This is a genomic window from Rhodococcus sp. 06-418-5, assembly GCF_002258285.1.
GTDB lineage: Bacteria > Actinomycetota > Actinomycetes > Mycobacteriales > Mycobacteriaceae > Rhodococcoides.
Map to the genome: position 1 here is coordinate 230686 of NZ_NOYE01000012.1, position 461373 is coordinate 692058.

431 protein-coding genes and 5 tRNA genes (2 of these 436 cut by a window edge) are annotated in these 461373 nt (G+C 65.7%); 281 read left to right on the plus strand and 155 right to left on the minus strand.

Annotated elements, in window-relative coordinates; translation table 11 throughout:
- Positions 1-3067: the 3' portion of a chromosome segregation protein SMC gene (gene smc, locus CH274_RS06750; protein WP_256993491.1), read on the plus strand. It extends 710 nt beyond the left edge of the window; 3067 of the gene's 3777 nt are visible here — the last part of the coding sequence; its start codon lies beyond the left edge, outside the window; its stop codon occupies positions 3065-3067.
- Positions 3068-3083: 16 nt separating this feature from the next.
- On the opposite strand, the gene CH274_RS06755 is transcribed toward smc, so the two are convergent.
- On the minus strand, positions 3084-3716 hold the full coding sequence (locus CH274_RS06755) for an MSMEG_1061 family FMN-dependent PPOX-type flavoprotein (protein WP_094657006.1): 633 nt from the start codon (positions 3714-3716) through the stop codon (positions 3084-3086).
- A 104-nt stretch (positions 3717-3820) separates the two neighbouring features.
- On the opposite strand from CH274_RS06755, the gene ftsY reads away from it, so the two are divergent.
- The 12 genes from ftsY to trmD all read left to right on the plus strand — a co-directional run bounded on the left by ftsY (position 3821) and on the right by trmD (position 16586).
- Positions 3821-5173, plus strand: a complete 1353-nt coding sequence (gene ftsY, locus CH274_RS06760) for a signal recognition particle-docking protein FtsY (protein ID WP_094657245.1) — start codon at positions 3821-3823, stop codon at positions 5171-5173.
- A gap of 202 nt (positions 5174-5375) precedes the next feature.
- Complete coding sequence (locus tag CH274_RS06765) at positions 5376-6665, plus strand: ammonium transporter (protein WP_176459326.1); 1290 nt, start codon at positions 5376-5378, stop codon at positions 6663-6665.
- Positions 6666-6737: 72 nt separating this feature from the next.
- A complete protein-coding gene (locus CH274_RS06770) occupies positions 6738-7076 on the plus strand; it encodes a P-II family nitrogen regulator (protein WP_019664269.1) in 339 nt (112 codons plus the stop codon).
- Positions 7066-9597, plus strand: a complete 2532-nt coding sequence (locus CH274_RS06775) for a [protein-PII] uridylyltransferase (protein WP_032398350.1) — start codon at positions 7066-7068, stop codon at positions 9595-9597. The genes CH274_RS06770 and CH274_RS06775 overlap by 11 nt, the downstream gene beginning before the upstream one ends.
- Positions 9598-9854: 257 nt before the next feature.
- Positions 9855-10799, plus strand: coding sequence for a M23 family metallopeptidase (locus tag CH274_RS06780; protein WP_094657007.1), 945 nt, complete (start codon positions 9855-9857; stop codon positions 10797-10799).
- Between the two features lie 130 nt (positions 10800-10929).
- Positions 10930-12489, plus strand: a complete 1560-nt coding sequence (ffh, locus tag CH274_RS06785) for a signal recognition particle protein (RefSeq protein WP_032398352.1) — start codon at positions 10930-10932, stop codon at positions 12487-12489.
- A 19-nt stretch (positions 12490-12508) separates the two neighbouring features.
- Positions 12509-13615 carry an amidohydrolase family protein gene (locus CH274_RS06790; RefSeq protein ID WP_179275682.1) on the plus strand — a complete coding sequence of 369 codons (1107 nt, stop codon included), beginning with the start codon at positions 12509-12511 and terminating at the stop codon, positions 13613-13615.
- Between the two features lie 65 nt (positions 13616-13680).
- A complete protein-coding gene (locus CH274_RS06795; protein ID WP_256993492.1) occupies positions 13681-14442 on the plus strand; it encodes a CPBP family intramembrane glutamic endopeptidase in 762 nt (253 codons plus the stop codon).
- A 187-nt stretch (positions 14443-14629) separates the two neighbouring features.
- A complete protein-coding gene (gene rpsP, locus CH274_RS06800; protein ID WP_032397793.1) occupies positions 14630-15106 on the plus strand; it encodes a 30S ribosomal protein S16 in 477 nt (158 codons plus the stop codon).
- A complete protein-coding gene (locus CH274_RS06805) occupies positions 15103-15345 on the plus strand; it encodes an RNA-binding protein (RefSeq protein ID WP_027496687.1) in 243 nt (80 codons plus the stop codon). The genes rpsP and CH274_RS06805 overlap by 4 nt, the downstream gene beginning before the upstream one ends.
- A 14-nt stretch (positions 15346-15359) precedes the next feature.
- The gene (gene rimM / locus CH274_RS06810) at positions 15360-15902 is read left to right on the plus strand and encodes a ribosome maturation factor RimM (RefSeq protein ID WP_045195597.1); all 543 of its coding nucleotides are present in this window, start codon (positions 15360-15362) and stop codon (positions 15900-15902) included.
- A 3-nt stretch (positions 15903-15905) separates the two neighbouring features.
- The gene (gene trmD, locus CH274_RS06815; RefSeq protein ID WP_032397795.1) at positions 15906-16586 is read left to right on the plus strand and encodes a tRNA (guanosine(37)-N1)-methyltransferase TrmD; all 681 of its coding nucleotides are present in this window, start codon (positions 15906-15908) and stop codon (positions 16584-16586) included.
- Positions 16587-16591: 5 nt separating this feature from the next.
- On the opposite strand, the gene CH274_RS06820 is transcribed toward trmD, so the two are convergent.
- Positions 16592-17545 carry a serine hydrolase gene (locus tag CH274_RS06820; RefSeq protein ID WP_094657009.1) on the minus strand — a complete coding sequence of 318 codons (954 nt, stop codon included), beginning with the start codon at positions 17543-17545 and terminating at the stop codon, positions 16592-16594.
- 68 nt (positions 17546-17613) lie between these two features.
- On the opposite strand from CH274_RS06820, the gene CH274_RS06825 reads away from it, so the two are divergent.
- From CH274_RS06825 to CH274_RS06885, 13 genes are all read left to right on the plus strand, one after another.
- Positions 17614-19968, plus strand: a complete 2355-nt coding sequence (locus CH274_RS06825; protein WP_179275654.1) for a Tex family protein — start codon at positions 17614-17616, stop codon at positions 19966-19968.
- A gap of 107 nt (positions 19969-20075) precedes the next feature.
- Positions 20076-20930, plus strand: coding sequence for a hypothetical protein (locus CH274_RS06830; protein WP_094657248.1), 855 nt, complete (start codon positions 20076-20078; stop codon positions 20928-20930).
- A gap of 132 nt (positions 20931-21062) precedes the next feature.
- On the plus strand, positions 21063-21404 hold the full coding sequence (rplS, locus tag CH274_RS06835) for a 50S ribosomal protein L19 (RefSeq protein ID WP_027496692.1): 342 nt from the start codon (positions 21063-21065) through the stop codon (positions 21402-21404).
- A 184-nt stretch (positions 21405-21588) separates the two neighbouring features.
- Complete coding sequence (gene lepB / locus CH274_RS06840) at positions 21589-22365, plus strand: signal peptidase I (protein WP_094657010.1); 777 nt, start codon at positions 21589-21591, stop codon at positions 22363-22365.
- Positions 22362-23123 (plus strand): ribonuclease HII, encoded by a 762-nt coding sequence (locus CH274_RS06845; RefSeq protein ID WP_218829198.1) that lies wholly within the window; start codon positions 22362-22364, stop codon positions 23121-23123. Before lepB ends, CH274_RS06845 begins: the two co-directional genes overlap by 4 nt.
- 37 nt (positions 23124-23160) lie before the next feature.
- Positions 23161-23466, plus strand: coding sequence for a DUF2469 domain-containing protein (locus CH274_RS06850; protein WP_008717288.1), 306 nt, complete (start codon positions 23161-23163; stop codon positions 23464-23466).
- Positions 23467-23893: 427 nt separating this feature from the next.
- Positions 23894-24235, plus strand: coding sequence for a histone-like nucleoid-structuring protein Lsr2 (locus CH274_RS06855; RefSeq protein ID WP_094657011.1), 342 nt, complete (start codon positions 23894-23896; stop codon positions 24233-24235).
- A 334-nt stretch (positions 24236-24569) separates the two neighbouring features.
- Positions 24570-24926: a YraN family protein gene (locus CH274_RS06860; protein ID WP_094657250.1), complete on the plus strand. Its 357-nt coding sequence runs from the start codon at positions 24570-24572 to the stop codon at positions 24924-24926.
- A complete protein-coding gene (locus tag CH274_RS06865; protein WP_094657012.1) occupies positions 24926-26431 on the plus strand; it encodes a YifB family Mg chelatase-like AAA ATPase in 1506 nt (501 codons plus the stop codon). Before CH274_RS06860 ends, CH274_RS06865 begins: the two co-directional genes overlap by 1 nt.
- Complete coding sequence (dprA, locus tag CH274_RS06870) at positions 26428-27549, plus strand: DNA-processing protein DprA (protein WP_094657013.1); 1122 nt, start codon at positions 26428-26430, stop codon at positions 27547-27549. Before CH274_RS06865 ends, dprA begins: the two co-directional genes overlap by 4 nt.
- A 95-nt stretch (positions 27550-27644) precedes the next feature.
- Positions 27645-28427, plus strand: coding sequence for a siderophore-interacting protein (locus CH274_RS06875; RefSeq protein ID WP_094657014.1), 783 nt, complete (start codon positions 27645-27647; stop codon positions 28425-28427).
- Positions 28428-28496: 69 nt separating this feature from the next.
- On the plus strand, positions 28497-29423 hold the full coding sequence (locus CH274_RS06880; RefSeq protein WP_032397804.1) for a tyrosine recombinase XerC: 927 nt from the start codon (positions 28497-28499) through the stop codon (positions 29421-29423).
- A 208-nt stretch (positions 29424-29631) separates the two neighbouring features.
- A complete protein-coding gene (locus CH274_RS06885) occupies positions 29632-30810 on the plus strand; it encodes a MinD/ParA family ATP-binding protein (RefSeq protein WP_306436634.1) in 1179 nt (392 codons plus the stop codon).
- A gap of 3 nt (positions 30811-30813) precedes the next feature.
- Here CH274_RS06885 and CH274_RS06890 read toward each other — a convergent pair whose 3' ends face one another.
- Positions 30814-31320: a M23 family metallopeptidase gene (locus CH274_RS06890; RefSeq protein ID WP_094631784.1), complete on the minus strand. Its 507-nt coding sequence runs from the start codon at positions 31318-31320 to the stop codon at positions 30814-30816.
- Between the two features lie 345 nt (positions 31321-31665).
- Between CH274_RS06890 and rpsB the strand changes: the two genes are divergently transcribed.
- From rpsB to CH274_RS06920, 6 genes are all read left to right on the plus strand, one after another.
- Positions 31666-32556 (plus strand): 30S ribosomal protein S2, encoded by an 891-nt coding sequence (rpsB, locus tag CH274_RS06895; protein ID WP_032397806.1) that lies wholly within the window; start codon positions 31666-31668, stop codon positions 32554-32556.
- Between the two features lie 160 nt (positions 32557-32716).
- The gene (gene tsf, locus CH274_RS06900) at positions 32717-33541 is read left to right on the plus strand and encodes a translation elongation factor Ts (protein ID WP_032397807.1); all 825 of its coding nucleotides are present in this window, start codon (positions 32717-32719) and stop codon (positions 33539-33541) included.
- A gap of 178 nt (positions 33542-33719) precedes the next feature.
- Entirely contained in the window at positions 33720-34448 is a 729-nt protein-coding gene (gene pyrH, locus CH274_RS06905) for a UMP kinase (RefSeq protein ID WP_032397808.1), read from the plus strand.
- Positions 34449-34503: 55 nt separating this feature from the next.
- A complete protein-coding gene (gene frr / locus CH274_RS06910; protein ID WP_032397809.1) occupies positions 34504-35061 on the plus strand; it encodes a ribosome recycling factor in 558 nt (185 codons plus the stop codon).
- Positions 35062-35098: 37 nt separating this feature from the next.
- Positions 35099-36013, plus strand: coding sequence for a phosphatidate cytidylyltransferase (locus tag CH274_RS06915; protein ID WP_032397810.1), 915 nt, complete (start codon positions 35099-35101; stop codon positions 36011-36013).
- 38 nt (positions 36014-36051) lie between these two features.
- On the plus strand, positions 36052-36750 hold the full coding sequence (locus CH274_RS06920; RefSeq protein WP_256993514.1) for a class I SAM-dependent methyltransferase: 699 nt from the start codon (positions 36052-36054) through the stop codon (positions 36748-36750).
- A gap of 43 nt (positions 36751-36793) precedes the next feature.
- Here the strand turns inward: CH274_RS06920 and CH274_RS06925 are convergent, their stop codons facing one another.
- Together CH274_RS06925 and CH274_RS06930 are read right to left on the minus strand one after the other, a co-directional pair.
- Entirely contained in the window at positions 36794-37636 is an 843-nt protein-coding gene (locus CH274_RS06925) for an HpcH/HpaI aldolase/citrate lyase family protein (RefSeq protein WP_094631780.1), read from the minus strand.
- 106 nt (positions 37637-37742) lie between these two features.
- Complete coding sequence (locus CH274_RS06930; protein WP_032398357.1) at positions 37743-38162, minus strand: LapA family protein; 420 nt, start codon at positions 38160-38162, stop codon at positions 37743-37745.
- 127 nt (positions 38163-38289) lie between these two features.
- Here CH274_RS06930 and rlmN point away from each other — a divergent pair, with 127 nt between their 5' ends.
- A complete protein-coding gene (rlmN, locus tag CH274_RS06935; protein WP_094657016.1) occupies positions 38290-39441 on the plus strand; it encodes a 23S rRNA (adenine(2503)-C(2))-methyltransferase RlmN in 1152 nt (383 codons plus the stop codon).
- 8 nt (positions 39442-39449) lie between these two features.
- Here the strand turns inward: rlmN and CH274_RS06940 are convergent, their stop codons facing one another.
- On the minus strand, positions 39450-39719 hold the full coding sequence (locus CH274_RS06940; RefSeq protein WP_094657017.1) for a DUF2631 domain-containing protein: 270 nt from the start codon (positions 39717-39719) through the stop codon (positions 39450-39452).
- Positions 39720-39936: 217 nt separating this feature from the next.
- Here CH274_RS06940 and puuE point away from each other — a divergent pair, with 217 nt between their 5' ends.
- The gene (puuE, locus tag CH274_RS06945) at positions 39937-40836 is read left to right on the plus strand and encodes an allantoinase PuuE (RefSeq protein ID WP_176459324.1); all 900 of its coding nucleotides are present in this window, start codon (positions 39937-39939) and stop codon (positions 40834-40836) included.
- Between the two features lie 13 nt (positions 40837-40849).
- On the opposite strand, the gene CH274_RS06950 is transcribed toward puuE, so the two are convergent.
- Positions 40850-41371: a DUF1990 family protein gene (locus CH274_RS06950; RefSeq protein WP_094631779.1), complete on the minus strand. Its 522-nt coding sequence runs from the start codon at positions 41369-41371 to the stop codon at positions 40850-40852.
- Here CH274_RS06950 and dxr point away from each other — a divergent pair.
- The 5 genes from dxr to CH274_RS06975 all read left to right on the plus strand — a co-directional run bounded on the left by dxr (position 41370) and on the right by CH274_RS06975 (position 47914).
- Positions 41370-42632, plus strand: a complete 1263-nt coding sequence (gene dxr / locus CH274_RS06955; protein WP_441344287.1) for a 1-deoxy-D-xylulose-5-phosphate reductoisomerase — start codon at positions 41370-41372, stop codon at positions 42630-42632. The genes CH274_RS06950 and dxr overlap by 2 nt on opposite strands.
- Positions 42633-42638: 6 nt before the next feature.
- Positions 42639-43859, plus strand: a complete 1221-nt coding sequence (locus CH274_RS06960; protein WP_094657018.1) for a M50 family metallopeptidase — start codon at positions 42639-42641, stop codon at positions 43857-43859.
- Between the two features lie 37 nt (positions 43860-43896).
- Entirely contained in the window at positions 43897-45060 is a 1164-nt protein-coding gene (gene ispG, locus CH274_RS06965; protein ID WP_176459303.1) for a flavodoxin-dependent (E)-4-hydroxy-3-methylbut-2-enyl-diphosphate synthase, read from the plus strand.
- A gap of 120 nt (positions 45061-45180) precedes the next feature.
- The gene (locus CH274_RS06970) at positions 45181-46017 is read left to right on the plus strand and encodes a GNAT family N-acetyltransferase (RefSeq protein ID WP_094631777.1); all 837 of its coding nucleotides are present in this window, start codon (positions 45181-45183) and stop codon (positions 46015-46017) included.
- Positions 46018-46150: 133 nt separating this feature from the next.
- A complete protein-coding gene (locus CH274_RS06975) occupies positions 46151-47914 on the plus strand; it encodes a penicillin-binding transpeptidase domain-containing protein (protein WP_094657252.1) in 1764 nt (587 codons plus the stop codon).
- Positions 47915-47933: 19 nt separating this feature from the next.
- Here the strand turns inward: CH274_RS06975 and CH274_RS06980 are convergent, their stop codons facing one another.
- On the minus strand, positions 47934-48806 hold the full coding sequence (locus CH274_RS06980; protein WP_094648090.1) for a helix-turn-helix transcriptional regulator: 873 nt from the start codon (positions 48804-48806) through the stop codon (positions 47934-47936).
- Between the two features lie 138 nt (positions 48807-48944).
- Between CH274_RS06980 and map the strand changes: the two genes are divergently transcribed.
- Together map and CH274_RS06990 are read left to right on the plus strand one after the other, a co-directional pair.
- Complete coding sequence (gene map, locus CH274_RS06985; RefSeq protein WP_094657019.1) at positions 48945-49820, plus strand: type I methionyl aminopeptidase; 876 nt, start codon at positions 48945-48947, stop codon at positions 49818-49820.
- 37 nt (positions 49821-49857) lie between these two features.
- The gene (locus CH274_RS06990) at positions 49858-51387 is read left to right on the plus strand and encodes a cobyric acid synthase (RefSeq protein WP_094657020.1); all 1530 of its coding nucleotides are present in this window, start codon (positions 49858-49860) and stop codon (positions 51385-51387) included.
- Here CH274_RS06990 and CH274_RS06995 read toward each other — a convergent pair.
- From CH274_RS06995 to CH274_RS07005, 3 genes are read right to left on the minus strand one after another with little or no spacing between them, the layout of a single operon-like run.
- Positions 51371-52066 carry an ABC transporter permease gene (locus tag CH274_RS06995; protein ID WP_094631774.1) on the minus strand — a complete coding sequence of 232 codons (696 nt, stop codon included), beginning with the start codon at positions 52064-52066 and terminating at the stop codon, positions 51371-51373. The two genes, CH274_RS06990 and CH274_RS06995, sit on opposite strands and share 17 nt — an antisense overlap.
- On the minus strand, positions 52063-52986 hold the full coding sequence (locus tag CH274_RS07000) for an ABC transporter ATP-binding protein (protein ID WP_094657021.1): 924 nt from the start codon (positions 52984-52986) through the stop codon (positions 52063-52065). The genes CH274_RS06995 and CH274_RS07000 overlap by 4 nt, the downstream gene beginning before the upstream one ends.
- Entirely contained in the window at positions 52983-53345 is a 363-nt protein-coding gene (locus tag CH274_RS07005) for a GntR family transcriptional regulator (RefSeq protein ID WP_045199880.1), read from the minus strand. Before CH274_RS07005 ends, CH274_RS07000 begins: the two co-directional genes overlap by 4 nt.
- Positions 53346-53451: 106 nt before the next feature.
- Here CH274_RS07005 and CH274_RS07010 point away from each other — a divergent pair, with 106 nt between their 5' ends.
- Entirely contained in the window at positions 53452-54018 is a 567-nt protein-coding gene (locus CH274_RS07010) for an alpha/beta fold hydrolase (protein ID WP_094631834.1), read from the plus strand.
- A gap of 6 nt (positions 54019-54024) precedes the next feature.
- Here CH274_RS07010 and mtr read toward each other — a convergent pair whose 3' ends face one another.
- Both mtr and CH274_RS07020 read right to left on the minus strand, forming a co-directional pair.
- A complete protein-coding gene (gene mtr / locus CH274_RS07015; RefSeq protein WP_094631772.1) occupies positions 54025-55410 on the minus strand; it encodes a mycothione reductase in 1386 nt (461 codons plus the stop codon).
- Positions 55407-56447 (minus strand): alpha/beta hydrolase, encoded by a 1041-nt coding sequence (locus CH274_RS07020; RefSeq protein ID WP_032397821.1) that lies wholly within the window; start codon positions 56445-56447, stop codon positions 55407-55409. Before CH274_RS07020 ends, mtr begins: the two co-directional genes overlap by 4 nt.
- Before the next feature lie 144 nt (positions 56448-56591).
- On the opposite strand from CH274_RS07020, the gene mqo reads away from it, so the two are divergent.
- From mqo to CH274_RS07075, 11 genes are all read left to right on the plus strand, one after another.
- Positions 56592-58160: a malate dehydrogenase (quinone) gene (gene mqo / locus CH274_RS07025; protein ID WP_256993493.1), complete on the plus strand. Its 1569-nt coding sequence runs from the start codon at positions 56592-56594 to the stop codon at positions 58158-58160.
- A gap of 11 nt (positions 58161-58171) precedes the next feature.
- The gene (locus tag CH274_RS07030) at positions 58172-58648 is read left to right on the plus strand and encodes a GNAT family N-acetyltransferase (RefSeq protein WP_027496727.1); all 477 of its coding nucleotides are present in this window, start codon (positions 58172-58174) and stop codon (positions 58646-58648) included.
- A gap of 241 nt (positions 58649-58889) precedes the next feature.
- Positions 58890-60857: a magnesium chelatase subunit D family protein gene (locus CH274_RS07035; protein WP_094657254.1), complete on the plus strand. Its 1968-nt coding sequence runs from the start codon at positions 58890-58892 to the stop codon at positions 60855-60857.
- A 9-nt stretch (positions 60858-60866) separates the two neighbouring features.
- Entirely contained in the window at positions 60867-61487 is a 621-nt protein-coding gene (gene cobO, locus CH274_RS07040; protein WP_032397822.1) for a cob(I)yrinic acid a,c-diamide adenosyltransferase, read from the plus strand.
- Positions 61481-62911 carry a cobyrinate a,c-diamide synthase gene (locus CH274_RS07045; protein WP_179275655.1) on the plus strand — a complete coding sequence of 477 codons (1431 nt, stop codon included), beginning with the start codon at positions 61481-61483 and terminating at the stop codon, positions 62909-62911. Before cobO ends, CH274_RS07045 begins: the two co-directional genes overlap by 7 nt.
- A 13-nt stretch (positions 62912-62924) precedes the next feature.
- Positions 62925-63311 carry a cobalamin biosynthesis protein gene (locus tag CH274_RS07050; RefSeq protein WP_045195548.1) on the plus strand — a complete coding sequence of 129 codons (387 nt, stop codon included), beginning with the start codon at positions 62925-62927 and terminating at the stop codon, positions 63309-63311.
- Positions 63312-63313: 2 nt separating this feature from the next.
- Complete coding sequence (locus CH274_RS07055) at positions 63314-64330, plus strand: zinc-binding alcohol dehydrogenase family protein (RefSeq protein ID WP_094657023.1); 1017 nt, start codon at positions 63314-63316, stop codon at positions 64328-64330.
- A 57-nt stretch (positions 64331-64387) separates the two neighbouring features.
- Entirely contained in the window at positions 64388-66055 is a 1668-nt protein-coding gene (locus CH274_RS07060) for a DUF7800 domain-containing protein (RefSeq protein WP_032397825.1), read from the plus strand.
- Positions 66056-66108: 53 nt separating this feature from the next.
- Positions 66109-67791, plus strand: coding sequence for an ATP-binding cassette domain-containing protein (locus CH274_RS07065; RefSeq protein ID WP_045195543.1), 1683 nt, complete (start codon positions 66109-66111; stop codon positions 67789-67791).
- Positions 67758-69038 carry a uroporphyrinogen-III C-methyltransferase gene (gene cobA / locus CH274_RS07070; protein WP_094657024.1) on the plus strand — a complete coding sequence of 427 codons (1281 nt, stop codon included), beginning with the start codon at positions 67758-67760 and terminating at the stop codon, positions 69036-69038. Before CH274_RS07065 ends, cobA begins: the two co-directional genes overlap by 34 nt.
- 7 nt (positions 69039-69045) lie before the next feature.
- A complete protein-coding gene (locus tag CH274_RS07075) occupies positions 69046-70533 on the plus strand; it encodes an MFS transporter (RefSeq protein ID WP_179275683.1) in 1488 nt (495 codons plus the stop codon).
- A gap of 13 nt (positions 70534-70546) precedes the next feature.
- Here CH274_RS07075 and mgtE read toward each other — a convergent pair whose 3' ends face one another.
- The 3 genes from mgtE to yaaA are packed head-to-tail and all read right to left on the minus strand — an operon-like array spanning position 70547 to position 73887.
- The gene (mgtE, locus tag CH274_RS07080) at positions 70547-71893 is read right to left on the minus strand and encodes a magnesium transporter (RefSeq protein ID WP_094638050.1); all 1347 of its coding nucleotides are present in this window, start codon (positions 71891-71893) and stop codon (positions 70547-70549) included.
- Between the two features lie 42 nt (positions 71894-71935).
- Positions 71936-73147: a DUF2786 domain-containing protein gene (locus CH274_RS07085; protein WP_094657026.1), complete on the minus strand. Its 1212-nt coding sequence runs from the start codon at positions 73145-73147 to the stop codon at positions 71936-71938.
- A complete protein-coding gene (yaaA, locus tag CH274_RS07090) occupies positions 73144-73887 on the minus strand; it encodes a peroxide stress protein YaaA (RefSeq protein WP_094657027.1) in 744 nt (247 codons plus the stop codon). The genes CH274_RS07085 and yaaA overlap by 4 nt, the downstream gene beginning before the upstream one ends.
- A gap of 69 nt (positions 73888-73956) precedes the next feature.
- On the opposite strand from yaaA, the gene CH274_RS07095 reads away from it, so the two are divergent.
- On the plus strand, positions 73957-75708 hold the full coding sequence (locus CH274_RS07095) for a proline--tRNA ligase (RefSeq protein WP_032397830.1): 1752 nt from the start codon (positions 73957-73959) through the stop codon (positions 75706-75708).
- Positions 75709-75783: 75 nt separating this feature from the next.
- Positions 75784-77508: an acyl-CoA dehydrogenase family protein gene (locus tag CH274_RS07100; RefSeq protein WP_032397831.1), complete on the plus strand. Its 1725-nt coding sequence runs from the start codon at positions 75784-75786 to the stop codon at positions 77506-77508.
- A 3-nt stretch (positions 77509-77511) separates the two neighbouring features.
- Here CH274_RS07100 and CH274_RS07105 read toward each other — a convergent pair whose 3' ends face one another.
- On the minus strand, positions 77512-78126 hold the full coding sequence (locus CH274_RS07105; RefSeq protein WP_373453910.1) for a TetR/AcrR family transcriptional regulator: 615 nt from the start codon (positions 78124-78126) through the stop codon (positions 77512-77514).
- Between the two features lie 83 nt (positions 78127-78209).
- On the opposite strand from CH274_RS07105, the gene CH274_RS07110 reads away from it, so the two are divergent.
- Complete coding sequence (locus CH274_RS07110; protein ID WP_094657028.1) at positions 78210-79664, plus strand: MFS transporter; 1455 nt, start codon at positions 78210-78212, stop codon at positions 79662-79664.
- Here CH274_RS07110 and CH274_RS07115 read toward each other — a convergent pair.
- Positions 79627-80067 (minus strand): ferritin-like domain-containing protein, encoded by a 441-nt coding sequence (locus tag CH274_RS07115; protein ID WP_094657029.1) that lies wholly within the window; start codon positions 80065-80067, stop codon positions 79627-79629. The two genes, CH274_RS07110 and CH274_RS07115, sit on opposite strands and share 38 nt — an antisense overlap.
- The gene (locus CH274_RS07120) at positions 80064-80567 is read right to left on the minus strand and encodes a hypothetical protein (RefSeq protein WP_094657030.1); all 504 of its coding nucleotides are present in this window, start codon (positions 80565-80567) and stop codon (positions 80064-80066) included. Before CH274_RS07120 ends, CH274_RS07115 begins: the two co-directional genes overlap by 4 nt.
- Positions 80568-80735: 168 nt before the next feature.
- Between CH274_RS07120 and rimP the strand changes: the two genes are divergently transcribed.
- The 8 genes from rimP to CH274_RS07160 all read left to right on the plus strand — a co-directional run bounded on the left by rimP (position 80736) and on the right by CH274_RS07160 (position 89090).
- Positions 80736-81311 carry a ribosome maturation factor RimP gene (gene rimP / locus CH274_RS07125; protein WP_094657256.1) on the plus strand — a complete coding sequence of 192 codons (576 nt, stop codon included), beginning with the start codon at positions 80736-80738 and terminating at the stop codon, positions 81309-81311.
- Entirely contained in the window at positions 81308-82315 is a 1008-nt protein-coding gene (nusA, locus tag CH274_RS07130; RefSeq protein WP_032397835.1) for a transcription termination factor NusA, read from the plus strand. Before rimP ends, nusA begins: the two co-directional genes overlap by 4 nt.
- Before the next feature lie 96 nt (positions 82316-82411).
- Positions 82412-82744 carry a YlxR family protein gene (locus tag CH274_RS07135; RefSeq protein ID WP_052050467.1) on the plus strand — a complete coding sequence of 111 codons (333 nt, stop codon included), beginning with the start codon at positions 82412-82414 and terminating at the stop codon, positions 82742-82744.
- Between the two features lie 97 nt (positions 82745-82841).
- A complete protein-coding gene (infB, locus tag CH274_RS07140) occupies positions 82842-85754 on the plus strand; it encodes a translation initiation factor IF-2 (protein WP_094648080.1) in 2913 nt (970 codons plus the stop codon).
- A 154-nt stretch (positions 85755-85908) separates the two neighbouring features.
- Complete coding sequence (locus CH274_RS07145; RefSeq protein ID WP_032397837.1) at positions 85909-86199, plus strand: DUF503 domain-containing protein; 291 nt, start codon at positions 85909-85911, stop codon at positions 86197-86199.
- 101 nt (positions 86200-86300) lie between these two features.
- The gene (gene rbfA, locus CH274_RS07150) at positions 86301-86765 is read left to right on the plus strand and encodes a 30S ribosome-binding factor RbfA (RefSeq protein WP_032398371.1); all 465 of its coding nucleotides are present in this window, start codon (positions 86301-86303) and stop codon (positions 86763-86765) included.
- Between the two features lies 1 nt (position 86766).
- Positions 86767-87765, plus strand: a complete 999-nt coding sequence (locus tag CH274_RS07155) for a DHH family phosphoesterase (protein WP_094648078.1) — start codon at positions 86767-86769, stop codon at positions 87763-87765.
- Positions 87762-89090: an MATE family efflux transporter gene (locus tag CH274_RS07160; RefSeq protein ID WP_094657031.1), complete on the plus strand. Its 1329-nt coding sequence runs from the start codon at positions 87762-87764 to the stop codon at positions 89088-89090. Before CH274_RS07155 ends, CH274_RS07160 begins: the two co-directional genes overlap by 4 nt.
- Before the next feature lie 7 nt (positions 89091-89097).
- Here CH274_RS07160 and CH274_RS07165 read toward each other — a convergent pair whose 3' ends face one another.
- The 4 genes from CH274_RS07165 to CH274_RS07180 are packed head-to-tail and all read right to left on the minus strand — an operon-like array spanning position 89098 to position 92222.
- A complete protein-coding gene (locus tag CH274_RS07165; protein WP_094657032.1) occupies positions 89098-90192 on the minus strand; it encodes a sulfate/molybdate ABC transporter ATP-binding protein in 1095 nt (364 codons plus the stop codon).
- Positions 90189-91019: an ABC transporter permease gene (locus CH274_RS07170; protein WP_094657033.1), complete on the minus strand. Its 831-nt coding sequence runs from the start codon at positions 91017-91019 to the stop codon at positions 90189-90191. The genes CH274_RS07165 and CH274_RS07170 overlap by 4 nt, the downstream gene beginning before the upstream one ends.
- A complete protein-coding gene (gene modA, locus CH274_RS07175) occupies positions 91016-91798 on the minus strand; it encodes a molybdate ABC transporter substrate-binding protein (protein WP_094657257.1) in 783 nt (260 codons plus the stop codon). The genes CH274_RS07170 and modA overlap by 4 nt, the downstream gene beginning before the upstream one ends.
- A 25-nt stretch (positions 91799-91823) precedes the next feature.
- A complete protein-coding gene (locus CH274_RS07180) occupies positions 91824-92222 on the minus strand; it encodes a TOBE domain-containing protein (RefSeq protein ID WP_032398374.1) in 399 nt (132 codons plus the stop codon).
- Between the two features lie 242 nt (positions 92223-92464).
- Between CH274_RS07180 and CH274_RS07185 the strand changes: the two genes are divergently transcribed.
- From CH274_RS07185 to truB, 3 genes are read left to right on the plus strand one after another with little or no spacing between them, the layout of a single operon-like run.
- Positions 92465-93388, plus strand: a complete 924-nt coding sequence (locus CH274_RS07185; protein WP_032397841.1) for a metallophosphoesterase family protein — start codon at positions 92465-92467, stop codon at positions 93386-93388.
- Positions 93385-94050, plus strand: a complete 666-nt coding sequence (gene npt / locus CH274_RS07190; RefSeq protein WP_094657034.1) for a 4'-phosphopantetheinyl transferase Npt — start codon at positions 93385-93387, stop codon at positions 94048-94050. Before CH274_RS07185 ends, npt begins: the two co-directional genes overlap by 4 nt.
- A gap of 35 nt (positions 94051-94085) precedes the next feature.
- Complete coding sequence (gene truB / locus CH274_RS07195; protein ID WP_094657258.1) at positions 94086-95018, plus strand: tRNA pseudouridine(55) synthase TruB; 933 nt, start codon at positions 94086-94088, stop codon at positions 95016-95018.
- A 12-nt stretch (positions 95019-95030) separates the two neighbouring features.
- Here the strand turns inward: truB and CH274_RS07200 are convergent, their stop codons facing one another.
- The 4 genes from CH274_RS07200 to CH274_RS07215 are packed head-to-tail and all read right to left on the minus strand — an operon-like array spanning position 95031 to position 98447.
- Positions 95031-95783, minus strand: coding sequence for a metal-dependent transcriptional regulator (locus CH274_RS07200; protein ID WP_371828393.1), 753 nt, complete (start codon positions 95781-95783; stop codon positions 95031-95033).
- Between the two features lies 1 nt (position 95784).
- On the minus strand, positions 95785-96657 hold the full coding sequence (locus CH274_RS07205; protein ID WP_094657035.1) for a metal ABC transporter permease: 873 nt from the start codon (positions 96655-96657) through the stop codon (positions 95785-95787).
- Between the two features lie 3 nt (positions 96658-96660).
- On the minus strand, positions 96661-97488 hold the full coding sequence (locus CH274_RS07210) for a metal ABC transporter ATP-binding protein (protein ID WP_094657036.1): 828 nt from the start codon (positions 97486-97488) through the stop codon (positions 96661-96663).
- On the minus strand, positions 97485-98447 hold the full coding sequence (locus CH274_RS07215) for a metal ABC transporter substrate-binding protein (RefSeq protein ID WP_032397845.1): 963 nt from the start codon (positions 98445-98447) through the stop codon (positions 97485-97487). The genes CH274_RS07210 and CH274_RS07215 overlap by 4 nt, the downstream gene beginning before the upstream one ends.
- Positions 98448-98550: 103 nt before the next feature.
- On the opposite strand from CH274_RS07215, the gene CH274_RS07220 reads away from it, so the two are divergent.
- The 4 genes from CH274_RS07220 to CH274_RS07235 all read left to right on the plus strand — a co-directional run bounded on the left by CH274_RS07220 (position 98551) and on the right by CH274_RS07235 (position 103932).
- Positions 98551-99519: a bifunctional riboflavin kinase/FAD synthetase gene (locus tag CH274_RS07220; RefSeq protein ID WP_179275656.1), complete on the plus strand. Its 969-nt coding sequence runs from the start codon at positions 98551-98553 to the stop codon at positions 99517-99519.
- Positions 99520-99653: 134 nt separating this feature from the next.
- Entirely contained in the window at positions 99654-99923 is a 270-nt protein-coding gene (gene rpsO / locus CH274_RS07225) for a 30S ribosomal protein S15 (protein ID WP_032397847.1), read from the plus strand.
- A 393-nt stretch (positions 99924-100316) separates the two neighbouring features.
- Positions 100317-102578, plus strand: coding sequence for a polyribonucleotide nucleotidyltransferase (locus CH274_RS07230; protein ID WP_045195505.1), 2262 nt, complete (start codon positions 100317-100319; stop codon positions 102576-102578).
- Positions 102541-103932: a M16 family metallopeptidase gene (locus CH274_RS07235; protein ID WP_179272755.1), complete on the plus strand. Its 1392-nt coding sequence runs from the start codon at positions 102541-102543 to the stop codon at positions 103930-103932. Before CH274_RS07230 ends, CH274_RS07235 begins: the two co-directional genes overlap by 38 nt.
- Here the strand turns inward: CH274_RS07235 and CH274_RS07240 are convergent.
- Entirely contained in the window at positions 103913-104485 is a 573-nt protein-coding gene (locus CH274_RS07240) for a TetR/AcrR family transcriptional regulator (RefSeq protein WP_256993495.1), read from the minus strand. The genes CH274_RS07235 and CH274_RS07240 overlap by 20 nt on opposite strands.
- A 52-nt stretch (positions 104486-104537) precedes the next feature.
- Here CH274_RS07240 and CH274_RS07245 point away from each other — a divergent pair, with 52 nt between their 5' ends.
- Both CH274_RS07245 and CH274_RS07250 read left to right on the plus strand, forming a co-directional pair.
- On the plus strand, positions 104538-105212 hold the full coding sequence (locus tag CH274_RS07245) for a lysophospholipid acyltransferase family protein (protein ID WP_094657039.1): 675 nt from the start codon (positions 104538-104540) through the stop codon (positions 105210-105212).
- Complete coding sequence (locus tag CH274_RS07250) at positions 105209-106009, plus strand: SDR family oxidoreductase (RefSeq protein WP_094657040.1); 801 nt, start codon at positions 105209-105211, stop codon at positions 106007-106009. Before CH274_RS07245 ends, CH274_RS07250 begins: the two co-directional genes overlap by 4 nt.
- Before the next feature lie 9 nt (positions 106010-106018).
- On the opposite strand, the gene CH274_RS07255 is transcribed toward CH274_RS07250, so the two are convergent.
- Both CH274_RS07255 and CH274_RS07260 read right to left on the minus strand, forming a co-directional pair.
- A complete protein-coding gene (locus tag CH274_RS07255; RefSeq protein ID WP_032398379.1) occupies positions 106019-106762 on the minus strand; it encodes a polyprenol monophosphomannose synthase in 744 nt (247 codons plus the stop codon).
- A 96-nt stretch (positions 106763-106858) separates the two neighbouring features.
- Complete coding sequence (locus CH274_RS07260; protein WP_094657041.1) at positions 106859-107623, minus strand: 2-phosphosulfolactate phosphatase; 765 nt, start codon at positions 107621-107623, stop codon at positions 106859-106861.
- A gap of 58 nt (positions 107624-107681) precedes the next feature.
- Here CH274_RS07260 and CH274_RS07265 point away from each other — a divergent pair, with 58 nt between their 5' ends.
- The gene (locus CH274_RS07265; RefSeq protein WP_094657042.1) at positions 107682-108113 is read left to right on the plus strand and encodes a hypothetical protein; all 432 of its coding nucleotides are present in this window, start codon (positions 107682-107684) and stop codon (positions 108111-108113) included.
- A 12-nt stretch (positions 108114-108125) separates the two neighbouring features.
- Here the strand turns inward: CH274_RS07265 and CH274_RS07270 are convergent, their stop codons facing one another.
- The gene (locus CH274_RS07270) at positions 108126-108422 is read right to left on the minus strand and encodes a hypothetical protein (protein WP_256993496.1); all 297 of its coding nucleotides are present in this window, start codon (positions 108420-108422) and stop codon (positions 108126-108128) included.
- A gap of 79 nt (positions 108423-108501) precedes the next feature.
- Here CH274_RS07270 and CH274_RS07275 point away from each other — a divergent pair, with 79 nt between their 5' ends.
- Both CH274_RS07275 and CH274_RS07280 read left to right on the plus strand, forming a co-directional pair.
- Positions 108502-109146: an AMIN-like domain-containing (lipo)protein gene (locus CH274_RS07275; protein ID WP_143546534.1), complete on the plus strand. Its 645-nt coding sequence runs from the start codon at positions 108502-108504 to the stop codon at positions 109144-109146.
- A 79-nt stretch (positions 109147-109225) separates the two neighbouring features.
- Positions 109226-109675, plus strand: a complete 450-nt coding sequence (locus CH274_RS07280; RefSeq protein ID WP_052050304.1) for a hypothetical protein — start codon at positions 109226-109228, stop codon at positions 109673-109675.
- 1 nt (position 109676) lies between these two features.
- Here the strand turns inward: CH274_RS07280 and CH274_RS07285 are convergent, their stop codons facing one another.
- Complete coding sequence (locus CH274_RS07285) at positions 109677-110390, minus strand: aquaporin (RefSeq protein WP_094657260.1); 714 nt, start codon at positions 110388-110390, stop codon at positions 109677-109679.
- Between the two features lie 274 nt (positions 110391-110664).
- Here CH274_RS07285 and CH274_RS07290 point away from each other — a divergent pair, with 274 nt between their 5' ends.
- The 14 genes from CH274_RS07290 to nuoN all read left to right on the plus strand — a co-directional run bounded on the left by CH274_RS07290 (position 110665) and on the right by nuoN (position 126170).
- Positions 110665-111024, plus strand: a complete 360-nt coding sequence (locus CH274_RS07290; protein ID WP_032397854.1) for an NADH-quinone oxidoreductase subunit A — start codon at positions 110665-110667, stop codon at positions 111022-111024.
- Between the two features lie 71 nt (positions 111025-111095).
- Positions 111096-111650: a NuoB/complex I 20 kDa subunit family protein gene (locus CH274_RS07295; RefSeq protein ID WP_032397855.1), complete on the plus strand. Its 555-nt coding sequence runs from the start codon at positions 111096-111098 to the stop codon at positions 111648-111650.
- Entirely contained in the window at positions 111647-112309 is a 663-nt protein-coding gene (locus CH274_RS07300; protein WP_045195490.1) for an NADH-quinone oxidoreductase subunit C, read from the plus strand. Before CH274_RS07295 ends, CH274_RS07300 begins: the two co-directional genes overlap by 4 nt.
- A complete protein-coding gene (nuoD, locus tag CH274_RS07305) occupies positions 112309-113607 on the plus strand; it encodes an NADH dehydrogenase (quinone) subunit D (RefSeq protein WP_032397857.1) in 1299 nt (432 codons plus the stop codon). Before CH274_RS07300 ends, nuoD begins: the two co-directional genes overlap by 1 nt.
- Positions 113604-114497, plus strand: coding sequence for an NADH-quinone oxidoreductase subunit NuoE (nuoE, locus tag CH274_RS07310; protein WP_094657044.1), 894 nt, complete (start codon positions 113604-113606; stop codon positions 114495-114497). The genes nuoD and nuoE overlap by 4 nt, the downstream gene beginning before the upstream one ends.
- Before the next feature lies 1 nt (position 114498).
- Entirely contained in the window at positions 114499-115800 is a 1302-nt protein-coding gene (gene nuoF / locus CH274_RS07315) for an NADH-quinone oxidoreductase subunit NuoF (protein ID WP_094657045.1), read from the plus strand.
- The gene (locus tag CH274_RS07320; protein WP_094657046.1) at positions 115797-118271 is read left to right on the plus strand and encodes an NADH-quinone oxidoreductase subunit G; all 2475 of its coding nucleotides are present in this window, start codon (positions 115797-115799) and stop codon (positions 118269-118271) included. The genes nuoF and CH274_RS07320 overlap by 4 nt, the downstream gene beginning before the upstream one ends.
- Before the next feature lie 26 nt (positions 118272-118297).
- Complete coding sequence (nuoH, locus tag CH274_RS07325) at positions 118298-119578, plus strand: NADH-quinone oxidoreductase subunit NuoH (RefSeq protein ID WP_094657261.1); 1281 nt, start codon at positions 118298-118300, stop codon at positions 119576-119578.
- Positions 119571-120140: an NADH-quinone oxidoreductase subunit NuoI gene (nuoI, locus tag CH274_RS07330; protein ID WP_094657047.1), complete on the plus strand. Its 570-nt coding sequence runs from the start codon at positions 119571-119573 to the stop codon at positions 120138-120140. The genes nuoH and nuoI overlap by 8 nt, the downstream gene beginning before the upstream one ends.
- Positions 120137-120898, plus strand: a complete 762-nt coding sequence (locus tag CH274_RS07335; RefSeq protein ID WP_094657048.1) for an NADH-quinone oxidoreductase subunit J — start codon at positions 120137-120139, stop codon at positions 120896-120898. The genes nuoI and CH274_RS07335 overlap by 4 nt, the downstream gene beginning before the upstream one ends.
- Positions 120895-121194 (plus strand): NADH-quinone oxidoreductase subunit NuoK, encoded by a 300-nt coding sequence (gene nuoK, locus CH274_RS07340; protein WP_032397862.1) that lies wholly within the window; start codon positions 120895-120897, stop codon positions 121192-121194. The genes CH274_RS07335 and nuoK overlap by 4 nt, the downstream gene beginning before the upstream one ends.
- Before the next feature lie 13 nt (positions 121195-121207).
- Positions 121208-123079 carry an NADH-quinone oxidoreductase subunit L gene (nuoL, locus tag CH274_RS07345; protein WP_179275657.1) on the plus strand — a complete coding sequence of 624 codons (1872 nt, stop codon included), beginning with the start codon at positions 121208-121210 and terminating at the stop codon, positions 123077-123079.
- 32 nt (positions 123080-123111) lie between these two features.
- On the plus strand, positions 123112-124611 hold the full coding sequence (locus CH274_RS07350) for an NADH-quinone oxidoreductase subunit M (protein ID WP_373453917.1): 1500 nt from the start codon (positions 123112-123114) through the stop codon (positions 124609-124611).
- The gene (gene nuoN, locus CH274_RS07355; protein WP_094657050.1) at positions 124608-126170 is read left to right on the plus strand and encodes an NADH-quinone oxidoreductase subunit NuoN; all 1563 of its coding nucleotides are present in this window, start codon (positions 124608-124610) and stop codon (positions 126168-126170) included. Before CH274_RS07350 ends, nuoN begins: the two co-directional genes overlap by 4 nt.
- Positions 126171-126173: 3 nt before the next feature.
- On the opposite strand, the gene CH274_RS07360 is transcribed toward nuoN, so the two are convergent.
- Positions 126174-126653: a DUF4188 domain-containing protein gene (locus tag CH274_RS07360; RefSeq protein WP_094631742.1), complete on the minus strand. Its 480-nt coding sequence runs from the start codon at positions 126651-126653 to the stop codon at positions 126174-126176.
- A gap of 76 nt (positions 126654-126729) precedes the next feature.
- Between CH274_RS07360 and CH274_RS07365 the strand changes: the two genes are divergently transcribed.
- On the plus strand, positions 126730-127323 hold the full coding sequence (locus tag CH274_RS07365) for a TetR/AcrR family transcriptional regulator (RefSeq protein WP_094631741.1): 594 nt from the start codon (positions 126730-126732) through the stop codon (positions 127321-127323).
- Here the strand turns inward: CH274_RS07365 and CH274_RS07370 are convergent.
- Positions 127317-128237: a YdcF family protein gene (locus CH274_RS07370; RefSeq protein ID WP_094657051.1), complete on the minus strand. Its 921-nt coding sequence runs from the start codon at positions 128235-128237 to the stop codon at positions 127317-127319. The genes CH274_RS07365 and CH274_RS07370 overlap by 7 nt on opposite strands.
- Positions 128238-128362: 125 nt before the next feature.
- A complete protein-coding gene (locus tag CH274_RS07375; RefSeq protein WP_032398387.1) occupies positions 128363-128617 on the minus strand; it encodes a hypothetical protein in 255 nt (84 codons plus the stop codon).
- A 58-nt stretch (positions 128618-128675) separates the two neighbouring features.
- On the opposite strand from CH274_RS07375, the gene CH274_RS07380 reads away from it, so the two are divergent.
- The 7 genes from CH274_RS07380 to CH274_RS07410 all read left to right on the plus strand — a co-directional run bounded on the left by CH274_RS07380 (position 128676) and on the right by CH274_RS07410 (position 139684).
- The gene (locus CH274_RS07380; protein ID WP_045199857.1) at positions 128676-129206 is read left to right on the plus strand and encodes a DinB family protein; all 531 of its coding nucleotides are present in this window, start codon (positions 128676-128678) and stop codon (positions 129204-129206) included.
- 50 nt (positions 129207-129256) lie between these two features.
- Positions 129257-130783: an aldehyde dehydrogenase family protein gene (locus CH274_RS07385; protein WP_094657052.1), complete on the plus strand. Its 1527-nt coding sequence runs from the start codon at positions 129257-129259 to the stop codon at positions 130781-130783.
- A gap of 24 nt (positions 130784-130807) precedes the next feature.
- Positions 130808-132319: an APC family permease gene (locus CH274_RS07390; protein ID WP_032397867.1), complete on the plus strand. Its 1512-nt coding sequence runs from the start codon at positions 130808-130810 to the stop codon at positions 132317-132319.
- 12 nt (positions 132320-132331) lie between these two features.
- A complete protein-coding gene (locus CH274_RS07395; RefSeq protein ID WP_032397868.1) occupies positions 132332-133879 on the plus strand; it encodes a GMC family oxidoreductase in 1548 nt (515 codons plus the stop codon).
- Positions 133869-135791, plus strand: a complete 1923-nt coding sequence (locus CH274_RS07400) for a putative nucleotidyltransferase substrate binding domain-containing protein (RefSeq protein ID WP_094631738.1) — start codon at positions 133869-133871, stop codon at positions 135789-135791. The genes CH274_RS07395 and CH274_RS07400 overlap by 11 nt, the downstream gene beginning before the upstream one ends.
- Positions 135792-135815: 24 nt before the next feature.
- Positions 135816-138494, plus strand: coding sequence for an MGH1-like glycoside hydrolase domain-containing protein (locus CH274_RS07405; protein WP_256981245.1), 2679 nt, complete (start codon positions 135816-135818; stop codon positions 138492-138494).
- A gap of 83 nt (positions 138495-138577) precedes the next feature.
- Entirely contained in the window at positions 138578-139684 is a 1107-nt protein-coding gene (locus CH274_RS07410; protein WP_094657053.1) for an alcohol dehydrogenase catalytic domain-containing protein, read from the plus strand.
- Positions 139685-139687: 3 nt separating this feature from the next.
- Here CH274_RS07410 and CH274_RS07415 read toward each other — a convergent pair whose 3' ends face one another.
- Entirely contained in the window at positions 139688-140476 is a 789-nt protein-coding gene (locus CH274_RS07415) for an ABC transporter ATP-binding protein (protein WP_094657054.1), read from the minus strand.
- Between the two features lie 91 nt (positions 140477-140567).
- Between CH274_RS07415 and dapB the strand changes: the two genes are divergently transcribed.
- Genes dapB through CH274_RS07430 form a run of 3 tightly spaced genes read left to right on the plus strand, consistent with a single transcriptional unit; the run spans position 140568 to position 142255 of the window.
- Positions 140568-141326: a 4-hydroxy-tetrahydrodipicolinate reductase gene (gene dapB / locus CH274_RS07420; RefSeq protein WP_094657055.1), complete on the plus strand. Its 759-nt coding sequence runs from the start codon at positions 140568-140570 to the stop codon at positions 141324-141326.
- Positions 141327-141376: 50 nt separating this feature from the next.
- Positions 141377-141796, plus strand: a complete 420-nt coding sequence (locus tag CH274_RS07425) for a hypothetical protein (RefSeq protein ID WP_179272773.1) — start codon at positions 141377-141379, stop codon at positions 141794-141796.
- 6 nt (positions 141797-141802) lie between these two features.
- A complete protein-coding gene (locus CH274_RS07430) occupies positions 141803-142255 on the plus strand; it encodes a flavodoxin family protein (protein ID WP_032397874.1) in 453 nt (150 codons plus the stop codon).
- A 117-nt stretch (positions 142256-142372) separates the two neighbouring features.
- Here CH274_RS07430 and CH274_RS07435 read toward each other — a convergent pair whose 3' ends face one another.
- A complete protein-coding gene (locus CH274_RS07435; protein ID WP_235387128.1) occupies positions 142373-142855 on the minus strand; it encodes a hypothetical protein in 483 nt (160 codons plus the stop codon).
- A 97-nt stretch (positions 142856-142952) separates the two neighbouring features.
- Here CH274_RS07435 and CH274_RS07440 point away from each other — a divergent pair, with 97 nt between their 5' ends.
- The 4 genes from CH274_RS07440 to zwf (CH274_RS07450) all read left to right on the plus strand — a co-directional run bounded on the left by CH274_RS07440 (position 142953) and on the right by zwf (CH274_RS07450) (position 147192).
- Positions 142953-144314 carry an OFA family MFS transporter gene (locus CH274_RS07440; protein WP_032397875.1) on the plus strand — a complete coding sequence of 454 codons (1362 nt, stop codon included), beginning with the start codon at positions 142953-142955 and terminating at the stop codon, positions 144312-144314.
- Entirely contained in the window at positions 144311-144427 is a 117-nt protein-coding gene (locus CH274_RS30060) for an MFS transporter small subunit (RefSeq protein WP_441344239.1), read from the plus strand. Before CH274_RS07440 ends, CH274_RS30060 begins: the two co-directional genes overlap by 4 nt.
- 35 nt (positions 144428-144462) lie before the next feature.
- Positions 144463-145671, plus strand: coding sequence for a winged helix-turn-helix domain-containing protein (locus CH274_RS07445; protein WP_094657056.1), 1209 nt, complete (start codon positions 144463-144465; stop codon positions 145669-145671).
- A gap of 66 nt (positions 145672-145737) precedes the next feature.
- On the plus strand, positions 145738-147192 hold the full coding sequence (gene zwf / locus CH274_RS07450) for a glucose-6-phosphate dehydrogenase (RefSeq protein ID WP_032398392.1): 1455 nt from the start codon (positions 145738-145740) through the stop codon (positions 147190-147192).
- 27 nt (positions 147193-147219) lie between these two features.
- Here the strand turns inward: zwf (CH274_RS07450) and CH274_RS07455 are convergent, their stop codons facing one another.
- A complete protein-coding gene (locus CH274_RS07455; RefSeq protein WP_032397877.1) occupies positions 147220-147699 on the minus strand; it encodes a hypothetical protein in 480 nt (159 codons plus the stop codon).
- Positions 147700-147839: 140 nt separating this feature from the next.
- Between CH274_RS07455 and thyX the strand changes: the two genes are divergently transcribed.
- From thyX to CH274_RS07470, 3 genes are all read left to right on the plus strand, one after another.
- Positions 147840-148592, plus strand: coding sequence for an FAD-dependent thymidylate synthase (gene thyX / locus CH274_RS07460; protein ID WP_032397878.1), 753 nt, complete (start codon positions 147840-147842; stop codon positions 148590-148592).
- 101 nt (positions 148593-148693) lie between these two features.
- Complete coding sequence (gene dapA, locus CH274_RS07465) at positions 148694-149602, plus strand: 4-hydroxy-tetrahydrodipicolinate synthase (protein ID WP_027496818.1); 909 nt, start codon at positions 148694-148696, stop codon at positions 149600-149602.
- 107 nt (positions 149603-149709) lie between these two features.
- Positions 149710-151464, plus strand: coding sequence for a ribonuclease J (locus CH274_RS07470; RefSeq protein WP_032397879.1), 1755 nt, complete (start codon positions 149710-149712; stop codon positions 151462-151464).
- A 31-nt stretch (positions 151465-151495) separates the two neighbouring features.
- Here CH274_RS07470 and CH274_RS07475 read toward each other — a convergent pair whose 3' ends face one another.
- Positions 151496-152275 carry a sulfite exporter TauE/SafE family protein gene (locus CH274_RS07475; RefSeq protein ID WP_032397880.1) on the minus strand — a complete coding sequence of 260 codons (780 nt, stop codon included), beginning with the start codon at positions 152273-152275 and terminating at the stop codon, positions 151496-151498.
- Between the two features lie 79 nt (positions 152276-152354).
- On the opposite strand from CH274_RS07475, the gene CH274_RS07480 reads away from it, so the two are divergent.
- Both CH274_RS07480 and CH274_RS07485 read left to right on the plus strand, forming a co-directional pair.
- Positions 152355-152978 (plus strand): TIGR03085 family metal-binding protein, encoded by a 624-nt coding sequence (locus tag CH274_RS07480; protein ID WP_032397881.1) that lies wholly within the window; start codon positions 152355-152357, stop codon positions 152976-152978.
- 69 nt (positions 152979-153047) lie between these two features.
- Positions 153048-155735: a DNA translocase FtsK gene (locus tag CH274_RS07485; RefSeq protein WP_179275658.1), complete on the plus strand. Its 2688-nt coding sequence runs from the start codon at positions 153048-153050 to the stop codon at positions 155733-155735.
- A gap of 86 nt (positions 155736-155821) precedes the next feature.
- Here CH274_RS07485 and CH274_RS07490 read toward each other — a convergent pair whose 3' ends face one another.
- Together CH274_RS07490 and CH274_RS07495 are read right to left on the minus strand one after the other, a co-directional pair.
- The gene (locus CH274_RS07490; RefSeq protein WP_032397882.1) at positions 155822-156106 is read right to left on the minus strand and encodes a YciI family protein; all 285 of its coding nucleotides are present in this window, start codon (positions 156104-156106) and stop codon (positions 155822-155824) included.
- 41 nt (positions 156107-156147) lie between these two features.
- A complete protein-coding gene (locus CH274_RS07495) occupies positions 156148-156735 on the minus strand; it encodes an amino-acid N-acetyltransferase (RefSeq protein WP_230597007.1) in 588 nt (195 codons plus the stop codon).
- 140 nt (positions 156736-156875) lie between these two features.
- Here CH274_RS07495 and pgsA (CH274_RS07500) point away from each other — a divergent pair, with 140 nt between their 5' ends.
- The 5 genes from pgsA (CH274_RS07500) (at position 156876) to CH274_RS29110 (ending at position 160301) form a co-directional block, all read left to right on the plus strand.
- Complete coding sequence (gene pgsA / locus CH274_RS07500; RefSeq protein WP_373453911.1) at positions 156876-157568, plus strand: CDP-diacylglycerol--glycerol-3-phosphate 3-phosphatidyltransferase; 693 nt, start codon at positions 156876-156878, stop codon at positions 157566-157568.
- A gap of 252 nt (positions 157569-157820) precedes the next feature.
- Positions 157821-158162 carry a helix-turn-helix domain-containing protein gene (locus CH274_RS07505; protein ID WP_032397883.1) on the plus strand — a complete coding sequence of 114 codons (342 nt, stop codon included), beginning with the start codon at positions 157821-157823 and terminating at the stop codon, positions 158160-158162.
- Positions 158163-158306: 144 nt separating this feature from the next.
- Positions 158307-159116 carry a PspA/IM30 family protein gene (locus CH274_RS07510; protein WP_037189526.1) on the plus strand — a complete coding sequence of 270 codons (810 nt, stop codon included), beginning with the start codon at positions 158307-158309 and terminating at the stop codon, positions 159114-159116.
- Between the two features lie 112 nt (positions 159117-159228).
- Complete coding sequence (gene pspM / locus CH274_RS07515; RefSeq protein WP_179272752.1) at positions 159229-160029, plus strand: phage shock envelope stress response protein PspM; 801 nt, start codon at positions 159229-159231, stop codon at positions 160027-160029.
- A 98-nt stretch (positions 160030-160127) separates the two neighbouring features.
- Entirely contained in the window at positions 160128-160301 is a 174-nt protein-coding gene (locus tag CH274_RS29110; protein WP_032398397.1) for a hypothetical protein, read from the plus strand.
- An 18-nt stretch (positions 160302-160319) separates the two neighbouring features.
- On the opposite strand, the gene CH274_RS07525 is transcribed toward CH274_RS29110, so the two are convergent.
- Entirely contained in the window at positions 160320-161216 is an 897-nt protein-coding gene (locus CH274_RS07525; RefSeq protein ID WP_094631730.1) for a diacylglycerol kinase, read from the minus strand.
- 265 nt (positions 161217-161481) lie between these two features.
- On the opposite strand from CH274_RS07525, the gene CH274_RS07530 reads away from it, so the two are divergent.
- The 5 genes from CH274_RS07530 to CH274_RS07550 all read left to right on the plus strand — a co-directional run bounded on the left by CH274_RS07530 (position 161482) and on the right by CH274_RS07550 (position 165374).
- Positions 161482-162078: a TetR/AcrR family transcriptional regulator gene (locus tag CH274_RS07530; RefSeq protein WP_052050488.1), complete on the plus strand. Its 597-nt coding sequence runs from the start codon at positions 161482-161484 to the stop codon at positions 162076-162078.
- A 125-nt stretch (positions 162079-162203) separates the two neighbouring features.
- Positions 162204-163376, plus strand: a complete 1173-nt coding sequence (locus CH274_RS07535; protein ID WP_179275659.1) for a glycosyltransferase — start codon at positions 162204-162206, stop codon at positions 163374-163376.
- A 10-nt stretch (positions 163377-163386) separates the two neighbouring features.
- The gene (locus CH274_RS07540; RefSeq protein WP_032397886.1) at positions 163387-163578 is read left to right on the plus strand and encodes a DUF3046 domain-containing protein; all 192 of its coding nucleotides are present in this window, start codon (positions 163387-163389) and stop codon (positions 163576-163578) included.
- Between the two features lie 194 nt (positions 163579-163772).
- Positions 163773-164810: a recombinase RecA gene (gene recA, locus CH274_RS07545; RefSeq protein WP_008716921.1), complete on the plus strand. Its 1038-nt coding sequence runs from the start codon at positions 163773-163775 to the stop codon at positions 164808-164810.
- Between the two features lie 12 nt (positions 164811-164822).
- Entirely contained in the window at positions 164823-165374 is a 552-nt protein-coding gene (locus CH274_RS07550; protein ID WP_094657057.1) for a regulatory protein RecX, read from the plus strand.
- 89 nt (positions 165375-165463) lie between these two features.
- Here the strand turns inward: CH274_RS07550 and CH274_RS07555 are convergent, their stop codons facing one another.
- The 4 genes from CH274_RS07555 to CH274_RS07570 all read right to left on the minus strand — a co-directional run bounded on the left by CH274_RS07555 (position 165464) and on the right by CH274_RS07570 (position 168714).
- Positions 165464-166336, minus strand: coding sequence for an amino acid ABC transporter permease (locus CH274_RS07555; RefSeq protein WP_032397888.1), 873 nt, complete (start codon positions 166334-166336; stop codon positions 165464-165466).
- Positions 166336-167013: an amino acid ABC transporter permease gene (locus CH274_RS07560; RefSeq protein WP_032377154.1), complete on the minus strand. Its 678-nt coding sequence runs from the start codon at positions 167011-167013 to the stop codon at positions 166336-166338. Before CH274_RS07560 ends, CH274_RS07555 begins: the two co-directional genes overlap by 1 nt.
- Positions 167014-167098: 85 nt before the next feature.
- The gene (locus CH274_RS07565) at positions 167099-167932 is read right to left on the minus strand and encodes a glutamate ABC transporter substrate-binding protein (protein ID WP_045195442.1); all 834 of its coding nucleotides are present in this window, start codon (positions 167930-167932) and stop codon (positions 167099-167101) included.
- 53 nt (positions 167933-167985) lie between these two features.
- Positions 167986-168714, minus strand: coding sequence for an amino acid ABC transporter ATP-binding protein (locus CH274_RS07570; protein ID WP_170944851.1), 729 nt, complete (start codon positions 168712-168714; stop codon positions 167986-167988).
- Between the two features lie 282 nt (positions 168715-168996).
- Here CH274_RS07570 and miaB point away from each other — a divergent pair, with 282 nt between their 5' ends.
- Positions 168997-170514: a tRNA (N6-isopentenyl adenosine(37)-C2)-methylthiotransferase MiaB gene (gene miaB / locus CH274_RS07575; RefSeq protein ID WP_094657265.1), complete on the plus strand. Its 1518-nt coding sequence runs from the start codon at positions 168997-168999 to the stop codon at positions 170512-170514.
- The gene (locus CH274_RS07580; RefSeq protein WP_032398401.1) at positions 170511-171098 is read left to right on the plus strand and encodes an Rv2732c family membrane protein; all 588 of its coding nucleotides are present in this window, start codon (positions 170511-170513) and stop codon (positions 171096-171098) included. The genes miaB and CH274_RS07580 overlap by 4 nt, the downstream gene beginning before the upstream one ends.
- Positions 171099-171135: 37 nt before the next feature.
- Here CH274_RS07580 and CH274_RS07585 read toward each other — a convergent pair whose 3' ends face one another.
- Complete coding sequence (locus CH274_RS07585; protein WP_094657058.1) at positions 171136-172623, minus strand: DUF349 domain-containing protein; 1488 nt, start codon at positions 172621-172623, stop codon at positions 171136-171138.
- A gap of 152 nt (positions 172624-172775) precedes the next feature.
- On the opposite strand from CH274_RS07585, the gene CH274_RS07590 reads away from it, so the two are divergent.
- The 5 genes from CH274_RS07590 (at position 172776) to CH274_RS07610 (ending at position 178040) form a co-directional block, all read left to right on the plus strand.
- Entirely contained in the window at positions 172776-173498 is a 723-nt protein-coding gene (locus CH274_RS07590) for a class III extradiol dioxygenase subunit B-like domain-containing protein (protein ID WP_179275660.1), read from the plus strand.
- Positions 173491-174420 carry a tRNA (adenosine(37)-N6)-dimethylallyltransferase MiaA gene (gene miaA / locus CH274_RS07595; RefSeq protein WP_094657059.1) on the plus strand — a complete coding sequence of 310 codons (930 nt, stop codon included), beginning with the start codon at positions 173491-173493 and terminating at the stop codon, positions 174418-174420. The genes CH274_RS07590 and miaA overlap by 8 nt, the downstream gene beginning before the upstream one ends.
- Before the next feature lie 24 nt (positions 174421-174444).
- Positions 174445-175314 carry a diaminopimelate epimerase gene (gene dapF / locus CH274_RS07600; protein ID WP_094657060.1) on the plus strand — a complete coding sequence of 290 codons (870 nt, stop codon included), beginning with the start codon at positions 174445-174447 and terminating at the stop codon, positions 175312-175314.
- A gap of 78 nt (positions 175315-175392) precedes the next feature.
- A complete protein-coding gene (gene hflX / locus CH274_RS07605; RefSeq protein ID WP_200893173.1) occupies positions 175393-176943 on the plus strand; it encodes a GTPase HflX in 1551 nt (516 codons plus the stop codon).
- A 41-nt stretch (positions 176944-176984) separates the two neighbouring features.
- Complete coding sequence (locus CH274_RS07610; protein WP_256993497.1) at positions 176985-178040, plus strand: hypothetical protein; 1056 nt, start codon at positions 176985-176987, stop codon at positions 178038-178040.
- Between the two features lie 21 nt (positions 178041-178061).
- Here the strand turns inward: CH274_RS07610 and CH274_RS07615 are convergent, their stop codons facing one another.
- The 4 genes from CH274_RS07615 to CH274_RS07630 are packed head-to-tail and all read right to left on the minus strand — an operon-like array spanning position 178062 to position 182192.
- The gene (locus CH274_RS07615) at positions 178062-178319 is read right to left on the minus strand and encodes an HPr family phosphocarrier protein (protein WP_032397893.1); all 258 of its coding nucleotides are present in this window, start codon (positions 178317-178319) and stop codon (positions 178062-178064) included.
- 43 nt (positions 178320-178362) lie between these two features.
- Positions 178363-180408 carry a PTS fructose transporter subunit IIABC gene (locus CH274_RS07620; protein ID WP_032397894.1) on the minus strand — a complete coding sequence of 682 codons (2046 nt, stop codon included), beginning with the start codon at positions 180406-180408 and terminating at the stop codon, positions 178363-178365.
- 9 nt (positions 180409-180417) lie between these two features.
- A complete protein-coding gene (locus CH274_RS07625; RefSeq protein ID WP_032397895.1) occupies positions 180418-181428 on the minus strand; it encodes a 1-phosphofructokinase family hexose kinase in 1011 nt (336 codons plus the stop codon).
- A complete protein-coding gene (locus CH274_RS07630; RefSeq protein ID WP_032397896.1) occupies positions 181425-182192 on the minus strand; it encodes a DeoR/GlpR family DNA-binding transcription regulator in 768 nt (255 codons plus the stop codon). Before CH274_RS07630 ends, CH274_RS07625 begins: the two co-directional genes overlap by 4 nt.
- 170 nt (positions 182193-182362) lie before the next feature.
- Between CH274_RS07630 and ptsP the strand changes: the two genes are divergently transcribed.
- The 3 genes from ptsP to CH274_RS07645 all read left to right on the plus strand — a co-directional run bounded on the left by ptsP (position 182363) and on the right by CH274_RS07645 (position 186682).
- Positions 182363-184093, plus strand: a complete 1731-nt coding sequence (gene ptsP, locus CH274_RS07635; protein ID WP_256993498.1) for a phosphoenolpyruvate--protein phosphotransferase — start codon at positions 182363-182365, stop codon at positions 184091-184093.
- 22 nt (positions 184094-184115) lie between these two features.
- On the plus strand, positions 184116-185387 hold the full coding sequence (locus CH274_RS07640; protein ID WP_179273206.1) for a uracil-xanthine permease family protein: 1272 nt from the start codon (positions 184116-184118) through the stop codon (positions 185385-185387).
- Positions 185388-185539: 152 nt separating this feature from the next.
- A complete protein-coding gene (locus CH274_RS07645) occupies positions 185540-186682 on the plus strand; it encodes an acyl-CoA dehydrogenase family protein (RefSeq protein ID WP_094657061.1) in 1143 nt (380 codons plus the stop codon).
- Positions 186683-186759: 77 nt separating this feature from the next.
- On the opposite strand, the gene lexA is transcribed toward CH274_RS07645, so the two are convergent.
- The gene (gene lexA, locus CH274_RS07650; RefSeq protein WP_094657269.1) at positions 186760-187443 is read right to left on the minus strand and encodes a transcriptional repressor LexA; all 684 of its coding nucleotides are present in this window, start codon (positions 187441-187443) and stop codon (positions 186760-186762) included.
- A gap of 384 nt (positions 187444-187827) precedes the next feature.
- On the opposite strand from lexA, the gene CH274_RS07655 reads away from it, so the two are divergent.
- A complete protein-coding gene (locus CH274_RS07655) occupies positions 187828-188238 on the plus strand; it encodes a hypothetical protein (protein ID WP_032397899.1) in 411 nt (136 codons plus the stop codon).
- A 100-nt stretch (positions 188239-188338) separates the two neighbouring features.
- Positions 188339-188803, plus strand: coding sequence for a transcriptional regulator NrdR (gene nrdR, locus CH274_RS07660; RefSeq protein WP_008716872.1), 465 nt, complete (start codon positions 188339-188341; stop codon positions 188801-188803).
- A 12-nt stretch (positions 188804-188815) separates the two neighbouring features.
- On the opposite strand, the gene hrpA is transcribed toward nrdR, so the two are convergent.
- Positions 188816-192712 carry an ATP-dependent RNA helicase HrpA gene (gene hrpA, locus CH274_RS07665; RefSeq protein WP_094657062.1) on the minus strand — a complete coding sequence of 1299 codons (3897 nt, stop codon included), beginning with the start codon at positions 192710-192712 and terminating at the stop codon, positions 188816-188818.
- 68 nt (positions 192713-192780) lie between these two features.
- Here hrpA and CH274_RS07670 point away from each other — a divergent pair, with 68 nt between their 5' ends.
- Together CH274_RS07670 and CH274_RS07675 are read left to right on the plus strand one after the other, a co-directional pair.
- Entirely contained in the window at positions 192781-193443 is a 663-nt protein-coding gene (locus CH274_RS07670) for a Pr6Pr family membrane protein (RefSeq protein ID WP_256993499.1), read from the plus strand.
- A gap of 14 nt (positions 193444-193457) precedes the next feature.
- The gene (locus CH274_RS07675) at positions 193458-194708 is read left to right on the plus strand and encodes an aminotransferase family protein (protein WP_032397901.1); all 1251 of its coding nucleotides are present in this window, start codon (positions 193458-193460) and stop codon (positions 194706-194708) included.
- Here CH274_RS07675 and CH274_RS07680 read toward each other — a convergent pair.
- Positions 194692-194922, minus strand: coding sequence for a hypothetical protein (locus CH274_RS07680; RefSeq protein WP_094657063.1), 231 nt, complete (start codon positions 194920-194922; stop codon positions 194692-194694). The genes CH274_RS07675 and CH274_RS07680 overlap by 17 nt on opposite strands.
- A 38-nt stretch (positions 194923-194960) precedes the next feature.
- Here CH274_RS07680 and CH274_RS07685 point away from each other — a divergent pair, with 38 nt between their 5' ends.
- Entirely contained in the window at positions 194961-195605 is a 645-nt protein-coding gene (locus tag CH274_RS07685) for a hypothetical protein (RefSeq protein ID WP_032397903.1), read from the plus strand.
- Here CH274_RS07685 and CH274_RS07690 read toward each other — a convergent pair.
- The 3 genes from CH274_RS07690 to CH274_RS07700 all read right to left on the minus strand — a co-directional run bounded on the left by CH274_RS07690 (position 195595) and on the right by CH274_RS07700 (position 197472).
- Positions 195595-196266, minus strand: coding sequence for a PhzF family phenazine biosynthesis protein (locus tag CH274_RS07690; RefSeq protein ID WP_094657064.1), 672 nt, complete (start codon positions 196264-196266; stop codon positions 195595-195597). The two genes, CH274_RS07685 and CH274_RS07690, sit on opposite strands and share 11 nt — an antisense overlap.
- Positions 196267-196343: 77 nt before the next feature.
- Positions 196344-196883, minus strand: a complete 540-nt coding sequence (locus CH274_RS07695; protein ID WP_032397905.1) for a carboxymuconolactone decarboxylase family protein — start codon at positions 196881-196883, stop codon at positions 196344-196346.
- Position 196884: 1 nt separating this feature from the next.
- On the minus strand, positions 196885-197472 hold the full coding sequence (locus CH274_RS07700; RefSeq protein WP_032397906.1) for a peroxiredoxin: 588 nt from the start codon (positions 197470-197472) through the stop codon (positions 196885-196887).
- Between the two features lie 155 nt (positions 197473-197627).
- Between CH274_RS07700 and CH274_RS07705 the strand changes: the two genes are divergently transcribed.
- Positions 197628-198566, plus strand: coding sequence for a hydrogen peroxide-inducible genes activator (locus tag CH274_RS07705; protein WP_094657065.1), 939 nt, complete (start codon positions 197628-197630; stop codon positions 198564-198566).
- Here the strand turns inward: CH274_RS07705 and CH274_RS07710 are convergent.
- The 4 genes from CH274_RS07710 to sthA all read right to left on the minus strand — a co-directional run bounded on the left by CH274_RS07710 (position 198553) and on the right by sthA (position 204952).
- Positions 198553-201069, minus strand: a complete 2517-nt coding sequence (locus CH274_RS07710; protein ID WP_094657066.1) for a DEAD/DEAH box helicase — start codon at positions 201067-201069, stop codon at positions 198553-198555. The two genes, CH274_RS07705 and CH274_RS07710, sit on opposite strands and share 14 nt — an antisense overlap.
- Before the next feature lie 70 nt (positions 201070-201139).
- A complete protein-coding gene (locus CH274_RS07715; protein WP_032398408.1) occupies positions 201140-202180 on the minus strand; it encodes an alpha/beta fold hydrolase in 1041 nt (346 codons plus the stop codon).
- Between the two features lie 228 nt (positions 202181-202408).
- On the minus strand, positions 202409-203353 hold the full coding sequence (locus CH274_RS07720; RefSeq protein WP_032397909.1) for a proteasome assembly chaperone family protein: 945 nt from the start codon (positions 203351-203353) through the stop codon (positions 202409-202411).
- Between the two features lie 183 nt (positions 203354-203536).
- Positions 203537-204952 carry a Si-specific NAD(P)(+) transhydrogenase gene (sthA, locus tag CH274_RS07725; protein ID WP_094648034.1) on the minus strand — a complete coding sequence of 472 codons (1416 nt, stop codon included), beginning with the start codon at positions 204950-204952 and terminating at the stop codon, positions 203537-203539.
- 163 nt (positions 204953-205115) lie between these two features.
- Between sthA and CH274_RS07730 the strand changes: the two genes are divergently transcribed.
- The 4 genes from CH274_RS07730 (at position 205116) to CH274_RS07745 (ending at position 208920) form a co-directional block, all read left to right on the plus strand.
- On the plus strand, positions 205116-206201 hold the full coding sequence (locus CH274_RS07730; RefSeq protein WP_032397911.1) for an S-(hydroxymethyl)mycothiol dehydrogenase: 1086 nt from the start codon (positions 205116-205118) through the stop codon (positions 206199-206201).
- A complete protein-coding gene (locus CH274_RS07735; RefSeq protein ID WP_045195419.1) occupies positions 206198-206830 on the plus strand; it encodes an MBL fold metallo-hydrolase in 633 nt (210 codons plus the stop codon). The genes CH274_RS07730 and CH274_RS07735 overlap by 4 nt, the downstream gene beginning before the upstream one ends.
- A gap of 112 nt (positions 206831-206942) precedes the next feature.
- Positions 206943-207653 (plus strand): DUF5642 family protein, encoded by a 711-nt coding sequence (locus CH274_RS07740; RefSeq protein ID WP_094657067.1) that lies wholly within the window; start codon positions 206943-206945, stop codon positions 207651-207653.
- A 214-nt stretch (positions 207654-207867) separates the two neighbouring features.
- Positions 207868-208920 carry a DUF4192 domain-containing protein gene (locus tag CH274_RS07745; protein WP_179275661.1) on the plus strand — a complete coding sequence of 351 codons (1053 nt, stop codon included), beginning with the start codon at positions 207868-207870 and terminating at the stop codon, positions 208918-208920.
- Between the two features lie 40 nt (positions 208921-208960).
- Here the strand turns inward: CH274_RS07745 and galE are convergent, their stop codons facing one another.
- Both galE and CH274_RS07755 read right to left on the minus strand, forming a co-directional pair.
- Positions 208961-209941 (minus strand): UDP-glucose 4-epimerase GalE, encoded by a 981-nt coding sequence (gene galE, locus CH274_RS07750; protein WP_094657069.1) that lies wholly within the window; start codon positions 209939-209941, stop codon positions 208961-208963.
- A gap of 46 nt (positions 209942-209987) precedes the next feature.
- The gene (locus CH274_RS07755; RefSeq protein ID WP_032397915.1) at positions 209988-210674 is read right to left on the minus strand and encodes a metal-dependent transcriptional regulator; all 687 of its coding nucleotides are present in this window, start codon (positions 210672-210674) and stop codon (positions 209988-209990) included.
- Between the two features lie 185 nt (positions 210675-210859).
- Between CH274_RS07755 and CH274_RS07760 the strand changes: the two genes are divergently transcribed.
- On the plus strand, positions 210860-212128 hold the full coding sequence (locus CH274_RS07760; protein ID WP_094648031.1) for an acetoin utilization protein AcuC: 1269 nt from the start codon (positions 210860-210862) through the stop codon (positions 212126-212128).
- A 64-nt stretch (positions 212129-212192) separates the two neighbouring features.
- Entirely contained in the window at positions 212193-214850 is a 2658-nt protein-coding gene (locus CH274_RS07765) for a bifunctional acetate--CoA ligase family protein/GNAT family N-acetyltransferase (protein ID WP_032398411.1), read from the plus strand.
- Between the two features lie 127 nt (positions 214851-214977).
- Here the strand turns inward: CH274_RS07765 and CH274_RS07770 are convergent, their stop codons facing one another.
- From CH274_RS07770 to CH274_RS07780, 3 genes are all read right to left on the minus strand, one after another.
- On the minus strand, positions 214978-215949 hold the full coding sequence (locus tag CH274_RS07770; protein WP_032377730.1) for a sigma-70 family RNA polymerase sigma factor: 972 nt from the start codon (positions 215947-215949) through the stop codon (positions 214978-214980).
- 178 nt (positions 215950-216127) lie between these two features.
- Positions 216128-217621 (minus strand): N5-glutamine methyltransferase family protein, encoded by a 1494-nt coding sequence (locus tag CH274_RS07775; RefSeq protein ID WP_094657070.1) that lies wholly within the window; start codon positions 217619-217621, stop codon positions 216128-216130.
- A gap of 33 nt (positions 217622-217654) precedes the next feature.
- Positions 217655-218023, minus strand: coding sequence for a DUF3099 domain-containing protein (locus CH274_RS07780; RefSeq protein ID WP_032397916.1), 369 nt, complete (start codon positions 218021-218023; stop codon positions 217655-217657).
- 93 nt (positions 218024-218116) lie between these two features.
- On the opposite strand from CH274_RS07780, the gene CH274_RS07785 reads away from it, so the two are divergent.
- Entirely contained in the window at positions 218117-218353 is a 237-nt protein-coding gene (locus tag CH274_RS07785; RefSeq protein ID WP_032398413.1) for a DUF3039 domain-containing protein, read from the plus strand.
- On the opposite strand, the gene CH274_RS07790 is transcribed toward CH274_RS07785, so the two are convergent.
- Entirely contained in the window at positions 218326-219438 is a 1113-nt protein-coding gene (locus tag CH274_RS07790) for a YihY/virulence factor BrkB family protein (protein WP_256980552.1), read from the minus strand. The genes CH274_RS07785 and CH274_RS07790 overlap by 28 nt on opposite strands.
- Positions 219439-219628: 190 nt before the next feature.
- On the opposite strand from CH274_RS07790, the gene CH274_RS07795 reads away from it, so the two are divergent.
- Complete coding sequence (locus CH274_RS07795) at positions 219629-221368, plus strand: DEAD/DEAH box helicase (protein ID WP_094657071.1); 1740 nt, start codon at positions 219629-219631, stop codon at positions 221366-221368.
- 112 nt (positions 221369-221480) lie between these two features.
- On the opposite strand, the gene CH274_RS07800 is transcribed toward CH274_RS07795, so the two are convergent.
- A complete protein-coding gene (locus CH274_RS07800; protein ID WP_027496884.1) occupies positions 221481-221675 on the minus strand; it encodes a DUF7455 domain-containing protein in 195 nt (64 codons plus the stop codon).
- A gap of 233 nt (positions 221676-221908) precedes the next feature.
- Between CH274_RS07800 and CH274_RS07805 the strand changes: the two genes are divergently transcribed.
- Both CH274_RS07805 and CH274_RS07810 read left to right on the plus strand, forming a co-directional pair.
- On the plus strand, positions 221909-222835 hold the full coding sequence (locus CH274_RS07805) for an EamA family transporter (protein ID WP_094630072.1): 927 nt from the start codon (positions 221909-221911) through the stop codon (positions 222833-222835).
- 28 nt (positions 222836-222863) lie between these two features.
- On the plus strand, positions 222864-223223 hold the full coding sequence (locus tag CH274_RS07810) for a DUF952 domain-containing protein (protein ID WP_094657072.1): 360 nt from the start codon (positions 222864-222866) through the stop codon (positions 223221-223223).
- Positions 223224-223294: 71 nt separating this feature from the next.
- On the opposite strand, the gene CH274_RS07815 is transcribed toward CH274_RS07810, so the two are convergent.
- Together CH274_RS07815 and ppgK are read right to left on the minus strand one after the other, a co-directional pair.
- Entirely contained in the window at positions 223295-224626 is a 1332-nt protein-coding gene (locus tag CH274_RS07815; protein WP_032397920.1) for an RNA polymerase sigma factor, read from the minus strand.
- A gap of 159 nt (positions 224627-224785) precedes the next feature.
- A complete protein-coding gene (ppgK, locus tag CH274_RS07820; protein ID WP_052050332.1) occupies positions 224786-225607 on the minus strand; it encodes a polyphosphate--glucose phosphotransferase in 822 nt (273 codons plus the stop codon).
- Positions 225608-225794: 187 nt separating this feature from the next.
- Here ppgK and CH274_RS07825 point away from each other — a divergent pair, with 187 nt between their 5' ends.
- On the plus strand, positions 225795-226682 hold the full coding sequence (locus CH274_RS07825; protein WP_373453534.1) for an inositol monophosphatase family protein: 888 nt from the start codon (positions 225795-225797) through the stop codon (positions 226680-226682).
- 15 nt (positions 226683-226697) lie between these two features.
- On the opposite strand, the gene cei is transcribed toward CH274_RS07825, so the two are convergent.
- A complete protein-coding gene (cei, locus tag CH274_RS07830) occupies positions 226698-227378 on the minus strand; it encodes an envelope integrity protein Cei (RefSeq protein ID WP_032398417.1) in 681 nt (226 codons plus the stop codon).
- A 544-nt stretch (positions 227379-227922) separates the two neighbouring features.
- Here cei and CH274_RS07835 point away from each other — a divergent pair.
- Complete coding sequence (locus CH274_RS07835; protein WP_027496891.1) at positions 227923-228225, plus strand: DUF4193 domain-containing protein; 303 nt, start codon at positions 227923-227925, stop codon at positions 228223-228225.
- Between the two features lie 72 nt (positions 228226-228297).
- Here CH274_RS07835 and CH274_RS07840 read toward each other — a convergent pair whose 3' ends face one another.
- Positions 228298-228762 (minus strand): DUF3093 domain-containing protein, encoded by a 465-nt coding sequence (locus CH274_RS07840; RefSeq protein WP_045199816.1) that lies wholly within the window; start codon positions 228760-228762, stop codon positions 228298-228300.
- A gap of 220 nt (positions 228763-228982) precedes the next feature.
- Between CH274_RS07840 and dut the strand changes: the two genes are divergently transcribed.
- Both dut and CH274_RS07850 read left to right on the plus strand, forming a co-directional pair.
- The gene (gene dut / locus CH274_RS07845; protein WP_032398419.1) at positions 228983-229435 is read left to right on the plus strand and encodes a dUTP diphosphatase; all 453 of its coding nucleotides are present in this window, start codon (positions 228983-228985) and stop codon (positions 229433-229435) included.
- Positions 229436-229499: 64 nt separating this feature from the next.
- Positions 229500-230342 carry a DUF3710 domain-containing protein gene (locus CH274_RS07850; RefSeq protein WP_094657073.1) on the plus strand — a complete coding sequence of 281 codons (843 nt, stop codon included), beginning with the start codon at positions 229500-229502 and terminating at the stop codon, positions 230340-230342.
- On the opposite strand, the gene CH274_RS07855 is transcribed toward CH274_RS07850, so the two are convergent.
- Positions 230324-231046 (minus strand): alpha/beta fold hydrolase, encoded by a 723-nt coding sequence (locus CH274_RS07855; RefSeq protein ID WP_256993500.1) that lies wholly within the window; start codon positions 231044-231046, stop codon positions 230324-230326. The two genes, CH274_RS07850 and CH274_RS07855, sit on opposite strands and share 19 nt — an antisense overlap.
- A gap of 121 nt (positions 231047-231167) precedes the next feature.
- Here CH274_RS07855 and CH274_RS07860 point away from each other — a divergent pair, with 121 nt between their 5' ends.
- The gene (locus CH274_RS07860; RefSeq protein ID WP_032397922.1) at positions 231168-231545 is read left to right on the plus strand and encodes an OB-fold nucleic acid binding domain-containing protein; all 378 of its coding nucleotides are present in this window, start codon (positions 231168-231170) and stop codon (positions 231543-231545) included.
- 109 nt (positions 231546-231654) lie between these two features.
- Positions 231655-232305: a DUF3159 domain-containing protein gene (locus CH274_RS07865; RefSeq protein WP_256993515.1), complete on the plus strand. Its 651-nt coding sequence runs from the start codon at positions 231655-231657 to the stop codon at positions 232303-232305.
- Here the strand turns inward: CH274_RS07865 and CH274_RS07870 are convergent.
- Positions 232279-232938, minus strand: coding sequence for a potassium channel family protein (locus CH274_RS07870; protein WP_094657074.1), 660 nt, complete (start codon positions 232936-232938; stop codon positions 232279-232281). The genes CH274_RS07865 and CH274_RS07870 overlap by 27 nt on opposite strands.
- A 49-nt stretch (positions 232939-232987) precedes the next feature.
- The gene (locus CH274_RS07875) at positions 232988-233653 is read right to left on the minus strand and encodes a potassium channel family protein (protein WP_045199811.1); all 666 of its coding nucleotides are present in this window, start codon (positions 233651-233653) and stop codon (positions 232988-232990) included.
- 176 nt (positions 233654-233829) lie between these two features.
- Between CH274_RS07875 and CH274_RS07880 the strand changes: the two genes are divergently transcribed.
- A complete protein-coding gene (locus tag CH274_RS07880) occupies positions 233830-235827 on the plus strand; it encodes an APC family permease (protein ID WP_094657273.1) in 1998 nt (665 codons plus the stop codon).
- Positions 235824-237095 carry a class I SAM-dependent RNA methyltransferase gene (locus tag CH274_RS07885; protein WP_094657075.1) on the plus strand — a complete coding sequence of 424 codons (1272 nt, stop codon included), beginning with the start codon at positions 235824-235826 and terminating at the stop codon, positions 237093-237095. The genes CH274_RS07880 and CH274_RS07885 overlap by 4 nt, the downstream gene beginning before the upstream one ends.
- A 16-nt stretch (positions 237096-237111) precedes the next feature.
- Here the strand turns inward: CH274_RS07885 and CH274_RS29115 are convergent, their stop codons facing one another.
- Positions 237112-237273: a hypothetical protein gene (locus CH274_RS29115; protein ID WP_176459288.1), complete on the minus strand. Its 162-nt coding sequence runs from the start codon at positions 237271-237273 to the stop codon at positions 237112-237114.
- A gap of 25 nt (positions 237274-237298) precedes the next feature.
- On the opposite strand from CH274_RS29115, the gene CH274_RS07890 reads away from it, so the two are divergent.
- A complete protein-coding gene (locus CH274_RS07890; RefSeq protein WP_032397925.1) occupies positions 237299-237820 on the plus strand; it encodes a CGNR zinc finger domain-containing protein in 522 nt (173 codons plus the stop codon).
- A gap of 24 nt (positions 237821-237844) precedes the next feature.
- On the opposite strand, the gene CH274_RS07895 is transcribed toward CH274_RS07890, so the two are convergent.
- Positions 237845-238684, minus strand: coding sequence for an ABC transporter permease (locus tag CH274_RS07895; protein WP_032397926.1), 840 nt, complete (start codon positions 238682-238684; stop codon positions 237845-237847).
- Entirely contained in the window at positions 238681-239649 is a 969-nt protein-coding gene (locus CH274_RS07900) for an ATP-binding cassette domain-containing protein (RefSeq protein ID WP_094647986.1), read from the minus strand. Before CH274_RS07900 ends, CH274_RS07895 begins: the two co-directional genes overlap by 4 nt.
- Positions 239650-239829: 180 nt before the next feature.
- Here CH274_RS07900 and CH274_RS07905 point away from each other — a divergent pair, with 180 nt between their 5' ends.
- Positions 239830-240585: a sigma-70 family RNA polymerase sigma factor gene (locus CH274_RS07905; protein ID WP_032397928.1), complete on the plus strand. Its 756-nt coding sequence runs from the start codon at positions 239830-239832 to the stop codon at positions 240583-240585.
- The gene (locus CH274_RS07910; RefSeq protein WP_094657076.1) at positions 240582-241340 is read left to right on the plus strand and encodes an anti-sigma factor; all 759 of its coding nucleotides are present in this window, start codon (positions 240582-240584) and stop codon (positions 241338-241340) included. The genes CH274_RS07905 and CH274_RS07910 overlap by 4 nt, the downstream gene beginning before the upstream one ends.
- Before the next feature lie 42 nt (positions 241341-241382).
- Here CH274_RS07910 and glsA read toward each other — a convergent pair whose 3' ends face one another.
- The gene (gene glsA / locus CH274_RS07915; protein WP_094657077.1) at positions 241383-243209 is read right to left on the minus strand and encodes a glutaminase A; all 1827 of its coding nucleotides are present in this window, start codon (positions 243207-243209) and stop codon (positions 241383-241385) included.
- A gap of 179 nt (positions 243210-243388) precedes the next feature.
- On the opposite strand from glsA, the gene dxs reads away from it, so the two are divergent.
- Both dxs and CH274_RS07925 read left to right on the plus strand, forming a co-directional pair.
- The gene (gene dxs / locus CH274_RS07920; RefSeq protein ID WP_032397931.1) at positions 243389-245269 is read left to right on the plus strand and encodes a 1-deoxy-D-xylulose-5-phosphate synthase; all 1881 of its coding nucleotides are present in this window, start codon (positions 243389-243391) and stop codon (positions 245267-245269) included.
- A gap of 340 nt (positions 245270-245609) precedes the next feature.
- Positions 245610-246983, plus strand: a complete 1374-nt coding sequence (locus CH274_RS07925) for a glycosyltransferase 87 family protein (RefSeq protein WP_094657078.1) — start codon at positions 245610-245612, stop codon at positions 246981-246983.
- Here the strand turns inward: CH274_RS07925 and CH274_RS07930 are convergent.
- From CH274_RS07930 to CH274_RS07965, 8 genes are all read right to left on the minus strand, one after another.
- The gene (locus CH274_RS07930) at positions 246953-247222 is read right to left on the minus strand and encodes a YciI family protein (protein ID WP_032397932.1); all 270 of its coding nucleotides are present in this window, start codon (positions 247220-247222) and stop codon (positions 246953-246955) included. The genes CH274_RS07925 and CH274_RS07930 overlap by 31 nt on opposite strands.
- 1 nt (position 247223) lies before the next feature.
- Complete coding sequence (locus CH274_RS07935) at positions 247224-248621, minus strand: sugar porter family MFS transporter (protein WP_094647983.1); 1398 nt, start codon at positions 248619-248621, stop codon at positions 247224-247226.
- 223 nt (positions 248622-248844) lie between these two features.
- Positions 248845-249591: an SDR family oxidoreductase gene (locus tag CH274_RS07940; RefSeq protein WP_094657079.1), complete on the minus strand. Its 747-nt coding sequence runs from the start codon at positions 249589-249591 to the stop codon at positions 248845-248847.
- Positions 249588-250562, minus strand: coding sequence for an RNA polymerase sigma factor SigJ (gene sigJ / locus CH274_RS07945; protein ID WP_094657080.1), 975 nt, complete (start codon positions 250560-250562; stop codon positions 249588-249590). Before sigJ ends, CH274_RS07940 begins: the two co-directional genes overlap by 4 nt.
- A 97-nt stretch (positions 250563-250659) precedes the next feature.
- Positions 250660-252765 (minus strand): 3-hydroxyacyl-CoA dehydrogenase NAD-binding domain-containing protein, encoded by a 2106-nt coding sequence (locus CH274_RS07950; RefSeq protein WP_094657081.1) that lies wholly within the window; start codon positions 252763-252765, stop codon positions 250660-250662.
- On the minus strand, positions 252762-253988 hold the full coding sequence (locus CH274_RS07955; protein WP_094657082.1) for a thiolase family protein: 1227 nt from the start codon (positions 253986-253988) through the stop codon (positions 252762-252764). The genes CH274_RS07950 and CH274_RS07955 overlap by 4 nt, the downstream gene beginning before the upstream one ends.
- A gap of 72 nt (positions 253989-254060) precedes the next feature.
- Positions 254061-255341, minus strand: coding sequence for an HRDC domain-containing protein (locus CH274_RS07960; RefSeq protein ID WP_094630061.1), 1281 nt, complete (start codon positions 255339-255341; stop codon positions 254061-254063).
- Positions 255342-255381: 40 nt separating this feature from the next.
- Positions 255382-255981, minus strand: a complete 600-nt coding sequence (locus CH274_RS07965) for a DUF3000 domain-containing protein (RefSeq protein WP_094615239.1) — start codon at positions 255979-255981, stop codon at positions 255382-255384.
- A gap of 125 nt (positions 255982-256106) precedes the next feature.
- On the opposite strand from CH274_RS07965, the gene hemE reads away from it, so the two are divergent.
- Genes hemE through CH274_RS07990 form a run of 5 tightly spaced genes read left to right on the plus strand, consistent with a single transcriptional unit; the run spans position 256107 to position 262268 of the window.
- Complete coding sequence (hemE, locus tag CH274_RS07970; RefSeq protein ID WP_045195375.1) at positions 256107-257180, plus strand: uroporphyrinogen decarboxylase; 1074 nt, start codon at positions 256107-256109, stop codon at positions 257178-257180.
- Positions 257177-258532 carry a protoporphyrinogen oxidase gene (locus CH274_RS07975; protein ID WP_094647980.1) on the plus strand — a complete coding sequence of 452 codons (1356 nt, stop codon included), beginning with the start codon at positions 257177-257179 and terminating at the stop codon, positions 258530-258532. Before hemE ends, CH274_RS07975 begins: the two co-directional genes overlap by 4 nt.
- 4 nt (positions 258533-258536) lie before the next feature.
- The gene (hemQ, locus tag CH274_RS07980; protein WP_032397941.1) at positions 258537-259232 is read left to right on the plus strand and encodes a hydrogen peroxide-dependent heme synthase; all 696 of its coding nucleotides are present in this window, start codon (positions 258537-258539) and stop codon (positions 259230-259232) included.
- Positions 259229-259933, plus strand: a complete 705-nt coding sequence (locus CH274_RS07985; RefSeq protein ID WP_032397942.1) for an HAD family hydrolase — start codon at positions 259229-259231, stop codon at positions 259931-259933. Before hemQ ends, CH274_RS07985 begins: the two co-directional genes overlap by 4 nt.
- A 13-nt stretch (positions 259934-259946) precedes the next feature.
- Positions 259947-262268: a molybdopterin-dependent oxidoreductase gene (locus CH274_RS07990; RefSeq protein WP_179275662.1), complete on the plus strand. Its 2322-nt coding sequence runs from the start codon at positions 259947-259949 to the stop codon at positions 262266-262268.
- Here the strand turns inward: CH274_RS07990 and CH274_RS07995 are convergent.
- From CH274_RS07995 to CH274_RS08015, 5 genes are all read right to left on the minus strand, one after another.
- Positions 262246-262704 (minus strand): MaoC family dehydratase, encoded by a 459-nt coding sequence (locus CH274_RS07995; RefSeq protein WP_045195371.1) that lies wholly within the window; start codon positions 262702-262704, stop codon positions 262246-262248. The genes CH274_RS07990 and CH274_RS07995 overlap by 23 nt on opposite strands.
- A gap of 28 nt (positions 262705-262732) precedes the next feature.
- Positions 262733-263161, minus strand: coding sequence for a peptide-methionine (R)-S-oxide reductase MsrB (msrB, locus tag CH274_RS08000; protein ID WP_032397944.1), 429 nt, complete (start codon positions 263159-263161; stop codon positions 262733-262735).
- Positions 263162-263188: 27 nt separating this feature from the next.
- Complete coding sequence (locus tag CH274_RS08005) at positions 263189-264427, minus strand: glycosyltransferase family 87 protein (RefSeq protein WP_032397945.1); 1239 nt, start codon at positions 264425-264427, stop codon at positions 263189-263191.
- 62 nt (positions 264428-264489) lie between these two features.
- The gene (locus tag CH274_RS08010) at positions 264490-266052 is read right to left on the minus strand and encodes an alpha/beta fold hydrolase (RefSeq protein WP_094630057.1); all 1563 of its coding nucleotides are present in this window, start codon (positions 266050-266052) and stop codon (positions 264490-264492) included.
- A 46-nt stretch (positions 266053-266098) separates the two neighbouring features.
- Positions 266099-266887 carry a pyrimidine reductase family protein gene (locus CH274_RS08015; RefSeq protein ID WP_094657083.1) on the minus strand — a complete coding sequence of 263 codons (789 nt, stop codon included), beginning with the start codon at positions 266885-266887 and terminating at the stop codon, positions 266099-266101.
- Positions 266888-266921: 34 nt separating this feature from the next.
- On the opposite strand from CH274_RS08015, the gene zapE reads away from it, so the two are divergent.
- The gene (zapE, locus tag CH274_RS08020) at positions 266922-267935 is read left to right on the plus strand and encodes a cell division protein ZapE (protein ID WP_094657084.1); all 1014 of its coding nucleotides are present in this window, start codon (positions 266922-266924) and stop codon (positions 267933-267935) included.
- Between the two features lie 7 nt (positions 267936-267942).
- Here zapE and CH274_RS08025 read toward each other — a convergent pair whose 3' ends face one another.
- Genes CH274_RS08025 through CH274_RS08040 form a run of 4 tightly spaced genes read right to left on the minus strand, consistent with a single transcriptional unit; the run spans position 267943 to position 269911 of the window.
- Positions 267943-268470: a GNAT family N-acetyltransferase gene (locus CH274_RS08025; RefSeq protein WP_094657085.1), complete on the minus strand. Its 528-nt coding sequence runs from the start codon at positions 268468-268470 to the stop codon at positions 267943-267945.
- Entirely contained in the window at positions 268467-268919 is a 453-nt protein-coding gene (locus CH274_RS28865; protein ID WP_032397950.1) for a hypothetical protein, read from the minus strand. The genes CH274_RS08025 and CH274_RS28865 overlap by 4 nt, the downstream gene beginning before the upstream one ends.
- A 16-nt stretch (positions 268920-268935) precedes the next feature.
- Positions 268936-269643: an alpha/beta hydrolase family protein gene (locus CH274_RS08035; RefSeq protein ID WP_094657086.1), complete on the minus strand. Its 708-nt coding sequence runs from the start codon at positions 269641-269643 to the stop codon at positions 268936-268938.
- Entirely contained in the window at positions 269636-269911 is a 276-nt protein-coding gene (locus tag CH274_RS08040; RefSeq protein WP_256993501.1) for a hypothetical protein, read from the minus strand. The genes CH274_RS08035 and CH274_RS08040 overlap by 8 nt, the downstream gene beginning before the upstream one ends.
- 374 nt (positions 269912-270285) lie before the next feature.
- On the opposite strand from CH274_RS08040, the gene CH274_RS08045 reads away from it, so the two are divergent.
- The 3 genes from CH274_RS08045 (at position 270286) to CH274_RS08055 (ending at position 272846) form a co-directional block, all read left to right on the plus strand.
- Positions 270286-270537, plus strand: coding sequence for a hypothetical protein (locus tag CH274_RS08045; RefSeq protein WP_094657087.1), 252 nt, complete (start codon positions 270286-270288; stop codon positions 270535-270537).
- A 195-nt stretch (positions 270538-270732) separates the two neighbouring features.
- Entirely contained in the window at positions 270733-271338 is a 606-nt protein-coding gene (locus CH274_RS08050; RefSeq protein ID WP_094657088.1) for a hypothetical protein, read from the plus strand.
- Between the two features lie 11 nt (positions 271339-271349).
- Positions 271350-272846 (plus strand): hypothetical protein, encoded by a 1497-nt coding sequence (locus tag CH274_RS08055; protein ID WP_143546536.1) that lies wholly within the window; start codon positions 271350-271352, stop codon positions 272844-272846.
- A gap of 1020 nt (positions 272847-273866) precedes the next feature.
- On the opposite strand, the gene CH274_RS08060 is transcribed toward CH274_RS08055, so the two are convergent.
- Both CH274_RS08060 and CH274_RS08065 read right to left on the minus strand, forming a co-directional pair.
- Positions 273867-274169, minus strand: a complete 303-nt coding sequence (locus CH274_RS08060; protein WP_094657090.1) for a hypothetical protein — start codon at positions 274167-274169, stop codon at positions 273867-273869.
- Between the two features lie 261 nt (positions 274170-274430).
- Positions 274431-274604, minus strand: a complete 174-nt coding sequence (locus CH274_RS08065; RefSeq protein ID WP_143546537.1) for a helix-turn-helix domain-containing protein — start codon at positions 274602-274604, stop codon at positions 274431-274433.
- A gap of 502 nt (positions 274605-275106) precedes the next feature.
- Between CH274_RS08065 and CH274_RS08070 the strand changes: the two genes are divergently transcribed.
- A complete protein-coding gene (locus CH274_RS08070) occupies positions 275107-275685 on the plus strand; it encodes an HK97 family phage prohead protease (protein WP_179275663.1) in 579 nt (192 codons plus the stop codon).
- 251 nt (positions 275686-275936) lie between these two features.
- Positions 275937-277184 carry a phage major capsid protein gene (locus CH274_RS08075; RefSeq protein WP_094657093.1) on the plus strand — a complete coding sequence of 416 codons (1248 nt, stop codon included), beginning with the start codon at positions 275937-275939 and terminating at the stop codon, positions 277182-277184.
- Positions 277185-277271: 87 nt separating this feature from the next.
- Here CH274_RS08075 and CH274_RS08080 read toward each other — a convergent pair whose 3' ends face one another.
- The 6 genes from CH274_RS08080 to CH274_RS08105 all read right to left on the minus strand — a co-directional run bounded on the left by CH274_RS08080 (position 277272) and on the right by CH274_RS08105 (position 278720).
- Positions 277272-277679, minus strand: a complete 408-nt coding sequence (locus tag CH274_RS08080; RefSeq protein ID WP_143546538.1) for a hypothetical protein — start codon at positions 277677-277679, stop codon at positions 277272-277274.
- Between the two features lie 112 nt (positions 277680-277791).
- Entirely contained in the window at positions 277792-277941 is a 150-nt protein-coding gene (locus CH274_RS29120; RefSeq protein ID WP_179275664.1) for a hypothetical protein, read from the minus strand.
- 124 nt (positions 277942-278065) lie between these two features.
- A complete protein-coding gene (locus CH274_RS08090; RefSeq protein WP_094657096.1) occupies positions 278066-278266 on the minus strand; it encodes a hypothetical protein in 201 nt (66 codons plus the stop codon).
- A gap of 182 nt (positions 278267-278448) precedes the next feature.
- Positions 278449-278523, minus strand: a tRNA-Val gene (locus CH274_RS08095).
- Between the two features lie 37 nt (positions 278524-278560).
- Positions 278561-278631, minus strand: a tRNA-Cys gene (locus CH274_RS08100).
- 17 nt (positions 278632-278648) lie between these two features.
- Positions 278649-278720: transfer RNA gene (locus CH274_RS08105), tRNA-Gly, on the minus strand.
- Between the two features lie 242 nt (positions 278721-278962).
- Here CH274_RS08105 and CH274_RS08110 point away from each other — a divergent pair.
- From CH274_RS08110 to pdxS, 9 genes are all read left to right on the plus strand, one after another.
- Positions 278963-279034, plus strand: a tRNA-Val gene (locus CH274_RS08110).
- A gap of 116 nt (positions 279035-279150) precedes the next feature.
- A complete protein-coding gene (locus CH274_RS08115; RefSeq protein WP_094657275.1) occupies positions 279151-279552 on the plus strand; it encodes a TIGR02611 family protein in 402 nt (133 codons plus the stop codon).
- A 102-nt stretch (positions 279553-279654) separates the two neighbouring features.
- Positions 279655-281715 (plus strand): threonine--tRNA ligase, encoded by a 2061-nt coding sequence (thrS, locus tag CH274_RS08120; protein ID WP_094657097.1) that lies wholly within the window; start codon positions 279655-279657, stop codon positions 281713-281715.
- Between the two features lie 2 nt (positions 281716-281717).
- Complete coding sequence (locus CH274_RS08125; protein ID WP_032397953.1) at positions 281718-282260, plus strand: HIT family protein; 543 nt, start codon at positions 281718-281720, stop codon at positions 282258-282260.
- 25 nt (positions 282261-282285) lie between these two features.
- Positions 282286-282969: a phosphatidylinositol phosphate synthase gene (pgsA, locus tag CH274_RS08130; RefSeq protein ID WP_032397954.1), complete on the plus strand. Its 684-nt coding sequence runs from the start codon at positions 282286-282288 to the stop codon at positions 282967-282969.
- Positions 282966-283871 carry a phosphatidylinositol mannoside acyltransferase gene (locus CH274_RS08135; RefSeq protein ID WP_094657098.1) on the plus strand — a complete coding sequence of 302 codons (906 nt, stop codon included), beginning with the start codon at positions 282966-282968 and terminating at the stop codon, positions 283869-283871. The genes pgsA (CH274_RS08130) and CH274_RS08135 overlap by 4 nt, the downstream gene beginning before the upstream one ends.
- A complete protein-coding gene (locus tag CH274_RS08140; RefSeq protein ID WP_094657099.1) occupies positions 283868-284992 on the plus strand; it encodes a glycosyltransferase family 4 protein in 1125 nt (374 codons plus the stop codon). The genes CH274_RS08135 and CH274_RS08140 overlap by 4 nt, the downstream gene beginning before the upstream one ends.
- Positions 284992-286017, plus strand: coding sequence for an NUDIX hydrolase (locus CH274_RS08145; RefSeq protein ID WP_094657100.1), 1026 nt, complete (start codon positions 284992-284994; stop codon positions 286015-286017). Before CH274_RS08140 ends, CH274_RS08145 begins: the two co-directional genes overlap by 1 nt.
- Positions 286018-286200: 183 nt before the next feature.
- A complete protein-coding gene (gene pdxS, locus CH274_RS08150) occupies positions 286201-287142 on the plus strand; it encodes a pyridoxal 5'-phosphate synthase lyase subunit PdxS (RefSeq protein ID WP_082073976.1) in 942 nt (313 codons plus the stop codon).
- A gap of 10 nt (positions 287143-287152) precedes the next feature.
- Here the strand turns inward: pdxS and CH274_RS08155 are convergent, their stop codons facing one another.
- Positions 287153-287764 (minus strand): hypothetical protein, encoded by a 612-nt coding sequence (locus tag CH274_RS08155; RefSeq protein ID WP_052050498.1) that lies wholly within the window; start codon positions 287762-287764, stop codon positions 287153-287155.
- An 80-nt stretch (positions 287765-287844) separates the two neighbouring features.
- Here CH274_RS08155 and CH274_RS08160 point away from each other — a divergent pair, with 80 nt between their 5' ends.
- The 12 genes from CH274_RS08160 to CH274_RS08215 all read left to right on the plus strand — a co-directional run bounded on the left by CH274_RS08160 (position 287845) and on the right by CH274_RS08215 (position 301052).
- On the plus strand, positions 287845-288696 hold the full coding sequence (locus CH274_RS08160) for an acyl-CoA thioesterase (protein WP_045195353.1): 852 nt from the start codon (positions 287845-287847) through the stop codon (positions 288694-288696).
- Positions 288693-289295, plus strand: coding sequence for a pyridoxal 5'-phosphate synthase glutaminase subunit PdxT (gene pdxT / locus CH274_RS08165; protein WP_094630048.1), 603 nt, complete (start codon positions 288693-288695; stop codon positions 289293-289295). Before CH274_RS08160 ends, pdxT begins: the two co-directional genes overlap by 4 nt.
- An 88-nt stretch (positions 289296-289383) precedes the next feature.
- Positions 289384-290142 (plus strand): YebC/PmpR family DNA-binding transcriptional regulator, encoded by a 759-nt coding sequence (locus CH274_RS08170; RefSeq protein ID WP_032397960.1) that lies wholly within the window; start codon positions 289384-289386, stop codon positions 290140-290142.
- Positions 290143-290249: 107 nt separating this feature from the next.
- Positions 290250-290867: a crossover junction endodeoxyribonuclease RuvC gene (gene ruvC, locus CH274_RS08175; protein WP_032397961.1), complete on the plus strand. Its 618-nt coding sequence runs from the start codon at positions 290250-290252 to the stop codon at positions 290865-290867.
- Positions 290864-291469, plus strand: a complete 606-nt coding sequence (ruvA, locus tag CH274_RS08180) for a Holliday junction branch migration protein RuvA (RefSeq protein WP_045195348.1) — start codon at positions 290864-290866, stop codon at positions 291467-291469. Before ruvC ends, ruvA begins: the two co-directional genes overlap by 4 nt.
- A gap of 54 nt (positions 291470-291523) precedes the next feature.
- Entirely contained in the window at positions 291524-292552 is a 1029-nt protein-coding gene (ruvB, locus tag CH274_RS08185) for a Holliday junction branch migration DNA helicase RuvB (protein ID WP_045199784.1), read from the plus strand.
- Between the two features lie 138 nt (positions 292553-292690).
- Positions 292691-293101, plus strand: coding sequence for a preprotein translocase subunit YajC (gene yajC / locus CH274_RS08190; protein ID WP_032397964.1), 411 nt, complete (start codon positions 292691-292693; stop codon positions 293099-293101).
- A gap of 161 nt (positions 293102-293262) precedes the next feature.
- A complete protein-coding gene (gene secD, locus CH274_RS08195) occupies positions 293263-295038 on the plus strand; it encodes a protein translocase subunit SecD (RefSeq protein ID WP_179275665.1) in 1776 nt (591 codons plus the stop codon).
- Position 295039: 1 nt separating this feature from the next.
- Positions 295040-296221, plus strand: a complete 1182-nt coding sequence (gene secF / locus CH274_RS08200) for a protein translocase subunit SecF (protein WP_045195344.1) — start codon at positions 295040-295042, stop codon at positions 296219-296221.
- A gap of 26 nt (positions 296222-296247) precedes the next feature.
- A complete protein-coding gene (locus CH274_RS08205) occupies positions 296248-297951 on the plus strand; it encodes an ABC transporter substrate-binding protein (RefSeq protein ID WP_094657101.1) in 1704 nt (567 codons plus the stop codon).
- Between the two features lie 5 nt (positions 297952-297956).
- The gene (locus CH274_RS08210; protein ID WP_373453533.1) at positions 297957-298487 is read left to right on the plus strand and encodes an adenine phosphoribosyltransferase; all 531 of its coding nucleotides are present in this window, start codon (positions 297957-297959) and stop codon (positions 298485-298487) included.
- A gap of 72 nt (positions 298488-298559) precedes the next feature.
- Entirely contained in the window at positions 298560-301052 is a 2493-nt protein-coding gene (locus CH274_RS08215; RefSeq protein WP_179275666.1) for a RelA/SpoT family protein, read from the plus strand.
- A gap of 67 nt (positions 301053-301119) precedes the next feature.
- On the opposite strand, the gene CH274_RS08220 is transcribed toward CH274_RS08215, so the two are convergent.
- Both CH274_RS08220 and CH274_RS08225 read right to left on the minus strand, forming a co-directional pair.
- Positions 301120-301917 carry a peptidylprolyl isomerase gene (locus tag CH274_RS08220; RefSeq protein WP_094657102.1) on the minus strand — a complete coding sequence of 266 codons (798 nt, stop codon included), beginning with the start codon at positions 301915-301917 and terminating at the stop codon, positions 301120-301122.
- Positions 301914-302777: a peptidylprolyl isomerase gene (locus CH274_RS08225; protein ID WP_094630044.1), complete on the minus strand. Its 864-nt coding sequence runs from the start codon at positions 302775-302777 to the stop codon at positions 301914-301916. Before CH274_RS08225 ends, CH274_RS08220 begins: the two co-directional genes overlap by 4 nt.
- A gap of 192 nt (positions 302778-302969) precedes the next feature.
- Between CH274_RS08225 and CH274_RS08230 the strand changes: the two genes are divergently transcribed.
- Genes CH274_RS08230 through CH274_RS08240 form a run of 3 tightly spaced genes read left to right on the plus strand, consistent with a single transcriptional unit; the run spans position 302970 to position 305579 of the window.
- The gene (locus tag CH274_RS08230; RefSeq protein ID WP_094630043.1) at positions 302970-303662 is read left to right on the plus strand and encodes an MBL fold metallo-hydrolase; all 693 of its coding nucleotides are present in this window, start codon (positions 302970-302972) and stop codon (positions 303660-303662) included.
- Between the two features lie 2 nt (positions 303663-303664).
- Entirely contained in the window at positions 303665-304936 is a 1272-nt protein-coding gene (hisS, locus tag CH274_RS08235) for a histidine--tRNA ligase (RefSeq protein WP_094657103.1), read from the plus strand.
- Entirely contained in the window at positions 304926-305579 is a 654-nt protein-coding gene (locus CH274_RS08240; RefSeq protein ID WP_094657104.1) for a hypothetical protein, read from the plus strand. Before hisS ends, CH274_RS08240 begins: the two co-directional genes overlap by 11 nt.
- Before the next feature lie 7 nt (positions 305580-305586).
- Here the strand turns inward: CH274_RS08240 and CH274_RS08245 are convergent, their stop codons facing one another.
- A complete protein-coding gene (locus CH274_RS08245; RefSeq protein WP_094657105.1) occupies positions 305587-306057 on the minus strand; it encodes a DUF3237 domain-containing protein in 471 nt (156 codons plus the stop codon).
- 125 nt (positions 306058-306182) lie between these two features.
- On the opposite strand from CH274_RS08245, the gene CH274_RS08250 reads away from it, so the two are divergent.
- Complete coding sequence (locus CH274_RS08250) at positions 306183-307211, plus strand: Rv2578c family radical SAM protein (RefSeq protein ID WP_094657106.1); 1029 nt, start codon at positions 306183-306185, stop codon at positions 307209-307211.
- Between the two features lie 9 nt (positions 307212-307220).
- Here CH274_RS08250 and ypfJ read toward each other — a convergent pair whose 3' ends face one another.
- Positions 307221-308138, minus strand: coding sequence for a KPN_02809 family neutral zinc metallopeptidase (ypfJ, locus tag CH274_RS08255; RefSeq protein ID WP_094630111.1), 918 nt, complete (start codon positions 308136-308138; stop codon positions 307221-307223).
- 169 nt (positions 308139-308307) lie between these two features.
- Here ypfJ and aspS point away from each other — a divergent pair, with 169 nt between their 5' ends.
- On the plus strand, positions 308308-310092 hold the full coding sequence (aspS, locus tag CH274_RS08260; protein ID WP_094657107.1) for an aspartate--tRNA ligase: 1785 nt from the start codon (positions 308308-308310) through the stop codon (positions 310090-310092).
- Positions 310093-310160: 68 nt separating this feature from the next.
- Here aspS and CH274_RS08265 read toward each other — a convergent pair whose 3' ends face one another.
- Together CH274_RS08265 and CH274_RS08270 are read right to left on the minus strand one after the other, a co-directional pair.
- Positions 310161-311228 (minus strand): hypothetical protein, encoded by a 1068-nt coding sequence (locus CH274_RS08265; RefSeq protein ID WP_094657108.1) that lies wholly within the window; start codon positions 311226-311228, stop codon positions 310161-310163.
- A gap of 127 nt (positions 311229-311355) precedes the next feature.
- A complete protein-coding gene (locus CH274_RS08270) occupies positions 311356-311958 on the minus strand; it encodes an RDD family protein (RefSeq protein WP_256993502.1) in 603 nt (200 codons plus the stop codon).
- 206 nt (positions 311959-312164) lie between these two features.
- Between CH274_RS08270 and CH274_RS08275 the strand changes: the two genes are divergently transcribed.
- The 13 genes from CH274_RS08275 (at position 312165) to aroB (ending at position 331102) form a co-directional block, all read left to right on the plus strand.
- Positions 312165-315554: a transglutaminase family protein gene (locus CH274_RS08275; protein ID WP_094657277.1), complete on the plus strand. Its 3390-nt coding sequence runs from the start codon at positions 312165-312167 to the stop codon at positions 315552-315554.
- Between the two features lie 128 nt (positions 315555-315682).
- On the plus strand, positions 315683-318379 hold the full coding sequence (locus tag CH274_RS08280; protein WP_094657109.1) for a circularly permuted type 2 ATP-grasp protein: 2697 nt from the start codon (positions 315683-315685) through the stop codon (positions 318377-318379).
- Entirely contained in the window at positions 318379-319278 is a 900-nt protein-coding gene (locus CH274_RS08285; RefSeq protein WP_045199773.1) for a transglutaminase family protein, read from the plus strand. Before CH274_RS08280 ends, CH274_RS08285 begins: the two co-directional genes overlap by 1 nt.
- 155 nt (positions 319279-319433) lie before the next feature.
- Complete coding sequence (locus CH274_RS08290) at positions 319434-320603, plus strand: kinase (RefSeq protein WP_094657110.1); 1170 nt, start codon at positions 319434-319436, stop codon at positions 320601-320603.
- 49 nt (positions 320604-320652) lie between these two features.
- Complete coding sequence (locus tag CH274_RS08295) at positions 320653-322062, plus strand: replication-associated recombination protein A (RefSeq protein WP_254924105.1); 1410 nt, start codon at positions 320653-320655, stop codon at positions 322060-322062.
- Between the two features lie 42 nt (positions 322063-322104).
- The gene (alaS, locus tag CH274_RS08300) at positions 322105-324774 is read left to right on the plus strand and encodes an alanine--tRNA ligase (RefSeq protein ID WP_032397977.1); all 2670 of its coding nucleotides are present in this window, start codon (positions 322105-322107) and stop codon (positions 324772-324774) included.
- Positions 324775-324779: 5 nt separating this feature from the next.
- On the plus strand, positions 324780-325310 hold the full coding sequence (gene ruvX, locus CH274_RS08305) for a Holliday junction resolvase RuvX (RefSeq protein ID WP_373453912.1): 531 nt from the start codon (positions 324780-324782) through the stop codon (positions 325308-325310).
- Positions 325307-326719, plus strand: a complete 1413-nt coding sequence (locus CH274_RS08310; RefSeq protein ID WP_094657111.1) for an endolytic transglycosylase MltG — start codon at positions 325307-325309, stop codon at positions 326717-326719. Before ruvX ends, CH274_RS08310 begins: the two co-directional genes overlap by 4 nt.
- Entirely contained in the window at positions 326694-327533 is an 840-nt protein-coding gene (locus CH274_RS08315) for a shikimate dehydrogenase (RefSeq protein ID WP_373453913.1), read from the plus strand. Before CH274_RS08310 ends, CH274_RS08315 begins: the two co-directional genes overlap by 26 nt.
- A 121-nt stretch (positions 327534-327654) precedes the next feature.
- Complete coding sequence (locus CH274_RS08320) at positions 327655-328227, plus strand: prepilin peptidase (protein ID WP_045195316.1); 573 nt, start codon at positions 327655-327657, stop codon at positions 328225-328227.
- A 12-nt stretch (positions 328228-328239) separates the two neighbouring features.
- Positions 328240-329427 (plus strand): chorismate synthase, encoded by a 1188-nt coding sequence (aroC, locus tag CH274_RS08325; RefSeq protein WP_032397981.1) that lies wholly within the window; start codon positions 328240-328242, stop codon positions 329425-329427.
- On the plus strand, positions 329424-329975 hold the full coding sequence (locus CH274_RS08330) for a shikimate kinase (RefSeq protein ID WP_032397982.1): 552 nt from the start codon (positions 329424-329426) through the stop codon (positions 329973-329975). Before aroC ends, CH274_RS08330 begins: the two co-directional genes overlap by 4 nt.
- Positions 329976-329989: 14 nt before the next feature.
- Positions 329990-331102, plus strand: coding sequence for a 3-dehydroquinate synthase (aroB, locus tag CH274_RS08335; RefSeq protein ID WP_094657113.1), 1113 nt, complete (start codon positions 329990-329992; stop codon positions 331100-331102).
- Positions 331103-331192: 90 nt separating this feature from the next.
- Here the strand turns inward: aroB and CH274_RS08340 are convergent, their stop codons facing one another.
- Positions 331193-331867, minus strand: coding sequence for a B-4DMT family transporter (locus CH274_RS08340; protein ID WP_094657278.1), 675 nt, complete (start codon positions 331865-331867; stop codon positions 331193-331195).
- A gap of 106 nt (positions 331868-331973) precedes the next feature.
- Between CH274_RS08340 and CH274_RS08345 the strand changes: the two genes are divergently transcribed.
- From CH274_RS08345 to CH274_RS08425, 17 genes are all read left to right on the plus strand, one after another.
- The gene (locus CH274_RS08345) at positions 331974-333077 is read left to right on the plus strand and encodes a M24 family metallopeptidase (protein ID WP_094657279.1); all 1104 of its coding nucleotides are present in this window, start codon (positions 331974-331976) and stop codon (positions 333075-333077) included.
- Positions 333078-333154: 77 nt separating this feature from the next.
- Entirely contained in the window at positions 333155-333718 is a 564-nt protein-coding gene (gene efp / locus CH274_RS08350) for an elongation factor P (RefSeq protein WP_027496978.1), read from the plus strand.
- 1 nt (position 333719) lies between these two features.
- A complete protein-coding gene (gene nusB / locus CH274_RS08355) occupies positions 333720-334274 on the plus strand; it encodes a transcription antitermination factor NusB (protein ID WP_094657114.1) in 555 nt (184 codons plus the stop codon).
- Between the two features lie 139 nt (positions 334275-334413).
- Positions 334414-335001: a bifunctional pyr operon transcriptional regulator/uracil phosphoribosyltransferase PyrR gene (gene pyrR / locus CH274_RS08360; RefSeq protein ID WP_094657115.1), complete on the plus strand. Its 588-nt coding sequence runs from the start codon at positions 334414-334416 to the stop codon at positions 334999-335001.
- Positions 334998-335984, plus strand: coding sequence for an aspartate carbamoyltransferase catalytic subunit (locus CH274_RS08365; protein ID WP_094657116.1), 987 nt, complete (start codon positions 334998-335000; stop codon positions 335982-335984). The genes pyrR and CH274_RS08365 overlap by 4 nt, the downstream gene beginning before the upstream one ends.
- Complete coding sequence (locus tag CH274_RS08370; RefSeq protein ID WP_094657117.1) at positions 335981-337297, plus strand: dihydroorotase; 1317 nt, start codon at positions 335981-335983, stop codon at positions 337295-337297. The genes CH274_RS08365 and CH274_RS08370 overlap by 4 nt, the downstream gene beginning before the upstream one ends.
- A 3-nt stretch (positions 337298-337300) precedes the next feature.
- On the plus strand, positions 337301-337807 hold the full coding sequence (locus tag CH274_RS08375) for a PH-like domain-containing protein (RefSeq protein ID WP_094657118.1): 507 nt from the start codon (positions 337301-337303) through the stop codon (positions 337805-337807).
- Positions 337804-338934 carry a glutamine-hydrolyzing carbamoyl-phosphate synthase small subunit gene (gene carA / locus CH274_RS08380; RefSeq protein ID WP_094657119.1) on the plus strand — a complete coding sequence of 377 codons (1131 nt, stop codon included), beginning with the start codon at positions 337804-337806 and terminating at the stop codon, positions 338932-338934. The genes CH274_RS08375 and carA overlap by 4 nt, the downstream gene beginning before the upstream one ends.
- Positions 338934-342275: a carbamoyl-phosphate synthase large subunit gene (carB, locus tag CH274_RS08385; protein ID WP_094657120.1), complete on the plus strand. Its 3342-nt coding sequence runs from the start codon at positions 338934-338936 to the stop codon at positions 342273-342275. Before carA ends, carB begins: the two co-directional genes overlap by 1 nt.
- On the plus strand, positions 342272-343102 hold the full coding sequence (pyrF, locus tag CH274_RS08390; RefSeq protein ID WP_179275667.1) for an orotidine-5'-phosphate decarboxylase: 831 nt from the start codon (positions 342272-342274) through the stop codon (positions 343100-343102). Before carB ends, pyrF begins: the two co-directional genes overlap by 4 nt.
- A 210-nt stretch (positions 343103-343312) precedes the next feature.
- Entirely contained in the window at positions 343313-343633 is a 321-nt protein-coding gene (gene mihF / locus CH274_RS08395; RefSeq protein WP_045199768.1) for an integration host factor, actinobacterial type, read from the plus strand.
- A 5-nt stretch (positions 343634-343638) separates the two neighbouring features.
- Positions 343639-344250: a guanylate kinase gene (gene gmk, locus CH274_RS08400; RefSeq protein WP_094657121.1), complete on the plus strand. Its 612-nt coding sequence runs from the start codon at positions 343639-343641 to the stop codon at positions 344248-344250.
- A gap of 72 nt (positions 344251-344322) precedes the next feature.
- Entirely contained in the window at positions 344323-344628 is a 306-nt protein-coding gene (rpoZ, locus tag CH274_RS08405; protein ID WP_032377808.1) for a DNA-directed RNA polymerase subunit omega, read from the plus strand.
- Between the two features lie 23 nt (positions 344629-344651).
- Positions 344652-345902, plus strand: a complete 1251-nt coding sequence (coaBC, locus tag CH274_RS08410; RefSeq protein WP_094638045.1) for a bifunctional phosphopantothenoylcysteine decarboxylase/phosphopantothenate--cysteine ligase CoaBC — start codon at positions 344652-344654, stop codon at positions 345900-345902.
- Between the two features lie 182 nt (positions 345903-346084).
- The gene (metK, locus tag CH274_RS08415; protein WP_032397994.1) at positions 346085-347299 is read left to right on the plus strand and encodes a methionine adenosyltransferase; all 1215 of its coding nucleotides are present in this window, start codon (positions 346085-346087) and stop codon (positions 347297-347299) included.
- Positions 347300-347446: 147 nt separating this feature from the next.
- Positions 347447-349414, plus strand: a complete 1968-nt coding sequence (locus CH274_RS08420) for a primosomal protein N' (protein ID WP_179275532.1) — start codon at positions 347447-347449, stop codon at positions 349412-349414.
- Between the two features lie 79 nt (positions 349415-349493).
- Positions 349494-350345, plus strand: a complete 852-nt coding sequence (locus tag CH274_RS08425; protein ID WP_094657122.1) for a cyclase family protein — start codon at positions 349494-349496, stop codon at positions 350343-350345.
- On the opposite strand, the gene CH274_RS29910 is transcribed toward CH274_RS08425, so the two are convergent.
- On the minus strand, positions 350261-351970 hold the full coding sequence (locus CH274_RS29910) for a GGDEF domain-containing protein (RefSeq protein ID WP_306436597.1): 1710 nt from the start codon (positions 351968-351970) through the stop codon (positions 350261-350263). The two genes, CH274_RS08425 and CH274_RS29910, sit on opposite strands and share 85 nt — an antisense overlap.
- 319 nt (positions 351971-352289) lie before the next feature.
- Between CH274_RS29910 and CH274_RS08435 the strand changes: the two genes are divergently transcribed.
- The 3 genes from CH274_RS08435 (at position 352290) to CH274_RS08445 (ending at position 355467) form a co-directional block, all read left to right on the plus strand.
- Positions 352290-352991: a PadR family transcriptional regulator gene (locus tag CH274_RS08435; RefSeq protein WP_094657281.1), complete on the plus strand. Its 702-nt coding sequence runs from the start codon at positions 352290-352292 to the stop codon at positions 352989-352991.
- Positions 352992-353077: 86 nt separating this feature from the next.
- Complete coding sequence (gene fmt / locus CH274_RS08440) at positions 353078-354001, plus strand: methionyl-tRNA formyltransferase (RefSeq protein WP_094657124.1); 924 nt, start codon at positions 353078-353080, stop codon at positions 353999-354001.
- The gene (locus CH274_RS08445) at positions 353998-355467 is read left to right on the plus strand and encodes an RsmB/NOP family class I SAM-dependent RNA methyltransferase (RefSeq protein WP_179275668.1); all 1470 of its coding nucleotides are present in this window, start codon (positions 353998-354000) and stop codon (positions 355465-355467) included. The genes fmt and CH274_RS08445 overlap by 4 nt, the downstream gene beginning before the upstream one ends.
- Positions 355468-355500: 33 nt before the next feature.
- On the opposite strand, the gene CH274_RS08450 is transcribed toward CH274_RS08445, so the two are convergent.
- A complete protein-coding gene (locus CH274_RS08450; protein WP_094657126.1) occupies positions 355501-355890 on the minus strand; it encodes an MmcQ/YjbR family DNA-binding protein in 390 nt (129 codons plus the stop codon).
- A 36-nt stretch (positions 355891-355926) separates the two neighbouring features.
- Between CH274_RS08450 and rpe the strand changes: the two genes are divergently transcribed.
- From rpe to ppc, 15 genes are all read left to right on the plus strand, one after another.
- On the plus strand, positions 355927-356601 hold the full coding sequence (rpe, locus tag CH274_RS08455; protein WP_032398000.1) for a ribulose-phosphate 3-epimerase: 675 nt from the start codon (positions 355927-355929) through the stop codon (positions 356599-356601).
- Positions 356601-357632 carry a bifunctional diaminohydroxyphosphoribosylaminopyrimidine deaminase/5-amino-6-(5-phosphoribosylamino)uracil reductase RibD gene (gene ribD, locus CH274_RS08460; RefSeq protein WP_094657127.1) on the plus strand — a complete coding sequence of 344 codons (1032 nt, stop codon included), beginning with the start codon at positions 356601-356603 and terminating at the stop codon, positions 357630-357632. The genes rpe and ribD overlap by 1 nt, the downstream gene beginning before the upstream one ends.
- Positions 357633-358244: a riboflavin synthase gene (locus CH274_RS08465; protein ID WP_032398002.1), complete on the plus strand. Its 612-nt coding sequence runs from the start codon at positions 357633-357635 to the stop codon at positions 358242-358244.
- A gap of 86 nt (positions 358245-358330) precedes the next feature.
- Positions 358331-359620 (plus strand): bifunctional 3,4-dihydroxy-2-butanone-4-phosphate synthase/GTP cyclohydrolase II, encoded by a 1290-nt coding sequence (locus CH274_RS08470; protein WP_052050500.1) that lies wholly within the window; start codon positions 358331-358333, stop codon positions 359618-359620.
- Complete coding sequence (gene ribH / locus CH274_RS08475) at positions 359617-360114, plus strand: 6,7-dimethyl-8-ribityllumazine synthase (protein ID WP_032398003.1); 498 nt, start codon at positions 359617-359619, stop codon at positions 360112-360114. Before CH274_RS08470 ends, ribH begins: the two co-directional genes overlap by 4 nt.
- Positions 360115-360143: 29 nt before the next feature.
- Positions 360144-360602: a PH domain-containing protein gene (locus CH274_RS08480; RefSeq protein WP_094657282.1), complete on the plus strand. Its 459-nt coding sequence runs from the start codon at positions 360144-360146 to the stop codon at positions 360600-360602.
- Between the two features lie 71 nt (positions 360603-360673).
- Positions 360674-362764: an excinuclease ABC subunit UvrC gene (uvrC, locus tag CH274_RS08485; protein WP_094657283.1), complete on the plus strand. Its 2091-nt coding sequence runs from the start codon at positions 360674-360676 to the stop codon at positions 362762-362764.
- Positions 362764-363714, plus strand: a complete 951-nt coding sequence (rapZ, locus tag CH274_RS08490) for an RNase adapter RapZ (RefSeq protein ID WP_371828397.1) — start codon at positions 362764-362766, stop codon at positions 363712-363714. The genes uvrC and rapZ overlap by 1 nt, the downstream gene beginning before the upstream one ends.
- A complete protein-coding gene (locus tag CH274_RS08495) occupies positions 363711-364736 on the plus strand; it encodes a gluconeogenesis factor YvcK family protein (RefSeq protein WP_032398004.1) in 1026 nt (341 codons plus the stop codon). The genes rapZ and CH274_RS08495 overlap by 4 nt, the downstream gene beginning before the upstream one ends.
- Complete coding sequence (gene whiA / locus CH274_RS08500; protein WP_032398005.1) at positions 364727-365710, plus strand: DNA-binding protein WhiA; 984 nt, start codon at positions 364727-364729, stop codon at positions 365708-365710. Before CH274_RS08495 ends, whiA begins: the two co-directional genes overlap by 10 nt.
- Positions 365711-365830: 120 nt before the next feature.
- The gene (gap, locus tag CH274_RS08505) at positions 365831-366850 is read left to right on the plus strand and encodes a type I glyceraldehyde-3-phosphate dehydrogenase (protein WP_032398006.1); all 1020 of its coding nucleotides are present in this window, start codon (positions 365831-365833) and stop codon (positions 366848-366850) included.
- Positions 366851-366855: 5 nt separating this feature from the next.
- A complete protein-coding gene (locus CH274_RS08510) occupies positions 366856-368067 on the plus strand; it encodes a phosphoglycerate kinase (RefSeq protein WP_094657128.1) in 1212 nt (403 codons plus the stop codon).
- Between the two features lie 3 nt (positions 368068-368070).
- Positions 368071-368856, plus strand: coding sequence for a triose-phosphate isomerase (gene tpiA, locus CH274_RS08515; RefSeq protein ID WP_094657129.1), 786 nt, complete (start codon positions 368071-368073; stop codon positions 368854-368856).
- A gap of 112 nt (positions 368857-368968) precedes the next feature.
- A complete protein-coding gene (secG, locus tag CH274_RS08520; RefSeq protein WP_032398009.1) occupies positions 368969-369202 on the plus strand; it encodes a preprotein translocase subunit SecG in 234 nt (77 codons plus the stop codon).
- A gap of 51 nt (positions 369203-369253) precedes the next feature.
- Positions 369254-372085 carry a phosphoenolpyruvate carboxylase gene (gene ppc / locus CH274_RS08525; RefSeq protein ID WP_094657130.1) on the plus strand — a complete coding sequence of 944 codons (2832 nt, stop codon included), beginning with the start codon at positions 369254-369256 and terminating at the stop codon, positions 372083-372085.
- 223 nt (positions 372086-372308) lie between these two features.
- Here ppc and pgl read toward each other — a convergent pair whose 3' ends face one another.
- The 5 genes from pgl to tkt are packed head-to-tail and all read right to left on the minus strand — an operon-like array spanning position 372309 to position 378743.
- The gene (pgl, locus tag CH274_RS08530) at positions 372309-373055 is read right to left on the minus strand and encodes a 6-phosphogluconolactonase (protein WP_094657131.1); all 747 of its coding nucleotides are present in this window, start codon (positions 373053-373055) and stop codon (positions 372309-372311) included.
- Complete coding sequence (gene opcA, locus CH274_RS08535; RefSeq protein ID WP_179275669.1) at positions 373048-373956, minus strand: glucose-6-phosphate dehydrogenase assembly protein OpcA; 909 nt, start codon at positions 373954-373956, stop codon at positions 373048-373050. Before opcA ends, pgl begins: the two co-directional genes overlap by 8 nt.
- Entirely contained in the window at positions 373953-375509 is a 1557-nt protein-coding gene (gene zwf, locus CH274_RS08540) for a glucose-6-phosphate dehydrogenase (RefSeq protein ID WP_094657133.1), read from the minus strand. Before zwf (CH274_RS08540) ends, opcA begins: the two co-directional genes overlap by 4 nt.
- 6 nt (positions 375510-375515) lie before the next feature.
- Positions 375516-376640 (minus strand): transaldolase, encoded by a 1125-nt coding sequence (gene tal / locus CH274_RS08545; RefSeq protein WP_094630016.1) that lies wholly within the window; start codon positions 376638-376640, stop codon positions 375516-375518.
- 3 nt (positions 376641-376643) lie between these two features.
- Complete coding sequence (tkt, locus tag CH274_RS08550) at positions 376644-378743, minus strand: transketolase (RefSeq protein ID WP_094657134.1); 2100 nt, start codon at positions 378741-378743, stop codon at positions 376644-376646.
- Between the two features lie 409 nt (positions 378744-379152).
- Here tkt and CH274_RS08555 point away from each other — a divergent pair, with 409 nt between their 5' ends.
- Entirely contained in the window at positions 379153-380160 is a 1008-nt protein-coding gene (locus CH274_RS08555; RefSeq protein ID WP_045199760.1) for a heme o synthase, read from the plus strand.
- Between the two features lie 23 nt (positions 380161-380183).
- Here the strand turns inward: CH274_RS08555 and CH274_RS08560 are convergent, their stop codons facing one another.
- Positions 380184-381149 carry a quinone oxidoreductase family protein gene (locus CH274_RS08560; protein ID WP_094657135.1) on the minus strand — a complete coding sequence of 322 codons (966 nt, stop codon included), beginning with the start codon at positions 381147-381149 and terminating at the stop codon, positions 380184-380186.
- Positions 381150-381284: 135 nt separating this feature from the next.
- On the opposite strand from CH274_RS08560, the gene CH274_RS08565 reads away from it, so the two are divergent.
- Entirely contained in the window at positions 381285-381656 is a 372-nt protein-coding gene (locus tag CH274_RS08565; RefSeq protein WP_045195275.1) for a hypothetical protein, read from the plus strand.
- A 139-nt stretch (positions 381657-381795) separates the two neighbouring features.
- Here the strand turns inward: CH274_RS08565 and CH274_RS08570 are convergent, their stop codons facing one another.
- The 4 genes from CH274_RS08570 to mptB all read right to left on the minus strand — a co-directional run bounded on the left by CH274_RS08570 (position 381796) and on the right by mptB (position 386245).
- Positions 381796-382782, minus strand: coding sequence for a COX15/CtaA family protein (locus CH274_RS08570; RefSeq protein ID WP_094657136.1), 987 nt, complete (start codon positions 382780-382782; stop codon positions 381796-381798).
- 72 nt (positions 382783-382854) lie between these two features.
- Positions 382855-383649, minus strand: a complete 795-nt coding sequence (locus CH274_RS08575) for an ABC transporter permease (protein WP_371828407.1) — start codon at positions 383647-383649, stop codon at positions 382855-382857.
- 2 nt (positions 383650-383651) lie between these two features.
- Positions 383652-384596, minus strand: coding sequence for an ABC transporter ATP-binding protein (locus CH274_RS08580; protein WP_032398020.1), 945 nt, complete (start codon positions 384594-384596; stop codon positions 383652-383654).
- Positions 384593-386245 (minus strand): polyprenol phosphomannose-dependent alpha 1,6 mannosyltransferase MptB, encoded by a 1653-nt coding sequence (mptB, locus tag CH274_RS08585; RefSeq protein WP_094630014.1) that lies wholly within the window; start codon positions 386243-386245, stop codon positions 384593-384595. The genes CH274_RS08580 and mptB overlap by 4 nt, the downstream gene beginning before the upstream one ends.
- Before the next feature lie 323 nt (positions 386246-386568).
- Here mptB and CH274_RS08590 point away from each other — a divergent pair, with 323 nt between their 5' ends.
- The 7 genes from CH274_RS08590 to CH274_RS08620 are packed head-to-tail and all read left to right on the plus strand — an operon-like array spanning position 386569 to position 392973.
- A complete protein-coding gene (locus CH274_RS08590; protein ID WP_317810418.1) occupies positions 386569-387315 on the plus strand; it encodes a helix-turn-helix transcriptional regulator in 747 nt (248 codons plus the stop codon).
- Positions 387312-388757, plus strand: a complete 1446-nt coding sequence (gene sufB, locus CH274_RS08595) for a Fe-S cluster assembly protein SufB (protein WP_032398021.1) — start codon at positions 387312-387314, stop codon at positions 388755-388757. The genes CH274_RS08590 and sufB overlap by 4 nt, the downstream gene beginning before the upstream one ends.
- Positions 388758-388781: 24 nt before the next feature.
- The gene (sufD, locus tag CH274_RS08600; protein WP_094657284.1) at positions 388782-389972 is read left to right on the plus strand and encodes a Fe-S cluster assembly protein SufD; all 1191 of its coding nucleotides are present in this window, start codon (positions 388782-388784) and stop codon (positions 389970-389972) included.
- 42 nt (positions 389973-390014) lie between these two features.
- Entirely contained in the window at positions 390015-390791 is a 777-nt protein-coding gene (sufC, locus tag CH274_RS08605; RefSeq protein ID WP_032398023.1) for a Fe-S cluster assembly ATPase SufC, read from the plus strand.
- A 2-nt stretch (positions 390792-390793) separates the two neighbouring features.
- Positions 390794-392086, plus strand: coding sequence for a cysteine desulfurase (locus tag CH274_RS08610; protein ID WP_094657137.1), 1293 nt, complete (start codon positions 390794-390796; stop codon positions 392084-392086).
- A complete protein-coding gene (sufU, locus tag CH274_RS08615) occupies positions 392087-392584 on the plus strand; it encodes a Fe-S cluster assembly sulfur transfer protein SufU (protein WP_032398025.1) in 498 nt (165 codons plus the stop codon).
- Entirely contained in the window at positions 392581-392973 is a 393-nt protein-coding gene (locus tag CH274_RS08620) for a metal-sulfur cluster assembly factor (RefSeq protein ID WP_032398026.1), read from the plus strand. The genes sufU and CH274_RS08620 overlap by 4 nt, the downstream gene beginning before the upstream one ends.
- A gap of 21 nt (positions 392974-392994) precedes the next feature.
- Here CH274_RS08620 and ku read toward each other — a convergent pair whose 3' ends face one another.
- From ku to CH274_RS08635, 3 genes are read right to left on the minus strand one after another with little or no spacing between them, the layout of a single operon-like run.
- Complete coding sequence (gene ku / locus CH274_RS08625) at positions 392995-393936, minus strand: non-homologous end joining protein Ku (RefSeq protein WP_094657138.1); 942 nt, start codon at positions 393934-393936, stop codon at positions 392995-392997.
- 51 nt (positions 393937-393987) lie between these two features.
- Positions 393988-395133, minus strand: a complete 1146-nt coding sequence (locus CH274_RS08630; RefSeq protein WP_094657139.1) for a lycopene cyclase family protein — start codon at positions 395131-395133, stop codon at positions 393988-393990.
- The gene (locus CH274_RS08635) at positions 395130-395918 is read right to left on the minus strand and encodes an SDR family oxidoreductase (protein WP_094657140.1); all 789 of its coding nucleotides are present in this window, start codon (positions 395916-395918) and stop codon (positions 395130-395132) included. The genes CH274_RS08630 and CH274_RS08635 overlap by 4 nt, the downstream gene beginning before the upstream one ends.
- Before the next feature lie 150 nt (positions 395919-396068).
- Here CH274_RS08635 and CH274_RS08640 point away from each other — a divergent pair, with 150 nt between their 5' ends.
- Entirely contained in the window at positions 396069-397700 is a 1632-nt protein-coding gene (locus CH274_RS08640; protein ID WP_032398030.1) for an ABC-F family ATP-binding cassette domain-containing protein, read from the plus strand.
- 6 nt (positions 397701-397706) lie between these two features.
- Here the strand turns inward: CH274_RS08640 and CH274_RS08645 are convergent, their stop codons facing one another.
- Both CH274_RS08645 and CH274_RS08650 read right to left on the minus strand, forming a co-directional pair.
- The gene (locus CH274_RS08645; RefSeq protein WP_032398031.1) at positions 397707-398273 is read right to left on the minus strand and encodes a TetR/AcrR family transcriptional regulator; all 567 of its coding nucleotides are present in this window, start codon (positions 398271-398273) and stop codon (positions 397707-397709) included.
- 113 nt (positions 398274-398386) lie between these two features.
- Positions 398387-401197, minus strand: a complete 2811-nt coding sequence (locus CH274_RS08650) for an aconitate hydratase (RefSeq protein WP_032398032.1) — start codon at positions 401195-401197, stop codon at positions 398387-398389.
- A 348-nt stretch (positions 401198-401545) separates the two neighbouring features.
- Here CH274_RS08650 and CH274_RS08655 point away from each other — a divergent pair, with 348 nt between their 5' ends.
- The 8 genes from CH274_RS08655 (at position 401546) to CH274_RS08690 (ending at position 410425) form a co-directional block, all read left to right on the plus strand.
- Positions 401546-402088 carry an Rv1476 family membrane protein gene (locus tag CH274_RS08655; RefSeq protein ID WP_032398033.1) on the plus strand — a complete coding sequence of 181 codons (543 nt, stop codon included), beginning with the start codon at positions 401546-401548 and terminating at the stop codon, positions 402086-402088.
- A 415-nt stretch (positions 402089-402503) separates the two neighbouring features.
- Positions 402504-404048, plus strand: coding sequence for an NlpC/P60 family protein (locus CH274_RS08660; protein WP_373453914.1), 1545 nt, complete (start codon positions 402504-402506; stop codon positions 404046-404048).
- A gap of 290 nt (positions 404049-404338) precedes the next feature.
- Positions 404339-405586: an AAA family ATPase gene (locus CH274_RS08665; RefSeq protein WP_094657285.1), complete on the plus strand. Its 1248-nt coding sequence runs from the start codon at positions 404339-404341 to the stop codon at positions 405584-405586.
- Positions 405583-406572, plus strand: a complete 990-nt coding sequence (locus CH274_RS08670; RefSeq protein WP_032398034.1) for a DUF58 domain-containing protein — start codon at positions 405583-405585, stop codon at positions 406570-406572. Before CH274_RS08665 ends, CH274_RS08670 begins: the two co-directional genes overlap by 4 nt.
- Positions 406569-407561, plus strand: a complete 993-nt coding sequence (locus CH274_RS08675; protein WP_032398035.1) for a VWA domain-containing protein — start codon at positions 406569-406571, stop codon at positions 407559-407561. The genes CH274_RS08670 and CH274_RS08675 overlap by 4 nt, the downstream gene beginning before the upstream one ends.
- Positions 407562-407627: 66 nt before the next feature.
- Positions 407628-408350, plus strand: a complete 723-nt coding sequence (gene fabG1, locus CH274_RS08680) for a 3-oxoacyl-ACP reductase FabG1 (protein ID WP_032398036.1) — start codon at positions 407628-407630, stop codon at positions 408348-408350.
- Positions 408351-408423: 73 nt separating this feature from the next.
- The gene (gene inhA / locus CH274_RS08685; RefSeq protein WP_032398037.1) at positions 408424-409248 is read left to right on the plus strand and encodes an NADH-dependent enoyl-ACP reductase InhA; all 825 of its coding nucleotides are present in this window, start codon (positions 408424-408426) and stop codon (positions 409246-409248) included.
- A gap of 100 nt (positions 409249-409348) precedes the next feature.
- Complete coding sequence (locus CH274_RS08690; protein ID WP_094648011.1) at positions 409349-410425, plus strand: ferrochelatase; 1077 nt, start codon at positions 409349-409351, stop codon at positions 410423-410425.
- A 34-nt stretch (positions 410426-410459) separates the two neighbouring features.
- On the opposite strand, the gene CH274_RS08695 is transcribed toward CH274_RS08690, so the two are convergent.
- Positions 410460-411287, minus strand: coding sequence for a hypothetical protein (locus tag CH274_RS08695; RefSeq protein WP_179275670.1), 828 nt, complete (start codon positions 411285-411287; stop codon positions 410460-410462).
- Between the two features lie 76 nt (positions 411288-411363).
- Here CH274_RS08695 and CH274_RS08700 point away from each other — a divergent pair, with 76 nt between their 5' ends.
- Genes CH274_RS08700 through CH274_RS08710 form a run of 3 tightly spaced genes read left to right on the plus strand, consistent with a single transcriptional unit; the run spans position 411364 to position 413848 of the window.
- The gene (locus CH274_RS08700; protein ID WP_094657286.1) at positions 411364-412173 is read left to right on the plus strand and encodes a DUF3097 domain-containing protein; all 810 of its coding nucleotides are present in this window, start codon (positions 411364-411366) and stop codon (positions 412171-412173) included.
- A gap of 54 nt (positions 412174-412227) precedes the next feature.
- Entirely contained in the window at positions 412228-412659 is a 432-nt protein-coding gene (locus tag CH274_RS08705) for an NfeD family protein (RefSeq protein WP_032398457.1), read from the plus strand.
- 4 nt (positions 412660-412663) lie between these two features.
- Positions 412664-413848, plus strand: coding sequence for an SPFH domain-containing protein (locus CH274_RS08710; RefSeq protein ID WP_032398040.1), 1185 nt, complete (start codon positions 412664-412666; stop codon positions 413846-413848).
- A 13-nt stretch (positions 413849-413861) separates the two neighbouring features.
- Here CH274_RS08710 and CH274_RS08715 read toward each other — a convergent pair whose 3' ends face one another.
- From CH274_RS08715 to CH274_RS08725, 3 genes are read right to left on the minus strand one after another with little or no spacing between them, the layout of a single operon-like run.
- On the minus strand, positions 413862-414371 hold the full coding sequence (locus CH274_RS08715; RefSeq protein ID WP_032398041.1) for a hypothetical protein: 510 nt from the start codon (positions 414369-414371) through the stop codon (positions 413862-413864).
- Entirely contained in the window at positions 414368-414967 is a 600-nt protein-coding gene (locus CH274_RS08720; RefSeq protein WP_032398042.1) for a hypothetical protein, read from the minus strand. The genes CH274_RS08715 and CH274_RS08720 overlap by 4 nt, the downstream gene beginning before the upstream one ends.
- A 31-nt stretch (positions 414968-414998) precedes the next feature.
- Complete coding sequence (locus CH274_RS08725) at positions 414999-415715, minus strand: TVP38/TMEM64 family protein (RefSeq protein ID WP_094657142.1); 717 nt, start codon at positions 415713-415715, stop codon at positions 414999-415001.
- Between the two features lie 170 nt (positions 415716-415885).
- Between CH274_RS08725 and mutA the strand changes: the two genes are divergently transcribed.
- Genes mutA through meaB form a run of 3 tightly spaced genes read left to right on the plus strand, consistent with a single transcriptional unit; the run spans position 415886 to position 421079 of the window.
- Positions 415886-417775, plus strand: coding sequence for a methylmalonyl-CoA mutase small subunit (gene mutA, locus CH274_RS08730; protein ID WP_094657143.1), 1890 nt, complete (start codon positions 415886-415888; stop codon positions 417773-417775).
- Complete coding sequence (gene scpA / locus CH274_RS08735; protein WP_094657144.1) at positions 417772-420042, plus strand: methylmalonyl-CoA mutase; 2271 nt, start codon at positions 417772-417774, stop codon at positions 420040-420042. Before mutA ends, scpA begins: the two co-directional genes overlap by 4 nt.
- Before the next feature lie 2 nt (positions 420043-420044).
- Positions 420045-421079, plus strand: coding sequence for a methylmalonyl Co-A mutase-associated GTPase MeaB (gene meaB, locus CH274_RS08740; protein ID WP_094630001.1), 1035 nt, complete (start codon positions 420045-420047; stop codon positions 421077-421079).
- Here meaB and CH274_RS08745 read toward each other — a convergent pair.
- Together CH274_RS08745 and CH274_RS08750 are read right to left on the minus strand one after the other, a co-directional pair.
- Positions 421056-422120 carry a nucleoside hydrolase gene (locus tag CH274_RS08745; protein WP_256980571.1) on the minus strand — a complete coding sequence of 355 codons (1065 nt, stop codon included), beginning with the start codon at positions 422118-422120 and terminating at the stop codon, positions 421056-421058. The two genes, meaB and CH274_RS08745, sit on opposite strands and share 24 nt — an antisense overlap.
- A gap of 8 nt (positions 422121-422128) precedes the next feature.
- On the minus strand, positions 422129-422599 hold the full coding sequence (locus CH274_RS08750) for an OsmC family protein (protein WP_256980545.1): 471 nt from the start codon (positions 422597-422599) through the stop codon (positions 422129-422131).
- 300 nt (positions 422600-422899) lie between these two features.
- Here CH274_RS08750 and proP point away from each other — a divergent pair, with 300 nt between their 5' ends.
- Entirely contained in the window at positions 422900-424309 is a 1410-nt protein-coding gene (gene proP, locus CH274_RS08755; RefSeq protein ID WP_373453918.1) for a glycine betaine/L-proline transporter ProP, read from the plus strand.
- Between the two features lie 18 nt (positions 424310-424327).
- Here the strand turns inward: proP and CH274_RS08760 are convergent, their stop codons facing one another.
- The 5 genes from CH274_RS08760 to CH274_RS08780 all read right to left on the minus strand — a co-directional run bounded on the left by CH274_RS08760 (position 424328) and on the right by CH274_RS08780 (position 430237).
- Positions 424328-425593 (minus strand): CoA transferase, encoded by a 1266-nt coding sequence (locus tag CH274_RS08760; RefSeq protein WP_256993503.1) that lies wholly within the window; start codon positions 425591-425593, stop codon positions 424328-424330.
- 40 nt (positions 425594-425633) lie between these two features.
- Complete coding sequence (locus CH274_RS08765) at positions 425634-426899, minus strand: saccharopine dehydrogenase family protein (protein WP_094657147.1); 1266 nt, start codon at positions 426897-426899, stop codon at positions 425634-425636.
- Positions 426900-426943: 44 nt separating this feature from the next.
- Positions 426944-428440: a glutamate-cysteine ligase family protein gene (locus CH274_RS08770; RefSeq protein ID WP_045195231.1), complete on the minus strand. Its 1497-nt coding sequence runs from the start codon at positions 428438-428440 to the stop codon at positions 426944-426946.
- Between the two features lie 105 nt (positions 428441-428545).
- Positions 428546-430006, minus strand: a complete 1461-nt coding sequence (locus CH274_RS08775) for an SDR family NAD(P)-dependent oxidoreductase (RefSeq protein WP_032398049.1) — start codon at positions 430004-430006, stop codon at positions 428546-428548.
- A gap of 145 nt (positions 430007-430151) precedes the next feature.
- Positions 430152-430237: transfer RNA gene (locus CH274_RS08780), tRNA-Leu, on the minus strand.
- Positions 430238-430441: 204 nt separating this feature from the next.
- On the opposite strand from CH274_RS08780, the gene CH274_RS08785 reads away from it, so the two are divergent.
- Together CH274_RS08785 and CH274_RS08790 are read left to right on the plus strand one after the other, a co-directional pair.
- Positions 430442-431773, plus strand: coding sequence for a M20/M25/M40 family metallo-hydrolase (locus CH274_RS08785; RefSeq protein WP_094630096.1), 1332 nt, complete (start codon positions 430442-430444; stop codon positions 431771-431773).
- 16 nt (positions 431774-431789) lie between these two features.
- Positions 431790-432317 (plus strand): YbhB/YbcL family Raf kinase inhibitor-like protein, encoded by a 528-nt coding sequence (locus CH274_RS08790; protein ID WP_032398050.1) that lies wholly within the window; start codon positions 431790-431792, stop codon positions 432315-432317.
- 44 nt (positions 432318-432361) lie between these two features.
- Here CH274_RS08790 and CH274_RS08795 read toward each other — a convergent pair whose 3' ends face one another.
- The 3 genes from CH274_RS08795 to CH274_RS08805 form a co-directional block, all read right to left on the minus strand.
- Positions 432362-433432, minus strand: a complete 1071-nt coding sequence (locus tag CH274_RS08795) for a quinone-dependent dihydroorotate dehydrogenase (protein WP_094648009.1) — start codon at positions 433430-433432, stop codon at positions 432362-432364.
- Between the two features lie 94 nt (positions 433433-433526).
- Positions 433527-433748 carry a DUF5703 family protein gene (locus CH274_RS08800; protein ID WP_032377864.1) on the minus strand — a complete coding sequence of 74 codons (222 nt, stop codon included), beginning with the start codon at positions 433746-433748 and terminating at the stop codon, positions 433527-433529.
- 126 nt (positions 433749-433874) lie between these two features.
- On the minus strand, positions 433875-434900 hold the full coding sequence (locus tag CH274_RS08805) for a YncE family protein (protein ID WP_094657148.1): 1026 nt from the start codon (positions 434898-434900) through the stop codon (positions 433875-433877).
- A 161-nt stretch (positions 434901-435061) separates the two neighbouring features.
- Between CH274_RS08805 and CH274_RS08810 the strand changes: the two genes are divergently transcribed.
- A complete protein-coding gene (locus tag CH274_RS08810; protein WP_052050357.1) occupies positions 435062-435427 on the plus strand; it encodes a hypothetical protein in 366 nt (121 codons plus the stop codon).
- On the opposite strand, the gene CH274_RS08815 is transcribed toward CH274_RS08810, so the two are convergent.
- Genes CH274_RS08815 through CH274_RS08830 form a run of 4 tightly spaced genes read right to left on the minus strand, consistent with a single transcriptional unit; the run spans position 435402 to position 439280 of the window.
- Positions 435402-436244, minus strand: a complete 843-nt coding sequence (locus CH274_RS08815; protein WP_094657149.1) for a heme ABC transporter ATP-binding protein — start codon at positions 436242-436244, stop codon at positions 435402-435404. The genes CH274_RS08810 and CH274_RS08815 overlap by 26 nt on opposite strands.
- Positions 436241-437308 carry a FecCD family ABC transporter permease gene (locus CH274_RS08820; RefSeq protein ID WP_094657150.1) on the minus strand — a complete coding sequence of 356 codons (1068 nt, stop codon included), beginning with the start codon at positions 437306-437308 and terminating at the stop codon, positions 436241-436243. Before CH274_RS08820 ends, CH274_RS08815 begins: the two co-directional genes overlap by 4 nt.
- The gene (locus CH274_RS08825) at positions 437305-438312 is read right to left on the minus strand and encodes a heme/hemin ABC transporter substrate-binding protein (RefSeq protein WP_094657287.1); all 1008 of its coding nucleotides are present in this window, start codon (positions 438310-438312) and stop codon (positions 437305-437307) included. Before CH274_RS08825 ends, CH274_RS08820 begins: the two co-directional genes overlap by 4 nt.
- A 35-nt stretch (positions 438313-438347) precedes the next feature.
- Positions 438348-439280, minus strand: coding sequence for an aldo/keto reductase (locus CH274_RS08830; RefSeq protein ID WP_032398054.1), 933 nt, complete (start codon positions 439278-439280; stop codon positions 438348-438350).
- A gap of 211 nt (positions 439281-439491) precedes the next feature.
- Here CH274_RS08830 and CH274_RS08840 point away from each other — a divergent pair, with 211 nt between their 5' ends.
- From CH274_RS08840 to mshC, 5 genes are all read left to right on the plus strand, one after another.
- The gene (locus tag CH274_RS08840; protein WP_371828408.1) at positions 439492-440322 is read left to right on the plus strand and encodes an undecaprenyl-diphosphate phosphatase; all 831 of its coding nucleotides are present in this window, start codon (positions 439492-439494) and stop codon (positions 440320-440322) included.
- A 61-nt stretch (positions 440323-440383) separates the two neighbouring features.
- Complete coding sequence (locus CH274_RS08845; protein ID WP_032398056.1) at positions 440384-441091, plus strand: histidine phosphatase family protein; 708 nt, start codon at positions 440384-440386, stop codon at positions 441089-441091.
- A gap of 135 nt (positions 441092-441226) precedes the next feature.
- A complete protein-coding gene (locus CH274_RS08850; protein WP_032398057.1) occupies positions 441227-441817 on the plus strand; it encodes a DUF3090 domain-containing protein in 591 nt (196 codons plus the stop codon).
- A gap of 35 nt (positions 441818-441852) precedes the next feature.
- Positions 441853-442626, plus strand: a complete 774-nt coding sequence (locus tag CH274_RS08855) for an SCO1664 family protein (RefSeq protein WP_179272770.1) — start codon at positions 441853-441855, stop codon at positions 442624-442626.
- 24 nt (positions 442627-442650) lie between these two features.
- Positions 442651-443892 (plus strand): cysteine--1-D-myo-inosityl 2-amino-2-deoxy-alpha-D-glucopyranoside ligase, encoded by a 1242-nt coding sequence (gene mshC, locus CH274_RS08860; protein WP_094657151.1) that lies wholly within the window; start codon positions 442651-442653, stop codon positions 443890-443892.
- Between the two features lie 12 nt (positions 443893-443904).
- Here the strand turns inward: mshC and CH274_RS08865 are convergent, their stop codons facing one another.
- The 8 genes from CH274_RS08865 to CH274_RS08900 all read right to left on the minus strand — a co-directional run bounded on the left by CH274_RS08865 (position 443905) and on the right by CH274_RS08900 (position 456539).
- A complete protein-coding gene (locus CH274_RS08865; RefSeq protein WP_256993504.1) occupies positions 443905-445143 on the minus strand; it encodes a DUF2399 domain-containing protein in 1239 nt (412 codons plus the stop codon).
- Complete coding sequence (locus CH274_RS08870; protein ID WP_094657153.1) at positions 445133-449317, minus strand: TIGR02680 family protein; 4185 nt, start codon at positions 449315-449317, stop codon at positions 445133-445135. The genes CH274_RS08865 and CH274_RS08870 overlap by 11 nt, the downstream gene beginning before the upstream one ends.
- 4 nt (positions 449318-449321) lie before the next feature.
- Positions 449322-450773, minus strand: a complete 1452-nt coding sequence (locus CH274_RS08875) for a TIGR02678 family protein (RefSeq protein WP_094657154.1) — start codon at positions 450771-450773, stop codon at positions 449322-449324.
- Positions 450770-452245, minus strand: coding sequence for a TIGR02677 family protein (locus CH274_RS08880; RefSeq protein WP_306436600.1), 1476 nt, complete (start codon positions 452243-452245; stop codon positions 450770-450772). Before CH274_RS08880 ends, CH274_RS08875 begins: the two co-directional genes overlap by 4 nt.
- Positions 452246-452403: 158 nt before the next feature.
- A complete protein-coding gene (locus CH274_RS08885; protein ID WP_032398064.1) occupies positions 452404-452703 on the minus strand; it encodes a Rieske (2Fe-2S) protein in 300 nt (99 codons plus the stop codon).
- Positions 452700-455189 (minus strand): nitrite reductase large subunit NirB, encoded by a 2490-nt coding sequence (gene nirB, locus CH274_RS08890; protein ID WP_094657156.1) that lies wholly within the window; start codon positions 455187-455189, stop codon positions 452700-452702. Before nirB ends, CH274_RS08885 begins: the two co-directional genes overlap by 4 nt.
- On the minus strand, positions 455189-455536 hold the full coding sequence (locus tag CH274_RS08895) for a hypothetical protein (protein WP_032398066.1): 348 nt from the start codon (positions 455534-455536) through the stop codon (positions 455189-455191). The genes nirB and CH274_RS08895 overlap by 1 nt, the downstream gene beginning before the upstream one ends.
- A 100-nt stretch (positions 455537-455636) precedes the next feature.
- A complete protein-coding gene (locus CH274_RS08900) occupies positions 455637-456539 on the minus strand; it encodes a PAC2 family protein (protein ID WP_032398465.1) in 903 nt (300 codons plus the stop codon).
- 173 nt (positions 456540-456712) lie between these two features.
- On the opposite strand from CH274_RS08900, the gene metH reads away from it, so the two are divergent.
- The 4 genes in view from metH to hisG are tightly spaced (at most 50 nt apart) and all read left to right on the plus strand, a layout consistent with a single transcriptional unit that may run on beyond the window.
- The gene (metH, locus tag CH274_RS08905) at positions 456713-460282 is read left to right on the plus strand and encodes a methionine synthase (protein WP_032398067.1); all 3570 of its coding nucleotides are present in this window, start codon (positions 456713-456715) and stop codon (positions 460280-460282) included.
- On the plus strand, positions 460275-460955 hold the full coding sequence (locus CH274_RS08910) for an HAD family hydrolase (protein WP_094657157.1): 681 nt from the start codon (positions 460275-460277) through the stop codon (positions 460953-460955). Before metH ends, CH274_RS08910 begins: the two co-directional genes overlap by 8 nt.
- A 50-nt stretch (positions 460956-461005) precedes the next feature.
- A complete protein-coding gene (locus CH274_RS08915; protein WP_032398466.1) occupies positions 461006-461269 on the plus strand; it encodes a phosphoribosyl-ATP diphosphatase in 264 nt (87 codons plus the stop codon).
- A gap of 46 nt (positions 461270-461315) precedes the next feature.
- On the plus strand, positions 461316-461373 hold the beginning of the coding sequence (gene hisG, locus CH274_RS08920; RefSeq protein ID WP_032398069.1) for an ATP phosphoribosyltransferase. Its footprint extends 794 nt past the window's final position; only the first 58 of its 852 coding nucleotides appear in the window; its start codon is at positions 461316-461318; its stop codon lies off the right edge, out of view.

Below are 461373 nucleotides of genomic sequence, written 5' to 3' on the forward strand. Positions count from 1 at the left end.
GCGCGAGGAATTCGCGAACCAGACCCAGGACGAGGAAGCGGCGCGTGAGCAGTACGCGATGGTGCAGGACGCCCTCGAAGCCGGCTCGGTGGCACTCGGCGAACACGAACAGGCCGTCGCCCGGCTGACCCCCAGCGCCGAGGCCGCCGGGCAGACGTGGTTCCGTCTGTCGGCCCTCGCCGAACGCGTTAACGCGACGGTTCGAATCGCCCACGAACGTGCTCGGCATCTCGACGCCGTGCAATCCACCGGTCGGGGCCAGGACCCGGACGAGCTCGAAGCGCAGGCCGATCGAGTCGCCGAAGAAGAGATGGAACTCGTCGAGGCCGTCGAGATGGCACGCGAAACCCTCGAGGCGGCACGTGAGCAGCTGGCCGAGCGTGAAGCCGCCGCTGCGGCCGCCGAGCGTGCCCACCTCGCTGCCGTGCGCGCGGTGGCCGACCGCCGCGAGGGATTCGCGCGTCTGTCCGGCCGAGTCGATACCTTCCGAACCAAGGTCGAGTCGATCGACGCGGAGGTGGCGCGTTTGTCGGTGGCCATCGACGAGGCCCGCGAGCGCGGCGAATCGGCTCAGCGCGAATTCGAGAGTGTGCAGGATCAGATCGGCACCCTCGACGCGAGCGAACTGAGCCTCGACACGCACTACGAGCGAGCCGTCGCTGCGCTGCGACATGCCGACGCCCGAGTGACGGAGCTGCAGGCAGAAGAACGCATCGCGGGCAAGAAGGTGGCGTCGTTCGAGGCCAGGATCGAGGCGCTCACGATGGGCCTCGAACGCAAGGACGGTGCCGGGTGGCTGGTGGAGAATCAGCAGGACGGTCTGTCTGGTCTGCTCGCGGGCCATCTCACGGTCGAGCCGGGATACGAGATCGCGGTGGCAGTGGCCATGGGTCCGGCCGCCGATGCCGCACACGCCGAATCGTTCGATGCCGCGCGTGATGCCGTGCTGGCGCTGCGTGCGGCCGACGGTGGTCGCGCGTCCATCGTGCACGGCAATGTCGTTGCAGCGCAATCGGTTCCACGTCCGGACCTCCCGAACGGCGCTCGATGGGTGCTGGACCTGATCGAGTATCCGGACCGGCTGGCCGGGGCCATGGCGGCCCTGCTCGACGGTGTGGTCGCCGTCGACTCGCTCGACGCGGCCCACCGTCTGGTCTCCGATTCCGGTGAGCTGCGTGCGGTCACCAAGGACGGCGACGTCGTCGAAGCCGGTTGGGTCACCGGTGGCTCGGACCGTCGTCCGAGCACCCTCGAGGTTCAGTCGGCCATCGACACGTCGACGGTGGAGTTGGCCGCGGCGGTCCGCCGCGCGGAGGAGCTCGACGCGGCGTTGGCAGGCGCGTTGGAAGAACAACGGGATCGGCGCGAATCGGCCGAGCAAGCGCTCGCAGCACTCAACGAATCCGACGCCGCGATGGCCGCGGTATACGAACAGTTGGGCCGATTGGGTCAACTGGCGCGTTCGGCTCACGCGGAGTCGGCGCGATTGACGACGCAGCGTAGCTCTGCCGAGGCCAGTCGAGAAGAAGCGATCGCGCGGCTGGCCGAGCTTGAAGAGAACCTGCGGACGGCAGAAGACGAGCAATCCGGTTTCGCGGGAGACGGCGAGAGCGGTGACGCTGCGACAACCATGGAACGGGAGATGGCGGCAGCGGCATTGACCGAAGTGCGTGCGGTAGAGGTCGAAGCTCGGTTGAACGTGCGGACCGCCGAAGAGCGCGCACAGTCCGTACGAGGCCGGGCGGATTCGCTTCGACGGGCGGCGCGAGCCGAGCGTGAGGCCAGGGCGCGAGCCGAGCGCGAGAGCGCAGCGCGTCGGCATGCGGCCGCAGTGGCGGCGGCGGTCGGGGAAGCGGGCGAAGAAGTCGCCGCGCGGTTGGCCACGGTCGTTGCGGCCGCTGCCCGGAGACGCGACGAGCTGTCCGCCGAACGTGCAACGCGCACAATCGAGCTCGACAAGGTCAAAGAGCAGGTCCGAGCCCTGCAGGGTCAGCTGGCGTCGATCACCGACGCCGTGCACCGGGACGAGGTCGCCCGTGCGCAGGCAGCGCTGCGGATCGAACAACTCGAGACGACGATTCTCGAGCAGCATGGCATCGGCCTCGACGATCTGGTGGCCGAGTACGGGCCCGATGTGGCCCTGCCTCCCACCGAACTGGAGATGGCCGAGTACGAGGCGGCCAAGGAGCGGGGTGAGCAGGTGGTGGCACCTGCCCCGATGCCGTTCGACCGAGCCACCCAGGAGCAGCGCGCCAAACGCGCCGAGCGCGACCTCGCCACACTCGGCAAGGTGAACCCGCTCGCCCTCGAGGAGTTCGCGGCCCTCGAGGAGCGCTACAACTTCCTGTCCACCCAGCTCGAGGACGTCAAGTCCGCCCGCAAGGACCTTCTCGGCGTCGTCGCCGACGTCGACGAACGGATCCTGCAGGTCTTCACCGAGGCCTGGCTCGACGTCGAACGAGAATTCACCGGGGTGTTCGCCAAGCTCTTCCCCGGCGGTGAAGGACGACTGATCCTGACCGACCCGTCGGACATGCTCACCACCGGCATCGAGGTCGAGGCCCGCCCGCCCGGCAAGAAGGTCAAGCGACTCTCGTTGCTCTCCGGTGGCGAGAAATCGCTGACCGCGGTGGCCATGCTGGTGGCCATCTTCCGCGCCCGACCGTCACCGTTCTACGTCATGGACGAGGTCGAGGCCGCACTGGACGACACCAACCTGCGTCGTCTGATCGGACTGTTCGAGCAGCTTCGCGAGAAGTCGCAGCTGATCGTGATCACGCACCAGAAACCGACGATGGAGGTGGCCGACGCGCTGTACGGCGTCAGCATGCGCGGCGACGGCATCACCACGGTCATCTCGCAGCGGTTGAACCGAGAACGCGTCGCGGTGCCCGCGGCCGAGTCGGACGCAGTGGAGCCGGACGCAGTGGAGCCCGACGCCCACGAGCCGGACGCCCACGAGCCGGACGCGGTGGAGCCCGACGCCCACGAGTCGGACGCGGTGGGACCGGACGCCCACGAGCCGGAGGCGGCATCCGTCGTCGCCGAACCCGACACCGTCTCCTGAGGTTCGTCCGCCGCAGCTACTGCTTCGGATACAGCTGCTCGGCGTAGGACGGTCCGTAGTACTCGCGTAGTTCCTCCACCGTCTCGGGAGCCTGCGGAATCAACGCCTTCGTCAGAGTGGCGACATCGGGGATGGCGTCGGCGTCCCACGTCTCGGGCTGCCACAACTTGGACCGCATGAACGCCTTCGCACAGTGGTGGAACACTTCCTCGATGTCGACGACCAGGCACAAGATCGGGCGATGACCCTCGACCCGAAGCTCGTCGAAGAACGGCGCGTCGGTGACCAGGGACGCGCGACCGTTGATGCGAAGGGTGTCGCCGCGGCCGGGGACGAAGAAGTTCAGGCCGACGAACGGGTTCTCGAGAATGTTGCGATAGCCGTCCATCCGGCGGTTGCCCGGCCGCTCGGCGAGGGCGATCGTGGCGTCGTCGAGGACGTGCACCAGACTGCCGGCCGGATCGCCCTTGGGTGAGACGTCGCATCTCCCGCTCGCGTCGGAGGTTCCGAGGAGGCAGAACGGTGAGGCAGCGAGCCACTGCACGTCGAGGGGGTGCAGCGTGCGTCGGTCCTTGTTCGCGGCTCGGAAGCTCGGCTCTCCGAACATCTCGGTCAGCTCGGCGGCGTCACGCACCGTGGTCCACTCCATGACCGTGAATGCTATCGACTCGAACTCCCGGGCGGGAAGCGCTTTTTCGCGGTCGGTGCACCACCGGTGACGAGCGGCCACGATCGCCTGAGAGGATGTTCCACGTGAGTAACCAAGCGTGGATCATCGTCGCGGCGATCGCTGCCGTCCTGCTCGTCGTCCTCGTCGTCGGGCTGGCGCTCTCCCGTCGTCGGAGAGTGTCCCTCAAGTCGGACGAGGCGGCGCGAATCGAGGACGCGGCCACCAAGGACAGATCCGGTGGCTACACCGCGGGCAGCGGTTTCTCGTTCAGTCAGGGAACGGCGACAGCCGAGCCCGTGATCCCGAAGGCCCCCAAGCCGGCCGAGCCGAAGCCGGTGGAGCCGCCGCCGGTGGTTCCCACGGCCGAACCGGTCGAATCGGAGACCGTCTGGATCGAGCCGGAAGTGCTCGAACCGGAGGCCCCGGCGACCGATGTCACCGTCGCCGAGCCCGTTGCGCCCGAGCCTCCGGTGGAAGACCCCGTTGCTCCTGCGCCTCGCCGGTTGGACACCATCGACCCGACCGAGGGCCGGCTCGATCGTCTCCGTGGGCGGCTCGCACGATCTCAGTCCGCGGTGGGCAAGAGCCTGCTGGGACTGCTCGGCGGCGGCGACCTGGACGAGGATTCGTGGGAAGAGGTCGAGGACACCCTGCTGATCGCCGATATCGGTTCGGCGACCACCGCGGAGATCATGCGGACGCTGCGTGAGCAGATGGCGGCCCGCAGTATTCGCACCGAAGCCGATGCCAGGGCCCTGCTGCGCGAAATTCTCGTGGCGCAGTTGCACCCCGAGTTCGACCGGTCCATTCGTGCTCTGCCACACGACGGTGCCCCCGCGGTGTTGCTGGTGGTCGGAGTCAACGGCACCGGCAAGACCACCACCACGGGCAAACTGGCTCGGGTGCTGGTCGCGGACGGGCGGCGGGTGCTGCTCGGTGCCGCCGACACGTTCCGCGCTGCTGCGGCCGATCAGCTGCAGACCTGGGCCGAGCGAGTGGGTGCCGAGGTGGTTCGCGGCAAGGAGGCAGCGGATCCGGCTGCGGTCGCCTTCGACGCGGTGAGCAAAGGGATCGAGAACGGCGTCGATGTGGTTCTCATCGACACCGCGGGACGGTTGCACACCAAATCGGGTCTGATGGACGAACTGAGCAAGGTCAAGCGTGTCATCGAGAAGAGGGCCCACGTCGACGACGTTCTGCTCGTTCTCGACGCAACCGTGGGCCAGAACGGACTGACGCAGGCCCGTGTCTTCGCCGAGATCGTGAACATCACAGGTGTCGTGCTGACCAAGCTCGACGGAACCGCGAAGGGTGGCATCGTTTTTCAGGTGCAGCGTGAGCTCGGAGTGCCCGTCAAGCTCGTCGGTCTCGGGGAAGGTGCCGACGATCTGGCACCGTTCGAGCCCGGTGCGTTCGTGGACGCGCTGCTCGGCTGATCGACCCCGCAGGGTGGCCTGCGAAACGGGGAAAAAGCACAAACGCCAGCACGAAACCTTTTTGCAACAGAATCCGGTCATGCGTTCACATGTCCGAAACACCCGAGTGTCACGGATGAAACCTCGTGAAACCACTCTTCTTGCTTAACGGCGCGCCAACCGGTGTGCAGGAGAATGGAGGGTGTACGTGAGTCCCGAGGATATGTTGGCCAACTCCGGCAACGCCGCGTGGATGCTGATGGCAGCATCGCTGGTACTGCTGATGACGCCGGGCTTGGCGTTCTTCTACGGCGGTATGTCGCAGCAGAAGTCCGTGTTGAACATGATGATGATGTCGTTCGGAGCAATGGCCGTCGTCTCGATCATCTACTTCCTGTGGGGCTGGTCGATGTCCTACGGCACCCAGGACATCGGCGGAGTCTTCGCCAACCCGTTCGAGTTCTTCGGACTCAAGGATTCGATCACCGACGCGGACGGCAACTACATCGTCGGAGCATGGGGCTACGCCAACGTCATCGACGTGGCATTCCAGGTCACCTTCGCCATCATCACGGTCGCACTGATCAGCGGCTCGATCGCAGGCCGCGTCAAGTACGGCACCTGGCTCGCCTTCGCCGGTATCTGGGTCACCCTCGCGTACTTCCCGCTCGCGCACATGGTCTGGGGCGGCGGACTGCTCTCCGGATCCGAGAACGGTCTTGCGGCAATGATCTTCGGCACCACCGACGACGGTGAAGGCGGACTCGTCGCCAACGTCGCTCCGATCGACTTCGCCGGTGGCACCGTCGTGCACATCAACGCCGGTATCGCCGGTCTGATTCTGGCGATCATCATCGGCAAGCGCGCCGGCTTCGGCAAGGTCGCCTACCGCCCGCACAACCTTCCGTTCGTGATGCTCGGCGCAGCTCTGCTGTGGTTCGGCTGGTTCGGATTCAACGCCGGTTCCGCCTTCGCGGCCGACGGAATCGCCGGTGTGGCCTGGGTCAACACCACCGCAGCCACGGCAGCCGCCATCGTGGGCTGGCTCATCACCGAGCGCATCCGCGACGGACACGCCACCAGCCTCGGCGCCGCCTCGGGCATCGTTGCAGGTCTGGTCGCGATCACCCCGGCCGCAGGCGCACTCACGCCGGTCGGAGCCATGATCCTCGGTGTCATCGCCGGTGTGCTCTCCGCACTGGCCGTCGGCCTGAAGTTCAAGTTCGGTTACGACGACTCGCTCGACGTCGTGGGCGTTCACCTCGTCGCAGGCCTGTGGGGAACCATCGGAATCGGCTTCCTCGGATCCGAGACCGGCCTGTTCTACGGCGGCGACTACAAGCAGCTCGTCGTGCAGATCGTCATCGCACTGTTCGCGCTGATCTTCACCGCCATCGTCACCGCGGTCATCGCGTTCGCGCTCAAGCCTCTCGGCTGGCGTGTGACGGACGAGGAGGAGGCGAACGGCATCGACGAGGCCGAGCACGCCGAGACTGCATATGATTTCGCCTGACAAGGTAGAGATAGACGTGAACGCTGCACCGTACGACAACGGGCACTCGAGGTCTTGTGAAGGGAAGCAAAAATGAAGCTGATCACGGCAATCGTCAAACCGTTCACCCTGGAGGACGTCAAGACGGGGCTGGAGCAGGCCGGCGTACTCGGAATGACAGTCAGTGAAGTTCAGGGTTACGGCCGCCAGAAGGGCCACACCGAGGTGTACCGAGGTGCCGAGTACTCGGTGGACTTCGTCCCGAAGGTCCGCGTCGAGGTAGTCGTCGACGACGCCGCTGTGGAAAAGGTCGTCGAGGTCATCGTCGAGGCTGCACGCACCGGCAAGATCGGTGACGGCAAGGTCTGGGTTTCCCCGGTCGACTCGGTCATCCGAGTCCGCACCGGAGAACGTGGCGCAGATGCACTCTGACCCCAAAGGGTCTCGGGCCGTGGGCCCCGGTTCTGGCGCGAAAGCGTCAGGATCGGGGCCTTCGGTCTCCACGGGCTCCGCATCGAAGGGCACGAGCGATGCTGCAGCAGATCTCGCTCGGGCCAGAAAACAACTACTCGACGGCGGAACACGCAATCGTCGACTCGATGCACCCTCGCTCCGGCAGGCTCTGGTCGATCTCCACGAGTTCTGGCTGACCACCAAAGGTGCCGAGCTCGGGATCAAACCGGACTCCGGCTTCGCGATCGTCGCTGTCGGCGGTCTTGCTCGTCGTGAACTGCTGCCCTATTCGGATCTGGACCTGATCCTGCTGCACGACGACCTCGAACCACGCATCGTCTCCGATGTCGCCGACAAGCTGTGGTATCCACTGTGGGACGCGCACATCAAGCTCGATCACAGTGTGCGCACGGTGCCGCAGGCTCTGCAGGTCGCTGCAGCCGACATGACGGCATCCCTCGGAATGCTCGAGGCGCGTCACATCGCCGGCGACGTCGAATTGAGCAATCTTCTCATCGGCGGCGTACGTCGCCAGTGGCGCAACGGTATTCGAGGGCGTTTCGACGAGCTGATCGAGCAGACCCGCGGACGGTGGTCGCGCAGCGGTGAGATCGCACACCGCGCCGAACCCGATCTCAAGAGCGGCCGCGGGGGACTGCGTGACGTCCAGTTGCTCGACGCCCTCTCCATCGCACAGTTGACCGACGGCATGCCCGGGCTCGGACCCGAATCACCGGGTGGCGGTTTGGCGTTCGCGCACGGACGCCTCTTGGACGTGCGCACCGAACTGCACCGCGTCGCCGGTCGAGCACGGGATCAACTGCGCGCGCAGGACGCCGACGAGATAGGTGCCGCGCTGCGCATCGGGGATCGCTTCGATCTCGCACGCGTGCTGAGCGATTCGGCTCGGACCATCAGCTATTCGGTGGACGTCGGGTTGCGAACCGCAGGCAATTCGTTACCGCGACGGGGTCTTTCGAGACTGCGTCGAGTCCCGGTCAGACGCCCGCTGGACGAGGGAGTCGTCGAACACGGCGGCGAGGTCGTTCTCGCCCGCGACGCTCGACCGAACAAGGATCCCGGCCTGATCATGCGAGTCGCAGCGGCGTCGGCCCAGACCGGAATGCCGATGTCCGCCTCGACCCTGAACCGGCTGTCCGACAGCGCCCCCGAACTTCGGGAACCCTGGCCCAAGGAAGCACTCAACGATCTGCTCGTGTTGCTCGGATCGGGTCGCAAGGCGATCGCGGCGATCGAGGCGTTGGATCGAACCGGACTGTGGGGCAGGCTCATTCCGGAGTGGGGCGCGGTACGCGACCTACCCCCGCGAGATGCGGTGCACACGTGGACGGTCGATCGACATCTGGTCGAAACCGCAGCCTACGCAAGCGCATTGACCACCCGCGTTGCGCGTCCTGATCTGTTGGTGCTCGGCGCACTGATCCACGACATCGGCAAGGGACGCGGCGGCGATCACAGTGTCGTCGGCGCAGATCTGGCCATCCAGATCGGCAACAGGCTCGGCCTGTGGCCTTCCGACGTGGCACTGCTGACGGCGATGGTGCGATACCACCTACTGCTGCCGGAGACCGCCACCAGACGCGACCTCGACGACCCCGCAACCGTGCAAACCGTCGTCGACGCGCTCGGTGCCGACACGATTCTGCTCGAGCTGCTTCACGCACTGGCAGAAGCGGATTCGCTCGCCACCGGCCCCGGGGTGTGGGGTGACTGGAAGGCCTCGCTCATCCGTGAGCTCGTGCGTCGGTGCAGATTGGTAATGGCGGGGGAGAGTCTGCCCTCACCGGATCCACTCGACCCGGCGCACATCGAACTCGCCGCGCGGGGAGGCGTCCACGTCGACATCGCGCCGACCGACGGGCTGCACACCTTCGTCGTCACCGTCATCGCCCCCGACACGCCCGGGCTGCTGTCCGATGCCGCGGGAGTCCTCGCACTGCACTCGCTGCGCGTGCTCTCGGCCTCTCTCGGAAGTCACGAGGGATCGGCGATCAACTCGTTCGACGTCGCGCCGCTCTTCGGATCCCCGCCGCAGGCCGGTCTGCTGCGGCAGGAGATCATCCGCGCTCAGGCCGGCGAACTCGACCTCGTCGCCGTGCTCGACGCCAAGGAACGCGACGCAAGAGCCGACACCGTCGAGGACGACGCAGAGGATTCGGCCGTCCCGGTTCTCTACGCTCAAGCTCCGCCTCGGGTGCTCTGGTTCGACGACAACGAACCAGGTCAGGTGGTACTCGAGCTACGAGCTGAGGACCGGCTCGGTCTGCTCTGCCGGTTGGCCAGCGCGATCGAACAGCAGGGATCCGACATCCGGTGGGCACGCGTGTCGACCCTGGGCAGCTCGGTGGTCGACTCGTTCTGCATCGACCTGGCGGGAGCAGACAGCAGGGCGGTGCGCGAGGACCTCGAGCGAGCGATCCTCGCGGTCGTACCCGCCCCCGAACCGCCCAAGCCTCCGGAAAAGCCGGAAGGCACCTGACCGCGGGTCGGAATGCGACAGCAGACCGGCTCGCGCTGGTGACTTCTCACGAACTTCCGGCCGACGGGACTGCCGCCGATGCCGATTTGTTACATTCGTCCCCACGCAGAAACGACACTCTCAGCCGTTCCTGCACACTCCACACTGCTCGAACCACATCGTTCCTGCTGGAACCATGTGGTTCCTGCAGGCTCCGCACTGCTGGAACCACGTCGTTCCTGCAGGCTCCACTCCTGGTCATTCGAGAGGCACGAACTGTGGGATCCCACCGACGGTCGACCGTCCACACACCGACCGACTTCGCAGCGCGTCCCACGGGCGGCAGGCACCGCGCCGTACCGGACAGCCCCGTCGTCGGTCGACGGGCGGCCACCATCGTCGTCGCGACCGGCGCGATCGTCGTCGGCGCGACGTCGATGGGTGCAGGCACCGCCGCGGCCGCGCCGCTTCCGGAGCCACCCGCAGCCGGACTCCCGTTCGCCGTACCGGAGGGACTACTGCCCGCTGGATTCGAGCTACCCCAGTTCGAGCTACCCCAACTCGAGATCCCGCAGTTCGTACCCCCACAGCTCGCGCCCCCGCTTCCGCCGTCGCAGCCCGCACCGCCCGAGGCCGCGCCTGCCGAAACCGCGCCCGCTGCGGAACCAGCACCCGCACCGACCTCCGACCCACTGGCCGCATTCGGAGCCGATCCCGGCGCTGCCGCCCAGCAATGGCTCGACGATGTCGGCCTTGGGCAGCTGGGAGCCGGTGTTCAGTCACCCCTCGAGAGCCTGCGCTCGCTGAAGAAGGGCACAGTGCAGCCCGTGGCAGGGGTGTTGACCTCCAACTTCGGCTCGCGATGGGGCACCCAGCACAGTGGCCTCGACATCGCGGCACCCATCGGAACGCCCATCTACGCCGCCGCCGACGGCACCGTGTCCGACGCAGGACCGGCATCCGGCTTCGGTCTCTGGGTCAAGGTGCGGCACGACGACGGCACCGAGACGGTCTACGGACACGTCAACGACTTCTCCGTTCATCCCGGCCAGCGTGTGTCGGCCGGTGAGCAGATCGCCACCGTCGGCAACCGTGGCCAGTCGACAGGCCCACACCTGCACTTCGAGGTGCACGATCCCTCCGGCGTCAAGGTCGACCCCGCGCAGTGGCTCGCCACCCGGGGTGTGGCAGTGACGTGGAACGATTCCGCGCGCAACGCCTGACCGGTCGGCATCGACACGTTCGACACGACAGTCGAACGCCCCAGCGACGACGAGGCGTGCTGCCGCTAGTCTGGTGACCGTGCCGGATTCGGCTCGTTTTCGGTGATCGGCTAGCTCAGGAGTGCAATCGGTGTTCGAATCCCTTTCCGACAGGTTGACCGGGACTCTCAAGGACCTGCGTGGCAAAGGTCGACTGTCCGGCGCGGATATCGACGCCACGGCCCGTGAGATCCGTCTGGCCCTGCTCGAAGCGGACGTGGCACTGCCCGTCGTACGTGAATTCATCAACCGCATCAAGGTCCGGGCCAAGGGTGCCGAGGTCTCGGGCGCGCTCAACCCGGCCCAGCAGGTCGTCAAGATCGTCAACGAGGAACTGGTCGGCATCCTCGGCGGCGAGACTCGCAGGCTCGTCTTCGCCAAGAACCCGCCCACGGTGATCATGCTCGCCGGTCTGCAGGGTTCGGGCAAGACGACGCTGGCGGGCAAGCTCGCGAAATGGCTCAAGGGCCAGGGCCACACCCCACTGCTCGTCGCGTGCGACCTTCAGCGTCCCGGTGCCGTGAGCCAGCTGCAGATCGTGGGCGAGCGCGCCGGTGCCGCCGTCTTCGCGCCGCACCCCGGCACGTCCATCGGCGGCGGCGACAATGCACTCGGAGTCTCGGCAGCGGATCCCGTCGAGGTTGCCAGGGCCGGCATCGCCGAGGCTCGCAGCAAGCAGTACGACGTGGTCATCGTCGACACCGCGGGTCGCCTCGGCATCGACAGCGAGCTGATGAATCAGGCCGCGGGAATTCGCGACGCGGTCGAGCCGGACGAGACGCTGTTCGTTCTCGATGCGATGGTCGGTCAGGACGCCGTCAGCACCGCCGAGGCGTTCCGTGACGGCGTCGGCTTCACCGGTGTCGTACTCACCAAGCTCGACGGCGATGCCCGCGGCGGTGCTGCGCTGAGCGTCCGTGAGGTCACAGGCCAGCCGATCATGTTCGCGTCGACCGGTGAGAAGCTCGAGGATTTCGACGTCTTCCACCCCGATCGCATGGCGAGCCGCATCCTCGGCATGGGCGACGTGCTGAGCCTCATCGAGCAGGCCGAGCAGCACTTCGATGCCGAGCAGGCCGAGGCGACGGCCAACAAGATCGGCTCGGGGCAACTCACGCTCGACGACTTCCTCGAGCAGATGATGGCCGTCCGCAAGATGGGGCCGATCGGAAACCTGCTGGGCATGCTGCCCGGTGCCGGCCAGATGAAAGAACTCGCCAACGTCGACGAGAAGCAACTCGACCGGGTTCAGGCCATCATCCGCGGCATGACGCCGCAGGAACGTACCGACCCGAAGATCATCAACGCGTCACGACGGTTGCGTATCGCGAACGGTTCGGGCGTCAAGGTCTCCGACGTCAACCAGCTGGTCGACCGGTTCTTCGAGGCTCGCAAGATGATGTCGGCCATGGCCGGTCGGATGGGCATGCCGGGCGCGCGCAAGCAGGTACGGAACAACAAGAAGGGCAAGAAAGGCAAGAAGGGCGCTCGCGGTCCGACGCAGCCGAAGATCCGCGGTGGATTCCCTGGCATGCCGGGCGGAATGCCGGCGGGAATGCCCGACCTGTCGTCCATGCCCAAGGGCCTCGACCAGTTGCCGCCAGGGCTGGAAGGCATCGACCTCTCGCAACTGAAACTGCCCAAGAAGTAAGCGCGCGCACGTGTCGGCCATGCGGGTGCGGGGCCGCGGACTGCCGGACGGGACGGAGATCGACCTCTGGATCGAGGGCGGTGTTCTGTCCACCGAGCCCATTGCGGATGCGGATTTCGTCCACGACGGCGGGTGGGTCCTGCCCGGCCTGGTCGACGCCCACTGCCATGTCGGGATCGAATACGGCGGGGGACACACCGACCTGATCGGGTCGATCCGACAGGCCGAGACCGAGCGAGGCGTCGGCGCGCTGCTGCTGCGCGACGCCGGGTCCCCGGTCGACACACGCGCCCTGGACGAGTACGAGGACCTACCTCGCATCATCCGAGCGGGCCGCCACATCGCATCACCCAGGCGATACATCCCGGGTCTGGCGATCGACATCGAGGACGAATCGCAACTGCCGGAGGCGGTGGCTCAGCAGGCCCGGTTCGGCGACGGCTGGGTCAAGCTCGTCGGCGACTGGATCGACCGCTCGGTGGGAGATCTCCGGCCACTGTGGAACGACTCGATCCTCGTCGACGCCATCGCTGCCGCCCACGCCGAGGGAGCGCGGGTGACAGCCCACGTGTTCGGCGAGGATGCTCTGCCCGGTCTGATTGCGGCGGGAATCGACTGCATCGAGCACGGCACCGGTCTGACCGACGAGACCGTCGAGATGATGGTCGATCACGGCACCGCTCTGGTACCGACGCTGATCAACATCGAGACGTTCCCCGGCATCGCCGATTCCGCCACCCGGTATCCGGTCTACGCCCGGCACATGCGGGCGCTCCACCAACGCGTCGCCGCCACCGTCGGACGAGCCCATGACGCAGGCATTCCCATCTACGCAGGTACCGATGCCGGTGGATCGATCGCGCACGGACGCATCGCCGACGAGGTAGCCGCGCTGGCCGCCGTGGGTCTCTCTGCGACCGACGCGCTCGGTGCTGCCTGCTGGGACGCCCGGTCGTGGCTGGGTCGGCAGGGACTCGAGCACGGCGCGCCCGCGGATCTGGTCGTCTACTCCGACGATCCGCGAGGGGGACCGGACGTGCTGGCCGATCCGGAGCTGGTGATCCTGCGCGGACGCGTGACCGATCGGCGCGGCCGCACGACGAACGGGCCGGTGGGCCGAGGGTGACCGATCCGAGAAGCGATGCAGGACAGCCCGATCCGAACCGACCCAGCTGGGCCGCAATGGCACCGATGAATCGAATTGAGCAGCAGGGTTCGGGGTTGTCCGAAACCTACTGGCGAGCCGAGCAGGCTGCGCTCGAACGCAGAAGCGGTCAACTGTGGGGACTGCCGGCCGCGGCGCTCGTGCTGGGGCTCAACCTGGCGGGATTTCTGATACTCGGGCTCGTCGTGACGTCGGACGCCTCGGCCGTCTTCGTGGTGGGCATCATGATTCCGAGCCTTCTCGCTGCGGGCGTGGCGGTGGCCGTCTCGACGACCCGAGGAAACGGACCTGTCGTCGACTTCGGCCTCCCCAGGTCGACCCCCGAATTCCTCGGTCACCTCCGATTCGGGTTGGCGTGGGGTGGCGTCGCGGTGGTCGGTGGTCTCCTGCTGGCGCTGATTCTGTTGTCCGGTATCGAGTTGGACGATCCGATGCCGCTCGGCGACGTCACCGACACGACCGTCGGCTGGAAAATCGCTCTGGCCGTGTGGATCTGGCTCGGTGCACCGATCTGCGAGGAAACGATGTTCCGCGGCATGCTGTGGGGAGCACTCGAGAAACGCACCCGCCCGATGCCCATGGCCTGGTTGGGCAATCGATGGGTCGTCCTGGCGATCACCGCGGTGGTGTTCGCGATCTGGCACCGCGAGTGGTGGCGCTTCGTGGTGCTGCTGTGGGGTGGATTCGCGATCGGCATCGCACGGATGCGTTCCGGTTCGATCGTCGCGTCGACCACGGCGCACTCGGTGAACAACACCCTCCCCGCCCTGGTGGTCCTGTTCGCGTGAGGTGAGGGGTCCACAGGCCCGATTCACCGATCGAGCCGCCCGTCTGGCACAATGAACAGCTGTTCGCCCGTCTTCCGGTTACGTACCGCGCGGCGGTCACAACAACCCTCAACGCAAAACCGGGCTCGCATGCCGTGCGAACCGCTGAATTGCGCCGTGACCAACTTTCGAAAGGCTCCACCAGAACATGGCTGTCAAGATCAAGCTCATGCGTATCGGCAAGATCCGCACCCCGCACTACCGCGTCGTCATCTCCGATGCTCGCACCCGTCGTAACGGCCGTGCGATCGAGACCATCGGCACGTACGAGCCCAAGCAGGACCCCAGCGTCATCGAGATCGACTCCGAGCGGGCTCAGTACTGGCTGGGCGTCGGCGCACAGCCGACCGAGCCTGTCGAGGCACTGCTCAAGATCACCGGTGACTGGCAGAAGTTCAAGGGCCTCCCCGGTGCCGAGGGAACCCTCCGCGTCGCCGAGCCCAAGCCCTCCAAGCTCGACCTGTTCAACGCAGCGCTGGCGCAGGCCGACTCCGAGCCGCAGGGCGAGGCCACCACCGCCAAGAAGAAGAAGGCTCCGAAGGCCGACGACGCCGCCGCGGAGACCACCGACGCTGCAGCAACCGAGACGGCAGACGCGCCGGCCGCCGAGGCTGCTGAGAAGTGAGTGCCGTTGTCGCCGATGCCGTCGAACATCTCGTTCGCGGCATCGTCGCCAATCCCGATGACGTTCGCGTCGAGATGATCACCGGCCGTCGTGGCCGCACCGTGGAAGTCCACGTGCACCCCGACGATCTGGGCAAGGTCATCGGCCGTGGCGGTCGTACCGCTACGGCGCTGCGCACGCTCGTCTCGGGAATCGGTGGTCGCGGCATCCGTGTCGACGTGGTCGACACGGACCAGTAGGTCACGTACCCATCATGGAGCTGGTCATCGGCCGTGTCGCGAAGTCGCACGGCATCAAAGGCGAAGTCGTCGTCGAGGTTCGCACCGACAACCCCGACGACCGCTTCGCCGAAGGAACCGTTCTCTCGGGCCGCAGGCCCCGATCGAACGCGGAACCGGCCTCGTACACAGTGGAAGCCGTCCGGGAACACTCCGGACGGCTTCTGCTGCGTCTGAACGGTATCGACGACAAGACTGCCGCTGACCAACTGCGCGGCATATTGTTCGTAGTCGAATCCACCGACCTTCCGCCGTCCGACGATCCGGACGAGTACTACGACCACGAACTCGAAGGCCTCACAGTGATCCTGACCGACGGCACCGTCGTCGGAACGGTCCGCGAGGTCCTCCACTCCGCAGCGGGGGAGCTGCTCTCCATCACGCCGAGTCCGGGCTTCGGCGAAGCCACCCGCGCCGAAATTCTCGTGCCGTTCGTAGCGGCCATCGTGACGACGGTGTCGTTGGCCGACAAGACGATCGAGATCGATCCGCCCGAGGGTCTGCTGGATCCGGAGTAGATCGTGCGCCTCGACGTCGTCACCATCTTTCCCGAATACCTCACGCCGCTCCGAACTGCGTTGCTGGGCAAAGCAATCGACCGCGGCCTCGTCTCGGTCGAGGTTCACGATCTGCGGTCGTGGACTCACGATGTGCACAAGGCCGTCGACGATTCGCCCTACGGCGGCGGGCCCGGAATGGTCATGAAGCCGACGGTGTGGGGCGACGCACTCGACGACGTGCTCACAGACGATGCTCTCCTCGTCGTCCCGACCCCGGCCGGTGTGCCGTTCACCCAGCGGACAGCCGAGCGATGGTCCTCCGAGCAACATCTCGTATTCGCCTGCGGCCGATACGAAGGCATCGACCAACGCGTGTTCGACGACGCCGCGCGTCGCGTGCGTGTCGAGGAAGTCAGCATCGGCGATTACGTGCTCATCGGCGGCGAGGCGGCCGTCCTCGTCATGGCCGAGGCCGTGGTGCGACTGATGCCGGGGGTTCTGGGCAATCAACAGTCGCATCAGCAGGATTCGTTCTCCGACGGTCTGCTCGAAGGGCCGAGCTACACGCGTCCCGCTCGGTGGCGCGATCTCGACGTTCCGTCGGTGCTGCTCTCGGGTGATCACGCGAAGATCGCAGCGTGGCGTCGAGAGCAATCATTGGACAGGACCGCCGAGCGTCGTCCGGACCTGCTGCAGGACTGACGAATTCAGCTGACGGTGCCGTCGGGAAAGAGCATCGAGACGAATCCGGTGAGAGTTTCCCTTGCGTGCAGTGCGCTTGCGTCGTCGCTGACGTCGACGACGGCGGTGTCCGGATAGCTTTCCATGTCGTCCGCGTAGAAGATGTCCTCGCGTGAGGACAGAGCCAGAACGTAGCGGTTGTCGACACCGATCGTGCCTGTCGACAGGTGGACCCACCGATCGGACACGCAGCACATCCAACCCTGTTTCACAGCGTGCACGCTCTCTCCGGGAAGACCGTCGACGATCCCGAAATGCTGTTTGTAGCCGTCCGCGGCAATCGGTGCCGAACGCCGCAGCATTCCGATCACCACGTCCGTCGATGCAGTCGTCAAACCGCCGCTGCCGCCCAGCAACCCCGCGTAGTAACCGACCAGGTCACTGGGCGTGGTCTCGGTGTTGTACCACTGGTCGTCGCCGGGAGCTGTGGTGCTCGTCAGGCCGTAGCGAGCTGCGACCGTGCGCACGATGTCGGACGAGCCGTAGCGGTACCAGAGCGTGTACGCGGCGTTGTCGTCGGACAGCTCGAGCATGCTGGTCATGGTGGCCAGATCGTCGGCGGAGACCGGGCGGTTCTCCGACTGCGCTCGGAACAACACCTCGTCGGCGATGAAGAGCTTGGACACCGACGCGGTTTCGACCTGAACATCGGCATTGCTGCTGTAGTAGGAGCCCGTCTGACGATCCAACAGTGCGAAATCCACATCGGCACCACGGGCCTGGGCCGACGCGATCGCCATCGGGATACGAGCTTCGAGGGCGACGCCGTCGACCTTGTCCATATCGGGAAAGGGCGATGCCGACGTCTCGGCGGTCTCCTTCGACGCGGAGTCACCGACCTGATCGTCGGGAGGAACCGAACAGCCGACCAGCAGCAGGGAGGCGCAGGCTGCAGCCAGGAATCGAGACAACCTGACCATCCGCGAAACTCTCCCACACGTTGAACCGCCGACCGACTCGTCCCACAGTAGCGGTAGGGTCCATCGCCGTGACCACTGCTCTGAAATCTGTGAACAAGCGCATAGCCGAAGAACTCGACGTTCGTGAAGAACAGGTTCGTGCCGCCGTGGAATTGCTCGACGGCGGGTCGACGGTCCCGTTCATCGCGCGCTACCGCAAGGAAGTCACCGGCACCCTCGACGACACGCAGCTGCGTCAGCTCGACGAGCGGCTGCGGTACCTGCGCGAGCTCGACGAGCGCAGAGACGCCGTCATCGAGTCCATCCGCTCGCAGGGCAAGCTCGACGAAGCGCTCGAGCAGTCGTTGATGCTGGCCGACACCAAGGCTCGCGTCGAGGACATCTATCTGCCGTTCAAGCCCAAGCGCCGCACCAAGGCTCAGATCGCACGGGAGGCCGGGCACGAGCCCGTCGCCGACGCCCTGTTCTCCGACCCCACCACCGACCCGGCCCAGTTCGATCAGGAGCAACTCGACGGCGCGCGGGCGATTCTCGTCGAGCGTTTCGCCGAGGACGCGGATCTGGTGGGTGAACTGCGCGAACTGATGTGGACGTCCGGCAAGCTCGTCGCGTCCGTTCGCAAGGGCAAAGAAGAAGAGGGTGCCAAGTTCTCCGATTACTTCGAGTTCTCGGAACCGTTCACCAGCCTGCCCTCGCACCGCATCCTCGCCACGCTCAGAGGCGAGAAGGAAGAAGTACTCTCGCTCGGCTTCGAGCCCGAGCGTGACGAACCGACCCCCGGCGTCCCGAGCGTCTACGAGGGTCGGATCGCTACCAAGTTCGGGATCGCGAATCGAGGACGGCCCGCCGACAAGTGGCTGCTCGACACCGTCCGATGGGCGTGGCGTACCAAGATGCTGGTGACCGTCTCCCTCGATACCCGCATGCGACTGCGCCAATCGGCCGAGAAGGACGCCGTCGACGTGTTCGCGAGCAACCTCAAGGACCTGCTGCTCGCCGCGCCCGCGGGCAACCGCACCACGATGGGCCTGGACCCGGGCTTCCGTACCGGCACCAAGGTCGCGATCGTCGACGCCACCGGAAAGGTCGTCGACCACGACACCATCTACCCGCACAAACCGCAGGGCAAGTGGGATCAGGCGGTGGCCACCCTCGCTGGACTCGCCGCCAAGCACAAGGTCGAACTGATCGCCATCGGCAATGGCACCGCATCGCGTGAAACCGACTCGCTGGCAGCAGAATTGATCGCCAAGTTCCCTGCCGCCAACCTGACCAAGGTGGTGGTGTCCGAGGCCGGAGCGTCGGTGTACTCCGCCTCCGCGTACGCCTCGAGCGAGCTGCCCGAACTGGACGTGTCGATCCGCGGTGCCGTCTCGATCGCCCGCAGGTTGCAGGATCCGCTGGCCGAGCTGGTCAAGATCGATCCGAAGTCCATCGGCGTCGGGCAGTACCAGCACGACATCTCCGAAACTCTGCTGGCCCGATCTCTCGGCGCCGTCGTCGAGGACGCGGTGAACGCCGTCGGCGTCGACGTCAACACCGCGTCGGTACCGTTGCTCTCGCGGGTCTCCGGTATCGCCGGCTCTCTTGCCGAGAGCATCGTGGCACACCGTGACCAGAACGGTCCGTTCTCCAGCCGCAGCACACTCAAAGACGTTCCGCGGTTGGGGCCCAAAGCTTTCGAGCAGTGCGCCGGATTCCTCCGCATCTCAGGGGGAGAGGATCCACTGGACCGGTCGAGTGTTCACCCGGAGGCATATCCCGTCGTGCGGCGCATCGTCGGCAAGGCCGGCGTCGGGGTGCGCGAGGTCATCGGCAACACAGCACTGCTGCGCGGGCTCGACCCCGCCGAATTCGCCGACGACCGATTCGGTCTGCCCACCGTCACCGACATCATCTCCGAACTCGAGAAGCCGGGCCGCGATCCACGTCCGGAGTTCAAGACCGCGACCTTCGCCGCCGGTATCGAGAAGGTCGCCGACCTGGTGCCCGGCATGACGCTCGAGGGAGTCGTGACCAACGTGGCGGCGTTCGGGGCGTTCGTCGACGTCGGTGTGCATCAGGACGGGCTCGTGCACGTCTCGGCGATGTCGCACAACTTCGTCAAGGATCCGCGTGAGGTCGTCAAGTCCGGTGACGTCGTTCGCGTCAAGGTGATGGAGGTCGACATCCCCCGTCAGCGCATCGGTCTGAGTCTGCGGCTGGACGACGAACCCGGCGCGTCCGGCGGCAAGGACGCCAACCGCGGACAGCAGGGTGACCGTCCGCGAGGCCAGGGGCGGGGCGCGGGCGCACATCAGGCCGGCCGCGGACGAGACGCACGCCCGCAACGGGATCGTCGTACGGCCGGGGGCGCCGGTGCGGCGACACCGGCTGCCGGTTCCATGGCCGACGCGTTGCGGAAGGCGGGATTCGGAAAATAGCGAACGGTTCCTCGGTCGATGCTGCCCTGGGTGGTCCCGGACGCGAATAGGGTGAAACGCGATCACCGGTCGTTCGGCAGGAAGGACGTGAGGCACACGTGAGGTGGTTGCAACACGGGGTCATCGATCACGGCCGCCTGCCGCTGCTGTGTTTCCTGCTGGGGCTGTTGGCGGGGTTCCTCCTGATCCGCCTCAGCGTCAGGATGATTCGCGCAGACGTGAAATGGTGGCCGGGAAACATTACGCCCGGGGGTCAGCACATCCACCACGTCGTGTTCGGAATCGTGCTGATGCTGCTGGCGGGGATCGGCTTGATCGCGGTGTACGTCGACGGTTCCGAGCCGGTCGGCGCGGCGTTGGCGGCGATCTTCGGCATCGGCGCCGCTCTCGTCCTCGACGAGTTCGCGTTGATCTTCTATCTCCGTGATGTCTACTGGTCCGAACAGGGCCGCACGTCGGTGGACGCCGTGTTCGCGGCAGTGGCGTTCACCGGCCTGCTGCTGCTCGGCTACCACCCCCTGGAGTTGCTCAGCCCGGCCGACTTCCGGGCCGATCCCGACCCGTGGGTGCGCGGCACCCTGGCGGTGTTGGCCCTGGCCAATCTCGCGCTCGGTGTCATCGTTCTGCTCAAGGGCAAGATCTGGACCGGACTGCTCGGGCTGTTCCTCCTGCCGATCCTCGTTCTGGCCGCAGTGCGGTTGAGCAGGCCGAGCGCACCGTGGGCGAGGTGGCGCTACACCACCAGGCCGAAGAAGATGGAACGCGCTCTGCGCCGAGAGAAGCGGTGGCGACGGCCGATCATCCGGGCCAAGATCTATCTCCAGGACGCGATCGCCGGGAAGCCGAGCATCGTGCATGCACGTGAGGCCACCGAGGACGAATTGGCGCGGACGGTTCTACCTGCGCCGATGGCGAGCGAGACGGCGTCGAGCCGAGAAGCGCCGATTTCGTCGAACGCCTGATGGTCTGGCACAATGGTCGGGTTGCCTCTAGCAGGCACGGACCTCACTCGGAGTACGAACCAGTCGAGCCGTTGCATCAGCGAGCCGCTCGGTTCCTCTACTCATGCGCAGAACGCAAGGATGGCACAACCGATGAACACTCTGGACTTTCTCGACAATCAGTCGCTGCGTAGCGACATCCCCGATTTCCGCCCCGGCGACACGCTGAACGTGCACGTCAAGGTCATCGAAGGCTCGAAGGAGCGCATTCAGATCTTCAAGGGCGTCGTCATCCGACGTCAGGGCGGTGGCGTTCGCGAAACGTTCACGGTCCGCAAGGTCTCGTTCGGCGTCGGCGTCGAGCGCACCTTCCCGGTGCACAGCCCCAACATCGCGCAGTTCGAGGTCCTCACCCGTGGTGACGTCCGTCGCGCCAAGCTCTACTACCTCCGCGATCTGCGTGGCAAGGCCGCCAAGATCAAGGAAAAGCGCTGACCGGTTCCGCCCGGACACATCAGTTCACACCATGCCGCGTTGCCCGTCAGGGCGACGCGGCATGGTGCTTTCCACCCGCTGCCGTCCCACGTTTCTCCCGGCCGGCGAGCGGATCGACAGCCGCGAACCGCCCATGCGCACACCGTCCGGCCGTGCGGGCGACGGTTCCGGCTAACCTGATCACGTGACGCAGTCCCCACAGGATCCAACCGACGAGCCCGACGACGAGTCTTCACGGAAGAAGCGTCGGGAACGCAAGCCCCGATCGTTCTGGCGTGAGCTTCCCATTCTCATTCTGGTAGCGCTGGTACTGAGTTTCCTGCTCCAGACATTCGTTGCCCGGGTCTATCTGATCCCGTCCGAATCGATGGAGCCGACCCTGCACGGCTGCACCGGCTGCACCGGTGACCGCATCGTGGTGGAGAAGATCGGATACCGGTTCGGCGACCCGAAGCCCGGCGACATCGTCGTCTTCCGCGGCCCGGATTCGTGGAACGACGAATTCGTGTCACAACGGTCCGACAACGCGGTGATTCGGGGAGCACAGGAAGTCGGCTCGCTGATCGGCGTAGTCGCTCCCGACGAGAACGATCTGGTCAAGCGCGTCATCGCCACCGGCGGTCAGACCGTCGAATGCTGCGACGACCAGGGCCGAGTCCTCGTCGACGGACAGCCGTTGGACGAGCCGTACATCCAGATGGATTTCCCGTTCACCCCGGGGACGATGACGTGCGACACCGAGTTGAAGTCCGGACGGTGCTTCGACCCCGTCACCGTGCCGGAGGGCAACATCTGGGTCATGGGTGACAACCGGAGCAACTCGCGGGACTCCCGGTATCACGTCACCGACGAGTTCACCGGCACCGTTCCCCTTGACAACGTGATCGGTAAGGCCGTGTTCATCGCGCTGCCACCGTCACGAACAGGGATCCTGGATTCTCCCGACATCCAAGGTCGATGACTTCGACCCCCAGGCGTGCGCCGCGTGCGCGCGCAACCCTGACTCGGTCGTCGTGGCCGCCGCGTCCGGTCATCCGACGAGCGGCAGGCCTACGGACGATGGAATCGGCGCTCGAGCGCAACGGTCTCGGACCGGTCGCTGGAGTGGACGAAGCGGGACGAGGAGCATGCGCCGGTCCACTGACCGTTGCGGCGTGTGTTCTCGGTGCGCGGGCTCATGCCGCTCTCGCGGACCTGGACGACTCGAAGAAGCTGACCGAGCGACGACGCGAGGAACTCTTTCCCAAGATCCAGAGGCTGGCACTGGCATGGAGCGTGGTGTCGATCGATGCGGCCGAGATCGACCGCATCGGAGTCCACGTGGCGAACATCGAGGGAATGCGACGCGCGGTTGCCGGGCTCGGCATGACCCCGGGCTACGTACTCACCGACGGCTTTCGAGTACCCGGCCTTCCGGTTCCGTCGTTACCGGTGATCGGCGGCGACGCCACCGCGGCGTGCATCGCCGCGGCGAGCGTGCTGGCGAAAGTCACCCGGGATCGATCGATGGTGAAGATGGACGAGTCGATCCCCGGCTACGGATTCGCCGTGCACAAGGGGTACAGCACGCGCGCACATTCCGCCGCGATGACCGCGCTCGGCCCGAGCTGCGAACATCGAATGTCCTACGCGAATGTCGCAGCGGCGGCCGCAGGGCTCTCTCGTGACGCCGTCGACGCCCTGGGGCGAATGGACTGCGGCGACGCCGGTACGCGATGATTGCAGTTCACGCCCGACTGGAGGATGAAAGAAACCGATGAGTGCCGAAGATCTCGAAAAGTACGAAACCGAGATGGAGCTCTCGCTGTATCGCGAGTACCGGGACATCGTGGGTCAGTTCAACTACGTCGTCGAAACCGAGCGTCGGTTCTATCTGGCGAACTCCGTCGAACTCATTCCGCACAACGCCGACGGTGAAATCTACTTCGAATTGCGAATGTCCGACTCGTGGGTGTGGGACATGTATCGCCCCGCCCGATTCGTCAAGCATGTCCGGGTGATCACCTTCAAGGACGTCAACATCGAAGAGTTGGACAAACCAGATCTTCGCCTGCCGGAATAGCTCTCCTCGTCCGACGGTGCGGCGTGGCCGAGCGGCCCGAACATCGGGCTCGAGTGAACGTGTCGCACATCCGGCTCGGAGGGACCGGCTGCGAACCGCCTGATTCGAATCGATCGTCGAAGTTCCGATCGTATTGCCGGACGAAAAGCTGGACACCCGGCCAAATCGGTCCGCATGTTCTGTTTCTGTGTTCGATGTCCCGAAGATTTGTTCTGCGTCGAACGGTGCAGGTGGGTAGTGCAGGTGAAAACGATTGCGCAACAGGGTTGTTCGATATCAGCGATTACTCACTCGAAAAACCGTCGAATTTCTGCACCGATATTCGTCGATTCGACACGTCGCGAAACGCTTGCAGTTCTTTGCGTGAAAACGAGAATGGGTGGTAGAACTTGAATATCACATCCCCCAGACGTGTAAGAGGTACGAGATGGCACGCAAGACACTTGTGCAGATGATCGACGATGTAGACGGTTCGGTCATCAAAGAAGGCCAAGGTGAATCCATCGAATTCGGCATCGGTGGAAACCAGTACCGCATCGATTTGAATCTCAAGCATGCGAACGAATTGCACGAACAGTTGGCATTCTGGATCGAGCATGCCGAGAAGATTTCCGGCCGCCGCACCCGTAAGGGCGGCGCTGCAGCACCGGTTCGCGGCAAGGTCGATCTGCAGGACATTCGAGCGTGGGCACGCGAGAACGGCCACGAGGTCAGTGCCCGTGGGCGCATCAGCCAGGATGTGCAGGCGGCCTACGAGGCTGCTCACTGACCGTTCTTCTCGAACCGAGTCGCGAGGTCTCGGCACCGTTTTCGTATCGGTACTTTCGCCGTCGTACCGATACACCGCATCAGCTCCGTCCGAATCCGGACGGAGCTTTTTGCTTGTCGGGTCTGTTCTCGGCCGTGCTCGAGTCCTAGCACGGCCGTCCGACACAGTGGGCGAATCGCCGCTGATGATCGGACCGTTGTTCCCCAGCCGAACAGTTGTCCACAGGGCAATCGTCCACCTGCGCTTTCTTCGCTATCGCTCTTCCGGGTCGTGCCACCGTCGAGACGACCGAATCGACCGCATTGCGCGGTCGGAGAGTGGAGGAATGGCGGACATGGCAACCAACCAGGAACTCGGTGCGCGCGGTGAGGAACTCGCGGTGCGCTATCTCGAGGACATCGGCCTGGATGTGGTCGAGCGGAACTGGCGGCATCGAACCGGTGAACTCGACATCATTGCGCGCGAGGGCGAGACAGTGGTGTTCGTCGAAGTGAAGACCCGATCGGGAATCGGATACGGAACGCCCGCCGAAGCGGTGACGTACGCGAAACGGACGCGGATCAGAGGGCTCGCGCTGCGGTGGCTCTCTCTGCAGCAGGGACCGTGGGTGCAGATCCGCTTCGACGTGATCGCGATAGTGGTCGGTCCGCACGACGAACCGGTCATCACGCACGTTCGGTCGGCATTCTGATGCCGCTCGGGAGAGCGCATTCGGTGGCGGTCAACGGGGTCGACGGTGTGCTGGTGGAAATCGAAGCCGATATCGGGCAGGGCCTGCCCGGTACGCATCTGGTCGGGTTGCCCGACACTGCTCTCAACGAATCGCGTGATCGCGTGAAAGCCGCCGTGAAGAATTCGGGTGGCACCTGGCCGGACAGTCGGGTGATTCTCGCGCTGTCACCCGCGACGTTGCCCAAGGGCGGATCGGTGTACGACCTTGCGCTCGCGTTGTCGGTTCTCGATGCCGCGAAGGCGATTCCGCGCGGATGCCTGTCCGACACCGTATTTCTGGGTGAGTTGGCACTCGATGGCAGGCTGCGCGCAGTTCGTGGGGTCCTGCCCGGGGTGCTCGCGGTCAAGAGTGCGGGGTGGCAGAGGGTGGTCGTTCCGCTGCAGTGCCTACCCGAGGCGGGTCTGGTGGACGGAATCGAGGTGCTGGGTGCGGGTTCGCTCGGGGACGTGGTGGCGTGGCTTCGTGGTGAGCAGGCCCTCGAGTCGCCCGTCCCGACCGAATGGCACGAGCAGGCCTACCCGGATCTCAGTGATGTCGCCGGACAGGCCGATGCGCGATGGGCCCTGGAAGTCGCCGCTGCGGGCGCGCATCACATCATGCTGACCGGGCCGCCGGGAATAGGAAAAACGATGCTCGCGCAACGGCTTCCGGGAATTCTCCCGCCGCTGACCGAATCGGAAGCGCTCGAAGTGACCGCCATTCACTCGGTGGCGGGTCTGTTGACCACGGCGCGGCCTCTGATCACGTCGCCGCCGTTCATCGCGCCACATCATTCGACCTCGGTCAGTGCCTTGGTCGGGGGCGGAACCGGAATGGCCAAACCGGGAGCGGTCAGCCGAGCACATCGGGGAGTCCTGTTCCTGGACGAGTGCGCCGAGATGAGCGTTCGAGTACTAGAGGCATTGCGTACTCCGTTGGAGGACGGTGAGATTCGCATTGCTCGCCGTGACGGTGTTGCCAGGTACCCGGCCAGATTTCAGTTGGTTCTCGCAGCCAATCCGTGCCCGTGTGCGCCGGCGCGACAAGTGGACTGTGTCTGCCCGCCAATAGCGCGGCGCAAGTATCTCGGCAAGCTGTCCGGGCCGTTGCTCGACCGTGTCGATCTGCGCATTCAGATGATGGGTGTGGCGACGGGCGCACTGGTCGACGACGTGGGGGAGGGTACGAGCGAGATACGCGCACGCGTGACCGGGGCCAGGGACGCCGCTGCGGAGCGGTGGCGGGAGTTCGGGTGGAGGACCAATGCAGAGGTGCCGGGACCCGCTCTGCGCCAACGATTTCGATTGGCGCGCTCGACGCTCGCTCCGGTCGAGCGGGCGTTGCGCAACGGATCGCTCACCGCGCGCGGCGCAGACCGAGCCATTCGGGTGGCGTGGACGCTGAACGATCTCGCCGGCGGCGCGGTCCCCGGTGCCGACGAGGTAGGAGCCGCGTTGGACTTCAGGGAGCGGGGAGTGGCATGACACACGACTCGCGACGACTGGCCTGGGCGTATCTCTCCCGCGTGGCGCAGGGCCCGCATCGACCGGTGGTCGATCATGCTGCAGCTCACGGTCCCGAATCGACGGCAGCAGCGGTCCGGGCCGGTGGGCTGGGGGAGCGGCTCGCGGTTCGCGCCCACCTCGACGCTGCGGCAGCAGACCTCGATCACATCGCTGCGCTCGGAGGCCGATTGATCACCCCGGACGACGACGAGTGGCCGGCGTGGCGCTTCCTCGGATTCGACGGACCGGGTATGACCGCAGGGGTGGACACCTGTCCACCGATTGCATTGTGGGCGCTGGGAACTCGTCCGGTCGCGACGATCACAGAGCGATCGGTGTCCATCGTGGGGACACGCGCATCGAGTCCCTACGGTGATCACGTGACGGCGGAGATATCGTCCGATCTGGCGCTCGACGGCTGGACCGTCATCTCGGGAGCGGCCTTCGGTATCGACGCCGCGGCACATCGAGCGGCCCTCGGAGTCGAGGGGACGACGATGGCGGTACTCGCCTGTGGTGTCGATCGTGCGTATCCAGCGGGCCATTCGCGGCTGTTGCGGCAGATCGCTGCTCACGGACTGGTTCTCAGCGAATATGCGCCGGGCACGACCCCGGCGAAGCATCGCTTCCTCGCTCGCAACAGGCTCGTCGCGGCACTCGGATCGGCTGTGGTGGTCGTCGAGGCCGGGTGGCGCAGCGGTGCACGCAACACGGCGGCGTGGGCGGCCAAACTGGGCCGTCCGGTGCTCGCGGTACCCGGTCCGGTCACCTCACCCACCTCGACGGGTTGTCATCGCATGATCCGAGAGGGCGAGGCCGTGCTCGTGTCGAGCTCTCACGACGTGGTCGCCGAGGCGGGCGTACTCGGGTCGCCCGAGGAGTCTCGGCCCGAGCTCTTTCGCGAGACCGATGCGCTCTCGGACACCGCCCTGTTGATCTACGACGCGTTGCCGGCGACCGGATCATTGTCGAGTCGAGAGTTGTCCGAGCACTCCGGTGTGCCGCTGAGCAAGGTGCGTGCATCCCTGCCGGTACTGGAGATGGACGGATTCGTGGCCAGCGACGAGACCGGATGGTTCCGCGTGGTGCGTGGATGAGCGCACCACGACCTCGAGCCCGAACGGTAGGGTGTTAGGTAATGCTTAGTCGATGCATCGGGTATCGGCGTCGTTCGCTCGAAGAGGGGTCCGAAGTGCCACGCAAGAAAACCACCCTGTCCGTCCTGCGCACCGAAGCGCTCACCCCGCACATGCACCGGGTCTACCTGGGTGGGGCCAACTTCGACGATTTCGATGCAATCGACGAGACCGACGCCTACGTCAAGTTGTTCTTCGGGACCGACGACGAACCGATCATGCGCACGTACACCGTTCGGTCGGTCGACACCGGCGCGCGGGAAATCGCCATCGATTTCGTGGTGCACGGCGACGAAGGAGTCGCCGGGCCGTGGGCCACTCGGGCTGAGCCGGGAGACGAGATGTCGTTCTACGGCCCGTCCGGTGGGTACGCCCCGCGCCCCGACGCGGACTGGCATCTGTTCGCCGGCGACGAATCGGCGATTCCGGCGATCTCGGCTGCCGTCGAGGCGCTTCCGGAAGACGCCGTCGCCAAGGTTTTCATCGAAGTTGCCGACCGGCACGACGAGATCTACATGGAGACGCTCGCCGTCGTGGATGTGACCTGGGTCCACCGAGGTGCGTCCTCGAACGAGGTCGGAGACGACCGGGCCGGAGACAATGCGCCGTTGATCGCAGCGGTGAAGGAAACGGAATGGCTGCCCGGGCAGGCGCAGGTCTTCGTGCACGGAGAAGCGCAGGCCGTCATGCACAACATCCGGCCCTACATCCGCAAGGAGCGGGGGGTCGGTGCCGAATGGGCCTCGATCTCGGGTTACTGGCGTCGCGGCCGAACCGAGGAGACGTTCCGAGTGTGGAAGCGCGAACTCGCACAGGCCGAATCCGCAGTCGACGCCTGATCCCACGACGAACCACCTCCGACGGCGTGTCCGGTTGTCGCCCGGCCTGCGGGCGCTCAAGCTGAGTCGATGACCGATTCGCTGCCGCCGCACCTCGAGATTCACGTCGAGGAATTCGCCGAGCACCTGCGACTCGGTCGAGAGCGATCGGAGCACACCATCCGGGCATACGTCTCCGATGCGCGTTCCTTGCTCGCGCACTTCGCGGAGTCCTCTCCGGATGCGAGCATCGCCGACCTCGACCTCCGCGCGGTGCGTTCGTGGTTGGCCACGCACTCTGCAGCCGGCTCGGCCAGAACGTCGATGGCGAGGCGAACCTCGTCGGCGAGGACCTTCGGGAAGTGGCTCGAGCGGGTGGGAGCGGTGACAGCAGCACCGGCGGAACGCCTGGCCGGCCCAGCCGGTCATCGCACATTGCCCGGTGTTCTTCGCCACAGCCAGGCGGCGCAGGCCTTGGCCGCTGCCGAATCGGGTGCCGCGGAGCTCGATCCCATCGCGCTGCGGGACAGGGCCATCGTGGAACTGCTGTACGCGACCGGAGTGCGGGTGGGGGAGCTGTGCGGCCTCGACGTCGACGACGTGGACACCGATCGCCGCCTGATCCGCGTCATCGGCAAGGGCAACAAGGAACGCTCGGCTCCGTACGGTGCGCCGGCGGCACATGCAATCGAGAACTGGCTGGTCAGCGGCAGACCCGAACTGGTCTGTGATCGATCCGGTGCGGCCCTGCTGCTGGGACGTCGAGGTGGACGGCTCGATCAACGGCAGGCCAGAACGGCGGTGCACGCGGTACTCGAGACCGTCCCCGGTGGTCCCAGCCTCGGTCCGCACGGCCTACGTCACACCGCGGCAACTCACCTCCTCGAGGGAGGAGCCGATCTGAGAGTGGTGCAGGAGCTGCTCGGTCACGCGTCGTTGGCGACCACCCAGATCTACACTCACGTGTCGGTCGAACGGTTGCGGGCCGTGCACGATCAGGCGCATCCCCGAGCCTGAGCCGAGCGTCGGCGGCACAACGTTTGGTAGCGTCGTGTCCGACTGACGACACCGAATACGGGGGACCGTGGACCGCGACCGACCGCAAGGTACTTCGGAGACGTGGTCCATGCATGTCCGTAACGGCTCTTCCGCCGACCGACGGAGTCCCGACGGTCGGTCGGACGACGCACGCGACACCGGCGACAGGCCCGTATCGTCGGATTCGATGTCCGCACCTCGCTCGACTCCTCGGCAGCCACCACCGTGGCAGACACCCGACTCCGGCGACCGGCAGCCCCTGCCGCCGCGGTACAACCCTCCCGTGCCGCTCGAACCCGGGCCACCTCCGGTGCAGCCGGACCGGTATCTGCCGGCACCGCCGTACACCGAGGATGCGCGAACGCAGCCCGATCGATGGTCGCCGCAACCGTGGTCGGGAGCGCCCAACGCCTACCGCCCCAACAGTCAGGAGCTGGGCGCGGATTCGTTGCTCAAGCGCCCCAAGCGAGCGTCGAGCTCGGGCTGGCGGCGCGGGGTGCACCGGCTCACCGGCGGGGTCATCAGCCCCGGAGAATCGACGGCCGAAGAGCGGTACCGAAACCAGGTCGAACGCATTCGGCAGCCGGTGCTCGGCGACTACCGGATCGCGTTCCTCTCGCTCAAGGGTGGTGTCGGCAAGACGACGACCACGCTGGGCCTCGGCTCGACTTTCGCGTCCCTGCGCGGAGATTGCGTCATCGCTGTCGACGCAAATCCCGACTTCGGCACTCTGGGGGAGCGAGTTCCGCGTCAGACGTCGTCGACCGTGCGAGATCTGCTGGCCGCGGCACCGCACATTCGTCGCTACTCCGACATCCGCGAGCACACCTCGCAGGCACCGAGTCGACTCGAGGTGTTGGCCGGCGAACGTGACCCCGCCGCGTCGGAGATGTTCGGCGAGCAGGACTACCGCGCCGTCATCGACATGCTGCAGGTGTACTACAACCTGATCCTGACCGATTGCGGTACCGGGATCATGCACTCGGCGATGAACGGGGTGCTGCAACTGGCGAACGCGCTGGTTCTGGTCAGCTCGCCTGCGGTCGACGGTGCTCGCAGTGCTGCCGCGACGCTGGACTGGCTGGAGCTGCACGGCTACGGCCATCTGGTCGAGCGCACCGTGGTGGTGATCAGCTCGGTTCGCCCGGGTTCGTCGGCGGTGGACATGAACTTGTTGCAGCAGCACTTCCTCGAGCGCTGTCGCGCCGTGCTGGTGGTTCCGTTCGACGAACACCTCGCAGAGGGAGCCGTGGTCGATCTGGACCAGTTGCGTCCCCAGACTCGAAGCGCGTTCGTCGAACTCGCTGCCATGGTGGCCGACGACTTTCCCGCGGCGTCCGGCAGACACTCCGGCCCACAGCGCTGACGATCATCTGCCGTCCTCGTCGAGCGGTTTCAACCTGATCGGACTCACGCGCACCAACGCCGTGGGATCGAGATACTCGCGGCCACGTCTGACGCCCCAGTGCAGACACGTCGACGGACAGCTCTCGTGCCCCGACGCCAACGAACCCAGCACGGTCCCTCGCCGAACACGCGCGCCGGCGGCAACCGAGGCCACCACCGGTTCGTACGTCGATCTCAGTCCGCCCGGATGATCCACCGATACGACGGGCTTTCCCGCGACCGACCCGGCGAACACCACGGTGCCGTCGGCGACGGCCAGTACCGATCGGCCTTCCGGTGCGGCGAGGTCGACACCGCGATGGCCGGGCAGCCAATTCTGTTCCGGGCGGTCGAAGGGGGTGACGACCTGCGGCCTCGGCTGCAGCGGCCAGGCGAATGCGCCCTGCTGTGCCGATGCGACCGGCGTCGAGAGTGCAACCGCGGTCGCGAGGCACACCGCGAAAGTGCGGCGCGGGAGGCAGACGTTCACCCGTCGACCATCTCCTGGATCGGGCCGACCGAACGACCGCGGAGGAGATTTGTGGACAAGGGATTTCTTTGTCCACAGGTCTCGGAAACTCTTGACAGACGGGCCTGGTTATGACGGGGGCGATGGCAGGTCTACACTCGTACTGCGGCCTGTGCGTGCACGGGTCGACTTCGCGCGTCCGCTTCCATCGCATCGTCTGCCTTGCGCAGAATCGACGATACGAGAACCGGTTGTCGGCGGTCCCGAGATCTTCGTGATGTCGGGTCCGGCAACTTCAGCGGCCGCCAGGGCAGAGGTCACCGACACTCTGCGTCAACCGCACCATCGAAAGAGAGTTCTTCAGCCATGGCTGTAGTAACAATGAAGCAGCTGCTCGACAGCGGCACACACTTCGGACACCAGACCCGTCGCTGGAACCCGAAGATGAAGCGATTCATCTTCACCGACCGCAACGGCATCTACATCATCGACTTGCAGCAGACTCTGACCTTCATCGACAAGGCCTACGAGTTCGTCAAGGAGACCGTCGCCCACGGTGGCACGGTTCTGTTCGTCGGTACCAAGAAGCAGGCGCAGGAGTCCATCGCCGCTGAAGCAACTCGCGTGGGTATGCCCTACGTGAACCAGCGCTGGCTCGGTGGCATGCTCACCAACTTCCAGACGGTCCACAAGCGTCTGCTCCGCCTCAAGGAGCTCGAGGCCATGGAGCAGACCGGTGGCTTCGAGGGTCGCACCAAGAAGGAAATCCTCATGCTCACGCGTGAGATGACCAAGCTGGACCGCACCCTCGGTGGTATCCGGGACATGGCCAAGGTTCCCTCGGCCATCTGGATCGTCGACACCAACAAGGAGCACATCGCCGTCGGCGAGGCGCGCAAGCTGAAGATCCCGGTCATCGCGATCCTCGACACCAACTGCGATCCCGACGTGGTCGACTACCCGATCCCGGGCAACGACGACGCCATTCGTTCCGCAGCGCTGCTGACCAAGGTCGTTGCATCCGCAGTGGCCGAGGGTGTGCAGGCCCGCGCGGGTCAGAACACCGCGTCCGACGCCAAGCCCGAGGTCGGCGCAGGCGAGCCCCTCGCCGAGTGGGAGCTCGAGCAGCTCGCACAGGCTTCACCGGCAGCCGACGCTCCCGCAGCGGACGCCCCGGCAGCAGAGGCTCCGGCCGCCGACGCACCGGCAGCAGAAGAAGCACCGGCTGCAGAAGAAGCACCGGCCGCTCAGGCTTGATCGAATTCGGTCCCGGTTCACCCTCAGGGGTGGGCCGGGGCCGCTTCGGTATGTCAGGGTTGTGATCGGTCCGGCTCAGTTGCGAGCTCGTCGATCACGCCCTGAGAACAGCATTTTTCGTCAACGCCCGTACCCAGACTTTTGAGGAGGCTCGCCCACGATGGCGAACTACACTGCCGCCGACGTCAAGCGGCTCCGTGAGCTCACCGGCTCCGGAATGATGGACTGCAAGAACGCGCTCGCCGAGAACGACGGCGACTACGACAAGGCCGTCGAGTACCTGCGTATCAAGGGTGCCAAGGACGTCGGCAAGCGCGCCGAGCGCAACACCGCCGAAGGCCTCGTCGTCGCCGAGGGTGGAGTGCTCGTGGAGATCAACTCCGAAACCGACTTCGTGGCCAAGAACGACGAGTTCCAGACGTTCGCCGCGTCCGTCGCGTCGACGGCTGCAGCAGGCAAGCCTGCCGACGTCGACGCCCTCAAGGCGCTCGACCTGAACGGCAAGACCGTCGAGACGGCTCTGAACGAGCTGTCGGCCAAGATCGGCGAGAAGCTCGAACTGCGCCGCGTCGTGTCCTACGACGGCAACACCGCGACGTACCTGCACAAGCGCAGCGCGGACCTGCCGCCTGCCGTCGGCGTGCTGGTCGAGTACACCGGTGACGGCGATGCCGCGGGCGATGCTGCGCGTGCTGCCGCGATGCAGATCGCGGCCCTCAAGGCCAAGTACGTCACGCGCGACGAGGTCCCCGAGGATCTCGTTGCCGCCGAGCGTCGCATCGCCGAGGAGACCGCTCGCGAAGAAGGCAAGCCGGAGCAGGCGCTGCCGAAGATCGTCGAAGGTCGCGTCAACGGATTCTTCAAGGACGTCGTTCTCACCGAGCAGAAGTCGGTGCAGGACGGCAACAAGACCGTCAAGGCCATTCTCGACGAGGCCGGCGTGACCATCACGCGCTTCTCACGGTTCGAGGTCGGTGCCAGCTAGTCTGCGTACCGGTTCGGTCGAGGCGATGCCGTTCATTCGATTCCATCGAGTGGGCGGCATCGCTCGTGCGCGGGGCAGGTGGGTGTGCATGCAGGAGCCCTGTCCATCGCCCGGGCCTCGATAGGGCAGGATGATCCAAGAGGAAACCCGTAGTGTTCGACGAGTACCGAGGAGAGCTATGACCGATCCGGCCCCTGACCGTCCCGGGTTCCGCCGCGTGATGCTCAAACTGGGTGGGGAGATGTTCGGAGGCGGCCAGGTCGGTCTCGATCCGGATGTCGTGAACAACGTTGCCGAACAGATCGCCGAGGTGGTGGCCACCGGGGTTCAGGTCGCCGTGGTGATCGGTGGTGGCAATTTCTTCCGTGGTGCGGAACTGCAGCAGCGCGGCATGGACCGGTCTCGCTCGGACTACATGGGCATGCTCGGTACCGTCATGAATTGTCTTGCGCTGCAAGACTTTCTGGAGAAGCAGGGCGTCGCCACCAGGGTACAGACGGCGATCACGATGGGTCAGGTCGCCGAGCCGTACCTTCCGCTTCGCGCGCGACGACACCTGGAGAAGGGGCGCGTGGTGATCTTCGGAGCCGGCATGGGCATGCCGTACTTCTCCACCGACACCACCGCTGCGCAGCGCGCCCTGGAAATCGGTGCCGAGGTGTTGTTGATGGCCAAGGCAGTCGACGGCGTGTACTCGGCCGATCCGCGCCTCGATCCCGATGCGACGATGTTCGACACCATCACGCATCGCGAGGCCATCGAACAGGGACTCAAGGTTGCCGACGCGACGGCCTTCAGTCTGTGCATGGACAATCAGATGCCGATGCTGGTGTTCAATTTGCTGATTCAGGGAAATATTGCTCGCGCTGTGTCCGGTGAGAAGATCGGCACGCTGGTCACGTCGTGATCGTTGCCGACGGTGACGCGAGCGAATCGAAGACGAAGACGATGGAGGACAGATCGTGATTGACGAAGCTCTCTTCGATGCCGAAGAGAAGATGGAAAAGGCCGTATCGGTTGCGCGTGACGATCTGTCCTCGATTCGCACCGGACGTGCCAACCCCGGAATGTTCTCTCGCATCGTCATCGAGTACTACGGTGCTCCGACGCCGATCACTCAGCTGGCCAGTATCAGCGTCCCCGAAGCGCGCCTGGTGGTCATCAAGCCGTACGAGTCCAGTCAGCTCGGACCCATCGAGACCGCTATTCGCAACTCCGACCTCGGCGTCAATCCCACCAACGACGGCAACCTCATTCGGATCGGAGTTCCGCAGCTCACCGAAGAACGTCGCCGCGAATTCGTCAAGCAGGCCAAGGGCAAGGGCGAGGACGCAAAGGTGTCGATTCGCAACGTCCGCCGAAAGACGATGGAAGAGCTCAAGCGGATCCAGAAGGACGGCGAGGCAGGCGAGGACGAGGTCGTCCGCGCCGAGAACGATCTGGACAAGACCACTGCGAAGTACACCGCCTCCGTGGACGAACTCGTCAAGCGCAAAGAGGGCGAGCTGATGGAGGTCTGACTCGACCTCGACAGCTGCTTTTTCGAGACGGACGACGATGAATTTCGAGGAGATGACGACAGTGGTGGGACCGGATCGGCAGGAGGGCAGCGGTACGCCCGCTGCCTCGTCCGGTGTCGCCGCAGCGAAGTCCGCCGGGAAAGCCGGCCGTAATCTGCCTGCCGCGATCGGCGTCGGCGGCAGTTTGGGTATCGGGTTGATTCTCGTGCTCGTGTTCGTCCCGCTGGTGTGGATCGGGGTCGTTGCGGTTGCGTTGGCCGTCGCGACGTACGAGGTGTCCAAGCGCCTGCGTGAGGGCGGTGTGCTGGTTCCGCGCATCCCACTGATTCTCGGCGGGCAGGCCATGATCTGGCTGGGCTGGCCGTTCGGGGCGGTCGGCGTACTCAGTGCCGCGGTCGGAACCGTCGTGGTCTGCATGGTGTGGCTGCTGCTGCGCCAAGGATTCGGCACAGCACCGAAGAACTACCTCGAAGAACTCTCCGTGACCGTCCTGGTGGCCTGTTGGCTGCCACTCCTGGCCTCGTTCGCCGTTCTGATGGTGCTGCAGGACAACGGGGCAGGACGCATCCTGGTGTTCGTGATCGGAGTCGTCTGTTCGGATGTCGGCGGTTACATCGCCGGTGTGTTGTTCGGCAAGCACCCGATGGCACCGGCCATCAGCCCGAAGAAGTCCTGGGAAGGGCTCGTCGGGTCTCTCATCTTCTGCATCATCGGGTGTCTGCTGACCGTCACGCTCATTCTCGAGGCCAACTCGCTGATCGGCATCCTTCTCGGTGTGGTGCTCGTGGTGACCGGCACGTTGGGCGATCTGATCGAGTCGCAGGTCAAGCGTGATCTTCGCATCAAGGACATGGGCACGCTGCTGCCCGGCCACGGCGGCATCATGGACAGGCTCGATTCGCTGCTGCCCTCGGCGTTCGTGGCATGGCTCGTGTTCACCGTGCTCCTCTGAGCGGACTGCTGTCCGGCGTGCGCAGTGATGTCACCGGGGTGATTCCCAGCCCGAACATCTGGAATTGGCCGCACCTGTACGAGGCGGAGAATCGCGCTCAGGACGTCGACGGTGCTGTGTTCGATGCGATCAAGTCGGTAGCGGACTGGACAGCGAGGACGGTCGTCGACGTCGGTTGCGGAAGCGGCTTTCATCTTCCGGTGTTCGCGGCCGACGCCGAGCGGGTGCTGGGCATCGAGCCGCACGAACCACTTGCCGACGCGGCGAGAAGGCGAGTCGCGGGCCTGCAGAACGTCGAGGTGAAGACCGCGCGGGCGGATTCCCTCCCGATCGGCGACGGCACCGTGGACGTCGTCCATGCGCGCACCGCGTACTTCTTCGGACCGGGCTGTGGGCCGGGAATCGTCGACGCCATGCGAGTACTCCGGCCGGGCGGAGCGTTGGTCGTGGTGGATCTGGACGCGACCGCTTCGCCGTACGGGGACTGGATGCGGGCGGATCTACCGCACTACGACCCGTCGACGGTCGAGGCGTTCTTCGAGGCACAGGGTTTTGCGCTCACCCGCGTCGACACGAGGTGGACGTTTCCGAATCGACGCATGCTGCGCGACGTGCTGGGAATCGAGTTCGGGCCACGCGTTGCGCGCGATGCGGTGAAGTCGGTGGACGGTGTCTCGTTCAACGTGCGGTATCGAGTGCACGTCCGATACAAGCCGACCGGAATCGAGGTGCGGTAGCGAGCCGTCGGATTCGGCCGAAGCACCTCGACCGCGGGCGTTGTCAGGAGGTGGCGGAGATCCCGAAGATCTCGGCCAACTCGTTGATCTTGAGTGCTTTCGCCAGACGCGGAAGGTCGCTTCCGTCCTTGACGTGCGCTCCGTCGGCACCGAGGGCATCGATGACGTCGCGGGCCCACGACACATCCGTCGGTGACGGGGCGAGCTCGCGGTTGACGATGGCAGCCTGCTCCGAATGCATGCACAACTTGCCCGTCATGCCCATGGACAGGGTCAGTGCGGCATCGCGTCCGAGGATGCTGTCGTTGGCCGTCAGCGTCGGTCCGTCGATCGGTCCCGGAATGCGCGCTGCGCGTGAGGAGACGACCAGGCGCGAACGCGGGTACGCCATCGCCAGGGGGTCGTCGCTCATGCCGGTGTCGCGGCGGAAGTCCCCGCTACCGAATGCGAGTCGGAACGTCGAATCCGCGCGGGCGATCTCCGTGGCGGCTTCGAGGCCCATCGCCGACTCCACCAGTGCCAGGATCGGGGTGCCGGGTGCCAGGCGAGCAGCTGTGGCCTCGACCTGGCCACCACTCTCGGTCTTCGCGAGCATGACTCCGACCAGTCCGGGCAGGCCGGACAACGCGGCGAGATCGTCGGCCCAGTACGAGGTCGTGGCGTCGTTGATGCGGACCCACGCCGAGTTACCTTCACCGAGCCATCGAACGACGGCCTCGCGCGCGGCCGGCTTCTTGGCCGGAGCGACTGCGTCTTCGATGTCGAGGATGACTGCGTCGACTCCCGACGCGACGGCGTCGCCGAAGGTTTCGGGCTTGGTGGCCGGTACGAGCAGCCAGGACCGTGCGCGGTCGGGGGCAACGCCGGATGCCACGGGTGTCTCCATGAAAGTTGTCACGTCATGCTCCTCGAGTGAAGTGGGGCACCCGAAATCCTGATCGATTCAGTCGATCAGCGCCACCTTCTGTGCATAGTGTTCACGGTCCGTGCAGCTACTTCTTCTTCGCTGCGCGTCTGACCTGAAGGATTCGCGCTCCGCCGACCATCGCCATCACCAGTGCGCCTGCGATCGCTGCCAGCAGCATGCTGATGCCCAGTGGCAGATCGAGCTGCCAGGCGAAGATCTGGACGGTGACGGAGTCGAGATTCTGCACGATGAAGACGAGCAGAACGACCAGGACAACGGCTCCGACCACCAGGCCGGTCCACAGCGCAGCGGTGCGGGTGTGAGCGACGTCGGTCGAAGTGCTTGCCTGGGGCTCCGGGGCGAACTCCGGATCCGGTGCCGAACGACCGTCCGAATCCGGCGTCGTGATGGGCGCGAGGTCACCCGAGGCGCTGTGGTCGCCGGGATGAACCGCGCCTGATTTGTCCAGCGATGTCTCGTGACTGTCGTCAGCTCTGGTGGCCATGTCGATGATCCTTCCGCACGTGAAGGCCGAATGCACGCGCATCCGGCCACGACCTCGATACCCATCGGGTAACGGACGGAAACCGGCGCGAATAGGACTGCGAGGCAAACGGGTGGACAATGGAGGTATGAGTGAGGCCGCCGACGCAACGAACACATCGACCGAGCAGAAGAGGCCGAATCTCCCCTTGGTCTTCACCGCCCCACGTCGCGGTATGCCGTCGCGCCACCTCGCCGATCTGGACGGAGAGGGATTGCGCGAGGCCGTGAAGGCACTCGGCCTGCCTGCGTTCCGTGCCGATCAATTGGCTCGGCACTACTACGGCCGGCTCGAAGCCGACACGACGAAGATGACGGATCTTCCCGCCGAGGCGCGAGAGAAGGTCGGAGCCGACCTCTTTCCGACCTTGCTCACGGCGATCAAACATCTGGCGTGTGACGACGGTGACACCCGCAAGACCCTGTGGAAAGCCAACGACGGCACTCTGCTCGAGAGCGTCCTCATGCGTTACCCGGACCGCGCGACGCTGTGCATCTCGAGCCAGGCCGGTTGCGGAATGGCCTGCCCGTTCTGTGCCACCGGTCAGGCCGGTCTGACCCGGAACCTGTCGACGGCCGAGATCGTGGACCAGGTGCGGTCGGCGGCCGCGGACATGCGCGACGGTGTTGTCCCCGGTGGGGAGGGTCGACTGTCGAACGTGGTCTTCATGGGGATGGGCGAGCCCCTGGCCAACTACAAACGCGTCGTCGCCGCAGTGCGCAAGATCGTCTCGCCTGCACCCGACGGGCTCGGCCTCTCGCAGCGCTCGGTGACGGTGTCGACGGTCGGCCTGGCACCGGCGATTCGGAAGCTGGCCGACGAAGGACTGTCGGTGACCTTGGCGGTATCGCTGCACACACCCGACGACGAACTCCGCGACACGTTGGTTCCCGTCAACAACCGTTGGTCGGTTGCCGAGGTGCTGTCCGCAGCGCGGTATTACGCCGACCAGACGGGACGACGGGTGTCCATCGAATACGCGATGATCCGAGACGTCAACGATCAGCCGTGGCGGGCCGACATGCTGGGAAAGAAGCTGCACAAGGCACTCGGATCCCGGGTCCACGTGAACCTGATCCCACTGAATCCGACTCCGGGCAGCGAGTGGGACGCTAGCCCGAAGCCGGTGGAGCGAGAATTCGTTCGACGGGTGATTGCCCAGGGTGTTTCGTGCACCGTCCGCGACACCCGCGGTCAGGAGATCGCCGCGGCGTGCGGTCAGCTGGCGGCCGAGAACTGAATCGGTTGCTAGCGGGGCTTGCGGCGGACGATCACGTCTCGCACGACGAGCCCGACCAGCGTGGCAGCGAATCCGATCAACCACAGATCCTCGACCTTGCCGGTGTGGTTGCCGATCATCATGAACAGCAGGAACGCGGCGACGACGAGGGCGGCCACGCGCATCGCGCGGTTCGATTCACCACTCCAACCCCACTCGGCGGACGGCACGTCCGGCACCTCGCTGCGGGTATCGACGACCGGGTCGTACGAAGCGGATTCCAGTTCGGTATTTGCCACCGGTCGGTCCTCTCGGGTGATGAATTCTCGAAGTCGTCCTTCACGAGGCGTCGAGCCTGCCGCGTTCGGACAATATTGGCATACGACCGTCCGTCGTAGCCATCAGGGTTGTGCGCTCACTCGGCGAGACTGCCGAGTTCGGTGAGAGACTGCGGCGGTGACGTCCGAGCGCCTTCCGCATCCGTTGACCCAGTTTCCGCTGAGCTACCCACGAGACATGGTGGGGTACGGCCGCACGCCGCCGCATGCGCAGTGGCCGGGTCAGGCCAACATCGCCGTCCAGTTCGTCCTCAACTACGAGGAAGGTGCGGAGAACAACGTCCTCGACGGTGACACCAAGTCCGAGACGTTCCTGTCGGAAATGATCGGGGCACAAGCCTTTCCGAATCGCCACATGAGCATGGAATCGCTGTACGAGTACGGCTCGAGGGCAGGCGTGTGGCGAGTGCTGCGGGCGTTCGAGAAAAGAGACCTACCCCTGACGGTCTTCGCCGTTGCGAAGGCCATGGAACGAAACCCGGAAGTGGTTGCCGCCCTGGCCGAACTGGGCCACGAGATCGCCTGTCACGGACTGCGGTGGCTGTCTTACCAGCAGATCGACGCGAACGTCGAGCGCGAGCACATGGCCGAGGCCGTGGCCATCCTCCGGGGCCTCACCGGATCGGCCCCGCTCGGGTGGTACACCGGTCGTGACTCTCCGAACACCCGGTCGCTCGTGGTCGAGCACGGCGGATTCGTGTACGACTCGGATTCCTACGCCGACGATCTTCCGTACTGGGAGAAGGTGACTCGCGGCTCGGACGTGGTCGATCATCTGGTGGTGCCGTACACCCTCGACACCAACGACATGAGGTTCGCCTCGCCGGGCGGCTTCTCGACCGGGGACGAGTTCTACGCGCATCTGCGGGACGCGTTCGACGTGCTCTACGCCGAGGGGGAGAACGGCAGTCCCAAGATGCTCTCGGTCGGACTGCACTGCAGGCTGGTCGGCAGGCCGGCGCGCATCGCCGCCCTCGAACGTTTCCTCGACCACGTTCAGTCCCACGAGAAAGTATGGGTCGCAAAACGAATAGACATCGCCGAGCACTGGCGCGCGGTGCACCCACCCGTGTCCTGATGGAGGCCTCGGGTCAGTGCGGCGACCGACACTGCGTTTCCAACGCACTCAGGTAACGATCGGTGAATAGGGCCTGCACCCGCCTGCCCACCGGTCCGCCGAGCCTGGTGTACCAGCGGCCCGGGTTCGAGAACGCGGTGATGTGCGCGGAGACCGTCCCGTCCTCGGGGGAGTAGTCGACGTGGAACAGCTCCTCACCGGATTCGGGATGGCCGTCGAGTGTGCCGTACGCGAAACCCTGACGGTTGGCTTCGTCGATGACGTAGACGACCCGGCACGGGATGCGGACGGGTCCGAGCGCGAGGACGACCACCGCGTCCGGGACGGCGTGGTCGACGCTGGAGTGAACCTTCAATCCGGTGCCGCGATGCATGTCCCAGCGCATCAGCGCGTCGGCCGCGGCCACGAAGTCCTCGACTCCGGATCCGATGACCCGTGACGTCTCGACGTGGTGGTAGCCGGCCGGGAGCCTGCCGCTCGTCGCCCCCACATCGGCGTAGTTGAACGGTGCCGCGCGATACTTCGAGACGTCCATGCCCTCCAGCGTGCCAGCTACGGCGACGCATAGGGGTTTCTCAGCCTCGGTAGGCAACAATGGACCGGTGCCAGACCATCGTGAGCGAACGACCTCCTCGGATCGTGCCGAGCCGATTCGTGTGTTGCTGTTGGGGAGCACCGGCTCGATCGGAACCCAAGCGCTCGACGTCATCGCCGCCGACCCCGACCGTTTCGTCGTCGTCGGTCTTGCGGCGGGCGGCGGAAACATCGCCCTCCTTCGCCGTCAGATCGCCGAGACCGGTGTTCGACGTGTCGCTGTGGCCGACCCCGCCGCTGCCGCCGAGCTCGACTTCCCCGGGGTTCTGAGTGGGCCCGGTGCGGTGACCGAGCTCGTCGAGTCGACGCAGGCCGATGTGGTGCTCAACGCGTTGGTGGGCTCGCTCGGTCTCGAACCGACGTTGGCGGCGCTGAAGACCGGCGCTCGGCTGGCGTTGGCCAACAAGGAATCGTTGGTGGCAGGCGGCGAACTCGTACTCGCTGCCGCCGCGCCGGGTCAGATCGTTCCGGTGGACTCGGAGCATTCGGCGCTGGCGCAGTGCCTGCGCAGTGGCCACCGGAGCGAAGTGGATCGCCTGATCCTCACCGCATCGGGTGGACCGTTCCGGGGCTGGAGCGAAGCGGAACTGAAGTCGGTGACCCCTGCTCAGGCCGCAGCTCATCCCACCTGGTCGATGGGCCCGATGAACACGTTGAACTCGGCAACTCTCGTCAACAAGGGCCTCGAGCTGATCGAGGCGCATCTGCTGTTCGGGGTGCCCTACGAGAAGATCGACGTCACGGTGCATCGGCAATCCATCGTCCATTCGATGGTCACGTTCGTGGACGGATCCACCATCGCGCAGGCCAGCCCGCCGGACATGAAGCTGCCGATCGGGTTGGCGCTCGGATGGCCGGATCGAGTGCCCGACGTCGCGCGCGCACTCGATTTCACTGCAGCGTTCTCCTGGGACTTCGAGCCACTCGACGATCGAGTCTTCCCCGCCGTACAGCTGGCCCGCGAGGCCGGAATCATGGGCGGGTGCATGACTGCGGTGTACAACGCGTCCAACGAGATCGCCGCCGACGCATTCCTGTCCGGTCGCATCGAATTCCCCGAGATCGTGCACACGGTGCGGTCGGTTCTGAGCGACGGCGGCGGGGACTGGTCGGCGGTGCCGACTACCGTGGACGACGTCCTCGCAGCGGATTCCTGGGCTCGCGCACACGCGCGTGAGCTTCTGAAACAGAAGGGCCTCTAGACTCACATGCTGTTCGCTCTGGGTGTGGTGCTGTTTGCCGTCGGCATCGGTGTGTCGATCGCGCTGCACGAGGCGGGACACATGTGGACCGCGAAAGCGCTCGGCATGAAGGTCCGCCGCTACTACATCGGCTTCGGCCCCAAGATCTTCTCCTTCCGACGCGGCGAGACCGAGTACGGGCTCAAGGCGATCCCCGCCGGCGGATTCTGTGACATCGCCGGAATGACGGCGATCGACGAGCTCGCACCGGACGAGGTAGAGCGGGCGATGTACCGCCAGAAGACGTGGAAGCGCATCGTCGTGATGGTCGGCGGTATCGCGATGAACTTCGTGCTCGGCATCGTGCTGGTGTACGCCCTGGTACTCGGATGGGGTACGCCGGATCGGGTGACGCCGCCGACCGTTCAGGTCAGTGACGTCGTGTGTATCGCGCCGACACAGTCCGAGGACGGGGAACTTGCGCCGTGCTCGGGAGCCAGCCCGGCTCAGCAAGCGGGGCTCCGCACGGGCGATGTGGTCACCGCGGTGAACGGTGTACCGGCGCAGTACTGGTCCGAGGTCGTCGAGGCCGTGCAGGCGTCGTCGGGATCGGTCGATCTGACGGTCGAGCGGAACGGAGCGTCGATCGACCTGACGATTCCCGTGACCGAGGTGCAGCGTTACGTCACCGACCCGGATACCGGAGCCAAGGAGTCGACGACGGTCGGCGCGGTCGGGGTCAGTGGCTCCACGATCGCCCCTCCACCAATTCGATACAACCCGATCGAGGCAGTCCCCGAGACGTTCGCCTTCACCGGAGAGATCTTCGTCCAGACCGGTAAGGCTCTCGTGCAGCTGCCGACGAAGGTGGAGGCCCTGTGGGAGTCGATCTTCGGCGGCGAGCGTGGACTGGACACTCCGATGAGCGTCGTCGGTGCCAGCGTCATCGGCGGTCAGGCTGCCGAGACGAACAACTGGGCGACGTTCGTCGGACTGCTCGCGTCGTTGAACTTCTTCCTCGGAGCGTTCAACATCGTGCCGTTGCTTCCGCTCGACGGTGGCCATATCGCGGTGACCGTCTACGAGCGGATCCGCAACATCTTCCGCAACCGTCGCGGCCTGCCCGACGGTGCGCCGGTGGACTACATGAAGCTCATGCCGGTCACCTACGTGGTGATCGTCGTTTTCATCGGGTTCTCCTTGTTGACACTCACGGCGGACATCGTCAACCCGATTCAATTGTTCTAAGTAGACTCGACAGTCGTAGCTAGGAAAGAAGGCCACTGTGTCCGTGTCAGTCGGATTGGGAATGCCGGCACCGCCGGTTCCAGTACTCGCGCCGCGTCGAAAGACCAGGCAGCTCCAGGTCGGGTCGGTGGGAGTGGGAAGCGACAGCCCCATCTCGGTGCAGTCGATGTGCACCACCAAGACCCACGACATCAACGCCACGCTGCAGCAGATCGCAGAGCTGACGGCGTCCGGCTGCGACATCGTCCGTGTGGCATGCCCCACACAGGAGGACGCGGACGCGCTGTCGATCATCGCCCGGAAGAGTCAGATCCCGGTGATCGCCGACATCCACTTCCAGCCCAAGTACATCTTCGCGGCGATCGACGCCGGTTGCGCCGCGGTGCGCGTCAACCCGGGAAACATCAAGGAATTCGACGGCCGCGTCAAGGAGGTCGCGAAGGCGGCCGGTGACGCGAACATTCCGATCCGTATCGGCGTCAACGCCGGATCGCTGGACCCTCGGCTGATGAAGAAGTACGGCAAGGCGACGCCGGAGGCGCTCGTGGAGTCCGCGCTGTGGGAGGCGGGCCTGTTCGAGGAACACGGATTCGGGGACATCAAGATCTCCGTCAAACACAACGACCCTGTCGTCATGGTCGCTGCCTACGAGCAGCTCGCTGCACAGTGTGACTACCCGCTGCATCTCGGCGTGACCGAAGCCGGGCCGGCGTTCCAGGGCACCATCAAATCCTCGGTGGCGTTCGGTGCCCTGCTGTCCAGGGGAATCGGCGACACCATTCGCGTCTCCCTGTCGGCACCGCCCGCCGAGGAGATCAAGGTGGGCAACCAGATTCTGCAGTCGCTCAACCTGCGTCCCCGCAAGCTCGAAATCGTCTCCTGCCCGTCGTGTGGGCGGGCACAGGTGGACGTGTACACCCTTGCAGACGAGGTCACCGCAGGCCTGGAGGGCATGGAGATTCCGCTGCGCGTCGCCGTCATGGGCTGCGTCGTCAACGGTCCGGGAGAGGCGCGCGATGCCGACCTCGGCGTGGCGTCGGGCAACGGCAAGGGCCAGATCTTCGTCAAGGGCAAGGTCATCAAGACCGTGCCCGAGGCGCAGATCGTCGAGACCTTGATCGAGGAAGCAATGCGCATCGCCGAGGAATTCGACAAGGATGAGACCGCAGACGGTGGCGCACCGGTCGTGACCGTCAGCTGAGCGGGTTCGACCGGTTCGGTGTCCGGTTTGCCGCTCTGCCACCGGCGGAACGGGTTCTCTGGAATGATTCGGTACACGCTCGGTCGGTGTGTATGCGGTAGGTGGTCAGGAGGTCGGTAGGTGCTCAAGCTCCTCGGTGCGAAGCCTCTCGGTAATCGGGATGTTGCGCACGTCCTGCGGGTGCTCGACGCCGACCCGGTCGCCACCTGCATGGTTGCCGCTCGGGTGCAGGAATCCGGGCTGGATCCGAGGTCGTTCCACGGTGAGATGTGGAGCCGAGGTGGACCGGACGAGTCGTTGTGTTTCTACGGTGCCAACCTGGTTCCTCTGCTCGGATCCGGCGACGATCTGCGCTCGTTCGCCGATCGCGCGTGCCGCGGCCCGCGGCTGTGTTCGTCACTGGTCGGTCGAGCCGAACTGACATTGCCGTTGTGGGAGATGCTCGAGACCGACTGGGGCCCGGCCCGTGAGGTTCGCGGTGAGCAGCCGTTGCTGGCCACGTCGGTTCGATCGTCCATCACGCCCGATCCGCACGTACGCCTCGTTCGTCCCGAGGAACTGGACGTGTATCTGAGTGCGGCAGTGGCGATGTTCATCGAGGAAGTGGGCGTCGACCCGAGACAGAATGACGGCGGCCGTGGATACCGGCGACGGATCTCGAGTCTCATTGCCGCGCAGCGTGCGTGGGCTCGATTCGAGGACGGTCGGGTGGTGTTCAAGGCCGAGATCGGATCGCAGTCGGCGACGGTGGGTCAGATCCAGGGGGTGTGGGTTCATCCCGATCGGCGCGGGCACGGCCTCGGCGCGTCCGGTACCGCAGCGGTGGTGAACTCGGTGGTCCGCCAGGGCCGCACCGCGAGCCTGTACGTCAACAGTTTCAACTACGTCGCCCGGCGCGCATACGCGAAGATCGGCCTGACCCAGGTGGCGACCTTCACGACGGTCCTCCTCGACTGACTCCGACGTCGCTCGATCGGGTCGTGGCGAACCGCGATTCGTTGCCGCGGCCGAAGGCAGCGCCCTATTACGATGGGGCGCAATGAGATCACGTGGTGCAACCGAAGTGCGGTATCGAGTCGGAGCGGTGTCGATGGTTGCAGCCGTCGTTGCCGCCGCCCTCACCGGATGTACCCCCAAGCCCGACGGCCCGGAGCCGGCCGCCCAGGCATTTCTCGCCGCGTTCGAGGCCAACGACATCGCCGCCGCGGCTGCCGATACCGACAAGCCCGACGCAGCGGCGACGGCACTGACCGAGGCGTGGACCAACCTCCAGGCCGAGGCGCTCGACGCCGAGACGACGTCGGTACAGGTCGACGGCGACACGGCCACGGTCGGCTACACCTACACGTGGCAGCTGCCGAGGGATCGCGTGTGGACGTACGACGGTCAGCTGAACATGGGCCGCAGCGAAGGTGAGTGGGTGGTGCGCTGGACGGCGTCGGACATCCATCCCAAGCTCGGCGACACTCAGACGATGTCCTTGCGGTCCACGGCGGCTCCGCGGGCTCGGGTCAACGAACGCTCCGGGACCGACGTGCTGGTGCCGGGGGTGGTGCACCGAATCAAATTCGATGCAGCGGATGCGAACAACGTGGTCGCCTCGGCAACGGCGCTGTCGACGCTGCTGACGCCTTTCGATGCGTCCATCACTGCGCAGTCGATCGTCGAATCCGCCACCTCGGTCGACGGCGACTACCCGGTGGTTTTGCTTCGAGACAGTGACTACCAGCCGATGTCGGCCGCACTGACCGAGATCCCCGGAGTCACCGCGTCCGACGAATCGGATCTGGTGTCCACCGACCCCACGTTCGCGCCGGACCTGGTGGGCCAGGTCAAGAAGGCCGTCATCGACGAGGTCGACGGCAAGGCGGGGTGGAGCGTGGTGACCACGAACCGCAACGGCGTCGACATCGATGTCCTCACCGACACCCCGCCGGAGCCCTCGCCGTCGTTCTCGATCAGTCTCGATCGCAACATTCAGGTCGCGGCACAGCGAGCGGTGAATGCGCGCACCGAGCAGGCGATGACGGTGGTCATCCAGCCGTCCACCGGTGCCATCCTGGCGGTGGCACAGAACCCGGCTGCCGATCGGGACGGGCCGGTGGCGTCGGCCGGCCTGTACCCACCCGGATCGACGTTCAAGATCATCACCGCCGGTGCCGCCATCGCGAGCGGACTCGCGACTCCGGGCAGCACCGTCCCGTGTCCGGGGCGCATCGTGATCGGTGAGCGCAGTGTGCCCAACTACAACGAGTTCTCACTGGGTGACGTGACGATGAGTACCGCCTTCACTCGATCGTGCAACACCTCGTTCGCCAAGCTGGCCAGCGAGATGACACCCGATGCGCTGACCGTCGCGGCCTCTCAATTCGGCGTCGGCCCGGATTACGACGTCGTCGGATTGCCGACCGACTCCGGTTCGGTGCCACCGGCCGAAGAACTGGTTCAGCGCACCGAGGACGGCTTCGGTCAGGGCAGGGTGGTCGTGTCGACGTTCGGTATGGCCCTGGCCGCCGCGACGGTGGCTCACGGTTCGACGCCGGTGCCGAACCTCCTGGTCGGACGCGACACCGTGATCACCGGAGACCATCCGCCGATCGAACCGGCGATGGTCGACGGATTGCGCGGGATGATGCGGTCGGTGGTCACCAGCGGTACGGCCGAACGCATCGCAGACCAGGGCGAGGTCTACGGAAAGACCGGCGAAGCAGAGGTCGACGGCGGTTCGCACTCGTGGTTCGTCGGTTACCGCGGCGACATCGCCTTCGCCACCCTCGTGGTGCGCGGCGGCAGCTCGGACAACGCGGTCGCGGTGACCCGAGAGATGTTCGAGCAACTTCCACCCGGGTACTGACGACGCTGCGGCGTTCGGATCAGGACGGCAGAACGCCGAGTCGACGGCACGCCACCACGGCTTCGTATCGGGTGTGCGAATCGGTTTTGCGCATCACACTGCGCAGGTACGACTTGACCGTCTCGGCACCGATCGACAGGCGCGCAGCGACCTCGACGTTGGTGCAGCCCAGGGCAACCTGCGAGATGACGTCGATCTCGCGTGGCGTCAACGACTGCGACACCTCCTGCGCTCGTGGGTCGTCGGGCGTGTTCTGTCCGAACGACGCGGCCACGCGAGCTGCCACTGCGTCGAGTCTGCGCCGGATCGCTGCGTCACCGACCGACCGGGCGAGATCGGACAGTTCCTCGTGGACACTGCGCAGCTCGGCGGTCCGCGAGACATCCGAGTCGAGCGGCGAGCGGATGGTCGCCAGCAGTCGGATCCTGCGGTCGACCTCGTCCCGCACGGAGATCTCCTGGCCGAGACGCCTGGCGGCGGTGGTCATGATGTCGCCGACACGATCTCCGAGGGGGCCGCGTTCGCGCAGCGCCGCGTACATCACTATTCGCGCGACTCCGGCCACGACCACCGGTACCGCCAGTATCGATTTGAGGCCCTCGCCGAGCACGGGTCGATCGAAGTGGTGGGTGATCGACATCGATGCGCCGTAATCGCTGACGGCCGCGGGCCTGCGCTGTTCCATGACTCGACCGCCGAGGCCGGATCTGGGTGGGATGGCGAGTCCGTCCAGGCCTCGGGTTCTGGTTCCGTGGAATTCACTCAGGTACAGGGTCTCCGAGGAGACCTCGCCGCCGAACACGACGGGTACCTCGGACGTCGCTGCCACCTGGCGTAGCTCCGCGCGCAGGGCATCACCGTCGCGGGGCCGCAACAGATTCGAATGGACCACGGGGCTTCCTTTCTCGTGTCGACTGCACGAGCGACGAACGTGATCCAGATCATATCTGCACCGGCATGTGCTGTTTCGACTGGTACGGGCACTGCGCTGCGGTCCGCGGCCGAGTGCGAGCCGACTACTCTTGGGTCCATGTCTGTGACCGCCGAGAGCAAGCCCCGTCAGCCACTCGTACCAGGCGTCGTCTCGCCCGTCCTCGCGGTGCCCAAGTCGATCGAGCGCCCCGAATACGCGTGGAAGTCGACCGTGGCCGAGGGCGGCGAGCCCTGGGTTCAGACCCCCGAGGTCATCGAGAAGATGCGGGTGGCGTCGAAGATCGCGGCCAGGGCGCTGCAGGAAGCGGGCCGGGCAGTGGCACCGGGCGTCACCACCGACGAGCTGGACCGCATTGCCCACCAGTACATGATCGATCACGGCGCATACCCGTCCACGTTGGGCTACAAGGGTTTTCCGAAGTCCTGCTGCACCTCCCTCAACGAGGTCATCTGCCACGGCATCCCGGATTCGACGGTGATCCAGGACGGCGACATCGTCAACATCGACGTCACCGCCTACATCGACGGCGTCCACGGCGACACCAACGCAACCTTCCTGGCGGGCAACGTCTCCGAGGAGGCCCGACTGCTGGTCGAACGCACCCACGAGGCCACCATGCGGGCCATCAAGGCCGTCAAGCCCGGTCGCGCGCTGAACGTGATCGGCCGCGTCATCGAGTCGTATGCGCACCGGTTCGGCTACGGCGTGGTGGAGGACTTCACCGGCCACGGCATCGGTACCACCTTCCACAACGGTCTGGTCGTGCTGCACTACGACCAGCCGTCGGTGGACACCGTCATCGAACCGGGAATGACGTTCACGATCGAACCGATGATCAACCTGGGCACGATCAACGCCGAGATGTGGGACGACGGCTGGACGGTGGTCACGCACGACAAGAAGTGGACCGCGCAGTTCGAGCACACGCTCGTGGTGACCGAGACGGGTAGCGAGATCCTGACACTGCCGTGAGCGGAGCCTGCGTAGCGAATCGAGATCTGGTAGCGCCGTGAAAGGCGCTCTGTTGGTCACCGGGACGACGTCCGACGCGGGCAAGAGTGTGCTGGTCGCCGGGCTCTGCCGAATGTTGGCGCGTCGGGGTGTGCGGGTGGCTCCGTTCAAGGCGCAGAACATGTCCAACAATTCGGTGGTCACGCTCGACGGCGGCGAGATCGGTCGAGCCCAGGCGATGCAGGCGGCGGCCTGTGGCCTGGAGCCGAGTGTGCGTTTCAATCCGGTGTTGCTGAAACCGGGGAGTGACCGGACATCGCAGTTGGTGGTGCGGGGGCGGGCCGTGGCGCAGGTGAGTGCAAGCAACTACATCGAGCATCGGCAGTCTTTGCGCGCGGTGGTGGCGGACGAATTGGCTTCTCTGCGTTCGGACTTCGATGTGGTGATCTGCGAGGGCGCTGGCTCGCCCGCCGAGATCAATCTGCGCGCCACGGATTTGGCCAACATGGGGTTGGCGACGGCTGCGTCCCTCCCGGTGATCGTGGTGGGGGATATCGATCGTGGGGGAGTGCTGGCCCATCTGTTCGGCACCGTGGCCGTGCTGTCTCCGCAGGATCAGGCGCTCGTCGCCGGGTTCGTGATCAACAAGTTCCGGGGCGATCCAGCTCTGCTGGCACCCGGTCTCGACCAGTTGCGCGCGTTGACGGGTCGGCCGACGTACGGTGTCGTCCCGTTCGCCGACGGCTTGTGGATGGACGCCGAGGATTCGCTCGGAACCGTCCCCGATGCTCCGGTGGGGCGGCCGCGTCCACCGCACGGCTCGCAGTGGTTGCGCGTTGCGGCGGTGCGTCTGCCGAGAATCTCCAACACCACCGATGTCGAGGCGTTGGCCTGCGAGCCCGGGGTGTCCGTGCACTGGGTCACCGAGCCGTCCCGGCTCGAGGATGTCGATCTGGTGGTCGTCCCGGGCAGCAAGTCCACCGTGTCGGATCTCGAGTGGCTGCGGCGCAGCGGTCTTGCCGATGCGATCGCGGCACGCGGGGCCGCGGGACTACCGGTTCTGGGGATCTGCGGTGGGTATCAGATGCTGGGTCGGACGATCGACGACACCGTCGAATCCGGAGCCGGTTCTGTCCAGGGGCTCGGTCTGCTCGATCTCTCGGTCGAGTTCGCGAGCGACAAAGTGCTCGCGCAGGTGACGGGGCGATCGAAACAGTACGGCTCGAATTGCGCGTCGGGCTACGAAATTCACCACGGTCGGGTTGTGCGGAACGGCGACGATGCGCTTCTTGCTACTGCGTCGGGCACCCCGGAGGGCAGTGTGCGCGGGACTGTCGTGGGAACCCACTGGCACGGCCTGCTCGAGTCCGACGACTTCCGGCGTTCGTTCCTCACCTGGGTGGCAGGGAAATCGGGCCGTTCCGGCTTCGTGGTGGCGCCCGCTACATCGGTCGCTGCGTTGCGTGAGCAGCAGTTGGACCTGCTGGCGGATCTGGTGGAAGACAACCTCGACGTCGATGCCGTGCTCGACCTCATCGAGCACGGCGTCGATCCTGCGACGAAAAAGATTGTCACGCAGTTGCTTTGAGAAGACCGAACCAGCTGGCCACCGACAGCACTGCGGTGATGATCAAGGGGATCACGACCAGAAGAAGAATACGTGGGGTGTCGGTGAAGAAGGTGCCGATGTTCGGCCACCACCGTTGCCAGGTCACGAGTACAGATCCGCCGCCGAAGACTACGAGCGCTCCGAGTCCGAGGGTGAACAACCCGTTCGTGCGGAACCGTCGATACACGACGCCGATGAATGCACCGATGCCGCCGAGGAGCAGCATGACGGTAACGAGTGCGGCCCACTGCACCAACGGATTGTCGGTCGCGTACCGAGCGATGCCGAACATTCGCAGTTTCAGGCCGAATCCATCCGTGGCTGCTTCGATCAAGGACAGCACGTAGATGATCGTGCCGAATGCAATCGACTGGCACACACCTACCAACGCTGTGGCGGTGAGGAATTCGCGGCGGGTGACGCTCAGACCCAGGGCATAGGGAAAGCACTGAGTGATCGCGGTGATGTAGAACGCCATGGCGAATCCATAGATCGAGAAGACGCTACCGGTGAAGTTGTATTCGGAGTCTGTGGTCGGGATGACCAGAAATATGCCGAAGGTGATCACGAAGGCGATCGCGAGAACCGCCATCGGCCACACGAATGTCGTTGCCCAGGACGTGTTGTGGATTCGAGCGACGTTCAGTATTCGTTTCATGACACTGCCTCCTCGGGTTCGGCGGTGGTGCGTTCGATGATCAACTGCTGCAACGGGACCGGTTCGATGGTGAGCCCTACTGCAGCACCGTCCGATTTCTGCCGGTCGGTCAGTCGGCCGTCGATCGTGGCCCGAGCGCTGGCGCCGAGTGCCGTGCGACGCAGAGTGCGATGGCCCGAGGCGAAGGAGTCGACGGCGCGCGTCGGTCCGGTGATCTCGAAGGCGCTCTCGCGTAGATCGTCCGAGTCCGCGTCGAGCAGGACCTTGCCCTTGTCGATGAGAATCACGTGTTCGATCAGATCGCTGACCTCGTCGATGAGGTGGGTGGACAGAACGACGGTCCTGGGGCGTTCGGCGTAATCGGCAAGCAGTCTGTCGTAGAACAGGTGTCGCGATACCGCGTCCAGTCCCAAGTAGGGCTCGTCGAAGAAGGTAAGTGGTGCCCGTGACGCGAGTCCGATGACGATGCCGAGCGCCGAGGTCATTCCGCGGGAGAGCTTCTTGATCTTGCGGCCGAGGGGCAGGTCGAAATCGCGCAGCAAGTCGGCGGCGAAGTCATTGTCCCAGTAGGGAAGAATCTGCGAGGCATGCGCAACGGCGTGCTTGACCTTCAGATCGTCGGGGTACTTCTGGCTCTCCTTGACGAAGCACACGTGACCCAGTGCAATCGGGTTCTCCCACGGATGTTGCCCGAATATCGAGACCTCGCCCGCGCTCTGGCGCATCTGCGCGGTCATCATCTGCATGACGGTGGTCTTGCCTGCGCCGTTGCGGCCGAGAAAGCCGTAGATCTTGTTCTGTTCGATCTCGAAGCTCACGTCGTCGACAGCGGTGAACGATCCGAACTTCTTCGTGAGGTGGGTGGCCTTCGCGATCACGCGGCCATCGTCGCCGATCGAATCGAATTCATGGATGCTCATCGCGCTGCCTCCCAGTTGTCGAGCATTGTCTTGAGTTCGTCGACGGTCATGCCGAGCTTGCGCGCCTCGGTGACGAGCGGGTCGATGTACTGGCGAGCGAAGAGGTCGCGGCGACGGAATCGAAGAGCGTCGCGAGCCCCGGTGGTGACGAACATTCCGATTCCTCGTTTCTTGTAGACGACGCCGTCGGCGACGAGCTTGGCAAGTCCCTTACCTGCGGTGGCCGGGTTGATTCGATGGAATGCGGCCAGTTCGTTGGTCGAGGGAACCTGCTCTTCCTCTGCCAGTGAGCCGTCGATGATGGAGTTCTCTACGATCTCGGCGATCTGCAGAAAGATGGGCCTGCCCTCGTCCATCAGAACCACCGCCGATGCGTCGAGGTTGGTCGCCTCGCTGGTTCATTACTCATGTAACTAACCATAGAACCGATGTGTGGTCGGCGCAAGAGGCAGTACCGTCGTCTCCATGGAGTTCACGCATGTGAGTGCTGCGGGTGGGCAATGTTCGGTTCGGGTCGCAGGCCCGGACAGCAGGCACGCCGTTCTCTTGCTTCCCGATGCAGGCGATCCAGTGGATGTGTACGACGCCGTCAGTGAACGGCTGCACAATTCGGATCTGAAAACCGTTGCGCTGGAAAGCATCGACGGCATCAGCGACGATGCGATCCTGACTGTTCTCGACGAGCTGAAGCTGTCGTGGGTGCATCTCGTCGGCAGCGGCGCGGGTGCGGAGTCGGCTTGGACGTTGGCTGCCAAGACTTTCGGGCGCTTCGCCAGTCTGATCGCGGTGAACCGTTGCCACCCCGCGATCGCCGACGAGCAGGGCACCGTGCGCGCCGCGGACTGCCCCCCGGTCGAGTTGCCGACGACACTGGTCGTCGGGTCCTCACTGGGCCGCGCATCCGCCGACGCGAGCGGCCGGTTCGTCTACTCGGACTTCCGCGTGGTTCAACTCGACGGTGCCGCGAATGTCGTCGCCGACGAGCCGGCCGCGCTGGCAACGGAAATCGTGCTGCGTACCAGCCCGTGGTGACCGGAACTACAGGTCGAGTCCCAGCAGAGCGTTCTCGACCACCTCGGGCAGGCCGGGGTGAATCCAGTACTGACCGCGCGCCATGTCCTGGGCGGACAGGCCGAAGCTCATCGCCTGAATGATGGGCTGAATCAGGGTCGGGGCCTGAGCGCCGATGATGTGCGCGCCGAGGATCTTCCCGGTGCCCTTCTCGGCGATGATCTTGCACAGACCTTCGCTGTCTTCCATCGCCCAGCCGTAGGCGACGTCGCCGTAGTTCTGGACCTTGACCGTGATGTCCAGGCCGGCGTCACGGGCTTGTTCCTCGGTCATGCCCACCTCGGCGATCTGCGGATCGGTGAACACCGCCGCGGGAACGAAACGGTGGTCGTTGGTGCGCAGCGCGGCGGTGTCACCGTTCCATGCGTCGTGCAGCAGGTTGTGCTGGACCACTCGTGCTTCCTGGTTGGCCACATGCTTGAGCTGGTAGGGCGAGGAGACGTCGCCGAGCGCGAACACGCCCTCGGCGGTGGTGCGGCCGAACTCGTCCACCACGATGCGGCCCTCGTCGTCCATGTCGATGCCCGCCGTGTCCAGATCCAGCCGATCGCCGTTCGGCTCGCGGCCCACGGCCACCAGGAACGCGTCCCCGAGAACCTTGGTGCCGTCGGCCAATTCGACGCCGTGCAGGGCGCCCTCGGTGACGGCACGGGTCTCACCGGAGTCGAGATGGACGTCCCATTTGGCGCGGGCCAATTCGGTGAACCGCTTGGAGATGTCGGCGTCCAGTGCGCGTAACAAGGTGTCCTTGCGGGCGACGATCGACACCTTCGAGCCGAGCGCGGAGAACACGTGCGCGAATTCCGCTGCGATGTAACCGGATCCGAGAATCACCAGATGCTCGGGAAGCTCCGGCAGCCGCATCACATCGCTGTTGGTGTGATAGCTGACACCCGAATCGGCGATGGACTGCGGCACCACCGGCCGGGATCCGGCCGCGATGACGACCTGGTCTGCCGTGATGACGGTGCCGGTGCCGGTGTCGATCGTGCGGGGGCCCACGAACCTCGCGTGGCCCTCGAACAATGTGACGTTGGGGCTGCCTTCGGCGCGGTAGCGCTTGCCGCCCTCCGAGATGGGGTCGATGCGGCCGAAGACGCGGTCGACGATGTCCGGCCAGCGCACCGCGTCGACACGCGCGTCGACACCGTATTTGGACGAATCACGCACCGTACGGGCGACTTCGGCGGCGTAGACGAACATCTTCGTCGGGATGCAGCCGACGTTGAGGCAGGTGCCGCCGAATGTCGAGTTCTCTTCCAGAAGTGCGATCTTCTTGTCCTCGAAGCGCGAATCGGCGATGGAGTTGCCCGATCCGGAGCCGATGATCGCGACGTCGAAATGCTCGGTCATGAGATGTGCCCGCTCTCGGTGTGGTCCTTGCCCGACGCGTGGTCGGTGCCCTCGCTTCGATGCAACCACTCGATCCACTCGTCCATTTCCTCGAAGGCCCGCGCGCGCGGCTCCTCGGTGGACAGGAACACGTCGTGGCGGGCTCCCTCGATGGGGACGATGGTGGTGCGGTCGCCCAGGCAGCCGGCCCAGCGGGCGATCTGGCGGACGTCGAGGACGGCGTCTGCGGCGTCGACCGCGGAGCTGTACCGGCGTGAGAAGTGCGTCACCTTCGAGCGCAGGATGAGCGACGGAATGCCGATATCGAGGCCGCGATGCAGTTCGGCGTGACCGTGGCGGACAGCGCGGATCCAGCCGAAGGTGATGGGGAAGCCCGCGAGCGGTTTCCAGTCGAGGTCGTAGTCCCATTCGCCGTTCTCGGAGGCGGCGAGCGAGAGTCCGTAGGTGTCCAGGCCGCTGCCCGGCACCTGCGCCTTGGCTCGGAACCGTCCGATCACGTCGATCGCTGCGGTGCCGACGCTGCGTATCGCCGGTGGACCCTGCAGATCGAACCAGGGGCTGTTGAGCACGACGCCCGACAGGCCGAGGCCGGCCGACCCGCCTTCTCGGCGGTTGAGGCGGTTGAGCCAGAGCGGCAGTACGAGTCCGCCCGTCGAGTGCGCCATGAGCAGCACCGGGGCATCGGCGCGTTCGGCGCGGACCAGGGCGAGAGCCTCGTCGAGCTCGGCGTCGTACATCGCCAGATCGGTCACGAAGTGCGCGGTCTGACCCTCACGGCGCGACCGTCCGCACTTGCGTAGGTCCAGCGCGTAGAAGGCGTAGCCCATCGCGGCGAAGTGTTCGGCGATGTGTCGCTGGAAGAAGTAGTCGGTGAATCCGTGGACGTAGATCACCGCGCGCTCGACGTTCGCGGCACCCGACGGTTGATACCGCACGAGAGTGGCCTCGACCTGCCCCTCGCCGTCCGGATCGTCACCGAGTGGAATGGTCGTCTGTTCGTAGCCGTCGCCGAGGACATCGGGCACCCAGGTAGTCACAGATCACAACTGTAGTGGGCGCCGCGAGCGGCGTCCGAGGAGCACAATCGAGACCGGGTTGACGTGGTGTCCGATGGGGTAGGCCCAGCTAGTAACCTGACCGCACCGGGTGAGTAGCCCCTCTACAACAGAGTTCTTCGGTCGATGCCGCCACCGGCCGAGATCTCGACAGACAAGGAAGTCGATTCTCCAGTGTCCAAAGATGAGCAGGGTAAGCGGATCAAGACCGACGTCGTTCTGGTCGGTGCCGGAATCATGAGCGCCACCCTCGGTGCGCTGCTCCGTCAGCTCGAGCCGAACTGGTCGATCGACGTCTACGAGCGGCTCGACGCGGCCGCAGCCGAGAGCAGCGATGCGTGGAACAACGCGGGCACCGGCCACTCGGCCCTGTGCGAGCTGAACTACACGCCGCAGAACAAGGACGGCAGCGTCGATATCGCCAAGGCGCTCAACGTCAACGAGCAGTTCCAGGTGTCGCGTCAGTTCTGGGCACACGGTATCGAAACCGGTGTTCTCTCCGACGCCAAGAACTTCATCAACCCCATTCCGCACGTGAGCTTCGTGCACGGGGAAGAGAACGTGAAGTACCTCCGAGCGCGGTACGAGGCGCTCGTGGGCAACCCACTGTTCGCAGGCATGGAGTACATCGACTCCAAGGACGAGTTCTCCGCGCGACTGCCGTTGATGGCCAAGGGCCGTGACTTCTCCGACCCGGTGGCGCTGAACTGGGGCCAGGAAGGCACCGACGTCGACTTCGGTGCGCTCACCAAGCAGCTGCTCAACTACCTGTCGTCCGCGGGCGGCACCGTGCACTTCGGGCACGATGTGCGCAACATCACCAAGCAGTCCGACGGCACCTGGGACGTCAAGGTCGCCAACCAGCGCACCGGGGCGAAGAAGACCGTCAACGCCAAGTTCGTGTTCGTCGGCGCAGGCGGCGGCGCACTGCACCTGCTGCAGAAGTCCGGGATCGCGGAGATCAAGGGATTCGGCGGCTTCCCGGTCAGCGGCGAGTGGTTGCGATGCACCGATCCGGCACTGATCGAGCAGCACTCGGCCAAGGTGTACGGCAAGGCGTCGGTCGGCGCTCCGCCGATGTCGGTGCCGCACCTCGACACCCGTGTGATCAACGGCCAGCAGGGTCTGCTGTTCGGCCCGTACGCCGGTTGGTCGCCCAAATTCCTCAAGCAGGGCAAGATCACCGACCTGCCCGGCTCGGTCAAGCCCGGCAACCTGATGTCGATGCTCGGAGTCGGCGTGACCGAACTCGGACTCGTCAAGTACCTGGTCAGTGAGCTGGCTCAGTCGCAGGCGGATCGTGTCGAGACGCTGCGCGAGTTCGCACCCTCGGTACTCGGCGAGAACTGGGAGCTCGTCACCGCGGGTCAGCGCGTGCAGGTGATCCGCAAGAAGGGCCGCGGCGGCGTACTCGAGTTCGGCACGGCCGTGGTCAACGCTGCGGACGGCACGATCGCGGGACTGCTCGGTGCATCGCCCGGCGCATCCACCGCCGTTCCGGCCATGCTGGACGTGCTGCAGCGGTGCTTCGGCGACAAGTACGACGCGTGGCAGCCCAAGCTCAAGGAGATGGTTCCCTCGCTCGGGGTCAAGCTGGCGCAGAACAGCTCTCTGTTCGACGAGGTCTGGGCCTGGACGTCGAAGACGCTGGAACTGGAAAATGCTCGTGAGCTCGCACAGCCCTCGGGTGTGTGATAGCAAAAGGTATGAATACGCAAGCAGCAGCTCTCAAACGATCATGGGCACTAGACCTGTCCAACAGCACGTTGTACGACCTGTTGAAGCTGCGTGTCGAGGTGTTCGTGGTCGAGCAGGCATGCGCTTACCCGGAGTTGGACGGGCGTGACCTGCTGACCGAGACACGACACTTCTGGCTCGAACGGGACGGCGAAGTGGTGTGCACCCTTCGCCTGCTCGAGGAGCACGACGACGGCGAGAAGGCGTTCCGTATCGGCCGGCTCTGCACGCAACGCTCCGCCAGGGGACAGGGCCACACCACGCGAATTCTGCGCGCGGCGCTTGCCGAGGTCGGCTCTGCGCCGTGCCGGATCAACGCGCAGAGCTACCTCGTCGACATGTACGCCAAGCACGGGTTCCTGCCCGACGGCGAGGAAGTTCTCGAGGACGGCATCCCGCACACCCCGATGCGCCGGGGCGGCGGCACCGCCTGGAGCGAGGCCTGACCTCCTGTAGTACTCGACGAATGAATGCCACACCCGGTCCCACCGTGTGTGGCATTCGTTCGTTCGGCGGTAGTGTTCCGTTCGAAGTCGGTCGCGGAGAAGTCCTGTGTCAATCAGGCGCGGTCCCGCCACTGTGTTCAGGAGACTCTTCGATCGGAAGATTCCCCTGTCAGCCAGATCGCCGCCCGGCTTCGTGTATCTCGACCGAACGTCCGGCGCGGAACTCCGGGCACGAAGGGAATTGGCTGTGCAGCGAAATGGGAGTGTTCCCGAACCGGGATATCCGTTCAGTGCGATCGTCGGTCAGGATCAGCTGAGGTTGTCGCTGATTCTGTGCGCCGTACACCCAGGTATCGGCGGCGTACTGGTTCGAGGAGAAAAGGGCACCGCGAAATCGACGGTGGTGCGCGCGCTCGCGACCCTACTGCCCGCCGTGGACGACGAGGACGGGTCGCGCCCGGCGAAACTCGTCGAACTTCCGGTGGGGGCAACCGAGGACCGAGTGGTGGGGTCCATCGACCTCGAGAAGGTTCTGCGCGACGGCGAACGTGCGTTTCAACCCGGTCTCCTCGCGGCCGCGCACCGTGGTGTGCTCTACGTCGACGAAGTGAACCTGCTGCACGATCATCTGGTCGACGTGCTGCTGGACGCGGCCGCGATGGGCCGGGTACACGTCGAGCGTGACGGTGTATCTCATTCTCATCCTGCACAATTCGTGCTCGTCGGCACGATGAATCCCGAGGAGGGCGAGCTACGTCCGCAGCTGCTCGACCGGTTCGGTCTGGCAGTGGAGGTGACGGCATCACGGGACGTGGACGTCCGCATGAACGTCGTCCGCCGGCGGATGAACTACGAGCGTGATCCGCACGCGTTCGCCGCAGAATTCCGCAACGACGACATCGCCGTGGCCGAGCAGATTCTGGCCGCCCGGAAGATTCTCGACGATGTGGTGTTGAGCGACAAGGAACTTCGTCGTATCGCCGCGCTGTGTGCCTCCTTCGACGTCGACGGTATGCGCGCCGATCTGGTGCTGGCGCGTACCGCGTCCGCGCACGCCGCCTGGCGAGGAGCGAGCGAGGTGGCCGAGGAGGACGTGCGAATCGCCGCCGAACTGGCTCTGCCGCACCGGCGTCGGCGCGACCCCTTCGACGAGCCGGGAATCGACGACAAGCAGTTGGACGACGCCATGCGCGACGCTGCGGAACAGGCCGAGCAACAACCCGACCCGGAACCCGATCCCGACGGCGGGGGAGCGCCCGAGCCCGAGGCCCCCGACGATGGGTCCCAGTCCCAGTCCCAGTCCCAGTCCCAGTCCCAGTCCCAGTCCTCCGACTCCGAGTCCTCCGATTCACGCGACGAGTCGAAGCAACCACCGCCGTCCTCGGGTGCCGGCAGCGAGAAGCAGGCGGGCACGCCGGGAGCACAGTTCAGAGCGCGGTTGCTCGAGGTTCCAGGAGTGGGCGAGGGCGCGCCCGGCCGACGGTCGCGGTCGCGGTCCTCGCACGGACGGTCGGTACGGCCCACTGTCGAGCCAGGCAGAGGTCTGCACCTGGTGGGCACCCTCTTCGCCGCGGCCGAGCAGCAGGTCGTACGCGGCCGCACCGCCGGCCGGTTGAAGCTAGAGCCCGCGGACCTGCGGGGCGCGATCAAGGAGGGGCGTGAAGGCAACCTGATCGTCTTCGTCGTCGACGCCTCGGGATCGATGGCTGCGCGAGATCGGCTCTCCGCGGTGACCGGTGCGGTGCTGTCGCTGCTGCGCGATGCGTATCAGCGCCGCGACAAGGTTGCCGTGATCACCGTGCGCGGCACGCAAGCCGAGACCGTACTGCCACCGACGTCGTCGGTGGACGTGGCCGTCACTCGATTGCGGAAGATGAAGACCGGCGGTAGGTCGCCACTGGCGCAGGGATTTCTGCAAGCGCGTGAACTCGTTCTGCGAGAGCGTGTTCGAGATCCGCTGCGCCGCGCTCTGCTGGTCGCGCTCACCGACGGACGGGCCACCGGCGGTACCGATCCGGTCGGCCGGGCCCGCATTGCCGCCCGGCGCATCGCGTCGGACAAGATCGCCTCCGTCGTGGTGGACTGTGAATCGGGAATGGTCCGCCTCGGACTCGCTGCCGATTTCGCGGCGTGCCTCGGCGGTGGCTACGTGGCCCTCGCGGACCTGTCGGCCGAGCAGGTCGCCGCTGTCGTTCGCGCAGCGGCGTAGGAGTACGCGATGCCTCAGGGCGTACCGGCTCCCGGAACCGTTCCGCAGGACGGCCTCACGACGCGTCAGCGCCGCAATCTGCCCGTGCTCGCGGTGCACACCGGACCGGGCAAGGGCAAATCGACGGCCGCATTCGGGATGGCGTTGCGGGCCTGGAATCAAGGATTCGACGTCGGAGTGTTCCAGTTCGTCAAGAGCGCCAAGTGGAAGGTCGGGGAGGAAGCGGCGTTTCGCACACTCGGCGACCTGCACGAGAGCACCGGGGTCGGCGGAGCCGTCGAATGGCACAAGATGGGCGAGGGGTGGTCGTGGACCCGCAAGAAGGGCAGCGACGTCGACCACGCCGAGGCCGCGGCCGAGGGCTGGCGGGAGATCGCCCGGCGGATCGAGCAGGAGTCACACCGCTTCTACGTGTTGGACGAGTTCACCTACCCGCTCAAGTGGGGTTGGGTCGACGTCGCGGAGGTGGTCGAGGTTCTGACCCATCGACCGGGCAACCAACACGTCGTCATCACTGGACGGGATGCGCCCCATGAGCTGATCGAGGCCGCGGATCTCGTGACCGAGATGGCAAAGGTCAAGCACCCGATGGATGCCGGCCGCAAAGGACAGCGAGGCATCGAATGGTGACTCCGTCGTGCCCCGCCGTGGTCATTGCGGCCCCCGCGTCGGGCAGCGGAAAGACGACGGTGGCAACCGGGCTGATGGGTGCGCTGCGCAGCGCCGGCCGCACCGTCGCCCCGTTCAAGGTGGGGCCGGACTACATCGACCCCGGTTATCACTCGCTCGCCGCCGGGCTCCCCGGCCGCAACCTCGACGCCGTGATGGTCGGTGCCGACCGCATCGGCCCCTTGTTCCGACACGGCAGTCGAGGCTGCGACATCGCGGTCGTCGAGGGCGTCATGGGACTGTTCGACGGCAAGATCGACATGACCGGCCCGGGGGAGGCGTCTGCCGAGGGATCGACCGCACGGGTGGCCGCGATGCTCGGTGCGCCGGTGATCCTGGTGGTCGACGCCCGCGGGCACAGTCAGTCGCTCGCCGCTGTGCTGCACGGGTTCTCGACGTTCGATGCCAGCGTCCGCATCGGGGGTGTGATTCTCAATCGCGTCGGCAGTCAGCGGCACGAGGACGTGTTAGGTCAAGCGTGCGAACGGGTGGGTGTTCCGGTACTCGGCGCGCTGCCGCGCATGAGCGAACTGGTCGTCCCGTCACGGCACCTGGGGCTGATCACCGCGGTCGAACACGGTGGTGCCGCAACCGATGCCGTGGACGCGATGAGCGCCCTGGTCTCCCGATTCGTCGACATCGAGGCAGTGAGCGCACTGGCTCGATCGTCGGTGACCGCGCCGCAGTGGTCCCCGGAGGACGAGGTACGCACCTGCGAGGGATCGCCCGTGATAGCGGTGGCGGGTGGACCGGCATTCACCTTCGGCTACACCGAACACGTCGAACTGCTCCGCGCGGCCGGGGCCGATGTGGCCGTGTTCGACCCGTTGCGTGACGGATTGCCCACCGGCACAGCAGGAGTCGTACTTCCCGGCGGATTCCCGGAGGAACACGCAGCCGCACTGTCGGCGAACGAGGTGTTGCTCGCCGACATTCGAGCCGCGGCGGCCCAGGGATTACCGATCCACGCGGAATGCGCCGGATTGCTGTATCTGGCAAGGCGATTGGACGGTCATGACATGGCCGGGGTCGTCGATGTGGACGCGGAATTCGGGAACACCCTCACTCTGGGATACCGCGACGCGGTTGCCCTCGAATCGTCGACACTGTTCGACGCGGGTACCCGCGTCACCGGCCACGAGTTCCATCGCACGAAGCTCGTCGTGGGAGTGGAGCCTGCCGGGACGAACCGATCCAGGGACGTGCGCGAGGCGGTGCCGGCCGCCTGGGGCTGGCACAGGCAGAACCCCGACGGCAGAACTGCAGTGCGCGAGGGCTTCGTTCAGGGCGGCGTCCACGCGTCGTATCTGCACACCCACGCCGCAGGCAATCCCGAGTCGATCACCCGATTCGTCTCGGCCGCCGTCGATTACGCGCGCGTGTAAGAGAGGTCGCGAGATGCGGGTGGTCGTCGGAATCGGTGCCCGAGCCGGCGTCGGCTCCGCCGCCGTCGTGGCCGCGATCGCCACGGTGCTGCAACCGGACTGGCGTGTCGAGGCCATCGCCTCGATCGACCGGAAAGCAGAACTGGTGGCGGCGGTGGCGTCGAGCATGGGGGTTCGGGGAGTGACCTACTCGGCGAGGGAACTGTCGACCGTCGTCACGCCGACGACATCGGTTCGGGTGCTCCGCGCCGTCGGAAGTGCCAGCGTCGCCGAGGCGGCGGCATTGCTGGCCGGCGGATCGACGCAGTTGACGGTGCCCAGGTTCGGTTCGGCCGGTGTCACCGTTGCCGTGGTCGAGCTCTGCCTTGACGGTGGACCGGGGGTTCGGGCCATCCTGTAGGTATGACCGAGACGATGACAGCCGTTGCCTACACCCGCTCGCTTCCGATCGACGACCCCGCCAGCCTCACCGATGTGGTCGTCGACGTGCCCGCCGTGCGGCCGCGAGACCTGCTGGTCGAGGTGCGAGCCGTGTCGGTGAACCCGGTCGATGTCAAGGTCCGTGCCGGCAACGATCCGCAGGGCGAGCCGAAGGTGCTCGGGTTCGACGCCGCTGGTGTGGTGCGCGCTGTCGGCGCCGACGTCACCATGTTCGCGCCGGGGGACGAGGTCTACTACGCGGGAGACATCGGCCGACCCGGGACCGACTCGCAGTTCCATGCGGTGGACGAACGCATCGTGGCGAAGAAGCCGACGACCCTCGATTTCGCACAGGCCGCGGCGTTACCGCTGACCGTGATCACCGCATGGGAAGGACTGTTCGACAAGCTCCGCATCACTGCCGAGACCACCGGAACCTTGCTGATGGTCGGTGCCACCGGAGGTGTGGGATCTGTTGTGCTGCAACTACTTCGGACCCTGGTTCCTGGTGTGCGCGCGATCGCGACGGCAGCGGGTGAGGACGCGGTGGAGTGGGTTCGTTCTCTCGGAGCAGCCGAGGTGGTCGATCACCACCGCGATCTTCGCGACGAAGTACGCCGAGTGGCACCGGACGGCATCGACTACGTGTTCACTGCCCATTCCGCCGGCCAGGTCGAGATCTATGCAGACCTGTTGACGCCGTTCGGACAGATAGTGGCGATCGACGATCCCGAGACACTCGACGTTCTCCCGCTGAAGACGAAGGCGATCTCCTGGCACTGGGAATTCATGTTCGCTCGCCCGATGCACGAGACTACGGATCTGATTCGTCAGCACGAGCTACTGACCAGGGTGGCCGAACTCGTCGATGCGGGTTCGGTGCGGACGACCGCGACGACGCTCCTCTCTCCGATCGACGCCGAGCAGCTACGCGAAGCACACCGGTTGCTCGAGACCGGACACGTACGGGGAAAGGTCGTGGTCGCGGCCCGTTCCTGAGGACCGATCCGCGCCACCGACTGGCGAAAGCGGGCCGACGCAGGCAATGTGGATCCAATGACTTCCGACAGCATCGTCCTGCTCGGCCCGATCGTCCGGTACGTCGGCACCGAGACGGCGACCCTGTGGTTCGAGATGGCCGAATCGTCGACGGTTTCCGTGGTCACCGACGCCGGCGTCCGGGGTTCCGAACGTACGTGGGGAGTGCACGGCCACCATTACGCGCTGGTACCGCTCGAAGGACTGCCGGCCAACGCAACGGTGAACTACGAGGTGTTCGTCGACGAGCGTCGCGTGTGGCCCCCGGAAGGTCGGACGGCGGCCATCCACACCGTCGACGCCGAGGGACCCGTCACGTTGGCCTTCGGGTCGTGTCGGCGCGGTGACAACTACAGCGACGAATCCTTGAAGCAGATCGGGGCCGACGCCTTGGCCGGGCTGGGCAACGCGCTGATCGAGCAGGATCCGAGTCGATGGCCGCAGGCGCTGCTGCTCCTCGGTGACCAGGTCTACGCCGACGACCCGTCCCCGGAGATCGTCGAACGACTCCAGGCGCGCCGAAGCTCGGGCGAGGGACCGCAGAGCGCCATCGGTACCGACGCGGAGAACGAGATCTGCGATTTCGAGGAGTACTCCTGGCTGTACCGGGAATCGTGGGGACTCGAGCCGGTACGGACTCTGATGGCGAGCATCCCGTCGTGCATGATCCTCGACGACCACGATCTGCGCGACGACTGGAACTCGTCGGCCTCCTGGCGTCGGGACATCGTGACACGGCCGTGGTGGAACGATCGCGTGGTCGGCGCGTACTCGTCCTACTGGGTGTACCAGCACCTGGGCAACCTCTCGCCCAAGGAGCTGGCGCAGGACGAGATGTACGCCGCAGTTCGGTCTGCCGACACCGATGCCGAGCGGGAGAAGCTGTTGGCCGACTTCGCGTTACGTGTCGACCGCAGGCCCGAGACCGGACGATGGAGCTTCTACCGAGATTTCGGCGACACGCGGTTGATCATGATCGACTCGCGGTGCTCACGGAATCTGGATCCGAACAACAGAGAGATGGTCGACGAGAAGGAGTGGGCGTGGGTACGCGAGCGCGCACTCGAGAAGACCCCGCGACATCTGCTGTTCGGGTCGTCGTTGCCCTACCTCATGCTGCCCGCCCTGCACTACCTCGAACAGTGGAACGAGGCCGTGGCACAGGGCAGTTGGGGGTCGATGTCGGCCAAGGTGGCCGAGAAGATGCGGATCGGCCTCGACCTCGAACACTGGGCGGCCTTCACCAACTCCTTCAACGACATGGCGGCGTTGACGCGTGAGCTCTCTCGCGGCGAGAACACACCCGCCTCGATCATGTGGCTCTCGGGCGACGTGCACTGCTCGTACGTGGCGAACGCGGACTTCGGGGTCGGCGGGCGCGAGGTACCGGCCACGTATCAGCTGACCATGTCGCCGTTCCGCAATCCGCTCGATCTGCCGATTCGCGCCGTCAACAAGCTGGCCATCAAACGTCCCGCTGCCCGCATTCTGTCGAAGCTGGCGCGGGCGGCACACGTGGGCCCGTCCGGTGTCGAGTGGGAGGCCGAGGCGGGCCCCTGGTTCGACAACGGTGTCATGTTGCTGACCCTGCACGGCGACTCGGCTCGGTTGCGGGTGCACCACGCGCACGTCGACGATGCGGGCAAACAGGTGCTCACCGAGACGTCGGTCCTGGCCCTCGCCTAGCGGACGAGTAAACGATTGGCCATCGCCGGGCCGATGAGGTTGGCTGGTTCGTTGTGGCCCACCTCGAACTGAACGACATCGTCTACTTCCTGCCCGACGGACGGCAGCTGCTCAACGGTGTCGGGTTTCGCGTCGGCGACGGTGCCAAGACGGCGTTGATCGGTCCCAACGGAACCGGCAAGACGACACTGACGCGGATCATCGCGGGGGACGAGACCCCCGACGAAGGATCGGTGTCGAGCTCGGGCTCGCTCGGGGTGATGCGGCAATTCGTCGGTCAGCTGCGAGACGACTCGACCGTTCGTGATCTGCTGCTGTCGGTTGCGTCGCCGGCCGTGCAGACGGCCGCTGCGGCCCTCGACGCCGCCGAGAACACGATGATCGAGGTCGACGACGAGAAGACCCAGATGAAATACGCGCAGGCCCTCTCGGATTGGGGTGACGTCGGCGGTTACGACCTCGAACCGTTCTGGGACAAGGTCACCACTGCTGCACTCGGAATGCCGTTCGACCGCGCGAAGTGGCGCGCTGCGTCGACCCTCAGTGGCGGCGAGCAGAAGCGTCTCGTGCTCGAGGCTCTGTTCGCCGGCTCGGACAATCTGCTCCTTCTCGACGAGCCGGACAACTACCTCGATGTGCCGGGCAAGCGCTGGCTCGAAGCGACCATTCGCGACTCCGACAAGTCCGTCCTGTTCATCAGCCACGACCGGGAACTCATCGCCAACGCCGCGAACCGGATCGTGACGCTGGAACCGGGCGTCAGCGGTGCCACCTCGTGGGTGCACGGCGGCGGGTTCGCGACCTACCACGCCGCGCGTGAGGACCGGAATGCTCGGCTCGACGAACTGCGACGGCGGTGGGACGAGGAACTGGTCAAACTTCGGGCGCTGGTGCTGCGTCTGCGAGAGAAGGCCAAGTTCAACGACGGTGTCGCTGCTCGGTACCACGCGTCGCAGACTCGGTTGGCCAAGTTCGAGGAGGCCGGGCCGCCCGAGGCGGTGCCGCTGAAGCAGCACGTCACCGTTCGGCTGCGTGGCGGCCGAACAGCCAAGCGCGCGTTGGTGTGTACGGCGCTGGAACTGACCGGACTGATGAAGCCCTTCGACACCGAGATCTGGTACGGCGACCGCGTTGCGGTGTTGGGCTCCAACGGTTCCGGTAAATCGCATTTCCTCAGGTTGCTGGCCAACGGTGGCACCGATCCCGAGAAGGAGCACGAGCCGGTTCAGGAACTGGCACTCGATCCGGTTCCGCACACCGGCACCGCGGTGCTCGGCGCTCGCGTCCGGCCCGGTCTGTTCGCGCAGACCCACACTCGTCCGGATCTCGCGGGCAACACGCTGCTCGACATCTTGCACATGGGCAACGAACATCGTGACGGTATGGGCCGCGAGGCCGCAGGACGGGCATTGGACCGCTACGGTCTGGCCCGAGCCGCCGAGCAGTCCTACGACAACCTCTCCGGCGGCCAACAGGCGCGCGTGCAGATTCTGCTGCTCGAACTGTCCGGTGCCACCCTGTTGCTGCTGGACGAGCCGACCGACAACCTCGACCTCATGTCCGCCGATGCACTCGAAGACGCGATCGCCGCGTTCGACGGCACCGTCATCGCCGTGACGCACGACCGGTGGTTCGCCCGCAGCTTCGACCGTTTCCTCGTGTTCGGCAGCACCGGTCAGGCCTACGAATCCGACGAGCCCGTATGGGACGAAAAGCGGGTGCAGCGCGCGCGGTAGCGTTTCCTCTCGTGAACGCGACTGACTCTCCCTATCTGGTCGGCCTCAATCTGGAAGGTCGACGCGTCGTCGTGGTCGGTGGCGGCACCGTCGCGCAGCGTCGATTGCCACTGCTCATCTCCTGCGGCGCTGCGGTGCACGTCATCACGCGCGAGGCCACACCGGCAGTCGAGGCGATGGCGACCTTCGGACAGGTGACGATGGAGTTGCGTGACTATCGAGAGGGCGACCTCGCCGACGCCTGGTACGCCGTCGCCTGCACCGACGAGGCCGAGACCAACATCGCGATCGTCGCCGAGGCCACCGCGTCCAGGATCTTCTGCGTGAGAGCCGATATCGCCAAGGACGGCACCGCCGTCACCCCGGCGTCGGCCGAATGGGACGGGCTGACCCTCGGTGTCCTCGCCGGCGGTGAGCACCGTCGATCGGCCGCGGTGCGCAATGCCGTGATCGACGCTCTGCAGTCCGGTGTGGTCGCCGATTCGGCGCATGCGCCGTTGACCGGCGTGGCACTGGTGGGTGGGGGACCGGGCGATCCGGACCTCATCACCGTCCGCGGCCGCAGGTTGCTCGCCTACGCCGACGTCGTGGTGGCCGATCGGCTCGCACCGCCCGAGCTGCTCGCCGAATTGGGTCCCCACGTGGAGGTCATCGACGCCTCGAAGATTCCGTACGGCCGCGCGATGGCGCAGGAGGCCATCAACCAGGCGCTGATCGACGGCGCGAAGGCAGGCAAGTTCGTCGTCCGGCTCAAGGGCGGCGACCCCTACGTGTTCGGTCGGGGATACGAAGAACTCGAAGCGCTCGCCGCCGAGGGAATCCCGGTCACGGTGGTGCCCGGAATCACCAGCGCCATCTCGGTGCCCTCGTCCGCCGGGATTCCGGTGACGCACCGCGCCGTCACCCACGAGTTCGTCGTCGTCAGCGGACACGTGGCACCCGACCATCCCGATTCGCTCGTCGACTGGAATGCGCTGGCCAAGCTCAAGGGCACCATCGTGCTGCTGATGGCCGTCGAACGCATCGGTCTGTTCGCCGACGTTCTCATCGCCGGTGGTCGGCCGTCCGACACCCCGGTGATCGTCGTTCAGGAAGGCACCATGCGCACCCAGCGCGAAGTGCGCGCCACTCTGAGCACCGTCGCCGATGCTGTTCGCGACGCGGAGATCAGGCCTCCGGCCATCGTGGTCATCGGAACCGTTGCCGGTTTCTCTGTACACGCCGGTAACGTGAACGCCCGTGCCTGAATCATCGATGCCCGATACCTCCAGCACCGAGGTCAAGTACCCGGTGACGACCCGCGCGTTCGGGTTGGCGATCATCGTCCTGAGCGGCCTGCAGTTGATGGTGGTGCTCGACGGCACCGTCGCCAATCTCGCTCTGGCACCGTTGCAGGCCGATCTGGGTCTCTCCGATGCCGGACGCAACTGGGTGCTCACCTCGTACGCCCTCGCCTTCGGCGGGCTGATGCTCCTGGGCGGCAGACTCGGCGACGCCTTCGGCCGCAAGAAGATGTTCCTGGCCGGTGTCGTACTGTTCACCGTCGCCTCCCTGCTGTGCGGGCTCGCGGTCAACGAGGCGACGCTGGTAGCGGCTCGTGCGCTCCAAGGCATCGGAGCCGCGGTGGCGTCGCCCACGGCGTTCGCGTTGGTGGCGACCACGTTCGCGCCGGGCCCGGTTCGAAATCAGGCCATCGCGATCTACGCGGCCATGACCGGTGTCGGCTCCATCGCCGGGCTGATCATCGGCGGTGCGTTGACCGAGGTGTCGTGGCGGTGGATCTTCCTGATCAACGTCCCCATCGGTGTCGTCATCGTGGTGCTCGCAGTCGTGTCGCTCCAGGAGACGGTGGGGGCGAGGCTACCGCTCGACGTGCCGGGAGCGATTCTGGCGACGCTCGGCTGCACCGGCGTCGTGTTGGCTCTGAGCGAGGGCACCGAACTGGGCTGGACCAACCCGATCGTCATCGTCTCGCTGCTCGCCGGCCTGCTGTTCCTCGGGTTGTTCCTGATGGTCGAGCGACGCGCCGACAACCCACTGCTTCCGTTTTCGCTGTTCGGCAGCCGAGACCGCGTGGCGACGTTCGTGGCCATCTTCTTCGCCGGTGGGGTGATGTTCTGCCTCGCCGCGTACGTGGCACTGTTCGTTCAGGACATCCTGGGATACAGCCCGTTGCACGCGGGCCTGGCGTTCGTGCCGTTCGCCTTCGGGCTCGGTGCCGCCGCATTCCTGGCCTCGCAGCTGGTGACGCGCATCGCCCCACGGTGGCTGATTCTGAGCGGTGCCGTCATCATGGTCGGTTGGCTGATGGTGTCGGTTGCGACCATGAACGCGGACTCGTCGTACTTCCCCGGACTGTTCTTCCCCGTCATCGGCATCGGATTCGGCGTCGGCCTGACGGTCGTGCCGCTCCCGCTGTGCGCCATCGCCGGAGTGAGCCCCACCGAGATCGGCCCCTTGACCGCCATCGCCCTGGTTGCTCAGACCCTCGGCGGGCCCTTGGCGCTGGCCGTGATCGGCGCGCTGGTGACCTCCCGCACCCTGTCGTTGGGCGGCATTTCCGGACCGGCGACGCTGATGAACGACACCCAGCTCGATGCGTTGAGCTCGGGCTACATGTTCGCGCTGTTCTGCTGCGCCGTCTGCGCCGTGGTCGCGGGAATCGCTGCGGTGTTCATTCGTTTCACCCCGCAGCAGGTCGCACAGGCCCAGGCCGCTCAGGAAAACGCCCAGAAGGGGTGACCAGCAGCGCCGATCACACGCCGAGGACGGCCTTGGCGATGAGGAAGTAGACGATCAATCCCGTCGCGTCGCAGAAGGTGGAGATGAAGGGCGTCGAGAAGACCGCCGGGTCGACACCGATCTTCCTGGCGATCAGCGGCATCGCTCCGCCGACAGTGGCTGCGAGTGTGCAGATCGACAACAGCGTCGTACCGATGACGAGCCCGAGGTGCCAGTCGTAGACGAGTCCTGCGATCACGAATCCGAGGGTGCCGAGCATCGCACCCATCGTCGCTCCGACCCGAATCTCGCGAAACAGCACCGCGGCTATGTCTCGCGGTCGCACGTCACCGAGCGCGAGTGCCCGCGTGACGGTGGTCGCGGCCTGCGAGCCGGTGTTGCCTCCGGTTCCGGTCAGCAGCGGAATGAACAGCGCGAGAGTGACGACGGCGGCGAGCGCGTGCTCGAAGATCTCGAGCACCTGCACCGTGAGGATCGCCGACAGGGCCAGCACCAGCAACCACACCACGCGGGAGCGAACGATGGACAGCACAGGCGTCGACAGATAGGGCCTGCGCAGCGGCTCCGAGCCGCCGGCGCGGGCAGCGTCCTCGTCCTCGGCTTCTTCCAGGATTCGTGACGACTGCTCGAGAGTGAGAATGCCGATCAGCCGTTGCTCGGAATCGACCACGACCACTGCAGGACTGCGGTGCTCGAAGCACAGTCGGGCGGCTTCCTCCGCCGACGAATCGGCCTTGACCACCGGATGATCCGAGTACAGCTTGCCGACGGGAGTGGTCGGTGCCGCAGTCGCCAGATCGGCGAGGGTCACCACCCCCAGCAGAGTTCGGTGATCGTCGGTGATCGGTAACAGGTACACCGACTCGGCGTCCGAGCCGGTGCGTCGCACGGCATCGAGTGCGTCGGCAGTGGTCGCGGCACTGCGCAGCCGAACGAACTCCGGGCTCATGCGGCGACCGACCGACCCGCGCTCGTACCCCAGCATGGGGGCGGTGAGCGCGCGCTCGTCGGGGGACAGGCCAACCAACAGTCGATGTGCCACGTTGGAGGGGAGTTCGTCGAGCAGTTCGACACGGTCGTCGGGGTCGAGATCCTCGAACAGAGCGATCACATCGTCACTGCGAAGACTCTCGAACAACTCGCCGCGAACGGTGGCGTCGAACCGCTCGAAGACCGTGACCGCTTCGTCCTTCGGCAGCAGACGAAACAACACCGCTCGTCGAGACGAGTCGACCCGCTCGAGCATGCGCACCGCATCGGTGGTCGACAGCTCGGCCATCAGAGTGGACAGGGCGGCCATGTCGCGGTCGGTCAGCAGATCGGACGTACGGGTCATGATGTCGTCGAGAGTTTCGGGCACGGAACCATTTTGCCTTGCGTACGAGCGGTGGACTCGAACACCTCAGCGCGAGAGGTCCGCTCGATCCGCCGCAGCCTGCCCCGAATCCCAGCCCTCGGCGTCCAGGCGGGGGCCGCGCATCGGCTTCGCCGTCGGGAACAGTCGATCGAACTCGGCTTCGACGGCGACGGTCTGCGCGGCGAGAATCGGTAGCAGATCACCTGATTCGTGACTGGCCTCTTCGAGTGCGAGAGCGTCGGCATCGGTGAGGCGGTCTCCGATGCGGACGGCATAGGCGTACAGAAACGCCTTGCCGAACGCCGCCGATCCGGCTTTCTTGCGCTTCTTCGCCTGCGGTGAATGCCCGAGGGCGCGCGTTGCCTGAACCAGCAGCGAGGTGAACAGCAACTCGGTCTGTTCCACGTCCACCGGAGCCCCGACCAGGGTTGCGACGGCGAACTCCGGATCCCAGATCGCCTTGACGCGGTTGGCGGTTGCGACGACGTGCAGCAGTTGCGCCTTGGCGGGCGCATGGGGGCCGTCGACATGTACCCGTCGGCCGTGAATGTCGATGTGGCCCTGAGAGAGCAGCATGGTGTCGATGGAGTAGCGCGTCATCAACTCCTGTGCCTTGGCCGTCAGTGTCTCGGCCTCCTCCTCGAAATCCGTGGCGTCGGCCTTGGCCAGCAGTCCGCGAATCTTGCTCAGCATCTTGGTGTTCGGTGAGTCGGTACCGGCGACACCGGTCACCGTGGGACGAGTGCGCGGCCACTGGGACGGCTTGGGGCCGAGTTGAGGCCACCGGGGCAGCGTCTGCCATCGGCCGAGCAGGGTGAGCACGTCGAGCCACTGATCACTGGCTGCGATGTAATCGGACTTACCCGAGGAGGCCAGGTACGCGGTCAGGAAATCGGGCGTGGCCTCCACCCGCGCCGCAACCTTGGGGAACTGCTCACAGATCGTGGACATCTGATCCACCCAGTCCTGCGGGGCCCGTGCATCGGCGTCGGTGAGGTCGGCCTGATGCAGCAGCACCGCGGCAGCGAGATCGGCCACGGCCACCGTGTGCTGACGCCGCACGACATGCACCAGATCCATGGGCTGCCAGCCGTTTTCGTACATCGCCTCGATCATGTTCGTCAGCGCCCGAGAGCCGAGTTCGGTCGCGTCCATCGACACCAGCCGATCCGCGACGTCGTCGGCGACGCGCTGGCTCCTGGTCTTGCCGACCGATGCGTCGGCACCGAGGCGGAGCAGTCCCGGAATGTCGTTCATTCGGTGAGCACGATCAATTCGGTGCTCGACGCCACTTCGACCCGAAGGCCGGCCTTGGACGCAACGCGCGCAACAGCTTTCACGTCCTTCGGCTCGGCGGTGGTCAGGGTCAATGCGCGTGCCAGCAGACCCTTGTGATGCTTGTTGAAGTGGCTCACCACCGATAGGCTGCCGTCGGGCTTCTCGGTGAGCACCGTTGCGGTGATCGCGCCCGGGACGGGACCGAGTTGCTGATAGGTGCCCGATCGCAGGTCGACGACGATCCCCTCGTCCTCGGCGTCGATGGCATCGGAGAGTTCGGGCTTCCAATGTGATCGCAGCGTCCCGAAATTCGGAACGGTCGAGCCACCGGAGAGACGGTAGGACGGAATCGGATCGGAGGCACGGACGGCCCCGAACAGTGCCGAGCCGATCCACAGCCTCGCGTTCGCTCTGGCCCGACCGGCACGGGTGAACGACGCCGCGTCGAGGGCGTCGTAGAGCACGCCGGTGTACCGCTGCAGCGCAGGTGTGGTGGGTGAGGTCCACAACCGGGCGTTGCGTTCGATCTCGTCGACCTGAGTGGGGCCGAGGCCGAGCGCCGTGATCGATGCGTCGACGTCGCTGGACAGTTCCACCAGCGCGTCGGCGAGCTTTCGACGAAGCGGCGTCAGCGAGGGCAACGACAGTCGGTCCAGATCCAGGGGTGCTCCGGAACCGCCGTCGGACTTCGTCTCGGAGGGAGGCAGCAGAATCAGCACGGGCTCGAGGCTACTCACTGCACGGCCGCCTGCTCACAGGCACTGCGTGAGCGACTAGTCTGACAACCTGTGATCACCCGTCTTTCGCAGTTGTTCCTTCGTACCCTTCGCGACGACCCGGCCGACGCCGAGGTCGACAGTCACAAGTTGTTGGTCCGCGCCGGTTACGTCCGCCGTATCGCGCCGGGCGTCTACTCCTGGTTGCCGCTGGGTCTGCGGGTGCTTCGGCAGGTCGAGCGTGTCGTGCGCGAGGAGATGAACGCCATCGGTGCGCAGGAGATATCCCTGCCCGCACTGCTGCCGCGCGAGCCGTACGAGACCACCAATCGGTGGACCGAATACGGCGACGCCCTGTTCCGGTTGCAGGATCGCAAGGGCAACGACATGCTGCTCGGTCCCACGCACGAGGAACTGTTCGCGCTGACGGTCAAGGCCGAGTACAACTCGTACAAGGACCTGCCGGTCACGCTCTACCAGATTCAGACCAAGTACCGCGACGAAGAGCGTCCCCGCGCCGGCATTCTGCGTGGCCGCGAGTTCGTGATGAAGGACTCGTACTCCTTCGACATGGACGAGGACGGACTGAAGAAGTCCTACGCCGCCCACCGTGAGGCGTACCAGCGCATCTTCGCCCGCCTCGGGGTCAGCTACGTCATCGTCGCCGCGACGTCCGGTGCCATGGGAGGCAGCGCCTCCGAGGAATTCCTGGCCGAGAGCGACATCGGTGAGGACACCTACGTGCGCTGCATCGAGTCGGGATACGCGGCCAATGTCGAGGCCGTCACCACGCCGGCACCTGCGCCGCTGCCGATCGAAGGGCAGCCCGCTGCCGTCGATCACGAGACCGGTGACACCCCCACCATCGCGACCCTGGTGGAGTGGGCCAACTCCGCAGATCTCGGACGCACCGTCACCGGCGCGGACACACTCAAGAACATCCTGCTCAAGGTGCGGGGTGCCGAAGGGGAGTGGGAACTGCTCGCCATCGGCCTGCCCGGTGACCGCGAGGTGGACGAGAAGCGCCTCGAAGCGTCACTCGAGCCTGCCGAATTCGCTCTGCTCACCGACGCGGACTTCGCGGCCAATCCGTTCCTCGTCAAGGGGTACATCGGGCCTCGTGCCTTGCAGGCCAACGGAGTTCGGTACCTCGTCGATCCCCGGGTGGTCGACGGCACGTCGTGGATCACCGGCGCGGACGTCAAGGGCAAGCACGTGGTGAACCTTGTCGCCGGTCGCGATTTCGTTCCCGACGGCACCATCGAAGCAGCCGAGGTGCGTGACGGCGACATGTCTCCCGACGGTCGTGGACCGCTCGTCAGTGCTCGCGGAATCGAGATCGGACACATCTTCCAGCTCGGCTACAAGTACACCGATGCGTTCTCTGTCGACGTCCTCGGTGAGACCGGCAAGCCGGTTCGCCTGACTCAGGGTTCCTACGGCGTCGGCGTCTCGCGTCTGGTCGCCGTGATCGCCGAGCAGATGCACGACGACAAGGGTCTGCGGTGGCCGTCGGAGGTTGCACCTGCCGATGTCCACCTGGTGATCGCGAACAAGGACGACGCTGCGCGAGCGGGTGCGGAATCCATTGCGACACAACTCGATTCCCAGGGCATCGAGGTGCTGTTCGACGATCGCAAGGCCTCGCCCGGAGTGAAGTTCAAGGACTCGGAACTGATCGGTGTTCCGCTGGTGGTCGTTCTCGGCCGCGGTTGGGCCGACGGCAAGGTCGAGATCCGTGATCGCTTCACCGGTGAGAGTCGCGAACTCGACATCGACTCGGCGGTCGAGGGGATCGTCGAGGCCGTGCGGCGCACGCCGTAGGACAGTCTCGCGATCTTTCTGCGCGGTCGGTTACCCGCTGGTAGCTTCGGGTCACCGACTAGGAGAGGTCACACCGTGGCTCAGTATGCGCTGTTCGATCCGACAACGTTCGATCCGGCCGAACTGGACGAGGAATCTCGCCGACAACTGCGCGCACTGATCGAGTGGTTCGAAAGTCGCGGCAAGGGCAGACTCCTGGCCGACGATCTGGACAGCGTCTGGCCGGCCGACTTTCTCGAATTCGTCGCCGAGAAGAAGCTGTTCGCGACCTTCTCCACGCCCGCCGCGTACGCGGAGGGATCGCCGAACACGCGGTGGGACGCTGCACGCAACGCTGCCCTGAGCGAGGTTCTCGGGTTCTACGGACTGGCCTACTGGTACACCTGGCAGGTCACCGTGCTGGGTCTGGGCCCCATCTGGATGAGTGCCAACGACGACGCCAAACGCCGCGCCGCACGCGAGCTGGACCGCGGCGGTGTGATGGCGTTCGGACTCTCCGAGCGCGCACACGGAGCCGATGTCTACTCCACGGACATGCTGTTGACGCCCGCGTCCGAGGATTCCGAGCTCGAGTTCACCGCGTCGGGGGAGAAGTACTACATCGGAAACGGCAACGTTGCGGGCATGGTCTCGGTGTTCGGCCGACGCACCGACGTGGACGGACCCGATTCGTACGTGTTCTTCGTGGCCGACAGCTCGCATCCGGCCTACCGGCTTCGCGAGAGCGTCGTCCACGGGCAGATGTACGTCAGCACGTTCGCGCTCGAGAACTACCCCGTCCGGCAGCAGGACATCCTGCACACCGGTTCCGATGCGTTCTCGGCCGCGCTGAACACGGTCAACGTCGGCAAATTCAACCTCTGCACCGGCTCCATCGGCATCTGCGAGCACGCGTTCTACGAGGCGATCACGCACGCGAACAACCGAATTCTGTACGGCAATCGCGTCACCGACTTCCCGCACGTGCGCAGCGCATTCGTCGACGGCTACTCGCGTCTGATCGCCATGAAGCTGTTCAGTGCTCGGGCGCTGGACTACTTCCGCGGCGCGGGAGCCGAGGATCGGCGCTACCTCCTGTTCAATCCGATGACCAAGGCCAAGGTCACCTCGGAGGGCGAAACGGTCGTCCGTCTGTTGCACGACGTCATCGCGGCCAAGGGGTACGAGAAGAACACCTACTTCCGTGAGGCAGCCCAGTTGATCGGAACACTTCCCAAACTCGAGGGCACCGTGCACGTCAACGTCGCCCTGATGCTCAAGTTCATGCCTGCCTACATGTTCTCGCCCACCGACTACCCCGATGTCGGCACTCGGACCGAGCCGGTGGACGACAGCTTCTTCTTCGCTCAGGGCCCGGCAAGGGGTGCGAGTTCGGTGCGGTTCCACGACTGGAATCCGGTGTACCGGAAGCACTCCGGTATCCCCAATGTCGGACGGTTCTACGAGCAGGCGCAGGCGTTCAGGGCGTTTCTCGCCGAGTGCGCGCCCGACGAAGCGCAGCAGAAGGACCTCGACTTCCTGCTCGTGGTCGGCCACCTGTTCTCGCTCGTCGTCTACGGTCACCTTCTGCTCGAGCAGGCCGACGAGATCTCGACCGAGATGATGGACCAGATCTTCGATTTCCAGATCAGGGACTTCTCCGGTTACGCCGTCGCGCTGTACGGGAAGCCGTCGTCGACTGCTGCACAACAACAGTGGGCTCTGGATGCGATTCGCAAGCCGGTGGTCGACGAAGGCCGTTTCGAGACGGTCTGGAACGAGGTCGTCTCGTACGACGGTCGGTACGAGATGCGTCCCTGATCGTCACAGCGCTCCGGGATCGGTCGGAACGAGCTTCGTCCCGAACGCGCACATCGTCATCTCGTGCAGTCCGGCGCTGTCCTCGGGATGCTCCGGTGCCTGCATCGACATCAGGACGTTGAGCAGCATTCCGTGCGCGATGAACGCGCGTGCCTGATCTTCCGAACAGCCCGTTCCGTTGCGGATCTGGCTGTAGATCGCGCCCATTCCTTCTCGGGCCTGCCGGCCGATCTCGGGTACCGCCCCTGCGCCGAACCCGTGCATCATGACCATCAACAGGTCACGATCGGCCACCAGGTCGGCGTAGGCACCCCCGAGGTCGGCCCAGGTCCGGTCGTCGGTCGGGTCGAGGGGGCCCGAAGCCAGAACTCGGTCGAACGCCGTCATGATGCCGTCGATGGAGCGTTGGAACACGAGCCGGAACAATTCGACCTTGGTTCCGAACATACGGACCACGTACGGCTGCGATACGCCGGCCAGTTTCGCCACTGCGTCGGTACTCGTTCCGGCGTAACCCCCGCGTGCGAACGCCTGTGTCGCGGCGTCGAGGACGAGTTCGCGGCGGTCGGCCACGTCCATCCGGGTGGCTCTGGGCTTGGCGATCGAGGCGTCGGACATGTTGACAGGTTATCAGTCGATAACTTACGGTCTGGATTAAGTAATCATTCGATGCTTACAAGCTCCGAGACGGGACGTCCACCATGACCGCCACAACCTCTCCGCCTGCAGTGCAACCGGCCACTCGGAACGTTCCGGTGTGGCTCGGCATCGTCGCAGCATCCCTGCCGATGTTCATGGCAACGCTCGACAATCTCGTGATGACCAGTGCACTCCCGGTCATCCAGCAGGACCTGAACGCCTCTGTCGGACAACTGCAGTGGTTCCTCAACGCGTACACCCTCAGCTTCGCGACGTTCATGCTCACAGCGGCGACGCTCGGTGACCGATGGGGCAGACGGGCGGTGTTCCTCGGCGGAATCGCCGTCTTCACCGCCGCCTCCGTTGCCAGCGCGCTCGCCACGACTCCAGCGATGCTCATCGCGGCACGCGCAGTACAAGGAATCGGTGCTGCCGCGATCATGCCCTTGTCCCTGGCCCTGCTCGCCGCGGTCGTGCCGGTGGGCAAGCGTGCGATGGCAATCGGTATCTGGGGAGGAGTCTCCGGCCTCGGTGTCGCACTGGGGCCGGTGGTCGGCGGAGCCGTCGTCGACGGGATCTCATGGCAGGCGATCTTCTGGATCAACGTACCGGTGGCACTCGTCGCACTACCGCTGGCGTACATCGCGCTGAAGGAAACCGCAGGGCGTAGCCAACCGCTGGATCTGCTCGGCGTGCTCCTCTCGGGCGGCGGAGTCTTCCTCCTGATCTGGGCGGTGGTGCACGGCAACGACGACGGGTGGGCGTCGGCGACGGTGCTCGCCGGCTTCATCGGCTCGGCGGTACTGCTCGTGGCCTTCGTCCTGCGTGCCTCGCGCACCCGATACTCGGTGCTGCCCCTTGCCCTGTTCCGTTCGCGCAGCTTCACCATCGCCAACATCATCGGAATCATGTTCTCGCTCGGCATGTTCGGCGCGGTGTTCCTCCTCGCGCAGTACCTGCAGATCGTCATGAACTACACGCCGTTCCAGGCCGGACTACGCACCCTGCCGTGGACTGCCGCACCGATGGTGGTCGCACCGATCGCCGGTCTGCTCGCCGGGCGCGTCGGCCTGCGCGGACTACTGGTCGGCGGCCTGGCGCTGCAGTCGGTCTCGCTCGTGTGGATGGCGCTGATTCTGGGACCCGATACCGAGTACCCGGCGATGGTCCCGGCGTTGCTGATGGCCGGAGTGGGCATGGGACTGACGTTCGCTCCGTCCGCCACGGCGGTGCTGCGCGATATGAAGGATGACGATCACGCCACCGCGAGCAGCGCGAACTCCACCGTGCGGGAGGTGGGTATCGCGCTCGGCATCGCGGTGCTGACTGCGGTGTTCATCGGAGCGGGTGGATCACTGACGCCCACCGGTTACACCGACGCCCTGGCACCGGCACTGCTGGTCGGTGCAGGGGCAGTGGCGATCGGACTCGTGGCGGCGCTGTTCATGCCGGGACGTTCCGCCGGACCGGCAGGCGCGATCACGGTTGGCCGGGAAATGCCGTCGACGACGGACTGACGCCCAGAATCTGCTGCCACGTCGCGAGGCGAACCGCGGCGTCGGTCAGTGCCTGCACTGCCATGTCGCGGGTCGCTCCCGACTGGCTGCGTTCGATGGACGAACGCCACGCGATGCTCGTATCGATCTCCGCCTGCGCGGCCAACTGCGCAGCCGAGATCGCGTCGGTCACCGGGAACGGGGACGCGTACGCCGGATCGGGCAGTGGCACAGTGACGCTCGCCGCCTGGAGCGCATCGATGGTCGCGTCTCGGCGCGCGCGGTGAGCGGCAGTGTTCGACGCCACCAGCTCGGCGCGCGTCGGGTTGGAGAACGCCGCGACGACGCCGTAGGCGAACACCGCCGCGTACTCCGCGTGCAGGGCATCGACCAGGCCTTGCTGTTCCGGACCGAGATCGCTCATGCCAGAACCACCAGGGCCGAGACGGTGCACGAGGCGCTGATCGATCCGAGAAGCCCTGCCCGGTAACCACTTTCGTTGCGAGCCGCATCCGCTGCGCTGCGAGCGGACGCAGTCAACATCTCCCGTACGGCGGCCAGGTCGGGCGGCGGCGTCGTGGGAGCCGGTGTGGTGGGAGCCGTGACCGACGACGTGTCGGTCGAGGTGCCGGTGGCGCGGGCGATCTCGGTGTCGAGCGCATCGGCGTGTTCGGTCCGCTGCGCCGCAACGATTCCGAGTGCGGCCGCGTAGTCGGCGATCACGGCCGCGGCCGCGGCCGCATCGGCGGCATCGGCTCGGGCTGCGCGCAACTGCGCGGTCAGGGTATCGAGGGCAGGGCCGGAGATCTCTTCTCTGCCGCAGGCCGCCATCGTGGAAACGGTGGTCGCCGACAGTACGGCGGCACCGGCGAGTCGGAACAACCCGCGGCGACTGAGCGCGAAGGGGACGGTCGGCGTTGGCACTCCGATATCGTGCCAGACCGCCGCGCCGGCACGCGCCGTGCCCGTGTGTCGCGTCGACCGATCGTGGTCACGAGCAGTGCCTGCGGGGCGGTAGGCTGTTGGTTCACCAAACGCAGTCCGGCTGCCGCACGCCGGATCGCCCACAACTACACACGAGGAGTTCGCGACATGCCTGTTCCGTCCAAGGAAAGGGTTGTCGAACTGCTCGCCGACCTCGTTCGGGAACGGGGTTACGACCTCGAAGACGTGAACGTCGTCGCCGCAGGAAAACACAGTGCAGTGCGGATCATGGTCGATCGCGAAGAGGGAATCGACCTCGACGCGCTCCCGGAACTGAGCCGCGAGATCTCGGACGCCTTCGATGTCGTGACCGATTTCGGGGAAGCCCCGTACACGCTGGAAGTCACCACCCCCGGAATCGACCGCCCGCTGACCGAGGCTCGGCATTGGCGTCGGGCCCGCGGACGCAAGGTGCGTATCGAGCTCGGCGACGGCAAGTTCGACGGTCGCGTCGGCGTGCTCGACGGTGATTCGGTCACCGTGGTGACCAAGGAGAAGGGTGTGCTGGCGACTCGCTCCGTTGCACTGTCCGATGTAGTGAAAGCTGTTGTACAGGTGGAGTTCTCGCGGCCGAGTGCCGAAGAGATGGACCTGGCGGGTGGTGTGGTCGGAGGTCGGCCGTCACCCGCGAACACCGATGAGATCGTGGACGTGGAAGCACCGGAAGAAGGGTCGGACAAGTGAATATCGACATTGCCGCATTGCGTGCCATCGAGGCGGACAAGGGAATTCCGATCGAGATGGTGATCTCGACGATTCAGACCGCGTTGCTGACGGCCTACCGGCACACCGAGGGGCACCAGTCCAACGCGTGGATCGACGTCGATCGCAAGACCGGTTCCGTTCGAGTGATGGCCAAGGAAATCGACGCCGACGGCAATGTGATCTCCGAGTGGGACGACACCCCGGAAGGCTTCGGACGCATCGCGGCGACCACGGCGCGTCAGGTCATCCTGCAGCGCCTGCGCGACGCCGAGCACGAGCGGTCGTTCGGTGAGTACGCCACACACGAGGGCGAGATCGTCAACGGCGTCATCCAGCGCGACACGCGCGCCAACGCCAAGGGCACCGTCATCGTCCGCATCGGCAGTGACGCCAACGGAGCCGACGGCCTCCTGCCGCCCGCCGAGCAGGTGCCGGGTGAAAGCTACGAGCACGGCGAACGCATCAAGTGCTACGTCGTCGGGGTCGCCCGAGGTAATCGGGGTCCGCAGATCACGTTGTCGCGCACCCATCCGAATCTGGTGCGCAAGCTGTTCGCCCTCGAGGTGCCCGAGATCGCCGACGGTTCGGTCGACATCGTCGCAGTGGCCCGCGAGTCGGGGCACCGCTCGAAGATCGCCGTTGCCTCCACCGTGTCCGGTCTCAACGCCAAAGGCGCGTGCATCGGGCCGATGGGGCAGCGCGTGCGCAACGTGATGAGCGAACTTGCCGGCGAGAAGATCGACATCATCGATTTCGACGAGGATCCGGCCACGTTCGTCGGGAATGCACTGTCCCCGTCGAAGGTTGTCTCTGTGACGGTCGTCGACGCGGTTGCTCGCGCGGCCCGGGTCGTGGTTCCCGAGTACCAGCTTTCTCTGGCCATCGGCAAAGAAGGGCAGAACGCTCGACTGGCCGCTCGATTGACCGGCTGGCGCATCGACATCCGCAGCGATGCGGCGGCACCCGAGACGACCAGCGCATAGGGCCGGAATGCGGAGTTCGGGGCAATACAGCGGTAGAGTGGTCGATGGTTCGGTAACGACCTCTCGGCCCAGAGGCATGAACGCGAGAATCCGGTGGTGACAAGCCGGCCGATTCGTACATGCATCGGGTGCAGGGAGCGACTGCCGGCCGCCGATCTGTTGAGGATCGTGGTTCGAGAAGCTGGTTCGCACGAATTCGCTCTCGTCCCCGACGTCCGGCATTCGATGTCCGGCCGTGGTGCGTGGTTGCACTACAGCCGAGAATGCCTGCACAATGCGGAACGACGCCGAGTCTTCGGTCGTGCGTTTCGGATATCGGGAAATGTGGACTCGTCCGCAGTGACAGTCGTGCTCGACGAGTACGAGCAGCTGCAGGCCGAGAACACGACAAGAGCAACACCCGTCGACAAGAACAGGCAACAGCACTGATGAGCACACCGTGAAGCACCAACGATGAACGTCCATCGGAGATAACCCGAGGTCGTGCGGGCACCAAGCCTCGCTCGGCCTCTCAGTGAGGAGAGCAGTGGCAGGCAAGGCCCGCGTGCACGAGTTGGCAAAAGAACTCGGTGTCACCAGCAAGGAACTACTCGCACGGCTCAAAGAGCAAGGCGAGTTCGTCAAGTCCGCATCATCCACAGTCGAAGCCCCAGTGGCACGTCGACTTCGTGAATCCTTCCCGTCCGACGGTGCGGACGCGTCCGCACCCGCCGCAGCTGCACCGAACGGTCGCGCAGCGGCCGATCGCGCTGCAGGCAGCACCGCGAAGCCGGGCGCAGCGAAACCGGGCGGACCCCGTCCCGGCCCCAAGCCGGCACCCCGTCCGGCAGAGCCGGAAGCACCCGCAGCGCAAGCTCCGGCGGAGGCAGCTCCCGCTGCGCCCGCAACTCCGGCAGCCGCACCGGCTCCGGCCCCGGCAGCACCGACCCCTTCGCCCGCAGCGCCCGCCGCTCCGGTCGAGCAGGCTCCGGCCGCGTCGGCTGCGACCAGCGACGCTGCACCGGCCCCGGCCCCGGCAGCTCCCAAGCCAGCAGGTCCCGGCCCCAAGCCCGGCCCCAAGGCTCCGCGTGTCGGTAACAACCCGTACTCCTCGGCTCCCGTGGAGCGACCGGCTCCCCGTCCCGCACCCGGTGCTCCGCGCCCCGGTGGCGGACGGCCGGCTCCCGGACAGGGTGGACCCCGTCCCGCAACACCGTCCGGTGGCACTCGTCCGGCTCCCGGCCAGGGTGGGCCCCGTCCCGCACCGGGCCAGGCCGGACCTCGTCCGAGCCCGGGCTCGATGCCTCCTCGCCCCAACCCCGGTGCCATGCCGACCCGTTCGGCACGTCCCGGTCCCGCAGCAGGTCGTCCCGGTCGTCCCGGTGGCGCTCCGGGCGGACGTCCCGGCGGCGGCGGTGGTGGCGGTGGTTACCGCGGCGGCGGCGCTCCCGGTGCTCCCGGTGGTGCCCCCGCAGGCGGAGCTCCCGCAGGTGGTTTCCGCGGCCGTCCCGGCGGCGGTGGACGCCCCGGTCAGCGCGGCGCAGCAGCAGGTGCATTCGGTCGTCCCGGCGGAGCAGTTCGTCGTGGCCGCAAGTCGAAGCGGGCGAAACGCGCCGAGTACGAGAGCATGCAGGCTCCCGCAGTCGGCGGCGTCAGGCTGCCCCGCGGCAACGGTGAGACCATCCGTCTCGCCCGCGGCGCATCGCTGTCGGACTTCGCGGACAAGATCGACGCGAACCCAGCCGCACTCGTGCAGGCCCTGTTCAACCTCGGCGAGATGGTCACCGCGACGCAGTCCGTCAACGACGAGACGCTGGAGCTTCTCGGCGGCGAGATGAACTACGTCGTTCAGGTCGTCAGCCCCGAGGACGAGGATCGTGAGCTGCTCGACTCGTTCGACCTCACCTACGGCGAGGATGCCGGCGGCGAGGAAGACCTGGAACAGCGTCCCCCGGTCGTCACCGTCATGGGCCACGTCGATCACGGTAAGACGCGACTGCTCGACTCGATTCGTAACACCACGGTGCGCGAAGGCGAGGCAGGCGGAATCACGCAGCACATCGGTGCGTACCAGGTGCTGACCGAGCTCGAGGGCAACGAGCGTCTCGTGACGTTCATCGACACCCCCGGTCACGAGGCCTTCACGGCCATGCGTGCCCGTGGTGCCAAGGCCACGGACCTCGCGATCCTCGTGGTCGCAGCCGACGACGGCGTCATGCCGCAGACGGTGGAGGCCATCAACCACGCCCAGGCGGCCGACGTGCCGATCGTGGTCGCGGTGAACAAGATCGACAAGGAAGGCGCGAACCCGGACAAGATCCGGCAGCAGCTCACCGAATACGGTCTGGTCGCCGAGGAATACGGCGGCGAGACGATGTTCGTCGACATCTCCGCCAAGCAGGGCACCAACATCGATGCCCTCCTCGAAGCGGTGCTGCTGACGGCCGACGCGTCGCTCGATCTGCGCGCCAACCCGGACATGGACGCGCAGGGTGTCGCCATCGAGGCGCACCTCGACCGTGGTCGTGGCCCGGTCGCGACCGTGCTCATCGCTCGCGGAACGCTCCGTGTCGGTGACTCGATCGTCGCAGGCGACGCGTACGGACGCGTTCGTCGAATGGTCGACGAGCACGGCGAGGACGTCACCGAAGCGATGCCGTCCCGTCCGGTGCAGGTCATCGGCTTCACGTCGGTGCCCGGTGCAGGCGACAACCTGTTGGTCGTCGACGAGGATCGGATCGCCCGTCAGATCGCCGACCGTCGAAATGCGCGCAAGCGCAATGCGTTGGCAGCCAAGAGCCGCAAGCGCATCAGCCTCGACGATCTCGATGCAGCTCTGAAGGAGACCTCGCAGCTGAACTTGATCCTCAAGGGCGACAACTCGGGAACCGTGGAAGCACTCGAAGAGGCGCTGCTCGGTATCGAGATCGACGACGAGGTGGAGCTGCGCGTCATCGACCGCGGTGTCGGTGGCGTCACGGAGACCAACGTCAACCTGGCGTCGGCATCCAACGCGATCATCATCGGCTTCAACGTTCGAGCGGAGGGCAAGGCCACCGAGCTGGCCAACCGCGAAGGCGTCGACATCCGGTACTACTCGGTGATCTACCAGGCCATCGACGAGATCGAGAAGGCCCTCAAGGGCATGCTCAAGCCGGTGTACGAGGAGGTCGCCCTCGGGCAGGCCGAGATCCGCGCGCTGTTCCGTTCCTCCAAGGTCGGAAACATCGCCGGTTGCCTCGTCACCTCCGGTACGATCCGTCGCAACGCAAAGGCGCGGCTCATCCGAGACAGTGCAGTTGTCGCGGAAACCGTCACGATCTCCTCGCTCCGCCGCGAGAAGGACGACGCGACGGAGGTTCGTGAGGGATACGAGTGTGGTTTGACGGTGACGTACTCCGACATCAAGGTGGGCGATGTCATCGAGGCGTACGAACTCCGTGAAAAGCCGCGCGACTAGAACCGATGCGGAGCCGTTCGGCTCCGCATCCGGTCGCGTCGGCTCGGTGGTGAAGCCAGGGGAGTGACACTGCGCTCCGACTTTCGAGCCGGTGGTGGTACGACAGCTGTACCACCACCGGCTTTGTCGTCGAAGCTGATCGAAGGACGTCAGCGTGTATCTGGGTGCTTTGGAGTTGGACGTGTTGTTGGGGGACGTGCGTTCGCTCGCCGAGAAAAGGTCGATGGTCGAACCGGTCCTCGGTGATCTGCAACGGCTGGGAGTGTCGGCGGCCGAAACCGGTGAGCGAGAACGTATTCGGCGGTCCCTGCTGGGGGTCGCTGCAGCCGGTACCGATGTAGATCTACTGCACGACAAACTGGACGAGTGCGAACGGCATGTCGCCGAACGCAACGATCTGGAACTGTTGGCGGTACGCCGGAGAATCTTCGGACCCGAGGATTGATCCGGTGCCTGTGCCGAGCACTGTTCGGCAGAGGTGAAGTGCACAACCGTCGGTACGTCGCGAGAATCGGCGTCCGGCCATGAAAGAGGAGTGTGATTGTCGTGGTGGATCAGGCCAGGGCTCGTAAGTTGTCCAAGCGAATCGCCGCCATCGTTGCAACGGCGATCGATCACGAGATCAAGGATCCCCGGCTGGCGTTCGTGACCATCACCGATACCAAGGTGACCGCCGACCTGCACGACGCAACGGTGTACTACACCGTCATGGGTGAAGACCTCGATACTCCGCCCGACCTGCAGGCTGCCGCAGCAGGACTCGAGAAGGCCAAGGGCGTCCTGCGCTCGAAGGTCGGGGCAGGAACGGGTGTGCGGTACACGCCGACGTTGACGTTCGTGACCGACACGGTGCCCGACACCGCACGCCACATGGAAGACCTTCTCGAACGCGCCCGAGTGGCCGACGAGGAACTGGCCCGCGCCCGTGCGAACGCCAAGCCCGCAGGCGACCCCGACCCATACAAAGCCCCGCGCGAGCCTGCAGACGTCGAGCCCGCCGAAGCCGACTGACATGGCCGATGGTTCGGGGTCGGTGTCGGAGACCGACGAGGATCTGACCCGGGCGATCGAGATGCTCGAACGTGCATCCTCGGTGACCGTGCTGTGTCACGTTCAGCCCGATGCCGACACGATCGGCAGTGGGCTCGCGCTCGGTTCGGTACTCGAACGTCGCGGTGCGAGGGTCCAGGTGGCGTTCGCAGCTCCGTCGTCTCTGCCCGAGTCGATGGACGAGCTGCCGGGAAGGCACCTTCTCGTCGACGCCGACAAGGTCACGGACACCGTCGACCTGGTGGTCACCGTCGACGCCGGAAGTCGGGGCCGGCTGGGTTCGCTGGGCGCTCGGCTCGATTCCGCGTCGGCGAGCCTCGTGATCGATCATCACCGCAGCAACACCCGATTCGGCACGGTCAACGTGGTGGATGCCTCCGCGGAGTCGACCACCGCTGTGATCGCGCGGATGTTGGACCAGTGGGGTGTGGAGATCGACGCGGATCTGGCGCACCTGCTGTTCGCGGGCCTGGTCACCGACACCGGTTCGTTCCGGTGGGTTCGTCCCGGGTCGCACCTGCTGGCCGAACGACTGCTGGCGACGGGCATCGACGGCGCCCACATCGCCCGCAAACTGCTCGACACCCATCCGTTCGAGTGGCTCCCGATGCTCGGTTCGGTCCTGGGTTCGGCCTCGCTGATTCCCGATGCCGTCGACGGACGCGGGCTGGTGTACGCCGTGATTCGCAGCGAGGATTCGGCCGGGTTGCGCTCCGAGGAGATCGAGAGCGTGATCGACATCGTGCGCACCACCTCCGAAGCCGAGGTGGCCGCCGTGCTCAAGCAACAGGACTTCGGCTCGATCTGGGTGGTTTCCCTGCGCTCGAAGACCGAGGTCGACGTCTCGGCAGTGGCGTGCGAACTCGGCGGCGGCGGGCACCGCAATGCAGCCGGCTACACCGCGACCGGCGAATTGTCCGACGTGATCGAAGCACTGCGCGGAGCCTTGTCCACGTCGTGAGCTCCACTCCGGTCACCGCTCGAAAGATTCTCGGCCTGTCGCTGCCCTCCCTCGGCGTCCTCGCCGCCGAACCTCTCTACCTGTTGTTCGACGCCGCCGTGATCGGCAGGCTGGGTGCCTTGGCCCTCGCGGGCCTGGCGATCGGCGGGCTCGTGCTGGCCCAGGTCAGCACCCAGCTGACCTTTCTGTCCTACGGCACGACCGCGCGAGCGGCTCGTATGCACGGTGCCGGTCGCGAACGTGATGCTGTCGGCGAGGGTGTGCAGGCAACCTGGTTGGCCTTCGCGATCGGTATCGCCATCGTCGCGGTGATGCAACTCGCGGCAGAGCCCGTGGTGTCGGTACTCACCGGAGGCGGCGACATCGCCGCCGAGGCTCTCGCGTGGCTACGGGTTGCTCTGCTGGGTGTGCCGTTCATCCTGGTGTCTCTGGCCGGAAACGGATGGATGCGCGGAGTCCAGAACACGGTGACCCCACTGCGTTTCGTCGTGTTCGGCTTCGGTGTGTCGGCAGTTCTGTGCCCACTGCTGGTTCACGGGCTGCTCGGATTCCCGCGTCTGGAGCTGGTGGGATCGGCCGTGGCCAACGTGATCGGGCAGGGCCTCGCCGGTGCGCTGTTCGTGTTCGCAGTCGTGCGAGCGAGCACCGAGTTGCGCCCGCGCTGGTCGGTGATGCGCGCGCAGCTGGTGTTGGGACGCGACCTGATCGTGCGCAGCCTGGCGTTCCAGGCATGCTTCCTGTCTGCCGCCGCGGTCGCGTCGCGCTTCGGTGCGGCGTCGGTCGCCGCCAATCAGGTGGTCCTGCACATGTGGAACCTGGTGTCCCTGATGCTCGATTCCTTGGCGATCGCCGCTCAGACCCTGGTGGGTGCCGCCCTCGGCGCGAGCAGGACCGACGACGCGCGCGCACTCGCGTGGCGGCTGACCGCATGGTCGACGGTCTTCGCGGTCGTCCTCGCAGGCGTGTTCGCGGTCGGACGCTCGTTCGTCCCGGAGTTGTTCACCTCCGACGCATCGGTCATCGACGAGATGCATGCGATCTGGTGGATCTTCGTGGCGATCATTCCGGTTGCGGGCGTGGTGTTCGCGCTGGACGGAGTGCTGCTCGGCAGTGGCGATGCTGCGTTTCTGCGGAACGCGACCATGGCGTGCGCCGTCGTGGGCTTTCTACCGTTCATCTGGTCGGCTCTGGTGTTCGACTGGGGGTTGGTCGGGATCTGGACCGGGCTCGGCGTCTTCGTCGGGCTACGCATGCTCGCCGTCGCGGGACGGGTGCTGTCCGGTAAGTGGTTGGTCGTCGGCAGCGACCGCCAACTACGGCACTGACCGTCGGTCAGGGCTGCGACGGCAAGGCGGTGTGTAACGCCACCTCGTGGCTCTTGACGACGAAGAACACGCTGCGGCCGGGCTCGAGCCCGAGATCCGATACCGCAGCCGGGGTGATGTCGGCGGCCATGCCGGGGGAACCGTCGGGTTGCGGACGTGACCGAACACGAATGCCGGAGCCCTGCACCTCCATCTCCTCGATCAGCACCTCGAACACGTTGCGGGGGCTTGCATGCGGTGGTGTCGGGTGTACCGACACAGCGGCGGGGGAGAACACCGCTACCAGTGGAGTGTCGGTGGCGTGCCGTCCGGAGCCGTGCACCGTCACTCCCCAGGCGGTGGTCAGGGACGTCGAGTCGTCGGCGTCGACGGCTCGTCCCGAGATCAGGTTCACCCCGGCGATGCGGGCACCGAATTCGCTGCGAGGGGCAGTGAGGACCTCGGTGACCGAGCCTCTCTCGACGACGCGCCCGCCGTCGACGACTGCGACGGAATCTGCGAGTGCAACGACGTCGAGCAGGTCGTGGGTCACGATCAAGGCCGTGCGACCGCTCTCGCGCAACACCGTGCGCAGCACGCGCCGAATGCCCGGTGCCGTGTCGACATCCAGTGCCGCCAGGGGTTCGTCGAGCAGCAGCAGGTGTGGATCGGCCGCGAGAGCGCGCGCGATGGCGATACGTTGGGCCTGGCCGCCGGACAACTGCGCAGGGCGGCGATCGGCCAGGTGGGAGGCTCCGACCGCGTCGAGCCAGGTATCGGCGACGGTCCGGGCGGTGGCGCGGTCCGCGCCGGCGCTGCGTGGTGCGAAGGCCACGTTCGTGCGAGCGTCCATGTGAGGAAACAGCAGAGCTTCCTGAGCGAGGGTCGCAACGCCTCGCGCATGAATCGGCACGGCGGTGTTCGAGGCGGTGTCGGTCAACACGTCCTCGCCCAGTCGGACGATTCCGTGGTCGGGTGCCACCACGCCCGAGACGAGTTGCAGCAGTGTCGATTTGCCCGCCCCGTTCGGCCCCAGAACAGCCACCGTCTCGCCCTCGCGGGCATCGAGTTCGAGATCGATGCCGCGGATACCGAGGGTGGCCCTCAGGTGTAGTGAACTCACAGCGTTCCCGACGATCGGGTGCCGCGTGCGGTGACGACAACGAGTGCCGCGACCAGAATCAGCACCAGCGACAGCGCCACCGCGGCATCGGGGTCGCTCTCGCGCTGCAGGTAGATTTCCAGCGGTAGCGTCCTGGTCACACCTTCGAGAGAACCGGCGAAGGTCAACGTCGCGCCGAATTCTCCGAGTGCGCGGGCGAAGGCGAGGACTGTTCCGGACATCAGTCCGGGAAGAATCAGTGGAACGGTGACCCGCCGTAGGACGGTCGTGGGGGTGGCACCGAGGGTGGCAGCCACCACGTCGTATCGGTCGCCGGCCGTACGGAGGGCTCCCTCGACGCCGACGACGAGGAAGGGGAGCGACACGAACACCTGCGCCAACACGACGGCCGAGGTGGTGAACGCTATTCGAATACCGAAGGCTTCGAGGTGCTCGCCCAACAGGCCTTGGCGTCCGAAGGTGTAGAGCAGCGCGATGCCGCCGACCACCGGGGGAAGAACCAAGGGCAGTACGACGAGAGAGCGAAGGATCGACAGCCCTCGAATCGAGCTGCGCGAGAGCACGATTGCCATCGGAACGCCCAGAAGCACGCACACTGCGGTGCTGGCCGTCGCTGTCTTCAGGCTCAGAACCAGTGCTGCGACGGCGGATTCGGAGGTGACGAGACCGAGAAAATTCGACCAGTCGATTCGGGTGAACATCGCGGCCAACGGCAACACGACGAGCAGGGCGCCCACGGCGGCCGGTGCGAATATCCACGGCGGTACCCCGACGGTCGGACGGCGTCCTGCCGATGGTCGGCCGCCGTCGACGGCTCCGGCGGTCACGGCGCCGCGAAACCGGCTCGACCGAGCACGTCTCGGCCGACGGGTCCGGTGACGAACTCGGTGAATGCGCGCGCTGTGTCGGGGTTGCCGGAACCCCGCAGTGTCGCGATCGGGTAGGTGTTGACGGCCTCGCTCGACTCCTCGAAGGGCACCGTGGTCACGGCTGCGCCTGCTCCGGCGGCGTCGGTGACGTAGACCAGTCCGGCATCGGCCTGCCCCGAGGTGACCTTGCCCAGTACGTCGGTGACCGAGGATTCCTCGCTCACGGCCGGGACGAGCGTGCCGGTTGCGGTCTCGACCGCGGCCGTCGCCGCACCGCAGGGCACCTGGGGCGCGCAGATCACGGTCAGAACATCGGGGTTCGCCAGATCGGCGAACGAGGCTATGCGGTCCGGGTTTCCGGGGGCGGTCACGATGGTCAGAGTGTTGGACGCGAAGTCGACGGGACTGCCGGCCACCAGATTCTCGTCGACCGTCGCGGTCATGTTCTTCGTATCCGCGGAGGCGAAGACGTCGGCGGGCGCGCCGGAGATCAGCTGTGCGGCCAGATCGGACGAACCCGCGAAACTGAACTCCACCGAGGTTCCGGGGTGTTCGGCCTCGAAGCGAGTACCGAGATCGGTGAACGTCGCGCGAAGCGATGCTGCGGCGAAGACCGTGATCTCGCCTCCGACTGCGTGGGCGTCCGAGGCCACATCGGGCGTTGTCGAATCGGACTGCGCGCTGCATCCGACGAGCATCAGGGTGGCTGCAACCACGAGGGCGGATACCTGGCGCATTGTCTTCACGAACATCTCCTGCGTTCTACGGTGTCTCGACGATGACGGTGGTCGCCTTGACGACAGCGACGGTGACCTTGCCGGGCTCGAGCCCCAGTTCGCGAACCGATCGGGTGCTCATCAGCGACACGATCGTGAACGGCCCGCACTGCATGCTCACCTCGCTCATCACCGCGTCCGAGACGACCTCGGTGACCAAACCCACGAGCCGGTTGCGGGCCGAGCTGCCACCCGACGAGATCTCGGGCGGAGGAACGGCATGTTCGCGTGCGTAGTCCGCGAGGTCGCGACCGGCGATGACCTTGCGTCCGGTCTCGTCCTCGAGTGCGGGCAGCGCTCCGCTGTCGATCCATCTGCGCACGGTGTCGTCACTGACACCGAGGAGGGCTGCGGCGTCACGAACGCGGACCGGGGGCACTGTCATCGGGGCGCAATCCCAGAAAACTTCCGCAAACAAGTCATGAGAGGCACAATATACCCGAATCTGCGGGTCTTTCGACTCGATCTCGGTGTCGGTGAGCAACACCGTTCGGTCGTCGACCGAATCGCCGCGTCACCCCGCCCGGACACTGCGCGGAATCTGCATGGAGTATTGGACGTTGGTACGTTCTCGGACGGTTCTGGCGATTCGACGCCGGCGGCCGAGCGCATCGGAAGGAATTTTCAGTGGCAGCGAAGCTGTGGGCAGTGAGCGACATTCACGTCGGACATCGGGGTAACCGACCCGTGACCGAGGACATCTTTCCCGAATCTCCCGACGACTGGCTGATCGTTGCCGGCGACGTGTCGGAGAAGACCGACGACATCAAGTGGGCGCTCGAGCTGCTCCGTAGCCGTTTCGCGAAGGTCATCTGGGTTCCCGGAAATCACGAGCTGTGGACGACGGTGAAAGATCCTGTCCAGATCCACGGTGCCGCCCGCTACGAGTACCTGGTCAACCTGTGCCGCGAGATCGACGTCGTCACCCCGGAGGATCCGTACCTGCGTTGGGAGGGTGAAGGCGGCCCGGCGACGATCGTGCCGATGTTCCTGCTCTACGACTACACGTTCTTGCCCCAGGGAGCGCGCGACAAGGAGCACGGCCTGGCGATCGCGCGAGAGAAGAACGTGGTCGCCACCGACGAATTCCTGCTGTCCTCGCAGCCGTACGCGACGCGAGATGCCTGGTGCCACGCGCGGATCGACGCCACCCGGGAGCGTCTCGATGCGTTGGACACCTCCGTTCCGACCGTGTTGATCAACCACTTCCCGATGGTCCGGCAGCCAACCGAGGTGCTGTTCTACCCGGAGTTCGCGCTGTGGTGCGGGTCCACTCTGACGGCGGATTGGCACACGCGGTACAACGCGATCTGCTCGGTGTACGGACACCTGCACATCCCGCGGACGACCTACTACGACGGCGTTCGCTTCGAGGAGGTGTCGGTGGGTTACCCGCGCGAATGGCAGCGCCGCGGCCTGCCGAAGAACGTTCTGCGCCAGATTCTTCCGGTCCCCGAATATCCGCCGGGTGCGTTGAACAAGTGGGGCGGACACTTCACGGTTACGCCCGAGATGGAGGCAGAGGTAGAGAAGATGAGGGCAGGCAAGTGATCGAATCGATACTTCCCAACGGCGTCGTCTCGGCCGAATTGTTCGCGGACCCACCGGGTTTGACGCCGCATCCGCTCGAAGCTCCGCTGGTGGCCAAGGCGGTGGACAAGCGCAAGCGTGAGTTCACCTCGGCTCGACACTGTGCGCGGGTGGCGATGGAGAAGTTGGGTGTGGAGCCCGCGCCGATCATGCGCGGCAAGTCCGGTGCACCGCAGTGGCCGAAGGGTGTGGTCGGATCCTTGACCCACTGCGACGGCTATCGCGGCGCGGTCCTGGCCTATTCGATGCAGGTGCGGTCGGTGGGGATCGACGCCGAGCCGCACGGCCCCTTGCCCGATGGCGTGCTCGAGGCGGTGAGCCTGCCGGCCGAGCGGGAGTGGCTGGAGACGGCCGGTCGTGAGGACATCCACTGGGACCGAGTGTTGTTCTGTGCCAAGGAAGCGACCTACAAGGCCTGGGAGCCGTTGACCGGACGGTGGCTCGGTTTCGAGGACGCGCATATCACCTTCGAGCGAACCGGCTCCGGCGACGACCTCTCGGGAACGTTCCATTCCGAGTTGTTGGTGCCGGGCGACACCGTCACCGGCCCGCCTCTGTCGGCGTTCGACGGTCGCTGGATGGTGGCCGGCGGTCTGGTGATGACGGCGATCTCGGTGATGTGACGGCCGGATTCGCGGGCCTGGCACAATGCTCTCTCGTGAGTGCCCGTGAAAAGATTTCGTCCGGTCTCGTCGGTGCCGGCCTCTTGGTGGTCGACAAGGGGCCGGGTGTGACGAGCCACGACGTGGTGGCGTCGTGTCGAAAACTGTTGCGCACCAGGAAGGTCGGCCACGCGGGGACTCTGGACCCCATGGCGACGGGCGTGCTGGTGCTCGGCGTGGAGCGTGCGACCAAGATGCTGGGATTGCTCTCGCTGACCACCAAGTCCTACACCGCGACCATCCGGCTCGGCCGGAGCACGACGACCGACGACGCCGAGGGCGACGTGCTGGCCGATGTCTCGGCCGTGCACGTCTCCGACTCCGAGATCCAGGCCGCGATCGCTGTCCTGACCGGCGACATCGAGCAGGTGCCTGCGAGCGTCAGCGCCATCAAGGTCGACGGGCAACGCGCCCACAAACTGTCCCGCGCAGGTGAGGAGTTCACCCTCGCCGCCCGCAAGGTCAGCGTCACCCGATTCGACGTGACGGCCAGGCGCGATGTCGTGGACAACGAATCGGCATTCGTCGACCTCGTCGTCGAGGTGGACTGCACGTCCGGGACCTATGTGCGTGCCCTGGCGCGCGATCTCGGCGCTGCACTCGGCGTCGGCGGCCACCTGACCGTGCTGCGTCGCACTCGCGTCGGACCCTTCACCCTCGACCATGCGCGGACGCTCGAAGAGCTGGCCGAGAACCCGGCCGTGAGCCTGGACATCGACCAGGCGGCGCGAACGGCCTTTCCGCACCGGCAGATCGACGCGGGTGAGGCGGAGTCGTTGAGCCAGGGAAGGTGGCTGGATCCGGTCGGAATCGACGGGGTGTACGCAGCGGTCGATCCCACGGGTCACACCATCGCTCTACTTCAGGAGAAGGGTAAGCGCGCCAGTTCGGTCATGGTGGTGCGGCCCGCGACCTTGCGCGGACACTGAAGCGAAACGACGTCAGTTCGCCGGAACCATCCAGATCGCTTCGGCGGCGCGGTGGCCGAGGTCGATCGAATCGGTGGCGTCGGTGCGGGCGAGCTCGATGGCGACGGTGCCGGCGTAGTCACGTCGTTCGACCACCGTGATCGGCAGGTCCAGCGTGATGCCGACGGAATCGAAGTAGCGGAGCATGGCCGGGTCGGAGTCGGAAATTCTGGCGACTCGGCCGGATTGTCCGTCGAGGTACTCGCTCAGGCGAGTCGCGGACGGAGTCTCGATCGCACCGTCCACCGACGGAATCGGGTCACCGTGCGGGTCCCGTTCGGGGTGACCCAGTTTGGCGTCGATTCGATCCATCATCAGATCCGAGACTGCATGTTCGAGAATCTCCGCCTCGTCGTGCACTTCGTCCCAGCCGTACCCCAGTTCCCGGACCAGATAGGTCTCGATCAGACGGTGCCGACGCACCATGCCGATGGCAGCCAGGCGGCCCTTCTCGGTCAACGAGATGGCTCCGTAGCGGGCGTGGTCGACCATGCCCTGGTCGGCGAGCTTGCGAATCGCCTCGGACACCGTCGATGCGGAAACGCCGATGCGCTCGGAGAGCATCTTGGTGCTGACGGAGTCCTCGCTCCACTCACTGGCCGTCCAGATGACCTTGAGGTAATCCTGCGCAACCGCGGACAGCTGGACGCCCTCGTCGGCCGGTGCGGGATCGTCTTTTCGTTGCGCCACGTCGCCGAGCTTAGGCAATCCAATGGAAAAAGACATCTCACCCGGCCGGAGCCACCGGTACCTGTCCGCGTCGGCGCACGGCGCGGACGACGATGCCCTGCGAGGGGCTGAAGAGGTAGGCAAGGACGAAGACCAACCCCTGAGTGAGCACGACGCTGCCACCGGAGGACACGTCGAGATAGAAGCTGGCGTAGATCCCCACCAGCGCGCAACCCACCGAAACAAGCGGTGCCAGTACCAGCATGCGGCCGAAGCTGTGCGTGAGCAGATATGCCGACGCACCTGGGGTGATGAGCATCGCCACCACGAGAATCACGCCGACGGCCTGAAGTGCCACCACCGTCGTCAATGCCAGCAGGGTCAGCATCACAGCCGAGATCACCGTCGGATTGATGCCGACGGCGCGGGCCTGGGTGCGGTCGAAGGCGAAGAGAGTGAAGTCCCGACGCTTGACGATCATGACGGCCAACGCGATGCCGCCGAGTACGAACACCTGGATCATGTCCGCCTGCGAGACGCCGAGCAGATTGCCGAACAGGATGTGGTTGAGGTCGATCTGGCTCGGAAACTTGGAGATCAGGACGACACCGAGCGCGAACAAGGTGGTGAAGACGACGCCGATGGCGGCGTCCTCCTTGACGATGGTGGTGTTGCGCACGACCCCTATGGCACCGACCGCGATGAGGGCGAACAGAAGAGCGCCGATCGCGAACGGTGCACCGAGCAGATACGACAATGCGACGCCGGGCAGCACGGCGTGCGAGACGGCGTCGCCCATCAGCGACCACCCGATGAGAACGAGCCAGCAGCTCAGCACCGCGCACACGATCGAGGCGGTCACGGTCACCAGGAGGGCCCGCTGCATGAAGGTGTATCCGAGTGGTTCGACGAGAAAATCGACGAGATACACGGTTCAGCTCGCTTCCGTGGTCGGGGTGGCCTGGGTTCGATTGCCTGCACCGAGTTGGTCGACCTTCGACGGGTCGATGCCGAAGGCCAGCGCCAGGTTCTCCGGACGCAGTACCTCGGCGGGACTGCCGTGCATCAGCACCCGTTGCTGCAGCAGAATCGCCTCGTCGCACAGATCCGGCAGAGCATGGAGATCGTGCGTCGACACGAGAACCGAGGCGCCGTGTGCGGCGAGTTCGCGGAGCAGCCGGGTGATGGTGGCTTCGGTCTTCTTGTCCACGCCGGCGAAGGGCTCGTCGAGCAACAGCAGCGACGCCTCCTGGGCGATGGCACGGGCGACGAACGCACGCTTGCGTTGACCGCCGGAGAGCTGACCGATCTGTCGGCTCGCGACTTCGGCCAGGTCGACGCGCTCGAGAGCCTCGTCGACGGCCCGTCGATCGGCTGCTCGGGGAGTGCGAAGAAAATTCTGCTTCCCGTATCGGCCCATCATCACCACGTCGCGCACGCTGATCGGGAACGTCCAGTCGACGGATTCGGCCTGGGGTACGTAGCTCACCGTTCCTGCCTTGCGCGCCCGAGCCGGGTCGCCGCCGAACACGGTGATCGATCCGGAGTTCGGCTTGACCACTCCCATGACGGCCTTGAACAGCGTCGACTTGCCCGATCCGTTCATGCCGACCAACCCGCACACCCGGCCCGGTGCGAGCGTCAGACTGGCATCGGTGAGCGCCACGACGTCGCGGTATCGGACATTGACGGTGTCCACCGCCAGCGCTGCCTCGTTCTCGTGCGGGGCCCTGAGATTCGGGGCCCCAGTGTGCTCGCTCATCGTTCTCCCACCAGTGCGTCGGCGATCAACCGTGCGTCGTAGCGCAGTAGGTCCAGGTACGTGGGGACGGGGCCGGCCGCATCGCTCAGTGAATCGACGTAGAGCTGTCCGCCGAACCGGGCGCCGGTGTCCTCGGCGACCTGCAGCTGCGCCTTGTCCGAGACGGTCGACTCGCAGAACACGGCGGGTACGTCGTTGTCGCGAACGAAATCGATGGTGCGGACCACCTGTTTCGGTGTGCCTTCCTGCTCGGCGTTGACCGGCCACAGGTACGCCTCCTGCAGATCGAAGTCACGAGCCAGATACCCGAATGCGCCCTCACAGGTGACCAGCGCACGTTGACGAGCGGGCAGTCCGGAGAGATCGGCGTCCAGCTCGGCACCGACCCGGCGGAGTTGCTCGACGTACGCAGCTGCGTTCGCGCGGTAGTCGTCGGTGTTGGCGGGGTCGAGCGCAACGAACGCGTCGGCGATGTTCTCGACGTACGTCTCGGCCACGACGGGGGACATCCACGCGTGGGGGTTCGCTTTGCCCGCGTACGCGTCGTCGCGGATGTAGATCGGATCCACGTTCGCACTCACCACGGCATGCGGTGCGGGGATGCGCTCGACGAATTTCTCGAACCAGGCCTCCAGCCCGAGCCCGTTGTCCAGGATCAACTCGGCCTGCTCCGCGGTGCGTAGGTCTCCCGGTGTCGGCTCGTAGCCGTGGATCTCGGCACCGGCTTTTGTGATCGATTCCACTCGAAGGTGGTCGCCGGCGACATTGGCGGCCATGTCGGCGAGGACGGTGAAGGTCGTCAGAACCAAGGGTCTGTCGTCGTCGAGCACAGTCGGATCGTCCTCTCCGACGGCGCGGGCGCAGCCCGTTGACGCTGCTACCAGTAGTCCAACCACGGCCCAGCTCGCGAGAATCCGTCCAGCGTGAAATCCACGCTGGCGAAGAAATAAGTTAGGCACCCCGAAATATTTACCGTGGGGATACCTTTTTGTCCATAGCTACCGCACGCGACACGCCTGTCCGAGAGTGACCGAGTGGCCGTCGGGCCGTAGGCTTCGCGGTGTGCAGAGATGGCGAGGTCTCGACGATGTACCTGCCGACTGGGGCAGATGCGTGCTCACGATCGGCGTCTTCGACGGCGTTCACCGCGGACACGCACAGCTGATCGAGCGAGCGGTGGGCGCTGCGAAGAAGCGCGGCGTTCCCAGCGTGCTCATGACATTCGATCCGCACCCGATGGAGGTCGTGCGGCCGGGAAGTCATCCCGCGCAGTTGACCACCCTGACGAGACGAGCCGAACTCGCCGAGGAACTGGGAATCGACGTGTTCTGTGTGATGCCGTTCACGCCCGAGTTGATGAAACTCACCCCCGAGCGGTACGTGCACGAGATTCTGATCGAACGGCTCCACGTTGCCGAGGTCGTCGTCGGTGAGAACTTCACCTACGGCAAGAAGGCGCTCGGCACGGTGCCGATGCTCCGGAAGATCGGCGAACGATCGGGATTCGCGGTGGACGGAGTCAACCTACTCGCCGAGCATGCCGTGACGTTCTCATCCACGTACATCAGATCGTGCGTGGATGCCGGAGACGTCGCCGCAGCCGCCGCCGCGCTCGGACGGCCGCATCGCGTGGAGGGTGTCGTGGTGCACGGCGACGGCCGGGGTCGTCAGATGGGTTATCCCACAGCCAATGTCGCGCCGCCCATGTACTCGGCCATCCCCGCGGACGGCGTCTACGCGGCGTGGTTCACCGTGCTCGGGCCCGGCCCGATCATGGGGACGGTCACTCCGGGGGAGCGGCACCCTGCGGCGGTGTCCGTGGGCACCAATCCCACGTTCTCGGGTCGCACCAGAACCGTCGAGGCATTCGTGCTCGACGGCGAGGCCGACCTGTACGGGCAACATGTGGCAGTCGACTTCGTCGACCGACTGCGGGGCATGGAGAAGTTCGACTCGATGGAAGTTCTCGTGGAGGAAATGGGCCGCGACGCCGAGCGTGCCCGCTCGATCCTGGCGGCGAGCACGGCCTGATAGGCTGTCCCCTCGGTGCACGCTGCGGTCCGTGGCGGCTGTACCGGCTTCGATCCCGTCGTGTCGACCTCGGTCGTTCGATCGGGGCGCGTTGCTTCCTTTCACGCGGACGTCATTGATCAGGAGTAGTACCAGTGGCATTGACCACCGAACAGAAGAAGGCCGTTCTCGGCGAGTACGGCTTGCACCCCACCGACACGGGCTCGCCCGAGGCGCAGGTTGCAATGCTCACCAAGCGCATCGTCGACTTGACCGAGCACCTCAAGACGCACAAGCACGACCACCACTCCCGCCGCGGCCTGCTGCTGCTGGTCGGACGTCGTCGTCGTCTGCTCAAGTACATCGCGAAGGTCGACGTCACCCGCTACCGTTCGCTCATCGAGCGTCTGGGTCTGCGTCGATAGTCTTCGGAGACGCGAGGATGTCACCGATGCACCGTTCGACGCGCCGGTGCGCACCCGACTCGCAGCAATAGTGCAGTAGCCAACGAGGCAGTGCTTAGACTGTTCCTCGTTGGCTATCTGTGTTTGTACCGCAAGAAACAGTTCGACCAGCACGAGAAAGCGGATGCACGGCATCCGCACACCGCCGTGTATGCCTGTCACGCCGTGGTGACGGTCTTCGGTAGTGGCCTTTCGGATACGAGATCCGGTGGGCTTCGATCGATGGCCGCCTCCGCGTAGCCGCGTCCCGAGAGAAGCTCGGAGATGGACGGCACAGGTATGCCGCCGCAGCCAGGAGGGCTCGTGGTGTGTCCACGCGGGCACGGCAAAGACGAGAGGACGAGAACAGAACACATGTCGGAAACCACAACATTGGACGTCGAAGAAGGCGTCTACGAAGCAACTGCGATCATCGACAACGGCACGTTCGGCAAGCGGACCATCCGCTTCGAGACCGGCCGCCTCGCACAGCAGGCCGCAGGCGCAGTCGCCGCGTACCTCGACGAGGACACCATGCTGCTGTCGGCAACGACTGCAGGTAAGCACCCCCGTGAGGGTTTCGATTTCTTCCCGCTGACGGTCGACGTCGAAGAGCGCATGTACGCCGCGGGCCGCATCCCCGGATCGTTCTTCCGCCGCGAGGGACGCCCGTCCACCGATGCCATCCTCACCTGCCGCCTGATCGACCGGCCGCTGCGTCCGACGTTCGTCGACGGACTGCGCAACGAGATCCAGGTCGTCATCACGGTCATGAGCCTCAACCCGGCCGATCTGTACGACGTCGTCGCGATCAACGCGGCATCGGCCTCGACGCAGATCGCCGGACTGCCGTTCTCCGGCCCGATCGGCGGCGTTCGCGTCGCACTGATCGACAAGCAGTGGGTTGCGTTCCCCACCAACGAGCAGCTCGAGAAGGCCGTGTTCAACATGGTCGTCGCCGGCCGCATCGTCTCCGGCTCCGGTGCCGATGCAGACGTCGCGATCATGATGGTCGAAGCCGAGGCCACCGAGAACGTCATCGAGCTCATCGAGGGTGGTGCCACCGCCCCCAACGAGACCGTCGTCGCCGAGGGCCTCGAGGCATCGAAGCCCTTCATCGCCGCACTGTGCACCGCGCAGCAGGAGCTCGCCGCCAAGGCAGCCAAGCCCACCGGCGACTACCCGGTCTTCCCGGCGTACCAGTCCGACGTCTTCGAGGCCGTGGAGAACGCCGCCAAGATCCCGCTGAACGAGGCGCTGACCATTGCCGGCAAGGCCGAGCGTGAGAACAAGCTCGACGAGGTCAAGGCTCAGGTCCTGACGTCGGTCGGAGACAGCTTCGCCGGTCGCGAGAAGGAAATCGGTGCGGCGTTCCGCGCACTGACCAAGAAGTCGGTTCGCCAGCGCATCCTCACCGATCACTTCCGCATCGACGGTCGCGGCATCACCGACATCCGCTCGCTCTCCGCCGAGGTCGCGATCATCCCGCGTACCCACGGATCGGCCCTGTTCGAGCGCGGGGAGACCCAGATCCTGGGCGTCACCACCCTCGACATGGTCAAGATGGCGCAGCAGGTCGACTCGCTCGGGCCCGAGACGTCCAAGCGCTACATGCACCATTACAACTTCCCGCCGTACTCCACCGGTGAGACCGGCCGCGTCGGTTCGCCGAAGCGTCGCGAGATCGGGCACGGCGCACTCGCCGAGCGCGCTCTGCTGCCGGTGCTGCCCAGCCAGGCGGAGTTCCCGTACGCCATCCGTCAGGTCTCCGAGGCGCTGAGCTCCAACGGCTCGACCTCGATGGGCTCGGTCTGCGCATCGACTCTGTCGCTGCTCAATGCCGGTGTGCCGCTGCGTGCCCCGGTCGCCGGTATCGCGATGGGCCTCGTGTCCGACGAGGTCGACGGCGAGACTCGCTACGTCGCACTCACCGACATTCTCGGTGCCGAGGACGCGTTCGGTGACATGGACTTCAAGGTCGCCGGAACAAAGGACTTCGTCACGGCTCTGCAGCTCGACACCAAGCTCGACGGCATCCCCTCCAAGGTGCTCGCCGGCGCGCTGTCGCAGGCCAAGGATGCTCGCACGACGATCCTCGAGGTCATGGCAGAGGCCATCGACACCCCGGACGAGATGAGCCCGTACGCACCTCGCGTCACCGCGATCAAGGTGCCCGTCGACAAGATCGGTGAGGTCATCGGGCCCAAGGGCAAGATGATCAACTCCATCACCGAGCAGACCGGTGCCAACATCTCCATCGAAGATGACGGCACTGTCTACGTCGGTGCAGCGGACGGCCCGTCCGCACAGGCCGCGATCGACATGATCAACGCCATCGCCAACCCGCAGCTGCCGAAGGTCGGCGAGCGATTCCTCGGAACCGTTGTCAAGACAACGGCTTTCGGCGCATTCGTCTCGCTGCTCCCGGGCCGCGACGGACTGGTGCACATCTCCAAGCTCGGCAACGGCAAGCGCATCAACAAGGTCGAGGACGTCGTCAGCGTCGGATCCAAGTTGCGCGTCGAGATCGCCGACATCGACAACCGCGGCAAGATCAGCCTCGTTCCCGTCGAGGACGACAACGCGGCTGCTCCCGCCGATGCTTCCGAGGCACCCGCCGAGGTCAGCGCTGAGTAAGAAGCAATCGAGTCGAACGGTACGTCCCCTCGGGACGTACCGTTCGGCCGTTCCAGAGAGCATCACCATCGATACGGGTGTGCAACGGACGACTCTGCCCGGTGGTCTTCGGGTCGTCACCGAGTTCGTGCCCGGCGTTCGCTCGGCTTCGGTCGGTGTGTGGGTCGGGGTCGGCTCACGAGACGAACAGCCCAGTGTTGCCGGTGCGGCACATTTCCTCGAACACTTGCTGTTCAAGTCGACTCCTACGCGTAGTGCGCTCGAAATCGCCCAGGTGATGGACGGCGTCGGGGGCGAGCTGAACGCGTTCACCTCGAAGGAGAGCACTTGCTTCTATGCGCACGTGCTCGACGAGGACGTGGCGCTCGCCATCGATCTCGTCAGCGATGTGGTGCTGCGTGGTCGGTGCCGATCGGCCGATGTGGACGTCGAGCGTCAGGTGGTCCTCGAAGAGATCTCCATGCGCGACGACGATCCGGAGGATCTGCTGGGAGATGCCTTCCTGGAAGCCATGTTCGGCGATCATCCGATCGGACGCCCGATCATCGGCTCCGTCGAATCCATCGAGTCGATGACGCGTGCGCAACTGCACTCGTTCCACGTTCGTCGATACACCCCGCAGCGCATGGTCGTTGCGGTTGCGGGCAACGTCGATCACAAGCAGATCGTCTCGCTCGTGCGCCGAGCGTTCTCCGGTCATCTGGACAAGGGCCTGAGGCCGGCCGAAAGACGTTCCGGTACAGCGCGATTGCGTAGCGCACCCACGTTGAGCCTGACCACTCGTGACAGTGAACAGGCCCACCTGTGCCTGGGTGTACGGGCGTTCGGTCGACACGAGGGGCACCGCTGGGCGTTGTCCGTGCTGAACTCGGCCGTGGGCGGCGGGCTCAGTTCTCGTCTCTTTCAGGAGATCAGAGAAGAGCGCGGTCTGGCGTATTCGGTGTACTCGTCGGTGGACACGTTCGCCGACAGTGGCGCCTTCTCCGTCTATGCGGGTTGCCAGCCGGAGAACTTGGGCGAAGTGACGACGGTGATCAGGGAAGTGCTGGCCAAGGTCGCCTCCGAGGGCATCACCGACGCGGAGTGCGCGCGGGCCAAGGGTTCGTTGCGAGGCGGATTGGTTCTGGGACTCGAAGATTCGGGCTCTCGGATGAACCGGATCGGTCGTAGTGAACTGAACTACGGTAATCACCGCGACATCACCGACACGTTGGCGCGGATCGACAGCGTCGGCAACGACGAGGTGCGCGAGGTTGCAGCCGTGTTGCTCGAGCGTCCTTTCGGTGCCGCGGTGGTCGGCCCCTACAAGAACGTTCGCCAGCTGCCTGCGTCGGTCAGGTCCCTCGTTCGGTAGCGTCGGCGATCACGTCGCGCACGGCGCGGCGGGTCAACTCCGTCACCGCCGAAATGTCGGTGATCGGCTCCAGCGCACGGGTGGAGTGGAGCGCCGCTATTCCGTGCACGGAGGTCCACAGTCGCAGGGCTGTGAACTGTGGATTCTCCGGCGCAACGGCTTCGACCGCGTCGATCAACGCGTCGAACACCGGCCGCGACGCCAGCCGCAGGTTCTCGCCCGAGCCCTCGAGCAGGTCGTGCCTGAAGATGAGTGCGAACATCGCCGGGCGCTGCGCAGCGAACTGCACGTAGGTATGTGCCATCGCATCCAGTGACTCGCGGGGTGAAACGGCTTGTTGGGCCGCCGAGTTCAGCGCCAGCCCCAGGTCGACCAGACCGACTCGAGCCACCGCCGCGGCAAGTGCGCTCAACGTCGGAAAGTACCGTCTCGGTGCGCCGTGCGATACGCCCGCTTCGCGGGTGACCGCTCTGATGGTCAGCGCGCCCTGTCCCTCGCTTTCGAGCAGGCGAACACCCGCGTTCACCAGTCGAGTCCTGAGGTTGTCCGGCACGTAGACATTGTCTACTCTCGGTGTCGACGTTGTCCAGCCGAGAGGATCCGACGTGTGGTACCTGCTGTTCGAATATGTGTTGATCGGCCCGATTCTGCGCATTCTCGGTCGACCGAGAGTGTCCGGGACGCAGAATCTACCGACCTCGGGTCCGGTGATCATCGCGGGCAACCACCTCACGGTCGTCGACTCCTTCTTCCTCGTCCTCCTGATGCGTCGCCGCGTCACCTTCATCGCCAAGAGCGAGTACTTCACGGGCCGGGGAATCAAGGGGGCGGCGCTTCGGTGGTTCTACAGCGCGACGGGTCAGGTTCCGGTCGATCGACGCGGTGCCGACGCGTCGGCACCGGCGCTCGCGGCGGCGAAAAGTATTCTGCGACAAGGGAAGGTATGGGCGGTGTACCCGGAGGGAACTCGATCGCCCGACGGACGGCTGTACAAGGGCAAGACCGGCCTGGCGCGCGTCGCGATCGAAACAGGTGCCCCCGTCGTACCGTTGGTGATGTACGGAACGCTCGCCGTCAATCCGGTCGGCTCGAGAATGTGGCGTCCGGGAAAGGTGCGCATGGTCGTCGGCGAACCATTGGATTTCACGAGATATGCAGGGGGAGAGAACAGCAAGGTCATTCTGCGGGCGGTCACCGATGAGGTGATGGCGGCGCTGGCGACCCTGTCGGGGCAGGAATACGTCGATGTGTACGCCGCGTCGGTCAAGGAAGCGGCATGAGAAACTCGGACGTGCCGGCACGGGGCAGAACAGTCCTCGTCACCGGCGTAGGTCGGCGGCAGGGAATCGGCTTCGCTGTCACCCGCCGTCTGCTGCAGGACGAGACCACCCGCGTCTTCGCGCACTCGTGCGACGGCTACGACGTCACCGAGCCGTGGGGAGCAGGCACACCGGGAGCGAGGAAGGTGTTGGCCGAGTTGTCGATCGCCGACGACAGGCTCGGCCACCTCGACATCGATTTCGTCGATCCCGCGGCACCGGCAGCCCTGTTCGACGCGGCCGAATTCAGGCTCGGTGCGATCGATTCTCTGGTGGTCAACCATGCGCGGTCGCAGGTGGGTGATCTGGATTCGATGACGGCGGAGTCGCTCGACCTGACCTGGGCGGTGAACGTGCGAGCGTCTCTGCTCCTGGTTCAGGAATTCGTGCGGCGCTACGTGGCGCATCCCGACGGTGGTCGCGTCGTACTGTTCACCTCCGGGCAGGACGAAGGGCCCATGCCGACCGAAATTCCCTACGCAGTGAGCAAGGGTGCCATTGCGTCGATCACCTCTACGCTGGCCGATTCGGTGATCGAGCGAGGCATCACCGTCAACACGATCAATCCGGGTCCGACCGATACCGGCTGGGCCAGTGCGGATCTGGACGAGTTCGTTTCACGCCACATGCCGCGCGGTCGGTGGAACTCACCCGAGGAGGCCGCGGCCGTCGTGGCGATGCTGCTCTCGCCCGATTCGGGCTCGATCACCGGTCAGGTGATCGGGGCCGAGGGCGGATTCCGACGCTTCACGCCTTGACGTGTGGGGTCAGAGTTTCTTCTTGCCCAGCAACAACTTCCAGGGCACCAATGCCGACTCGAGCTGCACCGACAGGCTCATCTTGGATTCGCCCTCGCTGCGCTCCTCGAACGTGATCGGCACTTCGGCGAGAGTGAGGCCGTGTTTGACGGTTCGGTAGTTCATCTCCACCTGGAACGCGTACCCGTTGCTCTCGACCGAGGCGACATCGATGGTGCGCAGGGTGCGCGCATGCCACGCCTTGAATCCCGCGGTCGCATCCTTGACTCCGAGGCGCAGGATCGTGTTCACGTAGAAATTCGCCCATGCGGACAGGGCCTTGCGATGCCAGGGCCAATCGGCAGCGACCGCTCCGCCCGGTACGTATCGCGATCCGAGCACCACGGCCGCGTCGCTGGTGTTGAGTTTGTCGATCATCGCCGGAATCACCTCGGTGGGGTGCGAGAGATCGGCGTCCATCTGAATGACGATGTCCGCACCTTCGTCGAGCGCTCTCGTCATGCCTGCGACGTATGCGCGGCCGAGCCCGTTCTTCTCGGTGCGGTGCAGAACGCTGACGTCGATGGGTCCGTCGATGGCCAATTTGTCGGCGACCTCGCCGGTGCCGTCCGGCGAATTGTCGTCGACCACCAACACACCGAGCCCTTCCACCTGTAACCCGGCCAGCAGCTCGACGAGCTTGGGGAGGTTCTCACGTTCGTTGTACGTCGGTACAACGACGGTGGTCTTGGGGGCGACTCGTTCCGTACTCACCACCGTATGATCCGTGATTCGGGTGTCCGATCCAAATATCGGACACGATCGGCCGTGTCGGGTCGGCATCGTGGGTCGTGTCGATCGCCCGTCGACTCACGACCGAGCCGCGTCGACGAATACTCCGTCGCGCAGAATCGGAACGCAGGAACTCGAATCGACCTCGGCTGCGATGTCGACGTCTTCCGGGTGTCTCATCCCGGCCAATTCGCGACCCGAGGCGCATTGCCGCAGCTCGGAGCCTACGTCGTGCATGACGGCTCGCCACGCGGCAGCGGCTGTTCTCGCCTCGGGGGAGGCATCGGGTGCTCCGGCGTCGAGCAGGGCGGCGATGACTGCACCGGCCCCCCACAGGTCCTCGACGGCGGGGCGGAGCGATCCGTCCGGCCATCGTTCTCCGGCCGCTATGACCGCTGTCACCGCACTGCTGTTTCCGGCCCGTATCCACTGCCCCACTGCGGACGCGTTTCTCAGCGACGCTCCCACACACAGCGGGGCCGTGCTCGCGAGATCGTGGGCAATGGTGGACCCGTTCGGTGACGGCAACACCAGCCGAGCCGGTGCCGGCGCGGCCCGTACGGTGGCCGGGCACAAGCTGATCCGGCCCGGTGAGGCGGCCGACCGCCCCACGGCCAGGACCGCGTCGAACTGCTCGGCCAACTCGGTGGCCCGGTCGTCGCGCCACCGACTGGGGATGACGTCGATACCCGCGTCCACAGCGACCGTAAGAGTGGTCGTGAACGACAGGACATCCACGACGACGGCGATGTCGGCGCCGTCGACACAGGCATCGGCACCGCGCAGACCCCAGTCGAAGCGGAGTCCGTACGCGTTCTGGGACAGTTCGGGGTCGGCCGGCATTGCCGAAAGGTAGCAAGTCCGGTGATACCTTCGGCGCGGGATCTAGTGGGGGAGAAACATGCAGTTGGAACTGGACACCAAGGTGATCGTCCTCGTGGCCGGTCTGCTGCTGCTGTGGGCACTGGGGTTGGGTGTCGTCAAGTACCACCAGATGTCGACGTCTCCGGACGGCACTGCCCACCGGTACGTCGACATCGCCCATCGGGCAGCGTTGATGTACTCGTTCGCCGCTCTGGTACTCGCTGTGCTGGCGCAGTTCAGCGCGTGGTCGGTGCCGGTGGATCTGATCGCCGCATCGGTGGTGCTGTTGTTCTTCGTCGCTGCCGTCGTGAGCTACACCGTGCACGGGTTTCGTCGGGACACCGAGAACCAGTTCGTCGATCCCGTCCCGGGGACGCATCTGTTCATGGTGTCGTTGATCGTCGGCGAAATCGGAGGAACAGCGGTGCTCGTGGCCGGCTTCGCAGCCGAGCAGTTCGGTGCGCGCTGAGAGACTCGGAAACTACCGAGGGTCCAGGTACAACTCGGCGGTCTCGGTCGCGACGGCGGACACCGCAGTTGCGAGACCGGGCTCGAGGTTCAGTGCAGCTGCCAGCGGTTCTCCGCGCAGGCCCTGCGTTCGGAGTAGCTCCCAGGCCCGTTCCACCAGGCGTACCGAGGTGGGATGGTCCAACTCGGGGCGGTTCGAGCGCAGTGCGGTGGCAGCCCAGTCCGCGTCGAAAGTCCCGTTGGGCGGACCGAACACACGCTCACCGGACGAATAGCTCTTGGGCTCCATACCCTCCGACGCTAGCAGCATCGCAGGACGGTGCAATCGTGACCGATGTGCGTCGGGACAGCACTACTGAACCGATCGGTTTCTTCAGTACGGTATGGCGATGTACGACGGCCACCGCAGGTCTCCACTCGCGCTCTGGGTCGTCGGATCGCTGGCGCTCGGTCTTCTCGCGGGTTGTGCCGGCGAGGACGGCAGCGGCCCGGTCGACGAGGTCTCGGCCGGCACGAACTACATGACGGTCACGGGATCGTTGGTGGTCGGTGATCCCGTGTCCGATCCCGGGCCGACGGTCGAAGCGCCGCCGCCCGCGGTGACAGAGCTACCCCCGAGCCTCGATGGCGCGCGGTTCCCGGGAGCGTCGCCGGTCGGTGTCACCGACGTGGTGTTCGAGGGGTCGTCGACTGTCGAATTCCGGTTGGCGGGCAACGGCCCTGTCTCCTACACGGTGCGGTATGTCGACGAAGCCGTCCGCTACGCCACGAGTGAACCGCTGGCAGTGCCGGGAAGATCGGTGTTGCAGGTGGATCTGTCCGGTACATCGACGGACTCCGACGGCACGTTCTCTCCGTATACCGGGCCCGAACGTGTCCGAGGACGTGAGGGTTCCGCTGTTGTCTCGGTCGATTTTCTGGCCGATCCCGGTGGAATCTCGCAGGCCTTCGTCGGTGTTGCGGCCGATCGACCCGAGTTCACGGTGACGACCACCGAAGAACCTGCCGGGGTGATCGTCACCGTCGAGTCCTGACCGGACTCGCAGCGTCGAATGCATGTCGGCCGTAGCTGTTTCGGGCTGATTCGCGGGGACAGCGCGGTAGCATCGCGGTGTGTCCGACGCCACAGTGGGAGAGAGTTCATCCGGTCGTCTGCGCGTGCTCGTGTACAGCAGCAATGCCGCTACCCGTGCCCAGGTGCGGTCTGCGGTGGGAACTCGACCGGATCCCGCACTCGGTGACATCGAGTACGTCGACATCGCCACGGCTGCCGTAGTCATCGAGCACATGGATGCAGGCGGTGTCGCGTTGGCGATTCTCGACGGCGAGTCCTCACCCGTCGGAGGTCTGGGTCTGGCGAAGCAGCTGAAGGACGAGATCGTCGATTGCCCACCGGTGTTGGTGCTCATCGGACGTCCGGACGACGCGTGGTTGGCCGAATGGTCGCGCGCCGAGGCTGCAGTACCGCACCCGTTGGATCCGATTCGGCTCGGGCGTGCGGTGGTCGATCTGCTGGGGCAGCACTCGGCACGTGTCGGTGCCCGGGTCTCTCGACCGCGGTAGATCAGACCGTCTTCTCCGATGCGGGGACCGTCAGCACGAACCGGTGGATCGAACCGGCGATGACTGCTCCGAGCAGCGGGAACACCACGAACACCCACAGCTGTGACAGGGCCGGTCCGCCGTAGACGAGGGCCGGGCCGAGGGACCGAGCAGGGTTGACCGAGGTCGAGTCGATGCCGATGCCCAGCAGGTGAACCACGGTCAGGGTGAGGCCGATCGGGATGCCGGCCGCCACGACGGGGTGAACGGTGGGGGCGGTCGTGGCCAGTACGACCAGGACGAGCAGGCCGGTCGCGATCGTCTCGAACACCGCCACCGACGCCAGCCCGTATCCTCCGGGTGACGAGCTGCCGAATCCGTTGGTGCCCAGACCGTCCGACGACATGTCGTATCCGGGGCGGCCGGACGCCACGAACAGTACGATCAGCGCGCCGATCACTGCACCGACGGCCTGCGCAGCGATGTAGAACGCAGCTTTGACCGGGGTGATGGCGCGAGCTATCAGGGCTCCGATCGTCACGGCCGGGTTGATGTGGCATCCCGAGACAGGCCCGATCGCGTAGACGAGGGCGAGCAGTGTGAGTCCGAACGCCAGGGCGATGCCCGGGGTGCCGACAGTGTCGCCCGCGATGACGGCGGTGCCGACTCCGAAGATCACGAGCAGGGCAGTTCCCAGTCCCTCGGCGGCGAGTGCCGAGACGGAAATCGATTTCATCATTCCTCCTGTTTCATGCCGCGGCCTCGTTCGGCCGGGATCGTCGGGAGGTTTGTCGTTGACGTCCGACCGGATCGCATGGGCCCGGGTAGTGATCTGAGTCACACTGTCGAGATCGGGTGCCCCATGCGTGTCAACGGATTACGAAACTGGAGTCCTCGAAATCCCGCGAGATCGACACCGAACCCATATCGTGTGTTTCAGGTCACATTGGTACGGCCGTCGCATTTACTCCGCGCCGGCGCGGTAGTCGATCGAGGGAGCAGATGCCGGGATGAACGCCTACGTTCCGATCCTCGTTCTCGGTGCCATTGCGGTCGTGTTCGCGGTGTTCTCGGTGATGGTCGGAACCATGGTGGGTCCGGCGCGGTACAACCGAGCGAAGTTCGACGCGTACGAGTGCGGCATCGAGCCCACGATGCATGCGCCTACGGGCCAACGATTTCCGGTGAAGTTCTACCTGACCGCCATGCTGTTCATCATTTTCGACATCGAGATCGTCTTCCTCTATCCGTGGGCCGTGCACCTCGACGTCCTGGGTGCTTTCGGACTGGTTGCCATGGCACTGTTCGTCGTCAACGTGTCGGTGGCCTACGTCTACGAGTGGCGGCGAGGCGGACTCGGATGGGACTGACGCCCGAACGCTGATCGGCGGCGGCACGATGCACTGTTCTCACCTCAAGCGGATGCGAAAGAGCGTGATCGATGGGACTCGAAGAGAAGCTACCCAGCGGATTTCTGCTGACCACCGTCGAGGGGTTGGCGGGCTACGCCCGTAAGGGTTCGTTGTGGCCCGCGACCTTCGGTCTCGCGTGCTGTGCGATCGAGATGATGGCCACCACCTCCGGTCGGTTCGATCTCGCGCGATTCGGCATGGAAGCGTTCCGTGCGTCTCCGCGTCAAGCGGACCTGATGATCGTGGCGGGGCGTGTCAGCCAGAAGATGGGGCCCGTACTGCGGCAGGTGTACGACCAGATGGCGGAGCCGAAATGGGTCCTCGCCATGGGTGTCTGCGCGTCCTCGGGCGGAATGTTCAACAACTACGCGGTGGTTCAGGGTGTCGATCACATCGTCCCCGTCGACATCTACCTGCCCGGTTGCCCACCCCGACCCGAGATGCTGCTCAACGCAATCCTGGAGCTGCACAAGAAGATTCAGGAAATGCCGCTCGGTGTCAATCGCGAGCAGGTGCGCGCGGCCGCCGAGGCTGCAGCGCTGGCGTCCACCCCGACCATCGACTTGAAGGGGCTGCTGCGATGACGACGCACGGAGCCCGCGGGATGTTCGGTGTCCGGGGGAGCGGCGACACGTCCGGTTACGGCCGATTGCAGCCGCCGGTGGCGTCGGTCGATACCGCGCTCCGACCCTACGGCAGCTACTTCGACGCCCTGGTCGATCGCTTGGCGGCTGTTCTCGACGCCGGGGACGCAGCCGTACCGTTCGAGGACGCCGTCGAACGTGTGGTGATCTTCCGCGACGAACTGACGCTGCATCTCTCGCGGGAGCACGTGCCCGCTGTCGCCCGTGCTCTCCGTGACGACGGGGAACTGAGATTCGAATTGTGCACGGGGGCATCGGGCGTGCACTACCCGGATCATGTCGGCCGGGAATTGCGCGTGGTCTACCATCTGGTCTCCATCACCCACGGACGCCGTGTGCGACTCGAAGTGGCTGTGCCCGATGCAGATCCGCACACGCCCTCGCTCTGCGCGGTGTATCCGACCAACGATTGGCACGAACGCGAGGTCTACGACTTCTTCGGCATCGTCTTCGACGGTCATCCCGCCCTGACGCGGATCGAGATGCCCGACGATTGGGTCGGCCACCCCCAACGCAAGGACTATCCCCTGGGCGGAATTCCCATCGAGTACAAGGGCGCTCGGGTTGCGCCTCCCAACGAGCGCAGGTCGTACAACTGATGAGCGCAACGGACGAAACCATCTATGCGGTGTCGGGTCAGGACTGGGACGACGTGGTCGAGCTGGCCCGCGGGTCGACCACGGAACGCATCGTGGTCAACATGGGTCCGCAACACCCGTCCACCCATGGTGTGCTGCGGTTGATACTCGAGATCGAAGGCGAGACCGTCACCGAGGCCCGGTGCGGAATCGGCTACCTGCACACCGGTATCGAGAAGAACCTCGAGTATCGTAACTGGACCCAGGGCGTCACGTTCGTCACTCGGATGGACTATCTCTCGCCCTTCTTCAACGAGACCGCGTACTGCCTCGGGGTGGAGAAGCTACTCGACATCACCGACGACATTCCCGAGCGCGCGACGGTGGTCCGGGTGATGCTGATGGAGCTCAATCGGATTTCCTCGCACCTCGTGGCGTTGGCCACGGGCGGAATGGAATTGGGTGCCGTGACGGCGATGCTGTTCGGCTTCCGGGAACGCGAACTGATACTCGACGTCTTCGAGGCCATCACCGGACTTCGGATGAACCACGCCTACATCCGTCCCGGGGGCTTGTCTCAGGATCTGCCCGCCGATGCGATCGCCAAGGTCCGCGAGCTACTGCGGGTTCTTCCCGGCCGTCTACGCGACCTCGAACTCATGCTCAACGACAACCCGATCTGGAAGGCCAGAACCGAGAACGTCGGCTACCTGGACCTGACGGGGTGCATGGCCCTCGGCGTCACCGGTCCGGTGCTTCGCTCGACCGGGCTTCCCTACGATCTGCGCCGGTCCGATCCCTACTGCGGGTACGAGAACTACGAGTTCGATGTCGTCACCGACACCGGATGCGACTGCTACGGGCGCTATCTGATTCGCGTGGAAGAGATGAAGGAATCGCTCAAGATCGTCGAGCAGACTCTCGATCGGCTGCGACCCGGACCGGTGGTCATCGACGACAAGAAGATCGCCTGGCCGGCAGAACTGGTCTCCGGACCCGACGGTCTCGGCAATTCTCAGGACCACGTGCGCACCATCATGGACACCTCGATGGAGTCGTTGATCCACCACTTCAAACTGGTGACCGAGGGAATGCGAGTGCCGGCGGGCCAAGTGCTGTCCACCGTGGAATCGCCGCGAGGCGAACTGGGCGTGCACATCGTCAGCGACGGCGGCACTCGGCCGTACCGAGTGCATTTCAGAGACCCCTCGTTCACCAACCTGCAGGCGGTTGCCGCGATGTGCGAGGGCGGCATGATCTCCGACGTCATCGCTGCCGTGGCCAGTATCGACCCGGTGATGGGCGGGGTGGACCGATGACCACGCCACGCTCGGAGCCGGTACTCGTCCAACTCGGAGCCCGCCCCGAGGAAGCCGTACAACTGGTCGGCCCCGACGCACGCGAATCCTATCCCGACGACGTCCTGGCCCGCCTGCGCGCCGACGCCGACATCGTCCTCGCCCGCTATCCTCAGACCCGATCCGCGTTGCTGCCGTTGCTGCACCTGGTGCAATCCGAGGACGGATACCTCACGCCGGCCGGAATCGAATTCTGCTCGGACGTACTCGATCTCACCGGAGCAGAGGTGACCGCGGTCGCGACGTTCTACTCGATGTATCGCCGCGAGCCCACCGGCAACTATCGCGTCGGAGTGTGCACCAACACCCTGTGTGCCGTCATGGGCGGCGACGCCATCATGGACGCCCTGCGGGACCACCTCGACATCGATCACGGCGGGACCACGGCCGACGGTGCCATCACCCTCGAGCACATCGAGTGCAATGCCGCGTGCGACTTCGCGCCGGTGATGATGGTCAACTGGGAATTCTTCGACAACAGAACTCCGGCGTCGGCGCGGGAACTGGTCGACGCGCTTCGCTCCGGTGAGCAGGTGACCCCGACTCGCGGCGCGCCGCTGTGCACGTTCCGCGAGACCGAGCGAATTCTCGCCGGGTTCGCCGACGACCGGCCCGGGGCACTCGAATCCTCCGGCAGCGCAGGCGAAGCCACCCTCGCCGGCCTCCGGTACGCCCGAGAGCACTCGATGTCGGCTCCCCGGGCGGCCGCCGGCTCGCCGGACGATCATCCCGATCTCGGTGCCGAAGCCGTGGCGGAGACGGTGCGCGAGAAACCCGCTCCGGCTCCGTCGGCGACCGTTCCACCGCAGCCGAACACCACCGAAACCGATCCGTCGACGAAGGGGAAGTGACATGGCCCTGACGCCGGTGCTGAGCGAATTCTGGGACGAGAAGAACTCGTGGACCCTCGACACCTACCGCAGTCACGACGGATATCGAGGGCTGGAGAAAGCCCTGTCCATGGACCCCGACGATCTCATCGCCTTGGTCAAGGATTCCGGTCTGCGCGGCCGTGGCGGTGCGGGATTCCCGACCGGAACGAAGTGGAGCTTCATTCCACAGGGTGACGGGAAAGTTCACTACCTCGTGGTCAACGCCGACGAATCGGAGCCGGGCACCTGCAAGGACATGCCGCTGCTGATGGCGAGCCCGCACACGCTGATCGAAGGAATCATCATCGCGGCGTACGCCATTCGGGCATCGCATGCATTCGTGTACGTCCGCGGCGAAGTGGTACCGGTGTTGCGCAGACTGCATGCCGCGGTCGCCGAGGCATCCGCGGCCGGCTACCTGGGCAAGGACGTTCTCGGAACGGGATTCGAGCTCGAGCTGGTGATCCATGCCGGTGCAGGCGCGTACATCTGCGGCGAGGAGACGGCTCTGCTCGACTCGTTGGAGGGTCGGCGCGGACAACCCCGGCTGCGTCCACCGTTCCCCGCGGTCGCAGGCCTGTACGCACGCCCGACAGTGGTCAACAATGTCGAATCGATAGCCAGCGTTCCGGTGATCCTGCGCAACGGAATCGAATGGTTCCGGTCGATGGGCAGCGAGAAGTCACCCGGATTCACCCTCTACTCGATCTCCGGTCACGTGTGTCGTCCCGGCCAGTACGAGGCTCCGCTGGGTATCACCCTGCGGGAACTGCTGGACTACGCGGGCGGCATCCGGCCCGGTCACGAGTTGAAATTCTGGACACCGGGAGGTTCGTCGACACCGATGTTCACCGGCGACCACCTCGACGTGCCACTCGACTACGAAGGCGTCGGCGCCGCCGGATCGATGTTGGGTACCAAGGCATTGCAGATCTTCGACGACACGACGTGCGTGGTGCGAGCGGTACTGCGCTGGACGGAGTTCTACGCACACGAATCCTGCGGCAAATGCACGCCGTGCAGAGAAGGAACCTATTGGCTGGTGCAGATACTGCGCCGCCTCGACAGTGGAACCGGCACCGAAGCGGACCTGACGACACTGCTCGACATCGCTGACGGCATCGCCGGAAAGTCGTTCTGCGCGTTGGGAGACGGAGCTGCGAGCCCCATCGTGTCCTCGCTGAAGTACTTCCGCGAGGAATACATCCGACATGTCACCGAACAGGGATGTCCCTTCGATCCACACCGATCGACTCTGATGGCAGAGGAGCTGACGTCATGACCGCAGCTGCACATGGTCGTTCCGCGGTGACCCACGTGGAGATGGTGACACTGACCATCGACGACCACGAGATCAGCGTTCCCAAGGGCACGTTGGTGATTCGCGCCGCCGAGCTGATGGGTGTGCAGATCCCGCGCTTCTGCGATCACCCGCTGCTCGATCCGGTGGGGGCGTGCCGTCAATGTCTGGTCGACGTCGAGGGGCAGCGCAAGCCGTTGGCGTCCTGCACGACCGCGGTGGCCGAGGGCATGGTCGTGCGCACTCAGGTGACATCGGAGTCGGCGGAGAAGGCGCAGCGAGGCGTCATGGAACTGCTGCTGATCAATCATCCGCTGGACTGCCCGGTGTGCGACAAGGGCGGCGAGTGCCCGCTGCAGAACCAGGCGATGGCGGCGGGTCGAGCAGAGTCCAGATTCGTCGAGACCAAACGCACGTACCCCAAACCGATTCCGCTGTCGGCGGAGGTCCTGCTGGACCGGGAACGGTGCGTCCTGTGCGCGCGCTGCACTCGGTTCGCGGCACAAGTGGCCGGCGACCCGTCCATCGACCTGCTCGAGCGCGGTGCGATTCAACAGGTCGGGATCTTCGGTAACGAGCCGTTCGACTCCTACTTCTCGGGCAACACCGTCCAGATCTGTCCGGTGGGTGCGCTGACCAACACCGAATATCGGTTCCGGGCGCGCCCCTACGATCTCACCTCGTCACCGAGCGTGTGCGAGCACTGCGCAGGAGGCTGTGCTCAACGAACCGACCATCGACGCGGCAAGGTCCTTCGCCGGCTGGCAGGTGACGACCCGCAGGTCAACGAGGAATGGAACTGCGACAAGGGACGGTGGGCGTTCAAGTACGCCACCGAACCCGATCGCATCACCGCGCCGATGATCCGGGACGGATCAGGGGAGTTGATCGAGACGTCGTGGTCGGCTGCGCTGGCCGCCGCGGCGTCGGGGCTGGCCGCATCGGTCGGCCGGGCGGCGGTACTGATCGGCGGAAGGTCGACCCTCGAAGACGCCTACGCCTACGCCAAGTTTGCTCGAACAGTGCTGCACACCAACGACGTCGACTTCCGCAATCGCAGCCACAGCACCGAAGAAGCCGACTTCCTGGCCGGCCGGATCGCAGCGACCGGGTTGGGGGTCACCTACACCGACCTCGAGCAGGCCCCGGTGGTGTTGCTGGTCGGCTTCGAGCCCGAGGAAGAATCGCCGCTGGTGTTCCTGAGGCTTCGCAAGGCGCACCGCACGAGCGCAGTGGTGGTGGCGTCGATCGCGCCGTTCTCCACCCGAGGCCTGCGAAAGCTCGACGGCGTTCTGCTGCAGTCGATTCCCGGTGACGAGCCGGCGTGGCTCGATGCGTTGCACATCGGCGATCGTGGGACCGAATCCATTGCTCACCTCCTTCGCGAGCCCGGTGCGATCGTGCTCGTCGGCGAGCGGCTCGGCTCCGTGCCCGGCGGTCTGGCGGCGGCTTCGAAACTGGCGGACGACACCGGGGCGCGCCTGGCCTGGATTCCGCGACGTGCTGGAGAACGCGGTGCCCTCGACGCCGGGGCGCTGCCGAACGTCCTGCCCGGCGGTCGTCCTGTGGACGATGCGGCTGCGCGCGCCGAGGTTGCCGCAGTGTGGGGTGTGTCCGAGTTGCCGGCGGAGGTGGGCCGCGACACCGCCGCGATCCTGGCCGACGCCGGACCGAGTCGTGTCCTGGTCACTGCCGGAATCGATCTCGACGATCTACCGGACCCTGCGGGTGCACTCGATGCACTGGACCGATCGGCGTTCGTGGTGAGCCTGGAGCTACGCCGCAGTGCGGTCACCGAGCGGGCCGACGTGGTGTTCCCGGTGGCGCCGGTGGTCGACAAGCCGGGAACCTTCGTCGACTGGGAAGGACGACCGCGCGCGTTCGACACTGCGCTCGGTGCCGGTGCACTGATGCCGGACCAACGCGTCCTCGATGCGATCGCCGCACAGATGGGCGTCGAACTGGCCGTACCCGACGCGGCGGCGGCACGCGCTCAGTTGACTCGCCTCGGTGTGTGGAACGGCCCGCGCATCCCGGTGGCCCGGATCGCGTCCCGCGCGCACGTTCCGACCCTCGGGCCCGGCGAGGCGATTCTGGCCACGTGGCGGATGCTCCTCGATGCGGGACGGATGCAGGACGGTGAGGACAATCTCGCCGCGACCGGTCGCCCGCCCACTGTTCGGTTGTCGGCGGCGACGGCGTCGGCCATCGGAGCGGAGACCGGTGACCCGGTGAGCGTCGCGACGGACCGGGGCTCGATCACGTTGCCGCTGACGATCACCGACCTGCCCGACACCGTGGTCTGGCTGCCGCTGAACTCGTCCGGTTCGGCGGTGCACCGGTCGCTCGGCGCGCAGTCGGGCGCGGTGGTTCGCATCGGTCGCGGCTCTGTGGAACGAGCAGAGGGCGCAGGAGTGGAGCCTGCGGAACGACCGGAGGGTGAGCAGTCGTGATCGTGGCCGCGCCGACCGATCTGTCGATGTTCGGCAACGACCCGTGGTGGTTGGTTGTCGGGAAGGCCTTGGCGGTCTTCGTGTTCCTGGTGCTCACGCCGCTGGTGGCGATCTACGCCGAACGCAAGATCATGGCGTGGATGCAGATGCGGGTCGGTCCCAACCGGGTGGGGCCGTGGGGCCTGTTGCAGTCGTTGATGGACGGGATCAAGCTGGCGCTGAAGGAGGGGATCACTCCGACCGGCGTCGACAAACCGATTTACGTTCTGGCTCCGATCATTTCGGTGGTGCCCGCGTTCATGGCCTTCGCGGTGATTCCGTTCGGGCCCGAGGTGTCGGTGTTCGGTACCACGACGCCACTGCAGATGACCGACCTGCCGGTCGGGGTTCTGTACATCCTCGCGGTCACGTCGGTGGGTGTGTACGGGATCGTGTTGGCAGGGTGGGCGTCGGGCTCGACGTACCCGCTGCTCGGTGCGCTCCGTTCGACTGCGCAGGTGATTTCCTACGAGGTCGCGATGGGCCTGTCGTTCGCGGCGGTCTTCCTGTACGCGGGCACCATGTCGACGTCCGGAATCGTTGCTGCGCAACAGAACACCTGGTACGTGTTTCTGCTGCTGCCGTCGTTCCTGGTGTACGTGACGGCGATGGTCGGCGAAACCAACCGCGCTCCGTTCGATCTGCCCGAGGCCGAGGGTGAGTTGGTGGGCGGGTTTCACACCGAGTACTCGTCTCTTCGTTTCGCCATGTTCATGCTCGCCGAGTACATCAACATGGTCACCGTGTCGGCACTGGCGACCACGCTGTTCCTCGGCGGCTGGCGGGCTCCGATTCCGCTGAGTCTGTGGAGCGGTGCCAACTCGGGGTGGTGGCCCGTGCTGTGGTTCACCCTCAAGGTCTGGGTGTTCCTGTTCGTGTTCATCTGGCTGCGTTCGACGCTGCCGAGGCTGCGCTACGACCAGTTCATGAACTTCGGCTGGAAGATCCTCATTCCGGTTGCCCTCGTCTGGGTGATGGTGATCGCGACGGTTCGGGTCCTCGGTGCCGAGCGTTACGACGTACCACTGGTCACGTTCGGAGTGTCGATGATCTTCGCGGTGGCCGTGCTGGGTGCGCTGCTGCTGATGGTGCGCAGGCATGCACGGGAACGGAACGTGCCGCCTCCTGCATCTGTCGTCGAGTTCGATGCGTTGGCAGGCGGATTCCCGATACCTCCCATTCCCGAGCAGGGCTCGAATGTCCCGAGCCGGCACGCCGGTGTGTGCTCATCCGCCGCCAGGTCACCGAAGGAGAACGCCGATGCCTGAATTTCTCGGTCCCATAGCAGGTTTCGGGGTCACCTTCGCCACGATGTTCAAGAAGCCCGAGACGGAGCTGTATCCGGAGGAGAAGAAGCCCACCGAGATTCGCTACCACGGGCGGCATCAGCTCAATCGGTACGCCGACGGTCTCGAGAAGTGCATCGGCTGCGAGCTCTGCGCGTGGGCCTGCCCGGCCGACGCCATCTACGTCGAAGGAGCCGACAACACCGAGACCGAAAGGTACTCTCCGGGCGAGCGCTACGGCGGGGTCTATCAGATCAACTACCTGCGGTGCATCGGGTGCGGACTGTGTGTCGAGGCATGTCCCACACGGGCTCTGACGATGACCAACGAGTACGAACTCGCCGGTGACAACAGAGCCGATCTGATCTATGAGAAGGACGCGCTGCTGGCCCCGCTGCAACCGCAGATGACCGCACCGCCGCACGCGATGGCGCCGGGTCTTACGTCCGAGGACTACTACCGGGGAGCCGTCACCGGCCACGAGTCAGGAGCCGAGTCCGCAGCCGAACCCGCAGCCGAACCCGATGGTGGTTCGGTGCGATGAGTGCACCGGAAGCTGCGGTGCAGCTCGCCCTCGATGCCACGTCCACCGGTGAGGCCGTGCAGTTCTGGACCCTCGGTGTCGTCGCCGTCATCGGCGCACTCGGGGTGGTGATGAGCACCAAGGCCGTCTACTCTGCGTTGTTCCTCGCTGCCACGATGGTGGTACTGGCGACCTTCTACATGGCGCAGGGAGCGCTGTTCCTCGGTGTCGTGCAGATCGTCGTCTACACCGGCGCGGTCATGATGCTGTTCCTGTTCGTTCTGATGCTCGTCGGGGTCGACACCTCGGAGTCGCTGACCGAAACTCTGCGTGGCCACCGCATCGCTGCCGTCGTCATCGGAATCGGCTTCGGACTGTTGATCATCGGGGTACTGCTGCGCGACGCGGCCCGTGCCGGTCGGCTCGACTTCGCCGGTCTCGACGCCGCCAACTCGACCGGAAACGTCGAGGGCCTGGCAGAGCTGATCTTCGTCGAATACGTGTGGGCGTTCGAGTTGACCGGAGCACTGCTGATCACTGCCACGATCGGAGCGATGATTCTGGCGCACCGAGAGGTTCTGGGGCCGGTCAAGGGTCAGCGAGAGATGGCGCAGGATCGCTTCCGCGACGGCTCGAGGGTGACACCGCTGCCGAGCCCGGGAGTGTATGCCAGGCACAACGGGGTCGATCGCCGCGCCTTGTTGCCCGACGGAACCGAATCCGAGTCCTCCGTCAACGCCATGTTCGCCGATCCTCGGGTCGAGAGTGACGAACGATGAATCCGGAGAACTATCTCTACCTGTCCGTTCTGTTGTTCGCGATAGGCGCGGCGGGCGTCATCGTCAGGCGCAACGCGATCATCGTGTTCATGTGCATCGAATTGATGCTCAACGCAGTCAATCTCGCGTTCGTCACCTTCTCCCGCATGCACGGCAACCTCGACGGCCAGTTGTTCGCGTTCTTCACCATGGTGGTCGCCGCCGCCGAGGTGGTGGTGGGCCTGGCCATCATCATGGCCATCTTCCGATCCCGTCGGTCGATTTCGATGGACGAGAACTCCCTGATGAAGAATTGACGGGGGCGCAGAAATGATGTCGATGCTGTGGCTTCTTCCGGCTCTGCCTGCGTTCGGTGCAGCGTTCCTGCTGCTCGGTGGCAGGCGCACCGACCGCTGGGGGCACCTCGTCGCGACGGCGGCGGCAGCGTCCTCGTTCGTCGTGGCCGCGGTGGTGTTCGGCTCGATGCTCGGTCGCGCCGAGTCGGGCCGCGCCCTCACTCAGACCTTGTTCCGGTGGGTTCCGGTGGACGAATTACAGGTCGAGTTCGGCTTGCGCGCAGATCAATTGTCGATCTGCTTCGTCCTGCTGATCACCGGGGTCGGTTCGCTCATTCACGTGTACTCCATCGGCTACATGAGTCACGACGCCGAGCGGCGTCGCTTCTTCGCGTACCTCAACCTGTTTCTGGCAGCCATGCTGCTGCTGGTTCTGGCCGACAACTTCCTCGGCCTGTATCTGGGGTGGGAGGGTGTCGGTCTGGCGTCGTATCTGCTCATCGGCTTCTGGCAGCACAAGCCGTCGGCCGCGTCGGCTGCCCGAAAAGCGTTCGTGGTCAACCGAGTCGGCGACATCGGCCTGGCGGTTGCGCTGATGATCATGTTCGTCAACTTCGGCTCCGTGCAGTACGACGACGTGTTCGCCGGAATCGGCGAGGCGGGCGAATCCGTGGCCACCGCCATGGCGCTGATGCTGCTGTTGGCGGCATGTGGAAAGTCGGCGCAGGTGCCGTTGCAGTCCTGGCTCGGTGATGCCATGGAGGGTCCGACACCGGTGTCGGCACTGATTCACGCGGCCACGATGGTCACGGCCGGGGTGTATCTCATCGTGCGCTCGGGACCGGTGTTCGAGGCATCTCCTGCCGCCCGCGCGGCCACCGTCACCGTCGGGGCGGTTACCTTGCTGTTCGGTGCCGTCATCGGATGTGCGAAGGACGACATCAAGAAAGCGCTCGCGGCGTCGACGATGAGTCAGATCGGGTACATGGTGCTCGCGGCCGGGCTCGGCCCCTCCGGGTACACCTACGCCATCGTGCTGTTGATCTCGCACGGCTTCTTCAAAGCGGGCTTGTTCCTGGGCGCGGGATCGGTGATGCATGCGATGAACGACGAGACCGACATGCGACGGTTCGGCGGACTCCGCGTCGCGATGCCGATCACGTTCGTCACGTTCGGCCTGGGGTATCTCGCCATCATCGGACTGCCGCCGTTCTCCGGCTTCTTCGCCAAGGATCCGATCATCGAGGTTGCATTCGCCGCCGGGGGAGTGGCAGGCCCGATTCTCGGCTGCGTGACGTTGCTCGGTGCAGGCCTGACGGCCTTCTACATGACTCGGGTGATGCTGTTGACGTTCTTCGGTCCGAAACGTTGGTCCGAGCAGGCACAACCGCACGAGGCGTCGGCGACGATGACCGCTCCGATGATCGTGTTGGCCGTCGGCTCGGTGGCGTCGGGTGCCTTTCTCGCGGTGGGCGGTCGCCTCGAGACATGGCTCGAGCCCGTGGTGGGATCGGCTCACGAGGAGCACGCGATCCCGGCTTGGGTCGTCACCGTCGCCGTCCTGGTGGTCGTTGTGGTCGGCGCGACCGTCGCCTACCGCAAGTACATCGTCGGTGAGGTTCCGTCGACGCCACCCGAGGACGTGTCGGCCGTGACCCGAGCCGCACGTGCCGATCTCTACGGAGACGCCTTCAACGAGGCGGCATTCATGCGTCCGGGACAGACCCTCACGCGCGCACTGGTGCACGCCGACAACGGTATCGACGCCGTCGTGGACGGGGTGGGTAGCTCGATCGGTGGTGCATCGACGCGGTCCCGGCGGCTGCAGACGGGATACGTGCGGTCGTATGCGTTGGCGATGTTCGCGGGAGCCGTTCTCGTGGTACTGATGGTGGTGGCTCTGTGACTCCCTGGTTGACCGTTCTCTGGGTGCTCCCGATGCTCGGCGCGGTCGTCGTCGCCCTGGTGCCCGCCGCTCGTCCGACCGTCGCGCGCAGTGTCGCAGTGGGTTTCGCTGCCGTGACCTTGGCCGTGTCGGTCGCCTTGGCAGTGTCGTTCGACTCCGGTGGCGATCGGTACCAGTTCGTCGAGGACCATTCGTGGATAGCGGCTTTCGGTGCGCGGTACACCCTCGGCCTCGACGGCATCGGCCTCGTGCTGGTGTTGCTCACCACCGTTCTCACGCCGTTGCTGCTCGTCGCAGGCTGGTACGACGGCAGTCGCGTCGCGCACTACGGCTCCCGTCGGGTGTCGCACACGTACATGGCGTTGATCCTGGTGGTCGAGTCGATGGTCGTCGTCTCGTTCCTTGCCTTGGACGTGTTGCTGTTCTACATCTTCTTCGAAGCGATGTTGATTCCGATGTACTTCCTCATCGGCGGCTTCGGGGGCAAGCATCGTACGCGCGCCGCGGTGAAGTTCTTGTTGTACAACCTCTTCGGCGGTCTGGTCATGCTGGCGGCCGTCATCGGCCTCTACGTGGTGACCGCGAGACCCGACGGGCCGTTCGACGGCGGGACATTCGATCTGCGCGTGATCGCCGACGCGGCGTCATCGGGCGGACTCGGAGTGGACCCGATGGTCCTGAACGCGCTGTTCCTCGGCTTCATGTTCGCTTTCGCGATCAAGGCACCGTTGTGGCCGTTCCATTCGTGGCTGCCCGACGCCGCCGTGCAGTCCACGCCCGCGACTGCGGTTTTGATGATGTCGGTGGTGGACAAGGTCGGCACGTTCGCGATGCTGCGGTTCTGTCTCGAACTCTTTCCTGGCTCGTCGCAGACGTTCGCGCCGTGGATCATCGCTCTTGCGGTCATCGGCATCGTCTACGGCGCGATACTGGCGATCGGTCAGACCGACATGATGAGACTGATTGCGTACACGTCTATTTCGCATTTCGGGTTCATCATCCTCGGCATCTTCGCCATGACCGGTCAGAGTCAGGCTGGTGCCACGCTGTACATGGTCAACCACGGAATTTCCACGGCCGCACTGTTCTTGATCGCGGGCTTCCTCGTCTCGCGTCGAGGGTCACGAGCGATAGCCGACTACGGCGGTGTGCAGAAGGTGGCACCGGTGCTCGCCGGCACGTTCTTGATCTCGGGACTTGCCACGCTCTCTCTACCCGGCCTCGCCCCCTTCGTGAGCGAATTCCTGGTGCTGATCGGCACGTTCGGTCGATACGGAGTCGCTGCGATCGTGGCCGCCGGAGCCCTCGTGCTGTCGGCGATCTACATACTGTGGCTCTACCAGCGCGTCATGACCGGGCCGGTCCGTGAAGACAACCGGACGGTGCCCGATCTCGTCCGACGCGAGCTGGCCGTGGTGGTGCCGTTGATCGCGTTGCTGATCGTGCTCGGTGTCTACCCGAAACCGGCGCTCGATGTCATCACTCCGGCAGTGCAATCCACGATCGTCGACGGTTCAGGAGGTCAGCGATGACCACACCCGAGGTGCAGTACGGTCTGCTGGCACCGATGCTGATCGTGTTCTCGGTCGCAGTTCTCGGCGTTCTCGTCGAAGCGTTCGTGCCGCTGCGGGCCCGTCGGCTCACACATCTGGGTCTTGCTCTCGCAGGACTGGTGGTAGCGCTGGCGGCGATCCTCGGTCTGGCCGGAACCGAGGCGTCGGCGATGAACGGGGCGGTCGCGATCGACGGCCCTACCCTTTTCCTGCAGGGAACCATTGTGCTGGTGTCGATTCCGGCAGTCGCACTGCTGGCGGAGCGCACCGTTGCAGTCACCGGGGCCGGTGCCGAGCGCCGGATCGATTCGTTCACTCCACAGGCATCGACCACTCCGGGCAGCGTGGCGGAGAAGGAGGCCATCGATGCAGGCGTCGCCCAGACGGAGGTATTTCCTCTGGCGATGTTCGCGATCGGCGGGATGCTGCTGTTCCCGGCGTCCACGGATCTGCTGACGATGTTCGTGGCGCTGGAAGTGCTGTCGCTGCCGCTGTATCTGCTCTGCGGACTCGCCCGACGGCGGCGGCTGCTCTCACAGGAAGCGGCTCTGAAATACTTTCTGCTGGGCGCGTTCTCGTCCGCGTTCTTCCTGTTCGGAGTCGCGTTCCTGTACGGATACGCCGGAACCGTTCGGTTGGACGGCATCGCCGACGCCATCGCGGTGGACGGCCCGGGCAGATCGCTCGCGCTGATCGGAACCGCCTTGCTCGCAGTGGGTCTGCTGTTCAAGGTCGGCGCGGTGCCATTTCATTCCTGGATTCCCGACGTCTACCAGGGTGCACCGACGCCGGTGACGGCGCTGATGGCCACGGTGACCAAGGTCGCGGCGTTCGGTGCGATTCTTCGCATCTTCGGAATGGCTCTGCCCGGTCTCGACTCGAGTTGGCGACCGATGCTGTGGGTGGTCGCCATCGCGACGATGGTGCTGGGTTCCGTTGTCGCGGTGACGCAGACGGATGTCAAACGGATGCTGGCGTACTCGTCCGTTGCACACACCGGATTCATCCTCACGGGAGTGACGGCACTGGGTGATTCCGGTGATGGGGGTGACGCCGGTGTGTCGGCCACGATGTTCTACTTGGTGGCGTACGCCTTCAGCACTCTCGGAGGGTTCGCGATCATCGGGTTGGCGCGCGACGAACGCGGTGAGGTGAGCGACCTCGATCGGTGGGCGGGAATCGGCCGTCGGTCACCGCTGGTGGCGGCGGTGTTCGGGTTGTTTCTGCTCTCGTTCGCCGGGATTCCGCTCACCAGTGGGTTCATCGGCAAGTTCGCGGTGTTCAGTGCTGCCTCCGGTGCAGGCGGAGCGGCGCTGGTCGTGGTCGGTGTGGTGTGCAGCGCGATTGCGGCGTTCTTCTACGTGCGGGTGATCGTGCTGATGTTCTTCACCGATCCGGGAGAGACGACTGCCACGATCGTGCGCCCGACTGCCTCGGTGTCGTGCTCGATAGGGGCCTCGGTGGTGCTCACCGTCGCTCTCGGAGTCTTTCCGCAGCCCGTTCTCGACCTCGCTGCGCGTGCCGCGAACTTCCTGTAGCTCTTACTTCGCGGACTTCATTCGCTGCTTCCACGTGTGCGAGCCGGTACCCACCGGTAGTCCGCCGATGGCTCCCGCAAGGCCGAACGCAGGCATGTTGACGTAGATCGCCTCGCTGTTCTGTGCTGTGGCGGTATAGGTTTCGTGCCACACGCCGACGTGGCGGGTTGCGGCCACCGATCGATTGAAGGCACGCCAGGCGGGTGCATGTGGTGCGTCGGGATCGGAGGCGAATCGCGTCAGATCCTCGGCAGTGCGCCAATAGCTGACCAGCATGGTGGTGCGCCCCAGCCACGAGTGGTAACCGAGCAGCCCGGAAGCGGGATCCTGCTCGAGATGGCCGAGCATCCGCGGCATCGCGCGCACCGCGGGTAACCAGGAGCGAACGGCCACCGGATTGTTGATCCGCATTCCGATGAGGAAGACCGTGACGGTGTCTCGTTCGAATTCGACCGTCCGTCGGCCGTCGATGATGGGTGGCATGACGTGTTCCCGTCTGTTCGGTGGGTGAAGCATTATGTGACACCGTTATAAAACACCGTTGTGATAGGTTCCGCAAGTGGCGAGACCCAGAATTCACGACGAGCAGTTGCGGACCCGGCTACTGGAGGCCGCGGCGGAAACCGTTGCGCACCACGGCGTCGACTCGTTGTCGCTGCGTAAACTGGCCGCTGCACAGGGCACATCCACAACGGCGATCTATTCGCTGTTCGGCGGACGTACCGAGTTGCTCGTGGCACTGTTCGCCACCTCGTTCGCGAGTTTCGGTGACTCCCAGCGCCGGGTTCCGGTCACCGGCGATCCAGAAGTGGACCTACGCGAGCTCGCCGTCGCCTACCGCACCTGGGCACTGGCCAATCCGCATCTGTACGCGGTGATGTTCGGGGGAGTGCTCGGTTCGATCGATGTTGCAGACGAGGCGCATCGCGCGGACGCGGCCATGGATCCGCTCCGCGCTGCCGTGTCGAGCGCCGTCGCGGCGGGAACCATGGCCGGGGCGTCGGTCGAGTTGATCAGCCACTCGTTCTGGGCGATCGTGCACGGATTGGTGTCGCTCGAATTGGCAATGCCCTCGACCGCCGACGACGAGACTCGTCGGGCGATGTTCGACGCGGGAGCGGAGTGCGTGCTGCGCGGGTGGACGCGTCAGTAGGTGCGCGGTATTCCTAGAATCTTGGTCGCATCCACGGTCATACCCAACCGCGCCGTCGGAGCGAGTGTGGGCAGGTCCGGGACATCGTCGACATCGACGGTCGCAGCGCCCATCACGTCGGATCCGGCGATCTCGAAGTCCGACATCGCGCGCCGCAGGTGGCTCGGTGTCGTTGCCAGCACCAGATTCTCGACGCCGATCTCGGCTGCCAGTGCGGTGGTGCGCTGTGCGTTCTGCACCGTCGAATTCGCGGTCGATTCGGTGTGAATGCGATCGGCCGCGATGCCTTCGTCCACGAGCCATCGGTGCATGGCCTCGGCTTCGGTGATACCGCTCTGCGGATTCCCGCCGGTGACGACGATGGGGGACTCGGGGGAGCGCTCCGCCGCGGCGACGGCCGAGCGTAGACGTGCCACCAACTCGCCTGTCATGCTGCCGTCACCCTCCAGCCCCAGCCCGAGCACCACGATCGCGGTACGCGGTCCGTCGGTGGTCGGGGCGAAATCGATTGTCTGCGTGGCGGCTTCGTCGATGATGGCGATGGCGCGATCGACTGCATCGGCGAGGGTTGGAGACAGGCCGCGCAGGCGGGTCCTGTGCGCCGTCAGAGCAGCGGTATCGGCGGTCGCGTTGGCATAGAACGTCTGCAGAGCTGCCACGTTGGCGTCGTCCGGGGCAGCGGTTGCGAGCGCATCGAGTGCCGCGAAACCGGCGTCGTAGCGCCCCTTCACCAATGCATTCTGCGCGTCGTTGTAGCGCTCCGCGTCGGCCGAACGGACCGTTTCGGCGACGGTTGCCGGGGCCGAGGCCTCGGGCGAGGCAACCGCCGAGATCGAGCCGAACCCGACAGCGAGCGCGGCGGCGCAGGACACCACGGCAACGCGAACGGTCGGTCGTACTCGGCCCTGTCGCACTACTGACGTCCTTTTCGAGCGGTGACGGGTTTCCGCCACCCTAGCTCAATTCGGTGCCGGTGTGACTGGTGTGAGCAGAGTTGTTCGAGTTACATGAATGTACTTCTGAGCAGGGACTTCTTCCGTCACAAAGTGACCGGGGCGCGTCCGCGATCGGCGGGTTCGATGGTCACCTCGGCATCGGGAAGAAAAACGCGCTCGGTCGTCGTGGTGCCGTCGACGCCGTCGGTCACGGTCACCGCCACGTTCTCGGCGACCTGGCCTGCGCTTTCGATGAACCCGGTCGCGACACCCTCTTCTATGAGCAGGTGATCACCCACCAGGAGAAGAAGCTCGTCCGCCGTCACCGTTCGTCTGCCGCCCACATCTTCGATAGTCATGAATCCCACCGTAATGCGCGGCGCTGCACAGCGCCGTCGCATGTTCGACAATCTCTGCATGACCGAACGGCGGAAGACATGGACAGCGCCCACACCGGAACAGGTCACGGGTCCGCTCGTCGGCGACGAGCGGCCGATTCTCGAAGGAATGCTGCAGTGGCATCGAGCGACGCTGCTCAACATCTGCGCCGGTGCCGACGCCGAACAGTTGGCGCGGCGACCGTTTCCGCACTCGACGCTCTCCCTGCTCGGACTCGTGCGTCATCTGGCGAAGGTCGAACGCATCTGGTTCCGAGAGCGACTGGAGTCGATGTCGTTCGCTCCGATGTACGACGCGGCGTTCGGTAAGGACTCCGACTTTCTGGGAGCGACCGAGTCCGGGGCCGAATCCGACTTCGCGCGATTCTCCGCCGAGTGCGGTGCCTCGGACGAGATCGCGGCCCGGCACTCGTTGGACGATCTGGTCGACTCGCGCGGTGGGCCGATGTCGCTGCGGATGGTCTACGTGCACATGATCGGTGAATATGCCCGGCACAACGGACACGCGGACATCATCCGCGAACAGATCGATGGAGTCATCGGCCGTTGAGGGCATAGCGTAGACACACCACCCGACCCCCTACGAAAGAAGGTGTTTCGGTGACCGATTCCGATGCAGCACTCGATCCGATCTCGCTGCGCCCGTCGTTGTACATCGACGGACAGTGGCAGGGGGCCGGTGACGGCGGTACCCGAGACATCGTGAACCCAGCGGACGGCAGCACGGTCGCCGTGGTGGACGAGGCCACGCCGGACGACGCTCTGCGGGCGGTGGCAGCCGCGCGAGCGGCGTTCGACGACGGACCGTGGCGCTCGGTTACGGTGGCCGAGCGCCGCGATCTGCTGAACCGCATTGCCGATCTGCTCCAACGCGACAAAGCGACGTTGGCGCGCATCGAGACCCTCGACACCGGAAAGACATACGGCGAGAGCGAGATCGACATCGACGACGTGACGTCGGTCTTTCGCTTCTACGCCGATCTCGCTGTGGTGCAGGCCGATCGTCTGATCGACGTCGACCGACCCGAAATCCTGAGCCGTGTGGTGCACGAGCCCATCGGTGTCTGCGTCATGATCGCACCGTGGAACTACCCACTGCTGCAGATCTCGTGGAAGATCGCCCCCGCGTTGGCAGCCGGCTGCACCATGGTGCTCAAGCCGAGTGAGGTGACTCCGCTGTCCACCATCGCGTTCACCAAGCTGGTGGAAGAAGCCGGAGTACCGGCCGGTGTGGTCAACCTGCTGCAGGGCAGCGGCGCGGTTCTCGGGGACGCGCTCACCAGGAACCGCGACGTCGACTTCGTCTCGTTCACCGGCGGACTGGCGACGGGCAGACACATACTGGCCGCGGCGGCCGAGAACGTCACCAAGGTGGCCGTCGAACTCGGCGGCAAGAATCCACACATCGTATTCGCCGATGCGGTGGCCGACGAACAGGCGTTCGCCGACTCGGTAGACAACGTCCTGACCGGAGTTTTTCTGCACTCGGGTCAGGTGTGTTCGGCCGGCACTCGACTCATCATCGAGGAATCGGTCGCCGACCGCTTCGTCGCTGCGGTGGCCGAACGGGCGAAAACCATCGTCATCGGGCCGGGCATGGACCCGGCGAGCGAGACCGGGCCACTGGTGTCGCAGGCACAGCGAGAGAAGATCGAAGCCTTCGTGGCGACCGGCGTCGAGGAGGGCGCGACGCTGGTCATCGGCGGAACGAAGCCGGACGATCCGGCCCTGGACAAGGGTAGCTATTTTCTGCCGACGATCTTCGACCACTGCAATCGGTCCATGAATATCGTGCAGGAGGAGACATTCGGGCCCATACTCACTGTGGAGCGCTTCGGCACCGAGGCCGAAGCGCTCCTGTTGGGTAACGATACGAATTACGGTCTCGCCGCGGGAGTTCGGACATCGGACGCCGCGCGAGGCGAACGAATGGTCCGTGGGCTTCGCCATGGCACGGTGTGGCTCAACGACTTCGGTGTCTACACCGCTGCCGCGGAATGGGGCGGCTTCAAACAGTCCGGCAACGGACGCGAGCTCGGACCGTCCGGAATGTCCGAATACCAAGAGGCAAAGCATATTTGGCACAACACCTCACCCACCGCGGCGGGGTGGTTCGGTACCCGATAGCGAAAGATCGGAAAGGCCAGGCGCATGGCACTACTGAACGACAATTCGAGCGGAATGGACGACTTCGGTTACAAGGAGTCACTCGATCGAAGTCTCGGGAAATTCGCCAGCTTCGCCGCGGGAGTCAGTTACATCTCCATTCTCACCGGCACGTTCCAGCTCTTCTACTTCGGTTTCGGCACCGCCGGGCCGGCGTATCTGTGGTCGTGGCCTGCAGTGTTCGTCGGCCAACTCTGCGTGGCCTTGTGCTTCATGGAGTTGGCCGCGAAGTATCCGGTGGCGGGATCGGTGTACAACTGGGCGAAGCTGTTGGGCCGCAGGATCGTCGGCTGGTCGGCGGGCTGGTTGATGCTCACGGCATCGATCGTGACACTGTCTGCCGTCGCTCTGGCTCTGCAGTTGAACCTGCCACGTATCTGGAGTGGGTTCCAGATCATCGGTGACGGCTCGGGTGCCACCGACTTCGCGGCCAACGCAGTGCTGCTCGGTGCGATTCTGATCGCGATCACCACCACGATCAATGCGCTCGGAGTCCGGCTGATGGCCATGATCAACAGTGCGGGCGTGTTCATCGAACTCATCGCTGCCGTTCTCATCGCGATCCTGCTCGCGGCCAACATCACTCGCGGGCCGGAGGTGTTCTTCTCGACCAACGGCTACGGAGCCGGCGAGAGCGGCGGCTACCTCGGTGCCTTCCTGGTCGCGTCGCTGGCGTCGGGTTACGTGATGTACGGATTCGACACCGCGAGCTCGCTCGGCGAGGAGACGGTCGAACCTCGGCGCACGGCCCCCAAGGCGATCTTTCGCGCCATCCTCGCCTCGTTCGTCATCGGCGGAGCCATCCTGGTGTTCGCCGTCATGGCCGCACCGGACCTGAACGATCCTTCCCTCGGCAGTCCCGACGGCAGCCTGCAGTCCATCGTCGAATCGGTGATGTGGGGCCCGCTGGGCACCGTCTTCCTCATCTGCATCGTCATCGCGGTCTTCGTTTGCTCACTGGCAGTGCACACCGCGGCGATCCGGCTCACGTTCGCCATGGCCCGAGACAACGCGTTGCCCTTCGGCGAGAGTCTGGCCAAGGTGAATCCGAAGACCCAGACCCCGGTGGTGCCCGCGGTGACCATCGGCGTGCTGGCCATCGTCATTCTCGTCGTCAACATCGGTCAGCCGCAGATCTTCACGGTCCTCACCTCGATCGCGATCATCATGATCTACCTCGCGTATCTGATGGTCACCGGTCCACTGTTGGTCAAACGAGTCAAGGGTGAGTGGCCGCCGGCAGATCTGAAGCCCGGCGGATACTTCACGATGGGCAGGTGGGGCCTGCCGGTCAACATCGCGGCAGTGGTGTGGGGCGCTGGAATGGCGATCAACCTCGCGTGGCCGCGCGAGGCCGTGTACGGAACCCCCTGGTACAACACGTTCGGAGCATTCGTCTACATCGGCGGCATCCTCGGCGTTGGCCTGCTGTGGTACGCAGTCAAGGGACGCAAGCACATCGGCACTCTGAAATCACATGCCTCCACGGGCAACTAGAAGGAGCGTGCAGTGACAGACACCCAGTTCGATTACGTCGTTGCAGGTGGCGGGACGGCGGGGTGCGTCCTCGCGGCACGTCTGAGCGAGGACCCCTCCGTCAGTGTCTGCCTCGTCGAAGCAGGGCCGACCGACGTCGGCGACAAGGCGATTCTCGAACTGGTGGAGTGGATGCACCTGCTCGACTCCGGCTACGACTGGGACTATCCCGTCGAGCCGCAGGAGCGCGGCAACAGCTTCATGCGGCACGCGCGCGCGAAAGTGCTCGGTGGCTGCTCCTCGCACAACTCCTGCATCGCGTTTCACCCACCTGCGGAAACCCTCGACGATTGGGCGGCGGCCGGTGCGACGGGGTGGGGCGCGTCGGACATCCTGCCGTACGTCGCGCGCGTGGAGAACAACGACACCGGCCGCGGACACGACGGCCCCGTGCGAATCCGCGACGTGCCGCCGAACGATCCGTGCGGTGCCGCAGTACTCGAATCGGCCGCCGGGATAGGTCTTCCCACGGTCGCATTCAACCGCGGAACGCCTGTACTCAACGGTGCCGGTTGGTTTCAGATCAATGCGGGAGAAGACGGCTCACGCATGTCGACCTCGCATGCGTACCTGCACCCGATCATCGGCTCACGGCCGAACCTCGAGGTGCGCACCGACTGCTGGATCAGCGAGATTCTGATCGACGAATCGCTGACCGCGACGGGTGTGCGATACCAGCGCCCCGACCTGACGGGCTACGACACCGTCTCCGCACGGCGCGAGGTCATCGTGACCGCCGGGGCCATCGACACGCCGAAGTTGTTGATGCTCTCGGGAATCGGACCGGCAGCCCAACTGCGCGAGATGGGAATCACGGTGCGAGTCGATTCTCCCGGTGTGGGTGAGAACCTCGACGACCACGTCGAAGGTCTGGTGTTCTGGGAAGCGAGCAAGCCGATGGTCACCACGTCCTCGCAGTGGTGGGAGATCGGGGTGTTCGCGCAGACCGACGACTCGCTGAACTACCCGGACGTGATGATGCATTACGGCAGTGTGCCGTTCGACATGAACACCCTCCGCTGGGGCTACCCGACCACCGACAACGGATTCTGCCTGACTCCGAACGTGACGCAGGGGCGCTCGCGCGGCACTGTTCGTCTGCGCAGCAGAGATTTTCGTGACCGTGCCAAAGTGGACCCGCGCTACTTCACCGATGCCGACGGCCACGACGACGCGGTGATGCTGGCCGGACTGAAGCTGGCGCGCGACATCGCCGCGCACGGTCCACTATCGGAATGGATCGAGCGCGAACTCGCCCCAGGGCCCGAGGCCGTCACCGACGACGACCTGCTCGACTACGTGCACAAGACCCACAACACGGTCTATCACCCGGCGGGCACGGCGCGGATGGGCTCGGTGGACGACGCCATGGCCGTGCTGGATCCGGAATTACGAGTCAAGGGAGTCTCGCACCTGCGCGTGGTCGACGCGTCGGCGATGCCGAAGCTGCCGTACGTCAATCCCAACATCACGGTGATGACCATGGCGGAGAGATGCGCCGACCTGATCCGTGGCGGATAGATCGGAGCTGGCCGATTTCCTCGGCGCGCATCCACCGTTTCAGGGCGCGCCACCGGCTGTGCTGGCCGAGGTGGCCGCGGCGGCCGTCGAACGCGAGTACGGCAGTGGCGCATGGGTTGTGGACCCTAGCCGGATGGACGTCTCGACCGATACCGACACCGTATGGGTGGTGCATACCGGGCGCGTGGTGATCATGCACCCCGACGCGACCTCTCCCACCGAGGTGCCGATCGACACCATCGGTGAAGGTGGAGTCTTCGGATTCTCGGCTCTGCTGTCCGGTGGAACTGTCGAATTCCGAGCGCGGGCACTCGAACCGAGTGTCGTCCTGCAGTTGCCCGGTGCACTGGTTCGGCCGTTGTTCGCAACGCCCACCGGTCTGGCGTTCCTGGCCGATGCCGTCAATTCGTCGTCTGCATACCGTGGGGGACCGGTCGAGGGTAGCGCCGGCCGCACCGTCGGTGAATTGCTTTCCGCCCCAGCGGTGTTCGTACCCGTCGGCACCACCGTTCGAGACGCCGTCCGGCACATGACCGATCAGGGCAGCTCGTACGTTCTGGTTCCGCTGCGTGGCTCGCGCCATGGCATATTCACCGACCGAGACCTCCGAATTCGTGTGGTGGCCGCCGGGATCGGAGTCGATACTCCGATAGAGCAGGTGATGACGGCACCCGCCGAGACCGTCACGGCGGACCGGCTGGCCGGCACCGTGCTGATGGACATGCTCGAACTGGGGCTGCGGCACATGCCCGTGGTGTCCGATCGGGGCGAGGTTCTCGGTGTCGTCGAGGATTCCGATCTGCACGCTGCCTCGACTCGACGCAGTTTCGTGGTGCGCCGAGCGGTGGCGTCGGCGTCGACCTCCGCCGAACTCGCCGACGCAGGCAGGCTCGTGCCCCGACTGGTGGTGGATCTGTTCCAGGGCGGAACCGATGCGATGGCGGTCAGCGCGATCCTCTCCGTCGTGGTGGACAGCATCGTCCGCCGTGCTGTCGAGATCGAATGGACTGCACGTCCGGACGTGCCGCGTGACCGATTCGCCTGGATCACTCTCGGCAGCGTGGCGCGTCGAGAAGCCATGCCCTCCTCGGACGTCGACAGTGCGCTGAGCTGGGCGGACACCACCGCCGACCCCGAGGTCCGAGGGAAAGCGAACGCGGTGCAGAGAACCCGCGACGAGGCGTTGATGGACTTGGCCGCCCGTGTGCACGAGAGCCTCGACGGTGCCGGGCTACCGTCGGACACCAACGGCGCGGTCGCGAGCTCACCTCGATTCGCACGCTCGGCCGGTCAGTGGGAACGCGCCGCGGCGCACTGGCTCAGCAACCCCTTCGGCCAACGTGGCAATCCGGCAGAGGACTCCGGCCTGATCATGTCCTCGCTGATGATCGACGGCAGAGTGGTGTGGGGCCCGAGAGAACTGCACACCGTGCCCGAGGCCTACCGCCGACTGCTGGTCGATCACCCCGACGCACTGCGGTTGCAGCTGCGTGATGCGCTCGCCGGCCGCGCCCGGCTGCGATCGCTACGCGACGTCCTGGCTCGGCGCGGCGGGACGTTCGATCTCAAGGCCCACGCGCTGACGCCCATCGTCAACCTCGCTCGCTGGGGTGGGCTGTCGGTCGGCATGGCCTCGGCCTCAACGCCGGCGCGACTCGCGGCGGCGTCGGGTAACGGCATGCTCTCCGAACGTGATGTCACTGCGCTGTCCGAGGTGTTCGCGCTGCTGCAACGGCTCCGACTGTCGCATCAGATCGACCAGATCACAGCGGGCCACCGCCCCGGCGACGTGCTGATCATGGCCGATCTGTCGCCGCTCGAACGAAGCCTGCTGACCGACGGCATCCGCGAGATCGCCGCGGTACAACGCCGCGTCGGCTACCTCGCGGCCAACGTCGGCGTGCATCGATGACCGCCAACGACCAGACTGTGTGCCGTGACCACCAATCCCGTGAGCGTTCCCACCCCGTCCACCGTCGAACACAATCGGTTGGCCGAATCGCCCGGAGTCAGCGGACCGTGGCGCCAGTGGGGTCCGTATCTGGCGGGACGACAGTGGGGCACAGTGCGCGAGGACTACTCCGAAGACGGGAACGCCTGGGCGTCGTTCCCGTTCGACCAGGCACACAAGCGGGCCTACCGCTGGGGCGAGGACGGGATCGGCGGAATCTGCGACCGCTTCGGATTCCTCAACTTCTCGTTCGCTCTGTGGAACCGCAAGGACCCGATCCTGAAGGAACGTCTGTTCGGCCTGGCCAACGAAGAAGGAAATCACGGCGAAGACGTCAAGGAGTACTTCTGGGCCGTCGACGGAACACCGACGCACAGTTGGATGCAGTGGCTCTATCGCTACCCGCACGCGGAGTACCCCTACGCCCACCTGCGAGAAGAGAACGCTCGACGCGGACGTGACGACCGCGAATACGAGCTGGCCGACACCGGCATCCTCGACGAGAACAGATTCTTCGACGTCCAGGTCACGTACGCCAAGGCCTCGCCCGACGACATCTGCATCACCATCTCGATCACCAACCACGGCCCCGAGGCGGCATCGGTCGACCTGTTGCCGCACCTGTGGTTGCGCAACACCTGGTCCTGGGGACGCGACGAGCGGGGCGGAACACTGGCGCAGCTGAGCCCGCCGGACCTGATGGCAGGTGGACTCGAAGCGATCGCCGTCGATCACGGATTTCTCGGTCGGTACTACCTCAGTGCCGAAGGCACGCCGGCAGTTCTGTTCTGCGACAACGAAACCAATGCCGAAGCCCTGTGGGGGCAGGAGAACATCTCGTCCTACCCCAAGGACGGCATCGGCCGCCGAGTCGTCGACGGGGAACTCGATGCGGTCAACCCCGAGCAGACGGGAACGAAGGCTGCGTTCTGGTATCGCTTCGACGACATCGCCCCGGGTGCAACGGAATCGGTCAGGCTGCGGCTCTCGCCCAACCGCCCGGACGAGCAGACGTTCGGGGCCGGATTCGATGCCGTCAACGTCGATCGCCAGGTCGAGGCGGACGAGTTCTACGGTGCCGTGATCGGTGCCGATCTCACCGATGTAGACCGGCACGTGGCACGGCGCGCGTACGCCGGCCTGTTGTGGACCAAGCAGCTGTATCGATACGACGTCGAGGAGTGGATCGAGGGCGACAAGGTCGGAGCTCCGGCACCGGACTCGCGGCAGGACCCGGGTGGGCGCAACGCGCACTGGCGTCACCTGGCATTGGCCGATGTGATCTCGATGCCCGACGAGTGGGAGTATCCGTGGTTCGCGGCCTGGGACCTGGCCTTCCACGCGATTCCGTTGGCGCACGTGGACGCCGATTTCGCCAAGGAACAGTTGGTGCTCATGTGCCGGGAATGGGCCATGCACCCCAACGGTCAACTGCCTGCGTACGAATGGGAGTTCGGTGATGTCAACCCACCCGTGCACGCGTGGGCGGCGTGGCACGTCTATCGCATCGACGGCTACCGGGATCGCGAATTCCTGGTGCGGGTGTTCACCAAGCTGCTGCTCAACTTCGCGTGGTGGGTCAACCGCAAGGACTCCGAGGGCTCGAACATCTTCGAGGGCGGATTCCTCGGCATGGACAACATCGGACTGTTCAACCGATCTGCACCACTGCCTCCCGGCTTCCGACTCGAGCAGTCCGACGCGACCAGTTGGATGGCGTTCTACTGCCAGCAGATGTTCAAGATCGCACTCGAGCTCGCGCGGCACGACAGCGCCTGGGACGACGTCGCGACCAAGTTCTTCTCGCACTTCCTCTCGATCGCGAAAGCCGTCAATTCGTTCGGTTCGCAGCATATTTCGCTCTGGCACGAGGAAGACGGCTTCTTCTACGACGTTCTCGTCCAACCTCAGGGCGATGCGGTTCCGATGCGGGTGCGATCGATGGTCGGCCTGCTGCCCATCCTCGGGGCCACCGAGATCCCGCCGTGGGTCGAGGAGGAATGCCCCGACCTCACTGCCCGTCTGCGTTGGGTTCAGCGTCGACGGCCGGAGATGGTCAGCCCACTGCTGGCTCGGCGCGAGGGCGGCGAGGTGCGGATGCTGCTCACGCTCGTCCAGCCCGAGCGTCTCAAGCGCATCCTCTCGCGGATGTTCGATTCCGAGGAATTCCTGTCGCAGTTCGGAATTCGATCGCTGTCGGCCTCGTATCGCGAGCCGGTGACCTTCGACGTCGACGGACGAAGCCTGTCCATCGAATACGAGCCGGGGGAGTCGCGTACCGGAATGTTCGGTGGTAACTCGAATTGGCGTGGACCGGTGTGGTTCCCGGTGAACGTACTGCTCGCCGACAAGCTGCGCGCGTACGGCCGGTACTACGGCGACTCGTTCACCATCGAGATCCCCACCGGCTCGGGCAACCACCGCACCCTCACCGACGCCGCCGATCTGATCGACAACGGTCTCGCCGGACTGTTCCGGCCGGTGGACGGCAAGCGGCCGGCGGACGGCGATCGCATCGAGTCCAGTGCCGACCCGTTGTGGTCCGAGCATCCCAGTTTCAACGAGTACTTCGACGGAGACACCGGCGAGGGACTCGGGGCAACCCACCAAACCGGGTGGACAGCGCTGGTGGCGCACCTGCTCAGGCCGCGTCTGCCGCTCTGAGGGCCTGCGGCCCATGTGAGTGGAACTTCGTAGTGGGCTACGAAGTTCCACGCACATGCGGCGGAGCCGCATAGTCTGGCGGGATGAAGATTCGCGGCGCAGTACTCGAAGAAATCGGCCGATCTCGTCCCTTCGCGGACTCGCATCCCATCACCGTCTCGGACCTCGAGCTCGGTTCGCCGGGCGACGGCGAACTGCTGATCAGAATCGAAGCCGCAGGGCTGTGCCACTCGGACCTGTCGGTGGTCGACGGCAATCGGGTTCGTCCGGTCCCGATGCTGCTCGGCCACGAGGCCGCAGGCCGAGTCGAGGAAGTCGGACCGGGCGTCGACGACATCGCGATCGGTACCCGCGTCGTCATGACGTTCCTGCCGCGCTGCGGCGAGTGTGCCGGGTGCGCCACCGACGGTCAGATGCCGTGCATCACCGGTAGCGCGTCGAACAATGCCGGGACCCTGCTCGGCGGCGGCATCAAGTTGCACCGTGACGGGGAAGAGGTCAAACACCACCTCGGAGTCTCCGGATTCGCCACCCATGCGGTGGTGAGCCGAAAGTCCGTGGTGCCGGTCGAGGACGACATCCCGGCCGATATCGCCGCAGTTCTCGGTTGTGCGGTACTGACCGGCGGTGGCGCGGTGCTCAACGCCGGAACTCCGAAGCCCGGTCAATCGGTGATGGTGGTGGGTCTCGGCGGAGTCGGCATGGCCGCCGTTCTGACAGCCGTGTCGGTGGGTGCAGGCGAGGTGATCGGAGTCGACGGAGTCCCGGACAAGCTCTCCACCGCAACCGATCTGGGCGCAACGCAGGTCTATTCACCGGCCGAGCTCGCCGAGAAGGGAATCAAGGCCGATATCGTGATCGAGGCGGCAGGCAACGCCCGAGCCTTCGAAACTGCCGTCGCTGCAACGGCTCCCGGCGGCAAAACCATCACCGTCGGTCTCCCGTCGCCCGACGCCCGCTCGTCCATCTCGCCGCTGGGCCTGGTGGCCGAGGCGCGCACGATCGTCGGCAGCTACCTGGGGTCCGCCGTGCCGGCGCGCGATATCCCGACCTATGCCCAGATGTGGCGTGAGGGACGGCTTCCCGTCGAGAAGCTGATCTCCTCGAGAATCACGTTGGACGAGATCAACCGCGGGATGGACGAATTGGCCGACGGCAACGCGATCCGTCAGGTCATCGTCTTCGACTGAGCATCAGCTGTTGGCGGCGGTCGCGACCCACCGGCCGCGCTGCGTCGAGATCTCGATGGGATGGTCGAAACACTCACTGATGTTTGCGGTGGTCAGCACCGCGTCGACGGCTCCCTGCGCCAACACCTTTCCGTTGCGGATGAGCAGGGCGTGGGTGGTCGAGACGGGGATCTCTTCGAGGTGGTGCGTCACCAGAATGCTCGCCAGGCTCGGGTGCTCGGCCCGCAACGAGTCGAGCGCACCGAGGAGTTGTTCGCGGGCAGCGAGATCGAGTCCGGTGGCGGGCTCGTCGAGCAACAGCACTGCGGGGTCGGGGAGCAGGGCGCGCGCGATGAGCGCTCGGCCACGTTCTCCCTGGGAGAGCGTGTGCCACGATGCCTCGGTGCGATGGGCGACGCCGAGGGAACCGATCAACCGATGGGCACGGGCGATCTGGTCCTCGGTGGCCGACCATCTCGGGATCAGGTCGGGAGTGTTGGTCAGGCCGGTCAGCACCACCTGGAACAGAGTCAGCGGAGCCTCGACCGTCAGACGGGGATCGACGTGGCCGATGCGCGTCCGCAATTCGCGCATGTCCACCCGGCCGAGGCGATGACCGAGAACGTGCACGGAACCGTGCGTGGGATGCACCACGGCACCGAGCAAGCTGAGCAGAGTGCTCTTACCTGCGCCGTTCGCACCGAGCAACACCCAGTGCTCGCCCTCCTCGACCCGTATCGTGGCGTCGCTGAGCAGGTATCGGCCGCCGCGCACGACATCGACTCGGTCGGCGAACAGGACGCTGGATGGCACCGGACGACCGTAGCTGCCGGTGCGGATCGCGGAGAAGTAGGCTCTGAGGTCGGTAGAACCGACAAGACGACGAAACGAGTGTGGGTACGACGTGAGTGCAACGGCACCTGTTCGAGTAGGGGTACTGGGGTCACGCGGCAAGGTCGGTCAGGCAATCTGTGCCGCCGTCGAGGCGGCCGACGATCTCGAGCTCGTGGCGACCGTCGACCAGGGTGATCCGCTGGCGAATTTCGTCGACGCGAATGCCCAGGTGGTCGTCGATTTCACCCATCCCGACGTGGTGATGGACAACCTGCAGTTCCTGATCGAGCAGGGCATCCATGCTGTGGTCGGTACCACCGGTTTCGACGACCGGCGGCTCGAGCAGGTTCGCGAATGGCTGGCGGGATCGCCGCAGACGGGTGTGCTGATCGCGCCCAACTTCGCCATCGGTGCGGTGCTGTCGATGCGATTCGCGCAGCAGGCAGCGCGGTTCTTCGACTCCGTCGAGGTGATCGAACTGCACCACCCCAACAAGGCCGATGCGCCGTCGGGCACGGCGTATCGCACCGCCGCGCTGATCGCCGAGGCACGCGCCGCCGCAGGAACTGCGACGAGCCCCGATGCGACGACCACCGAACTCGACGGCGCACGTGGTGCCGACGTGGACGGCGTGCGGGTGCACTCGATCCGGCTCGCGGGACTCGTTGCGCACCAAGAGGTTCTGCTCGGCACGCAGGGGGAGACGCTGAGCATCAGGCACGATTCGCTCGACCGAACGTCCTTCGCGCCCGGAGTCCTTCTGGGAGTCCGCGAGATCGCCGGACGACCGGGGTTGACCGTCGGGCTCGATCCGCTGCTGGATCTGTGAGCTGATCGACGGTGAACAAGACGACGAAGGTGCTCGCCATCATCACGGTGATGGTGCTGATCCTCGGCTTCTACTTCTTCCTGCTCGGTCAGCGCGGTGTGACGCTGATCCAGAACGGTGGTGTGGCGAGCATCTCCCTGGGGATCGGGGTCCTGCTGCTGCCGATACTCGGGTTGTGGATCGTGTGGGCCACGTTGAAAGCCGGTTTCGACCATCAGAGGCTGGCATCGCGCATTCACGAGGAAGGCCTCGAACTCGACGTCTCGGACCTTCCGCGCAGACCGTCGGGACGCATCGAACGTGATGCCGCAGACGAGTTGTTCCAACAGATCAAGACCGAGTGGGAGAAGGATCCGGACAACTGGCGCAACTCGTACCGGTTGGCTCGTGCCTACGATTACGCCGGTGACCGCGGACGGGCCCGCGAGACGATGAAGCGCGCCGTGGCACTCGAACGGAACGAGAACTGACCGTCGATGCCGCGCACCCTGCTGGTCGTTCATCACACCCCGAGCCCGCTCACACGTGAGCTGCTCGAGGCAGTGCTCGACGGCACACACGACCCCGAGATCACCGGCGTTGACGTTCGCAGTGTGCCTGCTCTCGGTGCGACCGTTCCGGATGTCCTCGGTGCCGACGGATTTCTCTTCGGAACGCCGGCGAACTTCGGGTACATGAGTGGGGCGCTGAAACACTTCTTCGACACCGTGTACTACCCGTGCCTCGGTGCCGTTGCCGGAAAGCCCTACGCCGCTTGGGTTCACGGCAACGACGACACCGTGGGTGCCGGACGGGCCATCGAGAAGATCGCGTCGGGTTGGGGCCTCGAGAAGGTCTTCGGGACCGTACACATCGCCGAGAGCGGCAAGCCCGCACGTGAACGCTGCTACGAATTGGGCGGAACCGTCGCGGCGGGGCTGTCCGACTGACGGTGACGGTTTCCCGACGGGCTTCCACGATGACTCGCGCGCCCCGAGAACTACGACGGTCCGTCCGACACCCGCGACGGCCGACGCCATCAGGTCCGTCCCGGGTCGCCACCGAATTCAGTCGGAATCGTCGGGGGAGTCGGCACGCAGAATCTCGTCGGCAGGAATCTGCAGCGGAATCTCGAGCAGCCGCTCCGGCCAGCTCGGATACGCGGGCCTGATCCACACCCGGTTGTCGTCGAGTTGTGTCATCAGCACCCGCCGCCAGGGCCAATCGTCATGCGGTGCGGACAGGTCCGTCTCCGGCTCGAGTGGTAGCGGCGCCTTCGTCCAGTGCGGCGCCGACAGCGATGCCAGACCCCGATCCTCCAGGTGCTCGATTGCGCGCTCGATCGGAACGCCCCGAGCCACGGTGACCCCGACAGGATTGACGGCATCGACGAGATAGCCCTCGTCGTACTCGTCGCGCGTAGTCGATTCGTGCGCGACGGTCCATCCGATCACTTCGCCGTCGGAGGCCCGTTTGACGGGCAGGCGACTGCGCCACCGTTCGATATCCACTTTCTCGAAGATACCCGGAGCCGATAGTGACTTCGGCACAGAAACTATTCCTGATTGTGAGCAGCCGGGGCGGTGCCCGTGTTTGACTGCTAGGGCTCGTACAAGTTTGTACCACTTTCTATTCCAAGGGATTTCGATGACCCTCCCCATTCTCGACCGGTCCAGAATCGTCGCCACACCCGAGTGGAGTCGCTGGTTGATACCCCCGGCGGCCTTGTCGATCCACCTCGCGATCGGGTCCGCCTACGCCTGGAGCGTGTTCAAGAACGCCATCTCGCAGCCCGACGCGCTCGGACTCAGCGGAACCGTCACCGCCATTCCGTTCCAGCTCGCCATCGTCATGCTCGGCCTGTCCGCGGCGATCTTCGGAACCCGCGTCGAGAAGAACGGTCCACGGTGGGCCATGGCCGTCTCCCTGGTCTTCTTCGTCTCCGGACTGTTGCTGTCCGCGCTGGGCATGGCCCTCGGACAGTTCTGGCTGGTGATCTTCGGCTACGGATTCGTCGGCGGCATCGGCCTCGGAATCGGCTACATCTCACCTGTCTCGACGCTGATGAAATGGTTCCCCGACCGGCCGGGTATGGCCACGGGAATCGCGATCATGGGCTTCGGCGGCGGCGCACTCATCGCGTCTCCGCTCACCAGTCAGCTGATGGTCAACTTCGGCGGCTTCACCGACGGTTCCATCGCCAAGACATTCCTCACGCTGGGCGTCGGATACGCGGTGTTCATGGCCCTCGGTGTCGTGCTCATCAGAGTGCCGGCCGAGGGATGGAAGCCGGCAGGCTGGACCCCGCCCGCGTCGTCGTCGATGATCTCGACGCACAACGTCTCGGCCGCGAACGCAGTGAAGACTCCGCAGTTCTGGCTGCTGTGGGTCGTGTTGTGCTTCAACGTCACTGCCGGAATCGGCATTCTCGAACGCGGATCGGGCATCTATCAGGACTTCTTTCCCGACGCGACCTCGCCCGAATCCCTTGCTGCCGCAGCCGCCGGTTTCGTCGCGTTCCTTTCCCTGACCAACATGATCGGGCGGTTCGTCTGGTCCTCGGTCTCCGATGTGGTCGGTCGCAAGAACATCTACCGGATGTATCTCGGTGTAGGAGCGTTGCTGTACCTGTACATCGCACTGTTCACCAACACCAACAAGATCCTGTTCATGGTCTCGGCTCTGTTGATTCTCTCGTTCTACGGTGCGGGTTTCGCGACGGTTCCGGCCTATCTCAAGGACCTCTTCGGTACGTACCAGGTCGGCGCGATCCACGGACGACTGCTCACCGCATGGTCGGTGGCCGGTGTGTTGGGGCCACTGATCGTCAATGCCATCGCCGACGCGGGTGAGCCGGGGACCACCGGCCGATACCTGCCGGCGTTCTACGTGATGATCGGCCTGCTGGTGGTCGGCTTCCTGGCCAACGAGGCGATCAAACCGGTCGCCTCCAAGTACCACGAATCCGATCACGCGGGTTCTGCAGCCACTACGGGAGTGAAAGCATGAGCGGCGTACAGAGGCAGGTCACGATGGCGGTCGCATGGGCGTGGGTCGGCGTGCCGTTCGCCTACGGACTGTACGAATTGATCCTCAAGGCGGCGAATCTGTTCAGTACCTGAGTCGACGTGTCGGTGGGCCGTGACAGGCTGGCCCGATGCAGGAGATGAGTGCCGCCGCCGCCCGCCGCACGGCCCTGGCCGCCCAGGGGCTGGCGTCGAGGCGGTCGCGTACTCGGCCGGCGAGCAGGGCCGCGGTGCACGCAGCGATCGACACCACCGGGTTGCTGCAGATCGACTCGGTGTCGGTGGTGGTTCGTGCGCACTATGCACCGGTGTTCAGCCGCGTCGGCGTGTACGACCGCTCGATCGTCGACGACGCCGCATGGACCGACACCGCTCGTCGGCCCCGTCGATTGGTGGAGTACTGGGCACACGAGGCCGCGCTGCTACCCGTCGAGGACTGGGCGCTGATGCGGTGGCGAATGGAGCTGTATCGACACGGGCGGTGGGGCGGAGCTGCCCACATTCTCGACCGTGAACCGACTCTCGTCGACGACGTCCTCGCGGTGATCGGCGACAACGGTGCTGCCAGCGCAGGTGAGATCGAGAAGCACCTCGAGGTGGACACACCCGGTCGCAAGGGGCCGTGGTGGGATCGCAGTGACGTCAAGGTCGTCTGCGAACAGCTGTTCGCGGCGGGCGTGGTGACCGTGCCGGCCCGGACGGGTTTCGTGCGCCGGTACGAGCTCAGCGAGCGGGTGATCCCGGACGACGTTCTGCGCAGGCGCGTCGACGAACCGGTCGCGGTACGTGCACTGATCGAGAAGTCCTCGCGGGCACTGGGAGTCGCCACCGAGCCGGATCTGAGGGATTACTACCGACTCTCGCAGAAGCAGGCCAAGGCGGCGATCGCCGAACTCGTCGAGGACGGTGTGCTCGAACAGGTGACCGTCCGAGGCTGGAACGCACCGGCATTCCTGCACCGCGAGGCCAGGACACCGCGAACGGCCACCGCTTCCGCTCTGCTGTGCCCGTTCGATCCGATGATCTTCTACCGGCCGCGGGTCCAGCGAATCTTCGACTTCCACTATCGAATCGAGATATACACCCCACAGCACAAGCGAGTTCACGGCTACTACGTGTTTCCCTTTCTGCTGGACGGGCATCTGGTGGCTCGACTCGATCTCAAGGCAGTGCGAGCGCGGTCCGAGCTGCACGTGGTCGCGGCCTTCGTCGAAGGCGACCGCAACGCGGGCGACATCGCGCCTCGACTGCGAGAGGTGCTGCGGGAGATGGCGGATTGGCTCGAACTCGAACGCGTGGTGGTGGGTGACCGGGGAGACCTCGTCGCCGCATTGCGTTGACCTTCGTCGGCTGGGTCGGGTCCCGCCGAAGTGCACTCGGGCAGAATCGGTGCCACTATTCGAACTGTGACTTCACGCCGGTCGGACACCGCCACGGAACTCCCACCCCAGGTCGTCGTCCTGTTCGGGGCGACAGGAGACCTGGCCAAGCGAAAACTGCTGTCCGGGATGATGCATCTGGCGCTGTCCGATCTCGCGCCGAACATCCGGGTCGTCGGAACCTCGCTCGAAGAGATGTCGACCGACGAATTCCGCGCTCTCGCTCGCGAATCGATCAACACCTACTCGAGCCGCAAAGTCGGCGACGAGCAGTGGAGTCGTTTCGCCTCGCGATTGACCTACGTGTCGCAGAAGGCAGGACCGGCGGCGCTGGGGGAGGCCGTGGCCGAGGCCGAGATCGAACTCGGAGGAAGCGCCAAACGGCTCCACTACCTGTCCGTTCCGCCGAGAGCTGCTCTGGCAGTGGTGGATACGCTCGCGTCGGCAGATCTGGTCAAGCGCTCCCGAATCATCATGGAGAAGCCGTTCGGCACAGACCTCGAGAGCGCGATCGCCCTGAACGCTCGGGTTCACGAGACGTTCGACGAGGATCAGATCTTCCGGATCGATCACTTTCTCGGCAAGGAACCCGCGCAGAACATCCTGGCCTTCCGCTTCGCCAACGGGTTGTTCGAGCCGATCTGGAATCGCAACTTCATCGATCACGTCCAGATCGACATCCCGGAGAAGCTCGCCCTCGACGGACGAGCCGGGTTCTACGAATCCACCGGCGCGTACAAGGACATGGTGGTCACCCACCTGTTCCAGGTGCTGGCATTCATGGCGATGGAACCGCCGACGGCGCTCGAACCCCGCGCCATCAGCGAGGAGAAGAACAAGGTCTTCCGGTCCATGATGCCGCTCGACCCGAAAAACGTTGTCCGAGGCCAGTACACGGGCTATCGCTCGGAGGAGGGTGTGGCCGCCGACTCCGACACCGACACCTTCGTGGCCCTCAAATGCGAGATCGACAACTGGCGCTGGGCCGGAGTGCCCTTCTACCTGCGCAGCGGCAAACGCCTCGCCGAGGGGCAGCGCATCATCTCGATCGCGTTCAGGGAACCACCGAAGAGCATGTTCCCGGCCGGCTCGGGCGTGGGTGCGCAAGGTCCCGACCACCTGACCTTCGACCTCGCGGACGCCTCGAAGGTGTCACTGTCGTTCTACGGCAAGCGTCCAGGACCCGGTATGCGTCTGGACAAACTCAGCATGCAGTTCGCCATCCAGGAAACCGAGCGGGTCGGCGACGTCCTCGAGGCGTACGAACGGCTCATTCTCGACGCCATGTACGGCGACCACACGCTGTTCACCACAGCCGAGGGTATCGAGCGGCTGTGGCAGGTGTCCGAGCCGCTGCTCGCCGATCCGCCCCCCGTTCGCCTGTACGCACCGGGGTCGTGGGGACCCAACGCGATCCACCAACTCATCGCCCCACACGCGTGGCGGTTGCCGTTCGAGCGGGAGTGGCGCGAGAAGAAGTAGGGCCAGCGCTCGCTCGAACTCCTGGGCTCAGTTGTTCCAGCCGCGTTCCTTGCGCATCTGATCGCGCAGTGCGCCCTGAACTGCTTGCGACAACCACGAATTGAGCGACACTCCGCTGTTGTTCGCGGCGTCCTCGGCACGTTCCTTGATCTGCTCGACCAGTCGCAGCGTCACCCGTCGCACCTCACCGGACACATCGTCCATGGTGGGGTAGTCCTCGGTGACGGGCTCCGCCGGATCGCCGTCGTGCAGACCGGGCACCGGGCTGTCGCGTCGAACATCGGCGTGCGCCTGCGTGCCGTCGAGACGAACGGTGACCGTATGTCCGTCCAGATCGTTCGAGACCTCGGCCGCGAAGTCGGACAGTGCGGTGAGCAGCATCAATCTGGCCGACGCTTCGGCCGTCTTTCCGAGAGCCTCCGCTGTCTGTCGGGTGTGCTCGTCTCCCAGGGCGGCCGCCGCGAGTAGATCCGTGCGCAGTGACGCGGTGTACTTGTCCAGTTCCATGATGCCAGTGTGACGCCATGAATGACGTCGGTCAAGGAGTGCTGGTGGCGTCACGTGTCCGCGCAGTGACGCCATCGCTCGCCGGGCATCGGTGCCGCGTTTAGGGTTGTGCGGTGTCAGCAGAAAACGAAGGTAGAGCTGTGCCGCGGACGGTTGCGTTGAGAGTGCAACTGGTCGCCCGAACCGAGTTCGTTCCGCCCGTCGACATCCCCTGGGAAACCGACGCGGACGGCGGACAGGCGTTGGTCGAGTTCGCCGGACGGGCCTGCTATCAGAGCTGGTCCAAGCCCAATCCCCGGACCGCGACCAACGCGTCGTACTTGCGGCATCTGCTCGACGTCGGACACCTCTCGGTTCTCGAACACGCGAGCGTGAGCTTCTACATCACCGGAATCTCACGCTCGTGCACACACGAGCTGATTCGGCACCGGCACTTCTCCTACTCGCAGCTCTCGCAGCGATTCGTTCCCGAGCACGACGCCAACGTGGTTCTTCCGCCCGCAGTCGAAGGCGATCCCGAACTCGAGGCGCTGTTCGCCGCGGCCACCGAGGCCAGCCGGGCGGCCTACACCGAACTGCTCGGTGCACTCGAAGGAAAGCTGGAATCGGTCACCAACGCCGCGCTGCGAGGTAAGCAGGCGCGTCAGGCGGCCCGGTCGGTGTTGCCGAATGCGACCGAGACGAGGGTGGTGGTGAGCGGAAACTACCGCGCGTGGCGACATTTCGTGTCGATGCGAGCCTCCGAACATGCGGACGTGGAAATTCGACGTGTTGCCGTGGAATGTCTGCGTAAGCTCGTGGACGTGGCTCCGGACGTGTTCGGTGACTTCGAGATCTCGACGCTGCCGGACGGCACGGAAGTCGCCCGCAGCCCGTTCGTGACCGAGGTCTGACGACGAGGTTCGGTTGCCTCGAAGACCGGGTATGCACCGGCGGTGTCGGCGGGGAAGTCCCGCTGCGCGAGAGTGGGCAAAGCACCGGGTAATCTGCTGCCATGACCTACGGTGACGCCGCTCCTTCCGTTGCGCCTGTGTTCGGTACGGTGCTCACCGCCATGGTGACCCCGTTCACAGCGGACGGTAAGTTGGACATCGATGCAGGCGTTCGGCTGGCGCACCACCTCGTCGAGCAAGGTAACGACGGATTGGTTCTGGCCGGCACGACGGGCGAGTCGCCCACCACCACCGAGAACGAGAAGCTCGAACTGCTCCGTGCGGTGATAGCCGCGGTCGGCCATCGGGCTCGCATCATCGCCGGGGCAGGCAGCAACGACACCGCGCACAGCGTCGAACTCGCTCGTGATGCCGCTCGCGCAGGCGCGCACGGTCTTCTGGTCGTCACCCCGTACTACTCGCGGCCACCGCAGGCCGGTCTCTACGCGCACTTCACCGCGGTCGCGAACGCCACCGACCTGCCCGTGATGCTCTACGACATTCCGCCGCGATCGGTCGTTCCCATCGAGACCGAGACACTGCGTCGGCTGGCCGAGCATCCCCGGATCCTCGCGGTCAAGGACGCCAAGGGCGATCTGAACGCCGGTGCCGAACTGATCGCGTCGACCGGATTGCAGTTCTACTCCGGCGACGACCCGCTCAACCTGCCCTGGCTCTCGGTGGGTGCCACCGGCTTCGTCAGCGTCATCGGCCACCTCGTTCCGGCGCGTCTGCGTGAGCTGCACACCGCTTTCATGATGGGCGACATCGCACGCGCACAGGCGATCAACGTCAGCCTCATCCCGGTCATCCGTTCGGTCGCGCGCCTCGGCGGCGTCAGCGCATCGAAGGCCGGCCTTCGCCTCATCGGACTCGATGTCGGCGAACCACGACTTCCCCAGGTGCCACCGAGCATCGACCACATCGAATTGCTCGCAGCAGAGCTGCGGGCGGCAGGAGTTCTTGTATGACACGACCGAACCGATCGCGCGGACGCGCAACCCGAAACGCCGGACCTCCCTCCGAGCGTCCGGCCCCGAAGCAGGGCCAACCGGCAGGATCCCGCCAGGGCAAGCCGATGGTGCAGAACTCTGCGCGCACTCAGCGTCCCGACAAGCGTCGTGAATTCGATCCGACGGAGCGCCTCGGCACACCGCCGAAGGCCCCGTTCAAGGGCCTTCGGGTGGTCGCACTCGGCGGCATCGGAGAAATCGGTCGCAACATGACGGTGTTCGAGCATCAGGGAAAGATGCTGATCATCGACTGCGGCGTGCTCTTTCCCGAGGACCAGCAGCCCGGCGTCGACCTGATCCTGCCCGACTTCCGCCACATCGAGAATCGCATGGCCGACGTCGAGGCAGTGGTCCTGACGCACGGTCACGAGGACCACATCGGAGCAGTGCCGTTCCTGCTGCGTCTGCGTCCCGACCTGCCCGTCGTCGGATCCAAGTTCACCCTCGCACTCGTCGCGGCCAAGTGCCGTGAGCATCGCTTGCGTCCCAACCTCGTCGAGGTCATCGAGGGCCAGCACACCCAGCACGGTCCGTTCGACTGCGAGTACTTCGCGGTGAACCACTCGATTCCCGATGCGCTTGCCATCGCCATCAGGACCGACGCCGGTCTGGTGCTGCACACCGGTGACATCAAGCTCGATCAGCTGCCGCTCGACGGTCGCCTGACCGACCTGGCCGGCTTCTCACGGCTCGGCGACGAGGGCGTCGACCTGTTTCTGGTCGACTCCACCAATGCCGAGGTGCCCGGATTCGTCACGCCGGAACGTGAGATCGGCGGAGTGCTCGACACCGTCATCGGCAAGGCGAAGCAGCGCGTCATCGTCGCGTCGTTCGCCAGTCACGTGCACCGCATCCAGCAGGTCATCGACGTCGCCGAGCGGTACAACCGCCGAGTGGCATTCGTCGGGCGGTCGATGGTCCGCAACATGCAGATCGCTCAGGACCTCGGTTACCTGCGTGTGCCCGACGGCCTCGAGGTCAATGTCGACACGGCCGCAACACTTCCCGACGACCGGTTGGTGCTCATCTCCACCGGCTCGCAGGGCGAGCCGTTGTCGGCGCTGTCCCGGATGGCTCGCGGCGAGCACCGCCAGATCAACGTCAAGGCGAACGACCTCGTGGTGCTGGCGTCCTCGCTGATTCCGGGTAACGAGAACTCGGTGTTCGCAGTGGTCAACGGCCTCGCCAAGCGGGGTGCGACCGTCGTGACGCAGCAGAATGCGAAGGTTCACGTCTCGGGCCATGCCTCGGCGGGCGAGCTGCTGTACCTCTACAACGCGGTGCGGCCCACCAATGCCATGCCGGTACACGGCGAGTGGCGTCACCTGCGCGCCAACGCGGCGCTGGCCAAGGCGACGGGTGTCCCCGAGGACCGCGTGGTGCTGGCCGAGGACGGCGTGGTGGTCGACATGGTCGACGGTCTCGCCGAGATCGTCGGACAGGTGCCCGTGGGGCATGTGTACGTCGACGGCCTCTCGGTCGGTGACGTCGGCGATTCGACGCTCTCCGATCGATTGGTACTGGGCGAGGGCGGATTCATCGCGATCAGCGTTGCCGTCGACTCGGCCACCGGACGTGCGGTGACCGCACCCGAGGTGTCCGGTCGCGGATTCTCCGACGATCCGGCCGCACTCAAGGAGGCCGGTCAACTCGTCGAGTCGGAGTTGCAGCGGTTGGCCTCCGACAACGTGTCCGATACGCATCGCATCGCGCAGGCCGTGCGCCGCGTGGTCGGTCGGTGGGTGGCGGACAAGTATCGCCGCAAGCCGATGATCGTTCCGACGATCATCGCGGTCAAGCCGCAGCCGCAGTCGAACTAGGCACGCCCGCAGCCGAACTGGACGCGATCGGCTAGACGAGCAGTCGCCAGAGTCCGATCAGACCGAGAACGACGATGGCACCACGCAGGGCCGCCGGCGAGAGCCGGCGGCCGTAGCGTGCTCCGACGGCTCCACCGATCAGAGAGCCGACCGCGATCAGTCCGGCTGCCTGCCAACTGATGTCGTCGAATCGAAAGATCGTGTACGTCACCGCCGCAACGACATTGACGACCAGTGACAGCAGATTCTTGGCGGCGTTCATCCGCTGCATGGTTTCGGGGAGCAGTGCCCCCATCACTCCGATGAGCAGAATTCCCTGTGCGGCAGTGAAATAGCCGCCGTAGATGCCGACCAGCAGAGTGCCTCCGGTGACCAACGCCATCCTGGTGCGACCGATGTGGTTCGCGGCCTTGCCCGCGGCCTCCGATCGACGCTTCGCCCAGGCCTGGATTCTCGGTTGTGCGACAACGAGGATCAGCGCGCCGATGAGCAACACCGGAACCACCGCGGCGAACACCGTTTCGGGCAGATGCAGCAGCAGCCAGGCCCCGCCGAGTGCTCCGAAGAACGAGGCAGGCAACTGCCATCGCAGTCGATGCCACTGTCCGCGCAGCTCGCGGCGATATCCCCACGTACCCGAGACACTTCCCGCGACCAGTCCCACCGCATTGGACATGGTGGCAACCACCGGGGGATAGCCGAATGCGACCAACGTCGGAAACGTGATCAACGTCCCGGAGCCGACGACGGCGTTGATGGCTCCGGCTCCGAACCCGGCGAGCAGGATGACGAGAATTTCCGATACCGGCACTGTTGGGAGGTTACCCAGGCGAAGGGTGGTACCCCGCGGCAGGATGCCGCTGGTTCCGTCTGGCCGTAGCCTGGAGCACGTGAGCCTTGCCCAGGATGAACGTTCCCAACTGGTCCAGACCCTTCTCGACGTGGGTCCCGATGCGCCGACGCTGTGCGGTGAGTGGACAGCGGCCGATCTGGCGGCGCATCTCGTCGTTCGGGAGCGACGCCTGGACGCCTCGCCGGGCATATTTCTGTCTCCGCTCGCGGGGTACACGGCGCGGGTTCAGCGATCCGTGGCTAACAAGCCGTTCGCCGCCGTGGTGGAGGACGTTCGGACCGGGCCGCCCATGTGGTCACCGTTCGCACTGCTGGACCCGTTGATCAACCTCGGTGAGATGTTCGTTCATCACGAGGATCTGCGCCGAGCAGGCGAGAATTGGACTCGGCGAGTGTTGCCCACCGCCGTGGAGACCCGACTGTGGACGCAGGTCCGTTTGGTGGGTCGGGGCGGTCATCGCTCGTCACCCGTACCGGTTCACGTACGCACACCCGACGGGCGACGGGCGACGTTCAAAGGCGGGTCCGGCCCCGGCGTCACCGTGGTGGGGGAGCCGTCGGAACTGTTGCTCTACGCATTCGGACGCGACCGGATCGAGGTTCTGTACGAGGGTTCGGCCGACGATGTCGCTGTCGTGAAGGCACTCGATCTGAGCTTCTGACACATTCGGCTCCGCTGTTACTGGTGTTGCGGATGGTTTCGACGGGGCTGTTGCGACTAGCCTGGGGGCATGGCAGGAAAGACCAGCACCTCCACCGCCAGGGCCGGGTCCAGTGGATCCGGCTCCTCGCGCGCGTCCGGCACCGCCCGTAAATCCGGTGGCGGCCGCACCGCGCGCACCGTCACCACGCCCAAGAAGCCCACCGCGCCGCGCAACCCGGCGACCTCCCGTGCGAACGCATCCTCGCGCGGCAAGGGACCCGCCAGGGGTGCGTCGACGGCTCGGCGGCCTGCGGCGAAGAAGAAGTCACGCGGTGCTCTCGATGCGATCGGGCGGGGCATTGCGTCCACCTGGTCGATGGCCGCACGCGGAGTCGGTGCCACGACTCGGACGGTGAGCAAGGCCGCCGACATCGAGCACGGCCACCGCCGGGACGGCATCGCTCTCGGACTGATCGCCGTCAGCGTGGTCGTCGCCGCGAGTGTCTGGTTGAGCGCCGGGGGACCGGTCGGTGAATGGATAGAGGTGGGCATCCGCGCCGTCATCGGCGAAGCCGGCTACGTCGCGCCCGTGCTCGGTGTCGCGATCGCCGTTGTTCTGATGCGGTCCGAACCGCATCCCGAGGTACGACCGCGACTGGTCCTGGGCTCGATCCTGCTCGGTCTGCCGATCCTCGGACTGTGGCACATGGCCGCCGGTTCACCGACCGATGCCGCCGGCCGATCCGAGGGCGCAGGCTTCGTCGGCTACGTAGCGGGCGGACCCATCGCCGACGGCCTCACCGTGTGGCTGGCTGTGCCGCTGCTGCTGCTCGCCGGTCTGTTCGGAGTACTCCTGCTCACCGGCACCACCGTGCGCGACGTGCCGGATCGGATGCGAGCACTGTTCGGCACCGACAGTCGCGGAGACGAATACGACGAGTACGACCCGGCCGACTTCGGCTCCGAGTTCGGAGACGAGGGCTACGGCGACTACGACAGCAACTTCGACGCCGACGGCTACCCGGTCCACGGCAGCGCGGACCCGTACGACAACTACCCGACCGAGGAGTACATCCCGGTCACCAAGCCGCCCCGCGCGCGCAAGACCCCGCCACCCGAGGCGGCCACCGAGGTCATCGTGCCCGACGCGGCTGTCCCCGCACCTGCCCCCGAGCCGGTCGCGCCCCCACGGCCCAAGCCCAAGCCGATCGTCAAAGCGGCCGAACCGAAGCAGGCAGCCGAGGACGACAAGATCGTCGTCGATCGCGTCGTCGACGGCGATTACACGCTTCCGTCGCTGTCGCTGCTGATCGACGGTGATCCGCCCAAGACCCGCAGCCAGGCCAACGACGCCATGATCGAGGCGATCTCCGAGGTACTCGAACAGTTCAAGATCGATGCCGCGGTCACCGGTTTCACCCGTGGGCCCACGGTCACTCGCTACGAGGTGGAGCTCGGACCCGGCGTCAAGGTCGAGAAGATCACCGCGCTCGCACGCAACATCGCCTATGCCGTCGCCACCGACAACGTTCGCCTGCTCGCGCCGATCCCCGGGAAGTCCGCGGTCGGTATCGAGGTACCCAACTCGGACCGGGAGATGGTCCGCCTGGCGGACGTGCTGACCGCGCCGTCGACCCGCAAGGATCACCATCCGTTGGTGATAGGCCTCGGCAAGGACATCGAGGGCGATTTCGTCAGTGCCAACCTCGCGAAGATGCCGCACTTGCTGGTAGCCGGATCCACCGGTTCCGGTAAGTCGAGCTTCGTGAACTCGATGCTCGTTTCGCTACTCGCACGGGCGACGCCGGACGAGGTTCGGATGATCCTGATCGACCCGAAGATGGTGGAGCTGACGCCGTACGAGGGCATTCCACACCTCATCACCCCGATCATCACGCAGCCAAAGAAAGCTGCCGCGGCGTTGGCCTGGCTCGTCGAGGAGATGGAGCAGCGCTACCAGGACATGCAGATCAACAAGGTCCGCCACATCGACGACTTCAACAAGAAGGTGCGTTCCGGCGAGATCACCGCACCCCTCGGCAGCGAGCGCGTCTATCGGCCCTACCCCTACATCCTCGCGATCGTCGACGAGTTGGCCGACCTGATGATGACCGCTCCCCGCGACGTCGAGGAAGCGATCGTGCGGATCACACAGAAGGCACGTGCGGCCGGCATTCACCTGGTGCTCGCCACTCAGCGTCCGTCGGTCGACGTCGTCACCGGTCTGATCAAGACGAACGTGCCGTCGCGTCTGGCCTTCGCGACCTCGTCCCTGACCGACTCTCGCGTCATCCTGGATCAGCCGGGTGCGGAGAAGCTGATCGGTATGGGTGACGCTTTGTTCCTGCCGATGGGCGCGGGCAAGCCGACGCGTATGCAGGGCGCGTTCATCACCGACGAGGAGATCTCTGCGGTCGTCGACTTCGCCAAGAATCAGGCGGAGCCGGAGTACAACGACACCGTCACCGCAGCGAAGGTCTCGGACAAGAAGGATGTCGACCCCGACATCGGCGACGACCTCGACGTGCTGTTGCAGGCGGTCGAGTTGGTCGTGACGAGTCAGTTCGGTTCGACGTCGATGTTGCAGCGGAAATTGAGAGTCGGATTCGCCAAGGCCGGGCGATTGATGGATCTGATGGAGAACCGCGGGGTGGTCGGCCCGAGCGAGGGATCGAAGGCCCGCGAGGTGCTCGTCAAGCCGGACGAGCTCGACGGTCTGCTGTGGTCGATCAAGGGCGGCGACCCGGACGAGCAGCCCGTGTCGGACGAGTTCTGAGCGCTCCCCGGTCCCGGGTGAATGGACCACTGCAGCCGTCTGGGCGGTGCAAGGGTCCATTCACCCGAACCGGGTGAGCGGGCCGATCAGGACGTGAAGGTCCCCATGACGGGCGTCCACTCGTGGAACGTCGCCGTCTCGATGAGGTTCTCCACCGCGAACGGGTCCTGGGCGAACAGTGTTTCGACGGTGGCGGCATCCGGTCCCTCGACCAGCAGCAGCGCTCCGCTGCCGTCGGCGTACGGTCCGCTCGACACCAGCGTCTTCCGGTCGAGCAGATCGGCCAGCCAGGCGCGATGTGCCGCGCGATGGGTGTCGCGTCCCTCCGTGGTGGCGGGGGAGTAGGTGTAAGTGACGGCGATCAGGGGCATGGAGCTCTCTTCCGGATTCGAGGATTGATACCGGAATTCTGTCAGAGCGAGAGCAGCATCCGCGTGTTGCCCAGAGTGTTCGGTTTGACGTAGCTCAGGTCCAGGAATTCGGCCACGCCGGTGTCGTACGACCGGCACATCTCCGCGTAGACCTCCGCCGTGACCGGGGTTCCGTCGATCTCGGCGAACCCGTGTCGGGAGAAGAAATCCACCTCGAAGGTCAGCACGAACACCTTCTGCAGTGCCAGCTCACGAGCGACCTCGATCAGTTTTGCGACGATCAGGTGGCCTGCGCCGTGCCCCTTCGCCGCAGGATCGACGGCCACCGTGCGAACTTCGCCCAGATCGGCCCACAGCACGTGCAACGCACCGCAGCCGATGATCTCACCGTCACGTTCGGCGATCCAGAACTCCTGCACCGCCTCGTAGAGGGTGACGAGGTTCTTCTCGAGCAGGATGCGTCCTGCGTAGATGTCGATCAAACGTTTGATCTCGGGGATGTCGGAGGTCCTGGCTCGACGCACGACGAGGGTGCCGTCGTTCACGGAGCCACGGTCCGCGAGGTCGGAATGCACGTCGGATTCGGGGTCTGCGATGTCGCGACTCGCCCGATTCGGCCCAGAAGTCATGGGGTGAACAGTAGTCAGTCCCTCAACCGATAAACTTTCCGTGTGTCGCTTCTGCAGCTGTGTCCCCGTCTCGGCGGATCGGTGCTGCGCAACAGCGGACATACGAGCCGGTACGTCGTCGACGGCTCGCGGGTGTGCCGATGACCGGGCCGGTTGCGCCCGATCACGGCGTTCCGTCCAGCGGTGAGATTTCCGGCAACCGCGCCTCCGGACCGGATGATGCTCCGCGCACGACGGGGCTGCCCCACAGCAACGCTGTCGCCGGCGGCCCGGACGAGGTGCCGTTGCTCAACATCGCGAACGTGCTCACGGTGCTCCGGATCGCACTGGTTCCGGTCTTTCTCGCAGCGCTGTTCGTCGGCGACGGCCACGACACGTCCTGGCGGCTGACCGCGACCGCGATCTTCGCCGCCGCTGCCATCACCGACCGGATCGACGGCCAGCTGGCCCGCAAGTACGGTCTCGTCACCGACTTCGGGAAGATGGCCGACCCCATCGCCGACAAGGCGTTGATCGGCGCCGCGCTCGTTGGGCTGTCGATGTTGGGCGACCTGTCGTGGTGGGTGACGGTGATCATCGGAGTGCGAGAAATCGGCATCACCGCAGTGCGGTTCGCCGTCATCCGCCACGGCGTCATACCCGCAGGCCGCGGCGGGAAGGTCAAGACACTGGTGCAGACGTTCGCGATTGGGGTGTACCTGTGCCCGCTGCCGAGTGTCGTCGACCCGTTCGCCGTTGCCTTGATGGCGCTGGCGGTACTGCTCACCGTGTACACCGGCCTGGACTACGTGGTGCAGGCCGTTCGCCTGCGCCGAGGCGTGTCCTCGACATGAATCGCTCCGACGTGCCCTCCGCGGCGGCCGTGTCGCGCGCGGGCGAGCAGGATGAGGATTCGGCGGGATACAGTCTTGGAAGCCGTGTCGGAGCAGCTTCGGCACGTGTTGGAGTGAACGGGCATATAGGGTCGGGAACCAATCGGACCGGCTGGGACGTTGAACATCGTGACGGCTCCGGACGAACGAGATATGAACGTTGTCGTCCCGACGGCACAGTCGTCGGCACGAACACCAACGAGGAGGAGCGAGATGGCGCTGCTATTGCGTGAAGCACTCGGCGACAGTTTGCGGCGTACTCGCGTCGCACAGAGCCGAACCCTGCGTGAAGTCTCGAACACCGCACGCGTGAGCCTCGGATACCTTTCCGAGGTGGAACGCGGTCGCAAGGAGGCATCGAGCGAACTCCTCGCCGCGATCTGCGACGCACTCGCCGTCCCGCTCTCGGACGTCATGAGCGATGTCAGTGTGACGCTGTCCGACGCCTCCACCGCCGCAGCGCGGCTCGACGAGGCAGCGGTCGCCACCCGTATCGACGGCGATACTCGCGTCGTGATTCCGGCACCTGCTGCCAGAGCTCTCGCCGCCGCCTAAGATCGGAAAAGCAATCAGTTTCCACTCCTGACCCAGATCACGCACCCGACTTTCACAGCACGGACAGGTTCATTTCGGTCACTGCGAGAGCAGCCGACCCGTACGCGGCCACCGCGGCGCAACAGATGGAGGCAGGACCACCCCATGGCTAATCCTTTCGTCAAAGCCTGGAAGTACATGATGGCGCTCTTCAATTCCAAGATCGACGAGAAGGCCGACCCCAAAGTTCAGATTCAGCAGGCGATCGAGGACGCGCAGCGCCAGCATCAGGCTCTGTCCCAGCAGGCCGCGTCCGTCATCGGTAATCAGCGCCAGCTCGAGATGAAGCTCAGCCGGCAGCTGGACGAGGTCGAGAAGCTCAATGCGAACGCTCGGCAAGCGGTGACGCTGGCCGATCAGGCCGCCACTGCGGGCGACATCGAGAAGGCCACGCAGTACACGAACGCCGCCGAGGCCTTCGCCGCGCAGCTGGTGACCGCCGAGCAGAGCGTCGAGGATCTCAAGGTCCTGCACGATCAGTCGCTGCAGGCGGCCACTCAGGCCAAGAAGGCCGTCGAGCAGAACGCCATGGCCCTGCAGTCGAAGGTCGCAGAACGCACCAAGCTGCTCAGCCAGCTCGAGCAGGCGAAGATGCAGGAAAAGGTCAGCGAATCCCTTCGGTCGATGGACAGCACCCTGTCCGCGCCCGGCAACACCCCGAGCCTCGACGCCGTCCGGGACAAGATCGAACGTCGCTACGCAGACGCCCTGGGATCGGCGGAGCTGGCTCAGAACTCGGTCTCCGGTCGCATGATGGAGGTCCAGCAGGCATCCGTGCAGATGGCGGGCCACAGCCGCCTCGAGCAGATCCGCGCTTCGATGGCAGGCGACTCGCTGCCGTCGGGAAATGCCGCGGCGAAGCCGTCGATTGCCAAGTCCCCGGACGCGACGCCCGAGCCCCCGGCTCAGGCGTAGATCGACCTGACGAACAACTCGGTCGTCCGACAGTAGCGCCGAGATGGGTAGAAGAGATCACGAATCCGGCCGGTCGCGTAAGCGGCCGGCCGTTTCGCTCGATCGAGAATCCGTGACCACCGCCGTCTCCGAGTCCGGTGCAGTGGTCAGATCTCTGGCGGAGTCCGCTCGAAGTGTCGGTACCTCGATCCTCGACGCCGCCGGACGTCGGAAAGACCCCCGTGTCAAGCATCTGAAGAAGATTCGCCGTGCCAGACGACGCGGAATCAGGTTCGGTGCTGCGTCCACGACGACAGCGGTGGGAACCGCGGGGATGGCCGTGCTGTCGGCTCCGGAGTGGACTCTGTTCGTGGGCGGCGGTAGTGCTGCCCTCATGGCGGTACCGGCGGCATTCGCGGTGACGCGGTTGCGGCGTCTTCGCGCCCAACCGGTCCCCGTCGGCCTGCCCACCAAGCGCGTGTCGCCGCAGCGCGGATCCGCCGCGTACGAGTCGATGGCCCGACTGGCCGGTGCCGAGCAGAGTCTGTTCGAGCTGCTGGGGATCCTCGCGAGGTCCGAGACGATCGGTACCGACGACGTCGAGGAGATGATCGGGGTTACTTCCGATGCGGCCCGCGGTCTCGAAGGAGTTGCTGTCGACATCGCCGCTCTGGAACGTGCGGGGGCGGCGAGCGCTGTGACCCGCGAGCACCTCCGCGGCGCAATAGCCTCGGCGGCAGCCGAACTCGCGACCGGGGTCGATCAGTACGAGCAGCTCGTCGCCGCGGCCGCGCGGATGACCGGACCGGCCGGACCGGCGTCGACGACGGTCGTGGAATCGCACCGACGTGAGCTGTTGTCGGCGACGGATCGCCTGCAGGGATGGGCCGAGGCACTCACCGAAATCGATCAGATCCGGTCGCGGCACCGCTGAGACAATTCAGGGTTCACCCCGATGTGTTCGTCGCGGCCGGATGCCAGGATCGACGTACGCGATACGACACGGTGCGCGGCGACACGGTAGGAGCACTCATGTTCTGGAAGATTCTGGGATTCATCGTTCTGATCTGGATTGCGCTCGCGCTTCTGGGCAGCATCATCAAGGGTCTGTTCTGGCTGGTGGTGGCAGGCGCGATCGTGATGGGACTGGTGTGGCTGTACAAGGCGATCGCCTCCGACAACGATCGCTCGTCGCTGAAGTTCTGACGCCGATGCGCCGTTCCGTCACCCGAGAGCAGCAGAGCCCTGCTCGACGAACACCCGAAGGGCCCGCGGTACGCAGCGTGCCGTGACGGGTAGTTCCGCGACACGTTCCCCGTCGGCGTAGGCGACGATTCCGTCGCACCGCAACGTGACCTGCGTCGAGGTGTACGTGTCGACCTCCGGTAAGTCGATGTGTGTTCCCCGATAGAGAGTCGGTGACAGTCCGAGCAGGCGCGTCCGACTCGCCCCGCGAACGACTGTGACATCGAGCAGACCGTCGTCCACTCGCGCGGCAGGGCACACGGCCATGCCGCCTCCGTAACTCCTGCCGTTTCCGACCGCGACCAGGGTGGCATCGAGTCGAAGTTCAGCATCGTCGAGTTCTATGACGTACGGGAGCTTCGTGAGTGACGCCAGCTGTAGCACCATGGCCGCGTTGTACCGGAGAGGTCCGCGCGGCCAGCGCAGTCGCTTGGCCCTCTCGGTGACCAGCGAGTCGAAACCACTGGACAGGACGGTGGTGAACCACCGTTCGCCGATCCGTCCGAGATCGATTGCGCGCGTGACGTTGTCGGCGACGATGTCGGCTGCGTGGGCAGCGTCGTCGCGAGGTAGGCCCAGAGTTCGGGCCAGGTCGTTGCCGGTGCCTGCCGGGATCAGGCCCATCGGAACGTCGGTGCCGGCGAGTACTTGAACGACGAGATTGACGAGCCCGTCGCCGCCGACGGCGACCACGGCGTCCGTACCGCTGCCGACGGCCTTCTCGAGCAATGACAATGCATCCCCGGGCGTGCGGCCTTCGATGGTCGTGACGTGAAGTTCTCGCTCCCGCAAGCGCGCCACGGCGCAGCGCCCGGCGTGGCCCGCGCGACCACCGCCGGCCATCGGATTGGTCAACACCGTCACCGATCGGGTCATGGTCGCAACGATTCGTCGATCACATCGATCAGCTTGCCAGGGTCGACGGTTCCCGTGGTGGTGACCGAGGCGATTCGCAGCGGTATGCCTCCGGCGTACGTTGTTCGGGCGTGTGGCCGGTGATTTCGGGGCCGAAGGTGCGTGTAACCGTGAGGTACTGTAACGAAAGAGACTGTTATTGCTGGAAATACAGTCCTTTTGTCCGAACTACGAAGGGTGGCACGTGATCGAGCAGCCGGTGTCGAGTCCTGCCTCGTCCGAGCCCCTGCAGTCGCCGTCCCGAACAGAAGCTCCCGAGAAGTCGGTCGAAGACGCCGTTCTCGACGCGGCCCGGTCCTGCATCCTCGAACACGGCGTCAAGCGCACCACCTTGGCCGAAATTGCGCGCCGCGCCAAGGTCAGCAGGCCCACCGTGTACCGGAGATGGGCCGACACGCGAGCTGTGGTGTCGAGCCTGCTCACTCGTGAGATCGGTGCCCTGATTCCGAGTTTCGACGCCACCGCGTCGGCTCGCGATCAGATCGTCACTGCCGTGGGTGAAGTGGCCGACCGCATTCGACTCCATCCGTTGTTCGTGAAGATTCTGCGTTCCGATTCCGACGTGCTGGCCACGTACATTCTTCATCGACTCGGAACCAGTCAGTCGTTGATCATCGACGCGTTGTCTTCTCTGGTCGTTGCCGGACAACGTGATTGCTCGATTCGCGCAGGGGATCCCACGACGCTGGCCACGCTGGTGCTACTGATGGTGCAGTCAGCGGTGCAGTCAGCGGAGATGGTGTCCGAGCGCGTCTCGGGGACCGAGGTGACGCGTCAGATGGCGTACGCAGTGGACAGTTACCTGCGGCCCGAGAGTGCGTGAACGAGTCTGCGTGGACCGCGATGCGGGACCGAGTGCACATTTCGCCGCTCGGGTTCGGGCCGGCTCTGTCGACCTGATCCCGGCACCCGTCGAGCGGTACGGCTCGAGTGTGGCACGCTGGGTTCGTGCGAGTAGCAGTGGTGGCCGGGCCCGATCCGGGGCATGCCTTTCCGGCGATCGCGCTGTCCCTGCTCTTCCGCGCGGCAGGCGACGAACCGATCCTCTTCACCGGTAGCCGCTGGGTGCCCGATGCGCACGCAGCGGGGCTGCGGGCGTTTCCGCTGGGTGGTCTTGCGCCGCGGCCGGAGGACGACGATCTCGACGCCGGACAACGTATCCATTCACGGGCGGCGTTCGTCTCGACCGAGTTGCTGCCCGACCTCGCGCGGGAGAACGTCGATCTCGTCGTGTCCGACATCCTGACCGCAGGGGGCGGCATGGCCGCGGAGCGGCTCGGGATCACCTGGGTGGAGCTCTCGCCCCATCCACTGTATTCGCCCTCGAAAGGGTTGCCTCCCATCGGAAGTGGCCTGGCTCCGGGTACCGGGGTTCGCGGCAGGTTGCGCGATACCGTGATGCGCGCGTTGACGGCACGCTCGATCGCTCAGGGACGAGCTCAGCGGTCCAGCGCACGGACGAGCATCGGGCTGCCTGCCGAGGATCCGGGCCCGGCTGCTCGGCTCGTCGCCACCATTCCTGCGCTCGAGGTGCGCCGTCCCGACTGGCCGGAGGACGCACACGTGGTCGGTCCGCTGCTGTGGGAACCGACGGACGACCTGCTCGACACTCCGGACGGCACGTCACCGCTGGTGATGGTCGCGCCGTCGACAGCCTTCACCGGGGCGGAGGGAATGCTCGAGATGGCGCTGAAAGGGTTGGACGGCAGGGGAGTTCGGGTGGTGGCGTCCGTTCTCGACGGAGTTCCCGCCGTACTCCCGAACTGGGCGAACGCCGGTTTGGGCCGCCAGGACCAACTGCTGCGTCATGCCGATGTGGTGGTGTGCGGTGGTGGGCACGGAATGCTGGCCAAGGCGCTCATGCACGGCGTTCCGGTGGTGACCGTCCCGGGCGGTGGCGATCAGTGGGAGCTGGCCAATCGCGCCGCACGGCAGGGGAGCGCCGTCATCGTACGACCCCCGACGCCGACCTCGATCGCCGACGCGGTGGCCACCGTACTGTCCGATCCGCGCTTCGCCCGGGCGGCGGCGACGGCGGCGGACGGGGCGCAGTCCGTCGAGGATCCCGTGTCCGTCTGTCATCGGGTGCTCGACCGCAGCACTCCACGGCGCGGACGTTAGGGTTGTCGTTGTGCGTCTGACCGAATTTCGTGAACTGCTCACCGAGGAGTTCGGCTCCGTTCGTGGCGATTCGCTGCTGACCGATCACGTGCTGTCCGGTATCGGCCGAACCGGAGCGCAGGCCATCGAGGACGGCGTCGATCCACGGGAAGTGTGGCGGTCGATCTGCTACGAGTTCGATGTACCGAGAGAACGCTGGTAGTTCCCCGGGTCCTGTCGATCCTCTCGGCGTGTCGATTGCTGCGGTAGTTGACTCGAACACGTGTTCCCCTATGCTTGGGTCAACGGTTGCCGGTCGGTGTCGAGAAACTTCTTGTCGGTACCCCGATCTAGCGTTACCGACGACAAAGCTGATCGACACGACACAGCTGAACGACACGACACAGGGAGCTCACGATGGCTGCATACGATCGCGACAAAGCGCTCGATCTCGCACTCGCGCAGATCGACAAGAACTTCGGCAAGGGTTCGGTGATGCGCCTCGGTGACGAGGTCCGCCAGCCCATTGCCGTCATCCCCACGGGATCGATCGCGCTCGATGTGGCACTCGGCATCGGAGGGTTGCCGCGTGGACGTGTCATCGAGGTCTACGGTCCGGAATCCTCGGGTAAGACCACCGTCGCCCTGCATGCGGTGGCCAGTGCTCAGCGAGCAGGCGGCATCGCGGCCTTCATCGACGCCGAGCACGCTCTGGATCCGGACTACGCCAAGAAGCTCGGTGTCGACACCGATGCATTGCTGGTGTCGCAGCCCGATACCGGTGAACAGGCTCTCGAGATCGCCGACATGCTGATCCGTTCGGGTGCACTCGACATCCTCGTGATCGACTCCGTGGCGGCACTGGTACCGCGCGCCGAGATCGAGGGCGAGATGGGCGACAGTCACGTCGGTCTGCAGGCCCGCCTGATGAGCCAGGCGTTGCGCAAGATCACCGGCGCGATGAGCAACTCCGGTACCACCGTGATCTTCATCAACCAGCTGCGCGAGAAGATCGGCGTCATGTTCGGCTCTCCCGAAACCACCACCGGTGGTAAGGCATTGAAGTTCTATGCCTCGGTTCGCCTCGACATCCGCCGCATCGAGACCCTGAAGGACGGAACCGACGCCATCGGTAACCGCACCCGGGTCAAGGTGGTCAAGAACAAGGTTGCGCCGCCGTTCAAGCAGGCCGAGTTCGACATCATCTACGGCAAGGGCATCAGCCGCGAGGGCTCGTTGATCGACATGGGGGTCGAGCACGGCTTCATCCGCAAGTCGGGTTCGTGGTTCACCTACGAGGGTGACCAGCTCGGTCAGGGCAAGGAGAACGCCCGCAAGTTCATGCTCGAGAACCCCGACGTGCGGGACGAGATCGAGAAGAAGATCATGGAGAAGCTGCAGATCGGCGCGGACGTCACCGCGGAGGAGCCTGCAGCCGCTCCGGTGGACTTCTAACCTGTTGTCGCTGTGCAGCAGCGAGACGAGGGTGGCGGCACCGAGGCGCAGGCGAAAGATGTCTGCCTTCGGTTGCTGACCGACCGAGCGCGTAGCAGGCACGAACTCGAAGCAAATCTTGCGAAGAAGGGCTTCACTGCCGAGATCGCGAACGCCGTTCTCGACCGGCTCGAAAAGGCAAAGCTTGTCGATGACGAGTCCTTCGCGCAGCAATGGGTTCAATCCCGGCACGAGTACTCGGGCAAGGGTAAACGCGCACTGAGTATGGAGCTCCGCAACAAGGGAGTCAGTAACGAACTCGCCCTGCACGCACTGGATACGATCGATGCCGACGACGAACGTCAGCGCGCAGCCGAGCTGGTACGCAAGCGATTTCGCACACTGCAGTTGCCGGACTCGAGTGGGCCGGATGCCCGCGCCGAGCGTGACAAGGTTGTCCGAAAATTGGTCGGTATGCTCGCGCGCCGTGGCTACTCGCAGGGCATGGCGTTCGCGGTGGTCAAGGAGCAACTCGACCGCGCAGGTGCCGACACCGAAGGCTTCGACGGCCCAGACTCGATGTGATCGTCCACCTCGAGTAGTAGCCGTCGAGAAAGAGTAAGGCCCGCAACACCATCGGTGTTGCGGGCCTTACTCGTTGCCGGCGATGGTGATCAGGCTGCCTGACCACCGTCGAGAGCGGGAACCACGTCGGTCGCGCCGGCTTTGCGCTTACGCGAACGCAAACGACGTTCGACCACGGTGGCCAGCTTCGTCAACGCGGAGTTGATGATGATCATGATGACGGCGACGATGATCAGCGAGGGGAGGTAGTTGCTGTAGAACGCGCCTACCTGCTGACCGGAACGGACCACTTCGACGTACCCGATGACGTAACCGAGCGCCGAGTCCTTCAACGCCACAACCATCTGCGAAATGATCGCCGGAAGCATGGCGGTGACGGCCTGGGGGAGCAGAACCAGAAGCATGACCTGGCTCTTGCGCATTCCCAGCGCGGATGCAGCTTCCCGCTGACCCTTGGGCAGTGAATTGACTCCCGCGCGAACGATTTCGGCGATGACCGATCCGTTGTACAGCGTCAGGCCGGTGACCACGGCCGCCAACGCCAGGTACTTGACCTTGAAGACCTCGTAATCGGCGTAGACCGCGTACAGGAAGATCATCAGAATCAGTACGGGTACTGCGCGGAACACCTCGACGATCGCGCCGCTGACGATCCGTACCGCGCGATGATCCGAGAGGCGGCCGATACCGAGGACGGCACCGAGGATCAGTGCGAACACGATCGAGAGCGCCGCTGCAACCAGCGTGCCCTGGATTCCGGGGATCAGATACGTGGTCCACGTGGTCGATTCGAGGAACGGATCCCACTTCTCGGCGGTCAACTGACCTTTGGAGTCGAGTGCTCGGTAGATGAGGAACGCGACGCCCAGCGAGACGACGGCAACGACCCCGGTCAGAATCCGGTAGCGCAGCACCGCTTTCGGGCCCGGAACGTCGTAGAGAACTGCTACTGCATCACTCATCATGACACCGCCAATCGCTTGCTGATGTAGCCGAACAGCAACCCGGTCGGGAGCGTCAGGATCATGAAACCGAGCGCGAAGATGCCGCCGACCACGAAGATCGCGGCCTCGTTCTCGATCATGTTCTTCATCAGGAACGACGCCTCGGCGACGCCGATGACCGATGCGATCGTCGTGTTCTTCGTCAGTGCGATCACGACACTGCCGAGCGGTCCGACCACGGCGCGGAACGCCTGTGGCAGAACGACGATGGAGATGTTCTGGGTGAACGTCATACCCAGTGAGCGGCCGGCCTCGGCCTGACCGACGGGGACCGTGTTGATTCCCGATCGCAGAGATTCTGCGACGAACGACGCGGTGTAGACACTCAGACCGAGGATTGCCAGGCGGAAGTTGTTGTCGTCGAGGAAGGTCGAGGACGATTCCGACGCGAGCGAGACACCCATGGTCTGGTACAGGCCGAACGAGGTGAACAGGATGATCAGGGTCAACGGGGTGTTACGAAAGATGGTGACGTACGTCGCAGCGATGCCACGCGCGATCGGGATGGGTGACACCCGCATCGCGGCAATGATCGTTCCGATGACCAGCGCGCCGACGAGGGATGCCAACGTCAGGTAGATGGTCGAGAGAAACGCGTCGATCAATTGATCGCCGTACTTGCTCAATAGGTTCACGGTGCTTGTTGATCCTCACGGCTCGGCGAGATCCAACCGTCGTGTTCCGCGCGCACGCGCTCGCGGAACACGACGAGAGGGTCGATCAGTAGCGGTCGACGGTGGGCGGGGTCGGCAGCGGGTAGCCCGATGCGCCCACGGTGTCGTTGAAGGCCTGCTCCCATGCACCGCTCGACACCATCTCCTCGATGGCGTCGTTGATCTGGTTACGTCCTTCGGTGTCGTCCTTGTTCAGGCCGATGCCGTAGTTCTCCGTGGTGAACGGCTCACCGACCACCTTGAACTGTCCGGGGGACTGAGCGGCGTAGCCGGCGAGGATGATGTCGTCGGTGGTCACCGCATCGACGGTGCCGTTGCGCAGCGCCTCGACGCATGCGGAGTACGTGTCGAACGGCTGCAGCTGCACGCCGGGGTACTCGTCGGCGATGTTCTGGGCCGGGGTGGAACCGGTGACCGAGCAGAGTCGCTTGCCGTCGTTGAGCGAATCGGCACCGGTGATGTCGGTGTTGTCCTCACGAACGAGCAACGACTGTCCCGCCACGAAGTACGGGCCGGCGAAACCGACCTTTTCCTTGCGGGTGTCGGTGATGGAGTAGGTGGCGACGATGTAGTCGACCTCGCCGTTCTCGATCAGAGTCTCGCGCTGCGCCGAGGGGGACTCCTTGAACTCGATGTTGGCCTCGTCGACACCGAGCTTGCCGGCGACGTACTTGGCCACCTCGACGTCGAAGCCGCTGAACGTGCCGTCGGGATTGCGCAGACCGAGACCGGGCTGGTCGAACTTGATGCCGACGATGAGGTTGCCGGACTCGGCGCTGCTCGAGATGGTGCGAGCTTCCTCTCCGCCGCCGCAGGCGGTGGCGACGATGGACAGAGCGGCGATGGCGACACCGAAGCGAAGCGGTCGGGTGATTCTCACAGTGAATGTCCTTAGGGATCGGTTCGGGTATTCGGGGTGAACGGTGAAGCGGGTCAGTGACCGAGGATCTTGCCGAGGAAGTCCTTGGCACGCTCGGACTTGGGCGACTTGAAGAAGGTCTCGGGATCGGTGTCCTCGACGACGGCCCCGTCGGCCATGAAGATGACGCGGTCGCCGGCCTTGCGGGCGAAGCCCATCTCGTGGGTGACGACGAGCATCGTCATGCCCTCCTTGGCGAGCGAGGTCATGACGTCGAGTACCTCGTTGACCATCTCGGGGTCGAGGGCCGAGGTCGGCTCGTCGAACAACATCACCTTGGGGTTCATGGCGAGAGATCGCGCGATGGCGACACGCTGCTGCTGACCACCGGAGAGCTGAGCGGGGTACTTGTCGGCCTGGTTGGCGATTCCCACGCGTTCGAGCAGAGCCAAGGCGCTCTTCTCGGCCTCGTCCTTCTTCTGCTTGCGTACCTTCATGGGCGCGAGCATGACGTTCTGCAGGATCGTCTTGTGCGCGAACAGGTTGAACGACTGGAACACCATGCCCACGTCGGCGCGCAGGGCCGCAAGGGCCTTGCCTTCCGCGGGAAGTAGATCTCCGTCGACCTCGATGGCACCGGAATCGATCGGCTCCAAGCGGTTGATCGTCCGGCACAGAGTCGACTTGCCCGAGCCGGAGGGGCCGACGACGATGACGACCTGACCGGCCGGCACTTCCAGGTTGATGTCCTTGAGGACGTGCAGATCACCGAAATGTTTGTCGACGGATTTGAGCGAGATCATCGAGGGCGCGCCCGGCGGGGGTGTCGATGCCGGCGCGTCGGTGGCGTGCGTCATAAGTCGAAACCCTATGCGTAGTTTCCTCGCCGACCGGTGTTTTCGCCCGTCATCTTCGATTATGTAATGGAAACTTTACTGTTGCCCCGCATCGGCCCTGCACAGTCTGTGGTGGAGCCCGCGACCCCGGCGGGCCGGTCGGTGCGATGGACGTACCCTGGAGGGGTGCAAACGAGTGTTTTTCCGACCGTGGACGTGGCCGATCACGGGAGTACCGATCCCGTCCCGGTGACGGACCCGTCGGCGTCCGTTCCCCGCAGCTACGAAGTGCGTACGCACGGATGCCAGATGAACGTCCACGATTCCGAGCGGTTGTCCGGGCTGCTCGAGGAAGCGGGCTACGTTCCGGCCGACGCAGGCACCGACGCAGATCTCGTCGTCTTCAACACCTGCGCGGTGCGCGAGAACGCCGACAACAAGCTGTACGGCAACCTCGGCATGTTGCGGCCCGCGAAGACGCGAAACCCCAACATGCAGATCGCGGTCGGTGGTTGCCTGGCGCAGAAGGATCGCAGCACCGTCGTCGAGAAGGCTCCGTGGGTCGACGTCGTCTTCGGAACCCACAACATCGGGTCGTTGCCGGTGTTGCTCGAGCGCGCCCGGCACAACGAACGGGCACAGGTCGAGATTCTCGAATCCCTCGAGGCCTTCCCGTCGACCCTGCCGGCGAAACGCGAATCGACATACGCGGGCTGGGTCTCGATCTCGGTGGGCTGCAACAACACCTGCACGTTCTGCATCGTCCCGGCCCTGCGCGGCAAGGAGATCGACCGCAGGCCGGGCGACATCCTCGCCGAGGTACAGGCTTTGGTGGATCAGGGTGTACTCGAGGTGACGCTGCTCGGCCAGAACGTCAATGCGTACGGTGCCTCGTTCGCCGATCCGGACATGCCTCGCGACCGCGGCGCGTTCGCGTCGCTGCTGACCGCATGCGGCTCGATCGAGGGTCTCGAGCGAGTGCGGTTCACCTCTCCGCACCCGGCCGAGTTCACCGACGACGTCATCGAGGCGATGGCGTCCACCCCGAACATCTGTCCCACCCTGCACATGCCGCTGCAATCCGGATCGGATCGTATCCTCAAGGCGATGCGCAGGTCCTACCGGCAGAGCAAGTTCCTGGGCATCATCGACAAGGTGCGCGCGGTCATGCCACACGCGGCCATCACCACCGACATCATCGTCGGCTTCCCCGGTGAGACCGATGAGGACTTCGAGCAGACGCTCGACGTGGTTCGGCGGGCGAAGTTCGCCAATGCCTACACCTTCCAGTACTCGAAGCGGCCGGGAACGCCGGCCGCCGATATGCCCGATCAGATCCCCAAAGAGGTTGTGCAAGAACGGTATCTGCGATTGATCGCTCTGCAGGAAGAGATCGTTCTCGCTGCCAACCGAGAGTTGATCGGTACCGAGGTCGAACTACTCGTCGCCACCGGTGAAGGTCGCAAGAACGCCGCGACGCATCGGATGAGCGGGCGAGCCAGGGACGGCCGACTCGTGCATTTCGCAGTCGACGCCGATCGCGTGAGCGAGATCCGCCCGGGCGACGTCGTCACCACCACGCTGACGGCCGCTGCGCCGTACCACCTCATCGCCGACGCCGGCGTGCTCACGCATCGCCGTACGGCAGCAGGAGACGCCCACGAACGCGGTGTGATGCCGAAGACGGCACCGATCGGCGTCGGCCTCGGACTTCCCTCGATCGGCGCACCGGCGCCGCTACCGGTAGAGACAGGATGCACCGCATGACAGACACAGACGGACCCGATCGCGTCGTACCCTCTCGATCCGCCGAGGAACTCGGGCGAACGGAGAGGGCGGTGATGACGGAACTGGACCCGGGAGCGCGGGCCATGGTCGTGGCCGGGCTGGTGCTGGTCCTGTTGGTCACGTTCGCGTTGCCGCACACCGGATCGGCCAGCGGATTCGACGTGCTCACGGGTGGAGAAGCCGCAGTTGCCGAGTCCATCGCGCTGCCGTCACGCGTCTTCGTCGTGCTGGTGCTGACGTTCGGCGTGGTGATGTCGGTGCTCGCGCTCGTCACCCGTATCTGGGCGTTGGCGTGGGCCGCCCTCGCGGGATGTGCGGTGTCGTCGGTGTACGGGATGCTCTCGATCTGGACGCGGCAGACCGTGCCGGACAACCTGCAGGGTGCCGGACCGGGAATCGGACTGATCATCGCGTGGATCGCCGTCATCGCGTTGACGTTCCATTGGCTCAAGGCCGTGTGGAACAAGACGAACGCCCAGCTCGCGGCTCAGGAGCAGCGACGCATCGCCGCCGCGTCGGGCGAACAGAAGCTGCGCCTGTGGGACGGCCACTCGGCCCCGTAGGTCCGATCGGCCGCCCCCGGTCAGGAGTGCCGGTCGATCACAACTCGTCGACGGCGCTCTCTGCTGCGTCGGCCCACTCGCGCCACTGCTGCGCCTGTGCGAGCGCACGCTCGGCATCCTTGGTCTTGCCTGCTGCGGTCGCCTTGGCGGCCTGATCCTCGAACTGAGCCACCCGCTCGCGGAACTGGGCGGCGCGGGCGACGGCCTCGGGATCCGAACGACGCCACTGGGCCTCCACCGCGTCGTGGACGGACTTCTCGATCGCCCTCAGCTTGCCCTCGAGTTCCTGCATCTTCTCGCGCGGAACCTTGCCGATGGCATCCCACTTGTCCTGCAGGTCGCGCAGTGCCGAACGGGCGGCATCGAGGTCCTTGCTCGGATCGATGTGTGTCTTGGCCAGCAGGGCTTCCTTGGCCTCGGCGTTGGCCTCGAACTCGGCGTCCCGCTCGGAGGCCGCGGCGTTGCGGGCAGCGAAGAACACGTCCTGTGCGGCCTTGAAGTTCTTCCACAGCGCGTCGTCGGCATCGCGTGGGGCACGGCCGGATGCCTTCCACTCCACCAGCAGATCGCGGAACGCTGCTGCGGTCGGTCCCCAGTCCGTGGACGACGACAAGGCTCTGGCCCGCTCGACCAGTTCTTCCTTCCGAGTCTTGGCCGCACCGCGCTCACGATCGAGATCGGCGAAATGGGCACCGCGGCGACGGTTGAAGTTCTCCCGTGCCTTGGAGTACCGCTTCCACAGGGCATCGTCGATCTTGCGGTCGACCCCGCGAATCGTCTTCCACTCGTCGAGGATCTCTCGTAGCCGATCGCCCGCATGCTTCCACTGGGTCGATTCGCTACCGATCTGCTCGGCTTCGATGGCGAGGGCTTCCTTGCGCGCGGTGTGCTCGGCGCGTTCGAGCTCCCTTTCGTGTTTGGCCACCGCTGCTGCGGCGTCCGAATGCTCGACGACCGCGTCGAGTCGCCTGGCGAGCAGATCGAGGTCGCCGATCACAGCAGCGGTCGGCAGGCTCTCCAACAACGCGGACGCCGCGGCCTTGGTCTTCTTGGCATCGCCGGTACCGGAGGTCAATCGAGCTTCGAGCAGAGCGACCTCGGTGGCCAGATCGTCGTAGCGCCGACCGAAATGGGCGAGTCCTTCCGCCGCGTCTCCTGCCTGCCAGGACCCGATCTGCCGCTCACCGTCGGCGGTGGTCACCCATGCGGTGCCGTCGTCGTCGACTCTGCCGAACTTGCTGGGGTCGCTCGCAGGCGCGACCGTCGGGATCGCGGTCGGGACGTGGGAGGGGGTCGGGTGGGGCTTGGCACCGGCCGAACCGCCGGGACGAGGAGAGCCGGGACCCGGGCCGCCGGGCCTGGGTCCTCCACCGGGCTTCGGTCCACCGCCGGGCTTGGGTCCACCGCCGGGCTTGGGTCCGCCCTGGTTCGCTGCACCGGGTGCGGTCGCACCGGGGGTCTGGGCGGGTGCATCCGAGGATGCAGCCTCGGGGGTGGTGGGAGTGCCGGCGTTCGGGTCGGTCATTGTTCCTCATCTCTGCCGCGCGTCACGGCTGCCTTCAATCGCGATCTGGACACCATTGAACTAGGTGACGACCGATCGGACCATTGAAACAGCTCAGACGACTCGAGGTGGACTCGTCGGGGCAAGTCGCGCCACCGACTAGCGTGGTACTCGTGTTTCGTGCCGCGGCCCTGGTGCCCTCTCCACCGTTGCTGGTCCCCGAACTGATGGGCGCGGGGGCGGCCCGGACAGGCGATCTGCGGACCGCCGCCGTTGACGCGACCACCCATCTGGCGTCGACGGTCGACCGCTGGATCGCCGTCGGCGTCGACCGCGTGTCGTCCACCTACGGCACGGCCACCGTCGGCACGTTCCGGGGCTTCGGAGTCGACGTGGTGGTGAGCCTGTCCGGCGGCGCAGCGCACTCTGCGGCAGATCCGGACCTGCCGCTGGCGGTTCTGATCGCCGGATGGCTGCGCGGGGTGGCAGCGCCCGACGCTGCGGTCGAGGTCCGCACGATCGCGGCCGATGCGAGCCCCGGGTCGTGCGCCGAGTTCGGCGAGCAGCTGCGCCGAGAGTTCGACGCCTCGGCGGAGACCTGGGGCGTTCTGCTGCTGGCAGACGGGGCGAACACACTGACTCCGAAGGCACCCGGATCGTTCGACGACCGCGCGGAGGGGGTCCAGCGCAGTATCGACGATGCCCTCGCGAGCGCCGACGTCGATGCATTGGCGCATCTGGATCCGGACCTGTGCGCTTCGCTCGGTGTCGGCGGCAGAGCGGCGTGGCAGGTGCTGGCGGCACTCGCTGGAGCCGATGCGACAACGACGGCCGAGCTCTACCGAGGTGCGCCCTTCGGGGTCGGATACTTCGTGGGGACCTGGGCTCGTGGTTGACGGGGCGAGCGATTCGGCCACGACACCGGTCGCGGTCATCGGGCCGACTGCCACAGGAAAGTCCGATCTGGCTCTCGATCTGGCCGAGGAACTCGGCGGCGAAATCGTCAACATCGACGCAATGCAGCAGTACCAGGGGATGGACATCGGGACCGCGAAAGTGCCCGTCGCGCAGCGGCGCGGGATTGCGCACCACCAACTCGATGTGCTCGAGGTCACCGACATCGCTACCGTCGCCCGCTACCAGGAGGCTGCGGTCGCCGACGTCGAGGACATTCGATCGCGGGGTTCGCGGCCGATCATCGTCGGCGGATCGATGATGTACGTGCAGTCGTTGCTCGACGAGTGGGCGTTTCCGGCCACCGACCCCGTCGTTCGAGCGAAATGGGAAGCCGTCCTCGAGCGCGACGGCGTCGAGGAGATCCATCGCGTGTTGACGGCCGCCGATCCCGAGGCTGCCGCGTCGATCCTGCCCACCGACGGCAGGCGCATGGTCCGAGCGCTCGAGGTGGTGGAGCTGACCGGGCAGCCGTTCGCGGCATCGGCCCCGAAGATCGGTGCACCTCGCTGGGGCACGGTGGTGTTGGGAGTCGACCGCGACACGGCCGAACTGGACAAGCGGATCGCTGAGCGCACTCGGCTGATGTTCGAGACGGGGTTGCTCGACGAAGTGGAAGGGCTGCTCGCCCTGGGACTGCGTGAGGGCGTCACCGCGTCGCGGGCCATCGGGTACGCGCAGGCTCTCGACGTGCTGGCGGGGGACTACGACGTCGAGCACGCACGCGAACGGACGTTCATCGGAACCCGACGCTACGTACGACGCCAGCGATCCTGGTTTCGTCGCGACGAACGCGTCCGGTGGCTCGACGGCACCTCGCCGACGCTGACCTCGGACGCGCTGTCCGCGATCGACCCCTCCTAGCCGTACGCCCGTAGACTCGCGACCATGGAATTCGCCAAAGGCCACGGAACTCAGAACGACTTCGTCGTGCTGCCGGATCCGGCAGCCGAGCTCGAACTCACCAGGTCGGCGGTGTCGGTGTTGTGCGATCGACGCCAGGGCCTCGGTGCCGACGGGATTCTGCGCGTCGCCCGGGCCGGTGTGCTCCGAGATGCAGGCGTACTCGACCGAATGCCGCCGGGTGTCGAGCCCGAGGACTGGTTCATGGACTACCGCAACGGTGACGGCACCATCGCCGAGATGTGCGGCAACGGTGTGCGGGTGTTCGCGCACTTCCTGCGGGTGCACGACCTCGAACAACGTGACCAGTTCGTGGTGGGTTCGCGGGCAGGCGCACGCGCTGTGACCGTTCACTCGTTCGACGACACCGACGCCGATGTCACCGTGGCCATGGGGGACGTCACGCTGATGGGCTCGAGCTCGGCGACCCTCGCGGGCGGGACGTACGAGGGCATCGGAATCGACGTCGGCAATCCTCACCTGGCCTGTGTCGACGGTGCGTTGACACGCGCATCTCTCGGCGCGCTCGACTTGTCCCAACCGCCGACACTGGATTCCGAGTTCTTTCCCCACGGTGCGAACGTCGAGATCCTGACCAGGCTCGACGACGGTGCCGTCCAGATGCGTGTGTTCGAGCGTGGTGTCGGGGAGACGCGATCCTGTGGCACCGGAACCGTGGCAGCGGCCGCAGCGGCGCTGTCCTACGAGGGCCTCGAGACCGGGGAGGTGAGCGTCGGTGTGCTCGGCGGTCGGGTGCGTGTGAACATCGATCACGTCGGTGCCACTCTGCGCGGACCGTCGGTGTTGCTGGCCCGGGGCGAGATCGACGACCGGTGGCTGAAGGCCCAGTCCTGACGATCGCGCAGGCCTCGGCACCCACGTGACCGAAACCCGCGTGCATACGCTGGGCTTTTCGTGGATCATGGAGCTCGTATGACGAACTCACATGAAACATCCCCTGCAGGCGAGCCGGTCGACGACGGTCGCGACGACATCGACGGCGCTCCCGAAACCGAATCCGCCTGGACCCGCGAAGAGTCCGACGCGTGGTCGAGACGACTGGCTCGGTCTCCGCTCGGCGACGAGAATTCCCCGTCCTCCGGCGACATGCAGCTCGAAGACCGCACCGCGCTGCGTCGAGTGGCCGGCCTGTCCACCGAGCTCACCGACGTCACCGAGGTCGAGTACCGGCAGCTGCGGCTCGAACGCGTCGTGCTGGTCGGAGTCTGGACCACCGGCACGGCCGCGCAGGCCGAGTCCAGCATGACCGAACTGGCTGCATTGGCCGAGACCGCCGGCTCGGAGGTGCTCGAAGCGCTGATGCAGCGACGTGACAAGCCCGATGCCGCGACGTACATCGGTTCCGGTAAGGCCAAGGAGGTGCGCGACATCGTCCTCGCGACCGGCGCCGACACGGTCATCTGCGACGGTGAACTGACCCCTGCTCAGCTCAATGCGCTGGAGAAGGTCGTCAAGGTCAAGGTCATCGACCGCACCGCGCTGATCCTCGACATCTTCGCCCAGCACGCGACCTCACGAGAAGGCAAGGCGCAGGTCGCGTTCGCGCAGATGGAATACATGTTGCCCAGGCTTCGCGGCTGGGGCGAATCCATGTCGCGGCAGGCCGGTGGACGGGCAGGCAGCAACGGTGGTGTGGGTCTGCGCGGACCGGGTGAGACGAAGATCGAGACCGACCGTCGACGCATCCGTGAGCGCATGGCCAAGCTGCGCCGTGAGATCAAGGGCATGAAGCAGGCCCGCGACACCAAACGCGAACAGCGCCTGAGCGGTACGGTGCCGTCGATCGCTATCGTGGGCTACACCAACGCAGGCAAGTCGAGTCTGCTCAATGCGCTGACCGGATCCGGTGTGTTGGTTCAGAACGCTCTGTTCGCCACCCTCGATCCCACCACGCGCAAGTCGACGCTCGAGGACGGTCGCGAGATCGTGCTGACCGATACGGTCGGCTTCGTCCGGCATCTTCCGACTCAGTTGGTCGAGGCGTTCCGCTCGACGCTCGAGGAGGTTACCGATGCAGATCTGCTGCTGCACGTGGTCGACGGTTCGGATCCTCTTCCGATCGATCAGATCAAGGCCGTGCGTGAGGTGATCACCGAGGTGGTTCGCGAGCAGGACGCGAAGATGCCGCCGGAGTTGTTGGTGGTCAACAAGATCGACGCTGCCGATCCGGTTCAACTGACTCAGCTGCGCGGGCTGCTCGACGGCGCTCGATTCGTCTCGGCCAAGACCGGCGAGGGAATCGACGCTCTGCGAGATCATCTGGCCGAGATCCTGTCCGAGCCGGACGTGTTGGTCGATGTTCTCGTGCCCTACACCCGTGGTGATCTGGTGGCGCGAATCCACACCGACGGCCGGATCGTGAAGACGGCCCACGAGGAAGAGGGCACGCGTGTGGAAGCTCGTGTGCCGCAATCGCTTGCGGCGGCGCTCGTCGAATTCACGGCGATCGTGCCCAGCGTCTGACCTCGGTGGTGGGACCACGGCTGGTGGCCCGCGGTGCTGTCGTGGCTGTCGTGGCCTCGGCCGCCGCATTCGGGGGAGTCGCCTCGGGTGCACCGATCGAGACCGAAACCTATTGTGGTCCAACCGATCCTGGACTCGCGGAGTTGTCGGGGCTGACCTCGATCGACGGCGTCCTCTACGCGATCGGAGACAGCGGAGCCGACGATCGGGTCGCGGTGCTCGGTGCCGATTGCGCGGTCACGCGATGGATCGACGTGCCCGTCGACCCGTACGACGTCGAGGACCTGGCGTCGTACGACGGCTCGCTGTGGTTGGCGGACATCGGCGACAATCGGATGCGCCGCGAGACAGCGGCATTGACGCGAATGGACCCGGCCTCGGGCGCGGGAGAACTGTACCGACTGACCTACCCCGACGGCGCGCACGACGCCGAGACGATACTGATCGAGCCCGGTGGTAGGCCGGTGATCGTGACCAAGGCTCTCTCGGGCGTGAGCGGGGTGTACGTACCTGCCGGCGACGAATCCGTCGCCGATCTGACCAGCCCTGGCCCGACGCCGATGCGCAAGGTCGGAGAACTGGCGTTCACGGCAACCGACACGGTCGGTGGGCCGCCGTTCGTGGTCGGATCGATACTGGCGACCGGGGGAGCGGTGAGCGCCGACGGTGCCGTGGCCGCAGTGCGCACCTACACCGACGCCTACCTGTTCCGCGTGCCGGACGGGGACATCGCGTCGGCGTTGGTCGATCCGACAGCGCCTCGCGCCGTGGTGGCCTTGCCCGACCAGCCGCAGGGCGAGGCATCGGTCTTCACCGACGACGGTTCCTTGCTCATCGCATCCGAGGCCGGATTCGGATCCGCGGAGGCCACGCTTCCGCCGATCCTGCGGGTCTCCGACGCGGTCGATCTCGAGATGTCTGCCCCCGAACCTGTTGCTGCGGAGCCGGTATCGCCGACCGTCGTTCCCGAGCAGTCGGCACAGACGCCGACAGCGACGGACTCGGAATGGACATTCCGAGCGGCCGTCGCTGCCGGTGTGGTGCTGATCGCCGGAGCGGTGGGATTCACCGTCCGGCGATCGATGCGTGCTCGCTAGGCGCTTGGCCAAACAGCCTGGTCAGGCATCCAAGTCCGCTTCGACGAGGGCGACCACCTTGTCGTGTGCTGCCTGGTCGTCGCTGCTGACGGTGACCTCGGTGCCCTTGGTGGCACCGAGCGTCATGATCATCAGGGCCGAACCTGCGTCCACGGGCTCGGAGTCGGCCACTGCGAGGGTGACGTCCACGCCGGCTTCGGCGACGGCGTCGGCGATCAGTGCTGCGGGTCGAGCGTGCAGACCGATCGAGGATCCGACGGCGACTGTGGTGCTGGGCATGTGGTGCTCCTTCGTAGTGGGGTTGTTGCGATCGTAGCGAGTGTCAGACGGTGGCGAGTGCCGGATCGAGCTCGGCCTCGGTCGGGGCGTTCTTGCCCTTGACGAACTGCTTGGCCGAGACGACCAGGAACGCCGAGACGATGGTGCCAACGGCCAGAGACACGATGAACCACAGGATGTTTCCGATGGCGAAGAACACGAAGATTCCGCCGTGGGGAGCGCTGAGGGTGACGTCGAAGGCCATGATCATGGCACCGGTGACTGCGCCGCCGGCCATCATCGAAGGGATGACGCGGAACGGGTCGGCCGCGGCGAACGGAATGGCACCCTCGGAGATGAATGCTGCTCCGAGGAACCAGGCAGCCTTGCCGTTCTCACGCTCGGCTTCGGTGAACAGACGCGAGCGAACGGTCGAGGCCAGTGCCATGGCCAGCGGCGGCACCATACCTGCGGCCATGACTGCTGCCATGATGCGCAGTGATGCGGTGTCGGTGACCGACAGGCCTGCGGTTGCGAATGCGTAGGCAGCCTTGTTGACCGGTCCGCCGAGGTCGAAGCACATCATCAGGCCGAGAATGATGCCGAGGATGATGACCGAGGAGCCGCTGAGACCGTTGAGCCAGTCGGTCAGTCCGCTGGTGATCGCGGCGAGCGGCTTGCCGAGCAGCAGGAACATGATCGCGCCGACGATGAGGGTGGCGAACAGCGGGATGATGACGACGGGCATCAGGCCACGCAGTACCGCGGGGATCTTCCATTTGCTGATCCACAGTGCGACGAAGCCGGCGATGAGACCACCGACGAGGCCGCCGATGAAGCCTGCGCCGACGAGAACGGCCACGGCACCGGCAGTGAAGCCTGGCGCGAGTCCCGGCCTGTCGGCGATGGCGTAGGAGATGTAGCCGGCCAGTGCGGGCACCAGGAAGCTGAAGGACAGTGCGCCGATCTGGAAGAGCACGGCACCGAGGTAGGCGGCGATTCCGCCTTCGGGGAGGGAGGTGATGGAGTTGTTGACGACGATGTCCTCGGCAACTCCGGAGATCTCGTATCCGCCGAGCAGGAAGCCGAGGGCGATCAGCAGACCGCCGGCGGCGACGAACGGAATCATGTAGCTGACGCCGGTCAAGAGAATCTGGCGGATGCGGGTGCCCCAGCCGAGTTCGCCTGCGGATTCGGTGGAGCCTGCGGCCACTGCGGTACCGCCGACGCGGGCTGCGTCCGGGTTCAGTGCAGCGCGAAGGGCTTCGGTGAGCATGACGTCGGGCTCGTTGATGGCGCGCTTGACGCCCGAGGAGATGACGGGCTTACCGGCGAACCTCTCCCTACCCTTGACGCCCACATCGGTGGCGAAGATGACTGCTTCGGCTCCGGCGATGATCGAGGGGTCCAGCGGCGTGCTGCCGCTCGAGCCCTGGGTCTCGACGTGAACGGTGACTCCGGCACGCTCGCCCGCTGCGACGAGTGAATCGGCAGCCATGTAGGTGTGCGCAATTCCGGTGGGGCAGGCGGTGACTGCGACGATGTGCTTCGGGGCAGTGGTCTCGGCCGGGGTGGCGGCCGCGCTGTGCTTGGCAGTCGACACTGGAGCTGCGGCCGGGGCCGTCACGGCCGGCTTGGCGGCGGGGTTGATGACCCCGTCGACGAGGGTGACGATCTCGGCGGCCGAGGACGCGTTGCGCAGGGAGGTGACGAATTCCGGCTTCACCAGTGCGCGCGCCAGGCTCGAGAGCAGCTTCATGTGGGCCGAACCGGCACCGGCAGGAGCGGCGATGAGGAACACCAGGTCCGCGGGGCCGTCGGGGGCACCGAAGTCGACCTTCGGGTTCAGACGGGCGAATCCGAGAGAGGCCGAGGTGACCGCTTCGGAGCGGCAGTGCGGGATGGCGATGCCGCCGGGCAGGCCGGTTGCCGACTGCGCCTCGCGGGCCAGAGCGGCGTCGCGCAGGGCATCGGTTTCGGTTGCGCGACCCGCGGAAGCCAGAACGCCTGCGAGGCGTTCGATGACGGCTTCCTTGGACTCGCCGAGATCGGCGTCGAGGAGGATCAGATCCTCGGCGATGATCTGCTGATCTTCGGTGGGGGTGGACATTGCAGGCTCCTAGAGACGGTTCGAAGAAGGGGAGAGCGTGGACGGAGTGACGGAGGTGGGGATGTCGAGCGCACGGACCGTCACCGAATTCGGGTGGGTCTGCTCGGGCAGGGGAAGCGTGGTGCCTGGAAGCGCGGTCGCTGCCGTTCCGTAGGCGACGGCGCGGCGGAGTTTGTCTGCGTCGGAACAGTTCTCGGCGTCGGCGAGGATGTAGCCGGCGAGCGAGGAATCGCCTGCGCCGACCGTGCTGACCGCGGTGATCGGGGGCGGGCTGGCGTACCAGGAACCGTCCTCGGTGACCAGTACGGCTCCGGCACTGCCGAGAGTGGCAAGTACCGCGCCGACGCCTCGGCCGAGAAGGATCGTGCTGGCTGCGATGGCAGCCGTCGGATCACCCTGCGCCGCTGCGCTTTCCAGCTCTTCGGAATCGTACCCGGTGAGTTGGGCGAGTTCCTCGGAATTGGGTTTGATCAGATCGGGTGCCGACTCCGGGAAGGCAGCGGCGAGAGCGAGCAGCGGCTCGTCGGAGGTGTCCACCGCTACCTTCGCCGACGTGGCACGCAGGGCAGTGACGAGCTCGGCATACCAGTCGACGGGGAGGCCCGGCGGGAGCGAACCGGAGAGAACCACCCATTCGGCATCGACTGCGAGAGCCAGGATCCGCTCCCGCAGCTCCGCACGGGTCCGCTCCGACACCGTGGCACCGGGCTCGTTGATCTTGGTGGTGGTGCCACCGACTTCGCTCACCGTGATGTTGGTCCGCGCCGGACCCGACGTCGGAACCGCGGAATACCGCACTCCCTTCGCGGCCATCGCGTCGAGCAGGGGGTCTCCGACGTTGGCCGGGAGAACTGCCAACGCCCCGACTCCCGATCCGCCGAGAACGCGAGCGACGTTGACGCCCTTGCCTCCTGGGTCGATGGCCGACGTCGATGCCCGGTGGACGCCGCCACGGACGAGCGGCGTGTCGAGTGTGACCGTCCGGTCCATGCTCGGGTTGGCCGTGAGTGTGACCATCATGCGATCACCACCTCGATTCCTTTGTCGCTGAGATTCTTTCGGTCATTTATCGAGATGTCGCTATCGGTGACGATGACATCGATGGAGCCCACTCGGGCGAAGCTGACCAGATGCTCGCGGCCGATCTTCGACGAATCCGCCAGCACCACGACATGATTGGCTGCCTCGACCATGGCACGCTTGACGGCTGCCTCGTCACTGTCGGGAGTGGACAGTCCGTGCCCGACGCTGATGGCATTGGTGCCGATGAACGCGACGTCCACCCGGAGCCATTCGAGGGCGCTCAGCGCTTCGTCGCCGACTGCCGCTTGGGTGGTCCCGCGTACCCGCCCGCCGAGTAGTCGAAGGTTGACATTCGACATCGTCGCGGCGCGCGCGGCGATCGGGACCGAGTTGGTCACCAACGTCAGTTCGCGATCGTGAGGAAGCAAGCCGGCGAGTCGACCGGTTGTGGTGCCGGCATCGAACACGGCGCTGCCTCCGACGGGAGGGAGGAAGGACAGGGCGGCGGCCGCGATCGCGTCCTTCTGATCGGCCCGGGTGAACTCTCGTTCCGAGACGCCCGGTTCGAGTGTGGTCAGGGCCGATGCGGGCACTGCGCCACCGTGGACGCGGCGCACGACACCCATTCGATCGAGGGTGGCGAGGTCGCGGCGCACGGTTTCCGTTGTGACGCCGTAGGTGGCGGAGAGATCGTTGACGGAGACGCGGCCCTGGGTGCTGATGAGTTCGGCTATCGAGTGCTGTCGTTCTTCTGCGTACACCTGCGTCTCCTTCCTCGTTGATGTTGCTTTATGTTGTTTTACGCCCGTGTGTGTTGACATGTCAAGGGTTTGGAGTAATCTCGGTCACAACACAAGCGACTGATGGCCCCCACCACAGCTCGCCGGACAGTACGAAGACCTTTGTTCACGCAGGATCCGAGGAGGACCACATGACGGGATCGGTTAGCACCGCGTCGACCGGACACAGCGACACGACAGTCGATGCAGCCGGAACCGGAGCAGCGCAGACCACGCTGCACGGCACGCCTGTCGTGCCCGGCGTGGGATACGGCCGCGTGATCCGCCCCGGTGCCCGTCCCGCCATCCCTGCCGATACCGGCGAGGTGGCCGAGGCGGATCGAGATGCCGAGAAGGACGTCTTCGACGCCGCAGCGAACGCCGTCGCCGCTCGACTGCGCGGTCGCGCGGAGCTGGCGACCGGAGCTGCCTCGGAAGTCCTGTCGGCCAACGCCGCGATGGCAACGGACCGCGGCTGGCTGGGAGCCGCGCGCTCCTCGATCGCCAAGGGCAGTTCGGCCGTAACCGCGACAGCGGCGGCGACGGACAAGTTTGCCGCGATGTTCACCCAGCTCGGCGGCTTGATGGCAGAGCGCGTGACCGACCTGCGCGACATCCGTGATCGCGTCATCGCCGAGATCCTCGGCGTTCCGGAGCCCGGTGTTCCGGTGCCGGACGAACCGTCCGTGCTGTTCGCCGACGACCTGGCACCCGCCGACACCGCCGGCCTCGACCCCGCGCTGATCGTGGGTCTGGCCACCTCGCTGGGCGGTCCGACCAGCCACACCGCGATCATCGCGCGTCAGTTGGGCATTCCGTGCATCGTCGCCGTGGCAGGCCTCGACGACATCGCCGCGGGTACGAACGCATCGGTGGACGGCACCAGCGGCCGGATCGAACTCGAGCCCGATGCCGAGTCGGCCCGCGCCGCCGTCGTCTCCGCCCGCGACGAGCTCGACCGAGTGTCCCAGTGGGTCGGTCCCGGTACCACCGCCGACGGCCACGCGGTCGACATTCTCGCCAACGTCCAGGACGGTGCCGGTGCTCGCGCGGCGCGATCCAGTGCAGCGGACGGCGTCGGACTGTTCCGTACCGAACTGTGCTTCCTCGACCGCGACTCCGAACCCACCGTCGACGAGCAGGCCGAGATCTACGCCCAGGTACTCGACGCGTTCGCGGGCAAGAAGGTCGTCGTGCGGACTCTCGACGCAGGCTCGGACAAGCCGCTTCGGTTCGCCACGCATCCCGACGAGGCAAACCCGGCCCTCGGCATTCGCGGAATCCGCATCGCCGAGGCCGACCGCGGGATTCTGTACCGCCAGCTCGACGGCATCGCGGCAGCCGCGAAGGCGACCGACTCCTCCCCGTGGGTGATGGCTCCGATGATCGCAACCGCGTTGGAGGCGAAGGATTTCGCCGCCGACGTCCGTGAACGAGGACTCACCCCCGGCGTCATGATCGAGGTACCCGCAGCCGCGCTGCTCGCCGAGCACATCCTCGAGCACGTCGATTTCCTGTCCATCGGCACCAACGACCTGGCGCAGTACACGATGGCCGCCGACCGCATGTCCGCTCAGCTCGCCGGCCTGACCGATCCGTGGCAGCCGGCGGTACTGGCACTGGTCGCCCACACCGCTGCCGCGGGAGCCAAGGCAGGCAAGCCGGTCGGTGTCTGCGGCGAGGCCGCTGCCGATCCGCTCCTGGCCTGTGTGTTGGTCGGCCTCGGCATCACCTCTCTGTCCGCTGCATCGGCTGCCGTCGCGCACGTGGGTTCGAAGTTGGCGACGGTCACGCTCGATCAGTGCAAGGAAGCGGCCGCCGCAGCCCTGAAAACGGACAGCACCGCCGCCGCCCGCGAGGCAGTGAGCGCGATCCTCGGCTGATCCAATAGTGTTGCCTTCCATCATGAGAACTCTGGGTTGGACGCTGCACGGAAACGGAAAGACCGTCGAGGCCGGGGCGGTGGTCTCACCCGACGAACGATTGACGTGGCCACGCACCATCGGTATCGGAATGCAGCACGTCGTCGCGATGTTCGGTGCGACACTGCTGGTTCCGACGATCACCGGATTTCCGGTATCGACGACGCTGCTGTTCTCGGGCATAGGAACGGCACTGTTCCTCGTCATCACTCGAGGGCGCGTTCCCAGCTACCTGGGTTCGTCCTTCGCTTTCCTGGCCCCGCTCGGTGCCACCCAAGCGAACGGACCCGCCGCCCAACTCGGAGCGGTCCTGTGTGTCGGCCTCGTACTGGCCGCCGTCGGCTTCGTAGTGAAGTTCGCGGGCCAACGGGTACTCGACGCGGCCATGCCGCCCGTCGTGACCGGTGCCGTCGTCGTGCTCATCGGGCTGAACCTGGCACCGGCCGCCACCACGTCGTTCGAGGCACAGCCGCTGATCGCAGCCGTCACCCTGATCGCGATTCTGCTGGCGACGGCGCTCGGACCCGGCTTGATCGGACGACTCGGAATTCTGCTCGGTGTCGTCGTGGGTTGGGTGTTCGCCGCCGTCACCGGGGGCATCGCGCAACCGCGTCTCGACGCACTGAGCGCGGCGAGCTGGATCGGTCTGCCCGAGTTTCGCGGTCCGTCCTTCGAGCTGTCGGTGATCCTCGTGGCGCTGCCGGTGGTGATCGTCCTCGTCGCCGAGAACGTGGGACACGTCAAAGCCGTCGCCGCGATGACCGGCAAGAACCTCGACGACGTGGCCGGTGACGCATTGATCGCCGACGGGCTGGCGACCACACTCGCCGGAGCCGGCGGCGGTTCGGGAACCACCACCTACGCGGAGAACATCGGTGTCATGGCCGCCACCCGCGTGTACTCGACCGCGGCGTACTGGGTCGCATCGATCACGGCGATGGTGCTCGCGTTCTCGCCCAAGTTCGGTGCGCTGATCTTCACCGTCCCCGACGGAGTCATCGGCGGCGCAACTCTGGTGCTGTACGGCCTGATCGGGCTTCTCGGCGTACGCATCTGGACCGACGCGAAGGTCGACTTCACCGACCCGGTCAATCTCATCGTCGTTGCTGCGGCGCTGGTCGCCGGAATCGGTGACCTGACACTGTCCGTCGGATCGGTCGAACTCGGCGGTATCGCCTGGGGTTCGGTGGGCATCCTGCTGGGGTACCCGATCGTCTCGGCGCTCGCCAGAGGTGCAGGCACCCGAGGTCGTTAGCGGGGTCGGTCACGGATCGCGCGCGTTTTGGTCATCGACCGCCCCGACGCCGCGGACGTAGTGTTTCCCTGTGACGTCAGTCGTACCGGCGATCGAGATTCGTAGAGATTTCGCGTGGTCGCTGCCGGTATGCACCGAACAAGGAGACATTCGTGGAACGCACACTTTTCGAGCCCGAGCACGAGCTGTTCCGGGAGTCGTACCGGAAATTTCTCGATCAGCACGTAGCGCCGAACCACGCGAAGTGGGAAGAGCAGAACATCGTCGATCGCGACGTCTGGGTCGAGGCCGGTAAGCAGGGCTTCCTCGGAACGGCAGCGCCCGAGGAATTCGGCGGCGGCGGAGTCAAGGACTTCCGCTACAACGCCATCGTCACCGAGGAAACGACCCGCGGCGGATACAGCGGTATCGGTTTCACCCTGCACAACGACGTCGTCGCGCCGTACCTGATCGATCTTGCGAACGACGAGCAGAAGGCGCGCTGGCTTCCCGGATTCTGCTCCGGCGAACTGATCACCGCGATCGCGATGACCGAGCCGGGAACCGGAAGCGACCTGCAGGGAATCAAGACCAAGGCCGTACGTGACGGTGACGACTGGGTGCTCAACGGCTCGAAGACGTTCATCACCAACGGAATCAACGCCGACCTGATCATCGTCGTGGCCTGCACCGACCCCGAGAAGGGCGCGCAGGGCTTCAGCCTGCTGGTCGTCGAACGCGACATGCCCGGATTCGAGCGAGGCCGCAACCTCGACAAGATCGGCATGAAGGCCCAGGACACCGCCGAACTCAGCTTCACCGACGTTCGCGTGCCCGCCGCCAACCTGCTGGGCGAGGAAGGCATGGGCTTCATCTACCTCATGCAGAATCTGCCGCAGGAGCGACTCTCGATCGCTGTCGTCGCCGCCGCGGCAATGGAATCGGCACTGGACATGACGATCCAGTACTGCCGCGACCGCAAGGCCTTCGGAAAGTCGATCGGCAAGTTCCAGAACACGCGCTTCGTGTTGGCGGAACTGGCCACCGAAACCACCGCCACCCGCATCATGGTGGACAAGTTCATCGAACTGCTCAACGCAGACAAGTTGACTGTGCAAGAAGCCGCCATGGCGAAGTGGTGGACCACCGAGAATCAGGTCAAACTGATCGACCGGTGCCTGCAGCTGCACGGCGGCTACGGCTACATGAAGGAATACCCGATCGCCAAGGCGTACATGGATTCCCGTGTACAGACCATCTACGGCGGCACCACCGAGATCATGAAGGAGATCATCGGCCGCGGATTGAATCTGTGATCCGCTGATCCGAGACACGCGAAGGGCCGCAGCACTCCTGTGCTGCGGCCCTTCGCGTGTCACCTCGGTGACGATCCCTACAGCTTGCGCATCACGGTGACGACCTTGCCGAGGATCGCGGCGTTGTTGCCCGGGATCGGCTCGAACAGCGGGTTGTGCGGCAGCAGCCACACCTCGCCCTTGGACCGCTTGAACGTCTTGACGGTGGCCTCGCCGTCGATCATCGCAGCGACGATGTCGCCGTTGTCGGCCACGGACTGCTGACGAACCACCACCCAGTCACCGTCGCAGATGGCCGCATCGATCATCGATTCACCGACCACCTTGAGCAGGAACAGCGAACCCTGACCCACCAGCTCGCGGGGGAGCGGGAAGACGTCCTCGACGGCTTCCTCGGCCAGAATCGGACCGCCTGCAGCGATCCGGCCCAGTACCGGCACGAACGTCGGGGTAGGCAACCGATCCTGCTCCTCGGACGCCTGCGATCCGTCGACCGCGGCGGCTGCCTGATCGGCCTGCACCTCGTCGAGACCGCGGACGTCGACCGCGCGGGGCCGGTTGGCGTCGCGCCGGAGGAAACCCTTGCGTTCGAGCGTACGGAGCTGGTGAGCGACGGAGGAGGTCGATGTCAGGCCGACCGCGTCACCGATCTCTCGAATGCTCGGTGGGTAACCGCGCTCGGTCAACGAAGCTCGAATGACCTCGAGTACCTTCCGTTGCCGCTCGGTCAGACCCGCGCTGATGTCGGTGCCGACTTCCATGGCCTTGGATGTCGGTTCCGCGGCAGGCTTACCCGCTGCGGCCTTCGGTGCGGTGGCCCTGGCTCCGGTCGCCTTGGAACCGGTGGTCGTGGAAAGCGTGGTCGACCTCGTCGAGGTCTCGTCCTTCATGCTGTCGGCCTCCTGCTGGTGTCCTGGATCCGGTCTGCGTGGTAGGTCTGCGCGGACTGGAGTTGATGGTGTCGACTCGTGTGGCGTGTGGTTTCTGACACGAATCTAGCGTGTATCAGCTGTTGAATCAAACATCTGTTCGACTCGTGTCGCGTTTTCTGCAGACTTTGTCGGAGGCTCGTGATAGAACTTCGAACAAGCGTCCATCGAACGCCTGATCGAACAATCGATCCAACGAGCGAAGTCGAGGTTCCGATGACCATCATCACCGATCGCCCCACCGCCGCCGGTGTCCGCGCCCGATCCACTGCCGTCGAGCGCCGCCGCCGGGCGCGTCCCGTTCTGCAGAGTCCCATCGGAACGCACGGTGTCACGGGACCCCGCACACAGAGTTCACCGTGCCTCCCGGTCCTCGATCCGTCGTGGACCGATGTCACCGATCGCGAGCAGGCCGATCGCGAGTTCGACGCGACCTCGGCGCACTTCGCCGGCCAGCCGGTTCGGATGCGGTCGATCGTGCTGACGGTGTTGGCGGTCCTGGTGGTGGCGGGCGGGCTGATCGGCATTGCGAACCTGCGGGCCGTCGCCCCCGATGCCGGCGCGCAACCGGCGGGTGTGGTCGAGGTGCACGACGGAGCTGTCGTCGAGTACACGCCCGGCAGATGACCACCGGCACCGTCGGGTTCGAGGAGACTGAGTATCCTCGACAGACTGCCCCGATGTGCGTGCTCGTCGTCGGAGCATCGGCTACGACGGAGGATCCCTCATGCATTGCCCGTTCTGCAGGCATCCCGACTCACGCGTGGTCGACTCGCGTGAGATGGACGAGGGGCAAGCAATCCGGCGTCGTCGCTCCTGCCCGGAGTGCGGTCGCCGATTCACGACGGTCGAGGCCGCAGTGCTGGCCGTCGTGAAACGCAGTGGTGTCACCGAGCCGTTCAGCCGAGAGAAGGTCGTCAAGGGAGTCCGTCGCGCCTGCCAGGGCAGAGATGTCGACAACGACGCGCTGAACCTACTGGCACAACAGGTCGAGGACGCCATCCGTGCAGCGGGATCCGCGGAGATCCCCAGCAACGAAGTGGGCTTGGCTATTCTCGGTCCACTCCGTGACCTGGACGAAGTGGCCTACCTTCGCTTCGCTTCCGTCTACCGCTCGTTCAGCTCGGCAGAAGACTTCGAGAAGGAAATCCACGAACTGCGCAAGCACCGCGAGTCCGCAGACATCGACTGACAGGCCCGGCCATCAGCGACGCTGGTCCGAGATCGCCTTCTCGATGCGCTTCTCCGACACCGGGTACGCCGTGCGAATGCCCTGCGCGAACAGTCCGACGCGCAACTCCTCGATCATCCAGAACAGTTCCTGTACCCCGGAGCTGTTCTTTCTGCTCTCCGGCAGCGAATCCAACAGTCGCCCGTACGAGGCGTACACCCGATCGAGCACGTCCATCGCAGCCGCGTCCCGGCCTGCACTGCTCGGCAGCGTCGCCAACCGCTTGGTCGCCGCGGCGAGGTAGCGCGGCAGGTCTGCGAGTCTGCGAGAGCCGAATTCGGTGACGAACCCTCGAAAGATCAAGCCGTCGAACTGTTCCCGAACATCGTCCGCCGGCTCGCCCGAGGAGGACTGAAGTTGCGCGGACAGCGCCAGGGCGGCGGTCAACACCGGGCGAACCAACGCCAGGACCGCAGCGGTGCGCTGCGGAACCTCGGCGTTGACGAGTGCCCTCAGTTTCTCGAAGGCATCCGGATCCCGGACCGGTCCTCCGTGCGCATCCATGGCCTCTTCGACCGCAAGTACTCGGCACTCCTCGAGGAGTGCGTCGACTCCACCGTACGGATTCTGGCCCAGTGCAAGACGTTCCGCGGTCGGTAGGCCGGCCAGCAATGCCTTGGTGCCCTTCGGAGCCGTCGACAGAAGCAGAGTTCTGGTTCCCGAGCGCATTGCCGCCCGCGCCTCGGCGGGGGTGCTGAGGACCCGCACCGCAACGCCGGGTCCTTCCGGAACCAGCGCCGGATAGCCGGTGACCTTCTGTCCACCGACCTGCCGAGTCACCGTCGGCTCCAACCGACCCAGCGTGCCGGAGGTCCAGGCTAGAGAGGGTGCGCGCTCCGCGTCGCCGACCGCGCTCGCCACCTGACGGCCGACCTCACCCGACAGGCTCGTTCGAAGAGCAGTCAGATCCTTGTTGCTGCCCAGCACCTTTCCGGACGGGTCGACGGCCGCGAACGTCATCTTCAGATGCTCGGGCAGCGCGGCGGGGTCGAAGTCCTTCGCCGTGATGTCGCACCGGGCAGCCCGGGACAACTCACGGGCCAGCGCCGTCACCAGAGTTTCCGCGCGCGGCTTCATGGCCGCCAACGCCGCGGCCGCGAAGTCGGGAGCCGGAACCACGTTGCGCCGCAGTGCCTTCGGCAGCGTCTTGATCAATGCGGTGACCAGCTCGCCGCGCATTCCCGGGACCAGCCAGTCGAAGCCCACCGGTTGTACCTGAGCGAGCAGCGCGATCGGAATGCGCGCGGTGACTCCGTCGGCCGCGGTGCCCGGCTCGAACTGATACGTCAGTGGGAACTGGATCTCGCCCTGTCGCCATGCGTCGGGATACGCGCCGGTCAGAACCGAGGCCGCGTCGGAGTTGACGACGGTGTCGGTGGTGAAGTCGAGTAGGTGCGGGTCCTGTCTGCGTGCCTTCTTCCACCAGGTGTCGAAGTGTCGCGCCGACACCGCCTCCGGGGCGATACGTGCGTCGTAGAAGTCGAAGAGAGCGTCGTCGTCGACCACGATGTCTCGTCGCCGAGCGCGATGTTCGAGTTCACCCACGTCGTCGAGCAGCGCCCGGTTCTTGTGGAAGAACGCGTGCTGGGTCTTCCATTCACCCTCCACCAGCGCATGTCTGATGAACAGCTCTCGAGACGCCTCGGCGTCGATGCGGTGATAGTTCACCGGACGTTGCGTCACCAACGGAATGCCGTAGAGCGTCACCCGTTCGTAGGCCATCGCCGATTCCCGTTTGATGGACCAGTGCGGCTCCGAGTACGTCCGCTTGACCAGGTGCGGCGCCAACCGCTCGGCCCACTCGGGCTCGATGCGCGCAGCCATCCGGCCCCACAGGCGTCCGGTCTCGACCAATTCGGCGGCCATGACCCAGCGCGGGGGTTTCTTGAACAGACCCGACCCGGGGAAGATCGCGAAGTGAGCCCCACGCGCGCCGAGGAACTCACGCTTGTCACCCTCCCGGAGCCCGATGTGCGAGAGCAGTCCGGACAGCAGCGACTGATGCAGCGCGGTCTCGGTGGAGTCGGCGTCGGGAACCGTCCACCCGAGTCCACGGGTGATCTGACGTAGCTGACCGTGCAGATCCTGCCACTCGCGAATACGTAGGTAGTGCAGGAACTCGGTGCGGCACATACGGCGGAACTGGTTGGAGGACAACTCGTTCCGCTGTTCGCGCAAATAGGTCCACAGCTTCACGTACGCGAGGAAGTCGGAGTTCTCCACCGCGAAACGCGCATGCTTCTCGTCCGCCGCCTGCTGATGCTCTGCCGGCCGCTCCCGAACGTCCTGGATCGACAGCGCGGCAACGACCACCAACGCATCGCGGAGAGACCCGTTGCCGTTGGCCTCGACCAGCATTCGCGCCATCCGTGGATCGACCGGAAGCGCCGAGAGTTCCCGGCCGATGGGGGTGAGCTCCGCGGTGCCGTCCTTGGTGGCAGGCTTCAGTGCCCCGAGCTCTTCGAGCAGTCCGATTCCGTCTCGGATGCTCCGCGGATCGGGTGGTTCGACGAACGGAAACGCGTCGATCTTGCCCAGCCCGAGTGCGGTCATCTGAAGGATCACCGACGCCAGGTTGGTACGCAGAATCTCCGGCTCGGTGAACTGCGGACGTGACTCGAAATCTTCTTCCGAGTACAGCCGGATGCAGATACCGTCGGCGACGCGGCCGCAGCGGCCGGCCCGCTGCCGAGCCGATGCCTGGGAGATCGGCTCGATGGGAAGGCGTTGAACCTTGGTACGCAACGAGTATCGCGAGATGCGGGCGGTACCCGGGTCGACCACGTAGCGGATTCCGGGGACCGTCAGCGATGTTTCCGCAACGTTCGTCGAGAGCACCACGCGCCTGCCCGAGTGCGGGGAGAACACTCGATGTTGTTCGGCCGCAGAGAGTCTCGCATAGAGTGGAACGATCTCGGTGTTGCGCAGATTTCGGTCGTTCAAGGCGTCGGCGGTGTCGCGAATCTCGCGCTCACCGGACAGGAACACCAGAATGTCACCGTCGCCCTCGGCCATCAACTCGTCGACGGCCTGGCACGTCGCGTCGACGGGGTCGAGATCGATCGTGGTGTCCCCGGCGTCGACGGTCAGTGGCCGGTAGCGCATCTCGACCGGGAACGTGCGGCCGGAGACCTCGATGATCGGCGCGGGCACGCCGTCGCGCGCGAAGTGCCGAGCGAAACGCTCGGGATCGATCGTCGCCGAGGTGATGACGATCTTCAGGTCGGGTCGGCGGGGGAGGAGCTGCGCGAGGTAGCCCAGGATGAAATCGATGTTGAGGCTGCGCTCGTGGGCCTCGTCGATGATCAGGGTGTCGTACTGGCGGAGCAGCCGGTCTCGCTGGATCTCCGCCAGCAGGATGCCGTCGGTCATCAGCTTGACGAGGGTCGCATCCGAGGACTGATCGGTGAATCTCACCTTGTAGCCGATGGATTCACCCAGTGGTTCACCCACCTCCTCGGCGATACGTTCGGCGACGGTGCGAGCGGCGAGTCGACGGGGCTGTGTGTGACCGATCGAGCCCCGGATCCCGCGCCCCAGTTCGAGGCAGATCTTGGGGATCTGAGTGGTCTTGCCGGAGCCGGTCTCGCCGGCGACGATCACCACCTGGTGCTCGGCGATGGCCGCGGCGATGTCGTCCTTGCGAAGACTGACCGGAAGTGACTCGGGAAATTCGAGCTTGGGCACCGCAGCCCGGCGGTTGGCGACCACGGTCTCGGCGCGGGTGATGTCGCGGTCGAGTGCGGCGAACGCGTCGTCGGTACGCGCCTTGTCCAATCGCCGCCGCAGCCCGTTCTCGTCGCGGATGGTGACCTGGGCCAGACGTGTGGCGAGAGCGCGACGCTGAACGGACGGGTTCGAGGTAGACATACTTCACCCAGGATATCGGTTTCGGCAGTGCCACCGAATGCAGGTCGTGACTGTGCCAGGATCGCCACATGAGCATCTCGCAGGATGTGATGGTTCAGCCGCGCACTCCCGTACCGATCAGGACGTTGCGCGTACTGTTCGCGGCGCTCACCGCCTCGGCACTGATCTCGATTGTCCTGGACGGTCTCGCCTCCACGACGTTCTCGCTGGCCAACTACTTCAGCTACTTCACCGTCATGAGCAACGTGTTGACGGTGCTGGTGCTGCTGGTCGGCGGCGTCGTCGATCCACGCGCAGCGCACTGGCAGCTCGTTCGGGGTGCCGTCACCCTCTACATGGTCATCACCGGGATCATCTACGCCGTACTGCTCGCCGACATCGATGTGGGCGTGGCGGATCCGTGGACGAACAACGTGGTGCATCGCATCATGCCCGTCGTCCTGCTGATCGACTGGATCCTCATGCCACCGCGACGGCAGATCTCGGAATCGCGCAGCCTGACATGGCTGCTGTTTCCGCTTCTCTACGGGATCTACACCCTCGTCCGTGGGCCCGTTGTCGACTGGTACCCCTATCCGTTCCTCGACCCACGCGTCCAGGGCTACCTCGCGCTCGCCATCGGCCTGCTCGTTCTCACCGTCGCTTTCGCGTTGATGGCTCTCGCGGTCGGTGCACTCGGGCGGATCGCCGGACGGTGGAGGTACGGATCGGGCTCGGCCGGAACCACGTGACTACTGTGTACCGCATGTCTTCTGCCACCGGAACCACACACTCTTCCGCGCTCTGGCACGGTTTCGCCGACATGGGAGCCGTCACGACCAGCGGCCCGTTCGTCGTCTCCCGCGGTGAAGGTGCCTACATCTACGACCACGCGGGTACCGAATACCTCGACGCCACCGCCGGCCTGTGGTTCACCAACGTCGGCCACGGCCGTCGGGAGATCGCCGACGCCGTTGCGACGCAGTTGAGCTCGATCGCCCACTACTCGAACTTCGGTGACTTCGTACCCGAGACCACACTGGCACTCGCCGATCGTCTCGCGGCGATCGCCCCGGTACCGGGCAGCAAGATCTTCTTCACCTCGGGTGGCTCGGACTCCATCGACACCGCCGCGAAACTCGCCCGGCGCTACTGGGTCGAAATGGGTCGACCGAGCAAGACACTGATCGTCGGCCGGCAGAAGGCCTACCACGGGATGCACGTCGCGGGAACAGCGCTGGCCGGCATTCCGGTGAACAAGGAGCACTACGGCGAGCTCATGTCCGACGCCCGAACGGTGGCGTGGGACGACGCGAAGTCGCTGCTGGCACTGATCGAGGAGGTCGGTGCCGAGAACGTGGCCGCATTCTTCTGCGAGCCCGTGATCGGTGCCGGCGGCATCTACCTCCCACCGGAGGGCTACCTGCGCGAGGTGCGGCAGATCTGCCGCGACAACGACGTCCTGTTCGTCGCGGACGAGGTCGTCACCGGATTCGGCCGTATCGGTGGCAGTTGGTTCGCCTCCACTCGATTCGAGCTCGAACCGGATCTGATGACCACCGCCAAGGGGCTCACGTCCGGATACGTACCGATGGGTGCGGTGTTCATCGCCCCGACGATCGCCGAGCCGTTCTTCGCGGGCGGCGTGTGGTGGCGGCACGGGTACACCTACGGTGGCCATGCCGGAGCGGCCGCGGCCGCGATGGCCAACCTCGACATCATCGAGCGCGAGGAACTGCTGTCACACTCGAAGCGCATCGAGGCGGCATTGCACACCCACCTCGCGCCGTTGGCCGCACACGAGCGGGTCTCGGAGATCCGGAGCGGAATCGGTGCGGTTGCCGCCGTGCAGCTCGCCGACCCGGCCGAGGCATTGCCCTTCGTCAAGACGCTTCGAGCGCACGGTGTGTCCAGTCGCGCGGCCGGTCAGGGGGCGATGCAGATCTCGCCGGCATTCGTCATGACGAATGCCGAGATCGAAGAGCTGGCCGCGCGTATCCTCAGCGCGCTCGGCTGAACCGGAGCCTGCTGCGCAGCTGCTGTCCGCGTGAGCGCGGGGCAGTAGCTGCGGGCTGCGGCTCGTCGGGGACGGCGGCGAAGCGCCGGTGCAGCCGATCTCGTACTTCCTCGGGCGCGTATGCGCGACGCTTGCGTTCGGATCGGACCACCAACGCCCCGGTGGCCGCGACACCGACCATCCCGGCGAGACCGAGGGCCTTCCACACGTTCATCCGGCCACCGTACCGTCACGAGATCTAGGGTGTGGACCATGAATCCGTCGCGAATCAGCCTCGATACTGCAGTCGAGGCCACCAGAACGGGCGACATCTGGATCTTCCGCGGACAGTCGAATGCCGATCGCGCTATCCAGGCACTGACCAACAGTCCCGTCAACCACGTCGGAATGGCCGTCGTGATCGACGACCTGCCTCCGCTGATGTGGCACGCCGAGCTGGGAAAGTCGTTGCAGGACATGTGGAGCGGAAATTTCCAACGCGGGGTTCAGCTGCACGATCTGCGTGCGGCCGTCACACAGTGGGCCACGAAGTACGAACAGCGTTGTTGGCTGCGGCAATTGGACGAGTCCGTGACGACTGCGCAGGAGGACGCCCTGCTGCGCACGATCGCCCGCATGGACGGAACCGCGTTCCCGACCACTGCGGCGCTCGCCGGTCGGTGGTTCCGGGGCCGAGTCCCCGCACTGCGTCGCAACCGACGCGAGGGGGCGGCACTCGAAACCGCCTACTGCGCCGAGGTGGTCGCCATGACCTACGACGCGATGGGTCTGCTCACGGGCAACAAGAAAGCCAACTGGTTCGACCCGGGAAAGTTCTGGAGCGGCGACCGACTGCCACTGGCCGACGGAGTTCGTCTCGGCGAGGAAATCGAAGTGGACGTACCCGTCACACGCTGATCGACGCGTCCGCCGCGGTGCGTCCGCCCAGTTCCACCCAGCCGTCGCCGATGGTGGTGCGCAACCGAGATCCGGCTCCCTGCACGATGTTCAGGCTCCGGCCGAGTTCACCGGTCAGCCGGACGGCGGCAGCACCGGTCGCCTCGTCCTCGGCGATACCCATCATCGGTGCGAACATGCGCGATCGCAGCGTGCCGTGTTCCTCGTCGGTCCAGGCCCAGACGTAGTGGTGCCCACTGTCGTAGGCACTCGGATCGGCTGCCGCCACCTCGGCCGCATCGTGAACCCGATGGAAGATGAACTGCGGAGTCCAGTCGGCGCGAGCGCGAACCCAGGTGTGCTCGCCGTCGTAGCGGATGCTCAACGGTCCGGCAGGGACGGTGAGCACGTCGACGGGATGTCCCTGCTCGCGGAGCCACCACGAGAGTCCGACCGTGGGATGTCCGGCGAAGGGCAGCTCCACGGCGGGGGTGTGAATGGTCGCCGAGGCCGTACCGGACTCGGTGCGATCGACGAACACCGTCTCGCTGAAGCCGAGCTCGGCGGCGAACTGCTGCCTGTCGGCCTCGTCCACGTCGCCCGCGGCCACGATGCCGAGGGGGTTGCCGAACCTGCCGTCGGCATCGGTGAACACTCGGACGACGGAGACGTCGGTAGCCATGCCCGGATGGTACCGAACGCAGAACGAGGGACCCGCGGCCGCGGATCCCTCGTTCGGTGAACAGTGCGAGACGACGCTCAGACGGCGGCACCGTCGAGGATTCGCCCTGTTTCGATCGCCTGCGCGACACCTGCGACGATCGACGCGGCACGGATGGCCTCGAAGATCTTCTCGCGGTCGACGCCCTCGGCGCGCAGGGTCTTCTCGTGTGCCTCCAGGCAGTGGTTGCACCCGTTGACGGCCGACACCGCGAGCGACCACAGCTCGAAGTCGGCCTTGTCCACGCCAGGGTTGCCGATGATGTTCATGCGCAGGCCGGCGCGCAGATCGTCGTACTTGCCGCCGAGGTATCCCTTGGTTCGGTAGAAGACGTTGTTCATGCCCATGATCGACGCCGCACCGAGTGCCGCGTTGTACGCCTCGGCCGACAGTGAATCGGCAGCGTCCTCGGCGATCTCCTTCAACGTCGTCGCGGACTTCGACGCTGCCGCCACCGACAGCAGCGTGCCCCACAGCTGCTGCTCGCTGAGCACCGTGGAACGGGCGATCGAACCGAGATTGAGCTTGAGGTCCTTGGCGTACTCGGGGACGGCGTTCTTGAGGTTGTCGATCGTCATGTCAGACGCTCGCCGTCAGCAGTTCGCCTGCGTCGATGGTGGGATCACCCTTCTTCCAGTTGCAGGCGCAGAGCTCGTCGGACTGCAGGGCATCGAGAACTCGAAGGACCTCGTCGACGTTGCGGCCCACCGAGCCTGCCGTGACCGACACGAACTGGATCTCGTTGTTGGGGTCGACGATGAACGTGGCGCGGTCGGCGACACCATCGGCGTTGAGAACACCCGTGGCAGCAGCCAATTCACGCTTGAGATCCGACAGCATCGGGAACGGGAGGGTCTTGAGCTCGTCGTGCTGTGCCCGCCACTGGAAGTGGACGAACTCGTTGTCCACCGACGCACCGAGGACCTGTGCGTCACGGTCCTCGAACTCCTCGTTCAGCTTGCCGAACGCGGCGATCTCGGTGGGGCACACGAACGTGAAGTCCTTGGGCCAGAAGAAGACGATGCGCCACTTGCCTGCATGATCGTCACTGGTGACGGTGGTGAAGTAATCGTCGGGCTGCTGAGCGTTCACCTTGGACAGGTCTCCGCCGATGACGGCGGTCAGGTTGTATGAAGGGAACTGGTCGCCAATTGTCAACAGTGCCATGTGGTCTCCTCGTGTCGAATGATCGCGTCGGTTCCGTATGTGAGCGGTTCGGGATCGGTGGCGTGACTGCAGCCATACGAGCCCGGCCGACCGGTACGAGTGTGCCAAAAGTGTGGTCAAAGGTAAACGTGATGAGTGGCACTACACTGATAGGCGTGACCGATCGAAGCTATCAGCCGACCCTGTCGCATCTGCGGGCGTTCGCGGCGATCGCACGTCATCGCCACTTCGGTTCTGCCGCAGCGCAACTGAGTATCACCCAGCCCTCGCTGTCGCAGGCTCTTGCTGCGCTCGAGCAGGGGCTGGGAGTGCAGCTGATCGAGCGCAGCACTCGCCGGGTGTTGTTGACGCCTGCCGGCGGTCAGTTGCTCGCTCGGGCCACCGCGGCACTGGACGCGGTGGACGGATTCGTCGCTACCGCAGCAGGATTGGGTGGCCACCTGACCGGTGGTATCAGGCTCGGAATCATTCCGACCGTGGCACCGTACGTGCTGCCGGCAGTACTCCCGGCCGTACGCGCCGAGTACCCCGACCTCGTGCCGAGGATAGTGGAGGATCACACCGCCCGACTGCTCGACGCACTCCGCTCCGGTGACCTCGACGTCGCCGTTCTCGCGCTGCCCCTCGCCGACCCGGGATTGATCGAAATATCCATGTACACCGAGGATTTCGTGCTCGCGTTACCTGCCGAGCACCCACTGGCGGGGCGGCGGGATCTGGACGTCGCCGACCTCCGAGGCCTGCCTCTGCTCCTGCTCGACGAGGGGCACTGCCTGCGCGAGCAGACCCTCGACCTGTGCCGCTCGGTCGACATCGAGCCCGACGCGAGCGCTACCCGGGCGGCGTCGTTGACCACGGTGGTGCAGTGCGTTGCAGGCGGGCTGGGTCTGACGCTGCTGCCGCACAGCGCCGTCGAGGTCGAGGTCGCTCGTGCGGGCCTGTCCACCGCGGAATTCGCACGCCCGGCTCCCGGCCGCACGATCGGTCTCGTGCACCGATCCACGAGTGCGCGCTCGGCCGAATACCGGGCGCTGGCAAGTCTTCTCGCCACCGAGGTTCGTGCCGGCCACGCAGATGGCCTCAGCCGGGCGTGATCACGATCTCGTCGAACACGATCTCGCCTGCCGCATCGGACTCGGGCACATCGACGACGGCGTCGAGCAACCAGCCGTGGTCCCCGTCGGGGTCCTCCAACACCTGACGCACCGTCGTGGACTCCGCACCGACGTTCAGGGTGAACAACGCGGGGCCACGGGCCGACGGGCCGGTTCCGATCGAGCCGTACTCGGCGAAGAACGGCTCGAGTTCGGCCTCCCAGTCCGGGCCGTCGTCGAGGTCGTCGAGCGTGTTCCACTGTCGGCGCGCCGCCAGGTCCACGCGGCGGAAGATCGCGTTGCGCGCGAGGATTCGGAAGGCTCGCGGGTTGGCCGAGATCGGACGCGGCACGTCGGATCCGTACGCCTCCACGAGCGCTTCCGGCTCGGCACCGGGATCGGTGAGGTTCTCCCACTCGTCGAGCAGGCTCGAATCCACCTGCCGAACGAGCTCACCCAGCCACTCGGTGATGTCCTGTACCTCTTCGGTTCGAGACTCCGGCGGAACCGTCTGGCGCAGTGTGCGATAAGCGTCGGCGAGATACCGCAGGACGAGTCCCTCGGACCGCATCAGACCGTAGTGGCTGATCAATTCTGCGAACGTCATCGCGCGCTCGACCATGTCGCGGACCACGGACTTGGGCGACAGGCCGACCTCGGAGAGCCACGGATGGGTGCCGCGGTAGATCTCGAATGCCGGAACGAGCAGCTCTGCAAGAGGTTTCGGCCACGTGACCTCCTCGAGCAGCTCCATTCTCTCGTCGTACTCGATGCCGTCGGCCTTCATCTGCGACACCGCTTCGCCGCGCGCGGCGTGCTGCTGTGCCATGAGGATCTGACGCGGATCGTCGAGGGTCGATTCGATGATCGACACCACATCGAGGGCATGGGTCGGTGATTCGGCGTCCAGCAGGTCGAAGGACGCGACCGCGAACGTCGACAGCGGCTGATTGAGCGCGAAGTCCGGTTGCAGGTCCACCGTCAGTCGAGCATGTCGACCGTCGGCGTCCGGCTCGTCGAGTTGCTCGACGATGCCCGCATCGACCAGACCACGGTAGAGCGAGAGCGCCCGTAAGATGTGCTTGCGCTGAGCGGGCCGGGTCTCGTGATTGTCCTCGAGCAGGTGTCGCATGGCATGAAAGCAATTGCCCGGCCGGGCAATGACATTGAGCAACATCGCGTTGCTCACCGAGAACCGGGACGTGAGCGGCTCCGGGCTGGCGGCGATGATCCGCTCGAATGTCGGCTCACCCCACGAGACGAAACCGTCGGGTGCCTTCTTGCGCTGCACACGCTTGAGCTTCTTCGGATCGTCGCCGGCCTTGGCCACCAGACGCGCGTTCTCGATGTCGTGTTCGGGGGCCTCCACCACGACGGTGCCGAGGGTGTCGTAGCCGGCTCGGCCCGCGCGTCCCGCGATCTGATGGAACTCGCGGGCCCGAAGCTTGCGGGTGCGGATGCCGTCGTACTTGGTCAGTCCGGTGAACAACACCGTGCGAATGGGAACGTTGATGCCCACCCCCAACGTGTCCGTTCCACAGATCACCTTGAGCAGACCGTCCTGCGCCAGCTTCTCGACCAACCGTCGATACTTGGGAAGCATGCCGGCGTGGTGCACCCCGATGCCGTGCCGAACCAGTCTCGACAGGGTCTTCCCGAAACCTGTGGTGAAGCGAAAGGCGCCGATGGCCTCGGCGATCTCGGCCTTCTCCTGCTTGGACGCGACATTGACGCTCGTCAGCGCCTGGGCTCGTTCGAGTGCCGCGGCCTGCGTGAAATGTACGACGTACACCGGCGCGAGATGCGTTTCCACCAGTTCTTCGATGGTCTCGCTGATCGGAGTGGTGACGTACGAGAACATCAGTGGAACCGGACGTTCGGAGCCCGAGACGACGGTGGTCGTGCGTCCGGTGCGCCGGGTCAGATCGTCCCGGAAGAACGAGACATCGCCCAGGGTCGCGGACATCAACAGGAACTGGGCGTGCGGCAGTTCGATCAACGGCACCTGCCAGGCCCACCCTCGATCGGGCTCGGAGTAGTAGTGGAACTCGTCCATGATCACCTGGCCGATGTCGGAGCCGCGGCCCTGACGCAGGGCGAGGTTCGCGACGATCTCGGCGGTGGCGCAGATGATCGGGGCTCCGGAGTTGACCGACGCGTCGCCCGTCATCATGCCGACGTTCTGAGCACCGAAGATCTCGCACAGAGCGAAGAACTTCTCGCTGACCAGTGCCTTGATCGGCGCGGTGTAGAAGCTGCGTATGCCCGCGGCCATCGCGGCGTAGTGGGCTCCGATGGCCACCATCGACTTACCCGATCCGGTCGGCGTCGCGAGGATGACGTTGGAGCCGGAGACCAGCTCGATGAGAGCTTCCTCCTGCGCGGGATACAGGGTCAGACCGCGATCGGCAGTCCAGGTGGTGAACGTGTCGAACAGGACGTCCGGGTCGACGCCGTCGGACCGAGCGGCGGCGGTATCGGGAATCAGTTCGGTGAGAAGCACCTCTACAGGCTATGTGGGATCGACGGCCGGACCCGCATCGACACCGCGCCGGGCGGGGTCCGGCGATGCGTCAGGTGGCGCTGCGTTCGTCCGAGCCCATGGCTCCGAGCACTGCCAGTCTCGTACTCGCGCTGCCGGTGATCATGTCCTCGCCGACACCGGTGATGAGCAGGTTGCGCCACCGCACTTCGTCGAACGTCAACGACGGGGTGGAATCGATGAAGTCCTCGACGACCTGCAGGAAGCGCATCGGGTCGTCTCGGAACGGAAAATGTCCGGAATTCTCGAACACCTCCAATGTGGAACCGGGCATGGCCGAATGAGCGAGGTGCGCATGACTGACCGGAATCACCGAGTCCTGATCACCCCAGACGAGCAGCACCGGCAGATTCTCGGTCAGGTAACACCGGTCCAGCATCGTGACCACCTGGCCGCGCCAGTCCACGACGGCGCGCAGGGTCCGCAGATACGCCTCGTACGTCGTCGGGGCCGGAAGCTCGCTCAGCACTCGGATCAGATCCGGAGTGTCGTGCAGGAGCGACCCGGGACGCAGGGGAGAGCTGTGCAGTGTGCTCAGGAGGCTGCCCGCCAACTTCACCGCGGGGATGGCACCGGGCAGGCGGAGCAGTTTGACCGCCTCGCTGAGAAACGGCATGGATGCCAGTCGAAGAAGGGGATGAACGTCCTTGGTGACGCCACCGGAGGACACCAGAGCCAACCTGTCGACCATGCCCGGGAACTGGTAGGCGAACTGCATGGCGACCCCGCCGCCCAGTGAGTGTCCGACGACGGTCACGTGTTCGATGCCCAGCACCGAGAGCAGGTCCCGCATGCCGTTGGCGTACGCGGCGACGGAGTAGTCGGCACGGGGCTTGTCCGAGCGACCGTGCCCGAGCAGATCCGGAGCGATGACGGTGTAGTTCTTCGCGAGGTGCGGGATCACCTCGTTCCACGTCTCGGAGTTGTCGCCGATCCCGTGGATCAACAACAGGACCGGTCCTTCACCGGCCATGCGGAACGCCCGCCGGTATCCGTGAATGGTCCGGAAGATCAGCCGTGGCTCTTCGTCGGGAACCGGGCGGAGCTTGCGACTGCGCGGATTGGTGCTCATCTGCGCCTCCTGAAATTCCCTGGTGCACCGCGCGACGCGGCACACGACGGCGACGCCGTGCACGAGTGTGTGGACGTACGTACCCGAGTACGTGTTGGTACGACTCTTGCACGAGATGACGCTCGGGGCAGAACATCGGGCGTATTTGCGGTTACAGGTATGTTTCGATCCGCCCGAACCGTCCGATGTGCGCGCCCGAGCGATCATCTTCTGTGACCGCTCACACTGCTACTGCTCGGTGGTGTCTTCTCCCTCGTCGAGACCGGCCTGCTCGGCGAGGAAGCGCTCGAACTCGGCCCCGAGCTCGTCGCCGCTCGGCAGTGGCTCGTCGCTGGCCAGCAGAGTCGACTGCTGTTCCTGCGCGGCCACGTAGGTGTCGTATTGACGCTCGAGTGCCTGCACCACCGACTGGACTTCTTCGTTTCCGGTGATGTGCTCGTTCACCTGCTCCCGAACCCGTGCGGCAGCTTCACCCAGCGCGGCCAGCGGCAGGTCCAACTCGGCGGCTTCGCTGACGTTCTCGAGCAGCGTTTCGGCTGCACCGGGGTAGTCCGTCTGGGCGAGGTAGTGCGGTACGTGCACCGAAAAGCCCATCGACTCGTGACCGTGCTGCGCCATCCTGAGCTCGAGCAGGGACGACGCGCTGCCGGGCACCTGCAGGTCACCTGCCCAGCTGTTGCCTTCCTTGACCAGCTCCTTGTCGCTGGCGTGGGCCGTCACACCGAGCGGCCGAGTGTGCGGAATGGCCATCGGGATCGAGCCGAGACCGATGGTCCGACGGACTCCGAGCTGTTCGGCGAGCAAGCGAACGGCAGTGGTGAACTTCTCCCACCGCAGATCCGGTTCCATACCGGCCAGCAGCAGGAACGGGGTGCCGGTGCGGTCCTTGACGGCATAGAGATTCAGTTCGGGAGCGTCGTAGTCCGAGAAATGATCGGACTTGAACGTCATCGTCGGACGACGGGACCGGTAGTCGATCAACTCGTCGACGTCGAACGACGCGACGAGTTCCGACTCCAGGCTCTCGCGCAGATGAGTCGTCGCCAACTTCACTGCGTGACCCGCGTCGGAGAAGCCCTCCAGACCGTGCACGAGGACGGGTCCGACTCCGTCGTTGGAGAAGATTTGCGGTGCCGGAAACTCCAGCTCGTACATCTTCGACTGTTCGGTCATGGCCGGGCCCCTTTCGGATCGACTCGTAGGTACCTCGAAGCGAGCATCGGGTAAGAATACGCCGATCCTGGGCGCGAGCCCCGTACCCGCCGACGTCGATCGTGGCGATTCACTATCCGAAAGAACAACCGGTGGACCGCTGTTCATTCCCCGTCCCGGGTTGCCCTCGTGCCGAGGACGACATCAGCGGTCGAAGTTGGCCAGCGCACGGATCTTGTTCGTGACATCGAGGGCGGCAACCTTGTACGCCTCCGACAGTGTGGGGTAGTTGAACACCGCATCGACGAGGTAGTCGACGGTGCCGCCGCACCCCATCACGGCCTGCCCGATGTGCACCAGATCCGTCGCACCCGACCCGAAGATGTGTACGCCGAGAATCGACCGGTCCTCGGTGGAGACGAGCAGCTTGAGCATGCCGTACGAGTCGCCGGCGATCTGACCCCGAGCGAGTTCGCGGTACCTCGACACCCCCACCTCGTACGGAATCGATCCCTTCGTCAGGTCGACCTCGGTGGCTCCGACGTACGAGACCTCGGGAATCGAGTAGATGCCGATGGGCTGCACATCGGTCAGTTTCGCGCTGGACTCGCCGAACGCGTGGTACGCCGCCAGCCTGCCCTGATCCATCGACGTCGCGGCCAACGCCGGAAATCCGATGACATCACCGACCGCGTAGATGTGATCGACCTTGGTCTGGAAATGTTCGTCGACGAAGATGCGACCGCGCGCGTCGGCCTCCAGACCGGCGTTCTCGAGTTCGAGTGCCGTCGTCAGACCCTGGCGGCCTGCCGAGTACATCACCGTCTCCGCCGGGATCCGCTTGCCGCTGGCAAGGGTGGTCACCGTTCCGTTCGGGCCGACGTCGACCGCGGTCACCGCCTCCCCGAAGCGGAACGTCACCGCGAGATCGCGGAGGTGGAACTGCAACGACTCGATGATCTCGCGATCGCAGAAGTCGAGCATCGAATCGCGCTTCTCGACAACGGTGACCTTCGTTCCCAGGGCAGCGAACATCGATGCGTACTCGATTCCGATGACCCCGGCCCCGACCACGACCATGGACGCCGGAATGAATTCGAGATTGAGAATCCCGTCGGAGTCGAGGACGCGGTAATCGTCGAACGCGATGTCGGCGGGACGCGCGGGAGCCGTGCCGGTGGCGATCACCACATTGGCTGCCTTGACCGTGATGCGTTCACCTCGCGACTCGTCCTCGATCACGATGGTGTGCGCGTCGAGGAACTTTCCGACGCCGGTGATGAGTTCGATCCGGTTGCGCAGCAGTTGCGAGCGCACCACCTCGATCTCCTTACCGATCACGTGCTGGGTTCGCGCCAACAGATCGGCCGGAGTGATGTCGGCCTTCACCCGATAGCTCGCTCCGTACAGCTCACGTTGATTCATGCCCGTGAGGTACAGAACGGCCTCGCGCAGCGTCTTGGACGGAATGGTGCCGGTGTTGACGCAGACCCCGCCGAGCATGTGGCCCTTCTCCACGATCGCCACCCGCTTGCCGAGCTTCGCAGCCGCAATGGCCGCCTTCTGGCCACCTGGGCCGGAGCCGATGACCACCAGGTCGTACTCCATGGGTTCAGACATTCGTCATAGGTACCGCTCGCACGCAAAGACTGCGTGCCCACCCGGTCACAACCTTGTGAACTCCGAGATTCGGAGGCCGAACCCATGCAGATGTCGCCACGTACTGATGCGTTGTGCGAGGCTGAGCCCAGCACGAAACACCCGATTCACAGTGGAGGAACACATGCCGCAGCAGGTCCGCGCTGTCGTTGCCAAGAGCAAGGGCGAGCCCGTCTCCATCGAGACGATCACCATCCCCGATCCCGGGCCGAACGAGGTCGTGGTCAAGATCGCGGCCTGCGGGGTGTGTCACACCGACCTGCACTACCGCGAAGGCGGCATCAACGACGAGTTCCCGTTCCTGCTCGGACACGAGGCAGCCGGAATCGTCGAGACCATCGGTGACCGCGTCGAGCACGTCGAGGTCGGAGACTTCGTCGTGCTGAACTGGCGTGCCGTGTGCGGCGAATGTCGAGCCTGCAAGCGCGGCACCCCGTGGTACTGCTTCGACACCCACAACGCAGCACAGAAGATGACCCTCGAGGACGGCACCGAGCTGACCCCTGCGCTGGGCATCGGCGCATTCGCCGAGAAGACCCTGGTGCACGAGGGCCAGTGCACCAAGGTCGCCGCAGACGCCGATCCCGCCGTCGTCGGACTGCTCGGCTGCGGAGTGATGGCCGGGCTCGGGGCAGCGATGAACACCGGCAACGTCTCGCGCGGAGACTCGGTGGCCGTGATCGGCTGCGGCGGCGTCGGCGATGCCGCGATCGCCGGAGCCCGACTGGCGGGCGCATCGACGATCATCGCGGTCGATCGCGACCCGGGCAAGCTCGAATGGGCCCTCGAACTCGGAGCCACCCACACCGTCGATTCCTCCGTGGTCGACGCCGTCGAGGCCGTGCAGGAGCTGACCGGAGGCTTCGGTGCCGATGTGGTGATCGACGCCGTCGGCCGTCCGGAGACCTGGAAGCAAGCGTTCTACGCACGCGACCTCGCCGGAACCGTGGTGCTCGTCGGCGTTCCGACTCCCGAGATGACTCTCGAGATGCCGCTCATCGACTTCTTCTCCCGCGGCGGTTCGCTGAAGTCGTCCTGGTACGGCGACTGCCTGCCCGAGCGCGACTTCCCGCAGTTGGTGGATCTGTACCAGCAGGGCCGTCTGCCGCTCGAGAAGTTCGTCACCGAACGCATCACCATCGAGGACGTCGAAGCCGCGTTCGACAAGATGCACAAGGGCACCGTGCTGCGGTCGGTGGTGATCCTGTGAGTGGTCGATTCCGTGTCCAGAACGTGGTGACCTCGGGCACGTTCAGTCTCGACGGTGGCACCTGGGACGTCGACAACAACATCTGGCTCATCGGCGACGACGACGAGGTCGTGATCGTCGACGCAGCCCACACCGCGGCCCCGATCGTCGACGCGGTAGCCGGTCGCACGGTCAAGGCCGTCGTCTGCACACACGGTCACAACGATCACGTGACCGTGGCACCCGAGCTCTCGGACACCCTCGACGCGCCGATTCTGCTGCACCCGGCCGACGAGATGCTGTGGGAGCAGACGCACCCGGGCGTCGGGCACTCGACCCTCGAGGACGGCCAGCGCATCACCGTTGCCGGAACCGACATCCTGGCGTTGCACACACCCGGGCACTCACCGGGATCGACGTGCCTGTACCTGCCGGAGGCGGGGGAGTTGTTCAGCGGCGACACCCTCTTCTCCGGCGGTCCGGGTGCCACCGGCCGGTCGTACTCGGATTTCCCGACCATCATCGGGTCCATCCGTGATCGACTCTTCGCGCTTCCCGTCGAGACTCGCGTCAACACCGGGCACGGCGACGGCACGCGCATCGGCGACGAGGCTCCGCACCTCGAGGAGTGGATCGCCCGCGGAAGCTGACATCGCGACACTGCGGTAGGTCGCCTGCCGCGTTCGAGGTGGTCGGAATGAGACAGTGGTGGGACGCCGGAGCGAGTGCTGCGGCGTCCCACCTACTCGAAGAGGACGTCTTGTGAGCCCCGCCGCACGGAGAACCCGCCTGACCAGCGCTGCCACGTCGGCGGCGATCGGAGCGCTCGTACTGGTGGGGTGCAGCTCGACCGTCACGGGCACCGCTGAACCCAGCACAGGCAGTGCCACCTCGTCGGCGCGGTCCGGTGTGGATCTCAGCACGCTGCTGATCGACCCGTCCAGCTTCCCGGCACCGTACGACGCCCTGGTTCTGCCCCAGCAGGCGATCTCGCAAGCCGCACCCGATCTCAGCGGAATACCGGCCGGTGCCGAGGTCAGCCCGGCGGGATGCAAGCCTGCCGACCAGGACTTCGGCCCGACGGGAACGGCCATGATCGTCGGAACCGACAACGACAGTCGATCGACCATCTCGATCGAGTTGACCGCAGTGGACGAACCGCTCTCGGCGCGCAAGGAGCAGCTCGAACAGTGCGGGGAGGTGACGGCTACCAAGTCCGGCGCGACCTCGACGGTGACCTCGACTCTGACGCCGGCACCGCCCATCGACGCGGACGACACCTTGGCCGTCCGGCAGACCGTTGCATCGGGTGCAGGCGGCGACGCCGTCACGCAGTCGATGCTGACGTTGATGGCCCAGATCGACGGGGTGCGAGTGTCGGCCACGTTCATGTCGTTCGGCTCGGGCACGCCCGACGCGACGACCCTCGACGAGCTGTTCACCGCGGCCGTCCAGAAGGTCGGCCAGAGCTGACGGAGCGATAGCAGATCGCACCGACACGAATCGGTCGTCCACAGCTCCGGCGACACGATCGGTCCACAACACACCGGTTCTCCACAGGGCAGTTCGAAAGCCCAGGTCGGGACTTCGTCGGTCGTCAGGACCCCGGCCAGGATTCTCCGGTATGCACACACCGACGAATTCACACGACAACTTCGACTCCCGCCATCGCGTTCGACTCGGTCACGTGAGCGACCTGATGGCAGCCGTGCCGGCCATGCTCGGATTCCACCCGCATCGATCGATGGTGCTCATCGCGGTCCAGGACGGCGGTGCCGGCGTCGGACCCACGATGCGTCACGACCTCGTCCTGGCAGGCGAACACGCCGATCGGCGCGCAGGCGGTCGTACCCGCGCGACCGAGGAGATGCTCGACGCCATCGGCCACCTTGCCGGCTACTGCGCGAGGGAGAACATCCCCGCGGTCATGGCGGTGTTCGTCGACGACAGGCTCGACCGAGCCGTCAGAACAGCTCATCTGCTCGACGTCGAAGCGCTGGTGACCGAACTCGACGCTGCACTCGCATCGTTCGGAGTGCAGCTCGGCGAGGCCCTCGCGGCGTCGGAGATCGCCGATTCCGCCGAGTGGTGGACCTTGCGCGGACCGCAGCGGCACGGCCTGGTATCCGATCCTTCGGCGTCTCCGATGACCGTGGCACGCGTGCTCGACGGCTACTCCGTCCGAAAGTCCAGGTGCGAGCTCGCCGAGACCATCGCACCGGGCCCCGACGCGACGGTGCGGGCCGTGGCGGCCGAGATGTCGCGACAACGACGCGAGGGCACCCGGTCTCGTACCGACGACTTGACCTCGGTGCTGTCGTACATCGCACGCGGACCGTACGACACCGAATTGGATCCGACCGACATCGCTCGCATCGCACTCGCGATCGGCCACGTCCAGGTGCGTGACGCAGTGCTGGCGTTGACGCTTGGCGACGACGCCGGATTCGTCGAAGAGTTCTGGGCAAGAATGTCCCGCGTCCTGCCGAAGGGCGCACGCGCCGTCGCCGCAACACTTCTGGCCTTCAGCGCGTACGTGCGGGGAGACGGGCCGATGGCCCGCGTCGCGATCGACGCTGCACTGGAAGCCGACGAGACCTACTCACTGGCGCGACTGCTGGACCGATCGCTCAGCGCTGGCGCAGGTCCCGAACTCGTTCGCGAAGTGGCCGAGAGCGGCTTCGCGTGCGCGCGCGCCTGCGGAGTTCGGTTGCCCGGCGACCCGTTCGGTCGACGGTGACGGCCGATGGGGCACATCGATGATCGGCCGGCAACGCGGGTCAGCGCGCTGCGTGCGACCGATCGCCGAGCTGCTGCAGGAAGGTCCACGCATCGGCCACGATCCGATCGAGATCGGTCAGCTCCGGCGTCCATTTCAGCTCCTCGACCGCACGTGCACTCGAGGCGATCAGGACCGCAGGATCACCGGCACGACGGGGAGCATGTTCGACGGCGATGGGCAGACCGGTGACGCGCTCGCAGGACGAGATGACCTCGTGCACGGAGAATCCGGTGCCGCTGCCGAGGTTGTAGATGGTGTGCTCACCCGGTTGTGCGGCATCGACGGCGAGAATGTGTGCCTCGGCCAGGTCTGCGACGTGGATGTAGTCGCGAACAGCCGTACCGTCCGGAGTGGGCCAGTCGGTGCCGAACACCGAGATCTTCTCGCGCTGCCCCAGAGCGACCTGAAGCACGAGCGGAATCAGGTGGGTCTCGACGACGCGATTCTCGCCGAAATCGTTGTAGGCACCGGCGACGTTGAAGTACCGGAGGCTGGTGGCGGCGAGGCCGTAGGCCGCGGCGTACGAGGTGATCGCGTGATCGATCGCGAGTTTGGTGGCACCGTAGGGATTGGTGGGGCGGGTGGGTGCGTCCTCGGTGATGGGAGTCTTCTCGGGCTCGCCGTACGTGGCGGCGGTCGAGGAGAACACCAGCTTCGCGGTGCCGGATGCTCGGATGGCATCGAGCAACGCCAGCGAGGTGACGACGTTCCCGCTCCAGTACTTGTCGGGCGAGACCACCGACTCGCCCACCAGTGATTGCGCGGCGAAGTGCAGGACGGCGTCGAAGCCGCCGCCGATCAACACGTCCGCGGCGACGTCCTTGACGTCACCTTCGACGAACGTGGCACCACCGGGCACGGCGTCCCGGTTACCGGTGGACAGGTTGTCCACGACCACGACCTCGTGTCCGCGCTCGACGAGCACGGCCGCGCAGACGCTGCCGACGTAGCCCGCACCACCGGTGACCAGAAGCTTCACTGTTCGTTCTCCCTCACACGCGTCGAACGCCGTCGTCGGTGGGAGGTCAGACCTTCTTCACCTGGACGGCGTGCGCCATCTCCTCGGATATGTCGACACCGCTGTGTCCTGGCACCGTGATCGTGATCGATCCGGGCTTGGCCTCGACTGTAACGCGAGCATCGGGGACCACGCCTGCTTCGCGGAGCTGAGCGATCACCTCGGGGTCGGACTGGACGTGCTCGGCGAGACGACGCACCACGACGGCAGTCGGTTGGCCGACCGGAACGTCGGTGAGGCGGATGAGAGCCTCCGGTGCCAGAGTCGACTGGCCGAGACCGAGTTCGGCCAACCCCGGGATCGGGTTGCCGTACGGCGAGGTCGTCGGGTTGTTCAGTACGGTCACCAAACGACGCTCGACCTCCTCGCTCATCACGTGCTCCCAGCGGCACGCCTCGGCGTGAACGTCTTCCCAGCGCAGACCGATGATGTCCACGAGCAGGCGCTCTGCCAAACGGTGCTTGCGCATGACCGCAACCGCCAGACTTCGGCCCTTCTCGGTCAGCTCCAGGTGCCGATCGCCCGCGACGGACAACAGCCCGTCGCGCTCCATCCGAGCAACGGTCTGGCTGACGGTGGGACCACTTTGTTCGAGCCGCTCGGCGATTCGCGCGCGGAGCGGAATCACGCCCTCTTCTTCCAAATCGTAGATCGTCCGGAGGTACATCTCCGTGGTGTCGACCAGATCCTTCACACTCAACCCCTTCGTCGGGCTCGATCCTACCGTCAGCGTCCCGAAATAGGCGCTGCACCCAGTCGCAGCGGGCGCGGCGCACCACAACGGAGGACGTCTTTTCCCGTGGCTTCTCACAGGGGGACTCCGGGGACAACAACGGAACCCGGCAACACCATCCCGCCCGACAACGTAGTTTTGTCCCTATGTCTGATCAGGCGACACGCGCCGCCGCGTCCATCCCGAACCGCCCCGAGGACATCGTCGTGTGGAGCGCGGACTACCTCGGCTACCGGTGGAGCGACGACCACCCGATGAACCCGACTCGACTCGATCTCACGATGGCGCTCGCCACCGACATCGGCCTGCTCGAGGGTGTCGAATTGGTCGAGCCCGCCGCAGCACCGGATTCGGAGTTGCTCCGGTTTCACACCAGCGCGTACATCGAGGCCGTCAAACAGGCACCGTCGCAGGGCCCGGCCCTGCGCGATCCCGACGACGTCGTCCACGGACTCGGTTCCGACGACAATCCGGTGTTTCCGCAGATGCACGAGGCGAGCGCCATGCTCGCCGGCGGCTCGCTGGCCGCCGCCCGCGAGATCGCGTCGGGTCGCGCTCGACGCGCGGTGAGCATCGGTGGCGGTATGCACCACGCGATGGCCGACTGGGCATCGGGCTTCTGCGTCTACAACGACGCCGCCATCGCCATCTCGTGGTTGCTGGACAACGGGTTCGACCGAATCGCCTACATCGACGTCGACGCTCACCATGGGGACGGCGTTCAAGCGGCTTTCCTCGGTGACCCGAGAGTGCTCACGGTCTCGTTGCATCAACATCCGGCGACGCTGTGGCCGAACACCGGATGGTCCACCGAGGTGGGAACCGAACGCGGTGAGGGAAGCTCGATCAATGTCCCGTTGCTGCCCGGAACCGCGGACAGGTTGTGGTTGCGCGCGTTCCACGCGATCGTGCCGGGCGCGATCGCGGCGTTCCGGCCCCAGATCATCGTCAGCCAATGCGGTGTGGACAGCCACCGCGAGGATCCCCTCGCGGACCTCGCCCTGACCGTCGACGGCCAGAACGCTGCGTTCCTGGCCATGCGCGATCTGGCGGACAAGCATTCCGAAGGTCGGTGGTTGGCCGTCGGCGGTGGTGGGTACGGCTTGGTGCGCGTCGTTCCACGGTCCTGGACGCACCTCATCGCTGCCGCGCTCGGCCGCGACATCGACCCGATGTCTCCGCTGCCGGACACGTGGCGCGAGCGGGTGCGGACCATGGCACCGAGCGTCGACCTACCGCAGACCATGGGTGACGGGGGAGACGTCGACTATCCCGCCTGGGACGGACCCGGTGGGTCTCTCGCAGGCGCGGACGGCACCGACAGGGCGCTCGAACGCGTCGATTCGGCGATCATCGCCACCCGTCGAGCAGTGTTTCCACTGCTCGGACTCGATCCGGAGGACCCGCGTGACTGATCCGACCGACAGCCCCTCGGCCGAGGAGCCTGCCGTTGCGGCGTCGGAGCCGAGCGAGAAGGACCTGGCACGGGAGCGAGCGGAGACGTCGTTTCCGCGGCACTGGGTTGCCGACGTCCTGACCTCCGACGGCGGTGTGGTGCACCTGCGTCCCATCGTCCCGTCGGACTCCGAGCGCATCGTCGCGTTCCACGGCCGGCTGTCCGAGCGGACGAGGTACCTGCGGTATTTCGGTCCTTACCCCACGATGCCCCAGCGTGACGTGCTCAACTTCACCACCGTCGACCACCACGACAGAGTCGCGTTCGTCGCGGTGCTCGGTGACGACATCATCGCGGTCGGCCGGTACGAACGACTTCCCGAGGGAGACGGCAATTCCGCCGAGGTGGCCTTCGTCGTCGCCGACGCGCATCAGGGCCGCGGGCTGGGGCCGATCCTGCTCGAACACCTTGCGGGGGCGGCCGCCGAGAACGGGGTGAACATGTTCGTCGCCGAGGTGCTCGCCGAGAACCGGAACATGGTCACCGTCTTCCGCGAAGCGGGTTATCAGGTCAGCAGGTCCTTCGAGGGGGGAGTGTTGCGACTCGAGTTCGCGATCGACCCGAGCGAAGCGCTGCTCTCGGTGCGCAATTCGCGTGAACGTGCCGCCGAGGCCCGCAGTGTCCGCAACGTGCTCAGCCCTCGATCGGTCGCCGTGATCGGAGCGTCGACGGACAGCTCCAAGGTGGGCAACGCCGTTCTCGCGAATCTGCTGGCGGGCAACTTCACCGGCCCGGTGTATCCCGTCAACGCCGACCACCGTTCGGTCCGCGGAGTCCGCGCCTACGCCACGGTGCACGACATCCCGGATCCGGTCGATCTGGCGATCGCTGCGGTACCCGCCGATGCGATCGACGCGGTACTCGACGACTGCCTCGACAAGGGCGTCAAAGCGTTGCTGGTGGTCTCGGGCGGATTCGGCGAGACCGGACCCGCGGGACAGGAGAGCGAACGCAGGCTGGTGCTCGCCGCGAGGGCGCACGGAATGCGCTTGATCGGGCCCAACGCGCTCGGTGTGGCGAACACCGATCCCGAGTTCGGCCTGAACGCCACCCTGGCTCCGCATCTGCCCACGCCGGGCAACGTCGGATTCTTCTGTCAGTCCGGAGCCCTCGGAATCGCGATTCTGGACGAGGCCGCCAACCGCAGGCTGGGACTGTCGACGTTCGTCTCGGCCGGAAACCGCGCCGATGTGTCCGGAAACGACCTACTGCAGTACTGGGACTCGGATCCGGCCACCGAGGTGATCCTGCTGTACCTCGAGAGCTTCGGTAATCCCAGGAAGTTCACCAGGATCGCGCGACGGGTCGCACGCACCAAGCCGATCATCGCGGTCAAGAGCGGACGCGGTGCCGTGCCGCCCGCCCACGCGATCGGTGCCGACATCGACGACTCGATCGTGCGCGCACTGTTCGCGCAGGCCGGCGTCATCCAGGTCGACACCATCTCCGAACTGTTCGACTGCGCCGTCCTGTTCGGAAATCAGCCTCTTCCTGTCGGCCCGCGGGTTGCCGTGGTGGGAAATTCGACGGCTCTGGGTGTGCTGGCCGTCGACGCTGCGCGTGCCAAGGGCCTGCATGCGAGCAATCCGACCGACGTAGGTCCGCAGGCGGGTCCCGAAGAGTTCGCTGCGGCGGTGTCCTCGGCCTTGGCCGCGTCGGACATCGATGCCGTCATCGTCGTGTTCGTGCCTCCGGTCGCCGTCGAGGTCGAACCGTTCGCGGCCGCGCTCGGCAATGCCGTTCGTGGATCCGACAAGCCCGTGCTCTCGACCTTCCTGGCCACCGAAGGAATCCCCGACGTCCTGGCGGTACGCGGACCGGGTGGTCATCCCGTTCGCGGTTCGGTGCCGTCGTATTCGAGTCCGGAGCGGGCGGTTGCGGCCCTGGCTGCCGCGTGGCGCTACTCGTCGTGGCGTTCGCGACCGGTGTCGAACCTCGTCCGTCCCAAGAGCATCGACTCCGATCGCGCGAAGCGACTGGTGGAAGGGTGGCGGTCGTCGGGCAGTCACGGACGGTGGCTCTCGGACTTCGAGACCGCAGAACTGTTGTCCTGCTACGGACTCGACGTCGTGGCCTTCAGAATCGTGACCGACGAGGACGAGGCGGTCGCCGCGGCGGACGAACTGGGTTACCCGGTGGCGGTGAAGGCGACCGGGGAGCGGTGGCGACACCGGCCCGATCTCGGGGGAGTGCGCTTGGACATGGCCGACGCCTCGGCAGTGCGCGTGGCGTACCGGAACCTCGCTGCGGACTCCGGCGAGCCGTTGCTGCACGTTCAGCGTATGGCGGTCAAGGGCATCGGATGCGTCGTACGCGTGCAGGACGACCCGTCGTTCGGATCACTCATCTCGTTCGGGCTGGCCGGGGTCATCTCGGACTTGTTGGGTGACCGCGCGTACCGGGTGCTGCCGCTGACCGAAGACGAGGCCGCGCAGCTCATCGACGCGCCCAAAGCGGCTCCGCTGCTGTCCGGATACCGAAATGCGGTGCCCGTCAACAAGAATGCCCTGATCGACCTCGTTCAGCGTATTTCTGCTCTGGCAGAGGACATCGCCGACATTCGCGAAATCTCCTGCGAGCCGGTGTTGGCCTCCGCCGACGGCGCGCAGATCACCGACGCCCGGGTGCGCATCGGGCCCGAGCCCACCAAGGCCGATCTGGGTCCGCGTCGCCTGCGCTGAGCGGACGGGCCACGACAAAGCGGCAGCCGAGTCGACGTTCCGAGGGGGAGAGAACGTCGGCCCGGCTACCGCGTGAGGTGGAGCGAACGGGGACGGTCACCGCTGCTCCACCGGTCGGTGGCTGTGCTCAGCTGGCGTAGGACCGCAGCTTCTCGGCGCGGTCGCCCTGCCGAAGCTTGACCATCACCTCGCGCTCGATCTGGCGGACACGCTCGCGGGAGAGCCCGAAGAGCTTGCCGATCTGATCGAGGGTGCGGGGCTGTCCGTCGTCCAGGCCGTAGCGCAGACGGATGACCTGCTGCTCTCGCTCGTCGAGAGTTCCGAGGACCACACGGACGTCGCTGTGCAACAGGCCGGCGATGACGGCGTTCTCGGCGGACGTCGCCTCGGAATCCTCGATGAAGTCGCCGAGAGGCGCTTCCTCGTCGCTGCCGACCGGCATGTCCAGGCTGACCGGGTCACGGCTGTGGTCGAGCAGGTCCGCGATCTTCTCCACCGCGATGCCCGATTCGCTCGACAGTTCCTCGTCCGTTGCCTCGCGGCCGAGTTGCTGATGCAGCTCACGCTTGATCCTGGCCAACTTGTTGACCTGTTCGACCAGGTGGACTGGCAGCCGGATCGTACGGCTCTGATCTGCCATGCCGCGGGTGATGGCCTGACGAATCCACCACGTCGCGTAGGTCGAGAACTTGAAGCCCTTGGCGTAGTCGAACTTCTCCATCGCGCGGATGAGTCCGAGGTTGCCCTCCTGGATCAGGTCGAGCAGGGGCATACCGCGACCGGTGTACCGCTTGGCGAGAGACACGACCAGGCGAAGGTTCGCTTCGAGCAGGTGGCTACGCGCAGCACTTCCGTCGCGAACGATGATGGCGAGGTTGCGCTTCTTGACCGCGCTCAGTCGCTTCGTGTTCTCGAGAACCTGCTTCGCGTAGAGACCGGCCTCGATCCTCTTGGCCAGATCGACCTCTTCGGCAGCCGTCAGCAATGCGGTGCGGCCGATGCCGTTGAGATACACGCGAACGAGATCGGCTGCTGGGCTCTGAGCGTCCAGATCGGCATCGGTTGGCCGCGGACGAATCGTGGTGCTGGGGCTGGTCATGACTTGCCTCCTGGTCGGTGGTGTCTCACAAGGCTCAACGCTTGGGAGACTCCGATAAGTTCCCACGCCGATCCCGTGGATACCCGCGTGACCAGGGATTACGTCATGTTCGTCCTGAGAAGTTGCTGAGAAGTGAAGCCGCCGGGAACGCTCGCTCTCCCGGGTCGATGTCGGCGACTCATCGAGCCGGCACAACCAACCCGTGCCGGACGAGACCCTGCATCATCGTCACCGCATGCACTGCCAGTTCCTCGGCGTCCTCGCCGTGCGCAGCAGCGAGCAATTCCACCAGTTCACCGACCGGTAGACCGTCGGGTCGCAGCCCGGCGAGCAGAGCCGCACCGAGTTCGTCGATGTCGTGTTGCCACTGCGGGCCGTTCCCGCGATGGACCCGCACCGCCACTTCGGCCCAGCCCTCCTCGCCGGGAAGGTAGACGCGTTCGAGCGCGGTGTTCGGGTCGACGGTGAGCACCGAGTCGAGAATGTCGTGCTCCCGCAGCCAGTCCAGCCGCGCGAAGTACTCGATCGATTCGTTGCCGAGCGGGTCGGAGAAGCCATGGGTGAGTTCCTCCGCGAGAAGATCGGTCGGCTCGTCCGTCCTGCGGAGATACACGAACCCGAAACCGATTCCTTCCACGTCGGCGGCGACGAAGTGATCGAGCCAGGACTGTGCCACCGCGGCTGCGTCGGGATCGCGTGGATCGAGTCCGCCGTCGCGCATCCACGTGCCCACGTAGAGCGCGGGATCGGCGACGTCACGCTCGACGACCCAGGCGTCGATGCCGTGCGCAGGCAGCCACGACGCCACCCGCGCACGCCAGTCCTCGCCGCGGACGTGCACCCAGGACGCCAGGATCGCCGCAGTACCGCCGAGCGTCAGGTGGTCCGGGGCTCGGCCGATCATCAGAGCGCTCGCTCCGTCGAGGTCGAGGCCGGAATCGCGGTACGAGTGCTGCACTTCGGCGCGGCCGACGACGAAGGGCGGGTTGGCGACGATGCGATCGAACCGACGCCCGGCGACGGGCTCGAACCAGGAACCGTGCAGCAACTCGACGTCGAGGTTGTTGAGCGCCATCGTCGCCGCAGCCAGGTCCATCGATCGCGGACTGATGTCGGTCGCGGTCACCTGCTCTGCGTAGCCGCAGGCGTGTACGGCCTGGACGCCGCAGCCGGTACCGACGTCGAGAACACTGGTCGCCGGGGACGTGGGCGTTCCGCGCAACAGAGACAGGGAAGCCTGTCCGACGCCGAGCACGTGATCGGGAGCGGTCTCGGCGGCGCGCATGCTGCCGTCGGGATCCGAGACGATCCACCGAGTCCCGTGGCCGGCGTCGAGAGGCCGAATGTCGAGCAGCGTCCGCACCGTCGATCCCGATCGGGAGAGAATTCCGGCTGCGACGGCGTCGGCGACCGTCAGTGGCGCGATGGCGTCGGCGACGTCGGACTCGGGGCAGTCGTCGACGAGAAGGAACAGGCGTACCAGAACACCCAGCGCACCCCCGTCCCGACTGGCGTTGCGTACCGGCACCGGTTCGCTGCGACCGAGGGCAGCGTGGGCGTCTTCGCCGAGCAGTGTCAGTACGCCGTCGGCGTCGTATCCCGCCCGCTCGAAGGCCTCACGAAGACCGGAGCAGGCGACGGTGAGCGGGGACGTGGGATTCGGTGCAGTCACGACGCAAGTGTCGCACCGGCGACGGCCGGGGCGTCAGTCGTCGCCCGGTTCGATCACGCGGTGGTTGCTCGATTCCAGTTGCGGCCTGTCCACGGTCCTGTAGTCGTATCGGCTCATCTCGTCCTTGGTGCGGGGCGGCCGATCGTTGGCGATCAGCACCGCCATCCACGGCAGTGGGATGGACGCTCCGACTATCGCCATGGAGATCCACGGATTCATCCACATCCCGTACGCGATGGCAGCCAACACCAGCGCCGGGATGCGGAACGACATGATGAACATGTATTTGCGGACGCGAGCTTTGTGCTGCTCCTCGACCGATTGCTGCGCCTCGGTGATCAGGACGGGCCCATCCGGCGAGTCGCTGTACGCGCTTCCGTCGAACCCTGGGGTTCTCGTCATACCTCCACTGTGGCACTACTGCTCACAGAATGCATACGACGAGCTGTGGAACCGGTTACCCCGTGCTGTGGATGCACGGATTAATCTGTGTTCATGAGCACTCAGACGAAGGACCGTCCCGATATCGCACCGGACGAAACCACCGATGACGACCGGCCGAAGTTCTTCCACTACGTGAAGAAGAACAAGATCGCCGAGAGCGCGGTGATGGGTACACACGTCGTCGCGCTGTGCGGTGAGGTGTTTCCCGTCACCAAGTCCGCGAAGCCCGGATCACCGGTGTGCCCGGACTGCAAGAAGGTCTACGAGGGTCTCAAGAAAGGCGACTGAGCACCGTCGCCCGGGTGCCGGTCCTGGGTCGGTTCCGGTCGATCCGAACGGGCTCGGTCGCCGGTCAGTTTGATCGGCCCCGTGGCCAGCCGTCGGGCGACGGCGGTCACCGGTCCCGACGGTTTGTCGTCGGTGGCGGCCTGCGCCGCGATCCACTCCCGCATCTGGTCCATTCGTGTCGCCCGGGCGGGCCAGAACTCCTGGATCGTTGCGTTGAACTCGGCACCGAGAACGACGGCGAAGCCGAGGAAGAACGTGAACAGCAGGAATGCGATGGGCGTCGCCAGCGCGCCGTAGGTGTATCCGGTGCTGGTCACCCAGCCGAGGTACCGGCGCAGTACCGCGCTCGCGATCATGAAGAACACCCCGGCCAGCAGAGCTCCGCCGAGGAGGCGATGCCAGGGCAGCGAGGTGTGCAGGGCCACCTTGTACAGCGTGGTCAAACCGATGATCAGCAGGAGCCCGACGGCCGGATAGTAGAAGAAGTCGATGACCTCGCTGCCCACGGTGATCCACGAGTCGGGCAGGATCTGCTGCACGTACACCGGTCCGAGTGCGACGAGCGGAAGCACGAAGACCGCGATCACCAGGAAACCCACGTAGAGAAGCAGCGCGAAGAACCTCTGCCAGACGGGATGTCGTGCGTCGGCCTGACCGTGCGCTTCGACGATGGAGTCGACGAACGTCGAGATCGCAGAGGACCCGGCCCACAACGAGAGCAGGAAGCCGACGGACACGATCTCCCCGCTGCCCTGGGCGAGAACGTCCTTGACCGTCGGAGCGATGATCTGGTCCACGACGCTACCGCTGAAGAGGGTGTTGCTGAACGTGATGATCTTGGACTCGATGATCTCGACGGTGTTGGGTCCGAACCATCCGCCGACGAGTCCCAGGCTGCCCAGCACACCGAGCAACAGCGGTGGCAGCGACAACGTCTGCCAGAACGCGGCCGTTGCGGCCTTGCTGAAGATCGAGTCGTCCCATGCCTTGCTCAGAGTGCGCAGAGTCACTTTCCACGCGGCGTGTATCGGCCTTTTCGCCGACAACCGTTCCGGTGGTGGAGTTCCGCCTGCAGACTCGCTCATGGTTCCTCCAGCATTCCTGACGACAGGCGACTTCGCCTAACAGCCGACTCGCCGTGTCGCATCCGACTCACCCCAGCGATGTGGGATCGGTCGGTGCGGAGAGATAGGCTCCTCCGCGGACACTGCAGGGCTACCGAGAGCGCGAGGAATTTACATCGATGCCAGGAACCGGCGGCCAGTGAGCGCTGACATGTTCGATCCCACACCACCGTCCACCGAGCAGACTGCCGCTCCCGTGATCGGGGGCGCACCGCTGCGTGCGTGGCAGCGACGGGCGTTGACGAAGTATCTCGTCGCCTCGCCCAAGGATTTCCTCGCGGTCGCGACGCCCGGCGCAGGCAAGACGACCTTCGCCCTCCGGGTGGCCGCGGAGCTGCTCGCGCATCGCACCGTCGACCAGGTGACGGTCGTTGCGCCCACCGAACACCTCAAGCACCAGTGGGCGGAGTCGGCCGCCAGGGTCGGAATCGCCTTGGACTCGCGCTTCTCGAACTCGACCGGTCAGACGTCGAGCGACTATCACGGCGTGGTCGTGACGTATGCGCAGATCGCCTCGCACCCGTTCAAGCATCGAGTGCGCACCGAATCACGCAAGACCCTCGTGATTCTCGACGAGATCCACCACGGCGGCGACGCGAAGAGCTGGGGTGAGGGAATTCGCGAAGCGTTCGGAGACGCCACCCGACGTCTCGCACTGACCGGTACGCCGTTCCGTAGCGACGACAGTCCCATCCCGTTCGTCAACTACGAACCCGATCAGGACGGGTTGATGCGGTCCAAGGCCGATCACGCGTACGGCTACTCCGATGCTCTCGCGGACGGCGTCGTCCGTCCGGTCGTGTTCCTCGCGTACTCCGGTGAGGCGCGCTGGCGGGACAGCGCAGGCGAGGAATACACCGCTCGGCTGGGGGAGCCGCTCAATGCCGAACAGACCGCGCGGGCATGGCGCACCGCTCTGGATCCGCAGGGCGACTGGATGCCTGCGGTGCTGTTGGCGGCCAACACCCGGCTCGCGCAACTGCGCGCAGGCGGCATGCCCGATGCCGGCGGTCTGGTCATCGCGACCGATCAGACGGTGGCGCGGGCCTACGCGAAACTGATCGAGGTGATCACGGGGGAGACGCCTGCGATCGTGCTCTCGGACGACCCCACGTCCTCTGCTCGCATCGCCGAGTTCGGCAAGAGCGACCAGCGGTGGATGGTTGCCGTCCGCATGGTGTCCGAGGGCGTCGACGTTCCGCGTCTGGCCGTCGGTGTCTACGCGACGAGTGCGTCGACCCCGCTGTACTTCGCGCAGGCCATCGGCCGATTCGTGCGGTCTCGGCGCAAGGGTGAGACGGCGAGCGTCTTCCTGCCGTCGGTACCGGTGCTACTGGATCTCGCGTCGCAGCTCGAGGCGCAACGCGATCACATCCTCGGCAAGCCGCATCGGGAGAAGGACGGCTTCGACGACGAGTTGCTGGCCGACGCCAACAAGCAGAAGGACGAGCTGGGCGAGGAGGAGAAGGCGTACACCTCGCTGGGCGCGGATGCGGAACTGGACCAGGTGATCTACGACGGTTCGTCGTTCGGTACCGCGACGTTCTCGGGCAGCGACGAGGAAGCCGATTATCTCGGTCTGCCCGGTTTGCTCGACGCGACGCAGATGCGCGACCTGCTGCGCCAGCGCCAACAGGAACAGATCGACAAGCCGGCCGCCGGACCGGCGGTTCCGGCACCTGCCGTCGTCAACGACAGGGCCACCAGTGCGGGCCAGTTGGCCGGTCTGCGGCGTGAACTGAACAGTTTGGTTGCGGTGTACCACCACCGCACGGGGAAGCCGCACGGGGTGATTCACGGCGATCTGCGACGAATCTGTGGTGGCCCGCCGACGGCGATGGCGTCGGCGGATCAGTTGGGTGAGCGAATCGCGCAGTTGCGGAAGATGTAGAGATCCCCGGCGGGTCCGGGCACGAAAAGACGGACGGTCTGGTGACCGTCCGTCTTCGTCGTTGTGTTCGTCGATCGTGGCGAACCTGTTTTCCCCCGACACAAAAGGTGGGTTACACCGTGGAGTCCGATTCGGTCATCACCGTTGCGTTCACTTCACGCAAACGGGCTTCGTGCTCGGTGGCGTGGTGACCGCAGAAGAGAAGTTCTCCACCGGTCGAGAGCACGACACGCGCGCGTGCCCCTGCACCGCACCGGTCGCACCGGTCCGCTGCTGTCAATTGTGGGCTGGTCAATGTTCCGGGCATGACTCCTCCGTACTGGCTTGCGGGTTGTCCCGTTCGCCTGGGGCCGGTCCGCCGCGTCGGTATGGCGCGGTCCGTTCACTCTGTCAGACGTATGGCGGTCATGCGTTGTTCCCGAGCGCGTTTCTTTGTGTTGTCACTAACACGAAACATCGTTCACGAGCAGGAACGCCGTCGACGGTGTTCGCTGACAGCTGATCGGAGTTCGCCCGAGCCGCGGCAGTAGGGTCGCCGGTGTGGCTTCGACTTCTACTTCGCTCTCCGGCGCATCGAAGCTGGGTATCCCCTCGCTGTTCGTGATCGGTGCGCTGTGCATGTACGTCGGTGCGGCGATCGGTGTGTTCCTGTTCGACACCGTCGATCCGGCCGCGGTGGCGTGGCTGCGCGGGTTCGGTGCGGCGCTGGTGTTGGTGCTCTGGCGGCGGCCGTGGCGGCGTCGGGCCGGTGCCGGCGCATGGACCGTGCGTCGGGCGATCACGGCCGCCGCGTTCGGCGGCGCGACGATCGGCATGAACGCGATGTTCTACGAGGCGATCGCCAGGCTGCCGCTCGGCGCGGCCGTGGCCATCGAGTTTCTCGGACCGATCGCGGTCGCCGCTGCCGGGTCCAGAAGGCCTGCCGACGTGTGCGCGCTGCTGCTGGTGGTGGCCGGCGTCGGAGCCATCGCCTCTGCGCAGTTCGAGGGCGGCGAAGTGGGGTTGGTCGGGATCGCGTTCGCGCTGGGCTCGGCGGCGCTGTGGGCTGCCTACATCGTGCTGGGCAAGTCGGTTGCCGACGCCGGCCAGGGACTTGACGACATGGCTGCCGGTTTCGCAATCGCGTCCGTGCTCCTGGCCGTTCCCTTGTTCGGGCCGTTCGCGGTCGCGCACCCGAATGCGTTGGGAGACTGGCGGATCTGGGTTCTCGGTTTGGGCGTCGGGCTGTTGTCGAGTGTGGTTCCCTACGTTCTCGATCAGTACGTGCTGGTGCGAGTGGGCCGGGCCCGCTTCGCGTTGTTGCTGGCTCTGCTTCCGGCAACGGCGACGGTGGTCGGTGCCGTGGTGCTGACTCAGATTCCGACGACGTACGAGGCTCTTGGAATCCTGGCCGTCATCGTGGCAGTCGTGGTCGGTGGGCTGCCGACCCGAAGAGATCGGGGCGTTGCCGACATTCCGCCGCCCTGACCCGCGCACGACACGGCAGAATGGACATGTGACCAGCAAGCAGGACGACCTCGTTCACATCTGTACGGCAGGGGAGTGGCTCGCGATGCGTGGTCGGGCCGACTACACCCCGGACTCGTACGAATCCGTGGGCTTCGTGCATCTGTCCACACCCGAGCAAGTGCACTTGCCCGCGAACCGGCTCTTCCCGGGCCGCACGGATCTGGTTCTGCTGCGGGTGGATCCGACTCGTCTGACTGCACCCGTTCGGTGGGAACCGGGGGTACCGTCCGATCCGGAGTCCATGCGCTTTCCGCACCTGTACGGACCGCTTCCGATCGCGGCCGTCACGGCAGTGCTCGACTATCGGCCGGGGCCGGACGGAACGTTCGGGGCGCCGCAGGTGTGACGCCCGCGCACAGAGAACAACGACCGCCGATCACGTGATCGGCGGTCGTTGTTGGAGGTGGAGCGAACGAATCAGTCCAGGTAGTCGCGCAGTACCTGAGAACGCGACGGGTGCCGCAGCTTGGACATCGTCTTGGACTCGATCTGACGGATCCGCTCGCGCGTGACACCGTAGACCTGACCGATCTCGTCGAGGGTGCGGGGCTGACCGTCGGTGAGGCCGAATCGCAGTCGAACCACGCCCGCCTCGCGCTCGGACAGCGTCTCGAGAACCGACTGCAGCTGATCCTGGAGCAGCGTGAACGACACGGCGTCCACGGCGACGACCGCCTCGGAATCCTCGATGAAGTCGCCGAGCTGACTGTCGCCCTCGTCACCGATGGTCTGGTCGAGCGAGATCGGCTCACGCGCGTACTGCTGGATCTCCAGCACCTTCTCCGGCGTGATGTCCATTTCCTTCGCCAGCTCTTCAGGGGTGGGTTCGCGGCCCAGATCCTGGAGCAGCTCGCGCTGGATACGGCCGAGCTTGTTGATGACCTCGACCATGTGCACCGGAATACGGATGGTGCGGGCCTGGTCGGCCATGGCCCGGGTGATCGCCTGTCGGATCCACCACGTGGCGTACGTCGAGAACTTGTAGCCCTTCGTGTAGTCGAACTTCTCGACCGCGCGGATCAGACCGAGGTTGCCTTCCTGAATGAGGTCCAGGAAAGCCATGCCACGACCGGTGTAGCGCTTGGCGAGGGAGACGACGAGACGAAGGTTTGCCTCGAGGAGGTGATTCTTGGCGCGATTACCGTCACGGCAGATCCACGTCATGTCGCGGCGCTGCGCAACGGGGAGCTTCTCGCCCTTCTCCGCGGACTCGCGCATCTTCTCGACCGCGAACAGGCCGGCCTCGATGCGCTTGGCCAGTTCGACTTCCTCCTCTGCGTTGAGGAGCGCGACCTTGCCGATCTGCTTGAGGTAGGCGCGGACGGAGTCGGCGGACGCGGTGAGCTCGGCGTCCTTACGGGCCTGGCGCAGTGCCTCGGACTCTTCTTCGTCCCAGACGAAATCACCGGATGCCTTGTCCTCGGCGGTCGGCTCGGCGGTGACGTCCTCCTCGGTGTCGTCACCTGCAGCGACCACCTCGACGACATCGTTGGCGGCGGCGGCGAGGTCGCCCTCGGAGATGTCGATGTCCTCGATGCCGGGAGTGCTCTCGTCGGCGTCGTCCCCGGATGCCGGTGCGGCTGCTGTCTTCTTTGCTGCGGCCTTCTTCGCCGGTGCCTTCTTGGCTGCGGCGCGCTTGGCGGGAGCCTTCTTTGCCGGTGCCTTCGCAGCGGGTGCCTTGACAGCAGGTGCAGGTGTCGCAGACTCGGTTTCGGAATCTACGGTCTGACGGATATCGGTGGCTGCCACGTACGCCCTTTCGTGACGAAGTCGTGCGGCGTCACGCCAGAGTTGTTTCCGGCGGAGAGGTCTTCGGATTCGGCCGGCTGCGTACCGGCACACACCATTGTAACGACCTCTCAGGAGTTTGTTACCGACCCTTGCCCTATGCAGGTGGCAACCCGCGTGTCAGTGTGCCGATCCCGCGGACGTACCGGTCTCGGCGGACGGTACGGCGGAGTCCGCTGCGAGAGCGGCACCGACGATCCCGGCAGTGTTCAGCAGGGTTGCCGGAACCACGGGCGTGCGATTGGTCAGGTGCGGAATCCACTTCTCGCTCTTGCGGCTGATGCCGCCGCCTGCGATGAACAGATCCGGCCACAACAGCGCCTCGAACGTCTCGAGAACCTTCGAGACCTCCTTGGCCCACTCCTTGTAGGACAGTCCCTGGTTCTCCTTCACCGACGACGCCGCACGATGCTCGGCTTCCTTGCCGTCGATTTCCATGTGGCCGAATTCGGTGTTGGGAAGCAGAACCCCGTTGTGCAGGACGGCCGAACCGATCCCCGTTCCGAACGTCAACAGCACGACGACTCCGTCCTTGCCCTTGCCGCCGCCGTACTTGTCCTCGGCCACTCCGGCCGCATCCGCATCGTTGAGCACGGTGACGTTGTCGGTGCCGATGGCCTTCGCGAACAACGCGCGGGCGTCGGTGTCGATCCAGGACTTGTCGATGTTGGCGGCCGAGCGAGCGACACCGCCGGTCACCACGGCGGGCAACGTCACGCCCACCGGGCCGGTCCATTCGAAGTGCGCGACGATCTCGGCGACGGTGCGCGCGACGGCATCGGGGGTCGACGGTTGCGGCGTCTCGATCTTGTGGCGGTCGCCGACGAGCTCGCCGGTGCTCAGGTCCACGATTCCGCCCTTGATGCCGCTGCCGCCCACGTCCACGCCGAATCCGTGGCGCGCTGCCGCAGCGGTGGTGTTGTCCGAACCTGCCTGTGTCATGAGGATGCCGCTCCTGGCGTGATCGAATCCGTGTGATGCCGTCGCCTCCGAACAATAGTGCGTTTCGGCGCTCGCGGGACGCTGACGTCATCGGCGGTCGCTGCGGTGGTGCTCGGAGGTCGGTGTGTGTTGCGATGTACGCGTGCCGACACCAGACCGATCGCAGACCGACACCGCCAGTACACGATTGCCGGAAGAGCAGGTGGCAGCCGAGGGATCGAACACGCGCGAGGTCGATGCGCTGCGCGAGGTCGCCGTACGGGTCGCGACGCGAGCCGCCGAGCATGTCGGACGGCGCCGCCCGGAGGTCTTCGGCGGCGATTCGAGCGAGGGTGACGGCGCGGTGCACTCCAAGAGCACGCCGACCGATCCGGTGACCGTCGTGGACACCGAGACCGAGCGCGTCCTGCGCGAGATGCTGGCGCGGCTGCGGCCGGAGGATGCGATTCTCGGAGAGGAGGAAGGCAGCGACGACGACTCGCTCGACGGTGTGCGCTGGGTGCTGGACCCGATCGACGGAACCGTCAACTTCATGTACGGAATTCCGGCGTACGCGGTCTCGGTCGCGGTCCAGATCGACGGTGTCAGTGTTGCCGGGGCCGTGATCGATGTTGCCCGCGGCCTCGTCTACTCGGCCGCTCTCGGGCGTGGGGCGACGGTGGAGAGGGCCGACGGTACGCAGGAGCAGCTGCGCTGTTCCGGTGTGACCGACGTGTCGATGACGTTGTTGGCCACCGGATTCGGCTACGGATCAGGGCGTCGAGCGGTGCAGGGCGCGATCATCGCCGAACTGCTGCCTCAGGTGCGAGACATACGCCGGATCGGATCGGCTGCGCTCGATCTCTGCATGGTCGCGTCCGGAGTGGTGGACGCTCACTTCGAACACGGACTCAGTCCGTGGGATTGGGCGGCGGGTGCGCTGATCGCCGCCGAGGCAGGCGCGATCGTCAGGGTGCCCGCCGCCAACAGCAGCAGTGCGCAGGGTGCGGTGACGGTGGCAACGGCCCCGGGGATCGCGGACGCCTTCGTGGCCGTCCTGCGCAGCGCGGGCGCCCTCGATCCGATTCCCGGCTGACACGCCGTCGGTGCGTCAGCAGCGGGATTCGCGTGCTGCCGAGAGCAGATCGGCATCGAGTGGGGCAGGCGGAGTACCGGGTGCGGCCCCGGCCAGAGTGCGCAGCACTTCCTCGGCGTCGTCGTTGGGCTGGATCTCGCTGAAGTAGGTACCGAGTGCCAGATCGACCGAGTCGTCGGTGCGGGCATCTTCGATGAGTTCGGCGCATGGGGCTACCAGCGACACCGCGCTCGCTGCCGCCAGGCCGGCCGGGCCGAACCGAATCTGGCCCTGGCACTGCATGTTCTGGTCGACGTAGACCGGATCGTTGCCGACCTGGACGTCCGGTGCGCTGGCGAACCCGTAATCGCTGAGCTGGGCGGCCACGTGAGCGGCCTGTCCGCGCTCACCGTTCGCGTTGAAGACACGGACCTTCGATGCGGACAGGGCGGCGGGCTCGACGTCGAGCAGGGTCGCCGGGTCCACTTCCTCACCGAGCGGTACCGGCTGGGTACCGTCCGTCGCGGCGGCTGTGGTCGGGGCATTGCACTCGGCGGTCGCCGAGGTGGCCTCGGCGGTGGTGAACACCTTGACCCACACCAGCACTCCGAGGAGAGCGAGCACCGTGAAGACCGCGATGATCGGAAACGCACGGCGTCGACGGAACGGACGACCTTTGCCGTCGACCGAATGGCCTTCGGTGATCAGAGAAACCACAGTGATCTTCGCCTTTCCGTCGGCAGTCGCCGAGACCGGTTCGCAGAGTCGGTTCACACCGACGCGGTGCCTACTGTAGATGGCCGGGGTGCGCGAGGGCGGCACACTCGGCCGTACCCTCCTTCGATCCAGTGCGCGATGGCCGATTCGGAGGCCGAAACCGGCACCGAGAAGTGTTCTGTGAAGGGTGGAATGAAGCTGCCCATCCCGGTGTTGTGCGGCGTGCACCCAGGTGATGGACTCGTCGGCGGTTCGGTTTCTGCTTTGCCACCGGCTTCGGCTATTGTCTGGCGGCCGCGGTGCTTCAAGAATCGGACGCCGGTGCACCAATCGATCAGGTGAGCGAGGTCTCGATCGGGTTTCAACCGGCGAGTTCTGGGAACTACCCGGTGTAGTTTCGGGCACCGCGCGACGACGAACGATTCGAACAGATACGAACATCGGTGGGAGCGAGCAAGCGCCCTCTTCACAGCCGACGGCCACAAGCCGACCACATCGGCAGCTTTCACCACACACACGCACGAAGATGAGGGGTACGAGGACAATGGCAACCGACTACGACGCACCGAGAAGAACAGAATCCGACGATGTGTCGGAGGACTCGCTCGAAGAATTGAAGGCCCGACGCAACGAGGCCCAGTCCGCCGTGGTGGACGTGGACGAATCCGACACCGCGGAGTCCTTCGAGCTCCCGGGTGCAGATCTGTCCGGTGAGGAGCTCTCGGTCCGGGTGGTTCCCAAGCAGGCCGACGAGTTCACCTGCTCGAGCTGCTTCCTGGTCCATCACCGCAGCCGTCTGGCCAGTGACGCCAACGGTGTTCTGATGTGCCGCGACTGCGCGGCGTGACCTTCTCCGCACAGACCTGATCGGTTCGGTCAGGTCTGTGTCGACGGCTCCGACCGTCGAGCGACCGGTAGGTCAGCGCGCCTCGACACCGTGCGCGGTCAGGACGGCCAACAGCTCCTCGGGGCGTTTGGTGCTGATCAGCCAGTAGGGCGTCGGATCGTCGGGGTCGTCGAGGACCACGATCACCATCTGTTTCACCCAGGTGCGGTGCTGCACGAAGGCCAGCGGATCGAGCTGCCTTCCCAGCGCCGCACTTTTTGCTGTCCCGGGAACGACGGCGGCCTTGGACGCCACATCGAGGGGCAGATGAGCGGACCCGACGCGTAACTCGGCACCGGTCGCACCGGCGACCACCTCGACGCGCAGCCTGCTGAAAGCGAACAACGCCCACGCGATGAGCGGGAGCAACACGACGTAGGGCAGCCAGGCACGGATGCCGGGCGCACCCATGTGGATCTCCGCAGCCAGCAACACAGCGACGGCCGCACCCGCTCCCCACCACCAGATCGGTACCCACAGTCGCTCGGAGTACAGCACCGAGTTCTCGGGTGCGGTGGAGCCCGTGTCGGGGGTGGAGTCGCCGGACTCCGACGCGTGTTCGGCCTGTCGATCTGCAGTCACGAGTCCCAGGGTAGTCGCCACGCCGAGACCGAAGCCGGCCAGCGTAGTCTCGTTCGACGTGAGCGACGAAGTCACCGAGACCGGCACCGAACCGTCCGTCGACCGACCCCGCACCCCGCGCCGGCCCTCCGATCCGTTGTCCGAGGTCCGGGTGCGCCGACTCGATCCGGAGCTTCCGGTGCCGACACGGGCGCACGAGGGTGATGCGGGAGTCGATCTGCGAACGACGGCCGCAGTGACCATCGCTCCGGGCGAACGCGTCCTGGTGGGGACCGGAATCGCGATCGCTCTCCCGGTCGGAACCGTCGGACTGGTGCATCCGCGATCGGGGTTGGCGGCGAAATCGGGTCTGTCGGTGGTCAACACCCCGGGCACCATCGATGCCGGGTATCGCGGCGAGATCAAGGTCTGTCTGATCAATCACGACCTGCACACTCCGATCGAGCTCGAGCGAGGCGACCGTATTGCTCAACTGCTCGTGCAGCGAGTCGAGCTGGTGACTTTCGTCGAGGTCGACGAGTTGGACGACACCGTTCGAGGGGCCGGTGGTCACGGTTCGACCGGTGGCCATGCGAGTCTGGAGCAGTGAGTTCCGCCACGACGTTCGCCGCGGGCAGGCACAGTGGAAGCAACCGAGAAGAAGAGAGTTGAACATGTTCGGACGGCGTAAGAAGAACGACGCCGGCAGTGCCTCCGCGCCCGGTGCGGAGCCATTCGTCGACAGCGTCGAGGACGAGGACGACGATATCGAGGCCGCGAACACGGCCGCCGACGGTCCCCACGACCTCGGGGACCTCGACGACGATCGCGAGACGGTCGCGGCGACGCGTCTCGACCTCGGCTCGGTGCTGATTCCGTTGCCGGAGGGCGGGCAACTCCAGGTCGAGATGTCGCAGGCAGGCAGCCCGCAGGCAGTGCACATCGTCACGCAGTTCGGGCGCATCACCATCGCGGCCTACGCGGCACCGAAATCGCCCGGTCAGTGGCGTGAGGTGGCAGCGGATCTGGCGACGTCTCTGCGCAACGACAAGGCCGAGACGACGGTCGAGACGGGTCCGTGGGGACGCGAACTGCTCGGTGTCACGGCCAACGCAGACCTGCGCTTCATCGGAGTCGACGGATATCGCTGGATGGTTCGCTGCGTGCTGGCGGGTCCCTCGGGCGCGGTGGCCGAGGGCCAACCGCTCGTCCGGCTGGCACACACGATCCTGCGGCAGACCGTGGTGGATCGGGGTACCGAACCGCACCCCGTTCGGACACCGCTACCGGTGGTGTTGCCGCAGGTGTTGGCCGAGCAGCTCGCGGCAGCCGCACAGCAGCAGGCGGCAGCTCAGCAGAGCGCGGCGCAACCGGCCGCGGAGCCTCGGGCTGCGGTACCGACGTCGGAATCTGCAGCGCCGCAACAGGAAACGGCTCCGCAGCTGACCGCTGCCGAGCGTGACCGAGCGCCGCGTCGGGGAGCGTCGGGATCGGCAATTCAGCAGCTGGGCAGCTGACCCGACCGCTCGCCGAGACCGTCGACGGCCGCTCGGCCGAGGCATCCCGGGTCGCTTCCAATGCCGTCCAGGGTCACCGTGCGCAGTTCGCAGTTCGGAAGTGCCCGAGCCCACTGTCGAGCGACCTCGATCGGATGGACTGCATCGTCCACCGCACCCACGACGACAGCGGGTACCTCTACCCGAGCGAGCTCGTCGAGTTCGAGGCTGCGGTGGCGAGCCGCCTCGTCCAGCGCGCCGGGAAGGGCGGGCCACTGGGCAGCCCAGGACCGGCGCAGAGTGCGCGCGAGCCACGGCGGGCTCGACGCTGCCATCGCCGCGGTGACGGCGTCGAGTCCCTGCTCGCGCAGGGATCGCGCGGTGAACTCCGCACTCAGGGCGGCGGGGGAGCCGGCAGGGTCTCCGGTCCACGCCGGCAGCGCGAGTGCGAGAGCCGCGGTGTTCGATGCGTTGTCGGCAGCCCAGCGAACCGCGACGGCCGCCCCGAGGGATATCCCTGCGACCACGACGGGTCCGAGGCGATGTGCTGCGTCGTCGAGGGCGGACAGGTAGCTTTCCACCACCGCGGTCGGGTCGGGTTCGACGGCCACGGTGGTCAATCCCACACTGTCGAATGCCGCCGAGAACGCGTCGGCGGCGAACCGCGCATCGGACCCCGTCCCCGGTAGAACGATCGCGGTGCTGGTGTGGAATCGGCTGTGCACGACACGATTGTGCACGCCTGCCGACACCGCTGTGACGACGGTTGGTCAGCGTGACACTTCGGGTCTACAGTGGCGAAGTACCACCCCGACGAGGGGACGACCCACACCGCTGGAGCACAGAATGGCACCCGCTGCCGCAGGATACTTCCGCCGTCTGACGCGGAAGTTGACAGAGGACATCGATCAACTCGATGCCGAGGAGATGGCCGAAACCTCCGAAGCCTCCGGGGCTCGGCGGGCGTGCGATTGCTCGCGAGGTGAAGAAGTCACGATGCTGGGTCGATTGCGCAGCGTCGAAGCCTGCTCGAAGGCGGCCAACGCCAACATCGAGGCCGAGTTCTTCGACGGCACCGACACGGTGACGCTGCTGTGGATCGGACGACGCAAGATCGCTGGAATCGAGCCCGGCAAGACTCTGCTCGTTCGCGGACGCGTCGGCGAGCGCGACGGACGCAAGATCGTCTACAACCCCTATTACGAACTGCGCGACGACAGCTGATCGTCGCCGGTATGGCACTCTCGTTGTCGTGACCAACAGCGACGATTTCGTGCCGCCCCCGTCGACGACGCCGGAACCTGCGCCCGACGCGTCGACGACCGCCGAGAAGGTGGCTCCCACCGTCCTCGAGCAGCTCGGCGGGTTGAGCGGGCTCGTCTACTCGACCTTGCCCGTCGTCGTCTTCGTTCCGGTGAACAGCTATGCCGGTCTCGCCGCTGCTCTGTGGTCCGCTCTGGGAGTCGCCGCTGCGGTGTTGGTGTGGCGGCTGGTTCGTCGTAGCCCGATTCAGCCCGCCATTTCGGGATTCTTCGGGGTCGGAATCTGCGCATTCATCGCATACCGGACGGGAGATGCCAAGGGCTACTTCCTGTTCGGCATCTACACCTCGCTCGCCTACGGCGCGGCGTTCGTGCTGTCGGTGCTCGCGCGCTGGCCGTTGGTCGGCATCATCTGGGGATACCTCAACGGCAACGGAAGGTCGTGGCGTGGCAACCGGTCGGCCGTGCGGTACTACGACGTGGCCACGATCGCCTGGGCGTCGGTGTTCGGTGCCCGATACATCGTTCAGTCCCAGCTCTACGACTCCGACCAGACGGGTTGGCTCGCCGTTGCCCGCATCGGCATGGGCTGGCCGCTCACGGGAGTGGCGCTGTTGGTCACTCTCTGGGCCGTGCGTGCGGCCGATCGTGCGCTCGACGCAGCGTCGAGCGAAGTCCGCAAGCAGGACCGGCCGTCAGATCAGGCCGACAGCGGCGCGTAGTTCGTTCTCGACCTCTTTGGCCGCGACGAACAGCAGTTCGTCGCCGCCCTCCAGCGGATCGTCGTGCTGGGGAACGATCACCCGACCGCCGCGCAGAATCGTCACCAACGCTGCGTCCCTGGGCAATTGGAGCTTGCGGACCGGCTTGCCCGCCAGGTGAGTGTTCTCCGGCAGCGTGATCTCGACGAGGTTGGCCTGACCCTTACGGAACGTCATCAGGTGAACGAGGTCGCCCACCGATACGGCCTCCTCGACCAGGGACGCGAGCATGCGCGGGGTGGACACGGCGACATCGACACCCCAGGCAGCGTCGAACAGCCATTCGTTGCGCGGATCGTTGACCCGGGCCACCACGCGGTTGACGCCGAACTCGGTCTTGGCCAGCAGGCTGAGCACCAGGTTGGCTTTGTCGTCTCCGGTGGCAGCGATCACCACGTCGTAATTCTCGAGGTGCGCGGCTTCGAGCAGACTCAACTCGCACGCGTCGGCCAACACCCATTCCGCTTCCGGGATGGCGGCCTGATCGACGTGGTCGAGTTTGCGTTCGAGGAGCATCACATCGTGTTCGCTGCGGATCAGCTCGCGTGCGATGGATCTGCCGACTGCGCCGGCTCCGGCGATAGCGACTTTCATGGCTTCCCGTTCGGGTCGATGGGGGAGGTGGGGAACGTGCGCTCGTGCATCAGTCGTCCGGGGGCGGCGGGTTGCCTGCCAGCGCAATGGCTTCGGCGACGGTTCCCGAGACCGCGGCGACGTACACCTCGTCGCCGGCCTGGATGACGGTTCGCTTGTCCGGTAGCAGTCCGCTGCCGAACCGGATGACGAACGCGGCCCGCGAGTTGGTGGCGTCCTCGAGTACCGAGAGCTTCTTGCCGATCCAGGCGTCGTGGAAGTCGAGCAGGACGACGGCGACGCTGCCCGAGGGATCGCGCCATTTGGTGGTGGGGTCGTCGCGCAACAGGTTGTGCAGAAAACGATCGGTGGCCCAGGGGACGGTGGCGACCGTCGGGATGCCGAGGCGTTCGTAGACGGCCGCGCGCTTGGCGTCGTAGATCCTTGCGACCACTTTGTCGACGCCGAACGTCTCTCGAGCGACACGGGCGGAGATGATGTTGGAGTTGTCGCCGGACGACACGGCCGCGAAGGCCTCGGCCTTCTCGATTCCCGCGCTCACCAACACATCTCGGTCGAAACCCATGCCGACGACGCGATGCCCGGCGAAGTCGGGGTCCAGGCGCAGAAAGGCTGTTTCGTCGCGGTCGATGATCGCGACCTCGTGTCCGATGCGTTCGAGCGCCCCGGCCAGCGATGCGCCGACGCGGCCACATCCCATCACAACTACGTACAACGCCCAGCTCCGTCCCGATCTCGATGGTCGACCACTGCCGACCGACACTGCCACGACCGGCAGGCGTGCACCAACGTATCGGGGGATCGGTCACCGTACCGACCGAGGGTGCGCTCCGACGCAGTTTCGGGCGCGTGGTTGAGACGTCCGCAGGAGGACGGCCTACGCTTCTGTGCGTGTCCAAGGTCTCGACTGCCGCCAAGCGGCTAGTGCTCGGTAAGCCGTTCCGCAGTGACAAGCTCGGTCATACGTTGCTTCCCAAGCGGATCGCGTTGCCGGTGTTCGCCTCGGACGCCATGTCGTCGGTTGCCTATGCACCGGAAGAGATCTTCCTGGTGCTGTCGGTGGCGGGCATCTCGGCAGTCGCCTTCACCCCGTGGATCGGTCTCGCCGTCTGCGTGGTGATGGCCGTCGTCGTGGCCAGCTATCGACAGAACGTGCATGCTTATCCGTCCGGCGGCGGCGACTACGAGGTCGCGACCACAAACCTGGGCCCCGCGGCCGGATTGACGGTCGGCAGCGCACTGTTGGTCGACTACGTGTTGACCGTGGCGGTGTCGATCTCGGCGGCGGCGTCGAACATCGGATCAGCGGTTCCGTTCGTGGCCCAGCACAAGGTGCTGTTCGCCGTGGTGGCCATCGTCCTGGTCACCTCCGTCAATCTTCGGGGCATCCGCGAGTCCGGGGCTGCGTTCGCGATCCCGACGTATGCCTTCATGGGTGGCATGTTCCTGATGTTGGCGTACGGCCTGTTCCGGGTCTACGTTCTCGGCGACGACTTTCATGCAGAATCGGCAACCTTCGATCTGAAGGCCGAGGATTCGCACCTGTACGGCATCGCATTCGCGTTCCTCATCGCGCGCGCCTTCTCTTCCGGTTGCGCGGCGCTGACCGGGGTGGAGGCCATCAGCAACGGGGTACCCGCATTCGAGAAGCCGAAGTCGCGTAACGCCGCGACCACCTTGTTGCTGCTCGGAGCCATCGGCATCACATTGCTGATGGGCATCATCGTGCTCGCACAGAAGATCGGCATCAAGTACGCCCTGGATCCCGATATTCAGCTGGTCGGCGCGCCGGAGGGGTACCAGCAGAAGACGTTGATCGCGCAGCTCGCGGAGGCGGTGTTCAGCGGATTCCCCGCTGGATTCTTCTTCATCACGACCGTCACGGCCCTCATCCTGGTACTTGCGGCCAACACCGCGTTCAACGGCTTCCCCGTTCTCGGTTCGGTTCTGGCCCAGGACCGGTACCTGCCGAGGCAGCTGCACACTCGTGGCGACCGTCTTGCCTTCAGCAACGGCATCCTTTTTCTGTCCGGAGCTGCGATCGTCTTCGTCGTCGCGTTCGGTGCCGAGGTAACCAAGCTCATTCAGCTCTACATCGTCGGGGTGTTCGTCTCGTTCACCCTCAGTCAGACCGGGATGGTTCGGCACTGGACGCGGCTGTTGGCCACCGAGACCGATCCCGAGCAACGGCGGCGCATGCACCGCTCACGGGTGGTCAACGGAGTCGGTCTCGGCATGACCGGAACGGTGCTGGTCATCGTGTTGATCACCAAGTTCGCCGCCGGCGCGTGGATCGCGATCGTGGCGATGGTGGCGATCTTCGTCCTGATGCGCATGATCAGAAAGCACTACGACACCGTGGCGCGGGAGCTCGAGAACGAGGAATGGGACGGAGTTCTGCCCAGCCGCACACACTCGATCGTGTTGGTCTCGAAGCTGCACATGCCGACCCTGCGCGCGTTGGCGTACGCCCGAGCAACCAGGCCCGACACCCTCGAGGCCGTGACCGTGAACGTCGACGAAGCCGATACTCGCGCACTGGTTCGGGAGTGGGAAGCCAGTGACGTCTCGGTGCCGCTCAAGGTCGTCGAGTCGCCCTACCGAGAAGTCACCAAACCGGTCCTGGACTACGTCAAGCGGGTTCGTCGCGACTCGCCTCGGGACGTCGTCACGGTCTTCATTCCCGAGTATGTGGTCGGTCACTGGTGGGAGCAGGTTCTGCACAATCAGAGTGCGTTGCGACTGAAGTCTCGCCTGCTGTTCCAGCCGGGCGTGATGGTCACCAGCGTGCCGTGGCAGCTGCGGTCGTCCGAGAAGGCCAAGCGTGAGGTGCTCGGCAATGCGCCCGGTGCGTCGCGTCGCGGCTACGAGCCTCCGGCGGGCAAGTGAGCGAGAGCTGGTTCGGGCTGCTGCTGGAGGTCGAACTGGGCGCGCCGGGGCACGGAGGATTCTGCGTGGCCCGCCACGACGGCCGAGTGATGTTCGTACGGCACGGACTGCCGGGTGAACGGGTCCTGGCCAAGGTGACCGAAGATCGAGGCGGGTCGTTCTGTCGTGCCGATGCCGTCGAGATTCTGTCGGCCTCGCCGGACCGAGTGGACGCGCGCTGTCCCATTGCCGGACCGGGCGGCTCGGGCTGCTGCGACTACTCCCACGCCACTGCCGATGCCGGGCGGCGACTGAAGTCGTTCGTCGTCGCCGAACAACTTCGCCGCGTCGCCGGAATCGAGCGTGAGGTGCAGGTGGAGGAACTACCGGGGTCCGGCGACGGAACCGGGTGGCGAACCCGAGTGCGACTCGCCGTCGATGCCGGCGGTAGGCCCGGCTATCACCGCTATCGCAGTAGCTCGATCGTCACCGAACTCACCTGTCCCCAAATGGATTCTGCCGCGTTCGTGGGACTGTCGGATCAGCAGTGGCGGCCGGGTGCCGAGCTGCAGGTGGTGCTCGACGGGGACGGCGAGCGGCATGTGGTGGAGATCGCGCCGGCGCAACTCTCGCCCACCGGACGCCGATCGCCGGGTCGTCGTGGAGCGTCGGCGCGTCGGGCAGCGTCGTCTCGCTCCCGGCCCGAGAAGGCCGTGATCGGATCGGGTCGGGTGACCGAATACGTCTCGAGCAGGGCATGGACCCTCGACGCCACCGGGTTCTGGCAGGCTCACCGCGGCGCGCCGCAGGTGTACACCGATGTGGTGCGGGAATGGGCGGACGCCACGTCGGGTGACGGTGCGTGGGATCTGTACGGAGGCGTCGGGGTGTTCGCCGCCGCCCTGGCCGATCGGGTGGGTCCGAGCGGCCGGGTCACCAGTGTCGAGTTCTCTCGTCGGGCAGCCGAGGACGGCCGTTCGGCGCTGCGGGATCTGCCGCAGGTCACGTTCGTGCCGGGTCGGGTCGAGCGCTCGATCGATGCGTTGACCGATCCGGTGTCCGTAGCGGTGCTCGATCCACCTCGCGCGGGAGCAGGACGGGACGTCGTCGATGCCGTCGCCGTCCGGTCTCCGCGTTCGGTGGTGCACATCGGATGCGATCCGGCCTCGTTCGCACGGGATGTGAGCTTGTATCGGGCTGCTGGATACGAGCTCGACGACATGCGCGCTTTCGACGCCTTTCCGTCGACCAGCCACGTCGAGTGCATCGGTCGTTTCGTTCGTCGGTGAGGGCTGCGGCAACCGATCAGATCCGGTGTGCAACTTCGGCGACCGGGGCGAAGGTGTGCATGGGAACGGACACGATGCGCTGAGCGCCGCACCGGCAGCCCTGGTAGCCGACGAGCCCCTCGCTCGTGTCGTGGGTGGAGTGGGTGGTCCAGGTGTGTGTGGTGTGTTCGGTGTGCATGCGTCCATCGTGATGTAATGGTCTTGTGCACATCAACCCTTACGGCGAGTATGCCGTGAAACTCGGTATCGACCTGCTCAATTCGCCGCCCACGTCGGCGACCGAGCTGGGCGAACGCTGCGTGGACGCCGGCCTCGTACCGGACTGGATCGCCACGGATGCCGATCTGGTCGACACCCTCCAGTTCCTGCGTGACTGGGCGCGGGTGGTGGACGCGAGCACCGAAACCGATCGGGCCGACGAGCTCAATGCTCTACTGGCACAGGCGTCGGCCTACCCACGGTTGACCAACCATGCCGACGACGGCTGGCACATGCACTATCGCGACCCCAACATCGAACTCGGCGGGGTCATCAGGGCCCTGGTGAGCGTCGGCACCGCGTTGCATCTGACCGGACGCGGGATGTCTCGCCTCGCTCGCTGCGCCGCCGCAGACTGCACACTCGCCTTCGCCGACACCTCGAGAACGGGCAGGCAGCGGTACTGCGGAACGGTGTGCTCCAATCGCGACGCGGTACGCAGGCATCGAGCACGCGCGGCCTCGTGATCGAGGCGCAGCGCAGCGCGTTCGTCAGGACTTTCGGTTGTACAGGCGCATCGTGATCGGCCCGAACACCGCCAGCATCGCCGCGCACAGCATCAGCGTCACTCCAAGCCCGCCCGTGTCGACATCGCCCTGCATCAGTCCACGCAGCGACGTGACCAGAAAGCTGACCGGGTTGACGTCGACGAACGCGCGCAGCCAACCGGGCATCGTGCTGGGGTCGACGAAGATGTTGCTCGCGAACGTGAGCGGAAACAGGATGAACATCGACACCCCCATCACCGCAGCCTCGGTACGGACGATCATCGCGATCATGGTCCAGATCCAGGAGAGGCAGAACGAGAACAGCAGCAGCAGAGCGATCGACGCCACCACACCGACAAGACCACCCTGCGGCCGGAAACCGAGGATCAATCCGAGGATCAGCACGATCACCGAAGCCAGCGTGTAGCGCACGACGTCGCCGAGCAGGGCACCGACCAACGGCGACGGCCGCCAGATGGGCAGCGAACGGAATCGATCGAAGACGCCCTTCTCGATGTCCTTGTTCATCGTCACGCCGGTGTACATCGTGATCATCACCACGGTCTGCACGAGAATGCCGGGGAGCAGGAACTGGATGTACGCCTCGGTCGACCCGGCCAGTGCGCCGCCGAACAGGTACGTGAAGAGCAACGTGAACATGATGGGAAAGGCCGTCACGTCGAACAACTGCTCGGGAACGTGCTTGATCTTGAGCAGCGCTCGCCATCCGAAGCTCAACGACGTCGACAACGACGACGGACGAGGCGGGCGAGGCCCGGCGGCACCGAGTACATCGATGATCGTCGACGCCTGTGGCGCCGTCTGCTGGGCTTCGGTGGTCATGATGCAACCTCCCGGTCGGATTCGACTGTGGCACCGGCGTCGTGCCCGGTGAGAGCGAGAAACACCTCGTCCAAGCTCGGCTGTCCCAGCGTGAACGACGCGATCGAGATGCCTGCGGTCTCGAGTGCAGGCAGTACCGGCGCGGCCTGCGCCGGGTTGCTCAACCGTGCGGTGACGGTGGACGGATCCGGGTCCTCGGTGACGTTGCTGCCGAGTAGATCTCGCAGGATCCCTGCGGCGGCCGACCGCTGGGACGCCTCGAGAACTCGCAGGTGCAGTGAATTCGATCCCACCGACGCCTTCAGCTCGCCCGTCGTTCCCTCGGCGATGACCTTGCCGCGATCGATGACTGCGACACGCCCGGCCAATTGATCGGCCTCGTCCAGATACTGTGTGGTCAGCAACACAGTCGTCCCGCCTGCGACCAAGGCGCGGACGATCTCCCACACGTGGTTTCGGCTGCGAGGGTCGAGTCCGGTGGTGGGCTCGTCGAGGAAGATCAGTTCGGGAGTGACGATGATGCTGGCGGCGATGTCGATGCGACGGCGCATGCCGCCGGAGTACGTCTTGACCTGTCGCGGTCCGGCATCGGCGATGTCGAATGCCGTCAGCAGCTGCTCGGCTCGTGATCGGGCGGCGGGACGGGAGTAGCCGAGCAACCGGGCGAGCAGCACCAGGTTCTCCGTACCGGTGAGATCCTCGTCCAGAGACGCGAATTGCCCTGTCAGAGCGACCTTCTGCCGTACGGCCTCCGGTTCGCTCGCGACGTCGTGACCGAGCACCCGGGCGCTGCCTCCGTCGATCGGAAGCAGCGTGGCCAGCATCCGGATGGTCGTCGTCTTCCCAGCCCCGTTCGGCCCGAGCACGCCGTAGACACCACCGGAGGGGATGGAAAGGTCGACTCCGTCGACCGCGGTGTTCGTTCCGAAACGTTTGACCAGACCGTGTGTCTCGATCGCCGCCATGTCTCTCGATTCCTCCGATGGGCCGCCGCCCGATTCCCCGCGATTGTCCGATTCTCCACCAAGGATGAAATGCGGTCCACATCTGCGCAAACGAATTTTCGTCCCGAACCATCCTCCGGTCGGTTTGTTCCGAATATGTACTGCGGCGGGAAAACGCGGAGGTTTCGATATGAGAGCGATATGACCACTAGTGTCGTGATCGATGAACTCGATCATGAACCCGTCTGTTGGGACGACCTTCCGATGAGCGCGCCGATGTCGGATGCGTCGGGAACGTCGAATGCCGGCCGTGACCGGACGACGCCCGATGCCTCGGAGAGCTACGCGGCACAGGACGCGGTGTGCGCTGTTCCCAGTCCACAGCTCAAGAACCTGCGTGCCGACGAGACCGATCGTCTGCGACGGTTGATGGCGTCGGTTGCCCAAGGCGACCGGGCGGCGTTCGCCGAGCTGTACGACGCGACGTCGTCGCGGGTCTACGGAATGGTGCTGCGGGTGCTTCGAGACCCGGGGTACAGCGAGGAGACAGCGCAGGAGGTGTTCCTCCAGATCTGGCGCGCGGCACCCAATTACGACCCGAACCAGGGCAGTCCACTGGCGTGGATCATGACTCTGGCGCACCGTCGCGCGGTCGATCGTGTCCGGAGCGAGCAATCGGGTACCGATCGTGAGGCCGCGTACGGCGCAGTCAGCCACACACCGGAGCACGACGAGGTACTCGAGACGGTGACGCAGCGGCTCGAGTCCGAGGCCGTCGTGGCCTGTCTCGAAACTCTGACCGATACGCAGAGCGAGTCGGTACGAATGGCTTACTACAGCGGTTACACCTATCGCGAAGTTGCGGAGCGGCTCGGGGTCGCGGTTCCCACCATCAAATCGCGCATACGAGATGGATTGATCAAGTTGAAAACATGTCTGGGGGTGATCCCGCAATGAGCGACTCGTCACGGCAGCGACTACTCGACGACGCGGAGGTCTACGCCCTCCACGCGACCACCGACGCCGAGCGACGCGACATCGAGGCCGAGCGCCTACGCGTCGACGACACCGCGCGAGCCCAGTTCGACATTCTCGTGAGCGAGATCCACGAGACGCTGGCCCTGGCGGCCGCGGCGAATGCGACACCCGCACCCGACCGACTGCGTCGTTCGGTGCTCGATCGGGTCGCCGTCAGCGACCAAGAGCCCACGGTCCACCAGTTACCACCGAACGTCACACCACTGCACCGGCATCGGCGGGAGCGCTCGAAGGCCTGGCGGTACTCGATGGTCTCGGCTGCGGCCGCGGTGGTCGTCGCCGTCGGCGGAGTGGTGGTCGTCAGCCAGACGATGGGCAACGATGCGCAGCCGTCTCAGGCGGAGCAGATCGTGGCCGCGCCCGACTCACGTCAGGTGTCGGCGGAGTTCCCCGGTGGCGGCTCGGCCACCGTGTCGTACTCGCTTTCCCAGAACGCGGTCGTCGTCGATCTCGACGGAGTCCCGCAGCCGCCGCCCGGTCGCGTCTACCAGATGTGGTTCGTGGACGGCTCACCTCGCTCGGCCGGCGTCGTGACCGAGGATCAGCTGACCTCGGAGTCCGGAACGGTGGTCGACGGTCTCGGTTCCTCGACCAACTTCGCGTTCTCGCTGGAACCCGCAGGCGGGTCGGCCCAGCCCACCGAGGTGCTCACGATGCTCACGTTGGGTGCCTGAGCACAGCACGAGAACCGTCGCCTCGGGCGGTTCGACATTCGGTCAGATACCGATGTCGAACCGCCCGAGCGTTCTGATCACCGCTGCCATCTGGCCGTAGGCTCCGGTGGCGAGATTCTCCAGCAGCGCCAGCTTGACCTCCGGTGCGTCGCGTGTGAGTGCCTGGAAGTGCTCCACCGACACCACCACGAGGTCGACCGATGTCTCGGCGACCATGTCGAGCAAGAAGGGCACCGACATCAGCAACGGCATCTCGCCGAAGCTCATGCCGGGGGAGAGAGTCGTGATGCGGTGCTTGCCACCGTCGGCGGCGACGGCCGTCGAGGTCACCTCGCCGCGCAGCATCAGGAACAGGCCTGCCGCTGGGGCACCGTGACGAACGATCACGTCGCCACGCGCGTAGTGCCGCTTCTCCAGGTAGGGCGTCACCGCCTCGAACTGTTCGGCCGAGAGCCCGGCAAGCAGCGGGTGCTCTGCGATCGCGACGACGGCCGGCTGTCGCGCGCCTGCGCAGTGACGATCCAGCAGCAGGTTCTCTGCCCATTGAACGGCCGATCCGAGGCTCGAGTACACCCGACCGGCCGGATCGGACGGGTCGAGGCTCGAGGTGGTGTGCCCCATGATCGCTCTCGGGTCGACCAGAGCGACCACGCAGCCGTGTTCGGCGAGATCCCCACGAAGGTCCTCGAACATGGTGCGGGCGATCGCACTGACCTCGTCGACGCCGCGCACGTCGATGACGAGCGCATCGAGTTCTCGGTCCAGGTCGCCGATCTCACGAACGGCGGTCTCGGCACCGGAGAACAACAGATCGCCGTGCAGTTCGTACACGCGGGCGCGTTCGCCCACGGCGGCCAGAGTGGCCTGTTCGGTGTCGGAACGCCGCTTGCGCGACGGAGCCTCGGTCACCACGTAGCGTCGCCGGATCGAGGATTTCGCCGCACGAGTGACGTGCAGAAAGTGCAGTTCGAGGCGTGTCGAGAGTTCGCGGCAGGCGGCGACTCCGCGCACGCTGTTGCCGTGCGAGTCGAGCCGCGGGGAGTAGACGGCGATGCCCATCTGTCCCGGAAGAACCGCGAGGATCCCGCCCCCGACTCCGCTCTTGGCCGGCAGGCCGACCCTCGCGACCCAGTCGCCTGCGCCGTCGTACATCCCACATGTCGTCATGACCGACAGCACTCGTTCGACGAGGGCCGGTGCGAGCGCACGCTCCCGCGTCCGGGGATTGACGCCGTTGTTGGCCATGGTGGCCGCCATCATGGCGAGGTCGGCGGCGGTGACATCGATCGAGCACTGGCGGAAGTACAGATCGACGGCAGCATCGGGATCGTGGTCGATGATGTCGAACGAACGGAGCATGTACCCGATGGCGCGGTTGCGATTGCCGGTGCGCGCCTCCGACCGATAGACGGCGTCGTTGAACGTCAGAGACCTCCCCGCATACCGCGAGTACGAGGCGCGAATGCGCTCGAATCGATCCTCGGCACTGCGACCGGTGATGAGCGACGCCGACGTGATGGCACCGGCGTTGATCATCGGGTTGCGTGGTCGCTCGGTGACGGGATCGAGGCTGATCTCGTTGAAGGGTTCCCCGGACGGTTCGATGTCGATCTTGCTCGCCACGACGTCCAGGCCCCGGTCGGCCAGTGCCAATGCGTACGTGAACGGCTTGGAGATCGATTGGATCGTGAAGGGGAGTCCGGTGTCGCCGACTTCGTAGACGTAACCGTCCGTGGTCGTCAGCGCGATACCGAATCCGTCCGGCGTGACGGCAGCGAGTTCGGGGATGTAGTCCGCCACCTGCCCGGACGTGTCGTCACGGCACAGTTCGTGAACTCGGCGCAGGATGGCATCGACCACGTTGCTCATGGGCCACACTGTATGTGTGATGTCCGATTCGGCAGCGTCGAGGTTAGGGGCGGCTGACCCAGGGCACCTCGACGTTCGACGGTACTGTCGGCGTCACGACGCTGGGCGGAGCAGCAGGGCACGGTCACTCCGTAGACTGAAATTTCCATTGTGTTTTCCGGCCGAAGGGAGCGATCTCGTTGGGTGTCCTAGCTCGAATTCAGACGCCCGAGGACTTGCGCGACCTCGGCAGTGCGGAGCTGGCCGAACTGGCTCGCGAGATCCGCGCGTTTCTCGTCGAGAAGGTGTCCGCTACCGGCGGCCACCTCGGTCCCAATCTCGGTGTCGTGGAACTGACGTTGGCGATTCATCGCATCTTCGACTCCCCGAACGATCCGGTCATCTTCGACACCGGTCATCAGGCGTACGTGCACAAGATGCTGACCGGACGCACGGGTCTGTTCGACACGCTCCGTAAGCAGGGCGGCCTGTCCGGCTACCCGTCACGGGTCGAGAGCGAGCACGACTGGGTGGAGTCCTCGCACGCGTCGGCCTCGCTCTCCTATGCCGACGGCCTGGCCAAAGCCTTCGCGCTCAAGGGCGAAACCGACCGGCACGTCGTCGCTGTCGTCGGTGACGGTGCGCTCACCGGCGGCATGTGTTGGGAGGCGCTCAACAACATCGCCGCAGGCCGCGATCGATCCCTGGTGATCGTCGTCAACGACAACGGTCGCTCGTACGCCCCGACCATCGGGGGATTGGCCGATCATCTGGCGGCCCTTCGCCTTCAGCCCGGGTACGAGAAGGTGCTGGACAACGGTCGCCGCATCGTTCGTCGCATTCCGATCGTCGGTCCCACTGCCTACGCCATGTTGCACGGTATGAAGGCCGGGGTGAAGGACGCCATCAGCCCGCAGGTCATGTTCACCGATCTCGGCATCAAGTACCTGGGTCCGGTCGACGGTCACGACCAGCACGCGATGGAATCCGCGCTGCGCCGAGCCAAGGCATACGGCGGTCCGGTCATCGTCCACGCGGTGACACGCAAAGGTATGGGCTACGTTCACGCCGAGAACGACGTCGCAGATCAGATGCACGCCACCGGGATCATCGATCCGTTGACGGGGCTGGCGCGGTCCAAGTCGGCTCCGGACTGGACCTCGGTGTTCTCTGCGGCACTGATCGAGCAGGGCGAGCAGAACGAGGACGTCGTAGCGATCACCGCAGCGATGGCCGCGCCCACCGGTCTCGCCGCGTTCGGGGTTCGCTTCCCCGATCGGTTGTTCGACGTCGGGATCGCCGAGCAGCATGCGATGACGTCGGCGGCCGGGCTCGCGCTGGGCGGAATGCATCCCGTGGTCGCCATCTACTCCACCTTCCTCAATCGCGCGTTCGATCAGTTGCTGATGGACGTGGCGTTGCTCGGACTGCCGGTCACGGTGGTGCTGGACCGTGCCGGTGTCACGGGGGCCGACGGTGCCAGCCACAACGGCATGTGGGACATGTCTCTGCTCGGCATCGTCCCCGGTATGAAGGTGGCGGCACCGCGAGATGCCGAGACCCTGCGAGAAGAACTGGCAGAGGCCATCGCAACGTCCGACGGACCCACTGCCCTGCGCTTCCCGAAGGGCGCAGTGACCGAAACCGTGCCCGCGACGCGCAGACTGGACGGAATCGTCGACGTGCTGACCGAGCCGTCCGGTGCCACGGGCGATGTGCTGATCGTGGCCGTCGGAGTGTTCGGGCAGATGGCCATGGATGCAGCCGAGAAGCTGCAGCACGACGGCATCTCCGCTGCCGTGGTCGACCCAAGGTGGGTGCTGCCGATCCCGCAGTCGCTGTTGAAGCTGGCCGAGGATTACCGGCTCGTGGTCACCCTCGAGGACAGTGGCCTGCACGGTGGCATCGGTTCGACACTGTCTGCGGCTCTGCGTGGCGCAGGCGTCGATACCCCGTGCCGCGATCTCGGTGTGCCACAACGATTCCTGGACCACGCATCGCGCGATCAGCTGCACCACGAACTCGGCCTCACCTGCGAGGACGTAGTGCAGCGCGTGTCGCACTGGGTCAAGAGCCTCTGACGACGGTCTCTCGCCGGACGTCGACGCAGTAGAACGCGCGGCGTCCGGCCACCGCGCCCGCGACTGCTCTCGGAGCCGTCATCACGAGAAGGAACAGAACCGACGGTTCCCACCGTTGCGTCGCCCAGTGCACGACGCAGCACACCGAAGGCCCGCGGGATGCCGGCACCGTAGCCGACAGTCCGAGCAATCGAACTCGGCAATGCACCGTCGCGTGCCGTTGCGGCCCGCAGGTTCGTCGGCGTCGTCGCCGGGCGTCGATGTTTTCTTTGCGAATATGTGACCTGTGTGACTGGTGTGTCGTAGTTGCCGAAACCGGGACGACTGGCATGTTTCGCTCATGACCCTCGTCTTCGACGGTAGAACCGGCGTCTCGGACAGCGAAATCGATCCGATTCCACGCAACGGTGACCCCGACTGGGCGGCCATGGAATCCGTGGATGGAACACCGGCACCGGATTCCCGGAACGACGGGACCGGGCGACGGCATTCGCGATGGTTCGTGACGATGACGGCGGTCATCGGTGTGGTGGCGTTCGCCGCACACGATCGTCTGCTGTCGTTCGACTCCTTGTACGGATTGTTCGGCAACGGTGTCGACGCGCTCGTCTACCGACACGGCGGCGCAACCGTGCTCAGTAGCGAAGAGCTGTATTCGTTCTCGCTGTTCGGCACACTGCCGTTCACGTATCCGCCGTTCGCTGCTGTGCTGTTCGCTCCGCTGGGGTTGCTGTCCGACACCGCGGCCGGATTGCTGGTGAACATATCCAATGTCGTATTGCTCTACGTCGTCGTCCATCTGAGTTGGCGACGACTCGGATACGAGAACTGCACACGGACCAGAGTGGTGAGTGCTGCTCTGGCACTGGGCTGCTCGTGGCTCGAGCCGGTGCGCATGTCGCTGTGGTTGGGTCAGATCAACCTGTTGTTGCTCGTGTTGGTGCTGTGGGATCTCGGCCGGCCCGAGGGCAGTCGGCTTCGGGGGGTCGGCGTCGGAATCGCGGCCGGTCTGAAGCTGACGCCCGGCCTGTTCATCGTCATGTCGATCGTGCAGCGGCAGTGGCCAGCGGCATGGACGGCGGCCGGCACCGGTCTGGTCACGGTGGTGATCGGGTTCGTGGTCGTGTCCTCCGACGCGTGGCGCTATTGGACCTCGGCGATCCTCGCCTCGGACCGAGTGGGGTCGACCACGTCTCCCGCGAATCAGTCGGTTCGGGGAATGGTGGCGCGGGCGTGGGGAACCGAGCACCCGCCGGTGATCGTGTGGTTGCCGGCCGCGGTGGTCGTCCTCGCTGCGGGGATGTGGGTGTCGTACCGAGCTCACCGTGCGGGTAGAACACTGCTGGCCATGACGGTGTGTGGTCTCACGGCCCCGATGGTCTCGCCGTTCTCCTGGGGCCACCATTGGGTGTGGTGTGTTCCGCTGCTGGTGATCGGACTCGACGCGTGTACGAGTTCGCGAACGAGCGGCCGCGGCCGCACGCTGCGTGTCCTCGGAGTGCTCGCCGCCACTGCACCTTTCGTGGCCTGGTATCGCACACAGGCCGATGTTGTGGTGATCGGCACGTTCATGCAGTCCGTATCGCCGATCGTCGACGCCGGACTACGGAACGCGTATTGCGTTGTCTACGTGATCGTTCTGGCGGTGGCGGCCGTAGGACTGCGCAAGGACTCGACGGCCTGCTACGTCCCGGCCACACGTTCTTCGATCTGAACGCGATCGATCAGATGGGCCAGGGCGAAGGGATCGTGTGCGAACATTCGCTCCACACTTGCCTTGTCGGTGCCTTCGACGATCATCGTGGCACCACTGTGATCGGCGAGTGGGCTCGACGATCGGAGGATCTTGCGGCGCTCGAGTTCGCGCAGCCACGCGCGGTGATCGGTTCGGTGATCGTCACGCCCGGAGGACGTTTCGGGGGTGTAGGTGTATTGGACGACGAACATCGGCATGTCAGATCTCCATGTCCTCGAGCTCCATTCCCTTGGTCTCCTTGATCTTGTACTTGACGAAGAAGAAAGACAGGATCGCGAAGAACGCGAAGAACGAGTAGATGAATCCGAGTCCGATGGTGTCGGACAACGGCGGAAATGCCAGTGTGATGGCGAAGTTGGCGATCCAGTTCGCGGCGGTACTGATACCGAGGGCGACGGCGCGCATTCGGTTGGGGAACATCTCGCCGAGCATCACCCACATGATCGGACCCCAGGTCGCGGCGAAGAAGACCACGAACAGGTTGGCTCCGACGAGAGCAACCGGGCCCCACGGCGACGGCAATTCGAGTTGGTCGCCGCTGCCCACGGCCTGAGTGAACGAGATGGCCGCCAGTACGAGACCGACGAACATCCCGATCGAGCCGATCATGAGCAGATTTCGTCGGCCGAATCGGTCGACGAACAAGATGGCGACGAATGTCATCGAGACATTGATGACCGAGGTGATCACCGAGGTGACGAACGACTGATTCTCGCTGAAACCGACGGACTTCCACAACGTCGTCGAGTAATAGAAGATCGCGTTGATTCCCACGAACTGCTGCAGAATTGCCATGGTGATGCCGACCCAGACGATCGGTTGCAGACCGAACTTCGGTCCACGGATATCGGCGAACGAGGACTTGGATTCCCGGCGCAGGGTCAACCGGATTTCCTTGACCCTCTCGTTCGGGTCCACTTCCCCGGTGATGTCTCCCAGAATGCGGGCCGCTTCTTCGTCGAGGTGCTTTCCGACGAGATATCTGGGCGACTCCGGAATCAGAGTGGCGAGAAAGCCGTAGACGAGGGCCGGTGCGACGCCGACCAAGAACATCCACCGCCAGGCTTCGAGTCCGAACCACAGGTCGTTCGACGGTCCGCCCGCGGCGTTCTGCAGCACCGCGTCCGACAGCAGCGCGGCGAAGATTCCGACGGTGATCGCCAGCTGTTGCAGCGAGGCCAAACCACCCCGATAGCGGGCCGGGGCAATCTCCGAGATGTACGCGGGCGCGATCACCGAGGCGATGCCGATACCAAGGCCGCCGAGTACACGCCAGAGCATGAGATCCGGGACGCTGAACGCGAACCCGGACCCCAGCGACGAAATGGTGAACAGCGCGGAACCGAGCAGCATCACCTTTTTCCGGCCCCAGGTGTCGGCGAGACGGCCGGCGAACCAGGCACCGACCGCACAACCGAGAAGTGCGATGGCGACGGCGAAGCCGGTGACGAACGACGACAGGGCGAAGTTCTCCTGAATGGAGTCCACTGCGCCGTTGACAACGGAGGAATCGAACCCGAACAAGAAGCCGCCGACAGCGGCGGCAACGGTGACTCCGATGACTTTGGCAGTGTGCCGATCGGTGGATTGCGTCATCACGTGACCCAGCTTTCGAGGTGAACCAGCGTCCTTGGTGGTCGATCGCCATCATCGTCCTCGCACCGACGCAATGGGAGCGAAATCGACACGACATTCGCGGCGGGTGGACAACGGCTCGCCGAAAACGGCGAATTGTCCGATATTCCACCGGTCGAGCTCGAAGTTGTGGACGAAAAAGGCCGGAATATCGTCCACAACTTCGAGTTCGGCGAGATGCGACTCAACGCGCCTGGGCGTCCGACCACTGATCGAAGGTCTGTAGACCGTGATCCGAATCCTGTGCGGTGACCAGCGTTCCGTCTCGCATCGCGCGGCCGTACGCGCCGGGAAGCGGCACCTCGAGCACCGGGCCGCGCGCACCGATTGCTCGTGCGTAGCGCCGCACCATCTTCGCCATGCGCTCTTCCCGTGGTCCACCGAGATCGGCGACTCGGCCTGCCGGTGGCCGCTCCGCCAGGTCGATCAGTCGCTCGGCGACCTCGCGGGCTGCGATCGGTTGCGAGACCATCCTCGGGACGACCGTCAGTGGACCGAACGAGGTCTGCGACCGGATCTGCGCGGCGAACTCGTGGAACTGAGTAGCTCGCAGGATCGTCCACGGTACGGCTCCAGCGCGAACGAGGCGCTCCTGCTCCACCTTTCCGGCGTAGTACGCGTACGGGGCCTTGTCTATCCCCACGATCGACAACGCCACGTGGTGCCGGACTCCGGCCGCGCCTTCCGCCGTCAGCAGATTACGGGTGACGGCAGCGAAGAACGCCGTCGATTCCTTCGCCGAGATCGTCTGCGTCGAGGCGACGTCGATCACCGCGTCGACGCCGGACAGGGCGTCGGGCAGTCCCGATCCGGAGACGAGATCCACACCGGCAGACCGCGACAGGACTACCACCTCGTGTCCGCGTTCCCGCGCAACCTCGACGACGTGCACTCCCACGGTTCCGGTTCCACCGGCTACGGCTAGCTTCATCGCGTTTCCACCTGATTCTCGAGTGATGATGCGGACCGCACTGCGCGGCCCTCCACTCTCTGACGACGCAGCCGAGGCGAATGTCTGTCGTGTGTGGCGACCCAGTGCCGGAGTTTGTCCGGATTGAGCACGATCCAGACGCTCGCGACCATGCAGTCGGCGGTGTCGAACCCGATGACGTCGAACCCGATGACGCCGAACACCGCGCCGTCGCGCCGCATCACGATGCCCGACAGGCCGTTGACGGGTTCTATCGACCAGTCGAGATCGATCGACTTGGCAGTGATGCCGCGAACGAAGCGAGCGACTCGATCGGATCCGAGGATGGCATTGCGGGCCGCGGATACATGGCCGCCGCCGTCGCTGACCAATGTCACGTCGGGTGCGAGCACCGAGATCAGGGATGCGATGTCCCCGCTTGCGGAGGCCGACGCGAAAGCCCGCACCACACGGTCGTGCTCGATGGGGTCGGCAACGGAGCGGCGCCGGGAATGGACGTGAGTTCGTGCAGCAGAGGCGAGTTGACGGCAGGCAGCCGGGGATCGATCGAGAACGGTCGCGATCTCGTCGAACGGAACGGCGAACGCGTCGTGCAGTACGAATGCGACTCGTTGCGCCGGACCGAGCGATTCGAGTACCACGAGAAGTGCCAGCGTCACCGATTCCTGCTGCGCAACTCGGTCGGCGGGGTCCGCGGCGGCAGGAGTCTCGGAGTCGAGGCCGCAGACGGGTTCCGGCAGCCACTGCCCGATGTAGTTTTCGCGGCGAGCGCGAGCAGAGCCGAGAACGTCGAGGCAGATGCGGCTGACCACTCTGGTGGACCAGGCCGCAGGAACGTCGATGGCGTCGCGTTCGGCGTCGGTGAGCCGGAACCAGCGGACGACGGTCTCGGACGCGGCATCCTCGGCGTCGCTGTAGGAGCCCAGCATCCGGTAGGCGATGCCGATCAGTCGACCGCGTTCGTTGTTCATCGGATCGCACCATAGCGCGAGCGGACGATACCGAGTTCGAGGTTACGGACGAAAAAACGCGGAAATCCGTCCGTAACCTCGAACTCGGCGGGCCGTACTAGACGCTGGCGACACCCGGCGCGAGGAAGCGCCGACCGGTCGCTGCCTCGGAGGCACCGCTGCGGTCCAGGTACGGGGTGATGCCGCCGTTCCAGAAGCCGAAGCCGCCGCCGAGCAGCAGGCAGAGATCGATGTCCTCGGCTGCTGCTACGACTCCCTCGTCGAGCATGATGCGGATTTCGTCGGCGAATGCCCGACGGGTCCGGTCGAGAACCTGCTCGGCAGTCGAGGGCGAATCGCCCTGCGGCCACAGCGCGGCGACCTCGGGATCGACGACCTGGCCCTCGGGTCCGTAGGTCCACACACCAGGCTTCTTCGCCTCGACGAGCGCGCGGAATCCCGGCGAGTCCTTGAACCTCTCCGGGTATGCCTCGGCGAGGGTCTCCGCGGTGTGCAGTGCCACGGCCGGGCCGACGAGAGCCAGCAGGGTCAGCGGACTCATCGGCATGCCGAGTTCGCCCACTGCGCCGTCGGCGACATCGAACGGGGTGCCCTCGTCGATGGCGCTGATGATCTCGTTGGACGCACGTGTGACGAGACGATTGAAGACGAATCCGGGGAGATCCGCAGACAACACGGCCGACTTCTTGAGGGTCTTGGCCGTCGCGAATGCCGTTGCCAGGGTGGCGTCGTCGGTCTTCTCACCCTTGACGACCTCGAGCAGTGGCAGGACCGCAACGGGGTTGAAGAAGTGGAAGCCCACGACGCGCTCGGGGTGCTTCAGGTCTGCAGCCATCTTGGTGATCGACAGTGAGGACGTGTTGGTAGCAAGGATCGTGTCGGCAGAGACGAACTCCTCGACCTCGGCGAACACCTTCTTCTTCACGTCGAGGTTCTCGAACACGGCCTCGATGACGAAATCGGTGTTCGCGAACGCCGACTTGTCGATGGAGCCGGACACCAACGCCTTCAACCGATTCGCGGCATCGGGGGACAGACGCTTCTTGCCGAGCAGCTTGTCGATCTCCCCGTGGACGTACCCGACACCCTTGTCGATGCGCTCCTGATCGATGTCGGTGAGGATCACCGGCACCTTCAGCTGGCGCACGAACAGCAGGGCGAGCTGGCTGGCCATCAGGCCGGCGCCGACGATGCCGACGCCGGAGATCTTGCGCGCCAACGACTTGTCGGGTGCACCGGCCGGACGCTTCGCGCGCTTCTGCACCAGATCGAAGGCGTACAGCCCGGCGCGGAGCTCGTCCTTGACCAGCAACGTCGACAGCGCCTCGTCCTCGGCCGCGAAGGCCTTGTCGAGCGAGGCCGAGTCGGTGATGTCGGTGCTCTTGGCGAGCTCGAGCAGATCGACTGCGGCGACGGGGCCCGGTGCGAAATTACCGGTCTTACCGGCCACGATGCCCCTGGCACGGGCGATGGCGTCGTCCCAGGCCTGTCCGCGGTCGATCTCGGGACGGTCGGGAACGATCTCGCCCTTGACGACCTGAGCAGCCCACGCGAGGGACTGTTCGAGGAAGTCGGCTCCGCCGAAGAGGGCGTCGGCGATGCCGAGATCGAGTGCCTGCTGCGGCTTGAGGACGCGGTTCTGGTTGAGAGCGTTCTCGATGACGACGGTGACGGCGTTCGAGGCTCCGATGATGTTGGGCAACAACTGGGTTCCGCCCCATCCCGGGACCAGGCCGAGGAAGGCCTCGGGCAGGCCGAGGGCAGCGGCGTTCTCTGCGACGGTGCGGTAGTGCGAGTGCAGTCCCACTTCGAGGCCGCCGCCGAGTGCAGCACCGTTGATGAAGGCGAACGTCGGAATCGTCGACTCGCGCAGGCGACGGAACACCTTGTGCCCGAGCTGCCCGATCTGCAGCGCCTCGTCCTTGGTCTCGATGTTCGGCACACCGTTGAGGTCGGCACCGACGGCGAAGATGAACGGCTTGCCGGTGACGGCGATGGCCACCGGGTTCGCTGCGAATGCCTCGTCGAGTGCGGCGTCGAACTTGGCCAGACCGCCGGGACCGAAGGTCGACGGCTTGGTGTGATCGAAGCCGTTGTCGAGCGTGACGAGGGCGATGGAGCCCTCGAGCCCCGGTACGGAGACGATCTTGGTGAATGCGTTCGTGACTACCTCGTCGGTGAACGCTGTGGTGATATCACTCATTTGGCTGCTCCCGAGTAGTCAGCGTGGTTGGGGTTCTCCCAGATGACGGTGCCGCCCATGCCGAGACCGATGCACATGGTCGTCAGGCCGTAGCGCACGTCGGGCTGCTGAGCGAACTGGCGGCTCAGCTGCGTCATCAGGCGGACGCCCGAGGAGGCGAGGGGGTGGCCGCACGCGATGGCACCGCCCCACTGGTTGACGCGGGGGTCGTCGTCGGCGATTCCGTAGTGCTCGAGGAAGGCGAGAACCTGGATGGCGAAGGCCTCGTTGATCTCGAACAGGCCGATGTCGTCGATGCTCAATCCGGTTCGGCCGAGCAGCTTTTCGGTCGCGGGGACCGGTCCGATGCCCATGACGGCCGGGTCGACGCCGGCGAAGCTGAAGCCGACCATCCGCATTCCGATGTTCAGGCCGAGCTCGTGCGCGGTGTCCTCACCGGCCAGAATCGCGGCGGTTGCGCCATCGTTGAGTCCAGCGGCGTTGCCTGCGGTGACGCGGCCTGCGGGCCGGAACGGCGTCTTGAGCTTGGCGAGGTCTTCGACGGTGGTGCCGGGGCGAGGCGGCTCGTCCTCGGTGGCCAGGCCCCAGCCTGCGGCCGACTTGGTGGCGACGGGCACGAGGGTGTCGGCGATGTAGCCGGCCTTCTTGGCGGCGTCGTACTTGTTCTGGCTGGCGACGGCGTACGCGTCGGTGCGGTCCTTGGTGATGCTCGGGAACCGGTCGTGCAGGTTCTCGGCGGTGTTGCCCATGACCAGCGCGCTGGGATCGACGAGCTTGTCGGCGAGGAAGCGCGGGTTGGGGTCGACGCCTTCACCCATCGGGTGGCGGCCCATGTGCTCGACGCCACCGGCGATGACGACGTCGTACTGGCCGAAGCCGATGCCCGATCCGGTGGTGGTCACCGAGGTCATCGCGCCTGCGCACATGCGGTCGATGGCGAAGCCGGGGACGCTGCGGGGGAGTCCGGCGAGCAGTGCGGACGTACGTCCGATGGTCAGGCCCTGGTCACCGGTCTGCGTGGTCGCGGCGATCGCGACCTCGTCGATCCGTTCGGGAGGGAGGTTGGGGTTCTTGCGAAGAAGTTCGCGGATTGCCTTGACGACGAGGTCGTCTGCGCGAGTGTCGGCGTACATGCCCTTGGGGCCTGCCTTGCCGAACGGGGTACGGATGCCGTCGACGAAGACGACATTCCTCTGTGAGCTGGTGGACGCGGGTACAGACACGCTTTTCGATCCTCCCGACAGATGCGGACGACTCGCCCGGGTGCCCGGACGCGTCCACTACTGTAGCCGGTATTACCCGTCGGTAACTTGGGAAGGGTCCAGTGCCTTCGCCAGTACCGGCACCACCAGCGTCCGCTGCCAGGGTCGGGCCCCGCCGTCGGCCAGTCGGGCCTCGATCAGCTCGGCAGGGTCCACGTCGGAATCGACCGGATTCTGCCAATCCCACACCAGGCGGCGCAGCAGATCCGGCATCAACAAATTCTCGACCGGCACCGCAACCGATTCGCTGAGCTCGGTCATCGCGGCTCGTACGTCGGCGAGTCGCGCCGCTGCGTCGGGATCGCGGCGAGCCCACCGATTGACCGGAGGCGGGCCGTCGAACGAGGCTGCCATCGAGGGCAATTCGGACGTCGGAAGCGCCCGCGCACGGGTCAGAGCCGAGGCCCACAATCGGGACGATCTGCGCTGACGGGGACCGCCGAAGACCGGCAGTTGCTCGAGCTCCCGCGAGGATTTCGGGTCCGCTGTTGCCGCCGCCACGATCGCCGAGTCGGGCAGTACCCGGCTCGGTGCCACATCACGCTTGGCTGCCAGTTCGTCTCGCGTGGTCCACAATTCGCGAACGGCAGCGAGGGTGCGGGGAGATTTGATCGCATGGATCCCCGATGTCCGACGCCATCTGTCGGTCTTGGGTTTGGGTGGCCCGAGCGTGAGGATGTGGGCGAATTCCTGCGCTGCCCAGTCCGTCTTGCCCTGCTGTTCGAGCTCCTCGGCCATCGCGTCGCGCAGTTCGAGAAGAACCTCGACGTCGAGCGCGGCATAGTTCAGCCAGGTGTCGGGCAGCGGCCGGGTGGACCAGTCGGCTGCCCCGTGGCCTTTCTGCAGGGCCAGTCCGAGGGTGCGTTCGACGATGGCACCGAGCCCCACGCGATCGAATCCGGCGAGGCGTCCTGCCAGTTCGGTGTCGTACAGCGTGGCAGGCACCAGGCCGAGTTCGCCGAGCCCGGGTAGGTCCTGATCGGCGGAGTGCAGTACCCATTCGAGCGGGTTGATCACCTCGGCGAGCGGGGCGAGATCGCCGGTGACCGGGATCGGATCGAGCAGGACCGTGCCAGCGCCGCGGCGACGGAACTGCAGCAGGTAGGCGCGCTGGGAGTAGCGGAAGCCGGAGGCGCGTTCGGCGTCGACGGCGAGTGGGCCGTGACCTGCTGCGAGCAGAGCGGCAGCGGCGCGCACGGCGTCCGGCGTGTCGACCACGTCGGGTACGCCGTCAGCCGGGGCCAGTAGCGGAACGGCGACAGGCGCGTTCGCCTCGTCGTCCGGCGTGGTCTCGGGAGAACTCTCGGCTGACATGAGATGTGACTCTAGGCCCTGCGGTTACGAGAACCGCCCACTATGTCCGGCTGGAACTGCGCTGGCCGAGGGTGGTGATGCCCGCAGGCGGCAAACCGGCCGCGTAGGCGAGCACCTCGCAGAACGCCTCGACGTGCGTCGAGAGGTCCTCGGACGTGGCCGTCCACGAGGCGCGCAGTTCGAGCTGGTGGGCCTTGGGTGGCCCGGCGATGTCGCCGTAGCGCACCGAGCTGGTCGAAGTGACCGTGCCGCCGAGTGCGTTGAGCGGCTCCGACCGTGACTCCAGCGCGTCGACCAGCCAACTCCACCCGACCTCGGGGAGCAGGGGATCGTCGGCGAGGGACTCGTCGACGTCCGCCTGGATGTATGCGACCAGTCGAAGGGTGCCGTTCCATGCCTCGGCACCGTCGGGGTCGTACAGCAGAATGAGGCGGCCGAAGGCGTCGCCGTCGCTCTGTTCGTCGACCTGGTCGGAATCGGGATGCTTGACCTCGGCACCGATCGCGTAGCTGTAGGGGGCGAGACGCTGCGGCGGCCGGATCGGACCGATTTCGATCGCCGGGTGTACCTGAGCCCGATGCATCGCGTCGATGGCGGCGCGGAACGGCGCAGGTTCGGCGGTGGAATGGGGTTCGGTCACGTCACCGGACGTTAGACGCGTCACGTTGCCCCGAGGCGGAGGCGCGCCGAGCCGTGATGCAACCGAAGTGGGTGTGTCGCCCTTGGTGGCGGGAGCTTTCCCGACGCGTGGCAGCATGGAACCCGATGAACGCCGAACCGCACGCCACAGCCCCAGCCCGCCGGGAACTCCCGGACGCACCGTTCCTGGCCGCGATCGCGGGTCGAACTCCCTCGCGTCGGCCGGTGTGGTTCATGCGCCAGGCCGGTAGGTCGCTGCCCGAGTACCGCAAGATTCGTGCAGGCATCGGCATGTTGGATTCGTGCTTCCGGCCCGATCTCGTGGCCGAGATCACTCTTCAACCCGTTCGTCGCCACGACGTGGACGCGGCAATCCTGTTCTCGGACATCGTCGTTCCGCTCAAGGCCGCCGGTATCGATCTCGACATCGTCGCAGGCACCGGACCGGTCGTGGCGCAGCCGGTGCGGTCGGCTGCCGACGTCGCGGCTCTGCCGGTCCTGACCGTCGATCAGGTGGAGCCGGTGGCCGACGCGGTGCGGATCCTCACCCGCGAGCTTGCCGGTACGCCGCTCATCGGTTTCGCGGGTGCACCGTTCACCCTCGCGTCGTATCTGGTCGAAGGCGGCCCGAGTCGTAACCACGAGAAGACCAAAGCGCTCATGCGGTCCGATCCGGCGACCTGGCACGCTCTGCTCGACGCATTGGCCACCACGACGATCACCTTCCTGCAGGCTCAGTTGGCCGCAGGCGTCGACGCCGTGCAGGTGTTCGACTCCTGGGCGGGTGCGCTGTCCCTCGCCGACTACCGCGAGTACGTCCTGCCGCACTCGCAGCGAGTGTTCGAGGCCGTGTCCTCGGCCGGTGTGCCGAAGATCCACTTCGGCGTCGGAACCGGAGAGTTGCTCGGGGCGATGGGTGAGGCAGGCGCCGATGTGGTCGGCGTCGACTGGCGGATCCCACTCGACGACGCCGTGCATCGTGTCGGCAACGGCAAAGCCCTGCAGGGCAATCTCGATCCAGCGGTGCTGTTCGCCGGTTGGGACGCCGTCGAGACCGAAGTTCGACGCATCGCCGCCGAGGGAGACCGCGCTGTCGCGGCCGGTGCGCGCGGACATGTGTTCAACCTCGGACACGGAGTGCTTCCCGATACCGATCCCGACATTCTGACGCGCGTGGTGTCGCTGGTGCATTCGTTGTGACGGTGCGGCGATATGCCGTCGTCGGCGGCGGAATCTCCGGCCTCGTCGCGGCGTATCGCCTTCGGCAGTCCTGCGGGCCGGATGCCGAGATCACTCTCGTCGAGTCCTCGTCTCGCATCGGCGGCACGCTGCGCACCACCGCGGTCGGCACGGACTCCCTCGACGTCGGTGCGGAGGCCTTCATCGGTCGACGTCCCGAGGTGCCGGCACTGCTCGCCGAGCTCGGTCTGTCGGATCAGCTGGTGTACCCGGCACCGGTGCGACCGCTCGTCTTCTCCGGCGGTCGAACACACCCGCTTCCGCCCGGCACCCTGATGGGCATCCCGTCGTCCGCCGATTCCGTTCGGGATCTGGTGGACCCCGAAGACCTGCACGTCATCGAGACCGAAACCGCCCGGCCCTTCGCCTGGACCGCGGGATCGGACGTCAGCGTGGCCGAACTCGTGGGCACCAGATTCGGCTCCCAGGTGGTCAGCCGTTCGGTTGATCCGCTGCTCGGCGGCGTGTACTCCGGTTCGTCGAGCTCCATCGGCGTCCGCGCGGCACTGCCGACGTTGGCTGCGGCATTGGACGGCGGAGCGGCGAACCTCACCGAGGCAGTGCAGGCAGCACTGCCCACCCCGTCGCCGGGGCCGGTGTTCGGCGGACTGCGCGACGGCTATGCGGTGTTGCTCGATGCCCTCGTCGCTGCGACCGATGCCAGGACGGTCTTCGGAGCAGGCGTCGGCGAGATCCGCCGCGAGTCCGACGGATGGTTCGTCGACGGAGTCGGATCCGTCGACGGAGTGGTGCTCGCGGTCCCTGCCCCAGTTCTCGGTCGGCTCATCGCCGAGGTGGCACCCGCGGCGTCGCAGGCCGCGCGGGAGATCGAACTCGCATCCTCGGTCGTCGTCGCGCTCGCGTTCCCCAAGACCACGGAGCTACCCCAGAATTCGGGAATCCTGGTGGCCACGGACGCGGGCCTGGACGTCAAGGCATTCACCCTGTCGAGCCGCAAGTGGCCACACCTCGGTGAGCGTGACGCGGTACTGCTGCGGGCCTCGCTCGGCCGATTCGGTGACACCACGGCGTCGGACCGATCCGATGCGGAGTCGATAGAGACAGCCTCGAACGATCTGCGGACGGTAGCCGGAATCGATGTGAGGCCGCTCGCCGCGACCGTGCAGCGCTGGCCGGGGGGCCTGCCGCAGTACGCGCCGGGTCACCTCGATCGCGTCGCCGCCATCGAGGCCGGGGTCGCCGACCTACCCGGCCTCGAGGTCACCGGGGCCTGGCAGCGCGGCGTCGGGGTGCCGGCGTGTATTGCGTCCGCCACCACCGCTGCCGCTCGTCTGATCGAAGTGGCACGATAGGGCCATGGCACGCCTCGATTACTCAGCGCTCAACTCGACACTTCGCTACTTGATGTTCTCGGTCTACAAGGTCACGCCCGGCGTTCTGGGCGAGGATCGGGCCGCGGCCGCGAAGGAAGCGAAGGTGTTCTTCGAAGGTCGTGAGGACAAGGGTGTCGCGGTGCGCGGGGTCTACGACATCGCCGGCATGCGCGCCGACGCCGATTTCATGGTGTGGACCCACGCCGAGCGCATCGAGGACCTGCAGGCGACGTATTCCGATTTCCGTCGCACCACCGCGCTGGGCAAGGCGAGCACACCGGTGTGGAGCAACACCGCGCTGCACCGTCCGGCCGAATTCAACAAGAGCCACGTCCCAGCCTTCATCGCCGGTGAGGATCCGGGCGCGTACATCTGCGTCTACCCGTTCGTCCGCTCGATCGACTGGTACCTGCTGCCCGACGACGAGCGTCGCACGATGCTGGCCGACCACGGCAAGGCAGCACGCGACTACAAGGACGTTCGGGCGAACACCGTGCCGTCGTTCGCGCTCGGCGACTACGAGTGGATTCTGGCCTTCGAGGCTCCCGAGCTCGACCGCATCGTCGACCTGATGCGTGACCTGCGGGCCACCGAGGCCAGGCGTCACGTGCGCGAGGAGACTCCGTTCTTCACCGGCCCTCGGGTCGAGGTGGACGCGCTCGTCGAATCTCTGCCGTGACGACCACGGGCACACCCGCGATCGAAGCCGTCCTGTTCGACTTCTCGGGCACGCTGTTCAGGCTCGAGGAGGAGCCCTCGTGGTTCGACGGCGTCCACGACGCCGACGGCACTCCGGTCGACGGAGCGGGAGCTGCAGAGCTGATGCGGCGCATGACTGCTCCGGTCGGGGAGACGGTGGAGTTCGACGACGCCACCAGACACGCCTGGCGAAACCGAGATCTCGACCCGGCGCTGCACCGACAGGCGTACCTGCACGTACTCGCACAGTCGGGGGTCAGCGACCCGCAGCAGGCCGAGTCGGTGTACGGACGCGTGATCGACGCAGATTCCTGGACGCCGTATCCGGACACCGAGGCGGTGCTGAAAAGGCTTGCGCACGAGTCGGTTCGGGTCGGAGTGTTGAGCAACATCGCCTTCGACATCCGTCCTGCGTTCGTCGATCGCGGTCTCGATCGGTACGTCGACGAATTCGTGCTCTCGTTCGAGGTGGGTCACGTCAAACCGCAGCCCGAGATCTTTCGGCACGCCGTCGCCGCTCTGGGCGTCGATCCGTCGCGGACGCTGATGGTCGGCGACAGCGACGAAGCCGACGGTGCCGCGCGGGAGATCGGATGCAACTTCGCGCTCGTGGATCCGGTGCCGACGGCGCAGCGGCCGGATGCACTGCTGGCAGCGTTGAGCGCGTTCGGAATTCGATGACCAGGGTGGTTCGATGACCGGAGCGGCCGGCGCCCAGCACATGGGCCATTGGGGCATGTTTCGGGCCGAGTCGGACGGACGCGATGTCACCGCTGTTCATCCCGAGATCTCGGACAGCAATCCTTCCCCGGTGTTGGGAAACCTCGTCGGGTCGGTGACCCATCGATCGCGCGTTACCTCACCCGCGGTACGCAGAGGCTGGCTCGAGCGCGGCCCGGGTCCGACCGACAAGCGTGGCAGCGATGAGTTCGTCGACGTCTCGTGGGACGAGTTGACCGACCTGCTGTCCAACGAATTGCGCAGAGTTGTCGGCACATACGGCAACAGCGCCATCTACGGCGGCTCGTACGGGTGGGCGAGTGCCGGACGCTTCCATCACGCGCAGAGCCAGGTGCATCGCTTCCTGAACTGCATCGGCGGTTACACGCGATCGGTGCACAGCTACTCACTCGGTGCGACCGGTGTCATCATGCCGCACGTTCTCGGCGCGCACTGGAAGATGTTCTCGCGCTCCACATCCTGGAACGTGATAGCCGAGCACACCGAATTGTTGGTGGCGTTCGGTGGAGTTCCGGTGAAGAACACCGGCATCAATCACGGCGGTACGTCCGATCATCCGACGGTCGACTCACTCGACGCGATGCGGGCTCGCGGTGGGCAGATCGTCACCGTGAGTCCGCTACGCAACGACATGAGCGGCGACGCTCGATGGATTGCGCCGCGACCCGGTACCGACGTGGCGATGATGCTGGCACTCGCGTACGTGCTGGCCGACGAGAAGCTGCACGACACAGCGTTTCTGGAGAAGTACTGCGAGGGATACCCCGAGTTCGAGCGCTACCTGCTCGGCAGCACGGACGGCACACCCAAGACCCCGCGGTGGGCGTCGACGATCTGCGGCATCGAGGCCGCGGTGATCGCGGATCTGGCCCGTGAGATGGCGTCGAAACGCACGATGGTGACGGTCACCTGGTCGCTGCAGCGGACGCGGCACGGCGAGCAGGCCCCGTGGATGGGCGTCACCTTGGCGTCGATGCTCGGTGGGATAGGCGTTCCGGGAGCAGGATTCGGGCACGGGTACGGGTCGATGAACGAGCCCGGTCTGGCCCCGGTGCCGTATCCGTTGCCGACTCTGCCGCAGGGGATCAATCCCGTTCCCGACCTCGTTCCGGTCGCCGCCGTCTCGGACATGCTGCTGAACCCGGGCTCCCAATTCGATTACGACGGTAAGCGATTGACCTATCCCGACATCAAGATCGTCTACTGGGCCGGCGGCAATCCGTTCCACCACCACCAAGACCTCGGGCGGCTGCGTCGCGCGCTCGGCAGAACCGACACGGTCGTCGTACACGATCCGTACTGGACACCGATGGCCAAGCACGCCGACATCGTCGTCCCGTCGACCACGTCGTTGGAGCGATCGGACCTGAGCTGCACGCGCAACGATCCCTTGCTCGTCGCCATGTCACCCGCCGCCGAGCGCTTCGCCGAATCCCGCGACGATTACGACACGTTCGCCGAGCTGGCGACGAAACTCGGTGTGGGCGAGCAGTTCACCGAGGGGCGAAGCTCGCAGCAGTGGCTCGAGCACATGTACGAGCAGTGGCGCGGATATCTACGCGCCGACGGCGTCGACACTCCGGAATACGAAAACTTCCGGCGTGAAGGTTCGTTTCGGATGAAGACCGAGGACGATCTGACGTTCTTCGAGGATTTCCGACGCGATCCGGTGGGCAACGCGTTGCGCACCCCGAGCGGGAAAATCGAGATCTTCTCGGCGACGGTGGACGGCTTCGGCTACGACGACTGCCAGGGTCATCCGATGTGGTTCGAGCCGACCGAGTGGCTCGGCGGGCCGCGGGCCGAGCAGTTTCCGTTGCACCTGATCGCGAATCAGCCGCGCACCAGGCTGCACAGTCAGCTCGATCACGGTGCGGTGAGCCGGAACTCGAAAATTCGGGGCCGCGAGCCGATACGCATGCACTCGTCGGCGGCCGGGGCCAGGGGAGTGTCGGACGGCGACGTGGTGCGGGTGTTCAACGACCGCGGTTCGTGCCTGGCCGGTGTGGTCGTCGACGACGCGCTGCTCGAGTCTGTCGTCCAGTTGTCCACCGGGGCCTGGTACGACCCCGAAGATCCGGCCGATCCCGCTTCGATGTGCGTTCACGGGAGCGTGAACGTGCTCACCGCAGACGAGGGATCGTCGGCGCTCGCACGCGGCTGCACCGGCCAACACGTGTTGGTGGAGATCGAACGCTACGACGAGCCGTTGCCGCCGATCACAGCGTTCGATCCACCGGTTCGGTCCAGGGTCAGAACACGACCCGAGAGATGATCTCGGCGACGAGTGCAGGCTTGTCCTCGCCCTCGATCTGCAACGTTCCCGCCGTCACCATCTGCAGTGCTCCGCCGGATACCTCTTCGACCGAGACGAGGGTGGTCTGCAGACGCACGTGGGCTCCGACCTTCACCGGGTTGATGAAGCGAACCTTGTTGGAGCCGTAGTTGATTCCGAGCTTGGTGTTCTCGATGGTGTAGATCTGCCAGTTGAGCATCGACACCAGGGACAGGCTCAGAAATCCGTGGGCGATAGGTGCGCCGAAGGGGCTTTCCTTCTTCGCCCGCTCGACGTCGACGTGGATCCACTGATGATCGCCGGTGGCGTCGGCGAAGGTGTTCACCCGTTCCTGGGTGATCTGCAACCAATCGCTGGTGCCCAGGTCTTCGCCGACGGCCGCTTTGATCTGCTCTGGTGACGTGAAAGTGCGCATGCTCACAGTATGGACGAAGCAGCGCCGATCAGGATGCAGGCTTGAGTGTCAACGAAATCGAGTTGATGCAGTACCGCTGGTCGGTCGGCGTGGGGTAGCCCTCCCCTTCGAAGACGTGGCCGAGGTGGCTGTGGCAGGTGCGGCAGATGACCTCGACGCGGCGCATTCCGAGCGAGGTGTCCTCCTTGAGGATGACGGCGTCGCTGTCGGCCGGATCGAAGAACGACGGCCAGCCGCAGTGCGACTCGAATTTCTCGGTGCTGCGGAACAGTTCGGCACCGCAGGCGCGGCATTCGTAGATGCCCTCGGTGGTGGTGTCGGTGTATTCGCCGACTCCTGGGCGCTCGGTGCCTGCCTGCCGCAGCACCGCGTACTCCTCGGGGGTCAGCTTCTCGCGCCACTGTGCATCGGTGAGCTGGACGGCCGGGGCGGAATTGTTGTCGGTAGCTGAACTCATGCTCACACGCTAATACGTTTTGTCGGGCTATGCCGTTTTCGCTGGTGGCGCGCTCGGCAGTAGGTAGCTGGGTTCTATTCCGTCCTCCAACCGCCCTTCGCTGCGTGCGGCGAACCAGCGGGCGACGAGGACCCCGAAGATGACGACGATCAGCAGTGCCCAGCCGAAGGTGGTGCGCAGGTAGTCCAAGGCCCGGCCGGTTTCGATCCAGCGCCCCGAGAGCCATCGGTCGTAGTTCATGAACCCGTAGATCGCGAGCCAGGCGGGCCAGTTGCGCAGCACCGAATTCTTCAGCACGACGGTCATCAGCAGCGGGAACAGCATCATCGAGTAGTACATCTGGCCGAGCGAGCCCAGCAGCCAGTGCGCGGTGAGGATCAACCCCGATGTGGTGGCGAAGAAGAACAGACGGTCCTCGCGGCAGTATCGGTAGAGCAGCCACAGCGAGATCAGAACCATGATTCCCAGTACCGCTCGTATTCCGAGGGTGAGGAGTTCGGGGACACCGTAGTAGCGGCCGTTGCCGACGACTGCGCTGTTGAAGTAGTCGCGAGTCTGCAGCAGGTACGGCAGCGTGCGATCGATGAAATTCATCGGATCCACCGACAACGGCCAGGCGATGGCCATCATCACGACCGGAATGGCGATCGAGGTGATGAAGACCTTCCATTGACGCGTCATCAGCGGGAGCAGGAGGAGCGGCGCGAGCATCGGCTTGATCGCCAGAGTCAAACCCATGGCGACGCCTGCCGACAGGTCCTTGCGCTGAAGGAGGAACCCGAGGAAGGCCACCTCGCCGAGCAGAACGAAGCCGTTGAAGTTGGTGAACACCAACGTGTTGGTGACGGTTTCGCTGACGAAGGCAGCGAGCAGGAGAGCGGGGGCCGCGACCGAATCGAGCCGGAACCCGAAGATGCGCAACAGGATGTACAACGCCAGGAGAATGGCGATCGTGCTGGCGAGGATGAACAGCCAACGAGACCGCTCGGGGTCGATGACGGCGATGGGGGACAGCAGCATCGTCGCGCTCGGTTGGTACAGGTAGTGCGGATCGACGGAGTCGAAGTTCGCGGTGTACACCGGCTGACGGTTGAGAAATGCCAGGGCAGCGCTGTACACCGGGTTGAAGTCGTTGGTGATGTCACCGTTGACCGCCTTGATCACCACGCGCTGGATGACGGTCATGATGGCGATCGGCCACAGGGCGTACTTGATTACCTCGGCGGTCGTCCGCCCCGAACGCGGCTCCAGAAAGCTAAGTGACACCCGGGAACGGTACCCGAGGCGGTGACCGTCCCGGCGAAGGACACCCCGCGACGGGTACCGACTCAGGCGGGGCAGACCGTGCCGTCGGTCGGAAGCGCGGTGTCGCGTGCGTAGTTCACCGCTGCGCTCTGCAGACACTGCGATCCGCCCAGGCTCGGATGCCCGCTGCCCTGCCATGCAGCCGAGGCGACGCCTGCACCGGTCGCACCGACCAACCCGGTGACCGAGGACAGTCCGCCGTTGCCGACGATCGGGTCGCCTGCGTTGGACAGGACCAATACCGGAACGTCCAGAGAGGTGGGCAGGGGAGTGGACGGAGCCGTCGGCCAGGACGAGCACAGCAACGCCGTCAGTGCAGCATCGGTGCCGTAGATCGGATAGCGGTCGGTCCACTGCGAAGTCAGGTCGCGAACGCCCTGCGGTGATGGCCACTGCTGCCCGTCCGTGCACCGAGACACGAATTGCCCGTCGGTGCCGTAGGCGTTGCGACCTCGCTCGGCGAGGGCGGACAACGCGGTGGTGTCGGACCCGGCAGCCGAGGACAGGGCGGCGGCGAGCCCGGTGGCCCGAGACGACGCGTCGCCTGCTGTCGAGGCGAGGGCGAAGGTGATGCCGTCGAGAATCTCGTGGGTGGACAGCGGCGAGAATTCGCCACCGGCGGCGCGACGGAGCAGCTGCCCGACGGCGGCCGTCGGGTCGGGGCCGAGGGAGCAGTTCAGCGCGACGCATCGCTGCGCGAACGCACCGAACGCTGCTTCCTTGCCCTGTGTCCGCTGCTCTGCCAACGTGATCTGGTCGGCACCCACTCCGGCCGGTGAGTCGAGGATCAGGCGCGAGATGTTGGCCGGAAACTTCGCTGCGTAGGCCAACGCGGTGAGCGCGCCGTTGCCCGAGCCGATCAGGCCGATCTGTTCCACGCCCCAGAGTTGACGCAGACGGTCGAGATCGTCGGCGGCGTAAGTGGTTCCGAAGGCGAGCTCCTGCGGCTGCAACGTGTCGGTGCACTCGATCGTGGCGTCACGACCGGCGTCGACAGCGCGGTCGACGCTGTCGGCATCGGATCTGGTGAACTGCCCCAGCGCGTCGACGTCCGTTTTGGTCGTCGGGTCGATGCAGTCGACGGCGGTGGATCGGCCGATGCCGCGTCGATCCACCGCGACGATCGGATGGGCCTCGAGCAGCGTCGCGAGCGGGCCGGCGGCCATCGTGGCCAACGTGGCAATCGAGGACCGATCCGAACCGGACGTGAACACCAGCGGTCCCGCATCGGTTGGTGTTCGGTCGAGCCGAGCTCGCAGCGCGCCGACGGCGAAGGTGCCGAACATCTGCCCGCTGGCATCGACGTCGGCTTCGTACTCTGCGCATTCGAGTGTCAGCCCGGGGGTGGTGGAGGTGAGCCCGAAGGTGCCGAGTGTGGCTGTGGTGCAGTCGGTCCAGGCGAGATCGGTAGCGGGAACGGCAAGCGCGACCGGTTCCGGTGGCGCGTCCGCCGAGGTTTCTGCCGGTTGACCGGGGGATCGTTGTTCCACCGCGACGTCGGGTCGGAGCGACGGGCCGGCGCCGCAGGCCGCGCACATCGTGGCGAGGACGAGGACCGCGGCGAGCAACGTTCGTTTCTGCGTCACCGTGCGAGGCTATCGACTTTTCGATCGTTGCCGGGCGGCGCGCAGCTCATGGGCGACGAACCCAGCGCGTGAGCAGCGTTCCGTCCGCATCGCCCAGAACGTGTGCCCGGTGCATGGGCGTGTCGGACGCGACGCCTGCGTGGGCGATACGGCCCGCCTCTCCTGCGACCAACATCGGCGAGGTCGTCAGACACAATTCGTCCGCCGCCCCGTCGGAGACGAGTTGCCCGAACAGTCCCGGTCCGCCCTCGCACAGGATGCGGCGGAATCGGAGGTCGCTCAGCGTCGCAACGATGTCGCCGGTCGACACCGATTCGCCGGACACCCCGATCACCGTCGCACCCGCCGAACGAAGCGCGGCCACCGTCGAGCTGTCCGCCGCCGCGGAGGTCAGCACCACCGGCTGCACGTCGGCGTCGGTGACCAATCGAGAATCCGCATCGATGGAACCGGAGGCGGTCACCACCACGATCGTCGGAACCGGTTCGAGTCCACCGGCCACCCGCCGTGCCTTCGCTTCGGCGGACAGCGAAACGCCGCCGTAGTTCTCGGCGCGAGCGGTTCCGGCACCGACCAGTACGGCGTCGCAGAGTTCACGCAGAATGCCGAACAGTCGGGCGTCCGCGGGGGTTCCCAGGCCCGCCGACTTACCTTCAGCGGTGACCGATCCGTCGATGCTGGCGACGAAGTTCGTGCGGATCCACGGTCGGTCCAGTTGTGTGGGGTAGGAGTACAGGGCCCGGATGGCATCGTCGTCGAGGATCGAGCCGACGGCGGGCGCGGAGTCGGCTGCCTGCTCCGATGTGAAGTAGGTCCCATTATCGAGAAGCTGCATGAGAGAGATCAGACCACGTCGTTACGCTCGACAAATGCCCGCACGCCTTGTCGACCGAAATCCCGTGGTCCCCTCCGATCAGTTGATCGCGCAGATGGTCCCGCCGGCGATGTTCGACGACGTCAGTTTCTCCTCGTACATTCCCGACCCCAAGGAGCCGACGCAGGCTGCTGCGGTCGCGAAGGCCGAGGAGTTCGCGAACAAGGTGCAGAAGATCCGCGGCAAGGGCAAACGAGGTCTGTTCGGCAAGAAGACCCCGGCCATCGGTGCAGGCCTGTACCTCGATGGCGGCTTCGGTGTCGGCAAGACTCACTTGCTCGCCTCGATCTATCACAGCGTTCCCGAGCCCAAGGCGTTCGGCACGTTCGTCGAGCTGACGCACGTGGTCGGCGCTCTGGGCTTCAACAAGGCCCTCGAAGAACTCTCCAACCACAGCGTGCTGTGTATCGACGAGTTCGAGCTCGACGATCCCGGCGACACGATGTTGGTCTCTCGGTTGCTCTCCGAGCTCTCGCAGCGCGGAGTGTCCATCGTCGCGACCTCGAACACCTTGCCCGGGCAGCTCGGTGAGGGTCGCTTCGCCGCCGAGGACTTCATGCGAGAGATCAAGAAACTCGGCTCGATCTTCGAGTCCATCCGGGTCGACGGACCCGACTACCGCCATCGCGATCTTCCCCCGGCTCCCGAGCCCACGTCCGAGGCCGAGCTGATGGACCGCGCCGATACCGTCGAGGGCGCAACCCTGGACGATTTCGACGAGCTGCTGGCGCATCTGAGCACGCTGCACCCCTCGCGCTACGGCAAGTTGCTCGACGGCATTCCTGCGGTGTTCCTGAAGAACGTGCACCCGGCATCGGATCAGGCCATCGCCCTGCGCCTGGTGGTCCTCGCCGATCGCCTGTACGACGCGGGTATCCCGGTGACGGCGTCGGGCGGCAAGCTCGACGAGATCTTCACCGAGGAGATGTTGGCCGGCGGCTACCGCAAGAAGTATCTGCGCGCCACGTCGCGGCTGCTCGCGTTGTCCCGGTTCGCCGCAGTCGGCTGAGCGGTCGTCACAGCCTCACCTCCATGACGTAGTCGTCGTGTGTCTGGACGCCGACGACGAATTTCTTGGTGCCCACGATCTGGAAGCCGTGTTTGGTGTAGAACTTCTGCGCCCGTACGTTCTGTTGATTGACACCCAACCATGCTGCCGCACAACCGGATTCGCGTGCCTGGCTCAGCGACGACGACATCAGTCGGCCCGCGGCTCCGCTGCCGTGCTGGGTCGGTTCCACGTAGAGTTTGCTGATCTCGATGGTCGGCTCGTGCGACAGGGTGGCACGAATATCCGGGTCGGTGGGCGTCCCCGACACGAGCATCGCGTAGCCCACCACGTGAGCGTCCACAGTTTCGTCGATCAGGACGGCTCTGTTCGGGTCGGCGATGTAGTTCTCGAAGTGCTCGGCCGACAGCACGTTCGAGATGAATTGCTCGATGTCGTCGGGCCGGGTTCCCGGCGGGCAGGCGAGCGGAAAGGTCGACGCGGCCACCTCGGCGACGCGATGTGCATCGCCGAGTGTTGCTACCCGCACGGTCACAGCAGATCCACTGCGTTCTTGGCATCGCGCAACGACATACCGGTCCGGTCGCGCAGCAGTTTGATGGCCGAGATCGTCTTGCCCTCCGATTTGAGGGACTGCAGTCGCGGGATCAGATCGTTCCAGGGTGTCGGACCGGATTGCGCGGCGTCGACGATGGTGGCCGAGGACGGAAGGGGCTCGCCGCGCTGGACGCTTTCGATCGCGATCTTCGCGTCGTGGAGGCCGGCACCTGTTCGTTCGCGAAAGACCTTGATCGCCTGGAGCTTCTTGTTGGCGGCCAGTAGCTGATGAATGTCTGCGCGGGCGCTCTCGTCGAGACCGACGAACATGATGTGGCGTGAGGTGTCCGAGGACGAGCCGGGCTTCTTGCGGGCCAGCAGCCACGCCGCGAGCACCGCCGCGTCGACGAGGACCAACGCCACGATGAACCATCCCCAGGTCGGCATGCCTTAGTAGACCACTTCAGCGTGACGGGTCGAAGAGCGGGACGTCAACGGACGAATCGGACGTCGGGGCAGCGAACAACGAGGTGGCACCGGCAAGGGTTTTCGTCGCCGCGTCGTACCTGACCGGAGCGAGGTCGTGGCCTGCGCCCTCGATGTCGACGAGCAGTGTGGGTGCCGGGACGAGCGCGAGCGCAGCGCTCAGCTCGGCAGTGGTGCCGAACGGGTCCTTCGTGCCGTGCACCACCACAGCCGGTGTTCGCAGTTCCGGAAGGTGCTGGGTACGAACCTTTTCCGGCTTGCCCGGCGGGTGAAGGGGGTAGGACGTCAGCACGAGCCCGTCGACGAGGCCCGGTCGTTCGGCCGCGATCATCGACCCTTGCCTGCCACCGTAGGAATGCCCACCGAATGCGATGAATCCGCCGGTCTCGGCGCGAAGGCGGTCGACGGCAGCGGCGATGCCCAGCCGGTCCTCGGCCGACCGGGACGGGTGCGGCGGTCCTTTGGGTTTGCGTACTCGGAAAGGAAGGTCGAAACGCAGCACCGTGAACCCGGATGCCGTCCATACTGCGGCGATGCGCTGCAACAGCGGCGACTCGCAGTTGCCGCCCGCACCGTGGGTGAGAGCCAGGCCGCCCCGTGACGGGATCGCGGGCGTGTGCAGAAAGGCGACACCCCCGCCGAGATCGATGTCGGCGGGGGCGTCGGGACCTTCGAGTTCAGGCATCGTTCGAGGACGTTACCTTTTCCTCGGTGTCGGCGTGATCGGTGTCCGTGCTGTCGGATGCATCCTGATCGTCGGCGTCGACGAGCTCACCGTTGTCGTCGACCATGTCGGCGAATGCGGTCCCGGCGACGGTGCCGTTCGTTCCCGGAAGCGCCACGGTGGGCCGGGCACCGGGTCGATAGCGATCGTCGAGCCCTTCGACGGATTTCTTCGCCTCCTCCATGGTGGCGTCGTCGACTGTGGGTTCGCTCTGAGCATCGTCCGACACGTGAGTGTCCTTCCATCGAAGTGTGTGCGTCATCTCCACTGTGCACTTCTATGGCGTGAATCACCACAATTGATTCGTGAAGCACAAAAAAGACCCCTCGAAAGGACCGTCACACGCGACGTGCAACCGCGCAGCAGCAGGACGCGCAAGCCACCTATACCGCTAACCAGCCCACACCGCAGGTCAGAAGGACACACAAGTCCGCTGACCTGCGGCAAGGCGGTTTACCCGCCCTGAGACTGATCCCCACGCCCCAACGCCTACGGCAGCCCTGACCGAGTCGTTAGCTTCCGTCAGCTTGATGCTGCAACGCCGGTGAAGATTGATTCACCGGGACGACCTTCTGTGTCGGTGCGATCCAGTAGCGTCCAAGCATGGCAATCAACGAGAACACCGCCCTCGAAGCAATCCTGGCTGCATCTATTCAGGATGCGGGCATTTACTTCAATGATTGGGACCGTGCAGAAGCGGCGAGTGACGAGTTCGGCAAGACAAAGGCTCACGGCCAGATCGATGCCACCCTCCGCATCGTGCGCCGTATCGACGCTGAGTCGTTCGACATGTTGAGGGCTGACCGTCTGGCCCGCCTAGGCAACGACAACTGGACTGACGATCTCGATAAGTAGCAAGGCATCCGTGGCGGTATCACCTTTGAGGAGTGTGCCCGGCGCGCCCTGACCGAGGGCCGTCTTTAGTGCGACGGGTTCAAAACTTCCGTATCTGTGGTGGCCGTGGTCTTTGAGGCCTTCCACCGGCACTTGGGCTGACTGTATGTAGGCTTCATCGCTAACGAGGGCGAGGCAAGGGAGTTCACAAGCACCATGGTGGGAGAAGCGACGCAGGAGAAGGGTCGCGAAGGTGCGCGCCTGGCCCGAGTCTGGTTGGAGCGGACGACGCGAGTCAAGGTCCCCTGGATGAACCCAGACGAGGCGGCAGTTTCGAAACTGACGCTCAAAAAAGCGCAGCCGGTCGGAACAAGCAAGACATTCTCTTTCGATCTCGGTGGCTATTTTCGAGGCGAATCGATCGACAATCAAACTTTTCTCGCCGAGTGTAAGAATTACGATACTGCCCAAGATCAAGGCACTCATTACGTCAAGTTTCTCTGTGCGTGTTACCGGGCTGTAAGCCTGGGGCATACTCTTGCTGACAACTTTCTGTGGATTGCATTCGCCCCGTTCAATGTCACCATATGGGACCAGCAGACTAAACCGGAAAAGATAAAAGAGGCGGTGCTTAAGCATCCGACCTATAATTTCAAGGAAAGTGAAAACCCTGCCGCGGAGATTGACGACGAGATTGTTGCAGAGGTTTCGAAGAGGCTCTGGATATTGATCCTATCCGAAAAGCAGATAGAAAATCTCGTTTTGACTAGTGAGCATCACGGAGTCATCGAGCAGTACATCACGCAGAGCGAGGTATCCTGATGTCGAGTCCAATGGAACAGATCTCAGCCGCTTCTAGGATCGAAGACCCGAATGAATCAATTCGGGAGCTAAAAAGAATTGCAGCCGATACGCTCTCGACCGCAGACGGTAGGGCGCGCATTGTAATGACATCAAATTTCAACCACACGTATTTACCTGATTTCGTGGTTGAGTGGCCCGAGCGGAGCGCCAACAAAAACCGACCAGTTTTTCTGCGGGCAAGTGCGTTAGCCAGTGAGTTGGAAGACGATGTAAATGCACTCAAAGACCGCGAACCAATCTTTTTGCACCTCAGCTCACTCCTTGCCGACTACAGCGCGCAGGATGTCGCGGTTGCCGAAGATCCGGTCCAGAATGACTCTGGCGCAATCGATGTCGACTCAAGTTCTTTAGACTCTGCGGCCTTCAGTAGTCACGCCTTGGTGACTAGCTTGCAGGCAATATCAAACTTCTCCACAGTCGACGCGACGGCTACGGGTCGCCTGTTCTCGTCCTATGTAATTCGCGGCGGTCAAGGCCTCCTGGAGGCGGATGAGGCGGCGAATGCCGCTGTACTGGTCAACGATGGTTTTAGCGGTGCGCTTGACGCGGACGCCAGTAGGACGGCGGCAGCGCTCGAAACCGTGCAAGATATCCTCAATGCGCCGACTGCCTCGCAGTTTACGCATCTTCTTGAGGCGGCGTGGGTGAGTAGCGGAGCATCCGCACTGGAATTTCCAGGTGGCGTTTCCTCTCTCGGAGACAAAATCACATCAGAACTTATGCGGGAGCTCATGGATATAGTTCCGGTGGATGTTTCCGACTTCTGGAAGCGGCTCGGAAATGCCGTTGACCTGGGGACCTTCTCAGGACTTAATCTAGTAGGTGACCAGCCCAAGCTGCAGCTACTTGTGCCAGCGGCTCTACCCAAGCTTGCAGCGCGGGCATGTGCAATTAGGGTAACGCATAGAATAGATCAGAAAATTGATCCCTTCCTATGGCAAGTTGAGGACGGACTTCTTTCGCTGCGAGGTGCTGGACATCAAGCATGGCTAATGGATAAAGCGTCAACGTCCCCGGCTGGAGAAGGGTTGTCAGTTACGCCCCCTCCTACTATTTCGCGATTGAGCAATCGCTCGGTCAATGCTGATATCCAATTAGTCCAAGTGGATGCTGCAGACTCGAACAACACCGTGAGTGTGGCGTCGAACGACAGTCGTAGCATCGCGAGCAGCAAGGCCCTGTCTCGTATCGAATCATCGCTGGAAAAGTCAGCGGTCGTGAGCAGGGCTGTCGCGTTGGTAGGCGGTACTAAGCCGCTCAAGTTGTCGTTCGAGACGGGAAGTGCAGCAGGTAACACCAACACGCGGTTCGATGCTGCGGGCCTTGTCTGGAATGCTTGGTCACTATTGGCCGACAGCGACGAGGATACTCAGGCGAGTCTTCGCAAGAATCTATTTCCGAGCGAAACTGAGGCGATTGGACCAGACCAGAGCAAGCCTAAACCGGAGCCCAAGCCCGGCGTTTGACCGCGCTCTCGTAGCCACTGCAACGAGACAGAAACTGACCGTTAACGAAGGGTAGGCAACTCGTGGGCTGGGGCGGCAGTCGTTCTCGGTGGGCTTCCTTCGACCTTGATCGAGGCGGAAAATGGTCTGTACGTATCCCCAGGCATACGGCTGGCCGGCTGCTACTCCGAAAGCCCAGACCCGTACAGAACAAAATCCGCCTCATCCAAGGTCGAGGTGAGCAGTGAAGGCTGAGGCAAGCCCCTGGTCAAGGATCGGGCATTCAGAAACCAAATGATCCGGTAGGTAGACATACCGAACCTGTGCACGTCTCATCAGGCGTGGAGCCGACTGCAATGGTCGTCGCGGAGTCAGTGGGTTGGAAGTTTCCCGGGGGAACTTTATCTACTATCGGTGAACCCCAAACCTCTGTAAAGGGGCCACCACCTGGTCCATCACCACATGACCACTCGACGAACACCTCTTCGCCGACAGGTAGCTCAGTTGAGTTCTGGGATTCAGACTGCCCTACGGGAACAGCGGGAAGTGAGCCACCGGACAGTATGTCCTCTAGCGCAACGGGCGCGCCGGGAACGTAGGGATCGGCGAGAACAAGCCACTCGCAAACGATGGGCTGATCTGAACCGTTTGCGAAGGTAGCTGTGATGATGTTGGTGGGAGAAGTGAATTCTGCAGTTACATCTCCGGGCGCTGCTGAAGCCGGCGCTGCGGCGAAAAAGGCGAGGGATGCCGCAAAGGCTGCGGCGAGGACTGCCCGGGTCGCTGTTCTGTTCATGGTGCTGCTCCAAGGTGTCGGTCCCGACCTACAGGTGCGATGCTTCCACGACCTGGACATTCGGGGGCATGAAACGAAAAGTCGATCACAGATGTATGGAATCTGCGTCTTACTTTGTCCACCTCACCAGGGGTGGTGTCGCACGGGGTGATCATGCGGGGCAACCTGACCGTGTGAGCGGGGAGGGTGCACACGGTCAGGGTGGAGAGTATCCGTTACGCGAGGTCGGTGCGTCACGACCGATTTCAACTGTATGCGTTGGCGATGTTCCATGATGCTGCACCGATGCCAGCGCCAGGCAAGCCGCCGATGATCGCACCGGGAACTGCGCCGATCACGAAGAAGGGTTGACCGGCCAAACCGCCGAGGATGACGCCCGCGGCTGCGCCGATGCCACTTCGTACTTCGATGGTGTCACCTGGTGGGAGGGCGACTGGGGTGGTTTGGATTTGGCTTGATCCGGGTGTGTTGACGGGTGTGGCGGAGGCTGCGACTGCTCCGAAGAGTGCGGTGAGTGTTGCGGCGATGATGGCTGCAATGGTTCTCAAGGGGAGTCCTTTACTGTTTGGGGTGCAAGGCATAACCGTCATTCGGGTTCGACCCGGGTTTTGTCAGTCATTTGAATGATTCAGCTTGAGCCGTCGCCTACAAGCCATCGTGTGACTTCGGGGCGTTCGATGATCCAACGGCTTTGTGCATGCGGCGGTAGCCGATCAGGTCGCGCGACCAGGGGGCTTTGTAGACGTATTCGAGGTCGCAGCCGGCCAGGGCGACAACCTCGTTGGGGGGTCACGTACTGGTTGGAGGTGTCAATTTCCAAGGCGTATCCACTTGTCCAGTTCGGCGGGGTCGATGAGCCAGCGCCCTTTCGGCTTCTTGCGTTGGAACCCTTTGAGTTCGCCGGTGAGTAATGCGTCGTAGATGAACATTCTTGAGCAGCGAGCTTTCACGGCCGCTTCGCTGGGGGTCAGATATTCGGTCACTCATTAGTCCGTTCAACGTCCGGCCCAATATGGGCTTAACGTGGATTTCCCTATCGCGTGCCCGACTATACATGTTGCAGAGCAACAGATTTCGGTGTTGCGTATTTCAACAAAGTGTTGCAATTTGCCCCAGAATTGATGACGTTTTGACGCACCCAGGACACGTATGAAATCGGCCTTGCGGACTGTTATTGAACCGAACGGAGCTTCGCCCTGTGTCATTGATGCTCCCAGTGACCGCTCCCAGTTCTCCCGCTGACCCGATGCAACCCACGCCATCTAGCCGCTCACACTTGAGGGTGTGGGCGGCTGTCAGGTGACCTCCCTGCGGATGATCAGCCAGCAGGGAGGCTCCCGCGTCTCGGTACGCAGGATTGTCGGCACAAGCAACGAGAGGCTGCTGTTTTGCGTCGGGCTGGCCCAGAGAACGACGTGGAGCGTCTAGGGGTTCAGCGGGCGTTACGGCATTAGCGGCAGCACACTGGAACGAGGCGATATGGCGATGAGTCACAAGGGAATCGACGTAGGCAAGGTCAAGGCGGGGCCAGCGGACAATCTGGCCCAGGATGAGTTCATCGCCTACGCCTCGGTGTTCGGCAACGTCGACAGTTACGGCGACGTCGTGCAACGCGGGGCGTTCACCAAGTCGATTGCGAAATGGTCGGCCTCGGGCAACACGGTGCCGATCCTGTACGGCCACGACTCGAAGAACCCGCACATGAACGTCGGCGGCGTGGTGTCGATGGTCGAGGACGAACGGGGCCTCAAGGTGCATGGCCGCCTCGACCTCGATACCGAGACCGGTGAGCAGGTGTACCGCCTCGTCAAGGGGCGGCGGCTATCGCAACTCTCGTTTGCCTACGACGAGGTGCGCACCCGACCGGTCAAGGGTGACCCCCGCCTCGGTTCGTACAAGTCCCTCGACGAGTTGCACGTGCACGAGGTGTCCCTCGTACCCGTCGGGGCCAACCGTGAGACCTCGGTGGTGGCCGTCAAGGCACCGGCCACGGGGCCGTCGGTCAAGGCGTGGGATGACTATTTCACCGCCGCCAAGTTCGCCCCGGTACCCGTTCCCTTGTAGGGGAACGTTACCCCTAGGGACACGAGAGCCGTTGCACTGCAACGGCTCTCGTTGTGTATCGTCGACCTCGTGACGCCGACCAGGCCAACCAACCGCCCTCGGGTCACCCTCGCCAACGTCGTGATCGTCGGCACGGGCCAGCGGACAACCGCCCGCCCGCCGAGAACACCCCGTCGTGAGGCTCACAAGTCCGTTTGTGCACCAACGTGTTTCGCTGGCGCAGTGAGTCCCACGAAAGGGGGCCGATCCGCATGAAAATCAAGAAACTACTCGACCTCTCGGCCAAGGCCGAGGCAGGCACGCAGGGCAACGTCGACGAGGCCAAGGCCCGCCTGTTGACCCTCGGCGGTGACCTTGTGACCGTTGCCAAGTCCGAGGAACGCGAACTCGACGACGACGAACAGGCCGCCCTCAAGGCCGCCGCCGGGGCAATCGACAAGCTCGACGCCACCGCCGCCAAGGTCAAGGAATCGGCGGCGGTCATGGCCAAGTTCGGCGGCATGATCCGCACCCCCGGCACCGGCGTACCCGCCGACGGCGACGATTTCCACGGCAACCGAGGCGGGGGCGGTGCGGCCACCGACGCCGACGCACGCCTCAATTTCCGCGCCAAGGCCGCCACGATCAACATTGCCTCGAAAATGGCCGACCTGAGCGGGGCCAAGGCCCTGGCGTCGAGCGGTGACGTCATCACCGGCACACCCCTCGACACCACAATTTACGAACAGGGCCGCATCGCCAACTCGGCGTTGGCCATTCTCCCGTTCAAGCAACGCCCCGTGCAGTACCAATATCTGCGCCAGACGGTGCGCGACAACAAGGCCGCCCCGGTGGCCGTGGGCCAGCTCAAGCCCGAGTCGAAGTACGGCCTGACGAGCATCGACGGCAAGCTAACCGTCATTGCCCATGTGTCCGAACCGACCCCCGAGTATTGGTTGCTCGACAATCAGAGCTTGCAGGGGTTCGTACAGACCGAAATGCAGTACGGCCTCGAAAGGGCCGTCGAGGGCCAGGTGATCGGCGGCGACGGCACCGGTGAGAACCTGACCGGCATCCTCGAAACCTCGGGCGTGCTCACGCAGGCGTTCACCGACGATGCCACCACCACCGTGCGTAAGGGCATCACGGCGTTGGAATTGCTCGGGTACAAGGGCGGCGGCATCATCCTGCACCCGCTGGCATGGGAGGCGTTGGAACTCTCGCGCCGTGCCGACGGCACACCCGACCTCGGTAGCGGTATCCCGGTCGATCGGGCCGCACAACGCCTGTGGGGCCTGCGTATCGCGGTGAGCAACGTGGCACCCGTCGGCACCGGCATCCTGTTCGACCTCGGCGCATTGGCGGTCACCGGTGACGGCAACACCCGCACACAGTGGTCGAGCGGCGTTGGCGACGATTTCTCACGCAACCAGGTGCGCGCACGTACCGAGGGCCGGTTCGGCCTCGACGTCTACAAGCCCAACGGCATCGTCAAGCTCGACCTCGACGCCGCCGCATAGGCCCCGCGTAGCGGTGTCACACTCGTGTCACCGCACTGTCACACAACACCGCCCCGGCCTCGTATGAGACCGGGGCGGTGTCGTGCTTTACACCTTGGTAACGGAAGTTGGGTAGGTGCGGAGCAATTCCCGCCGTTTGGTCCCGACGATGTTCATAGCCCGCATGAGAACGTTCTCGTCCTTGTTGAGTGCGGTACTCCATGGGTCTGTGCCGTCGGTTGACTGCACCACGGTTGCCATTAGAACGTCGTGTGCTGCCTTGTGGGCCTCGACAACGTCCGTCCACGGCAGTGCGAGAGCTAGATACTCGGCTCGCTGAATCGCTACGAGTGGCGGCTCTACTTGGGGTAGAACGACTTGCCAGTCACGCGTGGTCAAAGTGGTTCGCAACCGCTCGTCCTCGGGCACGGACAGCACGTAGGACTGCACCGTCGTAAACGCTGCCAGCATGGCGTCACCGAACTCGTTCAGTGTCGTCAACTCGGCATCACGCACCCGTTGCTCGGCCTGTAGGTTCGCCGAATACCTTGTGGCGTTTCGTGTTAGGCACGCCGCAGTGATTACTGCGATGAGTGCGATACCCGACGCTATTAGCGTGAACACGGCGTCAGAAGCCAATCATGGCCGCCGATGCACTGTTATCGTCGCGGTCGCGCTTATCGAGGCGACGCTCGCAATCCTCGACGCGACTCGTTAGCAGTCGAATGGTCTCGTGGAGTTGCTCGATCTCGGCGTTGTTGCTCGAAGGCTCTGTCATGTGGGAACTCCTGCCCCTAGCGTGAACCGACCGATTGGTCGCATGCAGAATCATACGGCGCTTTCTGTCGAACATAAAGGCGAAAGACCTAAACTGCCACCCGCGTGCGTTCGCTCTGTCACAACTAGTCGGACGTCGTGAACTCGTAATGCCAGGAGAGCATCCCCGGTCGGCCATCGACGGGGGTTGCGTTGCGTCGTCGTAATGCGGACCCGCCCGTCATGCCGAGGTCGGTGAGCATTGCGCAATGAATGGCGTTGGCGCGCTCGGTGAGGTTGCCGGGTAGCCGCTCGGACGCCTCGACGTCGAAGTGGTGCAGTGCCATGAGTGTTCCAATCTGCCGTGCAGCGGCTACTCAATTGTTTCGTGTTCGGCGCGGCGGTGCACGAATCGACACGCCGGTAACGTTCGCTCACCGTTGAATACGAGGATGCAGCGGGGGAGTTCACGACCAGTTCACGACGCAAGAAAGGCCCCCTCGAAAGGGGGCCTGACTTGGTATTTCTGTGGTGCGCGATACTGGGATTGAACCAGTGACCTCTTCCGTGTCAGGGAAGCGCTCTCCCGCTGAGCTAATCGCGCATGTCCTCGCATCGATCTCGCAATCGATGCACTAGCGAGGTGGAGACGGGAATCGAACCCGTGTGCACGGCTTTGCAGGCCGTTGCCTCACCACTCGGCCACTCCACCATGGGTCGAGACCCTCGAGCGGATGACGGGATTCGAACCCGCGACCCTCACCTTGGCAAGGTGATGCGCTACCACTGCGCCACATCCGCATACCCCGGAGGCGCTCACTGCTGGGCAGTTGTTGTCTCCGTGGTGCGGGGAAAACATTAACCCAACGGGAGTGAAACTCACAAATCTCGTGGTCAGCTGCAGAATTCGCACGTTCAGCGCCTGTGAACGATGTGAAAGCAGTGGCGTGACGGCATTGCCCGGGCGCTGTGGCCGTGGGTTCGGTGCTCGGGCAGGCGATTCGGTTCGCCGCGGCACCTCGTGTTAATGTTTTGCCTCGTTCGGTCCCGTGGCTCAGTGGGAGAGCGTCCGCTTCACACGCGGAAGGTCGCTGGTTCGATCCCAGCCGGGACCACAGAAAAGAAGGCCCGCACCGCTCGTCGGTGTGGGCCTTCTTGCGCTCGAGGCCGGTAACCTGGGTCGGTGAGCACCGAAGAGACGAAGCCGCAGGCCGTCGACGACCAGGGTCCGATGGACACAGCCAAGGTGAAGCATCGGCGCTTCCGGGCGCGCATCGCCGAGAACAAGTCGCTCGATCTCGCGTACCGGATAACGATCGGTGTCGTCGGAACAGTCGTGCTGGTGCTGGGTGTACTCGCCATTCCGTACCCGGGGCCCGGGTGGCTGATCGTGTTCGCGGGTCTGGGCATCCTGGCCTCGGAATTCGCGTGGGCCAAGAGTGCGCTGCGGTTCGTCCGCAAGAGATACGACGCATTCATGGCGTGGTTCTCCAGGCAATCGATGTTCGTCAAGGGCCTCGGCGTTCTGTTCACCACCGTGGTCGTGCTGGCCACGCTGTGGCTGCTGGGAACGTTCGCGTTGGTCGGAGGCTGGATCGGGCTCGACTGGACGTGGCTCGAAAGCCCGATCTGACGTCACGCGTCGCGCTGAGGCCAATCGAGTGGACCGATGCCGATAGGCTGTCGGAGGCCTTCCTGGCCAGAAGAACCGATCGAGGAGTACATCGCTGTGAGCATGCCCGTTGTCGCCGCTGTTTCGCCCGCCCGCATCATGGTGCCGGCCGGAACCACGGCAGGTACGGCGCTCCGCGACACCGGCCTGCCCAACAAGGGACCCGACGCGATCGTCGTCGTGCGCGATCCCGACGGCAAGCTCCGTGACCTGTCATGGGCACCGCAGGGCGACACCGAGGTCGAGCCCGTTCCGGCGAACACCGAGGACGGACGAAGCGTCATCAGGCACTCGGCTGCGCACGTGCTGGCGCAGGCCGTTCAGGATCTCTTTCCCGACGCCAAGCTGGGCATCGGACCGTTCATCAAGGATGGCTTCTACTACGACTTCGACGTCCAGCAGCCGTTCACTCCCGAGGATCTGACAGCCCTCGAGAAGAAGATGAAGCAGATCGTCAAGGCCGGACAACGTTTCTCGCGTCGGGTGTACGAGTCGGTGGAGCAGGCCCGTGAGGAGTTGGCGAACGAGCCGTACAAGCTCGAGCTGATCGACGACAAATCCGGCATCGATGATCCCGAGGTCATGGAGGTCGGCGGGGGAGAGCTGACCGCCTACGACAATCTCAATCCCCGGACCGGCGAGCGCATCTGGGGCGATCTGTGCCGCGGACCGCACATCCCCACCACCAAGTACGTGCCCGCGTTCAAGCTCACCCGCAGTTCGGCCGCCTACTGGCGCGGCAATCAGGACAATGCAGGCCTGCAGCGCATCTACGGAACGGCATGGGAGTCCGCCGAAGCGCTCGATGCGCATCTCGAACTGCTGGCCGAGGCGGAGCGTCGCGATCACCGCAAGCTCGGATCCGAGCTGGACCTGTTCAGCTTTCCCGACGAACTGGGCTCCGGTCTTCCGGTGTTCCATCCGAAGGGTGGTGTGATCCGCAACGAGCTGGAGAACTACTCCCGCCAGCGGCACATCGAAGAGGGCTACGAGTTCGTCAACACCCCGCACATCACCAAGGGCCATCTCTACGAGGTCTCGGGTCACCTCGACTGGTACCGGGACGGCATGTTCCCGGCGATGCACCTGGACGCCGAACTCGACGAGAACGGCGACGTGCGCAAGCCCGGCCAGGACTACTACCTCAAGCCGATGAACTGCCCGATGCACAACCTGATCTTCCGCTCCCGCGGCCGTTCGTACCGTGAACTGCCGTTGCGCCTGTTCGAGTTCGGCTCGGTCTACCGCTACGAGAAGTCCGGCGTCATCCACGGTCTGACCCGGGTGCGCGGGATGACCCAGGACGACGCGCACATCTTCTGCACCCGCGAGCAGATGCGCGGCGAGCTCACCAGCACCCTCGAGTTCGTTCTCGGGCTGCTCAAGGACTACGGCCTCGACGATTTCTACCTCGAACTCTCCACTCGCAACCCGGAGAAGTCGGTCGGCAGCGACGAGGTCTGGGAAGAAGCGACCAACACCCTCGCCGAGGTGGCGGCTGCGTCGGGCCTGAACCTGGTGCCCGATCCGGGTGGTGCGGCGTTCTACGGACCGAAGATCTCGGTACAGGCCAAGGATGCGCTGGGGCGTACATGGCAGATGTCGACCATTCAGCTCGACTTCAACCTGCCCGAACGCTTCGAACTCGAATACACCGGCTCGGGCGGAACCAAGGAACGCCCGGTGATGATTCACCGCGCGCTGTTCGGATCCATCGAGCGCTTCTTCGGAGTGCTCACCGAGCATTACGCGGGCGCGTTCCCGGCCTGGCTCGCACCGGTCCAGGTCGTGGGCATCCCGGTTGCCGAGGTCTACCAGGACCACCTGTTCGCGGTGGTGAACGAGCTGAAGAAGCGTGGCGTACGCGCCGAGGTCGACGCCAGTGACGACCGGATGCAGAAGAAGATCTTCAACCAGACGGCGCAGAAGGTTCCCTTCATGCTCCTCGCCGGCGAACGCGACGTCGAGGCCGGTGCCGTGAGCTTCCGATTCCGGGACGGCACTCAGGTCAACGGCGTCCCGGTGGAGCAGGCCGTCACCGTCGTTACCGACTGGATCTCCCAGCGCAACAACGCATCACCGACCGCCGAGCTCGTGCAGACCGAACCCGCAGGAGTGAGCTGATCATGTCGGAACAGGACGAGTCGATCGTCGTCACCGGGGCCGGTGAGCCCGATCGGCTGCAGCGACTGTGGACGCCGCATCGGATGTCCTACATCGCCGAGGCTCCTCAGGGCTCGGCGAAGTCGAACGAGCCGTTCTCCGACATCCCCAAGATGAGCGACGAGGACGGTCTCGTCGTCGCACGAGGCGAATCGGTGTATGCGGTCCTCAACCTGTATCCGTACAACCCGGGCCACGCGATGATCGTGCCGTACCGTCGCGTCGCGGCACTGGAAGACCTCACGCCCGCGGAGAGCGCGGAACTGATGGCCTTCACGCAGCAGATGATTCGCGTCATCAAGCGAGTGTCACGTCCGCACGGGTTCAACGTCGGGCTCAACCTCGGGGCTGCCGCGGGCGGGTCCTTGGCCGAGCATCTGCATCAGCACATCGTGCCCCGGTGGGGCGGCGACGCGAACTTCATCACCGTGATCAGCGGCGCAAAAGTCATGCCGCAGCTGCTCCGCGACACTCGGGCCCTGCTGGCGTCGGCCTGGAACGAATGAACCACAGGCGAGAGGAGCACGCGCCGTGCTGAGCATTTTCGGCCGTGCGCCGGTCTCGAAGGTGACCGCCCCGCTCGGGCGCGCCCTCAACAGCACCGGACTGACCCCCAACTCGGTGACGATCATCGGCACCGTCGTCACCGTGACCGCGGCGGTCACGATGTACCCCGCCGGCTACCTGTGGTGGGGCTCGATCGTCATCACCCTGTTCGTCCTGTTCGACATGCTCGACGGTGCCATGGCGCGGGCTCGGGGTGGTGGTACCAAGTACGGTGCCGTCCTCGATGCGACGTGCGATCGAGTGGCCGACGGTGCAATCTTCGGCGGATTGGCCTGGTGGGCCGTCTATTCCGAGCAGGACAAGCTGCTGCTGGTGGCCACCCTGATCTGCCTGGTCACCTCGCAGGTCATCTCGTACGCCAAAGCCCGCGCCGAGGCCAGCGGCCTGTCCGCGGACGGTGGTTGGATCGAACGACCGGACCGCCTCGTCATCGTTCTGGTCGGAGCTGGGCTCACCGGTGTCGGAAGACATTTCGACATTCCGTGGCTGGACAGCCTGATCTACCCGGCCATGTGGATTCTCGCCGCCCTGAGCATCGTCACCGTGTTCCAGCGCGTTCTCGCAGTTCGTGGATCCGAAGGTGCCCGTGACATCATCGTGCCTCCGGTGGCACCGGCACCCGACGACGGCGACGTGGCCGCGTCGTGAATCTCTCCGACAGAGCGAGCGACGCCGGCTACGCGGCCGGTTGGCGCCTGGTCCGGTCTCTGCCCGAGCCGGTGGCACGACGCCTGTTCGATCGCGGCGCAGACCTCGCGTCGACGCGCAACGGCGGCCCGGATCAGTTGCGTCGCAATCTCGCTCGCGTCCTGGGAACCACTCCCGCCGAGGTACCCGACGAGCTGATTCGCGACAGCCTGCGCTCCTACGCTCGATACTGGCGCGAGGCGTTTCGGTTGCCGTCGATGGATCTGGCCGCGCAGGCCGCCGTCATCGATCGGTGCGTGAACGGCAAGGAACATCTCGAGGGTGCGCTCGCGGCCGGTAAGGGAGTGGTCCTGGCTCTGCCACACAGTGGCAATTGGGACATGGCCGGAATGTGGCTGGTGCGCACGCACGGAGGCCTCTCCACCGTTGCCGAACGGCTGAAGCCCGAATCCCTGTACCAGCGATTCGTCGCCTATCGAGAGAGCCTCGGCTTCGAGATATTCCCGCTCAGCGGCGGCGAGCAACCGCCTCTGCTCGCACTATCCGAGAGACTGCGCCAGAACAAGGTCGTCTGCCTGCTCGGCGAGCGGGACCTCGCCAAGCACGGGGTGCCGGTCACCTTCTTCGGTGAACCGACCCGGATGCCTGCAGGCGCCGCGAAACTCGCGATCGACACCGGAGCGACGCTGCTCCCGGTGCACGGTTACTTCGACGGCGACGGCTGGGGATTCGACATCTCGCCCGCAGTGGATGTCTCGGCCGGAGTCGGGCCTGCCACCCAGACGTTGGCCGATCATTTCGCAGCCGGAATCCGAGCCCATCCGGCGGACTGGCACATGCTGCAGCCGTTGTGGATGAGCGACTGGTCGGCCGATCGACGCGCCCGAATCGAGGGCGCGTGAAGATCGGCATGGTGTGCCCGTACTCGTTCGACGTTCCCGGTGGAGTGCAAGCACACGTTCAGCAGTTGGCCGAGGTGTTCATCGAACGCGGGCATCGCGTCAGTGTCCTGGCTCCGGCGTCCGACGACGTCGAGCTACCGGACTTCGTGGTGTCGGCGGGCGAGGCTCTCGCCATTCCGTACAACGGATCCGTCGCACGGCTGCGATTCGGGCCGATCACGTATTCTCGAATCCGGAAGTGGATCTCCGACAACGACTTCGACGTGCTGCACATCCACGAACCGAACGCGCCGAGCCTGTCGATGCTGGCGCTCAAGGCCGCGGACGGCCCGATCGTGGCGACCTTCCACACCTCGACGACGAAGTCCCTGGTGCTCAGCACCTTTCAAGGAGTGCTGCGTCCGTACCACGAGAAGATCAGCGGCCGTATCGCCGTGTCGGAACTCGCCCGGCGCTGGCAGGTCGAGGCCCTCGGCTCCGACGCCGTCGAGATCCCCAACGGAGTCGACGTGCCCGCATTCGCCGATGCCCCTGTGCTGGAAGGCTATCCACGCGCCGGTCGCACGGTGCTCTTCCTCGGCCGTTTCGACGAACCGCGCAAAGGAATGGCAGTCCTGCTCGGCGCTCTGCCCACACTCGTCGAATCCCACCCCGACATCGAGATCCTGATCGTCGGCCGTGGCGACGAGGACAAGCTACGCAAGGACGCGGGCGCACTCGCGTCGCACCTGACGTTTCTGGGGCAGGTCGACGATGCGACCAAGGCATCCGCGATGCGCAGCGCCGACGTCTACTGCGCACCGAACCTCGGCGGTGAGAGCTTCGGCATCGTCCTGGTCGAGGCCATGGCCGCCGGAACACCGGTGGTGGCAAGCGAACTCGACGCCTTCCGACGGGTCCTGCGGGACGGCACGTGCGGACTCCTCGTTCCGATCGACGACTCCGCTGCCCTCGCCGTCGCCGTCTGCTCGATCCTCGGCGACGATGCCGTCCGTGCACGTCTGGTCGACGCCGCCTCCGTGGCTGTCACCAACTACGACTGGCCCGTCGTCGCCGAGCAGATCCTGCGTGTCTACGAAACCGTCACCCTCGGGGGCCAGAAGGTGCGGGCAGCGAACTGATGACCTTTTCAGCGCTCACGATTCTGGTACTCGGGCTGATCGCCGTACTGATCCTCGTCGTCGGCCTGTGGGCCTACGGAACGGCGAACCGACTCGACCGCCTGCACGTGCGCACCGATCTCGCCTGGCAGGCGCTCGATGCAGCACTCGCCCGCCGTGCCGTCGTCGCGCGCGCGGTGTCCGCGGCGACCCGGGACTCGGCCCCGTCGAGCAGAGAACTCGCTGCGTTGGCCGATCGGGCCGAACGCGTCGACCGATCACAGCGGGAAGAGGCCGAGAACGCGGTGTCCATGGCTCTGGCCGTCGTCGAACCGAACGACTTGCCCCCGCAACTGGTCGCCGAACTGGCCGACGCCGAGGCCCGCGTGTTGATCGCACGACGGTTTCACAACGACGCAGTTCGCGACACCCTTGCCCTGCGCGTCAGACGTCCCGTCCGTTGGTTGCACCTCGGCGGAACCGCGGCACTGCCGTCGTACTTCGAGATCGCCGAGCGGTCTGCTGCCGCGACGTTCGGCAGCGAGAACCGTGCCACCCCGAGAACGTCCGCGCGGGTGGTGCTGCTCGACGAGCGCGGTCGCGTACTGCTGCTGCGCGGACACGATCCGACGGTTCCCGACACATTCTTCTGGTTCACCATCGGTGGGGCAGTGGAGAAGGGCGAATCGCTCCGCGAGGCAGCGGTGCGGGAGGTACACGAGGAGACCGGCCTGACCATTGCTCCAGCCGACCTGCGCGGTCCGCTGTGGCGTCGGGTTGCGACGTTCCCGTTCAACGGAACTCTGATCCGCTCGGAAGAATTGTTCTTCGCGATCCGGACGCAGGAGTTCGAACCGCACAGTGCTGGTTTCACCGATTTCGAACGCCGCACCGTGATCGGCCATCAGTGGTGCACCGAGGCCGACATCCGTGCGCTGAGCGCGGTCGGCGAGAACGTCTATCCCCAGGACCTGGCGGAACTGCTCGACGAGGTCAACGTGGCTCTCGCTCGACGCGGTGATCCGGACGTGCGCGCTATCCGCTAGCGATCTGGACCCTTTTCGAGCAGTCCAGCAATCGTCAAGTGGTTATGGGAAAGAGTCGCGTCGAGGCCTACAGTTCTGGGCGCGACTTCGCGCCGCGTGCGATCGTCTCGATTACCGCGGCTGAGCGTGGTCGCGTGTATCAGTCCGGAGCACCGGTTCGGTGCCCAGAACACAGGAGTCGGCTTGAGTACCCCACACGCATCCACTACACCCGCTGGATCCGCCGAAGGCGGGGCGGCCGAGAACGGAATCGGCACCGCACGCGTCAAGCGAGGAATGGCCGAGATGCTCAAGGGCGGCGTCATCATGGACGTGGTCACCGCCGATCAGGCCAAGATCGCCGAGGACGCAGGAGCCGTGGCCGTCATGGCACTCGAGCGCGTCCCCGCCGACATTCGCGCGCAGGGCGGGGTGTCGCGAATGAGCGATCCCGACATGATCGACAGCATCATCTCCTCGGTCAGCATCCCGGTGATGGCGAAGGCCCGCATCGGCCACTTCGTCGAAGCGCAGATCCTGCAGAGCCTCGGTGTCGACTACATCGACGAGTCCGAGGTGCTCACCCCGGCCGACTACGCGAACCACATCGACAAGTGGAACTTCACCGTTCCCTTCGTCTGTGGTGCCACCAACCTGGGTGAGGCAATGCGCCGAATCACCGAGGGTGCGGCCATGATTCGCTCCAAGGGCGAGGCCGGAACCGGCGACGTCTCGAACGCGACGACGCACATGCGCAAGATCCGTGACGAGATCCGTCGCCTCACCTCGCTTCCCGAGGACGAGCTGTACGTGGCGGCGAAAGAACTGCAGGCCCCGTACGACCTCGTCGTCGAGGTCGCCCGGGCCGGCAAGCTGCCCGTCACCCTGTTCACCGCGGGCGGCATCGCCACTCCCGCAGACGCGGCGATGATGATGCAGCTCGGTGCCGAGGGCGTGTTCGTCGGATCGGGAATCTTCAAGTCCGGCAACCCCAAGGAACGCGCCGAGGCGATCGTCAAGGCCACCACGTTCTTCGACGACCCCGATGTGCTCGCCAAGGTCTCGCGCGGTCTCGGCGAGGCGATGGTCGGAATCAATGTCGACGACCTCCCCGTCGGACACCGTCTCGCCGAGCGCGGTTGGTGACGGTTTTCGATCAGTTGCGTTCGAGGGCCGGGCGGTCGGGATGGTCCCAGCGGACCAGGAAGTCCGGCCGCCCGGCCGCGTGGTCGAGGCCGTCGTAGTACTCGAGCAGCGGGGCGCAGGTCCACTGATCGTCGGCGCTCGTTCTGCGGCGTAATGCGCTGCCGGACAGGCGTAGATGCACCGACAGATCGACGTCCAATCCGCGGCCGAGCAGCATCGGTCCCGCGATCAGGACTATCTGATTCGTTGCTGCCGAGGCGCTGCGGGCTCGCGCCGAACGATCGGTGGCCTCATCCCACAGTCGCGGCAGGAAGTGACCTCCGCCACCGGGGCGTAGTGGGGCGATGACCTCTCTGACGAGGGCGTCGTAGTCGAACCACAGTGTGCGATAGCTCAATTCGTCGGTGCGCGAGTACTCGAATCGAATGGACGCAGGTCGGACGTAGTCGTGCAGGTCGACGACGGCAGCCGGACGGCCCCGAGAGCGGGCGTGTTCGGCTGTGCGCGTTGCGAACTCGACCGGCCGCGCGGCATCCGCGCCGTCGATCACGACGATCGATCGGGCACCGTCCCGGCACGAATCGACGATCGACTCGACGAGAAGATCGGGAAATATCGGCATCGGTTGACCCACGCCGACCATCTTGCCTGGTCCGATCATTGTTAGCCTGAGCCGTTGTCACAGAAAGGTGGACACCAGCCATGGCCAGCATCGAGGACATTCTCGAATTGGAACGGATCGAGAACGACATCTATCGGGGACGGACCTTTCCTTCTCGGCTGCCCCGTACGTTCGGCGGTCAGGTTGCGGGCCAGGCGCTCGTTGCGGCGGTGCGCACGGTGGCCCCCGAGTTTCGTGTGCACTCGCTGCACGGCTACTTCCTGCGTCCGGGCAATCCGAACGAGCCGGCGGTGTTCATGGTGGACCGGATTCGCGACGGACGGTCGTTCTGCACCCGCCGCGTCACCGGCATTCAGCACGGCAAGGCGATCTTCACGATGTCCGCCTCGTTCCACGGCGACGACGACGGCATTTCGCACCAGGACGTCATGCCCGAGGTCGTCGGGCCGGACACCCTGCCCGATCCCACCACCCTCGCCGAGTACGACCACTCCTACTACAAGGAGTGGTCCGAGTGGGACATCCGTCTCATTCCCGAGGACCAGACCGTCAAGCATCCCAGTTTCGCTGCGCAACAACGTGTCTGGTTCCGCTACCGCGACACCTTGCCCGACGACCAGGTCTTCCATGTGTGTGCGCTGGCCTACATGAGCGACATGACGCTGCTGGGATCGGCCAAGGTTCCGCACCCGGACGCCGTCACTCAGACGGCCTCGCTCGATCATGCGCTGTGGTTCCTGCGGCCCTTCCGGGCCGACGAATGGTTGCTCTACGACCAGACGTCTCCGTCGGCAGATTTCGGGCGGGCGCTGACGCAGGGACGAATCTTCGATACGTCCGGCCGGTTGGTCGCCGCGGTGGTGCAAGAGGGGTTGATGCGTTACGAGCGGGACCCCGACGCGCCCCATGTCGATCCGTTCGGGCGCAAGTGAGCGCTCCGACCATCGGTGTTCTCGCCCTGCAGGGCGACGTTCGCGAACACCTGGCTGCGCTCGAATCGAGCGGTGCGCGCGGTGTCACGGTGCGTCGGCCCGCCGAGCTCGCGCAGATCGACGGACTGATCGTCCCCGGCGGGGAATCGACGACCATGAGCAACCTGCTCGGCGTGTTCGACCTTCTCGATCCACTGCGTGCTCGGTTGGCCGAGGGACTGCCCGCCTACGGTTCGTGCGCGGGCATGATTCTGCTGGCCTCCGAGATCCTCGACACCAGGCCCGACGCCCGGCATCTCGATGCGCTCGACATCACCGTCCGGCGAAACGCCTTCGGGCGTCAGGTCGATTCCTTCGAGACCGATCTCGATGTCACCGGCGTCGACGGCGGACCGGTGCGGGCGGTGTTCATTCGCGCGCCCTGGGTCGAGCGGGTGGGCGAGGATGTCGAGGTGCTCGCCACCGTGCCGCACGGCCCGGCTGCCGGACGCGTGGTGGCCGTTCGCCAGAACTCCGTCATGGCGACGAGCTTCCATCCCGAGGTCACCGGGGACGATCGCGTACACGCACTCTTCGTCGACATGGTGCGACGCCGCTAGAATCCCTCGGCGGTCGGTCGGTGCCGAGAGCGGTACCGGGCGAGTAAAGTCGACAACACTGATTTCGAGCAGGAAGGGGCCCTATCGCATGAGCGGCCACTCAAAATGGGCCACCACCAAGCACAAGAAGGCGGTGATCGACGCCCGACGCGGCAAGTCTTTCGCCAAGCTCATCAAGAATATCGAGGTGGCGGCCCGCACGGGTGGTGGTGACCCGACGGGCAATCCGACCTTGTACGACGCCATCCAGAAGGCGAAGAAGACGTCGGTCCCCAACGACAACATCGAGCGCGCGCGCAAGCGCGGAGCGGGCGAGGAAGCCGGCGGTGCCGACTGGCAGACCATCATGTACGAGGGCTACGGTCCCAACGGTGTCGCTATTCTGATCGAGTGCCTCACCGACAACCGCAACCGCGCCGCGGGCGAGGTACGCGTGGCGATGACCCGCAACGGTGGGAACATGGCCGATCCGGGATCGGTGTCCTACCTGTTCTCCCGTAAGGGCGTCGTCACCCTGGAGAAGAACGGGCAGAGCGAGGACGACGTGCTCATGGCCGTCCTCGAAGCCGGTGCCGAGGAAGTCAACGACAACGGCGATACGTTCGAGGTCGTCAGCGAGCCGACCGACCTGGTCGCGGTGCGCACCGCGTTGCAGGAGGCCGGAATCGACTACGACTCGGCCGAGGCGAGCTTCCAGGCATCGGTCAACGTCCCGGTCGATGCGGACGGTGCACGCAAGGTGTTCAAGCTCATCGATGCCCTCGAGGACAGCGACGACGTCCAGAACGTGTGGTCCAACGTCGACCTCTCCGACGAGGTCATGGCCGAGCTCGACGACGAGGACTGACGCCCCTCGCATCCGACGACGTGTTCGACCGGGTGTCGTATCCCTGATCCAGCGGTGGGCTCCGCTACGCTATCGAACAACAGTTCGTAAGCGGAAGGTGTGGTGGCGTGCGGGTGATGGGTGTCGACCCCGGTCTCACCAGGTGTGGGCTCAGTCTGATCGAGGGTGGTGTGGGCCGAACGGTGGTCGCCCTCGATGTCGATGTGGTGCGAACGCCTGCGGACATGGATCTGGCGCAGCGGTTGCTGGCGATTTCCGAGGCCGCGGAGTACTGGCTCGACACCCACAAGCCCTCGGTGGTGGCCATCGAGCGAGTCTTCGCTCAGCACAACGTGCGTACGGCCATGGGTACGGCCCAGGCCGGTGGCGTCATCGCCCTCGCGGCGGCCAGACGCGGCATCGACGTCTGCTTTCACACTCCCAGTGAGGTCAAGGCCGCCGTCACGGGCAACGGCTCGGCCGACAAGGCTCAGGTGACCGCGATGGTCATGCGCATTCTCGGTTTGCAGACGGCACCGACTCCCGCCGACGCCGCCGACGCGCTGGCCCTCGGCATCTGTCATTGCTGGCGAGCGCCCATGATCGCCCGCATGGCCAAGGCCGAGGCCATGGCCGCCGAACAGAAACGCAAGTACGACGCTCGTCTGGCCGAGGAGCGCAAAGCTCGCGCCGTCGTGGCACGCAGGATCGAGAAAATGGCCAAGAAGGAGGCGGGCGCCCGATGATCGCGTCGATCAGGGGCTCGGTGTTCGACATCGCGCTCGATCACGCCGTGCTCGAGGCTGCGGGCGTCGGGTACCGCGTCAACGCCACGCCGGCCACGTTGGCCACTTTGCACCGGGGGAGCGAAGCGACCCTCCTGACGACCATGATCGTGCGCGAGGATTCGCAGACGCTGTACGGATTCCCCGACAAGGAGTCGCGGGAGCTGTTCGAGTTGCTCCTCACCGTGACCGGCGTCGGCCCGCGGATCGCCATGGCAACTCTTGCCGTACACGAGCCCGACGCACTGCGAACTGCGTTGGCCGACAGTGATATCGGAGCACTGACCAGGGTTCCCGGTATCGGTAAGCGCGGCGCGGAGAGAATGGTCGTCGAGCTGCGCGACAAGGTCGACGCAGTGGTCGGACGCGCAGGAAGCGCGGCCGTGCCGGGATCCGGAGTCGGCAACTCGATGCGAGACCAGATCGTCGAGGCGCTGATCGGTCTCGGATTCCCCGTGAAACAAGCCGAGGAAGCGACCGACGCGGTGCTCGCTCAGCAGCCCGAGGCCACGACGTCGACCGCGCTGAGGTCGGCGCTGGCATACCTCGGAAAGTCCAGGTAGGCCCGGGTGACCGAGGAAGATCGGTTCGCAGAATCCCAGGTCGGTGCGGACCCGATGTCCGACGACCTGGATGTCGAGACGAGTCTGCGTCCGAAGAACCTCACCGATTTCATCGGTCAACCTCGGGTGCGGGAGCAGCTGCAGCTCGTGTTGTCGGGTGCCAAGATGCGCGGCGGAACCCCCGATCACATCCTCATGTCCGGGCCGCCGGGCCTCGGCAAGACCAGTATGGCGATGATCATCGCCGCCGAGTTGGGAACCTCGCTGCGGCTCACGTCGGGTCCGGCGCTCGAGCGGGCAGGCGATCTCGCAGCGATGCTCAGCAACCTGGTCGAAGGCGACGTGCTGTTCATCGACGAGATCCATCGCATCGCTCGCCCGGCCGAGGAGATGCTGTATCTGGCGATGGAGGATTTCCGAGTCGACGTCATCGTCGGCAAGGGGCCGGGAGCGACGTCGATTCCACTCGAGGTCGCACCGTTCACCCTCGTCGGTGCCACCACCAGGTCGGGTGCGCTCACCGGACCGCTGCGCGACCGGTTCGGATTCGTGGCGCACATGGATTTCTACGAGCCGAACGAACTCGAGCGCATCCTCATGCGGTCCGCGGGAATCCTGGGTGTGCCGATCGATCGGGACGGATGCGCGGAGATCGCCGGGCGCTCGCGAGGCACTCCCCGAATCGCGAATCGATTGCTGCGCCGAGTCCGCGACTACGCGGACGTGCGCGGCGACGGCACCGTCACTCAGGACACCGCGAAGGCCGCCCTGGTGGTGTACGACGTCGACAAACTCGGGCTCGATCGACTCGACCGCGCAGTACTGAGCGCGCTCATCCGGAGCTTCGGCGGAGGGCCGGTGGGTGTGTCCACGCTGGCCGTCGCCGTCGGCGAGGAACCGTCGACGGTCGAGGAAGTGTGCGAGCCGTTCCTGGTACGTGCCGGAATGATCGCCCGTACCCCCCGCGGGCGCGTCGCGACCGCTGCTGCATGGCAACACCTCGGTCTGACGCCGCCACCGGATCTCGCGGTGGGTGGAATTTCGGTCCGATCCTCGGAGGTCCAGCAGGGATTATTCGAATGAATCGGGCACAACAGGACACGAACGGACCGGACCGGTTCCAGGTAATGGCACACTGGGTAGCTGCGAGGCCCGCACCGGCGACGCTCTCGCACGAGACAATGACGTATTTCGAACCCGACTTCGAGGACTGACCTTCCGATGGATTTGCTGTTCCCGCTGCTGATCGTGGCACTTCTGGTACCGCTGTTTCTCAATGCGCGTCGACAGAAGAAGGTGTTGGCCAAGACAACGGAAATGCAGGACTCGCTGAAGATCGGTGACGAGGTGGTCACCACCGCAGGCCTGTACGCCCGAGTGGTCCTGGTCGAGGACGACACCATCGATCTGGAGATCGCCGACGGCGTTATCACCACCTGGTCGCGTGCAGTGGTACGTGAGGTTCTGCCCGACGACTCCGAGTTCGACGACACCGACCTCGACACCACCACCGAGTCGGACATCACGGCCCTCGGCTCGAACGACACCGCTGGACCGTCGCTGAGCAAGACGGACGTGAGTCGGCCGGACGAGACCATCGAGCAGACGTCGAAGAGGCTGGAAAAAGAGTGAGCAGGATGTGATCGAAACCGCTGTCGGAGACAGTATCCGGCAGCGGTTTTCTCTGCGGTGACCGATGTGGTGCACAATCGCACCGCTCATCGCCGACACATCGGGCCGCCAGGCCCTGCAGGAACCGACACTTTTCATCGCCCAGAGGAGAAACACACACCGTGGCACCTTCCAGCGGACCGGTGCAACCCGCCCGCTATCTCGCCGTTTTCGCGGTGCTGATGGCAGCGGTGTACGCCATGGTCTTCTTCACCGGAGACAAAGACCCCTCGCCGAAGTTGGGAATCGACCTGCAGGGCGGCACGCGCGTGACACTCACCGCGCGGACACCCGACGGCAACGCGCCGACGCAGGACAGCCTGAAGCAGGCGCAGCAGATCATCGAGACTCGTGTCAACGGTCTCGGTGTCTCGGGCTCCGAGGTGGTCATCGACGGCGACAATCTCGTCATCACGGTGCCCGGCGACGACAGCTCCCAGGCGCGGACTCTCGGGCAGACCGCGCGACTGTTCATTCGACCGGTTCTGAGCTCGGTAGCTCCATCGGCAGGCGAGGGAGCAGGTTCGCAGCAGGCCCCGGTCGACCCGGCCGCGCCGGTCGATCCTGCTGCACCGGCAGACCCTGCTGCTTCGGCCGATCCGGCTGCGCCCGCAGACCCGGCCACTCCGCAGAACCGGGTGTTCCCGGCGCAGGATCCGACCACGGTCGATCCGGCTCCCGCCCCCACCACCGATGCGCCCGCCACCGACGCACCGGCGGCAGACGATCCCGCCACCGACGCGACCCTGTCCGACGCCGAGCGCGCAGCGCAGGAGATCGCCGACGCCAAGACGCTCCGACAGAGCGAGGATCCGCAGATCCAGCAGCTGGCCATGCAGTCCCTCGATTGCAACGCCGCCGACCCGCTCGCAGGCAACGACGATCCGGCGCTTCCCCTGGTGGCGTGCTCGACCGACGGAACAGCGGTCTACCTGCTGGGTCCGACGATCATCGACGGCCAGCAGATAGCCGACGCGACCTCCGGCTTCGACAGTCAGCAGGCCCAGTTCCAGGTCAGCCTGACGTTCGACACGGACGGCTCGAACACGTGGGCTCAGTTCACCGCGGCCAATCTCCAGAAACAGGCCGCGTTCGTACTGGACTCGAAGGTGATCAGTGCGCCGGTCATTCAGGGGGCCACCCCAGCAGGCAGCGCCACCTCGATCACCGGCAACTTCAACAACCAGACCGCGTCCGAGCTCGCCAACACCCTCAAGTACGGCTCTCTGCCGCTGTCCTTCGTGTCCTCCGAGGCCGAGACGGTGTCGGCAACGCTGGGCTTGGCCTCTCTGGAAGCCGGACTGCTGGCCGGTGCCATCGGACTGGCGCTGGTGTTGGTCTACTGCCTGCTCTACTACCGTGCCCTCGGGCTGCTCACTGCGCTGTCGTTGGCGCTGGCCGGTCTCGTCGTCTACGGAATCATCGTTCTGCTGGGTCGATGGATCAGCTTCACGCTCGACCTCGCCGGCATCGCCGGCCTGATCATCGGTATCGGCATGACCGCTGACTCGTTCGTCGTGTTCTTCGAGCGCATCAAGGACGAGATCCGGGAGGGCCGCAGCTTCCGATCGGCGGTTCCCCGCGGTTGGGCACGCGCACGCAAGACGATCCTGTCGGGCAATGCGGTCAGCTTCATCGCCGCCGCAGTGCTCTACGTGTTGGCCGTCGGTCAGGTCCGCGGCTTCGCGTTCACCCTCGGGCTCACGACGATCCTGGACATCATCGTCGTGGTGCTGGTGACGTGGCCGCTGGTGTACCTGGCGTCGAAATCCACGTTCTGGTCCAAGCCGTCCGTCAACGGTCTCGGTGCCGTCCAGCAGATCGCGCTCGAACGCAAGCGCGCAGCCAACAAGGCACTCGCCGTCAAGACCGGCGCTGCGCCGTCGAAGGAGGCATGACATGTCGGACACGACCACGTCGACCCCATCGCCCCTCGACGACTCGGGTGTCGATCAATCCGCCCAGCCCAAGCACAGCTGGTTGTCCAGGCTGTACACCGGTACCGGTGCTTTCGACATCGTCGGTCGTCGCCGGTTCTACTACATCCTCACCGGCGTCATCGTGCTGGTGTGCCTGCTGAGCTTCGTCGTCCGCGGCTTCACCCTCGGTATCGATTTCGAGGGCGGAACGCGGATCGCGCTGCCCGCGGCCGACAACATCACCACCGAGCAGGTCGAAACCGTGTACGACGACTCGCTCGGCATGCCGCCGGTGTCGGTGCAGACCGTCGGTTCGGGTGCCGCAGCAACGGTGCAGATTCGCTCCGAAGCACTCGACCCCGCCGAAGTGGACACCCTTCGCCAGGCGTTGTTCGAGGCATTCCAGCCGCAGGACAACTCCGGTACCGCGACCCCCAACGCCATCAGTGTGTCCGACGTCAGTGAGACGTGGGGTAGCCAGATCACCCAGAAAGCCCTGATCGCTCTCGTGGTCTTCCTGGTGATCGTCAGCATCTACATCGGTGTCCGATACGAGCGAGACATGGCGTTGGCGGCGCTGGCCGCCCTGGCATTCGACCTCCTGGTGACCGCAGGCGTGTACTCGCTCGTCGGGTTCGAGGTGACGCCTGCAACCGTGATCGGCCTGTTGACGATCCTCGGTTTCTCTCTGTACGACTCGGTGGTGGTGTTCGACAAGGTCGAGGAGAACACTCGCGGCATCCTCAACCTGCATCGCAAGACGTACGCCGAACAGGCCAACCTGGCCGTCAACCAGACCCTGATGCGCTCGATCAACACCACCGTTATCGGTGTCCTCCCGGTGATCGCACTGATGATCATCGCGGTGTGGCTGCTCGGAGTGGGCACGCTGAAGGACCTGGCTCTGGTACAGCTGGTCGGCATGATCGTCGGTGCCTACTCGTCGATCTTCTTCGCCACTCCGTTGCTGGTGACGCTCAAGGAGAAGTGGGGTCCCGTCGCAGTTCACACGCGCAAGGTCCACTCCAAGCGTGCCGAAGCGGCAGCTCGTGCAGCAGGCCACGCTCCGGAACCGGTGGCCGTCGGTGTGGCCGCCCCGAAGGCGTCGGCTCCGCAGCCGGGCAACCGGCCCACCGGAAAGCGAAGCAAGAAGCGACGGTAGATGTCCATCCTCGACAGGGACGGAGAGTGCACGTGAAACGACGGTGGAGCGCGGCACTGGTGGCAGCGAGTGTCGGTGCGGTGTCCATCACTGCGTGCTCGTCGCCCGAAGACAAGGTGCCCTCGATCGGCTATTCGTTCGACAACGTGGTCGACACCTACAACGCGAGAACCGTCGACGGCGCGGCGTCGGGAGCCCGGCAGGCGTTCACTCGGGTGCAGGTGGGCTTCAGCTATCTCGGGCCCGAGGGAGACGCGTTGTCGGACAACGACATCGGAACCGTGTCCGTGGTTCCCGGCGACACCCTGACCGTGCAGTACTCCATCGCCCCCGCGGCGACGTACTCGGACGGTGCGCCGATGGCCTGTGACGATCTGGTGTTGGCGTGGGCGGCGAACAGTGGAAAGTTCGCCACCGACCGCCCCCTGTTCGACGCGGCGTCGACGGCCGGGTACTCCGACATCGAGCGCATCGATTGCGTCCCGGGGGCCAAGGAAGCGACGGTCGTCTTCGCGTCCGGCCGCAGCTACCAGAACTGGCGTGCCCTGTTCGGAGCCACCGACCTGCTACCGGCACATGTCGCGGCTCGAGCAGCGGGCGTGCCGAACGTCGTCGATCCCATCCTGGCCGAGGACGACGACGTGGTGACCCGTATCGCCGACTTCTGGAACACCGGCTGGACCCTGACACCGGGCTCGATCGACCTCGCGCTACTGCCCTCGGCCGGCCCCTACCGCATCGAGTCCTACACCGCCGAGGACGGTCTCGTGCTCGTGGCGAACGACGCCTGGTGGGGAAACCCACCCCAGACCCAGCAGGTGGTCCTCTGGCCCAAGGGCACCGACCTGGCCGCAAAGTTCGCGGACGGATCGTTGGACGTGATCGACCACGGTGCCGGTGCCGTCGACCTCGGGACCACCGAGGGATTCACGACGACCGAGGAACCGTCGCGGGGCGTCGAGCAGTTGACGTTCGCCACCCAGGGGGTCCTGGCCGATGCGAGTGCTCGTCGAGCAGTGGCCGCGTGCATCCCGCGGTCGGACCTGTTCGACACTCTGGGTCACCCCGGTTTCGAGGCGGAGGCGGCGGGTCTGGGTTCGGGCGTCGTCGACTCTCGTCTCGTCCAGCCCGACACGCTCGAGTATCCGTCGGTCGCAACGGTGGTGGGCGATCGGTACCAGCGCTCGGACCTGGACCAGGCGAGCCGAGAACTCGAGGCTGCGGGCGAGAATGCTCTGACCGTTCGTGTCGGCTACCGAGGACCGGACGCGCGCCGCGCCCAGGTGGTGAGTCGCATGGCTGCCGATTGCGCGGCTGCGGGCATCACCGTCGAGGACGCGAGCTCACCGGACTTCACACCGTCCGCACTGCGCGCCGGGGCCGTCGACGCCGTGCTCGGTAGCAGCGGATCCCTTCCCGGACCGTCGGGTTCTGCCGCCGCGGTGACCGCACGGTATTCGTTGCGGACGGGAATCGGCCTGAACGTCGGCGGATACAGCAACGGCAGGATCGATTCCATCGTCGATCAGTTGGCGGTGACCGACGATCCCGAGCGAGTGCTGGCTCTGGCCACCGAGGGTGAGAACATCCTGTGGAACGACATGCCGTCGCTTCCCCTGTACAACGAACCACGGACCACCGTCGTCAGCGACGGCATGCAGGACGTGGTGCCCAACCCGACGGCCGCAGGTGCCGGTTGGAACATGGATCGGTGGGTGCTTCTTCGATGAACGACGTGGACGAGCGAGCGGGTGCTGCCGCCGCGGTGACCAGGCTGACGCGGTGGGTCGACGACTTCCCCGTCGCGGGCGTTCGCTTCGGCGATCTGACGCCGGTGTTCGCGGACGGACCGGCGTTACGCAGTGTCGTGTCGGAGCTGGCGCAGGGTTTCGAGGACGTCGACCTGGTGGCGGGTATCGATGCGCGGGGGTTCCTGCTCGGTGCCGGAGTTGCCCTCGAACTCGGGTGCGGTGTGCTGGCGGTGCGCAAGGCGGGCAAGCTGCCGCCTCCGGTGCATTCACGGTCGTACGAACTCGAGTACGGAACCGCCGCACTGCAGATCCCGACTGCGATCGACGTGGCCGGAAAACGAGTGCTCGTGGTCGACGACGTGCTGGCGACCGGCGGTACCGTCGATGCAACGGCTCGGTTGTTGACCGAGCAGGGAGCGGTGATCGTCGGTGCCGCTGTCGTTCTCGAGATCGCCGTTCTGGGCGGGCGCGACAAGTGCAGTGGCTACCCGCTCGGCTGCCTGGTTCGAGTATGAGGACTAAAGTCTCTGTCACAATGCGTTGACGTTTCGACGACAGCGCGGAATGTGTGGCAGGAGGTGATGAGAGTGACCCGATACATCGATCAACCCTTGCCCGACGGGCCTGCCGTCCCCGAGCGGCCCGTAGTTGCCGATCGGACCGGAGTTACCGATCGGACCGGAGTCGACGTCGTCACGACCGACGAGTCCGCGTCCGATGGTGTCCGCCCGGCCGTCGACGCTCCGGTTCCCCACGGCCCGGTTCCCCACGACCCGGCGGCGACCGATTCGCAGGCTCCGTCCGGAACCCGTAATTCGGCACCCGTTCCCACCTCCGCGTCGAGGCGGGTCCGCGCACGCCTGGCGCGCCGCATCACCGCTGGGCGCAGCGCGGCGGTCAAACCGGTGCTCGAGCCACTCGTCAGCCTGCACCGTGAGCTCTATCCCAAGGCAGACCTGACGCTGCTGCAGCGGGCCTACGACGTTGCCGACGAGCTGCACGCCTCGCAGATGCGCAAGTCCGGCGATCCCTACATCACGCATCCGCTCGCCGTGGCCAACATTCTGGCCGAGCTGGGGATGGACACGACAACGCTGGTTGCAGCTCTGCTGCACGACACGGTCGAGGACACCGGATACTCGCTCGCCAAGCTGACCGAGGAGTTCGGCGACGAGGTGTCCCATCTCGTGGACGGGGTGACCAAACTCGACAAGGTCGTGCTCGGAACCGCAGCCGAGGGCGAAACGATCCGCAAGATGATCATCGCGATGGCGCGAGATCCGCGGGTGTTGGTCATCAAGGTCGCCGACCGGTTGCACAACATGCGCACCATGCGGTTCCTTCCCCCGGAGAAGCAGGCGCGCAAGGCCAAGGAGACGTTGGAAGTCATTGCGCCGCTTGCCCATCGGCTCGGAATGGCCACGGTCAAGTGGGAGCTCGAAGACCTGGCGTTCGCGATTCTTCATCCCAAGAAGTACGACGAGATCGTGCGGCTCGTCGCCGATCGGGCACCGTCCCGCGACACCTACCTCGAGAAGGTTCGGGCCGAGATCAACGCGACGCTCGCCGCGTCGAGAATCAGCGCGGTCGTCGAGGGTCGCCCGAAGCACTACTGGTCGATCTACCAGAAGATGATCGTCAAGGGTCGCGACTTCGACGACATCCACGACCTCGTGGGCGTCCGAATTCTGTGCGACGAGATCCGTGACTGTTACGCCGCTGTCGGCGTGGTGCATTCGCTGTGGCAGCCGATGGCGGGCCGTTTCAAGGACTACATCGCGCAGCCGCGTTACGGCGTCTACCAGTCGCTGCACACCACGGTGATCGGACCGGAGGGCAAGCCCCTCGAGGTGCAGATTCGGACGCGCGACATGCACCGCACGGCCGAGTTCGGCATCGCGGCACACTGGCGGTACAAGGAGACCAAGGGCAAGCACTCGCAGGACAACGCCGAGGTCGACGACATGGCGTGGATGCGCCAGTTGCTCGACTGGCAGCGAGAAGCCGCCGATCCGGGGGAGTTCCTCGAGTCGCTGCGCTACGACCTCGCGGTCAAGGAGATCTTCGTCTTCACCCCCAAGGGCGACGTCGTCACCCTGCCTGCCGGATCGTGCCCGGTCGACTTCGCGTACGCCGTGCACACCGAAGTGGGACATCGCTGCATCGGCGCGCGGGTCAACGGTCGACTCGTCGCCCTGGAACGAACACTCGACAACGGTGAAGTGGTCGAGGTGTTCACCTCGAAAGCCGCCACCGCAGGCCCGAGTCGGGACTGGCAGGGATTCGTCGCGTCACCGCGAGCCAAGACCAAGATTCGCCAGTGGTTCGCCAAGGAGCGTCGCGAGGAAGCCCTGGAGGCAGGCAAGGACGGCATCGCCAAGGAGGTCCGTCGAGGCGGACTTCCCCTGCAGCGCTTGATGAATGCCGAGTCCATGTCGGCGATCGCGCACGAGCTACGGTACGTCGACGTCTCCGCTCTCTACACCGCGGTCGGCGAGAATCACGTATCCGCTCGCCACGTGGTGCAGCGGTTGGTCGCCCATCTCGGTGGAGTCGGCGACGTCGAGGAAGAGCTCGCCGAGCGGTCGACACCGTCGACCATTCCCACTCGACCCCGTCAGGTCGGCGACGCGGGCGTGCTGGTCACCGGTGCCGAGGGCGTCGTCGCGAAACTTGCGAAGTGCTGTACGCCGGTGCCGGGAGACGAGATCCTCGGATTCGTCACCCGTGGTGGATCGGTGAGTGTCCACCGCACCGACTGCACCAATGCACGATCGCTGGAAGAGCAGTCCGAGCGGTTCATCGAGGTTCAGTGGGCACCGTCGGCGTCCTCGGTGTTCCTGGTCGCCATCCAGATCGAGGCACTGGACCGTCACCGACTGCTCTCCGACGTCACCAAGGCGCTTGCCGATGAGCGAGTCAACATTCTCTCGGCATCGGTTGCCACGTCCGGGGACCGGGTGGCGATCAGCAAGTTCACGTTCGAGATGGGTGACCCGAAGCACCTCGGGCACGTGCTGAACGTCGTGCGCAACGTCGAGGGCGTGTACGACGTGTACCGGCTGACGTCGGCCGCCTGAGCGGTCCGGAGAACGACGAGAGGGTGAGCAGAGAATCTCTGCTCACCCTCTCGTCGTTCGATCGGAGCTACACCGTCGCCGATTCAACGATCACCGGAGTCGCCGGTGCGCCGTCTTCCGAGCCACCGGTCACCCCGCCCGCTGCGATGGCGTCCAGGGTTTGCAGACCGGCGTCCGAGATGGTGCCGAACACCGTGTATTGCGGCGGCAGCACCGAATCGGCGTACACCAGGAAGAACTGGCTCCCGTTGGTGTCGGGGCCGGCATTGGCCATCGCCAGCGTTCCGCGGGGGTAGACCACCGGGTTCTCGGCCTGCGCCGGATCGTCCGTGTACGCGGTGGTGGGGTACTCGCTGGCGAAGGTGTATCCCGGTCCGCCTCGACCGGAACCGGACGGGTCACCGCACTGCAGTACCTCGAGGCCTGGTGACGTCGTCAGTCGGTGACAGGGTGAGCCGTCGAAGTACCCCTGCTCGACGAGGCTCACGACACTGTTGACCGTGCACGGTGCTGGTGTCCGGTCCAGTGTGATGCCGATCGGACCTGCAGTGGTGGACAACGTCACATCGACGGTTCCGTACACGTCGACGTTGTCGGTAGCCGGAGCGGTGACCTGCTTGACGGCCGGAGACTGCTCCGGATACGAGCAGGAGACCGTGTCGGTCGTCGGCTGCGGCACGGGCGGCAGAGCCCCGAAACGGGACAGATCGAGTGCAGGCCGCGGCGCGGGTGCCTCGGTTGTCGTGGTGGTCGTCGACGACGGCGTGGTGGCCGGCGCTGCTGCCGGTTCGGCCGAACCGGAACACCCTGCGAGAACCAGCGCGGTGGCCGAGATCGCGATCGTCAGAGCCGAGGTGCGGTTCACAGGTCGCTCAACATGGACGTGATGTCGACCGGTTCGGCGGGGGCTCCGTCGGACGCGCCGCCTTCGACTCCCTTGGCCGCGATGGCGTCGAGGGTGGCGAGTCCGGTCTCGTCGATGGTGCCGAACGCGGTGTAGGCGGGCGGCAGTTCGGAATCGCCGTAGACGAGGAAGAACTGGCTGCCGTTGGTTCCCGGGCCCGCATTGGCCATGGCCAACGTTCCCCGTGGGTAGGAGATCGGGGTCTGCGCGGCAGGGTCGCCTTCGGCGAACGTATCGGTGGGGAATTCGTCGGCGAACTGGTAGCCCGGCCCGCCGGAGCCGGTGCCGGTGGGATCGCCGCACTGGAGAACCTGCAGACCCGCGCCCGTGGTGAGTCGATGGCAGGTGGTGCCGTCGAAGTAACCCTGATTGGCGAGCGAGACGAAACTGTTGACCGTGCAGGGAGACTCGGGGTTGTTCAGCGTCAGACCGATGTTTCCCGCAGTCGTGGTCATGCTGTAGCTCAGCGGCTCGTCGCTGGTCGGCACGTTGTCGGTGCGCGGGGGAGTGTTCGGCTTGGCCGCAGGCCCCGCCGCGGCGGGGTAGGAGCAGTTCACCGTCTCGGGCAACGGCTCGGTGCGTCCGGCTGCGATGATCGAATCGGCGGGTGCCGACGTCGAGGATTCCTGGGCGGTACTGGCATCGTCGTCACCGCGGGTCACCACGAACACGACCGAGACGACGGCCACCACCGCAACGACGCCGAGAATGGAACCGGCGATCGTCAATTGCTTACGACGCCGGGCTCGTTCGGCACGGCGTACGAGTTGGCGTTCGAGCTTTCGTTTGGCAGCCTCGCGCCGTTGCTCGTTGCTGGGCAATTCGTGTTCCTCCCGCTTGTCGAAAAACGACCTCGCCCGCTCGCTGCACGGACCGATCGTGTGGTAACCGGCCGAGAATCGGCCAACGCGAGTTTGCCATCACTGCCTGAGAGCATGCTGGGGGGACCCGACGGGATCGGCCCCACTAAGCTTGTTCGGTACTTCGGCCTCAGCCATTTAGGAGCGTTTGTCTTGCTCGTCACCGGATTCCCCGCAGGCATGTTTCAGACGAACTGTTACATCCTGGCCCAGGACGACGCGTCCGAGTGCGTCGTCGTCGATCCCGGTCAGGACGCCGCGGATCCGCTGATCGACTTCCTGACGCAGTCCTCGCTCACCCCCACCGCGGTACTGCTCACGCACGGTCATCTGGACCACACGTGGTCGGTGGAGCCGATCTGCGCAAAGTACGGCATCCCGGCGTACATCGCACCCGAGGACCGCTACATGCTGGCCGATCCGATCAAGGGAACCGGCCCGACGTTGGCGGCGGTACTGGGCGACCTCGAGTTCCACGAACCGGCCGAGGTGATCGAGCTCACGGACGGTCGACGGCTCGAACTCGCCGGAATCGAATTCACGGTGGTACACACCCCCGGGCACACTCAGGGATCGGTGGTGTTCCTCGCTCACGCCGACGGGCCCGACGGCTCGGTTCCGTTGGCTCTGACCGGGGACACCCTCTTCGCGGGGTCGATCGGGCGCACCGATCTGCCCGGCGGCGATCACGATCAACTGCTGCGCTCCATCGCGACTCGGCTGCTCCCTCTGAGCGACGACACGGTGGTGCTCCCGGGGCACGGCGGACAGAGCTCGATCGGCCAGGAGCGCGCATCCAACCCGTTCCTCGTTGGACTCACCGACCCCGGGCAGGGAAAGCTGTGAGCGTGAGCAAGCCGACCGCCTTTTCCGCGCCCAAGGGCATTCCCGATTACTTCCCGCCCAACTCGGCCAAGTTCGTCGCCGTACGCGAAGGGTTGCTCGACGCAGCCCGCACCGCCGGCTACGGCCACATCGAACTGCCGATCTTCGAGGACACCGGCCTGTTCGCCCGTGGGGTCGGGGAGTCGACCGATGTGGTGAGCAAGGAGATGTACACCTTCTCCGATCGCGGAGACCGATCGGTGACGCTGCGCCCCGAGGGCACCGCCGGAGTCATGCGCGCGGTGATCGAGCACGGACTGGATCGGGGAGCGCTACCGGTCAAGTTGGCCTACGCCGGGCCGTTCTTCCGCTACGAACGCCCGCAGGCCGGCCGCTACCGGCAGCTGCAGCAGGTGGGGGTCGAGGCGATCGGCGTCGACGACCCTGCACTGGATGCCGAGGTCATCGCCGTGGCCGACGCCGGTTTCCGGGCCCTGGGTCTGACCGGCTTCCGGCTCGAGATCACCTCGCTCGGCGACGACACCTGTCGACCGCAGTACCGAGAGCTGTTGCAGCAGTTCCTGTTCGCCCTTCCGCTCGACCAGGACACTCGCCGACGTGCCGAGATCAACCCGCTTCGTGTGCTCGACGACAAGCGGCCCGAGGTGCGCGCGATGACCGCGGACGCACCGCTGATGCTCGATCACCTCTCGGATTCGGCGAAGGAACACTTCGACGAAGTGCTGGCCTACCTGGACGTGATGAACGTCCCGTACCTGGTGAACCCGCGAATGGTGCGTGGCCTCGACTACTACACCAAGACGACGTTCGAATTCGTGCACGACGGACTCGGCGCACAATCGGGCATCGGCGGCGGCGGCCGCTACGACGGTTTGATGGAACAGCTCGGCGGGCAGGCGCTCTCCGGAATCGGGTTCGGCCTCGGGGTCGACCGCACGGTGCTGGCCCTGGCCGCCGAGGGCAAGACTGCGGGCGCGACGGCACGATGCCAGGTCTTCGGTGTTCCGATGGGTGCCGGTGCGAAGCTGGCGATCGTCGACATCGCGGCTCAGCTACGCGAACGAGGAATAGCGGTGGACATGGCTTACGGGAATCGCGGAATCAAGGGTGCCATGAAGGCCGCCGACCGATCCGGAGCACGTTTCGCGTTGGTGCTCGGGGATCAGGAACTGGCTGCCGAAGCGGTTCTGGTGAAGGACCTTTCGAACGGTGAGCAGGACACCGTTCCGATGGCCGACGTGGTCGACGCCCTCGGAGCGCGTCTTGCCCGGTGAGTCCCCGCCCGGTGACTCCCGGTCCAACGCGGGGCCGGTAGCACTGGACCTGGTCTCGGTGGAGTTGCTGAAACCGCGCCTGCGCAAGATCATGGTCGGGTCGGCGGCGATCGGGATCGTTGTCGCCGTCGTGCTGGCGCTGTTCGCGCCGGTGTGGGTCGCAGTTCTCGTCGGAGTGATCGTCGGCGGTCCCGCGGTACTGTCCGGCTGGCTCGGTCTGCGCCGCCGGATATGGCTCGACGGTCCGCAACTGTGTGCACGAGGGTTGCGCACTCGCCGACTGAAGATGCCGGAGGTGGTGACCGCCGAACTGACCATTCGGACGGCCGGCATCGATCAGATCTCGCTACGGCTCTACGACGGGCGTACACACGTCGTGGTTCCGCTTGCGCTCTACACCAGGGACGGGGGCCGGGAACTGCCGATTCTGTCGTTGCGCACCCTCGCCGACTCGCTGTGGACCACCGAGTTGGTGCCGGCTGCGGCGATCGCATCGGTGCTGGTCGATCAGCTGCGCGCCGAGGCACGCGACGCCGGGCTCGACCAACGGCCGCTCTACCGCGCCGTCGAACTCGTCCGTAGCAAGGGACGAACTCCGCAGGCGACTCTGACCGACCGGGAGGTCGCCCATCTGCTCGACTGAGCCGGGATCAGGTGACCAGGAATGCGTCGAGCACGACGGCTTCGGCCGAGCGAGATCCGGACGTGACGACGAGCGCACGGTTGAGATAGGTGAACTTCGGGACCGCGGTCGACACGCGCAGGGTGCCGCGGAAGTAGTACGTGGCGGGGTCCACCTCACGCTCGGGATCGTTCAGAGCGTCGATGACCTCGACCGGCCCGAACTGAACTCCGCGGTAGTCGAGCGAGAGATAACCGCCGGTTGCCAACTCCAGGACGAGGTCGGTGCTGAACTCGGTGCATCCGTCGGGCCGCGTCACGCTGACGACGGTCGACCCGGCGGCGAGGGTGCCCTCGATGTCGGGGCCGGGAGCTGCGCCGCCGAGCACGGTGGTGACCACCCGCTCACCGGCCGGCACCGAGCCGATGTCGATTCCCGGTCCGAGGGTGAGGCCGAGACGCAGAATCGGCTCGAGGGTCGGTGTGTTCGGGGCGGTCACTTGTGGTGCACTCCTAGGATCGGCGGGGGGCCTACGCTATCGCCTTCCGGTGACCACGCCCGAGCGGGGATCCGCGGGGGAGAGCCGCCCTTGACACGACATAGAACAAATGTTCGACTGTGTGCATGCGATGGGCCGGCCAGACTCTCGATGCCGCGGACGACGGGGCACTACCGGGGCTCGAGCGATCGGGACTGGTCCGCAGCGTCCAGACGCCCGAGTTCGAGGGCATCACCTTCCACGAAGTGTTGTGCAAGAGCGCTCTGAACGAAGTGCCGAGCGAATCTCAGGTGCCCTTCTCGTGGACCGTCAATCCGATGCGCGGGTGCTCGCACGCATGTCGATACTGCTTCGCCCGCCCGACGCACGAATATCTGGATCTGAACTCCGGCAACGACTTCGACTCGCAGATCGTCGTGAAGACGAACGTTGCTGCGGTACTGCGCAAGGAACTCGCGCGCCGGTCGTGGAAACGGGAGCCGGTGGCGCTCGGTACCAACACCGACCCCTATCAGCGCGCGGAAGGGCGATATCGGTTGATGCCGGGGATCATTCGAGCATTGGCCGAATCCGGGACGCCGTTCTCCATTCTCACCAAGGGCACACTGCTGCGGCGTGATCTGCCCCTGTTGACGCTGGCTGCGCAGCAGGTGGAGGTGCAGGTGAGCATCAGCCTGGCCATTCACGATGCCGACCTGCAGAAGCAGCTCGAGCCCGGAACCCCCAGTCCGCGAGCGCGATTGGATCTCGTTCGTGCGGTCCGCGATGCGGGCCTGGACTGCGGCGTTCTGGTGGCACCGGTGATTCCCTTTCTCACCGACGGGGCCAAGCAGTTGGACGGCCTCATCGGTGCCCTGGCAGAGGCAGGTGCGACAACCGTGACGGCGCTGCCGATGCATCTGCGTTCGAGCACCAAGGACTGGTACATGAGCTGGCTGGTGAAGGAACACCCCGCGTTGGTGCGTCGGTACCGTCAGCTCTACGGACACGGGGCCTATGTGACTCCTGAGTACAAGCAGTGGCTCAAAGCGAGAATCGATCCGCTGCTCGACACCTACGGGTTCGCCGCCGAGCAGACCCGCTCGCTGCCCGCCAACGAGCCTGCCGAACCCCCAGCACTGGTGACCTCGGGGCCGGCTCTCACCCTGTTCTGAGCTGGATGATCAGGGGTTGTTCAGGTCGCGTGCCGAGAACGTGTCGCAGGCCGCCACCTGTCCGGTTTCGTAGCCCGCGGTGAACCATGCCTGACGCTGCGCAGAAGAACCGTGCGTCCAACCCTCGGGGTTGACGCGGCCGGTGGATGCCTGCTGGATGCGGTCGTCGCCCACCGACGACGCCGCCGAGAGTGCGTCGTCGATGTCTGTAGCGGTCAGCGGCTCGAGGAAGGGGACTCCAGTTTTCGGGTCGACCGTCTCGGCTGCGTAGTGCGCCCAGATTCCCGCGTAGCAGTCGGCCTGCAACTCCACCTTGACGCCACCGGACTCGGGTCCTTGGGGATCGGCCTGCGCGCGTCCGATATCGCCCAGCTGATTCTGGATGTGGTGGCCGATCTCGTGCGCCACCACGTATTCCTGTGCGAGTGGTCCGCCGCTGGAGCCGAACTGGTCGACGAGTACCTGGAAGAAGCTCGTGTCGAAGTAGGCGGTGGAATCGGCCGGGCAGTAGAACGGCCCGACGGCGCTGGTGGCGTTGCCGCAGCCGGTGCCGGTCGAACCGGAGAACAATCTCACGGCCGGCTGGACGTAGGCGACGCCGGTCTGCGATTGCAGCTGCGATTCCCACACGGTATCGAGGCTCGCCACCGTGAAATCCACCCGGCAGTCGACGTTGCTGTTCGCCTCTGTGACGTCACAGTCGAGCGTTCCGGACGACCCGGAGTCGTTCTGGCCGGCGGAACTGTCGCCGCCGCTGATCTGGTTCAGGATCGCGCCGGGATCGCCGCCGAACAGCAGGGCAAGGACGATGACGACCAGTCCACCCGCGCCGCCTCCGATCGCCAACTTGCCGCGTCCGCCACCCCCTCCGCTGCCACCGACGGAGACTCGGCCTGGTGTCGATTGCGAGCCTTCTCTGAACGTCATGCTGGAGTTCCCCTCCGCCGAGCGCGCATCTGTGATGCGAACCGATACCGCCACTGTCGGCCCTAGCTTCGCATGCCGCGTTGCGATCTCGTTTCCTTCTACGGCGATGTGCTCCGTAGGATCGAGGATCGAACAACACGATCAGCGGATTTTTCTCGAAAGGACACCCGTGCTGCGCACCCACCTCGCCGGCTCATTACGCCCCGAGCACGTCGACCGAACCGTGACGCTGACGGGATGGGTGGCCCGCCGACGCGATCACGGCGGCGTCATCTTCATCGATCTGCGCGACGCGTCCGGTGTGTCCCAGGTCGTCTTCCGTGAGGGCGCAGCACTCGAGCAGGCCCATCGCCTGCGCGCCGAATACGTGGTGAAGGTGACCGGCAAGGTCGAGGGTCGTCCGGAGGGCAACGCGAACTACGAGATCCCCACCGGTGCGATCGAGGTCGAGGCCTCCGAGATCGAGGTCCTGTCCGAGGCCGCGCCGCTGCCGTTCCAGCTCGACGACCAGCCCGGCGAGGAAGCGCGGCTCAAGTACCGCTACCTCGACCTGCGTCGCGAGGGACCGGGCCACGCCATTCGCCTGCGCTCGCACGTCAACGCAGCAGCCCGCTCGGTACTCGCGCACCACGAGTTCGTCGAGGTCGAGACTCCGACGCTCACGCGATCCACTCCCGAGGGTGCCCGCGACTTCCTGGTGCCGGCGAGGTTGCAGCCGGGCAGCTTCTACGCTCTGCCGCAGAGCCCGCAGCTGTTCAAGCAGTTGCTCATGGTCGGCGGTATCGAGCGCTACTACCAGATCGCCAGGTGCTACCGAGACGAGGATTTTCGCGCCGACCGTCAACCGGAGTTCACTCAGCTCGACGTCGAGATGAGCTTCGTCACCCAGGACGACGTCATCCTCCTGGCCGAAGAGATCCTGGCGTCGCTGTGGAAGCTCGTCGGCCACCACTTCACGGCTCCGATTCCACGGATCACCTACGCCGAGGCGATGCGTCGCTACGGTTCGGACAAGCCCGATCTCCGCTTCGAAATCGAACTGGTCGAATGCACGGACTTCTTCTCCGACACCACGTTCCGAGTGTTCCAGGCCCCGTACGTCGGTGCCGTCGTCATGCCCGGTGGTGCATCGCAGCCCCGCAAGCAGTTGGACCGGTGGCAGGAATTCGCCAAGCAGCGTGGCCACAAAGGCCTCGCCTACGTGCTCGTCGGCGAGGACGGCACCTTGGGTGGCCCGGTTGCCAAGAATCTCACCGACGCCGAGCGTGACGGCCTCGCCGCGCACGTCGGCGCGAACAACGGCGATGCGATCTTCTTCTCCGCGGGCCCGATCAAGGCATCGCGTGGATTGCTCGGTGCCGTGCGCGGCGAGATCGCTCGCAAGCTCGACCTGATCGACCCGAAGGCATGGGCATTCGTGTGGGTCGTCGACGCTCCGCTGTTCGAGCCCACGTCCGACGCCACCGCCAGTGGTGACGTGGCCGTCGGATCCGGTGCGTGGACTGCCGTGCACCACGCCTTCACGTCGCCGAAGCCGGAGTCGATGGATACGTTCGACACCGATCCCGGATCCGCCCTGGCCTACGCCTACGACATCGTCTGCAACGGCAACGAGATCGGCGGCGGCAGTATTCGTATCCATCGCAAGGACATTCAGGAACGGGTGTTCGCGATCATGGGTATCGGCAAGGAAGAAGCCCAGGAGAAGTTCGGCTTTCTCCTCGACGCCTTCTCCTACGGCGCACCGCCGCACGGCGGCATCGCGTTCGGCTGGGACCGCATCACTGCGCTGCTCGCCGGCGTCGACTCCATCCGCGAGGTCATCGCGTTCCCCAAGTCCGGTGGCGGCATCGACCCGTTGACCGACGCGCCCGCCCCGATCACCCCGCAGCAGCGTAAGGAATCGGGCGTCGACTTCAAGCCGGAGAAGAAGGAAGAACCGGCCGAGGCCTGAGAAGTTTCGAAAACGACTGTCCCCGTAGCGCTGTGCGCTACGGGGACAGTCGTCTGTTGTCGAGCAGGTCAGCGTGCGGAGGACAGCGGCCCACCGGTCAGTACGCGGTAGGCGTAGTTGGTTGCGATCACCGAGATCGGGATGGTGAACAGCAGACCGAGACCGCACAGCAGCGCACCGACGATGTTGATCGCGGCCAGCAGCAGCAGGAGCAACACCACGGGACCGAAGTTCTTCACGGTCAGGTCGACACTCGATCTGATGGATTCGATCGCCGTCTGGTTGCGATCGATCAGGAACGTCAGTGCGAAATTGGCGAGGAAGCCGATCACGATCAGAACGACCGTTCCGAGGAACGGGATGAAACTGACCACCACACTCACGATCGTCCAGATCAGTGCGAGAACGGCGATCTGGCCGACGTTGGTGAGCTGGAAAAATCTACCGAACGACGGCTTCTGCGGGGCACCGGTCTCGTCCAGCGCACCTCGAACGTACGCGGCGTTGACGAAATACGACACGAACGTGAGGATCGCCGTCAGGACGACGGCCACCCCGGATGTCGTGGCCGTGAATGTCGTGTCGCCGCTGTCGGCTGCCACCATTGCCGCGGTGAACGTCGAGGCGAAGACCACGGCGAGACCGATAGCCGTCACGGCCCACACGATGGCGGTGATTCCGAGCCATGGGCCGACGTTGGCCTTGAATTTGTCGAACCCGTAACTCAGCGCTGCCCCGACGTCGAGCCGTCCGGGATTCGGACCCAGTGGCGTCTGCCCGTAGCCCTGGTTTCCGTAGGTGCCGGGCGGCGGCGGGTACGCACCGGGGGGCGGTGGATAGCCGCCGGGTGCACCACCCTGCGGTGGGTAGTTGCCGGGAGGCGCGTAGCCGCCCTGCGGTGGATAGTTCCCCTGAGGTGGATAGTTGCCGGGAGGCGGGTAGCCACCCTGCGGTGGGTAGTTCCCCTGCGGCGGGTAGCCACCCTGCGGCGGGTAGCTTTCGGCCGGGGGTGGGTACTGACCGCCGGGAGTCGGCGGGGTGTTTCCCGTGCTCGGCGGGGGAGTGTTGGGCGTGTCGGTGCGGTCGGGATCGAATCCCTCGCCGGGCCGGGGTTCGCCGGTCGGGTTGTCGCTCAACGTCGTTCTCCTGGTCTGTGGTCGGGAGGAATGGGGTGATTCGGGGCGTCGAGGCCCTTGAACATCCGGACGCAGACGAGCGGGCCTCCGCCGTGTGTCGGAGGTCCGCTCGTGCGTGGATGGGGTTTTACGAGATGGCGACGACCTGGGTTCCGCCGGCGAACTCGTCGTGCTTGCCCTGCTTGGTCGGGCTCGAGTTGATGGTCACCGCAATGACGATGTACGCCACGATCACCAGGAAGGTGCCGAGCAGCGGTACCACGTTCAGCAGCAGGAAGGCGTTGCGCTTGGCCGCTTCGGCCTGGGTGGGCAGTCCGCCCGATGCGCCGAGGGTTCGCAGACCGAGGAGCTGCTTGCCCAGGGTCCGGCCGCGCGAGGACTCGAGCAGCGTGAAGTACGCGAAGCCGAGGAGTGCGGACGCGAGGCTCAGCAGCACGGTTCCGAAGAACCCGCTCGGGAGAATCACGTACAGGATGAACTGGACGACCGCGAGAACGAGCCCGTCAAGGAAGCGGGCGGCGAATCGTGAGCCGAGGCTGCCGGGCTGCGCGCCGCCGGGCAGCGGGGAACCCGTGCCGAATGCCGCGTTGCCGCCGACCGGCGGCGGTGGATAGTTGCCCGGGGGTGGATAGTTGCCCGGGGGCGGGTAGCCGGACGCTGGATTCGTGGGGTACTGGGGTCGGTTCGGATCGGAGCCGTAGTGCGGTCCGTCGGATGGATTGTCGCTCACGAGATTCCCTTTGATTGCAAAGTGTGACGTGCGTCGAACGAATACTCGATTCTCGCTGAGCGAACCGCACCACGATGGGGGTGTCAAGGACTACGCGCCTGCCCGGTCGGCACATTTCGGACACGATTTCTCGCCGAGCGCACCGGGCCCGGTCCTACTAGGGTTGGGTGTTCTACCCATACCGGGACTATCACGAGGGGCTCGCCGTGGGCATCAAGGTTGCACTCGAACACCGCACCAGCTACAAATTCGACCGCACCGTCAAGATCTTTCCGCACGAGATTCGGCTGCGACCGGCACCGCATTCGCGTACTCCCATCGAGGCGTACTCGCTGAAGATCGAACCGGCGGAGCATTTCGTCAACTGGCAGCAGGACGTGTTCGGAAACTTCCTCGCTCGGGTGGTCTTCCCCGAGCGAACCGACCACCTGTCGATCACCGTCGGACTCGTCGCGGACATGGCGTCGATCAACCCCCTCGACTTCTTCGTCGAGGAATGGGCCGAGCACTTCGGGTTCGCGTACGAGGAGCACGACCTTCCCGACCTCGAGCCGTACCTGCGCCCGGTGGACGAGGGCAAGGCGGGATCAGGACCTGGCCCGGTGGTCTCGGCCTGGGTGGAGAAGCTACAGGCAGCCGTCGTCGAACGCGGAGAGTCGTTGCGCACCATCGATTTTCTCGTGATGGCAAACCAAGCCGTGATGGGGGACGTCGGGTACTCGGTGCGGATGGAACCGGGAGTGCAGACCCCGGATCTGACCCTGACGTCCGCCGTCGGGTCGTGCCGCGATTCGGCGTGGTTGCTGGTGTCGGTACTGCGTCAGATGGGTCTGGCCGCGCGCTTCGTCTCGGGTTACCTGGTTCAGTTGTCCTCCGACGTCAAGTCTTTGGACGGCCCGTCCGGGCCGGTGGAGGACTTCACCGATCTGCACGCGTGGACCGAGGTCTATCTCCCCGGTGCGGGCTGGGTCGGGATGGATCCGACCTCCGGCCTGTTCGCCGGCGAAGGTCACATTCCACTGTCAGCAACGCCACACCCGTCGACTGCCGCCGCGATCTCCGGTGCCACGAGCAAGTGCAAGGCCGAACTCGACTTCTCCAACACCGTCGTACGCGTCCACGAGGATCCGCGAACGACGTTGCCCTACACTGCCGAACAGTGGGAGTCGATCAAGGCGACAGCCGAGAAGATCGACAAGCGGATGCTCGATCAGGACATTCGATTGACCGTCGGCGGCGAGCCCACATTCGTCGCGATCGAGAATCAGGAAGCGCCCGAGTGGAACACCACGGCCGATGGCCCACACAAGCGCAAGCTGGCAAGTGTGCTCGCCGAACGGCTTCGCACCATCTATGCACCGGACGGCCTGGTGCAACGCAGTCAGGGCAAGTGGTACCCGGGTGAGCCGCTGCCACGGTGGCAAGTGGGATTGTTCTGGCGCACCGACGGTCAAGCCCTGTGGCACGACTCCGACCTGATCGCCGATCCCTGGTTGGCAGAGGATCTGCGCCCGGAACCGGTGGACAACTCGGCGACGCAGGAATTGATCGACGAGTTGGTCAAGGCTCTCGGACTGCCTGCCTCACAAGCGCGTCCCGCCTACGAGGACCCGTTGGTGAAACTGTTGGACCTGGTTCGTCAGCCCTACGGTGACCCGCCCGCCGACGACGACGACCTCGAACCGGGAGCCGATTCCGCGGACGCCAGGAAGCGACTGCTCGAACGGCTCGATGCCAGCACCGACGAGCCGGCGGCATTCGTGCTGCCCATCTCGCGCACCGAGGACGGGTCCGGCTGGGAGAGCTCGGACTGGAAGTTGCGCCGTGGCCGAATCGTGTTGTTGGAAGGCGATTCTCCCGCGGGCTTGCGGCTGCCCCTGCGAGCGATCTCCTGGGACGGGGGACCGGTCGAGAACCCGGCCGACCCCACCGCCCCCAAGCCGGATCTGCCGACACCGCAGCTCACGCAGCAGCCGCCGCGCGCGGTGAACCCGGCCGAGTCGCGGTACGCGCAGTTGGTCGACGAGACGTCCAGGGTCGGCGGCACCGCCGTCACCGCTCTGGTCGCCGAGGTCCGTGACGGCATCCTGCACGTGTTCATGCCGCCGATGGATCGGTTGGACGATTTCGTCGACCTCGTCTCACGCGTCGAGCAGGCGGCGTCGACCATCGACACCCCCGTCGTGATCGAGGGCTACGGCCCGCCGTCGGATCCGCGTATCCAAACCCTCACTGTCACACCGGATCCCGGTGTGATCGAGGTCAACGTGCAACCGACCTCCTCGTGGGCCGAACAGAACGAACTGATGGAGCGTCTCTACCTCGAGGCTCGCCAGTCCCGGTTGAGCACCGAAGGATTCGACAACGACGGCACCACCCGCGGAACCGGCGGCGGCAACCACATCACTCTCGGCGGCGTGACGCCGGTCGATTCACCCGTTCTGCGTCGACCGGATCTGTTGGTGTCGCTGCTCACTCACTGGCAGCGGCACCCGTCGCTGTCGTACCTGTTCTCGGGCCGCTTCATCGGCACCACCTCGCAGGCACCTCGCGCCGACGAGGGTCGGGAGGAATCGCTCTACGAGCTCGAGGTCGCATTCAGCGAGATCAAGCGACTGACCGGGGCCGATCGATCGGCCTCGCCCTGGGTGGTCGACCGAGCACTGCGGCACCTGCTCACCGACATCACCGGCAACACGCACCGCGCCGAGTTCTGCATCGACAAGCTCTACAGCCCCGACTCCACCCGCGGCCGACTCGGATTGCTCGAACTGCGCGGGTTCGAGATGCCGCCGCACCATCAGATGGCGATGGTGCAGTCACTGCTCGTGCGATCGATGGTCTCGCGATTCTGGGACACCCCGCTCGAGGCTCCGCTGATCCGGCACGGTGCCAATCTGCACGGCCGATACATGCTTCCGCACTTCGTGATCAGCGACATCGGCCGCGTGGCCGAGGACCTCCGTGAGCACGGTATCGACTTCGACACCAGCTGGCTCGATCCGTTCACCGAATTCCGATTCCCGCGGATCGGCACCACCGTGGTCGGCGATGCCGAGATCGAACTACGTGGCGCGATCGAGCCCTGGAACACCCTCGGCGAGGAGTCGACGTCCTCCGGCACCGCGCGGTACGTGGACTCCTCGGTGGAGCGGATCCAGGTTCGGGTCGCCGGAGCCGACGCGGGCCGATACATGGTGACGTGCAACGGGGTGCCGGTACCGATGGTGCGCACCGAGCGTCAGGACGTTCAGGTCGCCGGTGTGCGCTACCGCGCCTGGCAGCCGCCGAGCGCTCTGCACCCGACGATCGAGGTGCAGAGTCCACTGCGTTTCGACCTGGTGGAAATGCAGACCGGACGCGCAGTCGGTGGATGCTCGTACCACGTCGTGCATCCGGGCGGGCGCTCGTACGAGGGGCCTCCCGTCAACTCGGTCGAAGCCGAGGCTCGCCGCAACGGCCGCTTCGAGGAGGGCGGGTTCACCTCGGGGAAGGTGGACGTAGCAAGATTGCTCGAGATGCACGCTCGCCAAGCGATCGATGTGTCCGCGCCCGGCATGCTCGACCTGCGCCGGACCGGAGTCATCACGTCCTGAGACGCGACTGCACAGGAGAACGAGTCGACCGGTAGCGATCTCGGTCCGACGCGTATCGGGTGGGTCCGCAGCAAGCGGAGCCGCCCGGCGGCGGAGTGTGATCGACCGACGGAAGGAACAACGGCTCGATGGTGCCCGTGGATACCACCCTGAGTGGAGCCGGCAGGAACGACGATGTCTCGAGTGGAGCCGGCAGGAACGACGGTGTTTCGAGTGGTGCCGGGTCGCCGTGGCTCGCGTACCGCGGTCGGCGCGAGGCCGTGAGCGGTCGCGTCGATCGGTTCGACGAGTTGCTCGACGCCGACGACGCCGTTCGTCCGCATTGGGCGGAGTTGGTCGACGGTATGCGTGAGGCCGGCTCCGGTGCCATGCAGACGTTGCAGTCGCGGGTGAGCCGTCTGGTCGACGACCACGGCATCACGTACAACCCCATTCCGCCGTCGGGTGGCAGCGAGGCATTGCCCAGTGCTGTTCGGTGGGGGTTGGACAGTGTTCCGTTGGTGGTCGCGGCCGATGAGTGGGATCGTCTGGAAGCCGGTTTGGTTCAGCGGTCGATGCTGCTCGACGCGGTGCTCACCGATATCTACGGGGCCCAGGAAACCGTTCGTCGGGGGTTGATTCCGCCGGAGTTGGTCTTCGGTAATCCGGGTTATCTGCGCACTGCGCACGCGATCACCATTCCGGGGCCGCATCAGCTGTTCATGCATGCCGCCGATATCGCCCGAGGTTCGGACGGTGAGTTCCGAGTCGTCGCCGACCGCACGCAGGCACCGTCGGGAGTGGGGTACGCGCTCGCCGATCGACGGGTGATGTCGCGCGCGATGCCCGAGTTGTTCCAGGCGAGTAACCCGAGGCCGCTCTCGACGTTCGCGCGCGCGGTGCGCCTGGCGCTTCGCGATGCTGCGCCCGCGTCGGCCGAGAATCCGGTCGTGGTGGTGCTCAGTCCTGGTTCGCACTCCGAGACGGCATTCGATCAGGCTTATCTCGCAACGGTTCTCGGTTTTCCGCTGGTGGAGAATGCGGATCTCGTGGTCCGTGACGGTTGTCTGTGGATGCGGTCGCTCGGCAAGTTGCGCCGGGTGGATGTGGTGCTGCGCCGAGTCGACGCCGAGTTCGCGGACCCACTCGATCTACGTCCGGATTCGCACCTGGGTGTCGTCGGTCTGGTCGAGGTGTTACGCCGCGGGGCCGTGAGCGTGGTGAACACCCTCGGTAGCGGTGTGCTCGAGAACCCGGCTCTGCTTCCGCTGCTTCCGGCGTTGAGCCGTGCGCTGCTGGACGAGGATCTGATTCTCGGTTCGGTACGGACCTACTGGGGCGGTGACCCGAATCAGCTCTCGCACATCGGCAGCCGGCTGCGTTCGCTGGTACTGCGGTCGACCACCTCGCGTCGCACGGTGGTTGGGCACGATCTCACCGACGTCGCAGCCAGGGAGCTGTGGGATCGAATCGTGGCCGAGCCGTGGAAGTGGACCGGGCAGGAAGTCCCCGAGTTCTCGCTGGCTCCGGTCGGTTCGTCGATCGACGGCGAGTCGGGGTCGCAGTTGGCGGTAGCCCCTGCGCAGGTGGGGATGCGGCTGTTCACGGTTGCGCAACGGGGTGGGTACACACCGATGCGCGGCGGCCTGGGGCAGGTGGTGCTCACCGCACCGGTCACCGATCCGCTCATCACGGTGGCGTCGAAGGACGTGTGGGTCAAGTCGGTGGAACGGGTCACCCCGGCGGACTCCGCTCCGCACACCCCTCCCGCCACGGTGGAGGAGTTGCCGCAGTACGCCGCGTCCAACGTCGATGTCGTCAGCTCTCCGCGTGTGCTCGGTGACCTGTTCTGGTTCGGGCGCTACAGCGAACGTGCCGAGGACATGACTCGCTTGCTGATCGCTGCGCGCGAACGCAATCAGGACTATCGCTCGATGCCGTGGCTCGAGGGCAGCGACAGTCTGCCGATCCTGCTCGAAGCGGTCACGAAGGTCTCGCGTACCTGGCCGGGGTTCCTCGACGAGAAGAACCACGGCGACGCGACCGTGGAAATGCGTTCGCTGATGCTGTCGACGGGCCGTATGGGTTCGCTGGCGCAATCGGTGGACCGGATGCAGCAAGCGGCGCGCGCGGTACGCGACCAGCTCTCGAACGACACCTGGGCGGTTCTGAACCGCATCGACACCGCGCTGGAGGAGCTGGCCGAGTCACCAGTTCACAACGGCGCGCAACTGGCGTCGTCGCAGTCGAGTGTGCTGCGTGGTCTGCTCGCACTGTCCGGCCTGGCGTCGGAATCGATGGTGCGAGACGCGGGCTGGTACCTGATGGACGCCGGTAAGCGGATCGAGCGTGGTCTGCAGCTGACTGCGCTGCTCTCGGCCACCCTGAGTCACGCTCTCACCCCGTCCACGGAACAGGCGGTCATCGATTCGGTGTTGTCCGCCGCCGAGTCCTCGGTGATCTACCGCAGACGCAACAGTGGGCGCGCGCGTCCGGCGGCCGTCGCGCAGCTGTTGCTGTTCGACGAAGGCAACCCGCGAGCGCTGGTCTACCAGCTCGACCGGCTTCGGGACGATCTGGGTTCGTTGCCCGATGCCTCGGGCACGTCACGGCCCGAGCAGCTCGTCGAGCAGATGCGGGTGCGATTGCGACGGGTCGACCCGGGCGATCTGGAGTCGGTCGACGCGAACGGTCGCCGGGTGGAGTTGCTCGAACTGGTGGAGGGGATCCACGACTCACTCGAGGAGTTGTCTCGCGTCGTCCTCGCCACGCACATGTCGTTGCCCGGCGGCACGCAGCCGCTGTGGGGCAGCTCGAACATCCGATCTGCGAACGGGGTGCGGTGATGAGTCGGCGGTATCGAATCAAGCACATCACCACCTACACGTACTCCGACCGCGTGACCTCGTCCTACGGCCGTGGATTCCTGGCTCCGCGCGACATGGACGGGCAGCACTGCGTGGAGAAGTCCGTCACGGTGGAGCCGGCACCGACCGATCAATCCTTCGGTGTCGACGTCTACGGCAACGAGGATGTGTACTTCCACGTCACCCAGGACCACGAGAAACTGGTGGTGACGGCGGATTCTCTCGTGGAGGTGTATCCGCGCCCGGCGGACGAAACCACGTCGTGGCCGGCGACGGCGTCGTGGGAGTCCGCTCGGATGGCGCTGTTCGGTGCGAACGTGCCTGCCGATCCGGCTCGCGCGTCGGCTGTGGAGTTCGCTCTGGATCTGCCGACCCCGGAGATCACCGACGAGGTACGCGCTTACGCCGCACCCAGCTTCTGGCCGGGTCGTCCTCTGGCGGACGTCGTGGTCGATCTGACGCATCGGATCTTCACCGATTTTCGCTATCTCTCGGGCTCGACGACGGTCTCGACCACCGTGGTCGACGTGCTCGCCGCGCGATCGGGAGTGTGTCAGGACTTCGCTCGTCTCGCGATCGCGTGCTTGCGGTCCCAGGGTCTCGCGGCGAGGTATGTGTCGGGTTATCTCGCCACCGAACCTCCGCCCGGCAAGGAGCGGATGATCGGTGTCGACGCGACCCATGCGTGGGCTGCGGTGTGGATGCCGAACGATCGTTGGCTGGCCTTCGATCCCACCAACGATCAATTGGTGGACGAGCGGTACGCGACCGTGGCGTGGGGACGCGACTACGCCGATGTACCTCCACTGCGCGGGGTGATCTACACCGAAGCGGAGGAGAGCACCATCGCCGTGTCGGTGGACGTTGCACCGCTGTAGCGAACCCGGCATAATCTGATGGCTCGGGGGTAACCGACCACCTGGTCGAATCTGGGGATGCAGAACGAAAAATGCCGCAAAACGGACAATCGTGTCTCATTCGTAGTCGTCGACACAGCACAGCAGAACGCACCGAACGGGTAGCTTGGACATCGATGACCGCAACACTGGCAGACCCTGTATCAGAGGTAGTAGCAGCAGCTCAGCGACTCCTCACCAAACGCACCGGAGCTCCGGTGACGTTGATCGACCCGGTGAACCTGGGGGGTAGCGGCCAAGCGATCGTGTTGCGAGTCCGAGTCTCCGAGAACCCGTTTCAACTTCCCCGCACCCTGGTGATCAAGCAGGTCCGCGACCTGCCCGCCGAATCCGGACAGCCCGCCGAGCTCGCCGACATCTCCAGCTCGAGTGCGTTCCTGCGCGAGGCGGCCTCGTACCAGTTCGCCAACGCCCTGGCCACGGACAGCAGGCCAGGACCCGAGCTGCACGCCTACGATCTCGATGCGCGGCTGCTGGTGCTCAGCGATCTCGGCGACGCCAGTCCCATCACCACTCTGCTGCGCAATTCCGACGAAGCCGCGGTGACCAATTCTCTGATGGCCATGGCCCAGGCACTCGGCCGCATGCATGCCGCCACCGTCGGCCGCGAGGACGACTTCGCCGCTCTGTTGCGTCGGGTGGGGCAACCGGACTCGACCGACGGTATCTCCGCCCAGATACCGGGCGCGCTCGCCGAGGTTCCAGGGATGCTGACCGATCTCCTGGGCGTCGGAGCCACCCCCGATGCGATTCTCGATCGCGTCTCTCGCAGCGGACGGCTGTTCGCGCACGGAGCCTTCCGTGCCTTCAGCCCGTCCGACCTGTGCCCCGACAACATCATCGTCAACGACGAAGGCGTGCGATTCCTCGATTACGAGTGGGGCGGATTCCGTGACGCCACCCTCGACATCACCTACGCGTTGGCGTCGTTCCCCGGTTGCCTGTGCAGCTTCGAGCTCTCGCACGATCGCGAGCAGGCGATGATCGACGCCTGGCGCGCGGAAGTGGTGGGCATCTGGCCGGCATTGGCCGACGACACCGCCCTGGCGAGCAAGATCCTCGACGCGCGTCTGATCTGGGTGTGGCTGAGCACCTACTGGTTCCTGCCCGACGACCACACTCGCATCGCAGCCGCGCGGGCGCACCATCTGTCGGTTCCGCGGTCGCAGGCACTGATCTCGCGGTGGACGGTGCTGGCGGACAGTGCGGCGCGCGTCGGCGAAACAGGCATCGCGGAGTACGCGACGTCGGTCGGAACCGCTCTGCGGACGAAGTGGGAGCGCTGAGAAAGACGTCGTTCGCGCTCGCGGCGGTCGGATCGGTAGCGTTCGACCGGTGAGCAGCGGTTTCGGAAGTGACATCTCGGGCGGGGACATCTCGGGGAGCGACGAGTTCGGCGAGGACGGACTCTTCGACAGTCCTGCGGCACCGGAGGCGACGATCGCCGAATCCCGTCCGACGTCCGCCTATGTCAGGCCCGACGCCCCGCTGGCGGTGCGAATGCGGCCGACGACCCTCGACGAGGTGGTGGGGCAGTCTCATCTGTTGGCTCCCGGCGCACCGCTGCGGCGGCTCGTCGAGGGCTCCGGTGCGTCCTCGGTGATGCTCTACGGTCCACCGGGAACCGGCAAGACGACGCTGGCGTCGCTGATCTCGGGGGCGACCGGACGCAAGTTCGAGGCCCTGTCGGCCCTGTCGGCCGGAGTCAAGGAAGTGCGCAACGTCATCGAACTGGCGCGACGCCGACTCCTCTCGGGTGAGCAGACCGTGCTGTTCATCGACGAGGTGCACCGGTTCTCCAAGACGCAGCAGGATGCACTGCTCGCCGCCGTCGAGAATCGGATCGTGCTGTTGGTGGCTGCGACCACCGAGAACCCGTCGTTCTCGGTGGTGTCTCCGCTGCTGTCCCGGTCGTTGGTGCTGCAGCTGCAACCGCTGGGATCCGAGGACATCGAGTTGTTGCTCACTCGTGCCGCCAACGATCCGCGCGGATTGGACGGTGCGGTGACCATCGCCGAGGACGCCATGGATCACCTGGTGCGTCTCGCGGCCGGCGACGCCCGCCGAGCGCTGACGGCTCTCGAGGCGGCAGCGGGTGCCGCGACCGACGGAACGCTGGACCTCGCGACGGTCGAAGCCAGTGTCGACAAGGCCGCCGTGCGATACGACCGCGACGGGGACCAGCATTACGACGTCATCAGTGCGTTCATCAAGTCGATCAGAGGGTCCGACGTCGACGCCGCCCTGCACTATCTGGCTCGGATGATCACGGCAGGCGAGGACGCGCGGTTCATCGCGCGGCGTCTGGTGGTGCACGCCAGCGAGGACATCGGGATGGCCGATCCCACCGCCTTGCAGACCGCGACGGCCGCTGCCAGCGCGGTGCAGATGATCGGGATGCCCGAAGCGCGGTTGGCTCTGGCGCAGGCCACGATCCACCTGGCGACCGCCCCCAAGTCCGGGGCGGTGATCGGCGCACTCGGTGCGGCGATGGCCGACGTGGCGGCGGGCAAGTCGGGATCGGTGCCGCCGCATCTACGCGACGGCCACTACAAGGGAGCGCAAGGATTGGGAAACGCCGTCGGGTACCGGTACCCGCACAGCAGTCCCGGCGGCGTGCTGGGGCAGCAGTACCCACCGGACGAGCTGGTGGGCGTGAACTACTACGAGCCCACCGAACACGGCGCCGAGCGAGAAATCGCGACCAGAGTGGGGAAACTGCGACGCATCATCCGAGGCCGATAGGCCCTCGAGTCGGTACACGGCCTCGGACGCTACCCTGTATCAGTGCAGACCCATGAGATCCGCAGGCGTTTCCTCGACCATTTCGTGAAGGCGGGACACACCGAAGTACCCAGTGCGTCGTTGATCCTCGACGACCCGAATCTGCTGTTCGTCAATGCGGGCATGGTCCCCTTCGTCCCCTTCTTCCTCGGTCAGCAGACACCGCCGTACAAGACGGCGACGAGCGTCCAGAAGTGCGTGCGCACCCTCGACATCGAGAACGTCGGTATCACCACCCGCCACAACACGTTCTTCCAGATGGCAGGCAACTTCTCGTTCGGCGACTACTTCAAGCGCGACGCCATTCGGCATGCCTGGTCGCTGTTGACCGACAGTGTCGAGGACGGCGGGTACGGGTTCGACCCCGAGCGGATCTGGGCCACTGCGTATCTCGACGACGACGAGGCCATCGAGCTCTGGAAGGAGATCGCAGGCCTGCCCGACGAACGAATTCAACGTCGCGGAATGGCCGACAACTACTGGTCCATGGGCATTCCCGGGCCCTGTGGCCCGTGCTCGGAGATCTACTACGACCGCGGACCCGAGTTCGGTGCCGAGGGTGGTCCCGAGGCCGATGAGGACCGGTACATCGAGATCTGGAACCTCGTGTTCATGCAGAACGAACGCGGCAAGGGGATCAGCAAGGACGATTTCGAGATTCTCGGTCCGCTGCCGAAGCAGAACATCGACACCGGCATGGGCGTCGAGCGCGTCGCATTCCTACTGCAGGGCGTGGACAACGTCTACGAGACCGACCTCGTCCGACCGGTCATCGCCAAGGCCGAGGAGCTCTCGGGACGCGCCTACGGTGCGAATCACGAGGACGACGTCCGCTTCCGGGTCATCGCCGATCACGCCCGCACCGCCGCGCTGCTCATCTCCGACGGCGTCAACCCCGGCAACGACGGCCGCGGCTACGTGCTGCGCCGGCTGCTGCGCCGCATCGTGCGATCGGCACGGCTGCTCGGAGCACCCGACGAGACGATGGCGCAGTTCATCACCGTCGTGCGCGACACGATGGCCGAGTCCTACCCGAACCTCGTCACCGACTTCGATCGAATTCTCACCGTCGCTGTGGGGGAGGAGACCGCGTTTCTCAAGACCCTCACCTCGGGTTCACGGCTGTTCGAGGGTGCCGCCGAGGCAGTCAAGGCGTCGGGTGCGAAGAAGATCGGCGGCGCAGAAGCGTTCGCACTGCACGACACCTACGGGTTCCCGATCGATCTGACGCTCGAAATGGCCGCCGAGGCGGGGTTGTCGGTCGACGAGGACGGATTCCGGTCGCTGATGGCCGAGCAGCGCAACCGGGCCAAGGACGACGCCCGCGCCCGTAAGCACGCACACGCCGACCTGACGGTCTACAAGGACTTCGTCGACGGTTCGCCGACCGAGTTCACCGGATTCGACGAACTCGGTTCCGACGCAACGGTGTTGGCGTTGATCTCCAACGGCGTCCGGGTTCCGACCGCGGTTGCGGGAGAGCGGATCGAGATCATTCTCGACCGCAGCCCTCTCTACGCCGAGTCCGGTGGCCAGATCGCCGACATCGGCACCATCACCGCGCCTGGGCTCTCGGTCAAGGTCGACGACGTGCAGAAGATCGCCAAGAAGCTCTGGACTCACAAGTCCGTGGTCGAGTCGGGGCAGATCACCGAGGGCGACACCGTCCACGTCGACGTCGATCACGCCTGGCGCAAGGGTGCGACGCAGGGCCACTCCGGTACCCACATGGTGCACGCGGCCCTGCGACAGGTCCTCGGTCCGAACGCGACGCAGGCGGGTTCGTTGAACAAGCCCGGCTACCTCCGATTCGATTTCTCGTGGCAGGGCGCGCTCTCGGAGGCGCAGCGCGACGACATCGAGAACGTCGCCAACGACGCGGTCGGCTCGGACTTCGCGGTCAACACCCTCGTCACCGACCTCGACAGCGCCAAGAAGATGGGCGCGATGGCCCTGTTCGGCGAGAACTACGGCGACGAGGTGCGGGTGGTCGAGATCGGCGGACCGTTCTCGATGGAACTGTGCGGTGGTACGCACGTGCAGCACTCGTCGCAGATCGGACCGGTCACCATTCTCGGTGAATCGTCCGTCGGCTCCGGAGTGCGCCGCGTCGAAGCATTCGTCGGCCTCGACTCCTACCGCTACCTCGCCAAGGAACGCGCGCTGCTGGCCGGCATCGCGTCCTCGCTGAAGGTTCCGTCCGAGGAGGTCCCGGCGCGCATCGAGACCTTGGTCGAGCGCTTGCGGGTCGCGGAGAAGGAACTCGACGCCGTCAAGGCCGCCGCTGTGCTGGCCTCGGCAGGTGAGTTCGTCGGCAAGGCCGAGCGATTCGGTGACGTGCGAGCGGTGGTTGCCCGAGCACCGGAGGGTGTCGGCGGTAACGATCTGCGCACCCTGGTGACCGACATTCGAGGACGACTGGGCACCGATCCGGCCGTGGTGGTGCTGTTCGGCACCGTGAGCGGCAAGGTCCCGTTCGTGGTCTCGGCCAACAAGGCAGCTCAGGATGCAGGCGTCGCGGCAGGCGATCTGGTGGCGGCCTTCGGTCCGAGCATCGGTGGCCGAGGCGGCGGCAAGCCCGAGTTGGCCCAGGGATCGGGATCGGACGTCGCCGGAATCGACGCCGGTATCGACGCCGCGCGGGCTCGACTGACCGAACTCACGACCCACTGACGATCGTGGTGACTCAGGGGCGTGGCCCCGATCGGCCCGGTGCCGACGATCCCGGACGTGGCCGTCGTATCGGCATCGACGTCGGCAGCGTCCGCATCGGCATCGCCGCGAGCGATCCGGACGGTGTGCTGGCCACGCCGGTCGAGACCGTGCCACGCTCGAAGATCAAGGGTCCCGACGCGCCGGATGTGGTGCGAGTGGCGGAGATCGTCGCCGAGTACGAGGCAGTCGAGATCGTGATCGGGCTTCCGCGGACGCTGCGCGGAGAACGCGGCAGCGCCGTCGAGGCAGCCGAGAGATTCGGCCGTTCCCTGTACCGGCGGTTGGGTGATGTTCCGATTCGGATGGCCGACGAGCGACTGACTACCGTGAGCGCATCGCGTGCGTTACGGGACAGTGGAGTGCGAGCCAAGAACCAACGATCGGTGATCGATCAGGCTGCGGCGGTGGCGATACTGCAGGGGTGGCTCGACGAGCGCCGCGCCGTATCGGATCGTGCAGCGACGAATTCAGGATCGACGGAGGTCGACGAGTGAACTACCAAGGGCCCGATCGGGACCGCCGAGACCCGCGCGCGGACGAGGCGCACACCGACCCGATCGGCTATTCGGTGGACGAGGGCAGCGAGTTCCACCGCAGCCTGCACGGCCATCCGCAGCGGCAGGAGCCGCACCCACGGGCCTCTCGTCACGGCGATCGCGAGCCCGATCGCGAGGCCGAGCGCCCAGCGGTGCCCCAGGAGGTCGGACGCAGCCGTGCTGCGAGCCGCAAGGACCGAGCCGCGTCCAGCCGCAAGCGTCGCGGCCGCTTGGTGGCTGCGGTGCTCGGGCTCGTGTTGATCGTGGCAGTGGCAGGCGGAGGATATTTCGCGGTGAACAAGTTCGGCAATCGCACGACACCGAACGCGGACTTCGCCGCAGGCTCACCGGGGGACGGCGTGGTGATTCAGGTTCATCCGAACGACACCGCGCAACAGATCGGTACCCAGGCAGCGGACAAAGGTGTCGTGGCCAGCTCGGGGGCGTTCCTCGAAGCAGCGCTGTCGAACAACGCCATCACCTCGGTTCAACCCGGCTTCTATCTGCTCGCCAGCAACGTGCCTGCCTCGCAGGCCGTCTCCGAACTGGTCGACCCCGCGTCCCGAGTGGGCAACATGGTGATCTCCGAGGGCCGCCAGTTGCACGACGCCCGCGACGTGAACACCGGTGCGGTCAAGAAGGGCATCTACACCCTGATCTCCGAGGCCAGCTGCGTGGACCGAACCGGCAGTGGAACCCCGACCTGCGTGAGCTACGACGACCTCAACGCAGCCGGAGCTGTGGACGACCCGGCTGCCCTGGGCGTGCCCGACTGGGCCACCGATCGCGTCGAAGGAGTCCCGGACCGCGATCGGCAGCTCGAGGGCCTGATCGCCGCGGGAACCTGGGACTTCGATCCCAGCGCGGCTCCGACCGACATCCTCGAGCAGTTGGTGTCCGAGAGTGCCACCCGCTACGAGGACACCGGAATTCTCACCGCGGGCGCCAACTCCGGGCTGACTCCGTACGACACCCTCGTCGCCGCGTCGCTCGTCGAACGTGAGTCCCTGCCCCAGGACTTCAGCAAAGTGGCCCGGGTGATTCTCAATCGCCTCGCCGTACCGCAGAAGCTCGAGTTCGACTCGACGGTCAACTACTCGCTCGACACGACCGAGGTGGCCACCACCGACGCCGACCGTGCCCGAGTCACCCCGTGGAACACCTATGCCAGCGAAGGGCTACCGGCAACCCCGATCTCCTCGCCGAGTATCGGTGCGGTGCAGGCGGTCGAGATGCCCGCCGACGGTGACTGGTTGTACTTCGTGACCATCAACCAGGCGGGCGAAACCCTGTTCACCCGCAGCTACGAGGAACACCTGGCCAACATCACCAAGGTCGAGGGTGGATTCCTCGACAGCGGCCGCTGACGTGCGCGCCGCGGTGCTGGGAAGCCCCGTCGAACACTCGAAGTCGCCCGTGCTGCACTGCGCTGCGTACCGCGCGCTCGGCCTCACCGACTGGACCTACGAGCGCATCGACTGCACCGGTGAGCAGTTGCCCGGCCTGCTCGACGGTTTCGGCCCCGAATGGGTCGGCGTGTCGGTCACCATGCCGGGCAAGGTTGCCGCTCTGGAGTACGCGACCGAACGCACCGCGCGGGCAGTTCTGGCCGGCTCGGCGAACACCCTGGTGCGGACCGCGTCGGGCTGGCGCGCCGACTGCACGGACGTCGACGGAATCGTGGGTGCACTGCGCGACGCCGGAGTCGAGGACCTGTCCGGTAGCACCGTGACGGTGGTCGGTGCCGGGGGAACGTCGAGGCCGGCGATCGTGGCGCTGGCCGGGCTCGGAGCGGCTGCGGTCACCGTGGTCGCTCGGTCGGCCGAGCGCGCCCGGGACACACTGGACTGCGCCGTCGCCGCGGGAATGCGCGCGGAGTTCGTGAACATGACAGACCCTCGTCTCGCCACTGTCGCAGCGGCCTCGGCGGTATTGGTGAGCACCGTTCCGGCGGCCGGAGCGGCCGACATCGCGTCGGATCTCGCCCATGCGCCGCTGGTACTCGACGCTATCTACGATCCGTGGCCGACGCCCCTGGCAGCTGCCGTGGAGGCGGCCGGTGGAACCGTCATCAGCGGATTGTCGATGCTGCTCAATCAGGCCTACGGGCAGGTGGAGCAATTCACCGGCAAGCCGGCACCACGAGCGATCATGCGGGACGCGCTGGCCACCGTGCGGTGAGCTTCGTCCGCCGATAGTCCACGGGCCGCGAGTTGTCCACAGGCCGTGAGTTGTACACAGGGCAATCTGCCACTTGGGCTTTCGTCACAGCCGGCCGCCACCGCGATGCAACCCTTCGATCATGACGGGTCTGTGTGTCGCGGTCGTGGTCGGCGCCGCCGCGGGGATGACGATGCGCCGCTGCCTGGTCCGATGGAATCCTCGGCTCCTGCCGCTGCTGTCTGCGATCGGGACCGGATGGGTCTGGTGGCGGTTCGGCGGCTCCGAGTACGCGTTCTCGTTGTGCATAACGATGTGGTGGTTCGCCGCCCTCAGCGCCGTCGACCTGCAGCAGCGCCGGTTGCCGAACATCCTGACCGTCCCCGGAGCGATCGTGGTGACGATCGCGCTCGTCGTCACCGGCTCGGCGAGCGCAGTGCTCGGCGGCGCTCTGCTGTTCGCGATCTATCTGGTCGTTCACCTTCTCGCGCCCGCCGCGTTCGGCGCGGGGGACGTCAAACTCGCCTGGTCGGTCGGCTCGATCGCAGGCGTGGGCGGCGGAGAAGGATGGGCGATCGCCGCAGTGGCGGCACCGGTGGTAACTGCCGTGGTGGGGTCGGTCGTCGCGGCGTTCGGGCACGGGCGCGCGCGCATCGCGCACGGCCCGTCCATGTGCGCGGCCACCCTGCTGGCATCCGCGGCGTCCCTGGCGTGAAAAGATGTTCGAGTGCTGCGCTGGATAACTGCCGGAGAATCCCACGGACCCGCTCTCGTCGCCATCCTCGAAGGAATGGTCGCGGGAGTAGAGGTGACCTCGGACGACATTGCCTCTCAACTCGCGCGCCGTCGCCTCGGCTACGGCCGCGGTGCCCGCATGAAGTTCGAGGCCGACAAAGTGACCCTCACCGGCGGTGTTCGACACGGACGCACCATGGGCGGGCCGGTTGCGATCGAGGTCGGCAACACCGAGTGGCCCAAATGGGAGCAGGTGATGTCGGCCGACCCCGTCGACGACGCAGTGCTCGCGGATCTTGCGCGCAACTCTCCGTTGACCCGGCCGCGGCCCGGTCATGCCGACTTCTCCGGAATGCTCAAGTACGGATTCGACGACGCTCGTCCGGTGCTCGAACGCGCCAGTGCTCGTGAGACCGCCGCCCGGGTCGCCATCGGCACTGTCGCCCGTCTGTTCCTGAAGCAGGCGTTCGGCGTCGACGTCGTGTCCCATGTGATCTCCATCGGTGCGTCCGACCCCTACGTTGGACCGCCGCCCGCAGGTGCCGACCTCGACGCGATCGACGCCTCCCCGGTTCGCGCCTTCGACAAGGCCGCCGAGGAGTCGATGATCGCCGAGATCGAAGCCGCGAAGAAGGACGGCGACACCCTCGGCGGCGTCGTCGAGGTCGTCGTGCACGGCCTACCCGTCGGCCTCGGATCGTTCGTCTCCGGAGAACGCAAACTCGACGCCCGACTGGCCGCAGCACTGATGGGCATCCAGGCCATCAAGGGGGTCGAGATCGGGGACGGCTTCGAGACCGCGCGCCGACGCGGAAGCGTCGCCCACGACGAGATCAAGCCGGGCCCGGACGGTGTGTTGCGCTCGACCAACCGCGCAGGCGGCATCGAGGGCGGTATGACCAACGGTGAGGCACTACGAGTGCGGGCGGCGATGAAGCCCATCTCGACGGTTCCGCGTGCGCTGGCAACGGTCGACATGACGACCGGTGACGAGGCAGTGGCCATTCATCAGCGCTCGGATGTCTGCGCTGTTCCGGCTGCAGGCGTCGTCGCGGAGACCATGGTCGCCCTGGTGGTCGCGCAGGCAGCGTTGGAGAAGTTCGGTGGGGACTCGCTGGCGGAGACGACGAGCAACGTCGACCACTACGTGAAGGGCACCGCCGCCCGACCTCCACGATGACCCCGTACGCGGTCCTCGTCGGACCGCCGGGAGCAGGGAAGTCGACGATCGGTCGACGGCTGGCACAGGCGCTGGACCTGGACCTGTTCGACACCGACGTGGCCATCGAGCGAGACACCGGTCGCACGATCGCCGACATCTTCTCGCACGACGGCGAACCGGCGTTTCGGCAGATCGAGGAGCGGATAGTCGCCGGTGCTCTGGCCTCGCACGACGGAATCGTCTCCCTCGGCGGTGGTGCCGTGCTCTCGCCCGCGACCCGCGCCCTACTGTCCGGGCACACCGTGGTGTACCTGGAGATCAGTGTGGCGGAGGGGCTTCGGCGAACCGGTGCGAACACGGTTCGGCCGCTGCTCGCCGGCCCCGACCCGCGTGCGAAGTACCAGCAACTGATGCGTCATCGGCGACCTCTCTATCGTTCGGTGGCCACGGTGCGAGTGCGCACCGACAGTCGCAGCCCCGCTCGGGTCGTGGGTCAGTTGGTGGCGAAGCTGACGGCGATCGCCCCTGTTCCCGGGCGCGATGCGAACGAGAGAAACCCCCAGTAGATGAAGGTGATTCGATGACAGAGCCCGTGCGCGTCCAGGTCGAGACAGCCAACCCGTACCCGGTGATCATCGGCCGAGGTCTGTTGACGGACCTCGTCGACGAGCTCGCCGGAACGGCCACCGTGGCGATCTTCCACCAACCTCCGCTGGCCGAGACCGCGGAGGCTGTGCGAGCTGCGTTGGCGCACAAGGGAATCGACGCTCACCGCATCGAGATCCCGGATGCCGAGGACGGCAAGGATCTGGCAGTGGCGGGGTTCTGCTGGGAGGTTCTCGGTCGAATCGGTCTCACCCGCAGCGACGCCATCGTGAGTCTGGGCGGCGGCGCGGCAACGGACCTGGCCGGCTTCGTTGCAGCGACCTGGATGCGCGGAGTCCGTATCGTCCACGTCCCGACGACGCTGCTGGCCATGGTCGACGCGGCCGTGGGCGGCAAGACCGGCATCAACACCGATGCGGGCAAGAACCTCGTCGGCTCGTTCCACGAACCGGCCGCCGTGTTGATCGATCTGGCGACGCTCGAGACCGTCCCCAAGAACGAGATCGTCTCCGGCCTGGCCGAGGTGATCAAGACCGGGTTCATCGCCGATCCGAAGATCCTGGACATCATCGAGGCGGATCCTGCCGCAGCGCTGGATCCGACCGGCGACGTGCTGCCGGAGCTGATCAGGCGCTCCGTCGAGGTCAAAGCGAAGGTCGTGGCGGCGGATCTGCGCGAGTCGAACCTGCGCGAGATTCTTAACTACGGGCACACGCTCGCGCACGCGATCGAGCGGCGGGAGCAGTACCGCTGGCGTCACGGTGCCGCCGTGTCGGTCGGTCTGGTGTTCGCGGCCGAGCTCGGACGCCTGGCCGGACGCCTGGACGACGCGACCGCCGACCGCCACCGTTCGATTCTCGAATCGGTCGGCTTGCCGGTCACCTACGACGAGCACGCGTTCTCGGATCTGCTCAAGGGCATGCAGACGGACAAGAAGAACCGGGCCGGGCTGTTGCGGTTCGTGGTTCTGGACGGTCTCGCCAAGCCCGGACGGCTCGAGGGGCCGGACCCGGCACTGCTCGTCGCCGCATTCTCCGCGGTTGGTCGTGAGGCCCCGGCCGCAGGGGGGTCGGCCATTCTGTTGTGACCTCGTGAGAGGCGACTCGGGTACGGACGAAGAACGGGCGGTGATCGACGCGAAAGCGTCGATCACCGCCCGTCGGTCGATGTGGGGGAGTCAGGAACCGTCGGCGCTGCCGTGACGTCCACGCTTGTCCAGACGCGGCTTGCCGTCTGCGTCCACCGCCGAGAACACCTCGGTGTCGGCTTCGCCGTGCTCGGAGGCCCACTGAGTTTCGGACCGCTGAGTTTCGGACCGCGCGGGTTCGGACTGCGTTGCCTCGCCCTGTCTCGACCGATTCTCCTGACCGGCGTTGACCAGCTGGCGGTCGTGCGCGCGTTCGGCGTCCGACGTGGCCAGTTTCTTCTTGGCCTCGCGGTTGACGATCTGCCTTCCCGCGAACACCGCGATGCTCGCGGCGATGAAGATGGTGAGAATGGTGAACGCGGCTCCGGACGTCAACTCGAAGACCAGACCGTTCTGCCCCAGGCTGAAGTCGACGAAGAAGTCGACTATCCAGCTCAGGAGACCTCCGAGGAGCCCGCCGACCACTGCGGCTTTGATCCAGACCATGGTCAGGTCCTCGCCGTCGTCGGGGTCGGGGTGCCTGCGTCGGTCGCGGATTCCGTCGATGCCGGCCCACACGATGATGACGAGCAGCACGAGGGCGTAGGCCACCCAGCGCAGTGCCGATCCGCTCAGCGGCCACATCGACACTGCTGCCCCCAGCAGCAGTCGAACGACGACGTTGACCAATCCCATACTTATGCCACGCACTGCCCACCCAGTCATGCGGCACAGCATATCCGCACGTCGAACTTTGTGTGTCGGGGCCCACAAGTTCGATGACCCGGTGGAGTCGAACGGAGCGTGTGCCACGCCCGGTAATGTCGAAACCATGCCTGCCGACTTCGGTGCCCGTCGTGGTGCCCTACGAGAACTGTTGGCCGCCGACGGACTCGATTCGATGTTGATCACCGATCTTCTCAACGTCCGATACCTGACCGGATTCACCGGCTCGAATGCCGCGTTGCTGGTCTCGGCGGCCGATTCGGCCGGCGACGAGGATCGGACGGTGATCTGCACCGACGGTCGGTACGTCACTCAGGCGGCCGAACAGGTCCCGGATCTGCGCGCCGAGATCGACCGGGCGTCGGCGGTGCATCTGCTTCGATCGTCGGTCGCGGGCAACACCGGTCGCGTGGGCTTCGAGAGCCACGTGGTGACAGTGGATGCACACCGAGCGTGGTCGGAGCTCGACGGTGCCGTGGAGTTGGTGCGCGCACCGGGTGTCGTGGAGTCGTTGCGCATGGTCAAGGACGAGTTCGAGGTGGGATTGCTCAGGGACGCCTGCCGCGCCGCCGACGACGCGCTGGCCGACCTGATCGGTGGGGGCGGGATCCGTGCAGGCCGGACCGAGCGTGAGGTCGCCCGCGAGCTGGAGTCGTCGATGCTCGATCACGGTGCCGATGCTGTGTCGTTCGAGACCATCGTCGCTGCCGGAGCCAATTCGGCGGTCCCGCATCACCGGCCGACCGATGCGGTGCTGGCCGACGGAGACTTCGTCAAGCTCGACTTCGGTGCACTCGTCGGCGGCTACCACTCGGACATGACTCGCACCTTCGTCATCGGGACTCCCGCGCAGTGGCAGCGCGATCTGTACGAGCTGGTGCAGCGGTCGCAGACAGCCGGTCGAGACGCTCTGGCTCCAGGGGTGACCACCGCATCGGTCGACGCCGCGTCGCGCTCGGTGATCGAGGATGCGGGGTACGGGGAGTACTTCCTGCACGGGCTCGGCCACGGCGTCGGTCTGGAAATCCACGAAGCGCCGGGAATCGCGAAGACGAGCACCGGTACACTGCTGAGCGGTGCAGCGGTCACCGTCGAGCCGGGTGTCTACTTCTCCGGTCGCGGCGGCGTTCGGATCGAGGACACACTCGTCGTTCGCGACGGGGGTCCGGAACTGCTCACCCTGACAAGCAAGGAACTCACGTCCGTCTAGCGCGCGGGCTGGAGCGAATCCAAGCACGTGACCGACGGCGCGTCACGCGCACAAACGATTGAGGAGACGCGAAGCAAGTGGCTTCCACCAGCGATTTCAAGAACGGACTGGTTCTCAACTTGGAGAACCAGCTGTGGTCGATCATCGAATTCCAGCACGTCAAGCCGGGTAAGGGGCCCGCATTCGTGCGGACCAAGCTCAAGAACGTGCTCTCGGGCAAGGTCGTCGACAAGACGTTCAACGCCGGTGTGAAGGTCGAGACCGCGACGGTCGACCGTCGCGACATGACGTACCTCTACCACGACGGTAGCGACTACGTGTTCATGGACGCCGACACGTACGACCAGCTCTCGATCGGTGAGGCAACCGTCGGTGACGGCGCACGCTTCCTGCTCGAGAACCTGCGCGTGCAGGTCGCCATGCACGAGGGCGTTCCGCTGTACGTCGAGCTTCCCGTCACCGTCGAGCTAGAGGTCAAGCACACCGACCCCGGCCTGCAGGGTGATCGCTCCACCGGTGGCACCAAGCCGGCAACCCTCGAGACCGGAGCCGAGATCTCGGTGCCGCTGTTCATCAACACCGGCGACAAGCTCAAGGTCGACTCGCGTGACGGAAACTACCTCGGGCGTGTGAACTCCTAACGTGTCATCGAAGAAGTCGACCTCCTCCGCCTCGCAGAACGGTGCCCCCGGTGCGAAGAAGCTGGGTGCGCGCCACAAGGCCCGCAAGCGCGCGGTGGACTTTCTGTTCGAGGCGGAGGCGCGCAACGTCGATCCGGTGAACCTCACCACCGAGCGAATCGAACTCGCACGCGGCGACGACACCATCGCTCCCGTCAGCGACTACACCTCGACCCTGGTCGAGGGCGTCGCGGAGAATCTCGATCGCCTCGACGGCGTGATCGCCGATCACCTCAAGGACTGGACGCTCACCCGTCTGCCCGCAGTGGACAGGGCCATCCTGCGCGTCGCGGTGTGGGAGTTGTTCCACGCCACCGATGTTCCACCGGTCGTGGCCGTCGACGAAGCCGTCGAGCTGGCCAAGCAGTTGTCCACCGACGATTCGCCCGGCTTCGTCAACGGCGTACTGGGTCAGATCGTCCTCGTCGCGCCGCAGGTACGCGCCGCAGCCGCGGCGGTCTCGAGCCGTACGCAGACCGACGCGTCCGGTGACGCATCGGTCGACGCCGAGCAGTGATCGAACGGTCGACGCCCGTGTGACCGAACGCTCTGCGAGCCTGCTGGTCGTGGTTCGCAGAGCGTTGCTAGGCTCTACGCAGTTGTTGTCAGACATCCTTTAACGATCCGTCCAGAGAGGCGGAGAAGGAGGTCGTAGTTTGCCTGCGCCCGAAAGCTCGTCCGCGAACCCCGCCGTTCGCGAATTGCTGTCCTCGGCCGATGTGGGGCGCACCATCTCCCGCATGGCCCACCAGATCATCGAGAAGACGGCCCTCGACGCCGCCGACTCGCCGCGCGTGGTGCTCCTCGGCATTCCCACCCGCGGGACCACGTTGGCGGAACGTCTCGCCGAACGTATCGAGGCATTCTCCGGAGTCAGCCCCCCGCTGGGTTCTCTCGACATCACCCTCTACCGCGACGATCTGCGAAACAAGCCGCACCGTCCGCTCGAACGTACGTCGGTGCCCGCAGGCGGTGTCGACGACGCACTGGTGGTGCTTGTCGACGACGTGCTGTTCTCCGGCCGAACCGTGCGATCTGCGCTCGACGCCCTCCGTGACCTCGGCCGCCCTCGCGCCGTGCAGCTCGCAGTCCTGATCGACCGCGGCCACCGCGAGCTTCCGCTTCGGGCGGACTACGTCGGCAAGAACGTCCCCACAGCGCGCACCGAGGACGTGTCGGTGTTGCTCTCCGAACACGACGGCCGCGACGGGGTCAGCCTGTCCGAGGGAGGATCCGCTCGATGAAGCATCTGCTCTCGGTCGCCGACCTGACGGCCGAATCGGCCACCGAACTCCTCGACGAAGCCGAACGATTCGAGCAGGCGCTCCTCGGCCGCGAAGTCAAGAAACTCCCGACATTGCGCGGACGCACCATCATGACGGTGTTCTTCGAGAACTCGACACGTACCCGCGTCTCGTTCGAGGTCGCAGGCAAGTGGATGAGCGCCGACGTCATCAACGTCAGCGCCAGCAGCTCGTCGGTGTCGAAGGGAGAGTCGCTCCGCGACACCGCGATGACGCTGCGCGCCGCCGGAGCCGATGCACTGATCGTCAGGCACCCGGCATCCGGTGCCGCACATCAGATCGCCCAATGGACCGCCGATCAGGGCACCGGCAGCACCACCGACGGTCGTTCCGCAGGCTCCACTCCTGGAGGTGGCCCCGCGGTGATCAATGCAGGCGACGGCACGCACGAACACCCCACCCAGGCTCTGCTCGACGCCTTGACGGTGCGCCAACGACTCGGCGACATCGCCGGCCGTCGGATCGCGATCGTCGGCGACATCCTGCACAGCCGGGTGGCGCGCTCGAATGCGATCCTGCTGGCCACGCTCGGTGCCGAGGTGGTGCTGATCGCACCACCGACCCTGCTGCCCGTCGGAGTGACCGGCTGGCCGGTGCGGGTCTCGCACGACATCGACGCCGAACTGCCCGGACTGGATGCGGTGCTGATGCTCAGAGTGCAGGCCGAGCGAATGAACGGCGGATTCTTCCCCTCCGCTCGTGAGTACTCGATCACGTACGGGCTCTCGCAGCGCAGGCTCGACCTGCTGCCCGAGCATGCCGTCGTACTGCACCCCGGTCCGATGCTGCGCGGTATGGAGATCGCGTCCTCGGTGGCCGACTCTCCGAAAACTGCAGTCCTGCAACAGGTTACGAATGGAGTTCACGTGCGGATGGCGGTGCTGTTCCGATTGCTGGTCGGTTCGGACGGGGGTGCGTCGTGACCGCACCTGCGACCTCCGTTCTGCTCCGCGGCGTGCTGCTGTACGGCGAGGACCCCGAGACCGACGTCCTGATCGCCGGTGAGGAGATCGCGGGGATCGGCTCGGACCTCGACGCCGACGGAGCCGAGGTCGTCGACGCCCGCGGCCAGATACTGCTGCCGGGATTCGTCGACATGCACACGCACCTGCGCGAGCCCGGCCGCGAGGACACCGAAACGATCGAATCCGGCTCGGCCGCAGCAGCTCTGGGCGGCTACACCGCGGTGTTCGCGATGGCGAACACCGACCCGGTCGCCGACTCGGTGGTGGTGACCGACCACGTATGGCGTCGGGGACAGGAAGTCGGTCTCGTCGACGTCCACCCCGTCGGAGCGATCACCGTCGGATTGAAGGGCAAGCAGCTCGCCGAGATGGCCACGATGGCCGCGGGAATCGGCCGGGTGAAGATGTTCTCCGACGACGGCCACTGCGTCGACGATCCACTGATCATGCGTCGGGCGCTGGAGTACTCGAGTTCCCTCGGTGTGCTCATCGCTCAGCACGCCGAGGAACCCCGGCTCACCGTCGGTGCCGTCGCACACGAGGGCCCGACGGCGGCGCGCCTCGGACTGGCCGGTTGGCCGCGTGCGGCCGAGGAATCGATCGTCGCTCGCGACGCCCTGCTGGCTCGTGACGCAGGTGCGCGGGTGCACATCTGTCACGCATCCACTGCAGGCACCGTCGAGTTGATGAAATGGGCACGCGGACAGGGCATTTCGATCACCGCCGAGGTAACCCCGCATCACCTGCTGCTCGACGATTCGCGGCTCGAGACGTACGACGCGATCAACAAGGTGAACCCACCACTGCGCGAGAAGTCCGACGTCGACGCCCTGCGCAAGGGCTTGGCCGACGGCGTGATCGATTGTGTGGCAACCGATCACGCTCCGCATGCCGAGCAGGACAAGTGCTGTGAGTTCTCGATCGCCCGTCCCGGAATGCTCGGGCTCGAAACCGCACTGTCCATCGTCGTCGACACGATGGTGACCCCGGGACTGCTCGATTGGCGCGGCGTGGCGCGGGTGATGAGCGAGCGTCCCGCCCAGATCGTCGGATTGGCCGATCAGGGACGGCCCATCGAGGTCGGCGAGATCGCCAACCTCACGCTGGTCGACCCGAAAGCGAGCTGGACGGTCTCCGGCAAGAAGCTGGCCAGCGTCGCACACAACACGCCGTTCGAGGACATGAGCTTCTCCTCGAAGGTGACCACGACGGTGCTGCGCGGGCGAATCACCGTCCGCGACGGAGCCGTGGCGAACAGAGCGGGAGAGTAGACCGTGGACAGAGTTCTCATCGTCATCGGATTCATCCTGTTCTGGGCACTGATGATCGCGCTGATCTTCTGGGGTTGGCGAGGACGGCAGAAGCGCCAGGAAGAGCGAATCGGTGACTTTCCGGCCGTGCCGGACGATCTGGGAGCAACCCTCGTCGAGCCGAGCACCGGCCTGTACGTCGGCAGCACCATCGCTCCGAGCTGGCAGGACCGCATCGCCGTCGGCGACATCGGCCACCGCGCCACCGGAGAACTGTCCCGACACGAGAAGGGCATCCTGCTCGACCGAGACGGTGAATCTCCCATCTGGATCCCGGTGGAATCGATCCGTGCGATCCGCACCGAACGCGGGTTGGCAGGCAAGGTCATGACCAAGGACGGACTCCTGGTCATTCGCTGGGAGCTGCCCACGGGGACCGAGATAGACACCGGCTTCCGGGCCGACGACAAGCAGATCTACCCGGTGTGGACAGCGAGTTCCACCGGAGAAACCAAGGAGGAAACCGCGTGAGCAGCGCAGTTCTTGTTCTGGAGGACGGCCGGACATTCCGCGGCACCACATTCGGCGCACAGGGGCGCACCCTCGGCGAGGCCGTGTTCTGCACCGGAATGACCGGGTACCAGGAGACTCTCACCGACCCGAGCTATCACCGACAGATCGTCGTCGCGACCGCGCCGCAGATCGGTAACACCGGCTGGAACCAGGAAGACGGTGAAGCCGCAAGCGCGCAGGATCCCAACAAGATCTGGGTCGCCGGCTACGTCGTCCGAGATCCGGCACGCCGCACCTCGAGTTGGCGCTCCACCGGAACGCTGCAGGACCAGCTCGAGGCGCAGAACGTCGTCGGCATCGCCGGAATCGACACGCGCGCCCTGGTCCGGCACCTGCGCACCCGCGGGTCCATGCGTGCGGGAGTGTTCTCGGGCGACGCCCTCGGCACCTCCGACGAGATGCTCGCGCAGGTGGTCGGTCAGCCGTCGATGCTCGGTGCCGACCTCGCCGGTGAAGTGACCACCGGAGCCGGCTACACCATCGAGCCGACCGGGGATGCTCGATTCACCGTCGTCGCAGTCGATCTCGGTATCAAGACCAACACCCCGCGGATGTTCGCCGAGCGCGGTATCCGCGTGCACGTGATGCCGTCGAACACCACCATCGAGCAGGTTCTGGAACTGAACCCCGACGGTGTCTTCCTGTCGAACGGACCAGGCGACCCGGCCACGGCCGACACCAGCGTTGCACTGACCAGGCAAGTGCTCGAGCGTGAGCTGCCGCTGTTCGGTATCTGCTTCGGAAACCAGATCTTCGGGCGCGCACTCGGCCGTGGCACCTACAAGATGAAGTTCGGCCACCGCGGGATGAACATCCCGGTCATCGAGCACACCACCGGCCGCATCGCGATCACCGCGCAGAACCACGGATTCGCACTCGAAGGCGAAGCGGGCGAGGAGTTCGACACCGACTTCGGCCGAGCCCGGATCAGTCACACCTGCGCCAACGACGGCACCGTCGAGGGCGTCGAGCTGATCGGCGGTAGCGCCTTCTCGGTGCAGTACCACCCCGAGGCCGCGGCCGGTCCACACGACGCCGCCTACCTCTTCGACCGTTTCACCACCGTCCTTCAGGAGAAGAAGTAATGCCACGCCGCACAGACCTGAACCACGTCCTGGTCATCGGATCCGGCCCGATCGTCATCGGTCAGGCCTGCGAGTTCGACTACTCCGGCACCCAGGCCTGCCGAGTGCTGCGCGAGGAAGGACTGCGGGTCAGCCTCGTCAACTCCAACCCCGCGACGATCATGACCGACCCCGAGTTCGCCGACGCCACCTACGTCGAGCCGATCACGGCGGAGTTCATCGAGAAGATCTTCGCCCGCGAAGCCGAGCAGGGTCACCCCATTCAGGCAGTGCTCGCCACTCTGGGTGGACAGACGGCGCTCAATGCCGCTGTTGCGCTGCACGATCAGGGCATTCTCACCAAGTACGGCGTCGAGCTGATCGGTGCCGACTTCGACGCCATCCAGCGCGGCGAGGATCGGCAGAAGTTCAAGGACATCGTGGCCAAGGTCGGTGGCGAGTCCGCCAAGTCGGCCGTCTGCTACACGATGGACGAGGTCCGCGAGACCGTCGCCGAGCTCGGCTTCCCGGTGGTCGTACGTCCGTCGTTCACGATGGGCGGTCTCGGTTCGGGGTTGGCGTACAACGACGAGGACCTGACCCGGATCGCCGGCGGCGGACTTGCGGCCTCGCCCACGGCGAACGTCCTCATCGAGGAGTCCATCCTCGGCTGGAAGGAATACGAGCTCGAGCTGATGCGCGACGGCCGCGACAACGTGGTCATCGTGTGTTCCATCGAGAACGTGGACCCCGTCGGCGTGCACACCGGCGACTCGGTGACCGTCGCCCCGGCCATGACGCTGACCGACCGCGAATACCAGAAGATGCGCGACCTCTCCATCGACATCCTGCGTGAGGTGGGCGTCGACACCGGCGGCTGCAACATCCAGTTCGCGATGGACCCGGCGGACGGTCGCCTCGTCGTCATCGAGATGAACCCGCGTGTGTCACGCTCGTCGGCGCTGGCGTCCAAGGCAACCGGTTACCCGATCGCGAAGATGGCGGCCAAGCTGGCCATCGGCTACACCCTCGACGAGATCGTCAACGACATCACCCGCGAGACCCCGGCGTGCTTCGAGCCGACCCTGGACTACGTGGTCGTCAAGGCTCCGCGGTTCGCGTTCGAGAAGTTTCCCGGTGCCGACGGCACGCTGACCACGACGATGAAGTCCGTCGGCGAGGCGATGTCGATCGGCCGCAACTTCACCGAGGCCTTCGGCAAGGTGATGCGCTCGCTCGAAACCAAGCGCGCGGGCTACTGGACCGGCCCCGAGGTCGAGGCAGAGAGCCTGGAGGCGTTGCTCGAGGATCTGTCCGTTCCTCAGGACGGTCGGATGTACGGGATCGAGAAGGCCTTCGCGATGGGTGCCACCCTCGAGCAGCTGTTCGAGGCGACCAAGATCGACCCGTGGTTCCTCGACCAGTTCCAGCAGATCCACGAACTCGGCGTTCAGGTTCGCGAGGCGGCCGAATTCGACGAGGCGCTGCTGCGCCAGGCGAAGTATCACGGTCTCTCCGACCGCCAGATCGCGGCTCTGCGCCCCGAACTCGACGGTGAGGACGGTGTGCGGGCGCTCCGTACCGAGCTCGGTGTGCATCCGGTCTACAAGACGGTCGACACCTGCGCCGCCGAGTTCGAGGCAAAGACGCCGTACCACTACGGCACCTACGAGCTCGACCCCGAAGCCGAATCCGAGGTCGCCCCGCAGCCGGACCGCCCCAAGGTGCTCATCCTCGGCTCGGGTCCCAACCGCATCGGCCAGGGCATCGAATTCGACTACAGCTGTGTGCACGCGGCGCAGACCCTGTCCGAGGCCGGTTACGAGACGGTGATGGTCAACTGCAACCCCGAAACCGTCTCCACCGACTACGACACCGCGGACCGCCTGTACTTCGAGCCACTGACCTTCGAGGACGTCCTCGAGGTGTACCGGGCCGAGGCGGCGTCGGGCACGGTGCGGGGCGTCATCGTCCAGCTCGGGGGGCAGACCCCGCTCGGACTCGCCAAGCGACTGAAGGCCGCAGGCGTCCCGATCGTCGGCACGTCGCCCGAGGCCATCGACCTCGCCGAGGATCGTGGCGAATTCGGCAAGGTGCTCGACGCAGCCGGACTGCCGGCAGCGAAGTACGGCACCGCGACGACGTTCGACGGAGCCCGTGAGATCGCCGCGGGGATCGGCTACCCGGTACTGGTGCGTCCGTCCTACGTTCTCGGCGGACGCGGCATGGAGATCGTGTACGACGAGGCCTCGCTCGCGACGTACATCTCCAACGCGACGGAGATCTCGGACGACCGGCCGGTGCTGGTCGACCGGTTCCTCGAAGACGCGGTCGAAATCGACGTCGACGCACTGTGCGACGGCACCGAGGTCTACATCGGCGGCATCATGGAGCACATCGAGGAGGCCGGTATCCACTCCGGCGACTCGGCGTGCGCGTTGCCGCCGATCACACTCGGCAAGACCGACATCGAGAACGTCCGGCGGTCCACCGAGGCTCTCGCGAAGGGCATCGGCGTGCGCGGCCTGCTCAACGTGCAGTACGCACTCAAGGACGACATCCTTTACGTTCTCGAGGCCAACCCGCGTGCGAGCCGCACGGTTCCGTTCGTCTCCAAGGCGACGGCGGTTCAGCTCGCGAAGGCCTGCGCCCGAGTGATGCTGGGGGAGACCATCGCCGAGCTGCGGAACGCAGGCATCCTGCCCGAGACCGGAGACGGTGGCACCGTCCCGGCCGGTGCCCCGATCGCGGTGAAGGAAGCGGTGTTGCCGTTCAACCGGTTCCGTCGTGCGGACGGAACCGGAGTGGACACTCTGCTCAGCCCGGAGATGAAGTCCACCGGTGAGGTGATGGGAATCGACTTCGATTTCGGTACCGCGTTCGCCAAGAGTCAGACCGCCGCCTACGGCTCGCTGCCTGCGGGCGGCGCGGTGTTCGTGTCGGTGGCCAACAAGGACAAGCGATCACTGATCTTCCCGGTGAAGCGACTCGCGGATCTGGGCTTCACGATTCTGGCGACCGAAGGCACTGCAGATGTGTTGCGGCGCAACGGAATCAAATGCGAGCAGGTGTACAAGCAGTCCGGCGAGGACGTGCCGGAGGGGGAGCGGACCATCGTCGACCGCATACTCGCCGGTGACATCGCCATGGTGATCAACACCCCGTACGGCAACTCCGGCCCCCGCGTCGACGGGTACGAGATCCGTAGCGCCGCCGTGGCGCAGAACATTCCGTGCATCACCACGGTGCAGGGCGCGTCGGCAGCGGTGCAGGGCATCGAAGCCGGGATCGCCGGCGGAATCGGTGTTCGCTCGCTGCAGGATCTGCATGCGGGCCTGAAGCAGGGGCTGGGAGTGGAGTGAGCCATCATCGCAGTTGGTCGGATCGGTTGCGCGCCGCGGTCGCGGCGCGTGGTCGACTGTGTGTCGGTATCGATCCGCATCCGGCTCTGCTCGAGGCATGGGACCTGCCACGCTCGGCGGACGGTCTCGAGGTGTTCGCCGAGCTGTGTGTCGAAGCGTTCGTCGGTGAGGTGGCGATCGTCAAGCCTCAGGTGGCGTTCTTCGAGGCCTACGGATCGGCCGGGTACGCGGTGCTCGAACGCACTGTCAGTGTGCTCAGGGACGCGGGCACCCTGGTGATCGCCGATGCGAAGCGCGGCGACATCGGCACCACGATGGATGCGTACGCGCAGGCCTGGCTCGAACCCGATTCGCCGTTGTCCTCCGATGCCGTCACGGTCTCGCCGTACCTGGGCTTCGATTCGCTGGGGGAGACCGTCGATCGAGCGGTGCGACACCGGCGCGGGCTGTTCGTGCTGGCCCGCACCTCGAATGCGGAGGGCTCGGCCCTGCAGCAGGCCGCGACGTCGAACGGTGGGTCGGTGGCTCAGTCGATCGTCGACGCCGCAGCCGCGCGCAATCGCGTCGATGCCGACACGGTGGGGATAGTCGTCGGTGCCACTCGTGATCACGGTCTCGACCTGTCGAACTACACCGGTCCGATTCTCGCGCCTGGTCTGGGAGCGCAGGGAGCAACCGTTGCCGATCTCGCGGAGATCTTTCGCGATTCGCGTGAGCTGTTGCTGCCCAACTCCTCTCGCGGTGTCCTGGCCGCTGGCCCGTCGGTGACGGCCTTGCGCGACGCGGCGACACGATTGCGCGACGAGATCGAAGCCGGTCTCACATAGTCGATGCTGCGGCGCCTCGGCGCTCGGGGGCGAGTTAGCGGTTCACGCGGGTCGTCGGTACGGTCGCTAACGCTGCCGACGAACAGTGCGGATCGCCAGTGCGCAGCGCTGATGACCGCGATCGGTGGCAGTGGAAGACCGATGGTCGACGTGCCGACAGCGATCGTGTGCGTCGTATCGCCCAGAAACGAGAAGACGGAGGAACCGACAGTGGCCCTTCCCCAGTTGACCCCCGAGCAGCGCGCCGCTGCCCTCGAGAAGGCTGCGATCGCCAGGAAAGCGCGCGCCGAACTCAAGGAGCGCCTCAAGCGCGGCGGCACCGACCTCAAGCAGGTGCTCGAAGACGCCGAGACGGACGAGATCCTCGGGAAGATGAAGGTCTCCGCGCTGCTCGAGGCCCTGCCGAAGGTGGGCAAGGTCAAGGCTGCGGAGTTGATGACGGAATTGGAGATCGCGCCAACCCGTCGACTGCGCGGTCTCGGTGATCGGCAGCGCAAGGCGCTGTTGACGAAGTTCGATTTCGAGGCCTGACGACGGTGAGTGACACTGCGGCGACATCGGTCCCGGAGAACCAGCGCGGCCGGTTGGTGGTGCTGTCCGGCCCCTCCGGCGTCGGCAAGTCCAGTGTCGTTCGGCTCGTGCGTGCGGCGCTGCCCGAGCTGGTCTTCAGCGTGTCGGTTACGACGCGATCGCCGCGGCCGGGCGAGGTGGACGGGCAGGATTACCACTTCGTCTCCGCCGGCGAGTTCGATCGAATGATCGCCGACGACGAGCTGCTCGAGTGGGCGAGCATTCACGGTGGTCTGCAGCGGTCGGGAACTCCGGCCGCACCCGTCGAGGCCGCGCTGGAGGCGGGCAGCCCGGTGCTGCTCGAGCTCGATCTGGCCGGTGCCCGTGCCGTGCGGGTGTCCAAGCCGGAGGCCTTGTTGGTGTTCATGGCGCCACCGACATGGGACGACCTGGTCTCCCGTCTGGTCGGGCGCGCGACCGAGGAGAGCGCGGCCACCGAGCGGAGGTTGGAGACCGCACGGGTGGAATTGGCCGCACAGGACGAGTTCGACACCGTGGTCGTCAATACCGATGTCGACCATTCGTGCGAACAGTTGGTATCCTTGTTGGTCGGTAGGTCGTCGGTCGGCAACAGCTGACCAGTTTCACGGCGCACGAGGCCCCGACCAGCTAGTTCGTAGCACCAACGATGCAATTTCAGGAGATCATCAGTGAGCAGCATTTCAGCGGCCGTTTCCGACTTCGACGGACGCAGCGCTCTGCCGGCCTACGACACGCCGCTCGGCATCACCAATCCACCCATCGACGAGCTGCTCGCCCGCACCTCGTCCAAGTACGCCCTCGTGATCTACGCAGCGAAGCGTGCACGTCAGATCAACGACTACTACAACCAGCTCGGTGACGGCATCCTCGAGTACGTCGGACCTCTCGTCGAGCCGGGTCTGCAGGAGAAGCCGCTGTCGATCGCTCTCCGCGAGATCCACGCGGATCTGCTCGAGCACACCGAAGGCGAATAAGAACCTCACAGAGGACATCTGACTTGCGCGTTGTCGTCGGAGTCGGCGGAGGTATCGCCGCCTACAAGAGTTGTTCGCTCATTCGCAGCTTCACCGAGAGCGGGCACGAGGTACGGGTGATCCCGACCGCGTCCGCTCTGGAGTTCGTCGGGCGTGCGACGTTCGAGGCGCTGTCCGGCCAACCGGTGCACACCGGAGTCTTCGCGGACGTGCCGGAGGTCCCGCACGTGCGCCTGGGTCAGGAGGCGGACCTCGTCGTCGTGGCCCCCGCCACCGCAGATCTGATGGCGCGCATCGCCGGGGGACGCGCCGACGATCTTCTGACGGCCACCCTGCTCACCGCGCGGTGCCCGGTGGTCCTGGCTCCCGCGATGCACACGGAGATGTGGGAGCACCCGGCCACGGTCGCCAACGTCGCGACGCTTCGTTCGCGCGGTACACACGTGATCGAACCTGCGTCTGGTCGTCTGACCGGACGTGACACCGGGTCGGGTCGGCTGCCGGAGCCGGACGAGATCTTCGCACTGTCGATGCTCGTGACCGAGCGAGCGGATGCGCTTCCTCGTGACCTCGAAGGACGGCATGTTCTGGTGTCTGCCGGCGGCACTCGTGAGCCTCTCGATCCGGTCCGTTTTCTGGGCAATCGAAGCTCGGGCAAGCAGGGATATGCACTGGCCCGCGTGGCAGCGCAACGCGGAGCCCAGGTGACGTTGGTCGCCGGGTACACCAGCGACCTCGACGATCCGGCCGCGGTCGACGTGGTGCACGTCAAGACGGCGTCGGACATGCAGGATGCGGTTCGTAAACTCGCCGTCGGTGTCGATGCAGTGGTGATGGCGGCCGCGGTCGCCGACTTCCGCCCGGAGTCCATCGCGGGCAGCAAGATCAAGAAGGGGGCGAACGAGCCGTCGTCGATCCCGTTGGTCCGCAACGACGACATACTCGCAGGCCTCGTCTCGGCTCGCCGCGACGGTGAGCTCGAATCGTCCACTGTCATCGTCGGATTCGCGGCGGAGACCGGTGACGCGGACGGAGACGTACTGACGTACGCGCGGGCCAAGCTCGAACGCAAGGGCTGCGACCTGCTCGTGGTCAACGCTGTCGGTGACGGTAAGGCCTTCGAGGTCGACCACAACGACGGATGGTTGCTCGGTTCCGACGGTTCCGAGGATGCGCTCGGCGAGGGCTCCAAAGCGCTTCTCGCGAGCCGCGTACTGGATTCTGTGGCGCAGATGCTCGACGCACGTAGTCCCCGAACGAGGTCGACACAGTGACGACGGTGAGGGTGCACGAGCGATGTCGCACCGGCTACCGTGCTGAGCACCACGTGTGAGGCCGTAGAGGTTTGCCTGGCTCCGGCAGGGGCGATAACACCGAGGGAACGTCAAATTTTCATGGAGTGCCCGACCGGCGCGCGGCGTCGGGTCGGACAGGAACATGCGTCGAGAGGAAGTCCGTGAGCAAGTCCGGTAGTCGGCTTTTCACCAGCGAGTCCGTCACAGAGGGTCATCCCGACAAGATCTGTGACGCCATCAGCGATTCGATTCTCGATGCTCTGTTGACGGAGGATCCGCGTGCTCGGGTGGCCGTGGAGACCCTCGTCACCACCGGCCAGGTCCACGTCGCGGGTGAGGTCAATACCACCGCGTACGCCGACATCCCCAAGATCGTGCGCGAGAAGGTGCTCGAGATCGGGTACGACTCGTCGGCCAAGGGATTCGACGGAAATTCGTGCGGTGTGAACGTCGCGATCGGCGCGCAGTCTCCCGAGATCGCGCAGGGCGTCGATCATTCGCACGAGGCCCGAGTCGAAGGACTGTCCGACGACGAGATCGACCGTCAGGGCGCGGGGGATCAGGGGTTGATGTTCGGCTACGCCAACACCGACACTCCCGAATTGATGCCGTTGCCGATCGCGTTGGCGCACCGTCTTTCTCGGCGGCTGACCGAGGTCCGCAAGAGTGGGGTTCTGCCCTACCTGCGTCCGGACGGCAAGACACAGGTGACGATCGAATACGACGGTGACAACGCCGTTCGCCTCGACACCGTGGTGATCTCGACTCAGCACGCGGCCGACATCGATCTCGACAACCTGCTCACCCCCGATATCAGGGAGAAGGTACTGGGGTCGGTACTCGCCGAGTTGGACGTGCCGACGCTGGACACGTCCGATGTGCGTCTGTTGGTCAATCCCACCGGAAAGTTCGTGCTCGGTGGTCCGATGGGTGACGCCGGGCTGACCGGTCGCAAGATCATCGTCGACACCTACGGCGGCATGGCACGGCACGGCGGCGGCGCATTCTCCGGCAAGGACCCGTCCAAGGTCGACCGCAGCGCTGCATACGCGATGCGTTGGGTCGCGAAGAACGCTGTCGCGGCTGGGCTCGCCGATCGCATCGAGGTCCAGGTGGCGTACGCCATCGGCAAGGCCGCGCCGGTCGGGTTGTTCGTCGAGACGTTCGGCACCGAGAAGACCGATCCCGCGCGTATTCAGGCGGCGATCAGCGAGGTGTTCGACTTGCGTCCCGGTGCCATCATTCGCGATCTGGATCTGCTGCGACCGATTTACGCGCCCACTGCGGCGTACGGACACTTCGGCCGCACCGACATCGATCTCCCGTGGGAGTCCACCGATCGCGCAGGCAAGCTCCGCGAGGCTGCCGGACTCTGAGTTCGGCGTCGACCGTTCTGCACGTACCCTGCTCGCACCGGCTCGGTGCTCCGTCATCGAGTGTGGGGTGAGAATCGAGGAGGAGGTGCGGTGGCGGGCGTAGCGCGGGTGGCGGCGTCGGATCTCCCGATCGCGCGCATTCTCCCGATGTTGCCGCTGCCGCATCTCGACCGAGAGTTCGACTACCTCGTACCCGAGGAGATGAGCACCGATGCTCGGCCCGGTGTGCGAGTTCGGATTCGGTTCGCGGGCCGACTGGTCGACGGTTTCGTGCTGGCCAGACTGGCCGAGACCGAGCACTCCGGCAAGCTCGGCTGGCTCGATCGGGTGGTGTCGGCAGAGCAAGTTCTGACTCCCGAGATCGCGGAACTGGCCGAGGCGGTGGCCGATCGGTACGCCGGGACCAGAGCGGACGTACTGCGTCTGGCGATCCCGGCTCGCCACGCCCGAGTCGAGGCGGAACCGACACCCGTCGTCGAGCCCCCGGTCGAGCCTGCCGTCGACAGGTCGGCATGGTCGGCCTACACCCACGGGTCGAACTTCCTCGACGCGTTGGCATCGGGACGCGTACCCCGCGCGGTGTGGCAGGCATTGCCCGGTGAGCGGTGGCCGGTGCGGCTGGCGGAGGCCGCTGCCGTGACCGTCGCCGCCGGTCGATCCGCCGTGGTGGTGGTACCCGATCAGCGCGATCTCGATCGACTGGAAACGGCCTGCACGGCTCTGCTCGGAGCCGACCGGGTGGTGGCGTTGTCGGCCGGACTGGGTCCGGCGAAGCGGTATCGGCAATGGTTGCGCGGTCTGCGATCGGGCCCGGTCGTTGTGGTGGGGACGCGCAGCGCCGTGTTCGCTCCGGTGTCCACTCTGGGCATGATCGCCGTCTGGGACGACGGTGACGACAGCTTCGCCGAGCCCCGTTCGCCCTATCCGCACGCCAGAGAAGTCGCGTTGCTCCGAGCGCACGTATCCGGGGCGGCGGTGGTGATCGGCGGACATTCGCGGACGGCGGAGGCGGAAGCTCTCGTCGATTCCGGTTGGGCACACGATCTGGTGGCTCCTCGTGAGCTGGTCCGTGAGCGTCAACCCCATGTGGTGGCGTTGGCGGACTCGGACCATGCGCTCGCGCGGGACCCGGCAGCCCGTGTCGCCCGGCTTCCCGCCATCGCGTTCGAGGCGGCGCGAGCCGCACTGAAAGCCGATTCGCCTGTGCTGGTTCAGGTTCCGCGCGGCGGATACGTGCCGTCACTGGCGTGTGCGAAGTGTCGGCACCCGGCTCGGTGTCGCCGGTGCAACGGGCCGTTGGCCCTGCCGTCGGCCCCTGGAAGCGACGGAGCCGGCAGTCCGACCTGCTCGTGGTGTGGAATCGCCGACACCGCGCATCGCTGCACCGTATGCGGATCACGCAACCTGCGGGCGGTCGTGATCGGAGCGGGCCGCACCGCCGAGGAACTCGGACGGGCATTTCCCGGTGTACCGATACACAACTCGGGAGGCGCCGCCGTGCTCGACTCCGTCCGACCCGGTGCCGGTCTGGTCGTGTCGACCGTCGGTGCCGAGCCGACGGTCGACGGTGGGTACGGCGCAGCTCTTCTGCTGGACGGCTGGGCCCTGCTCGGCCGGGCAGACCTGCGCGCGGCAGAGGAGACACTGCGTCGGTGGATGACGGCCGCCGCGTTGGTCCGGCCCGGCTCTGCGGGAGGTCGCGTCGTCGTCGTCGCCGAGTCCGAGATACCGACGGTGCAGGCGCTGGTTCGCTGGGATCCTCTGTGGCACGCCAGAAGTCAGTTGGACGAACGAGTGGAGGTACGGTTCCCGCCCGCCGTACACGTCGCGGCGATCGACGGAACCACCGATGCGATCACGGCGCTGGTGGAGGGTGCAGATCTGCCCGAGGCAGTGGAGATACTCGGACCGGTCGATCTGCCGGACGGCCAACGCGCACCCGCGGGCGGCGGTGAGGACGTGCTTCCCGGTGATGTGCAGCGGCTGTTGATACGCGTGCCGCGCAGCACCGGGGCGGCCTTGGCGCGGGCGCTGGCCGCCGCTCAGGCATCTCGTAGCGCCAAGAAGCTCGGCGGCGGAGTGCGGGTTCAGATAGACCCGATTCGAATCGGCTGACACTGCCGTCCGGGGCAGCCGTGGCCTAAGGTTGCGTCGGGGCGGCGCACGGGGCGCCGATGAGAGGTGGGTCGGGGACATGAAGAGAAGGCAGCTCTTTCGCCGTGCGACAACAGGTTTGGCAGTGGTGATCGGAGCCCGGCTCGTGGCACCTGCCTCCGCCGACGCCCTGCCCGGTACCGGCTCGGCGCAGCCGCCCACACCGGCCGTTCCGTTGGATCGACTGCTACGGATCGTGTCTCTGTCGCACGTCAACGATCCGGCGCTCACCCCGATTTTTCCCGGCGATCCCGAATTCTCGCTCGAGACGGCGTTCACCGTCGCGGACGACGGTTTCTACCTCCAGTACGTCAAGGAGGGCGAGCACACCGGCACGCACTGGGGAGCGCCCGCACACTTCCAGGAAGGTGGGCTGACCGCCGACCAGCTCGATCCGGAGGATCTGTTTCTGCCCGCGGTGAAGATCGACATTCGTGATCGGGCGGCAGCCGACGCCGACTACGCCGTGACCGTGGCCGACCTGCAGAACTGGGAAGCAGTCAACGGAGCCATTCCGCACGGCGCGGCCGTAATTCTGTGGACCGGATGGGCGTCACGCTGGGGTACCGATGCCTACGCGAACGCGGACGCGGACGGCGTGACGCACCAACCCGGCTTCTCGGCGGAGGCGGCGCAGTGGTTGATCGACACGGGCAGGCTCGCCGACAGAGGTGCCCTCGGAACCGACACCTTCGGACCCGACTTGGGCAACGACGAAACCTATCCGGTATCGGTCAAGCTCTACGACCGGCGTCGGATCAGTCTCGAGAACCTGACCAATCTGGAGTCGATACCGACCACGGGTGCCTACGTTCTGGTCGGCGGACCGATCAACCGGGCCGGATCCGGTTCGCCTGCAACCATTTTCGGATTGATTCCCACGCTTCCCTGATCGGAACCGCTCGGGACCATACTGAGTGTTCCTGCGGTGTCGTAGGCGTAGACGCCGGCCTTGCCCGAGCGCTTGGCCTTGTACATCGCGCGATCGGCGAGGCGCATCAGCTCGTCCTCGTCGACGTCGGAGGTGTCGGTGCCGGCCACGGTCGTCGTCCCGTCGGCGGTGCGGTCGGGACGACCGATCTGCACCACACCCACGCACGCGCCGACCGACACCGAATGGCCGTCGATCTCGTGCGCGGTCCGCATGGCCTCGGCGATGCGGACCGCGGTGGTACGGCCGGTTCGCAGATCCGCGTTCACCAGGGCGGTGAACTCGTCGCCGCCGAAGCGCGCAACCACTCCGTCGACCACGCATCGGTCGAGGCGGCGGGCGAGTTCGACGAGTAGTCGATCGCCGCCGCCGTGGCCGAATCTGTCGTTGACGCTCTTGAAGTCGTCGAGGTCGATCAGCAGCAGGACGGCGCGGCCCCGGCCCGCCCTGGCGTCGTTCACCGCCGCTCGAAGGTGTTCGTCGAACGACGACCGGTTGAGCAGCCCGGTGAGTCCGTCGTGGTGCGCGCGATACGTCAGCTCGGCCTGGGCCAGAGACAGGCTCCGAAGCAGATTGTCGTTCTGAACCAGGGTGATCACCTGGCGCACGAGCGAGAGCAGCACCACCGCCACCCCGAGTACCACCACCGTCGAATCCAGGTCCCCGGTCTGCACGCGCAGTATCGCCAGCACGATCCCTATCGCGCCCATCAGCCCGTACGGCAACAACAGTTGTGTTCTCTCACCGGTGACGGTCTCGGTGTACACCCGCGCAGCTGTCGCCGATCCGTGCAGTGACGAGCCGTGTATCGGCGGACCAGGCGGATCATCCTCGACGGTCCTCGGGGCGGCGGCCGCGAGAGCGATGAGTGCAGTGCCTGCGATGAATCCGCCGTCGGTCAGAACCGGCATGAAGTCCGCACCGATGGCGACGAGGTACGCGTAGATGCTGTCGGACACCGCCATCATGAGGATTCCGGCACCGAGCAGGGTGAGTTGCGTTCGGTAACGCGACGCGATCTTCGGGATCACGGCGAGCAGCACGATCATGGCCACGAGAACGAGGTCGGTGATGGGATACATGATCGCCACGAGGAACGCGATGGACTCCGATTCCGACGAGTGCACGACCGCCCCGAGGACGGTGGCCCAGGACAGAACGAAGAGGGACCCGACGACCACGGCCCCGTCGAGCAACGACATCACCCAGACATGGCGTGTACCTGAGGCCGCCCGCCGGGGCGACGGGCCGACGAAGGCGAGCAGCGCGGGCACGGCGAAGATCGGGAAGAGAAAGAACCCCACGTCGGCGACCGATGTGTTCGGCAGCGGCATGTCGAGAGCGGATCGATAGAAAGCCCACACGGCCATGCCTGCGCTCCAACACGCCATTCCCGCGGCCATCAGAACGCGCCACTGCCGTTCGGAGCCCGTCCGTCTCGACGCCGTTCGCCAGCAGACGACCGTTGCGGTGATGCCACCTGCGAGCTGTGCGACGTCGTCGATCAGTACCGAGATTCTCTGGCCGAGAACGTTGGAGCCGGCGAGCAGAACGATGGCCAGGACGCAGCCGAGAACGACGGTCACGCGTCGCCTCGTCGATCCGGCCACACGGCCCCCCTCGTTCGTGAGCGATCGCTGTCGAGCCGGCCGCTGTACACGGTTCGTTGGACGTGAGCTCGCACCGACCGCGCCATTCTAACGAGCGGAAGCGATCCACGACGTGTTCCTCGTATCCGGAAAACGTGGAGGTTGCCTCTGGGTATTGTCAAAGTTCTATTGACGATATATCGTCGACTTGTCAATCGATACAAAGGAGAACGACATGAATCACGCATTCGAGGGATTCGCTCACGAATTCGGACGCCGCGCAGTACGTCGCCAGATGCGAGGCGCGCCCTTTCAGATGTGGGTCGCGCAGAGCGACGATCGAGGCCCGTCGGACGATAACGGTCCGCGAGAACGAGGCCGTGGAAGGAGAGCTCATGGTGAACGGAACAGGCACGGTGAGGGTGGCCCTTTCGGACGGGGACGGGAAGGCATGCGCCCCGGCTTCGGTCCCGGCGGTTTCGGGCCGAACGGAGACTTCGGTCGAGGCCGGGGTCGGGGAGGACGCGGACGACGCGGGGACGTGCGCGCTGCGATCCTGCTACTGCTCGAGGAACGTCCGATGCACGGATACGAACTGATCCAGCAGATCGCCGCGAAGAGCAACGGAACCTGGAAGCCGAGTCCGGGTTCCATCTATCCGGCCCTGTCCCAACTCGAAGACGAGGGCTTGGTCCTGATCGACAAGGTGGCCGGCCGCAAGACGGCTGCGCTGACCGACGAGGGGCGAACGCACGTCGACGCTCATCGCGGCGATCTGGGCAGCCCATGGGACGACGTGGCAGAGTCCGTCGGTGTCGACGCTCGCGATCTTCGGGCCCTGATCGGCCAGTTGATGGGCGCAGCCGGTCAGGTCGCCGGAGTCGGCACACCGGCACAGGTGGAGCAGGCCGCCGAGATCCTCACCGAAGCACGCAGGTCGCTGTATCGGATCCTCGCCGACGACGGTCCGACCGATCGAGATCCCGACGACACGGTCGACGCCCCCGACGCGACGTGATCGGCACCTGCGGAATCGTCCGCGGCGCTCGCGACTCCCTAGGATGAACACCCGAGATCCTTTCGTCCATCCAGGGAGTTGCTCGAGTGCGCGTCGTCTTTGCCGGTACACCGGAGCCCGCAGTCCCGTCGCTGCAGCGACTGTTGGAGTCCGAACGCCACGAGGTGATCGCGGTGGTGACCCGGCCCGACGCCGCAGCCGGTAGGGGCCGCAAGACGATGCGCTCACCGGTCGGCCTGCTGGCCGACGAGCACGGAATCCCCGTGTTCGCACCCGCGAAGCCCTCGGATCCGGATTTCGTCGCACAGCTCACCGAACTCGCGCCCGACGTGTGTCCGGTCGTCGCATACGGGGCACTGCTGCCGCAGCCGGTGCTCGACATCCCTCGCTTCGGCTGGATCAATCTGCACTTCTCGCTGCTGCCCGCGTGGCGAGGTGCCGCGCCGGTACAGGCCGCCATCGCCGCGGGCGACGAGATCACCGGCGCCTCCACCTTCCTGCTCGACGCAGGAATGGATACCGGCCCGGTACTCGGCGTCGTCACCGAGCGGGTGCGCGCAACCGATACGACGGGGGACCTGCTCACCCGACTGGCGTCGAGCGGAGCAGACCTACTGGCTGCCACCCTCGACGCGATCGAGGACGGGACGGCATCCGCGCATCCACAGCCCGAGGACGGGATCTCCTACGCGAGCAAGGTGAGCGTCGACGCCGCGCGCATCGACTGGACTCGGTCTGCGGCATTCGTCGACCGGCACATCAGATCGGTCACCCCCGCACCGGGCGCATGGACCACGATCGGTGAACTCCGCGTCAAGATTGCTCCGACAACGCCCTCGGAGGACACGTTGGCCCCGGGCGAGATATCGGTGCGAAAGTCCGGCGTACACATCGGAACAGGCACGACGGCAGTGGTTCTCGGCGAAGTTCAGCCGCAGGGCAAGAAGCTCATGAAGGCACTCGACTGGGCGCGCGGCGCTCGGCTGGACGATACGGCGGTAGCACGATGACAGAACCCGACAGGCCCCGAAAGCGCGAGTCCAGTCCAGCTCGCAAGCACGTCAAGAAGTCGCCCGGAGCCCGCGGGCCGAAGGGAAACCGGCCCCCGCAAGGCGCGGGACCGCGTGCCGTCGACGCGATCGACCCGGCCCGCAGGGCTGCCCGGGACGTCCTCAAGGCGGTACGCGAGCGGGATGCCTACGCCAATCTGGTGCTTCCGGGCCTGCTGCGAGAGCGCAAACTGGACTCGCGCGACGCGGCACTGGCCACCGAACTCGCCTACGGCGCGTCCCGCGCGCGTGGTGTGCTCGACGCGGTGATCGCCCATGCAGCCGGTCGGCCTGCCGCCGAGATCGACGGGCCGCTGCTCGACATTCTGCGACTCGGCTCCTACCAACTGCTCCGGACCCGAGTGGCACCGCACGCGGCCGTCGCCACGTCGGTGGACCTGGCTCGGTCCGAATTCGGCACCGGCAAAGCAGGTTTCGTCAACGCGGTACTGCGCCGCGTGTCCGAGCGGACGGCTGCCCAGTGGGTCGACGAGCTCGCGCCCGCTGCGGCAACCGATCCCGTCGGCCACCTCGCGTTCGAGTACGCCCATCCCAAGTGGATCGCGCAGGCCTTCGCCGATGCACTCGGTGCCGACGCCGGTGAACTGGCCGCGGTTCTCGAGGCCGACGACGCACGTCCCTCGGTCCACCTGGTGGCTCGGCCCGGTGAGATCTCCGCCGAGGAACTGGCGCTGATCACCGGGGGAGAAGAGGGACCCTATTCGCCGTACGCAGTGCACCTCGACGGCGGAGATCCCGGCAAGCTCGACGCCGTCCGGGACGGACTGGCCGGGGTGCAGGACGAGGGGAGTCAACTCGTCGGCCGGGCACTCACCCTCGCGCCGCTCGTCGGCGAGGACGGTGGCCGGTGGCTGGACCTGTGCGCCGGACCGGGTGGTAAAGCTGCCCTCCTCGGTGCCATCGCCGAGATCGACGGTGCCACGGTCGACGCCGTCGAACCGACGCCGCACCGAGCCGATCTGGTGTCCAAGACGACGAAGGACCTTCCGGTGACGGTGCACACCGTCGACGGCAGGCAGTCCGGACTCGACGGCGGCTACGATCGCGTGCTCGTGGACGCGCCCTGCACCGGGCTCGGTGCTCTGCGCCGCAGGCCCGAGGCCCGGTGGCGACGACTGCCCTCCGATGTGGCGGCACTGGTGACATTGCAGAAGGAACTGCTGGCCGCGGCAATCGAGCTGGTCCGCCCGGGCGGAGTGGTGCTGTATTCGACGTGTTCGCCGCACCTGTCCGAAACCACCGCCGTCGTCGCCGACGCGGTCCGCCGCTACGGCGTCGACCAGCTCGACACCCGCGAGCTGGTCCCAGGAGTGCCGCAACTCGGCGACGGTACATCGGTGCAACTGTGGCCGCATCGACACGGCACGGACGCAATGTTCATGGCGGCGCTGCGTAAGCCGATGTGACCGGTGAGCCGTCGTGACCGGGAAGCGGTGTGATCAGTTGCCGGCCAGGAACGTCTCGGCCACGTCTGTCGGGGCGTGGACCAGCCACCCGTCGATGATCAGTTCACGCAGTTCGTCGTCCTCGGTGTTGTCGAGGTCGACCAGAACGGCAGCGAACCCGTCGAAATGCGAGATGGTGAAACATGCCCGCGGGTGTGCGGCGAGAATCGCGTCCTTCTCGTTGAGATCGGCGGTGCGGACGGCGAGAATCGGTCCGCTGGGCGGGATCTCGCTGCCGAACCGCTTCAGATCGGCTTTGCTGAACGGGCGGACCCACGCGAACACGTTCTTGCCCACCGACCACGCCGGACGGCCGTACCGGACACTCTCGGTGACCTCGGGCAACTCGGCGATCACCGCTGTCACGGAATCCATGGTGGTCATGGGCGAACGATACCGGCTGGGCTAGGCTCGTCAATCGTGGTTTCCCCGATGATCGCCCCCTCCATTCTGTCCGCCGATTTCGCCCGGCTCGCCGCCGAAGCCGAGGCGGTGTCCGGAGCCGACTGGTTGCACGTCGACGTCATGGACGCGCACTTCGTACCCAACCTCACCCTGGGGCTGCCGGTCGTGGAGAGCTTGCTGAAGGCGACGAACATTCCGCTCGACTGCCACCTGATGATCGAGGACCCGGCCCGCTGGGCACCGCCGTACGCGGAGGCGGGTGCGTACAACGTCACCTTCCACGCCGAAGCGACCGACGACCCGTCCGCGGTTGCGCGCGACATCCGGGCGGCGGGAGCCAAAGCCGGACTGTCCGTCAAGCCGGGAACACCCATCGAGCCGTACCTCGAGATCCTGCGCGACTTCGACACGCTGCTGGTGATGAGCGTCGAGCCGGGCTTCGGTGGGCAGTCGTTCATGCCGGAGGTACTCGCGAAGGCGAAAGCCGTTCGAGCACTTGTCGATTCCGGGGATCTGCGACTGGTCGTGGAAATCGACGGTGGCATCAACTCCGACACGATCGAGCAGGCCGCGGAGGCCGGAATCGACTGCTTCGTCGCCGGATCGGCCGTCTACAACACCGCCGACCCCGCAGCCGCAGTGCGCGACCTACGCGACCGAGCCGCCCGCGCATCACACCACCTGTCGTAATGAACGGCCAGGGCGCAGCACTGTCCGTCGCGGACGCCATGGCCCTCGCCGTCGAGGCATCCGAGTCCGCCCGAGGCATCAGCAGTCCCAATCCCGCGGTCGGTGCCGTGATTCTCGATGCCGGTGGCGTCGTCGTCGGCATCGGCTCGACGCGTCCGCCCGGCGGTCCGCACGCAGAGATCGTCGCGCTGGCCGAGGCCGGTGACCGAGCGCGCGGCGGCACCGCGGTGGTGACCCTCGAACCCTGCAACCACACCGGCCGCACCGGACCGTGCTCACAGGCCCTTATCGACGCGGGCATCGCCGCGGTCGTGCACGCCGTCGCCGATCCGAATCCGCTCGCATCGGGCGGCGCGGCGGCCCTGCGCGCGGCGGGCATTCGCGTCGAACAGGGGATCGGTGAGATCGCGGTGCGGCAGGGGCCGCTGCGCGCCTGGTTGCACAAGCAACGCACCGGTCGGCCGCACGTGACGTGGAAATATGCCGCCACCCTCGACGGACGCAGCGCCGCGGCGGACGGCACGAGCCAGTGGATCACCGGACCGCAGGCCCGGGCGCACGTCCATGCCGAGCGGGCCAAGCTCGACGCCATCGTCGTCGGAACCGGCACCGTGCTGGCCGACGACCCGCGACTGACCGCACGACGTCCGGACGGGACCCTCGCGCCGCACCAACCCGTGCGCGTCGTCGTCGGATCGCGGTCGATACCGTCGACCGCAGCGATACGTGGGACGGACGCCCCCACGGTGTTCCTCGACACACACGACCCCGCGGCCGTGATCGACGCCCTCAGCGAGCACACCGACATCCAGATCGAAGGCGGCCCGACGTTGGCCGGGGCATTCCTCGCTGCGGGCCTGGTGGACCGCGTCGTGGCGTACGTCGCACCGGCGGTGTTGGGCAGCGGGCCCACAGCGGTGGAGAATGCGGGCATCGGAACAATTGCCGACGCAATTCGGTTCCGCACGGAGACAGTCACCATGATCGGCAACGACATTCTGATCGGCGTCGTGCCCGAAGGAGCGAAGTAGATGTTCACCGGAATTGTCGAAGAGCTCGGCGAGATCGTCGCCAAGGACGAACTGCCCGACGCCGCCCGGTTCACCGTTCGGGGCCCGGTGGTGACCTCCGATGCAGGCCACGGCGACTCCATCGCGGTGAACGGGGTGTGCCTGACCGTCGTCGAGGTGCTGCCCGACGGCGGATTCACCGCCGACGTGATGCAGGAAACGCTGAACCGCTCGAGCCTCGGTGCCCTCGACGTGGGCAGCCGCGTCAACCTCGAACGTGCGGCCGCGCTCGGCAGCCGTCTCGGCGGGCACCTCGTACAGGGTCACGTGGACGGCACCGGAACGATCATCGGCCGATCGCCGTCCGAGAACTGGACCGTCGTGCGCATCGCACTGCCCACCTCGGTCGCGCGCTACGTCGTGGAGAAGGGCTCGATCACCGTCGACGGCGTCTCGCTCACCGTCTCCGGACTCGGCGTCGACGACGGAGCGCACTGGTTCGAGATCTCCCTGATCCCCACCACCCTCGACTTGACCACTCTCGGCACGGCCGAGGTCGGATCGCCGGTCAACCTCGAAGTCGACGTCATCGCCAAGTACGTGGAGCGGCTGCAGACGATCGACGCACAGTAAGTACTGTTGACATGCACGCAATCGATGGTGCATCGGAGAATTTCCAGGGCGCTGAGCCAGGCCCGAGACGTATGGAGCACACCGTGGTGACCAGGTTCGACAGTATCGAGCGCGCAGTTGCGGACATCGCTGCGGGCAAAGCAGTGGTGGTCGTCGACGACGAGGACCGCGAGAACGAAGGCGACCTCATCTTCGCCGCCGAGAAGGCCACCCCGGAACTGGTCGCCTTCATGGTCCGCTACACCTCCGGTTATCTCTGCGTTCCACTCTCCGGTGAGGACTGCGACCGGCTGGGCCTGCCGCCGATGTTCGCCACCAATCAGGACAAGCACGGAACCGCGTACACCGTCACCGTCGACGCCCGCGAGGGCATCGGCACCGGAATCTCCGCCTCCGACCGGGCGGCCACGATGCGACTGCTCGCAGACCCCGACACCGGGGCCAACGACTTCACCCGTCCGGGCCACGTCGTACCGCTGCGCGCCAAGGACGGCGGAGTGCTGCGTCGCCCCGGCCACACCGAAGCCGCCGTCGACCTCGCCCGCATGGCAGACCTGCGGCCTGCAGGCGTCATCTGCGAAATCGTCAGCCAGAAGGACGAGGGCGCGATGGCCCAGACCGACGAACTGCGCGTCTTCGCCGACGAGCACGACCTCGCCCTCATCTCCATCGCCGACCTCATCGCCTGGCGTCGCAAGCACGAGAAGCACGTCGTCCGCGTCGCCGACGCCCGGATCCCCACCGGCCACGGCACCTTCCGCGCCGTCGGCTACCAGAGCATCTACGACGAGGTCGAGCACGTCGCGCTCGTCCGGGGCGACATCGCGGGCCCCGACGGAGACGGCAACGACGTGCTCGTCCGAGTGCACTCCGAATGCCTCACCGGCGACGTGTTCGGATCACTGCGCTGCGACTGCGGACCACAGTTGGACGCGGCCCTGGAGATGGTCGCCGCCGAGGAACGCGGCATCGTGTTGTACATGCGCGGACACGAAGGTCGCGGAATCGGTCTGCTGCACAAGCTCCAGGCCTACCAGCTGCAGGACGCAGGCTCCGACACCGTCGACGCCAACCTGCAACTGGGCCTCCCGGCCGACTCCCGTGACTACGGAATCGGTGCTCAGATCCTCGTCGACCTCGGCGTCTCGTCGATGCGGCTGCTGACCAACAACCCCGCCAAGCGAGTGGGACTCGACGGCTACGGTCTGCACGTCACCGAACGAGTGCCGATGCCGTTGCGCGCCAACGCCGAGAACCTCACCTACCTGCGCACCAAACGCGACCGGATGGGCCACGACCTCACCGGGTTGGACGAGTACGAGAACGGTCGTTCCGCAGGCTCCACTCCCGCATCCGAGAACGGGGCTACCTCATGAGCGGCGAAGGCGAACCCACCCTGCAGCTCGCAGGCGCCAGTGATCTCAAACTGGCGATCGTCGCCGGTCAGTGGCACCAGAAGATCTCTCAGGCATTGCTCGACGGTGCACTTCGCAAAGCCGAGTCGGCCGGGATCGAGGACGTCACGGTCATCCGTGTGGCCGGAGCCATCGAACTGCCCGTCGTCGCGCAGGCGTTGGCCCGCAACCACGACGCCGTCGTCGCACTCGGCGTCGTCATCCGCGGTGGCACACCGCATTTCGAGTACGTATGCGACGCCGTCACGGCCGGGCTGACGCGCGTCTCGCTCGACGAGGGCACTCCGGTCACCAACGGCGTGCTCACCACCAACGACGAGCAGCAGGCGCTCGATCGCGCAGGGTTGCCCGGTTCGTTCGAGGACAAGGGCGCGCAGGCCACGGCGGCCGCGATCGACACAGCGCTGACTCTCAAACACCTACGCCAACCCTGGACGAATCAGGAGTTCACGTGACCGGCAGCGCACCGTCCGCCGAGTGGGACATGGTGGTGAAGTCGCGCAAGTCGGCTCGCTACGCCGTCGCGACGGCGGTGTTGCTCGTGGTGGCGCATTCGACCGTGGCCGTCCTGCTGAGGGTCTCGCCGACCGGGGTGTACTTCAGAACCGCGGACCAACTGGCGATGGCAGGTATCGGACTTCTTCTGGGAGGCCTGGCGCTCGTGCTGACGCGCCCGCGCATTCGCGTCGGGCCTGCAGGTGTCGCGGTGCGGAACCTGTTGTCGGAGCGTCTGATCGAATGGGATCTGGTGCGTGGTCTGTCCTTCCCCGAAGGAGCGATGTGGGCCAGGATCGACATTCCCGACGACGAGTTCATCAACGTGATGGCCATCCAGTCCAACGATCGTGAGCATGCGGTCGCAGCCGTACGAAAGTTCCGCACGCTCGAACGCACCTACGCGCCCGCCGCCTCCGTTCCGGACATCCCGGTCGATCGGGACTGACGTCCTACCTCCGCACCGCGGCTGAGCTGCGGATGCGGAGAACGTCGGACCCGACGGCTAACGTGGATGCCGTGTCCGACCCCGCTACCTACCGCCCGGCCACCGGAACCATCCCGGTGGAGCCGGGGGTGTACAAATTTCGCGATCCGCACGGCCGCGTCGTCTACGTGGGAAAGGCCAAGAGCCTCCGCAGTCGACTCAATTCCTACTTCGCAGACATAGCCTCGCTGCATCCCCGTACGCGCCAGATGGTCACCACCGCGGCATCGGTGGAGTGGACCGTGGTGACCACCGAAGTCGAGGCCCTCCAGCTCGAGTACAACTGGATCAAGGAATTCGATCCACGGTTCAACGTCCGCTACCGCGACGACAAGAGCTATCCGATGCTCGCGGTGACGATGAACGAGGAGTTTCCTCGGTTGTTCGTCTACCGCGGACCCCGGCGCAAGGGTGTCCGCTATTTCGGCCCCTACGCGCACGCGTGGGCCATTCGCGAGACGCTGGATCTGTTGCTGCGAGTATTTCCCGCGCGCACGTGCTCGACCGGAGTGTTCAAGCGCCACAATCAGATCGGCCGGCCCTGCCTGCTGGGCTACATCGACAAGTGCTCGGCACCGTGCGTCGGACGGGTCAGCGCCGAGGAGCATCGGGCGACCGTCGAGGATTTCTGTGACTTCTTGGCCGGAAAGACGGACAAGCTCGTGCGTCAGCTCGAGAAGAAGATGCAGGCTGCATCCGAGGACCTGGATTTCGAGACCGCCGCACGTCTGCGAGACGACGTCGGTGCGCTGCGTCGGGCATTGGAGAAGCAGGCGGTGGTGCTCGGCGACGGCACCGACGCCGATCTCGTCGCCTTCGCCACCGACGCCCTCGAAGCTGCCGTTCAGGTCTTCCACGTCCGAGGCGGCCGCGTGCGGGGGCAACGCGGCTGGGTGGTGGAGAAGGCAGGAGAGGTGATCGAACGCCAGGACGAGGCCGATCTGCCCGCTCTGGTCGAGCAGTTCCTGACGCAGTTCTACGGCGAGCAGGCCGCCCTGTCCGCACAGGCACCGGGCGGTGACGACGGTGGTGCCAACGCTGTCCCGAGGGAAGTGCTGGTTCCGGTCCTGCCGGACAACGCCGACGAGGTTCAGGCCTGGCTCAGTGAACTCAGGGGCTCGAACGTGACTCTGCGTGTTCCCCAGCGCGGCGACAAGAAGGCGTTGGCCGAGACCGTCGAACGCAACGCCAAGGAAGCCCTGCAGCAGCACAAGCTCAAGCGCGCGGGCGACTTCACATCGAGATCGGCTGCGCTGCAGGGTATTCAGGAGGCACTCGATCTGGACTCGGCACCGCTGCGCATCGAGTGCATCGATATCTCCCACGTGCAGGGAACCGATGTGGTGGCCTCGCTCGTCGTCTTCGAGGACGGATTGCCCCGCAAGAGCGACTACCGCCACTACGCGATCAAGGAAGCCGCAGGCGACGGGCACTCCGACGACGTGGCGAGCATCGCCGAGGTGACCCGTCGCCGGTTCCTACGGCACTCCGCGGACGGTTCGGCCGAGGGGACCGGAGGCGATCTCGCCCCCGAAGCGGCGTTGGATCCACAGACCGGCAGACCGCGCAAATTCGCGTATCCACCCAATCTGTTCGTCGTCGACGGCGGTGCCCCTCAGGTGGCCGCTGCCGCGGCCGTGCTGGACGAGCTCGGCGTGACCGACGTGGCCGTGGTCGGTCTGGCGAAGCGGCTGGAGGAGGTATGGGTTCCGGGGGAGGAGGATCCGGTGATCCTTCCGCGTACGAGCGAGTCGCTCTACCTGCTCCAACGGGTCCGCGACGAAGCGCACCGGTTCGCGATCACGTTCCATCGCAGCAAGCGATCGCGACGCATGACGGCCTCGGCTCTGGATTCGGTCCGCGGACTCGGCGAGTCGCGTCGAACGGCACTGGTGGCACACTTCGGTTCCGTCGCCAACCTCAAACGCGCGACGGTCGCGGAGATCGTCGAGGTGCCCGGGATCGGAGAGACCACAGCCAAGTCGGTGCTGGCCGCACTGGGTTCCGACACGGACGACGCCGATGTAGGCGATGATGGCAGCGCAACTGCAACGACATCGGGCGAGAACACGGCGGAACATGCGATCGCACCGCGCGTGGAATCGGCGGGACAGGCTTCGTAGTGAGCGAACACCAGACACAGAGACACCCACCGTCCGAAGACCATCTCGAACAGCCCTCCGCGGGGGAGTCGCGGCACGACGAGATCGAAGTGGCGTTGGTCACCGGGGTTTCCGGAGCAGGATTGCGCACGGCGGCCAAGATTCTCGAGGATCTCGGCTGGTACGTCGCCGACAACCTCCCGCCGGAGCTCATCTCCAAGATGGTCGATCTCGGCCGCGAGTCCAAGCCCAGAATCGAGCGACTGGCGCTGGTGATGGACGTTCGAAGTCGCCTGTTCACCGGCGATCTGGGGTGGGTGGTCAAAGAACTCGATTCCAAGGGCGTGCGCAACAGAGTGCTCTTCCTCGACGCGTCCGACGCCGTGTTGATCCGTCGATTCGAGTCCAACCGGCGCAGCCATCCTCTGCAGAACGACGGTCAGGACGGAACCTTGACCGAGGGCATCACCGCCGAACGGTTGCGACTCGCCCAGGTCAAGGCGGCCGCGGATCTGACCGTGGACACCACATCCCTGTCGGTGCATCAACTGCGGCGCAAGATCGAGACGGTGTTCGGCGAGTCCGACACCACCGGCGTCGGGGTCACCGTGCAGTCGTTCGGCTTCAAGTACGGCCTGCCGATGGACGCCGACCTGGTCTGCGACGTTCGCTTTCTGCCCAATCCCCATTGGGTTCCGGAGCTGCGCGAACACACCGGCCAGGACGCGGACGTCCGGGATTACGTGCTGGGGCAGGACGGGGCACGCGACTACCTGCAGACGTACACGCATCTGCTGAATTTGACGATCGAGGGATACGTGCGGGAAGGCAAGAGATACATGACGGTGGCCGTGGGCTGCACCGGAGGGAAGCATCGAAGTGTTGCGATGACCGAGGCACTGGCCGCGATTCTCGCCGATCAGGGTGATGTGTCGGTGCGGGTGCTGCATCGGGATCTGGGTCGCGAATGAGCGAGGTCGACACCGAAGTACCGGTATCGGGCCCCAGGATCGTCGCACTCGGAGGCGGTCACGGCCTGTACGCAACGCTGTCGGCGGCCCGGTTGCTCGGTCACGACGTCACCGCCATCGTCACGGTCGCCGACGACGGGGGATCCTCGGGACGTCTGCGGGCCGAGCTCGGCGTCATTCCGCCCGGGGATCTGCGCATGGCGCTGGCCGCGCTGGCACGCTCGGACGAGCGAACACAGCTGTGGACCGACGTCCTCCAGCACCGCTTCGGTGGCACGGGCGCGCTGGCCGGGCACTCGGTGGGCAACCTCATCCTCGCCGGCCTCACCGAGGTACTGGGCGACCCGATCGCCGCACTGGACGAGATGGTGCGGATGCTCGGAATCGACGGACGAGTGCTTCCGATGTCGCCGATCGCACTCGACATCGAGGCCGACGTCTCCGGTCTCGAGGACGATCCGCGCGTGAGCCGCGTCATTCGCGGACAGGTGGCGGTGGCGACGACTCCCGGCAAGGTTCGCCGCGTTCGGCTGCTTCCACCCGAACCGCCGGCGTCCGCGGATGCACTCGCTGCGATCGAGAAGGCTGACCTCGTGGTGCTCGGACCGGGATCGTGGTTCTCCAGCGTGATCCCGCACGTACTGGTGCCGGATCAGCTCACCGCGCTGGCTCGTACGAGCGCGCCGAAGGTACTGGTGCTGAACCTGGCCCCCGAACTCGGTGAGACCACCGGATTCTCCGCCGAGCGCCATGTCCACGTACTCTCCCAACACGCACCGGATTTGGGAATCGACTACGTGTTGGTCGATTCCGCCTCGGTCCCGGAAGGCAGCAACCGCGAGCACGTGGCGCGGGCTGCGGCCCGGCTCGGTGCCGAGGTCGTCTACGTCGACGTTGCCGAAAACGGCACCCACGCACATCATTACGGCAAGCTTGCCGCGGCTCTCGGCTCCATCGTGTCGCCCACCGGCGGCACCGCACCGACTGCCGCACGCAGAGAGGGGATCACTTCGTGGCCATGACAGCGGAGGTCAAGGACGAGCTGAGCAGGCTGACCGTCAGCCAGGTCAGTTGCCGCAAGGCCGAGGTGTCCGCACTGCTGCGATTCGCCGGTGGACTGCACATCGTGGCGGGCCGGGTGGTGGTCGAAGCCGAGGTGGACCTCGGGTCCATTGCGAGACGGCTGCGGCGGGAGATCTTCGAGCTGTACGGCTACTCCTCCGACGTGCACATGCTCGGCGCAGGCGGGCTACGCAAGACCTCGCGGTACGTGGTCCGAGTGGCCAAGGACGGCGAAGCGCTGGCCCGCCAGACCGGCCTGCTGGATCTGCGGGGACGCCCGGTTCGCGGCCTCCCCGCACAGGTCGTCGGCGGCACGGTGGGGGATTCCGAGGCGGCATGGCGGGGCGCATTTCTGGCGCACGGCTCCCTCACCGAACCGGGTAGGTCCTCGGCCCTGGAGATCAGCTGCCCCGGACCGGAGGCGGCGCTCGCGCTCGTCGGAGCCGCCCGCCGCCTCGGAGTGGCCGCGAAGGCTCGTGAGGTCCGCGGCACCGATCGAGTGGTCGTCCGCGACGGCGAGGCCATCGGAGCCCTGCTCACCCGCATGGGAGCACAGGACACCCGGTTGATCTGGGAAGAACGACGCATGCGACGCGAGGTCAGAGCCACTGCGAACCGGCTCGCCAACTTCGACGACGCCAACCTGCGCCGCTCGGCCAGGGCCGCCGTCGCCGCCGCAGCGAGAGTCGAGCGCGCCCTGCACATCCTCGGCGACGACGTGCCGGACCATCTGGCCGCAGCCGGATCGCTCCGAGTCCAGCATCGGCAGGCGTCACTCGAGGAACTGGGCCAGTTGGCCGACCCTCCGATGACCAAGGACGCCGTGGCCGGCCGAATTCGACGCCTGCTGTCCATGGCCGATCGGAAGGCCAAGGAAACCGGAATTCCCGACACCGAGTCCGCGGTCACCGCCGAGCTGCTCGACGAGGCGTGATCGGCCCGATCACGTGATGCGCGCGCTCTGCCTGCGCGCACACTAGGGTGGGAACCGCGTGTGGCACCCCGCACGCAGGCACAATCAGACATCTGTTTTCACAACTTTTAGGAGCGAACAGTGACGATCCGGGTAGGCGTCAACGGCTTCGGCCGCATCGGGCGTAACTTCTTCAGGGCTGTCGACGCGCAGAAGGCGCTCGGTACCACCGACATCGAAATCGTTGCTGTCAACGACCTGACCGACAACGCATCGCTCGCACACCTGCTCAAGTACGACTCGATCCTGGGCCGTTTGCCGCACGATGTCTCGCTCGAGGGCGAAGACACCATCGTCGTCGGTGGCCAGAAGATCAAGGCACTGTCGCTGCGCGAGGGCCCGTCCGCACTTCCGTGGGGTGACCTGGGTGTCGACGTCGTCGTCGAGTCCACCGGCATCTTCACCGACGCTGCGAAGGCCCAGGGTCACATCGACGCCGGTGCGAAGAAGGTCATCATCTCCGCGCCCGCCAAGGGCGAGGACATCACCATCGTGATGGGCGTCAACGACGACAAGTACGACGGCAGCCAGAACATCATCTCCAACGCGTCGTGCACCACCAACTGCCTCGGCCCCATCGCCAAGGTTCTCGACGATGAGTTCGGCATCGTCTCGGGACTGATGACCACGATCCACGCGTACACACAGGATCAGAACCTGCAGGACGGCCCGCACAGCGATCTGCGTCGCGCTCGCGCTGCGGCTCTGAACGTCGTGCCGACCGGCACCGGCGCAGCCAAGGCCATCGGCCTGGTGCTCCCGCAGCTGCTGGGCAAGCTCGACGGCTACGCGCTCCGGGTTCCGATCCCCACCGGCTCGGTCACCGACCTGACCGCGCTGCTGAAGAAGTCGGCCTCCGCCGACGACATCAACGCTGCGATGAAGGCTGCTGCCGAGGGACCGCTGAAGGGCATCCTGAAGTACAACACCGATCCCATCGTGTCCTCGGACATCGTCACCGACCCGCACTCGTCGATCTTCGACGCGCCGCTGACGAAGGTCATCGACGACCAGGTCAAGATCGTCTCCTGGTACGACAACGAGTGGGGCTACTCCAACCGCCTCGCCGACCTCATCGGTCTCGTCGGCAAGTCCCTCTGACACCGATGGCTGTCAAGACACTGCAGGATCTGCTCGATGCCGGTGTCGAAGGCCGTGGCGTCCTCGTGCGATCGGACTTCAATGTCCCGCTCGAGGACGGCACGATCACCGATCCCGGCCGTATCCAGGCGTCGATCCCGACTCTCGCGGCACTGGTCGAGGCCGGTGCCAAGGTCATCGTCACCGCGCATCTCGGTCGTCCCGACGGTAAGCCCGACGCGAAGTACAGCCTGGCTCCGGTCGCCGCGAAACTCGGCGAGCTGCTCGGACGCCATGTTCAGCTCGCGGGCGACGTCGTGGGTCAGGACGCCGAGGCTCGCGCCGAGGGTCTGACGGACGGCGACGTGCTGCTGCTCGAGAACATTCGCTTCGATCCGCGCGAGACCAGCAAGGACGAGTCCGAGCGAGCTGCCCTGGCCCGCGAGCTGGTGGCTCTGGCCGGCGACGACGCGGCGTTCGTTTCCGACGGATTCGGCGTCGTGCACCGCAAGCAGGCGTCGGTCTACGACGTGGCGCAGCTGCTGCCCCATTACGCGGGCACCCTCGTCGCTGCCGAGGTCGAGGTACTGGCCAAGCTCACCGAGGACGCTGCGCGTCCGTACGCGGTTGTGCTCGGCGGCTCCAAGGTCTCGGACAAGCTCGGCGTCATCGAGGCGTTGGCCCCCAAGGTCGACACCCTCGTGATCGGCGGCGGCATGGCGTTCACCTTCCTTGCCGCGCAGGGATATTCGGTCGGCAACTCGTTGCTGCAGGAGGATCAGATTGGGGTCTGCAAGGACCTGCTCGAGCGCTTCGGCGACGTGATCCACCTGCCCGTCGACATCGTCGTCGGAGACAAGTTCGCGGCGGACGCCGAGGCGAAGACCGTCAAGGCGTCCGAAATTCCGGACGGCTGGATGGGCCTGGACATCGGACCCGACTCGGTCAGTCGTTTCGCTGTCGTGCTCTCGAATGCGAAGACCGTCTTCTGGAACGGACCGGCAGGAGTGTTCGAGTTCGACAAGTTCTCGGCCGGCACCAAGGGCATCGCGGAAGCGATCATCAAAGCCACCGAGAAGGGCGCGTTCAGCGTCGTCGGTGGCGGCGACTCCGCGGCTGCGGTGCGCACCCTCGGACTGCCCGACGACGGCTTTTCGCACATCTCCACCGGCGGCGGTGCATCCCTCGAATACCTCGAAGGCAAGCAGCTCCCCGGCCTATCCGTCCTGGAGGCGTAACGCATGGCACGTAAGCCGCTCATCGCGGGCAACTGGAAGATGAACCTCAACCACCTCGAGGCCATCTCGCTGGTGCAGAAGATCGCATTCTCGTTGCCCGAGAAGTACTTCGACAAGGTCGATGTCACGGTGATCCCGCCGTTCACCGACATCCGGAGCGTCCAGACTCTGGTCGAGGGCGACAAGCTCCTGCTCACCTACGGTGCGCAGGACGTCTCGTCCGAGGACAAGGGTGCGTTCACCGGCGAGATCAGCGGATCGATGCTGGCCAAGCTGGGGTGCACCTTCGTCGTCGTCGGTCACTCCGAACGACGCACGTTGCACAACGAGGACGACGCCGTCGTTCTCGCCAAGACGAAGGCGGCGCTGAAGAACGGACTGACTCCGATCGTGTGCATCGGCGAGGGTCTGAACATCCGCGAGGCGGGCGAGCACGTGGCCTACAACGTCGCGCAGCTCCGCGGGTCACTCGACGGACTGTCGGCCGAGGACATCTCGAAGGTCGTCATCGCCTACGAGCCGGTGTGGGCGATCGGAACCGGCCGGGTCGCGTCCGCGTCGGACGCTCAGGAAGTGTGCGGCACCATCCGCGAGGAGTTGAAGTCGCTCTCCTCGGGCGAGGTCGCCGCGGGCGTGCGCGTACTCTACGGCGGATCGGTCAACGCCAAGAACGTCGGCGAGATCGTCGGTCAGCCCGATGTCGACGGCGCACTGGTCGGTGGCGCTTCGCTCAAGGCCGACGAGTTCGCCACGTTGTCGGCCATCGCTGCAGGAGGACCCCTGCCCTGATCGGCAACGCTACGACGAACGGTTTTCGGGCACCTCGCCTCGGCGGGGTGTCCGAAGCCGTTCACGGGGCCAGGTAGGCTGCTGAAGGCATCGAATCGAGTTTGAGGTGGACATGGATCTGTTTCTGGATATTCTGCTGGTCATCACCAGCCTGGCACTGATCTTGCTGATCCTGCTGCATCGCGGCAAGGGCGGCGGATTGTCCAGCCTGTTCGGTGGCGGAGTGCAGTCCAGCCTCTCCGGTTCGACCGTCGTCGAGAAGAATCTCGATCGCCTCACGGTCTTCACCGGCATCATCTGGCTCATCGCCATCCTCGGTATCGGTCTGGAGATCAAGTACACCTGATCGAATTCGGCTCCGAGTGCGAGTTGGTGACGGAGCGACGATACTGGGTGGATGAGCGAATCCTCCTACGAGTCAGTCGGTTCCCCAGCCTTCGTCCCACCGACAGCTCAGGGTCGAGAGTTGACAGAGCCTCTCCGTGAGGACATCCGCTATCTCGGCGGTATCTTGGGCGAGATCATTCGCGAGCACGAGGGCGAGGACGTCTTCGACCTGATCGAGGCAGCGCGCGTCGAATCCTTCGCGGTACGCAGATCCGAGATCGAGCGTGACGATTCGGTCGGACGTTACACCGATGTGGAAGTGGCACAGGCAGTTCCACTCATTCGCGCGTTCAGTCACTTCTCGCTGCTGGCCAATCTCGCCGAGGACCTGCACCGCGAACGTCGCCGCGCGATTCACCTCGACCGCCAGGATCCGCCGCAGGACAGCAGCCTCGACGCCACCTGGCTCAAGATCGATGCCGCGGCACCGTCGCGCGAGCAGGTGGCAGCCGCTCTCACCGACGCGTTGGTCGCCCCGGTGATCACAGCGCACCCCACCGAGACACGTCGACGGACCATCTTCGACGTGCAATCGAAGATCACCGAGCTGATGCGTCGCCGCGATGTTGCCGCTGCGGCGGTCGAGGGCAAGGCCGCCCGCGCGGCCAAGGAACTGGCCGCCATCGACGTGCAGATCCGCAGGCAGGTACTGACCCTGTGGGAGACAGCTCTGATTCGGTTGTCGCGGTTGCGGATTCAGGACGAGATCGAGGTCGGCCTCCGTTACTTCGAGTCGTCTCTGTTCGACGTCATGCCTGCCCTCAATGCGGATGTGCGTGCCGCGCTGCGCGCACGGTGGCCCGAGGACGATCTACTTCCGCGCCCCATCCTTCGCCCCGGTTCCTGGATCGGCGGCGACCGCGACGGCAATCCGAACGTCACCGCCGACGTGGTGCACACTGCGACACATCAGGCGGGTTACGTCGCGTTCGAGCACTACCTGGACGAGCTGGTCGCGCTGGAGAAGGAACTGTCGATGTCCGCGCGCCTGGTGGATGTCACCGAGGAGCTCGCGGCTCTGGCCGGCGCATCGGCCGAACCGGACGATCGCCGATCGGACGAACCGTATCGGGTCGCGGTGGTCGGCATCCGGGCTCGGCTCACCGCCACCGCCGAGGCGGTGCTCGACGCCGTACCGGTCTCCGGCATCGACCTCGGAGCGCAGAAGTACGACGGCCCGCAGGACATCCTCGACGACCTCGACATCATCGACCGGGCACTTCGTGCGGACGGTGAAGCGTTGATCGCAGACGATCGACTGCTCCGGCTTCGACAATCGGTCGAGACGTTCGGATTCCATCTGCAGGCGTTGGACATGCGGCAGAACTCCGAGACCCACGAAGAGGTGGTCGCCGAGCTGCTGGCCTGGGCCGGTGTTCACCCCGACTACGTGTCCCTCGGCGAGGACGAGCGGGTGTCGGTGCTGTCGCGGGAACTCGCGACCAGGCGGCCGCTCGTCGGCCCCAACGCGCAGCTCAGTGAGCTCGCGACGAAGGAACTGGGCATCGTCAGGGCGGCCAAGGAGGCCATCGACCACCTGGGCCCCGACACCATCCAGAACTACATCATCAGCATGTGCCAGTCGGTCAGCGACATGCTCGAAGCGGCGTTGCTGCTCAAGGAGGCAGGCATCTTCGACCCCGGCACCGACGGTTCGGCACCGACCTCGACCGTCGGTGTCGTTCCGCTGTTCGAGACCATCGAGGACCTCCAGCAGGGCGCGGCGACTCTGCTGGCCACGCTCGACGTTCCGATCTACCGCGCGCTGGTCGCCGGTCGCGGCATGAACCAGGAAGTCATGCTCGGGTACTCCGACTCGAACAAGGACGGTGGATACCTCGCGGCCAACTGGGCGCTGTATCGCGCCGAGTTGGATCTACTCGAGGCATCGCGCAAGACGGGGATCCGGTTGCGGCTCTTCCACGGTCGCGGTGGCACGGTCGGCCGCGGCGGCGGTCCGAGCTACGACGCGATCCTGGCGCAGCCGCCCGGTGTGGTGCAGGGATCCCTGCGTCTGACCGAGCAGGGCGAGATCATCGCAGCGAAGTACGCGGAGCCGTCCTTGGCGCGACGAAACCTCGAGTCCCTGGTTGCCGGAACTCTCGAATCGACTCTGCTCGACGTCGAGGGCCTCGGGGACGGTGCCGAAGCCGCGTACGACATTCTGGACGATCTGGCCGCCAAGGCACGTGCAGCGTACGGCCGTCTGGTGCACGAGGAGCCAGGTTTCGTCGAGTACTTCCGAACGTCGACTCCCGTTGCCGAGGTAGGGGAGCTGAACATCGGCTCCCGTCCGGCATCGCGGAAGCCGACCAACTCGGTGTACGACCTGCGTGCCATTCCCTGGGTGATGTCGTGGAGTCAGTGCCGCGTGATGTTGCCCGGGTGGTACGGAACGGGATCGGCGTTCGAGGAGTGGGTCGGCGACGACGATTCCAGGCTCGAGGTGCTGACCGACCTCTACCGGAAGTGGCCGTTCTTCCAGACGGTTCTGTCCAACCTCGCGCAGGTCATGGCCAAGTCCGATCTGGGCATCGCGGCTCGCTACGCCGAGTTGGTTCCCGACGCCGATCTCCGGGCTCGGATCTTCGGCATGATCGAGGCCGAGCACGCCACGACGGTGCGGATGTACCTGAAGATCACCGGTCACAGTCGACTGCTCGAAGACAATCCGTCTCTCGAACGCTCCGTGCACAACCGATTCCCGTACCTCGAGCCGCTCAATCAGATGCAGGTCGAGATGCTCCGGCGCTACCGAAACGGGGACGACGACGAACGCGTCAAGCGAGGAATCCTGCTGACGATGAACGGTCTCGCGACGGCACTGCGTAACAGCGGCTGACCCGCACGAGGGGCGCGGAACCGGTCGGCGGCGAGAAGCGTCCAACGAGGTATGAGGCAGTGCAGCAACGACACCGATGCCTGGCGCGACGGATCCGCCTACCGTGCGAACGGTAGGCGGATCGATCGCTCGACATCAGGACGTGTTCGGTGCGTCGGCGACTACGACGATGCGTGGCCGGGACGTGACCCCGACGCAGTCGAACCGGACTAGCTCCGGGCTCTCACACCGTGTCCAGCTTGGACGCTGCGCCGGTATCGAGGAACCAGACCGTGGATTCGGTGCCCAGTGCTCCGGCCGACGGGACGTCGTCGGGATCGGCCCCGCCCACCGCAGCAGCGACGGCATCGGCCTTGTTCGCTCCCGAGACGAGCAACCACACGTGCTGCGCGCGGCGGACCGCAGGCAGCGTCAGTGTGATGCGCACCGGTGGGGGCTTGGGGGAGTCTTCGACCGCCACGACGAAGCGGTGCTGTTCGCGCACTGCATCGGTGTGGGGGAAAAGTGAATTGATGTGGCCTTCGCCGCCCATGCCGAGCAGATGGACGTCGAACCGAGGCGTCGGCTCGCCTTCGGATCCGGAATGCAGGATCTGTGCGTACGTTGCCGCGGCAACTTCGGGGTCGCTTCCGTGTGGTCCGTCGGATGCGGCCATCCGGAACACCCGATCCGGATGGACATCGACGTGATCGAGCAGCGCATCCGAGGCCTGAACTTCGTTGCGCTCGGGATCGCCCGAGGGCAGGAAGCGTTCGTCACCGAAGTAGACGTCCACTCTGCCCCAGTCGATCGAGCCGGAGTCCGTACGCAGCGCCTCCAGCAATGCGATTCCGGTGCCACCGCCGGTCAGCACCACCGACGCAGATCCTCGCTCGGCCTGCGCGGCGGTGATCACGTCGACGAAGCGCGATCGCGCTGCGTCGACAAGGGCTTGCGCGTCCAGGTACTGGAGTACCGATGTCTTACTCATAGCTCACTTTCGACAGTCCGTTCAAGGCGAGTTCGTAGATCTCGTCCGTGTCGAGTCTGCGCAGTTCCTCGGCGAGGCACTCGCGCGTGTTGCGCCGCGCCAGTGCGACTTCGGCGTCGGGCTGACCGGTACGCCGCAGGGTTGCGGTCTTACCGGTCTGCGGTCGCGTCAGCGAGATGCTGCTGTTCTCCCGGATCAGCTCGACTTTCAGCTCACCCGCACGGCGGTGGACCGGCACGTCCAGCTTCGCGGCCAGCCAACCGGCAAGGATGTCGAGTGCGGGCTCCTCGGCCAGTCCCGACACCGTGGCCGAGACGACAGCCTCGAACGGAGCCTGGTCGAGCGCGGTGGCCAACAGGCCACGCCAGTACGTGATGCGACTCCAGGAGAGATCGGTGTCGCCCTCGGTGTAGCTGCTGAGCCGTCCCTTGATCGTCGCGGTGGTGTCGGGGGAGTTCGTGGCATCGGTGATGCGTCGAATCGCCAAGCGCCCCAACGGATCCTTCGCCGGAACGGTCGGTGCCTCGTCCGGCCACCAGGCCACGATCGGGGTATCGGGCAGCAGGAACGGGATGACGACACTGTGTTCGTGGTCGGCGAGTTCGCCGTTCAGGCGCAACACGACGACCTCCGATGCACCGGCGTCGCCGCCCACCCGGATCTGCGCGTCGAGGCTCGACTCGGCCGACCGATCTCCGTGGATGAGCACGATGACGCGGCACGGATGCTCACGGCTCGCCTCGTTCGCCGCGTCGATCGCTCGTTCGGCCTTGGCCGGATCACGGCTGGCCACGATCAGAGTCAGCACTCGGCCGATGGTCACCGCACCGCCTGCTTCGCGCACCTCCACCAACTTCTTGCCGACCTCGGCCGTCGTCGTGGCGGGGATGTCGACAATCACGGTCTTCTCCATTCGCGTCCGGTGCGGTGCATCATCTCGTCACCCGAGGAGGGCCCCCAGGTACCGGCTTCGTACGGTTCCGCGGTGCCGCCGGAGGCCCAGAACTCCAAGATCGGATCGAGGATCTTCCACGACAGTTCCACCTCGGCATTGACCGGGAACAACGACGGCTCGCCGAGCAGCACGTCGAGGATGAGTCGTTCGTAGGCCTCGGGGGAGGATTCGGTGAACGCCTGGCCGTAGCTGAAGTCCATGCTGACGTCGCGCACCTGCATGCTCGAACCCGGCACCTTGGAGCCGAACCGCATCGTCACGCCCTCGTCGGGCTGGACTCGGATCACCAACGCATTCTGACCGAGTTCCTCGGTCATCGTGGCGTCGAACGGCAGGTGCGGGGCGCGTTTGAACACCATCGCGATCTCGGTGACTCGGCGCCCGAGTGCCTTGCCGGTACGGAGATAGAAGGGCACCCCACCCCATCGCCGCGTATCCACCTCGAGGGTGATGGCGGCGTAGGTTTCGGTGTTCGACTCGGAGTCGAACCCTTCTTCCTCCTTGAGCCCCTTCACTTTCTGGCTGCCCTGCCACCCCGCGGTGTACTGACCGCGCGCCGATGTTCGATCGAGTGGCTCGGCGAGTTTGGTCGCCGAGAGCACCTTGATCTTCTCCGACTGCAGCTCCTTGGGGTTGAAGCTGACCGGCTCCTCCATCGCGGTGATGGCGAGGAGCTGCAGAAGGTGGTTCTGGATGACGTCGCGGGCGGCACCGATTCCGTCGTAATACCCTGCGCGACCACCCAAACCGATGTCCTCGGCCATCGTGATCTGAACGTGGTCGACGTAGTGCGCATTCCAGATCGGATCGAACAACTGGTTCGCGAAGCGCAGTGCGAGGATGTTCTGCACCGTCTCCTTGCCCAGGTAGTGATCGATGCGAAACACGGTGTCCTCGGGGAACACTCGGTTGACGACGGCATTGAGCTCTTTCGCGCTCTGCAGGTCGTGGCCGAACGGCTTCTCGATCACCACACGTCGCCAATTGCCGTCCTCGCCCTGCGCCAGACCGGACCGAGACAGCTGCTCGAGAACGACGGGAAAGGCGCTGGGCGGAATGGACAGGTAGAAGGCATGATTGCCGCCGGTGCCGCGGGTCTCGTCGAGTTCGGTCAGTGTCCGCGACAACTCGTCGAACGCTGCGTCGTCGTCGAACGTGCCCTGGACGAACCGGAATCCTTCGGCGAGGGTGTTCCAGACCTCCTCGCTGAACGCAGTGCGCGCGTGATCGCGCACGGAATCGTGCACGATCTTCGCGAAGTCCTGGTTCTGCCATTCCCGACGGGCGAAGCCGACCAAGGCGAAACCGGGGGGTAGAAGCCCCCGGTTCGCCAGGTCGTACACCGCAGGCATGAGCTTCTTACGCGCGAGATCGCCGGTCACTCCGAAGATGACCATGCTGCACGGGCCCGCTATGCGGGGGAGCCGCTTGTCCCGCGCGTCGCGGAGTGGGTTGACCCAGTCCGCGGAGTGGAGAGGTTCGGTTTCTGCGGTGGGCACAGTCGGTCAGCTCTTCTGACCTGCTTGGCGAAGCTGCTCGCCGGTGGCTTCGAGCAACTCGTTCCAGGCCGCCTCGAACTTCTGGACGCCTTCGTTCTCCAACGTCAGGAAGACGTCGGTGATGTCGATCCCGAGTGCCGAGATGCGGTCGAAGATCTCCTGCGATTCCGGTCCCTTGCCCGAGACGGTGTCGCCGACGATCTCGCCGTGATCGGCAACCGCGTCCATGGTCTTCTCCGGCATCGTGTTCACCGTGTTCGGTGAGACGAGCTCGGTGACGTACATGGTGTCGGGGTAGGCGTCGGACTTCACGCCGGTCGACGCCCACAACGGACGCTGCGGGCGTGCGCCACTGCCGACGAGCTCGCGGAACCGAGGGGCCACCTCGAAGATCTGCTGGTATGCCACGTACGCCAGACGAGCGTTGGCCAGAGCGGCCTTGCCCTTGAGTGCCTCGGCATCGGGGGTACCGATCGCATCGAGACGGGAATCGATCTCGCTGTCGACGCGGGAGACGAAGAACGACGCGACCGAGTGGATCTTGTCGAGGTCGTGGCCGGCCGCACGCGCCTTCTCCAGACCGTCGAGGTAGGCGTTCATCACCAGCTCGTAGCGTTCGACGGAGAAGATGAGCGTGACGTTGACGCTGATGCCCTCGCCGATCACCTTGGCGATAGCGGGAATCCCCTCCTCGGTCGCCGGGATCTTGATCAGCAGATTCGGACGGTCGACGATCTTCCACAGCTCGACGGCCTGCTCGTACGTCTTGTCGGCGTCGTGTGCCACGCGCGGATCGACCTCGATGGACACGCGGCCGTCGACGCCTGCACTTGCCTCGTACTGTGGCATCAGGATGTCGCAGGCCTCACGAACGTCGTCCGTGGTGACCGTGCGGATGGTGGTCTCGACGTCGGCACCTTCACCGGCGAGCTTGTTCACCTGCTCGTCGTACGCCTCGCCCTTGCTCAGGGCCGCCTGGAAGATCGACGGGTTGGTGGTCACTCCGACGACACTTTTCGTGTCGATGAGGTCCTGGAGGTTGCCCGAGCGAATGCGATCACGGGACAGGTCGTCCAGCCATACCGAGATTCCGGCGGCGGAGAGTTCTGCAAGATTCTTGTTCTGGGTCATGAATTATCCCTTCACATTGGTGATGGAGCGCTGTGCGGCTGCCGTGACGGCCTCGGCCGTGAAGCCGAACTCGCGGAAAAGTGTTGCAGCGTCGGCAGATTCGCCGTAGTGCTCGAGCGAGATGATCTCGCCGAAGCCGCCGACGATCTTCCACCACGGCATCGCGATGCCGGCTTCGATCGACACCCGGGCCTTGACGGTGGGCGGGATCACCTGGTCGCGGTAGTTCTGATCCTGGCTCTCGAACCACTCGACGCACGGCATCGAGACGACGCGGGCGGCGATGCCCTGCGCCTCGAGCTGCTTCTGTGCCTCCACGGCGTACTGCAGCTCGGAACCGGTGCCGATCAGCACGACGTCGGGGGTCGCCTCGGACGACTCGACGAGGATGTATCCGCCCTTGGAGACGCCCTCGTAGCTGGTGCCCTCGAGAATCGGGATGCCCTGACGCGTCAGCGCAAGGCCGACGGGTCCGCTGCTGCTGGACCTGGCCAGCACTGCCTGCCATGCGAACGCGGTTTCGTTGGCGTCGCCGGGGCGTACCACCGAGAGGTTGGGGATGGCCCGCAGCGCGGCGAGATGCTCGACCGGCTGGTGCGTCGGGCCGTCCTCACCGAGGCCGATGGAATCGTGGGTCCACACGTAGATGGGGTCGATGTCCATGAGTGACGCGAGCCGGACCGCAGGCCGCATGTAATCGCTGAACTGCATGAACGTTCCGCCGTATGCACGGGTCGGGCCGTGCATCACGATGCCCGACAGAATCGCGCCCATCGCATGCTCACGGATACCGAAGTGCAGGGTGCGGCCGTACGGCTCGGCGTCCCAGTCGTCGGTGGAGATGGACGTGGGGCCGAAGGACTTCGCACCCTTGATCGTCGTGTTGTTGCTGCCTGCGAGGTCGGCCGAGCCGCCCCACAGCTCCGGGAGAACAGGTCCGACGGCGTTGAGAACCTCACCGGACGCGGCACGCGTGGCGACGGCCTTGCTGCCGGGCTCCCAGGTGGGCAGAACGTCGGTCCAGTTCTCGGGCAACGTGCCCTGGGTGAGGCGGTCCAGCAGTTTCTTGCGCTCGGGCTCGCGGGCGGCCCAGGCGTCGAACTGGACGGTCCACTCGGCGTGGGCCTTGCGGCCGCGCTCCTGCAGCTTGCGGGTGTGGCCGATGACCTCGTCGGTGACCTCGAACGTCTTGGCCGGGTCGAAATCGAGGGCCTGCTTGACCTTCGCGATCTCCTCGTCGCCCAGTGCGGCACCGTGGACTGCGCCGGTGTTCATCATGGTGGGGGCCGGGAAGCCGATGATGGTACGCAGCACGATGATCGACGGCTTGTCGGTGACGGCCTTGGCAGCCTCGACGGCTTCTTCGATCGCGGTGACGTTCTCGCCGCCTTCGACCACCTGTACGTGCCAGCCGTAGGCCTCGTAGCGCGCGGCCGTGTTCTCGGAGAGAGCGATGTCGGTGGAGTGCTCGATGGAGATCTTGTTGTCGTCGTAGAACAGGATCAGGTTGCCGAGCTGCTGAGTACCGGCCAACGACGACGCCTCGGACGTCACGCCTTCTTCGATGTCTCCGTCGGAGGCGATCACGTAGATGTAGTGATCGAACGGGCTCTCACCGAGTGCGGGCTCGGGATCGAACAGACCGCGCTCGCGCCGCGCCGCCATGGCCATGCCCACGGCGGAGGCGAGTCCCTGACCGAGCGGGCCGGTGGTGATCTCGACGCCGTCGGTGTGGCGGAACTCGGGGTGTCCGGGAGTCTTCGACTTGTAGGTGCGCAGTGCCTCGATGTCGGCGAGCTCGAGACCGAAGCCGCCCAAGTACAGCTGCAGGTAGAGAGTCAGGCTCGAGTGCCCGCACGAGAGCACGAACCGGTCGCGGCCGATCCAGTGCGTGTCGGTGGGGTCGTGACGCATGGTGCGCTGAAAGAGGGTGTAGGCGAGGGGAGCCAGGCTCATCGCGGTTCCGGGGTGGCCGTTGCCGACCTTCTGCACTGCGTCCGCTGCCAGAACACGAACGGTGTCGACCGCTCGGGTGTCCAGGTCCGTCCAGTCGCTCGGGTGGTGCGCCGTGGTGAGGACGTCAATATCGTCTGTGATCGACACGAGCAGAAATCTCCTGACATTCGTTCGAGTTGTGGCTCCGGGGAATCGTCGCCCGGCGGCGACTGCAATGCGCCTGGGTGGAGCACGCATGTGGTCGGTGCCGAAGGACGTCCTCCACCAGCCTAGTTCTGTCCGACCCTACTGTCGTGCCTTCCCCCGGGCGATTGCGCGCGGGTTACTCGTAGGCGACGTATTCCTCACTTTGGGTGCCCTGCGAATTGGAGGTGCAAACCCCGCCGTCTACCATCGGTCGTAGTAGGCGCACGGTCGTCGGCTCCCGCGGTTGTGGTCGCGGAGTTGCGCGTGCGCGCAGGCGCCGAAGTGTCGCCGTCGAGAGACAACCCGCGTGCCGGTGGCGCGTGAGCAAGTGGCCGAGCGCCAGAGAACGACAGTCGTGCGAGGAGACGCAGTGCGAATTGGGCAGCAGCCGGGCGGACACGGTTTCGCCGGCGGCCCCGGATTCGGAGCAGACGAGACAGGTGAGCCGACGCAGGCCGCGCCGGCGACGTCCGCCCCACGTAGAGCATTCGCACTCTTTCTTGCGTATGTCGCGCTCACGAAGCCCCGGGTCATCGAACTCCTCCTCGTTACGACCATTCCGGCGATGTTGCTGGCCGACCGGGGAAACGTCGATCCGTGGCTGATCCTCACCACCCTCTTCGGCGGAATGCTGGCCGCTGCCAGTGCCAACACGCTGAACATGGTGGTCGACGCAGACATCGACAAGGTGATGAAGCGCACCGAGAAGCGCCCGCTCGCCCGCGGTGCCATGCCCGTCTCGCACGCGCTGATCTTCGGGCTCGTACTCGGTGTGTTCTCGTTCTTCTGGCTGTGGGCCACCACGAATCTGCTCAGCGGTGTGCTCGCCGTCGTCACCATCTGCTTCTACATCTTCGTCTACACACTGGTGCTCAAGCGGCGCACCTCGCAGAACGTGGTGTGGGGTGGCGCGGCCGGTTGCATGCCGGTGATGATCGGCTGGTCCGCTGTGACCGGCACGATCGGGTGGCAAGCGCTGGTGATGTTCCTGGTCATCTTCCTGTGGACGCCGCCGCACACCTGGGCGCTCATGCTCCGCTACAAGGAGGACTACCAGGCGGCCAACGTACCGATGCTGCCTGCGGTCGCGTCGGAGACGAAGGTCACCAAGCACATCGTGCTGTATGCGTGGGCCACCGTTGCCGCAACACTTGCGTTGGCACCGGGCTCGGGCATCGTCTACGCGGCCGTCGCCGTGGCGTCGGGAGTGTGGTTTCTCGTCGTCGCACACCGCCTGTACGCAGGCGTGCGAGCGGGAACTCCGGTCAAGCCACTGAAGCTGTTCATCCTCTCCAACGAATACCTGGCACTGGTGTTCTGCGGCCTGGCCGTCGACTCGGTCCTCGGCTGGCAGACGCTCGCCCAGCTTCTCTCCTGAGCGAGCGTCACCCGACGGATCGGTCAGGGAACGAGCACGATCGATCCCGTCGTTCGGCGTGACTCCAGATCGATGTGGGCCTGCGCGGCGTCCTCCAGCGCGTATCGAGCGCCGACCTCGACCGTGAGCGCGCCACGCGATATCGCCCCGAACACATCTCCGGCCCGCCACTCGAGCTCGGCCCGGTCCCGTATGTGGTGGGCGAGTGTCGGCCTGGTGAGGAACAGCGATCCTGCGCCGTTCAACCTCTGCGGGTCCAGGGGCGGGACCGGACCGCTCGCCGCTCCGAACAGGGCCAACGTCCCTCTGATCCGTAGCGACGCCAGACTTGCCTCGAACGTGTCGGCACCGACGCCGTCGTACACCGCATGGACACCCTCGCCGTCGGTGATCTCGCGCACGCGAGCAGCGATGTCCTCTTCGTAGCGCAACACGTGGGCGGCACCGGCCTGCGCGGACCGCTCGGCCTTCGCATCCGTGGAGACCGTGGTGATGACGTTCACTCCCTTCGCCACCGCCATCTGCGTCAGCAACAGTCCGACGCCACCTGCGCCGGCGTGCACGAGGACGGTGTCACCCTGCTGGGCCGGGTAGGTGGATTCGATCAGGTAGTGCGCCGTCATACCCTGCAGCAATGCCGAGGCGGCCTGATCGGCAGGAACGCCCTCGGGAACCGCGATGGCCGACGAGGCGTCGACCAGTACGTATTCCGCGTAGCTGCCCGGCGCTGCGGCCCAGGCGACGCGTTGTCCCGGTGCGAAGTCGGTGACGTCCGTTCCGACCTGTTCGATCACCCCGGATCCCTCGTCGCCGGGAACGTACGGCAGCGCGCGTGGATACAGACCGCGTCGAAAGTACGTGTCGATGTAGTTGATGCCGACGGCCTCGATCCGGACCAGTAGTCGACCGGGTCCCGGCGTCGGTATCGGAATGTCGACGACGTTCATGACCTCGGGTCCGCCGGTGTTGTCTATTCGAATGGCACGCATGAGACCGTTCTACACGGGCGCGTCACACTCGGGTACACGGATCCGGGTAACACACGCACGCGGCCGAAGTTACCGATCAGTAACGACTCGACGGGTGGATGCGGGCGACGCGGACGGCCTCGGTATCGTGTCGGCATGGCTACCGAAATCGACAGCGCGGGCATCGAGAAGAACGAGTCGAACGAGGTTCCGAAGGGAACACTCGCGGCCGTGAAGAGCTTTCTCGCCGACCACGGCAACTCCGCCAACGTGGTGATCCAGCCGATCGGTCGAGCAGGAACTCGGCTCACCATGGTCGGTGCCGACGGCGTACTGGGCGACCAGGTGGTGGCGACGACCGCCATCGCCCGCGCGATCGTCGACGGTCTCGACCAGTTGACCGAGGCCGAATGGGACCGCGAGCTGGTCAGTTCGGTCAATCCGGCCCCCGGACACTACGAGAAGATGGCCGGGTGGGTGGCCGGTCAGAAGAAGTTCCCGAAGGCGCGCAACCAGGCGATCGTCTGAGCGGAGAAAACTGCGGAAATTCCTTCGATCCGGCGGGAACCATCTCGGTACCCGATGCGTCGAAGTCAATGGAGGGGCAGTCGGCCATCTGAGGGGGAGGCCGGCTGCCCCTCCACCTTGTTCGAAGCTCGACCGATCGTCACGAGCGAACTGCGACGTCCTCGGTGGTCTCGACCGTCTCGGTCGCCACCGGGCCGCGAGTGCGGCAGGCCGCCCAGACTGCAGCGGTGGCGGCGGTACAGGCGCCCGCACCGGCCACGTGGAAGGCGACGAGCACGGCCGGAACCCCGGTGAAGTACTGCACCAGTCCGATAAGAGACTGCGCCAGCACCAGGCCGATCAGGACGTTGAGTCGGAACGTGACCGCCTTCGGCGCACGAACCGCATACAGCGCGAATGCCAATCCGACGAGCAGGGCCAGGTAGCCGACCAGGAACTGAGAGTGTGCGTGCACCAGCGTCACGATCTCGATACCGAGACGCGGTACCGGTTCCTCGATGCTCTTGTCGCCCGCGTGCGGGCCGGCTCCGGTCACCATGGTGCCCGCGATCAGCACGCCCGTCAGAACGATCCCGGACAGCCCCGTCAGCGCTCGCAGAGCACCCGGCACCGTCGGCGTGGACTCGGCCGGCGCATCGCTCTCGCCGACCTTGGCGTACAGCAACGTGGCCAGCCACACCATGGCCATCGAGACGACGAGGTGAACGGCTACCGTCCACCACAGCAGTCCGGTCAGCACCGTGAATCCGCCGATGACGGCCTGTACGACGGTACCGAGCGGCATCAGCCACGCGAAGAACAGCACTTCCCGACGCCGCCGTGCCCTGGTGACGGCGATGACGACCGCGGCGGCCGCGAGAACGACCACGAACGTGAGCAGACGGTTGCCGAACTCCACGGCCTGGTGCAGAACCGGGACCTCGGACACCCCGACGGGAGTGAAGCTACCGGGAAAGCACTGCGGCCACGTGGGGCACCCGAGTCCGGAACCGGTGACACGAACGACGGCACCGGTGACAGCGATGCCACCCTGCGTCAGGATCGCGATGAATGCCAGCACCCGCTGCACTCGAAGCGAGGGCACGGGCAGGATATCGACGACGCGCAAGAACGCTCTGTACAGCACCCCTCGATGGTAAACGCCGATCAACTACACAGCGTCGTTGGGTGGCGAGCGTCGTTGGGTGGCGAGCCCCGCTCAGGTGAACTTGAACGTGCGTACCGCGAGGGTGCCGCACACCGCAGCCCACACCAGCAGTACGACCACACCGAAGATGTCGAAGGACGAGGACACACCTCTGCTCAGTGCCTCACCGAGCGCGCCGGACGGCACGATGCGTGCGACGTTCTGCAGTCCCTGGGGGATCTGGTCGTCCACGAACACCGCGCTGCCGATGCCGAGCATCACGAACCAGGCGATGTTCGCCAGCGCCAACACGATCTCGGCGCGCAGGGTGCCGCCGAGCAGCAGTCCCATCGACGCGAAGGTGACGGTTCCCAGAGCGATGATGACGGCCCCGAGCAACAGACCCGTCGCGCTCGGGCGCCATCCGAGAGCGACGCCGATCGAGCCGAGCAGAATCGATTGCAGAATGACCACGATCACCACGGCGGCGGATTTGCCGCCGATGATGCCCCACCGCGGAAGGGGTGTCGCCCCGAGCCTCTTGAGCGCGCCGTAGCGGCGATCGAAGCCGACAGCGATCGCCTGGCCGGTGAACGCCGTCGACATGATGGCCACCATCATCACGGCCGGGACGACGCGGGCCACTCGGTCGGCACCGAGTTCGCCGAAGGGCAGCAGGGTCAATCCGATCAGCAGGGTGATCGGAATGAACATCGTCAGCAGCAACTGTTCACCGTTGCGCAGCAACAACTTCAGTTCGAGACGGGTCTGTGCGAGCAGCATCCGCGCAGCCGAGGCGGGCTGCGGGCGAGGCGCGAACAGGCCTGTCTCGAATCGGTTGTCGGCGAGCCGGGCTTCTCTGCGCACGGTCACTTCCTCAATTCTCTGCCGGTCAGTTCGAGGAACACGTCCTCGAGGCGGCGCTGGTCGACCTGCAATTCGGTGGCCAACACGTCCTGCTGTGCGCACCAGGACGTGACGATCACCAGAATCTGCGGCTCGATCACACCGGAGACCACATAGGAGCCGGGCGTCGGTTCCGACGGTACGTAACCCGGGGGGAGTGCCGCGTCGAGCATGGACAGTTCGAGTCCCGGGGGTGCGGTGAAGCGCAGTTGGCCCTCGGCACCCTGCTTGGTCAGCTCGGAGGGTGTGCCCGAGGCGACTACGCGGCCGTTGTCGATGATCGTCAGCCGATCCGCGAGCTGCTCGGCCTCGTCCATCAGATGTGTCGTGAGCAGTACGCCGACACCGTCGCGGCGCAGGGCGTCGATCAATTCCCACACCAGCAGCCGGGCCTGGGCGTCGAGCCCGGCGGTCGGTTCGTCGAGGAACACCAGTTCGGGCCGCCCGACGATGGCGCAGGCCAGAGCCAGCCGCTGCTGTTGCCCACCGGAGAGCCGCCGGTACGGGGTGCGGACTGCAGAGGTCAGGCCGAGGCAGTCGAGCAGCCACGCCGGGTCGAGGGGGTCGGCCGAGTACGAGGCGACGAGTTGGAGCATCTCGCCTGCCTTGGAACCGGGGTACGCACCTCCGCCCTGGAGCATGACGCCGATGCGTGGCCTCAGCTGCGCCGACTGCGCCACGGGGTCCAGTCCGAGGACCCGGACCGAGCCGCTGTCCGGCACGACGAACCCCTCGCACATCTCGACGGTGGTGGTCTTTCCTGCTCCGTTGGGGCCCAGCAGCGCGAGAACCTCGCCGGGGCCGATGTTCAGGCTCAGTCCGTCGACGGCACTGACACCGTCGTACGACTTGCGTACGTCGGTCAGCTGTACGACAGGTTGCGCCGCGTCGGACGTCCCGGAGATCACGAGGACTCAGCGTATTCGTCGGTGCTGCGGTCGCGTTCCGGTGGTCCGGTGCGGATGGGCCACGGCATCCGGTTTCGCGTGAGCAGATAGAGCACCGCAATCGTCAGGATGGTCACGACGGCGGCCTGCACGATCTGGAACGGTTGGTACTCACTGCCGTTCGGCATGAGGATCACGCTCACCAACGACGAGAAGGCGATGGCCGGACGCCGGAACGAGGGAGTCGTGGCCCACGCCGCCAGCGGAATGACCGCCCACAGCAGGTACCAGGGTTGCACCACGGGGAACAGCAGGACGACGGCTCCGAGTGCGACGCCGAGTGCGCCGACCGGATGCAGGCGGCCACGCAGGACGGCGATGAGCATGCGGACGACGATGATTCCCGCGACGACGGCTGCGATCGGGCGAGTGAGACCCAACACAGCGGTGGTGTGGTCGCCGAGGCCCAGGAGCACACCGACGAATCCGGTGCCGAGACCGAGGATCGTGGGGATCGACATCCAGCTGCGCACCACTCCGGCAGTTCCCAGGGTGTTGATCCAGCCGAAGCCGAGACCGCTGCCCAGGCTCACCGCCACCTGGACCGCGATGGCGATCGAGCCGAGCAGGAGCGCCGCGTGGATCACGGATCGCAGGGTCCCGCCCCACCGCCTCGACAGCGCCATCCCCACGAAGCCGAGAGCGATGAGCGAGGGAATCTTGATCGCGGACGACAGTGCGATCAGGCCTGCTCCGCCGACGAGGAACGCGATGTCGGTACCGCGTAGCGCTCCGGAGTGCTCGATCGCGCGAAGTGCCAGTTCGGTTCCCGCCAGCATGAGCCCGATCATGAGGGCTTCGTTGTGGATACCGGCCACCAGGTGGAACAGCACCAACGGGTTCGCGGCTCCGAGCCACAGTGCCGTGACCGACGCGACCCCGCAGCGCCGAGCCAGACGTGGCAGCGACCAGACGATCAGCGCTACTCCCGCCAGCGCGAGCAGGCGATGGAGGAAAATGCCGGCGACGATGTTCTCGCCGGTCAGGTACGTGATTCCACGGCCCATCCACAGGAACAGCGGACCGTAGGGTGCCGGGGTCTCCCGCCAGATGTTCGGAACCGTTCGGGTCAGTACGTTGTCGGCCCCGAGTGCGTCGACCGGACCGACCTCGTACGGGTCGAGTCCGCGCGCGGTGATCTCGCTCTGTGCCAGGTAGGAGTAGACGTCACGCGAGAACATGGGCGGTGCCACGGACAACGGCAGGATCCACAGCAGCAGCGTGCGGTCCATCTGGGAACGAGTGAGTCGACGCGGAGTGGTTCCCGATCGCGTTCGTCCCAACGCAAATCTTCCCAACAGCAACCACGCGAGCACCACGATGACGGTCCCGGTCATCGTGACGGTCAGTGCGGTGGTCGCCATTCGGGACGGCAAGCTCAGCAGTCGGACACCCGCGATCGGGTTCTGCAGCACCGGCTGCGCGCCCGCGCCGAGGGCACCGATCGCCATCAGCAGCGCACCCGCGGCACCGAAACGACGGATGTTCCTGAGTTGGTTCGTCTCCGAGGGGTTCAGCCCCGGTGCCTCCTGCTCGTCTCCGTGCAGGGTGGCGACAGCCCCGCCGGGAGGCGTCGGCTCCAGGCCGATGACTCGACGGGCGGGGACCACGACGAACCGCTGGACGAGTGCGCCCGGAGTGGGCTTCGATGTGCCGGATGCCGAGGAGGACTCGGAACCGCTCGCGGAAGGTGAGCTCTCGGAACTGGGCTCACTGTCGGTCGATGGCACAGTGGGAGCGTAGCTGTGCACTCGCGCACGGCCTGCACCGTGCTCCATCTGCAGGCACGTCGTCGGACGAGCGCCTGCATAGGGCACCCTTGCTGGACCGGGTACCGCAATTCCGTCACACTGGTGTTGTGAAAACAACCGAGAGCTCGCTCGTGCGTCCGGGAAGCGTCGAGTCTTCGGCGTCCGGCGCAGGCGTTTCGTCGGTGCGACCCACGTCGGCCCCCGAGGGGCAGACGCGGAGCGCTGTGGTCACTCTACTGCTGGAAGAGGGCCCCATCACCGCCTCCGACATCGGTACTCGGCTGGGGTTGAGCGCTGCGGGTGTCCGACGTCACCTGGACGCACTCATCGACGCGGGCGAGGCCCGCATCACCACCCCCGCAGGTGCTCGGCAACGTGGCCGGGGCCGACCGGCCAAGCATTTCCAGCTCACCGCAGCCGGGCGCAACCGTCTCGGCCACACCTACGACGATCTTGCCGGTGCCGCCATGCGGCAGCTGCGCAAGATCGGGGGAGACGCGGCAATCGAGACATTCGCTCGGCAACGCGTCAACACCATCGTGGCCGACGTGGAGCCTGCGACGGGATCCGATGCGCATGCCGTGGAGGACGCCGCCGACCGAATCGCCGACGCGTTCAGCGCGGCCGGATTCTCGGCCACCACCCGTCAGGTGGGCAACGGTGTGCAGATCTGCCAGCACCACTGCCCGGTGTCGCACGTCGCCTCCGAGTTTCCGGAGCTGTGCGAGGCCGAGCAGACCGCGTTCGCCGAGATCCTCGGCACGCACGTGCAGCGTTTGGCGACCATCGCCAACGGTAATTGCGCGTGTACGACGCACGTACCGCTGTCACCGACGCGGTACTCGAACACCGATAGTTCCGACAAGAAGACTCCCGACGCGCAGCCCCGTGTCGGAGAACGCCCACGCCTCCGGAAGGAGCCCGCATGACCGTCACACCAGACCAGGTGACACCCACCGCGCCGCTGACCCAGGACGAGACCATCGCCTCGCTCGGCACCTACGGATACGGCTGGGCCGACTCGGACGTAGCCGGTGAAAGCGCCAAGCGCGGTCTCTCCGAGGCCGTCGTCCGCGACATCTCGCAGAAGAAGAGCGAGCCCGAGTGGATGCTCGAGGCGCGCCTCAAGGCGCTCAAGACGTTCGAGCGCAAGCCGATGCCGAACTGGGGTTCCGACCTCGACGGTATCGATTTCGACAACATCAAGTACTTCGTGCGGTCCAGCGAGAAGCAGGCTGCCACGTGGGAAGACCTGCCGGAAGACATCAAGAACACGTACGACAAGCTCGGCATCCCCGAGGCGGAGAAGCAGCGCCTCGTCTCCGGTGTCGCCGCCCAGTACGAGTCCGAGGTGGTCTACCACTCGATCCGTGAGGACCTCGAGGCTCAGGGAGTGTTGTTCCTCGACACCGACACCGCCCTCAAGGAGCAGCCGGAGCTGTTCCGCGAGTACTTCGGCACCGTCATCCCCGCGGGCGACAACAAGTTCTCCGCACTGAACACCGCGGTGTGGTCCGGTGGATCCTTCATCTACATCCCGCCGGGCGTCCATGTGGACATCCCGCTGCAGGCCTACTTCCGGATCAACACCGAGAACATGGGCCAGTTCGAGCGCACGCTGATCATCGTCGACGAGGGTGCATACGTGCACTACGTCGAGGGTTGCACCGCGCCGATCTACAAGTCGGATTCGCTGCACTCCGCCGTGGTCGAGATCATCGTCAAGAAGGGTGGTCGTTGCCGCTACACGACCATCCAGAACTGGTCGAACAACGTCTACAACCTCGTCACAAAGCGCGCCAAGGCCGAGGCAGGCGCAACGATGGAGTGGGTCGACGGCAACATCGGCTCCAAGGTCACCATGAAGTACCCCGCTGTCTGGATGACCGGTGAGTACGCCAAGGGTGAGGTTTTGTCGGTCGCGTTCGCAGGCCCGGACCAGCACCAGGACACCGGTTCGAAGATGTTGCACCTGGCACCGCACACGTCCTCGAACATCGTCAGCAAGTCCGTCGCTCGCGGCGGTGGCCGGACGTCGTACCGCGGTCTGATCCAGATCAACAAGGGTGCGCACGGCTCGCGTTCGACGGTCAAGTGCGACGCGTTGCTCGTCGACACGATCAGTCGTTCCGACACGTACCCGTACGTCGACATCCGCGAGGACGACGTGTCGATGGGCCACGAGGCCACCGTCTCGAAGGTCAGCGACGATCAGTTGTTCTACCTGATGAGCCGTGGCATGACCGAGGACGAGGCCATGGCAATGGTCGTCCGTGGCTTCGTCGAGCCGATCGCTCGCGAACTGCCGATGGAATACGCGCTCGAGCTCAACCGGCTCATCGAGCTGCAGATGGAAGGGTCGGTCGGATAAGTGAACAACCCCCTCACCGGAGTCATGGGTGCCGTGGCATCCGAGAATCCAGAGTCGGCCAAGGAAGACAAGTCGAAGCTCGTCGAGAACAAGGGCGCTCAGTTCACGTCCTACGACGTGAATGCGTTCGAGATCCCGTCCGGCCGTGACGAGCTGTGGCGTTTCACGCCGCTGCGTCGGCTGCGCGGCCTGCACGACGGTTCCGCTGTCGCCGACGGGGCCGCTCAGGTCACCGTCGGTGCACCGGAATCGGTGGTCGTGGAGACCGTGGGCCGTGACGACGACCGACTGGGCAAGGCCGGTGTTCCTGCCGATCGTATTGCCGCTCAGGCATTCTCGGCGTTCACCGAGGCCACGATCGTCTCCGTGCCGAACGAGGTCGAGGTGGCCGATCCGATCGAGATCACCGTCGACGGTCCCGGTGTCGACCACGTCGCCTACGGTCACCTCCAGATCCGACTCGGCACGTTCGCTCGTGCCACCGTCGTGATCGACCAGCGAGGTAGTGGCACGTACGCGGAGAACGTCGAGTTCGTTCTCGGTGACAGCTCGCAGTTGCACGTCGTGCTGATCCAGGACTGGCAGTCCGACGCCGTGCACGTGGCGGCACACCACGCACTCCTGGGACGCGACGCCGTGCTGCGGCACTACAACGTCAGTCTCGGCGGCGACCTGGTGCGCATCAGCCCGACCGTGCGCTACAGCGCGCCCGGTGGTGACGCCGACATGCTGGGTCTGTACTTCGCCGACGCGGGCCAGCACCTCGAGCAGCGTCTGCTCGTCGACCACTCGGCACCGCACTGCAAGTCCAATGTGATGTACAAGGGCGCGCTGCAGGGCGAAACCGGACCCGGAACCGTCGACGCGCACACCGTGTGGATCGGTGATGTTCTGATCCGAGCCGAGGCCGAGGGAACCGAGACCTACGAGCTCAACCGCAACCTGGTGCTCACCGATGGTGCGCGGGCCGATTCGGTACCGAACCTCGAGATCGAGACGGGCGAGATCGTCGGAGCAGGCCACGCCAGCGCCACCGGCCGTTTCGACGACGAGCAGCTGTTCTACCTGCGCGCTCGTGGCATCTCGGAGGAGGTTGCTCGTCGACTCGTCGTCCGAGGCTTCTTCCACGAGATCATCGACAAGATTCCGGTCCCCGCCGTACGCGAGCGTCTCGACGCTGCCATCGAGACCGAACTCGCCGTCGTCGGCGCGTAGGTCACACCCGAACCTTTCTCGACTGCACAAAGGAACTTTTTGATGTCCACACTCGAAATCCGCGATCTGCACGTCAGCGTCGCCAACTCCGACGCCACTGCGGAGCCCATCAACATCCTCAAGGGTGTCGACCTCACCGTGAAGTCGGGTGAGACGCACGCGATCATGGGTCCCAACGGTTCCGGCAAGTCGACCCTGTCCTACGCCATCGCCGGCCACCCGAAGTACACGGTGACCTCGGGCACCATCACCCTCGACGGTGAAGACGTGCTCGAGATGAGCGTCGACGAGCGTGCGCGCGCCGGCCTCTTCCTGGCGATGCAGTACCCGGTCGAGGTGCCGGGCGTGTCGATGTCGAACTTCCTCCGCACCGCTGCCACCGCCGTGCGCGGTGAGGCTCCGAAGCTGCGGCACTGGGTCAAGGAAGCCAAGACCGCGATGAGCGAGCTCGAGATCGAGGCGAACTTCCTCGAGCGCAACGTCAACGAGGGATTCTCCGGCGGCGAGAAGAAGCGTCACGAAATTCTTCAGCTGGGACTGCTCAAGCCCAAGATCGCCATCCTCGACGAGACCGACTCCGGCCTCGACGTCGACGCTCTGCGCGTGGTGTCCGAGGGTGTCAACAAGTACAAGGAGCGCGAAGACGGTGGAGTGCTGCTGATCACGCACTACACCCGCATCCTGCGCTACATCAAGCCCGACTTCGTCCACGTCTTCGTCAACGGTGAAATCGTGAAGTCCGGCGGTGCAGAGCTGGCCGACGAGCTCGAGGCCAACGGATACGCCGGCTACACGCAGGCCGCGACCACCGGAGCATGAGTATGGCTGCACCCGCAGCTGCGGCGGTGGCGGCATCGTTCGATGTCGCCACGGTTCGCCGCGACTTCCCCATCCTCTCGCGCACCGTGCGAGACGGTAAGCCGTTGGTGTACCTGGACTCCGGTGCCACCTCTCAGCGGCCCGTGCAGGTACTCGACGCCGAGCGTGAATTTCTGACCACGTGCAACGCCGCCGTACACCGCGGGGCGCATCAGTTGGCCGAAGAGGCCACCGATGCCTACGAGGGTGCGCGCGCCGCCATCGCGTCGTTCGTCGGTGCCGACGTCGACGAGATCGTGTTCACCAAGAACGCGACCGAGTCGCTCAACCTCGTGACGTACGTGCTTGCCGATCAGCGATTCGATCGCCACCTCGGTCCCGGCGACGAGATCGTCGTCACCGAACTCGAACACCACGCCAACCTCGTTCCGTGGCAGGAGCTGGCAGCTCGAACCGGTGCCACGCTGCGCTGGTACGGCGTCACCGACGACGGTCGAATCGACCTCGACTCGCTCGAATTGTCCCCGGCCGTCAAGGTTCTCGCGTTCACGCATCAGTCCAACGTGACCGGCGCGGTGGCTCCGGTCGAGGAATTGGTGCGTCGGGCCAGGGCGGTGGGCGCGCTCGTCGTCCTCGACGCGTGCCAGTCGGTGCCGCACATGAAGGTCGATTTCCACGCGCTCGACGTCGACTACGCCGCGTTCTCCGGTCACAAGATGCTCGGTCCATCGGGGGTCGGCGTGTTGTACGCCAAGGCTGCACTCCTCGAAGCGATGCCTCCGTTCATCACCGGCGGTTCGATGATCGAGACCGTCACCATGGAGAAGACGACGTTCGCCGCGCCGCCGCAACGGTTCGAGGCCGGGGTTCCGATGACCTCGCAGGTCGTCGGACTCGGCGCAGCTGTGCACTACCTGGAGAACATCGGCATCGATGTCATCGCCGCGCACGAAAAGGCCTTGGTCGCAGCAACTCTCGCCGAGTTCGCGAAGATCGACGGTGTTCGCGTGATCGGACCGACGGAGAACGTCGACCGCGGTTCGGCGGTGTCGTTCGTGGTCGACGGCATTCATGCCCACGACCTCGGACAGATCCTGGACGACGAGGGGGTCGCCATCCGCGTCGGGCATCACTGCGCGTGGCCCCTGCATCGTCGGTTCGGTGTGGCTGCGACAGCGCGCGCCTCGTTCGCGCTCTACAACACGGTCGAGGAAGTGCAGGTTCTGGCACAGGCGATTCGCCGCGCACAGTCGTTCTTCGGCACCACCGACAACGGCGGGGGAGGTCAGCGGTAGATGCGCATGGAACAGATGTACCAGGAAGTGATCCTCGATCACTATAAGCACCCGCACGGCCGTGGACTGCGCGAGCCCTTCGGTGCCGAGGTACACCACGTCAACCCCACCTGCGGCGACGAGGTGACCCTGCGCGTGCAGATCGAGAACGGCACCGTCGCCGACGTCTCGTACGACGGCCAGGGCTGCTCGATCAGCCAGGCGGCGACATCGGTGCTCACCGACCAGGTTGTCGGCCTGAGCGTCGCCGATGCGTTGAAGACGGTCGACGCGTTCAGCGACATGGTCGGCAGCAGAGGTACCGTCGAAGGCGACGAGGACGTCATCGGTGACGGAATCGCGTTCGTCGGTGTGGCCAAATACCCGGCCCGTGTCAAGTGCGCCCTGCTGGGATGGATGGCTTTCAAGGACGCGGTTGTTCAGGTAGTGGACGCAGATTCGACAGTCACGACGGGCGAGACCGCCCAGTCGGCATTTTCCGGAGGACAGGGATCATGACGGATACAACAGATACGACCCAGTCAGCGTCGGAGACATCGGAGACCACTCCGGTGGCTCTGACCGCCGACGAGATCAAGGTGCTCGAGGACCTCGAAGAAGCGATGCGCGACGTCGTCGACCCCGAGCTCGGGATCAACGTCGTCGACCTGGGACTGGTGTACGACATCAAGATCGACGCCGACGACATCGTCACGGTCGACATGACGCTGACCTCGGCGGCATGCCCGTTGACCGATGTCATCGAGGATCAGGCTCGCGGCGCGCTCGTGCGCAGCGGTCTGGCCGCAGACCTCAAGATCAACTGGGTCTGGATGCCGCCGTGGGGTCCGGACAAGATCACCGACGACGGTCGCGAGCAGCTCAGGGCCCTCGGCTTCACCGTCTGACGTACGGCCGAGTCGGCCCCCTCACGCACCCTTGGCTTCGTCGGCTTTGGAGTCCGCGGTCTTGGCGGGGGTCGACTTCTTCGCTGCCGTCTTCTTGGCGGCCGCCTTCTTCGCCGGGGCTTTCTTCGCGGGTGTCTTCTTCGCCGAAGCGGATGTGGAGGACCCCGACTTCGTGTTCTTGCCTGCCGCCTCGACGCTGCGTTGCAAAGCCGCCACGAGATCGACGACCTCGGCATCCTCTCCGTCGTCGTCCTTCTCCGTCTCGGTGTGGATGACCTTCTCACCGCCGTTGGCGAGCGTCTCGTCGATCAGCTTGCGCAGTTCGATCTGGTAGTCGTCGGTGTACTCGGTGGGATCGAATTCCGAGGACATGCTTTCGACCAGGGACGTCGCCATCTTCACTTCCTGCGGGCGCGCGGACGGCGCGTCTTCGAGCGAAGGAAACTCAGCGGCCCTGACTTCGTCCGGCCACAGCAGTGTCTGAATCACCAGCACATCGTCGCGCACGCGTAGTGCGGCCAGGCGGGTCTTCTGTCGCAGAGTGAAATGCACCAGCGCGGTGCGTTCGGTTTCCTCCAGCGTCTCCCGAAGCAGCACGTAGGCCTTGGGGGACGCGGAGTCCGGCTCGAGGAAGTAACTCTTGTCGTAGAGGATCGGATCGATCTGCTCGGTCGGCACGAATTCGAGAACCGGAATTTCGTGCTTCTCCGCCGCAGGCAGCTTGTCGAAGTCGTTGTCGGTGAGAATGACGCGTTCCCCGTCGGGGGAGTCGTACGCCTTGTCGATATCGGCGAACTGCACCGACTTGCCGCATTCCTGACAGATGCGGTCGTACTTGATGCGCCCGCCGTCCTTCGCGTGCACTTGATGAAACCGAATGTCGTGCTGCTCGGTGGCCGAGTAGACCTTCACCGGAACATTGACCAGTCCGAAGGCGATCGAGCCCTTCCAAATGCTGCGCATCTGTCCATGATCGCCGACCGGGCGCCCGCGTGTCGACCGTTGGCGGGAAACTCAGCCGCGGCCCGGAGTGCGCACTATCGTGCGCGCGATCGCGAGCCTGGCCGATCCCGGGAGCGTCGGAAACATCTTCAGCATCGCGGTCATCGTTCCGAGGGCGTCGTCGTACCCGGACAGGTACGAGCGCTGCAGTTCGACCGGGAGCGAGAAGAAGCTGGAGAAGAACTGGGGGACCATCTCGGGTTCGAGAGCCAGTGCCGTGCGCAGCCCGAGGTTGCGAAGCTTCTGAACCGTCCAGACGTGCACCGGGCGCATCGGGCGCGAACGTCCACCGCCTCGGAATCTCTCGACGAGGTGATCCGCCGTCGCCAGCGACGCCGCAACGCTGTACCCCGTGGCCGGATGCATCAGATTGGAGCGGGAACCGAAGAGCACCGGTCCGCCTCGCCCGGTGTGCAGCCGCGACCGAGGCGGCGGTTCGACCGAGAACCGCACTCGCTCGACGTCCTCGTCGCCGGTCGGTTCCAGGTTCCGACGGGTGAGCCGGTGGTGCAGCCGCGATCGAAGCTGTGCGAGTTCCAGCGGTGGCCGGCCGACCAGACACGTCTCCTCGAGCAGGATCCGATCCTCGTCGAGCGCCACGGCGTAGAGAAAACTCGGGGCCTCACCGGGCCGAGCTCCGTTGTCGGTGCGCCAGTCCATGAACCAGGCGTCCGACCCTTCGAGGATCGGCTCGGCGCGGTCCCGGTCGACGACGATGCCGTACGCCGTCTGCTGTGCGAGGTCCCGAGAATCGAGCGTGCCGCGGGCGTCGACGACGTGACGAGCGTCGACGATGGTGCCGTCGGCGGTCGTCACCCGGGAACCGGTGACGTCGACGGCTGTCCCCGCCAGCACTCGGACCCGGTCGAGGGACAGGGTCGCTTGCAGGGCAGGTGTGTCCAGCACGCAGTACGTCCGGTCGATGATCCGATGACGGTCGGTCCATACCGCCGGCTTCTGTGCAGTCGAGGCGACGGCGGTCGGAGGCAACCACGACGGCAACTCGTCGGCCCAAGCGGAATACGTCGGTGTCCAGGTGCGCGACGGGTGTGGATCGAGTGCGAGCACATCGAGTCCGGCCTCGGCGCACCGATGGGCGACGGCCCGCCCCGCGGGACCGAGTCCGACCACCGCGACGTCGGCCGAGAAATCGTTCACATTCCGCCGGTGGCGAGCAAACCACCGTCCACGCGCACGGTCTCGCCCGTGATCCAGGAGGACGCGTCCGACACCAGGAAGGCCACCAGGGCCGCTACGTCCTCAGGATTGCCGAGACGCTTCATCGGATAGCCGGCCGCTGCCGCGTCTTCGCCGTTGGCGACGAGAGCCTCGGCGAATTTCGTCTTCACCACGCCCGGAGCCACCGCATTGACGCGAATCTTCGGACCGAGCTGCCAGGCGAGCTCCTCGGTGAGGCGGATCAGAGCGGCTTTGGATGCGCCGTACGCGGCGATCACGCCGGTGGAGCGGATGCCGGCCACGCTGGCGACGTTGACGATCGCGCCGCCGTGCTCGCCCATCCAGGCATGGAACGCCTGTTGGACGAATCCGAGGGTACCCACGACGTTCGTGTCGAAGATCTTGCTCACGCCGGCCAGGTCGGCGTCCATCAGTGAGCCGTAGACGGGGTTGATGCCGGTGTTGTTGACCAGGATGTCCAGTGAACCGAAGGTCTCCACGGTGCTCGCGACCGCGTTGCGTCGGTGCTCCGGGTCGCCCGCATTACCGTCGATCGCGAGCACGGAATCGCCGAGTTCCGCTGCCGCCGCAACGAGAGGTTCGCGCTTGCGAGCGGTGATGGCGACGTTCGCGCCGCGGGCGAGCAGTTCCGCGGCGATGGCCTTGCCTATGCCTCGGCTGCCGCCGGTGACGAGTGCGGTGCGCCCGGCGAGATCGGGGGTCGGCGCGCTGGAAGAGCTGACTGTTTCGGAGGCGTCGGTCATCGATCAGACGTTACCGGTGTCACCGTCGTTCCTGGGTGAGGGCACGTGAATGCTGAGCTAAAATGGGGGTTTGCTGTGCTGTTCGGCGGCATGGTTCGCCCGTCGGTCGACGGGCGACGATCTTGTTCGGCAATCGCTAGGAGCTCACGCGTGATCACCGCCACCGACCTGGAAGTTCGTGCCGGTGTGCGGACCCTTCTGTCCACCGAGGGGCCCGCGCTCCGGGTACAGGCGGGCGACCGCATCGGGTTGGTCGGTCGCAACGGTGCAGGAAAGACCACCACGTTGCGCATCCTGGCGGGCGAAGGCGAGCCCTACGCGGGCGAGGTCGTGCGCACCGGCGAACTCGGTTACCTGCCGCAGGATCCCAAAGAAGGCGACCTCGACGTGCTGGCCAAGGATCGCGTGCTCTCGGCCCGTGGCCTGGACACCCTCCTGCACAAGATGGAAAAGCAGCAAGCGCTGATGGCCGAGGTCGCCGACGAGGCGCTGCTCGACAAAGCCGTCCGTAAATACGGCGAACTCGAAGAGCGTTTCGCCTCCCTCGGCGGTTACGAAGCCGAGAGCGAAGCGGCCCGCATCTGCAACAGCCTCGGCCTGGCCGACCGCATCCTCGGCCAACCGCTACGGACCCTGTCCGGTGGACAGCGTCGACGCGTCGAGCTGGCTCGCATTCTGTTCGCCGCGTCCGACGGCAGTGGTGGACGATCGAACACCACCTTGCTGCTCGACGAGCCGACCAACCACCTCGACGCCGATTCCATCACCTGGCTGCGCGGATTCCTCCAGAACCACGAGGGCGGACTCATCGTGATCAGCCACGACGTCGAACTGCTCGGAGACGTGGTGAACAGGGTGTGGTTCCTCGACGCCGTCCGCGGCGAAGCCGACATCTACAACATGAACTGGAAGAAGTACCTCGACGCCCGCGCCACGGACGAGCAGCGTCGCCGTCGTGAGCGCGCCAACGCGGAGAAGAAAGCCGGGGCACTGCGCGTGCAGGCCGCCAAGATGGGGGCCAAGGCGACGAAAGCCGTTGCAGCACAGAACATGGCGAAGCGCGCCGACAAGCTGCTCGCCAACCTCGATGCCGAACGGGTGTCCGACAAGGTGGCGCACATTCGTTTCCCCGAGCCGGCACCGTGCGGCAAGACGCCGCTGATGGCGAAGAACCTGACCAAGATGTACGGATCGCTGGAGATCTTCGCCGGCGTCGACCTCGCCATCGACCGGGGCAGCCGTGTCGTAGTGCTCGGGCTCAACGGTGCAGGCAAGACGACGCTGCTGCGGATCCTCGCCGGAACCGAGAAGGCGGATACCGGTGAGATCGAACCCGGCCACGGCATGCGCGTCGGATACTTCGCGCAGGAACACGACACCCTCGACGACCACGCGTCGGTCTGGGAGAACATCCGGCACGCGGCACCCGACACCGGCGAACAGGAACTGCGGTCGCTGCTCGGAGCCTTCATGTTCACCGGGCCCCAGCTCGACCAGCCGGCAGGAACACTGTCCGGTGGCGAGAAGACCCGTTTGGCTCTCGCCGGGTTGGTGTCCTCCGCGGCGAACGTTCTCCTGCTCGACGAACCGACCAACAACCTCGACCCGATCTCCCGTGAGCAGGTGCTCGACGCGCTCCGCAGCTACAAGGGCGCGGTCGTACTGGTGACCCACGATCCCGGTGCCGCCGAAGCGCTGTCACCCGAACGAGTGATTCTGCTTCCCGACGGCACCGAGGACCACTGGTCGCAGGAATACCTGGAACTGATCCAGCTCGCGTAACGGTGCTCAGTCCTGCCTGCGGACCGACTCCTCGACCAGGTCCAGGATCGCGGCGAGGTTCGAGCCGCCGTGGCCGGACGCAATGCGAGCCACCAGGCCGTCGAGCACGAGATCGAGGTAGTCGGCGAGGACGTCGTTGGGTACGTCGTCGCGCAGTCGTCCTGCGGTCTTCTGACGCTCGAGTCGTCCGAGTGTGGCGTCGGTCAGCTCGGCCGACCTCTCGGCCCAGCTGGACCGGAAGTCCGCGTCCGTGCGCAATCGTCGGGTGATCTCGAGCCGCGTGCCGAGCCACTCGAATTGTTCGGGTTGCGCCAGCATGTCTCGCATCACCTGCACCAGACCCTGAGTGGCCGCGACCTCGGCCATGCGTCGGGCATCTTCCTGAGCCAGCGCGAGGAAGAGCCCGTCCTTGTCCTTGAAGTGGTGGAATATGGCTCCGCGCGACAGGCCGGTGGCTTCTTCGAGACGCCGTACTGTCGCGCCCTCGTAACCGAACTCGCCGAAGCACTTACGCGCGCCGTCGAGAATCTCGCTTCGACGGGCAGCCAGGTGGTCTTCGCTGACCTTGGGCACGTGTGGGTTTCCTACTTTCGATGAGGGCCTCGACCGAGACGGCGATGGGCCCGGAAACACGTTGTCGGTTCCGGGCCCATCGCCGTTCGAGGCGTACGTCAGACGACGCGCACTCAGCCTCTGATCATGTTGCGCAGCACGTACTGCAGAATGCCGCCGTTGCGGTAGTAGTCCGCTTCACCCGGGGTGTCGATGCGAACCACTGCCTCGAATTCGACCTTCGAGCCGTCTTCCTTGGTGGCGATGACGGTCATCGTCTTCGGGGTGGTGCCCTCGTTCAGCTTCGCGACTCCGACGATGTCGAAGGTCTCGGTGCCGTCCAGCTTGAGCGACGATGCGCTCTCACCGGCCGGGAACTGCAGGGGAACGACGCCCATGCCGATGAGGTTGGAGCGGTGGATGCGCTCGAACGACTCGGTGATGACGGCCTTGACGCCCAGGAGCGAGGTGCCCTTGGCGGCCCAGTCACGTGAGGAGCCGCTGCCGTACTCCTTGCCGCCCAGCACGACCAGCGGGATGCCGGCCTTCTGGTAGTTCTGCGACGCGTCGTAGATGAAGGACTGCGGTCCGCCGTCCTGCGTGAAGTCGCGGGTGTAGCCACCCGAGACGTCGTCGAGGAGCTGGTTCTTCAGGCGGATGTTCGCGAACGTTCCGCGAATCATGACCTCGTGGTTTCCGCGGCGCGAACCGAGCGAGTTGTAGTCCTTGCGCTCGACGCCGTGCGAATCCAGGTACTGCGCGGCAGGTGTACCCGCCTTGATGGGACCGGCCGGGCTGATGTGGTCGGTGGTGACCGAATCGCCGAGCAGCGCCAGCACGCGTGCACCCTTGATGTCCTCGACGGGAGCCGGGTCCATCGTCATGCCGTCGAAGTACGGAGGCTTGCGCACGTACGTCGACTTGGGATCCCACTCGAACGTGTCGCCCTCGGGGGTCGACAGGTTCTGCCAGCGGCTGTCACCGGCGAAGATGGTCTCGTAGGACTTGCTGAACATGTCCCGGCTGATCGAGGACTGGATGGTCTCCTCGATCTCCTGCGAGGACGGCCAGATGTCCTTGAGGAACACCGGATTGCCCTCGTGATCCTCGCCGAGAGCGTCGGTCTCGAAGTCGAAGTCCATCGTGCCCGCCAGGCCGTAGGCGATGACCAGCGGCGGCGAAGCCAGGTAGTTCATCTTCACGTCGGGGGAGATGCGGCCTTCGAAGTTGCGGTTGCCCGACAGGACTGCGGTGACCGAGAGGTCGTTGTCGTTGATCGCCTTCGAGATCGGCTCGAGCAGCGGACCGGTGTTACCGATGCACGTGGTGCAGCCGTAACCACCGAGGTAGTAGCCGAGCTTCTCGAGGTACGGCCACAGGCCGGCCTTCTCGTAGTAGTCGGTGACGACCTGCGAGCCGGGTGCCATGTTGGTCTTGACCCACGGCTTGGTGGACAGCCCCTTCTCGACGGCATTGCGGGCGAGCAGTGCTGCGCCGAGCATGACCGACGGGTTCGAGGTGTTGGTGCACGAGGTGATGCCTGCGACGACGACGGCACCGTGGTCGAGGACGAATTCGCCGGCCTCGTCGGTGGTGACCCGAATCGGCTTGCTCGGGCGGCCCTCGGAACCGTATGCGGCAGAACGAACGTCGACGGAGTCCTCTTCGGCGAAGCTCAGCGAAGCGGAATCACTGGCCGGGAACGACTCATCGAGTGCCTCGTCGAGCTTGCTGTCACCCTCGTGCGCCGGGTGGTTCTCCTCGACGTAGTTGTGGATGTCCTTGCGGAAGGCAACCTTGGACTCGGACAACAGGATTCGGTCCTGCGGGCGCTTCGGTCCTGCGATGGACGGAACGACCGTGTTGAGGTCGAGTTCGATGTACTCGGAGTACACGGCCTCGTTCTTCGGGTCGTGCCACATGCCCTGTTCCTTGGCGTACGCCTCGACGAGCGCGAGCTGCTCGTCGCTGCGGCCGGTGAGGCGCAGGTAGTTGATCGTCTCTTCGTCGATCGGGAAAATGGCTGCGGTGGAACCGAACTCGGGGCTCATGTTGCCCAGGGTGGCGCGGTTCGCGAGCGGAACCTCGGCCACGCCCTCGCCGTAGAACTCGACGAACTTGCCGACGACGCCGTGCTTGCGCAGCATCTCGGTCGCGGTCAGCACCACGTCGGTCGCGGTGACGCCGGGCTGGATCTCACCGGAGAGCTTGAAACCGACGACGCGGGGGATCAGCATCGAGACGGGCTGGCCGAGCATGGCCGCCTCGGCTTCGATACCGCCGACGCCCCAGCCCAACACACCGAGGCCGTTGACCATCGTGGTGTGCGAGTCGGTGCCGACGCAGGTGTCGGGGTAGGCCTGGCCCTTGCGGGTCATGATCGTCGGTGCGAGGTATTCGATGTTGACCTGGTGCACGATGCCCATGCCCGGAGGGACGACCTTGAAGTCGTCGAACGCGCCCTGTCCCCAACGCAGGAACTGGTAGCGCTCACCGTTGCGCTCGTACTCGAGGTCGACGTTGCGCTCGAGAGCATCGGCGCGGCCGAAGACGTCGAGGATGACCGAGTGGTCGATGACCATGTCGGCGGGGGAGAGGGGGTTGACCTTGTTGGGGTCGCCGCCCAGGGTGGTGACGGCTTCACGCATCGTGGCGAGGTCGACGATGCAGGGAACGCCGGTGAAGTCCTGCATGATGACGCGTGCAGGGGTGAACTGGATCTCGAAGCTCGGTTCCGCGGACGGATCCCACGAGGCGATCGAACGAATGTGGTCGGCGGTGATGTTTGCACCGTCCTCGGTGCGAAGGAGGTTCTCCGCGAGGACCTTCAGTGCGTAGGGCAACTTCTCGGCACCGGGCAAGGCCGACAGTCGGAAGATCTCGTACGAGTTCTCTCCGACTTCGAGGGTGCCCTTTGCACCGAATGAATCTTTACTTGCGGTCACTTCAGCTCCACTCGTCTATGAGGCACACCGCCGACGGGGCTGTGTCGACGGTTGAAGCGAGGCGCCGACTGCGGGCCTCGGCCTCGAATCTCGGTAGCGAGAGTTCGGGGCGGACGCACGGTCGGTGTCTCGATGGAAGTCTAACAGTACGCTTGTCCTGTGAAAACCTGCGGTCGGGTCCTCGGTGGGTCTGGAGGCACCGAACCACACGACGATCCTCACGCAGTGCTCCCGGCTGCGCAATGAAGGGCGACCTCAGTAGTGAAGCCGGACCTGCGGGGCAACCAGGTTCGCACGTGGCGGTGACGTAGGGTTCGAGCCGACTGGTTCCTACCGACTGGACGAGAGATGCCTGAGCCGATTCACGCCGTTTCCCCACTTGCCACCGATATACCGGCAGGTCTGGACGTCGACAGCATCGTCGCCACGGTCCGCGAGTCCGGCGTCAGTGCCCCCGCCGACGAGGAGGCCGGTTTGTCCGCGGCCGTCGCGCGCGCCGAGGACCACGGCATCGATCTGAGCATCGTCATCGTGCCGACCGAACCTCGCCACGACTCGCAACTTCGAGACCTCGCAACCGCTGTCGGAGCACGCGAGGGCGGGACTGTTCTCGTGCTCAGCCCAGGGCAGGTGGGTACGTTCAGCGACTCGATCAGCCGGGTGACCCTCGAAGCAGGCCAGGACCGTACCTACACCGGGAACCACGTCGTGGCAGCCGACAACTTCGTCGACACCCTCGTCGAGGATCAGACGCCGTGGGGTCTGCTCACGGGCGGCCTGGTCGTCGTGGTCGCCGCGGTCGCGGCACTGACCGCCGTCGTGAAGGTCCGCAGATATCGCTCGCGTTCGGAGTCGAACGACCGCGCGCACAGCGAGTCCGTCGCCGACTGAACACGCGCGTCCGAGTGTCGTTCGACCGACCGACGCTCGCCCCGTTCGACCCCGTCCCGATGGTGACCGTCGGGTCGTCCGAAAAAGTCGGAAAAATTGTTTTCGGTAAACCCCGAGTTCACGGCGTTGTGCCTGGTGAAATTACCAATGTGTCATTTGTGACTGGAGTTTCTTTAGGGTGCGAAGTGTCGTACGGTGCCATTGGCACTGCTGGGGAAGGAGTGTCGCAGAAGGCGGTTGTCATCCGTGGGGAACTCGGGAGGCCACTGCTTCGGGTGTGACTGACGTGGTTCGCACCTGTCGTATCGCTGCGTGTTTCTTTCCTGCCCGGCGAGAGTGCTCACCGTCACCTGCGATCGGGGTGGAGGACGGAGAGCTTCCCGACGGCACGACGGTTCGACGCGAACCCGAGTGAATGCCGGACCCGAGGGAGACATTTGTGAGCCGACGTCAAGTCCGCGGAACTCACCGCCGTGCACTCGTCCGTACCCGATTCGTGCTGGTAGGCGCAGGCCTCGTCCTCGCGTTGACGGCGACCCTTCCCGGGGTTGCCGCCGCGGTACCACCGCCACCGCCCAACCCCTCGGACACCGACATCGCCGCCGCGGGCAGCGCCGTCGATTCGAGCCTCGGCCGAGTCGGCCAACTGATCGACGCGATCGCCTCGGCCAATCAGCAGCTCGCCCAACTCGACGACGAGGTCGCGTCGAAGCGCGAAGGCGTCAACAAGGCCCTGGTCGATCTGCAGAATGCGCGCGACGCGGCCGACGTGGCCGCCGCGGTCGTCGGTGCCGCACAGCAGGCTCTCGCCGACGCAGGCACCCAGATCCAGGCGGCCCAGGCCAAGTTCGACGAGTTCGCCAAATCGAGCTACACGCAGGGCTCGGGCGTCGCCTCGATGGCGTCGTTCCTGGGATCCAGCGGACCGGACGACGTCCTGGACCGCGCCCAGGTCCTGAAGATTCTCTCCAACAGTCAGAACGCAGTACTCGACGGCCTTCAGCGAGCCCGTACCGAGCAGGCGAACCGCGACTCGGCAGCGCGTGAGTCCAAGCAGCAAGCCGACGCCGCTGCCTCGGAAGCCGAGGCGAAGAAGGCGGAGGCCGAGCAGGCCATCGCCGAGGCGCAGGCCGCGCTGCAGGCAGAGGCCGACCGGAAGGCCACGATCGAATCGGAGCGCGACTCGGCGCAGACCGAACTCGATGCCGCCCGCAGCAACGTCGCCGGTCTGCAGGACCAGCGAGCCGCATACGGCGACTGGGAGGCGCAGAAGGCGGCCGAGGACGCGGCCATCGCCGCCGCCACGGCCGCAGCGAAGGAAGCTGCTGTGCAGGCAGCTGCCCGAGTGTCGGCCAATCTGGCGGCGCAGCAACGCGCGGCCGCCATCGCCGAGGGCCAGCGTTCGCACGTGGACGTGGACGACGATTCGAGCGCGTCGACCGACTCGGACAGCTCGACGACGACCACGCCCACCACCCCCACCAAGCCCAAGACGCCCACCAAACCGAAGACCTCCACGACCCCGTCCGTCACCGGCAGCGCAGCTGTCGAGTTGGCGATCGACCGCGGAATGAGCCAGCTCGGTGTGCCGTACTCCTGGGGCGGCGGCGACGAGAACGGACCGACCAAGGGCATCAGGGACGGCGGAGTCGCCGACAGCTACGGCGACTACAACAAGGTCGGCTTCGATTGCTCGGGGCTGATGATCTACGCCTTCGCAGGACTGGGTATCTCGCTACCGCACTACACCGGCTACCAATACACCGCCGGTAAGCAGGTGCCGTCCTCGGAGATGAAGCGCGGCGACATGATCTTCTACGGACCCAACGCCAGCCAACACGTCGCGCTCTACCTCGGCGACGGCAAGATGCTCGAAGCCCCGCAATCGGGTTCGGTGGTGAAGGTGTCCGACGTTCGCTACAGCGGAATGACGCCGTACGCCGTGCGCATGGTGTCCTGACCGCGATCCGCAGGCTCCACTCCGGCTTCTCGAGCCGTCTCGCAGGCTCCACTCCGGCTTCTCGAGTCGTTCCGCAGGCTCCACTCCGGCTTCCCGTCGGGGGTGCCTTTCGGCGCACACACCGATCACCTGGAATAGTTGATTGCGGCGGTACGAAACGAGCCCGACGACGATCGACTGAAAGCGGTGAATTCTTGGTGACATCACGTGACGGCCGGATTTCGAACGACGAGGGGTCGACGCGAGTCGAGTCTGCGACTCCGAATCCACCGAGTGCGGAGCCGAAGCGGGTGGACAGTCCGGCCCTGGCCGAGGACGTCCAACTTCTCGAGAAGGCCGTGTACGAGGTCAAGCGCGTGATCGTCGGTCAGGACCGACTGGTGGAGCGCATTCTGGTGGGGTTGCTCGCGCGCGGACACGTGTTGCTCGAGGGCGTCCCCGGTGTCGCCAAGACCCTCGCCGTCGAGACCTTCGCACGGGTGGTGGGTGGTTCGTTCTCACGAGTTCAGTTCACTCCCGACCTGGTGCCCACCGACCTCGTCGGCACCCGGATCTACCGTCAGGGCCGTGAGGAGTTCGACACCGAACTGGGACCCGTCGTGGCCAACTTCGTGCTGGCCGACGAGATCAACCGTGCACCGGCCAAGGTTCAGTCCGCACTGCTCGAGGTCATGGCGGAGCGGCACGTGACCATCGGCGGCAAGACGTTCCCGATGCCGGACCCGTTCCTGGTGATGGCCACGCAGAACCCCATCGAGAACGAGGGTGTGTACCCCCTTCCCGAAGCTCAGCGAGACAGGTTCCTGTTCAAGATCGTCGTCGACTACCCGACGGTCGAAGAGGAACGCGAGATCGTCTACCGCATGGGCATCAAGGCCCCCGAGCCCAAGCAGATCCTCGACCCGGCCGAGTTGGTTCGGCTGCAGAATCTGGCCAGCTCGGTGTTCGTGCACCACGCGCTCGTCGACTACGTGGTGCGGGTCATCGCTGCTACTCGAACGCCCGAGCAGTTCGGGATGGACGACGTGGCGAGCTGGATCGCCTACGGTGCATCGCCACGTGCGACACTCGGCATCATCGCGGCCTCCCGCGCACTGGCTCTGCTCCGTGGTCGCGACTACGTCGTTCCTCAGGACGTTCTCGAAGTCATTCCCGACGTGCTCCGGCACCGTCTCGTGCTCTCCTACGACGCTCTGGCCGACGAGGTGACCCCCGAGACGGTCATCTCCCGGGTGCTGCAGACCGTCGGTCTACCGCAGGTGTCGCCGCAGGCGGTACCGGTGCCGCAGAGCAACGGAGGGGGTCCGGCCGGGCAGCACTTCGACGGACGTCAGCCGCAGGGGCCCTACCCGCCGCAGGGGCAGTACCCGGCACCCGGTCAGTTTCCCGGCCAGGGCCAACCGCCTGCGCCCCAGCAGCCGGGTCCCCAGCAGCCAGGACCCCAGAGCCATCCGCAAGCCGGGCAGTACGGCCAGCCCGCACCGTCTCTGCAGAAGCCGTCCGGTGACGGATCATCGATCGGTACGCCGGGGCAGTGAGCGGACCCGACACCGCCTCCGCGGGCCGAGCCGTCGTTTCCCGGCCGCCGTCGTTCCGCTCGGGTGAGCTGCGTGATCCGAAGCTGGCCGCAGCGCTGCGGACCCTGGAACTGACCGTGCGTCGACGGCTGGACGGGGTGTTGCACGGTGACCATCTCGGATTGATACCCGGTCCGGGGTCCGAGCCGGGCGATGCCAGGGAGTACCAACCGGGTGACGACGTTCGCCAGATGGACTGGTCGGTCACCGCGCGTACGACGCATCCGCACGTGCGGCAGTCCGTCGCCGACCGCGAGCTGGAGACCTGGCTCGTGGTCGATCTGTCGGCCAGCCTGGACTTCGGCACCACCGGGTGCGAGAAGCGCGACCTCGCGGTCGCGGCCTCGGCTGCCATCACGCACCTGTCCGGCGGTGGCGGAAATCGAATCGGCGCGGTGGTGGCAACAGGTTCGGACACCAACCGCATTCCGGCACGGGGCGGCCGCGTGCACACGCAGTCGATGCTTCGCGCCATTGCCACCACTCCTGCTGCAGCCGACGGTGTGCGCGGCGACCTGCGCGCGGCCATCGAAGCGTTGCGACGCCCCGAACGACGCCGTGGAATGGCAGTGGTGATCAGCGACTTTCTCGGGCCGATCGACTGGGAGCGCTCGCTCCGGGCCATCTCCGCGCGGCACGACGTCTTGGCCGTCGAGGTACTCGACCCACGTGATCTCGAACTGCCCGACGTCGGTGACGTCGTTCTCCACGATCCGGAATCCGGTCGTACTCGCGAATTCAGTACGACACCGCGGTTGCGGGCAGATTTCGCGCGCGCAGCCGCGGCACACCGCGACGACGTGGAGAAGGCGCTGCGGCGGTGCGGCGCACCTCGATTGACGCTCCGTACCGACGGTGACTGGATCGCCGACGTCGTACGGTTCGTGACCGCACGCAGGCACACCATCGGGGCCGGATTCACCAACACCGCGCGGGCGCCGCGATGAGCCTGACCGATTTCGCCTCGCCGTGGTGGCTGGGCTTTCTCGTCGTCGTCATCGCATTGACGGTCGGCTACGTCTGGGTCCAGCGGCGCAAGCAGAAGCACGTACTGCGGTTCTCCAACATGGAACTGCTCGAGTCCGTCGCACCCGATCGGCCCAATCGGCTGCGGCACCTGCCGACGGCTCTCGTTCTGGTCGGCCTGATGTTCCTCACCGTCGCGTTGGCCGGCCCCACCGCCGATCAACGCGTGCCCCGGAACCGGGCAACGGTCATGCTGGTGATCGACGTGTCACTGTCCATGGAGGCCACGGACGTCGAGCCGACTCGGTTGGCCGCCGCGCAGGAAGCAGCGAAATCCTTCGCCGACGGTCTGACACCCGGCATCAATCTCGGACTGGTCGCGTTCGCCGGTACGGCGTCGGTTCTGGTCTCGCCAACGGCCAACCGCGAGGCCACCAAGTCCGCCATCGACAAGTTGCAGCTCAGCGAGCGAACGGCCACAGGCGAGGCGATCTTCACCTCGCTCCAGTCCATCGACACTCTCGGTGCCATCCTCGGCGGCGGCGACGCGGCACCGCCTGCGCGCATCGTGCTGCTCTCGGACGGTAAGCAGACCGTCCCGCAGAACCTCGACGACCCACGCGGCGGGTACACCGCGGCGCGTGCCGCCAAGGACAAGAACGTGCCCATTTCCACGATCTCGTTCGGCACCAGCTACGGCTCGGTCGAGATCGAGGACGAGAACGGCGTCGAACGCGTCCCCGTACCGGTCGACGATCCGTCGTTGCGAGAGATCGCGAACCTGTCCGGCGGCAGCTTCTTCTCCGCGTCGTCGCTCGAGGGTCTCCGAGACGTCTACGACACCCTCGAAGAACAGATCGGGTTCGAGATCACCCGCGGCGACGCGTCGCGTCCGTGGCTGATACTCGGTGTTCTCTGCATATCGGTCGGCCTCGGTTCGGCGTTGGTGATGCGGCAACGTCTGCCGTGATCTTTGTTCTTACTCACCAGTAAGTTTCGCTTTGTCATTCCAGGACGAACAGATAGGTTGCTAGGCATGTCCACACCTGACTTCATCGCGCGATCGGTACTCGTCACCGGAGGTAACCGAGGTATCGGTCTCGCCATTGCCCAGCGGCTCCGAGCCGACGGACACAAGGTGGCCGTCACCCACCGCGGCTCCGGCGCCCCCGACGGGCTGTTGGGAGTCGTCTGCGACGTCACCGACTCCGCCTCGGTGGACGCGGCCTTCAAGGAGGTCGAGGAGAAGCAGGGTCCGGTCGAGGTGCTCGTGGCCAATGCCGGAATCACCGACGACACGTTGCTGATGCGCATGACCGAGGAGCAGTTCCAGCGCGTGATCGACGCGAACCTGACCGGGGCCTTTCGGGTCGCCAAGCGCGCCAACCGTGCCATGCTGCGCGCGCGTTGGGGCCGGATGATCTTCCTGAGTTCGGTCGTGGCCATGGCCGGCGGACCGGGGCAGATCAACTATGCCGCCTCGAAAGCCGGTGTCATCGGCATGGCGAGGTCGATCACTCGTGAGCTCGGATCACGCTCGATCACCGCGAACGTGGTGTCCCCGGGATTCATCGAAACCGACATGACCGCAGAACTCTCCGACGAATTACGCGGCAAGGCCAAGGAATTCATCCCGCTTCAGCGTCTGGGGCAGCCCGAGGACGTCGCGGCGGTCGTGAGCTTCCTGGCCGGCCCCGACTCCTCCTACGTGTCCGGTGCAGTCATCCCCGTCGACGGCGGCATGGGCATGGGTCACTGAGAGTCGTTCTCGCACACTACTTTTCAGTTCGACGTCATCGATTTCATCTTCGAAAGCTAAGGAACACAGCACTATGGGCGGATTGCTCGAAGGCAAGACCATTCTCGTCACCGGCATCATCACCGATGCCTCGATCGCGTTCCACGCCGCGGCCATGGCGCAGGAGCAGGGTGCCAAGGTGATCATCACCGGGTTCGATCGGCTCCGGCTCATCGACCGCATCGCACAGCGTCTGCCCAAGGAGGTGCCGCCGGCGATCGAGCTCGACGCCACCAACGAGGAGCACCTGGCGGCGTTGGCCGACCGCGTTCGCGAGGTCGCGCCCGAAGGTATCGACGGGGTTCTGCACTCGATCGCATTCGCGCCCCGCACCCTGATGGGCCCCGACGCGAAGCCGTTCCTCGACGGCCCCGGCCCCGACGCCGCGAAGGCATTCGAGATCTCGGCGTGGAGCTACGCATCGCTCGCGCGTGCAGTTCTGCCGGTCATGAACGAGGGTGGCTCCATCGTCGGAATGGACTTCGATCCTCGTACGTCGATGCCGTACTACAACTGGATGGGCGTGGCCAAGGCTGCTCTCGAATCGGTCAACCGCTACGTGGCCCGGGAAGTGGGCGCCGCCAAGCGCATTCGCTCCAACCTCGTCGCTGCCGGCCCCATCAAGACCCTCGCCGCCAAGGCCATCGCGGGTACGGCCACGGACGACGCGGCAAAGATGAACCAGCTCAACGTCTACTGGGACGGTGCTGCCCCGATCGGTTGGGATGTCAACGACCCCACCGTCGTCGCCAAGTCCATCGTCGCGTTGCTCTCGGATTGGCTGCCCGGCACCACCGGATCCATCGTGTACGTCGACGGCGGAGCCAGCCACAACACGTACCTGCCCGAGAACATGTGATGCCGCGGTGGGCGTACCCGCACGTGCGCCCGCCGAGAGGTTTGGTTCGCCGATCGGACCCCCGCAGGGGCCGGTCGGCGAAGGGGGCACAATGGAAAACATGACCACCCCTGGAGACTTCGACGCATTGTTGGTGCTCTCGTTCGGCGGGCCTGAACAGCCCGCCGACGTACGCCCGTTCCTGGAGAACGTCACTCGCGGTCGTGGAGTGCCGCCCGAGCGGCTCGACGCCGTCGTCGAGCACTACATGCACTTCGGCGGAGTCTCGCCGATCAACCGACTCAACAGAGACATCATCGAGGCGCTCCGCAGCGAATTCGATTCCGCCGGAGTCGATCTGCCGATCTATTTCGGAAACCGCAACTGGCATCCGATGATCGAGGACACCGTCGCGACCATGAAGTCGGACGGAATCAGGAACGCGCTCGTTTTCCCGACCTCCGCGTGGGGCGGATACTCCGGATGCAGGCAGTATCACGAGGACATCGCCCGGGCCCGCGCCGCCGTCGGTGACGATGCACCGCATCTGCTCAAGATCCGGCAGTACTACGACCACCCGCTGATGGTCGACGCGTTCGGCGACGCCGTCGCATCGGCGCGAGCCTCACTGCCCGAGCAGCACCGCGCCGGTGCACGTCTGGTGTTCACCGCACACTCCATCCCCTCGGCCGCCGACGCCAATGCGGGCCCGCCCCAGGACGGCGGTCACCTCTACAGCCGTCAGGTGGCCGAGGCATCGAGGCTCGTCGCAGCCGCGTCGGGCGTCGACGATTACGACCTGGTGTGGCAATCCCGCTCCGGCCCTCCGCAGGTGCCGTGGCTCGACCCCGACATCTGTGATCACCTCGAAGCGCTGTCGGAGAAGTCCGTCGACGCCGTCATCGTGTGTCCGATCGGATTCGTGTCCGACCACCTCGAGGTCGTGTGGGATCTGGACACCGAAGCGGAGGAGAAAGCCCGTGAACTAGGAATGGCCTTCGCCCGTGCAGGTACTCCCGGATCCGATGCGCGTTTTCCGCAGATGATTCGCGAGCTCGTGGACGAATACCGAGTCGGTGGACGGTGCCGCGGCCTCGGCAGTGTGCCCGGCTACGGTTCGACGCTGGACGGCAGTCGCTGCGCCGTCGGCTGTTGTGAGCAGCCCACCCGGCCCTCCAGGCCCGCAGCCACGTCGTGAACGCGTCCGCCCGGCACCTGCGTCCGACGGGGTGTCAGGCGGAGTGCATCGCCGCTTCGATGCTCGTCGCGACCGCAATGGCGCGCGCGGTGCGCACCGCAGCCCACAGCGGTCGAACGAGTTCTTCACGTGCCGCGGCTGCCGACGCGGTCGGTGCCTCCGACGGAGCCGATCCCGCCGCGACCGTCAGAATGGCGGCGACCCGATCTGCCGATTCGAGGACGCGGAACGCTCTGTCGGACATCTCTGCCGGGTAGCGATGCCGTGCCGCGTCGGCGATCAGTGCGGCGATACGGGTGCGCGGATCGGTGTCGAGGGTGCGGGTGGGTAGCGACTGCATCTGCGCGAGCGCGTCCGCTGCGCCGCGCACGGCCTCACGCATTTCGTACTCGGCCTCACCCAACCCCTGATCTCGATGACCGTGCTCGGGGACGACGATCGAGTACACGGTCCAGCGCAACACATCCGGTCCCTCCACGACGGGCACCACACCGATGCCGGCGTTGCCCGAGGCCCCGACGATCACGGCCTGCCCCGCGTTCAGGGCGGCACGCGAGAAATCCGTGTTCGCGGGCAGTCCAGTCACTGCGCCGGGGGCAGGCAGAACGAGTTTGACTCGATCGTCGCCGGCCTCGGGAGTCGACGCTGTTGCAGCCGCCCTGATCGCGTGCAGCAGGCCCGCGATTCCATCGGCGTAGCCGGGATGCTCGAGCCCGAAATTCACTGCCGCGTCCGCATCGCCTGCACCCACCAGATGCATAGGTGCCCACTCGTACATGGCGTCGATGACGTCGTCGGGCGAGCTGGCACCGGCCAGCCAGGAACCGGCCCACAGGGCGAGACTTGCGCTTGAGGAACACACGACTCACGAGCATAGGTCGGCGTGGCGAACCGTGCTCGGGACGCCGGTGTCGCTAGCGTTGGTCGCCGTGAACGACATGTACGGCGGAGACATTCTCAGAGGGCACAGTCGCATGCGCAAGGTTCCGGCACCGGAGGTGTCGGCCGAGCGCGGATTGGTCGTCGAAGATGCAGGCACCGGGTACTGCGGTGCCGTGGTCGGCTTCGAGCGCACCTACGACGGAGATTTCGTCCGGCTCGAGGACGGTGCCCGCACGACGCGGCTGTTCGCCCTGCGCGAGGCGGCGTTCCTGATCGACGGACGTCGGGTCACCCTGGTTCGGCCCAAGCCTGCGGCGGCTGCGGCGGCACCGACGCGCTCCGCATCCGGTTCGACCAAGGTGGAGGGCCTGCGCGCGCGCACCGCCCGCGCCAGTCGCATCTGGGTCGAGGGCGTGCACGACGCGGCCCTGGTGGAAAGTGTGTGGGGACACGATCTTCGGGTGGAGGGCGTGGTCGTCGAGCATCTGGAAGGTCTGGACAATCTGGGGGAGCGGTTGGCGGAATTCGGTCCCGGCCCGGGCCGCCGTGTGGGAGTTCTGGTGGACCACTTGGTGACCGGTTCCAAGGAGTCGAAGTTGACGAGGTCGCTGGGCGAACACGTTCTGGTCACCGGTCATCCGTTCATCGATGTCTGGGAGGCGGTCAAGCCCGCTGCTGTCGGCATCGATGCTTGGCCGAAGATTCCGCGGGGTGAGGATTGGAAAACCGGAATCTGTCGAGAGTTGGGGTGGGGCAGTCCGCGGGAGGGGTGGCGTCGGGTGTATTCGTCGGTGTCGAGCTTCCGTGATCTCGAAGCACCGTTGATCGGAGCCGTCGAGCAATTGGTCGACTTCGTCACCCAGTAGGGCTGTGTCCAGCAACGCACCGGCAATTGTCCGATTCGTGCTTGGATGGAGGCTGTGGCAGCGATCATTTGGCTCATAGCGGCAGTGGTTCTCGCCGGTGCCGAGGCACTGACGGGCGACTTCTTTCTTCTCATGATCGCCGGCGGCGCGCTCGGCACCGCGGGCGTATCGGCTCTGACCGACTTCCCGGTGTGGGCCGATGCGATCGTCTTCGGTGTCCTGTCGCTGGCATTGGTGCTCGGTCTGAGACCGATACTGTTGCGTCGCTTCGCGACTCCGCCCGAAACCCCGATGGGGATGGCTGCGCTCACCGGCAAGAGTGCGATCGTTCTCGAGCAGGTCACTGCCCACGAAGGCCAGATCAAGCTCGGTGGGGAGGTGTGGACCGCTCGTCCACTCGACGAGACCGAGGTCTATGCCCCGGGTACCACCGTGACCGTGATGGAAATAGACGGCGCAACCGCCGTCGTATGGAAGGGACCGTAGCCACGTGGAAGCACTCATCGCACTGGCTGTCATCGTCGCATTCGTCGCGGTGTTGATGGCCAAGTCCATCTCGATCGTCCCGCAGGCCGAGGCCGCCGTGATCGAGCGGCTCGGCCGCTACACGCGCACCGTGTCCGGTCAGCTCACGTTTCTCGTGCCGTTCGTCGACCGTATCCGTGCCAAGGTCGACCTGCGTGAGCGAGTCGTGTCGTTTCCGCCGCAGCCGGTGATCACCAAGGACAACCTGACCGTGTCCATCGACACCGTCGTCTACTTCCAGGTCACCAACCCGCAATCGGCCGTGTACGAGATCAACAACTACATCGTCGGTGTCGAGCAGTTGACCACCACCACTCTGCGCAACGTCGTCGGTGGAATGACGCTGGAGGAAACTCTCACCTCGCGTGATTCGATCAACGGGCAGCTGCGGGTCGTACTGGACGAGGCCACCGGCCGTTGGGGCCTGCGCGTGGCCCGAGTCGAGCTCAAGAGCATCGACCCGCCGCCCTCGATCCAGGAGTCGATGGAGAAGCAGATGAAGGCCGATCGCGAGAAGCGAGCGACCATCCTCACCGCCGAAGGCCATCGCGAATCGGCGATCAAGACGGCCGAGGGAGACAAGCAGAGCCGGATTCTCGCGGCCGAGGGCGGCAAGCAGGCAGCCATCCTCACCGCCGAGGGCGAGCGCCAGTCCCGCATCCTGCGGGCGCAGGGTGACCGCGCCGCGAAGTACCTCGAAGCTCAGGGTCAGGCCAAGGCGATCGAGAAGGTGTTCGGCGCCATCAAGGCAGGCAAGCCGACGCCCGAGTTGCTCGCGTACCAGTACATGCAGACGCTGCCGCAGATGGCTCAGGGCGATGCGAACAAGGTGTGGATGATCCCGAGCGATTTCGGTGACGCTCTCAAGGGGTTCGCCAAGACACTCGGTGCGCCCGGCGAAGACGGTGTGTTCCGGTACGAGCCCAACGAGTCGGCCGGCAACGAGCCCAAGCCGGAGGACGATTCGGACGAGGTCGCCGAATGGTTCGAGACCAAGACCGATCCGGCGGTCGCCGAGGCGGTCAAGGCTGCAGAAGCGGTGGCGCGCAAGCCGGTCGACACGTCGCTGGCGTCCGCGCCCGAGCTGTCGAAGGGGTTCGACGTCGGTGCCTTGGCGGCGTCGCCAGAGGCGGAGCCGGAACAGCGTTGAGGGACGGCCCCGATCAGCTGATCAGGGCCGTGCCGACGCCGGCAGCGGCCAGAGCCCACAGGACGCTGGCGAAGGTACCGATGATGAACTGTTCGGAGGCATGGGATTCGCGCAGTTCTGGATAGCGCGCGAGCCCCTTGACTGCCAGCACGATCGCGATGCCCTCCGGCCATCCGGCGAGAATCGACACGGCGACGGCCACGCGTTCGAGGACGCCTATGGTCAGTCCACCACGCAGCGGCTCGACCGGATCGTCTCCGGTCGAGTCGCTGCGTCGTCGTGCGATGCGAAACACGGTGGGTACCGCCGCCGTTCCACCCAGGGCTGCTGCGACGACGCTCAGGACGACTCCGACGGCATGGCCGAGACCGTAGGCCGGTCCGGCCACCGTGGCCAGGACTGCCGCTGCCACGAGGAGACTCGACGCAGCGACGGTGGGCAGCCATCGGCGAATCCCGGTGCCGGTGGGGACGATGGCGGCAATTGCGGTCAGTGCCAGTAGCACCAGGGTGGCAACGATCATGGCCTGTGGTTTCCCGTCGTGTTCGCGGTGTCGAGCAGTCGAGTCGCCAGGGTGCGACCTGCGTTCTCGACGTGCCAGCCGGCTACCGAGAGTCGTTGCGACATGGCTTGTTTGCTGATCTTCAACCGTTCGGCCGCCTCGGTTTGCGAGAACCCGCGGGCCATGAGTTCCACCGCTTCTCGCCCCTGGTCCGATCGTCTGATCACGAGCAGCGCAACCAGGGTCGATGCCGTCTCCGCGTCCTCGGCGGCAGCGTCGTCGGGACCGCTGACGGCGAGCGCAGCCGGGGCGTTCTTGGCTCGGGTCACGGCGTCTCTGGCTGCTTCGAACGCCGGTCCGCGTCCGGCGCGGGTCGTCTCGGGTAGCGGGAGTTCGACGGATCCGATGCCGATGCCGACGCTCCAGTGCGGGGTGGCGACCAGTTCGAGAGCGATCGAGACGACGGTAGCGGCGTCCTCGCAGACGGCTTGCACTTCGTCTCCTGCGGTGCGCTCGAAGGGCCGGATCAGTTCGTGGTCGCGATAGCGTTCGAGCAGTTCGGGCACGCGATCGATATCGCGTCTACTGCGGCGTTGGTCCACGGTCAGCACGAACATCGGACAAGGCTAGATCGTTGATGTGGTCCAGTCAAGCTTCAAGGCTTGATTCGTCGGAATCAAGGTTCCCGGCCTGTCGACCGCCCGCAGGCGCCGGCACGGATCGCGAACCTCGCGAGAGCCGCCAATCCACCACCAGCCCACTCAGACCGATCGCGATACAGACCGCAGACAACACCAGCAGCGCCGGATGTGTCTCGCCTCCGATCGCTCCGCCGATCACGACGATTCCGAGCGTGCCCGGCAGCATCCCGACGGCCGTCGCCAGGGCGAACGGGACGAGCCGAACCGCCGACACCCCACACGCGTAGTTCACCAACGAGAACGGCACCGGCGCAATCAGGCGCAGGGAGCCGACGGCCAGCCATCCTCGTCGACGCAGACTCTCGTCCACCGAATCGAGAGCCGAGTGCGACATCCGCGCTGCCACGGCGTCGCGACCGATGGCACGGACCAACAGCAGCGCCAGCATCGCACTGACGGTCGACGCGCCGATGGTGACCGCCAGACCGGTCAGGGGCCCGAACAACACTCCTGCACTGAGCGTGAACAGCGTTCTCGGGACAGGCGCAACGGTCACGATCGCGTGCACACCGAAGAACACGAGCGGGAATGCCGGACCGACGGACGCACCCCAATCACGAACCTGTTCGACACTCGGATGGGGTGCGAACACCGCTACCAGAGCGAAGACGGCAATCACCGCCAGCAGCGCGATCAGTCGAACGTCACGCAGGTGCCGGGTCACGAGAGGCCAGCGTACCGGCGTGAGACGACACCTCGTCGCCTCCCGAGTCCGAGAGCCGCGCTGCACGATCGAACGTGAGGTGATCCTCACGATAATGTGCAACTCGGTGGGGTTAGCATCACTTCACGTCGGGCGAAGGACTACCCGGCCGAACCGAGGGAGCAGCACACGTGTCCATCGCGTCGCACGAAGATGCCGCACGCAGCGCTCATGCGGCCTGGCAGAAGGCAGTGGCAGGTGTCCTGGCCAAATCGCGTCGGGTCGAGGTGTCCGATCTGCCGGCCGATGCCGAACACCTACTCGATTCCACGACGTACGACGGGATCACCGTGTCCCCGTTGTACACCGCCTTCGACGAACGACCGGAAGGTCCGCTGCCCGGGCAGTTCCCCTACCTGCGGGGACGCGACCCCCACCGTGACGTCAACGCGGGCTGGAAGGTGTGCACCCGCCACGGCTCGGTCCGGGGCGACGGTGCCGACGACGCGGCGACTCCGAACACCCAGATTCTCGATTCGCTCTCCAACGGCACCAGCGCCCTGTGGTTGACGGTCGGCAACGGTGGCGTCGACCCGACCGCTCTGCCGGAGGTTCTGCGTGGGGTGTTTCTCGAGCTCGCACCGCTGACGATCGATGCGCGCGGGGACGTGTCCGCAGCGGCAGCGGCGGTGTTCGAGGTGCTCGACTCCGCCGATATCGACGAGCGCGCCGCAGTCGACATCCGGCTGGGCGTGTCCACTCTCACAGCCGGGTTGAGCGGAACCGAGTCGATCGAGATGACCGAGGCGCTCGAGCTGGCTCGCAAGTCGATCGGTCGTGCCGAGACGATTCGTGCGATCACGGTCGACGGCACCGTGTTCCACAATCTCGGTGGCAGCGACGCACAGGAGCTCGGTGCGGCGATCGCCGCAGGACTCGAGTACCTCCGGTCCATGACCGATGCCGGTATCGGCATCGCCGATGCCCTGCGACAGATCGAGTTCCGGTTCTCCGCCACCGACGACCAGTTCCAGACCATCGCCAAGTTCCGGGCCGCTCGCACGCTGTGGGCGCGCATCGCGCAGGTGTGCGGAGCCCCCGACGCCGGTGACGCTCCTCAGCATGCGGTGACCTCGGAAGCGATGATGTCGCAGCGGGATCCGTGGGTGAACATGCTGCGGACCACGCTGGCGTCGTTCGGAGCGGGAGTGGGCGGTGCCGATTCGGTGACCGTGCTCCCGTTCGATGCGGCACTCGCCGGCGGCGCAGCCGGGGTGTCGAAGACGTTCGCGGCCCGTATCGCCCGAAACACCCAGCTGCTGCTGCTCGAAGAAGCGCATCTCGGACGGGTCCTGGATCCCGGTGCCGGGTCCTGGTACATCGAGGAGCTGACGGCAGCGGTCGCGGCGAAGGCCTGGGAGTTCTTCCAGACCATCGAAACGTCCGGCGGTTTCCGCGCCGCCGTCGACGACGGTTCGCTGATGACTGCGATCGAGAAGACCCGCGTCGAACGCGATTCCGACATCGCTCACCGAGTCACCCCGCTGACGGGCGTCAACGAATTTCCCAACCTGGCCGAGGCTCCGCTCGATCCCGAGCGAACCGCGCCGCAGGGCTCGACAACGGTGTATCGGTACGGCCGGGCATTCGAGTCGTTGCGAGACCGGTCGGATGCCTATCTGGCCGAGCACGATTCGCGCCCGACGGTGCTCCTGGTGCCGCTGGGCAGCGTCGCCGAACACAATGTCCGAACGACGTTCGCGTCGAACCTGCTGGCGTCGGGCGGAATCGAGGCCGTCGATCCCGGCCCCCTGACCGTCGACGGAATCGCCGGATCGGTAGAGACGTCCGGAGCTCGGATAGCGGTGGTGTGCGGAACCGACAAGCGGTACGCCGACGAGGCCGCCACTGCCGTGGATGCATTGCGGGCCGCAGGCGTCACCCAGGTGCTGCTTGCCGGTCCCGAGAAGATTTTCACCGGCACCGAGGGCACCTCGCGTCCCGACGGATTTCTGACCGCGAAGATCGACGCCGTGGCAGTGCTGACCGAACTTCTCGACACCCTGGGAGCCTCGAAGTGACGACCGACGAGAATCGAATCTCGCACACCATCGGCAGTTTCGCCGACGTGCCACTGGTCGACCCCGACGAGCCGACGCCGACGCCGCCGTCGGCCCAGGACGTCGACGCCCATGTTCGGCAGGGCGCGAAGGCCAACTTCTACACGCCCGAGCAGGTGGTGTGGTCCACCCCCGAGGGCATCGACGTCAAGCCGGTGTTCACCGAGGCAGACCGCGCAGCCGCCGAGGCCGAGGGCTACCCGCTGCACAGCTACCCGGGTGCTCCGCCGTTTCTCCGCGGGCCGTACCCGACGATGTACGTCAACCAGCCGTGGACCATCCGCCAGTACGCAGGTTTCTCCACGGCGGCGGAGTCCAACGCGTTCTATCGCCGTAACCTGGCGGCCGGCCAGAAGGGTCTGTCGGTCGCGTTCGACCTGGCCACCCACCGCGGCTACGACTCCGATCACCCGCGGGTGCAGGGTGACGTCGGAATGGCAGGCGTTGCCATCGATTCCATCTACGACATGCGGCAACTGTTCGACGGCATCGACCTCGGTAGCGTGTCGGTCTCGATGACCATGAACGGCGCTGTGCTGCCGATCCTGGCGCTGTACGTCGCGGCCGCCGAGGAGCAGGGCGTCGGGCCGGAGAAGCTCGCCGGCACCATCCAGAACGACATTCTCAAAGAGTTCATGGTGCGCAACACCTACATCTATCCGCCGAAACCGTCGATGCGCATCATCTCGGACATCTTCGCGTACACCAGCGAGAAGATGCCCAAGTACAACTCGATCTCCATCTCCGGCTACCACATCCAAGAAGCCGGAGCCACAGCCGATCTCGAACTCGCCTACACCCTCGCGGACGGTGTCGAGTACATCCGGGCCGGTCTGGATGCAGGCATGGACATAGATACCTTCGCACCGCGACTGTCGTTCTTCTGGGCCATCGGAATGAACTTCTTCATGGAGGTCGCCAAGCTGCGTGCCGGGCGTCTGCTGTGGGCCGAGCTCGTGCAGCAGTTCGAGCCCAAGAGCGCCAAATCCCGTTCGCTGCGCACTCATTCGCAGACGTCGGGCTGGTCGTTGACGGCACAGGACGTGTTCAACAACGTTGCCCGCACCTGTGTGGAGGCGATGGCGGCCACCCAGGGGCACACCCAGTCGCTGCACACCAACGCCCTCGACGAGGCACTCGCCCTGCCGACGGACTTCTCGGCGCGCATCGCCCGCAACACCCAGCTGCTCATCGCGCAGGAGTCCAACACCGTGCGCCCGATCGATCCGTGGGGCGGCTCGCATTACGTCGAATGGCTCACCCACCAGCTCGCGAATCGGGCTCGGGCACACATCGCCGAGGTCGAGGAAGCAGGCGGCATGGCTCAGGCCATCGGCGAGGGCATCCCCAAGTTGCGCATCGAGGAGGCTGCGGCCCGCACCCAGGCGCGGATCGACTCCGGCCGTCAACCCCTGGTGGGCGTCAACAAGTACGTTCCCGACGAGCCCGACACCATCGAGGTGCTCAAGGTCGAGAACTCCAAGGTTCGGCGCGAGCAGATAGAGAAGCTCGAGCGGCTGCGGGCCGAACGGGACACCGCCGAGGTCGAGGCAGCCCTGGCGAACCTGACCAGAGCGGCGGCCTCGGACCAGCCGGGGATGGAGAACAACCTGCTGGCTCTCGCCATCGACGCGGCACGCAAGATGGCCACCGTCGGCGAGATCTCCGATGCACTGGAGAAGGTCTACGGGCGCCATCAGGCCGAAATCCGGACAATCAGTGGTGTGTACCGCGACGAGGCAGGCAAATCCGAGAACATCACCCGCGCCACCGCGCTGGTCGAGCAGTTCGCCGAGGACGAGGGCCGTCGGCCTCGCGTCCTGGTGTGCAAGATGGGTCAGGACGGACACGATCGAGGTCAGAAGGTGATTGCCACGGCGTTCGCGGACATCGGCTTCGACGTCGACGTCGGCCCGCTGTTCCAGACCCCCGAGGAGGTGGCCCGGCAGGCCGCCGACAACGACGTGCACGTCGTCGGGGTGTCGTCGCTGGCCGCAGGCCATCTGACGCTGGTGCCCGCCTTGCAACAGGCCTTGGCCGAAGTCGGCCGTGAGGACATCATGATCGTCGTCGGTGGCGTCATCCCGCCCGGTGATTTCGACGAGCTCTACGCGGCGGGCGCTGCGGCGATCTTCCCTCCGGGCACCGTCATCGCCGACGCGGCGATCGGGCTGGTGGAGAAGCTGTCCGTTGCGCTGGGGCACGCACCACGCGAGGCCAACGCCTGAGTATGGGTTCTCCGAACGACAAGACGGGTTCTCCGACCGGTGCACCGTCGCCGAGAGGCCGAACCATCGATATCGACGCGGTGGCCGATTCGGTCCGTGCGAACGAGCGATCCGGGCTGGCGCGTGCCATCACGCTGGTCGAGTCCACTCGCTCGGATCATCGTGATCTGGCTCAGCAGTTGCTTCTTCGGGTTCTGCCCGATGCGGGTGGTTCCCATCGCGTCGGTATCACCGGCGTGCCGGGGGTCGGCAAGTCGACCTTCATCGACGCGCTGGGGATGCGCTTGATCGAGAAGGGGCACCGGGTCGCGGTGCTCGCCGTCGATCCGTCGTCGACGCGTACCGGTGGTTCGATCCTGGGTGACAAGACCCGGATGTCGCGTCTCGCGGTGCAGGAGAACGCATACATTCGGCCGTCTCCGACCTCGGGAACCCTGGGTGGTGTCGCACGTGCGACGAGGGAGACGATCGTGCTCCTCGAAGCGGCAGGCTTCGACGTCATTCTGGTGGAGACGGTGGGCGTCGGGCAGTCCGAGGTGACGGTCGCGAACATGGTCGACTGCTTCACGTTCCTGACGCTCGCGCGTACCGGAGATCAGTTGCAGGGCATCAAGAAGGGCGTTCTCGAACTCGCCGATCTGGTTGCCGTCAACAAGGCCGACGGCAAGCACGCGACCGACGCGAAGAACGCGGCGCGGGAATTGGCGGGCGCGCTGCGGCTGATCTATCCGCACGATGCGATCTGGAAGCCCCCGGTGTTGACCATGAGCGCCATCGAGGGCACCGGACTCGACGAGTACTGGGACACCGTGCTGCGCCATCAGCAAGTGCTCAGTGACGCAGGCGAATTCGCGGAGAAGCGTCGCAAGCAGCAGGTCGATTGGACGTGGACGATGGTCAACGACCAACTGCTGCGCCGGCTGGCGCAGAACCCGTCCGTCAAGGCCATCCGCGGCGACGTCGAAGCCCGGGTACGCGACGGTTCTCTGACGGCCGCGCTGGCCGCCCAGGAGCTACTCGACGCGTTCGACTCCTGAATCTGCCCCGGCGGCCGGGAGCGCGGGATAGAGCCGGTCGGCAAGAGCTCCGACGCGTTCGATGAGTCGATCGAAGAATGCCTCGGGATCGGTGTGTGTTGCGATCGCCGCATTGGGGGCCTTGCCCCACATACCGCGCCAGTCCGCGACCGTCGTTCCGCGCGTGAGGGTTCCGACGAGTTCGACGTCGACGGTCGCATGACGGTAGGTGGCGATATCGGCATCCAGTGCGACGGCCGCCGCGAAGGGGTCGTGCATGTGCGCCAAGAATCCCTGATCGTGATCGCGATGGAATTCCATGTAGAACCGCACCGCATCGGAGAAGTGCCGCACGATCGGGTTCGACGCCGTCGATCGAACACCCGGTGCGTCGTCGGGCGAGATCACCTCGGGCGGAAGGCTCCGCGCTCGCGCTGCCAGCCGTCGGATGTGATCGGGGGTCATTTCGATGGTCTCGGTGATGTCGAGCGCGCAGACGATGGGATGTCGTTCCGGCGGTAGTCCGGAGAAGGCTGCGAACACTTCCGCTGCGGCCTCGGGGTCGACGGCGATGTTCCATTCGGTGGTCGGTGTCGTGTTGCCCTGGTGCTGAAATGCGCCGCCCATCAACACCAGTCGCTTCAGCAGTCGAGGTAGCTCGGGATCCCGACGGATCGCCAGCGCGAGATTGGTCAGCGGACCGGTGACCAGTCCGGTGATCTCACCCGGTCGCGAACGAACCAGCTCCACCCACATCGTGGTGGCGTCCCGGCCGGACAGCGACCGCGTGGACACCGGAAGCTCCGCGTACCCGATGCCTTGCGGGCCGTGGGTGTCCTCGGTGGTCATCAGCGGCGCCACGAGGGGTACCTGTGCGCCGAGCGAGACCTCGACGTCACCCGCGCGGCACAGGTCGAGCCAGGCGAGATTGTTCGCAGCAACCTGGTTCACCGGCACATTGCCCGCGGTGGATGCGATACCGAGGATCTCGGCATCGTCGCTGGCCAGCAGGTACAGCAAGGCGAGAGAATCGTCGATTCCGGTGTCGACGTCGACGATCATGGGGACGGTCACGATGCGACCTCGGTCGTCGGGGTGTGCCGCACCGGGAAGTTGACCGATCGCGCGATGAAGCACTTCGACGACGCAGACGCGTGCAGTTTCTCGGCGCGCGGCACCATCGACGGGTCGACAACGGTCACGACCGGAGCCAGGGTGACCTCGACGAACTGACCCGAACCATCGGATTGTTCGGTCATCACTCCGGTGGGGGAGTCGGTGTATTCGGTGACCACCACTCCGGATGCGGCCGCGAGTCCGAGGTACCAGAGCATGTGGCAACTGGACAGCGAGGCGACGAGCATCTCCTCGGGATTCCAGCGTTCGGGATTGCCGCGGAAGCTCGGATCGGAGCTCGCGTGCAGGTCGGGTTTCCCGGGTGCCGACACGATGTGATCGCGGTCGTAGGCTTCGGCACCGGTGGTCCCAGCACCGCGGTTGCCCGTCCAGTTCAGCGTGAGTCCGTAATCGTGGTTCGGCACTGGTCCATCGTGCCAGTACCCGCCCGTTCGGTGACAATCCGCCGCGGAAACCGTTGTCCGCATTGACCGTAATGCCTCGATTGCCAAAGCGGTGTGGCACATTCGTCGTTGCGCGCGTTCACCTGGGCATTCGCCCGAGTGTGTGCGTCGATCTGCACAGCGGTCGTTTGAAAACGAATCGTTTGTCTGGCTAACGTTGAACGAATGACATCAGTGCCCAGTCTCGAACCCGGCCGAGAGCAGGCCACATGGGGACGCCGCCACGTCCAGCATCTTCGCCGCGTTGCGTTCTCGAAACGGATGCGCACGAAGCCGGCGCTCTCGGAGGAGAGCATCACTGTGGTCGATCAGCCGATGCTCAAGCGCGCCGTCTCGGCAGCTGCTCTCGGCAACACGATGGAGTGGTTCGACTTCGGTGTGTACGGCTATCTGGCGGCAACGTTGGGCAAGGTGTTCTATCCCGATGCCACGCCTGCGGTGCAACTCATCTCGACGTTCGCCACGTTCGCGGCAGCGTTCGTCGTTCGTCCGCTCGGCGGCCTGTTCTTCGGGCCGCTCGGTGACCGGATCGGTCGGCAGAAGGTATTGGCCGCCACCATGATCATGATGGCGATCGGCACTCTGGCTGTCGGCCTCATCCCCAGTTACGCGACCATCGGCATCTGGGCACCGATTCTGCTGCTCGTCGCCCGCTTGGTCCAAGGCTTCTCCACCGGTGGTGAATACGGCGGTGCAACGACGTTCATCGCAGAATATTCACCCGACAAGCGGCGCGGGTTCCTCGGAAGTTGGCTCGACTTCGGCACCTTCGTCGGTTACGCGATGGGCTCGGGCCTGGTGACGATCCTCAACGCGGTGTTGGGCGACGCCACCATGATCGAATGGGGTTGGCGCATACCGTTCTTCGTCGCGGGTCCGATGGGGCTGATCGGGCTGTACCTGCGGCTCAAGCTGGAAGATACGCCCGCGTTCCGCAAGCAACTCGACGAACACGACAACAAGGTCAAGGCGCAGGAGAGCGGCCGGAGGTCGATCGGGAAGATCTTCACCGATCATTGGCGGGCGCTGTTGATCTGCATGGGAATCGTGTTGTTGTACAACGTGACCAACTACATGGTGACGTCATATCTACCCACGTACTTCACCGAGGTCGTCGGTCGAAGTCAGCTCAGTGCGGACTTGCTCGTCCTGTCGGCGATGGTCGTCGTGGTGAGCGTCATCGTGGGTGTCGGCAGGCTCACCGACCGAATCGGCCGCAAACCGGTGTTCGTCTTCGGTGCCGTCGGGCAGATCGTTCTCGCCGTGCCCTGCTTCTTGCTGCTGCGCAGTAGCGGGTGGTTGGGTCCGCTGATCGCGTGCTTGCTCCTCGGCCTCGTTCTGGCCTGTTTCGCGGCGCCGAGCGCATCGACGCTACCGGCCCTGTTTCCCACCCGGATTCGTTACGCGGCGCTGTCGATCGGCTTCAACCTGTCCGTGTCGATCTTCGGGGGTACGACGCCGTTGGTGACCTCGGCGTTGGTCAGCTCGACCGGTAGCCCGATGATCCCTGCGTACTACCTCGTCGTGAGCGGTCTCGTCGGCCTCGTCGCCGTCGGATTCCTGCGCGAGTCCGCCACCCAACCTCTGGAAGGCTCACCGCCTCAGGTCGACTCGACCGAGGAAGCCAAGGAGCTCTATTCCGAGGCAGCGGCGACCGCCGGACGCCACTGATCCGGCCTCGGCTCGCCTTCACCCCCAGGTTGCCTCATCGGTGCCCCACGGGCGTGCGGGAAACGGGTAGTCGGCATGATCGTCGAAAACCGGCCGTGCTGTCGTGACACGCCCGTGGGTCACGACACAGTCGGGCGGCGGCGTCGCCCGAGGGCCGTGATGCGGATCCCGCCCTGGTAGTTGCAGTAGCCATGCGGCCGTCCGGGCCAACGACACCTCGACGGAGGCGGTCGAACCCGTTCCGTTCGCGCGATCGGCCAGCTCGCCGACGATCCCTGCGGCCAGTAGATACCCGCTGGCGTGGTCCAGCGCCTGGGCCGGCAGGTGCCCGGGTTCTCCACCACTGCCTTCGAGTACCGAGATGCCGGTGGCAGCCTGGACGAGACTGTCGAAGCCCCGCCGATCCGACCATGGTCCGTGGGTACTCCACGCACTGACCCGTCCATGCAGGACGTCCGCTCGGTGTTCTAGTCCGAACCGTGCGAGAGCGCCCGGGCGGTACCCGGTGACCAAGACATCGGCGGACTCGAGCAGTCGGTTCATCACTGCACGCCCTTCACGCGTGTTCAGGTCCACCGTCGCCGAACGCTTCCCCTGACCGTTTTCCATGTGCTGCCAGCTGATCTCGGGGCGGTGGGGCGGATCCACGCGGAGCACCTCGGCACCGAACAGGGCGAGCGCGCGGGTGGCCACCGGTCCGGCGATGACGCGGGTCAGGTCCAACACCCGGACCCCGGCCAGCGGAGCAGCGGTAGTCCCTCGGAATCGGGGAACTCGACATGTGTCGGAGCCCGTGTCGTTCGAGCGTGCAATCACCGGACCGGACTCGGCTGCACCACCTGCGGGCTCGGCGGGCCACTGGTCTTCGGTGCGGACCCGCACTGCGAGAGCGCCGTTCTGTGCGCACGACCATTCGAGCTCGACAGCGGTGATCCCCGCCACCCGCTCCGCGAATTCTTCTGTGCCGCAATCTTCGTCGAGACCGACCGTCTCGAGCAGCGCAGTCCGGTGGTGCGGATAGTTCGCGTGAGTTCTCACCCAGCCGTCGGACACGCGGAAGAAGCCGGACAGATCTGCGAACGGCTGCACCGGTGCACCGTCGAGGCGCACCATCGAGTCCCCCATGAACGATGCTGCTATCCGCTCCGCCGATGCCGTCGGGACCGCGTCGGTCGAAGACGGTTCGAGAACACCCCTCAGCCTGCCGACTGCGGTACCCAGGGCACCGACCGATTCGGCAGCGATGGTCGCCACCGGCAGTGTCGCCGCGAGCCAAGCACTCACGGGTGCGGGCACCGCGCCGAGGGGACTGCCGTTCCCGACATCAACTGCGCTTGGCCCAGATCTCCATACCGGCAGCATTGAGACGGTCCACGAGGACGTCGCCGATCGCAGTGGCCGGAGTGAGGACTCCGCTGGCCTTCGGCAGGGCGTCACCGCCGTGCACGAGTGCGAGTGCCGACTCGGCCAGCATGACTGCGGTGGCCTTGTAGCCGGGATCTCCCGAGGCCTTGACCCGGGCCCGGTAGCGAGCCCCCGACGTGGTGAGGGTGTACAGGTCGACCGTGAAATGTCCCTTCTCGCGGGCTTTTTCACTGGGGCCGGTGCCCGGCTTGGGCAGAATGCGATCGAGCACCTTGGCCGGAAGCACAGTCATGGCGGACACGCCGACGAAGAGCCCCGCGGACAGAGCACCGGCGAGGACGGGGCTGGCGAACGACGAGCCGACACTCATCACCTCGCTGTAGCGGAACTGCTTCCCATAGGCCCAGTCGCGAAGTGCGTTGGTCCGCCGGACGACTCGTGTGTTGTACGAGGCCATCACGAACGGTGCTTTCCAACCGCGCAGGCTCGGGTCGATCTTCTTGCCGTCGATCAGCACGGTGTCGAGTTGGCGACCGAGCTGCGGCTCGAGGCCACGATCGGGACTGAGCGAGTACGGCCGCGCGGCGATGCGTCGGGCCCGCTTGTCCTTCTTCATCGCCTCGATCTGCCCTCGCAGCGAGTCGATGGTGCCACCGCTGACCCCACCGGACATCGACGTGACCACCAGGGTCGTGTCGGTCAGCTCACCGGCGTTGTCCGCGGTGACGGCCTCGTACAGGGCGTGTACGCCGATGTCGGACGGGATGGAATCGAAGCCGCACGAGTGGACGATGCGGGCCCCGGTGCGCTGAGCGATCTCGTGATTGGTGTCGATGCTCTCGCGAGCGAACAGCACCTCGCCGGTGAGGTCGACGTAATCCGTCCCGGCCTCGGCGCACGCCGTCGCCAATTCCAGGCCGTACTTGGCGTAGGGGCCGACCGTGGTGATGACGACTCGGGTCGATCGGGCCATGGCCTCGAGCGATGCGACGTCGGTGGCGTCGGCCTCGAGAACGGACCACTGCTGAGCCCTGGAGCCCAGTTCCTTCCTGGCGGCCTCCACCCGCGCCGTCGAGCGCCCGGCGAGGGCGATCCGGGTGTCGGCCGGTGCATGCTCGGCGAGGTACTTCGCCGTCAGTTTCCCGACGAAGCCGGTGACGCCGTAGACGACGATGTCGTGAGTGCGATCGGGGCCGACGGTCGAGTCGGATGCTGGCGAGTTCATACCAGCGACACTAACGCGGGTCACCCCTGCGAGTCGACGCGCCGTCAGTTCGTCCAGGTGTGCACGGGTTCTCCGGCGTTCATGAGGGTGACGTAATCGCCGAGCATTCCGGCGAGGGCGCGATCGCGCTTCTCACCGGCGCGTTCACGGGCGACGACGGCGTTGCGCTGCCACACCGAGCCGGACTGCTTGGCCAGGCACCGCGCTTCGATCACCCCGAGATAGCGGTCGCGGACCGGCGCGTCGACGCCGTACGCGGCCAGTCCGGCGTCGGCCAGTGGCAGCAGCCGGCGCAACACCAGTTCCTGCGGACTCACCCAGCCCACCTCGGGCCAGTAGAGCATCGAATCGAACCCGCCGCGGGCGGCGGAGTGCACGTTCTCCTCGGCCGCGTCGAACGACATCTGGGACCACAGCGGGCGGTCTGCATCGGCCAGTGCGCGGACGGTTCCGTAGTAGAACGCCGCGTCGGCGAGGGTGTCCACCACCGACGGTCCGGCCGGGAGGACTCGATTCTCGAGCCGAATGTGGTGGCCGTCGCCGGACCGGTCGTAGATCGGTCGGTTCCACCGGTAGACGGTTCCGTTGTGCATGCGCAGTTCGGACAGTGACGGTGTCTTGCCCTCGGCCAGCGCAGCTTTGGGGTCCTCTTCGCTGCAGACGGGAAGCAACGCAGGGAAGTAGCGCGAATTCTCCTCGAACAGATCGAAGATCGAGGTGATCCACCGTTCGCCGAACCACACCCGTGGTCGGACTCCCTGATTCTTGAGCTCCTGCGGCCTGGTGTCGGTGGCCTGCTCGAACAACGGGATACGAGTCTCGTGCCACAGCGCGCGACCGGCGAAGAACGGCGAGTTGGCGGCGAGCGCCACCTGTACGCCCGAAAGAGCTTGCGCTGCATTCCAATACGATGCGAACTCGTCCGGAGCCACCTGCAGGTGGAGCTGAACCGACGTGCAGGCTGCCTCGGGCAGGATCGTGTCGGTCACGATGTCGAGGTCCTCGGCGGCAGCGGCACCGGGCAGCCGCACTCCACCGATCTTCAGTTCGATGTCTTCACCGCGCGCGGCGAAGATCTGTTGATTGAGCAGGTCGTAGCGCGGATTCGCCGAGAGCCACCGGTGCTCGAAGTGTTCCTCGTCCAGAGTCGGGAGCATGCCGATCATGGCCAGACGGCTACCGGAGGTGCGGGCGCGTTCGTCCGCCGCATTCAGCGATCTGCGCAGGTCCGTCTCCAACTCGGCGATGGAGGCACCGCGCAGTGGCCGAGGGTCGACGTTGATCTCGATGTTGAACTGTCCGAGCTCGGTTTGATAGTCGGGGTCGGCGATGGCGTCGAGCACGGCGGCGTTGGCCATCGACGGCTCCATGTCGTCGTCGACGAGATTGAGCTCGATCTCCATGCCGATCTGCGGTTCACCGACGTGGAAGGTCTCGTCGGCCAACATGACCGCCAGGGCATCGAGACAGTCCTGGACCTTCTGGCGGAACTCGTGCCGATCCTGCCTGGTGAACTTACGGCGCTCGACGTCCTCGCCCATGGTGACCGCCTATCGGTGCGTGAAGATGGGCCGTTCGCTCACGCGCAACGACTTCGAGTTACGAGTATCGCAGTACGCGTTCGCCGAGGGGGACGCACGCGAAAATCACCAGGGAGAGGGCTGATAATCCTTGAGGAACGAGCCGTACAGGTCGTTTCCGAGCTCTCCCTGCACGATCGGGTCGTACACCCGCGCGGCCCCGTCCACCAGGTCGAGTGGAGCATGGAAACCCTCGTCGGCGAGCCGCATCTTGGTGGGGTGCGGCCGTTCGTCTGTGATCCAGCCGGTGTCGACGGCGGTCATCAGGATTCCGCTGTCGAGCATCTCCTTCGCGCTGGTGCGCGTCAGCATGTTCAGCGCGGCCTTGGCCATGTTGGTGTGGGGATGGCCCGGCCCCTTGTATGCGCGGCCGAACTGGCCCTCCATGGCAGAGACGTTGACGACGTACTTTCGTCGAGCGTCGGAGGCCTCCATCGCGGTGCGGAGCCGCGAGACCAGGATGAAGGGTGCGACGGAATTGCAGAGCTGCACCTCGAGCAGTTCCACCGGGTCGACCTGCTCGACGGTGTGGATCCAGCTGTTGGTCTCGGCGAGATCGGGTACCAGACCCCCGGCGTCGATGGCGAGCCCGCTCTCGATCCTCTCGGCCGTGACCGAGCCGGCGACCATGGCGAGGGAGGCCACGTCGTCCGCGCTCAGGGCAGCAGTCGATCGGCCGCCGATCGCCGTGGCGGGCAACGAACTCGCCAGTGACGCGGGGTGCGCATCGCTGGTCTTGCCGAACGTGATTCGCTGCGGTCCTGCCCCCTCGGTCAGGGCGGCGGGCAATGGTTCGGCTTCCGCATCGGCCAGTGCACTGTAGGAACCGGGGGAGCGTTTGACGGTCTGTGCGGCGTTGTTGATCAGGATGTCCAGAGGCCCCTCGGCGGCGACGGAGTCGGCAAGTGCCACCACCTGAGCCGGATCGCGAAGATCGATACCGACGACGCGCAGACGATGCAGCCACTGATCGCTGTCGTCCATCGCTGCGAAGCGACGTACGGCATCGTTGGGGAAGCGAGTGGTGATCGTGGTGTGTGCACCGTCGCGGAGCAGTCGAAGAGCGATGTACATGCCGATCTTCGCTCGCCCGCCGGTCAGCAACGCCCGACGTCCGGACAGGTCGGTTCGAGCGTTGCGCTTGCCGCGATTGAGCGTCGCGCACTCCGGGCACAGCTGGTGATAGAACGAGTCGACGTGGGTGTAGCGCTGCTTGCAGATGTAGCAGGGGCGGGCCTTGATCAGCGTGCCCGCGATGTCTCCCTCGGCGCGGGAGGTGAGGGAGAGGCCTGCTGTCTCGTCGTCGATCCGGTCCGGGGATCCTGTTGCGGTGGCGGCGACGACGGCGCGGTCGGCCGCGTTGACAGCGTTGCGTGCCGCGACGCGTCGAGCACGCTTGAGGTCCTTGAACATGGCACCGGAGGCGCGCTGGACAGCGATCGAATCGGGATGGTTCTTGTCCAGCTCGGCGGCCTGCTTCAGCACGCGCAGGCACGTCTCGAGATCGGTCGGGTCGATCGCGTTCATCGTCGGTCTCCTAGCATCGGCCCCTTCGAGCCGAACGAAGCGAGTGCAGAACGAAAAAGACCCCGATTCCGAAGAATCAGGGTCCGTTTCGTCTGTCTCAACTCAGATCTGTGAAAATTTCTGTCTGGCTACATCTTTCAGACGGTGTCCGAGGGGGGACTTGAACCCCCACGTCCGTTAATAGGACACTAGCACCTCAAGCTAGCGCGTCTGCCATTCCGCCACTCGGACAAGTGCGACCGCTGCCGCATTTTCTTTTGTTGCTTTCACAGCCGGCCGCTGTGTGCTGCGTAAGATTATCCGACGGGTTCCCGATAACCCAAATCCCCACGTCAGTTCGTCCTCGAGGCCGTTTCTCATGGTGCCCGGAGCGGATTCTGGTGGTAGGAACGACGTGTGCCCAACGATGTGAGCAATCCCGGAAACCCAACCGATATCGACGCCACCGTTGCCCTCGACGAAGTCGTGGATCTCGTCAGTTCCCTCATCCGGTTCGACACCTCGAACACGGGGGAGCTCGACACCACGGTCGGCGAGAAGGAATGTGCCGAGTGGGTGGCGAGCAAACTCGAGGAAGTGGGCTACGAGACGGAGTACGTCGAGTCCGGTGCCCCCGGTCGAGGAAACGTGTTCGCCTGGCTGCGCGGATCGGACTCCTCTCGCGGCGCGCTGCTGCTCCACGGACACCTGGACGTCGTGCCGGCCGAGCCCGCCGACTGGAGCGTGCATCCGTTCTCCGGGGCCGTCGAGGACGGGTACGTGTGGGGCCGGGGCGCGGTGGACATGAAGGACATGGTCGGCATGGCCCTGGCGCTGGCCCGACAGTTCAAGTCCAACGGAACCGTCCCACCCCGCGACATCCTGTTCGCGTTCCTGGCGGACGAGGAGGCAGGTGGCAAGTACGGATCGCACTGGTTGGTCGACAACCGACCGGACCTGTTCGAGGGCGTCACCGAGGCAGTCGGCGAGGTCGGCGGTTTCTCCCTGACCGTCCCCCGCCCGGACGGCACCGAGAAGCGGCTCTACATGGTCGAGACGGCGGAGAAGAGCCTGGCGTGGATGCGGCTGACGGCGAAGGCGCGAGCCGGGCACGGATCGTTTCTGCACGACGACAACGCCGTGACGTACCTGGCCGAAGCAGTGGCGAAACTGGGCAATCACACGTTCCCGCTGGTGCTGACCGAGTCGGTCTCGCAGTTTCTGCAGGCGGTCTCGGAGGAATCCGGTCTCGATTTCGACCCGACGTCACCGGACATCGACGGCACCCTGCTCAAGCTCGGCAGCATCGCCCGCATCGTCGGAGCGACGCTGCGCGACACCGCGAACCCGACGATGCTCTCGGCCGGCTACAAGGCCAACGTGATTCCGCAGACGGCGACGGCAGTGGTGGACTGCCGAGTGTTGCCGGGCCGGCAGGCGGCCTTCGAGAAGGAGGTCGACGAGTTGATCGGCCCCAACGTCGAACGCGAGTGGATCACGAAACTGGAACCGTACGAGACCACTTTCGACGGTGATCTCGTCGATGCGATGAACGACGCAGTGTTGGCACACGACCCGAACGGTCGAACCGTTCCCTACATGCTCTCCGGTGGAACCGACGCAAAAGCATTCGCGCGCATCGGTATTCGCTGTTTCGGCTTCGCTCCGCTGAAGTTGCCGCCGGAATTGGATTTCGCGGCGTTGTTTCACGGCATCGACGAACGAGTACCCGTGGAATCGTTGGAGTTCGGTACACAGGTACTCGAACACTTCTTGCTGCACAGCTGATACGAAAGGAACCATCGTGGCGTACAACCCATACGACTCGCTTCCGGACCTACCGTCCTTCGAGTTGACGTCCGAGGACGTCGAGGACGGCAAGACACTGGCCGCTCAGCAGGTCAGTGGAATCATGGGAGCCGGTGGGCACGACAACTCCCCGCAGCTGTCCTGGTCCGGATTCCCCGAGGGCACCAAGAGCTTCGCTGTCACCGTCTACGATCCCGACGCGCCGACGGCATCCGGCTTCTGGCACTGGGCAGTGGCGAACATCCCCGTCGAGACGACATCGCTGGTGTCCGGCGCGGGCGACGACGGCGGGACCGGGGTGCCCAGCACCGCGGTGACGCTCAAGAACGATGCGGGCCTGTTCCGCTACATCGGTGCTGCACCGCCGGCAGGCCACGGCCCGCACCGCTACTTCATCGTGGTTCACGCGGTGGACGTGGAACGGCTCGAAGTGGACGAGACGGCCACCCCGGCCTACCTCGGTTTCAATCTGTTCTCGCACGCCATCGGTCGTGCGGTCCTCACCGGCATCTACGAGGCCTGAGCTCGGTCGTCGGGTGCCGGATTTATGTTCCGGCACCCGGCGGTTCAGGGCTTGTTCGCCGAGCCCACCGCATCGGCGATCGTGGCGAATCCGTGTTGCTCGAGCCGAGCGGCCAGTCCGCGGTGAATGTTCTCGATCCACAGCGGGCCGCCGTAGACGAACCCGGTGTAGCCCTGCACCAGCGACGCGCCCGCGGTGATGCGTTCCCATGCCTGCGCCTCGGTCTCGATTCCGCCGACGGAGATCAGCGCCAGATGCGTACCCACTCGGCGGTACAGGCGTCGCAGTACCTCGAGCGAGCGGTCGGCCAACGGAGCACCGGACAGGCCGCCGGCTCCCATTCCGGCAACCAGTTCTGCGTCGGTGCGCAGACCGGCGCGGGAGATCGTCGTGTTGGTGGCCACGATCCCGTCGAGACCGAGTTCGACGGCCAGATCGGCCACGGCGTCGATGTCCTCGTCGGACAGGTCGGGGGCGATCTTGACCAGTACCGGGACCGTCACCACCGACTGCACCGCCACCAGGATCGGTCGCAGCGATTCCACGGCCTGCAGGTCACGCAGTCCAGGGGTGTTGGGGGAGCTGACGTTGACGACGACGAAGTCCGCCAACGGGCCCAGAAGTTGGGCGCTGGCCGTGTAGTCCGCGGCGGCACCGTCCGGCTCGACGATCTTGGTCTTGCCGATGTTGGCGCCGATCGGGATACCGGTGCGCCTGGCACGGACGCGCTGGGCCGCGTGCTCGGCACCGTGGTTGTTGAAGCCCATCCGGTTGACGATGGCCCGGTCGAGAGGCAACCGGAACAGTCTCGGAGTCGGATTGCCCGGCTGGCTCTGCGCAGTCACGGTGCCGATCTCGGCGAAACCGAATCCGATCGGCCCCCACGCATCGATTCCGTCGGCATTCTTGTCGAAACCGGCCGCGAGACCGAGCGGAGCCGGGAAGTCGACGCCGAACACCGTCGAGCGAAGTCGTGGATCGTCGACCACGAACATCTTCTCGGCCAGAAAACGGAGCGGAGGCACCGCGGCGACAGCGCGAAGCACACCGAACGCCAGATGGTGAATCCTCTCCGGTGGCACGAGGAACATCAGGCGCAACAGGACGCGGTACAGGCGGTCTCCCACGGTCTTCTCTCCGGTCGATCTGGCAGGGCAGAACTCGTGCTGTGATTCAGCGATCGTGCGGTCGAACAGTACTGCGAGGCGCTCAGATTCCGGGCTCGGGGATGTGATGCGCGGTCTTCTTGCGTTTGAGCAGCACACGCCTGCTGCCGTCGGTGTAGAGGCGAACCCGCGACAGTTCCCAGCCGCCGAACTCCGCCTGAATCGCCAGACGCATCGAGGCCGTCACACGGGTCACGTCCGGTGGCAACCGCAACGGCACGTACTCCCAGTCGTCGGACGGCGACACTTCCCATCCGACGGGCATCTTCGCGCGGCCAGGTGCCGAACTCTCGTGTGCGTTCACATGCCTCCTCCGTCCTTATCGGTCGTTCCTGCAGGCTCCACTCCTGCCCTATCGGTCGTTCCTGCAGGCTCCACTCCTGCTTCGAGCTCAGCGACCCGCAGCGGGGATACGCTGCAGCCCGTCACCGGTTGCCGATCCCACGTACAAGTCGCCCGTGTCGGCGTCGACGGCAACCGAATTCGGCTGCCGCACAGTGGCCAACCTCGTGACCTCGACCGGAATTCCGGTGTCGAGTGTGTACCCGACCACCTCGTTGGACGCGGGAAGCGTCACCCATGCGACACCGGACTGCTCATCGTAGGCGATCGCCCACGGCTGCGACCCGACCGGAAACCGTTGCCGCATCAGCAGGTCGTGCGAGGTGAAGACGAGCAACTCGGTACCGGTCGAATCGGTGACCAGAAGGCGGCCGAACTCGTCGCTCGTCATCTCCGCGGCACCTTCGCCTGCGCGCAAGGCCACTCCGAGGGTGCCGTCGTCCAGATTCAGGTCGGTCACCGACGTCTGGCGACGATCGAGGACCGAGACACCGTTCGGTGTACTGGCCAGAGCATCGGCTGAGGTCACGCTGCCGCCGGAGATCGTGGTGGTGACCTGACCGTTCGGATCGAGCACGCGCACCGCGCCGGTGTCGTCGCCGACGGCCGTCGTGCCGTCGGGCAGGTCTGCTGCGGACAGCGCGTCGGCGTCGACCGTCAGGTCGGTGCGCTGTCCGTCCGCGACGGCGATCCTCGCGACGGCGCCGTCCATCGGGACGAGCACTGTCGAGTCCCGTCCGGCGACGAGTTCTGCTGCCGTCGAGCCCAGGTCGACCACGCGGGTCTCGGCTGCGGCTCCGTCGCGGACGAGGGTCACCGTCGTCGATGCGTCGGTCAGCGCCACCAGGGTTCGCGTGACGGGGTCGAAACTGAGTGCGTCCACGGGCGCGAACGCGCCGACGGTACCGGCGGGGGTCACGGTCGGTTCGGGGGACTCCGCCGGCGGTAGGGGCTCGACGGAGATGTCGTCGGCGTTCTCGTCGTCGCTGGAGCACCCGCCGACCGACAGGACTGTGACGACGGCGAGCGCGGACGCGACTGCCGCCCGAATCGAACGGGTCGACGGTGTTCGCATGAGGCCGAACCTACTTCCTCGAGAAGATGCTGCCGGTGGAGGCGCTGCCACATCTGTACCAGCGTGCGGCGATCTCGGCGAAATCCACCACGGCGGATTTGGTTGCCGACCGGTCGCGGCGGAGGACGCGGTAGCGTGATCGTCCGAGGTCTGTGCACGACATGGGAGTGGACGTGGGAACCGAGGAAACACACTTCGTCGTCGAGGAAGTGAACGCGGGAACGCATCCGAACGGCTTCGGGCGCACCGACGACGGCCGGGCGTTCGCGTTTCGGGTGCACAGGAGCACCCTGTACGTGGAGATATACCGCGCCGATGTGCAATCCCCGGTACCGGACCGGTCCGAGGTCGAAGCGGTGGCCGAGCATTCGGTCACCGAAGTCGATCTGACGGACGAGCGCAGCATCGTCGGAGTGGTGCGTGATGCGGTCGCCCACGCGCAGCAGCTGTCCGATGCGTCACAGCGCGACACCACGGCAGTGCGGTCCTTCTTCAACCGGGTCAATTCCGTGTTGGAGGGTTTCTGACACGGTGGGGAACCACCAGCTGTTCGCCGGTGTCGGGATGATCGAACACGTCGACGGGGTGTCGATAGACCCGGGCCAGCGTTGCGGCGGTGAGCACCTCCCGCGGCGGACCGGTTGCGATCAGTTCACCCGAGTCCAGGATCGCGACGCGATCGGCGTAGGCCGCCGCGAGGCCCAGATCGTGCAGCACGACGACCACGGCGCGGCCTGCGGCGGCGAGTGAACGCACCACGGCCATCACCGACTCCTGATGTCCCAGGTCGAGTGCTGCGGTGGGCTCGTCCAGCATGATCGTCGCCGTGTCCTGGGCGATGACGCGGGCCAGTGCGACCCGGGCCTGCTCGCCGCCGGAGAGCGATGCGAACGGTCGATGCGAGAAAGCCGTCACGTCGCACGCAGTCATGGCCGCTTCGATGCGGTCGTCGTCGTGGCGTGCCGCCGAGGTACCGGCCCAGGGGGCTCGGCCCATCCGGACGATCTGGCCGGCCGTGAACGCGAATCCGACGCTGTGCTGCTGAGGCAGCACAGCGCGTCGCCTCGCCACGTCCACCGAGCGGATACGGGACAGCGGTTCGTCGCCCAGCAGCACCGATCCGGCGCTGGGCTCGGTGTCTCCCGCCAGGACCGACAGCAGCGTCGATTTGCCTGCGCCGTTGGGTCCCACCAGCGCCAGTATCTCGCCGGCCACCACGTCGAGGTGGACCCCGGACAACACCGTCGCGTCCCCACGTCGTGCGGAGACTCCGCGGGCGACCAGGGCGCTCGAACCCGGTTCAGGGATGACCGGGATGTCGCGGCGTGCTGTGCGTCCCATCATGCCCAACCGCCCTGGCGAGCCCGGGTACGGCGAAGCAGCCAGAAGAAGAACGGGGCACCCGCCAGCGACGTCACCATGCCGAGTGGCAGGTCGACGTTCGCGACGAGAGTCCGCGTCACGAGGTCTGCAGCAAGAAGCACGACCGCCCCGGCGAGGGCGCTGGCCGGAATGAGGAGTCGATGCGCGGGGCCGAGCACCATCCGCATGGCATGCGGAACCACCAGACCCACGAACAGGATGATTCCGGTGAAAGCCACCCCGGACGCAACGAGCAGGGCGACGACGACGATCGCGAACTGTCTGAGTCGTTCGACGTTCACGCCCAGATGGCGTGCCACGTTCTCACCGAGCGCAAGCAGGTCGAGTCGGCGGGCGATCGCCAGGGAGGCTCCGATTCCGAGCAGCGCGAGCGGGCCGACCACCGCCACCGACTGCCAGGTTGCGCCCGCGAGCGACCCCAGTTGCCAGAACACGATCCGATCGCGGGCGGCGGGACTGGCGACGAAGGTGAAGAACGCGATGACACCGCCGGCGAAGGCGTTGACTGCAACGCCGGTGAGGATGAGCGTCACCACTTCGGTGCGGCCTGCGTTGCGAGCGAGAAAGTACACGGCGATCGTGGTGACGAGCCCGCCGACGAAGGCGGCGAACGCCACGCTCCACACTCCCGCGAAGCTGCCGCCGAGCACGATGACCGAGCTGGCCCCGACAGCAGCGCCCGAGGAGACCCCGACCACACCCGGCTCGGCCAGTGGATTGGCGAACACCCCCTGGAGCAGCGCACCCGCGCAGCCCAGACACGCGCCGACGAGAATTGCCAGCGTCAGCCGTGGGAATCGGACCTGCCACAGCGTCACCTCGCCGCTGGGATGTGCAGGCATCGGGCCGATCTCGAGTCCCACCCGATGCGCGAGGCTGCCCAACACTTCCAGCGGAGTCGTCGGCACCTGCCCCACAACGGCCGAGATCAACGCCAGGCCGACCAGCGCCACAACCAGGGCTCCGAAGGTGGCAAGAACCCGTCCTCGGCCCGTGGCTCGTTCGGCGGGTGTGCGGTCGGTCATGACGCCGGGTCGTACACGGCCTTCGACAGTGCGACCAACACCTTTCCGGTGTTCGGGCCGAAACTGAGGATGGTCCCGTCGTCCATGTCCACCACCCGGCGTTCTCGGCCTGCGGGGGTCTGGGCAGTTCCGGGGATCTGCTCCAGACCCTCGATTCCACCGATCGATTCCAGGCCCTTGGTCATCATCAGAATCACGTCGGGTGCTGCGGCGATCAGGGCTTCGCTGGTGATCGGCACGAATTGCTCGGTCAGACCCGATTCGACACCGGCGTCCCTGGCTCCGAGAGCCTCGATCAGTGCATCCGCTCCCGAGCCGGGCCCGGCGAGCATCGTGATCGCAGGCCCACGCATGTACAGAAACGCGATCTTCGGTGGTTCGGTGGACTCGGGTGGCTCGTTCGCCGCTGCCGAAATCTCGGCGTTCGTTCGTTCGGCGAGGGCAGCCCCGGCGTCGGGCACACCGAGGGCGGCCGCCACGGCCTCGATCTGGGTGGCGACGCCTGCCAGAGTGCGGGTGGGATCGAAGTACACGACGGGAATGCCGGCGGCTCGGATCTGATCCTGCACGGCGCGTGGACCGATGCTGGTATCGGTCAGGACGACGGTCGGCGACAGCGCCAGAATCCCCTCGGCACTCAGAGAATGGCCGGTCGGGGTGACATCGGGCACGTTCTCGGCCGCGGGAAATGCGGCCGAGGTGTCGCGCCCGACGAGGTTGTCACCGAGTCCGAGCGCGAAGACGGTCTCGGCCAGCGTGCCGTACTGGTCGGCAGCGACGATGCGGCTGTTGTCGGTGACCGTGACGGCGACGCCGTCGAATCCGGTCACGGTGACGGGCAGTACCTCGGCCGGATCGTCGGCGATGGGTTCCGGATTCGGATCGTCGACGACGGCGGTGCGGGGGCCGATCGAGTCCGCGGGTCCTGCGGCGGGGGTGTTCGCCGAGCAGCCGACCAGGAGTCCGGCGACGAGGAGCACGGCGGCGAGACGGTTGACGGTCACCACCGAAGGTTAGCCTGTCCGATGTTCGTGGGTGATCAGGCGCTGACGTCATCCAGGGCCGACGCGATCGCGGGCGGCAGCTCGAGTTCCTCGGCCATCAATGCGCCCATCAACTGAGCCAGATCGCGAGCCCCCACGATCGCGCTGCTCACACCCGGCCTGTCCCGAGCCCACGCGAGCGCGACGACCAGGGGAGAGGTCGCCAGCCCGTCGGCGGCGGTGACGGCGGCGTCGACGATGCTGACGGCAGAGTCGGTCAGGTACGTCAGCACGGACTCTGCGTGCACCTCGTCGGCACCGCGTGAGTCCGCCGGTATTCCGCTGCGGTACTTGCCTGTCAGCACGCCGCCCGCGAGGGGAATCGCGGCGAGGACACCGATGCCGTGGTGGTCTGCGGCGGGGATCAATTCGTCCTCGATCCCGCGGGCCAGCAGCGAGTACTCCGCCTGTGTGGCCACGATCCGTCCGGTCCCTGCTGCTCCTGCCGCCGTCGCCAGTTGCCACCCGAGGTAGCCACGGGCTCCGGTGTAGCGGACCCGTCCACTGGTGACGGCGTAGTCGAGTGTGGCGGCGACCTCGTCGACCGGAGTCATCGGGTCCCAGGTGGCCACCTGCCACAGATCGAGGTAGTCGGTTCCCAGTTCGCGCAGCGTGGCGTCGAGTTGGCCGAGCAGTCCGCGCCGCGAGCAGTCCACGTGATAGCGGCCGTAGCGCGAACTGAGACCCGCTGCGCTGCTGATCACCAATTCGTGCCGCGGGACCACGTCGTCGAGCAACTCGGCCAGCACTCGTTGCGCGCGTCCGTCCCCGTACGCCGGAGACGTGTCGACGAGCGTGCCGCCGGCCTCGGCGAACGCCGACAACTGCGCCGCGGCGTCGTCACCGTCGGTTCCGCTACCCCATCCGAGGGTGCCGAGGCCGAGTCTGGAGACTCGAAGTCCGCTGGTGCCGACCGATCTCTGCTTCATATGTGCCGAATGTCCTTTTACGTGTGATCGTCGGTGTCGAACTGCACTGCCGCCAGTGCACAGTAGTGCGCCGCGCCGCCCGGTGCGTACGTGCCGCGCCGGGTACGGTCGTGCCCGTGAATCGCGAACTCAGGGGGCGGGCCGGCGGCCGCGCATCGACAGTGATCAGTCCATCGACACCGATCTCGGAGGGTGACGCCGCATGATCGACATGACGTGGCTGCAGGCGATCGTCCTCGGTGCGGTGCAGGGCCTGACCGAATTCCTGCCGATCTCCTCGTCCGGGCACCTGCGCATCGTGTCCAGTGTGTTCTGGAACGAGGACGCAGGTGCCTCCTTCACCGCGGTGACCCAGCTGGGCACCGAAGCCGCTGTGCTGCTGTTCTTCTGGCGAGACATCGTCAGGATCGTGAAAGCGTGGTTCGTCGGTCTGACGAAGAAGGACGAACGCGGACTCGACTACCGCATGGGGTGGTACGTGATCATCGCCACCATTCCCATCGGCGTTCTCGGACTGCTGTTCAAGGACCAGATCCGAACCGGTGCCCGAAACCTGTACCTCATCGCGTTCATGTTGATCGCGTTCGCCGTCGTCATCGCGGTCGCCGAGAAGGTCGGCCGGAAGGAACGCCCGATCGAGAAGTTGACCACCCGGGACGGCATCGTCATGGGTCTGGCGCAGTGTCTCGCTCTGATCCCGGGTGTGTCCCGTTCCGGGGCGACGACCAGCGCCGGCCTGTTTCTCGGACTCGAACGCGAGGCAGCGGTGCGATTCTCGTTCCTGCTCGCCATTCCGGCGGTCACGGCCTCCGGTCTCTTCTCGCTGCCCGACGCCTTCGAGCCGGTGGGCTCGGGACTGGCCGCGTCGGGTCCGCAGCTGCTGGTGGCCACGATCATCGCCTTTGCCCTCGGCTACGCCTCGATCGCCTGGCTGCTCAAGTTCGTCGCGAACCACTCGCTGTACTGGTTCGTCGGGTACCGCATCGTGCTGGGTGTCGTGGTGCTCGGTCTGTTGGCCGGCGGGGTCGTGTCCGCCACCTAGTCGTTCGGCACAGTGGCCTCCGGAGCGGAGTCGGAAGACCCCGGTCGTTAGGCTCGGTGCAATGACAGTCATCTTGCTTCGGCACGGCCGCTCGACGTCGAACACCGCAGGCACGCTCGCGGGTCGGAGCGCGGGAGTCGAGCTCGACGATCGTGGTCGTGAACAGGCGCAGGCGGTCGCGGACCGTCTCGGCGACCTGCCGGTCGCGGAGATCGTTCGTTCGCCGCTGCTGCGGTGCGAGCAGACCGTCGAGCCGTTGGCTGCCAGGCTCGGGCTCACGCCGCTGGTCGAGGACCGGTTGGTCGAGGTCGACTACGGGCAGTGGACCGGTCGAACGATCAAGGAATTGCTGGCCGAGCCGCTGTGGAAGGTGGTGCAGCAGCATCCGTCGGCCGCGGTGTTTCCCGAGGGTGAAGGACTGGCCACGGTGCAGCAACGGGCCGTGCAGGCCGTGCGCGAACACGACGCCCGGCTGGCCGCCCATCACGGCCGTGACGTGTTGTGGGTGGCGTGCTCGCACGGGGACGTCATCAAGTCGGTGCTGTCGGACGCGATGGGTGCCCACCTCGATTCGTTCCAGCGCATCGTCGCCGATCCGGCATCGATCAGTGTCGTTCGCTACACCTCGACGCGACCCTTCGTACTGCGGACCAACGACACCGGGTCCGACCTGAGCGTGTTCGTACCCAAAGCCGAGGAGCCCAGCACGCCGGAAGCGGGCAACGCGGACTCTTCGGACGCGGTCGTCGGTGGTGGGGCAGGCACCTAGAGCTCCGATTCGGCGCTGACACCCCGATCGGTGGCAGGCTGGAGGGCAAGCAATACCGTCCACGGTCGATCCGTGGCCGATAATGAAAGTTCCGCGAATCGCTTCGCGGAGCTGTTCGAGTCGTTAGGAGGTGCAATGCCGCGCGCCATACACGTTTTTCGCACCCCTGATCGTTTCGTTGCCGGGACCGTTGGTGAACCGGGCGACCGAACGTTCTTCCTGCAAGCGGTGCACGACGCCCGCGTGGTGTCGGTTGCGCTGGAGAAGCAGCAGGTCCAGGTACTGGCCGACCGGATGGGGCTTCTCCTCGAAGAGGTGCACCGTCGTTTCGGGGCAGAGGTACCGGCCGAGGAGGCCGATACGGTCGACACGAGTCCGCTGCTGACTCCGATCGACACCGAGTTCCGTGTCGGCACGATGGGGCTCGGCTGGGACGCCGATGCCAACGCCGTCGTGGTGGAGCTGTTGGCCGTCAGCGAGGTCGAGGTGGACGAATCGGTCGTTCTCGACGACACCGACGAGGGCCCCGATGCCGTTCGGGTGTTCCTCACCCCGGTACAGGCCCGCGAATTCGCGGTGCGGTCCGAACGCGTCATCGCGGCGGGCCGTGCTCCGTGCCCGTTGTGCGGACAGCCGTTGGCTCCCGAGGGACACGTCTGCATCAGAACCAACGGTTACCGACGCGGCGCGACGTTCGGTCCGGTGACCGAGGTCGACGAGTCTTGACCGTCGAACTGCCGCCGTTCGAGGGCCGCGAAACCATGGAGACCGGCGACCTGACCGTCGTCGGTCGGGTGGTGTCGGCCAGCAACGCCACGCTGGTGTGCGAGGCGGGCGAGGGCGAGAAGGCCGTCCGGTGCGTGTACAAACCGGTTCGCGGGGAAGTCCCGCTGTGGGATTTTCCGGACGGCACTCTTGCGGGCCGGGAAGTGGCGTCGTACGAAATCTCCGAGGCCCTCGGTTGGGGCGTCATCCCGCCGACGGTGCTGCGCGACGGCCCGTTCGGTCCCGGCATGGTGCAGAAGTGGATCGACACGCCCGACGATCACGCCGAGGGACGCGTCGACCTGGTCGATATCTGCCGTCCCGATCTCGTACCTGCGGGCTGGATTCCGGTACTGCAGGCGTACGACGGCGAGGGCGAGGAGATCGCGCTCATCCACGCCGACGATCCACGGCTGCAGCGGATGGCGGTGCTCGACGTGATCCTCAACAACGCCGATCGCAAGGGCGGGCACGCGCTCGAAGGTCTCGACGGCTACGTGTACGGGGTCGATCACGGCATCTGCCTGCACGCCGAGAACAAGTTGCGCACGGTGCTGTGGGGCTGGGCGGGCCAGGCGGTGGACGATGCGTTGATGACCGACGTGGTGCGATTCGTCGAGACGTTCGACACGGTCACCGCTCCTCGATTGGTCGACAAGATCACCCTGACCGAAACGGTCGCGGTTCTCGACCGGGCGCAGGAGTTGATCGCCCGCCCGATCATGCCGGAACCTCGCTCGAGCAGACCCATACCCTGGCCCGCCTTCTGATCGGGCTCGGATAGGCTCGACCGCATGCATTCTTGGTCGAGCCCGGAGATCCCGACAATTCCCGGACAGGGTCCAGCGCTTCGATTGTTCGACACCGCCGACCGCCAGGTCCGTCCCGTCACCCCCGGTTCGACGGCTCGGATGTACGTCTGCGGAATAACCCCGTACGACGCCACCCACCTCGGGCACGCGGCGACGTACCTGACGTTCGACCTGATCAACCGGCTGTGGCGAGATGCGGGCACGGACGTGCACTACGTGCAGAACGTCACCGATGTCGACGATCCACTGTTCGAGCGCGCCGACCGCGACGGCGAGGACTGGCGCGATCTGGGAGCTCGTGAGATCGAACTCTTCCGCGCCGACATGGAAGCGCTCCGGGTGCTCCCTCCGCGCGACTACATCGGTGCTGTCGAGTCCGTCGACGAGGTCGTCGAACTGGTGGAGAAGCTGGTCGCGTCCGGTGCGGCGTATGTCGTCGACGACGCCCAATACCCTGATGTGTACTTCCGTGCCGATGCCACCGAGCAGTTCGGCTACGAGTCCGGTTACGACCGAGCCACGATGGATACGTTCTTCGCCGAACGCGGGGGCGACCCCGATCGGGTCGGTAAGCGGGATCCACTCGATGCGTTGCTCTGGCGCGCAGTACGGCCGGGCGAGCCGTCGTGGCCGTCGCCGTGGGGTCCGGGGCGGCCCGGGTGGCACATCGAATGCGCAGCCATCGCGCTCAACCGCATCGGTACCGGCTTCGACATTCAGGGCGGCGGAAGCGATCTGATCTTCCCGCACCACGAGTTCTCGGCCGCGCACGCCGAGGCGGCGACCGGTGATCCGCGCTTCGCCCGGCACTACGTGCACACCGGGATGATCGGGCTCGACGGCGAGAAGATGTCCAAGAGCCGCGGCAATCTGGTGTTCGTCTCCAAGCTCCGCGCCGAGCACGTCGACCCCGCAGCTGTCCGACTCGGTCTGCTCGCCGGGCACTACCGCCAGGATCGACCGTGGTCCGACGAGGTTCTCGAACGCGCTCACACTCGGCTCGCACTGTGGCGTCGGGCCGCGGCGCTCGACAGCGCTGCATCGGCCGACGACGTGATCAACCGGTTGCGGCAGCACCTGGCCGACGATCTGGACACCCCCAAGGCTCTCGATGCGCTCGACGCGTGGGCGAGTTTCGCAGTCGAACGCGGCGGATCGGATGCGGGCGCGCCCGGTGCCTTCGCCGATGCGGTCGATGCGCTGCTCGGGGTTGCGCTGCGCTGATCTCGTCCCGAACTAGGTCGCAGATCCCAGCCGCAGATCCGTCAGCAGATCCGGGATCAGTCGATCCTCCGTGACTGCTCGGCCCGAGTCGCGGAGGGCGGCAGCGAGTTCCGGATCCCACGGACTGTCCGTTCGATGGCCCTTCAGCGGTTCGGAATTGCGTGCATCGAGTGCGCGTCGGTAGGAATCGACGTCCATCCGCCATGGCACCGCGTCGTATCGGGAGATGGCTCGGGTCACCATCTGCACTCCGGCCCAGTCGAAGTCGGCTCGCCACCGAATCGTGGTGCCGGGCGCTCGGGAGGCCAGCAGCCGGTGCACCGCTGCGGAGGGTTGACCGTCGGTGCAGACCAGGCTCGCGCAGTTCGAGCCGAGGGTGCGGGCTGCGGCGGCGAGCACCGCCACGTTCTCGCAGACGAACACTGTGGACGAGCTGTTGGTGAGCGGGCCGCGCGAGAGCATGTCCACGGTGACGGGGAAGGGGATGCCCTCGTCCGCTGCGTCGTTCAGCCAACGAGCCACCGTGTGGGCCTCGTCGACGCGGTAGCCGAGCACCAGCACCCGGCTGGACACCGAGTCGGCCGACACGCCCGCGGTCTCCCACAATGCCCTGATGCCCACCGGATCGACGGGCCGAGGCACGTTCTCGCGCAACGACAGAGCGTCGAGGACGAGCTTCGGGGCGCCGCCGCCCGAGAGCGCCTTCGTATCACCGCAGGCCAGGTCCGCGAGTTCGGTCAGCGACATCCCGTCGACCGGAAGCAGCGCCAGGACCTGTGTCGCCACCGCGAGCGCGTCGACGGCGACGCGGCCCCCGAGAGTGCCGTCCTGATTGAGCAAGGAGGCGATCCAGTACTCGACCCACTCGCGATCGGTCCCGCCACCGAGCACCTCCCTGGCCCGATCGAGTGCCTCGGCACGTACCCGAGCCTTGTCGGCTGCGATCTGCTTCTTGTCCTGCAACGGAGCCTGCCGCGAGAGGGTGTCGATCAGTCCGAGGCCACCGTTGAGCGGATGGCTCAGCCACGCGTCGAACCGCTCGAGGTCGAGTCTGGCGCTGCGCGCCCGAGAATGCAGACTGGAGTTGGACCGAGAGATCGCGCTGCACAGACGCCACAGTTCCGGGGCCTCGCTCAGGTCGACGGTGATGTTGCCACCGACGCGAAGCCAGTTGGACTCCAACTTCTTTCGTGCCGCATCGAGCAGTGCAGCCAATTCGGCGCTGCCTCGCCATCCGCTGTTACCGGTCAAACTCCAGCCCACCTTCGGTTCGGGTCGGCACACGGCGTGTCAGCGGTGACCCGAGTGCGGCCGCGAGGTCGGTGCCGTCGTGCTCGGCGAACAGTTCGCCGTTCTCCCACACCAGAAGAGCCGCGCTGACGGTGTTCTCGGCTGCCGAATGCGCCAGATCGTAGTGTGCGCAGCCGGGGACGTCACCGTAGGTGATCCACAGGTCGTATCCGGTCATGAACAGATCGAGATCGAATTGCACACTCAGGCCGAGCAACTCGCTGCGGCCGTTGTCGTCGACTCCGGCGAAGGCCTCGTCCAGCGCCAGCAGCCGAGGTGAATGTGGATCGGCGGACGAGAGCATCACGTGCGCAGCGGCAAACAGGGGCAAATGCAGCGACACCGACTGCTCACCGCCCGAGAGCGCACTGTGGCGTGCGACGGTGAGACGATCCTCGTTGCCGTCACCGCTGATGAGGGTGAAGGCGAACACGCGCCAGCGGCGATAGTCCAGTGTCGTCGAGAGGATCTCGGGGTAGGACCGTTCCGGATGCGCCGCGCGAGCGATCCTGATCTCCGACGCGAAGTGCGCGCGCATCGCGGCCAGATCGTCCTGGTTCAACGCCGAGGCGTCGCGGTCGAGCAGTTTGGACACCGCCCTGGCACCGTCGTCGAGGTTGTCCGCGAGCACCCAGTGCACACCGATCGTGTTGCCCGAGGACATGCGGCGCTGCTTCATCTCGGCGGACATCTGCGCGATCAGCTCGCGTGCGTCGACGGTGCGCTCGTGAATCTGCTGCGCCAGGCCGGTCAGCAACGCGTCTTCGAGAATTCGGCGCTCCTGCTCGGTCAGCAACAACTCCTGATCGGCTCTCGCCGCACCGATTCGGTCGGCGAAATCTCCGACCGACGAGTAGCCCTGCTCGTCCTGAACACGGACGACGGTCAAACCGTCCGGCGCATCCCACTGCAGTCGATAGTCCTGACCCGACGCAGCGAGTTGCGAGTCGAACTCCTGGAGCGCACTCGTCAGGGCTGTCCGGGTCGACTTTCGGCTCGAGTCACTGACCTTCACCGACGCCGTCGCTGCGTCGAGCGCCGAATGCAGAGCGCGCACGACGGGCGGAAGCACCGGAACCTCGTCGTCGGGACCCTCGGCCTGCTGCACTCGATACAGAATCTGCTCCACGCTCAACCACGCCGAGTCGCTCGCCGGCCAGGTGTACGCCTCGTGGACGCCGAGAATGCCGAGAAGGTCCTTGCGAGCGTAGGGCGCGAGCCGCACGGCGTCACCCAGGGTTTCGGTGACGGCACCGCGCAGGCTTTCCAGTGCTGTGTTGCAGGCCCCCTCGGCCTTGCCGATCGCTTCGCCTGCTTCCTTGTCCGCTTTGCGTGCGGCCCGCTGCTCGGCGCGGCACTTCTCGATGCGTTCGCGTGCGTTCTCGAGATCGGTGTCGATCTGTTCGGCGGTGGCACCGAGCTTCTCGCTGAGGAGCTCGAGGCGTTGCACCTGCTGTCGGTAGTTCTCGTCGGCGATCGCGGCTTCCTCGGCGAGCTCCTCGGCCAGGCCACTCGCTTCTTCGAGTCGGTTGGTTGCTTCGCGGGCGCGTTCTGCTTCGCGCGTGTGATCGCCGCGCTTGCGGATCACCACCGAGCCCTGGTGCTCGAAATGCCTGATCGCCGCGGCGAGGGCATCGATGTCTCGACCGATGTGTGGGGTGCGGTGAGCCACGGCGACGGTACGCAGCTGCTTCTCCTTCGCGGACAGGTCTGCGATCGCCTGGTCGAACTCTCGGTCCGCTGCTGCCGAACTCTGCGTCGACGTGCGCAGCGCCCCTGCGGCGGCGGTGACGGCGCGTTGCGCTTTCACGATGGCCGAGACACGAGGCAGTTGCTTGGCCGCCGCGGCCAGTGCCTGTACCGATTCGCGGGCAGTTCGCTCGTCGGCCGCCGCGGCCTCCAGTGCGGCTGTCGCGGCATCGATCGCGGCACCGAGTTCGGTGATCCGTTGCTCTCGGCGCCGTGCACGGGCCGTCGCGCCGATGTACTCGGCATCGGTCTTGATGTGTCGGCCCTGCTGCACCCCCTGCCGGTACCGACCGTCGACGCTCATCGAGACGGCACCACCCGAGTCGGCACCTCGATCCTGCTGCAGTGCAACCGAATTCAGAACGTCCAGGATCCGCGATTCAGATACGGCGGTGCCGGGCTCGGGTTCGAGGACGGACGCCAGCGTGGTTCCGGTCGGCCTCGAGGCCTCCGGCAGCGGCGACAGATACTGCTCCGAGCTCGAGTCGACGGGGAAGTCCGCGATCGGGTGGATCCAGCCGTCGAGCAGATTCGCCGCCTGCAGTGCGGATTCGATCCCTGCCGCATCGGCGGGGGAGACCGAGTCGGCAAACCGAACCAGCTGCCACAGAGGCGCACCGGCGAGGTCGGCGCGAGAGTCGGTTCGTGCCGCGAACGGCGGCGGCGCGTCGTCGTGTTCGGCCCGCACCAGAGACAGTTCGTCACGCAGCGAGTTCAGCTCGGCCGTGCGGGTCGACACATCCACGTGCGCCTGGGCCTGGCGGGCACGAAGGGTGTCGACCGCGTCTGCGGTCTGGTCGGCCAGCACCGATTCCAGGCTCGGGGCATCGTCGTCGCCGATGCCCGCCAACGCGGCATCGAGGGCCTCGAACGCTGCGGAGGTGATACCCGCCGAGGAGTACAGCGCCGAATTGTTCGACCACCAGGCCCGCAGACCCGACGCGAACTGCGCCTTCTCCAGGTCGACGGTCGCCTCGGCCTCGGCGACCGCAGCCGACGCCGCCTCGAGCATCTCGCGAGCCTTCGATGCGGCCTTCTCCGCACGGGCGCGCTCGGTCGACGCCTTCTCGACGGTTCCCAGCGCCTCGCGAACCGCCCGCACGTCGCCGTCGCGTTCCTCGGCATGGCCGCGCAGAGCAGTGCCGATCTGATCGCTGCGGGCTGTTCCGGGCAGTGGTGTCCAGGCGATGCCCGCGTCCTCGGCGGCGGTCTGCAGTTCCTCTTCGGCACGGGTAACCGCGGCGACGGAGTCCCGGAGTGCGGCATCGGCACGCGCCGCCTCGGTGGTGCGCTGTTCCAGTTCGGCGTGCGTCTTGCGGGCGCGGTCGGCCTGCTGGGCGGTCGAGATCTCCAGCTTCGCGGCGGATTCGGCCAGGTCGTCCAGTTGCTGCTTGCCCTCGTATGCGCTCGAGCGCTGCAGAGTCTCGCGGTCCGCAACGGCCTGATCCAGTGCGCGTTCGGCCTCGTCGAATCGGGTTTCCGCAGCCGCCCGTTCCAGCAGGCGCCGGTCCTTCAGGGCGGCAGCGGCGAAGTGTGCGGTGGTCGCGTGAGTCACCGCCTCCAGCCGGCGCGAGACCTGCTCGACATCCGATCGAGTCTGCACCCGAAGGTATTTGGAGTACACCGAAACGAAGTTCCTGGCGGCGTGATCGGCCTGCGCCAATCCTTCGAGCGCCCGGCCCACCTCCTCCATGTCACTGAAGGAGCGAGCAGCCTCGAGTACCAGCTGCTCGTCCAACGGTCGCAGTCCGTCGGTCAACGCCTGCGAGAGTCCCTTGGGGTCGAGGTTCTTCGCCAATTGCGGGCGGCGAAGCGTCAGAATGAGATTGATCAGCTGGTCGTATCGCTGCGCGCCCAGCCCGAACATGCGGGCATCGATCGCGGCGCGATAGTCCACCGGGCGATCGGTCAAGGCGTCGGTGCCCAGCTGCTCACCGAGCTGCTTCTTCGTCAACGGTCGGTCGTCGGAACCCAACAACGAGAAGTCCACGCCCACTCGGCCGTCGGCCACGAAGTACCAGCGGGTCACCTTGTCGTTGTGGCGGCTCGCCCGCATTCCGATTCCGACCGTCACCGATTCGGGATCCTCACGAGATCCGCGGCCGAACTCCATCCACACGTACGAATGCGCGCTTTCCTGCCCCCGGTAGAGCAGGTTGGACTTCATCGTCCGCTCCTCTCCCGCAAAGGGATTGAGTCGGCGTGGTTCGATGCGGCCGTCCAGGACGAAGGGAAACAGCACTTCGAGTGCCTTGGTCTTGCCGGATCCGTTGGGGCCGCGCAGTACCAGGCGACCGTCGGCGAACGAGAACTCCTGATCGCGGTAGTCCCACAGGTTGACGATCCCTGCTCGTGTCGGCCGAAAGCGTGTCGAGTGTGCGGTCATCTACTCAGGCCTCTACTTCGGACGATTCGTTACTGACGGACTGTGCGGTTCTGGGTGCTTCTGCGGTGCCGGTGGTTCGTGCGGTGCCGAACAGTGAGTCCTGTGGAGTTCGATCACGCACGCTGACCATCACGTCGCGGTAGCGCGCGATCACCGGCAGCACCAGTACGCCGCCGGAAACGCTGTGTATGAGGCGAAGTCGGTGCAGCAGCGCGATCGCCCGCACTCGCAGTCCATCCCGATCGGTCTGCCACTGAGCTGCGAAGGTGCGGCCGAAGCGTTCGACGAGATCGTCGACGACCGTTGTCAGCCAACTGTCCTCGATCAACGGATACAGCCTTTTCTCGTCCGCATCTTCCAATGCCGTTGCATCGGAACCGAACCCGAATTCGGCGAGATCGCCGAAGATCCCGCCGTCGGGTATGGCGCCGTCCAGCTGCTCGATCAGGGCGTCGCCGTCGGGTAGGGGGTGGGTTGCCAGCGCGGGTGCATCCGGATCGATCACTCGGTCCGAGATCTCGCCCGCAATCAGCAGTGCGACCTGGGCAATGGTTCCGGTGCTGGGGAACCGGTAGTCCGACAGTCGTCCCGAGGTGTCGATGAGGGCGACTCCCTCGGCGCGACGCTCGGCAACGAGGCCGGTCAGCAACTCGACGTCCGCAACGGTGCGCGACGCGGCCAGGGCGGCTCGGCCGTTCCGGTCGAGATCGTCGTGATAGACGACCGGTTGCTCGACCAACGCTCGGCGGACCGCGCGCAGCGTTTCCTTCGGATCTGCCTCACGCCCGGAGTCGGCCTGTCCCGGGTCCGAATCCTCGGGATCGATCGGGGAGTCCGAGCCGGCCAGTAGACCGCGAATCGATCGCAGGTGCTGCACGGCGCGGGGCGGCCGGAACATGGCGACGACGACGGGACGGTCGATGTCGTAGAGGGCCTCGCCTGCGGACGGGTTGTTCGCCCAGCCGGTCGCATCACCGTCGGCCAACGCGATGGCTCCGCGCGTGGCGAGCCACCCGATCGCGTCGACGAACGCGTCTCGGTCGCTTGCTCGGTCGGTCGTCAGCTCTACTCCGTCTACTTGACTTGCTTCTGCCGCAACATGATCGGCCAGCTCGGAGAGGGTGATCTGGTTGCCCGCCCGGCCGAGGGCCGCCAGTGCCAGTGCCAGATACGCGTATCTGCGGCGATCGAAGATTCGGTCGGTGGACGTTCGCGCGGGCTGGCTGTCGTCGAGCCGATCGATCACCGGGTACAGACGTGCCGTGGTCTCGGTGACCTCGAGGCGATATCCGAACAGTTCGAGCAGGTCCTCGCGCAGTTCGGTCGCCCATCGACGCAGCAGAGGCAGCGCAATCCTGTCGGGATACGTCGTGGTCACCAGGTGGTTCGACAGCGCGACTCGGGCGGCCCGCTGGTAGGAATCCAGTGCGAGGGTGGAGATCTCACGAGCTCTCATCGGCGTGCCACCTCGCTGACCTCGAGCGCGAGGCGGTCCAGATGCAATCGGCCTCTGCTGGTCTGCACGATCGTCGAACGGTCGCTGTCGCTGAGCGTCAGGCGCACGCCGCTGTCCGATCCGGACGAGTCGGAGGTTCGACCGCTCACGCGCACCCGCGCGGTCAACGCAGCGTTGAGCAGGCTCAACAGCACCTCGGTTTCCTGCTCGTTCAGAATTCGGTCGTGGATTCCGGTCGACACAAGCGACTGCGCTGCGGCACTTCGTGATCGCTGCGATTCGAGCTGCTGCTCCCTGAGCCGTCTGATACCGCCGTCGTTGCGCTGTACCCGACCCGGAACACCGGGCGTAGGGGTGCGCCCGGTCTCGGCCAGGGTGCGCGAAATCTCGACCGGCGGTGCCTCCCACCACGATCGGGACGTGGAGATGATGTCGGCGTCGGGATGCACCATCGACAGGTGCCTGGGCCTGCCGAGACCGAACACGGCATGGAACAGGGCGTGCGCGCTGTCCTCGGTAGGCGTGGCAGCGAACCAGCCGGCCAGATGCCGCAGTTGGCTTTCCCTGCTCACACCACCCCTGCGGGTTTCGGTGACGCGGCGCAGCAGCGACAGCACGGCGGCAATCGCGCTCATCGTGCCCTCGCGGAGTCGCTCGGACTCGCTGAGTTCGGACTCGGCCGAGACGAACCAGTGCGACAGGCCCGCCCAGCGATCGGTCCAGTCGGCGCGGCGTTCGGCGACGGTGAGGAAGACTCGTTCGTCGCTGATCGCGGCTCGCTCGACCAGTTCCTCGATCCCGGTGCTCTCGACGAGTGCGATCGCCTCGGCGAGCTTCGGTGCGTAGCGGGTCAGATCGGAGCTGAATTCACGCATGTGCGTCAGCAGGGCGTCCTTGTGGACCAGAAACGACTCCGGCGTGATCTCCGTGGTGCGCACGAGGTCACCGAGGACTAGATAGAAGTGGGCGGCGCGGGTCGCCATCTCCGACAGCGTCGAATCGAGTCGGCTGAGCTTGCGGTAGATGCGATCGCCGTCGGCCTGACGGTTCGCCTCGGCCAGCTCGTGCATGTCGGCCAGCAGCTCGGGCAGCACCAGCCGCGACAGCGCGGCGTCGTCCAGGCGGGCTCCGAGCACGTCCTCGACCGCGCGGTAGGCCTTGTAGCCGGCTTGGCCGAACTGGTAGACGAAGTGACGGTTGCGGTACTCGGCGAGTGTCGCGGCGCGGGTGCCGTCGTAGCTGCGTTCGAGCAGACCCCAGGCGTGGAGCTGATCGAGCAGGGGTGCGATGTCGAGGGTGGTCAGTGCGTCGTGCCGACCCGGGCTGCGTGCGATGAGGTCGGCCACGTCTCCTGAGTGCAGCAGGACGACGTAGTTGGCTCGTGCGGTGTCGAATGCCCGGAGAACGGCCAGGTACTCGGATCGCTTCTCGGCAACGGCGAAGGAGAACAGACCGAGACGATCTTCCTCCACGAACGCGTTCGCGACTCCCCGCCGCGCGTCCTCACCTGAATCGCTCACTGGAACAGGGTAGGGGGTAGGAGTGGAGCCTGCGAAACGACCAGGGGGGGTAGGAGTGGAGCCTGCGAAACGACCAGGGGCGCAGGGTCTCGGTCGTTCGACCGTGCCGGTTACAGCTCCACGGTCACTTTTCCGTCCACCACTGCGGCGGGGTAGGTGCGCACGGAGCCTATGCCGCTGGGGCAGGTGCCGTCGTCGAGCGAGAACGTGTACTGATGCAGTGGGCAGACGACGATGGATCCGTCGATCTGACCGTCTGCCAGTGGCCCACCCTTGTGCGGGCACACGGCATCCATCGCCCGCACCGAGCCGTCGCTGAGCAGGAACACGGCAACCTGCTTGCCGTCCACCACGTAGGCGCGTCCCTCGCCGGGTGTCATGTCCTCCACGGCCCCGACCGGCACACTCATCGGACCGGTACCTGTGGGAGCGGAAGCAGGGGCAGCGACGGGGTGAACTGGGCCGGTGACTTCGGTGCCGCGCGGTCCTGCCAGGGGTCGACGTACCCGTCCACCGATGCCTGCACCCGCTCGTCGAGTCCGGCGACGATGCCGTCCCGGTCGTCGATCAGCACGGCCTGCAGTTCTTCCAGGCCGACACGGGGAACCCATGCGTACGTTCGCTCGAGCCACTGAGCGTTCTCGCGGTAGTGCTGGATGAACCTGCCTGCCACGGTGAGAACCTCCTCGGCCCCTGTCACGGTGGCCAGTAGATCACCCTTGCGGATGTGTGCGCCTGCCGCGCCACCGACGTAGATCTCCCATTTGTCCTCGCCGACCGAGACGACGCCGAAGTCCTTGCACAGTGCCTCCGAGCAGTTGCGCGGGCAGCCCGCGACCGCAAGCTTCAACTTCGCGGGGGTCTCCAGGCCCTGGAACCGCTCTTCGAGGGCGATGCCCAGGGCTGTCGAGTCGCCGAGGCCGAAGCGACAGAAGTCGCTGCCGACGCAGGTTTTCACCGTGCGCATGCTCTTGCCGTAGGCGAAGCCGGAGGGCATGTCCAGATCGCCCCACACCTTCGGTAGATCCTCCTTCTTGATGCCGAGAAGGTCGATCCGCTGTCCGCCGGTGACTTTGACCAGCGGAACGTGGTACTTGTCCGCGACGTCGGCGATCCTGCGCAACTGATCCGGGGTGGTGACGCCACCCTTCATCTGCGGCACCACCGAGAACGTGCCGTCGCGCTGGATGTTGGCGTGGACGCGGTCGTTGATGAACAGTGCGCCGCGCTCGTCGACCCAGTCCGGACCCCACACCGTCCGCAGCAACGATGCCAACGGCATCTTGGCGGCGGCGTCCTCCGTTCCCTCGGTCGCCAGCGCCGCGAACACCGCGGACACCGCCCGAAGATCCTGCGCCCGAACGGCGTCGATCAGCTCGGGCTTCGTCATGGGGATGCAGGGCACGTACCAGTCGGCGGTGGGATCGGCCTCGACCGCACCGCCCGCAGCGCACGCGATGATGTCCTGGACCAGACCCTTGCAGGATCCGCACCCTTTGCCCGCACGGGTCTTCGCGGTCACGTCGCTCAGGTTCTTCGCGCCCGCGTGCACGCAGGCCACGATGGCACCCTTGGTGACACCGTTGCAGTTGCACACCTGCACGTCGTCGGCCAGTTCGGCGGCTCCCGTTGCCGCGGAGGGAGTTCCCATGTCGAAGAGCATGCTGATGCGCTCGTCGGGCAACGGCACTTTCTCGTCGAACGCCTGCGTCAGGAAGTTGGCCTTGGAGATGTCGCCGAGCAGGGTGGCACCGACCAGCTTGTTGTTCCGGACGATCACCGATTTGTAGGTGCCACTGCGCGGCTCGTAGAACTGGACGAACTCGTCGTCGTCGCGTTCGGGCGCGGTGATCCCCATCGAGGCGACGTCCACGCCGGCCACCTTGAGCTTGGTGGTCAGCCGCGAACCGTGATACGCCGCAGTGGTATCGGCTCCGGTGAGCACATCGGCCAACACGACGGCCTGCTCCCACAGCGGCGCGACGAGACCGTAGACCTCGCCGCGATGCTGACAGCATTCACCCACGGCATAGATGGAACCCTCGTCCTCGCAACGCAATTGGTCGTCGACGACGATTCCTCGTTCGATCACCAGACCTCCGGCGCGAGCGAAATCGACACTGGGACGAATGCCCGCGGTGACCACGACCATGTCCGCGTCGAGCGAGGTGCCGTCGTTGAACCCGACGCCCGTGACGACGCCGTCCTCGGATCGCAACACCGACGTGGTCCGCTTTGAGGTGTGCACGCCCACGCCGAGGGACTCGATCTTGTTGCGCAGCACTCGTCCGCCGCGCTCGTCGAGCTGTTGGTTCATCAGGTGACCGGGGGAGTGCACCACGTTCACCTCCAGACCCTGCGTGCGCAAGCCGTAAGCGGCTTCGAGTCCGAGGAGTCCGCCGCCGATGACGACCGCCGAGACGTCGTCACGCGACTGCGCCATCTGCAGCATGCCGTTGGTGTCGGCGATGGTGCGGAAGCCGAACACGCCGCGCGCCAGCCTGCCGTCGGACTCGCGCAGGCCGTCCATGTTCGGGAAGAACGTGTTGCTGCCGGTGGCGATGATCAGCACGTCGTAGTCGACGGACCGCCCGCTCTCGCAGACGACGGTCTTGGAGAACCGGTCGAGCGTGACCGCGCGGTCCCCGGCGTGCAACGTGACGCCGTTCTCGCTGTACCAGCTCATCGGGTTGAGGATCAGATCCTCGTCGTCGACGGTGGCCTCGCCGGACAGCACGTGCGAGAGCATGATTCGGTTGTAGTTGCCGTACGGCTCGTCGCCGATCATGGTGATCTCGAACAGCGAACTGCCGTCGCGTTTGATGATTTCTTCGACGGCCCTGGCACCGGCCATCCCGTTACCGACCACCAACAGTCGCTGCTTGCCTGCGGTCATCAGATCAGCACCAGACCGAAATCGACGACGACCTCTCCGCTGGTTCCGGCAGGGGCGGCAATCACCAGTTCGAGCACCGTGTCCGGATCCACGTCCTCGACCACGCGCAGCGGAATGTTCACTCCGCTCTTGGCACCCATCGGGAACATGCGCATCGGGCTGCCGTCGCGTAGCAGGGTCACGACCACCAGCTCGTCGCTCGAGTTTCCGCCGCGAAAGTACAGGGGCTGAGCAGTCGCACCCTCGGGGACGACGAAGCTCAGGCTGGGATCGATCAGCTCGGGCTTGTCCAGACCGTGCCCGGTGAAGGAGAAGATGCCGTGCAGGAATCGCGGTGTGCTGGCCATACCCACGAGGTTGCGGGGTCGGGGTGACGTCACCGCTGCGGTGACGTTACGTCGGGATCAGAAAGACCTCACCGGCTCCCGGTCCCTCGTGTGCGGTCGGTCAGAGTCCGAAGTTGCCCGGACCGCGTCGCCTCAGGTATTTCTCGAACTCGGCCGCGATGGCGTCGCCGTCGATCTTGGCGATCGCATCGGACATGTCCACCTCGGCGTCGCCGCGCTCCTCGAGGCTGCGGACGTATTCGCTGATCTCCTCGTCTTCCTTCGTCATCTCGGTCACCGCCTCTTCCCATTCCTCGGCCTGGGTTGGCAGTTCGCCGAGAGGTACCTCGATGTCGAGCACGTCCTCGACCCGCTGCAGCAGCGCCACGGTCGCCTTCGGGTTGGGCGGCTGAGAGACGTAGTGGGGAACAGCAGCCCAGAAGGAGACCGCGGGCACCCCGGCCTTGACGCACTCGTCCTGCAGCACGCCGGTGATTCCGGTCGGTCCCTCGTAGCGGGTCTGTTCGAGGTTGAACTGTTCGGCCGACTCGGTGCTGTAGGCGGTACCGGTCACCGGAACGGGCCTGGTGTGTGGGGTGTCGGCCAGCAGGGCTCCCAGGATCACCACGGTCTCGACGCCGAGCTGTTCGACGAATTCGAGCAGGTCGTCGCAGAAGCTGCGCCAGCGCATGTTCGGCTCGATTCCGCGCAGCAGCACCACATCGCGTGAGCTGCCGGGAGGCGAACACACCGACAGCCGCGTCGACGGCCACTCGATCTCGCGAGTGACGCCGTCCACCTGGCGGACGGTCGGACGGTTGACCTGGTAGTCGTAGTAGTCCTCGGAGTCCAGCTCGGCCAACGGGCTGGCGTCCCAGATCAGCTCCAGATGTTCGATCGCACCGCTGGCCGCATCGCCTGCGTCGTTCCACCCCTCGAAGGCAGCCACCAGGATCGGGGAGCGCAACTCGGGAATGTCGTCGTCGAGATCATCGAGATCGTCGGGGTCTGTGGCGTTGGCCACAGCGTCGTGGACGGCCTCGATCAATGCAGCATCGAGAGGCACATCCGATCCGGCACCTGAAATGTCCGTATTTTCGGTACCGTCGTCGATCGGGGACTGGCCATCGAGGTTTCGGGGACTCACCACGACAGCCTACGACCCGACGTAACTTCGGTGCCCACTACTCTGTAGTGATGCCCGCTGAACACAAGCCCAGTCTGCTCGATGCGATTTCACGTCGCGTTGTCATCGGCGACGGCGCGATGGGCACGATGCTCCAGGATGCCGAGCTGACTCTCGACGACTTCATCGGTCTCGAAGGCTGCAACGAAATCCTCAACGACACCCGGCCGGACGTCCTGCGGGAGATCCACCGCGAGTACTTCGCGGCAGGCGCGGACGCCGTCGAGACCAACACCTTCGGGTGCAACCTGCCGAACCTCGCCGACTACGACATCGAGGACCGCATCCGTGAACTCGCGGAGAAGGGCACCCGGCTCGCGCGCGAGACCGCAGACGAGATGGGCCCCGGCCGCGATGGAATGGGCCGCTACGTGCTGGGCTCGATGGGCCCGGGCACCAAGCTCCCCACCCTCGGACACGCTCCGTTCGCCCGACTGCGCGACGCCTACACCGAGGCCGCCCTCGGCATGATCGACGGCGGTGCCGACGCCATCCTGGTCGAGACCTGCCAGGATCTACTGCAGGTCAAAGCCGCGATCATCGGCAGTCAGCATGCGATGGACCGCCTCGGCGTCCGCATCCCGATCATCACCCACGTCACCGTCGAGACAACGGGCGCGATGCTCGTCGGCAGCGAGATCGGTGCCGCACTGACCGCACTCGAACCCCTCGGTATCGACATGATCGGGCTCAACTGTGCGACCGGTCCGGCCGAGATGAGCGAGCACCTGCGTCATCTGTCCAAGCATTCACGACTTCCGGTGTCGGTCATGCCCAACGCCGGCCTGCCGACGCTGGGCGCGAAAGGTGCCGAGTACCCCCTGACCGCCCCCGAACTGGCCGAGGCTCTGAGCGGTTTCGTCAACGAGTACGGGTTGGCTCTGGTCGGCGGTTGCTGTGGCACCACGCCCGAGCACATCCGCCAGGTTGCCGACATGGTCCACGGGGCAACGAAACTGGAACGTCGGCCTGCACCCGAGCCGGGCGTGTCCTCGCTGTACACCGCCGTTCCGTTCGAACAGGATGCGAGCATCCTGATGATCGGTGAGCGCACCAACTCCAACGGGTCCAAAGCATTTCGCGACGCGATGCTCGCCGAGGACTACGAGAAGTGCCTCGACATCGCCAAGGATCAGACGCGCGACGGTGCCCACATGCTCGATCTCAACGTCGACTACGTCGGTCGCGACGGTGCCGCAGACATGGCCGCGTTGGCCAGCCGCCTGGCGACCGCGTCGACCCTGCCGATCATGCTCGACTCCACCGAACCTGCCGTCCTGGAAGCAGGGTTGGAGCACCTCGGTGGCCGCAGCGCGGTCAACTCGGTCAACTACGAGGACGGCGACGGGCCCGACTCGCGGTTCCAGAAGATCATGCGTCTGGTCAAGGAGCACGGTGCCGCTGTCGTCGCTCTGACCATCGACGAAGAAGGACAGGCACGTACGGCCGAGTGGAAGGTGCGAGTCGCGGACCGGTTGATCACCGACATCACCGAGAACTGGGGCCTGCGCCACGAGGACATCATCGTCGACACCCTCACCTTCCCGATCTCGACGGGCCAGGAAGAGGTGCGACGCGACGGCATCGAGACCATCGAGGCGATCCGGCAGCTCAAGGAGAAGTACCCGAAGGTGCACACCACCCTCGGGCTGTCGAACATCTCGTTCGGCCTCAATCCCGCTGCACGCCAGGTGCTCAACTCGGTTTTCCTGCACGAATGCACGCAGGCCGGTCTCGATACCGCCATCGTGCACGCGTCGAAGATCTTGCCGATGAACAAGATTCCCGACGAGCAGCGCGAGACGGCCCTCGATCTGGTGTACGACCGCCGCAGCGAGGGCTACGACCCGCTGCAGAAGCTCATGCAGCTCTTCGAGGGCGTCTCCGCGGCCTCAGCTCGCGAATCCCGCGCCGAGGAACTCGGCCGACTGCCGCTGTTCGAGCGACTCGAACGGCGCATCGTCGACGGTGAACGCAACGGCCTCGACGCCGATCTCGACACCGCGATGACCGAGAAGCCGCCGCTCGAGATCATCAACGAGACGTTGCTCTCGGGGATGAAGACCGTGGGCGAGCTGTTCGGCTCCGGGCAGATGCAGCTGCCGTTCGTGCTCGCCTCCGCCGAGGTGATGAAAGCTGCTGTGGCGTACCTCGAGCCGCACATGGAGGCGACCGACGACGACGGCAAGGGCCGCATCGTGCTCGGTACCGTCAAGGGCGACGTGCACGACATCGGCAAGAACCTCGTCGACATCATCTTGAGCAACAACGGCTACGAGGTGGTCAATCTCGGTATCAAGCAACCGATTTCGACCATTCTGGAAGCCGCGATCGACAAGCGCGCCGACGTGATCGGCATGTCCGGGCTGCTGGTGAAGTCGACGGTGGTCATGAAGGACAACCTGATCGAACTCAACTCGCGCGGTGTCGCCGAGCAATTCCCGGTGCTCCTCGGCGGAGCCGCGCTGACGCGGTCCTATGTCGAGAACGATCTGCAGGACGTCTACGAAGGCGACGTGCACTATGCGCGAGACGCGTTCGAAGGTCTTCGGTTGATGGACACCATCATGACCACCAAGCGTGGCGGCGGTCCGGCTCCGGACAGCCCCGAGGCACTCGCCGCGAAGGCCAAGGCGGCCGAGCGCAAGGAACGTCACGAGCGCTCCAAGCGAATCGCCGAGAAGCGCAAGGCCGCCGAGGCGCCGGTGGTCGTGCCCGAGCGATCCGATGTCGCTGCCGATATCGACATCCCGGTGCCACCCTTCTGGGGCACGCGCATCGTCAAGGGCGTGTCGCTGTCGGAGTACTCGGGGCTGCTCGACGAGCGGGCTCTGTTCCTGGGGCAGTGGGGTCTGCGCGGTGCACGTAAGGGCGAAGGCGCCACATACGAGGATCTGGTGGAATCGGAAGGCAAACCGCGCCTGCGTTATTGGCTGGATCGCCTGAGCACCGACGGCATCCTCGCGCATGCGGCGTTGGTGTACGGATACTTCCCGGCGGTGTCCGAGGGCGACGACGTCGTCGTGCTCACCGAACCCGAACCCGACGCGCCCGAACGCTTCCGATTCACGTTCCCGCGTCAGCACCGCGACCGGTTCCTGTGCATCGCGGACTTCGTGCGATCGCGTTCGGCTGCACGGGAATCGGGCCAGGTCGATGTTCTGCCGATGAACCTGGTGACGATGGGGCAGCCCATCGCGGACTTCGCCAACGAGCTGTTCGCTGCCGACTCGTACCGCGACTACCTCGAGGTCCACGGAATCGGAGTTCAGCTCACCGAGGCCTTGGCCGAGTACTGGCATCGCCGGGTACGCGAGGAACTGAAACTGTCCGACGGCAATTCCGTTGCCTCGGAGGATCCCACCGAGGCCGAAGGCTTCTTCAAACTCGAATATCGCGGTGCGCGTTACTCGTTCGGCTACGGAGCCTGCCCGGATCTCGAGGACCGCATCAAGCTCGCCGCGCTTCTCGAACCCGAGCGGATCGGCGTGAAGCTCTCCGAGGAACTGCAGCTGCACCCCGAACAGTCGACCGATGCATTCGTGCTTCATCACCCGGAGGCCAAGTACTTCAATGTCTAGTCCAACTCACCTGCACGGTGTCCTGTGGGACATGGACGGCACACTGCTCGACTCGGAGAAGATCTGGGACGTCGCTATCAGTGAGTACTCCCGCTCCCTGGGAACCGAACTCAGCGCGGAAGTACGCGAGAGCACCCTCGGTAACTCGATGCGGGACGCGCTGAGCACGGTGCTGGCCAACGCCTCGGTGGAGGTCACCGACGATCATCTGGCCGAGGGGCGCGAATGGCTGACCGCCCGCGTCGGAGACCTGTTCGCCGAGGGGATTCCGTGGCGACCAGGTGCCAAGGACGCCCTTGCGCTCGTGCGCGAGATGGGCCTGTCCACTGGGCTGGTCACCAACACCGAACGCGGTCTGGTCGAGCGGGCACTGGACACCCTGGGTCGCGAGTACTTCGACATCACCGTCACCGGCGACGAGGTCGAGGCAGGCAAACCGCACCCGGCACCTTACCTACGCGGTGCTGCGTTGCTCGGACTCGAGGCCGCGTCGTGCCTTGCGGTCGAGGATTCGCCCACCGGATCGCTCTCTGCCCACACGGCGGGGTGTCCGGTGTTGGTGGTTCCCTCCGAGATCGCAGTGCAGGCGGCACCCGGATACACGATTCGCGACGGTCTCGTCGGACTCACTGCCGAGGACGTTCGCCGGGCCTGGTCGGGCCGAACGCCCTAATCTCGACCGTATTCGTGTACCCGAGTGACGACGTGAAAGAATATCCAGTCGTGAAGACTTTCGATTCGCTGTTCGCCGAGCTCACCGATCGCTCGAAGACCCGTCCCGAGGGTTCGGGCACCGTCGCAGCGTTGGACGCTGGAGTTCATTTCCAGGGCAAGAAGGTCCTCGAAGAAGCAGGTGAAGTGTGGATCGCTGCCGAGCACGAGAGCGACGAGGCGCTCGCCGAGGAGATTTCGCAGCTTCTCTACTGGGTCCAGGTGATGATGGTGGGCAGAGGCCTCGAACTCGAGGACGTCTACAAACATCTGTGAGTTCGATCCGCTTGTCGCTCACGAACTCGTCGAACAAGGACACTCCATGCTGCGCGTAGCCGTACCCAACAAGGGCGCTCTCTCCGAGTCCGCCGCCGAAATTC

Bases quoted from the DNA above. Each gene is read 5' to 3' on its own strand.
- rimM (WP_045195597.1), top strand. From the start codon at position 15,360: ATGGAGCTGGTCATCGGCCGTGTCGCGAAGTCGCACGGCATCAAAGGC.
- CH274_RS30060 (WP_441344239.1), top strand. From the start codon at position 144,311: ATGAGCGGCGTACAGAGGCAGGTCACGATGGCGGTCGCATGGGCGTGG.
- CH274_RS07110 (WP_094657028.1), top strand. From the start codon at position 78,210: ATGACCGCCACAACCTCTCCGCCTGCAGTGCAACCGGCCACTCGGAAC.
- nuoH (WP_094657261.1), top strand. From the start codon at position 118,298: ATGTTCGGCAACGACCCGTGGTGGTTGGTTGTCGGGAAGGCCTTGGCG.
- CH274_RS08675 (WP_032398035.1), top strand. From the start codon at position 406,569: ATGAGCCTGACCGATTTCGCCTCGCCGTGGTGGCTGGGCTTTCTCGTC.
- CH274_RS07800 (WP_027496884.1), bottom strand. From the start codon at position 221,675: ATGCCCGGAACATTGACCAGCCCACAATTGACAGCAGCGGACCGGTGC.
- nuoE (WP_094657044.1), top strand. From the start codon at position 113,604: ATGACCACGCCACGCTCGGAGCCGGTACTCGTCCAACTCGGAGCCCGC.
- CH274_RS07935 (WP_094647983.1), bottom strand. From the start codon at position 248,621: ATGACGCAATCCACCGATCGGCACACTGCCAAAGTCATCGGAGTCACC.
- meaB (WP_094630001.1), top strand. From the start codon at position 420,045: ATGGGTTCTCCGAACGACAAGACGGGTTCTCCGACCGGTGCACCGTCG.
- CH274_RS07440 (WP_032397875.1), top strand. From the start codon at position 142,953: ATGACCCTCCCCATTCTCGACCGGTCCAGAATCGTCGCCACACCCGAG.
- zapE (WP_094657084.1), top strand. From the start codon at position 266,922: ATGCCCGCACGCCTTGTCGACCGAAATCCCGTGGTCCCCTCCGATCAG.
- fabG1 (WP_032398036.1), top strand. From the start codon at position 407,628: ATGTCCACACCTGACTTCATCGCGCGATCGGTACTCGTCACCGGAGGT.
- CH274_RS07335 (WP_094657048.1), top strand. From the start codon at position 120,137: ATGAGTGCACCGGAAGCTGCGGTGCAGCTCGCCCTCGATGCCACGTCC.
- CH274_RS07290 (WP_032397854.1), top strand. From the start codon at position 110,665: ATGAACGCCTACGTTCCGATCCTCGTTCTCGGTGCCATTGCGGTCGTG.
- CH274_RS08510 (WP_094657128.1), top strand. From the start codon at position 366,856: ATGGCTGTCAAGACACTGCAGGATCTGCTCGATGCCGGTGTCGAAGGC.
- CH274_RS07625 (WP_032397895.1), bottom strand. From the start codon at position 181,428: ATGATGGTCACACTCACGGCCAACCCGAGCATGGACCGGACGGTCACA.
- CH274_RS07425 (WP_179272773.1), top strand. From the start codon at position 141,377: ATGGTGCTGATCCTCGGCTTCTACTTCTTCCTGCTCGGTCAGCGCGGT.
- CH274_RS07470 (WP_032397879.1), top strand. From the start codon at position 149,710: ATGGTGCAGAACTCTGCGCGCACTCAGCGTCCCGACAAGCGTCGTGAA.
- CH274_RS06950 (WP_094631779.1), bottom strand. From the start codon at position 41,371: ATGGACGTCTCGAAGTATCGCGCGGCACCGTTCAACTACGCCGATGTG.
- CH274_RS08775 (WP_032398049.1), bottom strand. From the start codon at position 430,006: ATGAACGCGATCGACCCGACCGATCTCGAGACGTGCCTGCGCGTGCTG.
- CH274_RS07910 (WP_094657076.1), top strand. From the start codon at position 240,582: ATGAGCGACTCGTCACGGCAGCGACTACTCGACGACGCGGAGGTCTAC.
- CH274_RS08820 (WP_094657150.1), bottom strand. From the start codon at position 437,308: ATGACCGACCGCACACCCGCCGAACGAGCCACGGGCCGAGGACGGGTT.
- CH274_RS07580 (WP_032398401.1), top strand. From the start codon at position 170,511: ATGACAGACACAGACGGACCCGATCGCGTCGTACCCTCTCGATCCGCC.
- CH274_RS08660 (WP_373453914.1), top strand. From the start codon at position 402,504: ATGCCGGACCCGAGGGAGACATTTGTGAGCCGACGTCAAGTCCGCGGA.
- CH274_RS08830 (WP_032398054.1), bottom strand. From the start codon at position 439,280: ATGAAGCAGAGATCGGTCGGCACCAGCGGACTTCGAGTCTCCAGACTC.
- puuE (WP_176459324.1), top strand. From the start codon at position 39,937: ATGGTGGGGTACGGCCGCACGCCGCCGCATGCGCAGTGGCCGGGTCAG.
- CH274_RS07640 (WP_179273206.1), top strand. From the start codon at position 184,116: ATGAGAACTCTGGGTTGGACGCTGCACGGAAACGGAAAGACCGTCGAG.
- sufB (WP_032398021.1), top strand. From the start codon at position 387,312: ATGACCGTCACACCAGACCAGGTGACACCCACCGCGCCGCTGACCCAG.
- CH274_RS08115 (WP_094657275.1), top strand. From the start codon at position 279,151: ATGGACACAGCCAAGGTGAAGCATCGGCGCTTCCGGGCGCGCATCGCC.
- msrB (WP_032397944.1), bottom strand. From the start codon at position 263,161: ATGAGTTCAGCTACCGACAACAATTCCGCCCCGGCCGTCCAGCTCACC.
- CH274_RS07720 (WP_032397909.1), bottom strand. From the start codon at position 203,353: ATGACCGAACAGTCGAAGATGTACGAGCTGGAGTTTCCGGCACCGCAA.
- CH274_RS07030 (WP_027496727.1), top strand. From the start codon at position 58,172: ATGAATACGCAAGCAGCAGCTCTCAAACGATCATGGGCACTAGACCTG.
- CH274_RS08845 (WP_032398056.1), top strand. From the start codon at position 440,384: ATGACAGTCATCTTGCTTCGGCACGGCCGCTCGACGTCGAACACCGCA.
- CH274_RS07455 (WP_032397877.1), bottom strand. From the start codon at position 147,699: ATGGAACTGGACAAGTACACCGCGTCACTGCGCACGGATCTACTCGCG.
- CH274_RS08125 (WP_032397953.1), top strand. From the start codon at position 281,718: ATGTCGGAACAGGACGAGTCGATCGTCGTCACCGGGGCCGGTGAGCCC.
- CH274_RS07285 (WP_094657260.1), bottom strand. From the start codon at position 110,390: ATGAAATCGATTTCCGTCTCGGCACTCGCCGCCGAGGGACTGGGAACT.
- pgl (WP_094657131.1), bottom strand. From the start codon at position 373,055: ATGAGTAAGACATCGGTACTCCAGTACCTGGACGCGCAAGCCCTTGTC.
- CH274_RS08840 (WP_371828408.1), top strand. From the start codon at position 439,492: ATGACGTGGCTGCAGGCGATCGTCCTCGGTGCGGTGCAGGGCCTGACC.
- ypfJ (WP_094630111.1), bottom strand. From the start codon at position 308,138: ATGACGTTCAGAGAAGGCTCGCAATCGACACCAGGCCGAGTCTCCGTC.
- CH274_RS08895 (WP_032398066.1), bottom strand. From the start codon at position 455,536: ATGGCCAGCACACCGCGATTCCTGCACGGCATCTTCTCCTTCACCGGG.
- CH274_RS08045 (WP_094657087.1), top strand. From the start codon at position 270,286: ATGGCAATCAACGAGAACACCGCCCTCGAAGCAATCCTGGCTGCATCT.
- pgsA (WP_373453911.1), top strand. From the start codon at position 156,876: ATGACCGGGCCGGTTGCGCCCGATCACGGCGTTCCGTCCAGCGGTGAG.
- CH274_RS07905 (WP_032397928.1), top strand. From the start codon at position 239,830: ATGACCACTAGTGTCGTGATCGATGAACTCGATCATGAACCCGTCTGT.
- CH274_RS07115 (WP_094657029.1), bottom strand. From the start codon at position 80,067: ATGAGCGATCTCGGTCCGGAACAGCAAGGCCTGGTCGATGCCCTGCAC.
- CH274_RS08620 (WP_032398026.1), top strand. From the start codon at position 392,581: ATGACGGATACAACAGATACGACCCAGTCAGCGTCGGAGACATCGGAG.
- nuoF (WP_094657045.1), top strand. From the start codon at position 114,499: ATGGCCCTGACGCCGGTGCTGAGCGAATTCTGGGACGAGAAGAACTCG.
- CH274_RS06845 (WP_218829198.1), top strand. From the start codon at position 22,362: ATGACTTCGACCCCCAGGCGTGCGCCGCGTGCGCGCGCAACCCTGACT.
- rpsB (WP_032397806.1), top strand. From the start codon at position 31,666: ATGGCTGTAGTAACAATGAAGCAGCTGCTCGACAGCGGCACACACTTC.
- CH274_RS08320 (WP_045195316.1), top strand. From the start codon at position 327,655: ATGACGGGTCTGTGTGTCGCGGTCGTGGTCGGCGCCGCCGCGGGGATG.
- CH274_RS08160 (WP_045195353.1), top strand. From the start codon at position 287,845: ATGGCCAGCATCGAGGACATTCTCGAATTGGAACGGATCGAGAACGAC.
- modA (WP_094657257.1), bottom strand. From the start codon at position 91,798: ATGCGCCAGGTATCCGCCCTCGTGGTTGCAGCCACCCTGATGCTCGTC.
- CH274_RS07680 (WP_094657063.1), bottom strand. From the start codon at position 194,922: ATGAACGTGTGGAAGGCCCTCGGTCTCGCCGGGATGGTCGGTGTCGCG.
- CH274_RS29110 (WP_032398397.1), top strand. From the start codon at position 160,128: ATGTTCTGGAAGATTCTGGGATTCATCGTTCTGATCTGGATTGCGCTC.
- CH274_RS07695 (WP_032397905.1), bottom strand. From the start codon at position 196,883: ATGACGATCGACAACCTCAAGAACGCCGTCCCCGAGTACGCCAAGGAC.
- lexA (WP_094657269.1), bottom strand. From the start codon at position 187,443: ATGGAAGTCGGCACCGACATCAGCGCGGGTCTGACCGAGCGGCAACGG.
- CH274_RS07260 (WP_094657041.1), bottom strand. From the start codon at position 107,623: ATGCCGGCCGACCCCGAACTGTCCCAGAACGCGTACGGACTCCGCTTC.
- hemE (WP_045195375.1), top strand. From the start codon at position 256,107: ATGAACGCCGAACCGCACGCCACAGCCCCAGCCCGCCGGGAACTCCCG.
- CH274_RS07270 (WP_256993496.1), bottom strand. From the start codon at position 108,422: ATGCTGCTAGCGTCGGAGGGTATGGAGCCCAAGAGCTATTCGTCCGGT.
- CH274_RS07235 (WP_179272755.1), top strand. From the start codon at position 102,541: ATGCTTCCGAGGCACCCGCCGAGGTCAGCGCTGAGTAAGAAGCAATCG.
- CH274_RS06790 (WP_179275682.1), top strand. From the start codon at position 12,509: ATGCGGGTGCGGGGCCGCGGACTGCCGGACGGGACGGAGATCGACCTC.
- CH274_RS08805 (WP_094657148.1), bottom strand. From the start codon at position 434,900: ATGCGAACACCGTCGACCCGTTCGATTCGGGCGGCAGTCGCGTCCGCG.
- CH274_RS07055 (WP_094657023.1), top strand. From the start codon at position 63,314: ATGACCGAGACGATGACAGCCGTTGCCTACACCCGCTCGCTTCCGATC.
- CH274_RS07835 (WP_027496891.1), top strand. From the start codon at position 227,923: ATGGCAACCGACTACGACGCACCGAGAAGAACAGAATCCGACGATGTG.
- CH274_RS07375 (WP_032398387.1), bottom strand. From the start codon at position 128,617: ATGACTATCGAAGATGTGGGCGGCAGACGAACGGTGACGGCGGACGAG.
- CH274_RS07555 (WP_032397888.1), bottom strand. From the start codon at position 166,336: ATGAGTGATGCAGTAGCAGTTCTCTACGACGTTCCGGGCCCGAAAGCG.
- CH274_RS07655 (WP_032397899.1), top strand. From the start codon at position 187,828: ATGACCATCATCACCGATCGCCCCACCGCCGCCGGTGTCCGCGCCCGA.
- CH274_RS08560 (WP_094657135.1), bottom strand. From the start codon at position 381,149: ATGCGTGCCATTCGAATAGACAACACCGGCGGACCCGAGGTCATGAAC.
- ruvA (WP_045195348.1), top strand. From the start codon at position 290,864: ATGATCGCGTCGATCAGGGGCTCGGTGTTCGACATCGCGCTCGATCAC.
- cobA (WP_094657024.1), top strand. From the start codon at position 67,758: ATGGGACGAAAAGCGGGTGCAGCGCGCGCGGTAGCGTTTCCTCTCGTG.
- thrS (WP_094657097.1), top strand. From the start codon at position 279,655: ATGCCCGTTGTCGCCGCTGTTTCGCCCGCCCGCATCATGGTGCCGGCC.
- CH274_RS07510 (WP_037189526.1), top strand. From the start codon at position 158,307: ATGGCTAATCCTTTCGTCAAAGCCTGGAAGTACATGATGGCGCTCTTC.
- CH274_RS07675 (WP_032397901.1), top strand. From the start codon at position 193,458: ATGTCTTCTGCCACCGGAACCACACACTCTTCCGCGCTCTGGCACGGT.
- sufC (WP_032398023.1), top strand. From the start codon at position 390,015: ATGTCCACACTCGAAATCCGCGATCTGCACGTCAGCGTCGCCAACTCC.
- nuoL (WP_179275657.1), top strand. From the start codon at position 121,208: ATGATGTCGATGCTGTGGCTTCTTCCGGCTCTGCCTGCGTTCGGTGCA.
- CH274_RS07300 (WP_045195490.1), top strand. From the start codon at position 111,647: ATGACGACGCACGGAGCCCGCGGGATGTTCGGTGTCCGGGGGAGCGGC.
- CH274_RS08290 (WP_094657110.1), top strand. From the start codon at position 319,434: ATGACCGCAACACTGGCAGACCCTGTATCAGAGGTAGTAGCAGCAGCT.
- sthA (WP_094648034.1), bottom strand. From the start codon at position 204,952: ATGTCTGAACCCATGGAGTACGACCTGGTGGTCATCGGCTCCGGCCCA.
- nuoD (WP_032397857.1), top strand. From the start codon at position 112,309: ATGAGCGCAACGGACGAAACCATCTATGCGGTGTCGGGTCAGGACTGG.
- inhA (WP_032398037.1), top strand. From the start codon at position 408,424: ATGGGCGGATTGCTCGAAGGCAAGACCATTCTCGTCACCGGCATCATC.
- CH274_RS07485 (WP_179275658.1), top strand. From the start codon at position 153,048: ATGGCAGGAAAGACCAGCACCTCCACCGCCAGGGCCGGGTCCAGTGGA.
- CH274_RS08765 (WP_094657147.1), bottom strand. From the start codon at position 426,899: ATGAACTCGCCAGCATCCGACTCGACCGTCGGCCCCGATCGCACTCAC.
- CH274_RS07990 (WP_179275662.1), top strand. From the start codon at position 259,947: ATGACCGGAGCGGCCGGCGCCCAGCACATGGGCCATTGGGGCATGTTT.
- CH274_RS06975 (WP_094657252.1), top strand. From the start codon at position 46,151: ATGGTTGCAGCCGTCGTTGCCGCCGCCCTCACCGGATGTACCCCCAAG.
- CH274_RS07390 (WP_032397867.1), top strand. From the start codon at position 130,808: ATGGCACTACTGAACGACAATTCGAGCGGAATGGACGACTTCGGTTAC.
- CH274_RS07900 (WP_094647986.1), bottom strand. From the start codon at position 239,649: ATGGCGGCGATCGAGACACACGGTCTGGTCAAACGTTTCGGAACGAAC.
- metH (WP_032398067.1), top strand. From the start codon at position 456,713: ATGCCCGCTGAACACAAGCCCAGTCTGCTCGATGCGATTTCACGTCGC.
- CH274_RS08770 (WP_045195231.1), bottom strand. From the start codon at position 428,440: ATGGGCGAGGACGTCGAGCGCCGTAAGTTCACCAGGCAGGATCGGCAC.
- CH274_RS06795 (WP_256993492.1), top strand. From the start codon at position 13,681: ATGAATCGAATTGAGCAGCAGGGTTCGGGGTTGTCCGAAACCTACTGG.
- CH274_RS07895 (WP_032397926.1), bottom strand. From the start codon at position 238,684: ATGACCACCGAAGCCCAGCAGACGGCGCCACAGGCGTCGACGATCATC.
- CH274_RS08870 (WP_094657153.1), bottom strand. From the start codon at position 449,317: ATGACCGCACACTCGACACGCTTTCGGCCGACACGAGCAGGGATCGTC.
- mshC (WP_094657151.1), top strand. From the start codon at position 442,651: ATGCATTCTTGGTCGAGCCCGGAGATCCCGACAATTCCCGGACAGGGT.
- CH274_RS07860 (WP_032397922.1), top strand. From the start codon at position 231,168: ATGGCACCCGCTGCCGCAGGATACTTCCGCCGTCTGACGCGGAAGTTG.
- CH274_RS28865 (WP_032397950.1), bottom strand. From the start codon at position 268,919: ATGCCGACCTGGGGATGGTTCATCGTGGCGTTGGTCCTCGTCGACGCG.
- hflX (WP_200893173.1), top strand. From the start codon at position 175,393: ATGACGAACTCACATGAAACATCCCCTGCAGGCGAGCCGGTCGACGAC.
- CH274_RS08170 (WP_032397960.1), top strand. From the start codon at position 289,384: ATGAGCGGCCACTCAAAATGGGCCACCACCAAGCACAAGAAGGCGGTG.
- CH274_RS29120 (WP_179275664.1), bottom strand. From the start codon at position 277,941: ATGACAGAGCCTTCGAGCAACAACGCCGAGATCGAGCAACTCCACGAG.
- ptsP (WP_256993498.1), top strand. From the start codon at position 182,363: ATGACGGGATCGGTTAGCACCGCGTCGACCGGACACAGCGACACGACA.
- CH274_RS07795 (WP_094657071.1), top strand. From the start codon at position 219,629: ATGTTCGATCCCACACCACCGTCCACCGAGCAGACTGCCGCTCCCGTG.
- ribD (WP_094657127.1), top strand. From the start codon at position 356,601: ATGAACGGCCAGGGCGCAGCACTGTCCGTCGCGGACGCCATGGCCCTC.
- CH274_RS07180 (WP_032398374.1), bottom strand. From the start codon at position 92,222: ATGACAGTGCCCCCGGTCCGCGTTCGTGACGCCGCAGCCCTCCTCGGT.
- CH274_RS08700 (WP_094657286.1), top strand. From the start codon at position 411,364: ATGTACGGCGGAGACATTCTCAGAGGGCACAGTCGCATGCGCAAGGTT.
- CH274_RS07685 (WP_032397903.1), top strand. From the start codon at position 194,961: ATGAATCCGTCGCGAATCAGCCTCGATACTGCAGTCGAGGCCACCAGA.
- CH274_RS07380 (WP_045199857.1), top strand. From the start codon at position 128,676: ATGACCGAACGGCGGAAGACATGGACAGCGCCCACACCGGAACAGGTC.
- rlmN (WP_094657016.1), top strand. From the start codon at position 38,290: ATGAGTGAGGCCGCCGACGCAACGAACACATCGACCGAGCAGAAGAGG.
- nuoI (WP_094657047.1), top strand. From the start codon at position 119,571: ATGCCTGAATTTCTCGGTCCCATAGCAGGTTTCGGGGTCACCTTCGCC.
- ppc (WP_094657130.1), top strand. From the start codon at position 369,254: ATGAGCGAATCCTCCTACGAGTCAGTCGGTTCCCCAGCCTTCGTCCCA.
- CH274_RS07870 (WP_094657074.1), bottom strand. From the start codon at position 232,938: ATGAAAGTCGCTATCGCCGGAGCCGGCGCAGTCGGCAGATCCATCGCA.
- CH274_RS07105 (WP_373453910.1), bottom strand. From the start codon at position 78,126: ATGTCCGACGCCTCGATCGCCAAGCCCAGAGCCACCCGGATGGACGTG.
- tal (WP_094630016.1), bottom strand. From the start codon at position 376,640: ATGACCCAGAACAAGAATCTTGCAGAACTCTCCGCCGCCGGAATCTCG.
- pyrH (WP_032397808.1), top strand. From the start codon at position 33,720: ATGACCGATCCGGCCCCTGACCGTCCCGGGTTCCGCCGCGTGATGCTC.
- CH274_RS06885 (WP_306436634.1), top strand. From the start codon at position 29,632: ATGTCCGCACCTCGCTCGACTCCTCGGCAGCCACCACCGTGGCAGACA.
- CH274_RS08435 (WP_094657281.1), top strand. From the start codon at position 352,290: ATGTGGGTCGCGCAGAGCGACGATCGAGGCCCGTCGGACGATAACGGT.
- CH274_RS07320 (WP_094657046.1), top strand. From the start codon at position 115,797: ATGACCGCAGCTGCACATGGTCGTTCCGCGGTGACCCACGTGGAGATG.
- CH274_RS08250 (WP_094657106.1), top strand. From the start codon at position 306,183: ATGCGATGGGCCGGCCAGACTCTCGATGCCGCGGACGACGGGGCACTA.
- CH274_RS29115 (WP_176459288.1), bottom strand. From the start codon at position 237,273: ATGCACACCGAACACACCACACACACCTGGACCACCCACTCCACCCAC.
- CH274_RS08330 (WP_032397982.1), top strand. From the start codon at position 329,424: ATGACCCCGTACGCGGTCCTCGTCGGACCGCCGGGAGCAGGGAAGTCG.
- CH274_RS08480 (WP_094657282.1), top strand. From the start codon at position 360,144: ATGGTGGTGAAGTCGCGCAAGTCGGCTCGCTACGCCGTCGCGACGGCG.
- CH274_RS07445 (WP_094657056.1), top strand. From the start codon at position 144,463: ATGCAGGAGATGAGTGCCGCCGCCGCCCGCCGCACGGCCCTGGCCGCC.
- ruvB (WP_045199784.1), top strand. From the start codon at position 291,524: ATGTCCGACGACCTGGATGTCGAGACGAGTCTGCGTCCGAAGAACCTC.
- CH274_RS08720 (WP_032398042.1), bottom strand. From the start codon at position 414,967: ATGTTCGTGCTGACCGTGGACCAACGCCGCAGTAGACGCGATATCGAT.
- CH274_RS06850 (WP_008717288.1), top strand. From the start codon at position 23,161: ATGAGTGCCGAAGATCTCGAAAAGTACGAAACCGAGATGGAGCTCTCG.
- secG (WP_032398009.1), top strand. From the start codon at position 368,969: ATGGATCTGTTTCTGGATATTCTGCTGGTCATCACCAGCCTGGCACTG.
- CH274_RS07045 (WP_179275655.1), top strand. From the start codon at position 61,481: ATGGTGACTCCGTCGTGCCCCGCCGTGGTCATTGCGGCCCCCGCGTCG.
- nuoN (WP_094657050.1), top strand. From the start codon at position 124,608: ATGACCACACCCGAGGTGCAGTACGGTCTGCTGGCACCGATGCTGATC.
- mtr (WP_094631772.1), bottom strand. From the start codon at position 55,410: ATGACCGAGCATTTCGACGTCGCGATCATCGGCTCCGGATCGGGCAAC.
- CH274_RS08635 (WP_094657140.1), bottom strand. From the start codon at position 395,918: ATGACCGACGCCTCCGAAACAGTCAGCTCTTCCAGCGCGCCGACCCCC.
- CH274_RS07950 (WP_094657081.1), bottom strand. From the start codon at position 252,765: ATGAGTGATATCACCACAGCGTTCACCGACGAGGTAGTCACGAACGCA.
- CH274_RS07940 (WP_094657079.1), bottom strand. From the start codon at position 249,591: ATGAAGCTAGCCGTAGCCGGTGGAACCGGAACCGTGGGAGTGCACGTC.
- CH274_RS07670 (WP_256993499.1), top strand. From the start codon at position 192,781: ATGAGCATCTCGCAGGATGTGATGGTTCAGCCGCGCACTCCCGTACCG.
- CH274_RS08075 (WP_094657093.1), top strand. From the start codon at position 275,937: ATGAAAATCAAGAAACTACTCGACCTCTCGGCCAAGGCCGAGGCAGGC.
- hemQ (WP_032397941.1), top strand. From the start codon at position 258,537: ATGGCACGCCTCGATTACTCAGCGCTCAACTCGACACTTCGCTACTTG.
- CH274_RS06995 (WP_094631774.1), bottom strand. From the start codon at position 52,066: ATGAAACGAATACTGAACGTCGCTCGAATCCACAACACGTCCTGGGCA.
- nuoK (WP_032397862.1), top strand. From the start codon at position 120,895: ATGAATCCGGAGAACTATCTCTACCTGTCCGTTCTGTTGTTCGCGATA.
- CH274_RS08050 (WP_094657088.1), top strand. From the start codon at position 270,733: ATGGTGGGAGAAGCGACGCAGGAGAAGGGTCGCGAAGGTGCGCGCCTG.
- CH274_RS08420 (WP_179275532.1), top strand. From the start codon at position 347,447: ATGTTGCCGCTGCCGCATCTCGACCGAGAGTTCGACTACCTCGTACCC.
- CH274_RS07050 (WP_045195548.1), top strand. From the start codon at position 62,925: ATGCGGGTGGTCGTCGGAATCGGTGCCCGAGCCGGCGTCGGCTCCGCC.
- yajC (WP_032397964.1), top strand. From the start codon at position 292,691: ATGGATTTGCTGTTCCCGCTGCTGATCGTGGCACTTCTGGTACCGCTG.
- CH274_RS08715 (WP_032398041.1), bottom strand. From the start codon at position 414,371: ATGATCGTTGCCACCCTGGTGCTACTGGCACTGACCGCAATTGCCGCC.
- rimP (WP_094657256.1), top strand. From the start codon at position 80,736: ATGCCTGTTCCGTCCAAGGAAAGGGTTGTCGAACTGCTCGCCGACCTC.
- CH274_RS07925 (WP_094657078.1), top strand. From the start codon at position 245,610: ATGACCCTCGTCTTCGACGGTAGAACCGGCGTCTCGGACAGCGAAATC.
- CH274_RS06855 (WP_094657011.1), top strand. From the start codon at position 23,894: ATGGCACGCAAGACACTTGTGCAGATGATCGACGATGTAGACGGTTCG.
- recA (WP_008716921.1), top strand. From the start codon at position 163,773: ATGGCTGCATACGATCGCGACAAAGCGCTCGATCTCGCACTCGCGCAG.
- CH274_RS08910 (WP_094657157.1), top strand. From the start codon at position 460,275: ATGTCTAGTCCAACTCACCTGCACGGTGTCCTGTGGGACATGGACGGC.
- CH274_RS08445 (WP_179275668.1), top strand. From the start codon at position 353,998: ATGACAGAACCCGACAGGCCCCGAAAGCGCGAGTCCAGTCCAGCTCGC.
- CH274_RS07000 (WP_094657021.1), bottom strand. From the start codon at position 52,986: ATGAGCATCCATGAATTCGATTCGATCGGCGACGATGGCCGCGTGATC.
- CH274_RS07780 (WP_032397916.1), bottom strand. From the start codon at position 218,023: ATGACGAGAACCCCAGGGTTCGACGGAAGCGCGTACAGCGACTCGCCG.
- CH274_RS07850 (WP_094657073.1), top strand. From the start codon at position 229,500: ATGTTCGGACGGCGTAAGAAGAACGACGCCGGCAGTGCCTCCGCGCCC.
- glsA (WP_094657077.1), bottom strand. From the start codon at position 243,209: ATGAGCAACGTGGTCGATGCCATCCTGCGCCGAGTTCACGAACTGTGC.
- CH274_RS08450 (WP_094657126.1), bottom strand. From the start codon at position 355,890: ATGACCACCATGGATTCCGTGACAGCGGTGATCGCCGAGTTGCCCGAG.
- carB (WP_094657120.1), top strand. From the start codon at position 338,934: ATGCCACGCCGCACAGACCTGAACCACGTCCTGGTCATCGGATCCGGC.
- aroB (WP_094657113.1), top strand. From the start codon at position 329,990: ATGACAGAGCCCGTGCGCGTCCAGGTCGAGACAGCCAACCCGTACCCG.
- CH274_RS08055 (WP_143546536.1), top strand. From the start codon at position 271,350: ATGGAACAGATCTCAGCCGCTTCTAGGATCGAAGACCCGAATGAATCA.
- CH274_RS07490 (WP_032397882.1), bottom strand. From the start codon at position 156,106: ATGCCCCTGATCGCCGTCACTTACACCTACTCCCCCGCCACCACGGAG.
- CH274_RS08425 (WP_094657122.1), top strand. From the start codon at position 349,494: ATGAAGAGAAGGCAGCTCTTTCGCCGTGCGACAACAGGTTTGGCAGTG.
- CH274_RS06865 (WP_094657012.1), top strand. From the start codon at position 24,926: ATGCCGCTCGGGAGAGCGCATTCGGTGGCGGTCAACGGGGTCGACGGT.
- CH274_RS07265 (WP_094657042.1), top strand. From the start codon at position 107,682: ATGCAGTTGGAACTGGACACCAAGGTGATCGTCCTCGTGGCCGGTCTG.
- CH274_RS06860 (WP_094657250.1), top strand. From the start codon at position 24,570: ATGGCAACCAACCAGGAACTCGGTGCGCGCGGTGAGGAACTCGCGGTG.
- CH274_RS07210 (WP_094657036.1), bottom strand. From the start codon at position 97,488: ATGAGCGAGCACACTGGGGCCCCGAATCTCAGGGCCCCGCACGAGAAC.
- dxr (WP_441344287.1), top strand. From the start codon at position 41,370: ATGCCCTCCAGCGTGCCAGCTACGGCGACGCATAGGGGTTTCTCAGCC.
- CH274_RS06960 (WP_094657018.1), top strand. From the start codon at position 42,639: ATGCTGTTCGCTCTGGGTGTGGTGCTGTTTGCCGTCGGCATCGGTGTG.
- CH274_RS08280 (WP_094657109.1), top strand. From the start codon at position 315,683: ATGGTGCCCGTGGATACCACCCTGAGTGGAGCCGGCAGGAACGACGAT.
- CH274_RS08035 (WP_094657086.1), bottom strand. From the start codon at position 269,643: ATGCCTGAACTCGAAGGTCCCGACGCCCCCGCCGACATCGATCTCGGC.
- CH274_RS07230 (WP_045195505.1), top strand. From the start codon at position 100,317: ATGTCGGAAACCACAACATTGGACGTCGAAGAAGGCGTCTACGAAGCA.
- CH274_RS08855 (WP_179272770.1), top strand. From the start codon at position 441,853: ATGGAGACCGGCGACCTGACCGTCGTCGGTCGGGTGGTGTCGGCCAGC.
- CH274_RS08655 (WP_032398033.1), top strand. From the start codon at position 401,546: ATGCCTGAGCCGATTCACGCCGTTTCCCCACTTGCCACCGATATACCG.
- CH274_RS08815 (WP_094657149.1), bottom strand. From the start codon at position 436,244: ATGATGGGACGCACAGCACGCCGCGACATCCCGGTCATCCCTGAACCG.
- secF (WP_045195344.1), top strand. From the start codon at position 295,040: ATGTCGGACACGACCACGTCGACCCCATCGCCCCTCGACGACTCGGGT.
- CH274_RS07155 (WP_094648078.1), top strand. From the start codon at position 86,767: ATGGCCGATGGTTCGGGGTCGGTGTCGGAGACCGACGAGGATCTGACC.
- dapF (WP_094657060.1), top strand. From the start codon at position 174,445: ATGGAATTCGCCAAAGGCCACGGAACTCAGAACGACTTCGTCGTGCTG.
- CH274_RS08885 (WP_032398064.1), bottom strand. From the start codon at position 452,703: ATGAGTGTGCCGGTCGGGGCCGTGGAGGACATGACACCCGGCGAGGGA.
- CH274_RS08340 (WP_094657278.1), bottom strand. From the start codon at position 331,867: ATGACTGGGTGGGCAGTGCGTGGCATAAGTATGGGATTGGTCAACGTC.
- CH274_RS08810 (WP_052050357.1), top strand. From the start codon at position 435,062: ATGGGAGTGGACGTGGGAACCGAGGAAACACACTTCGTCGTCGAGGAA.
- sigJ (WP_094657080.1), bottom strand. From the start codon at position 250,562: ATGAACAACGAACGCGGTCGACTGATCGGCATCGCCTACCGGATGCTG.
- ribH (WP_032398003.1), top strand. From the start codon at position 359,617: ATGAGCGGCGAAGGCGAACCCACCCTGCAGCTCGCAGGCGCCAGTGAT.
- CH274_RS07770 (WP_032377730.1), bottom strand. From the start codon at position 215,949: ATGACCAGCCCCAGCACCACGATTCGTCCGCGGCCAACCGATGCCGAT.
- dprA (WP_094657013.1), top strand. From the start codon at position 26,428: ATGACACACGACTCGCGACGACTGGCCTGGGCGTATCTCTCCCGCGTG.
- nirB (WP_094657156.1), bottom strand. From the start codon at position 455,189: ATGACCGCAGGCAAGCAGCGACTGTTGGTGGTCGGTAACGGGATGGCC.
- CH274_RS07085 (WP_094657026.1), bottom strand. From the start codon at position 73,147: ATGAACGACATTCCGGGACTGCTCCGCCTCGGTGCCGACGCATCGGTC.
- proP (WP_373453918.1), top strand. From the start codon at position 422,900: ATGCGCACGAAGCCGGCGCTCTCGGAGGAGAGCATCACTGTGGTCGAT.
- CH274_RS08155 (WP_052050498.1), bottom strand. From the start codon at position 287,764: ATGCCGATATTTCCCGATCTTCTCGTCGAGTCGATCGTCGATTCGTGC.
- rplS (WP_027496692.1), top strand. From the start codon at position 21,063: ATGAACACTCTGGACTTTCTCGACAATCAGTCGCTGCGTAGCGACATC.
- CH274_RS08565 (WP_045195275.1), top strand. From the start codon at position 381,285: ATGGCTACCGAAATCGACAGCGCGGGCATCGAGAAGAACGAGTCGAAC.
- CH274_RS06820 (WP_094657009.1), bottom strand. From the start codon at position 17,545: ATGGTCAGGTTGTCTCGATTCCTGGCTGCAGCCTGCGCCTCCCTGCTG.
- CH274_RS07360 (WP_094631742.1), bottom strand. From the start codon at position 126,653: ATGCCACCCATCATCGACGGCCGACGGACGGTCGAATTCGAACGAGAC.
- CH274_RS07785 (WP_032398413.1), top strand. From the start codon at position 218,117: ATGAGCACTCAGACGAAGGACCGTCCCGATATCGCACCGGACGAAACC.
- CH274_RS07715 (WP_032398408.1), bottom strand. From the start codon at position 202,180: ATGAGCACCAATCCGCGCAGTCGCAAGCTCCGCCCGGTTCCCGACGAA.
- CH274_RS07525 (WP_094631730.1), bottom strand. From the start codon at position 161,216: ATGACCCGATCGGTGACGGTGTTGACCAATCCGATGGCCGGCGGTGGT.
- ku (WP_094657138.1), bottom strand. From the start codon at position 393,936: ATGCGCAGCATTTGGAAGGGCTCGATCGCCTTCGGACTGGTCAATGTT.
- CH274_RS07730 (WP_032397911.1), top strand. From the start codon at position 205,116: ATGCCGCAGCAGGTCCGCGCTGTCGTTGCCAAGAGCAAGGGCGAGCCC.
- tpiA (WP_094657129.1), top strand. From the start codon at position 368,071: ATGGCACGTAAGCCGCTCATCGCGGGCAACTGGAAGATGAACCTCAAC.
- CH274_RS08800 (WP_032377864.1), bottom strand. From the start codon at position 433,748: ATGCCCGTCGGATGGGAAGTGTCGCCGTCCGACGACTGGGAGTACGTG.
- CH274_RS07350 (WP_373453917.1), top strand. From the start codon at position 123,112: ATGCTCGGCGCGGTCGTCGTCGCCCTGGTGCCCGCCGCTCGTCCGACC.
- CH274_RS07960 (WP_094630061.1), bottom strand. From the start codon at position 255,341: ATGTCAGCCGAGAGTTCTCCCGAGACCACGCCGGACGACGAGGCGAAC.
- CH274_RS06915 (WP_032397810.1), top strand. From the start codon at position 35,099: ATGAATTTCGAGGAGATGACGACAGTGGTGGGACCGGATCGGCAGGAG.
- CH274_RS06925 (WP_094631780.1), bottom strand. From the start codon at position 37,636: ATGGAGACACCCGTGGCATCCGGCGTTGCCCCCGACCGCGCACGGTCC.
- CH274_RS08090 (WP_094657096.1), bottom strand. From the start codon at position 278,266: ATGGCACTGCACCACTTCGACGTCGAGGCGTCCGAGCGGCTACCCGGC.
- CH274_RS07060 (WP_032397825.1), top strand. From the start codon at position 64,388: ATGACTTCCGACAGCATCGTCCTGCTCGGCCCGATCGTCCGGTACGTC.
- CH274_RS07075 (WP_179275683.1), top strand. From the start codon at position 69,046: ATGCCCGATACCTCCAGCACCGAGGTCAAGTACCCGGTGACGACCCGC.
- CH274_RS07430 (WP_032397874.1), top strand. From the start codon at position 141,803: ATGCCGCGCACCCTGCTGGTCGTTCATCACACCCCGAGCCCGCTCACA.
- CH274_RS07010 (WP_094631834.1), top strand. From the start codon at position 53,452: ATGGAGTTCACGCATGTGAGTGCTGCGGGTGGGCAATGTTCGGTTCGG.
- CH274_RS08345 (WP_094657279.1), top strand. From the start codon at position 331,974: ATGCCTGCCGACTTCGGTGCCCGTCGTGGTGCCCTACGAGAACTGTTG.
- CH274_RS07690 (WP_094657064.1), bottom strand. From the start codon at position 196,266: ATGGCTACCGACGTCTCCGTCGTCCGAGTGTTCACCGATGCCGACGGC.
- CH274_RS07930 (WP_032397932.1), bottom strand. From the start codon at position 247,222: ATGCCGATGTTCGTCGTCCAATACACCTACACCCCCGAAACGTCCTCC.
- CH274_RS07790 (WP_256980552.1), bottom strand. From the start codon at position 219,438: ATGAGCGAGTCTGCAGGCGGAACTCCACCACCGGAACGGTTGTCGGCG.
- CH274_RS06930 (WP_032398357.1), bottom strand. From the start codon at position 38,162: ATGGCCACCAGAGCTGACGACAGTCACGAGACATCGCTGGACAAATCA.
- sufU (WP_032398025.1), top strand. From the start codon at position 392,087: ATGCGCATGGAACAGATGTACCAGGAAGTGATCCTCGATCACTATAAG.
- CH274_RS08015 (WP_094657083.1), bottom strand. From the start codon at position 266,887: ATGCAGCTTCTCGATAATGGGACCTACTTCACATCGGAGCAGGCAGCC.
- CH274_RS08875 (WP_094657154.1), bottom strand. From the start codon at position 450,773: ATGAGAGCTCGTGAGATCTCCACCCTCGCACTGGATTCCTACCAGCGG.
- CH274_RS07505 (WP_032397883.1), top strand. From the start codon at position 157,821: ATGGCGCTGCTATTGCGTGAAGCACTCGGCGACAGTTTGCGGCGTACT.
- CH274_RS07295 (WP_032397855.1), top strand. From the start codon at position 111,096: ATGGGACTCGAAGAGAAGCTACCCAGCGGATTTCTGCTGACCACCGTC.
- CH274_RS07585 (WP_094657058.1), bottom strand. From the start codon at position 172,623: ATGACCGACCCGAACGCCGGCACTCCCACCACCCCCGAGGCTGCATCC.
- CH274_RS08690 (WP_094648011.1), top strand. From the start codon at position 409,349: ATGACCACCCCTGGAGACTTCGACGCATTGTTGGTGCTCTCGTTCGGC.
- CH274_RS06770 (WP_019664269.1), top strand. From the start codon at position 6,738: ATGAAGCTGATCACGGCAATCGTCAAACCGTTCACCCTGGAGGACGTC.
- hrpA (WP_094657062.1), bottom strand. From the start codon at position 192,712: ATGTCTACCTCGAACCCGTCCGTTCAGCGTCGCGCTCTCGCCACACGT.
- CH274_RS08145 (WP_094657100.1), top strand. From the start codon at position 284,992: ATGACCTTTTCAGCGCTCACGATTCTGGTACTCGGGCTGATCGCCGTA.
- CH274_RS08745 (WP_256980571.1), bottom strand. From the start codon at position 422,120: ATGATCGTCGACGTCGACACCGGAATCGACGATTCTCTCGCCTTGCTG.
- CH274_RS06755 (WP_094657006.1), bottom strand. From the start codon at position 3,716: ATGGAGTGGACCACGGTGCGTGACGCCGCCGAGCTGACCGAGATGTTC.
- CH274_RS07275 (WP_143546534.1), top strand. From the start codon at position 108,502: ATGTACGACGGCCACCGCAGGTCTCCACTCGCGCTCTGGGTCGTCGGA.
- CH274_RS08465 (WP_032398002.1), top strand. From the start codon at position 357,633: ATGTTCACCGGAATTGTCGAAGAGCTCGGCGAGATCGTCGCCAAGGAC.
- map (WP_094657019.1), top strand. From the start codon at position 48,945: ATGTCTGTGACCGCCGAGAGCAAGCCCCGTCAGCCACTCGTACCAGGC.
- sufD (WP_094657284.1), top strand. From the start codon at position 388,782: ATGGGTGCCGTGGCATCCGAGAATCCAGAGTCGGCCAAGGAAGACAAG.
- ppgK (WP_052050332.1), bottom strand. From the start codon at position 225,607: ATGACACAGGCAGGTTCGGACAACACCACCGCTGCGGCAGCGCGCCAC.
- CH274_RS08610 (WP_094657137.1), top strand. From the start codon at position 390,794: ATGGCTGCACCCGCAGCTGCGGCGGTGGCGGCATCGTTCGATGTCGCC.
- CH274_RS07700 (WP_032397906.1), bottom strand. From the start codon at position 197,472: ATGGCACTGTTGACAATTGGCGACCAGTTCCCTTCATACAACCTGACC.
- CH274_RS07615 (WP_032397893.1), bottom strand. From the start codon at position 178,319: ATGCCCAGCACCACAGTCGCCGTCGGATCCTCGATCGGTCTGCACGCT.
- CH274_RS07250 (WP_094657040.1), top strand. From the start codon at position 105,209: ATGAGAAACTCGGACGTGCCGGCACGGGGCAGAACAGTCCTCGTCACC.
- CH274_RS08495 (WP_032398004.1), top strand. From the start codon at position 363,711: ATGAGCGAGGTCGACACCGAAGTACCGGTATCGGGCCCCAGGATCGTC.
- CH274_RS08365 (WP_094657116.1), top strand. From the start codon at position 334,998: ATGAAGCATCTGCTCTCGGTCGCCGACCTGACGGCCGAATCGGCCACC.
- tsf (WP_032397807.1), top strand. From the start codon at position 32,717: ATGGCGAACTACACTGCCGCCGACGTCAAGCGGCTCCGTGAGCTCACC.
- CH274_RS07410 (WP_094657053.1), top strand. From the start codon at position 138,578: ATGAAGATTCGCGGCGCAGTACTCGAAGAAATCGGCCGATCTCGTCCC.
- dapA (WP_027496818.1), top strand. From the start codon at position 148,694: ATGACCTACGGTGACGCCGCTCCTTCCGTTGCGCCTGTGTTCGGTACG.
- nrdR (WP_008716872.1), top strand. From the start codon at position 188,339: ATGCATTGCCCGTTCTGCAGGCATCCCGACTCACGCGTGGTCGACTCG.
- CH274_RS07200 (WP_371828393.1), bottom strand. From the start codon at position 95,783: ATGTCTTTTTCCATTGGATTGCCTAAGCTCGGCGACGTGGCGCAACGA.
- CH274_RS08070 (WP_179275663.1), top strand. From the start codon at position 275,107: ATGAGTCACAAGGGAATCGACGTAGGCAAGGTCAAGGCGGGGCCAGCG.
- CH274_RS07570 (WP_170944851.1), bottom strand. From the start codon at position 168,714: ATGATCTCGCTCAAATCCGTCGACAAACATTTCGGTGATCTGCACGTC.
- CH274_RS08850 (WP_032398057.1), top strand. From the start codon at position 441,227: ATGCCGCGCGCCATACACGTTTTTCGCACCCCTGATCGTTTCGTTGCC.
- CH274_RS06775 (WP_032398350.1), top strand. From the start codon at position 7,066: ATGCACTCTGACCCCAAAGGGTCTCGGGCCGTGGGCCCCGGTTCTGGC.
- CH274_RS07760 (WP_094648031.1), top strand. From the start codon at position 210,860: ATGTCTGATCAGGCGACACGCGCCGCCGCGTCCATCCCGAACCGCCCC.
- rpsP (WP_032397793.1), top strand. From the start codon at position 14,630: ATGGCTGTCAAGATCAAGCTCATGCGTATCGGCAAGATCCGCACCCCG.
- mqo (WP_256993493.1), top strand. From the start codon at position 56,592: ATGCCGCCACCGGCCGAGATCTCGACAGACAAGGAAGTCGATTCTCCA.
- CH274_RS08285 (WP_045199773.1), top strand. From the start codon at position 318,379: ATGAGTCGGCGGTATCGAATCAAGCACATCACCACCTACACGTACTCC.
- cobO (WP_032397822.1), top strand. From the start codon at position 60,867: ATGCCTCAGGGCGTACCGGCTCCCGGAACCGTTCCGCAGGACGGCCTC.
- CH274_RS06765 (WP_176459326.1), top strand. From the start codon at position 5,376: ATGTTGGCCAACTCCGGCAACGCCGCGTGGATGCTGATGGCAGCATCG.
- CH274_RS07495 (WP_230597007.1), bottom strand. From the start codon at position 156,735: ATGACTTCTGGGCCGAATCGGGCGAGTCGCGACATCGCAGACCCCGAA.
- CH274_RS07995 (WP_045195371.1), bottom strand. From the start codon at position 262,704: ATGCGCACTTTCACGTCACCAGAGCAGATCAAAGCGGCCGTCGGCGAA.
- CH274_RS07620 (WP_032397894.1), bottom strand. From the start codon at position 180,408: ATGTCCACCCCCACCGAAGATCAGCAGATCATCGCCGAGGATCTGATC.
- CH274_RS06880 (WP_032397804.1), top strand. From the start codon at position 28,497: ATGACCGATTCGCTGCCGCCGCACCTCGAGATTCACGTCGAGGAATTC.